General features: G+C 69.7%; 432 protein-coding genes, 4 tRNA genes and 9 pseudogenes (2 of these 445 cut by a window edge). 196 read left to right on the forward strand and 249 right to left on the reverse strand.

The window, feature by feature from the left end; all coding sequences use genetic code 11:
- A protein-coding gene (locus AB0I69_RS05820) for an aspartate kinase (protein ID WP_363094311.1) crosses the window boundary here: on the reverse strand, positions 1–578 show its start. The gene continues 697 nt to the left of window position 1, outside the view; 578 of the gene's 1275 nt are visible here — the first part of the coding sequence; it begins with the start codon at positions 576–578; its stop codon lies beyond the left edge, outside the window.
- A 187-nt stretch (positions 579–765) separates the two neighbouring features.
- Here AB0I69_RS05820 and AB0I69_RS05825 point away from each other — a divergent pair, with 187 nt between their 5' ends.
- Positions 766–1458 (forward strand): response regulator transcription factor, encoded by a 693-nt coding sequence (locus AB0I69_RS05825; RefSeq protein WP_363094313.1) that lies wholly within the window; start codon positions 766–768, stop codon positions 1456–1458.
- Complete coding sequence (locus AB0I69_RS05830; protein WP_363094315.1) at positions 1455–2744, forward strand: HAMP domain-containing sensor histidine kinase; 1290 nt, start codon at positions 1455–1457, stop codon at positions 2742–2744. Before AB0I69_RS05825 ends, AB0I69_RS05830 begins: the two co-directional genes overlap by 4 nt.
- Here AB0I69_RS05830 and AB0I69_RS05835 read toward each other — a convergent pair.
- Entirely contained in the window at positions 2710–3210 is a 501-nt protein-coding gene (locus AB0I69_RS05835) for an SgcJ/EcaC family oxidoreductase (protein WP_363094316.1), read from the reverse strand. The two genes, AB0I69_RS05830 and AB0I69_RS05835, sit on opposite strands and share 35 nt — an antisense overlap.
- A 105-nt stretch (positions 3211–3315) precedes the next feature.
- On the reverse strand, positions 3316–3507 hold the full coding sequence (locus tag AB0I69_RS05840; protein ID WP_363094317.1) for a hypothetical protein: 192 nt from the start codon (positions 3505–3507) through the stop codon (positions 3316–3318).
- A gap of 99 nt (positions 3508–3606) precedes the next feature.
- On the opposite strand from AB0I69_RS05840, the gene AB0I69_RS05845 reads away from it, so the two are divergent.
- Positions 3607–4326 (forward strand): sulfite exporter TauE/SafE family protein, encoded by a 720-nt coding sequence (locus tag AB0I69_RS05845; RefSeq protein WP_363094318.1) that lies wholly within the window; start codon positions 3607–3609, stop codon positions 4324–4326.
- Between the two features lie 15 nt (positions 4327–4341).
- On the opposite strand, the gene AB0I69_RS05850 is transcribed toward AB0I69_RS05845, so the two are convergent.
- The 4 genes from AB0I69_RS05850 to AB0I69_RS05865 all read right to left on the reverse strand — a co-directional run bounded on the left by AB0I69_RS05850 (position 4342) and on the right by AB0I69_RS05865 (position 7371).
- Positions 4342–4920 carry a Uma2 family endonuclease gene (locus AB0I69_RS05850; protein ID WP_363094319.1) on the reverse strand — a complete coding sequence of 193 codons (579 nt, stop codon included), beginning with the start codon at positions 4918–4920 and terminating at the stop codon, positions 4342–4344.
- Positions 4921–5011: 91 nt separating this feature from the next.
- A complete protein-coding gene (locus tag AB0I69_RS05855; RefSeq protein WP_363094320.1) occupies positions 5012–6070 on the reverse strand; it encodes a hypothetical protein in 1059 nt (352 codons plus the stop codon).
- 285 nt (positions 6071–6355) lie between these two features.
- Positions 6356–6556, reverse strand: coding sequence for a DUF397 domain-containing protein (locus AB0I69_RS05860; RefSeq protein ID WP_363094321.1), 201 nt, complete (start codon positions 6554–6556; stop codon positions 6356–6358).
- Positions 6553–7371, reverse strand: coding sequence for a helix-turn-helix transcriptional regulator (locus tag AB0I69_RS05865; RefSeq protein WP_363094999.1), 819 nt, complete (start codon positions 7369–7371; stop codon positions 6553–6555). Before AB0I69_RS05865 ends, AB0I69_RS05860 begins: the two co-directional genes overlap by 4 nt.
- A gap of 78 nt (positions 7372–7449) precedes the next feature.
- Here AB0I69_RS05865 and AB0I69_RS05870 point away from each other — a divergent pair, with 78 nt between their 5' ends.
- Entirely contained in the window at positions 7450–7845 is a 396-nt protein-coding gene (locus AB0I69_RS05870; protein ID WP_363094323.1) for a hypothetical protein, read from the forward strand.
- A 36-nt stretch (positions 7846–7881) separates the two neighbouring features.
- Here AB0I69_RS05870 and AB0I69_RS05875 read toward each other — a convergent pair whose 3' ends face one another.
- The 4 genes from AB0I69_RS05875 to AB0I69_RS05890 form a co-directional block, all read right to left on the reverse strand.
- The gene (locus tag AB0I69_RS05875) at positions 7882–8499 is read right to left on the reverse strand and encodes a hypothetical protein (RefSeq protein ID WP_363094324.1); all 618 of its coding nucleotides are present in this window, start codon (positions 8497–8499) and stop codon (positions 7882–7884) included.
- Between the two features lie 42 nt (positions 8500–8541).
- The gene (locus AB0I69_RS05880) at positions 8542–9204 is read right to left on the reverse strand and encodes a DUF5063 domain-containing protein (protein WP_363094325.1); all 663 of its coding nucleotides are present in this window, start codon (positions 9202–9204) and stop codon (positions 8542–8544) included.
- Entirely contained in the window at positions 9197–9796 is a 600-nt protein-coding gene (gene recR, locus AB0I69_RS05885) for a recombination mediator RecR (RefSeq protein WP_019070339.1), read from the reverse strand. The genes AB0I69_RS05880 and recR overlap by 8 nt, the downstream gene beginning before the upstream one ends.
- 69 nt (positions 9797–9865) lie before the next feature.
- Positions 9866–10210 (reverse strand): YbaB/EbfC family nucleoid-associated protein, encoded by a 345-nt coding sequence (locus AB0I69_RS05890; RefSeq protein ID WP_026178802.1) that lies wholly within the window; start codon positions 10208–10210, stop codon positions 9866–9868.
- A gap of 242 nt (positions 10211–10452) precedes the next feature.
- Between AB0I69_RS05890 and AB0I69_RS05895 the strand changes: the two genes are divergently transcribed.
- Positions 10453–11172: an SLATT domain-containing protein gene (locus AB0I69_RS05895; protein WP_363094326.1), complete on the forward strand. Its 720-nt coding sequence runs from the start codon at positions 10453–10455 to the stop codon at positions 11170–11172.
- 12 nt (positions 11173–11184) lie between these two features.
- Here AB0I69_RS05895 and AB0I69_RS05900 read toward each other — a convergent pair whose 3' ends face one another.
- Both AB0I69_RS05900 and AB0I69_RS05905 read right to left on the reverse strand, forming a co-directional pair.
- The gene (locus AB0I69_RS05900) at positions 11185–12711 is read right to left on the reverse strand and encodes a substrate-binding domain-containing protein (RefSeq protein WP_363094327.1); all 1527 of its coding nucleotides are present in this window, start codon (positions 12709–12711) and stop codon (positions 11185–11187) included.
- Between the two features lie 119 nt (positions 12712–12830).
- Positions 12831–14867, reverse strand: coding sequence for a serine/threonine-protein kinase (locus AB0I69_RS05905; protein ID WP_363095000.1), 2037 nt, complete (start codon positions 14865–14867; stop codon positions 12831–12833).
- A 342-nt stretch (positions 14868–15209) separates the two neighbouring features.
- Here AB0I69_RS05905 and AB0I69_RS05910 point away from each other — a divergent pair, with 342 nt between their 5' ends.
- The 4 genes from AB0I69_RS05910 (at position 15210) to AB0I69_RS05925 (ending at position 20598) form a co-directional block, all read left to right on the forward strand.
- Positions 15210–16565 (forward strand): aspartate aminotransferase family protein, encoded by a 1356-nt coding sequence (locus AB0I69_RS05910; RefSeq protein WP_363094329.1) that lies wholly within the window; start codon positions 15210–15212, stop codon positions 16563–16565.
- Positions 16566–16714: 149 nt separating this feature from the next.
- Complete coding sequence (locus AB0I69_RS05915) at positions 16715–17419, forward strand: GntR family transcriptional regulator (protein WP_363095001.1); 705 nt, start codon at positions 16715–16717, stop codon at positions 17417–17419.
- 26 nt (positions 17420–17445) lie between these two features.
- Positions 17446–19869 (forward strand): dolichyl-phosphate beta-glucosyltransferase, encoded by a 2424-nt coding sequence (locus AB0I69_RS05920; protein WP_363094330.1) that lies wholly within the window; start codon positions 17446–17448, stop codon positions 19867–19869.
- Positions 19870–19947: 78 nt separating this feature from the next.
- Positions 19948–20598 (forward strand): hypothetical protein, encoded by a 651-nt coding sequence (locus AB0I69_RS05925; protein WP_363094331.1) that lies wholly within the window; start codon positions 19948–19950, stop codon positions 20596–20598.
- Here AB0I69_RS05925 and AB0I69_RS05930 read toward each other — a convergent pair.
- Positions 20595–21461 carry a helix-turn-helix transcriptional regulator gene (locus tag AB0I69_RS05930; RefSeq protein WP_363094332.1) on the reverse strand — a complete coding sequence of 289 codons (867 nt, stop codon included), beginning with the start codon at positions 21459–21461 and terminating at the stop codon, positions 20595–20597. The two genes, AB0I69_RS05925 and AB0I69_RS05930, sit on opposite strands and share 4 nt — an antisense overlap.
- 146 nt (positions 21462–21607) lie before the next feature.
- On the opposite strand from AB0I69_RS05930, the gene AB0I69_RS05935 reads away from it, so the two are divergent.
- Entirely contained in the window at positions 21608–21823 is a 216-nt protein-coding gene (locus AB0I69_RS05935) for a 4-oxalocrotonate tautomerase family protein (RefSeq protein ID WP_019070350.1), read from the forward strand.
- A gap of 16 nt (positions 21824–21839) precedes the next feature.
- On the opposite strand, the gene AB0I69_RS05940 is transcribed toward AB0I69_RS05935, so the two are convergent.
- The 6 genes from AB0I69_RS05940 to AB0I69_RS05965 form a co-directional block, all read right to left on the reverse strand.
- Positions 21840–22130 (reverse strand): hypothetical protein, encoded by a 291-nt coding sequence (locus AB0I69_RS05940; RefSeq protein ID WP_363094333.1) that lies wholly within the window; start codon positions 22128–22130, stop codon positions 21840–21842.
- Positions 22131–22225: 95 nt separating this feature from the next.
- Positions 22226–22684, reverse strand: coding sequence for a hypothetical protein (locus AB0I69_RS05945; protein WP_363094334.1), 459 nt, complete (start codon positions 22682–22684; stop codon positions 22226–22228).
- The gene (locus AB0I69_RS05950) at positions 22681–22947 is read right to left on the reverse strand and encodes a hypothetical protein (protein WP_363094336.1); all 267 of its coding nucleotides are present in this window, start codon (positions 22945–22947) and stop codon (positions 22681–22683) included. The genes AB0I69_RS05945 and AB0I69_RS05950 overlap by 4 nt, the downstream gene beginning before the upstream one ends.
- Positions 22948–23066: 119 nt before the next feature.
- Positions 23067–23393 carry a hypothetical protein gene (locus AB0I69_RS05955; protein ID WP_363094337.1) on the reverse strand — a complete coding sequence of 109 codons (327 nt, stop codon included), beginning with the start codon at positions 23391–23393 and terminating at the stop codon, positions 23067–23069.
- Positions 23394–23499: 106 nt separating this feature from the next.
- Positions 23500–23784, reverse strand: a complete 285-nt coding sequence (locus tag AB0I69_RS05960; protein WP_363094338.1) for a hypothetical protein — start codon at positions 23782–23784, stop codon at positions 23500–23502.
- Positions 23785–23922: 138 nt separating this feature from the next.
- Complete coding sequence (locus tag AB0I69_RS05965) at positions 23923–24318, reverse strand: hypothetical protein (RefSeq protein ID WP_363094339.1); 396 nt, start codon at positions 24316–24318, stop codon at positions 23923–23925.
- Positions 24319–24443: 125 nt separating this feature from the next.
- Between AB0I69_RS05965 and AB0I69_RS05970 the strand changes: the two genes are divergently transcribed.
- The 3 genes from AB0I69_RS05970 (at position 24444) to AB0I69_RS05980 (ending at position 26205) form a co-directional block, all read left to right on the forward strand.
- On the forward strand, positions 24444–25280 hold the full coding sequence (locus tag AB0I69_RS05970) for a helix-turn-helix transcriptional regulator (RefSeq protein ID WP_363095002.1): 837 nt from the start codon (positions 24444–24446) through the stop codon (positions 25278–25280).
- The gene (locus AB0I69_RS05975; protein WP_363094340.1) at positions 25277–25531 is read left to right on the forward strand and encodes a DUF397 domain-containing protein; all 255 of its coding nucleotides are present in this window, start codon (positions 25277–25279) and stop codon (positions 25529–25531) included. The genes AB0I69_RS05970 and AB0I69_RS05975 overlap by 4 nt, the downstream gene beginning before the upstream one ends.
- A 65-nt stretch (positions 25532–25596) precedes the next feature.
- A complete protein-coding gene (locus tag AB0I69_RS05980) occupies positions 25597–26205 on the forward strand; it encodes a TetR/AcrR family transcriptional regulator (RefSeq protein WP_363094341.1) in 609 nt (202 codons plus the stop codon).
- A 1-nt stretch (position 26206) separates the two neighbouring features.
- Here the strand turns inward: AB0I69_RS05980 and AB0I69_RS05985 are convergent, their stop codons facing one another.
- The 3 genes from AB0I69_RS05985 to AB0I69_RS05995 all read right to left on the reverse strand — a co-directional run bounded on the left by AB0I69_RS05985 (position 26207) and on the right by AB0I69_RS05995 (position 29811).
- Complete coding sequence (locus AB0I69_RS05985) at positions 26207–26497, reverse strand: hypothetical protein (protein ID WP_363094342.1); 291 nt, start codon at positions 26495–26497, stop codon at positions 26207–26209.
- A 40-nt stretch (positions 26498–26537) separates the two neighbouring features.
- Positions 26538–28364, reverse strand: a complete 1827-nt coding sequence (locus AB0I69_RS05990) for a 5'-nucleotidase C-terminal domain-containing protein (protein ID WP_363094343.1) — start codon at positions 28362–28364, stop codon at positions 26538–26540.
- 163 nt (positions 28365–28527) lie between these two features.
- Positions 28528–29811, reverse strand: coding sequence for an adenylosuccinate synthase (locus tag AB0I69_RS05995; RefSeq protein ID WP_363094344.1), 1284 nt, complete (start codon positions 29809–29811; stop codon positions 28528–28530).
- A gap of 186 nt (positions 29812–29997) precedes the next feature.
- On the opposite strand from AB0I69_RS05995, the gene AB0I69_RS06000 reads away from it, so the two are divergent.
- Positions 29998–30879 (forward strand): diacylglycerol kinase, encoded by an 882-nt coding sequence (locus tag AB0I69_RS06000; protein WP_363094345.1) that lies wholly within the window; start codon positions 29998–30000, stop codon positions 30877–30879.
- 139 nt (positions 30880–31018) lie between these two features.
- On the opposite strand, the gene eutC is transcribed toward AB0I69_RS06000, so the two are convergent.
- Together eutC and AB0I69_RS06010 are read right to left on the reverse strand one after the other, a co-directional pair.
- Positions 31019–31780: an ethanolamine ammonia-lyase subunit EutC gene (eutC, locus tag AB0I69_RS06005; protein ID WP_363094346.1), complete on the reverse strand. Its 762-nt coding sequence runs from the start codon at positions 31778–31780 to the stop codon at positions 31019–31021.
- Positions 31777–33165 carry an ethanolamine ammonia-lyase subunit EutB gene (locus AB0I69_RS06010; protein ID WP_363094347.1) on the reverse strand — a complete coding sequence of 463 codons (1389 nt, stop codon included), beginning with the start codon at positions 33163–33165 and terminating at the stop codon, positions 31777–31779. The genes eutC and AB0I69_RS06010 overlap by 4 nt, the downstream gene beginning before the upstream one ends.
- 171 nt (positions 33166–33336) lie before the next feature.
- On the opposite strand from AB0I69_RS06010, the gene AB0I69_RS06015 reads away from it, so the two are divergent.
- The gene (locus AB0I69_RS06015) at positions 33337–34848 is read left to right on the forward strand and encodes an APC family permease (protein ID WP_363094348.1); all 1512 of its coding nucleotides are present in this window, start codon (positions 33337–33339) and stop codon (positions 34846–34848) included.
- 112 nt (positions 34849–34960) lie between these two features.
- On the opposite strand, the gene AB0I69_RS06020 is transcribed toward AB0I69_RS06015, so the two are convergent.
- The gene (locus AB0I69_RS06020) at positions 34961–35455 is read right to left on the reverse strand and encodes a MarR family transcriptional regulator (RefSeq protein ID WP_363094349.1); all 495 of its coding nucleotides are present in this window, start codon (positions 35453–35455) and stop codon (positions 34961–34963) included.
- A 73-nt stretch (positions 35456–35528) separates the two neighbouring features.
- Between AB0I69_RS06020 and AB0I69_RS06025 the strand changes: the two genes are divergently transcribed.
- Genes AB0I69_RS06025 through AB0I69_RS06035 form a run of 3 tightly spaced genes read left to right on the forward strand, consistent with a single transcriptional unit; the run spans position 35529 to position 38307 of the window.
- Positions 35529–36440: an ABC transporter ATP-binding protein gene (locus AB0I69_RS06025; protein ID WP_363094350.1), complete on the forward strand. Its 912-nt coding sequence runs from the start codon at positions 35529–35531 to the stop codon at positions 36438–36440.
- Positions 36437–38041, forward strand: a complete 1605-nt coding sequence (locus AB0I69_RS06030) for an ABC transporter permease (RefSeq protein WP_363094351.1) — start codon at positions 36437–36439, stop codon at positions 38039–38041. Before AB0I69_RS06025 ends, AB0I69_RS06030 begins: the two co-directional genes overlap by 4 nt.
- Before the next feature lie 50 nt (positions 38042–38091).
- On the forward strand, positions 38092–38307 hold the full coding sequence (locus AB0I69_RS06035; RefSeq protein WP_363094352.1) for a hypothetical protein: 216 nt from the start codon (positions 38092–38094) through the stop codon (positions 38305–38307).
- Between the two features lie 39 nt (positions 38308–38346).
- Here AB0I69_RS06035 and AB0I69_RS06040 read toward each other — a convergent pair whose 3' ends face one another.
- Positions 38347–38778 carry a hypothetical protein gene (locus AB0I69_RS06040; protein ID WP_363094353.1) on the reverse strand — a complete coding sequence of 144 codons (432 nt, stop codon included), beginning with the start codon at positions 38776–38778 and terminating at the stop codon, positions 38347–38349.
- A gap of 73 nt (positions 38779–38851) precedes the next feature.
- Positions 38852–40315, reverse strand: coding sequence for an MFS transporter (locus AB0I69_RS06045; RefSeq protein WP_363094354.1), 1464 nt, complete (start codon positions 40313–40315; stop codon positions 38852–38854).
- 97 nt (positions 40316–40412) lie between these two features.
- Between AB0I69_RS06045 and AB0I69_RS06050 the strand changes: the two genes are divergently transcribed.
- On the forward strand, positions 40413–40973 hold the full coding sequence (locus tag AB0I69_RS06050) for a MarR family transcriptional regulator (protein ID WP_363094355.1): 561 nt from the start codon (positions 40413–40415) through the stop codon (positions 40971–40973).
- Between the two features lie 32 nt (positions 40974–41005).
- Here AB0I69_RS06050 and AB0I69_RS06055 read toward each other — a convergent pair whose 3' ends face one another.
- Positions 41006–42229: a cytochrome P450 gene (locus AB0I69_RS06055; protein ID WP_363094356.1), complete on the reverse strand. Its 1224-nt coding sequence runs from the start codon at positions 42227–42229 to the stop codon at positions 41006–41008.
- A gap of 265 nt (positions 42230–42494) precedes the next feature.
- On the opposite strand from AB0I69_RS06055, the gene AB0I69_RS06060 reads away from it, so the two are divergent.
- From AB0I69_RS06060 to AB0I69_RS06070, 3 genes are all read left to right on the forward strand, one after another.
- Positions 42495–43238 carry a GntR family transcriptional regulator gene (locus AB0I69_RS06060; protein WP_363094357.1) on the forward strand — a complete coding sequence of 248 codons (744 nt, stop codon included), beginning with the start codon at positions 42495–42497 and terminating at the stop codon, positions 43236–43238.
- Position 43239: 1 nt separating this feature from the next.
- The gene (locus tag AB0I69_RS06065; protein ID WP_363094358.1) at positions 43240–44499 is read left to right on the forward strand and encodes an MFS transporter; all 1260 of its coding nucleotides are present in this window, start codon (positions 43240–43242) and stop codon (positions 44497–44499) included.
- 157 nt (positions 44500–44656) lie between these two features.
- The gene (locus AB0I69_RS06070; RefSeq protein WP_363094359.1) at positions 44657–45109 is read left to right on the forward strand and encodes a hypothetical protein; all 453 of its coding nucleotides are present in this window, start codon (positions 44657–44659) and stop codon (positions 45107–45109) included.
- Between the two features lie 17 nt (positions 45110–45126).
- On the opposite strand, the gene AB0I69_RS06075 is transcribed toward AB0I69_RS06070, so the two are convergent.
- A complete protein-coding gene (locus AB0I69_RS06075) occupies positions 45127–46095 on the reverse strand; it encodes a WYL domain-containing protein (RefSeq protein ID WP_363094361.1) in 969 nt (322 codons plus the stop codon).
- A gap of 113 nt (positions 46096–46208) precedes the next feature.
- On the opposite strand from AB0I69_RS06075, the gene AB0I69_RS06080 reads away from it, so the two are divergent.
- Both AB0I69_RS06080 and AB0I69_RS06085 read left to right on the forward strand, forming a co-directional pair.
- On the forward strand, positions 46209–46574 hold the full coding sequence (locus tag AB0I69_RS06080; protein WP_363094362.1) for a VOC family protein: 366 nt from the start codon (positions 46209–46211) through the stop codon (positions 46572–46574).
- 9 nt (positions 46575–46583) lie between these two features.
- Entirely contained in the window at positions 46584–46826 is a 243-nt protein-coding gene (locus AB0I69_RS06085; protein ID WP_363094364.1) for a leucine zipper domain-containing protein, read from the forward strand.
- Positions 46827–47038: 212 nt separating this feature from the next.
- Here AB0I69_RS06085 and AB0I69_RS06090 read toward each other — a convergent pair whose 3' ends face one another.
- On the reverse strand, positions 47039–47236 hold the full coding sequence (locus AB0I69_RS06090) for a DUF397 domain-containing protein (RefSeq protein ID WP_363094366.1): 198 nt from the start codon (positions 47234–47236) through the stop codon (positions 47039–47041).
- Positions 47236–48087, reverse strand: coding sequence for a helix-turn-helix transcriptional regulator (locus AB0I69_RS06095; RefSeq protein ID WP_363094367.1), 852 nt, complete (start codon positions 48085–48087; stop codon positions 47236–47238). The genes AB0I69_RS06090 and AB0I69_RS06095 overlap by 1 nt, the downstream gene beginning before the upstream one ends.
- A 219-nt stretch (positions 48088–48306) precedes the next feature.
- Between AB0I69_RS06095 and AB0I69_RS06100 the strand changes: the two genes are divergently transcribed.
- Positions 48307–48714, forward strand: coding sequence for an ATP-binding protein (locus AB0I69_RS06100; protein WP_363094368.1), 408 nt, complete (start codon positions 48307–48309; stop codon positions 48712–48714).
- A gap of 15 nt (positions 48715–48729) precedes the next feature.
- The gene (locus AB0I69_RS06105) at positions 48730–49020 is read left to right on the forward strand and encodes a hypothetical protein (RefSeq protein WP_363094369.1); all 291 of its coding nucleotides are present in this window, start codon (positions 48730–48732) and stop codon (positions 49018–49020) included.
- A gap of 150 nt (positions 49021–49170) precedes the next feature.
- On the opposite strand, the gene AB0I69_RS06110 is transcribed toward AB0I69_RS06105, so the two are convergent.
- The 11 genes from AB0I69_RS06110 to AB0I69_RS06160 form a co-directional block, all read right to left on the reverse strand.
- Positions 49171–49839 (reverse strand): response regulator transcription factor, encoded by a 669-nt coding sequence (locus tag AB0I69_RS06110; protein ID WP_363094370.1) that lies wholly within the window; start codon positions 49837–49839, stop codon positions 49171–49173.
- Positions 49836–51158 (reverse strand): histidine kinase, encoded by a 1323-nt coding sequence (locus AB0I69_RS06115; protein ID WP_363095003.1) that lies wholly within the window; start codon positions 51156–51158, stop codon positions 49836–49838. Before AB0I69_RS06115 ends, AB0I69_RS06110 begins: the two co-directional genes overlap by 4 nt.
- 145 nt (positions 51159–51303) lie before the next feature.
- The gene (locus AB0I69_RS06120; RefSeq protein WP_363094371.1) at positions 51304–51981 is read right to left on the reverse strand and encodes a response regulator transcription factor; all 678 of its coding nucleotides are present in this window, start codon (positions 51979–51981) and stop codon (positions 51304–51306) included.
- The gene (locus AB0I69_RS06125; protein ID WP_363094372.1) at positions 51978–53588 is read right to left on the reverse strand and encodes a sensor histidine kinase; all 1611 of its coding nucleotides are present in this window, start codon (positions 53586–53588) and stop codon (positions 51978–51980) included. Before AB0I69_RS06125 ends, AB0I69_RS06120 begins: the two co-directional genes overlap by 4 nt.
- A gap of 10 nt (positions 53589–53598) precedes the next feature.
- The gene (locus AB0I69_RS06130; protein WP_363094373.1) at positions 53599–54801 is read right to left on the reverse strand and encodes an acyltransferase; all 1203 of its coding nucleotides are present in this window, start codon (positions 54799–54801) and stop codon (positions 53599–53601) included.
- Positions 54794–55849: an alpha/beta hydrolase gene (locus tag AB0I69_RS06135; protein ID WP_363094374.1), complete on the reverse strand. Its 1056-nt coding sequence runs from the start codon at positions 55847–55849 to the stop codon at positions 54794–54796. Before AB0I69_RS06135 ends, AB0I69_RS06130 begins: the two co-directional genes overlap by 8 nt.
- Before the next feature lie 175 nt (positions 55850–56024).
- A complete protein-coding gene (locus AB0I69_RS06140; protein ID WP_363094375.1) occupies positions 56025–56918 on the reverse strand; it encodes an alpha/beta hydrolase in 894 nt (297 codons plus the stop codon).
- A gap of 314 nt (positions 56919–57232) precedes the next feature.
- Positions 57233–58447, reverse strand: a complete 1215-nt coding sequence (gene kynU, locus AB0I69_RS06145) for a kynureninase (RefSeq protein WP_363094376.1) — start codon at positions 58445–58447, stop codon at positions 57233–57235.
- Positions 58440–59279: a tryptophan 2,3-dioxygenase family protein gene (locus AB0I69_RS06150; RefSeq protein WP_363094377.1), complete on the reverse strand. Its 840-nt coding sequence runs from the start codon at positions 59277–59279 to the stop codon at positions 58440–58442. The genes kynU and AB0I69_RS06150 overlap by 8 nt, the downstream gene beginning before the upstream one ends.
- A gap of 153 nt (positions 59280–59432) precedes the next feature.
- Positions 59433–59846 carry a DUF3151 domain-containing protein gene (locus tag AB0I69_RS06155; protein WP_363094378.1) on the reverse strand — a complete coding sequence of 138 codons (414 nt, stop codon included), beginning with the start codon at positions 59844–59846 and terminating at the stop codon, positions 59433–59435.
- A 188-nt stretch (positions 59847–60034) separates the two neighbouring features.
- Entirely contained in the window at positions 60035–60505 is a 471-nt protein-coding gene (locus tag AB0I69_RS06160; protein WP_363094379.1) for an ATP-binding protein, read from the reverse strand.
- Between the two features lie 171 nt (positions 60506–60676).
- Between AB0I69_RS06160 and AB0I69_RS06165 the strand changes: the two genes are divergently transcribed.
- Positions 60677–61546, forward strand: a complete 870-nt coding sequence (locus AB0I69_RS06165; RefSeq protein ID WP_363094380.1) for a helix-turn-helix transcriptional regulator — start codon at positions 60677–60679, stop codon at positions 61544–61546.
- Complete coding sequence (locus AB0I69_RS06170) at positions 61543–61770, forward strand: DUF397 domain-containing protein (protein WP_363094381.1); 228 nt, start codon at positions 61543–61545, stop codon at positions 61768–61770. The genes AB0I69_RS06165 and AB0I69_RS06170 overlap by 4 nt, the downstream gene beginning before the upstream one ends.
- Here AB0I69_RS06170 and AB0I69_RS06175 read toward each other — a convergent pair.
- Both AB0I69_RS06175 and AB0I69_RS06180 read right to left on the reverse strand, forming a co-directional pair.
- On the reverse strand, positions 61758–62621 hold the full coding sequence (locus AB0I69_RS06175) for a helix-turn-helix transcriptional regulator (protein ID WP_363094382.1): 864 nt from the start codon (positions 62619–62621) through the stop codon (positions 61758–61760). The two genes, AB0I69_RS06170 and AB0I69_RS06175, sit on opposite strands and share 13 nt — an antisense overlap.
- Before the next feature lie 21 nt (positions 62622–62642).
- Positions 62643–63395, reverse strand: a complete 753-nt coding sequence (locus AB0I69_RS06180; protein WP_363094383.1) for a DUF6879 family protein — start codon at positions 63393–63395, stop codon at positions 62643–62645.
- Between the two features lie 174 nt (positions 63396–63569).
- On the opposite strand from AB0I69_RS06180, the gene AB0I69_RS06185 reads away from it, so the two are divergent.
- On the forward strand, positions 63570–63773 hold the full coding sequence (locus tag AB0I69_RS06185) for a hypothetical protein (protein ID WP_363094384.1): 204 nt from the start codon (positions 63570–63572) through the stop codon (positions 63771–63773).
- The gene (locus tag AB0I69_RS06190; RefSeq protein ID WP_363095004.1) at positions 63773–64006 is read left to right on the forward strand and encodes a hypothetical protein; all 234 of its coding nucleotides are present in this window, start codon (positions 63773–63775) and stop codon (positions 64004–64006) included. The genes AB0I69_RS06185 and AB0I69_RS06190 overlap by 1 nt, the downstream gene beginning before the upstream one ends.
- A 212-nt stretch (positions 64007–64218) precedes the next feature.
- Here the strand turns inward: AB0I69_RS06190 and AB0I69_RS06195 are convergent, their stop codons facing one another.
- The 7 genes from AB0I69_RS06195 to AB0I69_RS06225 all read right to left on the reverse strand — a co-directional run bounded on the left by AB0I69_RS06195 (position 64219) and on the right by AB0I69_RS06225 (position 71743).
- The gene (locus AB0I69_RS06195) at positions 64219–65697 is read right to left on the reverse strand and encodes an MFS transporter (protein WP_363094385.1); all 1479 of its coding nucleotides are present in this window, start codon (positions 65695–65697) and stop codon (positions 64219–64221) included.
- 67 nt (positions 65698–65764) lie between these two features.
- Positions 65765–66796 (reverse strand): class II fructose-bisphosphate aldolase, encoded by a 1032-nt coding sequence (gene fbaA / locus AB0I69_RS06200; RefSeq protein WP_363094386.1) that lies wholly within the window; start codon positions 66794–66796, stop codon positions 65765–65767.
- A gap of 131 nt (positions 66797–66927) precedes the next feature.
- Positions 66928–67476, reverse strand: coding sequence for an orotate phosphoribosyltransferase (gene pyrE, locus AB0I69_RS06205; RefSeq protein ID WP_363094388.1), 549 nt, complete (start codon positions 67474–67476; stop codon positions 66928–66930).
- Positions 67477–67486: 10 nt separating this feature from the next.
- Complete coding sequence (locus AB0I69_RS06210; RefSeq protein ID WP_363094389.1) at positions 67487–68275, reverse strand: aldose 1-epimerase; 789 nt, start codon at positions 68273–68275, stop codon at positions 67487–67489.
- 44 nt (positions 68276–68319) lie between these two features.
- A complete protein-coding gene (locus AB0I69_RS06215) occupies positions 68320–69156 on the reverse strand; it encodes an SRPBCC domain-containing protein (protein WP_363094390.1) in 837 nt (278 codons plus the stop codon).
- Between the two features lie 341 nt (positions 69157–69497).
- Positions 69498–71093, reverse strand: coding sequence for a polyamine aminopropyltransferase (locus AB0I69_RS06220; protein WP_363094391.1), 1596 nt, complete (start codon positions 71091–71093; stop codon positions 69498–69500).
- Positions 71094–71206: 113 nt separating this feature from the next.
- Complete coding sequence (locus AB0I69_RS06225) at positions 71207–71743, reverse strand: DUF2617 family protein (RefSeq protein WP_363094392.1); 537 nt, start codon at positions 71741–71743, stop codon at positions 71207–71209.
- A 784-nt stretch (positions 71744–72527) separates the two neighbouring features.
- Here AB0I69_RS06225 and AB0I69_RS06230 point away from each other — a divergent pair.
- Positions 72528–73721 carry a pyridoxal phosphate-dependent aminotransferase gene (locus AB0I69_RS06230; RefSeq protein WP_363094393.1) on the forward strand — a complete coding sequence of 398 codons (1194 nt, stop codon included), beginning with the start codon at positions 72528–72530 and terminating at the stop codon, positions 73719–73721.
- Between the two features lie 46 nt (positions 73722–73767).
- Here AB0I69_RS06230 and AB0I69_RS06235 read toward each other — a convergent pair whose 3' ends face one another.
- The gene (locus AB0I69_RS06235) at positions 73768–75255 is read right to left on the reverse strand and encodes a UbiD family decarboxylase (protein WP_363094394.1); all 1488 of its coding nucleotides are present in this window, start codon (positions 75253–75255) and stop codon (positions 73768–73770) included.
- Between the two features lie 27 nt (positions 75256–75282).
- Positions 75283–75846: a UbiX family flavin prenyltransferase gene (locus AB0I69_RS06240; protein ID WP_363094395.1), complete on the reverse strand. Its 564-nt coding sequence runs from the start codon at positions 75844–75846 to the stop codon at positions 75283–75285.
- Positions 75847–76001: 155 nt separating this feature from the next.
- Here AB0I69_RS06240 and AB0I69_RS06245 point away from each other — a divergent pair, with 155 nt between their 5' ends.
- The gene (locus AB0I69_RS06245) at positions 76002–76907 is read left to right on the forward strand and encodes a LysR substrate-binding domain-containing protein (RefSeq protein ID WP_363094396.1); all 906 of its coding nucleotides are present in this window, start codon (positions 76002–76004) and stop codon (positions 76905–76907) included.
- Positions 76908–76999: 92 nt separating this feature from the next.
- Here the strand turns inward: AB0I69_RS06245 and AB0I69_RS06250 are convergent, their stop codons facing one another.
- Both AB0I69_RS06250 and clpB read right to left on the reverse strand, forming a co-directional pair.
- Entirely contained in the window at positions 77000–77533 is a 534-nt protein-coding gene (locus AB0I69_RS06250) for a YbjN domain-containing protein (protein ID WP_033284794.1), read from the reverse strand.
- 137 nt (positions 77534–77670) lie between these two features.
- The gene (gene clpB, locus AB0I69_RS06255) at positions 77671–80268 is read right to left on the reverse strand and encodes an ATP-dependent chaperone ClpB (protein ID WP_363094397.1); all 2598 of its coding nucleotides are present in this window, start codon (positions 80266–80268) and stop codon (positions 77671–77673) included.
- A gap of 136 nt (positions 80269–80404) precedes the next feature.
- Between clpB and AB0I69_RS06260 the strand changes: the two genes are divergently transcribed.
- Positions 80405–80818, forward strand: coding sequence for a TIGR03618 family F420-dependent PPOX class oxidoreductase (locus AB0I69_RS06260; protein WP_363094398.1), 414 nt, complete (start codon positions 80405–80407; stop codon positions 80816–80818).
- 176 nt (positions 80819–80994) lie between these two features.
- Here the strand turns inward: AB0I69_RS06260 and AB0I69_RS06265 are convergent, their stop codons facing one another.
- Positions 80995–81291: a hypothetical protein gene (locus AB0I69_RS06265; protein ID WP_019070395.1), complete on the reverse strand. Its 297-nt coding sequence runs from the start codon at positions 81289–81291 to the stop codon at positions 80995–80997.
- Between the two features lie 322 nt (positions 81292–81613).
- Here AB0I69_RS06265 and AB0I69_RS06270 point away from each other — a divergent pair, with 322 nt between their 5' ends.
- Positions 81614–82654 (forward strand): helix-turn-helix transcriptional regulator, encoded by a 1041-nt coding sequence (locus AB0I69_RS06270; RefSeq protein ID WP_363094399.1) that lies wholly within the window; start codon positions 81614–81616, stop codon positions 82652–82654.
- Positions 82651–83628, forward strand: coding sequence for a helix-turn-helix transcriptional regulator (locus AB0I69_RS06275; protein ID WP_363094400.1), 978 nt, complete (start codon positions 82651–82653; stop codon positions 83626–83628). The genes AB0I69_RS06270 and AB0I69_RS06275 overlap by 4 nt, the downstream gene beginning before the upstream one ends.
- Here the strand turns inward: AB0I69_RS06275 and AB0I69_RS06280 are convergent.
- On the reverse strand, positions 83591–84652 hold the full coding sequence (locus AB0I69_RS06280; protein ID WP_363094401.1) for a helix-turn-helix transcriptional regulator: 1062 nt from the start codon (positions 84650–84652) through the stop codon (positions 83591–83593). The two genes, AB0I69_RS06275 and AB0I69_RS06280, sit on opposite strands and share 38 nt — an antisense overlap.
- 263 nt (positions 84653–84915) lie before the next feature.
- Here AB0I69_RS06280 and AB0I69_RS06285 point away from each other — a divergent pair, with 263 nt between their 5' ends.
- Genes AB0I69_RS06285 through AB0I69_RS06295 form a run of 3 tightly spaced genes read left to right on the forward strand, consistent with a single transcriptional unit; the run spans position 84916 to position 88236 of the window.
- Positions 84916–86463 carry a circularly permuted type 2 ATP-grasp protein gene (locus AB0I69_RS06285; RefSeq protein WP_363094402.1) on the forward strand — a complete coding sequence of 516 codons (1548 nt, stop codon included), beginning with the start codon at positions 84916–84918 and terminating at the stop codon, positions 86461–86463.
- Complete coding sequence (locus tag AB0I69_RS06290) at positions 86460–87392, forward strand: alpha-E domain-containing protein (protein WP_033284781.1); 933 nt, start codon at positions 86460–86462, stop codon at positions 87390–87392. The genes AB0I69_RS06285 and AB0I69_RS06290 overlap by 4 nt, the downstream gene beginning before the upstream one ends.
- A 1-nt stretch (position 87393) precedes the next feature.
- Complete coding sequence (locus tag AB0I69_RS06295) at positions 87394–88236, forward strand: transglutaminase family protein (RefSeq protein WP_363094403.1); 843 nt, start codon at positions 87394–87396, stop codon at positions 88234–88236.
- A gap of 12 nt (positions 88237–88248) precedes the next feature.
- Here AB0I69_RS06295 and AB0I69_RS06300 read toward each other — a convergent pair whose 3' ends face one another.
- Complete coding sequence (locus tag AB0I69_RS06300; protein ID WP_363094404.1) at positions 88249–88836, reverse strand: Uma2 family endonuclease; 588 nt, start codon at positions 88834–88836, stop codon at positions 88249–88251.
- Between the two features lie 103 nt (positions 88837–88939).
- The gene (locus tag AB0I69_RS06305) at positions 88940–89398 is read right to left on the reverse strand and encodes an ATP-binding protein (protein ID WP_363094405.1); all 459 of its coding nucleotides are present in this window, start codon (positions 89396–89398) and stop codon (positions 88940–88942) included.
- Between the two features lie 227 nt (positions 89399–89625).
- On the opposite strand from AB0I69_RS06305, the gene AB0I69_RS06310 reads away from it, so the two are divergent.
- On the forward strand, positions 89626–90507 hold the full coding sequence (locus AB0I69_RS06310) for a helix-turn-helix transcriptional regulator (protein ID WP_363094406.1): 882 nt from the start codon (positions 89626–89628) through the stop codon (positions 90505–90507).
- Positions 90508–90516: 9 nt separating this feature from the next.
- Positions 90517–90699, forward strand: coding sequence for a DUF397 domain-containing protein (locus AB0I69_RS06315; RefSeq protein WP_363094407.1), 183 nt, complete (start codon positions 90517–90519; stop codon positions 90697–90699).
- A 60-nt stretch (positions 90700–90759) separates the two neighbouring features.
- Here AB0I69_RS06315 and AB0I69_RS06320 read toward each other — a convergent pair whose 3' ends face one another.
- The 6 genes from AB0I69_RS06320 to AB0I69_RS06345 form a co-directional block, all read right to left on the reverse strand.
- Positions 90760–91866, reverse strand: coding sequence for a substrate-binding domain-containing protein (locus tag AB0I69_RS06320; protein ID WP_363094408.1), 1107 nt, complete (start codon positions 91864–91866; stop codon positions 90760–90762).
- A 345-nt stretch (positions 91867–92211) separates the two neighbouring features.
- Positions 92212–92664: a helix-turn-helix domain-containing protein gene (locus AB0I69_RS06325; protein ID WP_363094409.1), complete on the reverse strand. Its 453-nt coding sequence runs from the start codon at positions 92662–92664 to the stop codon at positions 92212–92214.
- Between the two features lie 4 nt (positions 92665–92668).
- Positions 92669–93856 (reverse strand): molecular chaperone DnaJ, encoded by a 1188-nt coding sequence (gene dnaJ / locus AB0I69_RS06330; protein ID WP_363094410.1) that lies wholly within the window; start codon positions 93854–93856, stop codon positions 92669–92671.
- A 51-nt stretch (positions 93857–93907) separates the two neighbouring features.
- Entirely contained in the window at positions 93908–94570 is a 663-nt protein-coding gene (gene grpE, locus AB0I69_RS06335; protein ID WP_363094411.1) for a nucleotide exchange factor GrpE, read from the reverse strand.
- Positions 94567–96411, reverse strand: a complete 1845-nt coding sequence (dnaK, locus tag AB0I69_RS06340) for a molecular chaperone DnaK (protein ID WP_363094412.1) — start codon at positions 96409–96411, stop codon at positions 94567–94569. Before dnaK ends, grpE begins: the two co-directional genes overlap by 4 nt.
- A 96-nt stretch (positions 96412–96507) precedes the next feature.
- Positions 96508–97530, reverse strand: coding sequence for an MraY family glycosyltransferase (locus AB0I69_RS06345; RefSeq protein WP_363094413.1), 1023 nt, complete (start codon positions 97528–97530; stop codon positions 96508–96510).
- A 229-nt stretch (positions 97531–97759) separates the two neighbouring features.
- On the opposite strand from AB0I69_RS06345, the gene AB0I69_RS06350 reads away from it, so the two are divergent.
- The 7 genes from AB0I69_RS06350 (at position 97760) to AB0I69_RS06380 (ending at position 106254) form a co-directional block, all read left to right on the forward strand.
- Entirely contained in the window at positions 97760–100051 is a 2292-nt protein-coding gene (locus AB0I69_RS06350) for a (Fe-S)-binding protein (RefSeq protein WP_363094414.1), read from the forward strand.
- 185 nt (positions 100052–100236) lie between these two features.
- On the forward strand, positions 100237–100638 hold the full coding sequence (locus tag AB0I69_RS06355; protein WP_363094415.1) for a hypothetical protein: 402 nt from the start codon (positions 100237–100239) through the stop codon (positions 100636–100638).
- A 72-nt stretch (positions 100639–100710) separates the two neighbouring features.
- Positions 100711–101121: a hypothetical protein gene (locus AB0I69_RS06360; protein WP_363094416.1), complete on the forward strand. Its 411-nt coding sequence runs from the start codon at positions 100711–100713 to the stop codon at positions 101119–101121.
- A 150-nt stretch (positions 101122–101271) separates the two neighbouring features.
- Positions 101272–101817 carry an RICIN domain-containing protein gene (locus tag AB0I69_RS06365; protein WP_363094417.1) on the forward strand — a complete coding sequence of 182 codons (546 nt, stop codon included), beginning with the start codon at positions 101272–101274 and terminating at the stop codon, positions 101815–101817.
- 350 nt (positions 101818–102167) lie between these two features.
- Positions 102168–103664, forward strand: coding sequence for an FG-GAP-like repeat-containing protein (locus tag AB0I69_RS06370; protein WP_363094419.1), 1497 nt, complete (start codon positions 102168–102170; stop codon positions 103662–103664).
- Positions 103665–103775: 111 nt separating this feature from the next.
- Positions 103776–105197 carry a VCBS repeat-containing protein gene (locus AB0I69_RS06375; RefSeq protein ID WP_363094421.1) on the forward strand — a complete coding sequence of 474 codons (1422 nt, stop codon included), beginning with the start codon at positions 103776–103778 and terminating at the stop codon, positions 105195–105197.
- Between the two features lie 37 nt (positions 105198–105234).
- Complete coding sequence (locus AB0I69_RS06380; RefSeq protein WP_363094422.1) at positions 105235–106254, forward strand: YIP1 family protein; 1020 nt, start codon at positions 105235–105237, stop codon at positions 106252–106254.
- Positions 106255–106332: 78 nt separating this feature from the next.
- On the opposite strand, the gene AB0I69_RS06385 is transcribed toward AB0I69_RS06380, so the two are convergent.
- Positions 106333–106836 (reverse strand): phosphoribosyltransferase, encoded by a 504-nt coding sequence (locus tag AB0I69_RS06385; protein ID WP_363094423.1) that lies wholly within the window; start codon positions 106834–106836, stop codon positions 106333–106335.
- A gap of 2 nt (positions 106837–106838) precedes the next feature.
- Positions 106839–107414, reverse strand: a complete 576-nt coding sequence (gene dcd, locus AB0I69_RS06390; protein WP_280875850.1) for a dCTP deaminase — start codon at positions 107412–107414, stop codon at positions 106839–106841.
- Positions 107415–107976: 562 nt separating this feature from the next.
- On the opposite strand from dcd, the gene AB0I69_RS06395 reads away from it, so the two are divergent.
- Positions 107977–108050, forward strand: a tRNA-Gly gene (locus AB0I69_RS06395).
- A gap of 232 nt (positions 108051–108282) precedes the next feature.
- On the opposite strand, the gene AB0I69_RS06400 is transcribed toward AB0I69_RS06395, so the two are convergent.
- Positions 108283–109287: an NADP-dependent oxidoreductase gene (locus tag AB0I69_RS06400; RefSeq protein ID WP_363094424.1), complete on the reverse strand. Its 1005-nt coding sequence runs from the start codon at positions 109285–109287 to the stop codon at positions 108283–108285.
- Positions 109288–110205: 918 nt separating this feature from the next.
- On the opposite strand from AB0I69_RS06400, the pseudogene AB0I69_RS06405 reads away from it, so the two are divergent.
- Positions 110206–110793, forward strand: a pseudogene (locus AB0I69_RS06405) (alpha/beta hydrolase); the annotation flags it as partial.
- Positions 110794–111044: 251 nt separating this feature from the next.
- Here the strand turns inward: AB0I69_RS06405 and AB0I69_RS06410 are convergent.
- From AB0I69_RS06410 to AB0I69_RS06440, 7 genes and pseudogenes are all read right to left on the reverse strand, one after another.
- Positions 111045–111179 (reverse strand): annotated as a pseudogene (locus AB0I69_RS06410) (IS5/IS1182 family transposase); the annotation flags it as partial.
- 88 nt (positions 111180–111267) lie between these two features.
- A complete protein-coding gene (locus tag AB0I69_RS06415; RefSeq protein ID WP_363094425.1) occupies positions 111268–111840 on the reverse strand; it encodes a TetR/AcrR family transcriptional regulator in 573 nt (190 codons plus the stop codon).
- A gap of 175 nt (positions 111841–112015) precedes the next feature.
- Positions 112016–112933, reverse strand: a complete 918-nt coding sequence (locus AB0I69_RS06420; protein ID WP_363094426.1) for an alpha/beta hydrolase — start codon at positions 112931–112933, stop codon at positions 112016–112018.
- Between the two features lie 270 nt (positions 112934–113203).
- Positions 113204–113806, reverse strand: a complete 603-nt coding sequence (locus tag AB0I69_RS06425) for a TetR/AcrR family transcriptional regulator (RefSeq protein WP_363094428.1) — start codon at positions 113804–113806, stop codon at positions 113204–113206.
- A 40-nt stretch (positions 113807–113846) separates the two neighbouring features.
- Positions 113847–114929 carry a hypothetical protein gene (locus tag AB0I69_RS06430; RefSeq protein ID WP_363094429.1) on the reverse strand — a complete coding sequence of 361 codons (1083 nt, stop codon included), beginning with the start codon at positions 114927–114929 and terminating at the stop codon, positions 113847–113849.
- A 126-nt stretch (positions 114930–115055) separates the two neighbouring features.
- Positions 115056–115871 carry an oxidoreductase gene (locus AB0I69_RS06435; RefSeq protein ID WP_363094431.1) on the reverse strand — a complete coding sequence of 272 codons (816 nt, stop codon included), beginning with the start codon at positions 115869–115871 and terminating at the stop codon, positions 115056–115058.
- Between the two features lie 36 nt (positions 115872–115907).
- The gene (locus tag AB0I69_RS06440) at positions 115908–116210 is read right to left on the reverse strand and encodes a hypothetical protein (RefSeq protein ID WP_363095046.1); all 303 of its coding nucleotides are present in this window, start codon (positions 116208–116210) and stop codon (positions 115908–115910) included.
- On the opposite strand from AB0I69_RS06440, the gene AB0I69_RS06445 reads away from it, so the two are divergent.
- The 7 genes and pseudogenes from AB0I69_RS06445 to AB0I69_RS06475 form a co-directional block, all read left to right on the forward strand.
- Complete coding sequence (locus AB0I69_RS06445; RefSeq protein ID WP_363095005.1) at positions 116106–116930, forward strand: hypothetical protein; 825 nt, start codon at positions 116106–116108, stop codon at positions 116928–116930. The genes AB0I69_RS06440 and AB0I69_RS06445 overlap by 105 nt on opposite strands.
- Positions 116927–117676, forward strand: coding sequence for an SDR family NAD(P)-dependent oxidoreductase (locus AB0I69_RS06450; protein WP_363094432.1), 750 nt, complete (start codon positions 116927–116929; stop codon positions 117674–117676). The genes AB0I69_RS06445 and AB0I69_RS06450 overlap by 4 nt, the downstream gene beginning before the upstream one ends.
- A 511-nt stretch (positions 117677–118187) precedes the next feature.
- Positions 118188–119114 (forward strand): helix-turn-helix transcriptional regulator, encoded by a 927-nt coding sequence (locus AB0I69_RS06455; RefSeq protein ID WP_363094433.1) that lies wholly within the window; start codon positions 118188–118190, stop codon positions 119112–119114.
- A 246-nt stretch (positions 119115–119360) separates the two neighbouring features.
- Positions 119361–119954 (forward strand): helix-turn-helix domain-containing protein, encoded by a 594-nt coding sequence (locus AB0I69_RS06460; protein WP_363094434.1) that lies wholly within the window; start codon positions 119361–119363, stop codon positions 119952–119954.
- Between the two features lie 105 nt (positions 119955–120059).
- Positions 120060–120797 carry an NAD(P)-binding domain-containing protein gene (locus tag AB0I69_RS06465; RefSeq protein WP_363094435.1) on the forward strand — a complete coding sequence of 246 codons (738 nt, stop codon included), beginning with the start codon at positions 120060–120062 and terminating at the stop codon, positions 120795–120797.
- Positions 120798–121010: 213 nt separating this feature from the next.
- Positions 121011–121235 (forward strand): annotated as a pseudogene (locus AB0I69_RS06470) (nitroreductase family protein); the annotation flags it as partial.
- Between the two features lie 239 nt (positions 121236–121474).
- Positions 121475–121606, forward strand: a pseudogene (locus AB0I69_RS06475) (nitroreductase); the annotation flags it as partial.
- 197 nt (positions 121607–121803) lie between these two features.
- Here AB0I69_RS06475 and AB0I69_RS06480 read toward each other — a convergent pair.
- Entirely contained in the window at positions 121804–122865 is a 1062-nt protein-coding gene (locus AB0I69_RS06480; protein WP_363094436.1) for a LysR family transcriptional regulator, read from the reverse strand.
- 136 nt (positions 122866–123001) lie between these two features.
- On the opposite strand from AB0I69_RS06480, the gene AB0I69_RS06485 reads away from it, so the two are divergent.
- Entirely contained in the window at positions 123002–123922 is a 921-nt protein-coding gene (locus tag AB0I69_RS06485) for a zinc-binding dehydrogenase (protein WP_363094437.1), read from the forward strand.
- Between the two features lie 60 nt (positions 123923–123982).
- A complete protein-coding gene (locus tag AB0I69_RS06490; protein ID WP_363094438.1) occupies positions 123983–124417 on the forward strand; it encodes a nuclear transport factor 2 family protein in 435 nt (144 codons plus the stop codon).
- Positions 124418–124577: 160 nt separating this feature from the next.
- On the opposite strand, the gene AB0I69_RS06495 is transcribed toward AB0I69_RS06490, so the two are convergent.
- The 8 genes from AB0I69_RS06495 to AB0I69_RS06530 form a co-directional block, all read right to left on the reverse strand.
- Positions 124578–125024 carry a class I SAM-dependent methyltransferase gene (locus tag AB0I69_RS06495; protein WP_363095006.1) on the reverse strand — a complete coding sequence of 149 codons (447 nt, stop codon included), beginning with the start codon at positions 125022–125024 and terminating at the stop codon, positions 124578–124580.
- A 160-nt stretch (positions 125025–125184) separates the two neighbouring features.
- Complete coding sequence (locus tag AB0I69_RS06500) at positions 125185–125706, reverse strand: hypothetical protein (RefSeq protein ID WP_363094439.1); 522 nt, start codon at positions 125704–125706, stop codon at positions 125185–125187.
- Positions 125707–125817: 111 nt separating this feature from the next.
- Positions 125818–126003 (reverse strand): hypothetical protein, encoded by a 186-nt coding sequence (locus AB0I69_RS06505; RefSeq protein WP_363094440.1) that lies wholly within the window; start codon positions 126001–126003, stop codon positions 125818–125820.
- 92 nt (positions 126004–126095) lie between these two features.
- A complete protein-coding gene (locus AB0I69_RS06510) occupies positions 126096–127157 on the reverse strand; it encodes a glycosyltransferase family 2 protein (protein ID WP_363094441.1) in 1062 nt (353 codons plus the stop codon).
- Between the two features lie 754 nt (positions 127158–127911).
- Positions 127912–129477: a carboxylesterase family protein gene (locus AB0I69_RS06515; RefSeq protein ID WP_363094443.1), complete on the reverse strand. Its 1566-nt coding sequence runs from the start codon at positions 129475–129477 to the stop codon at positions 127912–127914.
- Between the two features lie 24 nt (positions 129478–129501).
- Positions 129502–130143 (reverse strand): GPP34 family phosphoprotein, encoded by a 642-nt coding sequence (locus AB0I69_RS06520; RefSeq protein WP_363094444.1) that lies wholly within the window; start codon positions 130141–130143, stop codon positions 129502–129504.
- A 114-nt stretch (positions 130144–130257) separates the two neighbouring features.
- Complete coding sequence (locus AB0I69_RS06525) at positions 130258–130917, reverse strand: response regulator transcription factor (RefSeq protein WP_363094445.1); 660 nt, start codon at positions 130915–130917, stop codon at positions 130258–130260.
- Positions 130914–132098 (reverse strand): sensor histidine kinase, encoded by a 1185-nt coding sequence (locus AB0I69_RS06530; protein ID WP_363094446.1) that lies wholly within the window; start codon positions 132096–132098, stop codon positions 130914–130916. The genes AB0I69_RS06525 and AB0I69_RS06530 overlap by 4 nt, the downstream gene beginning before the upstream one ends.
- 304 nt (positions 132099–132402) lie before the next feature.
- Between AB0I69_RS06530 and AB0I69_RS06535 the strand changes: the two genes are divergently transcribed.
- On the forward strand, positions 132403–133386 hold the full coding sequence (locus AB0I69_RS06535; protein ID WP_363094448.1) for an AraC family transcriptional regulator: 984 nt from the start codon (positions 132403–132405) through the stop codon (positions 133384–133386).
- A gap of 657 nt (positions 133387–134043) precedes the next feature.
- Here the strand turns inward: AB0I69_RS06535 and AB0I69_RS06540 are convergent.
- The gene (locus AB0I69_RS06540; protein ID WP_363094449.1) at positions 134044–135288 is read right to left on the reverse strand and encodes a serine hydrolase domain-containing protein; all 1245 of its coding nucleotides are present in this window, start codon (positions 135286–135288) and stop codon (positions 134044–134046) included.
- 349 nt (positions 135289–135637) lie between these two features.
- Between AB0I69_RS06540 and AB0I69_RS06545 the strand changes: the two genes are divergently transcribed.
- Complete coding sequence (locus AB0I69_RS06545; protein ID WP_363094450.1) at positions 135638–136555, forward strand: hypothetical protein; 918 nt, start codon at positions 135638–135640, stop codon at positions 136553–136555.
- Here AB0I69_RS06545 and AB0I69_RS06550 read toward each other — a convergent pair.
- Positions 136543–137130: a hypothetical protein gene (locus AB0I69_RS06550; protein WP_363094451.1), complete on the reverse strand. Its 588-nt coding sequence runs from the start codon at positions 137128–137130 to the stop codon at positions 136543–136545. The genes AB0I69_RS06545 and AB0I69_RS06550 overlap by 13 nt on opposite strands.
- 154 nt (positions 137131–137284) lie before the next feature.
- On the reverse strand, positions 137285–138052 hold the full coding sequence (locus AB0I69_RS06555) for a class I SAM-dependent methyltransferase (protein ID WP_363095007.1): 768 nt from the start codon (positions 138050–138052) through the stop codon (positions 137285–137287).
- Positions 138053–138396: 344 nt separating this feature from the next.
- Here AB0I69_RS06555 and AB0I69_RS06560 point away from each other — a divergent pair, with 344 nt between their 5' ends.
- On the forward strand, positions 138397–141672 hold the full coding sequence (locus tag AB0I69_RS06560) for an alpha-L-rhamnosidase (protein ID WP_363094452.1): 3276 nt from the start codon (positions 138397–138399) through the stop codon (positions 141670–141672).
- 41 nt (positions 141673–141713) lie between these two features.
- On the opposite strand, the gene dacB is transcribed toward AB0I69_RS06560, so the two are convergent.
- Both dacB and AB0I69_RS06570 read right to left on the reverse strand, forming a co-directional pair.
- The gene (gene dacB, locus AB0I69_RS06565) at positions 141714–142988 is read right to left on the reverse strand and encodes a D-alanyl-D-alanine carboxypeptidase/D-alanyl-D-alanine-endopeptidase (RefSeq protein WP_363094453.1); all 1275 of its coding nucleotides are present in this window, start codon (positions 142986–142988) and stop codon (positions 141714–141716) included.
- A gap of 694 nt (positions 142989–143682) precedes the next feature.
- Positions 143683–144219: pseudogene (locus AB0I69_RS06570) on the reverse strand (response regulator transcription factor); the annotation flags it as partial.
- Between the two features lie 79 nt (positions 144220–144298).
- On the opposite strand from AB0I69_RS06570, the gene AB0I69_RS06575 reads away from it, so the two are divergent.
- Positions 144299–144520, forward strand: coding sequence for a hypothetical protein (locus tag AB0I69_RS06575; RefSeq protein WP_363094454.1), 222 nt, complete (start codon positions 144299–144301; stop codon positions 144518–144520).
- Positions 144521–144522: 2 nt separating this feature from the next.
- On the opposite strand, the gene AB0I69_RS06580 is transcribed toward AB0I69_RS06575, so the two are convergent.
- Complete coding sequence (locus AB0I69_RS06580) at positions 144523–149769, reverse strand: tetratricopeptide repeat protein (RefSeq protein ID WP_363094455.1); 5247 nt, start codon at positions 149767–149769, stop codon at positions 144523–144525.
- Entirely contained in the window at positions 149766–150551 is a 786-nt protein-coding gene (locus AB0I69_RS06585; protein ID WP_363094456.1) for a hypothetical protein, read from the reverse strand. Before AB0I69_RS06585 ends, AB0I69_RS06580 begins: the two co-directional genes overlap by 4 nt.
- Positions 150552–150847: 296 nt before the next feature.
- Here AB0I69_RS06585 and AB0I69_RS06590 point away from each other — a divergent pair, with 296 nt between their 5' ends.
- Positions 150848–151363: a Pycsar system effector family protein gene (locus tag AB0I69_RS06590; protein ID WP_363094457.1), complete on the forward strand. Its 516-nt coding sequence runs from the start codon at positions 150848–150850 to the stop codon at positions 151361–151363.
- 19 nt (positions 151364–151382) lie between these two features.
- On the opposite strand, the gene AB0I69_RS06595 is transcribed toward AB0I69_RS06590, so the two are convergent.
- The gene (locus AB0I69_RS06595) at positions 151383–152090 is read right to left on the reverse strand and encodes a Crp/Fnr family transcriptional regulator (RefSeq protein WP_363094458.1); all 708 of its coding nucleotides are present in this window, start codon (positions 152088–152090) and stop codon (positions 151383–151385) included.
- Between the two features lie 154 nt (positions 152091–152244).
- Here AB0I69_RS06595 and AB0I69_RS06600 point away from each other — a divergent pair, with 154 nt between their 5' ends.
- From AB0I69_RS06600 to AB0I69_RS06620, 5 genes are read left to right on the forward strand one after another with little or no spacing between them, the layout of a single operon-like run.
- Entirely contained in the window at positions 152245–152805 is a 561-nt protein-coding gene (locus AB0I69_RS06600) for an RNA polymerase sigma factor (protein WP_363094459.1), read from the forward strand.
- A complete protein-coding gene (locus AB0I69_RS06605) occupies positions 152802–153641 on the forward strand; it encodes a zf-HC2 domain-containing protein (protein WP_363094460.1) in 840 nt (279 codons plus the stop codon). The genes AB0I69_RS06600 and AB0I69_RS06605 overlap by 4 nt, the downstream gene beginning before the upstream one ends.
- 47 nt (positions 153642–153688) lie before the next feature.
- Positions 153689–154495, forward strand: a complete 807-nt coding sequence (locus tag AB0I69_RS06610; RefSeq protein ID WP_363095008.1) for an ABC transporter ATP-binding protein — start codon at positions 153689–153691, stop codon at positions 154493–154495.
- Entirely contained in the window at positions 154492–155892 is a 1401-nt protein-coding gene (locus AB0I69_RS06615) for a hypothetical protein (protein ID WP_363094461.1), read from the forward strand. The genes AB0I69_RS06610 and AB0I69_RS06615 overlap by 4 nt, the downstream gene beginning before the upstream one ends.
- 29 nt (positions 155893–155921) lie before the next feature.
- A complete protein-coding gene (locus tag AB0I69_RS06620) occupies positions 155922–156497 on the forward strand; it encodes a hypothetical protein (RefSeq protein ID WP_363095010.1) in 576 nt (191 codons plus the stop codon).
- Positions 156498–156514: 17 nt separating this feature from the next.
- On the opposite strand, the gene AB0I69_RS06625 is transcribed toward AB0I69_RS06620, so the two are convergent.
- The 4 genes from AB0I69_RS06625 to AB0I69_RS06640 all read right to left on the reverse strand — a co-directional run bounded on the left by AB0I69_RS06625 (position 156515) and on the right by AB0I69_RS06640 (position 160950).
- On the reverse strand, positions 156515–157426 hold the full coding sequence (locus tag AB0I69_RS06625; RefSeq protein WP_363094462.1) for a helix-turn-helix transcriptional regulator: 912 nt from the start codon (positions 157424–157426) through the stop codon (positions 156515–156517).
- 121 nt (positions 157427–157547) lie between these two features.
- Positions 157548–159362 carry a protein kinase gene (locus AB0I69_RS06630; RefSeq protein ID WP_363094463.1) on the reverse strand — a complete coding sequence of 605 codons (1815 nt, stop codon included), beginning with the start codon at positions 159360–159362 and terminating at the stop codon, positions 157548–157550.
- A gap of 384 nt (positions 159363–159746) precedes the next feature.
- Positions 159747–160436 (reverse strand): hypothetical protein, encoded by a 690-nt coding sequence (locus AB0I69_RS06635; RefSeq protein WP_363094464.1) that lies wholly within the window; start codon positions 160434–160436, stop codon positions 159747–159749.
- Entirely contained in the window at positions 160426–160950 is a 525-nt protein-coding gene (locus AB0I69_RS06640) for a SigE family RNA polymerase sigma factor (protein WP_363094465.1), read from the reverse strand. The genes AB0I69_RS06635 and AB0I69_RS06640 overlap by 11 nt, the downstream gene beginning before the upstream one ends.
- Positions 160951–161109: 159 nt before the next feature.
- Here AB0I69_RS06640 and AB0I69_RS06645 point away from each other — a divergent pair, with 159 nt between their 5' ends.
- Positions 161110–162291: a sigma factor-like helix-turn-helix DNA-binding protein gene (locus AB0I69_RS06645; RefSeq protein ID WP_363094467.1), complete on the forward strand. Its 1182-nt coding sequence runs from the start codon at positions 161110–161112 to the stop codon at positions 162289–162291.
- Entirely contained in the window at positions 162288–164051 is a 1764-nt protein-coding gene (locus tag AB0I69_RS06650; RefSeq protein WP_363094468.1) for a transglycosylase domain-containing protein, read from the forward strand. The genes AB0I69_RS06645 and AB0I69_RS06650 overlap by 4 nt, the downstream gene beginning before the upstream one ends.
- A gap of 41 nt (positions 164052–164092) precedes the next feature.
- On the opposite strand, the gene AB0I69_RS06655 is transcribed toward AB0I69_RS06650, so the two are convergent.
- Positions 164093–164746 (reverse strand): helix-turn-helix domain-containing protein, encoded by a 654-nt coding sequence (locus AB0I69_RS06655; RefSeq protein ID WP_363094469.1) that lies wholly within the window; start codon positions 164744–164746, stop codon positions 164093–164095.
- Positions 164747–164830: 84 nt separating this feature from the next.
- On the opposite strand from AB0I69_RS06655, the gene AB0I69_RS06660 reads away from it, so the two are divergent.
- Both AB0I69_RS06660 and AB0I69_RS06665 read left to right on the forward strand, forming a co-directional pair.
- Positions 164831–165610: an MBL fold metallo-hydrolase gene (locus AB0I69_RS06660; RefSeq protein WP_363094470.1), complete on the forward strand. Its 780-nt coding sequence runs from the start codon at positions 164831–164833 to the stop codon at positions 165608–165610.
- 55 nt (positions 165611–165665) lie between these two features.
- On the forward strand, positions 165666–166199 hold the full coding sequence (locus tag AB0I69_RS06665) for a cupin domain-containing protein (protein WP_363094471.1): 534 nt from the start codon (positions 165666–165668) through the stop codon (positions 166197–166199).
- Positions 166200–166228: 29 nt separating this feature from the next.
- On the opposite strand, the gene AB0I69_RS06670 is transcribed toward AB0I69_RS06665, so the two are convergent.
- On the reverse strand, positions 166229–166939 hold the full coding sequence (locus AB0I69_RS06670) for a response regulator transcription factor (protein WP_363095011.1): 711 nt from the start codon (positions 166937–166939) through the stop codon (positions 166229–166231).
- Positions 166940–167130: 191 nt separating this feature from the next.
- On the opposite strand from AB0I69_RS06670, the gene AB0I69_RS06675 reads away from it, so the two are divergent.
- Positions 167131–167490 carry a hypothetical protein gene (locus AB0I69_RS06675; protein ID WP_363094472.1) on the forward strand — a complete coding sequence of 120 codons (360 nt, stop codon included), beginning with the start codon at positions 167131–167133 and terminating at the stop codon, positions 167488–167490.
- Between the two features lie 13 nt (positions 167491–167503).
- Positions 167504–168415: a YihY/virulence factor BrkB family protein gene (locus AB0I69_RS06680; RefSeq protein ID WP_363094473.1), complete on the forward strand. Its 912-nt coding sequence runs from the start codon at positions 167504–167506 to the stop codon at positions 168413–168415.
- Here the strand turns inward: AB0I69_RS06680 and AB0I69_RS06685 are convergent.
- From AB0I69_RS06685 to AB0I69_RS06710, 6 genes are all read right to left on the reverse strand, one after another.
- Complete coding sequence (locus AB0I69_RS06685; protein WP_363094474.1) at positions 168382–169086, reverse strand: alpha/beta family hydrolase; 705 nt, start codon at positions 169084–169086, stop codon at positions 168382–168384. The genes AB0I69_RS06680 and AB0I69_RS06685 overlap by 34 nt on opposite strands.
- A 73-nt stretch (positions 169087–169159) precedes the next feature.
- Positions 169160–170407 (reverse strand): serine hydrolase domain-containing protein, encoded by a 1248-nt coding sequence (locus tag AB0I69_RS06690; RefSeq protein ID WP_363094475.1) that lies wholly within the window; start codon positions 170405–170407, stop codon positions 169160–169162.
- A 171-nt stretch (positions 170408–170578) separates the two neighbouring features.
- Positions 170579–171181 carry a hypothetical protein gene (locus AB0I69_RS06695; RefSeq protein ID WP_363094476.1) on the reverse strand — a complete coding sequence of 201 codons (603 nt, stop codon included), beginning with the start codon at positions 171179–171181 and terminating at the stop codon, positions 170579–170581.
- Complete coding sequence (locus tag AB0I69_RS06700) at positions 171178–171759, reverse strand: sigma-70 family RNA polymerase sigma factor (RefSeq protein WP_363094477.1); 582 nt, start codon at positions 171757–171759, stop codon at positions 171178–171180. Before AB0I69_RS06700 ends, AB0I69_RS06695 begins: the two co-directional genes overlap by 4 nt.
- A gap of 75 nt (positions 171760–171834) precedes the next feature.
- Entirely contained in the window at positions 171835–172716 is an 882-nt protein-coding gene (locus AB0I69_RS06705; RefSeq protein WP_363094478.1) for a DUF1989 domain-containing protein, read from the reverse strand.
- A complete protein-coding gene (locus AB0I69_RS06710; RefSeq protein ID WP_363094479.1) occupies positions 172713–173444 on the reverse strand; it encodes a GntR family transcriptional regulator in 732 nt (243 codons plus the stop codon). Before AB0I69_RS06710 ends, AB0I69_RS06705 begins: the two co-directional genes overlap by 4 nt.
- Positions 173445–173615: 171 nt before the next feature.
- Between AB0I69_RS06710 and AB0I69_RS06715 the strand changes: the two genes are divergently transcribed.
- From AB0I69_RS06715 to AB0I69_RS06725, 3 genes and pseudogenes are all read left to right on the forward strand, one after another.
- On the forward strand, positions 173616–174437 hold the full coding sequence (locus AB0I69_RS06715; protein ID WP_363094480.1) for an ABC transporter substrate-binding protein: 822 nt from the start codon (positions 173616–173618) through the stop codon (positions 174435–174437).
- A 5-nt stretch (positions 174438–174442) separates the two neighbouring features.
- Positions 174443–175096 (forward strand): annotated as a pseudogene (locus AB0I69_RS06720) (amino acid ABC transporter permease); the annotation flags it as partial.
- Positions 175097–175231: 135 nt separating this feature from the next.
- The gene (locus AB0I69_RS06725) at positions 175232–175945 is read left to right on the forward strand and encodes an amino acid ABC transporter ATP-binding protein (protein WP_363095012.1); all 714 of its coding nucleotides are present in this window, start codon (positions 175232–175234) and stop codon (positions 175943–175945) included.
- A 35-nt stretch (positions 175946–175980) separates the two neighbouring features.
- Here the strand turns inward: AB0I69_RS06725 and AB0I69_RS06730 are convergent, their stop codons facing one another.
- Genes AB0I69_RS06730 through AB0I69_RS06740 form a run of 3 tightly spaced genes read right to left on the reverse strand, consistent with a single transcriptional unit; the run spans position 175981 to position 179477 of the window.
- Complete coding sequence (locus AB0I69_RS06730; RefSeq protein WP_363094482.1) at positions 175981–178506, reverse strand: ABC transporter permease; 2526 nt, start codon at positions 178504–178506, stop codon at positions 175981–175983.
- Between the two features lie 3 nt (positions 178507–178509).
- Positions 178510–179262: an ABC transporter ATP-binding protein gene (locus tag AB0I69_RS06735; RefSeq protein ID WP_363094483.1), complete on the reverse strand. Its 753-nt coding sequence runs from the start codon at positions 179260–179262 to the stop codon at positions 178510–178512.
- Positions 179259–179477, reverse strand: coding sequence for a hypothetical protein (locus tag AB0I69_RS06740; RefSeq protein WP_363094484.1), 219 nt, complete (start codon positions 179475–179477; stop codon positions 179259–179261). Before AB0I69_RS06740 ends, AB0I69_RS06735 begins: the two co-directional genes overlap by 4 nt.
- Before the next feature lie 264 nt (positions 179478–179741).
- Here AB0I69_RS06740 and AB0I69_RS06745 point away from each other — a divergent pair, with 264 nt between their 5' ends.
- The 8 genes from AB0I69_RS06745 (at position 179742) to AB0I69_RS06780 (ending at position 190851) form a co-directional block, all read left to right on the forward strand.
- On the forward strand, positions 179742–180962 hold the full coding sequence (locus AB0I69_RS06745) for a sensor domain-containing protein (RefSeq protein WP_363095013.1): 1221 nt from the start codon (positions 179742–179744) through the stop codon (positions 180960–180962).
- Positions 180963–181027: 65 nt separating this feature from the next.
- Positions 181028–181687, forward strand: a complete 660-nt coding sequence (locus tag AB0I69_RS06750; protein ID WP_363095014.1) for a response regulator transcription factor — start codon at positions 181028–181030, stop codon at positions 181685–181687.
- A 143-nt stretch (positions 181688–181830) separates the two neighbouring features.
- Positions 181831–183003, forward strand: a complete 1173-nt coding sequence (locus AB0I69_RS06755; RefSeq protein WP_363094486.1) for a serine hydrolase domain-containing protein — start codon at positions 181831–181833, stop codon at positions 183001–183003.
- A 220-nt stretch (positions 183004–183223) separates the two neighbouring features.
- Positions 183224–183856, forward strand: coding sequence for a TOPRIM nucleotidyl transferase/hydrolase domain-containing protein (locus AB0I69_RS06760; protein ID WP_363094487.1), 633 nt, complete (start codon positions 183224–183226; stop codon positions 183854–183856).
- Positions 183857–184044: 188 nt separating this feature from the next.
- Positions 184045–184956, forward strand: coding sequence for a helix-turn-helix transcriptional regulator (locus AB0I69_RS06765; RefSeq protein ID WP_363095015.1), 912 nt, complete (start codon positions 184045–184047; stop codon positions 184954–184956).
- Between the two features lie 275 nt (positions 184957–185231).
- Positions 185232–186062, forward strand: coding sequence for an alpha/beta fold hydrolase (locus AB0I69_RS06770; RefSeq protein WP_363094488.1), 831 nt, complete (start codon positions 185232–185234; stop codon positions 186060–186062).
- A 178-nt stretch (positions 186063–186240) separates the two neighbouring features.
- On the forward strand, positions 186241–189561 hold the full coding sequence (locus tag AB0I69_RS06775) for a TIR domain-containing protein (RefSeq protein WP_363094489.1): 3321 nt from the start codon (positions 186241–186243) through the stop codon (positions 189559–189561).
- Complete coding sequence (locus tag AB0I69_RS06780; protein ID WP_363094490.1) at positions 189562–190851, forward strand: tetratricopeptide repeat protein; 1290 nt, start codon at positions 189562–189564, stop codon at positions 190849–190851.
- An 845-nt stretch (positions 190852–191696) separates the two neighbouring features.
- On the opposite strand, the gene AB0I69_RS06785 is transcribed toward AB0I69_RS06780, so the two are convergent.
- The 5 genes from AB0I69_RS06785 to AB0I69_RS06805 form a co-directional block, all read right to left on the reverse strand.
- Positions 191697–191921: a hypothetical protein gene (locus tag AB0I69_RS06785; protein WP_363094491.1), complete on the reverse strand. Its 225-nt coding sequence runs from the start codon at positions 191919–191921 to the stop codon at positions 191697–191699.
- Between the two features lie 383 nt (positions 191922–192304).
- The gene (locus AB0I69_RS06790) at positions 192305–194806 is read right to left on the reverse strand and encodes a carbohydrate-binding protein (RefSeq protein WP_363094492.1); all 2502 of its coding nucleotides are present in this window, start codon (positions 194804–194806) and stop codon (positions 192305–192307) included.
- Positions 194807–195007: 201 nt separating this feature from the next.
- On the reverse strand, positions 195008–196153 hold the full coding sequence (dgoD, locus tag AB0I69_RS06795; protein ID WP_363094493.1) for a galactonate dehydratase: 1146 nt from the start codon (positions 196151–196153) through the stop codon (positions 195008–195010).
- A gap of 67 nt (positions 196154–196220) precedes the next feature.
- The gene (locus tag AB0I69_RS06800; RefSeq protein WP_363094494.1) at positions 196221–197018 is read right to left on the reverse strand and encodes an SDR family NAD(P)-dependent oxidoreductase; all 798 of its coding nucleotides are present in this window, start codon (positions 197016–197018) and stop codon (positions 196221–196223) included.
- 141 nt (positions 197019–197159) lie between these two features.
- Positions 197160–198194, reverse strand: coding sequence for a LacI family DNA-binding transcriptional regulator (locus AB0I69_RS06805; protein WP_363094495.1), 1035 nt, complete (start codon positions 198192–198194; stop codon positions 197160–197162).
- A 311-nt stretch (positions 198195–198505) separates the two neighbouring features.
- Here AB0I69_RS06805 and AB0I69_RS06810 point away from each other — a divergent pair, with 311 nt between their 5' ends.
- From AB0I69_RS06810 to cutA, 7 genes are all read left to right on the forward strand, one after another.
- Complete coding sequence (locus AB0I69_RS06810) at positions 198506–199774, forward strand: extracellular solute-binding protein (RefSeq protein WP_363094496.1); 1269 nt, start codon at positions 198506–198508, stop codon at positions 199772–199774.
- A gap of 160 nt (positions 199775–199934) precedes the next feature.
- Positions 199935–200807, forward strand: a complete 873-nt coding sequence (locus AB0I69_RS06815; RefSeq protein WP_363094497.1) for a sugar ABC transporter permease — start codon at positions 199935–199937, stop codon at positions 200805–200807.
- Positions 200808–200904: 97 nt separating this feature from the next.
- Positions 200905–201822: a carbohydrate ABC transporter permease gene (locus AB0I69_RS06820; RefSeq protein ID WP_363094498.1), complete on the forward strand. Its 918-nt coding sequence runs from the start codon at positions 200905–200907 to the stop codon at positions 201820–201822.
- Positions 201819–202514, forward strand: coding sequence for a bifunctional 4-hydroxy-2-oxoglutarate aldolase/2-dehydro-3-deoxy-phosphogluconate aldolase (locus tag AB0I69_RS06825; protein ID WP_363094499.1), 696 nt, complete (start codon positions 201819–201821; stop codon positions 202512–202514). Before AB0I69_RS06820 ends, AB0I69_RS06825 begins: the two co-directional genes overlap by 4 nt.
- Positions 202511–203482, forward strand: coding sequence for a sugar kinase (locus tag AB0I69_RS06830; protein WP_363094500.1), 972 nt, complete (start codon positions 202511–202513; stop codon positions 203480–203482). The genes AB0I69_RS06825 and AB0I69_RS06830 overlap by 4 nt, the downstream gene beginning before the upstream one ends.
- Positions 203483–203529: 47 nt before the next feature.
- Positions 203530–204582 carry a lactonase family protein gene (locus AB0I69_RS06835; protein ID WP_363095016.1) on the forward strand — a complete coding sequence of 351 codons (1053 nt, stop codon included), beginning with the start codon at positions 203530–203532 and terminating at the stop codon, positions 204580–204582.
- Between the two features lie 183 nt (positions 204583–204765).
- The gene (cutA, locus tag AB0I69_RS06840; RefSeq protein ID WP_363094501.1) at positions 204766–205098 is read left to right on the forward strand and encodes a divalent-cation tolerance protein CutA; all 333 of its coding nucleotides are present in this window, start codon (positions 204766–204768) and stop codon (positions 205096–205098) included.
- Between the two features lie 4 nt (positions 205099–205102).
- On the opposite strand, the gene AB0I69_RS06845 is transcribed toward cutA, so the two are convergent.
- On the reverse strand, positions 205103–206431 hold the full coding sequence (locus AB0I69_RS06845) for an XRE family transcriptional regulator (RefSeq protein WP_363094502.1): 1329 nt from the start codon (positions 206429–206431) through the stop codon (positions 205103–205105).
- A gap of 762 nt (positions 206432–207193) precedes the next feature.
- Here AB0I69_RS06845 and AB0I69_RS06850 point away from each other — a divergent pair.
- The gene (locus AB0I69_RS06850) at positions 207194–208366 is read left to right on the forward strand and encodes a methyltransferase domain-containing protein (protein WP_363094503.1); all 1173 of its coding nucleotides are present in this window, start codon (positions 207194–207196) and stop codon (positions 208364–208366) included.
- On the opposite strand, the gene AB0I69_RS06855 is transcribed toward AB0I69_RS06850, so the two are convergent.
- Positions 208363–208653 carry a GntR family transcriptional regulator gene (locus tag AB0I69_RS06855; protein WP_363094504.1) on the reverse strand — a complete coding sequence of 97 codons (291 nt, stop codon included), beginning with the start codon at positions 208651–208653 and terminating at the stop codon, positions 208363–208365. The two genes, AB0I69_RS06850 and AB0I69_RS06855, sit on opposite strands and share 4 nt — an antisense overlap.
- Positions 208654–208832: 179 nt before the next feature.
- Between AB0I69_RS06855 and AB0I69_RS06860 the strand changes: the two genes are divergently transcribed.
- On the forward strand, positions 208833–209216 hold the full coding sequence (locus AB0I69_RS06860; RefSeq protein ID WP_363094505.1) for a hypothetical protein: 384 nt from the start codon (positions 208833–208835) through the stop codon (positions 209214–209216).
- A gap of 60 nt (positions 209217–209276) precedes the next feature.
- On the opposite strand, the gene AB0I69_RS06865 is transcribed toward AB0I69_RS06860, so the two are convergent.
- The 3 genes and pseudogenes from AB0I69_RS06865 to AB0I69_RS06875 form a co-directional block, all read right to left on the reverse strand.
- Positions 209277–210308: an NAD-dependent epimerase/dehydratase family protein gene (locus AB0I69_RS06865; RefSeq protein WP_363094506.1), complete on the reverse strand. Its 1032-nt coding sequence runs from the start codon at positions 210306–210308 to the stop codon at positions 209277–209279.
- 133 nt (positions 210309–210441) lie between these two features.
- Positions 210442–210597, reverse strand: a pseudogene (locus tag AB0I69_RS06870) (alpha/beta hydrolase); the annotation flags it as partial.
- Between the two features lie 198 nt (positions 210598–210795).
- Complete coding sequence (locus AB0I69_RS06875) at positions 210796–211635, reverse strand: NAD(P)H-binding protein (RefSeq protein WP_363094507.1); 840 nt, start codon at positions 211633–211635, stop codon at positions 210796–210798.
- Between the two features lie 100 nt (positions 211636–211735).
- Between AB0I69_RS06875 and AB0I69_RS06880 the strand changes: the two genes are divergently transcribed.
- Positions 211736–212107, forward strand: coding sequence for a helix-turn-helix domain-containing protein (locus AB0I69_RS06880; protein ID WP_363094508.1), 372 nt, complete (start codon positions 211736–211738; stop codon positions 212105–212107).
- Between the two features lie 157 nt (positions 212108–212264).
- Here AB0I69_RS06880 and AB0I69_RS06885 read toward each other — a convergent pair whose 3' ends face one another.
- From AB0I69_RS06885 to AB0I69_RS06895, 3 genes are all read right to left on the reverse strand, one after another.
- The gene (locus AB0I69_RS06885; RefSeq protein ID WP_363094509.1) at positions 212265–212609 is read right to left on the reverse strand and encodes a transcriptional regulator; all 345 of its coding nucleotides are present in this window, start codon (positions 212607–212609) and stop codon (positions 212265–212267) included.
- Complete coding sequence (locus tag AB0I69_RS06890; protein WP_363094510.1) at positions 212606–213073, reverse strand: hypothetical protein; 468 nt, start codon at positions 213071–213073, stop codon at positions 212606–212608. Before AB0I69_RS06890 ends, AB0I69_RS06885 begins: the two co-directional genes overlap by 4 nt.
- Before the next feature lie 93 nt (positions 213074–213166).
- Positions 213167–213769, reverse strand: a complete 603-nt coding sequence (locus AB0I69_RS06895) for a TetR/AcrR family transcriptional regulator C-terminal domain-containing protein (protein ID WP_363094511.1) — start codon at positions 213767–213769, stop codon at positions 213167–213169.
- Between the two features lie 94 nt (positions 213770–213863).
- On the opposite strand from AB0I69_RS06895, the gene AB0I69_RS06900 reads away from it, so the two are divergent.
- From AB0I69_RS06900 to AB0I69_RS06910, 3 genes are all read left to right on the forward strand, one after another.
- Positions 213864–214583: an alpha/beta hydrolase family protein gene (locus tag AB0I69_RS06900; RefSeq protein WP_363094512.1), complete on the forward strand. Its 720-nt coding sequence runs from the start codon at positions 213864–213866 to the stop codon at positions 214581–214583.
- A 113-nt stretch (positions 214584–214696) separates the two neighbouring features.
- Positions 214697–216046, forward strand: a complete 1350-nt coding sequence (locus AB0I69_RS06905) for a lipase family protein (RefSeq protein WP_363094513.1) — start codon at positions 214697–214699, stop codon at positions 216044–216046.
- 195 nt (positions 216047–216241) lie between these two features.
- Positions 216242–217843, forward strand: coding sequence for a GMC oxidoreductase (locus tag AB0I69_RS06910; protein ID WP_363094514.1), 1602 nt, complete (start codon positions 216242–216244; stop codon positions 217841–217843).
- Between the two features lie 17 nt (positions 217844–217860).
- On the opposite strand, the gene AB0I69_RS06915 is transcribed toward AB0I69_RS06910, so the two are convergent.
- A complete protein-coding gene (locus AB0I69_RS06915) occupies positions 217861–218232 on the reverse strand; it encodes an STAS domain-containing protein (RefSeq protein WP_363094515.1) in 372 nt (123 codons plus the stop codon).
- A 337-nt stretch (positions 218233–218569) separates the two neighbouring features.
- Here AB0I69_RS06915 and AB0I69_RS06920 point away from each other — a divergent pair, with 337 nt between their 5' ends.
- From AB0I69_RS06920 to AB0I69_RS06935, 4 genes are read left to right on the forward strand one after another with little or no spacing between them, the layout of a single operon-like run.
- Positions 218570–219169, forward strand: coding sequence for a chemotaxis protein CheB (locus AB0I69_RS06920; RefSeq protein WP_363094516.1), 600 nt, complete (start codon positions 218570–218572; stop codon positions 219167–219169).
- On the forward strand, positions 219169–221034 hold the full coding sequence (locus AB0I69_RS06925) for a CheR family methyltransferase (protein ID WP_363094517.1): 1866 nt from the start codon (positions 219169–219171) through the stop codon (positions 221032–221034). The genes AB0I69_RS06920 and AB0I69_RS06925 overlap by 1 nt, the downstream gene beginning before the upstream one ends.
- A gap of 22 nt (positions 221035–221056) precedes the next feature.
- A complete protein-coding gene (locus tag AB0I69_RS06930; RefSeq protein WP_363094518.1) occupies positions 221057–221911 on the forward strand; it encodes a GAF and ANTAR domain-containing protein in 855 nt (284 codons plus the stop codon).
- Positions 221912–221923: 12 nt separating this feature from the next.
- Positions 221924–222655 (forward strand): ANTAR domain-containing protein, encoded by a 732-nt coding sequence (locus AB0I69_RS06935; protein WP_363094520.1) that lies wholly within the window; start codon positions 221924–221926, stop codon positions 222653–222655.
- A gap of 12 nt (positions 222656–222667) precedes the next feature.
- Here AB0I69_RS06935 and AB0I69_RS06940 read toward each other — a convergent pair whose 3' ends face one another.
- The 7 genes from AB0I69_RS06940 to AB0I69_RS06970 form a co-directional block, all read right to left on the reverse strand.
- Positions 222668–223861, reverse strand: coding sequence for a cytochrome P450 (locus AB0I69_RS06940; RefSeq protein WP_363094521.1), 1194 nt, complete (start codon positions 223859–223861; stop codon positions 222668–222670).
- Positions 223858–224628: a ferredoxin gene (locus tag AB0I69_RS06945; protein ID WP_363094522.1), complete on the reverse strand. Its 771-nt coding sequence runs from the start codon at positions 224626–224628 to the stop codon at positions 223858–223860. The genes AB0I69_RS06940 and AB0I69_RS06945 overlap by 4 nt, the downstream gene beginning before the upstream one ends.
- Before the next feature lie 48 nt (positions 224629–224676).
- The gene (locus tag AB0I69_RS06950) at positions 224677–225672 is read right to left on the reverse strand and encodes a 3-oxoacyl-[acyl-carrier-protein] synthase III C-terminal domain-containing protein (RefSeq protein WP_363094523.1); all 996 of its coding nucleotides are present in this window, start codon (positions 225670–225672) and stop codon (positions 224677–224679) included.
- Positions 225673–225704: 32 nt separating this feature from the next.
- On the reverse strand, positions 225705–226943 hold the full coding sequence (locus AB0I69_RS06955; RefSeq protein WP_363094524.1) for a beta-ketoacyl-[acyl-carrier-protein] synthase family protein: 1239 nt from the start codon (positions 226941–226943) through the stop codon (positions 225705–225707).
- Complete coding sequence (locus tag AB0I69_RS06960; RefSeq protein ID WP_363094525.1) at positions 226940–227173, reverse strand: phosphopantetheine-binding protein; 234 nt, start codon at positions 227171–227173, stop codon at positions 226940–226942. Before AB0I69_RS06960 ends, AB0I69_RS06955 begins: the two co-directional genes overlap by 4 nt.
- Before the next feature lie 143 nt (positions 227174–227316).
- Positions 227317–228402 carry a beta-ketoacyl-ACP synthase 3 gene (locus AB0I69_RS06965; RefSeq protein ID WP_363094526.1) on the reverse strand — a complete coding sequence of 362 codons (1086 nt, stop codon included), beginning with the start codon at positions 228400–228402 and terminating at the stop codon, positions 227317–227319.
- 236 nt (positions 228403–228638) lie between these two features.
- A complete protein-coding gene (locus tag AB0I69_RS06970; RefSeq protein WP_363094527.1) occupies positions 228639–229715 on the reverse strand; it encodes a saccharopine dehydrogenase NADP-binding domain-containing protein in 1077 nt (358 codons plus the stop codon).
- A 70-nt stretch (positions 229716–229785) separates the two neighbouring features.
- On the opposite strand from AB0I69_RS06970, the gene AB0I69_RS06975 reads away from it, so the two are divergent.
- The gene (locus tag AB0I69_RS06975; protein WP_363094528.1) at positions 229786–230760 is read left to right on the forward strand and encodes a helix-turn-helix domain-containing protein; all 975 of its coding nucleotides are present in this window, start codon (positions 229786–229788) and stop codon (positions 230758–230760) included.
- A 2-nt stretch (positions 230761–230762) separates the two neighbouring features.
- Here the strand turns inward: AB0I69_RS06975 and AB0I69_RS06980 are convergent, their stop codons facing one another.
- Positions 230763–231605, reverse strand: a complete 843-nt coding sequence (locus tag AB0I69_RS06980; protein ID WP_363095017.1) for a helix-turn-helix transcriptional regulator — start codon at positions 231603–231605, stop codon at positions 230763–230765.
- A gap of 170 nt (positions 231606–231775) precedes the next feature.
- On the opposite strand from AB0I69_RS06980, the gene AB0I69_RS06985 reads away from it, so the two are divergent.
- From AB0I69_RS06985 to AB0I69_RS06995, 3 genes are read left to right on the forward strand one after another with little or no spacing between them, the layout of a single operon-like run.
- Complete coding sequence (locus AB0I69_RS06985) at positions 231776–232531, forward strand: SDR family NAD(P)-dependent oxidoreductase (RefSeq protein ID WP_363094529.1); 756 nt, start codon at positions 231776–231778, stop codon at positions 232529–232531.
- Positions 232528–233151: a helix-turn-helix domain-containing protein gene (locus tag AB0I69_RS06990; protein ID WP_363094530.1), complete on the forward strand. Its 624-nt coding sequence runs from the start codon at positions 232528–232530 to the stop codon at positions 233149–233151. Before AB0I69_RS06985 ends, AB0I69_RS06990 begins: the two co-directional genes overlap by 4 nt.
- Positions 233148–233498, forward strand: coding sequence for an antibiotic biosynthesis monooxygenase (locus AB0I69_RS06995; protein WP_363094531.1), 351 nt, complete (start codon positions 233148–233150; stop codon positions 233496–233498). The genes AB0I69_RS06990 and AB0I69_RS06995 overlap by 4 nt, the downstream gene beginning before the upstream one ends.
- Positions 233499–233507: 9 nt before the next feature.
- Here AB0I69_RS06995 and AB0I69_RS07000 read toward each other — a convergent pair whose 3' ends face one another.
- A complete protein-coding gene (locus AB0I69_RS07000; protein WP_363094532.1) occupies positions 233508–236069 on the reverse strand; it encodes a hypothetical protein in 2562 nt (853 codons plus the stop codon).
- A gap of 172 nt (positions 236070–236241) precedes the next feature.
- On the opposite strand from AB0I69_RS07000, the gene AB0I69_RS07005 reads away from it, so the two are divergent.
- Positions 236242–237381: an acyltransferase family protein gene (locus AB0I69_RS07005; RefSeq protein ID WP_363094533.1), complete on the forward strand. Its 1140-nt coding sequence runs from the start codon at positions 236242–236244 to the stop codon at positions 237379–237381.
- Between the two features lie 189 nt (positions 237382–237570).
- Positions 237571–238473, forward strand: a complete 903-nt coding sequence (locus AB0I69_RS07010; RefSeq protein ID WP_363094534.1) for a calcium-binding protein — start codon at positions 237571–237573, stop codon at positions 238471–238473.
- Positions 238474–238498: 25 nt separating this feature from the next.
- On the opposite strand, the gene AB0I69_RS07015 is transcribed toward AB0I69_RS07010, so the two are convergent.
- Together AB0I69_RS07015 and AB0I69_RS07020 are read right to left on the reverse strand one after the other, a co-directional pair.
- The gene (locus AB0I69_RS07015) at positions 238499–239026 is read right to left on the reverse strand and encodes a hypothetical protein (protein ID WP_363094535.1); all 528 of its coding nucleotides are present in this window, start codon (positions 239024–239026) and stop codon (positions 238499–238501) included.
- A 114-nt stretch (positions 239027–239140) separates the two neighbouring features.
- Complete coding sequence (locus AB0I69_RS07020; protein WP_363094536.1) at positions 239141–239788, reverse strand: TetR family transcriptional regulator; 648 nt, start codon at positions 239786–239788, stop codon at positions 239141–239143.
- Between the two features lie 135 nt (positions 239789–239923).
- Here AB0I69_RS07020 and AB0I69_RS07025 point away from each other — a divergent pair, with 135 nt between their 5' ends.
- The 3 genes from AB0I69_RS07025 to AB0I69_RS07035 are packed head-to-tail and all read left to right on the forward strand — an operon-like array spanning position 239924 to position 242150.
- The gene (locus tag AB0I69_RS07025; protein WP_363094537.1) at positions 239924–241450 is read left to right on the forward strand and encodes an FAD-dependent oxidoreductase; all 1527 of its coding nucleotides are present in this window, start codon (positions 239924–239926) and stop codon (positions 241448–241450) included.
- Positions 241451–241478: 28 nt separating this feature from the next.
- The gene (locus tag AB0I69_RS07030) at positions 241479–241745 is read left to right on the forward strand and encodes a hypothetical protein (RefSeq protein WP_363094538.1); all 267 of its coding nucleotides are present in this window, start codon (positions 241479–241481) and stop codon (positions 241743–241745) included.
- A gap of 33 nt (positions 241746–241778) precedes the next feature.
- Positions 241779–242150 (forward strand): DUF6479 family protein, encoded by a 372-nt coding sequence (locus AB0I69_RS07035; RefSeq protein ID WP_363094539.1) that lies wholly within the window; start codon positions 241779–241781, stop codon positions 242148–242150.
- Positions 242151–242181: 31 nt separating this feature from the next.
- Here AB0I69_RS07035 and AB0I69_RS07040 read toward each other — a convergent pair whose 3' ends face one another.
- The 4 genes from AB0I69_RS07040 to AB0I69_RS07055 all read right to left on the reverse strand — a co-directional run bounded on the left by AB0I69_RS07040 (position 242182) and on the right by AB0I69_RS07055 (position 245592).
- Positions 242182–243294: a HAMP domain-containing sensor histidine kinase gene (locus AB0I69_RS07040; RefSeq protein WP_363094540.1), complete on the reverse strand. Its 1113-nt coding sequence runs from the start codon at positions 243292–243294 to the stop codon at positions 242182–242184.
- A gap of 2 nt (positions 243295–243296) precedes the next feature.
- On the reverse strand, positions 243297–244070 hold the full coding sequence (locus AB0I69_RS07045; RefSeq protein ID WP_363094541.1) for a response regulator transcription factor: 774 nt from the start codon (positions 244068–244070) through the stop codon (positions 243297–243299).
- Between the two features lie 114 nt (positions 244071–244184).
- Entirely contained in the window at positions 244185–244709 is a 525-nt protein-coding gene (locus AB0I69_RS07050; protein ID WP_363094542.1) for a hypothetical protein, read from the reverse strand.
- Positions 244710–244893: 184 nt separating this feature from the next.
- Complete coding sequence (locus AB0I69_RS07055) at positions 244894–245592, reverse strand: DUF6445 family protein (protein ID WP_363094543.1); 699 nt, start codon at positions 245590–245592, stop codon at positions 244894–244896.
- 197 nt (positions 245593–245789) lie between these two features.
- Here AB0I69_RS07055 and AB0I69_RS07060 point away from each other — a divergent pair, with 197 nt between their 5' ends.
- Entirely contained in the window at positions 245790–246485 is a 696-nt protein-coding gene (locus AB0I69_RS07060) for an alpha/beta hydrolase (RefSeq protein ID WP_363094544.1), read from the forward strand.
- A 16-nt stretch (positions 246486–246501) separates the two neighbouring features.
- On the opposite strand, the gene AB0I69_RS07065 is transcribed toward AB0I69_RS07060, so the two are convergent.
- Positions 246502–247050, reverse strand: coding sequence for a DUF1062 domain-containing protein (locus AB0I69_RS07065; protein ID WP_363094545.1), 549 nt, complete (start codon positions 247048–247050; stop codon positions 246502–246504).
- Positions 247051–247333: 283 nt separating this feature from the next.
- On the opposite strand from AB0I69_RS07065, the gene AB0I69_RS07070 reads away from it, so the two are divergent.
- A complete protein-coding gene (locus tag AB0I69_RS07070; protein WP_363094546.1) occupies positions 247334–247807 on the forward strand; it encodes a carboxymuconolactone decarboxylase family protein in 474 nt (157 codons plus the stop codon).
- Between the two features lie 220 nt (positions 247808–248027).
- The gene (locus AB0I69_RS07075) at positions 248028–248762 is read left to right on the forward strand and encodes a DUF4142 domain-containing protein (protein WP_363095018.1); all 735 of its coding nucleotides are present in this window, start codon (positions 248028–248030) and stop codon (positions 248760–248762) included.
- A gap of 23 nt (positions 248763–248785) precedes the next feature.
- On the opposite strand, the gene AB0I69_RS07080 is transcribed toward AB0I69_RS07075, so the two are convergent.
- Positions 248786–250438 (reverse strand): glycoside hydrolase family 13 protein, encoded by a 1653-nt coding sequence (locus tag AB0I69_RS07080; RefSeq protein WP_363094547.1) that lies wholly within the window; start codon positions 250436–250438, stop codon positions 248786–248788.
- Between the two features lie 188 nt (positions 250439–250626).
- On the opposite strand from AB0I69_RS07080, the gene AB0I69_RS07085 reads away from it, so the two are divergent.
- Positions 250627–251577 carry an LAETG motif-containing sortase-dependent surface protein gene (locus AB0I69_RS07085; protein ID WP_363094548.1) on the forward strand — a complete coding sequence of 317 codons (951 nt, stop codon included), beginning with the start codon at positions 250627–250629 and terminating at the stop codon, positions 251575–251577.
- Between the two features lie 94 nt (positions 251578–251671).
- Here AB0I69_RS07085 and murJ (AB0I69_RS07090) read toward each other — a convergent pair.
- The 4 genes and pseudogenes from murJ (AB0I69_RS07090) to AB0I69_RS07105 all read right to left on the reverse strand — a co-directional run.
- Positions 251672–253303: pseudogene (gene murJ / locus AB0I69_RS07090) on the reverse strand (murein biosynthesis integral membrane protein MurJ); the annotation flags it as partial.
- Positions 253304–253387: 84 nt separating this feature from the next.
- Positions 253388–254347 carry a nucleoside hydrolase gene (locus tag AB0I69_RS07095; protein WP_363094549.1) on the reverse strand — a complete coding sequence of 320 codons (960 nt, stop codon included), beginning with the start codon at positions 254345–254347 and terminating at the stop codon, positions 253388–253390.
- Positions 254348–254389: 42 nt separating this feature from the next.
- Positions 254390–255616, reverse strand: a complete 1227-nt coding sequence (thrS, locus tag AB0I69_RS07100) for a threonine--tRNA ligase (protein ID WP_363094550.1) — start codon at positions 255614–255616, stop codon at positions 254390–254392.
- A gap of 212 nt (positions 255617–255828) precedes the next feature.
- Positions 255829–256524, reverse strand: a complete 696-nt coding sequence (locus AB0I69_RS07105) for a type 1 glutamine amidotransferase domain-containing protein (protein ID WP_363094551.1) — start codon at positions 256522–256524, stop codon at positions 255829–255831.
- A gap of 254 nt (positions 256525–256778) precedes the next feature.
- Between AB0I69_RS07105 and AB0I69_RS07110 the strand changes: the two genes are divergently transcribed.
- The 4 genes from AB0I69_RS07110 to AB0I69_RS07125 all read left to right on the forward strand — a co-directional run bounded on the left by AB0I69_RS07110 (position 256779) and on the right by AB0I69_RS07125 (position 260451).
- Complete coding sequence (locus AB0I69_RS07110; RefSeq protein WP_363094552.1) at positions 256779–257561, forward strand: hypothetical protein; 783 nt, start codon at positions 256779–256781, stop codon at positions 257559–257561.
- 97 nt (positions 257562–257658) lie between these two features.
- Complete coding sequence (locus tag AB0I69_RS07115; protein WP_363094553.1) at positions 257659–258876, forward strand: histidine kinase; 1218 nt, start codon at positions 257659–257661, stop codon at positions 258874–258876.
- Complete coding sequence (locus AB0I69_RS07120; protein ID WP_363094554.1) at positions 258873–259532, forward strand: response regulator transcription factor; 660 nt, start codon at positions 258873–258875, stop codon at positions 259530–259532. Before AB0I69_RS07115 ends, AB0I69_RS07120 begins: the two co-directional genes overlap by 4 nt.
- A gap of 109 nt (positions 259533–259641) precedes the next feature.
- The gene (locus AB0I69_RS07125; RefSeq protein ID WP_363094555.1) at positions 259642–260451 is read left to right on the forward strand and encodes a hypothetical protein; all 810 of its coding nucleotides are present in this window, start codon (positions 259642–259644) and stop codon (positions 260449–260451) included.
- Here AB0I69_RS07125 and AB0I69_RS07130 read toward each other — a convergent pair.
- The 5 genes from AB0I69_RS07130 to AB0I69_RS07150 form a co-directional block, all read right to left on the reverse strand.
- Positions 260408–261172 carry a TIGR03943 family protein gene (locus AB0I69_RS07130; protein ID WP_363095019.1) on the reverse strand — a complete coding sequence of 255 codons (765 nt, stop codon included), beginning with the start codon at positions 261170–261172 and terminating at the stop codon, positions 260408–260410. The two genes, AB0I69_RS07125 and AB0I69_RS07130, sit on opposite strands and share 44 nt — an antisense overlap.
- Entirely contained in the window at positions 261169–262128 is a 960-nt protein-coding gene (locus AB0I69_RS07135; RefSeq protein WP_363095020.1) for a permease, read from the reverse strand. The genes AB0I69_RS07130 and AB0I69_RS07135 overlap by 4 nt, the downstream gene beginning before the upstream one ends.
- Positions 262129–262273: 145 nt before the next feature.
- Entirely contained in the window at positions 262274–263617 is a 1344-nt protein-coding gene (locus AB0I69_RS07140; RefSeq protein WP_363094556.1) for a tetratricopeptide repeat protein, read from the reverse strand.
- 48 nt (positions 263618–263665) lie between these two features.
- Positions 263666–263854, reverse strand: a complete 189-nt coding sequence (locus AB0I69_RS07145; protein ID WP_363094557.1) for a DUF397 domain-containing protein — start codon at positions 263852–263854, stop codon at positions 263666–263668.
- Positions 263820–264662, reverse strand: a complete 843-nt coding sequence (locus AB0I69_RS07150; protein ID WP_363094558.1) for a helix-turn-helix transcriptional regulator — start codon at positions 264660–264662, stop codon at positions 263820–263822. Before AB0I69_RS07150 ends, AB0I69_RS07145 begins: the two co-directional genes overlap by 35 nt.
- Before the next feature lie 112 nt (positions 264663–264774).
- Between AB0I69_RS07150 and AB0I69_RS07155 the strand changes: the two genes are divergently transcribed.
- Positions 264775–265092: a DUF6401 family natural product biosynthesis protein gene (locus tag AB0I69_RS07155; RefSeq protein ID WP_363094560.1), complete on the forward strand. Its 318-nt coding sequence runs from the start codon at positions 264775–264777 to the stop codon at positions 265090–265092.
- A gap of 253 nt (positions 265093–265345) precedes the next feature.
- On the opposite strand, the gene AB0I69_RS07160 is transcribed toward AB0I69_RS07155, so the two are convergent.
- The 4 genes from AB0I69_RS07160 to AB0I69_RS07175 all read right to left on the reverse strand — a co-directional run bounded on the left by AB0I69_RS07160 (position 265346) and on the right by AB0I69_RS07175 (position 271525).
- Entirely contained in the window at positions 265346–265909 is a 564-nt protein-coding gene (locus AB0I69_RS07160) for a Uma2 family endonuclease (protein WP_363094561.1), read from the reverse strand.
- Positions 265910–265985: 76 nt separating this feature from the next.
- Complete coding sequence (locus tag AB0I69_RS07165) at positions 265986–266654, reverse strand: hypothetical protein (protein WP_363094562.1); 669 nt, start codon at positions 266652–266654, stop codon at positions 265986–265988.
- Positions 266655–266803: 149 nt separating this feature from the next.
- The gene (locus tag AB0I69_RS07170) at positions 266804–267607 is read right to left on the reverse strand and encodes a hypothetical protein (RefSeq protein ID WP_363094563.1); all 804 of its coding nucleotides are present in this window, start codon (positions 267605–267607) and stop codon (positions 266804–266806) included.
- 138 nt (positions 267608–267745) lie between these two features.
- On the reverse strand, positions 267746–271525 hold the full coding sequence (locus AB0I69_RS07175; RefSeq protein WP_363094564.1) for a hypothetical protein: 3780 nt from the start codon (positions 271523–271525) through the stop codon (positions 267746–267748).
- A 152-nt stretch (positions 271526–271677) separates the two neighbouring features.
- On the opposite strand from AB0I69_RS07175, the gene AB0I69_RS07180 reads away from it, so the two are divergent.
- The 3 genes from AB0I69_RS07180 to AB0I69_RS07190 all read left to right on the forward strand — a co-directional run bounded on the left by AB0I69_RS07180 (position 271678) and on the right by AB0I69_RS07190 (position 273542).
- Positions 271678–271875 carry a hypothetical protein gene (locus AB0I69_RS07180; protein ID WP_363094565.1) on the forward strand — a complete coding sequence of 66 codons (198 nt, stop codon included), beginning with the start codon at positions 271678–271680 and terminating at the stop codon, positions 271873–271875.
- A complete protein-coding gene (locus AB0I69_RS07185; protein ID WP_363095021.1) occupies positions 271872–272198 on the forward strand; it encodes a ribosome-inactivating family protein in 327 nt (108 codons plus the stop codon). Before AB0I69_RS07180 ends, AB0I69_RS07185 begins: the two co-directional genes overlap by 4 nt.
- A gap of 99 nt (positions 272199–272297) precedes the next feature.
- Positions 272298–273542, forward strand: a complete 1245-nt coding sequence (locus AB0I69_RS07190) for an amidohydrolase (RefSeq protein ID WP_363094566.1) — start codon at positions 272298–272300, stop codon at positions 273540–273542.
- On the opposite strand, the gene AB0I69_RS07195 is transcribed toward AB0I69_RS07190, so the two are convergent.
- From AB0I69_RS07195 to AB0I69_RS07205, 3 genes are all read right to left on the reverse strand, one after another.
- Positions 273543–274727, reverse strand: a complete 1185-nt coding sequence (locus tag AB0I69_RS07195) for a hypothetical protein (protein ID WP_363094567.1) — start codon at positions 274725–274727, stop codon at positions 273543–273545.
- Positions 274728–274844: 117 nt separating this feature from the next.
- Complete coding sequence (locus AB0I69_RS07200) at positions 274845–275981, reverse strand: PP2C family protein-serine/threonine phosphatase (RefSeq protein ID WP_363095022.1); 1137 nt, start codon at positions 275979–275981, stop codon at positions 274845–274847.
- A 68-nt stretch (positions 275982–276049) separates the two neighbouring features.
- Positions 276050–276688, reverse strand: coding sequence for an NAD(P)H-binding protein (locus tag AB0I69_RS07205; protein WP_363094568.1), 639 nt, complete (start codon positions 276686–276688; stop codon positions 276050–276052).
- Positions 276689–276791: 103 nt separating this feature from the next.
- On the opposite strand from AB0I69_RS07205, the gene AB0I69_RS07210 reads away from it, so the two are divergent.
- Positions 276792–277238 carry a hypothetical protein gene (locus AB0I69_RS07210; protein WP_363094569.1) on the forward strand — a complete coding sequence of 149 codons (447 nt, stop codon included), beginning with the start codon at positions 276792–276794 and terminating at the stop codon, positions 277236–277238.
- Positions 277239–277303: 65 nt separating this feature from the next.
- Here AB0I69_RS07210 and AB0I69_RS07215 read toward each other — a convergent pair whose 3' ends face one another.
- Together AB0I69_RS07215 and AB0I69_RS07220 are read right to left on the reverse strand one after the other, a co-directional pair.
- On the reverse strand, positions 277304–277891 hold the full coding sequence (locus tag AB0I69_RS07215; RefSeq protein WP_363094570.1) for an SH3 domain-containing protein: 588 nt from the start codon (positions 277889–277891) through the stop codon (positions 277304–277306).
- 1013 nt (positions 277892–278904) lie between these two features.
- A complete protein-coding gene (locus tag AB0I69_RS07220) occupies positions 278905–280290 on the reverse strand; it encodes a PLP-dependent aminotransferase family protein (protein ID WP_363094571.1) in 1386 nt (461 codons plus the stop codon).
- Between the two features lie 93 nt (positions 280291–280383).
- Here AB0I69_RS07220 and AB0I69_RS07225 point away from each other — a divergent pair, with 93 nt between their 5' ends.
- From AB0I69_RS07225 to AB0I69_RS07235, 3 genes are read left to right on the forward strand one after another with little or no spacing between them, the layout of a single operon-like run.
- Positions 280384–281136: an alpha/beta hydrolase gene (locus AB0I69_RS07225; RefSeq protein ID WP_363094572.1), complete on the forward strand. Its 753-nt coding sequence runs from the start codon at positions 280384–280386 to the stop codon at positions 281134–281136.
- A 37-nt stretch (positions 281137–281173) separates the two neighbouring features.
- Complete coding sequence (locus AB0I69_RS07230) at positions 281174–282172, forward strand: endonuclease/exonuclease/phosphatase family protein (protein ID WP_363094573.1); 999 nt, start codon at positions 281174–281176, stop codon at positions 282170–282172.
- A gap of 26 nt (positions 282173–282198) precedes the next feature.
- A complete protein-coding gene (locus tag AB0I69_RS07235) occupies positions 282199–284196 on the forward strand; it encodes an FUSC family protein (protein ID WP_363094574.1) in 1998 nt (665 codons plus the stop codon).
- 2 nt (positions 284197–284198) lie between these two features.
- Here AB0I69_RS07235 and AB0I69_RS07240 read toward each other — a convergent pair whose 3' ends face one another.
- Positions 284199–284747 (reverse strand): hypothetical protein, encoded by a 549-nt coding sequence (locus tag AB0I69_RS07240; protein WP_363094575.1) that lies wholly within the window; start codon positions 284745–284747, stop codon positions 284199–284201.
- 237 nt (positions 284748–284984) lie between these two features.
- On the opposite strand from AB0I69_RS07240, the gene AB0I69_RS07245 reads away from it, so the two are divergent.
- From AB0I69_RS07245 to metG (AB0I69_RS07255), 3 genes are all read left to right on the forward strand, one after another.
- Positions 284985–286661, forward strand: coding sequence for a VWA domain-containing protein (locus tag AB0I69_RS07245; protein ID WP_363094577.1), 1677 nt, complete (start codon positions 284985–284987; stop codon positions 286659–286661).
- Positions 286662–286795: 134 nt separating this feature from the next.
- Entirely contained in the window at positions 286796–288517 is a 1722-nt protein-coding gene (gene metG, locus AB0I69_RS07250) for a methionine--tRNA ligase (RefSeq protein WP_363094578.1), read from the forward strand.
- Between the two features lie 4 nt (positions 288518–288521).
- Complete coding sequence (gene metG / locus AB0I69_RS07255; RefSeq protein WP_363094579.1) at positions 288522–290093, forward strand: methionine--tRNA ligase; 1572 nt, start codon at positions 288522–288524, stop codon at positions 290091–290093.
- On the opposite strand, the gene AB0I69_RS07260 is transcribed toward metG (AB0I69_RS07255), so the two are convergent.
- On the reverse strand, positions 290090–290830 hold the full coding sequence (locus AB0I69_RS07260) for an SDR family NAD(P)-dependent oxidoreductase (RefSeq protein WP_363094580.1): 741 nt from the start codon (positions 290828–290830) through the stop codon (positions 290090–290092). The two genes, metG (AB0I69_RS07255) and AB0I69_RS07260, sit on opposite strands and share 4 nt — an antisense overlap.
- 118 nt (positions 290831–290948) lie before the next feature.
- On the opposite strand from AB0I69_RS07260, the gene AB0I69_RS07265 reads away from it, so the two are divergent.
- Together AB0I69_RS07265 and AB0I69_RS07270 are read left to right on the forward strand one after the other, a co-directional pair.
- Complete coding sequence (locus AB0I69_RS07265; protein WP_363094581.1) at positions 290949–291605, forward strand: TetR family transcriptional regulator; 657 nt, start codon at positions 290949–290951, stop codon at positions 291603–291605.
- A 46-nt stretch (positions 291606–291651) separates the two neighbouring features.
- A complete protein-coding gene (locus AB0I69_RS07270) occupies positions 291652–292128 on the forward strand; it encodes a hypothetical protein (protein ID WP_317884376.1) in 477 nt (158 codons plus the stop codon).
- Between the two features lie 50 nt (positions 292129–292178).
- On the opposite strand, the gene AB0I69_RS07275 is transcribed toward AB0I69_RS07270, so the two are convergent.
- Together AB0I69_RS07275 and AB0I69_RS07280 are read right to left on the reverse strand one after the other, a co-directional pair.
- Positions 292179–293549 carry a polysaccharide lyase family 1 protein gene (locus tag AB0I69_RS07275; protein WP_363094582.1) on the reverse strand — a complete coding sequence of 457 codons (1371 nt, stop codon included), beginning with the start codon at positions 293547–293549 and terminating at the stop codon, positions 292179–292181.
- A 114-nt stretch (positions 293550–293663) separates the two neighbouring features.
- Entirely contained in the window at positions 293664–294659 is a 996-nt protein-coding gene (locus tag AB0I69_RS07280; RefSeq protein WP_363094583.1) for a dioxygenase, read from the reverse strand.
- 171 nt (positions 294660–294830) lie between these two features.
- Here AB0I69_RS07280 and AB0I69_RS07285 point away from each other — a divergent pair, with 171 nt between their 5' ends.
- Positions 294831–297365, forward strand: coding sequence for an FG-GAP-like repeat-containing protein (locus tag AB0I69_RS07285; RefSeq protein WP_363094584.1), 2535 nt, complete (start codon positions 294831–294833; stop codon positions 297363–297365).
- A 37-nt stretch (positions 297366–297402) separates the two neighbouring features.
- Here AB0I69_RS07285 and AB0I69_RS07290 read toward each other — a convergent pair whose 3' ends face one another.
- Entirely contained in the window at positions 297403–297594 is a 192-nt protein-coding gene (locus AB0I69_RS07290) for a DUF397 domain-containing protein (RefSeq protein WP_363094585.1), read from the reverse strand.
- 277 nt (positions 297595–297871) lie between these two features.
- Here AB0I69_RS07290 and AB0I69_RS07295 point away from each other — a divergent pair, with 277 nt between their 5' ends.
- Both AB0I69_RS07295 and AB0I69_RS07300 read left to right on the forward strand, forming a co-directional pair.
- Positions 297872–298357, forward strand: coding sequence for a hypothetical protein (locus tag AB0I69_RS07295; protein ID WP_363094586.1), 486 nt, complete (start codon positions 297872–297874; stop codon positions 298355–298357).
- A 9-nt stretch (positions 298358–298366) separates the two neighbouring features.
- The gene (locus tag AB0I69_RS07300; RefSeq protein ID WP_363094587.1) at positions 298367–301051 is read left to right on the forward strand and encodes an ATP-binding protein; all 2685 of its coding nucleotides are present in this window, start codon (positions 298367–298369) and stop codon (positions 301049–301051) included.
- Here AB0I69_RS07300 and AB0I69_RS07305 read toward each other — a convergent pair.
- Both AB0I69_RS07305 and AB0I69_RS07310 read right to left on the reverse strand, forming a co-directional pair.
- Positions 301024–301212, reverse strand: coding sequence for a DUF397 domain-containing protein (locus tag AB0I69_RS07305; protein WP_363094588.1), 189 nt, complete (start codon positions 301210–301212; stop codon positions 301024–301026). The two genes, AB0I69_RS07300 and AB0I69_RS07305, sit on opposite strands and share 28 nt — an antisense overlap.
- Before the next feature lie 2 nt (positions 301213–301214).
- Entirely contained in the window at positions 301215–302066 is an 852-nt protein-coding gene (locus tag AB0I69_RS07310) for a helix-turn-helix transcriptional regulator (RefSeq protein ID WP_363095023.1), read from the reverse strand.
- A gap of 244 nt (positions 302067–302310) precedes the next feature.
- Between AB0I69_RS07310 and AB0I69_RS07315 the strand changes: the two genes are divergently transcribed.
- Both AB0I69_RS07315 and AB0I69_RS07320 read left to right on the forward strand, forming a co-directional pair.
- Positions 302311–302742, forward strand: a complete 432-nt coding sequence (locus AB0I69_RS07315; RefSeq protein WP_363094589.1) for an ATP-binding protein — start codon at positions 302311–302313, stop codon at positions 302740–302742.
- Positions 302743–302822: 80 nt separating this feature from the next.
- A complete protein-coding gene (locus AB0I69_RS07320) occupies positions 302823–303776 on the forward strand; it encodes a hypothetical protein (RefSeq protein ID WP_363094590.1) in 954 nt (317 codons plus the stop codon).
- 84 nt (positions 303777–303860) lie between these two features.
- On the opposite strand, the gene AB0I69_RS07325 is transcribed toward AB0I69_RS07320, so the two are convergent.
- The 3 genes from AB0I69_RS07325 to aspS form a co-directional block, all read right to left on the reverse strand.
- The gene (locus AB0I69_RS07325) at positions 303861–304232 is read right to left on the reverse strand and encodes a hypothetical protein (RefSeq protein WP_363094591.1); all 372 of its coding nucleotides are present in this window, start codon (positions 304230–304232) and stop codon (positions 303861–303863) included.
- 190 nt (positions 304233–304422) lie between these two features.
- Complete coding sequence (locus AB0I69_RS07330; RefSeq protein ID WP_363094592.1) at positions 304423–305382, reverse strand: intradiol ring-cleavage dioxygenase; 960 nt, start codon at positions 305380–305382, stop codon at positions 304423–304425.
- A gap of 170 nt (positions 305383–305552) precedes the next feature.
- On the reverse strand, positions 305553–307316 hold the full coding sequence (aspS, locus tag AB0I69_RS07335) for an aspartate--tRNA ligase (RefSeq protein ID WP_363094593.1): 1764 nt from the start codon (positions 307314–307316) through the stop codon (positions 305553–305555).
- Positions 307317–307481: 165 nt separating this feature from the next.
- On the opposite strand from aspS, the gene AB0I69_RS07340 reads away from it, so the two are divergent.
- Positions 307482–309683, forward strand: coding sequence for a SpoIIE family protein phosphatase (locus AB0I69_RS07340; protein ID WP_363094594.1), 2202 nt, complete (start codon positions 307482–307484; stop codon positions 309681–309683).
- Here the strand turns inward: AB0I69_RS07340 and AB0I69_RS07345 are convergent.
- Both AB0I69_RS07345 and AB0I69_RS07350 read right to left on the reverse strand, forming a co-directional pair.
- Complete coding sequence (locus AB0I69_RS07345; protein WP_363094595.1) at positions 309596–310699, reverse strand: AI-2E family transporter; 1104 nt, start codon at positions 310697–310699, stop codon at positions 309596–309598. The two genes, AB0I69_RS07340 and AB0I69_RS07345, sit on opposite strands and share 88 nt — an antisense overlap.
- 79 nt (positions 310700–310778) lie before the next feature.
- Entirely contained in the window at positions 310779–311171 is a 393-nt protein-coding gene (locus tag AB0I69_RS07350) for a peptidase inhibitor family I36 protein (protein ID WP_363094596.1), read from the reverse strand.
- 151 nt (positions 311172–311322) lie between these two features.
- Here AB0I69_RS07350 and AB0I69_RS07355 point away from each other — a divergent pair, with 151 nt between their 5' ends.
- Positions 311323–311559, forward strand: coding sequence for a hypothetical protein (locus AB0I69_RS07355; RefSeq protein WP_363094597.1), 237 nt, complete (start codon positions 311323–311325; stop codon positions 311557–311559).
- 81 nt (positions 311560–311640) lie between these two features.
- Here the strand turns inward: AB0I69_RS07355 and AB0I69_RS07360 are convergent, their stop codons facing one another.
- Entirely contained in the window at positions 311641–312612 is a 972-nt protein-coding gene (locus AB0I69_RS07360; protein WP_363094598.1) for a pirin family protein, read from the reverse strand.
- A gap of 110 nt (positions 312613–312722) precedes the next feature.
- The gene (locus AB0I69_RS07365) at positions 312723–313199 is read right to left on the reverse strand and encodes an SseB family protein (protein WP_363094599.1); all 477 of its coding nucleotides are present in this window, start codon (positions 313197–313199) and stop codon (positions 312723–312725) included.
- A gap of 126 nt (positions 313200–313325) precedes the next feature.
- On the opposite strand from AB0I69_RS07365, the gene AB0I69_RS07370 reads away from it, so the two are divergent.
- The 4 genes from AB0I69_RS07370 to AB0I69_RS07385 all read left to right on the forward strand — a co-directional run bounded on the left by AB0I69_RS07370 (position 313326) and on the right by AB0I69_RS07385 (position 318135).
- Positions 313326–315152, forward strand: a complete 1827-nt coding sequence (locus AB0I69_RS07370) for an acyl-CoA dehydrogenase (RefSeq protein WP_363094600.1) — start codon at positions 313326–313328, stop codon at positions 315150–315152.
- Positions 315153–315283: 131 nt separating this feature from the next.
- On the forward strand, positions 315284–316579 hold the full coding sequence (locus tag AB0I69_RS07375) for a M18 family aminopeptidase (protein ID WP_363094601.1): 1296 nt from the start codon (positions 315284–315286) through the stop codon (positions 316577–316579).
- A 282-nt stretch (positions 316580–316861) separates the two neighbouring features.
- Positions 316862–317920 (forward strand): glycosyltransferase family 2 protein, encoded by a 1059-nt coding sequence (locus tag AB0I69_RS07380; RefSeq protein ID WP_363094602.1) that lies wholly within the window; start codon positions 316862–316864, stop codon positions 317918–317920.
- Between the two features lie 50 nt (positions 317921–317970).
- Positions 317971–318135, forward strand: a complete 165-nt coding sequence (locus AB0I69_RS07385) for a hypothetical protein (protein ID WP_363094603.1) — start codon at positions 317971–317973, stop codon at positions 318133–318135.
- A 23-nt stretch (positions 318136–318158) separates the two neighbouring features.
- Here AB0I69_RS07385 and AB0I69_RS07390 read toward each other — a convergent pair whose 3' ends face one another.
- The 6 genes from AB0I69_RS07390 to AB0I69_RS07415 are packed head-to-tail and all read right to left on the reverse strand — an operon-like array spanning position 318159 to position 324008.
- A complete protein-coding gene (locus AB0I69_RS07390; protein ID WP_363094604.1) occupies positions 318159–320018 on the reverse strand; it encodes a thioredoxin-like domain-containing protein in 1860 nt (619 codons plus the stop codon).
- A gap of 45 nt (positions 320019–320063) precedes the next feature.
- Entirely contained in the window at positions 320064–321059 is a 996-nt protein-coding gene (locus AB0I69_RS07395) for a hypothetical protein (RefSeq protein WP_363094605.1), read from the reverse strand.
- Positions 321040–322161: a DUF3696 domain-containing protein gene (locus AB0I69_RS07400; protein WP_363094606.1), complete on the reverse strand. Its 1122-nt coding sequence runs from the start codon at positions 322159–322161 to the stop codon at positions 321040–321042. The genes AB0I69_RS07395 and AB0I69_RS07400 overlap by 20 nt, the downstream gene beginning before the upstream one ends.
- Entirely contained in the window at positions 322158–323330 is a 1173-nt protein-coding gene (locus AB0I69_RS07405; RefSeq protein WP_363094607.1) for a DUF262 domain-containing protein, read from the reverse strand. Before AB0I69_RS07405 ends, AB0I69_RS07400 begins: the two co-directional genes overlap by 4 nt.
- Positions 323331–323340: 10 nt before the next feature.
- Positions 323341–323592 carry a hypothetical protein gene (locus tag AB0I69_RS07410; protein WP_363094608.1) on the reverse strand — a complete coding sequence of 84 codons (252 nt, stop codon included), beginning with the start codon at positions 323590–323592 and terminating at the stop codon, positions 323341–323343.
- Complete coding sequence (locus AB0I69_RS07415; RefSeq protein ID WP_363095024.1) at positions 323589–324008, reverse strand: ATP-binding protein; 420 nt, start codon at positions 324006–324008, stop codon at positions 323589–323591. Before AB0I69_RS07415 ends, AB0I69_RS07410 begins: the two co-directional genes overlap by 4 nt.
- Before the next feature lie 268 nt (positions 324009–324276).
- Here AB0I69_RS07415 and AB0I69_RS07420 point away from each other — a divergent pair, with 268 nt between their 5' ends.
- Together AB0I69_RS07420 and AB0I69_RS07425 are read left to right on the forward strand one after the other, a co-directional pair.
- The gene (locus tag AB0I69_RS07420; protein WP_363094609.1) at positions 324277–325122 is read left to right on the forward strand and encodes a helix-turn-helix transcriptional regulator; all 846 of its coding nucleotides are present in this window, start codon (positions 324277–324279) and stop codon (positions 325120–325122) included.
- A 10-nt stretch (positions 325123–325132) separates the two neighbouring features.
- The gene (locus AB0I69_RS07425; protein WP_363094610.1) at positions 325133–325324 is read left to right on the forward strand and encodes a DUF397 domain-containing protein; all 192 of its coding nucleotides are present in this window, start codon (positions 325133–325135) and stop codon (positions 325322–325324) included.
- On the opposite strand, the gene AB0I69_RS07430 is transcribed toward AB0I69_RS07425, so the two are convergent.
- Positions 325309–325707, reverse strand: coding sequence for a cupin domain-containing protein (locus tag AB0I69_RS07430; RefSeq protein WP_363095025.1), 399 nt, complete (start codon positions 325705–325707; stop codon positions 325309–325311). The genes AB0I69_RS07425 and AB0I69_RS07430 overlap by 16 nt on opposite strands.
- 453 nt (positions 325708–326160) lie before the next feature.
- Here AB0I69_RS07430 and AB0I69_RS07435 point away from each other — a divergent pair, with 453 nt between their 5' ends.
- The 6 genes and pseudogenes from AB0I69_RS07435 to AB0I69_RS07460 all read left to right on the forward strand — a co-directional run bounded on the left by AB0I69_RS07435 (position 326161) and on the right by AB0I69_RS07460 (position 330995).
- Positions 326161–326667: a sigma-70 family RNA polymerase sigma factor gene (locus AB0I69_RS07435; RefSeq protein ID WP_363094611.1), complete on the forward strand. Its 507-nt coding sequence runs from the start codon at positions 326161–326163 to the stop codon at positions 326665–326667.
- Complete coding sequence (locus AB0I69_RS07440) at positions 326668–327108, forward strand: hypothetical protein (RefSeq protein ID WP_363094612.1); 441 nt, start codon at positions 326668–326670, stop codon at positions 327106–327108.
- A 351-nt stretch (positions 327109–327459) separates the two neighbouring features.
- Positions 327460–327669: a hypothetical protein gene (locus AB0I69_RS07445; RefSeq protein ID WP_317770537.1), complete on the forward strand. Its 210-nt coding sequence runs from the start codon at positions 327460–327462 to the stop codon at positions 327667–327669.
- Between the two features lie 329 nt (positions 327670–327998).
- Entirely contained in the window at positions 327999–329927 is a 1929-nt protein-coding gene (locus tag AB0I69_RS07450; protein WP_363094613.1) for an AAA family ATPase, read from the forward strand.
- A 73-nt stretch (positions 329928–330000) separates the two neighbouring features.
- Positions 330001–330462: pseudogene (locus AB0I69_RS07455) on the forward strand (helix-turn-helix domain-containing protein); the annotation flags it as partial.
- A gap of 41 nt (positions 330463–330503) precedes the next feature.
- Positions 330504–330995 carry an LURP-one-related family protein gene (locus AB0I69_RS07460; RefSeq protein ID WP_363094614.1) on the forward strand — a complete coding sequence of 164 codons (492 nt, stop codon included), beginning with the start codon at positions 330504–330506 and terminating at the stop codon, positions 330993–330995.
- On the opposite strand, the gene AB0I69_RS07465 is transcribed toward AB0I69_RS07460, so the two are convergent.
- Both AB0I69_RS07465 and AB0I69_RS07470 read right to left on the reverse strand, forming a co-directional pair.
- Positions 330992–331513 carry a hypothetical protein gene (locus AB0I69_RS07465; protein ID WP_363094615.1) on the reverse strand — a complete coding sequence of 174 codons (522 nt, stop codon included), beginning with the start codon at positions 331511–331513 and terminating at the stop codon, positions 330992–330994. The two genes, AB0I69_RS07460 and AB0I69_RS07465, sit on opposite strands and share 4 nt — an antisense overlap.
- Complete coding sequence (locus AB0I69_RS07470) at positions 331510–332310, reverse strand: carbon-nitrogen family hydrolase (protein ID WP_363094616.1); 801 nt, start codon at positions 332308–332310, stop codon at positions 331510–331512. The genes AB0I69_RS07465 and AB0I69_RS07470 overlap by 4 nt, the downstream gene beginning before the upstream one ends.
- Positions 332311–332489: 179 nt before the next feature.
- Here AB0I69_RS07470 and AB0I69_RS07475 point away from each other — a divergent pair, with 179 nt between their 5' ends.
- Positions 332490–333314, forward strand: coding sequence for a maleylpyruvate isomerase family mycothiol-dependent enzyme (locus AB0I69_RS07475; RefSeq protein WP_363094617.1), 825 nt, complete (start codon positions 332490–332492; stop codon positions 333312–333314).
- Between the two features lie 103 nt (positions 333315–333417).
- Positions 333418–334206: a class I SAM-dependent methyltransferase gene (locus AB0I69_RS07480; RefSeq protein WP_363094618.1), complete on the forward strand. Its 789-nt coding sequence runs from the start codon at positions 333418–333420 to the stop codon at positions 334204–334206.
- A 30-nt stretch (positions 334207–334236) separates the two neighbouring features.
- Here the strand turns inward: AB0I69_RS07480 and AB0I69_RS07485 are convergent, their stop codons facing one another.
- Positions 334237–335559: an MFS transporter gene (locus AB0I69_RS07485; RefSeq protein WP_363094619.1), complete on the reverse strand. Its 1323-nt coding sequence runs from the start codon at positions 335557–335559 to the stop codon at positions 334237–334239.
- Positions 335556–336239: a GntR family transcriptional regulator gene (locus AB0I69_RS07490; RefSeq protein WP_363094620.1), complete on the reverse strand. Its 684-nt coding sequence runs from the start codon at positions 336237–336239 to the stop codon at positions 335556–335558. The genes AB0I69_RS07485 and AB0I69_RS07490 overlap by 4 nt, the downstream gene beginning before the upstream one ends.
- A gap of 284 nt (positions 336240–336523) precedes the next feature.
- Between AB0I69_RS07490 and AB0I69_RS07495 the strand changes: the two genes are divergently transcribed.
- Positions 336524–337432, forward strand: coding sequence for a serine hydrolase (locus tag AB0I69_RS07495; protein WP_363094621.1), 909 nt, complete (start codon positions 336524–336526; stop codon positions 337430–337432).
- Positions 337433–337550: 118 nt separating this feature from the next.
- On the forward strand, positions 337551–338285 hold the full coding sequence (locus tag AB0I69_RS07500) for a hypothetical protein (RefSeq protein ID WP_363094622.1): 735 nt from the start codon (positions 337551–337553) through the stop codon (positions 338283–338285).
- Here AB0I69_RS07500 and AB0I69_RS07505 read toward each other — a convergent pair.
- Positions 338282–338461 carry a DUF397 domain-containing protein gene (locus AB0I69_RS07505; RefSeq protein ID WP_363094623.1) on the reverse strand — a complete coding sequence of 60 codons (180 nt, stop codon included), beginning with the start codon at positions 338459–338461 and terminating at the stop codon, positions 338282–338284. The two genes, AB0I69_RS07500 and AB0I69_RS07505, sit on opposite strands and share 4 nt — an antisense overlap.
- A 16-nt stretch (positions 338462–338477) precedes the next feature.
- Between AB0I69_RS07505 and AB0I69_RS07510 the strand changes: the two genes are divergently transcribed.
- From AB0I69_RS07510 to AB0I69_RS07545, 8 genes are all read left to right on the forward strand, one after another.
- Positions 338478–338831, forward strand: coding sequence for an ATP-binding protein (locus AB0I69_RS07510; protein WP_363094624.1), 354 nt, complete (start codon positions 338478–338480; stop codon positions 338829–338831).
- A gap of 90 nt (positions 338832–338921) precedes the next feature.
- Positions 338922–339353, forward strand: a complete 432-nt coding sequence (locus AB0I69_RS07515) for a WXG100 family type VII secretion target (protein WP_363094625.1) — start codon at positions 338922–338924, stop codon at positions 339351–339353.
- Between the two features lie 85 nt (positions 339354–339438).
- Positions 339439–339756 carry a WXG100 family type VII secretion target gene (locus AB0I69_RS07520; protein WP_363094626.1) on the forward strand — a complete coding sequence of 106 codons (318 nt, stop codon included), beginning with the start codon at positions 339439–339441 and terminating at the stop codon, positions 339754–339756.
- Positions 339757–339953: 197 nt separating this feature from the next.
- On the forward strand, positions 339954–341627 hold the full coding sequence (locus tag AB0I69_RS07525) for an RNase A-like domain-containing protein (protein ID WP_363094627.1): 1674 nt from the start codon (positions 339954–339956) through the stop codon (positions 341625–341627).
- A 182-nt stretch (positions 341628–341809) separates the two neighbouring features.
- Positions 341810–342298: a hypothetical protein gene (locus AB0I69_RS07530; protein WP_363094628.1), complete on the forward strand. Its 489-nt coding sequence runs from the start codon at positions 341810–341812 to the stop codon at positions 342296–342298.
- Entirely contained in the window at positions 342295–342603 is a 309-nt protein-coding gene (locus AB0I69_RS07535) for an RNase A-like domain-containing protein (protein ID WP_363094629.1), read from the forward strand. The genes AB0I69_RS07530 and AB0I69_RS07535 overlap by 4 nt, the downstream gene beginning before the upstream one ends.
- Before the next feature lie 24 nt (positions 342604–342627).
- Complete coding sequence (locus tag AB0I69_RS07540; RefSeq protein WP_363094630.1) at positions 342628–343323, forward strand: contact-dependent growth inhibition system immunity protein; 696 nt, start codon at positions 342628–342630, stop codon at positions 343321–343323.
- A 149-nt stretch (positions 343324–343472) separates the two neighbouring features.
- Entirely contained in the window at positions 343473–344429 is a 957-nt protein-coding gene (locus AB0I69_RS07545) for a Bro-N domain-containing protein (RefSeq protein ID WP_363094631.1), read from the forward strand.
- 97 nt (positions 344430–344526) lie between these two features.
- On the opposite strand, the gene AB0I69_RS07550 is transcribed toward AB0I69_RS07545, so the two are convergent.
- The 3 genes from AB0I69_RS07550 to pdhA (AB0I69_RS07560) are packed head-to-tail and all read right to left on the reverse strand — an operon-like array spanning position 344527 to position 348111.
- Entirely contained in the window at positions 344527–345933 is a 1407-nt protein-coding gene (locus AB0I69_RS07550; RefSeq protein WP_363094632.1) for a dihydrolipoamide acetyltransferase family protein, read from the reverse strand.
- Between the two features lie 11 nt (positions 345934–345944).
- Positions 345945–346952, reverse strand: coding sequence for an alpha-ketoacid dehydrogenase subunit beta (locus AB0I69_RS07555; protein WP_363094633.1), 1008 nt, complete (start codon positions 346950–346952; stop codon positions 345945–345947).
- Between the two features lies 1 nt (position 346953).
- On the reverse strand, positions 346954–348111 hold the full coding sequence (gene pdhA, locus AB0I69_RS07560; protein ID WP_363094634.1) for a pyruvate dehydrogenase (acetyl-transferring) E1 component subunit alpha: 1158 nt from the start codon (positions 348109–348111) through the stop codon (positions 346954–346956).
- Positions 348112–348433: 322 nt separating this feature from the next.
- Here pdhA (AB0I69_RS07560) and AB0I69_RS07565 point away from each other — a divergent pair, with 322 nt between their 5' ends.
- From AB0I69_RS07565 to AB0I69_RS07575, 3 genes are all read left to right on the forward strand, one after another.
- The gene (locus AB0I69_RS07565) at positions 348434–349096 is read left to right on the forward strand and encodes a response regulator transcription factor (protein ID WP_363094635.1); all 663 of its coding nucleotides are present in this window, start codon (positions 348434–348436) and stop codon (positions 349094–349096) included.
- Positions 349097–349145: 49 nt separating this feature from the next.
- Positions 349146–349568 (forward strand): pyridoxamine 5'-phosphate oxidase family protein, encoded by a 423-nt coding sequence (locus AB0I69_RS07570; RefSeq protein ID WP_363094636.1) that lies wholly within the window; start codon positions 349146–349148, stop codon positions 349566–349568.
- Positions 349569–349681: 113 nt separating this feature from the next.
- Entirely contained in the window at positions 349682–350677 is a 996-nt protein-coding gene (locus tag AB0I69_RS07575) for a phosphotransferase (RefSeq protein WP_363095026.1), read from the forward strand.
- Between the two features lie 91 nt (positions 350678–350768).
- Here AB0I69_RS07575 and AB0I69_RS07580 read toward each other — a convergent pair whose 3' ends face one another.
- A complete protein-coding gene (locus AB0I69_RS07580) occupies positions 350769–352301 on the reverse strand; it encodes a protein kinase (RefSeq protein WP_363095027.1) in 1533 nt (510 codons plus the stop codon).
- A gap of 375 nt (positions 352302–352676) precedes the next feature.
- Between AB0I69_RS07580 and AB0I69_RS07585 the strand changes: the two genes are divergently transcribed.
- Complete coding sequence (locus AB0I69_RS07585; RefSeq protein ID WP_363094637.1) at positions 352677–354308, forward strand: protein kinase; 1632 nt, start codon at positions 352677–352679, stop codon at positions 354306–354308.
- Positions 354309–354422: 114 nt separating this feature from the next.
- Here AB0I69_RS07585 and AB0I69_RS07590 read toward each other — a convergent pair whose 3' ends face one another.
- Positions 354423–354962 (reverse strand): bacterial proteasome activator family protein, encoded by a 540-nt coding sequence (locus AB0I69_RS07590; protein WP_363094638.1) that lies wholly within the window; start codon positions 354960–354962, stop codon positions 354423–354425.
- A gap of 779 nt (positions 354963–355741) precedes the next feature.
- Here AB0I69_RS07590 and AB0I69_RS07595 point away from each other — a divergent pair.
- Complete coding sequence (locus AB0I69_RS07595) at positions 355742–355903, forward strand: hypothetical protein (protein ID WP_363094639.1); 162 nt, start codon at positions 355742–355744, stop codon at positions 355901–355903.
- A 28-nt stretch (positions 355904–355931) separates the two neighbouring features.
- Here the strand turns inward: AB0I69_RS07595 and AB0I69_RS07600 are convergent, their stop codons facing one another.
- The 7 genes from AB0I69_RS07600 to pdhA (AB0I69_RS07630) form a co-directional block, all read right to left on the reverse strand.
- Positions 355932–356912, reverse strand: a complete 981-nt coding sequence (locus AB0I69_RS07600) for an NAD(P)H-quinone oxidoreductase (protein WP_363094640.1) — start codon at positions 356910–356912, stop codon at positions 355932–355934.
- 72 nt (positions 356913–356984) lie between these two features.
- Positions 356985–358079, reverse strand: coding sequence for a potassium channel family protein (locus tag AB0I69_RS07605; RefSeq protein WP_363094641.1), 1095 nt, complete (start codon positions 358077–358079; stop codon positions 356985–356987).
- Entirely contained in the window at positions 358076–359455 is a 1380-nt protein-coding gene (locus AB0I69_RS07610; protein WP_363094642.1) for a molybdopterin molybdotransferase MoeA, read from the reverse strand. Before AB0I69_RS07610 ends, AB0I69_RS07605 begins: the two co-directional genes overlap by 4 nt.
- Positions 359452–360417, reverse strand: a complete 966-nt coding sequence (locus AB0I69_RS07615) for an NTP transferase domain-containing protein (protein WP_363094643.1) — start codon at positions 360415–360417, stop codon at positions 359452–359454. The genes AB0I69_RS07610 and AB0I69_RS07615 overlap by 4 nt, the downstream gene beginning before the upstream one ends.
- Before the next feature lie 54 nt (positions 360418–360471).
- On the reverse strand, positions 360472–361794 hold the full coding sequence (locus AB0I69_RS07620) for a dihydrolipoamide acetyltransferase family protein (protein ID WP_363094644.1): 1323 nt from the start codon (positions 361792–361794) through the stop codon (positions 360472–360474).
- The gene (locus tag AB0I69_RS07625; protein ID WP_363094645.1) at positions 361794–362798 is read right to left on the reverse strand and encodes an alpha-ketoacid dehydrogenase subunit beta; all 1005 of its coding nucleotides are present in this window, start codon (positions 362796–362798) and stop codon (positions 361794–361796) included. The genes AB0I69_RS07620 and AB0I69_RS07625 overlap by 1 nt, the downstream gene beginning before the upstream one ends.
- Positions 362798–363931: a pyruvate dehydrogenase (acetyl-transferring) E1 component subunit alpha gene (gene pdhA / locus AB0I69_RS07630; RefSeq protein WP_363094646.1), complete on the reverse strand. Its 1134-nt coding sequence runs from the start codon at positions 363929–363931 to the stop codon at positions 362798–362800. The genes AB0I69_RS07625 and pdhA (AB0I69_RS07630) overlap by 1 nt, the downstream gene beginning before the upstream one ends.
- Positions 363932–364120: 189 nt before the next feature.
- Here pdhA (AB0I69_RS07630) and AB0I69_RS07635 point away from each other — a divergent pair, with 189 nt between their 5' ends.
- Positions 364121–364606 carry an Lrp/AsnC family transcriptional regulator gene (locus AB0I69_RS07635; protein ID WP_363095028.1) on the forward strand — a complete coding sequence of 162 codons (486 nt, stop codon included), beginning with the start codon at positions 364121–364123 and terminating at the stop codon, positions 364604–364606.
- A 6-nt stretch (positions 364607–364612) separates the two neighbouring features.
- Here the strand turns inward: AB0I69_RS07635 and AB0I69_RS07640 are convergent, their stop codons facing one another.
- Both AB0I69_RS07640 and AB0I69_RS07645 read right to left on the reverse strand, forming a co-directional pair.
- Complete coding sequence (locus AB0I69_RS07640) at positions 364613–365203, reverse strand: TetR/AcrR family transcriptional regulator (RefSeq protein WP_363094647.1); 591 nt, start codon at positions 365201–365203, stop codon at positions 364613–364615.
- On the reverse strand, positions 365200–366714 hold the full coding sequence (locus tag AB0I69_RS07645; protein WP_363094649.1) for a 3-hydroxyacyl-CoA dehydrogenase: 1515 nt from the start codon (positions 366712–366714) through the stop codon (positions 365200–365202). The genes AB0I69_RS07640 and AB0I69_RS07645 overlap by 4 nt, the downstream gene beginning before the upstream one ends.
- Before the next feature lie 172 nt (positions 366715–366886).
- Between AB0I69_RS07645 and paaN the strand changes: the two genes are divergently transcribed.
- Positions 366887–368578, forward strand: coding sequence for a phenylacetic acid degradation protein PaaN (gene paaN, locus AB0I69_RS07650; protein ID WP_363094650.1), 1692 nt, complete (start codon positions 366887–366889; stop codon positions 368576–368578).
- A gap of 69 nt (positions 368579–368647) precedes the next feature.
- On the opposite strand, the gene AB0I69_RS07655 is transcribed toward paaN, so the two are convergent.
- From AB0I69_RS07655 to AB0I69_RS07665, 3 genes are read right to left on the reverse strand one after another with little or no spacing between them, the layout of a single operon-like run.
- Complete coding sequence (locus AB0I69_RS07655; RefSeq protein WP_363094651.1) at positions 368648–369394, reverse strand: TrmH family RNA methyltransferase; 747 nt, start codon at positions 369392–369394, stop codon at positions 368648–368650.
- A 9-nt stretch (positions 369395–369403) separates the two neighbouring features.
- Positions 369404–370612 (reverse strand): HTTM domain-containing protein, encoded by a 1209-nt coding sequence (locus AB0I69_RS07660; RefSeq protein ID WP_363094652.1) that lies wholly within the window; start codon positions 370610–370612, stop codon positions 369404–369406.
- The gene (locus AB0I69_RS07665) at positions 370609–371442 is read right to left on the reverse strand and encodes a DUF5819 family protein (protein WP_363094653.1); all 834 of its coding nucleotides are present in this window, start codon (positions 371440–371442) and stop codon (positions 370609–370611) included. The genes AB0I69_RS07660 and AB0I69_RS07665 overlap by 4 nt, the downstream gene beginning before the upstream one ends.
- 312 nt (positions 371443–371754) lie before the next feature.
- On the opposite strand from AB0I69_RS07665, the gene AB0I69_RS07670 reads away from it, so the two are divergent.
- Positions 371755–372888 carry an acyl-CoA dehydrogenase family protein gene (locus AB0I69_RS07670; RefSeq protein ID WP_363094654.1) on the forward strand — a complete coding sequence of 378 codons (1134 nt, stop codon included), beginning with the start codon at positions 371755–371757 and terminating at the stop codon, positions 372886–372888.
- 34 nt (positions 372889–372922) lie between these two features.
- Here AB0I69_RS07670 and AB0I69_RS07675 read toward each other — a convergent pair whose 3' ends face one another.
- From AB0I69_RS07675 to AB0I69_RS07690, 4 genes are all read right to left on the reverse strand, one after another.
- Positions 372923–373252: a rhodanese-like domain-containing protein gene (locus AB0I69_RS07675; protein ID WP_043675918.1), complete on the reverse strand. Its 330-nt coding sequence runs from the start codon at positions 373250–373252 to the stop codon at positions 372923–372925.
- 14 nt (positions 373253–373266) lie between these two features.
- Positions 373267–374226, reverse strand: coding sequence for a J domain-containing protein (locus AB0I69_RS07680; protein ID WP_363094655.1), 960 nt, complete (start codon positions 374224–374226; stop codon positions 373267–373269).
- Positions 374227–374405: 179 nt separating this feature from the next.
- Entirely contained in the window at positions 374406–375815 is a 1410-nt protein-coding gene (locus AB0I69_RS07685) for a DUF2252 domain-containing protein (protein ID WP_363094656.1), read from the reverse strand.
- Between the two features lie 531 nt (positions 375816–376346).
- The gene (locus AB0I69_RS07690; protein WP_363094657.1) at positions 376347–376709 is read right to left on the reverse strand and encodes a helix-turn-helix domain-containing protein; all 363 of its coding nucleotides are present in this window, start codon (positions 376707–376709) and stop codon (positions 376347–376349) included.
- A 145-nt stretch (positions 376710–376854) separates the two neighbouring features.
- On the opposite strand from AB0I69_RS07690, the gene AB0I69_RS07695 reads away from it, so the two are divergent.
- Positions 376855–377508, forward strand: coding sequence for an NAD(P)H-dependent oxidoreductase (locus tag AB0I69_RS07695; protein ID WP_363094658.1), 654 nt, complete (start codon positions 376855–376857; stop codon positions 377506–377508).
- Between the two features lie 90 nt (positions 377509–377598).
- Here AB0I69_RS07695 and AB0I69_RS07700 read toward each other — a convergent pair.
- Positions 377599–377682, reverse strand: a tRNA-Leu gene (locus tag AB0I69_RS07700).
- 470 nt (positions 377683–378152) lie between these two features.
- Here AB0I69_RS07700 and AB0I69_RS07705 point away from each other — a divergent pair.
- From AB0I69_RS07705 to AB0I69_RS07735, 7 genes are all read left to right on the forward strand, one after another.
- A complete protein-coding gene (locus AB0I69_RS07705) occupies positions 378153–378998 on the forward strand; it encodes a DUF3662 and FHA domain-containing protein (protein WP_363094659.1) in 846 nt (281 codons plus the stop codon).
- Between the two features lie 10 nt (positions 378999–379008).
- Positions 379009–379530 carry an FHA domain-containing protein gene (locus tag AB0I69_RS07710; RefSeq protein ID WP_043675935.1) on the forward strand — a complete coding sequence of 174 codons (522 nt, stop codon included), beginning with the start codon at positions 379009–379011 and terminating at the stop codon, positions 379528–379530.
- 91 nt (positions 379531–379621) lie between these two features.
- The gene (locus AB0I69_RS07715; protein WP_363095029.1) at positions 379622–381160 is read left to right on the forward strand and encodes a Stp1/IreP family PP2C-type Ser/Thr phosphatase; all 1539 of its coding nucleotides are present in this window, start codon (positions 379622–379624) and stop codon (positions 381158–381160) included.
- Positions 381161–381190: 30 nt separating this feature from the next.
- Positions 381191–382636, forward strand: coding sequence for an FtsW/RodA/SpoVE family cell cycle protein (locus AB0I69_RS07720; protein ID WP_363094660.1), 1446 nt, complete (start codon positions 381191–381193; stop codon positions 382634–382636).
- On the forward strand, positions 382633–384120 hold the full coding sequence (locus tag AB0I69_RS07725; protein ID WP_363094662.1) for a penicillin-binding protein 2: 1488 nt from the start codon (positions 382633–382635) through the stop codon (positions 384118–384120). Before AB0I69_RS07720 ends, AB0I69_RS07725 begins: the two co-directional genes overlap by 4 nt.
- A 170-nt stretch (positions 384121–384290) precedes the next feature.
- A complete protein-coding gene (gene pknB, locus AB0I69_RS07730) occupies positions 384291–386300 on the forward strand; it encodes a Stk1 family PASTA domain-containing Ser/Thr kinase (protein ID WP_363094663.1) in 2010 nt (669 codons plus the stop codon).
- 124 nt (positions 386301–386424) lie between these two features.
- Positions 386425–386775: a peptidase inhibitor family I36 protein gene (locus AB0I69_RS07735; protein ID WP_363094664.1), complete on the forward strand. Its 351-nt coding sequence runs from the start codon at positions 386425–386427 to the stop codon at positions 386773–386775.
- 43 nt (positions 386776–386818) lie between these two features.
- On the opposite strand, the gene AB0I69_RS07740 is transcribed toward AB0I69_RS07735, so the two are convergent.
- From AB0I69_RS07740 to AB0I69_RS07765, 6 genes are read right to left on the reverse strand one after another with little or no spacing between them, the layout of a single operon-like run.
- Positions 386819–387574 (reverse strand): class E sortase, encoded by a 756-nt coding sequence (locus AB0I69_RS07740; RefSeq protein WP_363094665.1) that lies wholly within the window; start codon positions 387572–387574, stop codon positions 386819–386821.
- A gap of 6 nt (positions 387575–387580) precedes the next feature.
- Positions 387581–388654, reverse strand: coding sequence for a class E sortase (locus tag AB0I69_RS07745; protein ID WP_363094666.1), 1074 nt, complete (start codon positions 388652–388654; stop codon positions 387581–387583).
- Positions 388651–389289, reverse strand: a complete 639-nt coding sequence (locus tag AB0I69_RS07750; protein ID WP_363094667.1) for an aminodeoxychorismate/anthranilate synthase component II — start codon at positions 389287–389289, stop codon at positions 388651–388653. Before AB0I69_RS07750 ends, AB0I69_RS07745 begins: the two co-directional genes overlap by 4 nt.
- Positions 389286–389483: a hypothetical protein gene (locus AB0I69_RS07755; protein ID WP_363094668.1), complete on the reverse strand. Its 198-nt coding sequence runs from the start codon at positions 389481–389483 to the stop codon at positions 389286–389288. The genes AB0I69_RS07750 and AB0I69_RS07755 overlap by 4 nt, the downstream gene beginning before the upstream one ends.
- Before the next feature lie 16 nt (positions 389484–389499).
- Entirely contained in the window at positions 389500–390183 is a 684-nt protein-coding gene (locus AB0I69_RS07760; RefSeq protein ID WP_363094669.1) for a class E sortase, read from the reverse strand.
- 21 nt (positions 390184–390204) lie between these two features.
- A complete protein-coding gene (locus AB0I69_RS07765; protein ID WP_363094670.1) occupies positions 390205–390984 on the reverse strand; it encodes a DUF881 domain-containing protein in 780 nt (259 codons plus the stop codon).
- A 142-nt stretch (positions 390985–391126) separates the two neighbouring features.
- Between AB0I69_RS07765 and crgA the strand changes: the two genes are divergently transcribed.
- Positions 391127–391381, forward strand: coding sequence for a cell division protein CrgA (gene crgA / locus AB0I69_RS07770; RefSeq protein ID WP_363094671.1), 255 nt, complete (start codon positions 391127–391129; stop codon positions 391379–391381).
- 271 nt (positions 391382–391652) lie between these two features.
- On the opposite strand, the gene AB0I69_RS07775 is transcribed toward crgA, so the two are convergent.
- Together AB0I69_RS07775 and AB0I69_RS07780 are read right to left on the reverse strand one after the other, a co-directional pair.
- Complete coding sequence (locus AB0I69_RS07775; RefSeq protein WP_363094672.1) at positions 391653–392570, reverse strand: rhomboid family intramembrane serine protease; 918 nt, start codon at positions 392568–392570, stop codon at positions 391653–391655.
- A 297-nt stretch (positions 392571–392867) separates the two neighbouring features.
- Positions 392868–393395, reverse strand: coding sequence for a peptidylprolyl isomerase (locus tag AB0I69_RS07780; protein ID WP_363094673.1), 528 nt, complete (start codon positions 393393–393395; stop codon positions 392868–392870).
- Between the two features lie 319 nt (positions 393396–393714).
- Here AB0I69_RS07780 and AB0I69_RS07785 point away from each other — a divergent pair, with 319 nt between their 5' ends.
- A complete protein-coding gene (locus AB0I69_RS07785) occupies positions 393715–394416 on the forward strand; it encodes a DUF5324 family protein (RefSeq protein WP_363094675.1) in 702 nt (233 codons plus the stop codon).
- A gap of 122 nt (positions 394417–394538) precedes the next feature.
- On the opposite strand, the gene AB0I69_RS07790 is transcribed toward AB0I69_RS07785, so the two are convergent.
- Positions 394539–395081 (reverse strand): sigma-70 family RNA polymerase sigma factor, encoded by a 543-nt coding sequence (locus AB0I69_RS07790; protein WP_363094676.1) that lies wholly within the window; start codon positions 395079–395081, stop codon positions 394539–394541.
- A 229-nt stretch (positions 395082–395310) separates the two neighbouring features.
- Here AB0I69_RS07790 and AB0I69_RS07795 point away from each other — a divergent pair, with 229 nt between their 5' ends.
- A complete protein-coding gene (locus AB0I69_RS07795) occupies positions 395311–396864 on the forward strand; it encodes a BTAD domain-containing putative transcriptional regulator (protein WP_363095030.1) in 1554 nt (517 codons plus the stop codon).
- 6 nt (positions 396865–396870) lie between these two features.
- Here AB0I69_RS07795 and AB0I69_RS07800 read toward each other — a convergent pair whose 3' ends face one another.
- The 6 genes from AB0I69_RS07800 to AB0I69_RS07825 all read right to left on the reverse strand — a co-directional run bounded on the left by AB0I69_RS07800 (position 396871) and on the right by AB0I69_RS07825 (position 401502).
- The gene (locus tag AB0I69_RS07800) at positions 396871–397494 is read right to left on the reverse strand and encodes a helix-turn-helix domain-containing protein (RefSeq protein WP_363094677.1); all 624 of its coding nucleotides are present in this window, start codon (positions 397492–397494) and stop codon (positions 396871–396873) included.
- Positions 397495–397601: 107 nt separating this feature from the next.
- Entirely contained in the window at positions 397602–398318 is a 717-nt protein-coding gene (locus tag AB0I69_RS07805; RefSeq protein ID WP_363094678.1) for a dienelactone hydrolase family protein, read from the reverse strand.
- 97 nt (positions 398319–398415) lie between these two features.
- Positions 398416–398754, reverse strand: coding sequence for a DUF4873 domain-containing protein (locus AB0I69_RS07810; RefSeq protein ID WP_363094680.1), 339 nt, complete (start codon positions 398752–398754; stop codon positions 398416–398418).
- A 17-nt stretch (positions 398755–398771) separates the two neighbouring features.
- Positions 398772–399704, reverse strand: coding sequence for a diiron oxygenase (locus tag AB0I69_RS07815; RefSeq protein WP_363094681.1), 933 nt, complete (start codon positions 399702–399704; stop codon positions 398772–398774).
- Positions 399704–400588, reverse strand: a complete 885-nt coding sequence (locus tag AB0I69_RS07820) for a ThiF family adenylyltransferase (protein WP_363094682.1) — start codon at positions 400586–400588, stop codon at positions 399704–399706. The genes AB0I69_RS07815 and AB0I69_RS07820 overlap by 1 nt, the downstream gene beginning before the upstream one ends.
- On the reverse strand, positions 400585–401502 hold the full coding sequence (locus tag AB0I69_RS07825) for a hypothetical protein (protein WP_363094683.1): 918 nt from the start codon (positions 401500–401502) through the stop codon (positions 400585–400587). The genes AB0I69_RS07820 and AB0I69_RS07825 overlap by 4 nt, the downstream gene beginning before the upstream one ends.
- A gap of 30 nt (positions 401503–401532) precedes the next feature.
- Between AB0I69_RS07825 and AB0I69_RS07830 the strand changes: the two genes are divergently transcribed.
- Positions 401533–401703 carry a hypothetical protein gene (locus tag AB0I69_RS07830; RefSeq protein WP_363094684.1) on the forward strand — a complete coding sequence of 57 codons (171 nt, stop codon included), beginning with the start codon at positions 401533–401535 and terminating at the stop codon, positions 401701–401703.
- A 79-nt stretch (positions 401704–401782) separates the two neighbouring features.
- Here the strand turns inward: AB0I69_RS07830 and AB0I69_RS07835 are convergent, their stop codons facing one another.
- From AB0I69_RS07835 to AB0I69_RS07875, 9 genes are all read right to left on the reverse strand, one after another.
- Positions 401783–403045 carry an acyl-CoA dehydrogenase family protein gene (locus AB0I69_RS07835; RefSeq protein ID WP_363094685.1) on the reverse strand — a complete coding sequence of 421 codons (1263 nt, stop codon included), beginning with the start codon at positions 403043–403045 and terminating at the stop codon, positions 401783–401785.
- Between the two features lie 53 nt (positions 403046–403098).
- A complete protein-coding gene (locus AB0I69_RS07840; RefSeq protein ID WP_363094686.1) occupies positions 403099–403470 on the reverse strand; it encodes an SCP2 sterol-binding domain-containing protein in 372 nt (123 codons plus the stop codon).
- 227 nt (positions 403471–403697) lie between these two features.
- Positions 403698–405335, reverse strand: a complete 1638-nt coding sequence (locus AB0I69_RS07845) for a GMC family oxidoreductase N-terminal domain-containing protein (protein WP_363094687.1) — start codon at positions 405333–405335, stop codon at positions 403698–403700.
- The gene (locus tag AB0I69_RS07850) at positions 405335–406018 is read right to left on the reverse strand and encodes an SGNH/GDSL hydrolase family protein (RefSeq protein ID WP_363094688.1); all 684 of its coding nucleotides are present in this window, start codon (positions 406016–406018) and stop codon (positions 405335–405337) included. Before AB0I69_RS07850 ends, AB0I69_RS07845 begins: the two co-directional genes overlap by 1 nt.
- Positions 406019–406082: 64 nt before the next feature.
- Positions 406083–406358 (reverse strand): acyl carrier protein, encoded by a 276-nt coding sequence (locus tag AB0I69_RS07855; protein WP_363094689.1) that lies wholly within the window; start codon positions 406356–406358, stop codon positions 406083–406085.
- Positions 406359–406411: 53 nt separating this feature from the next.
- The gene (locus AB0I69_RS07860; protein ID WP_363094690.1) at positions 406412–407389 is read right to left on the reverse strand and encodes a ribonucleotide-diphosphate reductase subunit beta; all 978 of its coding nucleotides are present in this window, start codon (positions 407387–407389) and stop codon (positions 406412–406414) included.
- Positions 407386–409104 carry an AMP-binding protein gene (locus tag AB0I69_RS07865; RefSeq protein WP_363094691.1) on the reverse strand — a complete coding sequence of 573 codons (1719 nt, stop codon included), beginning with the start codon at positions 409102–409104 and terminating at the stop codon, positions 407386–407388. Before AB0I69_RS07865 ends, AB0I69_RS07860 begins: the two co-directional genes overlap by 4 nt.
- Positions 409105–409225: 121 nt before the next feature.
- Positions 409226–410431, reverse strand: a complete 1206-nt coding sequence (locus AB0I69_RS07870) for a cytochrome P450 (RefSeq protein WP_363094692.1) — start codon at positions 410429–410431, stop codon at positions 409226–409228.
- A 170-nt stretch (positions 410432–410601) separates the two neighbouring features.
- Positions 410602–412059 (reverse strand): DHA2 family efflux MFS transporter permease subunit, encoded by a 1458-nt coding sequence (locus tag AB0I69_RS07875; protein ID WP_363094693.1) that lies wholly within the window; start codon positions 412057–412059, stop codon positions 410602–410604.
- A gap of 265 nt (positions 412060–412324) precedes the next feature.
- On the opposite strand from AB0I69_RS07875, the gene AB0I69_RS07880 reads away from it, so the two are divergent.
- Positions 412325–413326: a beta-ketoacyl-ACP synthase 3 gene (locus AB0I69_RS07880; RefSeq protein WP_363094694.1), complete on the forward strand. Its 1002-nt coding sequence runs from the start codon at positions 412325–412327 to the stop codon at positions 413324–413326.
- Between the two features lie 55 nt (positions 413327–413381).
- On the opposite strand, the gene AB0I69_RS07885 is transcribed toward AB0I69_RS07880, so the two are convergent.
- From AB0I69_RS07885 to AB0I69_RS07895, 3 genes are all read right to left on the reverse strand, one after another.
- On the reverse strand, positions 413382–416672 hold the full coding sequence (locus AB0I69_RS07885; protein ID WP_363094695.1) for a BTAD domain-containing putative transcriptional regulator: 3291 nt from the start codon (positions 416670–416672) through the stop codon (positions 413382–413384).
- A 584-nt stretch (positions 416673–417256) separates the two neighbouring features.
- Entirely contained in the window at positions 417257–417892 is a 636-nt protein-coding gene (locus tag AB0I69_RS07890) for a hypothetical protein (protein ID WP_363094696.1), read from the reverse strand.
- Positions 417893–418082: 190 nt separating this feature from the next.
- A tRNA-Ala gene (locus tag AB0I69_RS07895) sits at positions 418083–418155 on the reverse strand.
- Between the two features lie 180 nt (positions 418156–418335).
- Between AB0I69_RS07895 and AB0I69_RS07900 the strand changes: the two genes are divergently transcribed.
- Together AB0I69_RS07900 and AB0I69_RS07905 are read left to right on the forward strand one after the other, a co-directional pair.
- The gene (locus tag AB0I69_RS07900; RefSeq protein ID WP_019055167.1) at positions 418336–418884 is read left to right on the forward strand and encodes a DNA-binding protein; all 549 of its coding nucleotides are present in this window, start codon (positions 418336–418338) and stop codon (positions 418882–418884) included.
- A gap of 194 nt (positions 418885–419078) precedes the next feature.
- Entirely contained in the window at positions 419079–420533 is a 1455-nt protein-coding gene (locus tag AB0I69_RS07905; protein ID WP_363094697.1) for a protein kinase, read from the forward strand.
- A gap of 35 nt (positions 420534–420568) precedes the next feature.
- Here the strand turns inward: AB0I69_RS07905 and AB0I69_RS07910 are convergent, their stop codons facing one another.
- The gene (locus AB0I69_RS07910) at positions 420569–421831 is read right to left on the reverse strand and encodes a hypothetical protein (protein WP_363094698.1); all 1263 of its coding nucleotides are present in this window, start codon (positions 421829–421831) and stop codon (positions 420569–420571) included.
- Positions 421832–422088: 257 nt separating this feature from the next.
- Positions 422089–422217 (reverse strand): DLW-39 family protein, encoded by a 129-nt coding sequence (locus tag AB0I69_RS07915; protein ID WP_003999697.1) that lies wholly within the window; start codon positions 422215–422217, stop codon positions 422089–422091.
- A 338-nt stretch (positions 422218–422555) separates the two neighbouring features.
- On the opposite strand from AB0I69_RS07915, the gene AB0I69_RS07920 reads away from it, so the two are divergent.
- Positions 422556–422897 carry a DUF6344 domain-containing protein gene (locus tag AB0I69_RS07920; RefSeq protein WP_363094699.1) on the forward strand — a complete coding sequence of 114 codons (342 nt, stop codon included), beginning with the start codon at positions 422556–422558 and terminating at the stop codon, positions 422895–422897.
- 213 nt (positions 422898–423110) lie between these two features.
- On the opposite strand, the gene AB0I69_RS07925 is transcribed toward AB0I69_RS07920, so the two are convergent.
- The 9 genes from AB0I69_RS07925 to dnaA form a co-directional block, all read right to left on the reverse strand.
- Positions 423111–423187 (reverse strand) — tRNA-Ile (locus tag AB0I69_RS07925).
- A gap of 124 nt (positions 423188–423311) precedes the next feature.
- On the reverse strand, positions 423312–424106 hold the full coding sequence (locus AB0I69_RS07930; protein ID WP_363094700.1) for a DUF3566 domain-containing protein: 795 nt from the start codon (positions 424104–424106) through the stop codon (positions 423312–423314).
- Between the two features lie 18 nt (positions 424107–424124).
- Entirely contained in the window at positions 424125–426716 is a 2592-nt protein-coding gene (gene gyrA / locus AB0I69_RS07935; RefSeq protein ID WP_363094701.1) for a DNA gyrase subunit A, read from the reverse strand.
- Between the two features lie 42 nt (positions 426717–426758).
- A complete protein-coding gene (gene gyrB, locus AB0I69_RS07940; protein ID WP_363094702.1) occupies positions 426759–428819 on the reverse strand; it encodes a DNA topoisomerase (ATP-hydrolyzing) subunit B in 2061 nt (686 codons plus the stop codon).
- A gap of 352 nt (positions 428820–429171) precedes the next feature.
- On the reverse strand, positions 429172–429720 hold the full coding sequence (locus AB0I69_RS07945; RefSeq protein ID WP_363094703.1) for a DciA family protein: 549 nt from the start codon (positions 429718–429720) through the stop codon (positions 429172–429174).
- Complete coding sequence (recF, locus tag AB0I69_RS07950; RefSeq protein ID WP_363094704.1) at positions 429717–430838, reverse strand: DNA replication/repair protein RecF; 1122 nt, start codon at positions 430836–430838, stop codon at positions 429717–429719. Before recF ends, AB0I69_RS07945 begins: the two co-directional genes overlap by 4 nt.
- 61 nt (positions 430839–430899) lie before the next feature.
- Positions 430900–431775, reverse strand: coding sequence for a phosphogluconate dehydrogenase (NAD(+)-dependent, decarboxylating) (gene gnd, locus AB0I69_RS07955; protein ID WP_363094705.1), 876 nt, complete (start codon positions 431773–431775; stop codon positions 430900–430902).
- A gap of 150 nt (positions 431776–431925) precedes the next feature.
- Positions 431926–433056: a DNA polymerase III subunit beta gene (dnaN, locus tag AB0I69_RS07960; RefSeq protein WP_019073352.1), complete on the reverse strand. Its 1131-nt coding sequence runs from the start codon at positions 433054–433056 to the stop codon at positions 431926–431928.
- A 994-nt stretch (positions 433057–434050) separates the two neighbouring features.
- Complete coding sequence (dnaA, locus tag AB0I69_RS07965; protein WP_363094706.1) at positions 434051–435985, reverse strand: chromosomal replication initiator protein DnaA; 1935 nt, start codon at positions 435983–435985, stop codon at positions 434051–434053.
- A gap of 399 nt (positions 435986–436384) precedes the next feature.
- On the opposite strand from dnaA, the gene rpmH reads away from it, so the two are divergent.
- The 9 genes from rpmH (at position 436385) to AB0I69_RS08010 (ending at position 443366) form a co-directional block, all read left to right on the forward strand.
- Positions 436385–436522 (forward strand): 50S ribosomal protein L34, encoded by a 138-nt coding sequence (gene rpmH, locus AB0I69_RS07970; RefSeq protein ID WP_006381191.1) that lies wholly within the window; start codon positions 436385–436387, stop codon positions 436520–436522.
- 21 nt (positions 436523–436543) lie between these two features.
- Positions 436544–436915 (forward strand): ribonuclease P protein component, encoded by a 372-nt coding sequence (gene rnpA, locus AB0I69_RS07975; protein WP_363094707.1) that lies wholly within the window; start codon positions 436544–436546, stop codon positions 436913–436915.
- A complete protein-coding gene (gene yidD, locus AB0I69_RS07980; protein WP_363094708.1) occupies positions 436912–437265 on the forward strand; it encodes a membrane protein insertion efficiency factor YidD in 354 nt (117 codons plus the stop codon). The genes rnpA and yidD overlap by 4 nt, the downstream gene beginning before the upstream one ends.
- A gap of 3 nt (positions 437266–437268) precedes the next feature.
- On the forward strand, positions 437269–438567 hold the full coding sequence (gene yidC / locus AB0I69_RS07985; protein WP_363094709.1) for a membrane protein insertase YidC: 1299 nt from the start codon (positions 437269–437271) through the stop codon (positions 438565–438567).
- A 15-nt stretch (positions 438568–438582) separates the two neighbouring features.
- Entirely contained in the window at positions 438583–439098 is a 516-nt protein-coding gene (locus AB0I69_RS07990) for a R3H domain-containing nucleic acid-binding protein (protein WP_363094710.1), read from the forward strand.
- Positions 439099–439224: 126 nt separating this feature from the next.
- Positions 439225–439941: a 16S rRNA (guanine(527)-N(7))-methyltransferase RsmG gene (gene rsmG / locus AB0I69_RS07995; RefSeq protein ID WP_363094711.1), complete on the forward strand. Its 717-nt coding sequence runs from the start codon at positions 439225–439227 to the stop codon at positions 439939–439941.
- 318 nt (positions 439942–440259) lie between these two features.
- The gene (locus AB0I69_RS08000; protein ID WP_078532690.1) at positions 440260–441333 is read left to right on the forward strand and encodes a ParA family protein; all 1074 of its coding nucleotides are present in this window, start codon (positions 440260–440262) and stop codon (positions 441331–441333) included.
- On the forward strand, positions 441330–442421 hold the full coding sequence (locus AB0I69_RS08005; protein ID WP_363094712.1) for a ParB/RepB/Spo0J family partition protein: 1092 nt from the start codon (positions 441330–441332) through the stop codon (positions 442419–442421). The genes AB0I69_RS08000 and AB0I69_RS08005 overlap by 4 nt, the downstream gene beginning before the upstream one ends.
- 327 nt (positions 442422–442748) lie before the next feature.
- Positions 442749–443366, forward strand: coding sequence for a GNAT family N-acetyltransferase (locus tag AB0I69_RS08010; RefSeq protein WP_363094713.1), 618 nt, complete (start codon positions 442749–442751; stop codon positions 443364–443366).
- Between the two features lie 63 nt (positions 443367–443429).
- Here AB0I69_RS08010 and trxA read toward each other — a convergent pair whose 3' ends face one another.
- The 6 genes from trxA to murJ (AB0I69_RS08040) all read right to left on the reverse strand — a co-directional run.
- Entirely contained in the window at positions 443430–443762 is a 333-nt protein-coding gene (trxA, locus tag AB0I69_RS08015; RefSeq protein WP_042163195.1) for a thioredoxin, read from the reverse strand.
- Positions 443763–443804: 42 nt separating this feature from the next.
- Complete coding sequence (trxB, locus tag AB0I69_RS08020; protein WP_363094714.1) at positions 443805–444773, reverse strand: thioredoxin-disulfide reductase; 969 nt, start codon at positions 444771–444773, stop codon at positions 443805–443807.
- A 171-nt stretch (positions 444774–444944) separates the two neighbouring features.
- Positions 444945–445898 (reverse strand): hypothetical protein, encoded by a 954-nt coding sequence (locus AB0I69_RS08025; RefSeq protein WP_363094715.1) that lies wholly within the window; start codon positions 445896–445898, stop codon positions 444945–444947.
- A complete protein-coding gene (gene sigM, locus AB0I69_RS08030) occupies positions 445895–446620 on the reverse strand; it encodes an RNA polymerase sigma factor SigM (RefSeq protein ID WP_363094717.1) in 726 nt (241 codons plus the stop codon). The genes AB0I69_RS08025 and sigM overlap by 4 nt, the downstream gene beginning before the upstream one ends.
- A 27-nt stretch (positions 446621–446647) precedes the next feature.
- Positions 446648–448363: a serine/threonine protein kinase gene (locus tag AB0I69_RS08035; protein WP_363094718.1), complete on the reverse strand. Its 1716-nt coding sequence runs from the start codon at positions 448361–448363 to the stop codon at positions 446648–446650.
- A 118-nt stretch (positions 448364–448481) separates the two neighbouring features.
- Positions 448482–450208, reverse strand: the 3' portion of a protein-coding gene (gene murJ / locus AB0I69_RS08040; RefSeq protein WP_363094719.1) for a murein biosynthesis integral membrane protein MurJ. It continues 526 nt past the right edge of the window; only the last 1727 of its 2253 coding nucleotides appear in the window; the start codon falls outside the window, past its right edge; it ends in the stop codon at positions 448482–448484.

A 450208-nucleotide genomic window follows, 5' to 3' on the forward strand; every position in this document is an offset into this window, starting at 1 on the left:
ATCTTCTTCGCCTTCGGCACCACCCGCGGGTCGGCGGTGAACACCCCGTCGACGTCCGTGTAGATCTCGCACACCTCGGCGTCGAGAGCGGCGGCGAGGGCGACGGCGGTCGTGTCGGACCCACCCCGCCCCAGCGTGGTGATGTCCTTCTTGTCCTGGCTCACACCCTGGAACCCGGCGACGATGGCGATGTTGCCCTCGTCCAACGCCGTACGGATCCGACCGGGCGTGACGTCGATGATCCGCGCTTTGTTGTGGACCGAGTCGGTGATGACGCCTGCCTGGCTGCCCGTGAACGACTGGGCCTCGTGGCCCAGGTTTTTGATCGCCATGGCCAGCAGTGCCATGGAGATCCGCTCTCCGGCGGTCAGCAGCATGTCGAACTCACGCCCGGCGGGCATCGGAGATACCTGCTCGGCGAGATCGATCAGCTCGTCCGTCGTGTCGCCCATCGCGGAAACGACGACGACCACTTGGTGGCCGTTCTTCTTCGCTTCCACGATTCGCTTGGCGACGCGCTTGATGCCCTCGGCATCGGCTACGGAGGAGCCTCCGTACTTCTGCACGACAAGGCCCACGTGCGCTCCTCGCTCAGTCCTGGTGTGTCGGCTCAGTTTAACGAGCGCCCGAAATTCCCTTCCCAGGTATCGCATGGTGAGATTCGGACGCCCAGGTCAGCGCATGCCCACTTGAGGGGTGCGGGAAAAGTGCCGAGCGTCACAGGTGACGGCCGGGGATGGGGTTTACGGCACTAAGGTGCGCCGTGTGCGCGTACTTCTGGTGGAAGACGATGAACCGGTGGCCGAGTCGCTACGGCGTGGACTGCTGCGCTACGGCTTCGAGGTCGACTGGGTCACCACGGGCGGGGCGGCGCTGAGCCACCGGGACCCGTACGACGTCGTCCTCCTCGACCTCGGCCTGCCCGACACCGACGGCCTCGACGTGTGCAAGGCGCTGCGCGCCCGCGGCGACATCCCGATCATCGTGATCAGCGCGCGCAGCGACGAGACGGACCGGGTGGTCGGTCTGGAGCTGGGCGCCGACGACTACGTGTCGAAACCGTTCGGGGTGCGGGAGGTCATCGCGCGGATAAGGGCGGTGATGCGCCGCGCACAGCCACGCGCCGAGGCCGCAGGTCCCGACGCCTACGGCACCCGCCTCACCATCGACCGCAAGGCCGCCCGCGTCCGCCTCGACGGCGAAGAAGTCCCGCTCGCCCCCAAGGAGTACGACCTGCTGTCGTTCCTCACCGAGGAGCCCGGCGCGCTGATGTCGCGCGAGCAGATCATGGAAGCGGTCTGGGACGCGAACTGGTTCGGCCCGACGAAGACGCTCGACGTCCATGTGGCGGCGCTGCGAAGGAAGTTGGCGGGCGCGATCACGATCGAGGCGGTACGGGGGGTCGGTTTCCGCCTGGAGATCACAGCCGGTGCCGCTGAAGGAACGTCTCCCTCATGATCCGGCAGCTCATCGTCAGCTACGTCCTGCTCGTGGCCGTCGCGCTCACCGCGTTCACCGTGCCGGTCGCCTTCACGCTCACCGCCCAACTCCGGGGCGACACCGAGCAGTCCGTGCAGCGCGAGGCGAAGACGATGGCCCTCCTGCTGAGCGGTGACGCCGCCTCGCGCGCCGCACTGGACCGCATGGTGGTGGCCTACGCGCAGGAGACCCCCGGCACGGCCGAGGTGCTGCCCGCCGCGCGGGCGAAGACCGCGACGCACTGGGGCGACGGGGCGTTGGAGGTGACGGAGCCGGCGACACGCGACGGCCGGACCGTCGGCGCCGTACGCATCTCGTACCCGACCTCCGACCTGACCCGGCGCCTGGTGCAGATCTGGGGCTTCCGCGCGATCCTCGCCCTCGCCGTCCTGGCGGTGGCGGCCGGACTCGGCGCGCTCGTCGCCCGCCGCCTCACCCGCCCCCTGCGCCAACTCAACGACATGGCGAGCAGGTTCAGCGACGGCGACCTGACGGCCCGCTCCCCCGTGACGGGCCCGCACGAGACGCAGACGCTGGCCAGGACGTTGAACCAGGCGGGCGAACGCCTCGACACCCTCATCGCCTCGCAGCGCATCTTCGTCGCCGACGCCTCCCACCAACTCCGCACCCCGCTCACGGCGTTGAGACTGTCCCTGGACAACATCGCGGACGGCGTCGACGACGAGTTCGTACGGGAGGACGTGGAACAGGCGACGGCGGAGGTGGTCCGGATGAGCCGCCTCGTCAACGGCCTGCTGGTACTGGCGCGGGCAGAGGCGAAGGTGACGGCCGCGGAACCCCTCCCGCTTCGGGAGATCGCGGCCGAACGCCTCTCGGTGTGGAGACCGGCCGCCGACGAGCGCGGAGTCCACATCGCGCTCAGGGGGAGTGTTGTCGACGGCCGGCCGCTTGTGCTGGCCAGTCCCGGTCATCTCGAACAGGTCCTGGACAACGTGCTGTCGAACGCCCTGGAGGTGTCGCCGGACGGCGCGACGATCACCGTACGGTCCGAATCCCGGGGCGACGAGGTCGAGTTGACGGTGGCGGACGAGGGCCCCGGCATGTCCGACGCGGACAAGTCCCGCGCCTTCGACCGCTTCTGGCGCGGCCAGGGCCTCACCGGGCGCTCCGGTTCGGGCCTGGGCCTCTCCGTCGTACGCCAGTTGGTGACGGACGACGGCGGGACGGTGGCCCTGCGGGACGCGCCCGGCCGTGGGCTGTCCGTGGTGATCAGCCTTCGGGCATCACCGAGGAGTGGTGGTTGACGATCAGCCACTTGCCGCCGCGCTTCTCGTACTCGTACGTGTAACGGGCCTCCACCACACGCTTCTTGCCGGTCTTCGGGTCGGTGAGCGTGATGTCGTAGGCGCCCGCGTCGATGGCCGAGTTGCTGTCGAGGACGTTGATGTACGTCTCGACCTTCTTCGCGACCGGCTTGTTCGGCAGGAAGTGCTCGAAGTAGTCGACGATCTCGGCGCGGTCGGTGCGGATCTCGTTGGAGACGGTCGGCAGGAGCACGGCGTCCGGCGCGTACCGGTTCGCGACCTTCTTCGGGTCACCGGTCTGGAGCGCGGCGTTCCAGCCGTCGAAGAGGGCGGCTATCTGCTTCTTGGTGGGCTTGGCGTCGTGCTGGGGACCGGCGGTCGCGGCGACGGTGCCGACGGTGCCGAGAGCCAGGACGGAGGTGACGGTGACGATGGCTGCACGCTTGCTCATGGACCGGCGGGTCATCTCAACTCCAGTGGTACTGGTGCCTTTTGGGATGACTCCAGACTCGCTTTCCGCTGGTTAACGCCCGTGCAGCGGACGTACAGGGGGCGGCCAGGACGGCTCCAATTAACGCGCCGTGGCCACCTGACCACGGTCCCGGACGAGGCTGACCCCGGCGCCCAGCGATACGACGCCCATCCCGACGGCGGTCATCACGCCCTGCGTTCCGTCGACCACGAAGGGTGCGACCGCGGCGACGACCAGGTTGAAGAGGAAGAGGAACCAGAGGACGGGCTTGGAGGAGAGGAAGTTCTTCATGCGTCCAACGATCCCGTTTCCGGGGTGCCGCAACGAGGGAGCCCAGTCCCGAAGTGAGGGTGTAGCGGGCTACACCCCGAACCGGAATGATGTTGCCCCATGACGGGGGACATACTGCTGGCCACGATCGTCCTGCTCGGCGCTTCCGTCCAGTGGCTGACAGGCATGGGCTTCGCCCTGGTCGCCGTACCGGCCCTCGTCCTGCTGCTCGGCCCGGCGCAGGGGGTCGTCCTCGCCAACTGTGCCGCCGGCGCGATCAGTGTCGTAGGTCTGGCGGGCGGTTGGCGGCAGGTGCGGGCGCGCGCGATGGTCCCGCTGTGTGCGGCGGCGGTCTGTACCGTACCGGCGGGCGCGTGGATGACCCGTCAACTCCCCCCGCCGGTCCTCCTGTTGGTGATGGGAGGGCTGGTCACGGTCGCCGTCCTGCTGGTGATGCGCGGCGCCCGCGTCCCGGCCCTGCGCGGCACGAAGGGGGCGGTGGCGGCGGGTGCGGCGGGCGGATTCATGAACGCGGCGGCGGGGGTCGGCGGCCCGCCGATCTCCCTGTACGCGGTCAACGCGGGGTGGACAGTACGGGAGTTCGTGCCCAATGCGCAGTTCTACGGCGTCGTCGTCAACGCGTTCTCTGTCGCGGCGAACGGGGTGCCGTCGCTGAGCGGGGCGCGGTGGGTCGCCGTCGTCGCCGCGATGGCCGTGGGCGGGGTGATCGGGCGCGGGCTCGCGGGGCGGTTGCCGGAGAAGTGGGCCCGGCTGCTGGTGTTGTCGCTGGCGTTGGCGGGTGGGGTGACGGCGGTGGTGAAGGGGGTGTGGGGGTTGTGATCGCCGGGGCGGCGGTCAGTCCACGAACTCCTTGAGGGGCTCGGTATCCAAGGTGATGTTCACGGGGTCCGGGATCTTGATGGTCGCGCCGAAGGGGAGCTTCTCCTCGTGTCGGTAACGGCCGTCCTCCGGCTGGTTGAACACGACGACCGAGCCGTCGTCACGGTCGATGAGGAGGTAGACGGGAATGCCTGCGGCCGCGTACCCGTCGGGCTTCTCGACCCGGTCGCGCTGATTCGTGTCGGAGTCGTACGACGTGACCTCCACGGCCATCAGCACTCCGTCGGCATCCGACCACTCGCCGTGCCCCTTGAGGCCGCCCTTGGGCATCAGGATCGCGTCCGCGCGAGCGCGTCCCTTGCGGTAGGCCTCGGTCTTGAGGCCCCGCTCCGGATAGAGCCTAAGGTCGGGACGCAGTTGCATGCACCGCTCCAGTAGCCACATGTAGATCTCCGTGTGGTTGCCGTCCGGCACGGGCTTGACCTGGACCTTCCCCTTGATGAACTCCAGCCGCACGGTCTCGGGGGCATGGCGTTCCAGCTGCTCGAACTCCTCGACGGACATCTGGGGCTGCTGCTCGGTCCTGGGGGTCATGGCGTCGCCTCCTCGACTCCATGGTGCCCTGACCGGCACGTCCTGCACGCTCATACGCCCCCGCCCTCTCCTCCGCGTCGCTTCTCGACCGTCACGGGTTCCACCGCCTCGGCGGGAGGCCGTTCGCGATGCGGTCGCGGTTGTCGCGGTAGTGGTAGTGGACGCGGTCCTCGATCGGCACGGGGCGGAACGTGTCGGGCACGGGCCCGCCCGTACGGCGTTCCAGCTTCTGCTTCAGGAAGCGGGCCGTCGTGGTTCCCAGGTAGGCGATCTCCTCGAACCCCTTCTTGATCTCCTCCTCGCTCATCTCCGGCTCCGCACGGCACTCCTCGCACACGCCGTTGATGATCTTCGCCGTCCGCTCGTCGGCGTCGCAGGTGGCGCAGGCCATGAGCACGCGGGTCACACGGGCGCGGAGGGGGCGGGTCTCGGCGGCGTCGTTCTTCTTCGGGGGCATCTTCGTCTCCAATCGGTTGCGGGCGAGTCCGCCCGGATTCGTGACGGTGGGTGGCAGTCCGTCGGTCAGCGCGCGGGCCATGTCGGCCGGGGTGGCACCTCGTGTCAGCCACTCGGCGGCGAGGGGTTCGAGGGCTCGGCACTCGGCTGCGGAGAGCGACATACGGGGGTCTGTGGCGCGGAGTTGGGCGAGTGCGCGGTACGCGGCGCTGGGCTCGGGGGTCGGGTCCGTCGCCGGTGTCTCGTCGGTCTCTGTCCCGCTCTCGCTCTCCGGCGCAGGGGTCGAGGTCGAGGTCGGGTCTTCCGTCCTTGCCAGGCCCGGCTGGTAGTCACGCGTGACGTCCCTGCCGTGGCGCTCGCGCGCGAACTCGGCCCACCACCGCGCCGACCTGGGCGTACGCGACCAGTACGTCCGCGTCACCCACCGCATCGAGTTGTCCTCGACGGTGATGTGTTCCTTGATCCAGCGCAGGTGGCCGGCCTCGGTGAGGCTCTTGAGAGACGTACGGCAGGCCTGCTGGCCGTAGCGGGGGTGCTCGGCCGCGATCACCTTGTGGCCCATGGCGTGACCGTTGTCGAGGTGGTCGATGAAGACGGCGATCTCGGCGTCTCGCGGGAGCAGATGTGCGAAGTCGGGGTCCGCGTGCGGTTCTTCGTCACCCGTGGCGCGTTTTCCGTAGCCCGTATTGGCCATGGGGTGCGACGGGGACGGCAGGGCAGGGCTAGGCTGGGCGTAAGCCACGATCGAGGTCCTTCGATTCGTTGGTCCAGGCCCCGGATCTGGTGCTACCAACACCTACCGGGGCCGATCTATTTGCTTGTTTGCCGCGAACCTAGAGTGGCTTTGCCTTGCGGCGCAAGCCGATCATGGAATGTCACCCGTTCGGGTTAAACCCCCCTCAACTCACGTACAGGCTTGGTTGGTTGGGTTGTTTTTCACCCAGCCCAGAACCCAAGAAAAGAGCTCGAAGCCCGGGGCTCAAGCTCCGGGGTGAACTGCGGAGACTCCGGAGAGGAACGCCGTCCAGGCGGGGGCGGGGAGGGCCAGTTCGGGACCCGTAGCGTTCTTGGAGTCGCGTATGTGGACGGTCAACTGCCGTACGGGGAAGGCGACCTCGACGCAGTTGCCGCCCTCGTTGTCGCTGTAGCTCGACTTGAACCACTTCAGCTGGTCATTCATGGCTGATCCACCATCCGTTCGACGAAACGGGCCGACTCATCGGGGCTGAGAGCCTGCGTGCGGATCATGCTAAGCCGCTCGGTCACCCGGCTGACAACCTCCGGATCGGCCGACAGTTGGCTGGCGAACGGGCCCTCCGTATAGGCGAAGCGCTCGTGGTCGCGAGTCTCCAGCAGCACCATGGGTCCCATGAGCGCATCGCTGGTAGCCCGTTCAAAGGGGAGCACCTGCACCGTGACGTTCCGCAGCCGGGACACCTCCAGCAGACGGCGGAGCTGTTCGGTGTCCACCTGGGGGCTGCGCAGCACCGCCTCATAGAGGACGAAGCTCAGGGCCACCGGCGGCTTCCGCTCGGCGAGGATGGCCTGTCGCTCCATGCGTCCCTCGATCCGCTCCTCCACCGTCTCCTCGTCCAGGGGCGGGCAGCGGTTCTCGATCAACGTGCGCGCGTACCCCGGCGTCTGCAACAGCCCCGGGACGACCGTGGTTTCGTACGACCAGTGGGTGATCGCCTCTTTCTCACGCTCCATGAAGTCCTGTGCCCGCGACGGGAACTTCTCCTTGTTCAGGTAGTCCTTCGCCGCACTCAGCAACCCCTCGGCCCGGCACAACCCATCGGCCACGTCGAGCACGCGCGGCGTCGGCATCCGTACGCCCTGCTCCATCGACTTGATGGTGTCCGGCGAGTAGTTGGAGGCGGCGGCCAGCTGCTCCCGGCTCACGTTGGCCTTGGTGCGCCATCGCTTCAGCTGGTTCCCGCTGTACCGCCAGGCCACAGGCGGCGGCAGGGAGTTGGCGTTGGACTGGCCCGACACGGCACCCACCTCCGACCGATACACCCCGGCGTGTATCACCTCAGTCACTACCGAGCGTAGCTTCGCAAACGCCACCGTGTGACCATGACCGACTCAATTCACCTGCCGGACTGGATCCCCGCGTCCGGTCACCAACTCCGCCTCACCGGCGTCCACTTCGACGCCGTACGCATCGAAGGCGTGCGCGGAGAACGGGTCGCCGCGCGTCTCATCGAGGCCGCCGACGGGGATGCGGGGCCCGTCGTCTGCGAGGCCGCGGGGTTCCGATGGATGTACTTCCTGCTGGCTCCTGGGGAGGTTCGCCGGCACAACTGGCCCTTGGGCGTGCAGCAGTTCGGGGGACGGGGCGCTCGTACCGTCACGTACATCGGGATTCCGGCGCTCGACGGGAACACGTGGCCATTGCGCTGGTACAGCGAACCTACGGTTACGGCCCCTCTCGTGGAGGCGGGCCGGTTGCTCTCGGTGCTTTGAGAGGGGCGGGGTCGCGGGGCTGAACCATCAATCGGTTCAGACGAGTTCGCCCGGACGGACAGCGAGCAGTTCGTCCGGCCAGAAGCGGCTGGGGAGGATCATCGTTGCGCTGCGGTCCGGAAGGATGATCAAGGGGAAGAGCCCTCGGTCGAGTATCCGGTCCGGCAGATGCCGCCGGCTGACGAGCACATTCGTGCAGTACAAGGGCGCGCTACCGGCCAGACTTCGCGGAACGGGCATCCGCATCTCCCGGTCCAGCTCACTGGCCAGCATGTCGGAGAACGCCTGAAGCTCGGAATCGTCCAACTGCTTGCCCTTGGTGGAGAACAACTCCCCCGCGATGTGCCGCAGTTCGTCGGGCCGGTCGTCGAAGACATCCGGGTCCGCGCAGTAGAGCACGACCGCCGGGAGACTGCCGTACCCCGGCTTGAACAGCAGTTCGTTGGCCTGAACGATCGATGCCCAGACGACGATGCCCTGCTCCAGAAGCAGGTCCTGCTGCTCGATGACGTCGAGCAGGGCATCTTTGGACCTCAGCCACCAAGGGCGACGGACGCGAAGGTACGTCCGTCTGTCCCGCCGGGAGAAGGACCGTGGCGCGGCGCCGAGGTCCTGTCGGCACTGGGCGATGAGTTCGGCGGGGGTTCGGCGCATCCGGGGATCCTAGCTTCGGCCGGGCCCACCCCCGCCGGTCGGTTACTTCACCGGCCTGATCCCCAGCGGTCCCGCGATCTCCTCCACCATCACCTTGCCGGCCTCGAACTCCAGCGTCTCGTCGCCCATGGCCGGCTGGTCCGTGTCCAGGCCGTCCAGTTCCGCGAGGGGCTGGTTCAGGCGGACGTGGGCCACCACCGACTGGAGGGCGCGGAGCGTCGCCGACGCCGTGGAGCCCCAGTTGGAGAAGTACGAGAACTGCCACCACCACAGGGCCTCCGTGGTGCGGCCCGCGCGGTAGTGGGCCATGCCGTGGCGGAGGTCGGTGATGAGGTCGGCGAGGTCGTCGGAGATACGGGCCGGTACCGGGGCCTTGCGCGGCTCGTAGGGGTCGAAGACCTCCGAGTACACGTCGATCGGCTCCAGCATCACCGCGAAGCGCTCACGGAGTTCGTCCACGTCCGGCTCCGGGCCCAGGTCGGGCTCGTAGCGCTCGTCCGGGACGATGTCCTCGTGCGCGCCCAAACGGCCGCCCGCCAGGAGGAGTTGGGACACCTCCAGGAGGAGGAAGGGGACCGCCGAGTCGGGGTCCTCGCCCTTCGCTACCTCCGACACGGCCACCAGGAAGCTCTCGACCTGGTCCGCGATCTGGACCGCGAAGTCGTCCGGGTCCGGATCGGTGGCATGCAGCGTGGCGTCAGACATCTAGGAGTCGTCTCCCCTCGAAGGCGCGGCCGAGGGTCACCTCGTCCGCGTATTCCAGGTCTCCGCCCACCGGGAGGCCGCTGGCCAGGCGGGTGACCTTGAGGCCCATGGGCTTGATCATGCGGGCGAGGTACGTGGCCGTGGCCTCGCCTTCCAGATTCGGGTCCGTGGCAAGGATCAGCTCCGTGACCGTACCGTCGGCCAACCGCGCGAGAAGTTCTCGTATACGCAGGTCGTCCGGCCCGACTCCCTCGATCGGGCTGATCGCGCCGCCCAGGACGTGGTACTTGCCCCGGAACTCACGCGTCCGCTCGACCGCCACGACGTCCTTCGGCTCCTCGACCACGCAGATCACCGAGAGGTCGCGGCGCGGGTCGCGGCAGATGCCGCACAGCTCTTCCTGCGCGACGTTTCCGCAGGTCGCGCAGAAGCGGACCTTCGCCTTGACCTCCATCAGGCACTGCGCGAGCCGGCGGACGTCCGTCGGCTCGGCCTGCAGGATGTGGAAGGCGATCCGCTGCGCGCTCTTGGGACCGACGCCGGGGAGCCGCCCCAACTCGTCGATGAGGTCCTGGACCACGCCCTCGTACAACGGACTGCCTGCCCTTCCTCGGAGTATGTGCGGGAGGTACGTACGTACCGTAGTTGGCCGCGGGCCGTCTTAGAAAGGCAGACCGGGGATACCGCTGCCGCCGCCCAGTCCCTGCGCGAGCGGGCCGAGCTTCTGCTGCTGGAGGGTCTGCGCGTTCTCGTTGGCCGCCTGGACGGCCGCGACGATGAGGTCGGCGAGCGTCTCCGTGTCGTCGGGGTCGACCGCCTTCGGGTCGATCTTCAGCGCGCGCAGCTCACCGGCGCCGGTGACGGTGGCCTTCACCAGGCCGCCGCCGGCCTGTCCGTCGACCTCGGTCCGCGCCAGCTCCTCCTGCGCGTTCGCCAGGTCCTGCTGCATCTTCTGGGCCTGCTGGAGCAGCTGCTGCATATTGGGCTGGCCACCACCGGGAATCACGATCAGCTCCTGGTTTCGTACGGCTGTCCGGGCGAGGATTTCCCCGCTCGGCACGAGCCTACGTGGTCCGGGCAGTCATCGCTTCAGCACTCTTTCGAGTGAGTCTTCACCGCGTCCTATACCTGATCAAGACCCACTTCCGGGCGGAAAAGTGGTGAAACCCGATCCTTCGCCACCCATTGGGCGGTAGGAAGGGTCCGGCACATCAGCATCAGGTGTCACACAACGTAAGGGAGTGCCGGGTGGGTCAGCCGGAGATTCAGCCCGAGGGTGGCGATCTGGCCGGGCGGACGTTTCCGCTCGGGGACTGGGGCGAGCCGGCGGCACGGCTGGACGAGCTGTACCGGTGGGTCGAGCGCGGGGCGCTGGAGACGGCGTCCTGGTATCTCACGGACCGGGTGTGGAAGCGGCGCGGGGCGCGGGCGCTGCGTACCGGCGCGGCGCTGGGCGCGGTCGCCGGGGCCGCGCTGCCGCTGCTCGACCTCACCGGGGTGGTGGCCGGGATGTCCGCCTGGGGCTATCTGGCGCTGCTGCTCGGGGTGGCGTGTGTGGCCGGGGACCGGGTCTTCGGGTTCACCTCCGGGTGGATAAGGGATGTCGCCACGGCGCAGGCCGTGCAGCGGCGCCTTCAGGTGCTCCAGTTCGACTGGGCGTCGGAGGGCGTACGGGAGGTGCTGGGACCGGCGGAGGGGACGGCGAGCGAGGCCGCGGACCGGTGTCTCGGGGTGCTGCGGCGGTTCTCGGAGGACGTGACCGAGCTGGTGCGGATGGAGACGGCCGACTGGATGGTGGAGTTCCGGACGGGGTCGGCGCCGCTGGGGATCCAGTCGGCGGTGGCCGCCGGGTCGCGGCAGGACGGGACGGTCGTACCGGGCAGGTTCCCGATGCCACCGGGGCCGGGCGGTCCGGGCGGCGGCAGCCGGCCGAACATGCCGCGGCAGCGACCACCGGAGCCGAGGTGAGCCCGACAGGCCCTACGCGCAGAGCTTCATGCCCTCCGCGGTCCAGCACGGGATGTGGCCGTGGGTGCGGATCACGTCCTGGCCGTTGCCCCGTGACAGGTAGGTCAGGAAGCTCGACGCGAGGGAGTCGGCCGGGGGCCGGCCGTAGGTGTAGGCGTACTCGATCTCTCGGTACGGGTACGCGCTCGTGCCGTGTTCGATGGCGTCCACGGAGGGCGGGTGGCCGTCCAGTTGGAGGGTGTGCAGGCCCTTGGCTCCGGAGGCGAGGGTGAGTTCGCTGTAGCCGATCGCGCCGGGGAGTTCGGCGACCTGGGCCAACACCTGTTCCGTGGAGTCGAGTTCGCAGCGGATGACGGGTGCCGTCGGATCGTCCTTGTGTACGCAGTCGACGGACGAGTTGGCGATCTCGCCGCGTTGCAGCACCCGGCGCTGGAAGACCTGCCTGGTCCCGGAGTTGGCGTCCCGGCTGACCAGGTGCACCGCCACGTCCGGTCCGCCTAGCTGCCGCCAGTTCCTGATCTCGCCCCGGTACAGGCGCCGTACGTCCGCGGTGGACAGGTTCTTCAGGTGGATGCCGTCGTTGACGACGATCGCGAAGACCGACATCGCGATCCGGTTCTCCAGCAGTTGGGGCATGTCGCTCGGCTTGGGTCCGTCCGACAGCGCTACGACGGCCGGTGAGCCCTTCTTCGACGCGAGTCCGGTGGCCTCCAACTCCCGTACGCCCGCGGTCGAACCGTGCGGGTCCACCACGACCTTCGAGCCCTCGCAGTCCTTCTCGTACTTCTGCGCGGCCTCCTCCACCACCGGTGCGAAGGCGGTCGAGCCGGTGACGGTGAGGGTGCCGTGCGCGCAGCCGATCGGAGGCGGAGTGTCGTCGCGGGCCACGACGATCGCCGCCAGCGTCACCACGCACACCGTGAGCATGATCGTGATCAGCCGGGAGGCCCGGCTGAACAAGGGGGCCTTGTCGTCCGGGGTCGCGCTGCGGTTGGGGTGCACCTCGCCGTCGCGGATACCGCCGATGAGCCGGATGTCGCAGCCGACGTCACCGCCGGACAGCAGCACCAGCAGCTTGAAGTGGTCGCGGGGGTTGAGCGGGACGCGCGGGATGCGCAGGGTGTTGGCGTCGTAGCCGAGACCGGCCGCCGGGGTGAAGTGGTCCATCAGGTGGTCGGTGCCGACCGGCTGGGTGACCGAGACGCCGCGGATCGTGCGGTCGGTGAACACCGCGGTGAGGCCGTGGAGTTCACGCCCGGTGTAGTCGTTGTCGGCGATGCTCTGCGAGCCGTCGTTCTCGATGCGCAGCAGGACGAGGGTGGCGTCGGACATGCCGGGGGCCTCGTCGAAGAGGCCGAGGCGGCGGTTGGCGCGGCCCGAACGCACGTCGTCGCCGATGGGGTTGTCCATCTGGACGCGGTAGCCGATCCTCTTGCGGCGCGGCACCCGGCGTTCGTACCAGACCATCACGCCGGACGCGACGATGCCGAGCACCGCGGTGCCCACGGCGACGACGTTCTCCGCGCTCAGCCACTCCACTGCGGGCCCCCGCTCCCCAGCCGGATCGTGGGGTCACGGTACGAGCGGTACCGGAAAACACGCAGGGGGCCTTGGCCGAAGTTCGCGTGACGTTCAACCGGCCCTGGCGTGAAGGGACTTCAGCCGGACTTGGTGTACGTCAGCTTCTCCCCGTTGTCGGTGTTCACGCGCTGGAGCGTGCTGTCCGACAGGAGGGTGATCTCGCTGGCCGCGCCCGGGTTGCAGGACGACAGCGGCTTCCCGGACGTGACGGTGGAGGCGCTGATCGCCAACGGGCTCTCGCCGCCGGGCTGTTGGGCGAGGTCGGCGGTGAACTCGCAGTGGTAGCCGGGGCCGTCCGCCACCAGGGTCAGGACCGGGGCCCCCACTTTGCCCTGCCGGATGGTGAGTTGGCGGGTGTTGTGTCCGGTGTTGTTGTCGATGGACGCGTTCCAGGTGCCGAGATAGCCGCTCGGTACGGCGCCGTCGCCGGACGCTGTCGCGGAGGGCGAGGCGGACGGCGACGGGTTCCCCGTGGTCCCGGTCGGCCCCGGGGTCGTGGGCGCGGCGCCGGTGGCCTTGCCGCCCGAACCGGTCGTCGTACGGCCGCCGTTGCCGCCGTCCCTCATCAGCGCGTACACCGAACCGCCCGCCCCCAGCGCCACGACCAGCGCGACCACGACCAGCAGCGCGGTCGACCGCCCGTTGCGGCGCGGTTCCTGGGCCGGCGCGTACGGCCCCGGGCCGTAGGGCGGGGTGGCGCCGAGGCCGGGGTTGTGGGGGTAGGGGTTGTACGGCACCTGGCCGCCCCAGCCGACGGGCTGCCGGGCGAGCGGTTGCGGATGGTCGGCGGCGGGCTGGGGGTGCTGCTGCGGGTAGCCGTAGGCCGGGTGCGGGGTGGGCGGGGCCGGTGTCGGGGCGGCTCCGGCCGGGTCGGCGACCACCGTCGGGGGATGGGTGACCCGCGCACCGCCGCCGTCCGCCGTCGCGGGCGGCATCGGGGAGGAGTCGTCGGAGGCCGGGGCGTGCTCGGGGGAGGCTTCGGAGACGGTGGCGACGGGGGCGGTGGGCTGTTCTACGGCGACGGGTGGCTCCGTGGGGGCGGCGGGGGGCGTCTCTGCGGCGAAGGGGGCGGAAGCCTGAGCCGGAGCGGAAGCCTGAACCGCCTTCTGCCCCGCCGCCGCCGGGGCCCCCGTCTCCGGAGCGGCCTTTGCCAGGTCGACCCGCTCCGGCTCGACCCGCTCCAGCTCCGTGGTCTCCGGGTCCTCCGTGTCCAGCAACTGCACCGCGTGGCGGCCGAGTTGGGCGACCAGGGTGCCCGGCAGCCACGGGTCGCGGGAGCGGCCGCCGGAGACCGTGTCCTCCGCGCCCGTGCGGTCGAGGATGCGGTGCAGCGTCGGCCGGGCGGCCGGGTCCTTGCGCAGGCAGTCGCGGACCAGGTCGGCCATGCCCTCGGGGACGCCCGACAGGTCGGGTTCCTCCTGGGCGATGCGGAACATCAGGGCGTGGACGCCGCTGTTGGCGGTGCCGAAGGGGAGGGTGCCGGTCGCGGCGTAGGCGAGGACGGAACCGAGGCAGAAGACGTCGCACGCCGGGGTGATGCGGTCGCCCCGGACCTGTTCCGGCGCCATGAAGCCGGGCGAGCCGACCAGGGAGCCGGTGCGGGTGAGCCCGTCCCCGGCCTGGGTCTCCAGGGCCCGCGCTATGCCGAAGTCGATGACGCGGGGGCCGTCGATGGTCACCAGCACGTTGGACGGCTTGAGGTCGCGGTGGACGATGCCGGCGGCGTGGATGTCCTGGAGCGCGTGCGCGAGCCCGGCCGCGAGGATCCGTACCGAACGCTCGGGCAGTGCCCCGTGGTCCCGTCCGACGACCTGTTGCAGGGTGGGCCCGGCGACGTACCCGGTGGCCACCCACGGCACCTCGGCCTCGGTGTCCGCGTCCAGCACGGGCGCCGTCCAGTGGCCGCCGACGCGGCGGGCGGCCGTCACCTCCTGGCGGAACCGGGCCCGGAACTCCTCCTGCGCGGCCAGGTCCTCCCGCACCAGCTTCACGGCGACCGTGCGCCCCCGGTCCGAGCGGGCGAGATACACGTGCCCCATCCCGCCGGCCCCCAGCCGGGCCAGCAGCCGGTACGCCCCGATCCGCTGCGGATCGGCCGCCCCCAGTTTCTCCACGACCGCGCCGCCTCCCCTGAATTCCCCGGTCACGCCCCGGCCGCTCCCCCGTGCTCCGCGACAGACCGAGAATAGTGCGGGGACAGGGCGGGATGACCGGAGTGGTGTCTACGGTTCCGTAACGGGAGACCGCCCCCAGCCCCCGCACCAGCACCCTCCAGGGGCTGGGGTCATTTCTAACCGGTCAACTGGACAGACGGTGGTTAGTTTTACCCCCACACTCCAGCGACCCCTCGCACCCGCCCGGCGGCCCCCACCCTGGACAACCTGTCGCGGAAACCCCCCGACCACAGACAGGACGCCGATTCCTTTTCCGCATCGCGGACATTTACGCTCGCCCGCATGACCCCTCAGCCCAACCCCCAGGCCGGCGCCGCCGTGAAGGCCGCGGACCGCGCGCACGTGTTCCACTCCTGGTCCGCGCAGGAACTCATCGACCCGCTCGCCGTGGCCGGCGCGGAGGGATCGTACTTCTGGGACTACGACGGCAAGCGGTACCTGGACTTCACCAGCGGGCTCGTCTACACGAACATCGGCTACCAGCACCCGAAGGTCGTCGCCGCGATCCAGGAGCAGGCCGCGACCATGACGACGTTCGCGCCCGCGTTCGCGATCGAGGCCCGGTCGGAGGCGGCCCGGCTGATCGCCGAGCGGACGCCCGGGGACCTGGACAAGATCTTCTTCACCAACGGTGGCGCGGACGCCGTCGAGCACGCGACGCGCATGGCCCGGCTGCACACCGGCCGCCCCAAGGTCCTCTCCGCCTACCGCTCGTACCACGGCGGCACGCAGCAGGCGATCAACCTCACCGGGGATCCCCGCCGCTGGGCCAGCGACAGCGCCTCGGCCGGGGTCGTGCACTTCTGGGCGCCCTTCCTGTACCGGTCCCGTTTCTACGCGGAGACCGAGGCGCAGGAGTGCGAGCGCGCGCTGGAACACCTGGAGACGACGATCTCCTTCGAGGGGCCGGCGACCATCGCCGCGATTGTCCTGGAGACCGTTCCGGGCACGGCCGGGATCATGGTGCCACCGCCCGGATACCTCGCCGGGGTCCGTGAGATCTGCGACAAGTACGGGATCGTCTTCGTCCTGGACGAGGTGATGGCCGGGTTCGGGCGGACCGGTGAGTGGTTCGCGGCCGACCTGTCCGGCGTCGTACCGGACCTGATGACCTTCGCCAAGGGCGTGAACTCCGGCTATGTGCCGCTCGGCGGTGTCGCCATCTCCGGCGCCATCGCGGACACCTTCGGCAAGCGGCCCTACCCGGGCGGACTCACGTACTCCGGGCACCCGTTGGCCTGTGCCGCGGCCGTCGCGACGATCAATGTCATGGCCGAGGAAGGGGTCGTAGAGAATGCGAAGACCCTCGGTACGACGGTCGTGGAGCCCGCCCTGCGTGCGCTGGCCGAGCGGCACCCGAGCATCGGCGAGGTGCGCGGTGTCGGCATGTTCTGGGCGCTGGAGCTGGTGAAGAACCGCGAGACGCGCGAGCCGCTGGTGCCGTACAACGCGGCCGGTGAGGCGAACGCGGCGATGGCCGCGTTCGGGGCCGCCGCCAAGCAGCAGGGCCTGTGGCCGTTCGTCAACATGAACCGCACCCATGTCGTCCCTCCGCTCAACGTGAGCGAGGCCGAACTGAAGGAGGGCCTCGCCGCCCTGGACGCGGCGCTCTCCGTGGCGGACGAGTACACGGAATAGTCACGCGTACCCGAATCGGTACCGGAATCCTCCCTTCCGCGGAGCAGGTGCCCGCATACGGGCAGGGCGGGAACCCGAACGCGTAAGGTGACGTGCTCGTAGACATATACGAGTACGCCATCGAACGCGACGAGGGAGACGCCCCGACGATGCCCGGAGGAAGCAGCGGCACCGGCGCCGTGACCCGCAGCACGCTGCGGCAGCAGATCGCCGACGCGCTTCGCGACGAGGTCCTGGCCGGCCGGCTCCAACCCGGCCAGGAGTTCACGGTGAAGGAGATCGCCGAGCAGTACGGCGTCTCCGCAACCCCGGTCCGGGAAGCGCTCGTCGATCTCTCCGCGCAGGGACTCCTGGAAGCCGACCAGCACCGCGGCTTCCGCGTCCACGAGTACTCGGTGGCCGACCACCGCGGCATGATCGAGGCCCGCGCCCTGGTCACGGACGGCATGTTCCTGGCCCTGGCAGGGGGCCACCCCGTCTTCGACCGCACCGACGACCCCCGTACGGTCGCCGCGCTCGCCGGTGTCCGCCGCCGCGGCGAGGAGGCGCAGCGCGCCGCCGCCTCAGGCGACCTCACCATCCTGATCGGCTACGACCTGCGGTACTGGCGCGAGTTGAGCTCCATGTTCGGCAATCCCTACCTCGGCGACTTCCTGCACCGGCTGCGCGTCCAGTCCTGGGTGTGCACGGTGCAGCATCTGCGCCGGGTGACCGATCTGCGCGGCCGGCTGTGGTCCGAGCACACCGATCTGGTCGATGCCCTGGCGCGCCGCGACACCCCGGCCGCGCGAGCGATCGTCACCGCGTACAACACGCACTCCCTCGCCCTCATCGAGCGGCTGGCCGCTCGGTGACCGGACCGGAAAGGGCCGCTCCGGCCGTGGACCCCAGTGTCGTCGTGGACCTCAGCGTCGTCGTGCCCGCCTACAACGAGGAACAGCGGCTCGGGCCGACGCTCGACGCGATCACCACGTATCTGCGCGACAACGAGAGCCGCTTCGGCGACTGGGAGATCGTCGTCGCCGACGACGGCTCCGACGACGGGACCCGGGAGATCGTCACCTCGCGCGAGGACCCGCGTGTGCAGGTGGTCACCAGCCCGCGCAACCGCGGCAAGGGCCACGCCCTGCGCCTGGGGGTCGCCGCCTCGCACGGGTACCGGGTGCTGGTCACGGACGCCGATCTGGCCGCGCCCATCGAGGAGTTGGAGAAGCTCGACAAGGAGCTGAACGAGGGGCACGCGGCGGCGATCGGCTCCCGGGCGGCGCCGGGCGCGACGATCGAGAGCCACCAGCACCCGATACGCGAACTCCTCGGCCGCGCGGGCAACCTCCTCATACGCAAGGCCGCGGTGCCCGGCATACGCGACACCCAGTGCGGCTTCAAGCTCTTCGAGGGCGACCGCGCCCGCGAGGCCTTCGCCGCCTCCCGCCTCAACGGCTGGGGCATCGACGTGGAGGTCCTCCAGCACTTCCGCCGCGCCGACTGGGAGGTCGCCGAGGTGCCGGTGCGCTGGGCCCACCAGAGCGGCTCGAAGGTACGACCGCTGGACTACGCGGCGGTCCTGGCCGAGATCGGCCGCCTCCGCGCCCGTTCGCTGCGCCCGGTCGACATCCTGGTCCCCGTCCTCTTCCTGCTCATGTCGGTCGCCCTCTACTCGGGCCGCCTCTTCGACCCGAACCACCGCTACCTGGTCGACTCGCTCCAGGACCAGAACCAGTGGGAGTGGTTCTTCGCGGTCACGGCCGACAACGTCGCCCACCTCCACAACCCGTTCTTCTCGAACCTCCAGGGCTTCCCCGACGGCGTGAACCTCATGGCCAACACGGTCATGCTGGGCCTGTCGGTGCCCTTTGCGCCCCTCACGCTGCTGGCCGGCCCCGCGGTCTCCCTCAGCGTCTGCATGGCGCTGGGCCTCGCCGCCACGGCCGCCGCCTGGTACTGGCTGATCGTGAAGCGTGTCGTACGGCAACGGGCCGCGGCCTTCGTCGGCGCCTCCCTCGCGGCCTTCGCCCCGCCGATGGTCAGCCACGCCAACGCGCACCCCAACTTCGTCATCCTCTTCATGATCCCGCTGATCATCGACCGCGCCCTGCGCCTGTGCACGGGCACCCGGGTCGTCCGGGACGGGATCGTGCTCGGCCTGATGGCGGCCTACCAGATCTTCCTCGGCGAGGAGCCGCTGCTCCTGGCGTCGATCGGCATGGTCCTGTTCGCCGCCTCCTACGGCGTCGTACGCCGGGAGGTCGTGAAAACGGCCTGGCGCCCCCTCCTCAAGGGACTGGGCATCGCGGCGCTGGTCTGCGCTCCGATCATCCTGATCCCGCTCTACTACCAGTTCGCGGGCGCGCAGAGCTACAAGAGCGTCCTGCACGGAGACAACGCGGGCAACAGCCCGCTGGCCCTCCTCTCCTTCGCCGAGCGCTCCCTGATCGCGGGCAACGAGGTCCGGGCCAACGCCCTCTCCCTCAACCCCACCGAGCAGAACGCCTTCTACGGCTGGCCGCTCGTCGCCCTCGCCTTCGCCATCGTCGTACGGCTGTGGGAGCACGCCCTGGTCAAGGCGCTGGCGTTCACGGCGGTCGCGGCGGCGATCCTCTCCATGGGCCCCAAGATCCGTATCCCGCTCACGGACACGGTCTACCCCGGCCCCTGGGCCCTGCTCGCCCACAAGCCGCTCTTCGAGTCGGTGATCGAGGGCCGGGTCGCGATGATCTGCGCACCGGCGCTCGGCATGCTGCTGGCGATAGCGGTGGAGAGGCTGGCGGCGACGCGCGAGCTGGGCACGCAGTACGTGGGCCTGCTGGCCGTGTGCATGGCCGTGATCCCGATCATCCCCGCGCCGCTGAAGGCAGTTGACCGGGCGGCGGTACCGGCCTTCTTCACGGACGGCACCTACAAGTCGTACGTCCGCGTCGGCGAATCCCTCGTCCCGGTCCCGCTCGCCGACCCCGGCGCGGCGGAACCCCTGCACTGGCAGACGGCCTCCGGCCTCGGCTTCAAGATGCCCGGCGGCTACTTCAACGGCCCCTACGGCACCGACCGCATCGGCATCTACGGCGCCTCGCCCCGCTACACCTCCAACATGCTGCGGGACGTGCGCTACACCGGCGTCGTCCCCACCATCGGCAAGAACTGGCAGGCGCAGGCCAAGGCGGACTTCGCGTTCTGGCACGCGGGCGCGCTGGTGATCGCGCCGCAGCCCAACGACGACAAGCTCCGCACGGCCGTGGAGAAGCTGGTCGGCAAACCCGGTAAGTGGGTGGACGGCGTGTGGGTATGGGACCTGCACGAGGGGAGCTGACCCGGGGCCCGACCGACTACTCTTCCTTGACCACCATGCGAACACCACGCTGCGCAGCGAGTAACCGAGGAGCCCCTTTTGGCCTGTGACCTGTGGCTGGTCCCGCTCGTCGACGTGTTGTGCCACACCCCCGACAATCCGTTCGCCGAGGAACTCGCGCTCTACAACTCGCTGCTGGCCGAGGCCGGACTGCCTCCGGTGCCGGTGTACCAGTACATGCCGGGACTCTCCGGCGAGGTCGCCCCGGTCGCCGGTTTCGACTACGACGCGCTGCACTTCCTGCGCCGGGCCTACCTCCTCCAGGTCTGCGGTCTCCCGGTGACGCCGGTGGACGACCTGGGCGGCGACTACGAACAACTCCTGGAGATGTTCGAGACGACGGCCCAGCAGTCCCACCTGGTCTGGCACTACGACCACGCGGGCGCGTACGTCCCGGTCGACTTCCCGCACCCCCTCGCGAACGACGAACTCCTCGCCGGCGGCGGCCCGTTGGGCTCCTCCCAAACCCTCCTGCGCGAGCTGGAGTTCGTGGCCCCGACGATCGGCATCGACCCGGCCAACCCGCCCACGGCACCCCAACCCCCCGCCGCTCCCACGGAGTTGGAGGAACCGGCCGTAGCCGCACCGTACGATCCCAGCCCCTTCGCCCGGGAGCGCCACGTCTGGCTGGGCCTGCACGCGGCGGCGACGCGCAGCCTCGCGCAGGGCTCGATGATCGTGTTCAGCTAGCGACGCGTGCGGTCCTCGGTGGCGGCCATGTCCTGCGTGCCGATGACGCCGAGCAGTTCGAGCTGCACGGCGCCCTCGGTACCGGGCGGGGCCGTGAACCACAGGAGGCGCTGGCGGCCGTCCTCGCTGAACAGGCTGTGGCAGTCCAGCTCGATGACGCCCAGTGTGGGGTGCACGATGCGCTTGTGATCCGTGCGGCGCAGGCCGACGTCGTGGGTGTCCCACAGGGCGGCGAACTCCGCGCTGCGCTGCCGCAGCGCGGCCGTCATCCCGGCGATCTCGCTGTCGCGGCTCCGGCGGGCGGCCACTGCCTGCAGGTCGGCGACGAAGACCCGTGAGTGGTGCGGATGGTCCTCGGGCGGGTAGACCGCGCGGGCGGCCGGATCGGTGAACCAGCGGTACGCGAACCCGGTGGCGGGACCACGCGGCTCGGGAGCCCGGCCGAGCAGGGCCACCGCCAACTCGTTCTGTACGAGGGTCTCGTGCAGGTCGGTGATGACCTGGGCCGGGGTGGTGGCCAGCCGGTCCAGCAGCCCGAGCAGGGCGGGCTGGACGTGCCGCGCGCCCACACCGTGCGCCGACTCGGGCAACGGCCGGTCGGCGAGGTGGAACAGGTGGTCGCGCTGGTCGCCGCCCAGCCGCAGCGCGCGGGCGAGGGCGGCCAGTGTCTGGGACGAGGGCTGCGCGCCGCGTCCGCGCTCCAGCTCGGTGTAGTAGTCGGCAGACAGGCCCGCCAGCTGCGCGACCTCCTCGCGCCGCAGTCCGGGCACCCGGCGCCGCGGCCCGACAGGCAGCCCCACGTCGGCCGGCCGTACTCGATCACGCCGGGACTTGAGGAACGCCGCGAGTTCGGGAAGGTTCACCCGCTCATCGTCTCCTCTCCGGCGGGTCCGAGCCAGGGGCCGCCAACCCCTGGGTGGGCTCAGCCCTGGCGGACCGGGCAACGGGAACGGATGGTTGTCCCATCCCGCAAAGCACCACGCACAGCACGACGAGGAAAGAGAACACCATGCCTTTCGCGAACTTCAAGGTCCCCGCCGGCGCCCTCACCGCGGAGCAGAAGGAGCAGATCATCACGCGCACCACCGACCTGTACGCCGAGATCTTCGGCGACGGCGCCCGCGCCACCACGCTCGTCCTGGTCGAAGAGGTCGCCGACGCGGGCTGGGGCATCGGCGGCGGCGTCCTGACCCTTGCCAAGATCCAGGGGACGCCGCAGGAATGAGGCCCTGAGTGAGGGCCTAGCGAACCTTCGCGAGGCCCCTCTCGACCTCCTCCGGGTTCATCACCGGGGTGTAGGTCAGCTCGGCACCCAGGTTGAGGAAGAACGGCTCACTGATCGAGGGGATGTCGGAGGGGTCCTTCAGGTCGAAGAACAGGAAGGCGGTGCGCTTGCCGCCGTCGGCCGTGAAGTAGGCCGCCTCGGGCTTGATCTGCTCCATGGACTCCTGGATCAACTTCCCGAGAGTCCCACTCCGGATGGCGTCGTTCGCCTTCTCGGTGTCCAAAGACGCCTTCAGCATCATGCGCATCGCAGTCACCTTCTTCTGGTTGGCGTGCGCGGGTGGACACATTCAGGATATGCCCGGACAAAGGGGGCGGCCCGGTGGGGGCGCCCCCTTTGCGGTCAGCTCTGCTCGACGATCCGGATCGTGCGGACGCCGGTACCGCGATACCGGATGGGTGTCCTGGTCAGGACGGGTCGGCCGCGCGGCCACTCGACGGTGGGCAGGGCGAGGTGCAGCACATGGGCGCCGCTCCAGTCGGCCTCGCCCTTGTCGCCTCCGGCACCTTCACCGTCGGCATCACGGGGGACCCGCAGCCGCTTGCCCACGGCGGCAGCCGCCGCGAAGTCGAGCCCCTCGATGGCCACGGACGGCAACGCGCCGACGTGTTCGGCGACCCCGGCCCGCTCCCGCTCGGCGGCGGCGAGGCTGAGCGCCGGGATGTACACGCGCAGGGCGGGATCCTTCTCGGCCTCGACGACGAGTCGGGAGGCCATGATGTTGCCCGCGCCGAGCGCCAGCGCGGCGGTGTCGTCGAAGATGACGGCACGAGGCAGTGGGTACCGCTCCTCCCCCGTCACTGGACCTCCCCGATACGCCCGGCTTCGAGGTCGGCCCACAGCTTCTCGCCGGCCTTCTCGTCCTCTTCTGTGTAGGGCCTGCCGAGGAAGTGCTCCTCCACGTACGCCCTGGTCTCCTCGTACTGCTTGCGCAGTTCTTCCTTGGTGGGCGTGGCCCCGGCCAGCTCCGCGACGAAGTCCCGCATGCTGATCCCGCGTTCCCGGGCGAGCTCCTGAAGACGGTCGCGGACTGCGGGGTCGACCTTGATCGTGGTGTCAGCCATGAGCAAAGTATACCGGCGGTATACCTTCTCCGGGCGTACGAGTGTGACGGTCATCGACACTCCGTTTCTTTCGAAGGACCCGGCTCTGCACAGGCGTGCGGCCGGGAGTCTGGCGGCGATCAAGCGAGCGCGGGGCGCCCCTGCAACAGCGCGCGGGCGAGTGCGCCTCCGCGCTGGGCTGCCTCGCGGTAGCCGGAGGCACCGGGCTTGCGGGGTTCGACTCGGACGGTGGTGACCGGCGAGGTCGCGGGGGCGGCCGGGCACTTTCGGCGCAAGCGGTTCTCGACGATGGCCGCGGGTGAGTACATCCGTCGCGGCAGCCCGTCCATCAGGGCCGCACGCACCTGAACGCTCGTCGCACCCCGGCCCCACCACTCCTCGACCAACGGCGCGAGCCGCGCCGCATCGGCGGCACCGAGCGTGAGCCGGGGCTCGGTCCGCCCCAACGAGCCGAGCAACTTCGCGGCGAGCTCGGTGCGTTCCGCCAGGTGGCGTCGGCGCCCTGCCCTGCGAGCCTGAACTCAAAAGCCTGCGGGGGCACTTACCCCTGCGCTACGCATCGGGCCGCATGTCGGACACCTCGTACACCGCGTCACCCTCACTCGGCACGCGGCGTAGATATCCGGCCGCCTCAAGCTCGCTGAAGGCTGCCGCGACTTCGGCGCGCCCCTCCTTCCGCTGCGCGGTCAGCGTGGCGACCGAGATGTCGACACCGTCCGGGAAGCTGAGAAGGTACGCCAACACGCCTGCCGCGCACCAGGAGATGTCCCGGTCATGGAGTAGGTCGGCGGCGAAAGTGGTGAGGGTGTTCGCAGGCGCGGTACGGTGCAAAGGCATCGGGAGGTCTGTCTCCTGTTGTCGGGCCCCCGGGTGTTCCAGCACCGCGGGGGCGTTTTCGTTGGCGTGACTCTATGCGCACGCAAAGCGACGAACGCAAGCCGTAACCGGCTTTTCCTGGGCGGGAGTTGGCGTTCTTCACTCTTGAGGGTGAAGGGCCGTTCGCAGCAGCAGGGTGTGGACGAAGTGGTCCGGTGCCGTTGGGCGGTAGCGCCAAGTCAGGGGCCAGGTCTGGCCGTTGAGGGCCGGTACCGGGATGTACGAGATGTGGTTCGGGCCGGCGGTGAGGCGGGTTACTCCGGGTGGCCAGGGGCGGTGGGACGTGCTGCCGACCGGGACCAGGAAGTAGACGGGCCTGTTGCCCGTCGCCTCCTCCACGACCGGGCCCGGCGCCCCTCCCGTCATGCGGGCGAGCCTGTCCGCGAGGTCTCTGCCCTCGTCGCCGTCCACCCGCACCGCGTCGAACTGGACCCCCGCCTTGCGGAGTTGGATGCCGGTTGCGGGGATCCATTTCAGGTCACTTTGCGTATCCATGCGGATAGTTTCGGCTGGTCCGGCTAGCGTCTTCCATAACTCTGAGTCGACTGTCCGCGACGGTTGGACACGGGCGCGGAGTGTTGGTGACCGGTTGAGTTCGGTTGAGTCCGGGGGTGACCGCAATGGCGCGGGCGGAGAACAAGTCGGAGGCGGGTGGTGCGGCGCATGTCGTCGCCGCCCTGGCGAAAGCGCTGCGTGAGCAACAGGGGCTCACACAGACCGAGTTGGGCAAGATGATCGGTTACACCGGTTCGGCGGTCAGCGCGATGGAGACGTGCGCGCAGCCCGCCAGCGACGACATGCTCGTCAAGCTGGAGGAGAAGGTCGGGGCCGGACTCGGGGTCTTCGACAAAGCGCGCAAGTGGATGCTGCTGGAGAAGTACCCGGTCCGGTTCCGTGGGTTCGCGGAGATCGAGGCGGGGGCCATCACGATCTCGTCGTACGAGACGCTGGTCGTCGACGGCCTGTTCCAGACCGAGGCCTATGCACGGGCGTTGATCGGGGGCGGCTATCCGCCGGTGTCCGAGCAGAAGCGGGAAGAGCTGGTCGAGGCGCGGCTCGCCCGCAGGAAACTCTTCGACCGGGACCCGGCCCCGATGATCGAGCTGATCGTCGAAGAGGGCGTACTGAGGCGGCCGTTCGGCAGCTGGGACGTGCAGCGTGAGCAGTTGCGCTCGCTCGCCGAGGACGCGCGGCGGGACAATGTGTGTATTCAGGTGCTGCCGATGGATCGTGGGCTGCGCGGAACGTACGCCGGCGACCGTGGCGCCATGAAGCTCGTGGTGACCAAGGACCACGTGCACGTCGTCTACATGGAGATCGAGGACCAGGGCATCCTGATCAGCGATCCGCCTGAAGTGTCCCAACTGACGCACCGCTATGCGAAGATCCGCGCACAGGCTCTGAGCCCCGACGACTCCCTGAGCCTCATCGAGCGGTTGGCAGGAGAAGAGAGATGAGCGGCACCCGCGCCCTGCGGTGGTTCAAGTCCAGCTACAGCGACAGCGGTGGCGGCAACTGCCTCGAAGTCGCCTACGACTGGCGCAAGTCCTCGTACAGCGACGGCGGTGGCGGGAACTGCGTCGAGATCGCCACCTGCCCCCACACCATCCACATCCGCGACTCCAAGGATCCGGGTCGTGGGGTCGTCACCGTCTCCAATGTGGCCTGGTCCGCCTTCCTCCCCACCCCCTCCCCCGAAAAAGTGTGACACTTTCAGGGAAACTGACACACTTTTCCGAGACACCTACCCTCCCCCGGCGCCAAACTGCTCACATGAGCACCTCGCAGCATGTTCAGGCGCCGCCCGGAATGGCCACCGTGTACCGCGCGACGCTGGACGCGCTGGCCTTGCACGGGCCCCGGCGCGTGGGCGTCACCCACATCGCCCGGCTGGCCGACACCAACCGCCAGTACATATACCGGAACTGGCCCTCTCTCGACGTGCTGCTTCGCGATGCCACGTTGCAGGAACTGAAACATCTCCTGTACCTGGCCCGAGAAGTGCCCGCCTCGCAACAGCCCCCACCGCAGTGCCGCCCCGCGCTCATGGTGGTACGGGCGGCCCGGCTGCTGCGGGAGCATCCGGTCGTCGCAGCCATGGCACGGACCGAGCCGGCGTTGACGTACACCGCTGTCCTCCGCCCGGACACCGTGTGGCACCTGACGTTCCAGCAGTGGCTGGGCGAGCACGTGACCGCACATCTGCCCAGTGCCGCCGAGCGGGACACGGCCACACTCGCCGTGCTCACCACGGCACTGCCGTACGCACTTGTCCCGCCGGCGGAGTCGCCCGACCCCGCCGCTGAACGTGCCGCTGTCGACCGGCGGTTGAGCCGAGCCGTGCACGCCTGCCTCGGACTGCCGCCCACCTGTCCCGACTGACCTACAGGCCCTGGAAGAGACAGAGGGACAACGTCAGCACCGCGATGCCGCGTACCGCGACCAGTGCCAGATGCGCACTCCGCAGTCGGCCCGCTCGACGCCACAGGGTCCATGTCACCAGCAGCGACAGCACGACGGTGAGGATCAACGCCTCGGCGTCGGGCACGGCGTACACGGCATCGCGGTGCGCCCACAGCAGGGACGACCACCACACCACGGCCGCCGTGCTGAGCACGGACTCCATGACCAGGGCGGTGCGGGCCTCACCCCGCCCCAGGACTTCCATGGCCATCCGTGCTCCTCACGCTCGGTGCAGAAGGTGGGTCCGGAGTCTAGAAGACCGCCGTACCGGCCTGCGTCAGCTTCCAGTTGGTCGCCGCGAATGTCGTCGGGTCGATCGTGCCCTTCGCCGTGGCGTAGGCGATCATCAGGTCGCGGACCTGGTTGGTGGAGCTGTACGCGGTCTCCGCGGCGGCGATGTGCGGGTAGCCGCTGCCGCCGTTGGCGCGGTAGTTGTTGACCGCGACGACGAAGACCTGGTCGTCGGCGACCGCCGTGCCGTTGTAGGTCAGGTTCTTGATGCGGGAGCCCTCGGCCGCCGCGATGTCGATCTCGTAGTCGACGCCGGCCGCCGTGTCGTACATGTAGTCCCAGAAGCTGTTGGCGTTCGTCAGCGTCGCGGTGTCCACCTTCGTGCCGGCCGGCACCTGGTGGTAGTACTTCGCCGCGAACTCCAGGTAGTCCTTGAGCTGGGCGCCGGTGAGCTTCTTGCCGTACAGGGTGTTCTCGTAGATGTAGAGACCCGCGACGTCGCGGATCGTCACGGCGCCGGCCGGGATGGTCGCCGTACGGCTGAAGCACGCGGCCACCGAGATCAGCGGGAGCGCGGCGTCCGCCGTGGACAGGCCCGACTTCACCGCGTCCATCTGGACCTGGTGGATGAAGTCGATGGCGGGGACGTCCTTCCAGCAGGCCTCCGCCGTCGACATGGCCGCCGTACACGTACCGATCGCGGTGTTGACGTACTTGACCACCAAGTCGTGGTCCGCCGTGAGGAGTTCGGTGATCCGCGCGTCCTCCGCGACCGTGTTGCTGTTCAGCGTCGTCGACGTGGTGCTGGTGACCTTCCAGCAACCGCGCTCCAGCTCCAGCTCGAAGTCGAAGACCGACAGGCGGTAGCCGTAGCAGTACGGCTCGGAGAGGACGACGTCCTTGCCGGTCTCCTCGTTCTTCACCGTGTACGTGGAGACCTCGGTGTGGGTGTGGCCGACGAGGATGGCGTCGATGCCGGGGACCTGCTCGGCGACCAGGTTCGACGCGTTCTCCACGTACGGGAGTTCGTCGCCCCACGACGTCGAGCCGTCCAGGCCCGAGTGGTCGGTGAGGAAGACGACGTCGCAGCCCAGCGCGCGCAGCCGGGGCACGTACTTCTTCGCCTGCTCGACGAGGCCGGTGAAGGTCATCTTCCCGGAGACGTTGTCCTTGTCCCACAGGGCGATGCCGGGGTTGGTGAGGCCGAGGATGCCGACCTTGATGTCGGGAGCGCCGGGCACCCTGATGTGCTTGACCGTGTAGGGCTGGAAGGCCGGCTTGAGCGTCTTCGCGTCCAGGGCGTTGGCGCCGAGCAGCGGGAAGTGGCACTGCTTCTCGAAGGTGCGGACGACCTCGATGCCGTAGTTGAACTCGTGGTTGCCGAGGGCGGCGGCGTCGTAGCGCATCTCGTTCATGGCGATCGCCATGGGGTGCTTGGGGCCGCGCTTGCCGTTCTTGCCGGTGATCGGGTCGACGCTCGCGTAGTACGACGCGAGGGACGTGCCCTGGATGATGTCGCCCGCGTCGACGAGGAGCACCCGGCCCTCGCCCTTCTCCGCGCGCAGGTTCTTGACGAGGGTGGCGATCCTGGCGATGCCGTACGTGTTGCCCTTGCTGTCGGAGTAGGCCTTGTCCGAGTAGTAGTCCCAGTTGAAGACGTGGCTGTGCAGGTCGGTCGTGCCCAGGATGGAGAACGACCAGGTCTTGGGCGCCTTCGGCGGCTTGGCAGGGGTGCGCTCGGCGGCTTGCGCGCTCCCGGCGCCAACGGTTCCCGCGACGGCCACGGCAGCGCCGGTGACGGCGGACTTCTGCACGAACTCACGGCGATTCATGGGATTGACGGGCATTCAGGGCTCCTGGGAGGGCACAGAGGGCGGGTGTGGCATACGGGCCGCGGCGGGCTACCCGCGTAGATGTTGGCCTCCGCCTGTTACCGGCGTAACCACGGATAGCCCAAGGGCCGGTCAAGGATTCCCAAGACCGGCCCAAGTGATGCCACCAAGCGACGCTCTAGATGAACGAGTTGATCTCGATCGTCTCCGTACGGCCCGGGCCGACGCCGATCGCGGAGATCGGCGCGCCGGACATCTCCTCCAGTGCCTTCACGTACGCCTGCGCGTTCTTCGGGAGGTCCGCGAAGGTCTTGGCCTTCGTGATGTCCTCGCTCCAGCCGGGCAGGGTCTCGTAGATCGGCTTCGCGTGGTGGAAGTCGCTCTGCGAGTACGGGAGTTCCTCGACGCGCTTGCCGTCGATCTCGTAGGCCACGCAGACCGGGATCTCTTCCCAGCCGGTGAGGACGTCGAGCTTGGTGAGGAAGAAGTCGGTCAGGCCGTTCACGCGGGTCGCGTAGCGGGCGATGACCGCGTCGAACCAGCCGCAGCGCCGGTCACGGCCGGTGGTGACGCCCCGCTCGCCGCCGATACGGCGCAGCGCGTCGCCGTCCGCGTCGAACAGCTCGGTCGGGAACGGGCCCGAGCCGACACGGGTCGTGTACGCCTTCAGGATGCCGATGACCCGGCTGATCTTCGTCGGGCCGACACCGGAACCGGTGCAGGCGCCGCCCGCGGTCGGGTTCGACGACGTCACGAAGGGATACGTGCCGTGGTCGATGTCGAGCAGCGTGCCCTGGCCGCCCTCGAAGAGGACCACCTTGTCGTCCTCCAGCGCCTGGTTGAGGACCAGGACGGTGTCGGCGACGTACGGCTTGAGGCGGTCCGCGTAGGACAGCAGCTCCTCGACGACCTGCTCGATGGCGATCGCGCGGCGGTTGTAGAGCTTGGTGAGCATCTGGTTCTTGATGTCGAGGGACGCCTCGACCTTCTGCGTCAGGATCGACTCGTCGTAGAGGTCCTGGACCCGGATGCCGACGCGGTTGATCTTGTCCGCGTAGGTCGGGCCGATGCCTCGGCCGGTCGTCCCGATCTTCCGCTTCCCGAGGAAGCGCTCGGTCACCTTGTCCACCGTCACGTTGTACGGCGTGATGATGTGAGCGTTACCGCTGATCAGGAGCTTGGACGTGTCGACGCCGCGCTCGTTCAGCCCGTTCAGCTCGGAGAACAGGACCGACGGGTCGACGACGACACCGTTTCCGATGACCGGAGTGCACTCCGGTGTGAGGATCCCGGAAGGGAGCAGGTGAAGGGCGTACTTCTGATCGCCCACGACTACCGTGTGGCCGGCGTTGTTGCCGCCCTGGTAGCGCACCACATAGTCGACGGACCCACCTAGCAGGTCCGTCGCCTTTCCCTTGCCTTCGTCACCCCACTGAGCACCGAGCAGCACAAGTGCGGGCACGCGCGTACACCCCTTCCGGGCGGGGCATGTCCAAGGTCAGAGGCGTACGCGGCACGTGTGTGCCTCGTACGCCGGCGACCCTCGTCGGCCGCAACCCGTCGGACCGGATGCCCCGGAATAGACGAAGCCCCTGGCGCAATAGCGCAAGGGGCTCTTGCACAAAGATGCTACCCGAGGAAGCGAGGCATGGCCGAGGTGGCGACTTTCGCGACTTCCGATCAGCTGCTGGTCGTCATCGATCCGGTCGCCCGGCGCGCCGACGCGGAGTCCGTCCGCATCGCGAAAGACGTGCTCAGCGCGGGTGCGGCGACGAAGGTGTGCCTGCCGGAGGGGCCCGAGGAATTCGCCCGGGTCCTGGCGCGGCGGGGCTCACGCCGACCCGTGGTGGTCGGCGACGACCGCGCCCTGCTCCGCGCGGTGTCCCTGCTGTACCGGCAGCGGGAGCTGGCCGGATGTGCGCTGTCGATGGTGCCGGTGGGGGGTGCGCTGTCCCTGGCGGGGGCTCTGGGGGTGCCCACGGGGGCGGTGGCGGCTGCGCGGGCGGTGCTCGACGGGGTCGTACGGCGGATGGATCTGCTGGTGGACGACAGCGACGGGGTGGTGCTCGGCGCGCTGCGGATCCCGTCGCTTCCGGTGCGGGAGGCCCCGCCCGAGGAGCCGACGCCGGTGCCGTCCGGCTCCGAGCACCCGTCGTGGCTGCGGACGTGCCAGTCGCTGGTACGGACCCTGGTGCCGGTCCGGCCGTCACGGGAGCCGCTCACGGGTGTGACCCGGCTCGGTCCGGCCCGGCTGCGGGTCGAGGTGGACGGGGTGACGCTGGTGGATCTGGACCAGCCGGTGGAGGGGATCTCCGTGACACCGGGCGCTTCGGGGCTCGCCGAGGTGGAGGTACGGCCGGTGTCGGTGGGGGCGGAGGCTTCGCCGCTGTACGCGCGGGGGCGGACGGTGACCGTGTCGGGGGCGGATTTCCGGTACCGGGCGGACGCGATGGTGGCGGGGCCGGTGCGGACACGGACGTGGGTGGTGCGGGAGGGGGCTTGGGGGCTTACCTTGCCGACGGTGGGGTGAGGTGGGGTTTCTTTCGCCCCCGCCGCCCCTACCCGTCCCATCCTCAAGGGGCGCTGCCCCTTCGACCCCGTCACGGGGGCCAGCCCCCGGGCCCCCGCTCCTCAAGCGCCGGAGGGGCTGATTTTGGGCTGGATGCGGACTAGCTCCCCAACATCGGCGCGTCCGAGTCGTCCTTCAGCGCCACCCCCGTCGCCCCCAACTCCCTTGCCCTGCCCATCAACCCCGCCAACTTCCCCGCCGCCACCTCGTACGTCAGACCCAGCGGCGGCCGGATGTTGCTGAGGCAGTTCCGGTCGGCGTCCGTCGTCACTCCCGGCTTCGGGCGGTACGTCAAGTACGCGCCCAGGGAGTCCGCCGCCGACATGCCGGGGCGTTCGCCGACGAAGACGACGACCATCGTCGCCCCCATCGCCGAGGCAACGTCGTCGCCGAGGGCCACGCGCGCCTGCTCCGCCAACACCACCGGGGCCACCCGCCAGGCCGTCGGCAGGAGTGCCGTCGTCGCTCGGACCATCGCCGCGCCGTGCTCGTGCACCGCCCGGCTGGAGAGGCCGTCCGCGACCACGAAGACGACATCCCACTCCCCCACCGGGAGGTGCGCGCGGTCGGCGGGAGACAACCGGCGGCCCAGGTCCGGGCGTTGGAGGTAGGTCAGGCGGTCGGGGGCGGCGCTGCGAACCCGTACGGTCGGCTCGCCCCTCAACGCCTGTGCCACCACGTCCGGTTCGAAGGGTGAGTGCACCGCGTCCCGTGCCGCCGCGTGGGCCGCCTGGAGTTCGAGGCGGTGGTGGGTGGGGAGGCCCGAGCCCGCCCTGCCCAGGCCGATCCTCGCCTGGGTGTGGCGACGCAGAGTCGGCCACAAGTCCCGGTCCGCTGAAGCCACTTGACTGGTCGTCGTCATGCCGCCAGTTCCCTTCCGATCGCCGTCAACGGGTGGGTCGTACCGGACACGTCTCTGATCTCGCCACCCTCGCCCAGCAGTCCGATCGAGCCGAGCCATGCCTCGAACTCCGGTGCCGGGCGCAGCCCGAGGACCTCGCGGAGGTACAACGCGTCGTGGTACGAGGCGGATTGGTAGTTGAGCATGATGTCGTCGCCGCCCGGTGTGCAGATCACGAAGGACGCGCCGGCCACGCCGAGCATGGTGAGCATCGTGGCGATGTCGTCGTCGTCCGCGTCGGCGTGGTTGGTGTAGCAGATGTCCAGGCCCATCGGCAGGCCGAGCACCTTGCCGCAGAAGTGGTCCTCCAGGGCCGCGCGGAGGATCTGCCGACCGTCGTAGAGGTACTCCGGGCCGATGAAGCCCACCACCGTGTTCACGAGGAGCGGGTCGTAGCGGCGGGCGACCGCGTACGCCCGCGCCTCCACCGTCTGCTGGTCGACGCCGTGGTGCGCGTCCGCCGACAGTGCGCTGCCCTGGCCGGTCTCGAAGTACATGACGTTGGAGCCGACCGTGCCTCGACCGAGCGCCTTCGCCGCCTCGTACGCCTCATCCAACAGCCCCAGCGTGACGCCGAAGGACGCGTTCGCCGCCTGCGTGCCCGCGATGGACTGGAAGACGAGGTCCACGGGAGCGCCGGCCGCCATCAGGTCCATGCTCGTCGTGACGTGGGACAGGACGCAGGACTGGGTGGGGATCGCGTACCGCTGGATCACCCCGTCCAGCAGCTCCAGCAGATCCCGTACCGCCCTCGGGCTGTCCGTCGCCGGGTTGATGCCGATCACCGCGTCGCCCGAGCCGAGCAGCAGCCCGTCGAGCAGGGCCGCGGCCACGCCCGCCGGGTCGTCGGTCGGGTGGTTCGGCTGGAGGCGGGTCGCCAACCGCCCCGGCAGACCGATCGTCGAGCGGAACGCCGTCACCACCCGCACCTTCCGCGCGACCGCGACGAGGTCCGCGTTGCCCATCAGCTTCGACACCGCCGCCACCATCTCCGGCGTCAACCCGGGCGCTACGGCGGCCAGTTCGACGGCATCCGCCGCCAGCAGCCACTCCCGGAACCCGCCGACCGACAGCCCGGCCACCGACGCGAACGCGCCCGCGTCGTGCGTGTCCAGAATCAGCCGGGTCACGTCGTCCGTCTCGTACGGGATCACCGGCTCGGCGAGGAAGGCGGTCAGCGGTACGTCCGCCAGCGCCCAGCGCGCCGCGACCCGCTCCTGGGCGGACGACGCGGCCAGCCCCGCCAGCCGGTCGCCGGAACGCTCCGGACTCGCGGCGGCGAGCAGGCGCGCGAGGGAGCCGAAGCGGTAGCGGTGGCCGCCGAGGGTGGAGGTGTACGTACTCATGGCGGCGACCGTACGAGGCGCGTGTTGCCACCGGATTTCCTCAGATTTCTAAAGGTCTGGTTGACAAACATTTAACGTCCCGCAACCCTTGGCCGACTCATTCGGCCTACAGAGTTCCGGTTCGACACACCAGCCGAACGGCAGCGAGAGCAGCAGGAGAGGGGCCATCCGATGGCAGTGGACGAAGGAGTCGCCCCCGCGGCGAACACAAGCGAGGACGGCGCCGTTCACCGGCTCAAGCCCAACGCCATCGGCCTGCTGGGCGTGGTCTTCATGGCCGTCGCGACCGCCGCGCCGATCACCGCGATGACCGGCAACGTGCCCTTCATGGTCTCGTCCGGCAACGGCATAGGCGCCCCGGCGAGCTACCTCGTCGCAATGGTCGTCCTGGCAATCTTTTCCGTCGGCTTCACCTCGATGGCGAAGCACATCACGTCGACGGGCGCCTTCTACGGCTTCATCTCCTACGGCCTCGGCCGCACCGTCGGACTGGCCTCCGGACTCCTCGCCACGTTCGCGTACGCCGTGTTCGAGCCGGCCCTCATCGGCATCTTCTCCACCTTCGCCACCGGAACCTTCAAGGACCAGACGGGACTTGACATCCCGTGGTGGGCCTTCGCGCTGGTGATGCTCGCCGTCAACTCGGTGGGCACCTGGTTCGGCGTATCGGTCGCCGAGAAGCTCCTCGTGGTCCTGCTCGGCACCGAGGTGACCGTCCTCGCGGCGATGGCGATCTCGGTCGCCCTGCACGGCGGCGGCCCGCACGGCTTCACCTTCGGCCCGGTCAACCCGATCAACGCGTTCAAGGGAACGTCCGCCGGACTCGGCCTCTTCTTCGCCTTCTGGTCGTGGGTCGGCTTCGAGTCGACCGCGATGTACGGCGAGGAGTCCCGCGACCCGAAGAAGATCATCCCCAAGGCGACGATGATCAGCGTCCTGGGCGTCGGCGTCTTCTACGTCTTCGTCTCCTGGATGGCCATCATCGGCAACGGCGAGACGGAGGCCGTGAAGGCCGCGTCCTCCGCGAACCCCCTCGCCCTGTTCTTCAACCCCACCGAGCACTACGTCGGCCACTGGGCGGTCGACGTCATGCAGTGGCTGATGATCACCGGCTCGCTCGCCTGCGGCATGGCCTTCCACAACTGCGCCTCCCGCTACATGTACGCCCTGGGCCGCGAAGGCGTCCTCCCGTCACTCAAGAACACGATCGGCCGCACCCACGCCCGGCACGGCTCCCCGCACATCGCGGGCCTGGTGCAGACGGTGGTGAGCGCGGTCCTGATCCTCGGCTTCTGGGCCACGAGCAAGGACCCGGCCAACGCGCTGTACGTCCTGCTGGCCATCCTCGGCACGATGGCGATCCTCGTCGTCCAGGCGGTCTGCTCCTTCGCGGTACTCGCCTACTTCCGCAAGAACCACCCCGAGAGCCGGCACTGGTTCAAGACGTTCACCGCCCCGCTCGTCGGCGGCATCGCGATGCTGGCGGTGGTACTGCTCCTGGTGTCCAACATGAGCGTCGCGGCAGGCTCGGAGTCCAACTCACCGGTCCTGAAGGCAACCCCGTGGCTGGTACTGCTGATCGCGGCGGCGGGCATCGGCTACGCCCAGTACTTGAAGCGCCGGGCTCCTGAGCGGTACGCGCTGCTGGGCCGAACGGTGCTGGAGGAAACCAAGGAGCGCTGAATTGCCCTGCTTTTAGGGGCGCGGGGAACTGCGCGACCAGCCCACCACCGGGCCGCAGACGAGTACGAATCTGCGGGAGCGTCGTGGCTGGTCGCGCAGTTCCCCGCGCCCCTTAGGTGGCTCCACCGAACCGTGTTTCCCGGTGAACCCGCCACCGCTCCATCATCGCCGCGATCTCTCCGTCGACGAACTCGAAAAACGCGAGCGTCTCGGCCATACGACGCCCCGCGGGCGTGTCTGCACCGAGGCTGCTGACACCCTCCCGCAACGCACCCTCCCAGCGCTTGATGATCGCCTCGCGGTTGGTGAGCGCCTCGTACCACTGGTCGCCGTGCACCACGTACCGCTCGCGCCGCGAACCCGGTTCCCGCTCACGCGACACCATGTGCGTCTGGGCCAGATACCGCACCGCCCCGGAAACCCCCGCCGGGCTGATCCGCAGCTGCGCACCCAGCTCACCGGAGGTCATCGCGCCGTCGTCGGAGGACAGGAGCGCGGCGAAGACCCGGGCCGGCATCCGCTGCATCCCGGCCTCGACGAGCTGCGCCGCGAAACTCTCCACGAACTTCGAGACCGCCTCTTGGTCCCGCTCCGTCTCATCCGCCATGGCACCACCCTACCCGGGCTTCACACACTTCCTTAACTTCACAAATTTCTGAAAGAAGCGTACGTTCGGCTCCATGACGAAGGCAATCACCGTCTCCGGACTGCACAAGTCGTTCGGCAAGACGCATGCCCTCACCGGCCTCGACCTGGACGTCGAGACCGGCGAGGTGCACGGCTTCCTCGGCCCCAACGGCTCAGGCAAGTCCACGACGATCCGCGTCCTGCTCGGCCTGCTCCACGCGGACTCGGGCGCAGCCCAGCTCCTGGGCCGCGACCCGTGGACCGACGCCGTCGAACTGCACCGCCGGGTCGCCTACGTCCCCGGCGACGTGACCCTGTGGCGCAACCTCTCCGGGGGCGAAGTCATCGATCTCTACGGCAAGTTGCGCGGCGGCCTCGACAAGTCCCGCCGCGCCGACCTGATCGACCGCTTCGAACTCGACCCCACCAAAAAGGGCCGCACGTACTCCAAGGGCAACCGCCAGAAGGTCGCCCTCGTCGCCGCGTTCGCCTCGGACGTGGACCTCCTGATCCTCGACGAACCGACGTCCGGCCTCGACCCGCTGATGGAGGAGGTCTTCCAGCGCTGCGTGGAGGAGGAACGCGACCGGGGCCGTACGACCCTGCTCTCCTCCCACATCCTCAGCGAGGTCGAGGAGTTGTGCGACCGGGTGAGCATCATCCGCAAGGGCCGCACCGTGGAGAGCGGTTCGCTCGCCGACCTGCGCCACCTCACCCGGACCAGCGTGACGGCCGAACTCACCGGCGCGCCCAACGGGTTGGCGTCCCTGCCCGGCGTGCACGACCTCGCCATCCAGCAAATTCAGAACAACCAAGGTCATCGCGTCCGCCTCCAGGTGGAGACAGACCAACTCAACGCCGTACTGCGGTCGTTGAGCGAGTCGGGCGTGCGCTCGCTGACCTCGAAGCCACCGACGCTGGAGGAACTGTTCCTCCGCCACTACCAGGAGCAGGGGTCGGAATGACGACCGCCACGTTCGCTCTACGCACCGGCGGCTCTCGCCAACTCACGGGCACCGGCGCCCTCTTGCGCTTCAACCTGCGCCGCGACCGCGTGGTGATCCCGGCCTGGGTGGCGGTGACCGGCCTGCTGGTCCTCTCCCTCCCCGGCTCTCTGAAGAGCGTGTACTCCACGCCCGCCCAACGCGCCGACATCGCCCGCCAGATGCTCACCAACAGCTCGCTGCGCGCCACCTACGGCCCGGTGTTCAGCGACTCCCTCGGCGGCCTCACCGCGTGGCGCATCGGCGGCTACGCCGCGATCCTCGCCGGAATCATGAGCCTGGTCGTCGTCGTACGGCACACCCGTGACGAGGAGGAGAGCGGCCGACAGGAACTGGTCTCCTCGGCGATGGTCGGCCGCAGCGCCCCACTGACGGCAGCCTTGCTGACGGCGTTCGTCGCCAACTCCGCGCTGGCGCTGCTGATCACGCTCGGCCTGGCCGGCCAGGGATCGGCGGGAGCCCTCGCGCTGGGCCTCGGCATCGGCGGAGTGGGCATGGTGTTCGCAACGCTCGCGGCGATCGTCGCCCAGTTCACGGACAGCGGCAGACTGGCGAAGGGCCTGACCGGCGGCCTGGTGGGAACGGCGTTCGTACTCCGCGCGGTGGGCGACTCGACCACCAACAACGGCTCATCCCCCCTGACATGGATCTCCCCGATCGGCTGGCTGGAGAACCTGCGCCCGTTCGCGACCGAACGCTGGTGGGTACTGGCCCTGTTCGCGGTGACGGCACTCCTGCAAGGCTTCGTGGCCTACGAGTTGGCAGGCCGCCGGGACGTCGGCATGAGCTTCCTGCCCGCCCGTCCCGGACCGGCCCACGGCAGCCTCAGCACAGCGGGCGCACTGGCCTGGCGCCTCCAACGGGGTGCCGTACTGGGCTGGAGCCTGGGCTTCTTCGCGGCCGGGGTCGCCTTCGGCGGCATCACCAAGGGCGCGGCGGACCTGGTCGGCGACAACGCCAAGACCCGCGAGATCATCGAGCGGATGGGCGGCCAGTCCGGCATCGAGGACGCGTTCCTGGCCACGATGGTCGGCATGTTCGGCATGCTGGCAGCGCTGTACGCGGTCTCGTCGGTTCTACGACTGCACAGCGAGGAGACCGGCGGGCGCGCCGAACCGATCCTGGCGAACGCGGTGGGCCGCCTCCGCTGGGCGGCGGGCCACCTGACGATCGTCTTCGGAGGCGCGGTCGCCATCATGCTGCTGAGCGGCCTCGGCCTGACCCTGGGTTACGGCGCCGAACCGGGCCCGATCCTGGCCGCCACCCTGGTCCAACTCCCGGCGATCTGGACCCTGGGCGCGCTCGCGGTACTGCTCCACGGAATCTCCCCGCGCCTGTCCCCGGCATCGTGGGGCGCATCCGGCCTCGCCCTCCTCCTCGGCTGGATCGGCCCCGCGCTGAACCTCCCCCAGGGGGTCCTGGACATCTCGCCGTTCGGCCACTTGCCGAAGCTGCCGGGTGGGGGGATGGCGTGGGGGCCGGTGGTCGTCCTCACGGCGATCGCCGCGGCCCTGGTCGCCGTAGGTCTGACGGCTCTGCGCCGCCGCGACCTCACGACCTGACCGGGAACCCGACCGGAACCTCCGGCGCCCCGCACGCGTCCGTCCCGGGCATGGGACAACGCGCGCAGGCCGCCGGAGGATGTCTGACCGCCGTACTCGGCGCGGGAGTTGGGCTGGCGGTGTGGTCGTACGACGTCCGGGACCGCTTCTACCGCTTCGAGGCGAGCCCCGACTGGAGTGTCCTGTACGCGGAGTTGCCGCTGGCGGTGTTGGGCGGGGTCATCGCGTCACTCGGCTTCTGGGCTCTAGTCCGGCGCGTCGGATAGCCCGACGGAGCCACCCGGGATTGAAGTGCGGGCAGGTGATCAGGAGTTGTCGAGAGCCGCGGTGATCTTCCGGATCATGGCGGTTTCGGCGGGGCCTGCGCCGCCCTTGTGGGCACGGGAGGCGGCGTCCGTGATCGTGGCGATGGTCGCGCGGAAGTTCTCCACCTCGGCGGGTGCCTTCGCCTTGAGGAGGGTCACCGAGTCGGCCAGCGCGGTGAAGACGCGGTCGGCCAGGCCGGCGGTGGAACTCCCGCCCAGATCAAGGCCCTTGGGCTTCTCGGCCAGGACGTGACCGACCAGCCCGGTCGCGGAGGACAGGGCCTTGCCGCCGGCCATGCCGGAGCGGGTGGAGGAGATCGGGCCGGGGTCGGCCGCCGCCATGAGGGAGACGACACCGTGGGCCGCGGTCTGCAGGGTCAGCTTCTCGTCGGCGGTGAGGGCGGGGGCGGTGTTCTCGGTGTTCTTGGACATGAAGGAGTCTCTTTCGTTTCCGTGAAGGGGCGTGAACTGCCGTAGGGCCGTGGCCAGTTGGTGATGGGGGAGGTCAGAGGGCGGGCTCGGCCTGGTTGCCGACCGCCTTGCGGGGCAGGGCGAGGCACAGGGCCGCGCACAGGACGTACGCGCCGATGGCCCACGGCCCCGCGTGAACGATCGCGTCGGTGAGGCCCTTGTCGGCGTGGGAGAAGAACGCGTTGCCGATGACGGCGACCCCGAGCGCCCCGCCGAACTGCTGGGCCGTGGACAGGATTCCCGAGGCGCCGCCCGCGAGGCCGCCCGGCACGGTGCTCAGGATGGTGTTGACCAGCGGGATGATCAGGAAGATCAGGCCGACCCCGGCCAGGAACAGGCCCGGGACCAACGGCCAGGCACCGGTGTGCAGTTGGGCCGAGTCCTGCGCCGCGTGCCGGACCCAGAACAGGCCGCCCGCCATGACCACGGCGCCCAGGATCAGCACCGTACGGCCGAACTTGGCGACGAGTGGGTCGACCGCGGGGGCGGCAAGGATCGAGCCCGCGCTGAAGGCGACCATCAGCAGACCGGCACCGGTCGGGGTGTAGCCCTGCCCGGACTGCAGCCAGACGGTGAAGACCAGGAAGAAGCCGGACATGCCGCCGTAGAAGAGGAGTTGGATGAGCAGGCCCGCGCTGAAGGCGGGCTTCCTGAACAAGTCCGTGGGCAGCAGCGGGTGTTCGATGCCGCGCCGTTTCTCCGAGACGGTCAGGGCGACGATCGCGAGGACACCGGCAGCCAGGCAGATCCAGCCCCACAGCGGCCAGCCGTTGGAACGGCCCTGGACCAGCGGCAGCACGATCGCGACGAGGCCCGCGGCGAGGACCAGGTTGCCGAGTATGTCGATACGGCCGCTGAACGCGTGGTCCTTCGAGGCGGGGATCCACTTGGCGCCGAGGACGAGGACCAGGGCGGCCAGCGGGAGGTTGATGACGAAGATCGTGCGCCAGCCCCAGCCGAACAGGTCCCAGTCGGTCAGCACGCCGCCGAGCAGCACGCCCACGGCCGTGGAGATGCCGGCGATCGCGCCGTACAGGGCGAACGCCTTGCCGCGCTCCTCACCGTCGAACATCGTGCGGAACGAGGCGAGGATCTGCGGCATGATCACGGCCGCGGCCACGCCCTGGAGGCCGCGCGAGGCGACGAGCACACCGGCCGAGGTCGCCAGCGCGCTGGCCAGGCTCGTCAGCGCGAACGCGGTGACGCCGAGCAGGAACAGCCTCTTGCGGCCGTAGCGGTCGCCCAGGTGCCCGGCGATGATCAGCGTGGCGGCGAAGCCCAACATGTAGGCGGACACGGTCCATTGGAGGTCGGCGGGGGTGGCTTTCAGCCCCTTGCCGATGGAGGGCAGCGCGGTGTTCACGATCGATCCGTCGATCATGTCGAGCAGCGCCGCGAGGATCATCACGAACGCCGCCGCCCACCGCCTGGGGTAGGGCGCCGCCCCACTGCCGCCGTCAGCGGCTACGTTCCTCGTGTTGGTCGTGCTGGACGACATGGCGTGGACTCCTCGGGTCGGTCAGTTCTGCTTGACTTTCATACATCTTGGCTTTCAAGTTAATAGCCGACAGTTACGATGCAGGGAGATATCTCGAATGTCAAGCGGAATGGAGTCGGACGCGGGCTCAGGCGCGGGCGCGGGGTCGGTCGAAGCGCGACTGGGCGCGGCCGTGCAGGCCTACCAGAGCGCCGTCGACGACTTCGACCGCGAGCTGGCCCGGCTCATGGGGGTCAACGAGACCGATCTGCGGTGCCTGGAGATCCTTTTCGCGGTCGAGGAGATCACCCCTCGTGAACTGAGCCGGCAGCTGGGCCTGACCACCGGGAGCGTCACCACGATGCTCGACCGGCTGGAGAAGCTCGCCTATCTCACCCGCACGCCGCACCCCGACGACCGGCGCAAGACCCTGATCCGCGTCACCCCGGAGGCGACTCAGCGCGCCTTCGGCCTGATCGGGCCGTTCCTCGACGACGCCGGCCGGAAGGTGTTCGACCGTTACACCCCCGACCAGCTGGAACTGGTCGTCGACTACCTCACCTTCTCCCGCGACGTCCAGCAGCAGCACGTCGAGCGGTTGAGGAAGACGCCCGCCCCCGGCCCCACCAGGACGGGCGGCCGGCAGAGCCGGGGACCCCGGGGCGGAGCGGCGACGTAGGCCCGACGCGGGATCCGCAACGGGCCGTCACCTCACCCCACCTCGACGCTCAGCCCCTCCAGCCCCCGGATCACGAAGTTCGGCTTGCGGACCGGGTCCGCCGCGAGGGCGAGCGTCGGGGCCCGTTCCAGCAACGCCCGCATGGAGGCGGCCAGTTCGATGCGGGCCAGGGGTGCGCCGATGCAGTAGTGGATGCCCGCGCTGAAGCTGATGTGCGGGTTGTCGGCGCGGGTGAGGTCGAGGCGCTCCGGGTCGGCGAAGACGTCCGGGTCGTGGTTGGCGGAGCCGAAGAGCATCGCGATCTCCGCACCCCGGGGCACGGTCGTGCCGTCGATCTCGATCTCGTCCAGCACCCACCGTTCGAAGAGCTGGAGCGGGGTGTCGTAGCGCATCAACTCCTCGACGGCGGACGGGATCAGGGAGTGGTCCGCGCGGAGGGCGGCGAGTTGGTCCGGGTTGCGGAACAGGGCCCACCAACCATTCACCGTGGCGTTCACCGTCGCCTCGTGGCCCGCGTTCAGCAGGAGTACGGCGGTGGAGATCAGCTCCTGTTCGGTGAGGCGGTCGTCGTCCTCGTCGTGGGCCGCGATCATGCCGGAGATGAGGTCGTCGCCGGGCTCCTTGCGGCGGGCGGCGATCAACTCGCGTAGATACGAGGAGAATTCGTTCGACGCACGGACCGCCTTCGCCGCCGTGTCCTGCGACGGGCTCAGCTCGTACATCCCACAGATGTCCGCCGACCAGGGGCGGAGCGGGGCGCGGTCCGACTCGGGGATGCCCAGCATCTCGGCGATCACGGCGACGGGGAGGGGTTCGGCCACGTCGGTGAGGAGGTCGCCGCCGCCTGCGGCCACCAGGCGGTCCACCAGCTCACCGGCCAACTTGCTGACGTACGGCTTGAGTTGCTCGACCGTGCGCGGAGTGAACGCCTTCGAGACCAGCCGCCGGATGCGGGTGTGGTCCGGGGGCTCCAGGTCGAGCATGCCGTGGTCGTTGAGGGTGTGGAAGGGCTCGTGCTCGGGCGGGGGTGCCGTACGGCCGAAGTCCTCGTGGGTGAAGCGGTGTTGGTAGGTGCGGCCGAGGCGGCGGTCGCGCAGCAGCGCCGAGACGTCCGCGTGGCGGGGGACGAGCCACTGGTCGGTGGGCTCGTAGTAGGTGACCCGGCCCCGGTCGCGCAGTTCGGCGTAGGCGGGGTACGGGTCGGACACGAACGCCGGGTCCCAGGGGTCGAAGGTGAGGTCGTCAGCAGCTGCCATGCACGGACGCTAGCCCGACAGCACCCGGTCTGACCAGGGGCGACCCCAGTGATCCCGGTGATCCCGGTGATCCCGGTGATCCCGGTGATCCCGGTGATCCCGGTGATCCCGGTGATCCGGGAGGCTGCGGGACCGCCGGTCACCCCTGCGCATTTCTGCTCCACTTCCTGCTCCAGTAGCTTCCGCCCGGCGCGGTAGCTTCCCAACACCGTCCGGGATCACCGGATACCGCACGGAGCAGAGCCGAGCAACGGGAGAGTCGACCATGCCCCGAGAGGCGCCCTATCTGGCAGTCGCCGAGGCGTTGCGCGCACGGATCCTCGCGGGAGAGTGGGAGATCGGGGAGCGCCTGCCGTCGCGGGCGCGGCTGGCCGAGGAGTACGGCGTGGGGCGCAACGTCACACAGCGGGCCATGGACCAGCTAATCGCCGTAGGCCTCCTCGAAGGACGCGCGGGCTCGGGCACCTACGTCCGGTCGCCGCGCGAACGCCTGCGCATGATCCGCTCCCGGCATCGCGCACGCAGCCGCACCGGCCTCACGGAGCGGGGGCGGGCGCGGGCCTGGGACGCGCACAGCCAGGCACACGTCCCCGCGCCCGAGGACATCGCCGAGCGCCTCGCCATCGGCCCCGGGGACCTCTGCGTCCACACGCACTACGAGTTCCTGGCCGACGGGCAGCCCGTCCAGCTCTCCGCCTCCTGGGAGCCGATGGCCATCACGGCCGGAACGCCGGTCGTACTGCCCGAGCGGGGACCACTCGCGGGAAAGGGGGTGGTGGAGCGCATGCGTTCCATCGGCGTGGAGGTCGAGACCGTGGTCGAACTGCCGCGCCCGGCCCGTGCCACCCAGGAACAGGCGAACCTCCTGGGGATCAGCCTCGGGGACCTGGTGCTCCAGATCGAGCGGACCATCTACGCCACCGACGGACGTCCGGTGGAGACCGCCGACCTCGTCATACCCGACGTACGCAGGGAAGTGGTCTACGAGTTCGCGGTGGACCGGCCCTGACATGCCAACTCCCCCCGCGCACAAGCCGACTTCCTCCCCTCGCACGCCAACACCCTCCCGCCTCGGGCTCCTTCGCGCCCCCGACTTCGGACGGCTGTCCGCCGCGACCGCGCTCGGCCAACTGGGCGACCGCGTCATCTTCCTGGCGTTGCCCCTGGTCGCCATCGTGTCGTTGCACGCCGACGAGTTCCAGGTCGGCCTGCTGACCGCGGCCACCACGGCGGGCTCACTCCTGGTCGGACTGCCGGCCGGCGCCTGGGTGGACCGGATGCGCAAACGCCCGGTGATGATCAGCACCGACCTCGCCCGGGCACTGGTCCTGGCGACCGTACCGATGGCGTGGTGGGCGGACCTCCTCACCATCTGGTGGCTCTACGCGGTCGCCCTGACCCACGGAGTCCTGACCGTCTTCTTCGACGTCGCCTACGTCAGCTACCTGCCGCACCTGGTGGGCCGCGGGAACCTGGTGGAAGGAAACGCGAAACTCTCCGCCATCCGCTCGGTGACCAGCATCAGCGGACCCGGGGTGGCGGGACCGCTCGTCGGCTGGGCCGGAGCCCCCGCGACGCTCCTGGTGAGCTCGGTGGGGATGGCCCTGTCGGGTCTGCTGGCGATGGGCATCCGCAAGCCCGAAGAGAAGCCGGAGCCGGGGCCGAGTGCTCGACCTCAACTGGGCCGGGACATAAGGGAGGGGCTGAGGTTCGTCATCCGGCATCCCGCGCTCCGCGCGATCATGGTGGGGGACGCGATATTCAATCTCTTCCTGGTCACGTACCAGACCATGCTGCTGGTCTTCCTGGAGCGGGACATGGGTCTCGACTCCTTCGGCATCGGTGTCGTGCTGTCGGGCATGGGGTGCGGTGCCCTGCTGGGCGCACTGCTGGCGACCAGGCTCGCGAACCGGCTCGGACAGCGTCGCGTCATCCGGCTCGCGCCGCTGGTCACCTGCCCGCCGACCGCCCTGATGCCGTTGGCCCGGCCGGGGTGGAGCCTGTGTGCGGCGGCGCTCGGGCTCGCGGCCCTGTCACTGGGCGGAGTGGTCCGCGTGGTCGCCCAGTCGAGCCTCCAGCAGTCCCTCACCCCCGACCGGCTCCTGGGCCGGATGAACGCGACCGCCCGCTTCGTTTCCTGGGGCGGCATTCCCCTGGGCGGGCTGCTGGGCGGAGCCTCGGGAACCGTCTTCGGGGTTACGGCCACTCTGTGGATCGGCGCGATCGGCATGACGGCGAGCGCCCTGCCCAACCTGCTGTCGGCGCCGTGATCCACGGGGGCCGGCGCCCCCGTGGATCGTTCGTCGTGGTGCGGGCTCCGGTGAGGCGGTGCTGTTCGGCTGGGCGGTGCGCGAGGCCGCTCGGTGTCCCGGGAGGGGTGCCCCTATCCCTTTGTCGAGGTGTGAAGGGCTTGTCTAGGGTGGTCTGGTGGGGGTTCAGCTGCGGGAACGGTGGGGCGGGCAACCGTTGTGGGCGAGATGGGTTCTCGCGGTGTACTTGATCGGCTTCCTCGAAGGTGCCTGCGCTCACTTTCTTGACCTGATCCGCGGCGGGTTCCATGCCTATGCGGCGTTCCCGCAGGTTTCCCTCCAGGCGTTCTTCATCAGCTTGGCGGTCCTTGACCCGCTGGTCGTCGTGCTGGTGGCGTTCGTGCGGCGCCCAGGTGTCTGGCTGGCGAGCGGTGTGATGGTGCTGGACGTTTCCGCGAACTGGATCGGCAACTGGCAGTGGCTGCAAGATGATCCTGCGGGTCTGCTGCGTCCTGTCGGGCTGTTGCCCATAACCCTCTTCGGGCTGTTCGTCGTCGCGTCACTGATCCCCTTGCACCGCACCACTGCCATGACGCGGAGGAAGCCTCAGGCGGTCATGCCGTCTCGGTGACGACTAGGTGTTGCGGGTCAGGAGGTTGGTGACGGCGCATAGTGGTGGGCAAGATCGGTGGCGAGGTCGCGGAGGTGCACCCTGGCTTCGGTGGGGCCGTGCACAGTGACGGCGCTCCCGAACGGCAGTAGTGCTCGCACGTCATCCAGACGCAGGAAGCGGATCGTCACCTTGCGGCCGGTGGCGGATTCTTCATGGTCGTCGTCCGGGACGAGTCGTAGGCCGAAGATCCGTTGCGCTCGCTCGATCTGGGTCTGGTCGATGGTGGCGCTGACCTCTATCGCGTGGTTGTGCTCCCACTGATCGATGAGCGCTGCGGCGACGGTGGCCAGGGTCTGGCTCTCGCGGATCCGTCGTGGCTGGTCGACTTCTTTCCACGTCGTGATCCGTTCGAGTCGGTACATCCGTGGCACTCGGGCACGGTCGGCGACGAGGTACCAGATGCCGGCCTTGGCGAACAGCCCGTAGGGATCCACGACCAGGTCGCGTGGGCATGACTCGCGTGGGCTGTCGTACTCGATCCGTAGCCGGCGACCTCGCCGCACCGCGCCGATCAGCGAAGCCGGAGTCGGGCCGGAAGCTCGTGCCTGACGCCAGGGACGGCTGTCCACGTGCACTACGTCGGTGAGCGGCAGGAGCTCATGAACTCGACGTGGCTGTGCAGCGGCGATCTTGGAGAGCGCGCGCCGGCTTTCGACCGATGCGTCGAGCTCCGCACGTTGCCTCTCGTCCAGCCCGGTGAGCGACAGATGTTCACGCTCGCCCGGTGTGAGCCGCGTGAGGTCGAGCCCGGACCCGGGCAGCATGGTCACGCCTCCGAGGCGGCCCCGGTGTGCGGTCACCGGCAGACCGGCGTCGCGGAGCCAGTTCAGGTCTCGGGTGATGGTTCGAAGGGACACCCCGAGCGCTGAGGCGAGTTCCTGTGTGGTCACGGCAGCCCTCGATTCGAGGAGCAGCATCAGGGTGAAGAAGCGGTCTGGGGTCACCCACCGATTTTTTCAGGAATTGCGACACGATACGGCGCATATCCCGGTCAGGCTGCTGGATGCGTACCTACGACCTGCGAGTGCTTACCTACGGCCCGTGAGAAGGAACAACCATGACCACATCCGTCGTGTCCATCGTCTACGTGAACGACGCTCCCGCCGCAGCTCGTTTCTACGGCGACCTCCTCGGCATGAGCCCCTCGTTCGAGACGTCGGGATACATCACCTTCGACCTCGGGCCAGGCGCTGACCTCGGTCTGTGGTCCGGCCAGTTCGAGGATCTGTCACCGGACGTCCCGCGCACCAGTGAGGTGTGCCTGGCCGTCGACGGTGGACCCGACGAGCTCAACTCGACCTTTGAGCAGTGGAGTTCCAAGGGGGTCACGATCCTGCGGGAGCCCCATGACGCGGGGTTCGGGCTGACCTTCCTCGCAGCCGATCCTGACGGGAACCGTATCCGCGTCGCCCCGCGGGGCTGAAAGGCCGCGATGCGGCAGGCGCGCACGACAGGTGTCGCGCCTGCCGTCGTCCGACTTCGAGAGGACGACGGCAAGTGGGTGAATCGCCGGCGGCTACACGGTGATGCGGGATTGCAGGACCGGCCGTCGAGTCCTTACCGGAGTCCGAACGCGACTCCAGCATGGGTCATCGAGCAGACCGAGTCCTGGCGCCGCCAGCACAAGTGGTCCGCGCAACGGGTCACCGACGAACTTGTGCGTATCGGTTTGTGATCGACCGGCGAACTGTCAGCCGCCACCTGACCCGGCCCGGGTAATGGGGGAGGAGGCGCGGAAGTGTGACACTCGGCGCTGAAGTGTCACACTTCCGCGGGGAGGTTCTCCTCTGGCGGGCACTGGCAAAGAGCCGCACCGCTCAAGTTCGAAGACCCACGTTGTCACCATTGGACGCCGGGCACTTGCCGTTCAGGTGCGGGGACGGTCGTTCACCCGACCGGACGATCACTGTGTCGGCCACCCTTGATGTGCTCGACGAGGGCGGTGAAGGCGGCGGTGGGGAAGGAGAGCGTGGCACGGGTGGGCAACTTGGAGTCGCGGACGGCTGTGCGGGTGGGGAGCTCCGCTATCTCCACGCAGGTGTCGCCGTCGCCGCCGCCGGAGTACGTCGACTTTCGCCAGTTCATTACAGTTCCTTCGCCAGCCGGTGGATGAAGTCCCGCGACGCGGTGGGTTCCAGCGACGCCTCTCGCATCCTAAGGAACAGGCCTCGCAGTTGCTCCAACTGAGCTTCCGCATCGATGAACGCGACGCCGGTCGGGGCGTCCCGTAGTCCTGTGTCCAACCGTGGCACCGGACCACCCGCGTACATCATCGAGATTCCGGCCCCGGCAAATCCTTCCCGATCAAGGGGGATGACCCGCACAGTGGCGTGCCCCTTGTCGATCTCGTCCAAGATGCGGCGGAGTTGAGACAGGGAGGTCCGGCGATCGGCCACCTGGATACGCAGGGCGCACTCGTGGATGAGCGTTTCGTACGGGGTCGGGGTATCGCTCTCGATCACGGCTCGCCGCATCAGTCTGTGGTCCACCCGAGGCGCCAGTTCGCTTTCGGGCAGCCCAGGATGCACGTACGTATAGATCGCGCGGGCGTAGTCGGCGGTCTGCAACAGCCCCGGAACATGGGTGATCACAACCTCACGCAGGAACGTGGCATGGTGTTCCAGCTCGGCGGTGTCCTGGAACACCGGGGGCAGCACTCCTCGGTACTCCTCCCACCAGCCACGGGTACGGTCGGTCGCCATCGCCACGAGGGCATCGATCAACGCCTCGTCCGTACAGGCGTAGTGGGCGGCAAGGCGTCGTACCCGCTCCTCGCTGACGCCGACGTTGCCCGCCTCCACCTGGCTCATCTGGGCCGACGTCGAATTGAGCAGGCCGGCCACCTCACGGGCCTTCAGCCCGGCCGCTTCCCTCAGCCGACGCAGTTCCGCGCCCAGGCGCACCTGCCTTGCAGTGGGCTGGCTCCTCGGCGCCATACCCCTCCTCAACCGTCTTACCGGCTTGCCTCGTTCGAGGGTCAGATTACGACACCCGCTTGCGCTGACAAAATTTTTTGCACTACCGTCAGTACCGCGACGCACACCCTGCGAAACCCCGGGGGTACCGGAAGCGCACCGCTCCGCCCTGCCACGGCGGCTGCGGCACTGCCACCGGCCCCGAACGCCAACTCCCCACCCCACAAACGGAGTTCACCCATGCCCGAAAGTGCCCCCTGGGAGTACACACTCCAGATCCCCAACGACCCCCGCGCCGTCACGATCAGTCGCCGCACCCTCCGCCTCATCCTCACGATGCACGGCCTGATCACCCTCGTCGACACCGCCGAACTCCTCGCAACGGAGCTGATCGCCAACGCCGTACGGCACACCGACGGCCCCGCCGCCCTACGCGTCCGCTGTTCCGCCGGCGTACTACGCATCGGCGCATGGGACGCGAACCCCGAACCCCCCGAGCCACCACAGGCGTGGGACCAGCTCACCGCCGCCGAAGACGGCCGCGGCCTCGCCCTGGTCCGGGCCTGCGCCGACCAGTGGGGCTGGCAGCCGCAGTCCAGGAACGGCAACCGCGGCAAGTACATCTGGTGCGAACTGGGCGCAGCGTGAGAGGGAGCCGCCGCCATGACCACCCGACCGGCAGAGTCCGGCCGGCCCCACCTCCCCTCCATGCGCACCATTGGGGAGCTCCGTGCCGCCCTCACCATGGGCTACGGCTTCGCCGGCGACGCAGACGACTTCGAGGCCGAGCTAACCCGCGAGATCAACCATGCCGACCCGGCAGGCCTCTCCGGCGTCGCCCGCCTCGTCGAGGAGTTCCGCGGCCGGGTCATCGCGCGCCAGGACCCCTCCTTCGACTCAGCCGTCACCGCGGCCGTCGCCGAAATCCGCTCGGCTCGGGAAAGCCATCGGTGAACGACGACCAGTAGCCGGCCGCCACCACCCGTACCCCGTCGGCGAGTTGGCGTACCGAGGCGTCCTTGAGCCAAAACGTCCCCTCACAGCCGAGGACGGAATCGGCTCAGCGTTTCATCGGAGTCACCTCGGAATCCCGCATCACCCGCATCACCCCGGCCTCACCAACCGCGCCTCGTACGCGAACACCGCCGCCTGCGTACGGTCCCGCAGCCCCAGCTTCACGAGGATGCGGCTGACATGGGTCTTGATCGTCGACTCGGCGACCACCAGCCGCTCGGCGATCTCCCCGTTCGACAGGCCCTGGGCGATGAGGACCAGCACCTCCGTCTCCCGCTCGGTCAGATCCCCGTACGTCGCCTGCTGCCCGGTGGGCACGAGGCGGGGTGTCTCGGACAGCTTCGAGAACTCCGTGATCAGCCGCCTGGTGACGGAGGGGGCCAGCAGCGCCTCGCCGGCCGCCACCACCCGCACCCCGTCGGCGAGTTGGCGTGCCGAGGCGTCCTTGAGGAGGAAGCCGGAGGCTCCCGCCCGCAATGCCTGGTACACGTACTCGTCGAGGTCGAACGTGGTGAGCACCAGCACCTTCGCCGCGCCGTCCGCGGCGACGATCTCCCGGGTCGCCTCGATGCCGTTCAGCTCGGGCATCCGGATGTCCATCAGGACGACGTCCGGGGCCAGTTCACGCACCCGCTCGACCGCGTCGCGGCCGTTCACCGCCTCGCCGACGACCTCGATGTCCGGCATAGCGCCCAACAGGACCGAGAAGCCCTCGCGCACCATCATCTGGTCGTCCGCGATCAGTACCCGGATGGTCATGCGTCACCTTCGCTCGCACTCGGCACCGGCAGGAACACCGTCACCTCATAGCCGCCGTCGTCCGCCGGGGCCGCCGTCATCTCGCCGTTCAGCATGGAGACCCGCTCCCGCATCCCGGTGATGCCGTGCCCCGCGCCGGGTGAGGGCTTCACCAGGCTCGGCTCGGGCATCGGGCCGTTGACTATCCGCAGGCCCAACCCGCCCAGCACGTAACCGATCTCCACGCGGGCGCTCGCGCCGGGCGCGTGCCGCAGGGTGTTGCTCAACGCCTCCTGCACTATCCGGTACGCCGACAGCTCGACGCCCTGCGGGAGTTCACGCACCGCCCCCGTCACCGCCTTGTCGACGCCCAGGCCGGCGTCGCGCACATTGGCGAGCAGCGCGTCCATGTCGGCGAGGGTGGGCTGCGGGGCGTCCGGCGCCTCGTAGTCCTCCGCGCGCACCACGCCCAGGACGCGGCGCAGTTCGGTCAGGGCCGCCACCGCGTTCTCCCGGATCGTGACGAAGGCGCGCTCCAGCTCCGGCGGCGGGTTCTCCACGCGGTAGGGCGCGGCCTCCGCCTGGATGGCGACCACCGACATGTGGTGGGCCACCACATCGTGCAGCTCGCGGGCGATCGTCGTGCGCTCCTCCAGCAGCGTGCGCCGGGACCGCTCGTGCGCGGTGACCGTCTGCTGGGCGGTGACCTCCTGCCGGGCCTCGCGGCGTATCTGCCAGACCGCGACGCCGAGCAGGACCAGCGCGGAGCTGAACAGCACCTCCGCCGTGTCGGAGCGGAAGTCTCGGCCGTCGGAGACGTTGCCGGCGATGAAGCCGTAGACCGCTGTCAGTACCCACATCCAGGCGGCGGTGCGCGGCCGGGTGCGTATGGCCACGATCGTCAGCACGAACAGGTGGCAGGCAAAACTGCCGGCGAGCCACGGCCACGAGTCGTCCCACTCGTTCGCCAGCATCGTGGCGACCGGGGTGGCGACCATGGACAGCCAGAACGCTCCGATCGGCCGCACCATGGTCAGCAGCACCGGCAGCAGGGCCAGCAGGCCGAGGACCGTGTTGCTGCCCGCGCCGCGGATCCCGTTGTCCGAGGCGATGAACATCGCGAGCAGGCCGGCCGCGATGATCAGGGCGTGCGGGCTCCAGGCCGCGTACTCCCGCGCCCGCCCCTTCAGGCGCCGGGTCAGCGGGCCGTCAGCGGTGGAGCGGGGCAGCGGGCGGTAGGCGAAGGCGTCGTGGAACAGCTCCTGTCGCAGCCCGCGCAGGGCGTCCGCGGCCAGTCTGAACTCCGGGCTGCGCGGCTTGGCGGCGGCGCCCGGCGGCATCTGCTGCGTCGTATCGGTCACGTTCAAAACGGTAGGCGGCGGGGCGGGTCACCGTCGTCACCTATGAGAAGGGTCCTGGCCCGTCCGTCTCAAGTACTACGGGTACCCCTGCGGCTGCCCCAGGGGTACGCCCGACGGACCGGCTTCAGCGACCGCCGCCCGGCCGCACCAGCCCCGACTCGTACGCGAACACCGCCGCCTGCGTACGGTCCCGCAGCCCCAACTTCACCAGGATGCGGCCCACATGGGTCTTCACGGTCTGCTCGGCGACCACCAGGTGCTCGGCGATCTCCGCGTTCGACAGGCCCTGCGCGATCAGTGCGAGCACCTCCGTCTCGCGCTCGGTCAGCTCGCCCACGCGGGCCTTGAGCGGGGCGCGGGGCGTGCCGTTCAGCCGGGAGAACTCGGCGATCAGACGGCGGGTGATGCCGGGCGCGAGCAGCGCGTCACCGGCCGCCACCACCCGTACCGCCTCGGCCAGTTGGTCCGCGGACGCGTCCTTCAGGAGGAAACCGGAGGCACCGGCGCGCAGCGCCTCGTACACGTACTCGTCGAGGTCGAAGGTGGTGAGCACCAGCACCTTTATCTCCGGCGTCGCGTCGGTGATGCGACGGGTCGCCTCGATGCCGCCGAGTTCGGGCATACGGATGTCCATGAGGACGACGTCCGGGGCGAGTTCGGCGACCTTGACCACCGCGTCCAGGCCGTCGACCGCCTGGCCGACCACCTCGATGCCGGGCTGGGCGTTGAGCAGCACGGTGAAGCCCTGCCGGACCATCTGCTGGTCGTCGGCGATGAGTACGCGGATGGTGCCGCTCGTCATGGGTTCTCGTCTCCTGTCTCGAAGGTGATCCCGGGAGCGGCGGATGTACCGCGATCGTCGGGATCGACCGGATCGGCGGGATCAGTCGGACCAGTGGGATCCGTGGGACCGGTCGGTTCGTCGGGGCCGGCGACACCGTCCCTGGGCAGGAACGCCGCGACCGTGAAGCCGCCCTGGAACGTCCTTGCCGCGGTCAGGTGCCCGCCCAGCATCGCCGCGCGCTCCCGCATGCCGAGCAGGCCGTGCCCGGCGCCCGGGGAGGGCGGGGCGGCCCGCTGCGGGCGCGAGTTGGTGACCGTCAGCTGCAGGCCGTCGGCGACGTGGCCCACTTCGACGGCCACCGTGGAACCGGGGGCGTGGCGCAGCGCGTTGCTCAGTGCCTCCTGGATGATCCGGTACGCCGACAGCTCCACGCCGGGTGCCAGCGGGCGCACCTCGCCCCTGACGTCGCTGCGCACGTCGAGCCCGGCCGCCCTGGTGTTCTCGATCAGGGCGTCCAGGCGGTCGAGGGTGGGCTGCGGGGCGTCGGGGGCGACACCGGTGCCGGGGCCGGCCAGGGCGTACGGGTCCTCCGGATACTCCGGGTTCTCCGCGCGGAGCACGCCGAGGACCCGGCGCAGTTCGGTGAGGGCTTCGAGGGCGTTCTGTCTGATGCCGGCGAGGTTCTCCTTGAGTTCCTCCGACGGGTTCTCCACCAGGTGGGGGGCCACCTGCGCCTGGATGGAGATCACCGACATGTGGTGGGCGACCACGTCGTGCAGTTCGCGGGCGATACGGCTGCGCTCCTCCAGGAGCGTGCGGCGGTTGCGCTCCTCCGCCGTGATCGTCACCTGCTCCACGAGCTGGGTACGGGCCTCCCTGCGACCGCGCAGCGCGGTGCCGACGAGGACGGCCACCGCGCAGACGGCGACCGCGACCACTCCCGTCGAGGAGTAGCTCTGGCCGCCGACCACGCCCTGGATGACGAACGTCGTCAGGGCGGTCGCGGCCAGCGCCGCGAGGGCTCTGCGGGCGGGTTCGCGCAAGGCCAGGAGCAGCAGGACGGCGGCCTGGACAACGACTTCGGACGTGCTCCAGGGCCAGTTGGGGGCCGGGAACGGGCCGTGGGCCAGGGCGGGGCGGACGCCCAGGACCGGGCCCGCCGACAGGGCGGTGAAGGCCGTGACGGTGAGGGACAGGGCCCAGGCGGGGAGGGGGCGCCGCAGAGCGAGGACCAGGGCGACGCCCTGCCCGAAGCCGGCCAACACGCCCTGCGGTCTGGCCAGTTCGTAGTCACTCATCATCTCGTTCATGCCGGACATGGAGAGGCCGAGGGCGACGAGGGACACGACGGCATACGTCAGGCGGCGGAGCCAGCGGCGTTCGGGGAACGGGGTGAGGGTGGGTGCGGGTGCGGGTGCGGGTGCGGGTGCGGGTGCGGGTGCGGGTGCGGGTGCGGGTTGCGAGTTGGGTGCGGGTTGGTGGGGGGACTCCCGGCCTTCGGCCAGGTCTGGATTCCCACCCGCACCACCCGCACCGCCCGTGACGCTTTCGTCGTCGGGTGCGGGTGGCCCCTGTGGGACTCGCTCGCCGTCGGCGGCCGGAGGTTCGTGGGCGGGAACGTTCATCTGGGCAACCCTAGGCACGGTGAAGGTTCTTCGCTCGGATGCGGATGCGGTTCAGGCGTGGGCGCGGGCGCGGATCCTGTTCGTACATCCTGAACGCCGTCCAGCAGATCGTCAGGGCCAGTGCGAAGACCGGGAGCCACGCCACTCGGGCCGCGACCCAGGTCAGGCTGTCGGGGCGGGTGTGCAGGCCGAGCAGGTGGCCCGAGGGCAGGGTCGCGGCCGTGACGGCCATCAGAGCCGTCTGGTGCCAGAGGAAGATCGTCATCGCGGAGAGGTTGACCAGTACCACCGCCGACCAGGCGAGCGGGCGGCGCATCGCACGGCGCAGCCGGTCGCGGAGGAGCAGGGCCAGACCGCACTGGGCCAGGCCGAAGGTGACCGCGGCCAGGGTCGGCGGGTCCAGGTTGGAGATCGTGGTCCCGGGGACACCGACCATCGACGCCGGGTAGCCCGCCCAGACGACCAGTGCCGCTGTCGCCGCCGTGCCGCCGGCCAGGAGGACCCAGCCCGCTCGGGCCCGGTCCAGCTCACCGCGGGTCCAGGCCGCGCCCAGGGTGTAGGGCACCAGCCAGCCCGCCGCCACGTTGACCCAGCCGAGCCAGGACGGGCCGCCGAGCCCGAAACGGATCAGGTCCACGTGCAGGACGACGGCCAGTGGCCACAGAGGGTTGAGCCGGGCCACGAGAGGAGTGGCCGCCGTCAGGCCCGCGAACACGACCAGGAACCACATCGGTGACAGCGCCAGCTTGACCAGTGTGCGGACCGTCTCGAAGTCCGCGCCGGACAGGAGCAGCGCGACGGCCGTCACCGTCCACAGGGTGAGGACCGCCACGACCGGTTTGAACAGCCGGGACAGACGGGCGGCCAGCCACTGACCGTACGACGTGCCCCGGGCGCGCGCCGAGGCATACCCACGGGTCGCCACATGACCGCCCACCAGGAAGAACACCGCCAGGGTCTGGAAGACCCAGGAGACGGGCGCCAGCCAGGGCATGTGCTGCAACGGGCTCGCCGTGTACAGGGTGCCGCCGTCCGCGACCAGGGCCGTGACCAGCCAGTGGCCCATGACGACACCGAGGATCGCGAAGGCCCGCAGGGCGTCCACGGCCCGGTCCCGCTCCGGCGGGGTCACGGCGTCGACGCGAGCGGCGCTCCGCCGTATGCCCTGTATCGCGCCGCTCAGGACCGCGCCGTTCAGGGGCTGTTCACGCACGGGTGACCTCCGAGGTCTCGCCGAGGACGATCCGGGCGAGGTTGGCCAGGGAGGCCGTGCCCGGTGAGAAGTAGTCGCTGTGGCCGCCGTCGCCGGCCGCGAAGACGCGGGCGCCGAACGTCGGGGACACCGGGTCGGTACCGAAGCCGACGGTCGTGCCGAACAGGTCCGCGCTGACGTGCGGGACGCCTCCGACCCAGTCGTCGTCGCCGCGCGCCGCCCAGACGCGGGCCGGAGTGCGCAGGCCGGCGGCGGAGTCGGCGCCCGTGCCGGGGCTGCCGATCAGGACGAGGTCGGACACGTCCAGGCCGGCGGCGGCGCGACCGCAGACGACCGTGCCGTACGAGTGGCACAGCAGCGTGAGCTGGGCATCGCGCCCGGTGATGCCGCGCAGCTGCCGTATGAACTCCCGTAGGTGCGGGGCCGCTTGGTCTGCTCTGCCCTCGGTCAGCACCGTGGCGCTCACCGTGCGCGGGGTGCGGTAGCCGAGCCAGGACAGCACAGCCGTACGGGAGTCGGGGGCGTCCCGGGTCAGTTGGCGGTGCAGGTTCAGCGCGGTCGCGCGGAAGCGGTCGTAGGTGTCGAGGGAGGTGTCCGAGCCGGGGACCAGGACGGCTATGCGGTCGGCGTGGGCCAGGTCGCCGATAACCTCCGTCGCCCGGCCGGGGCCGCGGCCGTCGAAGGCGAGGAAGCGGCGGGCCGGGTCGGCCATGGCGCGGTCCGCCGCGGCGCGATGGTCGTTGCCGTCGGCCGCGGCCATGCGGGACGCCTCCGCGGCGTTGGCACGGTTGGCCGCGTACGCCTCGTCCAACGTGGCCGCCGTGAGCGGGGCGAGCGTGGCGGGAGGCGGGGCGGGGATCTCGGGCTGCGCCGCGGCCGAGAGGGGGATCACGACGGCACCGGTGACGAACGCGGCGAGGAGGGCGCGGCGCCATCTGCCAGTACGGCGACGCCCCCGTCCGCCGCGCCTGCCCACCCGCCGTTCAGCAACTTCCGTACCCCGCGCGGCAGTTGCTGCCGCCCCGGCCACCCCCGTGTCGAGCCCCATCCCCGTCTCCCCTCCCAGTCCGCCCGGCCATCGGGCTCATCTGGAAGGAAAATTACGGATCCGCGCCCGTCGTCCGCGTCACGCCAGGGAGCTCACCTGCGCCGTAGCTCTCAGGTATTACGGGTATGACCCGGGTATGACCGGGGCGGACGGATGCCGGGACGGCTGCTGCTGCTCACCAGGCCAGCTGGGCGATCTCCTCCGCCACCACCGCGCACGCGTCCGCCGCCGGGTCGATCAGCGGGAAGTGGCCGACGTCCTCCAGCAGCGTGAGGCCCACGACCTCGCCGGACTTCGCCGCCGCGTCCGCGTACGACTCGGCGACCGCCTGCGGGACTTCGGTATCGGTGCGGCCCTGGACCAGCGTGGTCGCGATGCCGGTGGGGAGCAGGAGGGTCGGGTCGGCGTACGGCAGGCGCTCGGCGAACTTGCTTTCCCCGCCCAGGAGTTGACCGGCCGCTCCGGCGCACACGGCGAGCTTCTCGGCGACCGTGAAGTCGGCGATCGGGGCGAGGGCGACCACACCGCGCAGCGCGGCGGGGGCGTCGGTGCGCCAGGGGGCGTCCTTGGGGAGGACGTGCCGGGCCGCCGCCCACAGGGCGAGTTGGCCGCCCGCCGAGTGACCGGTGATCACCGTGCGGCGCGGATCGGCCTGCGGAAGTGCCTTCCGGGCGAGCGCCGGGAGCGCGTCCATGGCCGCCGCGACATCGTCGAAGGTGTCCGGCCAGCGGCCCGCGACCGGGTGCGTACCGCCCTGCGTGGGCAGGGCCGCGCCCCGCCGGTACTCGACATTGGCCACCGCGAACCCCCGGCGGGCCAGGAAGTCCACGAACGGGGTGATGTGCCGGCGGTCGTACGGCGCACGCCACGCTCCCCCGTGCAGTACGACGACCAGCGGGGCCGGTACGCCCGGCACCCGCTCGCCGTGCGGGGCGTAGAAGTCGATCACCTGGTCGGGGTGTTCGCCGTACGCGGCGGTGCTGTCGGGGTCCACGGCGGGGTGCGAGAAGACCGACTCCTCTTCTGCGGCGGCTGCGGCGGCACGTGCGGCAGCGGCGTCGTCCGGCATGCTCCAACCTCTCAGCGACGATGGGGGCACCTCCCAGGCTTTCGGCACTGGGGGAGGACTTGGACGGAACGGGATGTGACGGGACATGGCGGCCAGGAGAGAGACACGCGGAGAAATTCGGCCGTCTGCGGGACGCTACCAGGCCAATGACGTGCACGGAGACCGCGGTTGTCACGCTTGGTGAGGGGTAAACGGTTCGGCACCCCGCGGCCCCGACGGGCGGAGGCCGACAAGATCACCGTGCGCCCCCGCCTGGACAGGGGCGCACGGCACCGACATCACCGACACATAACCACTCTCGCGCCATACGCCGGTTAGATCGAGGTACACAGCCTCTGGCGAACCACGTCTCCCAGCACCCAAGCCGCCCGCTCCACGTCCCCGAACCCGACGTACAACGGCGTGAACCCGAACCGCAGCACGTCCGGTTGCCGGAAGTCGCCTACGACGCCCCGCTCGATCAGCCGCTTCATCACGTCACCGGCGTCCGCGCACCGCAGCGCGACCTGGCTGCCGCGCTCCGCGGGGGTCACCGGAGTCACCGACTCCACCCGCCCGGCGGGGACGTACGACGCCACGCACTCCAGGAAGAAGTCCGTCAGGGCGAGGGACTTGGCGCGCACCGCCTCGATCGAGACGCCGTCGCCGTCCCACACCTCCAGGGCGGCTTCGAGGGCGAGCATGGAGAGGATGTCCGGGGTGCCGACCCGGCCGCGCAGCGCGCCCGCCGCCGGTTCGTAGGCGGACCGCATGCCGAAGGGTTCGGCGTGCGAGTTCCAGCCGGGGAGCGGGGAGTCGAAGCGGTCCTGCAACTCCCGCCGCACATACAGATAGGCGGGCGAACCCGGGCCGCCGTTCAGGTACTTGTAGGTGCAGCCGACCGCGAGGTCCACCCCGTGCTCGTCGAGTCCGACCGGCAGGGCACCCGCGCTGTGGCACAGGTCCCAGACCACGACCGCGCCCGCCGCGTGCACGGCGGCCGTGAGCGCGGGCAGGTTGTGCAGCCGGCCGGTGCGGTAGTCGACGTGGTTGAGGAGCACCGCAGCCGTACGGTCACCGAGCACGCCCGGCACCTCGGCCGGGGTCACCGGCCGCAGCGTGCAGCCGGTCATCCGGGCCGCCGACTCGGCGATGTACCCGTCTGTGGGAAAGGTGGTGGCATCGACGACGATCTCGTCCCGGCCCGAGCCGGCCGTCATCCGCACCGCCGCCACAAGTGCCTTGAAAACATTGACACTTGTGGAGTCACCGACGACGATCTGCCCGGCCGCCGCCCCGACCAGCGGAGCGATCCGGTCGCCGATCCGCTCGGGCGCGGTCCACCAGCCGCTCTCGTCCCAGGAGCGGATGCGCAGCTCGCCCCACTGCCGGCGGACGACGTCCTCGACCCGGCCGGGAACGCCCACCGGCAGCGCGCCGAGCGAGTTCCCGTCCAGATAGACAACGTCATCGAGGACGAACTGCGAACGCACGCCCGCCAGTTCATCGGCGGCGTCCAACTTCTCAGCCTTCAGGACGAGTTCAGACATGGGACCGCGCCGTCCACAGCTCGGGGAACACGTTCTTCTGCGCGCGCTTCTCCAGCCAGGCCACCCCGGCGGAGCCGCCCGTGCCGGTCTTCGCGCCCATCGCGCGCCGGGTGGCGACGAGGTGGTCGTTGCGCCATCGCCACACCAGCTCGGCGACATCGGTCAACGCCTCGCCGAGCCGCGCGAGTTCGGCATCAGCGTCACCGGAGTAGAGGGAGGTCCACACCTCCTCCACCGCGTCCGACGGCTCGTACCGCAGCGTCACGTCCCGCGTCAGTACGGCCTCGGGGACCGCGTGCCCGCGCCGGTCGAGGAGCCTCAACACCTCGTCGTAGAGGCTCGGTTCGTGCAGTGCCTTCTCCAGCTCGGCGTGCACGCGCGGTGCGCCGCGGTGCGGGACGAGCATGGACGCGGACTTCTCGCCGAGCAGGAACTCCATGCGGCGGTACATCGCGGACTGGAAGCCGGAGCCCTCGCCGAGGGCGGCACGGTAGGAGTTGAACTGGGCCGGCGTGAGCTGGCCGAGGGGCCGCCAGGAGGCGTTGAGCGCGTCGAGTTCCCGTACGGAACGCTTCAGCGCGTCGATCGCGACCGGCACCCGGTCCTCGCGCAGGGCCCGCGCGGCGGTCTCCCACTCGTGGACGATGACGGTGAACCACAGCTCCATGACCTGGGTGGTGACCAGGAAGACCATCTCTCCGGGGTCGTCGGAGCGGGTGTGCTGGAGGTGGGTGAGGACGTCGGCCTGGACGTAGTCCTCGTAGGGGGTCGTCCCCCGGAAGTCGAGATGCGGGGCCTCGGGCTCCTGAGGTTCCTGAGCCGGTTGGGACATCGCTGTCTCCTGATGCGTACTCCGGGTAGCGGTCCGCCCCTGCCGTTTTCGACACGGTGACCCCGGTCCCCACCGGGCATCCTCCCCAATCGTCCCCCGAGACCGCAAGGTCCGCCTGGTCACACCAGGCGGACCTGCATCAACGTCCCCGGACTAGCCGAGCGTCTGGGCCGCCGTGGGCGAGGAGTCCTTCAGGAACTGCGCACAGCGCGCGTACTCCTCCTGCTCGCCGATCGCCTGCGCGGCACGGGCGAGGGCGTGCAGGGCTCGCAGGAAGCCGCGGTTCGGCTCGTGCTCCCAGGGGACCGGGCCGTGGCCCTTCCAGCCGTTGCGGCGCAGGGAGTCCAGGCCGCGGTGGTAGCCCGTACGGGCATAGGCGTACGACTCCACGACACTGCCGCGCTCGAACGCGTCGTCGGCCAGCCGGGCCCAGGCGAGCGAGGAGGTCGGGTACTTGGCGGCGACATCGGCGGGCGCCGTACCGCTCGCGAGGAGGTCGCGCGGGCCGGGTTCTTCAGGGAGGTGGGTCGGGGGCGGTCCCCCGAGGAGGTTCTCGTGAATCGTCATGGGTTCCAGTCTCCCTCAGGGGCGGCGATTGACCGGCATCGAGCCCACGTCGGCTCGCTTTGGCTCGCTTGGACAAGGAAATCGGCTCCTGGATCACCGTGAGTGACGGCGGTAACAAGTCCGGTGTCAATGCCGCCCCTGAGAGGCGGTGCGCTTCCGAACCCCGCGTATACCCCTGGCCTCCCGCGTCAGCCCCATCCCGGTTCAGCAGGCACCCGGCACCGCACCTGCTTCCCGATCGCCGACCTCCGCACCTGCCACCCCGGCGCCAGCAGCCCGACCAGCCCGAGCCCCCGCCCGCTCTCCGCCTCTGCGCTGTCGAGCGCGATCGACCGTCGCGTCGGCAACGCACCGGGATCCGGATCGTGCACGTTCACCGCGATGCCGTACGACGTCACGTACACCTCGACCACGAGAGGCACGTGTGGCCCGCAGGCCCGCACGGAATTGCCGACCAGCTCGGACAGCACGAGCTGCGCGGAGTCGACGGCGTCACTCGCGATGCCGTGACCGAGAAGTTCGTCGCGGGTCAACGCCCTTACGGCGCCCAGGTTTTGCGGTGAGGCACAGATGTGGGCGGCGAAACCCTGGGGGCGGGGGCGGAGGTAGTAGCCGGGGGTGGGGTGCGGGGTGAGCGTGAGCTGCGATACGGGGAGCATGGCGTCTCCTGACGACCAAGGGCATGCCGGACGAGCAACTGCGGCCAGCACAGTGGACTTGGCTTCAAGAGTGACAACTCCACCTCCAACTCGCAACCTTGTCACCCGAATTGCATATTCGACATCATGTTCCCGTCGATACGACGCCGTCCGTGATGCCATGCTGTTGCCATGCCAAACATGCGCCCCGTTCCGACCGTCCGTCGCCGACGTCTCGGTCAGGCCCTGCGCCAGTACCGCAATGCGGCCGGCCTCAGCCTCGACACGGCGGCACGGGCGATGGAGTGGATCGGCCCGAAGCTCTCGCGCATCGAGACGGCCAACGGGTACATCCGCCCCACCGAAGTGGCCCCGCTGCTCAAGGCATACGGAGTGGTCGACCCGGAGGTCGTCTCGGCGCTGGAGGCCCTGGCCAAGGACGCGCGCAAGCAGGGTTGGTGGCAGACCTACACCGGCATCCTCTCCCCCTCCTACGCCGACTACATCTCCCTCGAATCGGACGCCGACAGCATCCGCGAGTTCTCTCCCTTGCTCATCCCGGGCCTGTTGCAGTCGGCTGCTTACGCACGCGAGAGCATCGGCACCAACGCCATCAGGCGTACTCCGGAGGAGGTGGCGGCGCTGGCCGAGGTGCGCCAGGCCCGCCAGTCCGTCCTCACCCGCCCCGACGGCCCGCTCAAGCTGTGGGCCGTGATCCACGAGGCGGCCCTGCACCAACGATTCGCCCTGCGCCCCACAACCATGCGCGAACAGCTACGGCGGCTGCTCGATGCCGCGGAGATGCCCAACGTGACCATTCAAGTGATGCCACTGGACGCGACTCCGCACCCCGGCAACGTCGGCGGCTTCGGCCTGGTCGGCTTCCCCTCGCCGATGCCCGACGTAGTGCTACTGGAGAATCTCATCGGCTCGTCCTACGTTGAGGGCGTCGACGATGTTCGAACCTTCGCCGACGCCTTCGAACGCATCGTCGCGGCAGCGCTTCCGACCGATGATTCCTTGGCACTGATCGCCCGCATCGAGGAGAAACAGCGCACATGAGCGACACCCCCAAGCCGGACCTGTACAGCTTCGACCTGACCACGGCGATATGGCACAAGGCATCCGCCAGCGGCGGGGAGGGCAACTGCGTCGAGATCGCCCAACTCCCGCTCGGAGCAAAGGCAGTTCGCGACTCCAAGGATCCCGATCGAGCCGCCCTGCGCTTCACCTCCTCCGGATGGGCCGCCTTCCGCGCAGGCATGCTCGCGCCTCATGCCGAGTAAGGCCCCAAAGCCCGCTGCGCCGCGTTGATCACGTTGTGCGCGTCGTTGCCGTACAGCGCTGACTCCGCCAACGTCGCCCAGACACGCAGGTAGGTGGCGACACTGTCGGCGTCGTCGATCCACAGCTCCGCGTGCCAGTCCTCGACGATGACGAGGCGTTCGTCGTAGACCCAGAAGCTGTTGCCCGGCCAGATCTTCAGTGGGGCGCTGAACGGGATGATGCCTAGTTCGACGGTGTCCAGGCCGATGGTGGCGGCGAGGTGGTGGAGTTGCGCCGCCAGGACGGACGGCGGGCAGACCAAAGAACGGAGTGCGCCCTCCCACATCATGATCCGGTGGGTGCGGCCCCGCTGGTACAGCCGTTCCTGCCGTTGGATCCGGGCGCGGACCGCGTCCTCGGTGTCGCGTGGTGACCGTAGGAGATCGGCGTGCCGGGCGAAGACGTGGCGGGCGTAGTCCGCGGTTTGCAGCAAGCCCGGGATCAGGCAGTTCTCCCAGATCGTGAGGACCCTGGTGCGCTCGTGCTCCACGGTGGCGGCGTCCTGGACGGTCTTGTGCCCTGCGGCCAACTGACGGCGCCACGAGCGGATGTGTGACTCGAACCCCCGTAGTTTGGCGAGGAGTTCGTCAATTGCCTCGGGCTGACCCGTCCCGTTCGCCCACGCCCTCAAGTCGTCGGCCGTGGCCGTCTGCCTGCCGTTCTCCAGCTTGCTGACCTTGACCTTGGTCCATCCCGGGCCGAGCCGTTCCGCGAGCCGCGTACCGGTGAGCCGGCCGTCAGGAGCCGTCAGACGAAGCTCCCGGAGTCGTATCCCGAGCGCCTCGCGGGCCTGCTGATAGTCCGTGCTCACCGATAGGCACCTGCCTTACCTCTACCCCCTGGCGTCGGCCAAGGCCTTGAACCGCTCGTACGGGACGGCGTAGTGCATCGCGACGTCACGCAGCCGGTTGTACTGGTTGACGCGTGCGGGCTCCGTGATCAGTTCGGCACCCGTGAGATTGTCTTCGTCGTCCCAGAGGCACAGGGCGACGATATGCGAGTCGAAGATCCAGAAGTCTTCGTCGGGCAGGTGCACGCGCTCGGCGTCCTCGCGCCACATGTTCCGCACCTCCTCACCCAGCGCCGCATTGTGTTCGGCGTGCGCCAGAAGGTACAACTGCCCTTCCGTCGGCGGGTTGTCGACGATACGGACGCGGCCGACGTATGCGCCGTCGCGCGTCTTGGCGCCGATGGTGCGTGCCCAGGGCGAGTCCATGTCCCAGGTCGGAGTCTCGCCCCGGACGAACTGGGCGTAGGTGTCGGTGGCCCGGTCCACGGCGTACCCCTTGCGCATCTCCAGATGCCAGGCGCTGTGCTGGAAGTTCTCGAAGAGCCGCGCGAAGGTCTCCGGGTCGAGGATGCGTGGCTCGGTGTCTCGGTTCGTCGGGCCGAAGTCGATGATCGTGTTGCGCGGCACCACGACGGGGATCTCGTCCTCGTCCAGGTGTTGAAGCTGGGCGATGGCGTCCGGGGCGGTGAGCCGGGGACCGTGCACGATGATCTCGCCCGTGTCCAGGTCTTCATGGATCGCGGGGCAGGAACCTCCGCCGCTACCGGTGCCGTTGAAGCGCAGGCGTCGCGTCATGACCAGTTCCTTTCCTCGGGAGGACTGATCCATCAAGCATCACGGAGGGCAACGGCCCGTGTACCGGGTTCGGTTGGCCCGCGCGGCTAACATCGCGCAACTTCACCGCGCCATCAAGAAACTCTGAGCAACTCCCCTCGTGCCACGCAACTCCCCCCTCCTACCGTCCTGTTCATGGCTACGACGGAACAGCGGGACGTCGACCCGCATACGGCAGTGGAGTCCCTCCGGCAAGCACTCGCCGAGGCCGGGATCGTCCTCCCGTCCCTCGGCGTCGACTTCGTGCACCCCGGCCTGAAGCTCGTCGAGATGGGGCGAGTCCACGCCGACGTAGCCGTACGTCTGGCGGAGGCAGTTCGGCGAGGGGGCTGTGAATGATGGCAGTGAAACAGCAGGAAGGCACTCTGGTCTTCGACGCCGAGACCAGCGAACTCGGTTACGTCATGGGCCACGAAGGCCCGTACATCCAGTTGCGGCCAGTGACTGGCGGACGCGAGTGGGACGCCTCCCCGGTTCACGTCCGTCCGGCCACGGAGGCAGAACGGCGCACAGCCATGTGTGAGCGCACTCGGGCACTCAACGCGGCGAGCAGCGGCGGAACCTTCGTATGAGTACGTCGGCCACCGACGACCTCTCAGCGCGCTCCGCCGAATGTGCCCTCGCCGCCCGGGCGGGTTATCAAGACCTGCATCAGGGCTGCCGCCAGACCGACGACATCCCCCTACCTCACGGGGGCGGCATCGTCCTGGTCGCGCGGTGCACCTGCCTCTGCCACGCATCCATCGGTACGGAGGCATAGTCCCGCCCGCTCGCTGTCGAACCCCTACCCCGCATCGAGACGCCCCTTCCCCACCCGCGGCTCCAACGGCGGAGCCGTCACCCACCCGTGCGTGAGGCATTCCGGGCGGCGGCAGTCCGGCGCCGGGCGGCGCACGGTCGCGTACGCCAGCACCGACCCCACCACCAGGACGCCCGCGCACCACAGCATCGCCCGGTCGAAGGCGTGGTCGAAGGCGGGTGCCGAGCGGTACGCCTCCGGGCCCATGCCTGCCAACAAGGGCAGCGCCGCGACCGCGATCAGGCCGGCCGCGCGGGCCGCCGCGTTGTTGATGCCGCTGGCCAGGCCCGCCCGTGCGGTGTCCACGGAGGCGAGGACGGTGGCCGTCAGGGGAGCTACCAGGGTGACCATGCCGGCGCCCATCACCAGCAGGGCGGGCAGGACGTCGGCGAGGTACGAGGCGTCCGGGCCCACCCGCAGCATCAGCAGCATCGCCACCGCGCACAGCAGCGGGCCGACCGTCAGCGGGATGCGCGGGCCGATGCGCTGGGCCAGTTCGCCCGAGCGGGCCGAGAAGAGCAGCATCAGGGCAGTTGTCGGGAGGAGGGCCGTGCCGGCCTGGAGCGCCGAGTAGCCCGCCACTACCTGGAGTTGGAGCGCGGTGAGGAAGAAGAAGCCGCCGAAGGCCGCGTAGACGCAGAGGGTGACGAGGTTGACCGCCGTGAACTGGCGCGACGCGAAGATGCCCGGCGGCATCATCGGGTCGGCGCTGCGCTTCTCGACGTAGACGAAGGCGACGCCCGCGGCCACGCCCGCGACGGCGGTGAGGATCACGACGGGGAGTGAGCCGTCGCCCGCCTCGATCAGCGCGTAGGTGACGAGGGCGAGGGCGATCGCGCCCAGTGCCGCGCCCAGGACGTCGAAGCGGCCGTGCTTGCGGCCGTCCGCGGACTCGGGGACGTGGCGTACGGCGATGGGGGCGCACACCAGCGCCATCGGGACGTTGATCAGGAACACCCAGCGCCAGCCGGGGCCGTCCACCAGCCAGCCGCCGAGGAACGGGCCGATCGCCGCGCCGATGCCGCCGAATCCGGACCACAGGCCGACCGCCCTGGCCCGGTCGTCGGGGTGGAAGGAGGCCTGGATCAGGGCGAGGGAGCCGGGGGTGAGGAGTGCGCCGCCGATGCCCTGGAGTGCACGCGCGGCGACCAGGACGGCCACATTGGGCGCGAGTCCGCACAGCAGCGACGCCGCCGCGAACCACACGACACCGATGACGAAGACCTTGCGGCGGCCGTAGCGGTCCCCGAGCGAACCGCCGAGGAGGATCAGGCCGGCCAGCGTGAGCATGTACGCGTTGGCCGTCCACTGGAGGGCGGCCAGGTCGGCGTCGAGATCGCGGCCGATGCGGGGCAGGGCGACGTTGACGACGGTGGAGTCCACCATGGCCATGCTGGAGCCGAGCACCGTGGTCAGCAGGATCCACTTGCCCTGGGGCGAGGCGAGCCGGACGTCGGAGGACATGCCCCCAGGTATACAACGAGCCCGGTGCCGTAGCACCGGGCTCGCGAAACAGGCGGCTCAGAAAGACTTACTTGATCTTCGTGCCCGTGGAGCGCAGGTTCGAGCACGCCTCGGTGACGCGTGCGGCCATCGACGCCTCGGCGAGCTTGCCCCAGGTGCGCGGGTCGTAGGTCTTCTTGGAACCGACCTCGCCGTCGACCTTCAGGACACCGTCGTAGTTCTTCAGCATGTGGTCCGCGACCGGGCGCGTGAACGCGTACTGGGTGTCGGTGTCGAGGTTCATCTTCACGACGCCGTTCTCCAGCGCGGTGGCGATCTCCTCCGCCGTGGAGCCGGAGCCGCCGTGGAAGACGAAGTTGAACGGCTTGCTGCCGGCCGGCTGACCGTACTTGGCGGCCACGCCCTCGTTCAGCTCCTTGAGCAGCTCGGGGCGGAGCACGACGTTGCCCGGCTTGTACACGCCGTGCACGTTGCCGAACGACGCGGCCAGCAGGTAGCGGCCCTTCTCGCCCAGGCCGAGCGCCTCGACCGTACGGATCGCGTCCTCGACCGTGGTGTAGAGGGAGTCGTTGATCTCGTGCGAGACGCCGTCCTCCTCGCCACCGGTCGGGGTGATCTCCACCTCAAGGATGATCTTCGCGGCGGCGGCGCGGGCCAGCAGCTCCTGCGCGATGGCGAGGTTGTCGGCGAGGGTCTCCGCCGAACCGTCCCACATGTGCGACTGGAACAGCGGGTTGCCGCCGGCCTTCACACGCGCCTCGGAGACGGCGATCAGCGGGCGTACGTACCCGTCGAGCTTGTCCTTGGGGCAGTGGTCGGTGTGCAGCGCGACCGTGACCGGGTACTTCTCGGCGACGATGTGCGCGAACTCGGCCAGGGCCACGGAACCCGTGACCATCTCCTTGGCGTACTGGCCGCCCAGGAACTCGGCGCCACCCGTGGAGATCTGGACGATGCCGTCGCTCTCGGCCTCCGCGAAGCCGCGCAGCGCAGCGTGCAGGGTCTGGGTCGAGGTCACGTTGATGGCCGGGTAGGCGAACTTGCCTGCCTTCGCCCGGTCGAGCATCTCGTTGTAGACCTCGGGGGTTGCGATGGGCATGGTCCGCTCCTTGGTATCTGCGGGTTGGCGATCTTCGCGATCTGCGTGCTACGGCCCTGACCTAGACCTTGGGTGCGACGTCATCGTCGGCCCCATCCTTCCAGACGGGACCGGATGCTAGGAGCGTGCGGTCAGTCCAGGCCCAGCTCGTCCTTGGAGTAGGCGAAGAGATACGGCACTCCCGCACCGGCCTCGATCTTCTCGGCGGCACCGGTCGCGCGGTCCACGATGGTCGCGACGCCGACGACCTCGGCACCGGCCGCGCGCACGGCCTCGACGGCGGTGAGCGGGGAGTCACCGGTGGTGGAAGTGTCCTCGACCACCAGCACCCGGCGGCCCTTGATCTCGGGGCCCTCCACCTGACGCTGCATGCCGTGCGCCTTCGCGGCCTTGCGCACGACGAAGGCGTCCAGCTTCTGTCCGCGCGCGGCGGCGGCGTGCAGCATCGACGTGGCGACCGGGTCGGCGCCCATGGTCAGCCCGCCGACCGCGTCGAAGTCCAGGTCGGCGGTCAGGTCGAGCAGCACCTGCCCGACGAGCGGGGCGGCCTCGCCGTCGAGGGTGACGCGGCGGAGGTCGATGTAGTAATCGGCCTCCAGCCCCGACGACAGGGTCACCTTGCCGTGCACCACGGCCTTGTCCTTGATCTGCTGCAGCACCACGCCGCGTACGTCCGTCATGCCTGCCAGCTTAGAGGCGCGTCCAACTCCAGGTCATCGTGGCTTCCAGCGGCTCGATCGGCGTGACCAGGCGGGGCAGGGTGTTCAGGCCGTTCGGCGGGCCGGTCTGCGGTTCCACGCACACCGCGGCCTCCTGCTCGTCGTAGACGACGACCCACTCCTCCGGGCTCGTCACCTTCAGCTCCAGCTGCCCCGGCCAGGTCAGCGTCACGTCCACACCACCGGGCATACCGAAGCAGTCGTCCCAGGGGCTCGGCTTACGGTCGATGCGCTTGCCCGTGGGCAGGTGGTCGTCGCCGCGCTCCTCCTGCCAGGCGGGGCTGAAGTCGACGGTCACGTCCTCGCCGCCGAGGTTGCGGTGGAACCACGGGTGCCAGCCGATCTGCGCCGGGAACGAGTCGCCGTACGCCTCGATGGCCATGGTGAGCGTCAGGGCGTCCCCGGTCAGCTCGACGGCCTGGGTGACGCGGCCCGGGAAGGGCCACGGCTCGACCAGGTCGTACGTGATGACCGCCTCGTCGGCGCTCCTGCGGGCGGTGCGCCAGGCGCCCTCTCGGACGGTGCCGTGGATGGCGTGCGGTGGGGAGTTGAGCGGCATCTGGTGGACGGTCCCGCCGTCCAGGAAGCGGCCGTCGCGGATCCGCCCGCACCAGGGGACCATCGGGAAGCACCCGAACCGCTCGCCCTGGCGCAGGAGTTCGGTGCCGCCGACGCGGAGCCCTCCGATACGGCCGCCGTTGCCCGGCTGCACCGTCACTTCCGCGTCGCCCGCGGTCAGCGTGATCTCTTCGTTACTCACGGCATGACCCTACTGGGCTGATCGGGAAGGCGGACGGCGACCCGTCAACGGCGTTTGCGCAGCACCCTGTTGACCACGATCGCCGAGGCCAGGACCAGTGCGGCGGCCGGAGCCGCCCAGCGGAGGGTGGCGTTCGCCGAGACGGTCTGCGGGGCGGGGACGGGGGCGTACCGGCCGCGCGGCGGCGCGTGGTCGACCTCCTCCGCGCTGCGGCCGATCATCGTGCGGCGGGCGTGGGCGGCTTCGGCGGGGGGTTGGGGGGACTCGGCGAAGGTCTCGGAGACGTGGGGTTCGGGTTCGTCCAGACCACCGATATCGGCCACGGGGTCGTCAATGTCGTCGATGTCGTCGGCCAGCGGGTCGAGGGACGGCGGCGGGACCTCGGTCTCAGGTGTCTCCAGTGTCTCCGGTGTCTCCAACACGGCGGTGGGGTCCGGGAGTTCGACCTGGTCCAGTTCCTCCACGTCCACCCCCAGGTTCTCCGCGAACCGGTCCAGCAACCTGCTCGTCGCCGACCTCACCGCGTCCGGCGCCAGCTCGGTGATCCGGCCGTCCGCCGTCGCCGTACCGTCGAAGACGAGGGTGGAGCCGCCGTCGGATTCGCGGACGCGCACCGTGAGCGCGAGTTTCACGGAACCGGTGCCCCGGGCCTCGGTCGCGTCACCCTCTACGGCATACGTCCCGTCGTCCTGCGCGGAGACGCGAACGGCCCCCCGGTAGGTGATGGAGTGACTGCCGACGCGGACCTTCAGGCGTCCGGCGACGGGTTCGGTACCGGCGTCCTGCTGAAAGCCGGGGACGGCGCGGGCGACCCGGGCAGGGTCCGCGAGTGCGTCCCGCAGTTGCTCGGGGGTAACCGGAACGTGCACCTCATGCTCCATGCTTGCCGAGCCTACCTAGGTTGACCGGGGGTACACCTGCCGTTGCCCAGAAGTGCGGCCGTGTTGGTGCGGGCGTCGGCGGGGGCTGCCGCCCCCACACCCCCGCTTTCGGCCTGAACGGCCTCGTCCTCAATCGCCGGACGGGCTGAATATTGCCGCCCTGCGCTGAAAAGGCACGCCCCCCCCCACTGACCCGCAGCCGCCACACCACGGGAGCGGGTCGTGGCGGTACGGCGCAGCCCGCCGCGTAGCTGGTCCCCACCCGTTCAACTGTGGCAACACCAGAGGGGCGCAACCAGCGGCGGGCTCGCCGTACCGCCACGACCCCGACCCCACCACCATCAGTAGCGCGGATGCACCAACGTAGAAGCCACCAGCCCCGGCACCAACGTCCGCTCAGCCGCCCGTTCTTCGCTCTCCAGCCCCGGCTCCGCAGGCGCCACCCCCCGAGTCGCCAGCACGAACCCCCAGTCCCGCGGAGCCCGAGACGTACCGGTCGTCCGATCGGGCCCCGCCGCGAAACCCGAGGCCCGGCCGCCCACCCGGTACGGGACGGGATGAAGCCCGACCGCACGGATCGTGGCGACCACAGTCCAGAAGACATGGCGCCGGGAAGCAACGGGCCCGGCGTGCACGACCAGCCGCCCCCGATCAGCGAGAGCGCGCCGCGCAAGGCCGTAGAACTCCTCGGAGTACAGCTTCGTGCTGGCGGTGATGCCCGGATCCGGAAGATCCGCGATCACCACGTCGTACGACCCCGGGCGGACCCCGCGCAGCAAGTCGAAGGCGTCGCCCGTGGTCACGTGGACGCGCGGATCGTCGTAGACATGGCCGTTCAAACCGGACAGAGCAGGATCATGCCGGGCCAACCGGACGACACCCGCGTCGAGTTCGACGATGTCGACGCGGCGCACACCCCGGTGCCGCAGTACTTCCCGTGCCGCGAGCCCGTCCCCGCCGCCGAGGACGAGCACGCGCGCGTGAGGCCCGTCCATCGCGGGGTGGACGAGGGCCTCGTGGTAGCGGTGCTCGTCGCGCCCGCTGACCCGGAGGCGCCCGTCGAGGAAGAGGTCGAGGGGTCGGCCGTGGTCGCCGCCGGTGAGGACGACCTCCTGGACGTCGGTCTGGAGCGCGACCCGGACGTCCTTGCCGTAGACGGCGTGCCGCGCGGCCCGTTCGAAGTCGTCGACCAGTACGGCGGCGGAGGCGAGCAGGCCGAGCACGGTGAGGTTGGTGATCACCAACAGCCAGCGCCCCCGGCGGGTCAGGTCACGGCGGAACAGCCCCAGGACCAGACACCCACCGGCGACCACGTTGACCGTGCCGGTGAGCAGGGTGCCGGTCAACTGCCCCAGGAAGGGCAGCAGCAGAAAGGGAAACGCCAGGCCACCGACCAGCGCACCGACGTAGTCCGCCGCGAACAGATCGGCGACCGCGCCCCCCGCGTCCTGGCGGCGGATCCGCTGGATCAGCTCCATCAGCAGCGGGACCTCCGCGCCGATCAGCAGACCGATGGCGAGCGAGAAGGCGACCAGGAGGCAGCGCGGGCCCTGCGCCCACAGGCCGCCCCAGTTCCCGGTCCAGGCGAAGACCGCGTACAAGGCCATCGCGCTGCAGCCGCCGATCAGCGCGAGGGCCGCCTCGACCGCGCCGAAACCGGCCGCCGCGTGCCAGCGCAGCCGTTTCGCGGCGAGCGAGCCGATGCCCATCGCGAACACCATGACGGACAGGACGACGGACGCCTGGGTGACCGAGTCGCCGATCAAGTACGAGGCGAGGGCGACCAGTTCGAGTTCGTACACGAGTCCGCAGGCGGCGCAGACGAAGACACCCGCGAGCACCAGGAACCGGCCCGTGCCCGGCCGTACGGGCAGCCGCGCGGGGCCTTCCCACGGTGGCTGGGTGCCCGGCCGGGCCGGCGCGTGCGGTTCGATCACGCTGCGACGTTACGTCACATGACGGGCACGCTTCGTCACCCACACGTGTGGAATGTGTTTACGGCGACCGGGGTCGGTGTCGGCCGGACGGGCCCATCCGGACCCGTCCGGGTTTATACGGGCAACGGCACCGCGTGCCCCACCGGCACCCGTACCCCCACCCGCGTCCGCGTCGCCACCAGCTGCCCGTCCTGCGGATAGGCGTGCCAGGTGCGCCAGTGCACCTGGCCCTCGTACCGCTGGGCGAGCATCGCGGTGAAGGCGTGCGGGCTGCCCGGGAAGACCCCGGCCAGGCCGTTGGGATGGTCGGCGACCAGGGCCAGCAGTTCCTGGGCGCGGCCCGCGAACTGCCCCGGGGACAGCACCTCGACCCGGGCCGCGAACTCGTACTCCCAGTCGCCGACCCGCTTGGCGACCCCGAGCGGAAGCGGTGTGCTGGAACCCGGGATGCACGCGACCGTCTCCGAACAACTGCCCGTCTCCTCGTCCAGGAGTACCTGGTGGGACGCGCCGAGCAGTCTCAACTGGAGCTTCGCACCGGCGAGTTCGAGGTCGAGCGTGGCCAGGGCCGGAAGCGGCTCGCGCCCCAGGGTCCAGGCGAGGTCGGCCGCGCGCGTATCGGTGTAGGAGGTATTCAGGGTCGTGAGCATGGATCGGCTCCGCTAGCACGCAAAGAAAGGGGAGGTGTGGGTCCGGCGCACCCCGGCCGATACCGGGAGATCGGCCCGGTCAGCCCAGTCAGGAGAGAGTGTCTGCAGGACGTCCGAGGGGCTGCGTTGGTGATTTAGAGGGAATCATGGACAGTGGCGCCACCACAGCGTTTTTACCCAACTTCGTGGGGTTTCCATCCCTCAGAGGGCTCCACAGCTCAACTGTTCAACCAAGGCGTACGCCCAGGAGTGTCAGGCGCGCGCCGGAGCGCCCGCCGGGAGCGACCTCCCGACGGGCGCCGTGACCCCCGTACGATCCCCGTTCGCGGTGCTCAGCTGCCCCGTGTCAGCTGCTCCCGCAGCCGCCCCCACCCCCGCAGGACGACCCCCCGCCGCACGACGAGCCGCCCCCGCAGGACGAGTGCCCGCCACCACAGGAGTGGTGCCCGCCCCCGTGATGCCCCCCGGAGTGGCCGCCGCCCGAGGACGACGAACCCCCGTCCCCGGCCCACCAACTGCTCGAACCGGCCGCGCTTCCACCGGAGAGCCCGGCCCGACGCCCCGATCCCTTGCTGAGCTTGTCCTTGCGCCCCGCGCGGACGACCGCTCCTACGAAAGCCACTGCGACAACCGCCAGGATGATGCCGAAGAACATGGCCCCACCCTCCTTCCGATTCCCCCGAAGCGGCCCCCCGTGGGCGCCCCGGTTGGTGCGTGAAGCAGGGATGCCCGGTCGTCTCACCTGCCAAAGCAGAGTTGAGGAACTCCAGAGCTTGGGCGCAGGATGACGGGCATGACCTCCACCGCACGCCCCCTCCTCAACCGCCGGCTCGCCGAGTTCGGGACGACGATCTTCGCCGAGATGTCCGCCCTGGCCCTGAAGACCGGGTCGATCAACCTCGGCCAGGGTTTCCCCGACACGGACGGCCCCGAGGAGATCCGCGAGGCGGCGGTGCGCGCGCTGCGCGACGGGCGCGGCAACCAGTACCCGCCGGGCCCCGGCGTCCCCGAACTCCGCACCGCGATCGCCGCCCACCAGCAGCGCCGCTACGACCTGTCCTACGACCCCGACGCCGAGGTCCTGGTCACGGCGGGCGCGACGGAGGCCATCGCCGCGGCGCTGCTGGCCCTGGTGGAACCCGGCGACGAGGTCGTCGCGTTCGAGCCGTACTACGACTCCTACGCGGCCTGCATCGCCATGGCGGGCGGCACACGCGTGCCGGTCACGCTCCGCCCGGCCGACGGCCGCTTCCGCCTCGACCTCGACGAACTGCGCGCCGCCGTCACCGACCGCACCCGCCTCCTCCTGATCAACACCCCGCACAACCCGACCGGCACCGTCCTCACCCGCGAGGAACTCGCCGCCATCGCCGAACTCGCCGTAGAACGCGATCTGTTGGTGATCACGGACGAGGTGTACGAGCACCTGGTGTTCGACGAGGCCGAGCACATCCCGCTCGCGACCTTCCCGGGGATGCGGGAGCGCACGGTGTCGATCGGGTCGGCGGGCAAGACGTTCTCGTTCACGGGGTGGAAGGTCGGGTGGGTGACGGGGACGCCCGGGCTGGTGACGGCCGTACGGTCGGCGAAGCAGTTCCTGACGTATGTGGCGTCGGGGCCGTTCCAGTACGCGGTCGCGGAGGCGCTGGCCCTCCCCGACTCGTACTTCGACGCCTTCCGCGCGGACATGCTGGCCAAGCGGGACCTGCTGAGCGCGGGACTCGTCGATGCCGGCTTCCGGGTCTTCCGGCCGGCCGGGACGTACTTCGTCACGACCGACATCCGCCCGCTCGGCGAGAGCGACGGCGCCGCGTTCTGCCGATCCCTCCCGGAACGCGCGGGTGTGGTCGCGATCCCCAACGCGGTCTTCTACGACCACACGGAGGCCGGCGCGCCCTATGTCCGGTTCGCGTTCTGCAAGCGGACCGAGGTACTGGCGGACGCGGCGGAGCGGCTCCGCAAGGCATTCGCACACTGAGCGTCGTCTGCCGTCGTCTGCGGGGCCGGTCGTCGCATGCCGCCGCTCAGCGGTAGCCGTACGCCTGCCACTTGTCGAGTACGCGCTGCTGGATCTCCTTCGGCCACCCGTTCTCGAAGCTGCCCTTGACGGGCCGGTCCTTCTCGTCGAAGAGGTCGGCCAGCAGGCAGTTGTAGAGGACTTTCCCGGCCCGGTAGGAGTGCGCTTCGGCTTCGGAGAGGTAGACCGACAGCTGAACGTGGGGTTCGGCGGGGAAGTGGACCTCGCCGTGCTCCGGGTGGGTACGGGTGGCGAAGGCCCAGACCACTTCGTTGATGTCGGTGATGTCGATGTCGTCCTCGACCAGCAGGATCTTGGGGGCGCCGTACCCGGCCTTGCCCTCGAAGGCCACTTCCCCGACCCTGCGCGCCAGTTCGGCGGAGCCGACGGGCATGGTCTCGTGCCAGTCGGAGCGGACGGCGACGATCAGCCAGTGCATCGCCGATTCGTAGGAGAACCAGGTCGAGGTGACCGGCAGGCCCGCCTTGCGGAGTTTGTAGAGGATCTCGGCGGCGTGCATGGTGCCGCTCAGGGTGTGGTCCTCCTCCACCGGCGGGCCGGCGGCCACGACGGGCAGGATGGCGGCGTCGCGGTGGGTGATCGCCGAGACGTGGAACACGGGCTTGGGCGACTGCTCCACGGCGTTGTAGCCGGGGTACTCGTTGAACGGCCCCTCCATGACCGTCTCGTCGAAGGCGATGTGACCCTCGATGACGATCTCGGCGGTGGCCGGGACCATCAGGTCCACGGTCTCCGCGGGGACCACTTCGATGCCTTCGCCGAACAACGCCCCGAGGAAGTGCGACTCGTCCGCCCCCTCCGGCAGCGGATACGCCCCGGCGAAGGGCAGACCCGGTTCGACGCCGAGCGCGAGCGCGACGGGCATCGGCTCGTGCTGCTCGGCCCATTGGGCGCGGATGACGCCCAGATGCTGCGGGTCGGGGATGAGGCACGCGAGGGTGTCACGACCGGCGATCATCATCCGGTTGATCGACCAGTTGGTCCACGACCCGTCCGGGGTACGGGCGATGTTCATGCCGTAGGTCTGGATGTAGCGTCCGCCGTCATTGCCGTGGATCAGCGGGGTCGGGAACGCGAACAGGTCGATGTCGTCGCCCAGCAGGATGTTCTCCTTGCACGGGGCACTCGCCGCGGGAACGACCTGCGGGGGGATTCCGGGCCTGTCCCGGGCGGCGACGACGGCCTCCATGAGGCTCTGCCCGGGGGTGTCGGCCGGCTGTCCGAGTGCCAGTGCGATCCGGGCGAGCGGGTGCGCGGGGCCGCTGAGACCGCCGGGGGCACCCAACACCCTGAATCCGGTGCCCTGATACCCGGTGATGTTGGTGAACAGGGGGGCGGGAGCACGCAGGTCGTAGGAGCGGCGGACGACCGCTCCGATCTCCAGGCTCCAGTCGACCTCCTCGTCGATCTGCCGGAGCTCGCCGATGCTCTCCAACTCCCGTATGAACGCACGCAGGCTACGCAGGTGTCGCAACGGACGATCCTCTCGCAAGGTCTGGTGTCACTCGCCCCAGCGGGGCATGTCCGGGACGTCGATCCCGAACAGGTCCAGTGCCCGCCCCACCGTGTGGTCGACAACGTCCTCCACGGTGTCCGGACGCAGGTAGAAGGCCGGCACCGGCGGCATGACGATCCCGCCGGACTCGGTGACGGCGGTCATGGCACGCAGGTGGCCCAGCGTCAGTGGTGTCTCGCGGACCAGGAGGACCAGTCGGCGCCGTTCCTTGAGCGTGACGTCGGCGGCGCGGGTGAGCAGGTTGTCGCCGTGGGAGCAGGCGATCGCCGACAGTGTCCTGATGGAGCACGGCGCGACGATCATGCCGGCGGTGCGGAAGGACCCGGACGCGATCGAGGCGCCGATGTCGGCGGGCCGGTGGCAGACGTCGGCCATGGCCGCCAGGTCCCGGACGGACAGGTCCGTCTCGAAGGCCCGCGTCCGCTGGCCGGCCGGAGTGACGACCAGATGCGTCTCCACGCCTGCCTTGCGGGCCAGTTCCAGCACCCGCATGCCGTACACCACGCCGGTGGCACCACTGATTCCCACCACGAGCCGACGGGTCTCCATCAGCCCTTCCCTCCCCCTGGCCCCCTGGCCCCTGGCCCCTGGCCCCCTGGCCCCTGGCCCTCTTGGCGCCGGGGGTCGGTCACGGACTCCAGTCTTCTTCCGGGCGGCGATGGAAGTCCAAGACCGGTTGGGTTGCCTGGCGATACCCTCCGGGTATGGCGATCGACCTACGGCTCATGCGCTACGTGATAGCCGTGGCGGAGGAAGGCGGTTTCCAGCGGGCGGCCGAACGGCTCGTGATGGCGCAGCCGCCACTGAGCCGCCAGATCCGCGACCTGGAGCGCGAGCTGGGCGTGACGCTGTTCGAGCGGCGGCCGGTCGTCCGGCTCACCGAGGCGGGCCGGGTCTTCGTGGAGTCGGCTCGTACGATCCTCGCCGAGTCGGACCGCCTGGTCGAGCGGACGGTCCTGACCGGACGCGGGGAGCTGGGCACCGTCCGTCTGGGCTACGTCTTCTCCGCCGTCTTCGAGACCGTGCCGCGGCTCGTCTCCGGGATGAGCGAGAGCCATCCCGGAGTGACGGTCGACGTCCGCGACGGCTGGACTCCCGAGCTCGACGCGGCGCTGCTGACCGACGGCTATGACGTCGTGCTGTCACGCGACATGCCGCAGCGTCCGGAGTACCGGCGCGAGACACTGCGGAACGAGCGCGTGGTCGCGGTGGTCGACGAGGGTCACCCACTGGCCCGGCAAGGCCCGGTCGGGCTGCGGGAGTTCGCGGGACAGCGGTTCTGCCACCCGCCCCGACGCCTCGCACCGGACCGGTACGACTTCATGGCGACCGCCCTCGACCGCACGGGCGAGACCTTCGAGTACCGGGAGAACCCCATCCACGGCCTCAGCCACCTCGACCTCCACGACCGGCGCAGCTTCGCCCTCGTGGCGGCCAGCGTGGTCGGCCGGGTACCCGTCGGAACCACGACCCTCGCCCTCGCCGACGACCTCCCCCCGCTCACCCTGCAGATGGTGTGGAAGCGGGGCAACACGTCGACCGCACTCGGGCTCCTGCTCGACACGGCTCGCGAGGTCGCAGGCCGCGAACAGTGGGACAGTCCGGCCTGAGCGGGGGATCGCTGACCTGGCATGACGACCGGCGCCCGTCCACAGGCTGTGGACGGGCGCCGGTCATACGTGGTCCTACGGACCGAGGAGGACTACTCCTCGTCGTCCTCAGGCTTCTCGACGGCCTCGTCGACTTCCTCGGTGAGGCCGAGCTGCTCGACGAGCCAGCGGTCGAACTCGATCGCGGCGCGCACCCAGCTGACCGTCGAGGACACGAAGTGGTTCAGGTCGACGCCGGTGCCGATCAGCATCTGCGCCTCACCGATGAGACGGACGGTGCCGTCGTCGTGGGTGTGCGTGTAGACCTTCGGCCACAGGGTGCGGCGGTTCCAGTCGTCGATCGACTCCAGCAGCTGCGGCTTGACGTCGATGTCGTGCGGACGGTCGTAGAACGTCCGTACCGAGAAGACGAGCTGGTCGTCCTCACCGCGGAACATGAAGTACGTACGGAACTGCTCCCACGGCGCCGCGAGGTCACCCTCGTCGTCGACGACATACTTCAGCTCCATCTGGTCGAGGAGCTGCTTCACGAGGTCCTGATCCGGGACGACGGGGCCCGCCGGTCCTTGGGGGTTCGGCTCGGGCTGGCCCCCGAAGTTCGGAATCGAGGACGGGTCGATGCTCACCGTGTATTTCCCTTCGTACGGATTCCGCCATCCTCCCCCATGCGGGGAGGGGGGTGGCAACCCCTGCCGGGACTGTCCGCCCTGGGCTGACCTGATCCGGTCGGCGATCCGGTCGGCCCAGGGTCCTACGGTGCCACCTACAGCGTCTTGCCCGTAGCCGGCCCCACGATCAGCCCGTCCCCGAACGCGTCCACCCGTACCGTGTCCCCGTCCTTGACCTCACCGGCCAGGATCTCCTTGGCGAGGCGGTCGCCGATCGCCGTCTGGACGAGGCGGCGGAGCGGTCGCGCGCCGTACGCCGGGTCGTTGCCGTTGTCCGCGAGCCAGGTCAGGGCCTCGTCGCTGATCTCCAGGGTGAGGCGGCGTTCCGCGAGGCGCTTGGCCAGGCGGCCGATCTGGAGGGCGGCGATGCGGCCCAGCTCCTCCCTATTCAGGGCGGAGAAGACCACCAGGTCGTCCAGGCGGTTGAGGAACTCCGGCTTGAAGGAGGCCCGGACCACCTGCAGGACCTGTGCCTTCTTCTCGTCCTCGCCGGTGAGCGGGTCGATCAGGAAGTTGCTGCCCAGGTTGGAGGTGAGGATCAGGATGGTGTTGCGGAAGTCGACCGTGCGGCCCTGGCCGTCGGTCAGGCGGCCGTCGTCCAGTACCTGGAGCAGGACGTCGAAGACCTCCGGGTGCGCCTTCTCGACCTCGTCGAGGAGGATCACCGAGTACGGGCGCCTGCGCACCGCCTCCGTGAGCTGGCCGCCCTCCTCGTAGCCGACGTATCCGGGCGGGGCGCCGACCAGCCGGGCCACGCTGTGCTTCTCGCCGTACTCCGACATGTCGATGCGGACCATGGCCCGCTCGTCGTCGAAGAGGAAGTCGGCCAACGCCTTCGCCAACTCCGTTTTGCCTACGCCCGTCGGGCCCAGGAAGAGGAAGGAGCCGGTGGGACGGTCCGGGTCCGCGATGCCGGCGCGGGTGCGTCGTACCGCGTCGGAGACCGCCTGTACGGCCTCCTGCTGGCCGATGAGCCTGCGGCCCAACTCCTCCTCCATGCGCAGGAGTTTCTGCGTCTCGCCCTCCAGGAGGCGGCCTGCGGGGATGCCGGTCCAGGAGCCGACGACGTCCGCGATGTCGTCGGGGCCGACCTCCTCCTTCACCATCGTGTCCTTGGAGGCTTCTTCCTCCGCCTCGGAGGCTTCCTCCAAGTCCCGTTCCAGGGAAGGGATCTCGCCGTAGAGCAGCTTGGACGCGGTGTCGAAGTCGCCGTCGCGCTGGGCGCGTTCGGCCTGGCCGCGCAGTTCGTCGAGCTTCTCCTTCAGCTCGCCGACCATGTTCAGGGACTGCTTCTCCTTCTCCCAGCGGGCGTTGAGGCCGCGCAGCTCCTCCTCGCGGTCGGCGAGGTCGCGGCGCAGCTTCTCCAGGCGCTCGATGGAGGCGGCGTCCGTCTCCTTGTCGAGGGCCAGTTCCTCCATCTTCAACCGGTCGACGGAGCGCTGGAGTTCGTCGATCTCGACGGGGGACGAGTCGATCTCCATGCGGAGGCGGGAGGCCGCCTCGTCGACCAGGTCGATCGCCTTGTCGGGGAGGAAGCGGGACGTGATGTAGCGGTCCGACAGAGTCGCCGCCGCGACCAGCGCGCTGTCCGCGATCACGACCTTGTGGTGCGCCTCGTAACGGCCCTTCAAGCCACGCAGGATCGCGATCGTGTCCTCGACGGACGGCTCCGCGACCAGCACCTGCTGGAAGCGGCGCTCCAGCGCCGGGTCCTTCTCGATGCGCTCGCGGTACTCGTCGAGGGTCGTCGCGCCGACCATGCGCAGTTCGCCGCGGGCCAGCATCGGCTTCAGCATGTTGCCGGCGTCCATCGCGGAGTCGCCGCCCGCGCCCGCGCCGACGACCGTGTGCAGCTCGTCGATGAAGGTGATGATCTGGCCGTCGGAGTCCTTGATCTCGGCGAGGACGGTCTTGAGCCGCTCCTCGAACTCACCGCGGTACTTCGCGCCCGCGACCATCGCGCCGAGGTCCAGCGAGACCAGCCGCTTGTTCTTGAGGGACTCCGGCACGTCCCCCTTGATGATCCGCTGCGCCAGCCCCTCGACGACGGCGGTCTTGCCGACGCCGGGCTCGCCGATGAGGACGGGGTTGTTCTTGGTGCGGCGGGACAGCACCTGGACGACCCGCCGGATCTCCTGGTCCCGCCCGATGACGGGGTCGAGCTTGCCCTCGCGTGCGGCGGCCGTGAAGTCCGTACCGAACTTCTCCAGCGCCTTGTACTGCCCCTCGGGGTCGGGTGTGGTCACCCGGCGCCCTCCCCTGCTCTTCTGAAACGCGTCCAGCAGCTTCTTCGCCCCGGCCCCCTGCTGGGAGAGTACGTCCCCGGCCGCGCCCCCCTTGGCGGCGATACCGATCAGCAGGTGCTCGGTCGAAAGGTAGTCGTCGCCGAGTTCCTTGGCCCGCTCGGCGGCGTCCGCGATCACCGCGAGCAGCTCGCGGTTGGGCTGCGGCGGCGCGACGGTCGACCCGGTCACGCTGGGCAGCGAGCCGAGCACCCGCTCGGCACCCGCCCGCACGGCGGCCTGATCGGCGTCGACGGCGGCCAGCAGGTCGGTGATGTTCTCGTTGTCCTCCCCCGCGAGCAGCGAGAGAAGCAGATGGGCCGGGGTCAGATCGGCATGCCCCCCGGTGACGGCCCGGTTGCTGGCCGCGTTGATCGCGTCCCTGCTCCTGTTGGTCAGCTCGGCGTCCACGTTCGCGTACTCCTCCTCCTACGACCTTCGCACTGCTATGACCTTCGCATACAGCTGACAAAGCCAACGTACACAAAGTTGAGTCTATTCCACTCAAGGCAGCGGAGGGACCGTTCGAGGGACTAAGTTCCGGGCCATGGCCTCACACCCGGTCGACCCGGGCGATCCCGACGCGTCGTATCTCAGCTTCTGGCGGGAACGACATCTGTGCACCCTCACGACCCTCCGCCCGGACGGCAGCCCGCACGTCGTTCCCGTCGGAGTGACATACGACCCGGAGGCGCGACTGGCTCGGGTCATCGCGAACAAGTCGAGCACGAAGGTGACGAACGTGCTCGCGGCCGGTCCCCCGGGGGCACGGGTCGCCGTGTGCCAGGTGGACGGGCGGCGCTGGGCGACGCTGGAGGGCCGGGCCTTCGTGCGCGTCGAACGCGACCGCGTCGCGGAGGCGGAGCGGCGCTACGCCGAGCGCTACGGGCGGACGCCGTCGCCGAACCCGTCCCGGGTGGTGATCGAGATCGAACTGACGCGGGCGATGGGGAAAGGGTGAAGAGGGCGAGGGGGGAGAAGAGAGCGAGGGTTCGGTGCGCCGGTTTCCGGCCAGCCGAACCTGGTCCATACCTGGAGATTTCGCCCAAACTGCAGCGGCGTCACCGTGTTCAGGTCACGGTGACGCCGCTGCGGGGGGAAGCACCTGAGCGATCTTGTTACGACGGGGGAATCGCGTCAGGCACTGCGGGGGGTGGCTGAGATGGTCTGGACGTCGGGGGCATCCGTTTCCACCAGCCGGTGGTCTCGCTGGTCAAGATTCACAAAGATCATTCCGTACCTGATGGCACATCGCACTGGCTGCGGCGCCCCCCGAGGCCGCCGCAGACACCTGTACGCCCGTACGTCCTCGTCCTCGTCGCGCGTCACGACGACCGGCTCGCCGAACACCGTCACCATGAGCGAGTCACCGCTGTGGGGGATAGCGGTGGCCAGGTCGATGAAGTGCCAGCCGGAGCGGTAGGCCGTGGCCATTTCGCGTCGGAAGCTACGGTCGTCGGGTGGCGTTGTCACGTCAGCTCCCGGCACCGTCAACCGTGTCGGCAGGCGTCGTGGACACCGCCACGGCCGGCCAAGCTGTGTCCGCCCGAACGTCGACCTTCTTCGCTCCGGAGAGGCCACTCAACACTCCGAGGGCCACAACGGCGGAGAAGGCGGCGACAAGCGCCGAGCGAAGCATTCTGTTACGCATAGTCGGCTTCGTCCTCACTTGAAGGTCCCCTTATTCCCCCGTCGGATACGACGATGGCTCATTCAGGCACGTCATGACCACAGAATCGATGCATCATGTTCCTGCATGTTCAGGACCCTGGGGGGTGGAGATTTGGTGACGAACCGGACTAAAGCGATACATCCTCATCCGGTGACGGAGCTATGCGAAGAAGGCGGCCGTCTTTATACGGACGCGCTGCGTACGGGACGTATCGCTCGTGCGGACGCGGAGCAGGCTCCTTGTCTGATGGAGTTCGCCCTCGTCCACCCGGATCCTGACGACGCGGACTGGCTGCGCCCGGTTCCCCCGTCGGTCGCCCTGGCCCAGCGGCTCAATCCGATAGAGCACGAGATCACCGAGCGCCGGCGGTTGTCGATCGAACTCGCCGGTGTTTTCGAGCCGTTCATGGCCCTCAGCGCCCAGACGACGACCACCACCGACTCGATCATGGTGCTGGAGGGCGGCACCCGTATCAACGCGGCGCTCAACCTGGCCACCGCCCAGGCCCAGAACGAGGTGCTCACGGTCCAGCCCAGCGGCAACCGTCCCGAGCGCAGCCTCGTCCAGGGGCTGGAGCGCGACAAGCTGCTGACCGACCGCGGGGTGCGCATCCGGACCCTGTACCAGCACACGGCCCGCTACAGCCCGGAGAAGCTGGCCTACGTGGCCCAGCTCTCCAACGGCAAGGCGGAGTACCGCACCATCGACGAACTGGTGGAGCGCCTCATCGTCTGCGACGAGACGGTCGCCTTCATCCCCGCCCGCGACGACCAGCAGGTCGCCCTGGAACTCCGCCACCCGGGACTCGTCCGCTATCTGATCAAGGTCTTCGAGTTCATGTGGGACCGCGCGGTGCCGCTGAACGCGGGCGCCCGCTACGAGACCGCCTCCGACGGCATCACGGAGATCCAGCACTCCATCGCCAAGCTCCTCATCGAGGGCCACGTCGACGAGGCCATCGCCCGCCGGCTCGGCATGAACGTGCGGACGTGCCGCGCCCACATCGCCAAACTCGCCACGGCCCTGGGCAGCGGCAGCCGTGCGCAGCTCGGCTTCCTCATAGCCCAGTCGGGCATCCTCAACCAGGAGGACCACCCGACGCCAGGAGGAGACGACCCGCTGTGACCGAGGCGCACACGCACGGAGCGGACGACCTGTGCGGGGCAGGCCTGAGCCTGTACGAACGCGCCCTGTCCGACGGGTGGGTGAGCAGTGCGGACGCCAAGGCGGCGCCGTGCCTGGTCGATCACGGCCTGCTGTATCCGGCCGTGGCGGACCCGGGCCTCCTGGAGCCGGTCGCCCCCGCCGTGGCCCTGCACCGGCTGCTGCGCGCCTCGGGAGCGCGGATCGCGGACGAGCGGCGGCGCGAGGAGCGACTGGCCGAGACGTTCGAACCGCTCATGCGCATCGACGGCCGCCGGACGGGCACCTCGGACACCGCGACGATCACTGTCGTCAGCGGCTTCGACCGCATCAACCTGGCCATCGCGGAGGTCATGGCCGAGGCCTCCCTGGAAGTACTGGCGATCCAGCCGCGCAGGCGGAGCCCGGAGTCCCTCGACCTCAACGCCGACGCCCTGCGCCGCGACCAGGCCCTCCTCGACCGCGGCGGCCGGATCCGCACCCTGTACCCGCACGCGCTCCGCCACCAGCCCGCCGTCCTCACCCGCTACGAGCAGTTGCGGGGCGACGCCGAGGCCCGCACCCTCGACGAGGTCACCGACCGCCTCATCGTCATCGACCGCACGGTCGCCTTCATCCCCGCCAACGCCGACCGCACGATGGCCCTCGAAGTCCGTCACCCGGCGCTGATCACCCAGTTCGTCACGGTCTTCGACCGGCTGTGGCACCTGGCCACGCCGATGTACCCCGAAGCGGTCCGCGAGCCGTCCCTCAACGGCATACCGCCACGTCAAAGAGCCATCGCGAGCCTGCTAGTTGAGGGCCACACGGACGCGGTGATCGCCGACCGCCTCGGCATGAACGTCCGTACCGCCCGGGTCCACATCGCCAAACTCGCCGCGACCCTCGGCAGCGAGAGCCGGGCCCAACTCGGCTATCTCATCGGGCAGTCGGGGATTCTCGATCCGCAGGCGTGAGCTGGGCGGGCACGTCCGGCACGCGTGACGAGGGGCTGTCCAGGCCCACCTGCGCTATGCGCACGCCCAGTTGGGTACGGCTGGCCGCACCGAGCGTCTCCGACAGCCGCGCGATGTGTGCCCGGCACGTACGCACGCTTATGCCGAGCCGTTCCGCGATCACCGCGTCCTGGTGGCCGTCCGCGAGCAGGGCGGCGATGGACTGTTCGCGGTGGGAGATGCCCTCGATGCCCGTGTCCGGCAACGGGGCACCGACGGGGATCGCCAGCCGCCACAGCCGGTCGAAGACCGTGACGAAGTAGTCGATGAGGGCCGGGTGGCGCAGCTCCAGGGCCATCGTGTGGTCGGCGTTGGCGGGGATGAAGGCGACCGTGCGGTCGAAGAGGATCAGCCGGTCGACGACCTCGTCGAGGGTCCGCGCCTCCACCGCGTCGCCCATCAACTCCAGGTAGTTCAGGAGGCCTTGGCCGTGCCGGGCGACGTGCGTGTACAGGTCGCGCATCCGTACGCCGCGCGAGCGCAGGGCCAGTGCCCGGTGCAGGCCCTCCGTGAGTTCCGGCTCGCGGCGGATACCGCCGGGCTGGACGGTGAGGACCTCTCCCGTGCAGGCCTCCGTCGCGGCGTCCATGGCCGCCTGGATGCGCGAGAGGCCGTCCAGGACGCGGATCGCGGCGCCGCCCTCCAGGGACGCCGACGCCATGGCGGACGCCTCGATACGGCGGCCGAGACCCGCGTACTTCTCGAAGGCCGCCACCGCCGAACCCACCCGCCGGTGACTCTCGCTGACCTCGTCGTACATCCCGCGCAGCAGCCGGGTCATGACCTCCTGCGGGGAGGTCGGCACCAGCCAGTCCATGTCGTCGGGGTCGGGGTGGAGGAGGGCAAGCTCCAGCAGGCACGGCACCGGCTCGGCGTCCGTGCGCGGCACACGGCCCCGCCGTACGGCCCGGGAGTACACGCGGTCCCCGGTATCGCACAGTCGGTCAGCACCGTGTGGATGCTCGTCCGTCCCGTGCCCGGCCATCGCCCATCCCACCCCCGGTTTGCGCCTCTTCCGCAGCGCAACTATGCGCGGACCGGACCTGCTCCGCAACACGGCTCCCGCTCGAACGAGCCCCGAAAACCACCGATATCATCCACTATCTCCCGGCCTCCGCGCCTCCCCTTGCAACAAGCTGGGGGGTGCCGGACCACGGACGCCGAGTCCGGCGTCGTATCACTTTCCGCGTGAGCTGCCGGAAATCACTCAGAGATCGCCGTGTTACGTACCGCCTCTAACGTCCCCTCATGGCGGACATATTTGACGCATACGCATTGGCCGATGCGTGGGACGAGATGTTTGTGCGGCCGGGTGAGGTCAGAACCGCCTACGAGCCGGTACTGGCGGCACTCCAGCCCATCGAGCCGAGTGAACTGCGCTTCCGCGCGGACCAGATGGCCCGCGCGTTCACCGACCGTGGGGTGACCTACGCCTTCGCGGGCGAGGAACGGCCCTGGCCCCTGGACCTGGTGCCGAGGATCATCGACGCGCTGGAGTGGGACCTCATCCAGCGCGGGGTGGCACAGAGAGTGCGGGCCCTTGAGGCCTATCTCTCCGACGCCTACTCGCACTGCCGTGCCTTCGAGGACGGTGTCGTGCCCTGGCGGCTGCTCCTCAACTCGGCTCATTTCCATCGGGCCGCGCAAGGGGTCGAGCCACCGGGCGGAGTACGCATCCACGTCGCCGGCATCGACCTCGTCCGGGACGAGGCCGGGGACCTGCGGGTGCTGGAGGACAACGTGCGGGTCCCCAGCGGGGTGTCGTACGTCATCGAGAACCGCAGAGCCATGACGCGGATCTTCCCCTCCCTCTTCGCCGAGCAGCACGTGGTCCCCGTCGACGGGTACGCGGGGCGGCTGCTGGCCGCCCTGCGCGCCGCCGCGCCCGCCGGGACACAGGACCCCCGGGTCGTGGTCCTCACCCCGGGGCCGGGGAACGCCGCCTACTTCGAACACGCCCTGCTCGCCCGGCTGATGGGCGTGCAGCTGGTGGTGGGGCACGACCTGACGTGCCGCAACAACCGGGTGTGGATGCGGACCACGCGCGGCGAGGTGCCCGTCCATGTCGTATACCGGCGCCTCGACGACGACTTCCTCGACCCGCTGCACTTCCGCCCCGACTCGGTGATCGGCTGCCCGGGCATCATGAACGCCGCCCAGGCCGGGAACGTCACACTCGCGAACGCGGTCGGCAACGGGATCGCCGACGACAAGCTCCTCTACACCTACGTCCCCGACCTCATCCGCTACTACCTCTCCGAGGAACCGATTCTCCCCAACGTGGAGTCCTACCGGCCCGACGAACCCGGCCAGTTGGAGGCGGTCCTCGACCAGATCGACCAGCTGGTCGTGAAGCCGGTGGACGGCGCGGGCGGCCAGGGCATCGTCATCGGGCCCAAGGCCGACGCGAAGACACTCGAACGCACTCGCAAAGCCGTCGCCGCCGACCCGCGCGGCTGGATCGCCCAGCGCCCCGTCGCCCTGTCCACCTCCCCCACCCTCGCGGGTGAACGCATGGCACCGCGCCACATCGACCTGCGCCCGTTCGCCGTGAACGACGGCACCGACGTCTGGGTGCTGCCCGGCGGCCTCACCCGCGTCGCCCTCCAGGAGGGCAACCTGATCGTCAACTCCAGCCAGGGCGGCGGCTCCAAGGACACCTGGGTGCTCGCGGAGGGCCCCACCGAACAGCCCGCGTCGCTCTTCCCGGAGGGTCGACTGCCCGAGGTGGCACCCCGCCAGCTCGGCCCCGACGGCAACCCCACGGTCGTACAGGAAGGGGCGCAGCAGCAGTGAACGACGTGATCCTCTCCCGGATAGCCGAGGCCCTGACGTGGACGGGCCGTTACGTCGAGCGCGCGGACGCCACCGGGCGCATCCTCGACGCCTATCTGCACCGCCTGCTGGAGGACCCCTGGCGCGACGAGGACGCGGCCTGCCGGTCGCTGTACGCGATCCTCGGGGTCGACGCGGGCGGCCAACGCGTCGACATGCAGCAGGTGTTGGACCAGCTCGCCTTCGACGCCCGCTCCACGTGTTCCATCGAGGGCGCGCTCGGCGCCGCCCGCCTCAACGCGCGCAGCGCCCGGGAAGCCGTCTCCTCGGAGATGTGGGAGTGCCTCAACTCCACCTGGCACGCCCTGGCCGACCAACGCCTCGCGGCCCGCCGTACGGGCCCCTACGCCTATCTCGAACTCGTGCGCAGACGCGCCGCGTTGTTCTTCGGCCTCGCCGACTCCACGATGAGCCGCGACGACAGCTGGCGTTTCGTCGTCCTGGGCCGCAGCCTTGAGCGGGTGGACATGACCGTACGGCTGCTGTCGGTACGGGTGTTGGACGCGGCGCACGCGCCCGACTGGCCGACGCTGCTCAGCGCGAGCGGCGCCGACGAGGCGTACGCGCGGGTGTACGGCGGTTTCGGCGACACCCCTCGTGTGGCCGAATTCCTCCTCCTGGACCGGGACTTCCCGCGTTCGGCGCTGCACGCGCTGACGACGGCCGAGGAGTGCCTCACGGCGCTCGGCCGCCAACGCCAGGACCCCGCCCGCCGCCCCATCGGCCGCCTCCGCACCCGTCTCGAATACCTGGACTCGCACGCCTTGGAAGAGCAACTGCCCGCCCTCCTCAAGGACTTGCAGCACGCCTGCATGGACTCGGCGGAGGCGGTCGCGGAGTTGTTCTTCCCGTACCAGGGGCCCGTCGAGTGGGCCCAGGAAGGAGCCTGAGATGACCCGTAGGCTTCGCATCCGCCACACCACCCGCGTGTCGTACGCCCAGGCGGCCGTCTCCTCCCACAACGAGGTGCGGATGACCCCGCTCACGCTCCCCGGCCAGACGACACTGGACGCGCGGGTGACCGTGAACCCCACGACCCCCACCTGGTCGTACTGGGACTACTGGGGCACCCAGGTCACCGGCTTCGACCTGATGGACCCGCACGCGGACCTCACGATCACCGCGTCGAGCCTGGTCGAGACGTCCCCGCCGGAGCTGCTCGGCCCCTCCCCCACCTGGCAGGAGGTGACCGAACGGACCACGAACTCCCGCCTGTTGGAGTTCACCGGCCCCACGGTCCGTACGACGGTCCCACCCAAGCTCCTGAAGAAGGCGCGCAAGGCGGCGGTCGGCCTCGACCCGCACGAAACGGCGGTGGCGGTCTCCGCTCTGGTCGCCGACCGGGTGTCCTACCTGCCCGGCGTCACCGGCGTGAACACCTCCGCGGCCGAGGCCTGGGAACAGGGCGCCGGAGTCTGCCAGGACATCGCCCACGTGACCATCGCCCTGCTGCGCGGCCTGGGCCTGCCCACGCGCTACGTCTCCGGCTACCTCCACCCCGAGCGCGAGGCGGAGCTGCACCGCCCGGTGGCCGGCCAGAGCCACGCCTGGGTCGAGTACTGGGCGGGCGACTGGTGCGGCTACGACCCCACGAACCGGACCCGGCCCGACGAGTCCCATGTGGTGGTGGGGCGGGGGCGGGACTACGACGACGTGACCCCGCACAAGGGCATCTACCGGGGCGTGGCCGGCGGGCCGCCGGAGGTGACGGTGGAGTTCACGCGGGTGGCGTGAACTTCTCGCCGTTCAGCCCCGCTTCGGGCCCGTGATCGCTTCCCCGACCACGAATCCCTTGGCGGGGCCTTCGGGGATGGTGACGTCGGTGCCGTAGGGGACGCGGTGGATGTCCTCCCAGTCGGCCTTGTCGGGGCGAGGGCCGGTGAAGAGGGTTACGGCGCCTTGACCGTCGTAGTCGTCGATGAGGACATAGGCGGGGATGGCGGCGCGGGCGTACTCGCGGCGCTTGCGGATGCGGTCGCGGTCCTGGTTGGTCTTGCCGGGGGAGACCACTTCGACGACCACCTGAACCGCAGAAGCCTTGATGCCGAGGTCGTCCTCCGTCTCGGCCGGTTCCACGTCCCGAGGAGCTACGAACCCGTCCGGAACCCACGCCCTGCGTGCGTGGATCACGTCCATGCTGTTCCAGGCTCCGTGCTCACTGTCGCGAAGAAGGACCTCCAGGGCGCTACGCAGACGGTTGACAACCCGGGCATGCGGAAGGCGGCCGGTGGGCGACACCTCGATGACTCCCTCGACGATCTCAGCGCGGTAGCCCTCGGGGAGTTCCATGGCCTTCCATGCCTGCCATACGACCTCGTCCAGTTCGGGGTTCATGGCGGCAGACCTCCTCACGTGTGGGCTTGGCTTCCCATGGGGCACAAGCGACGCGATCACGATAGGTACGGCATGACAGTCGGCCAGGGGACCTATCCCTGGTTCACCCGTTCGAGCGAAGGCGGATCGATCCACCGCCCTCTCCCAGCTCGAACCACACCCCCTTCGCGAACCGCCCCGCCCTCTCGCCCGCGACGCCCCACGTGTCCGCCATCTCCTCGACGAGGGCGAGCCCCCTCCCCCAACAGGTGATCGCCCCAGCCGCCGGGTGCGTGACAACAGGCGGGTCCGGGCTCTCGTCGAAGACGCTGACGCGGAGCCGGGCCGGACCGAGCCGGAGGCGGATCATCGCGGAACCCTTCGTGTGCAGGTGGACGTTGGTGACGAGTTCCGAGGTGCACAGGGCCGCCGGCATGACGAGGGGTTCCCGGTCGTGGGTGAAGAGGACGGCGCGTACGAAGTCCCGGCAGACGCGGGGTGCGGTGGCGTCGGCGGGGGCGAAGAGGCTGTAGTCGTGGGTGAGTTGGGTGGGGCGGTGAAGGGCTCGGCGCGCTGGGTCCATGGGGAGCGGCTCCTTGGGGCGAGGGGCTGGGCCCGGCGATGGCGTCGCCCGCGGGGCACGGGTGCTCTGTCGGCTTATGGGCAGGGGGAGTTGAGTGGACTCGGTGTGTAACCGAACCCGCACTCACCGTAGAGGTAGAGGGTTATACATCTCAACCCGTTCGCAGAAGTCGATGGACCAACCACCCCGCGCAGTGCAGACTTCGAGGAAGCCGCCAAGGAGTAACCGTGGGACTACGCACCACCATCAGCGAACGTCAGCACCGCCTGGGCTTTGAGCTCAAACAACTGCGCGAACAAGCGGGGTTGAACGCAGCTGAAGCAGGCCAGCGGATCGGCATGAGCCGCGCCCAGCTCAGCCACATCGAGCTGGGCCGTACATCGATCCTGACTGAGCGACTCCTGGAGCTGTGCCAGACATACGGTTGCACAGACAAGCCCTACATTGACGCGCTGGTGTCCATGTCCGAGGCGACCGGCAAGGGATGGTGGAGCGCATACAAGAAGCATCTGGGCTCCGGCGGCCTCAACCTCGCCGAACTGGAAGCCCAGGCTGTGGCCCTACGGGTGCACGAGTCCCTGTTCATCCCCGGGATCTTCCAGACCGCGGACTACGCACAGGCCATCTTCAACAGCCCCGGGCTGGGCTTCGGGAACATCGACGAAGCCGTGAGGTTCCGCACGGAACGGCAGAGCATCCTGACCGACAGGAACCCGCCCTCCGTCCATGCCGTGATCCACGAGGCGGCGCTGCACATGAGGTTCGGCAGCGCCCAGGTCGTACGCGAACAGCTGGTGCGGCTCATCGAGTTGGCCCGCTTCCCGCACGTGACCATCCAGATCTATCCGTTCAGCGCGCAGGCGTACGCAGCACTCAGCGGGAACTTCGTCCATGCCGTCCCCCGCACGTCGCGGCTCGGCACCGTGGTCCTGGACCGCGCGACGGGCACCGACTACCTGCGCGAGCCGGCACAACTGGAGCAGTACAGCTCGCTGTTCGCCCGGCTCGCCGACAACGCCCTTGATCCCGTCGACGTATCGTTGGCCCCCGAAGCACACTCGGTGAAGGACTCCCTTTCCCTCATCCAGCACCTGCTCTACACGCTCTAGGAGGCCCGCATGTCCGAACCGCACTGGCAGAAGTCCTCGTTCAGCGGAGCCCCCGACCAGAACTGCCTCTACGTCGCCACCGCCCCCGACAAAACGATCCGCCTCCGCGAGAGCGACACCCCGGACGTCATCCTGGCTACCGCCCCCGAGGGCCTCGCCGCCCTGCTGCGGCACCTCAAGTCCCGCGGCTGAGATCCCGCGAGGTATCCGCGGCCGGAGTCGCGTAGGCGGGCAGCGACGGCGTCAGCCGACCTACTTCAGCCCGATCGCCGAGCACGCCGACTTGTAGTCCGCCGTGCAGATGTCGGAGATCTTGTAGATCCCGTCCGCGACCACCGTCGACTTGATGTTGTCCTTCGTCAGCGCGACCACGGACACCAGCTGGGCGGGGATCTTCTTGTTGCTGGGGCTGTCGACCGTGTCCCGGGTGAGGGCGTCGAACTCGATGTCCTTGCCCTGGACCCTGGCGACCGCGATCTTCGCGGCGGCCTCGGCCAGGTCGGGGTACGGCTTGTAGACGCTCATGTACTGCTCGCCGGTGACGATCCGCTGCACGGCGGTGAGTTCGGCGTCCTGGCCGGTGACCGGCGGGATCTTCGTCAGGCCCGAATCCTTCAGGGCCTTGATGATGCCGCCGGCCATGGCGTCGTTGGCGGAGTACACCGCGGCGATGTTGTTCTTGCCGAGCTTGCCGATCGCCTCGGTCATCTCCTTCTGGGCCACGTCCGGGTCCCAGGCCTTGGTGTTGTAGCTCGCGGCGACCGTCACCTTGCCCTGCAGCTCGGACAGCGCCCCCGCCTTGAACACCCCGGCGTTGGGGTCGGTCGGCGAGCCGTTGATCATGACGACCTTGTCGGAGGTGTCCGCGTTGCTGCCCAGCGCCTCGACCAGGGAGCGGCCCTGCACCTCGCCGACCAGTTCACCGTCGAAGGAGACGTACGCGTCGATCGGCCCCTCGGCCAGGCGGTCGTAGGCGATGACCGGGATGCCGGCGGCCTTGGCCTTCTTCACCATGGGCAGGATGAGGTGCGAGTCGACGGCGTCGAGCACGATGATGTCGACCTTCTCGTTGATCATCGCCTGCATCTGCTTGTCCTGCACGGCCGCGACGCCGCCGGCGTTCTGGTACTCGGCCTTGCCCTTGTTCGAGGTGAGTTCCGAGATCTTCGCCTTCATGATCGGGTAGTCGAACTCCGCGTACCGCGTGTTCGTCTTCTCCGGCATCAGGACGCCCACCGTGATGTCGTTGCCCTTCGCCGGAGTTGCGTCCGTGCTGCTCCCCGTCGAGCTGAGCACGCCACAGGCGGCCAGGGGGAGGGCCAGCGAGGACGCGGCCACGGATATGGCGATACGACGCATTGGGTGCTCACTTCTGGTGCCGTGCGGACGCGGGTGCAGCATTGCAACCCAGGTGACTGAAAAGCCAACGCGGATGCGACCACCGGCGTCAAGCGGAACTACTTAACGAGATGGCAACGCCACGTTCCGTTTGGAGTGTGGAGAGGTTGCAAAATCCCATCCAAACGCTCTTTACGGACCCTCCACTCAACGGGAGTTCATGATCGGGCAAAGTTCATCACAACCAACTCCCTTCTTCACAACTGGTGATCATCAACGGCCAGGTGTCGGCGACCCCCTCGGCCCGAGCACACGAAGGGGCCCGGAGACATCGGTCTCCGGGCCCCTTCGACGGGTGAGTGGACGTCAGTCCGAGGACTGCTGCCGCTTCGGCCGCCACACCACCAGCGCGCTGGTCTGCTGGACCTCCTGGTACGGCACCAGGTCGCGCCGGTACGACGCGTGCACCGCGGCCTCGCGCTGCTGCATCGCCGCCGCCGCGCCCTCGACCGCCGACTGGAGTTCCGCGACGCGCTGCTGGAGCGCGACGACCTGGTTCTCCAGCTCGATGATGCGCTTGATGCCGGCCAGGTTGATGCCCTCGGTCTGCGACAACTGCTGGACGGTGCGCAGCAGTTCGATGTCGCGGGCCGAGTAGCGCCGACCGCGTCCGGCCGTGCGGTCCGGGGAGACCAGGCCGAGGCGGTCGTACTGGCGCAGCGTCTGCGGGTGCAGGCCGGAGAGCTGGGCCGCCACCGAGATGACGTAGACCGGGGTCTCCTCGGTCAGCTCGTACGGGTTGCGTCGACGGCCGTCCATCTCGTCATGCTCCCTTCGCGGCCTGGAACAGCTCCGCCCGCGGGTCCTCGCCCGCGGTCGCCTCTCGATACGCCTCCAGTGCGTCACGAGCATTCCCCGTGACGTCCTTCGGGACACTCACCTCGACCGTCACGAGGAGGTCGCCCCGGGTGCCGTCCTTGCGGACCGCGCCCTTGCCGCGGGCCCGCATCGTCCGGCCGTTGGGCGTGCCCGGCGGCAGCTTCAGCGTCACCGGGGGCCCGCCCAGGGTGGGCACCCTGACCTCGCCGCCGAGTGCCGCCTCGGCGAACGTCACCGGGACCGTCACCGTGAGGTTGTCCTCCTTGCGGCCGAACACGGGGTGCGCGTCGACGTGCACCATGACGTACAAGTCCCCTGAGGGACCGCCCCGTTCACCCGGTGCGCCCTTGCCGCGCAGCCGGATGCGCTGGCCGTCCGTGACCCCCGCGGGGATACGGACCTGCATGGTCCGCGAGGACTTGGCGCGCCCGCTGCCCTTGCAGTCCATGCACGGGTGCTCGGCGATCAGGCCGCGGCCCTTGCAGTCCGGGCACGGGTCCGTGAGCGAGAAACCGCCCCCGGAGCCGCGCGCGACCTGGCCGGTGCCGACGCAGGTCGGGCACACGCGCGGTGTGCCGTTCTTGTCGCCGGTGCCCGAACAGGCCTTGCAGGGCTGCTGGGAGGACATCCGCAGCGGGACCGTGGCCCCTTCGATGGCCTCCGTGAAGCTGAGCGTGACCTCGGACTCGATGTCCTGGCCGCGCCTCGGCTGCGTACGGGTCGTGCCCGTGCCGCCGCGGTTGAACAGGCCGCCGAACACGTCGCCGATCCCGCCGCCGAAGCCGCCGGAACCCGCGGTGCCGCCGCCCTGCGCGCCGCCTCCGAAGAGGTCGCCCAGGTCGAAGTTGAAGTTGCCGCCGCCCGCGCCGCCCGGCCCCGGGCGGTAACCGCCGTTGCCGAAGAGGGAGCGGGCCTCGTCGTACTCCTTGCGCTTCTTGGGGTCACCGAGGATGTCGTTGGCCTCGGAGATCTCCTTGAAGCGCTCCTCGGCCTTGGCGTTGCCCTTGTTGGCGTCCGGGTGGAACTCGCGGGCGAGCTTCCGGTACGCCTTCTTGATCTCGGCCTCGGTGGCGTCCTTGGGGACGCCGAGGACCTTGTAGTAGTCCTTCTCGATGAAGTCCTTGGTGCTCATCCTCGACGTCCCTCCTTCTGTCCGCTCGATACGTCGGCTACGTCAGCTGCGTCAGCCCTCTTCAGGGCCGTTGTCCTTCTCGTCGCCGGCCTCGGACTCGTCCTCCGCCTTACCGGTCCCCGTGGCACCGGGCTGCGGCTCGGCGACGGCCACCCGCGCGGGGCGGATGGTGCGCTCGCCGATGCGATACCCCGGCTGCAGGATCGCCACGCAGGTCGTCTCGGTGACGTCCGGCGCGTACGAGTGCATGAGGGCCTCGTGGATCGTCGGGTCGAAGGGCTCGCCCTCCTTGCCGAACTGCTGCAGTCCCATCTTCGCCGCGGCGGTCTCCAGCGACTCCGCCACCGACTTGAAACCGCCGACGAGTTCACCGTGTTCCCGCGCGCGGTTGATGTTGTCGAGCGTGGGCATCAGCTCGGTCAGGAGGTTCGCCACGGCGATCTCCTTGACCGCGATCCGGTCGCGCTCGACCCGGCGGCGGTAGTTCTGGAACTCGGCCTGGAGCCGCTGGAGGTCCGCGGTGCGCTCTTCGAGCGCCTTGCGCACCTGGTCCAGCTGGGCCGTCAGACCGGCGATCTGTGCACTTGCGTCCCCTGCCGGGGCCGCCCCCTCCCCACTACCGGAGGGGGAGGCGGCCTGCGGCTCGGCGTCGTCGGGGGTGGCGCCGGAAGGGACATCGGGCTTCTCGTCGAAGCCCGGGGTCTCCTCCGTCACGCGGCACCGTCCTTGCGCTCGTCGTCCACGATCTCGGCGTCCACCACGTCGTCGTCCGCCTTGGGCGCCTCGGCACCCGGGGCGTCGCCGGCGGCGGCCTGCGTGGCCTGGGCGTCGGCGTACATGGCCTGACCGACCTTCTGCGAGACCGCGGCGACCTTCTCGGTGGCCGTACGGATCTCGGCGGTGTCCTCGCCCTTGAGCGCGGCCTTCAGCTCCTCGACGGCGGCCTCGACCTCGGTCTTGACGTCGCCGGGGACCTTGTCCTCGTTGTCCTTGAGGAACTTCTCCGTCTGGTAGACGAGCTGCTCGCCCTGGTTGCGGGACTCGGCGGCCTCGCGGCGGCGGTGGTCCTCGTCCGCGTACTGCTCGGCCTCCTGGCGCATGCGGTCGACCTCGTCCTTCGGCAGCGAGGAGCCGCCGGTGACGGTCATCTTCTGCTCCTTGCCGGTGCCGAGGTCCTTGGCCGTGACATGCATGATGCCGTTGGCGTCGATGTCGAAGGAGACCTCGATCTGCGGGACACCGCGCGGGGCCGGCGGCAGACCGGTCAGCTCGAACATCCCGAGCTTCTTGTTGTACGCCGCGATCTCGCGCTCGCCCTGGTAGACCTGGATCTGCACGGAGGGCTGGTTGTCCTCGGCGGTGGTGAAGATCTCGGACCGCTTGGTCGGGATCGTGGTGTTGCGCTCGATGAGCTTGGTCATGATCCCTCCCTTGGTCTCGATACCGAGGGACAGCGGGGTCACGTCGAGGAGCAGGACGTCCTTGACCTCACCCTTGAGGACACCGGCCTGGAGGGACGCGCCGATGGCGACGACCTCGTCCGGGTTGACGCCCTTGTTGGCGTCCTTGCCACCGGTCAGCTCGCGCACGATCTCCGCGACGGCCGGCATACGGGTGGAGCCACCGACGAGGACGACGTGGTCGATCTCGTTGATGGAGATGCCGGCGTCCTTGATGACGTTGTGGAACGGCGTCTTGCAGCGCTCCAGCAGGTCGGCCGTCAGCTGCTGGAACTGGGCGCGGGTGAGCTTCTCGTCCAGGTGCAGCGGGCCCTCGGCGGACGCCGTGATGTAGGGCAGGTTGATCGAGGTCTCGGTGGAGCTGGACAGCTCGATCTTGGCCTTCTCGGCAGCCTCACGGAGACGCTGCAGGGCCATCTTGTCCTTGCCCAGGTCCACACCGTGGCCGGACGCGAACTGCTTCACCAGGTAGTCGACGACCCGCTGGTCCCAGTCGTCACCGCCGAGGTGGTTGTCGCCGTTCGTGGCCTTCACCTCGACGACGCCGTCGCCGATCTCCAGGAGGGACACGTCGAAGGTGCCGCCACCGAGGTCGAAGACGAGGATCGTCTGGTCGTCCTTGTCGAGGCCGTACGCCAGCGCCGCGGCGGTCGGCTCGTTCACGATGCGCAGGACGTTCAGGCCCGCGATCTCGCCGGCCTCCTTCGTCGCCTGGCGCTCGGAGTCGTTGAAGTACGCCGGGACGGTGATGACCGCGTCGGCCACCTTCTCGCCCAGGTAGGCCTCGGCGTCGCGCTTCAGCTTCTGCAGGATGAAGGCGCTCATCTGCTGCGGGTTGAAGCTCTTGCCGTCCAGCTCGATCTTCCAGTCCGTGCCCATGTGGCGCTTCACGGAACGGATGGTCCGGTCAACGTTCGTGACCGCCTGGCGCTTGGCCACCTCTCCGACGAGCACCTCGCCGTTCTTGGCGAAGGCGACGACGGACGGCGTGGTCCTGGCGCCCTCTGCGTTGGTGATGACGGTGGGCTCGCCGCCTTCAAGAACGCTGACGACGGAGTTAGTCGTGCCCAGGTCGATGCCGACCGCACGTGCCATGGTTGATTCCTCCAGCAATGACTTGAGTGGAACGGACTCAAGTGTGCACGACACTCACCGCTGGGTCAACAGAGCTGAGTCGAGCAGGCTCAACTCTTATCCGTTCCTTACACGCAACTGCGCCCCGACCTGCGACGATACGGCCCGTCGCGCCCCGTAGACAGAGACTTTAAGCAGTCCGAACACGACGACCAGGGCCCCACCCGCCACCCACGCGACGGCGGATTCGCCCGCCCACCCGTTGTGCACGAGCACCCCAATGAGCACTCCGGAGAACCCCGCGATCCCCAGGAGCACCACCGCGCCCTGCGGGGTGAGCCCCAACTTCCGCAGCCGGTGGGCGAGATGGTCCGGCCCGCCGCGCAGCAGCGCCCGCCCGGCCAGCCGCCGCGACAGCAACACAAGGACGGCGTCGGCACTGGCGACCGCAGTCAGCGCGAACAACACCCCCGCGCTGGACGCGAACCCGTGCCCGGCCTGCGTGACCACGGCGGCCGAGGCGAGCACGAACCCGGTGAACAGCGAGCCGCACGCGCCGAGCGCGATCCGCGCGGGATGCCAGTTGTGCATCAGGAACCCGGTGAGCGCGGCGGCCAGCACACTCAGCAACACCGCGAGCCCGTCCATGACTTCCATCGCGGCACAGGCCCCGACCCCGAAGGAGGTGATCACCCCCACGGTCCCCGCGAGCCCGTCGGCGTGATCGAGCCCCTTGAAGGCACCGGCGACGAACACGATCCAGACCGCCGCCAACAACCCCCCGGGCACCCCGATCTCGCCGTACGGCACGACACAGGCCGCCGCCACCGCCGTACCGAGGACCAGGAACCGGGTCTTCAGCCGCCACACGTCGGCGACCAGCCCGAGCGCGGCCACCGCCGATCCGGCAGCAAGGAGTCCGCCGACGCCGTCACCGAGGGGGGCGACGCCGGTCCAGTCCCCGGCGTAGGTGACCAGCCCCGCGGCGACCACGACGGCCGGACCCCCGAACAGCGGTACCGGCCGCGTCCGTCGGCGCCGGTCGACGACACCGGCCTTGAGGGCGGGCACCCGGAGCAGCGCGGCGAGGAGGGCGGAGAGGAGGAGGGCGGTCGTGGCGGCGAGGATCCCGTAGAGCACAGGGTTAAGTTAGCCGCAAATGTACCAATTCAGTATGAATAACACGATCGGATCGTCACAGGCTTCGGAGCAGGCTTTTTTAGGCAACCCTCAGCGACATAGATCACCGCACGGCTGGCTACAGTGCGACAGAAGATAGGGGTAGTCTCTGACGGACTGATTAAGTTACCGCTTAGTAATGTGCTGGGTGGTAATGCCATGACCCCTCGCAGGCCCGAGGAGCCCTGAAATGCAACTCGCCGCGATCATCGTGTCGCTGGTTCTGATCGTGGTCGGTGTGGCGCTGTTCGCCCGCGCCGTCCTGCAGATCTACACCTTCATGCGACTCGGCCAGAACGTGCCCGCGGGCACCCGCACCGACGAGCCCGTCCAGCGCACCGTCACCGTGGCCAAGGAGTTCCTCGGCCACACGAGGATGAACCGCTGGGGCGTCGTCGGAGTCGCGCACTGGTTCGTGGCGGTGGGCTTCTTCTCACTGCTGCTGACGATCGTGAACGCCATCGGCCAGCTCTTCAAGGCCGACTGGCTGCTGCCGGTCATCGGCGAATGGGCGCCGTACAACGTCTTCGTCGAGTTCATCGGCACGATGACCGTGCTCGGCATCCTCGCCCTGATCGTGATCCGCCAGCTGAGCAAGCCGAACAAGCCGGGCCGCAAGTCCCGCTTCGCCGGCTCCAACTTCGGCCAGGCGTACTTCGTCGAGGCCGTCATCCTCATCGTCGGCGTCTGCATCTTCATGCTGCACGCGCTTGAGGGCGCCCAGCACCACGTCGACAGCTACGAGGCGTCCTTCTTCATCTCGTACCCCGTGGTCTCGGCCCTGCGCCACCTGGACGTCTCAACACTCCAGAACCTCACGTACCTCTTCGCGGGCGTGAAGATCGCGGCCTCCTTCATCTGGATGATCACGGTCGCCCTGAAGACGGACATGGGCGTCGCCTGGCACCGCTTCCTGGCGTTCCCGAACATCTGGTTCAAGCGCAACGCGACCGGCGAGACCTCCCTCGGTGCCCTGCTCCCGATGACGTCGGGCGGCAAGCCGATCGACTTCACCGACCCGGGCGACGACGACGTCTTCGGCGTATCGCAGGTCGAGCAGTTCTCCTGGAAGGGTCTGCTGGACTTCTCCACGTGCACCGAGTGCGGCCGCTGCCAGTCGCAGTGCCCCGCCTGGAACACGGGCAAGCCGCTCTCCCCGAAGCTGCTGATCATGTCCCTCCGCGACCACGCGCACGCCAAGGCCCCGTACCTGCTGGCGGGTGGCGGCAAGTCGATGGAGGGCGAGGAGAAGGCGACGGAGGAGCAGCTCGCAGGCGTCCCCGCCGCGGCCCTCGCCGAGGCCGAGCGCCCCCTGATCGGCACTCTCGAAGAAAACGGCGTCATCGACCCGGACGTCCTGTGGTCCTGCACCACCTGCGGCGCCTGCGTCGAGCAGTGCCCGGTGGACATCGAGCACGTCGACCACATCGTCGACATGCGCCGCTACCAGGTGATGATCGAGAGCGCGTTCCCGTCCGAGGCCGGGACGATGCTCAAGAACCTGGAGAAGAAGGGCAACCCCTGGGGGCTCGCCAAGAAGCAGCGCCTGGAGTGGCTCAAGGAGGTCGAGTTCGAGGTCCCGGTCGTCGGCCAGGACATCGAGGACCTCACCGAGGTCGAGTACCTGTACTGGGTCGGCTGCGCGGGCGCGCTGGAAGACCGCGCCAAGAAGACGACGAAGGCCTTCGCGGAACTCCTCCACATCGCGGGCGTCAAGTTCGCGATCATGGGCGGCGACGAGAAGTGCACGGGTGACTCGGCGCGGAGGCTCGGCAACGAGCCCCTGTTCCAGGAACTCGGCATGGAGAACGTCATGGCCCTGAACATGGCGTTCGGCGAGGAACTGGACGACGACGGCAAGGTCGTAGCGGAGTCCGCGAAGCCGAAGTCGGCGAAGAAGATCGTCGCGACGTGCCCGCACTGCCTGAACACCATCGGCAACGAGTACCCGCAGCTCGGCGGCGACTACGAGGTCATCCACCACACCCAGCTGCTCCAACACCTGGTCGACGAGGGCAAGTTGATCCCGGTGACGCCGGTCGAGGGCATCATCACCTACCACGACCCGTGCTACCTGGGCCGCCACAACAAGATCTACACGCCCCCGCGCGAGATCATCGCCAGCGTCCCGGGCCTCCGCAACGAGGAGATGCACCGCCACAAGGAACGCGGCTTCTGCTGCGGCGCCGGCGGTGCGCGGATGTGGATGGAAGAGCGCATCGGCAAGCGCATCAACAACGAGCGCGTGGACGAGGCCCTCTCCCTGAACCCGGACATCGTGTCCACGGCCTGCCCCTTCTGCCTGGTCATGCTCACCGACTCGGTCAACGGCAAGAAGAACGACGGCAAGGCCAAGGAGTCCATCCAGGTCGTCGACGTGGCCCAACTCCTCCTGGACTCGGTCAGGACACCGGCCGACGACGAGCCCCCGGCGGGCGAGTCGGAGTCGGAGAACGCCCCGGAGCCGCAGCCCGTGAAGTAACAACCAGCCAGTCCGCTACGACGGCGCCCCGCACCCTCTCCGGAGGGCGCGGGGCGCCGTTGTCGTAGGGGAAGGGGTGTAGCGGGCTACACCCCGTATCCGGGAGAGCGGTCCCTCGTGACGGCGAGCGCGCGGCGGAATCGTAGAAGGCAGAGATCACGCCCCCGCCTCCCTTAGGAAAACCCGTGAAGTCGCTGCTCACCACCGTCAAGTCGTTCATCGCCAACCTGCTGCTCTGGTCGTTCTTCATCGGCGGCCTCACCGCGAGCACGGCCTCCGGGGCGGTGCTGGACGGTACGGCGAAGACCGCCGCCACCTACACCGGTATCGCCGTCTCGCTGCTGGCCGGCTCACGCATCGCGAAGAAGCCGAGGATCAAGGCGTTCCTGTCGAAGCCGTCGACGCTGTGGTTCCTGTTCCTGTTCAACGGCGGTGTGGCCGTGGCCAGTTACTTCGCCATGGACGGCGTCAAGGGCATCGCTACCGCCGCCGGAATGGGCCTGGTCTCCCTGGGTGCGGCGGGCGGCCTGATCGCGGCCCGCCGCAAGCCGGTGGTCGAGGCACGGGCGGAAGGGCCCTGGGTCTGAGGACGGCCCCACAGTCCCCGCAGAACCACACCCTCCCCCTCCCCCTCCCCCTCACCCGAGAAGGGCACACCCATGACCACGAACCGCCGCCGTACGGCCACCCTGCCCCTGGCCGTCGCAGCCATCGCCCTGACCACCGGACTCCTCACGGCCTGCGACCCCACCGACACCTCCGACGCCTCCAACTCCCTGAACTGCCTCAGGAACTGGAACACCATCTCCGACAGCCTCAAGGCGATCCACGACGCGGGCGTCGACGCGGCGAAGGACCCGACCCGGACCGACGAATCCATCGCGACGATCAACAAGAACATCGACAAGATCGACGCCAACTCGGACGACAGCAAGGTCGACAAGGCGGTCGACAACCTCAACAAGGCGATCTCCGACTACAACAAGTCCATCCTGAACGGCGACACGAACCCCGACTCCAGCAAGATCGACGCGGCGGCGGACAAGCTCAAGAACGTCTGCACGTCGTAACTCCGGCGGACAGAGAAAGCGAGTTGGCCTTCGCGGAAGAGTGATGACACCGCAGGTCATCCCGTTCCACTGAGCGGCACAGAACGTGACAGGCGGACTCCCGCACACCACGCTGGCCATCGGATTTCCCACCACAACCAGAAGGAATCCATGAGCCTCAGACGCAAGTTGTGCGAAGCCCTGGCCTTCACTGTCTCGATCGGCGCGTTGCTGCTCACCGGTACGTCCGCCCATGCCGCCGGCGGTCAGGCGACAGCGTCGGTCACACCCAAGTCTGTCGGCAACTACTACGAGATCCAGGCCATCACCAGCGGCAAGTGCCTGGACGTCGACGGCAAGTCCCAGGCCAACTACGCGGTGGTATGGCAGTACTCCTGCCTCAACGCGGACAACCAACTATGGGTCCTCGTGTACCTCAACGACGGCTACTACAAGTTCGTGAACCGGAACAGCGGAAAATGCCTGGACGTCAACGGCACCGCCAACAGCAGCCTCGCACAGCAGCTTGACTGCAACGTGACCTCGACAGAGGAATGGGCCTTCCAGGCAGCAGGCGTCGGACTCTCCTCCAAGATCGTCAACCGGGCCAGCGGTAGGTGCCTCGACCTCCCCGGCGGATCGCTGAACGACTACACCAGGATCCAGGTGTGGGACTGCGTCCCCGGCAACACCAACCAGATCTGGAACTTCGTGTAAGCGGGCGGAAACACGTCACTTTGTGCGCAAGTGGGTGACGAGAGCGGCGAGTTGAGGCCGGGCGGTTGTTGTCGCCACGCCCGGCTCGTCGCTCTCGCGTGGGTACAGGGCGTGCGCAGGACCACCCGATGACGGTGGAGCTGAGCCTCGGCATCCAGACACGCCCCACAGATTTACCGAACTCACGTACAACCCTTACGCACCACCACAGGTCTCCTGATCGCCAACCACCCGTGAAGCCAAGGACAACTCCTGGCGAACACGGACGGCACGCACCCATCGACACCGATCGACACCTCATCGACGCGGATGCCCGCCACGCATCCCCCGCATGCCGCAGGAGACCCCGCATGCACCAGCAGCAGCACCCGTACCTGCGACTCGCCCTCGCGACGGCCGCCGCGGCCGCACTGACGGGCGGTCTGCTCTCCGTCTCGGTCGCCACCGCGAACGCCGCCGACTCCTTCAAGGTCGCGAAGGCCGACTTCAACGGCGACGGAATCGGCGACGTCGTCGTCTCCGCGCCCGGCGCCTACGTCACCGGCCAGGCCGATGCCGGCCAGGTCGTCGCGCTCTACGGCACCGCCACCGGAGTGTCGTCCGCGAAGCGTTCGACGCTGAGCCAGAACTCGGGCAACGTGCCCGGCACCGCCGAGAAGGGCGACTACTTCGGCGACGAGACGGCGTACGCCGACTTCAACGGCGACGGCTACGACGACCTCGCCGTGGCCTCGCCGTACGAGAAGGTCGGCACCGACACCGACGGCGGCGCCCTCGCGATCCTCTGGGGCTCGAAGAGCGGCCTGACCGGCAAGAGCAGCGACGTACCGGACCCGGCCGTGTCCGGGCACGACAACTGGGGCCAGACCCTGGCCGCCGGCGACTTCGACGGCGACGGCAAGGCCGATCTGGCCGTGGGCAGTTCGGCCGCGACCGTCTACGTCTACAAGGGCGGCTTCAGCAGCTCGACCGGCAAGCCCGGCGGCCGTTACACGATCAAGCCCCCGATCCACTCCGGCACCACCGGCTTCCCGTACGGCCCGGCGCACCTCACGGCCGGTGACGTCAACGGCGACGGCCGCACCGACCTCGTGGTCGACGGCTACGAGACGCAGACCAGCAACGGCTGGAACACCAACTACTACGTGCCGGGCGCCGCGAGCGGTCTGAGCATCGCGGGCGTGCAGACCCTCAAGCCCGGCATCGTCACCGGTATCGGCGACATCAACGGCGACGGTTACGGCGACATCGTCAGCGGCGCGGGTTGGGACGCCACGACGAGCGACGGTACGACCGTCCCGGACTCGGCGAACGGCGGCCAGGTGAACATCACCTACGGCTCCGCGTCCGGCCCCGCCTCGACCACCGGCATCACCCAGAACTCCGGGAACATACCCGGCAGTTCGGAGAAGGGTGACGCCTTCGGCTGGGACCTGGACCTGGGCGACGTCAACGGCGACGGCTACCAGGACGTCGTCATCTCCGCCCCGAACGAGGACCTCGGCGCCGCCACCAACGCCGGCATGGTCACGGTCGTCTACGGCTCGGCGGCCGGCGCCGACACCACCACCGGCGTCCAGTCCTTCGCCCAGAGCACGGCCGGCGTCCCCGGCGCCGACGAGAAGAACGACCTGTTCGGCGCCGACGTCAAGCTCGACGACGTCAACGGCGACGGCAGGGCCGACCTGCTCGTCGGCTCGTACGAGAACGACGCCAACGGTGCGGTGACCTACCTCCCCTCCAACGGCACGAAGATCACCACCACCGGCTCCCGCACGATCTCCCCGAGCACCTCGGGCGTCTCGACGTCCGGCACACCGCAGTTCGGCGCCCTGTTCGCCGACTAGCACTCAACTCCCCTCCAGTTCCGGGCCCATGACACCCCGTCATGGGCCCGACCACTCCCCTCCCCCACTCCCTCCCTCATCTCTCCCCTCCTCCCCCTGGAGCCAACTCCCTTGCCCAGTCGGCCCACTTCCACCGCCCTGGCCTCCGCCCTCCTCCTCGCGGGCCTCACCCCGCTCGTCCTGACCGCCCCCGCGTCCGCGGCCACCGCCAAGTACTCCGACGACTTCAACGGCGACGGCTACCGCGACCTGGTGACCGCGGCGCCCACCGCGACCGTCGGCGGCAGGACGTCCGCCGGTGCCGTGGTCGTGAACTACGGCTCCAAGTCCGGCATCAGCGCCTCCCGCCGTACGGTCCTCACCCAGAACACCGGCGGCATCCCCGGCTCCGCCGAACAGGGCGACCACTTCGGCTCGGCCCTCGCCTCCGGCGACCTCGACAACGACGGATACGCCGACCTCGTGATCGGCGCCCCCGGCGAGGACCTCGGCACCGACACCGACGGCGGCACCGCGATCATCGTCTGGGGCGGCGCCTCCGGCCTCTCCGGCGGGCGTACGGCGGCCGACCCCGCCCCCACGGCCCACGACGCCTTCGGCCAGTCCCTCGCCGTCGGCGACTTCAACGGCGACCACAAGGCGGACCTCGCGGTGGGCAGCACGGGCACGGACGTCTGGGTGAGCAGGGGCGGCTTCACGAAGACATCGGGCGCCGCGTCGAAGTACAAGGTGACCGCGCCGATCCGGTCCGGCTCCGGTGGCGTCACGTTCTTCGCCTCCGGCGACCTGAACGGCGACGGCTCCGACGAGCTCGTCGCCACCAGTGCCTACCCCTACGACGGCGCGACGGTGTTCCGGGGCGCCTCCTCAGGTCTTGCCCACGAGTCCGAACTGGACGAGATCAGCGAGGTCGCGGCCGTCGGCGACATCAACGGCGACGGATACGACGACGTGGTCACCGGCGAGTACTGGGGCGCCGTCGACGGCAACCTCGGCGGTTCCGTCAGCACCCATCTCGGCCACGCCACGGGCGTCGACCCCGAGCCGGACCGGACGATCGACCAGGACACGGCGGGCGTCCCGGGCGCCGACGAGACGGACGACGGCTTCGGCTGGTCGGTCTCCCTCGGCGACGTGAACGGCGACGGATACGCCGACGCGGCCGTCGCCGCGGACTACGAGAAGATCGGCTCGGCCGACCTCACCGGCAACGTCACACTCCTGCGCGGCTCGTCCACCGGCCTGACCGCCTCCGGCGCCCAGTCCTTCAGCCAGAACACGGCGGGCGTCCCGGGCGCGAACGAGGACAACGACCACTTCGGTTCGGCCGTCCACCTCGCCGACCTCACCGGCGACGGCCACGCGGACCTGTCCGTGGGCGCCATGGGAGAGAACGGCGGAGACGGCGCCGTATGGACCCTGCACGGCACCACCACCGGCCTGACCTCGAAGAACGCGGTCGCCTACGGCCCGTCGTCGCTCGGCGTCCCGACATCGGGCGCTCCGAGGCTCGGCGCCGGAATGCTTCCGTAGCACTCCCTTAAGGCCCCTCCCGCCCTCCCCTTAGGGGATGTCACAGCTCAGCAGCAAAGGCCCGCCCGAAAGCCCCGGCCCGGCACGTGTCCCCCCGGAACCAGGTACGTTCGATGACGTGGCTGGATTCAGGATCGGACGCGGCGGCCGGGACGGCAGGGCCCCGCAAGCGCGCCCTCAACAACCTCCGTACGGGCAGCAGGCGCCCCCGGCACCGCAGGGACAGCCCTACGGCTACCCCGCGGCTCCGCAGCCGCACCCGCAGCAGCAGTACGGAGGTGGCGGCCGGCAGTGGTCCCAGGGGAACGGCGGCAACGGCGCCTACGGCGACGAGCCGGAGTACTTCGGCGACAGCGGCGGATACGCCCAGGGCCACCCGGGTCACCAGGGCACCCCGGACCCGTACGCGGCGAACAACCCGGGCAGCACCCAGGCCTTCTCCGTAGGTGAGGACCCGTACACCCAGGGCGGGACGTACCGCGCGGGCTCGGCCCAGGCGCCCGCGGGCCCGGTCGGCCCCCGCCTGCACTGGAAGGACCTGCTGAGAGGCGTCGTCCTCGCCCCCCAGCAGACCTTCCTCCAGATGCGGGACTACGCGATGTGGGGCCCCGCCCTGATCGTGACGTTCCTCTACGGCCTGCTCGCGGTCTTCGGTTTCGACGGCGCCCGCGCGGACGCGATAAACGCCACCCTGGCCAACGCGGTCCCGATCGTCCTGATCACGGCCGTCGCGATGGTCCTCTCCTCCTTCGTCCTGGGCGTGGTCACCCACACCCTGGCCCGCCAGTTGGGCGGCGACGGAGCCTGGCAGCCCACGGTGGGCCTGTCGATGCTGATCATGTCCCTCACGGACGCCCCCCGCCTGGTCTTCGCCATGTTCCTCAGCGGCAACGCGACCTTCGTCCAGGCCCTCGGCTGGGCCACCTGGGTAGCGGCCGGCGCCCTCCTCACCATGATGGTCAGCCGCTCCCACGACCTCCCCTGGCCGAAGGCCCTGGCCGCGTCGTCGATCCAACTGATCGCCCTGCTGTCGATCGTGAAGCTGGGCACGTTCTAGAGGCTTCTCGGCTACGACGAGGACGGGCTCCCGGTGTGAACCGGGAGCCCGTCCTCGTCGTAGAAGCCGCCGCCTCGCTCAGGCGTCGAGAATCTGCCCCGCGCGACGTACGACCGGAGGTTCCACGGACCACGGGAAGTTGATCCAGTCGTCGGTCCGCTTCCACACGTACTCGCACTTCACCAGCGACTGCGACTTCTCGTAGATGACCGCGCTGCGCACTTCGGCGACGGCGTCCAGGCAGAAGTCGCGGACCAGCTTGAGCGTCTTGCCGGTGTCGGCGACGTCGTCGGTGATCAGGACCTTCTTGGAGGAGAAGTCGATGGCGTTCGGGACGGGGGCGAGCATCACCGGCATGTCGAGCGTGGTGCCGACTCCGGTGTAGAACTCCACGTTGACCAGGTGGATGTTCTTGCAGTCGAGGGCGTAGGCAAGACCGCCGGCGACGAACACCCCGCCGCGGGCGATGCTGAGGATGACGTCGGGCTCGTAGCCGTCGTCGGCGATGGTCTGCGCGAGTTCGCGCACGGCGCCGCCGAACGCGTCGTAGGTCAGGTTCTCCCGTACGGCTGCGTCGCTCATGCTCACACCTGGGTCCGGTGGAAGTTGAGGAAGGAGCGGGAGGCGGTCGGACCGCGCTGCCCCTGGTAACGGGAGCCGTAGCGCTCACTCCCGTACGGGAACTCGGCCGCCGAGCTGAGCTGGAACATGCACAGCTGGCCGATCTTCATGCCCGGCCAGAGCTTGATCGGGAGCGTGGCGAGGTTCGACAGCTCCAGCGTCACGTGCCCGGAGAAGCCGGGGTCGATGAACCCGGCGGTGGAGTGCGTGACGAGCCCGAGCCGGCCGAGGGAGGACTTCCCTTCGAGCCGCGAGGCGAGGTCGTCGGGGAGCGATACGACCTCGTAGGTCGAGGCGAGCACGAACTCGCCGGGGTGCAGGATGAACGGCTCGTCGCCCTCCGGCTCCACCAGTCGCGTCAGATCCGCCTGTTCGACGGACGGGTCGATGTGGGGGTAGCGGTGGTTCTCGAACACCCGGAAGTAGCGGTCGAGGCGCACGTCGACACTGGACGGCTGCACCATGGATTCGTCGTAGGGATCGATCCGGACCCGCCCGGCGTCGATCTCGGCCCGGATGTCCTTGTCTGAGAGAAGCACGCCCCGAGGATACGCAAGGCGCGCCGAGCCACCACAATCGTGACGACTCAGCGCGCCTTGAGACACTGCCGCGTACTGGCCCTACCGGCCCTATCTGGCCCTATTTGTTCCTGCTGGCCCTACTGGTCTTGCTTCTCCTTCTCCAAGGACACCGGCACCACGCTGCGGAGCCGCGCGCACCTCGGACATCGCACGAGCCGACCAGGGCCGAGGCGCTCGGCCTGCTGCATCGGGAACGAAGCGGTACTGAACACGTGCCCATCGGCACAACGGACGACGGTGTGGTCCATCAAGTCCCAGAGTCCCTTCCCCAAGAGCCGCGTCCGGCTGCTGCTCGCCTGACGCCAAATGCCACATTACGGGATGAAAGGAACGACTCTCCAGGCGGCACTCCGGTCCCACCCAGACCCTCTTCCACACCCCCACCGTACGCCCCAACTCCGGCCCCCCGCAGCCCCGTCCACCCTCCGAAACACGACCGGGCCCCACGGGCTTCGGCGCCGGGGGCCAGGCATGAGGTAGAGTGAGCGGGCATTCGACACCGGCTCAACCGGCGTCACGCGCGGGTGTAGTTTAGTGGTAGAACATCAGCTTCCCAAGCTGAGAGTGCGAGTTCGATTCTCGTCACCCGCTCCATGTGAAACCCCCAGGTCGATGACCCGGGGGTTCTTTGTTGTCTAGTCCAATTCGGGGGTGGCGTGCCTCCGCGTGCCCTAAGTGCAGGTGGGAGGCGTCACAGGGTGTTCGCCTGGATGCGAAGTCGCTTACGCAAAGGGGCAGTTGCGCCCAACCTGGTTCCCGTCAGCCCACCGCGACTGTCCGCCGGTGGATCGGGCCCGTGTCCCGGCTGAGCGGCAGTCCTGTTCCCTCACGGCATCTTGACGACGACCTTGCCAGCCTTCGCGCGCCCTGCTTCGACGTACTCCAGCGCTTCCCGGGTCGACTCGAACGGGAACACCGTGTCGACGACGGGTCGGATCCTGCCGGCCTCGATGAGATGGGTGAGCTCGCGCAGCTGGTCCCCGCCGGCCTTCATGAACAGGAACGAGTACGTCACGTTGTGACGCCGGGCGCTTCGCCGGATCCGGAAACTCAGCGCGGACATCACCAGCCGGACGATCGGATTCGCTCCCAGCTCCCTGGCGAAAGCGGCGTCGGGCGGGCCCGCGACACTGATGACCTTCCCGCCGGGCTTGAGTACGTCCAGGGACTTCTTCAGCGTCTCGCCGCCGAGCGAGTCCAGGACGACGTCATAGTCGTGCAGCACCGTCTCGAACGCCTGCTTCTTGTAGTCGACGACGACGTCCGCGCCCAGACGCTCCACCAGCTCGACGTTGGCCGTGCTCGTGGTGGTCGCCACGTGCGCACCCAGCTCCTTCGCCAGCTGGATGGCGATGGTGCCCAGGCCGCCGGAACCCGCGTGGATGAGGACCTTCTGGCCCGGCTGGATGTGCGCCCGCTCGACCAGCACCTGCCATGAGGTCAGGGCGACCAGGGGAAGGGACGCCGCCTCCTCCATGGTCAGGGTGGCCGGCTTGATCGCCACGTCGTCCTGGTGCACCGCGATGAGTTCGGCGAACGTGCCGATCCGGTCCTTGTCGGGCCGCGCGAAGACCTCGTCGCCCACCGCGAACCGCGTGACGGCCGCACCCACTTCGACCACCACCCCGGCCAGGTCGTTGCCCAGGACGAACGGGACCTTGTACGGCAGGATCGCCTTCATCTCCCCGTCCCGGATCATGCTGTCGAGCGGGTTGACGCTCGCGGCGTGGATCCGGACCAGCACGTCCTCCGCGCCCACCTCCGGGTCCGGCACATCGCCGACACGCACGCCGGCCTTGTCGCCGTAGCGCTCTACCGTGAAGGCCCTCATCGTCGGCTCCTCATCTCGCCCGCAAGCGGACGGGGTGCTATTCATTCCGGACTTCGCTTCGTTGGATGCTTGGTGATTTTTGGTAGTACGCGTTCTTCGGCGCGACGGGTCTCAATGGGGACTTCCGACCCCGCCTATTGGTGAAGGGGGCGAGCGCCCTGGTGCCGATCACGCATGAGGCGCGCCGGGCGTGGCGCCCGACCTGTACCCCGTTGGCAGGACCTTCCGGGATGCCCCGCCAATTAAATTATGCTCGTAATTCTAAGTGGTCGACCGGTGGGTCGCAAGTGGACCCGCCCCTCCCGAGGGCGCCACACTCGCGGCGGACGCGGGACCTGAGGGTGAGACCCGACCGCCGCCGGGTCATCGCCTTCGAAGCCTCACGGAGGCGCTCGTGGACACGGTGGGCGCCCAGCGGTACGAGGGCGTTGCGGATGCCCGGCGCGAGGAGGTCACCGAAGCGATGCCCGCCGACGAGGGGGCGGGAGAGTCGTAGCGTCCCGGCCGTCATGGCGTAGGCGCCGGGCGTCTCGATGCGGACCGAGGTCCGAACATGACGTCATCTCATCGAGCCCGCCGACTTGCAGGCGCATAGAAGTACGGTCATACTTTAATTATCGACGCGATGCTGCGGCGCTCGACCACTCAGAGTTCCGACGCCCACCGTCTTTGACCGTCGACTCCGCAGGCTGCAGCCGCAGCCGGGAGACGCGGGTGACTGCTCTACGCACCCTTCCCTGAGAGAGGGGTCTGCACGCGCTCGCAGGAACCCCCACGCCGAAGGGCACGACCGTGAACGACTCACAAGAAGTACGAGGCGACGTGGTGACGTCGTACCAGAACGTGCCGACCCGCACCCTCACCGCCGAGGGAGTGACCTTCGCCTACCGCGAGCTCGGTCCCCCGTCCGACGTCCCGGTGGTCTTTCTCACCCATCTCGCCGCGGTCCTCGACAACTGGGACCCCCGGGTCGTCGACGGCATCGCCGCCCGGCGCAGGGTCATCGCGTTCGACAACAAAGGGGTCGGCGCTTCCACCGGTTCGACGCCGCGCACCATCGAGGCGATGGCGAAGGATGCCGTCACGTTCATCCGGGCGCTCGGGCTCAAGTACGTCGATCTCCACGGCTTCTCGATGGGCGGCATGGTCGCTCAGGTGATCGTGCAGACCGACCCGGACCTCGTCCGCAAGCTGATCCTCACGGGGACCGGTCCCGCGGGCGGCGAGGGCATCAAGAACGTGACCCGGTTGTCCCATCTCGACACCGTCCGAGGACTGCTCACCCTTCAGGACCCGAAGCAGTTCCTCTTCTTCACCCGCACCGCCAACGGGCGCCGGGCCGGGAAGGAGTTCCTGGCCCGCCTGAAGGAGCGCACCCACGACCGGGACAAGGCGATCTCCCTCACGTCGTACGGCGCCCAACTGAAGGCCATTCACCGCTGGGGGCTGGAGCGGCCCCAGGATCTCTCCGTCATCCACCAGCCCGTGCTCGTCGCAAACGGCGAGAGCGACAGGATGGTTCTCGAAGAACTCGGCCGACCTGGCGCGACGGCTGCCGAACAGCGAGTTGGTGCTCTACCCCGACGCCGGTCATGGCGGCATCTTCCAGTTCCACCGGGAGTTCGTGGAGACGGCTCTCGCGTTCCTCGAACGGCAGTAGGCGCGAAGCATGGTCGTCCGTCGAGCCGTGACGCACTTGGGGCGAGCGGCTCGAACCACCTGATCGGAGTTGCTGACCTGAGTCCCCCCGGTCGCCCGGCGAAGGCGTGCTTGGCGCGGGAGCGGGCTTTGCGGTGTGAGCGGTTGTGTTCGCCCCTCCGAGTCGGCAGTTCGGCCTGGCCACGCTCACGACGGTGCTCGATGACCAGGCCGGTGTCGTCCAGGTAGCCGCCACCCGTAGTGATGGCTGTTCTGCTGACGGGGTCCTACGCATCGGACGACCCCCACGCCCTGGAGCTGGCGCCGTTGGCCATGTCCCCCTCAGCGCATGAAGGCGAGGGCGTTCTCGATTCCCCGTTCAAGGACCTCATCGGCGAACTTGCGGTCGGAGAGAGCGCGGGACAGTTGCAACGCCCCCACCAACATGGTGAAGAGCCCGATGGCCTTGCCGCGGGCGGACTGCGGATCCTCAGGTGCCAGGCGGGCGGCGACCTCGTCCAGGATGTCCCGCGCGCCGTCGGTGTAGACCTGCTTGGTCCCGTCTCCGCAGCGGCCGATCTCGTCGAGCAGGGCGGCGGACGGGCATCCGACGCCGGGGTGGTCCCGGTGCTCGGCCGACAGGTACTCGCGAACGAGGTCCTCAAGTCCTGGGCGGCCGGGCCGCAGAGTGCCGTACTTCGCGACCTGCGTGCGCAGCTCGTCGGCCACGACATGGGCAACGAGGTCGTCCTTGGACGCGAAGTGGGCATAGAAGGCCCCGTTGGTGAGCCCGGCGTCCGACATCAGCGTGGAGATGCCCGAACCGTCGATGCCGTCCTGCTTGAACCGATGGCCGGCCGTCTCGATGATCCGTTGCCGCGTCACCTGCTTGTGCTCCTTGGCGTAGCGCGCCACAGGGTTCCTCCATTCGCTTCGCGGGGCCATTGCGACGCACTCCATCCTAATCGATGGCCTGACGAACATAATATTACGGTCGGCAGATCATGGGCGACCCCGCGTTGTTGATCAGGAAGGTGAAGGCCGCAACATGCGAGGGGCCTGCCGTGTGCACGGCAGGCCCCTCTCTCGGTCAGATCTTCGCCTTCTCCCGGACCCACGCGCCGATCCGTGCGATGGCTACGTCGGTCTCCGGAATCCGGCCGGCACCGTAGACGTAGGAGTGCTGGCCTCCGGGGACCACCACGGTCGCCGTGTCGATTCCGGCGTCCTTGACGCGGGCGGCGAACTCCTCGTCCTCGCCGGCCAGGACCTCGTACGTTCCCCAGGAGACGAGGGTCGGGGGGAGACCGCTCAAGTCCGCCCGGTTCAGATTGATCCGGGTGTCCGTGAACTCGATGCCCGTGCCGCCGATCCAGGCGTCACGGAAGAACTCCAGCAGACCCTTGCTGAGGATCTTGTCCGTCCCGGCGTTGGCCGTGATGGTCTCGTTGGCGATCTCGAGGTCGCACCAGGGCGAGATCGACACGACGGCGCCGGGCAGCGGCTGCTTCTTGTCGCGGAGGCGAAGCGCCAGGGCGACCGCGATGAACCCGCCGATCGAGTGGCCGATCGTGATGATGTTTCCCGGCTCGTACCCTTCGGAGAGCAGCCAGTTGAAAGCCGCCTCCGCGTCGTCCACCTGAGCCGGGTACTTGTGTTCCGGTGCCCGCCGGAAGTCCAGGACCAGTACGGGGGCCCCGGCAGCCTTGGCGATATGGCCGGCGAGCTTTCGGTCGACGTGTGCTGACGCCAGCACGGAGCCCCCGGCGTGAGAGTGCAGGAGGACGTAGTCGGTGTTGGCGTCGACGGGTTCGCACCAGATTCCCGGCACGCCACCCGCGTCCACCTCCCGATAGGTGACCCCTTCCGGCTCACGGGCCGCGAGATGGACCTGCTCCGCCTGGATGCGCGCCGCGTCCAGCTCGGACGGGGGATTCGCCCCTGTGGCCAACCATTCCGCGAACTGGCTTGCTTCCGGGCTCAGTTCAACTGCAGCGTGCTCGGACATGTGGTACCTCCAGGGGGTCGTTTGGGCATACCGGCCCGCAAGGACCGGTATCGCCGGGTTTTTTCAGGTGGGTGGGGTGGTCGGGGTCGGCCCGGTTGGGAAGCACGGTGTTCGACCACAACTTGCGGAGGGTGTGCGGGAGTTCGTCGCCGCCGATCTCGGCTGCCGGAGCGGCGGCGACCTCGACGGCGAAGCGGATGCGGTTGTCGAGGGACCCGCCGAACCCCTTTTCGAGCCGACCAGCCCCGTGATCGACACGCGGATGGCGTCTCAGTCGTGCTGCTCAGCATCCAGTAGTGCGAGGGCGTTGTGGATGCCCTGTTCGAGGAGTTGGTCGGCGAGTTGCCGGTCGGTCAGGGCGCGGGAGAGCTGAAGCGTCCCGGCCATCATGCCGAGGAGGCTGAGTGCCTTCAGACGTGCCGACGGCGGATCGTGGGGTGCCAGGCGGGCGGCGAAGCCGTCGATGAGGACCAGCGCGCCGTCGGTGTACGCCTGCCTGGTGGGATCCGTGGAGCGCCCGATCTCGTCGAGCAGGGCGGCGTTGGGGCAGCCGTCCTCGACGTTGTCGCGCTGCTCGGTGGAGAAGTACCAGCGAATCAACTGTTCGAGTCCGGCACGGCCGGGCGCCGCCTGCGCGACGATGCTCTCGTGCTGTGCGCGCATCTGGTCGGCGACCGCGGTGGCGACGAGTTCGTCCTTGGACGCGAAGTAGGCGTAGAAGGTGCCGTTGGTCAGCCCCGCGTCCTTCATGAGCGTGGCGACTCCGGAGCCGTCGATGCCGTCCCGCTTGAGCCGGCGACCGGCCGTCTCGACGATCCGCCGCCTTGTCTCCTGCTTGTGTTCTTTCGTGTACCGCACGAGGCGTTCCTCCATCGCGGCCAGCGCTTGCGCTCCGGATACCGCCCTGGTCGAGTCAGTGTGCCGCGTGGGCAAGGAGAGCAGCGAAGTTGATCCTCGCTGTCTGGAGTTTCGGGTCGTGGGGCTCGGGGACGCCGCCGTCGGTGATGTACAGCCGGTCGCCGCGAACCGCGGTTGCGGAGGGCGAGGCAAGACCGTCCGCGCTGGTCAGAACGGCCTTGGAGGTGCCGTTCGGGTAGATCACCACGACCCTGTCCGGACCGTTCTGCGAGGAGGAGCCGTTCTGCGCCGCGAACACCACGTCGGAGCGGGGGGCCAGGAAGCTGAGGTCGTCGATGTTGGGCAGGCCGCCCGTGACGAGGTGGATGGGGCCGGCCGTGCCGGTGCCGGTGACCGGTACCCGCAGCAGTGTTCCCTTGTTGAAGTTGCTGATCCACAGGGCGCCGTTGTGGAAGCGGAGCCCGTTGGCGCCGATCGGCAGGGCTTCGGTCGGTACCGGCGCGAGAGCGGCGTCGGTCAGCCACGGGGTCGCCGGTCCGCCCGCGGTCGGGACGGACCAGATGATGCCCTTGAGGCTGTCGGCGATGTAGAGGGTGCGTCCTGTCGGGTCGATGGCCAGCCCGTTGGGGCCCGCGTCGGCGGGCAGGGCGGCGATGCGCTGAGGGGTCCCGTCCGCAAGCAGCCTGTACACGCCGTTCCTGGCCGCGTTGCCCGGGGCCCACACGCTGTAGTAGACGGTGCCGTCACTGCCACGGGTGTTGCCGCTGATCGCCTCACCCACCTGCCCGGTGGCGAGCACCGTGCGCTGTCCGGACGCGGAGATACGCATCAACTCCGGCCCGTGCGTGCGCTCGCACACCGCGCAACTGCCGAGCAGGGACAGGGTCACCGAGCCGTCGGGGTTGACGGTGATGTTCTCGGGGATCTCGCCGGCGGCGAAGTCGAACTTCGCCGCGGTCCGTACGTCGGTGACAACGGACCTGCTGTACGAGTGTCCCGTCCACGCGGACGCGGACGGCGCCGACACCAGGACGGCCGCCGTCGCGGTGACCGCCAGCGCGATGCCGACGTTCCTCTTAAGAAAACGCCGTGTGCTCGGTGCACTGCGCCGGGCCGTTTGCTGCCGTTGCTGCTGCATGACTCTCCTCGGCACATCAACGAGTGACTGATCAATGGACTTTCGGCGACATCAGGGAAGCCGGTGATGTCGGGTCCACCGGCGACATCCAGGCGGAATCGGCGCCCCTGAAGCCGGACCGGGATGTCAGGCGGGCATCCGGTTGAATTTGCGGATGCCTTTGTCGAAGGTGATGGCGGGGGCGAAGCGGCGCAGCGTCCTCATGCGCGTGGCGAGGGGGCCTGCGGCGTAGCGCAGCTTCGGCTTCTTGTCGGTGGCCGCCGTGACGATCACCTTGGCGACCACCGCGGGGTCGTCGCCGGCCTTCATCGCATCCGCGATCACCTCGTCGAAGACGCGCCGTCGCTCCGCGTACAGAGGCAGCGGGGTGTCGGGCTGTGCGGCGTTGGTGTCGAAGCTGGTCTTGGTAAAGGCGGGTTCGACGAGGAGGACGCGGATGCCGTGTTCGCGGACTTCGTGGTCCAGGGACTCGGAGTAGCCCTCGACGGCGTGTTTCGCGGCGACGTAGAGCGCCATGTAGGGCTGGGGGATCAGGCCCAGGACGGACGAGATGTTGATGACGCGTCCGCCACCACGGGCGCGCATGTGCGGCAGGACGGCCTTCGTCATACGGATGACGCCGAGGACGTTGACGTTCAGGACGTTCTGGGCCTGGGCGACGGAGTTCTCCTCGACCGCGCCCGCCGAGCCGATGCCCGCGTTGTTGACCAGGACGTCGATGCGTCCGAACCGGTCGATCACCTTTCCCACCACGGCGGTGGCCGAGTCGTCACTGGCCACGTCGAGATCGAGGTATGTCACCCCGGCGGGCGGGGTGAGTCCGGAGGTCTTGCGGCCGGTTCCGATCACCTCGAAACCTGCCGCCACGAAGGCGCGGGCCGTCTCCTTGCCGATCCCTGACGAGGCCCCTGTCACGAGCGCCACCGGCCGAGTTGTCGCCATCACGGACTCCTTTAGATTGACTTACGTTCGTATGTCTTACGTTCGTACGACCATACGGAGGTCGTGGGTCGATGGCAAGTAGTCACGTTCGGTGCTCCCGCCAGGTCCACCGAGCCGACGGCGCTCGGCGACGAGCGGTGGCTGTTTCACGACGCGGTCGCCGTCGATGTAGATCTCCGGTCGCTTGGCGCCGACGCCACCGGCACCGAACACGTCGTCGCCATCGTGGACGACGTGAACGCCATCGACGCGGTACTCGTCGGACGCCTCATCCACCACCACCCGGACCTGGCCCCGCTGGGGACGAACGTCAACTTCGTACAGGCCGCCGGAAACCAAGCGCTGAAGATCCGCACCTACGAACGCGGCGTCGAGGCGGAAACCCTGTCGTGCGGGAGCGGAACCGTCGCTGCCGTCGTCATCGCCACCCTGCGCGGACTCGTGTCGCCGCGCACCTCACTGGGTCGGCGGACCGGTCACCCACACCTTCGAAGGGGTCCTCTCATGACTCAGTTCCTCACCTCCAGCTCTGACCTCACGGTGCGCGAGGCCGCCCAGAACCTTCGCGACTGGCAGCGCGACCGAGAGGGACTCGGTGTAGCCCTCGTCCGGAGGCAGAGCCGGGGAAGGGGCGCACCTCGCGGGTCGTCTCGGACCAGGCACCCTCTCCACATCCCCCGAAGGCGCCCGCTGGTCAGACATGGTGCGAAGCCCTCCGCGATGTCACTTGAGCAGGCAACGCGACGTACGGACGTCCGACCAGGATCGGCCTGGCGGATGTGCACCTGTGCGGGTTGTCCGACGGGCTTGGGCCCCCGAGTGGCTGGACCGTTCAGTTCCCTGTGCCAGAAGGGGAAGCCATTGTGGGCGCGTCCAGAGCCGGCCTCGGATGCCGCGACGCCGAAGCGCCACCGGATCCGCTGGGTGGGACCACTCCACCAGGCAGAGACCGCCGATCCATGGATAAACCGTCCTCTCCCGCCCCTGCGCGGGCGTCCCTACGGTCGAAGCTGCGGGCGCTCACCGGCCCGCCGTACCGAAGGAGCAAGACCCCCATGAAGATGACCGGCAACACGATCCTGATCACCGGCGGAACCTCGGGCATCGGCCTCGGTCTGGCCCTACGTCTGCACGAGGCCGGCAACAAGGTGGTCGTCGCCGGCCGGCGCAAGGAACTCCTCGACGAGATCACGGCCGAGCACCCGGGCATCGACGGGCTCGTCCTGGACGTCGCGGACCCCGACTCGATCGCCCAGGCCCGTAAGACCGTGGCGGCGAGCCACCCGGGACTGAACGTCCTGGTCAACAACGCCGGCATCATGCTGCTGGAAAACCTCCTCGACCCGGCCGAACTCCCGGTCGCCGAGGATCACATCGCGACCAATCTGCTCGGCACGATCCGGATGACGTACGCCTTCCTGCCCCTGCTGGTGGGCAAGGACGACGCGGTCGTCATGAACGTCACCTCCGCACTGGCGTTCGTCCCGTTCCCGAGCACCCCGACCTACAGCGCGACGAAGGCCGCGCTGCACTCCTTCTCCGAGAGCCTGCGCATCCAGCTCGCAGGTGCTGACGCCGGCGTCCAGGTGATCGAGGTGGTCCCGCCGGGCGTGCGAACGACCCTGCTGGGCCAGCAGGACAGCGACCAGTCCATGCCGCTGGACGACTTCCTCACCGAGACCCTCGACCTGCTGCGCGAGAAGCCCGACGCGAAGGAGCTTGTCGTCGAGCGCGCCGGGTTCATCCGCGACGCGCAGGCCAACGGCTCCTACGACGACGTCCTCGCCATGATCAGCGGCAGCTGACCGACCTGAAAGACCGACGCGGAACAACAGCACGCGGGCAGGCCCTGTGGGGCCACATCAGGGACGAACGCGAGCTGGACCCGCCTCGGGTGGTCCTCACCGAAGACGCGGAACGGCAGGGAAGCGGCTTCGGCTTCGCCCCGGTCGTCCCACGGAAGGCGACCGGCTCCGTCCTGAACGCCGAGAGACACGCGAGCGCCCGTCCGACACGGCGAACATCGTCGCGGCGGCCAGGCCGAGCGGCGAGGCCCGGGGCCCGTCCAAGGCGTCGGGCGTCCTCGACGGGGGGACCGTCGTGGCGGGCCGTCTTCCCTGCCGTCGGCCTGCGGTGCGCCGCCGACGGTCGGCGCATTTCCCGGCGGGTCATGCAGGTCGGGTGACCATCGGGATGTCTCGCCGCGAGCGCCATCGGCGTCGGCCGTTCGAGCGGCTTTGCGCGGATGGGAGGGGGTGCTCAGCCATGGATCGGCGGTCTCTGGATAGCCGGGCGGGATGCGGCGAGGATGGGGGCATGGACAAGAAGGACTTGGCGGAATTCCTGCGCCACCGGCGTGAGACGCTGCGGCCCCGCGACGTGGGGCTGGTCGAGGGGCCGCGCAGGCGTACACAGGGGCTGCGCCGCGAGGAGGTCGCCCAGCTCGCCGGCATGTCCACCGACTACTACGCCCGGCTGGAACAGCAGCGCGCCCCACAGCCCTCCGTCCAGATCACCGCGGCACTCGCCCGGGCACTGCGGCTGACCCTGGACGAACGCGACCATCTCTTCGTGCTCATCGGCCACAACGCCCCGGCCCGCTTCCACCGCTCCGAACATGTCAGTCCGACCCTGATGCGGGTCCTGGACCGTCTGGACGACTCCCCGGCCATGGTGCAGACCGACCTGTTCGACACCCTCGCCATGAACCCCGTGGCCGTCGCGCTGCTCGGCGACCAGACCCGCCACACCGGTCTGGCCCGCAGCGGCTACTACCGCTGGTTCATGGACCCGGCCGAGCGTCTGATGGTTCCCGAGGAGACCCACGAACGCCACGGCCGTGCCCAGGCAGCGCGCCTGCGGGCCGCGCTGACGGCCGGCAGCGACACCCCCCGGGCCGCCCTGATCCTCGCCGAACTCCAGGAACGCAGCCCCGAGTTCGTCCGCATGTGGGAACTTCAGGAGGTCGCGCAACGCTACGACGACTGCAAGACCGTCCTCCATCCCGAACTCGGCCGCATCGACGTCGACGCCCAGCTCCTGTACACCGAGAACCGCGCCCAGACTCTGGTGGTGCTGACCACTCGCCCCGGCACGGAGAGCCACAGCAAGCTCGAACTGCTCTCCGTCATAGGGCACCAGCAGCTCACCCCTGACGTCCTGGGCCGGGGGACGGATCAAGGCTCGGCACGGGATGAGGCGTCCCGGGGTGACGCGCGGCAGCCCTGTCAGGGGCACCAGTGATGCATGCGGGCCACGGTCCAGGACACCGGAAGTCGTCGGGACCGACAGCGCGGCACCGCGTCCGCCCACCCCCGTACGGCTATTGACCTGCGCTCTGTGGCCAGACGTGTCGGGCCCCTGTGCTGTCGGGGCTGAGTCGTTGGGCCGCCGGTTTGACCGGATGCTGCCTCCGTTTTACTCTCGAATACATACGGAGGCAGCATCCGTTTTGATGTGGCCGCAGGGTCACGGCAGGCAGGAGGGCGCATGAGCGCCGATGAACAGCGGGGACGCAAGCCCCGCGCTGATGTTCAGCGCAACCGAGCGGCCCTTCTGGAAACCGCGCAGCGTCACTTCCTGCAGCACGGAGTCGGCACCTCCCTTGAGGCGGTGGCCAAGGAGGCCGGCGTCGGGCCCGCCACCCTGTACCGCCACTTCCCCACCCGGGAGGCACTGCTGGCGGCGGTGCTGCAGACACGCTCCGAGGAACTCGTGGCCCGCCAGGCGGACATCGAGCAACTCGGTGACCCGGCCGAGGCGCTGGAGCAGTGGCTGCGCGCGATGGAGGAGTACTTCAGCGCCTTCAGCGGACTGCCGGACCCGCTCATGGCCGCGGCCAGGGCACAGGAGCCGGACAACCCCCTCACCATCCCCTGCGACATCCTCATCACCGCCACCGATCAGTACGTGCGAGCCGCCCAGCTCGCGGGGCGCGTGCGCGCGTCGGTGCGGGGGCACGACCTGTTCCTCGCGGCCTGTTCCGTTGCCTGGATCAAGGGCACCGGCACCGAAGAGGAGCCGCTCGACCGGCTCCGCACGCTCATCGCGAGTGGCTACCTCCAGCAGGACACCCAGGCGTAAATCGCCAGGCACCCCGCTCCGCCCCCGCAACGCCGGGGCGCACCACCACCCATCCATCACATCGCGCTGCCCTCAGCGGCGGCATGACCCCCTAAGGAACAAATCATGAAAATTACTGTCATAGGCGCCGGAGCCATCGGCGGGAACCTCGCTGCCAAGCTCAGCGCGGCCGGTCACGACGTCCAGGTGGCCGACGCCCGCGGCCCCGAGGCCGTCCGGGCGGAGGTGCTGGAGTCCGGAGCCCGCGCGGCAGACCTCGCCGACGCCGTCCAGGGCCGGGACGTCATCGTCCTGTCGATCCCCTTCGGGGTGGCGGGCCAGCTGGCGGACCTGTTCGCGTCGTTGCCCGACGAGACGGTGGTCATCGACACCGCGAACTACTACCCCGGCATGCTCAGCGAGCCGGTCGAGGCGGTGGACAACGGCCAGGTGGAGAGCGTGTACACCGCCGAGCTGCTCGGCCGCCCCGTGGTCAAGGCGTGGAACGCCGCGCTGGCCGAAACCCAGCGGACCAAGGGCGTCCCGGCCGGAACACCCGGCCGCCTCGCCATCCCCGTCGCCGGCGACTCCGAGGAGGCGCGGAAGGTGGCCATGAGCCTGGTGGACGACACCGGCTTCGACCCCTACGACACCGGCACGCTGGCCAACTCCTGGCGCCAGCAGCCGAACAGCCCCGCCTACTGCACCGAACTGACCCTCGACGAACTGCCCGCGGCCCTGGCCGCGGCCGACCGCGCCAAGGACGCGGCCATCCGCGACAGCCTCCCGGAACGCTTCGCCGCCCTCCCGGCCAACCCCACCGTCGACGACGTCGTCGAGATGAACCGCGCCGCGCACCGCTGAGTCACCCGACGCGGCTCTCGTGCACGCGACGGCACGAGAGCGGCAGCGCCCGCAGCCCACGAACACACAAGACGAACACGAAGAGCGCACAGTCCTCCGCGCTGCGACCTGCGGCCTCGGCACGCCGCCGCCTGCGAGCATCCGCATGCCTGCCGGTACCCGCCCGCTAAGGGTGCGTCCCGCGCCCGGCCCTTACGTCAGCGGCCTCGTCGCATGGCGTGCCGTACCGCGCTCTGCCGCGGCCGTCGTGGCGGTGACTGCGCGCCGCGGAGCGGAATCGCCTTGCACGGCACCGCATCACCCTTCACCGACATCGCACGCTCCCCCCGGCGGTTCCTGCCTACCGCACTGTCCCCTTCGGACATCATCGGCGTGCTGGAAGACGCACAGACGGCCCCCTCGAACAGCAACACCCAGCCATGGACCGTGCACGTCGTCTCGGGTGCGGCGCGGAACGCCCTGGGCCAAGAGCTGCTCCGGGCCGAGGAGGAAGGGCGGATCTCGCAGGATTTCACCGATGGCTACGGCGAGGAGGGCATCTACGTCGAGCGGTCGCGGGCCTTGGGTGCGAGTGTCTACCAGGCCCGGGGGGCGAGCGCTCGGACCGGGACGGCAGGAGGGCGGCGGTCCGCGAGAACCTGGAGTTCTACGGCGCTCCCCATGCCGCCTTCCTGTTCATGCCGACGCTCGGAGACGGGGTACGGACGGCGCGCGACATCGGCATGTATGCGCAGAACTTCCTGCTCTCACTGGCGGCCAGGGGGCTGGCAGGCATCCCGCAGACCGTACTCGGCGTCTACGCCGACGCCGTCCGCGAGTTTCTGGGTATCCCCGCGGAGCTCAAGCTGCTGTTCGGCATCTCCTTCGGCATGGCCGACCCGGCGGCACCGGTGAACTCGCTCCGCACGGAGCGGGTTCCGCTGCAGCGGAGCGTGGTCCTGCATGACACCTCAGGAGTCATGCGCACCCGGGCGCCACACCAGAGCACGTATGCCCAGTTCAGAGGCTATCCGGCTCCCCAAGCGCCATCGCTTCCCAAGCTGAGAGTGCGAGTTCCATTCTCGTCACCCGCTCCACTTCGAACCCCCAGGTCATGGCCCCGGGGGTTCTTTTCTGTCTGCAGGCCCGTGAGTTTCGGATGGTCGATGTCGGGGAGCCAGTCACGCTGCGGCGAGTAGTCCAACCAGCGTCGGCCACGGCCGGCCTCGGTGAAGCCTCGTAGCAAGGTGTCGAGCAAGGGATGGCGGGAGGACTCGCGCCAGGACAGCGACCACGCATACAGCGGTGTCGGCTCGACGAGCGGTATGCAGCGCAGGCCCGTGTGGTCCGGCAGCGGCGCGTCGGCGGGGAAGAGGGTGAAGCCGTCGGGCTCGGTGCGGAGGTGCTGCACAAGGTGGTCCAGGCCCAGATTGGGGCCATCGTGCCGTCGAGTGATCCGGAATTCGTCGGCGAAGCGGCGCAGGAAGTCCAGCCGACTCAGTTCGGCCGGGCACCACAACACGCTGTCGCGCAGGTCGGCCGGGCGCAGTGCGTGGGCGCCGGCCAGCGGGTGAGAGGGGCTGACCACCGCATCGACGGGTTCCAGCCGCACCAGCCGCTGGGTGAGTCCTGCGTCCCGGCCGTCGGGCAGTGGGTGCACCCGGCCGAATCCCAGGTCCGTGTCTCCGCGCAGCAACGCCCCCGCGACTGACGACCAGTCACGTCCCGGGCTCGGCTCCCACCGCACCGGGCCTAGATCCTGAACCGCGTCGGCAACAGTGCGCATCGGCGCGTACAGATGCCCCCATGTGTCGATCCGTACGACCGGACCGGCGCCCGTCACCGCCGCAATCGCGCGCTCGCCCGCCACCAGCGCCTCACGCGCGGCCGGCAGGAACCGCTCCCCCGCCTCGGTCAGCCGGATGCCGCCCTGGCGCTCGAACAACCGCACCGCCAGCAGCTTCTCCAGCCGCGCGATGCGCTTGGACAGCGCCTGCTGGCTGGTGTTCAACTCGTCGGCGGCCCGCCCGAAGTGCAACGTCCGGGCGGTCGCGACAAACGCCCGGACCAGCGCGAGGTCGAGGTCCATGCTGCTGACCATATGCGACAACCCCAAGTTGTCGGCCAGGAAGCTTCGTTGTTGGCAGAGCCGCCCCTCCACCGGGTCGGATGGTCCCAGAAGACACCACCGAGGACCGCCGAGGACCACCGAGGAGACGACCACTATGAAGGCCTTCATACCGACCGGAGATCCCGACGAGCCGGTCGTGCTCGCCGATGTCCCGGAGCCGACACCACGCCCCGACGAGGCTCTGGTGAAGGTCGAAGCGTTCTCGGTCAACCGGGGTGAGACGTTCAAGCTGGAAAAGCCCGCCTCCGGAGATCGCCCGGGCAAGGACATCGCGGGGCTGGTGGTGCAGTCGGCCGCCGACGGCAGCGGACCGTCCGGGGTCACCCGGGTCGTCGGCCACCCCATGGAAGGCGGCTGGGCAGAGTACGTGGCTGTGCCGACCGACGCGCTCGCCGAGCTGCCGGACAACGTCTCCGTGCTGCAGGGCGCGGCGCTGCCGCTGGCCGGGCTCACCGCGCTGCGGCTGCTGCGCGCTGCCGGACCGGTGCTGGGACGGCGGATCCTGCTCACCGGTGCCTCCGGAGGCGTGGGCCACTTCGTCACGGAACTCGCGGCCGCCGCCGGGGCCCAGGTCACCGCTGTGACCAGGAACGTCGATCGCGGCGCCCGGCTCACCGAACTCGGCGCCACCGAGATCGTCCAGAACGTCACCGTGGCTCAAGGTCCTTACGACGTCGTGCTGGAGTCGACCGGCGGAGAGACTCTCTCCCTCGCACTCGCGCGGCTCGCCAGGCGCGGCACGCTGATCTGGTTCGGGCAGGCCAGCCGCACACCGGCGAGGCTCGACTTCTTCGACTTCTTCGCCGGACCCGAATCGGCTGTCGTCCGCCATTTCCACTACCTCGACGCGGACAGCCGCCTCGACAACGACCTGACGGCGCTCGTCCGACTGACCGCCGAAGACCGCCTGCACCCCGAGATCGGCCGCGTCACGGACTGGGCCGACACCGCGACCACCCTCACCGACCTGCGCGACCGCCGTATCCGCGGCAAGGCCGTCCTCACCCTGTCCTGATCCACTCCCGGACAACCGGGCGCAAGAAGAACCGCAAAGAAGAACCGAAGGAGCACAACCATGGCCACCAGCGACCCCAGGGCCGTCGTCATCCGCTACGTCGAGGCCGTCCGCGACGGCGACGCCGACGTCATCCACGACAGCTTCTCCGAAGACGCCACCTGGCACTACCCGGGCGACCTGCCCATCTCCAAGGTGTGGCACGGCCGCGACGAGATCATCAACGAGTTCCTCGGCAGCATGGGACCGGTACTGGTCCCCGGCACCATGGAGATCGAACTGGTCAGCACGATCGCCGAGAACGACCGCGTGGTGGCCGAATGGACCTCCAAGGCCACGACCGTGTACGGCGGCACCTACGACAATCGCTGCATCGGCATCTATACGATCCGCGACGGCAAGATCGCCTCCGTCATCGAATACGCCGACACCAGGCACGTGGCCGCAGCCCTCTTCCCGGGCGCCGATGCCCACCGTCCCGCCGGCACCGAGTGAGCCGCACGGCCGGCACGGCCGAAGTGTCCGGTGAAGCAGGCGAAGTGACGAGGCCCTGATCAAGTGGCAGGGCAGGTCCAGGAGTTCCTCACCCGGAACGGACCGCACGGCAGGGCCCGGGACTTCGAACACATCGCCACCGCCAGACAGGCGTCCATGCCTACTGGTGCGCTGTGTAGACGGTCGCGGTCATCGGCGCCGTCACAGGGCCGGTGCCGAGGCGGCCCGTCATCTTCTGTGTGACGGCGGACCGGAGGGCCTGCGCGTCTTCGCGGGCCTGCACTGCGGCGCTCACCGGCGTGCCCGTGAGGAACCCGGTGGCGATGGAGGCCGCCGACTCCGCAACGCTTTCCAGCGTGACTCCCTCCGTGGTGGCCAGGGCCAGTCCGGCGGCCATGAGGTCCGCGGTGACCATCGCTTCGTTGAGGTCGGGCGCCACCACCGAGGCCGTGGGCACCGCGGCGAGCAGGGCCGAGGTCAACGCCCCGGTTCCGGCGGCGAGTTCCAGGATCGTACGGGGCCGCAGCGCTGCCGCCCTGGCGGCCAGGTCGGCGGCGAAGGGGCGGAAGAAGACCGGCACCAGGTGGCGTTCATAGGCCTCGGGCATCGACCGCGTCCACCGCCGGTCCGAATCGTCCGCATTGTCTGCATCCATCCGACAGACACTAACTCCGCGGGAAACCGGGCGGCGGACCACCGCAGCCATCGCGACTTCGTGCCGGTGTTGCCGCCCGGACTTCCCAAGCTGTGAGTTCGTGGCTTGGTATCTATGTCCCACGCTCGGCTTGACGTGCTACTTCGATGAACGAGTCGATTGAGGCCAGGTAAGCGTCGACGGCTCGGCGAAAGTTCTCGACCTCGCGTATGTCTCTCTCGACGACGACGAGGCGGCCGTAGGCTTCGCCGGATGCCGCCTGGACAGCCTTCGCCGCCGCTATCGGCTCGGGGTGGCATTCCAACGAGACGACGGCCAGGGAACGCAGGAAGGGCCTGTACGAGTCCCGCAGTTGATCGCGGAGCTCTGTGAGCGACGCCGCCCGCGCCTCTTGGTTCTCCACCTGGAAGTACTTGGGGATCCTGAGGTACAGGATCCCCATCTCATTGGCCTGCTCGATGAAATCCAGCTGTGTGGCTCTGCGGGCCTCGCGCTCCCGAGCGGTGTGCGCGGCTTCGGCGGCGGCTTGGGCCTGGATGCGAGCGGCTCGGGCGTTGCCCCTGCTCGTCACCCAGCTGGCGACCACCGCCGTGGCCGCGGTCAGCACGGCCACCCACAAAGCGCTGTTGTCCATGACGCACAGTGTCTGTGCCCCCGACCGACTTGCACAGAGTGCGCCGGCTCCAGGGCTCGCGAGGGCGGAGAAGGAGGCGAGTGAGATGACCGCGAGCGGGCGGTCTCCGGATCAGTGGCCGGCCGCGCTGGCGTCGCGGCGTCGGCGGCGGACGGCGGCCGCGTAGGTCGTCACTCCGCCGAAGACCAGGGTCAGGCTGGCCGCGATGATCAGGTGAGTGGTGGAGGAGGCCCCGGTGGCCGCGAGTGAGGCACTCCCGGCGACGATTCCGGTTCCGGTACCGCTGAGGTAGTTCACGATCGGTTTCCTCTCGGCGACCTGTCGGTCGCGTCGGATCAGGTGCATTCGGTGGATCAGGTTCTGGGGACGCACTGGTGCGACGGTGCGGGTCACTTCCAGGCGGAGACGCGGGTGACGTACGACTTCACGACCGAGGAGACGAACCAGTAGGCGCGCACGGTGGAGAAGACCAAACCGGGCAGCATCAGTACGTCGACCAGGACGCCCTTCCAGCCGAGGTGGCGGGTGCGGAAGGCGGCGTACGCGATCCAGAAGACGACCAGGCACAGCCAGACCGGGTCCATGACGAAGCCCGTGTGGGCGATGACGCCGGTCCAGGTGGCCAGCCAGCCCAGCGTGTAGAGGAAGCCGGCGAAGCCGAGCACCATGCTGGTGATGGAGAACCAGGTGTGCTTGGTCCAGCCGCGACGTCGCAGGGTGTCGACCGTGCCGCGCCCCCAGCGCTCCCGCTGGCCGATCAGCTCGCGCAGGGTGGGCATGAGGTCGGTGTAGGCGATGCAGTGCTGGTTGGCCGTGACCTTCCAGCCCGCTTCCTTCAGCGCGAGCGTCGTCTCGTAGTCCTCCACGAGGTTGGCGTGGTCCTCCCAGAACACTTCGCCGCGCCAGCGCAGGATGCTCAGCAGCGCCTCGGTGCGGTAGAAGGAGCCGGCGCCGGACATGCTGTGGATGCCGAGGCGGTAGCGGCCGCGGGCGTAGCGCCCGTATTCCATGATCTGCATTCCCAGCAGGTAGCGCTGCCAGAGGTTCTTCCACAGTCCGGTGCGGCCGAGGCAGGTGGCGCTGAGGCCGCCTAATCGCCGGTCGGCGGCCATGACGTTGCGCGCCCGTTCCAGGAACTTCGGGTGGAGGCTGGTGTCCGCGTCCATGACCAGCAGGTACTTTGCGGCGCCCGCCAGTCCGCCGGACGCACGGTTCAGCCAGTCGATGCCGTGGTTGAGGGCGCCTGCCTTCTTGTGCGGGTTGTCCGGCAGGTTGAAGACGACCGTGCGCGGCACACCAGGGCGGTCGGCGAACCGACGGGCGAACTCCTCTGTCCGGTCGGAGGAGTTGTTGACCACGACGATGATCAAGGCGGGTGGTGCGCTCTGCGCGGCGAGTGATTCCAGGGCCAGCAGCACACCGGCCTCCTCGTCGCGGGCGGGGAGGATCACGGCGGTCTCCAGCAACGGGGCCGCGCCCTGGGTGACCAGCCGTCGGCGGTGCGCGGCGTGGCCGCGGCGGCCTCTGCTGTGGTCGGGCCGGCCCCGGTGTCGGCTCTCGTCAGTGGGCAGAAGGCCTGATGGGACCCTGACCGCTGCGCCTGGGCGTCCAGCGGTGATCATGTGGTCGGACATGGTGTGGTTGTTGCCCCCCACGGCAATGGCTGCCGCTTCTTTCCTCGACGGCCGTTGGGCCGCCCTGTTGCGTGCTGCTGCCCGATACCGATTCCCCCCGGCACGGAACAAGCTCCACCACTGCGACGAGCGACAGCACGAGAGGCCATTGTTGAAGCACTGGTTACGGTCTCGGAAGGGTGATTGAGGGGCGCGCAGGAGCCTTGATGAGGGCAGTGGAGCGGAATGGGGGTTGAGGGGCGAGAGTGGAGCGCTCATCTTCGGGGCACACGCCCCCCTGTGCATGACCCGAAGATGAGAACGCCCGACGCGGCAGTGCCTCCAGATGGCGCGGCGCACCACAACCGCACCAGATCGAGCGAGGAACAGCGGGGAACCATGGTGAAAGAGATGGAACCCAACGAGGCCTCAACCCAGCCGTTCGCCCAGGTCGGCGTCCGAACCGCCCTCAAATACCTACAGCTTCCCAACCTGAGAGTGCGAGTCCGATTCTCGTCACCCGCTCTTTTGCAGCCCCAGGTCAGTGACCTGGGGCTTCTTTGTCGGCCGGGGCCGTGGGCCCTCGCGGTGGTCAGTCGAGGGCGGTCCAGAACGCGCAGTGGTGGCGGGGCTCTGCCGTGTGGGTGGGGGCGATGTGGTCCGGTGCGAGGGAGAGTACGGACTGCCGGGGCCAGTGCGGTGATGACGGGCCGTTGGGGTCGGTGGTGCGGGCGAAGCGGGTCCAGTAGTCGATCATGGTGTCGGCCAGCCGGTGCTGTGCCGCGGTCAGGTCGCGGGGGCGGCCGCCCAGGTCGAACAGGTAGGGCAGTTCGCTCGCGTGCGGTGCGCCGAGCGGGAACGGCGGGGTGCCGGAGGTGAGCGGTGGGGCGTGCTCGTCGGCGAACTCGTAGCGCCAGGTGGGGACTTGAGCGGTGAGCACGGCGTCGGTTCGCGCCGTCGGGCAGGCGAAGTTCGCGTCGCCGATGACGGCGCCGAACACCGGGCCTCCGTCGTCGGTGCGATGTACCGGGTACTCGCGGACGATCGCCTTCGTCTGCCCCGGGGACGGGAAGAAGGCGGACACGACGTCGGGCCAGGTGTCGGGGGTGACGGGGTTGCCGGCCTGGATGATCCCGGCGGCCCAGCCGTTGCCCTCGTCGTGGTTGTTGCCGATGAGTACGGGGACGTGGTGGAAACGGCCGGCGGTGATCGCCGCCGCGGGGTCTGTGGGCAGCAACGGGGTGGCGTAGGCGGGCTGTTGGTCGGTGTCCTGGGCCGCGAGCAGGCGCGGGACGGTCACGCGTCGTAGGCAGGAGAGGGTGTCGTGGGCGGAGCGGCAGCCGACCTTCGCCGCGAGGTCCGTGCCCGTGGAACTCGCGGTGGACAGGGGGACGGAGGACGGGGCGAAGGGACGGTCGGGGCTGCCGGTGCACGGGCCGCTCTCGATGATCGCCCGGTCGAAGAGGCCCGCGGCGGCGGGTGCGGCGAGCTGGGCGCAGACGCTGTAGCCGCCGGCGGACTCGCCGGCCAGCGTCACGTTGTGCGCGTCGCCGCCGAAGGCGCCGATCTCGGTGCGGACCCAGCGCAGTGCCGCCTGCTGGTCGGCCAGGCCGAAGGTGCCGGAGCCGGGCAGCCCGCCGTGGGCGAGGAAGCCGAGGGCTCCGAGGCGGTAGTCGACGGTGACGACCACGACGTCGCCGCGGGTGGCCATGCGGTGGGCGTCGTAGGAACTGCCCGCTCCGGTGGTGAAACCGCCGCCGTGCAGCCAGACGATCACCGGCCGGGGGTGCGCGGGGTCTGTGTCGTCGGGCGTGGTGATGTTCAGGTGGAGACAGTCTTCGTCGGTGCTGCCGCCCGGGACCTCGCCGGCCGGCTGCGGGCAGGCGCTCGCGGGCCGGGTCGCGTCCCGTACCCCGGGCCAGGGGGTCGCGGGGCGGGGTGGCGCCCAGCGGAGGCTGCCGACCGGGGGCGCCGCGTAGGGGATGCCCTCGAAGGTGCGGTAACCGGCGTGGGCGGCACCCCGCACCAAGCCGTCGTCGGTTCGTACGGTCGTGGTGGCGGGCTGGGCGGGCTGAGTCGGTGGCGCTGCGGACCAGGCCGTCGCAAGGACGGCGGTCAGGGCGCAACCCAGGGTAGTCAGGACTCGGTGCATGCTCATGGTCTCCCCGTTCGGTCAGCTGGGTCAGCTGCCGCCCATGCCGCCCTGCGCGGCGATCATGGTCATCGGCAGAGTGCGTACGGCTTTCTCCAGGCCCGGCGCGAGGGCGGCCAGCGACCCCGTGCAGGCGTCGATACGGGCCCGGAAGGTCTTGTGGTCCCGTCGTGAGACGACCGAGCGGATGCCGCCCGCCGCCGCCAGAGCCAGCAACGCCGCGTCGGCGGCGGGGAGTTCCCGGACGGGGCGGTTCCCGTGCAGCGCCTCGGACACCCGGGCGCGGAGTACGGCGGGCACGGCGCGGTCCGTCACCGTCAGGCGCCGGGTGCCGAAGGGGGTGCGGCGCGCCTTCACGGTGAGCACTCCCGTCCCGGCGAGCCGGTCCTCCACCTGGGTCAGGGTCTCCTTGCGGTGGCGGCGTACGAGGTGCTTCCAGCCGTGCCCGGCGGCGGCGTCGCGCAGCACGCCGTCCAGGACCGGGTCACCGGTCGGCCGGGGGCCGGACACGGTGACCTTGCCGCCGCCGTCCTCCGCCAGCCGGCCGCGCGACGCCAGGTCGATCAGGGCGGCGGCCCGGACCAGCAGCTGGGTGCGGCGACGGTCGTAGGGGCCTTCGGCCGCGTCGTCGTAGGCGAGCAGATACATGAGGGAGGCCAGGTCATCGTTCACACTTCGACGCTATGGCCGGGCACCCCGGCCCCGGATCGGCCACGCGGACGGAACGGCACTGGGAACGCGGGAGGACCGCGGCCCGGCCTCCTCCTTGAGGAGGAGATGGGGTTGTCAGGGGCGGCGTGGCTCCACGAGGCCGTGGTCGTAGGCGGCGACGACGGCCTGGACGCGGTCGCGCAGGCCCAGTTTGCGCAGCACCGCGGTGACATGGTTCTTGACGGTGGCCTCCGACAGCCGCAGCCGCTCGGCGATCTCCGCGTTCGACAGCGCCTGCCCGATCAGGGTGAGCACCTCCCGCTCGCGGCCGGAGAGATCCCGCAGGGAGGGCGGCGGCGCCGCGTCGGGCGTGGTGCGCAGGAAGCGGTCGAGGACACGGCCCAGCACGGCCGGTGCCAGCAGCGCGTCCCCGCGCGCGGTGAGGCGGATGGCGTCGACGAGTTCGGCGGGGCGTATGTCCTTGAGCAGGAAACCGCTCGCCCCGGCCCGCAGCGCGGCGACCACGTGCGCGTCCACGTCCCAGGTGGTCAGCACGAGCACCCGGGCTCCGCTGCCCGACTCCGCGATCCGCCGGGTCGCCTCGATGCCGTCCACGACCGGCATGCGTACGTCCATCAGCACCACGTCGGGTGCCAGTTCCCGCGTCAGCCGCACCGCCTCCCCACCGTCGGACGCCTCACCGACCACCTCCAGGTCGTCCCGGGCATCGATGATCATGCGGAATCCGGTACGGACCAGGGCCTGGTCGTCGGCCACCACCACCCGCAGCGTCATGACACGCGCTCCACCGGCAGCCGCGCCGCCACCTCGAATCCGCCCCCGGGCAGCGGACCGGCGCGCAGACTGCCGCCCACGAGCCGTGCGCGCTCCTTCATCCCCACCAGCCCGCGCCCCGCTCCCGCCGCGACCGAACGGCCTTGTGGCGTACGCCCGTTGTCGACCACCGTGACCTTCACGCACTCCCCTTCGACGCGCACGCGCACGCCCACCTCGTCGGCGCCGACCGCGTGGCGCAGCGTGTTGGTGAGAGCTTCCTGGACGATCCGGTACGCCGCCAGGTCCACCGCGGCCGGCAGCCCGTCGAAGGTGCCCTCGCGGTACACGCTCACGGTCATCCCGGTCGCGCGCACGGTGTCGGCCAGTTCGTCCAGGCGGGCGAGCGAGGGCCCCGGCTCGCGCTGCTCCCGCTGCTCCCCAGTCTCACCGTCCCGGATGTCCTCGGGACCGAACGCCCGCAGCAGGAGCCGCAGTTCCCCGAGCGCCGAGCGGGCACCCGCCTCGATGGCCCGCAGCGCCTGACGGGCCTGGTCGGGGCGTTCCGCGAACACGTCATCCGCGGCACCCGCCTGAATGACCATGACGGACAGCGTGTGCGCCACCACGTCGTGCACCTCGCGGGCGATCCGCGCCCGCTCCTCGACCACGGCCCGGCGTGCCTCCGCCCCCGCCCGTGCCCGCTGCGCCCGGCGCCACTGCCCCGCGGTCCACGCGAGGACCACCGCCAGCAGATAGACCGCCACCCCCGCGGGGCCGCCACCCGTGCCGAACGTCAGCGGCACCGGCAGACACATCGCCGCGAGCGCCCACATCGACGCCCGCCGCGACCTGGTGGCCGACAGCACGCACAACGCGACCTGCGCCGCCAGCAGCGCCCCCGTCAAGGACACCGCGGGCAGCAGCGTCCACACCGCGAGCCCCGTCGCCGCGTTCACGGCCAGTACGGCGACCGGGGCCCGCACCTGCCACCTCAGGGCGCAGGCCTGCACGAGAACCAGGGTCACGGCCACGACCAGCCGCCATCCGCGCTCCGCGCCGGCGACGCACACCGAGGTACCGAGTACGGCCAGCACCGGACCGGCCGACCCCCACCACAGCGCCCGCACCGTCCGCGGCGACAGCTCACCCCGCGCCTGGCCGGCGAACCCGTCGCCCGGCTGTCTGCTGCTGCGGTCCACGCCCCGACCCTATCCAGCGACGGGCCGTCCTTCGCGTCGAGCAGGCCCGCGGTTCCGTCCGCCTCCAGGTCCGACCGCTGCCTCAGCGGCTTCGCCCTCGCCCCCAGGACACCGACCACGTCCGCGAGTTGTCCGGTCGCCGCCGAGTCGCCCTCCGTGCGCTCCTGCACCAGCACTCTTCCGGCCGACGCTCGCTTCCCGAACTCGGCCACCCGCCAGCCACCCGGAGGGGCACGGAGGCAGGCAGTGGGTGGCGATAATGTGCACCGTCCTCGTACGGTCCGAAGGCGCAGGAGGTCGCGGTATGCACCGCTCGCCCAACCAGGGGCAGGATGTGCTGAAGTTCCGGACGACGGATGTGGACGAGGCTCGGCAGGTCCTCCAGGAACGCTTCTACGCCAACTTCATCGACGTGCCCGACGGCGGTGCCGAGTTCGCGGCCCGGTACGACATCGCCGCGCTCGGTCCGCTCACCCTCGGACGACTCTCTTTCGGCGCGGAGGTGCGTATCCGGTTCGGGGAACTCGGCTCCTACCACGTGGACATCCCCATGGGCGGCCACCTGACCTGGCGTCAAGGAACGCACACCAGCGCGGTGGCGACCGCCGCGAACGCCGCCGTCTTCCAGCCGCACGGCGACACGGCCCTGGATCGAGTGAGCACCGACTGCTCCATGCTGGCCGTGAAGATCGACCCCAAGGCCCTCAACGGTCAACTCGAAAGCCTTCTCGGCCGACCGCTGCGCACCCCCGTCGTCCTCACACCCGAACTGGACGTCGCGCACGGCGCGGGCCTGAGCTGGGTACGGATGATCCGCGCGGTGTTCGACCAGATACAGGACGGCGGGCTGCTCACCCGGCCGATGGTCGCCCGCCCGCTCCAGGAGGCCCTGCTGACCGGGCTCCTCCTCGCCACCGGCCACCGCTACCGCGACGAGCTGGACCGACCGAACCCCGCCCTGCGCCCGGGCCCCGTCAAGCGTGCCGTCGAGGCCATGCACAGCATGCCGCAACACCCGTTCACGGTAGGAGAGTTGGCCGTGCTCGCCGGGGTGAGCGTGCGGCGACTCCAAGAAGCCTTCCAGCAGTACGTCGGCATGGCCCCGCTGGCCTACCTCACGGACGTCCGCCTCACCCGCGCCCACGACGAGCTGCGCCGCGGCACACCGGGCGAGGTGAACGTGAGCGAGGTCGCCCATCGCTGGAGCTTCGACCACCTGGGCCGCTTCGCGTCCCGCTATCGAGCGCGCTTCGGCGAGTTGCCCTCGCAGACACTGCGTTCCGGGTGACCACGGCCCACGTCATCGCCCCGCGTTGTGCGGACAACGGCCGCGCTCAGCGGATCGTGCGCGGCGGCTACCACCCCTAGGCTTCCTGGTGTTCGCGCGTCCGCCTCTTCGGTCCGCCGCGCGGACATCGGCCGGCCCGTCTCCACCCCTTCGGGCCGGTCACCGCCCGTCGGCACCCCCCCTAACAGCCGCGGGCGGGTCGGCAGCGCACATGCGGCCTGAACTCCGCCTCGGTGTGCTGCTCGACACCGGAGAAGGTCCGGGCCGGGGTCGGCGCCGGCCCGGACCTTGACCGCCGTACCGAAGGCACACCGACGAGGCAGAACCCCGTGTCCGGTCCTCGGACGGTCCCGGGTTCGCAGTCATCCCAAAGAAGTCAGAGGTCGATTCATTCCGCTGCTTCCTCGCTGTATGCGGCTTTGGTGTGTACCCGTGCCGGGTGTTCCGGGTATGGGGGTGAGGTGGCCGGTGTCCTTCAGGACGGTCGGCATGGCGGTCGGGCCTTCGGCCACCCGCACTTGTTCAAGTCCGGCGTCGAGCGGTTCGGAACCGAGCGGCAGCTGCTGCGGGCGGTCCACCACGGACTGGTCCGCGCACTGCGCCACGCCAGTCGGTCCGGGAAATCGCCCTCGGCCTCGACATCGTCGGCGTCGCCTGTCAGTTCGTGGCCGGGACCAACGGGCCGAAGGAGGCGGCGGCGATCTGCTGGATGTAGCGGATCTCGGTGCCGTCGAGGTTGGTCGGGTTGAGGGAGTAGACGATCCTGCGGGAGAGGTCGCGGGTGGCGAACACACCGCTGGTGCAGCCGGGGCGGGAGCCGGTCTTGCCCCAGACCACGACACCGTTGGATGCCTTCACCCGCATGATGCCCATGGTCATGCAGGCACGGCCGGCGTCGGCCTCGGTGCGGCACTGGCTGCTGTGGAAGCTGGGGACGTCGGGCACGGTGAAGAGCTCGGCCTGCTGGGCCGGCGGGAGGAGACGGCCGCGGAAGAGAGCGGTCATGAAACGGTCGAGGTCGGCCGGAGTGGAGATCATGCCGCCCTCGGCCCAGGGCCAGGGGCTCTGTTCCGTGACGTCCACCTGATGCGGGGTGCCGTCCGGGGACGTGACCGTCAGGTAGCCGTGGGAGTGCGGGCCGGGCAGGTGCGGGTCGTCGGCGTCGGGGACCTGGGTGTCGTGCAGTCCGAGGGGCCCGGTGATCCGGGAGCGCACCTCGTGGGCGAAGGTGTGCCCGGTGATCTTCTCGATCAGGAGGCCGGCGACGTAGTAGTTCATCCCGTTGTACTGCTGCGCGGTGCCCGGCGCGAACTGCATCGACTGGCCCGTCATCAGGTCGATCACCTGCTGCGGTGTGAAGCTCTTGAAGCGGTTGGCGGCGAACCATTCGGGGCTGCCGTCGCCGAAGTCGGGGCTGTCGGCGGCGCGCGGCAGGCCGCTGGTGTGGTTGAGCAACTGGCCGATCTCGACGGGCGGCAGGCCGGCGGGAAGGACTCCCGGCAGGTACTGCTGGACCGGCTTGTCCAGGTCGATCCGGTGCTCGGCGGCGAGTTGGAGAACGATCGTGGCGGTGAAGACCTTGGAAATGCTGCCGATCCGGATGTGCGCGTCGGGTGGAACGCCCTGACCCGTCTCCAGGTCGCCCACGCCGGAGGTGCCCGACCAGTGACCCGCGCGACCGGTGATCCGCAGCAGCGCGCCGGTGACATCCGCGGTCGGCAGGCCACCGATGGCTGCCCGCAGCGCGGCCGGGTCGAGCGCGGGCAAGGGCGCGGCGGTCGCGGGCACCGGAGCCGGGGTGGCGGCGGAGGCCGGCGCGGCCGTACCCGCGGCCAGGGCGACCAGCACGGCGCCGGACGCGACCACGGTGGACCAACGGGGGCGAAAGGGGGAGCAGTTCACAGTGCGGCTCTCCAAAGTGGCGGCGGTGGGACCGGCGGTCGAACGGCCCTGCCACGAGTCTCTTCCGACCCGACACCCCGGATCATCAGGGAACGTCCCTGAGCGAACCCTGACCGCACCCCGACAAGGGAAAGGGGTGCCCCTGATGTCTCGTCATCTCGTCTCATCTCGTCCGGCGCGCTATTGCACAGCTGTGACAGTGAGCGCACAGCACCGTCACCCCTTGTCGAAAGACTCCGTCCTGTCGCGAGGGCAGCAAGTCGAGCGGACCGGTTCAGGTCCTGGGGACGGCCGGCGGTTCCCGCGAGACTTTCGTCGCAGCGTCATTCACATCACTGGGGGAACCTCGATGTCCGCTCGTAACCGTCGGAGTGCCGGCGCAGCCGTCGTCACCGCAGGTGCTGCCGCACTGTTCACTCTGTGCGGCACGGCCGCCAGCGCGTCCGCCCACACGGTCACCGTGCCCAGGGGACTCACCACCAGCGACGGCACCCGCCACGTCATCGTCAACGGCAGGTCCATCGACTTCGGCACCGTCGTCCGCGACCTGGCCTGGAACCCCAGCGGCAGCAAGGCCGCCTTCGTCGACGGGCACGGCAACCTCGTCGTCTCCGACCCCGACGGCAGCCATCGCGTCACCGTCGCCGCCAACCCGGGCGGGCAGACCTGGTCCCACCCCACGTGGCAGGTGGCCGCGGCCGACCGTACGAACGAGATCCCCGCGAAGAACAACCTCATCTTCTCCGCCAAGATCCACGGCAGCACCGTCCTGGAAGGCGTCAAGGCCACCAGCAACCACGGCAGGCCGGCCAAAATCAGCCTCAACGGCTACGCGGGAGACGGCGCCGTACCCCAGACCGACAACACCTGGCCGAACGTCGGCGGCGGCTACGGCACGGCCGTCTACGAGAACACCCACACCGGCGAGGTCTACATCCGTGACGACTACCTGCGGCAGCAGGGCGGCGCGCTGGCCAAGGGTTCCGAGCCCGCTCTCTCCCCCGACAACGAGGAGGTCGTCTTCGTCCGCTCCGTCCACGGGCACGACCACCTCTTCGTCGAGGACTTCGGCGGCCCCACCAACGTCGTCAAGGACGTCACCCCCAACGCCACCAGCAACTACACCGAGCCCACCTGGTCGCCCAACGGCAAGACCGTCGCCTTCCGTGCCCCCACCGGTACGTACACCATCACGAAGACCGCCCACGGCTTCGGCAAGCCCGTAAAGGTCTCCACGCACACCGGCCTGCCCGCCTACCGCGGCTGACCGCCGCCCAACCGGCCGCCGGAGCGGGCGAGTTCGGCCCGGAGCTCCGGCAGGTGCTGGTCGGCCGTGTCGTGCGGCAGGTACTCGACCACGTCGAGAAAACGGAACAGGACCTGGGTCTTGGTGACGGCGAACTCGTAGTCGCCGTACCCCACCACGGCACCCATCTCCCCTCGAACGGCGCCCCGGACGACATGCGCGGTCATGTCGTCCGGGCTTTGTGCCGTCAGCCCCCGCCGCGCGTTGGGGCGCGCCAGATACGGGCAGACCATCGAGGCGTAGAGCATGCACGCGCGATGCCCCGGACCTTCCAGGGTCGCCGCCATGTTGCGGTACGGCCGCCCGGCGGTGAGCGCCTCGCGGATCGCGGCACTCTCCGCGGCACCGACCACCCGCCACACCGGTCCCCTGGGCATCAGGGTGTTGCAGACGGAACACAGCCGCTGGCGCGCGCACTCGGCGCTGCGCCCGTAGTCGGTGAGCGCGAACTGGGGGTCGTCGCCCTCCCACGGGGTGATGGCGGGCACGGGATAGCCACGGCTGTCACGAGGTCTGGCCTCGACGGTCGCCGGCATGGGAACGGAGTCGAAACGCACACCCCATGGTGAACCACACGACCGCCCACCGTGACCGTGACGGTCAATCAGGCATTCACCAGCCCGGTGTCCGCCTCTCACCGGGGCCTTCACCGGTCCGTCGGCCGTGCCCAGCGGGCCGGGAGGGGCATGCCTACTGGGGTGGGTGCGCTGTGTAGACGGTCGCGGTCATCGGCGCCGTCACGGGGCCGGTGCCGAGGCGGTCCGTCATCTTCTGTGTGACGGACGACCGGAGGGCCTGCGCGTCTTCGCGGGCCTGCACGGCGGCGCTCACTGGTGTGCCGGTGAGGAACCCGGTGGCGATGGAGGCTGCCGACTCCGCGACGCCTTCCAGCGTGACGTCCTCGGTGGTGGCCAGGGTCAGTCCGGCGGCCGTGAGGTCCGCGGCGACCACGGCCGGATCGGAGTAGCCGTGGGGTACGTCCTTCAGGAACTGGGGTGCTCCGTCGGGCATCGACTCTTCCAGGGCGGTCTGGAAGGCGGCCCCGAACCCGTGCGAGGCCAGCGGGCCCCAGCTGTTGAACAGGAAACGCCCCTGCGGGGCCAGGACCCGGCGCACCTCGGCGTAGGCGGCGGGCCTGTCGGGGAAGAACATCACCCCGAACTGGCATACGACGAGGTCGAAGCCGCCGTCCTCGAAGGGCAGGTCCTGGGCGTCCGCCTGCCGCCATTCCGCGCGCGGTTCCCGTGCCGATCCCGCGGTGACCATCGCTTCGTTGAGGTCGGTCGCCACCACCGAGGCCGTGGGCACCGCGGTGAGCAGGGCCGAGGTCAACGCCCCTGTTCCGGCGGCGAGTTCCAGGACCGTGCGGGGCCGTAGCGCTGCCGCCCTGGCGGCCAGGTCGGCGGCGAAGGGGCGGAAGAAGACCGGCACCAGGTGGCGTTCGTAGGCCTCGGGCATGGAGCGTGTCCACCGCCGGTTCGCATCGTCCGCATTGTCTGCGTTCATCCGACAGACACTAGCTCCGCGGGAAACCGGGCGGCGGACCACCGCAGCCATCGCGGCTTCGTGTCGACCGACCTCTGTTCTCCATTCCGCTGATTGAAACCGTTCAATTCCCGCGCACCCGCCTGACGTGTCGACTCCGCCCAGATCGATCACGCAGTGAACCTGCCCAGAAGCAGTGGACCTTCCAAGAAAAAAGTCGCACGGCGATTGACCCCGGCCCCACCCGGCTCTACGTTACCCACGCCTCTCACATCTGAATCGATTCATCCGACATTCCGTGCGAGTGAGGAGTCGTAGTGATCAGCAGGAGGAGCATTCTCGCGGGCGCAGCCGCCACCGTCGCGGCAGTGACCGTGGACGGCGTACCGGCGATGGCCGCGCCGGCGTCCGGACAGGTTCAGGCGGCGACACAGGCAGCACAGGCGGCACCGGGGGACGGGCTGCGCGTCACGGCGCCTACCGTGGAATACGTCCGGCACCCCCTCGGGATCGACGCCCAACAGCCCCGGCTGAGCTGGCCGTTGGTCTCCGACAAGGTGGGTGTGCGTCAGAGCGCCTATCAGATCCGCGTTGCCACCACCGCCTCGGGCCTGCCCCGTCCGGACGTCTGGGACAGCGGGAAGGTCATGTCCGGTGAGTCCGTCCTGGTGGCGTACGCGGGGCCCGGGCTCAAGCCGCGGACGCGTTACCACTGGTCCGTGCGCGTGTGGGACGGCGACGGGCGGGTCTCCGGGTGGAGCGCGCCCTCGTGGTGGGAGACGGGGCTGATGAGTGCCGGGCAGGGGGCCGACGGCTGGACCGCCGACTGGATCTCCGCACCGGCCGGCCTCGTGGACGCGCCGTCCTTCGAGGGCTGTTCCTGGGTCTGGTTCGACGAGGGGGATCCGACGAACAGCGTTCCGGCGGCGACCCGTTGGTTCCGCCGTACCGTCCAACTGCCCGCCGGGATCACGGCGGCGACGCTCGCCATCACCGCGGACAACGTGTACGCCGTCTCCGTGAACGGAGTCGAGGTGGCGCACACCGATCTCGACACGGACAACGAGGACTGGAAACGCCCGGCCGTGATCGACGTACTGGACCGGGTGCGCAGTGGTGGTGACAACGTTATCGCCGTCGCCGCCACCAACGCGACCGTGGGCCCGGCGGGACTCGTCGCCGTACTCGTGGTCCGTACCGCCTCCGGTGAGGAGAAGGTGTTCACCGACGGCACCTGGAGAGCCACGGATCAGGAACCTCCGGCCGGTTGGCGGGAGTTGGGCTTCGACGACGGGGGCTGGCCGGCGGTCAGGGTGGCCGCCGCATGGGGTGGCGGGCCGTGGGGGCGGGTCGTCCCGGTGTCGTACGCCGTGACCCAGCTGCGGCACGAATTCCGGCTGCCGCGGCGGAAGGTGGCACGCGCCCGTCTGTACGCCACCGCGCTCGGCCTGTACGAGGCACAGCTCAACGGCAGCCGGGTGGGCCGCGACGAGCTCGCTCCTGGATGGACCGACTACCGCACGCGCGTGCAGTACCGGACGTACGACGTCACCGGACTCCTGCGGGCCGGCGTCAACGCCATCGGGGCGTATCTGGCTCCCGGCTGGTACGCGGGCAACGTCGGCATGTTCGGGCCCGGTCAGTACGGTCAAGTCCCGGCGTTTCTCGCGCAGTTGGAGGTGGAGTACGCGGACGGGACGAGCGAGCGCATCACGTCGGGCACCGACTGGCGGGCCGCCTCCGGGCCGATCGTCGCCGCCGACCTGCTGAACGGTGAGACGTACGACGCGCGCAAGGAGACCCCCGGCTGGGCCTCCCCCGGCTTCGACGACACGGGCTGGCTCGGCGTACGGGGCATGGGCGGCGCCGGGGACTTCGGGCCCGGCCTGATCGTCGCGCAGGTGGACGGTCCGGTGCGGGTGGAGCGGGAGTTGACGCCGAAGAGCGTGACCCGGCCCGCGCCCGGTGTCTTCGTGTTCGACCTCGGCCAGAACATGGTCGGCTCGGTGCGGCTGCGGGTGTCCGGCGACGCGGGCGACACCGTCCGGCTCAGACACGCCGAGGTGCTCAACCCCGACGGCACCGTCTACACCGCGAACCTGCGGAGCGCGGCGGCGACCGACACGTACACCCTCAAGGGCGGCGGGGAGGAGGTCTACGAACCCCGGTTCACCTCCCACGGGTTCCGCTACGTCGAGGTGACCGGATTCCCCGGCACTCCCTCGGCGGAGGCCGTCACCGGGCGGGTCATGCACACGTCCGCCCCCTTCACCCTCGACTTCGAGACCGACGTACCGATGCTCAACCAGCTGCACCACAACATCACTTGGGGGCAGCGCGGCAACTTCCTCTCCGTGCCGACCGACACGCCCGCGCGCGACGAACGGCTCGGCTGGACCGGAGACATCAACGTCTTCGCGCCCACGGCCACGTACACGATGGAGTCCGCCCGCTTCCTGTCCAAGTGGCTCGTCGACCTCCGGGACTCGCGGACCGCGCAGGGCGCGTTCACGGACGTGGCACCGATGGTCGGCACGGTCGGCAACGGCACGGCCGGTTGGGGCGACGCGGGCGTCACGGTCCCCTGGTCCCTCTACCAGGCGTACGGCGACCTCCAGGTCCTGCGGGACGCCTGGCCGTCCGTCCGGGCCTGGCTGACGTACCTGGAGCAGAACAGCGACCAACTGCTGCGCCCGGCACAGGGATACGGCGACTGGCTGAACGTCGACGACGAGACCCCGAAGGACGTCATCGCCACCGCGTACTTCGCGCACAGCGCCGATCTCGCGGCCCGGATGGCCGGGGAGCTCGGCGAGGACGAGGCCGCCGGCTCGTACCGCGATCTCTTCGAGCGGATACGCGCGGCCTTCCAGCAGGCCTACGTCACCGCCGCCTCCGACGGCGGCGGCGGGGTCAGGGTCGAGGGCGACACGCAGACGGCCTACGTCCTGGCACTGTCGATGGACCTGCTGCCGGACGCGTCACGGAAGGCCGCGGCGGACCGGCTCGTCGCGCTGATCGAGGCCAAGGACGGGCACCTGTCGACGGGTTTCCTCGGCACTCCCCGACTGCTGCCCGTCCTGACCGACACCGGCCACACCGACGTCGCCTACCGCCTGCTGCGGCAACGCACCTTCCCCAGCTGGGGCTACCAGATCGACCGGGGCTCCACCACGATGTGGGAACGCTGGGACTCCATCCGGCCCGACGGCAGCTTCCAGGACCCGGGCATGAACTCCTTCAACCACTACGCCTACGGCTCGGTGGGGGAATGGATGTACACGAACATCGCCGGCATCTCGGCGGGCGGACCCGGCTACCGCGAGATCGTCATCCGTCCCCGACCGGGCGGAGACGTCACCACCGCCCGCGCCACGTTCACCTCGGTCTACGGCCCCGTCTCCACCTATTGGCGGCAGCGGTCCGGCCGGTTCACGCTGACCTGCGCGGTGCCGCCCAACACGACCGCGGAGGTGTGGATCCCCGCGCCCGCCGCGGACGCGGTGACCCGCACGGACGGGACGTTCCTGCGCCAGGAGGACGGCTGCACGGTCTACCGGATCGGCTCCGGCACCCACCGGTTCACCACCTGATCGCGCCTGATCGCGCCTGATCGCCGGCTCGGCCGGGGCTGCTACCAGCAGCCCTCGACCGTGGCGGCGAGGCCGTCCAGGCCGTGGGTGACCGTGGCGGTGGGAGCTACGCCGTTCTCGACGAACGCGAAGCTCTTCCAGCGGCCGTCCGCGCCCTTGGCGACCCCGGCCAGGGCGGACACGTCGTGCAGGGAGCCGGTCTTGGCATCGACCTTTCCCACGGCGCAGGAGGCGGGTGCGGTGGTGAAGCGGCCGTAGGAGGTGCTGAGGGTGCCGTCGACCCCGGCGACCGGCAGGCCCTGCAGGATCGGCCACAGCTTGGTCTGGTGGTGGGTGTCGACGGCGAGTGCGGCGATGGCGGAGAGGGCGTCGGCGGTCATCCGGTCACTGCGGGACAGGCCGCTGCCGTCGTACTCCTTCACGCCGGTGAGCGGGATGCCGTACTGGACGAGGACGGCGTGGACCGCGGCGGTGCCGCCCGCGAAGGTGGCGGCCCGGCCCTGGCCGAGCGCGGTGAGCCGCAGCAGGCCCTCGGCGATGTCGTTGTCGCTGTGCTTGAGCATGTACTCCACGGTCGTCGACAGCGCCTTGGACGTGTGGGTGGCCAGCACCGTGCTGCCCGACGGTGCGTTGGCGCGGGCGGGCTTGCCCACCGTGATGCCCTGGGCGGTGAGCTGCTGGGCGAAGTACGTGGTGGCGGTGAGCGCGGTGTCCTGGGTGTTGTTGCCCTCGATCCGCAGCGCCCGGACCGGGGCGACGGTGTCCGGGTAGTAGCCGCTGTTCCAGCCGGTGGCGAGGCTGGGTGCGGCGAAGAGGTGGTCGTCGATCATCAGCCGCACCGAGTGGAGGTTCTTGGCCTTCAGGGCCTTGGCGGCGGCGGTGGCGAGACTCTTCAGGTCGGCGGAGCCGAGCTGCTGATCGCCGCCGCCGACCAGGTACACCGTGCCGGAACGGTAGACGGCCTTGGTCTGCACGGTGTGGTCGGGGCCCAGCACGGTGAGCGCGGCGACCGCGGTCGCCAGCTTGTTGGTGGACGCGGGCATCAGTCCCGTCGTCCTGTTCTTGGACCACACCGTCTGCCCCGAGACGACGTCCCGGACCTCGCCCACCACGTTGCTGCCGAGGTGCGCGAGGCCCACCCGCTGGTTCAGCTTCGTGGCCATCGCCTTGTCGGCGGCCGTCAGCCCGTTCGCCGCCGACGCGGAGGTGGCGGTCATCGCCATCGCGGCCACCACCGGAACCGCGATCACGGCCATCCGCCCGCCGTTCCTGCCGTTCTTGCCGTTTCTGCCGCGCGGAAGTGCGTGCCTGCCCACAGCGTTCTCTCCTTCGCCTTCGCCGTCCCGTACGGCGAACATGTGACCAGCGGCTCAAGACCACCCCTGGTTCGTTTCGTCTTGGTTCTGTAACTGCGCCCGCGCAGATGAGGCGCCGTCAGGAGCAGGTCCTGTCGAAGTCGTTCGCCCGCCATACGGCATGGCCCGGCACCTTCACCGTCACCTGGGCCGGTGCGGTGTCCGGGCTCGCGGTGAGGAAGGCGTCGGCGGCCGTGCAGAGCAGTTGGCGGGTGGCGACCGCGGTCAACGGCCTGGCGTACGGCGGCAGTTCGACGGTCACCGCGCCGCCCGCCACGCGGACGCTCGGTCGCCACGTCTGGGCTGCCGGAAGTTCGCTGGTGACGCCCTTGGCCCGGATCGCGTGCCCCGGGCCGACGGCCAGCAGCCACACGGCCGGCTCGACGTCGTACAGCACCGTGCCGGCGTGCTGGGTCCGGAACGCCAGTGCGGCCTTGAGATCGGTGGTCGAGGCGGTGTCGTCGGGCAGGGCCGTCAGGTCGCCGCGCAGCCGCGACGGAGCCCGCACCCGGGCCACGGCGCGGGCGGCCGTCCCCGTGGCCTTCGCGGGGGACTTCAGCAGGTTCCTCATCGCGGCCCGAACCGGTCGGGCTGGTCGGGCTGTTGTCCGGAGTCCTTGAACCGGTAGCCGAAGCCGCGGACGGTGTGGATGTAGCAGTTGCTGCCGGCTGAAGACCTGGCCGGGCGAGGCCGACAGGGTCAGCAGGAGCCGTAGTTCGGACGGGGCGAGGGCGACCGGCGCGCCCTCGCGGCAGACCGTCAACGCGGTCCGGTCGATGGCCAGTTCGCCGTGGGTCTCGGTCTTCGGCGCACCTCCGCCGGAGGGTGCGCCGACGCGCCGCAGGAGGGCGCGGATCCGGGCTTCGAGGACCCGGGCCCGGACGGGCTTGACAACGTAGTCGTCGGCTCCCGCTTCGAGCCCGACCACGATGTCCACGTCGTCGCCGCGGGCGGTCGCCATGATGATCGGGACCTGGTTGTCGTCGGCGCGGATCCGGCGGCAGACCTCCAGTCCCGACATGCCGGGCAGCATCAGGTCGAGGACCACGACATCCACCTGGCGGGACCGCAGCCGGCCGAGTCCGTCCTCGCCGTTCCCGGCGGCCACGACGTCGTGTCCCTGACGGCGAAGCGCGAGTTGGACACCTTCGCGCACCGCTCGGTCGTCTTCGATCAACAGGACACATGGCATGCGCAGAAGTATCCGTAGACCGGAACTCCCGCGAGGGGCAATCGCATGATCATGGCTGATTCGCTACCCACCTGACGGGTTGTGGGCTCGCGCCCCCCGACCGATCGACCGTTGCGGCTCCGCGTCCGTCGCCACCGGCGCCCACGACCTGACCAAGTCGGCCTGGTCCGTGGGCTGCACTAAGGACCTGTCCATCGCGATCACCCTCTTCCGCAACAAGCCCGGCCAGGCCCAGCTCCTCCCCCTCACGGGGGCCCGTTTCATGGGGTTCACCGGCACCTTCGACCTGAACCGGCGGTGAAGTCAGGGCAAGCGGTGGTTGCCCTGACTCAGGCCGCGTTCGGCTTTCTCCAGTTGGCTCAGGGCCAGGCTCAGGAAGGTGGCGTTGCCTGTCGCCCGGCAGATGTCGACGGCCCGCCGGTTGGCGGGGACGGCCTCCGCGTAGTGCCCGGCGTCCACGAGGGCGCCGGCCCACAGGACGAGACTCCAGGTCTGCTGCTCCGGGTCTCCGCTCTCCACGTGGGCCTCGTGCAGGCGCCGGAACAGCGGGAGGGTGTACTCGGCTCGCCCCGCGTTCGCGATGTCGGTGCCGATGCCGAGCAGGGCCCGCTGTTCGAGGTCGGGTCTGCGCATGCCGCGGTACAGGGCGGCGCAGCTCAGGGCGACGGCGGCGGCCTCCTCGTCCCGGCCCGTCGTCGCCAGCGCCCTGCCGAGGTCGAACAGCGCTGCGCCCTGCCGGTCGCGGTCGCCGTCCTCCGCGAACGCGGGGGCGGCCCGGGCAAGCGGGGCGATGGCCTCCTCCGGCCGGTTCAGGGCCAGTTGAGCGCGGGCGAGGTCGAGGAGCGCGGAAGCCTCCCCGGCGGGGAAACCGAGGCGCCGCAGGAGGTCGGCGGCCCGCCGCATGACGGGGACGGCCTCCTCGTGGCGTGCCTCGGTGATCAAGGCCTGGCCGAAGGCGTACTGGCTGATGGCCTCCTCGCGCTCGTCACCCGCCGCCCGGGAGCAGGCCACGGACCTCTGCCAGGCGGCGAATGCCTCGTCGGTACGCCCCAGCGACCGCAGGGAATCGGCCAGGTGACGCAGCGCCTCGGCTCCGGTCGCGTGGTCACCGGCCCGGCGGGAGATCTCCGCGGCCCGCGAGAAGCAGCCGACCGCCTCCTCGCGGCGCTGCTCGTGCTCCAGGCCGAGGCCCGCGTCGCACCAGGCCCGGCCCTCGCCCTGGAGGTTCCCGAGTTGCCGGTGGAGCTCCGCCTCGCGCACGTGGACGGCGACGGACTCCGCGTGCCGACCCGCCCGGCGGAGATCGGCCCCGAGCTCGGCGGAGGTCGTGGCTTCACCGCCGGCATCGCCCGCCTCGCGATACGCGGCGACGGCCCGCCGGCGGGCGTTGACGGCCTCGTCGGTACGTTCCAGCTGCGCCAACTCGGTACCCAGGGCCGACCATGCGGACGCCTCGCCGGCACGGTCACCGGCCTCGCGGTAGACACCGACGGCCCGCTTCCAGACCAGGACGGCCTGCTCGGGCCGCTTCAGGTAGGAGAGTGTCACGCCGAGGCCGAGGAGCGCCTCACCCTCGGCCGGGAGATCACCGGTCTCCCGGCAGACCTCGCTCTCTCGTTCGTACGCGGTGCGGGCCTCCGCGTAGCGGCGCATCGAGAGGAGACTGCCGCCGAGCCGGTGCAGCATGAGGCGTTCGCGCGAGCGGTTGCCCACGGCACGGTAAAGGGCGGCGGTCTGCTCGCAGACCGGTGCCGCCTCCTCGTACCGCTCGGCGTTCATCAGGGCCTCGCTGCGGTTGGACAGCGCGTCGGCCTCATGGGCCTGATCGCCCTCCTCGCGGTAGAGGACCGCGGCTCTCCCGCACGCGGCGGCGGCGTCCGCGAAGCGGCCCGTGTTCGCGCAGGCGCCGCCCAGATTGACCAGGGCCCCGGCTTCACCCCGGCGGTCACCGGCCTCCCGCAGGAGGGCTACGGCCTGTCGGCAGACGGCGACGGACTCCTCGTACCGCTGCAGATGCGCGAGGATGCCGCCGAGGGGGCTGAGCGCCTTGCCCTCCTCAGGGCGGTCGCCCGTCTCGCGCAGGAGGACTGCCGCCCGCTCGTAGGCGGTGGCCGACTCCTCGTAGCGCTTGAGGTTGTACAACGCGAAGCCCAGCCTGCCCAGGGAGTCGGCCTCACGGCCGTGGCTCTCCCGCTCCCGGTAGATGCCGGCGGCCTGCCGCAGGGGGGCGAGGGACTCCTCGAACCGTCCCAGCCTCAGGAAGGCGTAGCCGAGGTTGTGCCACGGAGGACCCGGCGAGGCATCGTGAGAGGTGCCGTTCTCCTCGAAGATGGCGAGGGCTCTCCGGCTGACGCCGATGACCTCCTCGTACCGCTCCGCCGCCGTCAGCGCGTAGCCCTGGTTGGTCAGGGCGGCGGCTTCGAGGGTCGGCTCGCCCCTTTCCCGGTAGACGGCCGCCGCCCGCCCGGAGGCGTCGGCGGCTTCGTCGACCCGGCGGAGGCGGGACAGGACCCGGCTGAGATTCGTCAGCGCCATGGCTTCCAGGTCGCGCTCGCCGGTCTCCCCGAAAAGAGTGGCGGCCCGCTCGCCCGCAGTGGCGGCCTCCGCGAGCCGTCCCAGGCTTTCCAGGGTGTTGGCGAAGTTGTTGAGCAGGTTCGCGGCCCTGCTCCGGCCATCTGCCTGGAGACAGATGGCGACGGCCCGCTCGAAGGCGGTGACCGCCTCCTCGAACTGCCTCAGCTCGACAAGGGACTTGACGGCGTCGGACAGTTGAGTGACAAGGTCGGGGAGGTCGGAGTCGGGCTCGGCCTCGGCCAGCCGGCGGTGCAGGCCGGCCACCCGCTCCCGCGCCGCCAGGATCTCCTCGGGCTGTGCCTCCGGGGCGAAGGACACCCGCGTCAGGGCCACCGCACCCCCGGGCAGATCGAGGGCGGGGTGCGCGACGATCAACTGCCGGTACAGATCGGCGGCTTCCCGAAGCGGGCCCCGAGCCTGCTCCCGGCGGTCCAGATCCACCAGCCGGTCGCCGAGACCGTGCAGCGCCCGGGCGAGAGCGAGGTGGTGGGCGCCGAAGTCGGTCTCGGCCAGCTGCCGTTGGATGGCCACGGCCTCCTCGACGGGAGCCAGTGCCTCCTTCTTACGTCCCACCTGCGCGAGGCTCAGGCCGAGGTTGTACAGGGCGAGCGCCAGGCCGGGCTGGTGGGCGGCAGGGTTGGCGGCGGCCAGGTCGCGGCAGAGGTCCACGGCCTCCTGGGTGACCACCAGGGCCTCCTCGGCCCGGTCCACCGCGGACAGCGCGCCCCCGAGGTTGCCCAGCGCCATGGCCAGGCCGGGGGTCTCGGCGGCGGGGTTCGCTGCGGCCAGTTCACGGGAGAGGTCGACGGCCTCCTGGGTGGCGGCCAGCGCCTCCTCACCACGGTCCGTCTCAAGCAACCTCGCGCCGAGATTGCGCAGTTGGACCGCGAGTTCGCCGCGCCGGCCGACGGGGATGCGGGCGGCCAGGTCGCGGTAGAGGGAGAGGGCCTCCTGGGTGGCGGCCACCGCCTCCGGTGCGCGGCCGTGCCCGGAGAGCCGGTGGCTGAGGTTGATCAGCGACCTCAGCAGGGTGGGAAGGTGGGCGGCCGGGTCGCTCTCGGCCAGTCGGCGGCAGATCGTCACGGACTCTTCGGAGAGGAACAGTGCCTCCTCCGAGCGGCCCACGTCGGACAGGTTTCCGGCGAGGTTGTCCAGCACGACCACCAACCGGCCCAGGTGTACGCGGTGTTCGCGATCGTCCGGATCGTCGGGAGCCGCCTTGACGAGCTGTCGGCACAGCCGGACGGCCTCCTCGGCCGGGGCTATCGCCTCCTGCCGCCGGCCGGCGTTGCTACGGCGCCACGCCAGCGTGCCGTACAGCGTCGCCCGGTCGCCGGGGTCGGTCGTCAGGGACAGCCGGTGGGCGATCAGGACCTCCATGACCGCGAGGATGCCGGTGTCGAGGTCCACGTCACTGTCCTGGGGCAGCCTGGCCTCGACCGCCTCCAGTACGGCCAGCAGGTCCGGGTCGGGGCCGCTGTCGCCGGTGTCGTCCGGGTCGTCCCGGCCGGTGGGGTCGCCGAGGGCGGCGAGCGTGGTCAGGGCGGAACTGCCGGCGGCGATCGCGAGGCCGGGGTCGCGGCGCAGCAGCGGGTACAGGACGTCCTTGCCGAGGTGCGCCCAGCGGCCGGCGGCGGAGGCCAGGAAGGTCACCGTGCGGGGGGCGATGACCGCCCGGAGATCCTCGTCGGCGGACGTCCCGGCGGGCTCAGCGGTCAGCGTCGCGGGGGCGTCGTGCGCCCAGGGGTCGGGTTCGTAGGAGCTGATGTCGTGCCCGGGGGTGAGCAGACCGAGGAAGTCCTCCGCGAGCCGGTCGGGGTACAGGGGCTCCAGGACCGTGGCACGGTCGGCGGGCGGATAGCAGAACCGGTGATCGTCCAGGAGGTGGTCGTGCGGCCCGGGCAGGTCCAGTTTCCGCAGGGCCTGCTTTCCGGTCCGGTGGCCGACCGCTCCGGTGAGGACGGCGGTGAACACGGTCTTGGCCATGACGGACTGCCCGGTCCGGTAGTCCTGCCCCTCCCGTCCGGCGTCGACGAGCCGCTGCCACGCCAGGCGTTCGCGGTCCAGCAGGTACGCCGAGAGGTGGTGCGGCTCGTAGCGGGCAGGTGCGGTGCCGTTCTTGCGGGCGTCGACCGCGACCAGGGCGGCCATCTGCAGATTCAGCGGCAGGCCGAAGTCACGCTGGTCGAGAGCGGCGGGCGGGCGGATGCCCGCGATGTCCGGTACGCCGTACAGGTCGGTCTCGGCGTAGCGGTCGCGGGCCGCGGTGAACATCCGCAGTCTGTCCCCGGCCAGCCCGGGCAGGAGCAGGTCGGCGGTGGCGGCGCGGCGGTCGCCGAGTTCCGCGCGGAGGGCGGCGAACCATCGGACGGTGCGGCCGATCAGCAGGACCCGTGTGGGCTGCGGCTGGTTGAGGACGGGGGCGGACAGCAGGCGTTCCAGCTCGCTGTGCGCCCATCGGTCGGCGTAGTCCACGACGAGGAGGACCCCGGCGGCGTCGTCGGGCGGGGCGACGCCGTTGCCCGAAGGGAAGGGGCCGGGGGAGGCGCCCTGGAATCCCGCGTGCAGGACATGCCATGGCCGTGCGGCGGGCGTGTCCGGGCCGGTCCGGCCGTGGCACCGTTCGGCGAACTCAAGGGCGAGCCGGGTCTTTCCCTGTCCGCCGGGAGCGTGGAGCAGCAGGACCGACAGTCGCGGGCCCTCGGCGTCCCGCCATTGCCGCAGCCTTTCCAGTTCGGCTTCCCTGCCGACGAACGGCACGATCCGGCTGCGCGCGTCCAGCAGTCGGCTGGGCTGTTCCATGAGCCAGGCGGGGTCGGCGGCGGCCGGGGCGGGGAACTCCTCGATCGCGGGGAGGCGTGAGCCGTAGACGTTGATCGTCGCGTTCGGGCTCTGGATGCCCCAGCCGTCGGGGCCCACGTTCTGCACGTAGGTCCGTGCGTCCGGTTCCCGGCGGTTCCCGGGGTTCTCGGTCACGGCTGGTCACCCGCGGTGCGCGGGGTCTGTGTGATGGTCACCGTCGCGTTCTCCGACTGGATGCCCGTACCGCCCGACACGTTCTGGACGAACCTGGCGGCCGACTGCTGCGGCACCGTGTCGGGCGGCGCCTCGGCCGGCGGGGTCGTGTCCGGCTCCGTTCCCGGCCGCCCGGGACCGGTCCCCGCCACCCAGATCCAGGCCTCTCCCCGGTACTCCTTCTCCGTGACGGACACCCGCCGGAACTCCTCCTCCCGGAGGGTGGTGTGTGCCTCTTTCACGACGTCGTGGAAGACGACCGCCGACACCGCGACGGCGAGGGCGGCGTCCGGCGACTCGTCGAGGGCCGTGCGCAGGGCGGCGCTGTCGAGGATGCGGCCGATCTCGACGGGAGCCCGGCCGACGAAGCCGTTGCTGCCCGGCGAGGCGGGGCCGAAGTGGACGGCCGCTCTGAGCCTGAGCCGGGCCCGCGGGATCCGGTTCTGGTTGAACGCCCGCAGGCCGGCTTCCAGTGCGCGCATGAAGGTGTCGATCAGGGCGGGCTCGTAGGCCGTCTCGGGCAGGACGGCGAACACGGAGTCCCCGCCCTCCTGCGTCAGCCAGCCCGCGCGGTCCAGCCGGGCGGTGACGGCCGCCTCGTCCAGCAACCGCGTGATCCCGTCCTGGAACTGACGCTGCGTCACCGCGTCGGCGCCGCCGTATCCCTTGGCGTCGACCGCCAGCAGCAGCCTGCGCTCGAACGCCCCGGAGCCGCCCGGTCCTTCCCCACGCTTCGCTGTCATGACACCTCTCGCTACCCGCACTTCGGGGCGAAGGGCGCCCCATCTTCCAAATCTCCCGCGAATCAATGGAGTTGCTTCACGGCAGGCCGACGCCCGCTCCCCCTCGTACGGGCGCCGGCACAGCAGTCGTACACCCGCGGCCCCGGAGCGAACCCCGTGGAAGTACGGAATGCCGGGATCCGTGACGATGCACACGAGGTGTCGAGAACCCGCAGAAGTGACTGGTTCGGGCGCGGAGTTCGGCCCTTACTGGCCCTACCGGACGGAACACACCGTCGTAGCGCGAAGGGGGTCCCATGGCGTCCGCCCGACATGAAGTCGGCAATCGCCCCGCGGAGTACATGTTCACCGCGCTGCACACGACCCACCAGCACGCGGACACGAAGGCCGGCATCCTGGCGGCGGCGCAGGCGGCGCTGGCCGGTACGGCGGGGGCGTGGAGCCACCGGGCCGCGCTCGCCTGGGAACGGGGCGGTACGGCCGGGGTGTTCGCCGGTGTGCTGCTGGCCCTGTTCGTGTGCGGGCTGGTCGGCGGTGTGGTGAGCGTGGCGGCCTCCCTGAGCCCGCGGTTGCTGCGGGACCCGGACCCCAATCGCTACAGCTTCGTCCAGTTGGCGGCGGGGCCCGACATCCTGCCCGCCGACCGGTCGCGTCCGGACGAGGCCGCGGACCGGCGGGAGTTGTCGCAGACCGTGCGGTTCCTCGCGCGCGTGGCCGTCCGCAAGTACCGCTGGCTGACGAGGGCGGTGGTGTGCACGGCCGTCATGGGGGTGACCGGGGGGCTGGGCGTGGTGCTGCTGCGGGTGGTCTGACGGCGGTCGGGCGCGGTTCTCACGGCTGTTCGTGCGCCAGGTCCGCGAGTCGTCTGAGCCGGGGCAGGTCCCTGATGGCGGTGGAGCGGTAGCCGGTCTCCAGCAGGCCCTCTTCGCGCAGTTCACGCAGCACCTTGTGGATGGTCGTCTCGGCGGCGCCGACCAGGGTGGCCAGCTCCGGCTGCGTCAGCCGGCAGCCGATGACGACACCGCCGGGCCCGGACGATCCGTAGGAAGCGGCCAGTTCCACCAGCAGTCGGGCCAGCCGTACCTTCGCCGGATACCCGCGGAAGTCCAGCCGCCGCCGGTTCGCCCAGCGCAGCCGGTCGGCGACGACGGCGGTCAGGGTCATGGAGATCTCGGGGCGCCGCAGGAGCAGTTGCCGCAGTGCGCCGCTCGGCAGCACGCGGGCGGTCAGCGGACCGCAGGCGGTGACCGTCGCGGAGCGTGGGGCCCCGGTCATCAGGGCCATCTCGCCCACGGTGTCCCCGGCGGCCCGGACCGCGAGGAGCGAACTCTCGCCGTTCTCCACGGTCGCGGTGACCTTGGCGAAACCGGACAGCAGCAGCAGTGCGTGCTGGTCGTTCATGCCCTCTCTGAGCAGCACGGCGTCCGCCTCGAACCGTGCCCGGGTCCCCAGGTCCAGCAGTTCTCGCCGGGCCGGGAGCGACAACAGCCCCAACAGACTGCGCGCGGGCCACTCTTCGGACCCGATTGCCCCATCCATGCGCATTCCCCGTATCCCTCTGCGTCCGGGGGAAAGTCCCGGTCGCCGACAACCGGACATCATCGCGCCGGTCCGCACCCAGTCCAAGCGAAGTTGTGTGACGGGGCTCACACCGAACCGAAAACCGGGGGTCCGTGCCCCGCGTCTAGCCGGTGTGAGATCAGTCAGGAAGGCACCGGACGAGTGGGACGAGGAGCGTCTCGTCCGGCTGGTGGCCAAGGGGGACCGGGCGGCGTTCGACGAGCTGTACCGGCGTACCGCGCCGTGGATGGCGGTGCGGCTGCGCCGGCGCTGTGCGGACGAGCAGATCGTCGCCGAGGTGATGCAGGAGACGTATCTGGCGGTGTGGCGTGCGGCGGGCGCGTTCGCGGGGGCCTCGGTGGGCGGGACGGCCGTCGGGTGGCTGTGGACGATCGCGGCGCGGCGCCTCGTCGACGCCTTCCGGCGCCGGGCCCACCACGCCGAGCCACCGCCGGCCGCCGCTCCCGCCGACGCGGCGCCCGCCGCCGAGGAGGAGGCGCTCGCGGCCACCGTCGGCGGGGACGTCGGCGACGCGCTGCGGCACCTCGCGCCGGAACTCCGGCAGGTGTTGCAGGCCTTGGTCCTCGACGGGCTGTCCGTCCGGGAGACCTCCGTCCTGCTCGGGCTGCCCGAGGGCACGGTCAAGACCCGTGCGCGCCGGGCTCGGATCGCTATGCGGAGGGCGCTGACATGAGCGTGGAGCACGCTTCGACGCGGATCATCGACTGTTATGCGCGCGGCCTCGACGGTACGGATCTCACCGCCGACGAGGTGTGGGCCGTAGAAGCTCATCTGGAGGCCTGTCGGGTCTGTCGGGAGCGGCTCGCGGCGGCCGTCGCCGTGCAGGCGCCTGGCGTGGCGGCGCTCGTCGGGAATGTGTGGGCCGGGCTCGAACCCCGGCTGGGCGCGCCTGTGGCGCGGCGGCGGTATCGGTCGGTGCGGCTGTCGAGTTGGCTGACGCCCGCGATGGTGCCGTGGCTGGGGATGGTGGTGAGTGTCGCCCTGCTCGCCCTGTTGCTCGATCTGGTCGGAGGCGGTTACGGGTTCGGCTCCGGCCGGGTGTCGTTGGTGTTGTTGCTCGCGCCGGTTCTGCCGGTGCTCGGTGTCGCGGCTTCCTGGTCGCAAGGGCTCGATCCGGCATATGAGTTGACGGCTTCTGTGCCCAGGGCCGGGTTGCAGTTGGTGTTGCGGCGTACCGCTTCCGTGCTCGCCGTGGTCGTTCCGGCGCTGCTGGTGGGGGGCTGGGTCACTGGGGTGCCGGGGGTGACGGCCGTGCAGTGGCTGCTGCCCTGTCTGGCCTTCACCTCTACGACCCTGGCGCTCGGCGGTGTCGTCGGGGTGACCCGTGCCGCGGTGGCGGTGGTCGTCGTATGGGCCGGCGTGGTGGTGGCACCGACCGTGGACGCCAGCCGTGCCACCTTCGCCCTGCAGACGGGCGGGCTGGCGGTCTGGGTGCTCGTCCTCACGCTCGGCATCGGTGTCGTGATCGCCCGCAGGGGCGCGTACTCCGTGCTGGGAGCCCATCGGTGACCCGTGGAACAGCCATGAGAAAAGCCATCGGAAAGGACCCACACATGATGCCCGCCATGAGCGCGGCCGACATCGCGCCGACGCCCTACGCCTGGGAGATCCGGGCCACGGGGCTGAAGGTCAGGGTCGGCAGGAAGCGGATGGCCGTCGACGGGCTCGACCTGTCGCTCGGCACCGGTGTGCACGGTCTGCTCGGGCCCAACGGGGCCGGGAAGACCACCCTCATCCGGGCGTTGGCCACCGTACTGCGGCCCGCCGAGGGGACCTTGGAGCTGCTCGGCGAGTCCGCGGGCGGGACGTGTGAGCACCGGGCGCTGCGGCGCCGGATCGGCTATCTGCCGCAGGAGTTCGGCTACTACAAGCGGTTCACCGTGCGCGAATTCGTCGAGTACATGGCCTGGTTGAAGGAGGTACCCAAGCCGGACATCCCCGGGGCGGTCCAACGCGCCGTGGAACGCGTGGGGTTGGCCGACCGTGCCGAGGAGCGGATGAAGGCCCTGTCCGGTGGCATGGTGCGCCGGGTCGGGATCGCCCAGGCCATCGTCAACGATCCGGCGATCCTGCTCCTCGACGAACCGACGGCCGGGCTGGATCCGGCACAACGCCTGCGCTTCCGGGAGCTGTTGCAGGAGTTGGGCGCGGACACCTGTGTGGTCGTGTCGACCCATCTGGTCGAGGACGTCGCCGCCGCCTGTAGTGATGTGGTGCTCTTCGCCGAGGGCCGGCTCGTCTTCCAGGGCACCCCGGACGAGCTGGCCGCAGCCGGCGGACCCGAGTACGTGGGCGACAGCCCGTTGGAGCGCGGCTACTCGGCGCTGCTGCTCAACCCGGAGCAGACAAGGGGGACTTGGTGAACTTCCGTGTCCTGCATATCGAGTTGAGACGTTCCGTCGCCCCGTGGGCCGGCGGTGTGGTCCTGGCGAGCGCGCTGGCCTTCCTGTATCTGCTGAACGGCAGCTGGTGGAACGGCACCACGGCGTGGACGGCCCAGTGGACGTCCCTGGCCCTGTGGACCCGCAGCCTGCTGTTCTATCTGTGGCCGCTCGCCGTGGGGTTCGGGGCGTTGCAGGGCCTGCGCGACCACCGCTCGAAGATGGTCGAGCTGCTGACGAGCACACCCCGGCCCGCCCGGCACCGCGCGGCCGTACCGGCGGGCGCGACGGCGATCACGCTGGCCTCGGCCTACGCGCTCCTCGTCCTCGTCGGCGGAGTCCAGGTCCTGGCCAACACCCGGTACACACACCTCAGTTGGCTGCCGATCTCCCTCGTGGGGGCGCTCTTCCTCGTCGCGGGCGCCGTACTGGGCATGGGCGCCGGGCGGGCCCTGCCCTCCGTGCTCACCCCGCCCCTGCTGGCCATGGGCGCCTTCGCGTTCACCGCCCTCATGCACCTGTCGCTGGGCCGTACGGCGACGATCGACCCGGCGACGGGGATCACGACCACGGAACCGAACCGCCTCTCCCTCCTGTCACCCGAGGTCGACGAGGTCCACAGCACCCTCGTCACGCTCTCCGCCTCCGTCCACCTCGGGCAGACGATCTGGGTCCTCGGCACGGCCACGACCGGCTTCGCCCTGCTGGTCGCCGCGACCCGGCGCACCCGGCTGCTCGCCCTGGCACCCGTCCTGGCGGGCGCGGCGCTCGCCCTGCTCGTCCTGCCCTCCGACCCGCGTCGGATGTACGTCGTCGACGAGGCCGCCGCCAAGTCGGTGTGCGACGGCCCGGTGTGCGTGACAACGACGCACCAGGACCGGCTCGCCGACCTGGCCGGCCCCGGCAGGAAGGCGCTGCGCCTGCTGCACGGCGCGCTGGGCGACCGGGCGCCGGTCTCAGTACGGGAGAACACCGCCGTACAGCCGGAAGGTTCCACTCCGAAGTGGTCCCGTACGACCGTGCTCTTCGGCTTCGACGACGACATCGTGGCCGACGCGAGGGGCGAGGAGCAGCTGACCTGGGCACTGCTCGCCAAGGGCCTGGTGCCGGGGTGCACCCCCGTCGGCTGGAGCGGCTTCGGGGGAGACGAGTACGCGCAGGCCGTCGCGGTGGGCTGGGTCCTCGGGGAGTTGAAACCACTGCCCGGCACGCCGGCGAGCGCGAGCGGCGAGGTCGACGCCAAGACCCGGCCGGTGTGGAAGGAACTCAAGGCGCTTCCGCCGGCCGAACAGCTCGCGCGGATCAACGCGATGCGCGCCGCCGCGCTCTCCTGCAAGGGCGACCCGTTCGACGTACTGTCCGGCAAGGCGGCCCGGTGAGCCGGGTATCGGTGGCAGGGGTGGTGCCGGTGAGATGGCTGGCGTTGTACGCGCGCTCGCGTCAAGTACCCGCCTCCGTCGCCTCGGTGGTGATCTGCGCGGTGGCGGTGTGGGCACTCGCCCGGGACGGCGGCGGGGGGTCCGGTGATCCGCGGTTGCCCGTGCTCGTCCTCGCCACGGGGGTGATGGCGGCCTCGATCGGGTTCGGCGGGCAGGACCTCGCGCTGGACCGGACGGCCGCGATCCGCTGGGTGCCGCGCAGAGCGGCGCACGTGCTGCTCGCCGGGACGGTGGTGGCCGCGGTGCTGCTGGCCGTGCAGGCGATGGGCTCGGAGCGGGCGACCGTCGAGTTCGTCGTCCGGGACAGCGCGGGGCTGACGGGGCTGGCCGCTCTGGGCGCGGCACTCGCGGGCGGTCAGTACGCGTGGACACTGCCGTTCGCCTGGCTCTCGCTCGCGTTCTTCGCCCCGCCCGCCACGAGTACGGCGACGCGGGTGGCGAGTTGGTTGCTGCTGCCGCCCGGGACACCGGCGGGGGCCTGGACCGCGCTGTTCCTTCTGGTCACCGGTATCGCGGCGTACGCGCTTGCGGGGCCGCGGCGGTAGACAGTAGGCAGTAGGCCTCAGTCGAGGCTGTCGAGGCCGGGGGTCTCCGCATCGGGGCGGGCCGGACTGTTTCGCGGCAGATCACAGGACGCACGCAGAGCATCCAGTTTCTCCGCGTCAGTGGTCTCGGCCGCAGCCGCACAGGTGAGGATCCGGAGGTCGGTGCCGACAGGCATCAGGACATCGACGTCGAGGGTGATGTCACCCACCAGTGGATGTTCGATGGTCTTGCGGTCGCCGGTCCAGGGGGCGGCAGTGCCGTTGAACCACAGTCGGGCGAACGCCGGTTCCCGTCGAAGCATGCCTTCGACGAGTGAGGCAAGACGTTCGTCCTGGGGATGGGCGGCCGCCGTCACCCGCAGGTCGGCGACGAGGTTCTCCTCCTCCGCTTCGCTGCCTCCCCATGTCCGGACGGGCCATGCCGCGATCGGGTCCCGGTCCCGACTGGCTCTCGTCCGGAACATCCCGGCGACGAGATTGCTCCCCTCCCAGCCGTACGCGCGGGGATCGCCGGCCGCGGCCGTCCACATCCTGTTCCAGCCGATGATGGTCCAGTCGGCGGCGAAGATCCCGGCGGGAGTCGCTCCCAACTGGTGTACCAGTCGCTGCACACTCACGGGTATGTGCCTGGAGACGTCTCCGGCGGAGGGCGGTGCGAGCTGGGCGCAGCGGAACAGATGGTCACGCTCGGACGGGTCGAGGCGCAGTGCTCTGGCCAGGGCGGCGACCACTTGGGCCGAGGGATTGCGGGCGCGGCCCTGTTCCAGCCGCACCACGTAGTCGACCGATATGCCTGCCAGACGGGCCAGTTCCTCGCGGCGCAGCCCAGGCAGACGCCGCTCCCCGCCGGCCTCCAGCCCGCTGTCCTGAGGTGACGTGCGCTCACGCCAGCCGCGCAGAGCCATGCCGAAGTGATTCATCGTCGCCATGCGGGGCATCGTCGTCCAGACGCCGTGGACGACACGAAGGTTCTGTTGCCGCACGGCTGATTCGTTACACGGAGTCGAGTCCTGACCGCCGGTGTCGAGGGTGGCGGAGGTGAGACGTGGGTCAGCGAACCTTCCAGGTCTGGTTGTCCCAGTTGTTGCACTCCCACAGGACCACCACCGTTCCGCTCGTGCCCCCGAAAACGGTGACGCATTTCTGTGACTGGTCAGCCAGCAGTTCCGTACCGGAGAAATGGAATCGCTGGCTGGCATCGCCGCTGCATCCGGTGAGTTGAATCTCGGTCCGGTCGGCGCTCGCCCCTCCGGCCACGGTCATGCACTTCCCCGACGACCGGAAGGTCCCGTCCGTTCCGATGCGCCATTGCTGCCCTGTGGAGTCGTCGCACACGGCCTGGACCAGCTGGATCCCCTCGGTCGCGGCGCCACCGCTCAGGCACTTCTCCGTGGCGGGGACCACCAGGGCATGGACGGCCGGGACGACCGACGAGCCGGATCCGCTGTCCGTGGTCGGGCTCTCGTCTCCGGCTTCCGTGGGAGCGTCCTCTTGTCCGGCCTTGGGCGTCGACGCCTGCGACGAGGTGTGCGGCGTCGGCGACTTGAGGCTGGAACTCGTGGAACCCGACGGTGAGGAGACGGATGAGGCTGTCGGCGTGCCCGCGGACCGCGACGGCGTGGTGCCGTCGGCCGGCAGCGGGCCGGACGACACTCCGGCGCTGCTGGTGTTCTTCTCCTCCGTCGTGTCGACCAGCAGCGCGATCATGACCAGTACCGCCGTGGCGACCACCGCGGCAAGCACAACCAGCTTCTTCGAACGGCCCGTTCGGCCGGAGGGCCGTGGCGTCTGCGGGTCGGTCGTGGCCGGCTTCGGGCGTTCCGCCGGCGGGTCGGCAGCGGATGCCTCGCGTGTTCCGCGCTCCGGGGTCGGGTCCGGCGTCGGGTTCAGTTCCGGCTTCAGGCTGGGGGCCGACGTCGGACGCAGGGCCGGCTTCGGACGCAGGACCAACTCCCCTGCCACGACCGGAGCATCAGCCGCCGTAGCTGCCGCGGGCGGAGCGACGGCAGGCGGAGCAGCGGAGTAACCCACTCGCTGTCTTCGTCGCGGGTCGGCCCCCGCCGTCCGTAAGAGGCGCTCGGCGTCGTCGGCCGATATGCGGTCGGCCGGGTTGCCGATGAGCAGGCCCTGGATCAGCGGGGTCAGCGGCCCGGCGTCCCGGACCTCGGGGGGCGGTTCCATGGCGATGGCGTACATCGTCTCCGTCACCGTGTCCCGGAGGAACGGTGAGCGCCCGTCCACCGCCTGGAACAGCGTGGCGCCCAGCGCCCAGAGGTCGGCCTCCGGGCCCGGCTTGGCGCCGACGAGGCGCTCGGGGGCCATGAAGTCGACCGACCCCACCAACTGGCCGGTGCGGGTGAGGGCCGAGGCCTCGGCGGCCTGGGCGATGCCGAAGTCGGTGAGGACGACCCGGCCGTCCTCGGCGAGCAGGACGTTCGCCGGCTTCACGTCCCGGTGCAGGATCTCGGCCCGATGCGCCGCCCGTAACGCGGCGAGCACGCGACGGCCGATCCTGCCGGCCTCCTCGGGCGGGACCGGGCCGTGCGTCTTGATCACGTCGGCGAGGTTGGTGGAAGGCACGTACTCCATGACGATGACGGGCAGACCCTCGTCGTCCACGACATCGTGGACGACGACGACATTGGGGTGGTTGATCCGGGCGGCGCTGCGGGCTTCGCGGCGGGCACGCTCGAAGAGGGTGTCGAGTTCGTCGGCGTCGAGATGCGGCTGGGGATGGAGCTTCTTGACGGCGACCTGGCGGCCGAGGAGTTCGTCGCGGGCGCGCCACACGGTGGCCATACCGCCTCGGCCGATCCGGTCGAGGACGCGGTACCGGCCGACGATCAGCCGTCCTTCGTCGGACACCGTGGGTTCCTTTCCGCTGCTTCAGGGACCGCTCCGGCGGGCGGCGTCACGAGGTTCCTCCGTCCGGCGCCGGGATCGGCGTCATCGGCCCGCGGCCGGGTCCGGGTGGGGAGGTCTGTGGTGGATCGGTCGGACCCCGGACTCGGTGGGACAACGGCCTCCGGCTGCTTCCGGTTCGGGGTCTGCGACGCTGCGCGGCCAGGCCACCGGCAGGGCGGCGCCGCCATCTCACGTCATGAAGGTCCGACGACCGCGGTGAACGAACTCGCCGGGCCCTTCGCGTGCCCGATCATCCTCCAGAGAACACGGTGGCCGCCAGCCTCGGGGGTGGCAACAGGAGTACCACCCCGGGACCCGTACGGCCTCGCCGGCGGCCGGCCCGGTTCAGGAACCGATGCCGGCGACCTCGACGGCGGTCCCGGTCTTCACCGTCGCGTAGAACCACTTGGCGTCGGACGCGTCCAGGTCGATCCAGGCGCTGCTGGTCCCGTACTTGCCGACGTTCTCCTTGTTGAAGCGGAGGGCGGCGCCCACGTAGACCGGCACGTTGTCGGCGTCGCGCAGTTCGACCGCGTACGAGATCTCCGCGTTGTAGCGGGATCCGTCGGTCGGGTAGGCGACGGTGAGGATCTTGACGTCGGTCTGCCTGCCGTACACGGTCAACGGCCCTACGACCTTCGGGGTGTTGGGGGAACCGTCCGCAAGCGGCATGGCCCGTTTCCCGACGGTCATGACGCGCTTGCCGAGGTCGACGCGGCCGATGACGGGTGCGCGCGGGACAGCGGAGGCCGACGGGGCGGAAGCCGAGGGGGCGGGGAGCGTGGCTGCCGGGATCTGGCGCCGGGTCCCCGATCCCGCGGGGTGCGCGGAGTCCGTGAGGTCCAGGGTCAGGGCGAAGGCCACCAGGGCGAGGGCCGCCGTGGCCGCGACCAGTGTGCCTGCCGTGCGACGGCGCGCCCGGCGCACCGCACGGCCGCGGACCTCGGCGCCGGTGAGGGCCGGGAAGGTCTCGTGTCGTGCCGCCAACTCGCGCAGGGCGGTGGAGAGTTCGGTGTGGGTGCGGTCATCCGACACGGCCGCTCTCCTTCCGGGCCGGCGCGTCCGTCTCGTCCACCTCGTCGACCACCAGGTGCTTCGCCAGCGCCGCCCGGCCCCGGTGCAGCCTGGCCTTGACCGTCCCCACCGGCGCACCCGTCTCGGAGGCTATCTGCTCGACGCTCACATCACACAGATGATGCAGGACGATCACCATCCGTTGCGCTTTGGGCAGTTGGCGCAGCGCGGCGACAAGTGCCGTGTGATCGGGGCCGGGTCCCGGCGTGGTCCCGGGCGGTGGGGTCCGGCGCACCAGCTCCAGCCAGCGTCTGGCCCGGCGCCAGCGGCTGACCGCCAGCCGCATGGCGACGGTGCGTATCCACGCCTCGGGTGCCTCGTCCGCGAGGAAGTCCCGGCGCCGGTCCCAGGCTCGTACGAACGCCTCCTGGACCACGTCCTGCGCCTCCTCGCGATCCCCGGTGAACGCCGAGAGCTGGCCGGTGAGACGGGGAAACGTGGCCGCGTAGAAAGCGTCGAACTCGTCCTCGGTCATGACCTCACCGGAGTCTTGGAATTCCCGTGCAACCTGACCGCCCTCGCGGTGCGTACAGGTCCCGAAGGCCGCGTCCCCCGACACACGCCCCACAGGAAAGACGAAAAACACGCGCCTCTGGATCCACTTCCCCCACAGCAGTACCGGAGGAGCACCGAAGTGCCGCACCCCCACGACGAGTTCGCCGCCTACGCGCACGCCGGCCTGCCCAGGCTGGTCACCACCGCCCACCTGCTCGCCGGCGACCCGGGCGACCCCCGGGAGACGGCCGAGCTGGTGCGGAGAACGCTGGTGCGGGTGTGCGCGCGGTGGCGCCGGATACCGCGGGACGACGTGGACTTCTATGTACGGCGGTCCCTGGTCAAGGAGTATCTGCGGCGGGCGCGCCGCCAAAGGGCCCTGTCTCACGGTGTGTTGGGGGCCCTGTCCGCGCGGCAGCGGGCCGTGCTCGTTCTGCTGCACTGGGAGGGTCTGCGCGAGACGGAGGTCGCCCAGTTGCTCGGCTGGTCGGCCGGTGCGGTCCGGAGCCGTGCCGGGCGGGGGCTGGCGGCCTTCGGGAGTGACGCCGAACGGCTGCGCGGGCTCTTCGCCGAGACCGCCGGGACCGCCGAATCCGCCGTCGGGGGCGCCGCGTTCGACGTTCCGCTCGATGCCGTCGAGCGGCGGGGCCGGGCGCTGCGGCACCGCCGTAGCGGCGTGGTCGCGGCCGTCTGCGCGCTGCTGCTCGTGCCCGCGGTCGTGTTCGCCGCGGGCCGGTTCGGGGGTGCCGGCAGCGCGGACGGGTCGGATGCCGGGGCGACCGATGTGGCGCGGAGCCCGATACGGATCGTCGCGCCGGGCGAACGGGTGGACGCCGTACCGGGGGTGCAGGTCTGGCTGACCACCGACGGCGAGCACTGGTCGACACCGAAGGGGGCCGGCCAGTTCCGCGGCCTGACCGACGACAGCTATGAGAACAGCTACAGGTACAAGGGGGACGCGTACGGGGACAAGTACAAGGACGGTTACGGGAGCGGCTCCGAGGCCAACGCCGCGGTCAGTGCCGGGAGCGGGAAGCCGGGCGTCTCCGTGCAGTTGGAACCGCTGGGCAGCTCGTACTTCCTGTCCGGCCTGTACCGCGGCCTGTCCGCCGACCCGGCTCGCGTCGAGGTCGGCGTCGACGGCCGCAGGATCACCGGCACCGTCCTCACGCTCGCGGGCAGTCCGGGCTGGGGCGTCTGGTACGCGCGCGCACCGCTGTCGGCGGCTCGGCTGAAGTCGGGCTCCGCCGACGGCGGTCCGACCGTCACGGTGTACGACGCGGCCGGCAAGGTCGTCGCACGGGGCGGGGCCGACCAGTGAAGCGCCTCAAGTCCTGGCACCGGCCCCGGCGTTCGAAAGCCCCGGCCGGTTCGCACCGCGTCGGTCCGCGCATCCCGCTCCGCGTCCGGCTCCGCCGTAACCGGGGCCGCCTGCTGCGCCGGCTGACCGGCGCCCTCCTGGTTCTGGTCGTGGCGCTGTGCACGGCCGCGGTCGTCGCGTACCGGTTGACGGACATCCCCGAGCCGCACCCGGAGACCGTCAGCCAGAGCACCGTCTTCGTCGACGACAAGGGCTCCTATCTGGGCCGCCGCGGTCCCGTCGACCGCCAGGAGGTGCCGCTGTCGCAGGTCCCGCGGTATGTCCAGGACGCCGTGATCGCGGCCGAGAACCGCTCCTTCCGCACGGACGACGGGGTCTCACCGAAAGCCATCACCCGCGCGGTGCTGGCCTCGCTGACCGGCGGCGAACGGCAGGGCGGTTCCACCATCACCCAGCAGTACGTGAAGAACGCGCTGCTGAGTCCGGAGCAGTCGCTGTCGCGCAAGGCACGCGAGGCGCTCATCGCGATCAAGCTCGATCGCACCCGCTCCAAGGACGACATCCTGGCGGGCTATCTCAACACCGTCTATTTCGGCCGGGGTTCGGCAGGCATCCAGGCGGCCTCGCGCAACTACTTCGGCGTGGACACCCGGAAGCTGACCGTCTCCCAGGGCGCCGCGTTGGCGTCGATCATCAACATCCCCTCGTACTACGAGAAGGCGGGCTCCGATCCCGAGGTGACCGCCACGCTCAGGGCCCGCTGGGAGTGGGTGCTCGACGCGATGGCGGCGAGCGGCAGCATCACGGCGAAGCAGCGCGCCGACGCCGCCTTTCCGGCGTTCCGCTTCTATCCGCCGGGCACGACCGAGGGGCAGCGGCAGTACATGATCGACGTGGCGGCGAAGGAGGCCGCCGACCAACTCGGTATCACGGAGGACCAGTTGGCACGCGGCGGCTACACCGTGCACACCACCTTCGACCTGGCCCTCCAGGACGCGACCACGGAGGCGGTGAAGGACCTCAAAGGCAGCCAGAACAGCAAGGACGGGAAGGACAGGAAGGGCGGGAAAGGCGGCAAGGGCATCACGCTGCATGCCGCCGTCGTCGCGATCGAGCCCGGCGACGGGGCCGTGCGGCTGCTGTACGGCGGATCGGACTACGCCCGGCAGCCGTTCAACGACGCGGTGGGCGGCGCGGTGGAGGCGGGGACGGCACTCGATCCCTTCGGCAAGGTCCAACTCGGCGCCCCGCTCGCCGAGTTGCAGAAAACCGCCGCGCCCACCCCGCTGAAGCTGGCCTCGGCGTACGCGACCGTGGCGGCGAACGGGGTGTACGCGGCGCCGTACACGGTCACGAAGATCACCCGGGACGGGCGGCAGGTGTACACCGCGCACCCCGACACACGGCGCGTGCTGGACGAGAAGGAGGCGTTCTTCGTGAACCTGCAGCTGTCCGAGACGGACAAGGAGACGGTCTCCACGGTCTCTCCCGTCTCCCCGGTCCCCTCGGTCCGCGCGGACCAGGACACCCCGCCGGCCCTCTTCACGGCCGGGGCGGGCGGCGGGCTCACCCGCCGGACCGTGTGGTCCACCGAGTTGGACTCCCGGCTCGCCCTGACGGTCGCCCTCTTCGCCGACAGGCCCGGCGAGAAGAAGAACACCACCGTGCCCGCCCAGCTGCCCAACGACCCGGCGCCGACCGCGTCCGCGGAGGTGACCACGGCGCGGATCTGGCAACTGGCCACCGCGGGCAAGGGATAGGAATAGGAATAGGAGGAAGGGCCGGGCGGGGCGGTCGGCGGCTAGCGCTTCCGGAGCGGACGGGGCGCGAGCGCAGCGGTGAGCGTGTCGGCCAGCCATTCCTCGTACGTGTCCGCGGACCAGCCCCGTCCCGCCGTGAGCTGGGTGTACAGCTGCGGGCCGGTCAGGGCCCAGAAGGCGTCCGCCAGGTGGGCCGGATCGGTGTCCGGGCCCAGGGTGCCGGTCTCGTCGAGGTGCGTGACGAACGCGGTGACGCCGGTCAGCCGTTCCCGCTCGGCGGTCTCCAGGACCTCTCCGACGTCCGGGCCCGCCTGGGTCAGCAGGGCGAACAGCGGGGTGACCCGTTCATGGATTCCGCGGACGTACGCGCCGTAGAGGCGGAGCTTGGTGCTCAGTTCACCGGTCCGCAGGATCTCCTGGATCTGGGGGCGGTCTCCCATGGGAACCGGTTCGTCGTCCCCGGCGAGCGTGATGTCCCACAGGGCCTTGACCAGGCCGGGCTTGCCGCCGAACGACTTGTACACCGTCTCGGCGGAGACACCCGCCCGCTCGGCCACGGCACGCACGGTCGTGGCGTGGTAGCCGTCCTGGAAGAGCAGCTCACGGCAGGCCGCGAGGACCGCGGCCCGGTTGCGGCGCGCGGCCTCGCGGCGGCCCTCCGAGTTGTAGGACCGACGAGGCGTCCCGTCCGCCATCGGCGCACTCTCCCATTCTGTTACAGTCGACTGTATCGGATACAGTCCGTTGTATCGAATACTGCCCGGTTGCCGGAGGCTCGTATGTCCCGTCCCGCGCCCACGCAGGTCGCACCCGGCGTCCATCGCCTCGGCGACCATGTCGTCAACTTCTACCTGATCGAGGACCCGGACGGTCTCGTCCTGGTCGACGCGGGAACGCCCGCCCACCTGCCGCAGCTGCGCACCCTGCTGGCCGGCCTCGACCGCTCCCTGGGCGACGTCCGTGCCGTACTCCTGACGCATGGCCACGCCGACCACACCGGACTGGCCCACGCCCTCCAGGAAGCCGGCGCCGACCTGTGGATCCACGAGCGGGACGCCGTGATCCTGCGGGACGGCCCGCGGAGCGGGATGCGCCACGCCAAGCCCGAGCGTTCGATGCTCCCCTACCTGCTGCGCAGGCCCTCCGCACTCGCCGTTCCGCTACGGATGGCCCGCGACGGAGCCTTCACGGCTCCCGGGGTGCCCGGTGCGCGGGTCTTCGACGCCGACCGGGTGCTGAAAGAGGTTCCCGGCGCCCCGCGGGCCGTCGTACTGCCAGGGCACACACCCGGCAGCGCCGCGTACGTCTTCGCCGACCGCGGGCTGCTCTTCACCGGCGACGCCCTGGTCACCGCCGACGGCTTCACCGACCGCACCGGCCCCACCCTCGTGAGCCGCTGCTTCACCCATGACAGCCGGGCCGCGCTCGCCGCCCTCGACCGCCTCGACGAACTGACGGCGGAACCGACGGCGCGACTGCTGCTGCCCGGTCACGGTGAGCCCTTCACCGGAGACGTCCGAACCGCCACCCGACAGGCACGGCAGTTCGGCGTCCACTGACCTTCCCGACCTCACACCTCGACCCCCTGACCTTCTGAACTGCCAAGGAGACGACATGAGTTCCGCACCGCCGGACTACTACCAGCCGCGCGTCCTGCACGTCCCCACCGAGAAGGGAGTGGTCAAGTGGATGTCGGGCGACGTCTACGAGACCCTGGCGACAGCCGACTCCACCGGCGGCGCGCTGGGCTTCACCGTCTGCTGGGTGCCCCCGGGCGGCGGACCGGTCGCGCACGTGCACCGCAGCGCCGACGAGTCCTTCTACCTCATCGCGGGCTCGCTGGAATTCCTGAACGGCGACCAGACCTTCGTGGCGAACACCGGTGACTTCGTCTTCGTGCCGAGGGGCACCCGGCACCGGTTCCGGAACCTCACCGACGAGCAGGCACACATGGTGTCCTTCTTCACTCCCGGCGGCGGCGAGGGGCTGTGGCTGGCGGGCGGGGACGACCCCGTCCCCGGCAAGAGGCCCGAGTTCTGGCCGCCGGAGCGTGGCATGGCGCTGGGCCCGCTCCTCGGACGCGCGGACATAGACATGGTGATCCTGCCCGAGGAAGCGGACTTCAACTTGCCCGTCGACGAGGACTGAGCGAGGACGGTCGGCTCAGCGGGTGACCATCACGGCGTCCAGGGCGACGGTGGACCTGCCGGACGTGCTGCCGGCGAGGATCCCCCGCCCGGGCGGATCAGTCCGCTCTCGTACGCCAGGATCGTCGCCTGCACCCGGTCCCGTAGCCCCAACTTGGTGAGCAGGGCGTTGACATGGGTCTTGACGGTTCCGGTGGTCACGCCGAGCGCGGCGGCGATCTCGGCGTTGGCCAGGCCCGAGGCGACGTGGAGCAGCACTTCCCGTTCGCGTGGGGTGAGCCCGCCGAGGGCGCCGGTGACGGCGGGCGGCGGGGGCGCGCCCTGGGCGAAGGTGTCGATCAGGCGGCGGGTGACGGCCGGCGCGAGGATCCCCTCGCCGGAGGCGACGACGCGCAGCGCGGTCAGGAGTTCCTCGGGCCGGGCGTCCTTGAGCAGGAAGCCCGAGGCGCCGGCCCGCAGCGCCTCGTACACGTACACGTCGAGGTCGAAGGTGGTGAGCACCAGGACCCGGGGCCCGGTCTCCGGCGCGGTGATGAAACGGGTCGCGGTCAGACCGTCCATGCCGGGCATCCGGATGTCCATCAGGACCAGGTCGGGTGCCTCGCGGGTGGCGAGCTCGACGGCACTCACCCCGTCCCCGGCCTCGCCGACCACGGTCATGTCGGGTTCGGCGTCGACGATGGCGGCGAAACCGGCGCGGACCACCGCCTGGTCGTCCACGACCATCACGCGTATGGCGATGGGGACACCTCCTGGGCCGAGGCCGGGGCCCGAGCAGGTCCGGCCGGCAACGGCAGCAACACCCGTACCGTACCGGCCGACTCGAAGCTGACGCGGGCTTCCGCGGCGGCGGCGTCTCTACCCTGCGGTAGAGACGCCGGTCCTCCGCTGCGCCGACGACTCGTCGTCCGGCCGCCGGAATGCTTACGGCCATGGACATCACCTCGCTCACCGTCGTACTCAGTGTGATCGTGGTCGTCGCGGCCTCGGTCCTCATCGTCTCCAACGAACCCCCGCTGTGGGTCTACCTGTTGAGCGCCGCGGGCTCCCTGCCGCTGAGCAGCGCCCTGCTCGACGGGCCCGACTTCACCTCCCCCATCGAGAACGGTTCCCTCGCCGCATGGGCCCTGCGGATCGCCGTCTCCTCCACCATCACGGCCGTGTTCAGCTTCTTCGTCGGCGGGCACAGCCGGGCGAGCGCCGACGACGACGTGCCCGACGAGGACGAACCCGCGACGCCCGCGTGGAGTAGCGCCGTTCGCCCGGGGCACGGACAGGAGTGGAGCGGCTGAGAGGGGGACGGGCATGGGCGCACCGTTGGCGGGGATGATCGCCGGGTTCCGGCCGCCCGCCTCCTGGTGGCCCGCGCTGCGGCGCACGCCGGTGTCGCTGTGGAACGACGACATCTCGGACTACGCGGCGGCGCTCACCTACTACGCGATCCTCGCGGTGCTTCCGGCGATGCTGGCCACCGTCATCGCGTTCGGCATGATCAGCCCGAACACAGCGGATGAGTTCGTCACCCATGTCACCGCTTACGCCCCGGCGAACTCCGGTGCCGAACTGCACACCGTCCTGACCCATGTGCTGCGCACCGACCGCAGCGCGTGGCCGCTGCTGGTGGCCGGCGGGGCCAGCGCGCTGTGGTCGTCGACCAGCTATCTCGCCGTGTTCCGCCGCGCCCTGCACCGCATGCACGGCACCCAGGACCGGCGTTCGCCCTGGCGCAAGGCGCCCCGCATCGTGCTGACCGCGCTCGTGCTGCTCGGCCTGCTCCTCGTCGGCTCGCTCACGCTGCTGCTCACCGGCCCGCTCGCGGAGGCCGTCGGGCGGATGGCCGGCGTGGACGCGACCGCGGCCCTGGCGTGGAACCTGCTGCGCTGGCCGGTACTGCTGTGTCTGGTCGCCCTCCTGGTCGTGGTCGTCTTCCACACCGGCCCGACCGGGGCACGCCGACGCGGGCACAGCCTGCCCGGCGGCGTGCTGGCCGCCGCCCTGTGGCTGACCGTCTCCGCCGGCTTCTCGACGTACGCCTCGACGTTCGGCGCCTACAGCAGGCTGTACGGGTCGCTCTCCGGGAGCGTCGTCTTTCTCGTCTGGATGTGGCTGTCGAACCTCGCGCTGCTGAGCGGGGCGCAGTTCGCGGCGGAGCTTTCCAAGGGCGCCGGCTTCCGCGAGGTCGGTCAGAGCAGTACCGGGGAGGTTCCGGGCTCGTAGCTCTCCTCGGGCAGCGGGTCGGGGGTGGCGGCCGGGTCCAGCAGGTGGGCGACGAGGGCCGAGGCCGTGTGGTGCCAGAGGCGGTGGCGGCGGAGCATGCCGTGGTCGCCCCCGGCGATGAGTGCCATGCCGGCCCGCGTCGCCCCTTCGTCCCGTGCCCGGCGCACGCAGTCGGCCGTCTCGGCGGGCGAGGTGACGTGGTCCCGTTCGCCGTGCAGGGCGACGATGTGGCGGCCCGCCGTCTGTTCGACCGGTTCGGCCGGTGGCCACCAGGGTGCGAGGGCGACCACGCCGTGGACCTGTGGGTGACCGGCGGCGCTCAGGGCGGCCCGGCCGCCCATGGAGTGGCCGAGGAGCACGGTCGGTACGGGGCCGGTGAGTTCGGCGAGGGCGTCCAGCGCGCGCAGGGTGTCGCGGGCCGGGTCGGCACGGTCGCCGTTCCAGCCACGGAGGCGGTAACGGGCCTGGGCGACCAGGACGTCCTGGTGCGGGAGCGCGGCGATCACCGCCCGCACGACCGGGCCCATGCGCAACGCGGCCAACTGCCAGGGCCGGGCGGGGCGTTCGCTCGTCTCCTGGCCGCCGTGCAGCACCAGAACGGCGGCCTGCGGGCGCGGCGGACGCCGTCGTAGCGTCAACGGAACGTGCTGTTCGGTCTGTTCGGCCGTCACGGTCACCCACTCGTGCGAAACCCCCGGGTCGTCGTCGGCCCGGGGGTTCAGTGTCGTTCAGGGCGGGGCGTTCCTAGCGCGTGGTGGCCGAGCCGTCGTAGACGTGGTCGGGGGTGGCGATCCGCGTGACCGCGCGGGCGACCAGTGTGGACGGCTCCTGGCCCCCGGTGGTGATGTCGGTGTTGAGCAGGACGACCAGGGTCGCCTTGAGGGCGGGGAGGTAGACGGTCACCGACTCGTAGCCCGGGATGGAGCCGTTGTGGCCGATCCAGCCGCCGGTCTCGAAGATGCCGAGGCCGTAGCTGAGGCCGGGGAATCCGGTCGGCAGTGTCTTCAGGCGCTGCTTCTGGGTCTCCGGGCTGAGCAGTGCGCCGGTGGCGACGGTCTTCGCCCAGCTGCGCAGGTCGTGCATGGTCGAGATCATCGCGCCGGCCGACCAGGCCCAGCTCGGGTTCCAGTCGGTGGAGTCCTCGACCGCGCCGCTCAGCGTCTGGTTGGTGTAACCGCGGGCGTGCGGCTCGGGGAACTCGCGGACGTTCGGGCCGTCCGGGAACAGCGTGTCGTCGAGGTGGGCCGGGCGCAGCACCCGCCGGTCGATGACGTCGGCGACGTGGTGCCCGGTGACCTTCTCGATCACCAGGCCGAGGAGGACCAGGTTGCTGTTGTTGTAGACGAACACCTTGCCCGGCGCGGAGGTGTTGCGGTGCTTGAAGCCGTACGCCAGTAGCTCCGGCGGGGTGAACGTGCGGGTCGGGTCGCTCAGCAGGTCGTGCGCGAAGTCGGCGTCGGCGCTGTACGGGAACAGTCCGCTGCGCATCTCGGCCAGGTGGCGCAGGGTGATGTGACGGCCGTTCGGCACACCGTGGACGTAGCGGGAGATCGGGTCGTCGAGGCCGATCCTCCCGTCGTCGACGAGCTTGAGCAGCGCGGTGACCGTGAAGGTCTTGGTCTCGCTGCCGATGCGCGAGTACAAGTCGGTGCTCATCGGCTGCCCGGTGACCTTGTCGGCGACGCCGGTCGCGCGGACGTAGCAGCCCTTGCCCGGCATCCACAGTCCGACGGCGACTCCGGGGATGCCGGCCTCCCGGCGGACGTCCGCGACGGCCTTGTCCAGCCGGGCGTTCAGGTCGCGGCCGAGGCCGTGCGACGGGCAGTCGTCGTGATCGTGCCGGTCGACACCCGCCAAGCGGACCGCGGTCGCGGCAGCGGGGGTGGGGGTGACGGTGGTTGCCGCGAGGGCTGAGGTCGACGTCATCGGGGCCAGTACGGAGGCCACCAGCAGCGCGGCTGCGATCAGACGTCGGGACGGAGTACGTCGCATGGGGGGCGCTTCTTCCGGTTCGGGGCTGGGGAGGGCAACGCCACCATCCGGAGTCCCGCGGGAGGTCCTCCCGCCGTACGCGCCCCTTCGAGTCCACTCGATCGGACCGGCGTTCGGCCGCACCACGTGAAACAGCCCGTTCCCCGGACCGTACGGCCCGGGGAACGGCGGTCACTTCCCGAACGCCTGGCGGAACTTGGTGATGGTCTCGGCCGAGGCCCCGTTCGCGGCGCACGGCGGGACGACGCCGTCCTTGGCGCCCACGATGTAATGCTCGCCCTCCGAGAACGTCAACGTCTCCGGGATGCTGGTGTCGCCGACGAGGACGACCGTCTCCGCGTCGCCGCCCTTCAACCAGTGGTCGATGTGGAAGGTGACGTTGCTGCCCTTGACGGACGTGACCGTGCCGACGAAGAGCGTCGGGTAGCCGCGCAGTGAGTCGGGGGTGGGTTCCGCGCACTTGGCGGAGCCCCCCTGCGCGGTGAGCGTCACGGGAGCCGGCGCGGCCGAACGGCCGCTGCCGCTGCCGTTGTTGGCCATGACTCCGGTCACGATGCCGCCTCCGAGCACGAGGAGACCGGCGGCTGCCGCGAGTCCGAGGAGATGACGCCGGCTCCGTCCCGCAGTGGCCTTCGCGGGCTGGGGCACGGTGGCGGTGGCGGTGGCGGTGTTCAAGGTGGCCTCCACAAGGCGATCGATGTCGGGTGGCGGAGCACTGCGGGTCAGTGCCGGGTCCGCGGACTTCAGCCGGGCCAGCAACTCGTCGTCATTCACTGACCGCTCCTTCCTTCATCCCTCTTGTGTCCGGTCGGTTCGGCATCCTTTCGCCCCAGCCGGTCGGCGAGTCTCGCCTTCGCCCGATGGAGCCGGATGCTCACCGCGTTGGCGCTCAGCCCGGTCGCCTCCGCGATCTGCCGCGGCGCCAGCCCCTCCCACGCCCACAGCCGCACCACCTCACGGTCCAGCGCCCCGAGGGCATCGAGCGCGGCATGCAGCTCACTGTGGTCGGCGGGCCACGCCGGGGCCTGCTCCTGACTCCGGATCAGCCGCTCCACCAGCCGGAGCCTGCGCCCGTCGGCCCGGCGGGCGTTCGCCAGGCACCCCCGTGCCACGCCGTAGCACCACGGCAGCACCTCATCAGGATCGGGACGCGGCTCGGTCCCGGACCCCGGACCGAGCCCGGGAACCTCGTCGATACGACGCCACAGCACCAGCATCGTCTCCGACAGGACGTCCTCGGCCGTCTCGGCGCTCGCCCGCCGCACCAGATACCGGTGCAGCGGTTCCACCACCACCTGTGCCAGTCCTTCGAAACGCGCCCGCCGCATCCGACGCGTCTCCTGTTCCGTCATGGATTCCACACCCTGTCCTGTCCGGCACCGGCCGGTTCCTTTCCACGCCGTGCCGGAGGGTGCCCGTATCCGGATCTAGTCCCGGTCCCCCTCGCGGAATTCGGGCCGCCGCATCCCGTGCAGGTTGCGGTAGGCGGCCCGGCCCGGCGGGGTCCAGCCTTCCAACAGGGCGGGGTCGGGCCGGTACACCTCGATGCCGAGCGGGCGGCAGACGTCCAGCGGGTCGCGGGCGTCCGGGCCCCAGAGGGGGACGGAGAGGTCGCCGCCGGGGCACGTCGACAGCGCGCACAGCAGGTCGGTCTCGGCGAAGAACTCGAAGTGGTCACCCACTCGCGCCGGGCAGTCCTTCATGAAGTACTGGTCGTCGTCGTTCAGGCCGGTGCACTGGAAGACGTTGAGCACGTCGTGCACGTCGAACTCCGTGAGCCCGTACGGCAGTACGGCCCGCACCAGGTTCGAGTGGCAGTGGAAGTCGAAGTCCTCGCCGGTGAGCATGCGGTTGACGTACGGGTCGCAGCGGGTGCCCAGCAGGTCGTGGACGCGACCACCGTCGGCGTCCACGCCGTAGTCGGCGAGGGTGTCGGCGGTGACGGTGAGCAGGGGGCGCAGGAACGGCAGGGTGGACCAGATCCGGTCGTACGTGGAGATGTGCGCGCGCTGCAACTGGCGGGTGCGGGCGGCCCACATGCGCTCGCGCGGGTCGTGCAGGTTCCACACGTTCAGGTCGCCGACCTGGGGGCCCTCGACGGTGACGATCCGGCAGAGGTGTCCTTGCGGGACGGTCCAGGCGCGGCCGGAGCGGATCGGGATCTCGAAAGCGTCCACGAGTTCGTGGCGCACCCCGGCGAAACGGTCGTAGAAGGCGCGGTCGACGTCGAGGGCACCGCCCTGGGTGGCACGGTAGGCGGCCGTCGCCTTGGACTCCGCGGTCGCCGCGGACACTGTGCGGGAGGTCATCGCTTGCCTTTCGCTGCCGATGTCGTGCGGCTCGTACTCGTGCGGGTCGAACCAGTCGTACTTGTACGGGAGTTGGCGCGTACGGCGTCGAGCACCGTCCGCTCGGAGTCGTCGAGGTAGAGCCGCAGCGCGGCGGTGGCGTCCATGCGCCGGCCGCCGCGGATCAGGTCGCAGATCTCGCGGTCGCGGACGACCCACGGCGCCTGGAACGCGCCCTGGTCCGGCATCACCGCGAAGGCCAGCCGGAGTTGGGCGATCGTCACCCGGAAGAAACCGTCGAGGCGGGCGCTGCCCAGCAGGGCCACCAGCGACTGGTGGAAGCGCAGCGACGCGGTGCCGACCTTGTCCCACGCCTCGGCGTCGACGGCGTGTTCGGCGGCGGCGACCTTGGCCTCCATCGCGTCGAGCAGCGGTTCCGGGGTGAGCGGGCTCGCGTCGACGGCGCTGAGTTCGAGGGTGCGGCGGGCGAGGTAGATGTCCGTCACGTCCTCGGCGGCCAGGGTCTTCACGGCCGTGCCCTTGTGCAGCCGCTGCACCACCAGCCCCTCGTCGTGCAGGGTGCGCAGGGCCTCCCGCAGGGTGTTGCGGGACACCCCGAGCTCGGCGGAGAGCGCCACGTCGCGCAGCGGGGTGCCGGGCGGCAACTCGCCCTCGACGATGCGTTCACGCAGCACGTCGGTCACCAGGACGGGCCGCCCGGCGGAGGCCGCGCTGTTCAGAGTCGACATGCCCTCACCCTAACGCACGATCTGTTGAACAAAACAGAGAAGCGATTCGGGCGGCTCTGGCGCGACACCCAGCAGGTTTCAAGCTTTTACCTGGCCGAAACACCGAGCCGTCACCATCATCAGCAGCCAGATTGTTCAACAGTTTTAGTCTCCCGGTCGAGAGGCCTCCTCATGCGTGTGATCCTCCTCCGCTCCCTCACCGCCGGCCTGCTCCTCGCCCTGTCCGGCTGTTCGAGCGGTTCGTCCTCGGGCGGCGGGGCGGACGGTTCGGGCACGATGACCGCCGGCACCCTGACCGTGGGGTCGGACCTGACATATCCGCCGTACGCCTATCTCGACGGCAAGACCCCGGCGGGCTTCGACCCGGACATCTCCCGCGCCCTGGCCAAGGCGTCCGGGCTGAAGTCCACGTTCGTCGACACCCGGTTCGAGCAGCTCATCGCCGGGCTCGGGACCGGCCACTTCGACGTGATCGCCTCCGACCTGTACATCACGGACGCGCGCGAGAAGCAGGTCGACTTCATCCCGTACTTCACCACCGGCAACTCGATCGTGGTGCAGACCTCGGGCAGTTACCGCCCGACCGTGGTCACCGACCTGTGCGGAAAGTCCGTCGCGGTCATCAAGGGCGGGCAGATCGTCGAGAAACTGCGCGGCGAGGCGAGCACCCAGTGCCAGGCCAAGGGTGAAAAGGGCGTCGACGTAAGGGAGTTCGGCACCGACCCCGAGGGGACGCAGGCCCTGCTGTCCGGTCAGGTCGACGCCCAGGTCACCGACGGCGCCGTGGCCAAGGCCGCCGTCGACAGGACCAACGGCCGGCTCACCATCTCCTCCAAGTCCCTGATCTACCCCGTCCAGTCCGGGTTGGCGGTCAAGCGGGGCGACAGCGCCCTGAAGAAGACCCTCACCACCGCACTGGCCGAACTCAAGAAGAACGGCACCTACGCCGAGCTGCTGAAGAAGTACAACCTCGGCCGCGCAGAGGGGAGTTGACGGACGTGGGCAGCTTCGACTGGAACTACACCGTCGGCCTGTTCGCCGACGCCGACCTGTGGCGGGCGGCCCTCCTCGTCGTCGAACTCGCCGTCTCCGCCTGGGTGATCTCCACCGCGCTGGGCCTGCTCGTCGCCCTCGCCCAGCAGTCCCGGCTGCGTCCGCTACGGCTGCTCGCCGGCGCGTACGTCTGGTTCTTCCGCAGTCTGCCGCTGCTGGTCCTGCTGATCTTCGTCTACAACTCCCCGCAGCTCTTCCCCGAGTTGAGGCCCCTGCTGTCGAGCCCCTTCGCCGCCGGCCTGGTCGCGCTCGTGCTCAGCGAGACCGCGTACATCGCCGAGATCCACCGCGGCGGACTGCTCGCCGTGGGCAAGGACCAGGGCGAGGCGGCACAGGCACTCGGCATCCCCTACGCGGGCGTGCAACGGCATGTGGTCGTGCCCCAGGCCTTCCGCGTCGCCCTCCCCGCACTGGGCAACGAGTTCATCAGCATCCTCAAACTGACCTCCCTGGTCAGCTCCATCTCCCTCGCCGAACTCCTCCTGGTCGGCCAACGCCTCTACACCCAGAACTTCCTGGTCCTGGAGACCCTGCTGGCCGTCGCGGTCTACTACGTCCTGCTGGTCACCCTCTTCGACCGGTTGCGGGCCCTGCTCGAACGCCGCCTGGACGTACGCAGACGCCGTACGAAAGCGGCGGCCGGCGCCGTCCCTGAGGACGCGGTCCGCGCCGCGCCGAGGCGGACCCGGCCCCGTACCGCGCACGAGGGCGAGGCGGTCGTACGCGCCCGGGGCCTGCGGAAGTCGTTCGGCACGGTGTCCATCCTGAACGGGGTGGACCTCGATGTGCACCGCGGCGAGGTGGTGGCCGTCATCGGTCCCTCCGGCTCCGGCAAGACCACGCTCGTCCGCACCCTCAACCACCTGGAACAGCCCGACGCCGGCAGCGTGGAGATCGACGGCCGGCCCATGGGCGGCCGGGACCGTGAACTCGCCGCCCAGCGCCGTCGCGTGGGCATGGTCTTCCAGCGCTTCAACCTCTTCCCGCACAGGACCGCCCTCCAGAACATCACCCTCGCCCCACTCCAACAGCGGCTCCACGAGGGCAGGTTGGCCGCCGAGGGCCGGGCACGGGAACTGCTCCGCAAGGTCGGCATGGACGCCCACGCCCACAAGTACCCGCACCAGTTGTCCGGGGGGCAGCAGCAACGGGTCGCCATCGCCCGCGCGTTGGCGATGGACCCCAGCGTCCTCCTCTTCGACGAACCGACCTCGGCCCTCGACCCCGAACTCGTCGGCGAGGTCCTGTCGGTGATGAGCGAACTCGCCGCGGACGGCACGACGATGGTCGTCGTCACCCACGAGATGCGCTTCGCCCGCGAGGTCGCGGACTGGGTCGTCTTCATGGACCAGGGCCGCGTCCTCCTCCAGGGCCCACCCGAGACGGTCTTCGACAACTCCGGGGAACCGCGCCTGGAACGGTTCTTCGCCGCGATCAGCCCCGTGTGAGGCCCGCGGCCCCGGACGGTCGGCCGACTGCCCGTTCACTGCGCGCGGACGGCGTCGGCGGGCGGGGTCCGCAGGGCCTGGCGGGTGGGGAGTTCGATGGTCAGGAAGGCCGTGACCGTGACCGTCAGCGCGAGGCCCGGCAGGAGCCAGACCGGGCCCGCGGGCCAGGGACGGCCCAGGAAGCCCTGGCCCAGGAGGGCGAGGGGGACCGCGGAGAGCAGCAGGGCGGTGGTGAGTGCGGTGGCGGCGGTGACCGCGGCCTCGCGGCGCATCATCGCGCGGATCTGGCGGGGAGTCGTGCCGTTGAGGCGGAGGGCGCCCAACTCCACCCTGCGCTGCGCGGTGGCCGCGACCAGCTTGTTGGCGATGCTCAGCAGGAGGTAGACGAGCAGGACCACGATGGTGGCGAGGTTGATCCACACCTCGGGCGGGGCGTCCTTCAGGCCGCCGCTGGAAGGGGAGTTGGCCGGTCCGAGGGTCAGGCCCGGTCGGGAGGCCGCGAGGGCCGTGAGGTTCTGCCGGGCCTTCGCCGTGCCGTCGGTGCGGATCAGGAGGGACTGGTCGAGCGCCGTCGTGGTGTGTCCGGCGGCCAGGTCGTGGGAGAGCACCACCGTGCCGAAGCCGAGGCCCCGGCCGTACACGGCGACGACCCTCGCGTCGACCTGTGTGCCGTCGCCGAGAACCAGGTTCACCGTGTGCCCCACCGTCGCGGAGCGAGTACGGGCGACATCGCTGCTGACGGCGACGGTCGCGCCGGTGAGCCGGTCCAGACCGCCGTCCCGTACGTCGAGGTCGAGGACGCCCGCCGCGTCCGGCGTGAGGATCGTCGCGGCCCCGGACTCGGCCGCCGGATCGCCGAACTGCCGGTACCGCCACACCACGGTGGTCGTGCCGACGGGAGCGACGGCCCGTACGCCCCGCGTCTTCCGTACGGCGGCGAGCGTGTCGCCGGGAAGCCCGCCCAACTCCTTTGCGCTCAGGCGGAGTTGGGCGAGGGTGCCGGTGCTGGTGTCCTGGGCGGTGGCGGCCAGCACGGTGGTCTGGGTGAAGGTGTACGTCAGCACGAACACGACCGCCATGGCCAGCGTGGAGACGATGCCCGCGTTGCGCAGGGCGTAGGCGCGCAGGTTGGCCATCGCCAGCCAGGTCGGGGCGGAGCCGCCGTACCGCGTCGCCCGGACCGCCGCACCGCCGATGCCCCGCACGAGCGCCGGTCCCGCCATGGCCAGCCCGATCGCCCCGATGATGCCGGCGAGGGAGGTGGCCGTGGCCCCGATGACCGTGCGGGAGAACAGCGGCAGTACCGACATGACGGTCGCCACGACGATGACGGCCACGCCGATACGGGTCCGGGCCCGCGACGGATCGCGCGGCTCGCTGCGCGACTCGGCGACCGCCTCCGTGGCCGGCATCCGCGAGGTGCGCCAGGCCGAGCAGCGGGCCGACACCTGGACCGCGAGGAGCATGAGGACGATCGCCGCGAGGGCGGGCAACGGGCTGAAGGTCAGGGGCAGTTCGGCCGGAATGACCCCGCGGTCCGCGAGCAGTCCGCGGAACTGTCCGGCCAGCAGATACCCGAGCCCCACCCCTGGCGCCACGGCCACGGCCGCGACGACGGTGGACTGCGCGGCGGCCAGCCGCCGGATCTGCTTCGGGGTCGCGCCCACCGCCCGCATCAACGCCAGGTCCCGACGCTGCCCGCCGATCGCCACGGCCAGCGCGCTCGCCATCACGAACCCGGTGATCAGCAGGATGATCCCCGACAGCGACCCGGCGAGCAGCACCAGCAGCGAGCGGGAGGCTCCGGCGCCGGGCTCGGCCGTGTCGCCCCGCTCGGCTCCGGTGACGGTCCGCAGCCCGGTGCCCTTCAGCTTCGTACGGACCTCGGCGGCGACCCGCCGCTCGGCACCGGGCGCGGTACGCAGACCCACGAGGTCTGCACGGCCGGACAGACCGGACAGGGCTACGGCCGTCTTGTCGGCGAAGTAGACACCGGCGACCGGCGTGTTGACGACCGCCGAGACGCGATAGCCGCTCGCGGGACGGGAGTTGACGACGACGTGGACGCGGTCGCCCGGCTTGATACCGGCCGCGGCGGCGGTGGCACTGTCCACGGCGACCTCGCCGGAACCGGTCGGCTCGCTGCCGGTGACATGCGCACCGGCCAGCAGCTTCACCGAGGACCAGCCGTGCCCCGACACCCGGGGATCTCCGGCCGCTACGACCCGGCCACGGGCGTCGACGAGAGCGGCGGGGAAGCTGATGTCACCGACCGCCGCAGTGACACCCGGCAACTCGCCGAGTTCACCGACAAGTTGGGCCGGGACCCTGCGGCGTTCCGGCAGTGCGAGCGGGAGCTCGCCGGGCGGGTGGAACTCCTGGTCGGCCGCGACCACGACGGACGCTCCGGCGAGCCGGCCGGCGGGCAGGTGGGAGCGGAGGCCGGACTCGGCCAGGACGCCGGTGGCGGTGATCAGTGCCGCGCCGCCGAGGACCGCGCAGGCCACGGCGATCAGCGCGGCGACGCGCTGCCCGACCATCTGTGTCGCGAGACGGAACATGACTCAGGCCCTCCCCAACTCGACGAGTCGGCTTGCCAGTTCGGGAGCGGTCGGCGCCTTGAGCGCCTCGACGACCCGGCCGTCCGCCATGACCAGCACGTGGTGCGCGCGGGCGGCGGCGGCCGGGTCGTGGGTGACCATCACGACCGTCTGGCGCAGGTCGTTCACGAGGTCACGGAGGAGGTCCAGGACCTCGTGCGCGCTGCGCAGGTCGAGCGCGCCGGTGGGTTCGTCGGCGAACACGACCGCCGGGCGGGCCACCAACGCCCGTACAACGGCGGCCCGTTGCTGCTGCCCGCCGGACAGTTCGGCCGGGCGGTGACTCAGCCGATCGGCCAGCCCGACCCGCTCCACCAGGGTGCGCAGCCAGTCGCGGTCGGCGGTGCGGCCCGCCAGCCGGAGCGGCAGCGTGATGTTGTCCTCGATGGTGAGGGAGGGGATCAGGTTGTACGCCTGGAACACGAACCCGACGCGTTCGCGCCGCAGTTGGGTGCGCTTGGTCTCGTTCAGCCCGGCGATCTCGTGACCGTCGATACGGACACTGCCCGACGTCGGGGAGTCGAGCCCGGCGGCACAGTGCATCAGCGTGCTCTTGCCGGAACCGGAGGGTCCCATCACGGCGAGGAACGTGCCGCGTTCCACGGTCAACGACACGTCGTCCAGGGCACGTACGCCTCCGGGGTAGGCCTTGCTGACGCCCTCCAGGGCGATGGCGGCGGTGGTGGCTGTGGTGGCCGTGGTGGCCGTGGTGTTCATCGCCGGCCCCGCAGGTTGCGTACGACGAGGGTGCCCGCGCACAGCACGGTGACCGCGCCGCACACCAGGTGCACCCAGGTGTCGGCGCCGCCGAAGGAGGCCGCCATGTTGGTGAGCGCGCTGGCCACCACCACGATCCAGAGCAGGGTGCGGGCGATGTCCCCGGCGCTGAGCCGGTCGGGTTCGGGTTCGGTGGTCGTCGTGTGCGGCGTCATGGGGACTTCTCCCGTGGTCAAGTGCGGTGGTCTTGCCGTGGTCTTGTGCCGTGCGTGCTGTCGTCACCGACGCTATGGATCAGCACCCCTCGCGGCCGATCCCGCAGCCCGCCCGGTCCGGGGTACAGCAGGCTGTACTCCCTCGCCCTCCGCCCACGAAGAACTGACGTACGGCATAGGGTCGTTCGAGTGACAGCGAGCACGGGTGAGGCGGGCGGTGGAGCGGGCGGTGGGGCAGCCGTCCGACGCGAGAGCTTCAAGGACATCGCCCTGCGGACCCTGGGCGCCGCCGGCCGGGCCGTCGCCCAGCTCGCCTCCGGGCTCAACACGGCTGTGCTCGCCCTGCTGTTGCTGCTGTGGCTGGCCGTCACCGCCGTCACGAGCGTGGTCGGGGTGGGGCTGCTGACGGCACCCGCGTCGCTGCGCGCCCTGCACGCCCTGGCCGGCCGGGAACGCGCCCGGCTCGCCCGCCGGGGCCCCGAGGTCGTCGCCCCGCAGCCGCCGCCCACCCGGCTGCGGCCCGCCCTCGTCGACGCCACCATCCACCGCGAGCTGCGCTGGCTGGTCCGGCACGCGACCCTGGGGCTGCTGCTCGGGCTGCTCGGCGTCCTGCTGCCGATCACCGCCGTACGGGACACCGCGTTCCCGCTGTACTGGACGTTCATGCCCGAGAACACGACGGCCACGTCACTCGGCATCGGCAACGCGCACACCTGGCCGGACGCCCTCGCCGTTGCGCTGCTGGGCGTCGGCTGGATCGCCATCATCCTGGGGCTGACCCCCGGCATGGCCCGGCTGCAGTCGGGCCCCGGGCGGCGGCTCCTGGCGGCCGGTCCGGACGTCGATCTCTCCCTGCGCGTCGCCGAGTTGACCGCCACCCGTGCCGCCGCCCTCGACGCCCACGCCACCGAACTGCGGCGTATCGAGCGGTCGTTGCACGACGGCGCGCAGAACCGGCTCGTCTCCGTCGCCGTGTTGCTCGGCGCGGCCCGCCGCATGGTGGCCCGCGATCCGGCGGGCGCCGACGAACTCCTCGAACGCGCCCAGTCCGCCGCCGAGATGGCACTGGCCGAGCTGCGGACGGTCGCGCGCGGCATCCTGCCACCAGTACTGGCCGACCGGGGGCTCGCGGGCGCGCTCTCCGGTCTCGCCGCGGACTGCGCGGTGCCCTGCCGGATCGACGTGGACGTACCCGAGCGCTGTGCCGCCTCCGTGGAGGCGACCGCCTACTTCGTCGTCGCCGAGGCCTTGACCAACATCGCCAAGCACAGCGGGGCCGGGCACGCCACGGTCACGGCACGCGGCAGCGGCGGCCGACTGGTGCTGTCCGTGGAGGACGACGGCCGGGGCGGCGCCGACGCCGAGGGCGGCTCGGGCCTCACCGGCATCCGCCGCCGTATCGCGGCACACGACGGCGACCTCACCCTGACCAGCCCACCCGGCGGCCCGACTGTCCTGACCGTGGATCTCCCCTGTGGTCGGTGAGTTGGTGATCGTGACGAGCAAAGAGAGCCTGCGATGCGGAACTTGAGCTGTGGAGCGTGACTGACATGCGGATCGTGATCGCCGAGGACGACCCGTTGCTGCGCGAGGGGCTCGCCCTGCTGCTGCGCGCCGAGGGCTTGGACGTGGTGGCCACCGCCGACACCCCGGACGAAGCCCTGGACGCCATCGACGTACACAAACCGGACGTCGCCATCCTCGACGTACGGATGCCGCCGACCCACACCGACGAGGGGATCGTCGCCGCGGTCGAGGCCCGGCGCCGGCGGCCCGACCTGGCGGTGCTCGTGCTGTCCGCGTACGTCGAGCAGAGCTTCGCCACCGAACTGCTCGGCGGCGGGGTGAGCGGCCTCGGCTATCTGCTCAAGGAACGGGTGGGCCGGGTCGAGGAGTTCCTCGACGCGCTGCACCGGGTGGCGGCGGGTGGCACCGCCATCGACCCGGAGGTCGTCGCCCAGCTCTTCACCCGCTCCCGCCAGGACACCCGTCTCGACCGGCTCAGCCCCCGCGAACGGGACGTACTCGCCCTGATGGCCGAGGGGTTGGGCAACTCCGCCATCGCCGGGAAACTCGTCGTCACCGACGGCGCCGTCCACAAACACATCCGCAGCATCTTCGCCAAGCTCGACCTGTCCCCGACCGACCAGGTGGACCGCCGGGTCGCGGCCGTCCTGCGCTACCTGGAGGACCTACGGCGGCTGGGCTGAGGTTTTCCACAGGCCCTCGGTACAGCAGGCTGTACGGCGGACCGGCCCGCGGGCTGGATCGATCACCGCGCGGCTTCTTCCTAGGTTGGTGAGCGCACCGCAAGCCCGGTGCGCCGAGCCATCAACTCCCCAGGAGAAAGCCCATGTTGACGATCCGTCACCTCACTGCCGCAGCCGCGCTGGCCGCACTCGGCCTCGGCCTCGCGACGCCCGCGGCGAGCGCCACGGACAGCGCCACGAAGTCCCGGCAGCGCACACTCCAGCAGAGCGTGGACGCCATCCAGAAGACGGGCACCGTTGCCGTCGTAGCGCAGTCGACGGGTCCGGACGGACGACGGTACGCCACCACCGGGCTTGCCGACACCGCGACGGGGCGGCCGGCCCGCGCCACCGACAAGTTCCGGATCGCGAGCAGCACCAAGGCGTTCGTGTCGACGGTGATGCTCCAACTGGTCGGCGAGGGACGGGTATCGCTGGACGACAGCGTCGAACACTGGCTGCCCGGCGTGGTGGACGGCAACGGGAACGACGGAAACGCCATCACGGTAAGGCAGTTGCTGAACCACACCAGCGGCCTGTTCAACTACACCGCCGACTTCCCCGCGATCAGCTCGGTGGCAGGCTTCGAGGCCGACCGGTACACCACGTGGACCCCGCAGCAGCTCGTGGGGATCGCGATGCGGCACCAGCCGGACTTCGCGCCCGGCACCCAGTGGGAGTACTCGAACACCAACTACATCCTCGCCGGAATGATCATCCAGAAGGCCACCGGCCACACCTGGCAGCAGGAGGTGACCCGGCGCGTCATCCGCCCGCTGGGCCTGCGCGACACCTCCGCCCCCGACACCTCCGCCCGGATCCCCGGCCAACACCTGCACGGCTACTCCGACTTCGGCGGCTCCGGCCCGGTCATCGACGTCACCGACTTCAACCCGACGGCCGCCGGATCGGCCGGCGCCATGATCAGCACGACGGGCGACCTGACCCGCTTCTTCTCGGCCCTCCTGGGCGGCAAGTTGCTGCGCCCGGCCCAACTCGCCGAGATGAAGACGACCGTAAGGGCCGCGTCCCTGGACCCCGTCTGGCCCGGCGCCCGCTACGGCCTGGGCCTGATGGAGATCCCGCTGACCTGCGGCGGCGTCTACTACAGCCACGCCGGTGACCTGATGGGCTACACCACCCGCGACGGGGTCAGCGCGGACGGCCGTCGCACCGTGGTCCTGGAGGCGACGGGCGACGGCGCGCGCGACCTGTCCACGGAGGTGGCCCAGAACGCGCTGATCGACACGGAACTCTGCGCCACGGCAGGGAAGTAGCGGAAAGGCAGGCACGGGTCCGGGGCCGGGGCCGGGGCCGGACCCTGGAATCCGGCGCACCCGAGCCCAACCCCGACATCCGCACGACCTTCCTCAAGGTCGGCTGGACGAACCACATCACTGGACGAACCACATCAGCTGACCCGACGCATCCTGCGGACCCGTCCGAGCAGCGGAAATTCCCTACCGGCGTGCCCCTCGAAGGGCGGAGACTCAACTCATGGTGGAGATAGGGGCGTTCCGGGAAGCGGTCACCGCATGGGCGGTCGGTGGCCCCGGTGATTCGGCGCGTGAGGCGGCGGTGCGTGAGCTGGCCGCGCGGTGGCGCGTGCAGGTGGCTGTGCTGCTCGAAGGGCCCAGTGATGTCGCGGCCGTCGACGCGCTGGCCGCGAGCCGTGGCCGGGACCTGGCCGCCGAAGGGGTCTGCGTCCTGACGATGGGCGGCGCGATGAACGTCGGCCGTTTCGCCCGCCTCCTCGGCCCCTCCGGCCTGGGCCTACGCCTCACGGGCCTGTGCGACGAACGCGAACGCCCTTACTACGCCCGCGGCTTCGAGCAGGTCGGTGCGGCACAGCAGGGCTTCTTCGTCTGCGCGGCGGACCTGGAGGACGAGTTGATCCGCGCGCTGGGTGTGCCCCGGGTGACGGAACTCGTCCGGGCGGAAGGCGACTTGCGCGCCCTCCGCACCTTCCTGCGCCAGCCCGCACAGCAAAACCGCCCCGCACACCAGCAGTTGAGGCGCTTCCTGGGCACGAAGAAGGGCCGCAAGATCCACTACGGCCGTGTCCTCGTCGAGGCACTCACCCCCGACCGCGTACCCGCCCCCCTCGACAACCTGCTCGCCACCCTCTGACCACAGCCCGGCCAACTACCCTCCCCTCTCACCGGACTTGCACCATCTGCATCCCCACTTCACATCGCACCCCACCCGTCGGACGCGGCACCACGGATACTGGAATGCACACGGAGTCCCTCGGGGGTGAGGGGAGCCCTTTGGCCATTCACGGTGCACACAGCCTGACCGCGGCGACGGCGACGGGCATGGCGACGGGTACGGGTGCGGGTGCGGGTGCGGTCCGGATCGCGCGGCTGGGCGGCCTGTGGCGGGTCACCCGCCCCTGGCATCCGGGCTTACGGCCGTTCCTGCGCAGCTACGTCGGCTACTGGGAGGCGGTGACCTCGCCGTACGAGGCACGGTTGGTGCCGAGCGGACGGGCGACCCTGGTGATCAGCCTCGCGGAGCCGTTCTCCGAGGTCCGGCGATCGGGCATGCCGGGTGGCGGCAGCGGCCGTATCGGATCGCTGGTGGTGGGGCTGGAGGACCGGCCCGCGATCTGCGTGCATCCAGGCGGCCAGGAGGCGATCCGGGTCGAGTTCACACCGTTGGGCGCCTACCGCCTGTTCGGCATGCCGATGAGCGAGTTGACGAACCTGGCCGTCGAGATCCGGCACGTACTGGGGCCCGAGGCGGAGACACTGGTGGACCGGCTGGCGGCCACCGGGGACTGGGCGTCCAGATTCGACCTGCTGGACACGGCGTTGCTCGCCCGGCTGGGACGCGGCCCGGAACCCGCACCCGAGGTCGGCCACGCCTGGCGACTGCTCTCCGGCAGCGCGGGAGCGATCCCGATCTCCCGGATCGCGGCCGAAGTGGGCTGGAGCCAGGGGTACTTGACCCGACGGTTCACCCAGCAGATCGGCCTGACCCCGAAGGCGTACGCCCGGGTACTGCGCTTCCGCCACGCGGTGGCACTGCTCGACCGCGTCGACACGAGCCTGACCGAGATCTCGATGGCCTGCGGCTTCTACGACCAGGCCCACCTGAACCGCGAGTTCCGGGCCATCGCCGGCACGACCCCCGTCCAGATGGTGGCCGCTCGCCGGGTGGAAGGGGCACTGGCTCTCCCGAGGAGTGCAAATTCTTCCAAGACCGGTCCGGTTCCCGGCAGATAGCGTCTCCCCTCGTACAGTCGGCGGCCGGTCGGACAGCACGGGGGAGTGTCCGACCGGCCGTCGGCGTCCTTGCCTGGCGCGGCCCGCCCTCGCTTCGACCTGTTCGTCGCCACTCTCCTGCGTGGCCTACGACTCCTCGGGAGCCCACACCCACCCCCACACGCGGAGAACAAGCAACTCTCTTAATGAGAGTGAACTTGCATAAAGAGAGTCGACCCCCTACCTTCATGAGAGCCAGCTCTCAGCAAGTGAGAACAAGTGACAAGGACCCCGCCATGACCACGTCTGCTCCCACCCCCGCCTCCACCCGTACCGTCGCCCTCCCCGGCGGACTCTCCGTCACCGTCCAGGAGTTCGGCGAGAACACCGGGGGCACCGGCGTACTGGTACTGCACGGCGGCGCCGGCCCGCGCACGGTGGCCGGTCTCTCCGGCGCCCTCTCCGAGCACGTGTACGTCGTCACGCCGACCCACCCCGGCTTCGACGGCACGCCCCGCCCCGACCGCTTCGACACCGTCGCCGACCTGGCCGTCGCCTACCTGGACCTGCTCGACACGCTGGGCCTGAAGGACGTCATGGTGATCGGCAACTCCGTCGGCGGCTGGATCGCCGCGGAGATGGCCCTGCGCGACAACCACGGCCGGATCGGCGCCCTGACCCTGATGAACGCGGTCGGCATCCACGCCCACATGGTGGAGAACCGTGTCGTCGACCCGCGCACCATGGCGCCCGCCGACATCAGCCAACTCTCCTTCACCAAGGCCGAGTTCCGCCCCGACTTCGCCTCGTTCACCGACGCACAGCGCGCCGCAGCCGGCGCCAACCAGAAGACCCTCGCGGTCTACGGCGGCGAACACTTCACCTACGACCCGAAGCTCCGCGCCCGCCTCCACCGCGTGACCGTCCCCGTGCTGGTCATCTGGGGCGAGGAGGACGGCATAGCCCCCCTCAAGTACGGCCGCGGCTACGCCGACTCCTTCCCCAACGCCCACTTCGCCCCGATCCCGGACGCGGCACACTTCCCGCAGATCGAGGCGCTTGGGGCGACGCTGGGCGCGATCGGCGAGTTCGTCAGCACGGTGGTCAAGCCGGATGCGGGGGCGTGACGGTGGCGTAGGAAAGGTGGGGGTGCGGGGCCGGTCGTATCACGGGCCGCCAACGGGTATGGGGCGATTGGGCTTTTACGGGCGAGCGCGCCTTGGGGTGCTCTAGCCTGTGGCCGGCGTGGAGGCCAGTTGCCAGGGCACTCACGTGACACGGGGGTGGCTGGTTCGGGGGTGCGGTGTGGCTGAGGCCAAGCAGTTCGACGCGTTCGTGTCGTATGCGCATGAGGACGAGCCGTGGGCGAAGACCTTGGCGGAGAATCTGCATCGGCTGGGCCTCGAAGTGTGGCTGGACCAGTGGGAACTGGTCGGGGGCCAATGGGTGGCGTCGCAACTGCAGGACGGGCTGGCGAAGTCCGAGACTGTCGTGGCTGTCGTCACCCGGCACTGGGTCGAATCCCGCTGGTGCGCCGAGGAGTTCGCGGCCACCGTGACCGCCGCGGTGGAGCGAGGGCAACGCCTGATCCCGGCCCTGTTGAGCGAGGTAGCACTACCACCCTTCATCGCGTCACGGCTGTACGTCGACTTCCGCCACGTGGCTTCCCGTGCCCAATACGTGGAGCGGGTGGGGCAGTTGGAGCGGGCGGTGCGCGGGCGCCCGTCGGGGCAGCGTCCGGAACGGGGCGGGCCAATGGTGGTACCCCCCACGGACTACCGGCCGGACGGGCCTACGCATGCGGAGTTACGGATCGGCACGGAGTCGGTGGTGTTCTCCACCGAAGCGGTTGAGGCGTCCGGTGTACCGCAAGGGGTGAACCATGATCTTGAGCAGAAACTGTGGGGCCTGCGTCGGGCCTGCGCGCGGGCGTCGGGCGGGATGATCCTGCGGCAGGTGCCGGGTGAAACAGCCGCTCCGACAGAGCCGGTGGGGGCACTGGCCGCTGTGGGTGAGGCGCTGGGGCAGCGCTTCGTGTCCGGTGCGGCGGCAAGTGAACTGGCCAGGCAGGGAGAACTGGCCCTGGCGCGCAATGCGTCGCTACGGATCGGGCTGCAGGTGGACGATCCGGACTGGGTGGACCTGCCGTGGGAGACCCTGACCGTTCCCGGAACATCGGGTCCCTTGGTGCTGTCGAAGCAGGTGGAGCTGTACCGCACCGTGCGTCGGGACAGCCTGCCTGCGGCGGTGCAGGTACCGGGTCCGTTGCGGATTCTGGCGGTGGTGGCCAGCCCGGAGTCCGGTGGGGGTGAACTACTGGACTACGAGCGGGAGTTGAGCCGGATCCTGGACGCGGTCGACCCGGCACGTTCCGGGCAGGGCGCGTATGTGCGGGTGCTGAACTGGGGCAGCCTGGCCGAGATTCACGCCGCCCTCGAACAAGAACGCTTCCACATCCTGCATCTGTCCTGCCACGCCAAACCGGGGATCCTGCTGCTCGAAGACGAGCAGGGCCAGGCCGACGAGGTCGATGCGCAGCGGTTCATGACGGACGCCCTGCCGCCCGATCAGGGTGTCCCGTTGGTGGTACTGGCAGGCTGCTCCACGGCCCGCACTCCCACGCCCCACGCGGCCGAGCGATCACAAGAGCAGCCCCCCGAGCAGGAGCAGGTCGCGGGTACGAGCGGCACGGGTTCCGGTTCTACTGATGTCAGCGCCCAGGGGCGGGTCCAGGCCGGTCTGGCGCGCGCGTTGCTGGAGCACGGGGTGCCTGCCGTACTGGCGATGACCGAAGCCGTCACGGACGACTACGCCACCGAGCTGACCGCGAAGATGTACCAGTCGCTGGCGCGGGCCGAGCACCCCAACCCGCTGACCGCCCTCTCCCGAGCCCGGCGCACCCTGGAAACGCGACGCCGGAAACTACCGGAGAACGACCCACGCGCGGCGTGGCCGGAGTGGGCCACCCCGACGCTGTTCCTGGCGGGGCCACCGCTGCCCTTGTTCGACCGCACCGATGGTGCCGACAAGGTCGCGGTGGTGCCGGAGGCGGTACTGGACGAGGGCATGGTGGTCCGCAAGGTCGGCGAGTTCGTCGGCCGCCGCGCCGAACTGCGCCGACTGCTGTCCGCCCTGCGAGATCCCGGGCGGGCAGGAGTGCTCGTGCACGGAATCGGCGGAGTCGGCAAGTCCACGCTGGCCGCCGAACTCCTGCACCACTACGGCACGAAGGACCTGCTGGTCGTTCCGGTTGCGGCCACGACAACCCGGACCGTCGATGCCGTACTGGAGACGCTGCGACAGCGCCTTAACACCCACTGCCTGGCGGAAGGCCTGTCGGAGGCTGACCCGTTGCGGCAAGTCGCGGTGGGCCTGACGGACGCCAGTTCGCCGTGGCGGGAACGGTGGGAGTGGGTCCGTCAGATCGTGCTGCCGCAGCTCCCGGCGCTGTTGGTCGTGGACAACGCCGAAGACCTCCTCGTCCCCACGCAGTCCGGAGACGCCCGGGAGCTGTCCGACCCGGAGCTGGCGGACCTGGTGACTGCGTGGACGACGGCAAGCCCGCGGACCCGTCTGCTGGTCACCAGCCGCTACCCCTTCACGCTCCCCCGGCGCGCCCACAAACGGCTCACTGCTCATCACTTGGGGCCGCTGTCGCTGGCCGAGACCCGCAAACTCATCTGGCGCCTGCCCGGCCTGGACGCCCTCACGCCTGCCGATCAGCAGCGTGCGTACACCGACGTCGGCGGCCACCCACGTGCCCTGGAATACCTCGACGCCCTGCTGCGGGGTGGCGAGGCACGTTTTCCCGACATCGCCGAACGCATGGAAGACGCCCTGGAAGCACGCGGCATTCCCGATCCCGAACGTTGGCTGGCAGACGTACAGGGTGATCTGGACACCGCGCTGGCCGAGACCATCACCCTTGCGGTCGACGACGTCCTCCTCGACACCCTGCTCGACCAACTCGACGGTGTGCCCAAGGCACGAGCGTTGCTGAACGGTATGGCCATCTATCGCACCCCGGTCGACCGCACCGGGGCGGCCTGGCAGCTGTCCTCTCTCGCCACGCCCCCTGAACCCGAACCCGGCCTCCGCCAGCGCCTCCAGACGCTCAGTGAGCGCATCACCGAGGCTCAGGCGGTTGGAGCAGGACCGGACAACAACTATGGCCTGTCACTCGAGACGATCACCGAATATCAAGCCGTGATGGAGGAACTTCGGCAGCCTCCGGTCGACCTGGGCGAGCAGGGCGGCAACGCCCTGAAACGGCTGCTGGACCTCGGGCTGGTTTCCCCGGCCCCGGCCCCCCAGGACGAGCCGGGCCGCCAGCCCAGTGGCCTGACGGTGCACCACTGGACCGCCGACGCCCTTCGCAGGCGCGCTCACCTCGACGCTCTCGAAGCCGCTCACCGCCGGGCCGCCGCCTACTGGCAGTGGCGCGTCAACGTCTGGCCCCAGCCACTTACCGACGACGTCGCTCAGCTCATCGAGGCACGCCATCACCACCACCAGGCCGGCGACCTCGAACAAGCAGACACGGTCACACAAGGGGTGTGCTCTCAGCTGCACACCTGGGGAGCCTGGGACTGGGAACAACGCCTGATCGAAGAAACCCTCACCTGAGTGTCGGCCCGGTCCGACCCTGCCGCCATCTATATCCACCAGCTCGGCATGATCGCGGAGGAGCGGGGGGACTACCAGCAGGCCGAAGAACGCTACCGCACCTCCCTCACCATCAACGAGGAACTCGGCAACCGCTCCGGCATCGCCACCAGCCACCACCAACTCGGCATCATCGCGCAACAACGGGGGGACTACCAGCAGGCCGAAGAACGCTACCGCACCTCCCTCACCATCAACGAGGAACTCGGCAACCGCTCCGGCATCGCCACCACCTACCACCAACTCGGCACCATCGCGCAGGAGCGAGGGGACTACCAGCAGGCCGAAGAACGCTACCGCACCTCCCTCACCATCAACGAGGAACTCGGCAACCGCTCCGGCATCGCCACCAGCCACCACCAACTCGGCATCATCGCGCAACACCGGGGGGACTACCAGCAGGCCGAAGAACGCTACCGCACCTCCCTCACCATCGAAGAAGAGCTCGGCGACCGCTCCGGCATCGCCATCAGCTACGGTCAGCTTGGCACCATCGCGCAGGAGCGAGGGGACTACCAGCAGGCCGAAGAACGCTACCGCGCCTCCCTCACCGTCTTCGAGGAACTCGGCAACCGCTCCGCCATCGCTACCACCTACGGTCAGCTTGGCACCATCGCGCAGGAGCGAGGCGACGATCAGCAGGCCGAAGAACGCTACCGCGCCTGCCTCACCATCTTCGAGGAACTCGGCAACCGCTCCGGCATCGCCACCACCTACCACCAACTCGGCATCATCGCGCAACTGCGGGGCGACGACCAGCAGGCCGAAGAACGCTACCGCACCTCCCTCACCATCTTCGAGGAACTCGGCAACCGCTCCGGCATCGCCATCAGCCACCACCAACTCGGCATCATCGCGCAACAACGGGGGGACTACCAGCAGGCCGAAGAACGCTACCGCACCTCCCTCACCATCGAAGAAGAGCTCGGCAACCGCTCCGGCATCGCCACCACCTACGGTCGGCTGGGCGCACTCCGTACCGAGCAGCAACGCCCTTCAGAGGGCGTGTCGTACATGCTGCAGGCGCTGGCACTTGTGGTGGAGATCGGTAGTCCACCAGGTGCGATCCTCTACTGGCTCGGCCGGCAGAGGGATCTTCTTGGCGACGATGCCTTCCGTTCCCTTCTCGACGACATGCTGTCGCACGATGTCGCGGCCATGGTCATGGACCTGACGCAACCCGCGACCGAGCCTCTACCACCCGAGGAATCAACCGGTCCGGAAAACCCGATCAGCCCAGATCAGACATAGAGCATGCTGAATACTTCACCAGACCATCTCCCGGTTCCTTCGGACCGACTGACCCATCACCGCCTCATCACCCTCACTCAAGTGGCGTGCGGCAACCACAGCGACGGAGCCAACCGGCCAGCCGAACAGGCCTGAGCACCCAGGCTCCCCAAGCTGATGGCTCTGAACTTCTGTACCTGGTCACTTACGCCAGCCAAGTGAAGGCGTGGCAAAGGCCCGACCCAGAGGTGCCGGTGCCGCGTCGAGCGAGGCCTCTGTCGGGTTGTCAGAGACCTCGGTCGCGGTTCCAACGGCTCACGTGCATCCCGTAGAAGACGTTGCCAATGCCCGCGGTGAACATGAACAGCCAGAAGTGGACCCACAGTGACTGACACCGACGCCTCAGCCCTGCCCGCGTCGACCTCTCGTTGGTGAGCGAGCAGATCGAAGCGCACCGTAGAGGCACTGGAACGCTCACCGAGGTCGAACCGGCACCCCTGCACACCACCCACACCCCCCAACACCACAACCGAAAAGCACGCACGCCCGGAAACGCTCCCGATGTACGACCCAGCGTGCGCCCGAACGTTCCGATGACGTCGCCTGTACGCCCTGCCCGACGCCCCCGAAGTGACCCACGCTGGATGCCCCGACGCGAGACGGACTGCCGGAGGTGGACGGTGGGCGAGTGGAAGCAAGGGAAATGCGGTTGGCCTACGACGGCAGGTGGCCGCTGTGGCAACAAGACGATGAAGGGCACCGCAAGGTGCCATCTCCATCAGGGTGATTGGACGAAACGAGGCCAGGCCGAACTCAAGAAGAAGGCGAGCAGGCGTCGCAAGAAGTGAGCGCACGTCAGACGCATGTCAGCCGCTCGTCTCCGGCCCCCAGCGTTCAGGCCCCACCCCACGCCAGTCGATCCACGGCGACTCCGCCACCTCCGCCGGGTCGATCTCCAGCCCCGCACGGCGGAGGAACTCGGCGACGTCGACCACGTTGTGGGCGAGGCCGAGGATCTCGCCGTCCACGCGTACGCGCCGACCGCCCGTGGGCGACGGCGGAAGGACGATCACGCGAATCGGTCCGGACATGCCGCCTTCAGGATCATCCGGGCCCTGGGGCCTCGTATTCCAGTTCCAGTGCGTCATTGATGAAGCCGCTCACGCACCACGTACCCATCCGGCAGCCTCAAGTCACGTAGTTCCCACCGCACAGCGGAACTTGGGCGCCGGCATGGCTCGGCACGGCCGGGCCGATGGGCGAGTCGGTGGGCGAGTCGTTGGTAAGTGACACGGCATTCCTGCCGTGCCTGGGCAAGGTCGTCAGGGAACGGTCGCATGACCGGATTCAAGCATGTGTTCGATTTTCTACGCCACCATGCTGCTCATGGCCGGATCCTAATGGGGGCATCCCGGCCGACCAGGTCACGAGACGAACCCCCGGGCCATCGACCCGGGGGTTGCTTGTCTGCCTGTTAGGGCAGCTTGACCAACGTGAAGTCGTCGCAATAGCCCGCCGCCGAGCCGGAGTTCTTGTAGCAGTACACCGACGCCGCCGTGTTGGAGACACCCGTCGTGAAGAAGATCGGCTCCTGTGTGTACGTCGTCGTCGAGCCCCGCAGGTACGTCTCCGTCCCGCCGAAGCTCTTCACTCCTACGGCCACCTCCTCACCGGCGGTGCCCACCTTCGCCCAGGCCGCCAGCAGGTAACTGCCGCCGGACGTAAGGCCACTCACCGTCTGGATGGCTCCGCTCGCGCTCACGCCCGTCTGCAACGAGTACGTGCCGGTGCGGGAGTTGGACGAGACCACGCTGGACGCCGTACCCGTGCTCTGTGTCCACGGAGTCAACGCGCCCGTCTCGAAGCCGGGGTTCGTGACCGCGTTCGTGGCGGACGACAGGGGCTCCACCGCCAGGTCGTCGCAGTAACCCGCCCCCGTTCCACCGGCGTTCTTCCAGCAGTAGACCGTGGCCGTCGTGCTGGAGGAACCCGTCGTGAAGACGATCGCCGCCTGGGAGTACGCCGTCGACGCCACGTTCGTGTAAGTCTCCGTGCCGCCGAAGTTCTTGACGCCGATGGCCAGGGTCTCGCCCGCCGTGGCCACCTTGCCCCAGCCCGTCAGCAAGTACGACGTCGACGGGGTCAGACCCGTCAGCGCCTGGTTCGCGCCGCTGCCGCTCGCCGCCGTCGTCAACGCATCAACTCCCGTACGGGAGTTGGATGCCGTCACCGACGACGACGTACCGCTCGCCTGTGTCCACGGGGACAAACTCCCCGTCTCGAAGCCCCCGTTGGTGAGCAGGTTGCCGCCGGTCCCGTTGTACGCACCGATGTTGGGGGCCGCCGTAGCGGAGACCGCGTTCCCGTACGCGTCGTAGCCGCCGTTCGAGGCGATCACCGTGCCCGCTCGGATCACCGGGGACGACGGGTGGACCTGGTACGCGTTCTTGCCCGTGTACGACGAGGACGTGTTCGTGTTGCCGGTGTTGCGGAACTCCGGGTCCGCCGTCACCTTGGCCGCGTCTGCCGGCTCGCGGGACGGGTGGTTGCCGTAGAAGAGGTTGTTGGAGTACGTCGAAGTGCCGGTGGTGGTGAAGTAGTTGCCGGAGCCGTAGTTGAAGACCGCGTTGTTCTGGAAGGACAGCGCGCCGCTGATCGATGTGCCCGCACGGGAGTACAGGATCGGGGTGCTCAGGCCGTCCCGTACCGAGAACGTGTTGTTGTAGAAGAGCGGGATCGCGGACGAACTGCCGCTCTGGTTCGGGACTCCGCCCACGAAGTGGAGGACTCCGCCGCCGTGTGTTTGCGTACCCGACGTGGGGCAGCCCGAGTTGCTGCCGTCGTTCTCGCTGATGTTGTAGCGGACCACCGTGCCGTCGCTGGGGACCGTCGACGTGGGCTCGTTGGCGATGGTGAAGGGGGGCATCACCAGCAGGAAGCCGCCGAGGTTCTGGTGGCTGTAGTTGTACTGGAACGTGGTGTTGTGGTTGCCCCAGTCCACGTCGAAGCCGGTGCCGTCGGCGCCGTTGATGTGGCAGTAGACCTCGTTGTTCTGGACGACGGTGTTGCTGCTGCCGGACATCCAGATGCCGGCCGAGGCGCCGTTGCAGTACTGGCCGGACGGCGGGCAGGTCGACTTGGCGCCGCCGTAGCCCGCCTTGTTGCCGTCGATCAGGGCGCCGTCGTTCTTGACGACGAGGATGTCGTCCGCGCCGTCGTACGTCATCGTGTTGTTGCGGATGACGGTCCCCGTGGTCAGGCCTGTGCCCTGGCCGTCCGCGTCCGGGGTCACCGCCACCGCTATGCGGTCCACGTGGTCGAACGTGTTGTTCTCCACCACCACGTCGTTCCATGTGGAGATGGGGGTGGTGTGGTCGGTCTGGACGCCGATGCCCGCGTTCGTCGCGTACCAACCGCCGCCGTAGCCCGCGATGTTGTGGATGTACATGTCGTGCACGCGGATGTGGTGCAGGATTCCGCCGGAGCTGTTCTCGGCCAGGACGCCCGAACGGTAGGCGGGCGACGAGGCGTTGTCGATCAGTTCCAGGCCGCCTATGTCCCAGTACTGCTGGTTCACGAGGTGGATGACCGCGCCCGTCGCGCCCGCCGCGTCGATGATCGGCTTCGCGCCCGAACCGTACGACGTCATCGAGATGTTGCTGCCCGAGGCGCCCGAACCGCCGGGGGTGAGCTGGCCGGTGCAGGTGGTGCCAGCCTTGAAGAGGATGCTGTCGCCTGCGGTGAAGGTGGTGCTGTTGACGCCGGTGACCGTGTTCCAGGGGCTGGCGCTGGTGCCGGTGCCGTTGGAGGAGGCCGAGCAGTCCACGTAGTAACTCGTGCCTGCCGCCGCCGCGTTGGTCGCGGTGACGGGGACGAGCAGGGCGCCCGCCATCGCGGCGAGCAGGGCGAGGATTCCCGGCTTTCGGCGGGTGGCGGAAAGTGGTCTGCTGGGAGAACCGAATCTGCGACGCTTCATTGCGCGCTCCTTGGATGGGTGGATGTGTCCCTTGCCGCTGCGTGCGGCGAGATTCCCCTCTTCACCAGGCGCGATGACCGGTTGCCGCCGGTGCGCCTGGAGCGTGTGGCGCTGTCCCGACGCCGGATTCGACGGCGTCGGGGCAGCGTGGAGCCAACAGCCCTGCCAGTTGAGCCAGTTGAGTCAGTTGAGGAACTTGGGCTACCAGGACGCCAGTGAGCCGTCCGCGTTGCGCCAGACCGGGTTGCGCCAGCGGTGGCCGCGTTCGGCGGCGGCCCGGACCTTGTCCTCGTCGACCGTGATGCCGAGGCCGGGGGCCGTCAGGCGGTGGATGTAGCCGTCCTGGACCTCGAACGGGGAGGCGTCCGCGAGGTAGCCGAGCAGGCCGCTGCTGTCGCCGTAGCCGATGCCCAGGGACTGTTCCTGGATGAGGAAGTTCGGGATGGCGAAGTCGAGTTGGAGGCTCGCGGCCAGGGCGATCGGGCCGAGCGGGCAGTGCGGGGCGACGAGCACGTCGTAGGCCTCGGCCATCGCGGCGATACGGCGGGTCTCCGAAATGCCGCCCGCGTGGCTGATGTCGGGCTGGGCTACTGCAATGCCGGCGCCGAGCACCTCCCTGAAGTCCCAGCGGGAGAAGAGGCGTTCGCCGGTCGCGATGGGGATGGAGGTGGCGCGGACGACGTCGCCCAGGTCGCGGGTGAACTCAGGGAGGACCGGTTCCTCGACGAACATCGGCAACAGCGGTTCCAGGTACGGGAGTACGCGCCTCGACATCGCTCCGCTGAAGCGGCCGTGGAAGTCCAGGGCCAGGTCGCGGTCCGGGCCGATCGCTTCCCGTACGGCGCTCACCCTGGCCACGATCGCGTCGATCGCCGCGGGGGTCGCGAGCGGTTCGAGTTGCGCGCAGGGGTTCATCTTTACGGCGGTCAGGCCCTTGGCGACCTGCCCGGCCGCCGACTCGGCGAGTTCCTCGGGACTCTCGCCGTAGAGCCAGCCGTAGATACGGACGCGGTCGCGGACGTGGCCGCCGAGGAGTTGGTGCACGGGGACGCCGTGGGTCTTGCCCGCGATGTCCCACAGGGCCTGGTCGATGCCGGCGAGCGCGCTGCTGAGGACCGGGCCGCCTCGGTAGAAGCCGCCCTTGGCGAGCATCTGCCAGTGCTCCTCGATGCGGGCGGGGTCCTGGCCGGTCAGGTAGTCGAACATCTCCTCGACTGCCCTGGCCGTGGTGTGGGCCTTGCCCTCCACGATGGGCTCGCCCCAGCCGGATATCCCCTCGTCGGTGTCGACGCGCAGGAAGAGCCAGCGCGGTTCGACGAAGAACAGCTCGTATCCGGTGATTTTCATTGCTGCGGACCTCCGGGTCCTACGGGTATTACGGGTACGGGGGGGCTACGCCGGTGAGCCTCGGGGCCTACTCCTGCGAGCTGATGCTGCGTCCGCCGTCCACGACCAGGTTCTGGCCGGTGATGAACGACGCGTCGTCGGAGCCGAGGAAGGCGACGGCCGCGGCGATGTCCTCGGGTTCGCCGAGCCGCCCGACCGGGGTCCGGGCGGCCGTCTGGGCCCGGTACTCGTCCGGCGCGTCGGTCCACAGACCGGTCTCCACGGCACCGGGCACCACCGCGTTGAACCTGATCCGGCCCGCGTACTCGACCGCCAACTGCCGTACCAGCGCGCTGACTCCACCCTTCGCCGCCGCGTACGCCGGGAAGCCGCTGAAGCCGAGCACCGCGTGCACGGAACCCGTGACGACGACCGCGCCGCCGGATGCGGTGAGCAGCGGTACGGCCGCCCGAACGCCGTAGAAGACGGAGTCGAGGGCGAGTCGGAGGTGGTCGTGCCAGGAGGTGTCGTCGAGTTCGTGGATCGCGCCGGGGAGGTTGCGGCCCGCGTTGAGGTGGAGGAGGTCGAGGCGGCCGGTCCACTCCTCGACCGTCCGCACCGCCTCCGGCCAGGCCTCGGGGCTCGTGACGTCCAGCCCCAGGTGACGGGCTCGGCCGCCCTTGGCGCGGACCTCGTCGGCCACCTTCTCGGCACCGGCCGCGTCCACGTCCGTGACCAGCACGGACGCGCCCTCGTCGGCGAGGCGCCGGGCGGTGGCGGCACCGATGCCGGACGCGGCGGCGGTGAGGAGGGCGGTGCGGCCGGTGAAGCGAGAGGCGTGCGGGTCGTGACGGTCGGCAGGGCTGTCGGGGATGGTGCGGCTCATGGCGTTCCTCTCGGCGTGACCGGCCCGTCCGGTCATCCGTCAATCGGTACTGTCCTGCGTTCGTTCCTCGGTACTGCCCTTCGCCCCTCCGTCCGACCGGCGGAACCCGTAGGGGAACAGGGGAACAGGAACCCCTACTGGTCAGCCCGTAGTACCCGGCCGAGCCGTGGACGCCCGCAACACCAACCGCGGCTCGGTCGGCACGACCACGTCTCCCGGTGACTCGCCCCGGATCTCCGCGACCAGGGCGTCCACCGCGGCCGTGCCCAGTTCGTGCAGCGGCATCGCGACCGTCGTCAGCGGCGGTGTCAGGTAAGCGGCCACCGGGAGGTCGTCGTTGCCGACCAGGGAGATGTCCTCGGGGATGCGCAGGCCGCGCTCGTGGATGGCCCGTGTCGCCCCGATGGCCTGGGCCAGCGAGCTGGTGTACAGCGCGGTGACCTGCGGTTGGCCCTCGGCGGGGGTGAGGAGTTCGCGGGCCGCGGCGGCACCGCCCTCCTCGGTGAAGTCGCCGGAGGCGACCGGTGCCGCGACGAGTCCCAGTGCGGCGGCGTGCCGTAGGAACGCGTCCCGGCGGTCCTCACTGGGGGTGATCCCCGAGGGGCCGGCGATGTGGCCGATCACCCGGTGACCGAGTTCGTGGAGGTGGTCCAGGGCGGTGATGCTGGAGCGCGCCACGTCCATCGTGACGTTGCGGCCCGAGTCCTTGACGGCGCGGTTGAGGAAGACGTGCGGAACCGGGTTGCGGCTCAGGGTCTCCAGTAGGGGGTGGTTGGGGCGGGCGGAGGCGATCAGGAGTCCGTCCACCCGGCCCTCCTTGACCAGGTCGTTGAAGGTGTCGTCGGCCTCCTGCCCGTCGAAGTCCTCGGCGAGCAGGGAGAGATAGCCCAGTTCACGGGCGCGTTGGTAGGCGCCGCGCGAAATGGTCACGTACGTGGGGTTGTTGAGGGCCGGCACCAGCAGGGCCAGGGCGTGGGTGCTGGCCCCGGCCAGGGCGCGGGCCCCGGAGTGGGGGCGGTAGCCCAGGGCAGTGGCGACCTCGTGGACGCGCTGTCTGGTCTCGGGGCGGACGGACAGGTCCTGCCGTCCGTTGAGCACCTTGGACACCGTCGCCTTGGAGACTCCCGCCTCCCGTGCGACGTCCACCAGCCTTGCCCGTACGGGCTGTTCAGCCACCCGAATCCTCCCTGACTGCCGGGTTCGCCTGGGGTGTGGCGTTCGGCATGCGGTGTTGCGTTTGACCTCTTGACACCTTCTGGCGCCGCAACCTAGCGTTCGCCGAAGTCGTTGGTCAACCGGTTTCCTTGGATGGATTTCAGTGATATATCCATTCAGGCCCGGCAAACCATGACGGTCCATACACAGCCGACATGACGGTCCACGCACAGCCGACGGGACTCGGCGAACATCGCGGACCTCCAACTTTCTTCACAAACCCCTGCAAGCACGACGAAATCGGCATGCGCCGATGATGGGTGAGGTGTGCAATGAAGCGCTCCGGGAGACTGCTCGCGGTCGCCACCACGGTCGCCGCCCTGGCGACGTCGCTCGCCGCCTGTGGCGGCGGATCCGACTCGACCTCCGCGGACGGGACGGTCACGCTCCACGTGGAGGCGTGGAAGGGCGGCGGCGCGGAGCCGGCGAACATCGCCGAGATCAACAAGGCCTTCGAGAAGGCGCACCCGAAGATCAAGATCGACTTCAAGTACACCACCGCGGACCCGACTTACACCCAGAAGCTCCAGCCCGAGCTGCTCGGCGGCAAGGCCGGCGACGTCATCATGGTCGACGCGGACAAGATGAAGAAGTGGGGCGCCTCCGGCTACCTCGCGGACCTGTCGAACGAGTCGTGGACCAGCTCCATATCGTCGGCGGCAAAGCCGTTCACGCAGAGCGGTGGCAAGACGCTGGCCATGCCGATGGAGCTGATCGGCATCGGTCTGTACGCCAACATGGACCTGCTGAAGAAGGCCGGGATCACCGAAGTCCCCGCCGACTGGCCGACGTTCCTCGCCGACCTCGCGAAGATCAAGAAGGCCGGCATCACGCCCATCTCGCTGCCGGACAAGGCGGGTTGGACCGGTAGCTCCATCTTCCAGGCGAGCGGTTCGACGACCGTCTACCAGAAGAACAAGCAGTGGGACACGGACTTCCTGGCCGGGAAGACCTCCTTCGGCTCGGACTGGAAGGAGCCGCTCGACCAGCTCAAGTCCCTTGGCGACAAGGGCTATGTGAACTGGAAGAACGAGCTCGGCGTCGACGAGTGGTCCCAGGGCCCGCAGGACTTCAGCGCCGGCAAGAGCGCCTTCTGGTACCAGGGCGCCTGGCAGGTCTCCAACATCAAGAAGGCCGGTTTCCCGGTCTCGTTCGCGCCCTGGCCGGGCGGCGCCGCGGGCACCAAGCCGAACGCGATGCTGTTCTCCGGCACGGCGTGGGGCGTCAACTCCCAGTCGCAGAACGCGGATGCGGCAAAGGAGTACGTGAAGTTCTGGTCGCAGAGCGCGAACCTCGCGAAGTACCTGGACGCCGAGCACGCCGAGTCCCCGTTCACCGGTGGCACCACACCCGACTCGACGGAGACGACCATCTTCAACACCGCCTTCAAGGAAGGCCGTTACCGGGTGCTGCCCTCCAACACCTGGTACGGCTCCCAGGCGGAGACCGACACCGGCTCCAAGATCCAGTCGTTCCTGCTGGGCCAGTCCGACGCGGCGAAGACGCTGAAGGACATCCAGACGGCGGCGTCCGCCAAGTAGCCGTACCGGTCGGGCAGTTGGACTGCCCGACCAGTCGAACACCGGCCGGGTGACCAGACCGGCCGGGTGATCGAGCCGGCCGTACGGGACCGCCGCAGCCCGCCCACCCCGTTCCGTCAACTCCCCCAAGGGGCCTGTCGGCCAAGGAGGTTGATCCCCCGTGTTCCACCGACGGCGTGCCACCATGGCCGCCTTCCTGCTCCCCGCGATCGCCATGTACGCGCTCTTCATCCTGTATCCGCTGTTCCGAGGCGTGTACCTGAGCCTCACCGACAGCGTCGGCGGCCCGATCTCCCACTTCGTCGGCATGGACCAGTACAAGGCGATGGCGGACGACTCACAGGTCTCCGCGGCCCTGTGGCACACGGTCCTCTACGCCGTCGTGGTCGTCGTCGTGCAGAACGGCCTCGGGCTGCTCTTCGCGTCGATGCTGTTCCGCCGCCCGAGGGTCCGAAAGGCCCTGAACGTCGTCCTGTTGACCCCGACGCTGATCTCGCCGCTGATGGCCGCGTTCATCTGGTCGTACCTCTTCGCGCCGAACGGCGGCCTCAACGCCCTGCTCGACGGGGTCGGCCTCGGCGGACTCAAGCACGTCTGGCTCGGCGACCCGTCGACCGCGCTGTACTCGGTGGCGACCGTCAACATCTGGATGTTCACCGGCTACTCGGGCGCGATCTTCCTCGCCAGCTACATGAGCATGCCGACCGAACTCCTGGAGGCCGCCGCCCTGGACGGCGCGAGCGGCTGGCGGCGCTTCCGCAGCGTCGAATGGCCGCTGCTGGCACCGGCGTTGACCGTCAACGTGACGCTCAGCCTGATCGGTTCGCTCAAGGTCTTCGAGTTCCCGCTCGTCCTGACCAACGGCGGCCCGGCCGGCGCCACCGACACCCTGACCCTGCTCGTGTACCGCAACATCTTCGGCGGCGGGAAGTTCGCCTACGGCGTCGCCGTCGCGGTGCTGCTCCTGGTGACCGTGGTCGTCCTGTCCAGCGCGACCAACTCCCTGCTCAGGCTGCGCGAACGGCGCGTATGACGACGTACGGACGCCCTCAAGTACGTACGCACGCGGGCCAGTTCCCCGTCGGCACGGTCGGCCTCGTCGGCATCGTTGGAATCGGACGGATCACCCCATGACCTCACCCCTCACAACTCCGGTCCCCGCACCGGAAGTCAGCCGCCCCTCCGGGAAGCGGGACGCGCCCCGGCCCCGCACCGCCGAGCCATGGACCCCGCGCAGACTCGCCGCCGGCCTCGGCACCACGGTGCTCTGCCTCGGCACGGTCCTCTTCGTGCTGCCGTTCGTGTTCACGATCGTCACCTCGCTGCGTACGGCGGCGGACGTGGCGCGCTCCCCGCTGGGCGTGCCGCACTCCTTCACCCTGAAGAACTTCACGCAGGCCTTCAGCCAGATCCACTACGGCACCAGCACCCTCAACACCCTTCTGATCACCGGGCTTTCGTGCGTGCTGATCACGGTGCTCGGCGCGCTCGCGGGCTACCCGCTGGCCCGGATCACCGCGGGCTGGTCCACGGCGGTGTACCGACTCTTCATCCTCGGCACGTCGATCCCGGTGTTCGTCGTCGTGGCACCCCTGTACCTGCTGATGCGCGACCTGAACCTGCTGGACACCTACGCGGGCGTCGTCTTCATCTACACCGCGCTCAACCTGCCGTTGGCCGTGTTCTTCTACACCAGCTTCATCCGCCAGGTCCCGACCGACGTGGAGGAGGCGGCGGCCCTCGACGGCTGCGGCGCGCTGCGCACGTTCTTCGTCATCATCCTGCCGCTGCTACGACCGGTCACCAGCACCCTGTTGACCTTCATCTCCCTGCAGATCTGGAACGACCTCCTCGTCCCCCTCGTATTCCTCCAGGACCCGGGCAAGCGCACGGTCATGGTGAACGCGTACTCCTTCATCGACCCGCACACCGTGCAGCCGACCACCCTCTTCCCGGCAGCCCTGCTCGGCGTGCTGCCCCTCTTCGTCATCTTCATCTTCTTCCAGCGCCAGATGGTCGCCGGAATGTCGGCGGGAGCGGTCAAGTGACGGATCATCAGGTATCTGGGGCTTTTGAACGGCCCGCCCTCACCCCCCAGTTGACCAGCACCCGGGTCATGGCCATCCTCAGGTCGGCCGACGCCTCCGGGCTGCCCGCCGCGGCCCGTGCCCTCGCCTCCGGCGGGGTCACCTGCCTGGAGGTCACCCTCACCACCGCGGGCGCGCTGGACGCCATCGCCCGCATCAAGGACGAACTCGGCGCCGCTGTCTCGGTAGGCGCGGGCACGGTCCTCACCGCTTCCGACACCCGGGACGCACTGGCCGCGGGCGCCGAGTTCCTGGTAGCCCCCAACGTCGAACCGAACGTCATCCGAGCCGCAGCGGATATCGGCGTCCCCTTCTACCCGGGGGCGTGGACGGCGACCGAGGTGATCACCGCGTGGCGGGCGGGCGCGGCGGCCGTGAAACTCTTCCCGGCGTGTACGGGCGGCCCCACCCACCTGGCCCAACTCCGCGCCCCACTACCGGAGATACCGCTCATGGCGGTCGGCGGCGTGGACCTGGAGGCGGCGGGGCAGTACATGGCCGCGGGGGCACTCGCCGTGGGCGTCGGCTCCCCGCTGCTGCGCGGAGCCGACCGGGACCCCGCCCCGGAGGCGCTGAGCGCCCTCACGGCACGGGCACGCGCACTGCTGAAGACGGTCAGGCCCGACACCGGGGCCGAGGAGAAGCTTCTATGAACACCCGCAAGCCTGTTGAGGGTGACGAGCCCTACCTCGTCACCGTGGGCGAGACCCTGGGCGTCCTGTCCGCCGCCGGCCCCGGTCCGCTCGCGCTGGGCACCACCCTCCGCCTCGGCATCGCGGGCGCCGAGTCCAACGTGGCCATCGGCGTCAGCCGCCTGGGCGGCCGGGCCACCTGGATCGGCCGCGTGAGCGAGGACGAGTTGGGCGAACTGGTGCTACGAGAGCTGCGGGCGGAAGGCGTCACCGCGCTCGCGGTACGCGACCCGGCCCCAACTTCCCTCCTCCTCAAGGAGAAACGCACGAGCACGCATCACCGGATGCGGTACTACCGGACGGCGACGGCGGGTGTACACCTGCTCCCCGAGGACATTCCGGAGGAGGTGGTGGCGGGGGCGGCGGTCCTCCACATCACGGGCATCACACCGGCGTTGGGGGAGGGCCCGGCGCGAGCGGTCCGCCGCGCGGTGGATGTGGCAAGGGGCGCAGGGGTGTTGGTCTCCCTCGACATCAACTTCCGTTCATTGTTGTGGAACGAGGCCGAGGCGAGGGAGGCGGTTTTGCCTCTGCTGCGGGACAGCGACCTGGTGTTCGCGGGCCCGCACGAGGCGCGGTTGGCGGTTCCGGATCGTCACGAGCCCGAGGAACTGGCCAAGGGGATCTGCGAGTTGGGCCCGTCCGGTGCGGTGATCAAGCTGGGCGCGGAGGGAGCCTTCGCGCTCATCGACGGCCACCCCTACCGCCAACTCGCGCTGCCTGCCCGCGTCCACGACTCGGTGGGCGCCGGAGATGCCTTCGTCGCGGGCTACTTGGCCGAACTCCTCTCCGGCGCACCGCCGTCGGCCCGCCTCAACACGGCAGCCCGCCTAGGGGCGTTCGCGGTCGGCACGGAGGGCGACTGGGAGGGCCTCCCGCGCCGAGCCGAACTCTCCCTGCTGGACCACCACGACGACGTACTCCGCTGAGGAACTGAACTCATATGCCACAAAAGACAGTTGATGATCCGTCAATGATGCCTGGGGCCAGGCAAGTTGTCGTCCTGACTGGTTCATACACGCCGGACACGGGCGGTGAGGGGGTAGGTCTGACGGCACTGCGTCTCACACCGGAGGACGGTCTGCGTGTGGTGGACGATGTGGCGGCGAGCGGCGCCTCGTACCTCGCGGCGCACCCGACACTCCCCGTCGTCTATACGACGCACGAGTCGACGCCGGGCGCGGTGAGCGCGTTCGGCCTACGGGAGGACGCGGCGCCGGTCCCCCTGGGAGCCCCCCTGACCAGCGGCGGCGCGAACCCGTGCCACCTCACGGTCCACCCGAGCGGCGACTGCCTCCTCACCGCCAACTACGGCACGGACACGCATCCCGGCACGGTGGCGGTCCACCGCCTGGACGCCGACGGCAGGCTCACCGACCTGACGGACGTGGTCGAACACAAGGGCTCGGGCCCGGTGACCGGCCGCCAGGAGGGCACCCACGCCCACCAGGTCCTCGTCGACCCGGCCGGCCGTTACATCCTGGCCACCGACCTGGGCGCGGACACGGTGTTCACGTACGAACTGGACGCCGACGCGGGCAAGTTGAAGCTCGTCGCCGCTTCCCAACTCCGCCCGGGTTCCGGCCCCCGCCACCTCACCTTCGCCCCGAGCGGCGACCTGGTGTTCAGCGCCGACGAACTCTCCTCGACCGTGACCTGCCACCGCTACGACGCGGAGACCGGCACCCTGCACGAACTGTCCCGGGTACCGGCGACGGCCGTAGCGGACGTCCCCAACCAACCCGGCGGCATTGTCACTTCCGACTGCGGACGCTACGTCTGGGTCAGCAACCGGGGTGCGGACACGGTGGCGGGGCTCCGGATCGCGGGCACGACTCTTGAGCCCCTCGGGGAGATTCCCAGCGGGGGTAACTGGCCTCGGGGGCTGACTGCGGCACCGGGGCATCTGCTGGTGGCGAACCAACACAGCGGGACTGTCGCGGCGTTGGCGGTGCTGGAGGACGGGACCTTGGCGGAGTCGGGGGTGATGGCGGCGGTGGCTTCGGTGGTGTGCGCGCTCGCGGTCTGAGCGGTCTGACGAGATTGTGAAGGTCTGCGTACCTACAGGCGCGCCACAATTCGCAGCGCTGGTACGAACATTGATGGCCGAGTCAGTGTGGACCGAACTGTTCACAGGGTCGCTGATTGGTTGGCCCCGCAGCAGAGGTTGGCACCGGCGACACCGTAAGCCCGCAGAGGTACGCTCGCGCCCATGACCGACTACCTTCAGGTGTCCACAGCGACAGAGACCCGTGAGGCAGCCGTCAAGCTGGCCCAGTCCGCGGTGTCGTCGAGGCTGGCTGCGGGCGCCCAAGTCATCGGCCCTGTCATTTCCGCCTTTTGGCATCTTGGCGAGTTCGGGACCGGAGAGGAGTGGCAGCTACTGCTGAAAACGCGTGCAGACCACTACGACCGTCTGGAAGCGCACCTGCTGAAGCACCATCCGTGGGATAGCCCCGAAATCGTGGCCGTACCGATCGTCGCCGGATCAGCCGCCTGCCTGCGTTGGATCGACAGCAACCTTTCGGACGGATCGGTGGACTGACGTCTCAGGAGCGTGCCATCTCCAAGACTTCGGCAACGGCGGGCACAGCACGGTGAGCGCCCAGTCTCCGAATGACCACCGCCATACGCTCACGCGGTCGAACCGAAGCTACGCCAACCGAGAGTTCCAGAGCACGACCGGTGACAGCTGCCGCTTGTTCGATCTCCCCGGATGTCACATACGCGTCGGCCAACCATGACAAATACAGGCTCTTGTCCCGTGCATGCGTTTCGTCGTACTGGCTCAGCGCCTTTTCCAAGGCAGGAACTGCACGTAGAGGACGTCGCAACTCCGCCCAGCAACGGCCGGTCATAATCTGAAGTTCGTTGCCGTCAACCCACGCCGCCCAATCAGGCTGCGGATTCTGATCTTTCTCACCAAGTGCCACCTCAGCCGCTTCGAGTTCCTTTTCGGTCCCGCCAGCGTTTCCCGCCACAGCGTAAGCCCACGCAAGACGCTCGTAGAGGAGCGCACGAACGCTGGCTGGAGCTTCGGGTCCGGCCGTCCGGCAGGAACGTTCAGCTATTTCCACACCGGCTGACCCATCCCCGTTTCCGGCTTGGTAGGCAAGGAACGCCAGAGCGTTTCCGGCAAGCGCTGAATCGTCTGCCTCAGATGCCGCTTCGTAGCTGTCTTCATAGAGGCCACGCGCCACGGCGTGTTTGCCGCCGTCGAATGCGGCCCAACCCGCTTGCTGCGCTTGTTCTGCGAGAACCGACAACAGCTCCCGCCGAGTCTCTTCCGAGTAACTGCCATCACGGAGCAGGCCCTTGGTCGCCTGAAACTCGCCGATGTAGACCCGGTAGGTATCACCGCCACCGAGCACATCGTCCAGGCGCCGCAGCTGCGCTGTCCTCCGTCGAAGTTGTTCAGGCACCTTGCTGCCGATCCTCTGGCTTGTACCCAGAGGTTCGACATCAGGCAGACCTACGGCCAGCCCAACACCTGCCGATACCTTGAAGAATTCTCTACGCCGCACTGGTTCTCCGTCTCGCTGTGTGGAAATGACGCGTGCGGACGCCGTAGCAACATAAGGTTCAGCCACCTCCCAATCGCGAGAGACAAGACCGAGCATGTGTCCAGGGATACGCAAGGCATCTGCAATCTGCGCGATTTTACTGAACGTGCTGACTCGGCCTTCCCCACGAGCAAGTGCTCCCACTCGCTCCGGTTTCATGTCGCACTCAGCGGCAATCTTCGAGTAACTGATACCTGCCTCGCTCCGCGCGATCCGGAACACGAAGCCGAAGTCGTGAGCCGCAATCGCGGACCGCACATCCTCCCTGCGCAGCATGTCGCGCGGTAGCGCCGTTGGCGGTTCGTATGCAGTCATCTGAGCCCCGTCGCACCTACTGGTGACAGTGTGTAGCACTGACTTGACTATCAGCCTACCCATCATGGGGGTACCCGTGAGAGGGAAGGCAGCAGCGTTGCTCGGCACCAGGGTTGAAGACGGAGAGACCCCATCCCCGGAAAACCGGGGCCATGGCCAACCTGGTTGGGAGTGCTGGCATATGCCCCGAGACGTAGAGGCCCCACCACGGGACCGTCGGCAGGGTGAGGTCTCTGCGGCGAAGTGCGTAGCCCAGGACTTCACACAACCGGGGTTCTGGTACCAGCGAATCAGATATCGGTCGTTGTCCAGCACCGACGTCTTGTCCGTCGATTGCCACGCCACAACCAACCCAGCTCAGGCTGTCCGCAAGATCCGGGTAGATGTGCGGACGTCGGTGGCCGCGCTCCCGACGCAGGAGATCTTCCGTGCTGTGGCCTGGGCCGACGGGGACGGTTGCATCGGCGCCATCGCAGCTCTGCACCGAGGAGAGCCCTGCGGGTTTTCTCTCAGCACCCATGACGCGTGGATCGAGTGGACCGTACGGCCTGTGATCTTCCTGTCGTTGACCGGCTCTGATCCGTTCGCGGATTGCTCACGAACGGAATGTCGGACGAGCCGACCAACCGTGTACTAGCGAGAGAGGAACAACATGATGCTGGAAACAATGCACGCCGGAGGGGGAGACGGCGGTGACGGTCTGCCGGGCGAGCCGTGGCCCGTGCCGCCCGAGCCGCCCTCCCCCGACGGTGGTCCGCGCTGATGGATTCCGAGAATCACGGGGTGCGCACCGAGTTGGGCTGCTCCCTGCTCAAGTCGGGGGCGCTGAACTCCGATTGGCTTCCCTCGTTCGCCCTCGTCCGGCGAAGCGCGTTCCTGCCGGATCTCATGTGGCCGTACGACATGGCCACCGCCCGGACCGTGACAGTCGACAGGACCCAAGACCCGGAACTGTGGCACCGATACACGGAGGACAACGTCCCGATCGTCACCCAGTGGGACGACGGCCGGCATCGCGGACCGGAACCCGGCGACGTCCCCACCAGCTCCATCTCCATGCCGTCGGTCGTGTTCTCGATGCTGCGGGATCTCGAAGTCCGCCTGGGCGACCGGGTGTTGGAGATCGGCGCCGGTACCGGCTACAACGCCGCCCTGCTCGGCGTACGCCTCGGACTCTCCCAAGTCGTGTCAGTGGAAGTCGATCCCGCCATCGCGGCGGCAGCCCGGGCGGCACTCGAACGGGCCCGGTTGCCCGTCACCGTCATCACCGGAGACGGCTTCGAGGGGTACGAGAGGGGCGCTCCCTACGACCGCGTGATCGCCACGGTGGGGTTGCGCGAGGTGCCCTTCGCCTGGGTGAAGCAGACCTCGCCGGGCGGCGTGATCGTGGCACCCTGGGGAACGCACTTCAGCAACCAGGACGCCGTAGCCCGACTGGTCGTCTCGGCTGACGGCGCGGGCGCCTCAGGACTGTTCACCGGCCCCGTCGAGTTCATGAAACTCCGCTCGCAGCGTCTCCCCTTCGCCGGGCACAACGCCTATGCGCCGACCGGAGTGCGGGGAGCGAAGACCTCGTCGACGACCCTGCCGGAGGGGGTGTTCACCGGAGGCGCGTTCGATACGGCCGTATTCGCGATCGGTCTTCGTGTTCCGCGATGCACCCACAGCGTCGCGTCGAAACGCGAGGGCGCCCGGCCGGTCTGGTTCTACGGGCTCGACGACACGTCCTGGGCCTGCGCCTTCTTCCGCGAGGGCCGCACCGAGACGACCGTCTACCAGTCGGGGCCGCGCCGGCTGTGGGACGAGGTGGAGTCGGCCTATGGGTGGTGGGAGAGCGTAGGCAGGCCGGGGCATGAGCGGTTCGGGCTCACCGTCGACGCGGAAGGGCAGACCGCGTGGCTGGACGAGCCCGGGGAGTCCGCTGCCGTCGGCTAGGAAGCGTCGCCGGAATCGTCCGCGGGTGCCTGCGCCGTTCGCTCCGCGACGTAGGTTCCGCGCCCTTGCCGGACGAACAACCAGCCCTCGTCGACGAGGAGGGCGATGGCCCGCCGCACCGTCGGACGGGAAAGGCCGAACTCGTCCCCGAGCCGGGACTCGGAAGTGATCGCCCGGTTCGGCTTCCAGTCGCCCCGCTGGATCCGGGCGCGCAGGATGCCGGCCAGTTGCTCGAACGGTGCGTCCGGCACATCGCGCTCGATCTCGCCATCAGGCCCATACGTCATGGCCCGATGGTAGACCCCGCCCTACCTGGAGACACATCCAGATACGCAACTCTACGGACCCTTACGTCCCTTTACGTGTGCTGACGTAAAGGGCTACAGTCGGCGCCAACAAGAGCGCCCCAGGACGGAGGCAACCGTCCCGGGGCGCAGTCCGATCAGCTATAGAGGAGCTGACGAACGTGAAAGACCTTATCGCGCGGGCATTCCATGCCCTCTGCGCTCTTCTGTTCCCCGCGACTGGTTCGCGACGCGCCGCCTTACCACCCATCGCACCCCCGGCGGCCCCCAAGCCCGCCGCCCGCAGGCCCCTCCCGCCCCACAAGAGCCCGTACGCGATCGACGCAGCCGAAAACCGACCGTTCGTCGACACCCTCAACCCGGTACGGCCCTACCTCGACGCACCGCCCCGCAAGCGCCCCATCACACCGGAACAGCAGGTCCAAATAGAACGACTCTGGGCTCTCGACATGGCCACCCGCGGAATCGACGTCGGTCCCTACGTCATCCACGGCGTCCACATCAGCCCCCACGGCCGCACGGTCTTCGTGGAAGGCGCTGCATGAGCCCCCCTCGAAGGTGAGCTGAGCGGCTGGTTGTGACCGTGCCTCCGTTGGACGGGCCGTTCAGTTTCGCGATGTGGAGGCCAGGGCAGCCAGGATCTTGGCCTCCTTCTGGGGAGCGAGACCGTGTTCCGCCCAGCGCGGGTGATCCACAGGACGACCGTCGGCCCGTAGCCACGCCCATGTGTCCGTGATCGTCTCGGTCAGCGGGCGGCAGCGCAGGCCGGCCGCCACCGCGCGGGAGGCGTCGACCGACCATGCGCCCGCATGCGTACGCCACAACGGCAGCTCGGTCCACTGTCGCACCTCGTATTCGACGAGCAACTCCGGCTCCGCCCACACCACATGACCGTCCGACTCGGTGACGGCGAGGCAGGCGAGCAGGAAGTCCTCGAAGGTCAGCCCCTCCGGGTGGGCCACGTTGTAAGCGCCGCCGGTTGTTGCGGCTGCCTGGTCCACGACGAACCTCGCGACATCGCGTACGTCGACCGGCTGGATGACCCGGCCAGCCGGTGCGGGCGCGAGCACCGGTCCACCACGGGCCGCCCGGTTCAGCCACCACGGCAGCCGCCCCACGTACTCACCCGGCCCGAGGATGACCCCCGGTCGCAGAAACACCGCCCGCTCACCGAACGCCTCGGTGATCGCTCTCTCCCCACCGGCCTTCTGGAACCCGTACTTGGTGGGCGAACCGTCCGCGCCGGTGTAACCGAAGGACCCGTCCGCGTCCGGTGGGCAGTCCAACACCTCGGCCGAATCGGTCAGGGGCTGGTGCGGCCACCCCGCGTACACCGACACGGTCGAGACGTGTACCCATCGCGAGGTCGTATCGCGCAGGGCTTGTGCAGCCAGTCGTACGTCGCGCGGCGGCAGCTCGGAACTCGACGTGTCGATCACGGCGTCCCAAGGGCCCTGATGAGTAAGCCTGTTGAGGTCCGGTACGTCGGTACGATCACCACGGAACGAGTGCACCCCTGGCACATCCTGACCTGAGCGGCCGCGGTTGAACGCCGTCACGTCCCAGCCGCGGCACAGGGCCTCCTCGACGATGCTCTTCCCCAGGAACCACGTACCGCCCAAGACCAGAATCCTCATGCCCAAGATCCTGCCCTCCGCCAAGGCTCGGGAGAAAGGGGGACCGCGGGCCGGCTCTCATTCCCCTGTGAGAGCAGAGCCGTCGAGGGCCGATGCCTACCTGACACCCGTGTGATCAATGAACGCCCTCAACGCCTTCTACGGCGTGCAGCCTGATTCCTTCCGCGTCGACCCAGCGGTGGGCGAAACCCGCGAGGTCGCGCAGCGGTAGACCGGCGACAGCGAAAGGGGCCGGGGCGGGTACGGGACCGGGACCGGGGTTCTGGTCGGGAGAGCCGTTCGGGGTGATGTCGGCTTCGGTCGGGTCTCCAGCCTAAGCACGACGACTCTAAGCACGACGACGGCCACTTCCGTTCCCCGCGGGACCAGGATCTGCCTGCCCGGCGGATCATGCCGCAGTCACAGGGCGGCCTCACCGCCGCTGATCAGGTTCCTCGACTGTCAGCAGCGGATCACCGAACAGTTCCAGCATCGGCGCCAACCGGCCCTAGCGGAACGCCTCGACATTGCGCACCGCCCAGTCCGCGAACCAGCGCGGCCCCCGCCCCAGGACCCGCTCGACGTCCGGGCTGATGCGCAGTTCGGCCGGGCTCGGGGCGCCGAGGATGGTCAGGGTGTCCTCGGCGAGTTCCGCCGGCATGCTCTGGGACATGGCGGCCTTGGCCTCCTCGCGGGTGAGGTCGTGGAACCGTACCGGTGATCCCAGCGCGGCGGCGATGGCCTCCGCCTGATCGCGTGGCGTGATCACCTCCGGGCCGGTCAACTCGTAGACGCCGCCGGTGTGTTGGTCGTCCAGCAGGCAGGCCGCCGCGACCTCGGCGATGTCCGCCGGGTCGATGATCGGCACCCCGATGTCACCGAAGGGCGCGGCTACGACCCCCCGCGCGCGGATGGACTCGACCCACCACAGGGCGTTGGAGGCGAAGCCGCCCGGCCGCAGGACGGCCCACTCCAGGTCGGACTCCCGCAGTACGTCCTCCAGTGCGCGCATCGCGATCCGCGTCGCGCCGAAGGGCCTGGTCGCCACGCCCTGGGTGGAGAGCAGGACGACCCGGCGGACTCCGGCGGCCTCGGCCGCGCGGACGATGTCGGCGGGGCTCGCTCCGGCGGCGTGCAGGTCGCCGGACAGCAGCAGGAACAGCGCCTTCGCTCCGGCCAGCGCGGGCTTGAGGCCCGCCGGTTCCGCGAGGTCGGCCACCACGTGGCGTACGCCGTCCGGCACCGCCGCCGTGTGCCGCGACACCGCCGTCACCTGCTGCCCCACCTCGGCCAACGCCCGCGTCAACGGCCGGCCGATGTTCCCGGTGGCCCCGGTCACCACGATCATGTTCAGCTCCTCGTCACCTGTACTGCACTTCTTCTGTGGTCCTCACGCTAGGAGCCGGGCTAACTTTCAGTAAGGACATACCCCGAGGTAAGCTCATGACGTGACGGAAGGTGTGCAGCACGGGCAGGTCGAGACAGGGAAGCGGTATGACGTGTTTCACACCGACTGCCTCGCTCGCGACGTGGTCGATCACGTGACCAGCAGATGGGGCGTCTGGGTGCTGATCGCCCTGCGGAGCAACAGCCTCCGGTTCTACGAGCTGCGCGAGAGCATCCAGGGCATCAGCGAGAAGATGCTCGCCCAGACCCTGCGCGCACTGGTCCAGGACGGCCTGGTCTGGCGGGAGGTCGAGCCGACGACACCGCCCCAAGTCACCTACGGGCTCACCGAGTTCGGCCTGGACGTCGGCGAACCGCTGTCGGAACTGTTCGACCGGATCACCCGGCGGTTGTCGGCGAACGACGCGGGATAGCGCGGCAACGGCCGGCCACGAAGGCCCGGGTGGCCTGGGTGGCCTGGGTGGTCCGGGGGCCCGGTTCGGTCGACCCCGGGGCAACTCCCTTGCTCGGCCGCCCAGTCGAGGAGGAACCACTGCTCCCGTCCCTCGCCCGCACTCACCTCGCCCCCCTTCAACCCTCCGGGTCCCCGTCGTCGCCCGGTGCATGGTCGGCGGCGAGCCGCGCGGCGTTCTGCAGCCAGGTGAGGTGTTCGGTGAACGCGGTGCGGCCCTCGTCCGTGAGCCGGAACCAGGTGCGTGGACGTCGTCCGATCGCCCCTTTGCGTACGGCGAGGTAGCCGGCGTCCTCCAGGATCCGGGACTGCTTGGACAGCACCGAATCGCTCACCCCCACGGTGTCCCGCACGACGGAGAACTCCACCCACTGCGGGCCGGCGGCGAGCAGTCCGCAGATCGACAGCCGGGTCACGGGATGGATGATCTCGTCCAGTCGCCCGCGTCGTTCACGTCCGGTCATCGTGAAACCGCTCGCCCTTGCCGGATGTCGAGACGGATCGCCGCGTTCTGCCACAGCAGAATGCCCACCACCGCCGCCACCGTGACGACCACCACCGTGACGGCGAGCACGGTGTCCCCGCTCCTGAGGAGTACACCCTCGCCCGCGACGGATGCCGCCGCCACCGCGCACGTGACCCACATGACGGGTCGGGCCGACGGGTAGTACATGTTCCGGCTCCGGTACTTCACACCGGTCGTGTTCTCCAGCAGGCGGCTCAGGCCGAACTGGATCAGGATCAACACCAGCGACGACGCCTGGCCCGCATCGTCGGAAACGTACCGCGGCTGCAGGAACGGCAGGCCCAGCAGCACAGCCACCAGCACGGCGGTCGCCGCCAGATACCACCACGGAAGCCTCAACCGCTGTGCCAACGCCGTCCGTTGCTGTTGAAGCCGCTCCAGATCCCGCGAGCCGTCGTTCATGACAACCTCCATCACGTGGCATGTACTTTCCATGATGGAAAGTACATGCCATGCGGAAGGGCCGCAACACCCCAGGCCACACCCGGGAGTTGGTCAGGTCGAGGGGATGTCCGAGACCTCCGCACACGCCACCGCGTACGGCCAGATCGCCGCCCCGATCTCCTCCGGTGTGCCGGGGCAGTCGCGCCGTAGCCAGTCGATGACCGTGCCCAGGACCGCGCCGGCGAGGAAGGCGGAGACCGGGTCGGTGGTGTCGGTGTCGGCGGGCAGGCCCCGGCCGATACGGGCCGCGAGGGTGACGCGGTGGAGGAGGTGGTTGATCATCCGGGCGCTGCCCTCGTCGCAGAGGAGGGCGCGGTACAGGGGGGCGTGTTCGGCGACATGGGTGAAGAGGGCGGGCAGGGGGTTCGGCAACGGGCCACCATCCGGGGCCAGTTGGCCGTGCGGGATCGGCGCTACGGCCACCAACTGGTCGTACGTCGCCGTGCACGCCGCGACGGCCAGGTCGTGGACGTCGACGTAGTGCTCGTAGAACGTCGAGCGGTTGACGCCGGCGCGTTTGGTGAGGTCGGCGACGGATATCTGGCGCAGGTCGCGCTCGGTGACCAGTTCGCGCAGGGCGGCTTCCAGGGCGGCTCGGGAGCGCAGGACGCGGGGGTCGGGGAGGCCCTGGTGTTCAAGGGGTTGTGCTGGCATGCGGCAACAGTATTCTCTCCAACACCTGGTGGTTATCCGACAGTTGTCGGGTAGGAACCGAACGCGATCCGCGCCGGATACAGGAGGCCCCCGCATGGCCACGTACGTTCTCGTGCACGGCGGCAGTCACGGCGGTTGGTGCTATCAGCGCGTCGCGCGGATCCTGCGGGCGGCCGGCCATGACGTGTACGCCCCGACACTCACCGGGCTCGGTGAGCGGGCGCATCTGCTCGGGCCGGGCGTCGACCTCGACACCCACATCACGGACGTCGTCCAACTCCTGCATTACGAGGGGCTGTTCGATGCCGTCCTCGTCGGGCACAGCTACGGCGGGATGGTCATCACCGGTGCCGCCGACCGCGCCCTCGACCACGTCGGTCACCTCGTCTACCTGGACGCGGCCACCCCGGCGAACGGGCAGTCCCTCGCCGATCTCGCGCCGGAGTTGATGGCCGCCTCGCGCGCCATGGGGCGGGTGGTCGACGGGGTCGAGCTGGTGAACTTCCCCGGCGAAGGGCCCATGCCCTACTACGGGTTGACCGATCCGGACGACATCGCCTGGCTGGCGCCGAAGATCACGCCCCATCCCTGGAAGTGCTTCAGCCAGCCGCTGCGGCTCACGAACGAGGCGAGGGTGCGTGCGCTTCCGCAGTCCCAGATCGTATGCACGTCGACCCTGCCGTACCGCGCACCCGCGGACCTCGAACCGGCGCGCGCGGCCGGGCGGTTGTGGGACATCGACACCGGTCACGACCTGATGGTGAGCGAGCCGGAGGCGGTCGCCGGGTTCCTGGAGCGGGTCGCCGGGCGTTGACCTACCGTCACATTACCGAAACGTAACCTACCGACTGGTATCACGAGTAACTTACCCGCAGGTAAGTTCCAGGCGAACCACTCTCCGGACGGCCGCTCCACAGGAGGTTCGCCATGCCCGCACGCACACGAAGCCTGCTCGCCGCCGCAGTCACCGCCGCCGCCTGCCTCGGCACCCAGGCCCTCGCCGTCACGACTGCCACCGCTGCGACCACCGCCGCCACCGCCTCTGGCGAGGTCGTGTCCAGAGGCGTCACCATCCCCGCGTTCTACGACCCGCCCACCGCCCTGCCCGCCGCCGACGGCACCCTCGTCCGCAGCGAGCCCCTCCCCCTCGCCCTGAGCCTGCCCGGCCTCGACGGCCCGCTCCCCGGCACCGCGACCCGGCTGATGTACAAGTCCACCGACTCGAACGGACAGCCCGTCGCCGTCACCGGCGCCTACATCGAACCGTCCGCCGACTGGACCGGCGACGGCCCGCGCCCCCTCGTCGCGGTCGCCCCCGGCACCCTGGGACAGGGCGACCAGTGCTCCGCGTCGATGGGACTTGAGCACCCGCTGTCCCTCAACAGCCAGACGGTGTCCGTCGGTTACGAGGATCTGGCGATCTACCGCCTCCTCGCGAAGGGCATCGCCGTCGTCGTCACCGACTACGTCGGCCTGGGTGCCACCGACCGGCTGCACACCTACGTCAACCGGATCGACGAGGCGCACGCGGTGCTGGACGCCGTACGCGCCGCCCGTACGGTCCCCGGCACCTCGGTCACCGCACACTCGCCGGTCGGGCTCTACGGCTACAGCCAGGGAGGCGGAGCGACCGCCGCCGCGGCCGAACTCCAGTCGTCCTACGCCCCCGACGTCACCCTGTCCGGGACCTACGCCGGTGCCCCGCCCGCCGATCTGACCTCGGTCACCAAGGCCATCGACGGCAGCGAACTCGCGGGCGCGCTCGGCTGGTCGCTCAACGGCTTCCTGCAGTCCGACCCCGACCTGAAGCAGCTCGCCGAGGCGCATCTCAACGACGCCGGGAAGGCCGCGCTCACCGACCTGTCGACGATGTGCGTCGCCGACGCGCTCTTCGGCTACGCCTATACGAAGAGCAGCAGTTGGACCACGGACGGGCAGTCCATCAGCGACATCATCGCGTCAACTCCCGCGCTTCAGGCCTTCCTTGACGAGCAGCGCATCGGCACGTTGAAGCCCTCCGGGCCCGTCCGCCTGGCCACCGGCGTCAGCGACAACCTCGTCCCGCACGCCCAGGCCCGCAGGCTCGCCCTCGACTGGTGCGCGAAGGGCGCCGACGTCACGTACAAGGCCGTCGTCCTGCCCAGCGTCGGCAGCGCGCTGCTCAACCACTTCGCACCCCTGCTCACCGACCAGGGCGCCGCCATCTCCTGGCTCACCGCCCGCCTCTCCGGCAAGCCGACCGCCTCCAACTGCTGGACCATGCCGGTCCAGCCCTGACTCTGACCACTCGTCCACTCACCGTCCGGTCGTCGTTCAGGCGCGCGCACTTGACCGCGACCCACCGCCACACCATTCGACGACAGTGACACTCTCCATTTCGAGAATTACATTTCCATCTGTTGACAGTGGCATGCTCATCCACGCTACGCTCCCGGCGACTCGCACTCCCCCTACGGTTGCCGGAGTCCCCCCATGCCCGAACACACCTCCCCCCACCCCACCCTCAGCCGCCGCGGCCTGCTCGGTGCGACCGCCCTCGGGGCGGTCGCCCTGGCCGCCACCGGACAGACCCGGGCCGCCGCCTCGACCCGGGCCGCCGTCACCGAACTCCGCGAACGGGCCGTCGTCGTCGGCACCGGTTTCGGCGGTGGCGTCACCGCGTTACGGCTGGCCCAAGCCGGCGTCTCCACCCTGGTGTTGGAGCGCGGACTGCGCTGGCCGACCGGCCCGAACGCGACCACGTTCTGCCGCTTCGCGAATATGGACAACCGCTCCGCCTGGCTCACCGACCACGCCGTCGTCGGCGGCGGCACCCAGACCTGGACGCCGTACACGGGCGTGCTCGAAGCCGTCGTAGGAAACGGCATGACCGCCATGTGCGGAGCAGCCGTCGGCGGCGGATCGATCATGTACCACGGCATGACCCTGCAGCCCACGAAGGCCGACTTCGCCACGTCCATCCCGCAGGCGGCCGGCCTCTACGACGACCTCAACCTGTGGGCCTACCCGACCGTCTCCCGGATGCTGGGCATCTCCACCATCCCCTACGACGTGCTCGCCTCCGACCCCTACAAGTCGTCCCGGCTCTTCCAGGACATCGCGCCGAAGGCGGGCCTGACCCCGTTCAAGGTGCCGCTGCCCATCGACTGGGCTTATGTCCGGGGCGAGTTGGAGGGTCTGTACGACCCGACGTACACCACCAGCGACATCGCTTTCGGTGTCAACAACGGCGGTAAGCACTCCATCGACGTCACCTATCTCGCGCAGGCGGAGTCGACCGGACTCGTGCAGGTCGCGCCCCTCCACGTCGTGCGCGATCTCGCGATGGACGCGAACAAGAAGTGGGTGCTGTCCGTCGACCGCATCGACACCGCGGGCACCGTCCAGGAACAGATCCGGATCACCGCGGACGCGGTCTTCCTCAACGCGGGCTCGCCCGGCACCACCCGTCTCCTGGTCAAGTCCCGTGCCAAGGGCCTGATTCCGGACCTGCCCGACGCCATCGGCACCGGGTGGGGCAACAACGGCGACCGCATCTGGGCCTGGATCAACCCGACCGGCGACGCGGGCACCCAGCAGGGCGGCCCGGCCTGCGTCGGCGGACGCGACCCGAGCAGCTCCATCCCGCTGACGGTCGTGCACGCCGGATCTCCCATACAGCAGACGGGAGTTACGGCCCTCACCGTCGTCGGCTTCGGCATCGTCGACGGCGCGGGCACCTGGGCCTACGACGCCACCGCCGACGACGCCGTCCTCACCTGGCCGACCGACACGGACGCCGAGTTGCAGACGCTGATCGCCGGCAAGATGCAGGACATCGCCACCGCGGGCGGCGGCCTCATGATCGACACCAACGCCCAAGCCCCGTCCACCTGGCACTCGTTGGGCGGCGTCCCGTTCGGCGACGCCGTCGACCTCACCGGCCGCGTCCTGGGCCACAAGGGGCTGTACGTCCTCGACGGCGCCCGCATCCCCGGCTCCACCGGCGCCTGCAACCCCTCCATGACCATCGCCGCACTCGCCGAACACAGCATGCGGACGATCGTGCAGCAGGACCTCGGGCGGGTGTTCTGACCGGCGGGAAGGGTGCGTCAGCTCGCGGACGCATGCCGGCCGAGCGCCTCGTCCAGGTCTGCCGACAGGGTGAAGAGCCGGCTGAGGTCCGTGATCCGAAGCAGCTTGCGGATCATGGGCTGGGGGCAGACCAGCGTCAGTTGTCCGCCCCGTTCCTCGACGCGCAGCCGAGCACGGCACAGCAGTCTCAGCCCGGAGCAGTCCAGGAACTCGACGGGGGTCAGGTCGATCACCACCGAGGGGTTCGGGCCGCCCGTCGCCGCGTCGAGTTCCGGAGTGAGGTGAAGGGCGGCGGAGATGTCGATCGCACCGTGGAATTCGACGACCGTGCGCCCTGCTGTCCGGTGGACGCGGACGTATCGGAGGGACGGGAGGGTTTCCCGGGGCATGGAGTCATCACCGTGAATTCAGCGGGCTGTCCGCACCGGTCCCGGGGCGGATGACGACAGGGGTTCACGGCCACCGGGAGCAGGGGTGACGAGACAGGGGAATCCTAGGTCGAGAGCACATCATGAATACATACATAAGCCCTTCTTCGCAGCGCAGGATGCCCCGTTGGAGTGAAATTCGGAATAAGGTCTTGACGTTGAATGCGCGCGCCCGTCACGCATATATGCACCTGCCTTTGCCGCGGTTGAGGAAAAGAGCACGAGCCCCCTCGTCCCGTCCATCCGCCGGCCCCCTCACCGCCCCGCCACCTGGTGGCGCCTCCGCTAGGCTCGCCGTGTGACAGCCGACCAGTCCCATGAGGACCCCTACGCGATCGTCGCTGTCGCGTCATCCGCGGGCGGCATCCACGGGCTGATCGTGCTGCTCGGGATGCTGGACCCCGACCTCCCGGTACCGGTCCTGGTGGTCCAGCACCTCGACCCGCGGCACCGGACGGTGATCGCCGACGTCCTCTCCCGCCGCACCGACCTTCCGGTCAAGCTCGCGGAGGCCGAGGAGCGCGCGCTGCCCGGCACCGTGTACATCGCCCCGCCGGACCGGCATCTCCTCATCGACTCCGACGGTGTGATGACCCTTTCCAACACCGAGCTCGTCCACTTCGTACGGCCCTCCGCCGATCTCCTCTTCGAATCGGTCGCCGGGGCCTACGGACCGCGGGCAATCGCCTGCGTGCTCACCGGGACCGGCAGCGACGGCGCGATGGGAGTGGACGCCGTCAAGTCGCGCGGCGGCACGGTGATCGTCGAGGATCCGCTGTCCGCGGAGTTCAAGGGGATGCCGCAGGCCGCGGTGGACACGGGAGCGGCGGACTACGTCCTTCCCCTCGCGGAGATCGCCACGGTCGTCCGCGGACTCGTCGAAGCCGAGAAGCAGTGATGAGCGAATCTCAGAACGCCGCGACCGACGAGGCACTGGAGGAGCTGCTCGTCTTCATCAGGGACGCCCGCGGCTTCGACTTCACGGGCTACAAACGCTCCACCCTGGGCCGGCGCATCCACAAGCGGATGAACGACGTGGGTATCCGCACCTACACCGACTACCAGGATCTCCTCGAAACCAGCTCGGACGAGTTCGACGCCCTCTTCACCACGATCCTGATCAACGTCACCTCGTTCTTCCGCGATCCGGAAGCCTGGACCTTCCTGCAGCGGGAGGTGGTGCCCGAACTGCTCGCGGACACCGCACCCGACCAGGAGATCAGGGTGTGGAGCGCAGGCTGTTCCAGCGGCGAGGAGGCGTACTCCCTGGCCGTCATGTTCGCGGAGGCGCTGGGCCTGGAGGAGTGTCTGCGCCGCGTCAAGATCTACGCCACGGACATCGACGAGGAGGCGTTGCGCCAGGCCCGGTCGGGCCAGTACACGGAGAAGTCCCTGGAGGCCCTCCCCGCCGAGCTGCGTGAGAAGTACTTCGAGCAGAACGGCGCGCTGTTCGGTTTCCGTCCCGACCTGCGGCGCCGGGTGATCTTCGGGCGGCACGACATCACCCGCGACGCCCCGATCTCCCGGCTCGACCTGCTGATCTGCCGCAACACCCTGATGTACTTCAACGTCGAGGCCCAGACCCAGATCATCGACAGATTCCACTTCGCGCTGCGCAAGAACGCCTTCCTGTTCCTCGGGAAGGCGGAGATGCTGCTGAACGACGCCGACCGGTTCGACGTGGTCAACATGCGGCAGCGGATCTTCCGGCGCCGCCCGGGCGACGCCGGGCTGCCGTACCACCCGGCTCCGGCGAAGATCAGGGCCGGCGCGGGCATCGCACCGCACTCGGTCGCGCGCAGCCGCCAGCTGCGCGACCTGGTCCTCGACGCGGGCCCGACCCCGTCGATCGCCGTCGACGACGACGGGGTCGTCGTGGTGATCAACAGTCAGGCGAGGGTCCAGTTCTCCCTCACCCCCACCGACATCGGCCGCCCCCTCCAGGACCTGGAGATCTCCTACCGGCCGGTCGAACTCCGCTCCCTGATCGACCAGTCCACGCATGAGCGCCGGACCCTCCGGGTCAACAGGGTCGAGCGCAGGCTGGGCGAGGACCTCCAGTACTTCGACATCCTCGTACAGCCCCTGATCGGGCCCAACAGCCTGCATGTCGCCACCAGCGTCTCCTTCATCGACGTCACCGTGGCCTCGCAGTTGAAGGCCGAGGTCAAGCGGGTGCGCGAGGATCTGGAGACGGCCTACGAGGAACTCCAGTCGACCAACGAGGAGTTGGAGACCACCAACGAAGAACTCCAGTCCAGCGTCGAGGAACTGGAGACGACCAACGAGGAACTCCAGTCGACCAACGAGGAGTTGGAGACCACCAACGAGGAACTCCAGTCCGGCAACGAGGAACTGGAGACCATGAACGACGAGATGCGCATCCGCACCGAGGACCTGAACGAGGCCAGGGCTTTCCTGACGGCCGTCCTGACCAGCATCGAGGCCGGTGTGGTGGTCCTGGACCACGACCTGAAGGTCAAGAGCTGGAACCGGGGTGCGGTCGACCTGTGGGGGCTGCGGATGGACGAGGTCCTCGACGAGGAGTTCTTCGCACTGGACTTCGGACTGCCCACCGATGTGCTGCTGCCCATAGTGCGCACCTGCATGGACACCCGTGAACGCTCCGGACCGATCACGCTGGAGGCTCTGAGCCGTATCGGCAGGACCATTGTCTGCGATGTGTTCTGCTCGCCGTTCGACAGCCACAACGGAGGCGTCGTCCTGCTGATGGAGGAAGGCCGAAGTCACGGCTCCGACTGACCCCACGGCGTACGCTTCGGACATGAACCCGCAGGGGCACGAAGAAGCCCTCGGTCTGGCAGCGGTGGCACTGGGCCGTGCCGCCCGGGCACTCGAACGTGCGGAGCGTGCCGAGGCCGCCGCCGCCCATCACGAACTGCTGGCGGCGAAGCCCGGACGCGAGTTCCACGCGCGGATCGCGGCCACGCACCGGCGATCGGCCGCCTGCCATCGCTCCTCGGCAAGCCTCCAGGAGGCCTTCGCCCGTCGCACGGCGGAATGGGCCCCGGGGCAGGGCGCCCAGCCGCGGTTCATGACCGGCGTCGCGGAGGCGTGCGGCTCGGACAGTGCGGCGCTCACCCTGGTCGACTCCGGCCAGAACCAGCTCGCGGTCGCCGTGTCCGACGAACCGTCCCGGGCCGCCCAGGAGTTGGAGTACGTCCTCGGCGAGGGCCCGTCCCGGGACGCCGCGTCGGCACACCGCCCGGTCCACGCGTCCGGCCCGGCGATCGAGACGCGCTGGCCCGGTTACGGACGCGCCCTCGCTTCCCTGGGCATCACCTCCGTGGCCGCCGTTCCGCTGGGGACGGCAGCCGGTTGCATCGGCGCACTGGCGGTGTTCGACCCTCGGCCCGTGCTCGCCGGACCGGCCGCTCTCGCGGCGGTCGCCGAAGCCCTCACCCGTATCGTGCTGCTCGGCCCCGACGCCGACCCGGACCTCTACGGCGGCACCGACCACCGGGTGACCGTGCAACAGGCCGCGGGCATGCTCTCCGCACGGCTCGGCTGTCCCGTCGACGACGCGCTGGCACTCATCAAGGCCCGGGCGTTCGCCGAGGAACTGTCTCTCGACGTGATCTCCCGGCGGATCCTGCGCGGCGACCCGGAACTCGACTGAGGGAGAGGCACCATGACGCCCGAACAGCGGCTGGCCGACGTCTTCGTGGCCCTGGCCGGCTGTACGACGGACGGCCCCCTGGACGTTGCCGGAACCCTTGAGGTCCTCGCGCACGGCAGCCCGTCCCTGCTCGGCGTCGGCGCCGCAGCCGTGGTGTTCGCCCCCGACGAGCGCGAGGCGGCGCACGTGGCGGGCTCCGACCCCGCGGTGTCCCGGCTGGAACACGACGCCGTCGGCTGGCGCGAAGGTCCCGGAAACGACTGCCACCGCGCCCTTACTCCCCTGCCCCAGGCAGCGCTCGACGGCCGGCCGGCCAGGCAGCGCTGGCCGCACTACGCCCCCAGAGCCCTGGGTCTCGGCTACGCCCGCGTGGTGGCCCTCCCCCTGCGCGGGCACACCGGAATCAGCGGCGCGCTCGTGCTGCTCTCCCACGCCCGGCAGAGCGTCCTCAGTCCGGGAACACTGACGCTCGGCCAGTCGCTGGCGGACTTCACCGCCGTCACCCTGGAACGCGCGCGCGAGGCCGACCGCAGCCGGGCCCTCGCAACCCAGCTGGAACTCGCCCTGAGCAACCGCATCGTCATCGAACAGGCCAAGGGAGTGCTCGCGGCCCGGCTGGAGATGACCGTCGACGACGCCTTCACCCTCCTGCGCACGCATGCGCGCTCACGGCAGCGGCTGGTGAGCGTCGTGGCACGCGAGGTGGTCGAAGGGCGCGCCGATCCCGGTCTGGCCGGGGAGTGACCGGTCCCGCCGCTACCAGGTCACCGGAAGCTCCCGCAGCCCGTACACGATGTTGTCCTGGTTGTACGTGAGTTGGTCGGCGGGGACGGCGAGGCGGAGGGCGGGCAGGCGGCGCAGCAGGGTGGTGAGGACGATCTGGAGTTCCACCCGGGCCAGGGTCTGGCCCAGGCACTGGTGGCTGCCGTAGCCGAAGGCGACATGGCGGCGGGCGTCGCGGGTGAGGTCGAAGTCCGGTGCGGACGCGAAGAGTTGCTCGTCGCGGTTGGCCGTGGACAGCATGCAGATCACGCCCTCGCCCGCCGGGATCGTCACCTCGCCCACCCGCACGGTCTCGGTCGCCGCACGGCCCAGGCCCAGGTGGATGATCGTGAGGTGGCGCAGGAGTTCCTCTACGGCCCCTCGCACCAAGTCCGGGTCTCCGCGCAGGAGTTCCGCCTGGTCGGGGCGGTTCAGCAGGGCGAGCACGCTGACGGCCGTCATGTTCGCGGTGGACTCGTGCCCGGTGACCAGGAGCAGGAAGCCGAGTGACGCCGTCTCCTGGTCGGTCAGGTCGTCGCGGGCGGCGAGCCGGCTGAGGATGTCGTCCGCCGGGTGCCGTCGCTTGCGCTCCGCCAACCCCGCCAGATAGCCCATGAGTCGGGCATGCGCGCGCTCCGCCTCCGGTCGGGTCGTCCGGTTGTCGAGGAGGGTGCGGCTGAGCGACTGGAACAGGTCGTGGTCCTCGTACGGCACCCCGAGCATCAGGCAGATGACCAGCGACGGGATCGGCAGGGCGAAGTCGGCCACCAGGTCGGCCGAGGTGCGGCCCTCGGTCATGCGGTCCACGGCCCGGTCGACGATGTCCTGGATGCCCGGGCGCAGTTCCTCGATCCGCTTGACCAGGAAGTCCCTGCTGACCATGCGGCGCAGCCGGGCGTGTTCGGGGTCGTCCATGCGGATGAAACTCGGCTTGGCGGTGGCCAGTTCACGCTGCCCGGCGGAGAGGAACGGGAACCCGGGTGTCCGCGCGTCCGCGCTGAACCGGGCGTCGGCCAGCACGGACCGTACCTCGTCGTACCCGGTGACCAGCCAGCACGCGGTGCCGTCCGGCAGCACGGCCCGGGTGACGGCGGCCTCGCGGGCGGCGGCGGTGTAGGCAGGGGGCGGGTCGAAGGGGCAACTGCCGTAGGGGGCCGGGAGGTTGAGGGAGGTGACGGTCGCGGTCATGGGTGGGCGGTCTCCTCGTGGTCGACGAGCGTGATGGCTCCGCTGGGGCACAGGTCGGCGGCGAAGCGCACCTCGTCGGCGTACCGCGCGTCCGGCTCCGGTACGAGCAGGGTGACCAGGCCGTCCGTGTCGTCCTGCTCGAACACCTCGGGCGCGACGCCGACGCACTGACCGGCGCTGCAACAGCGGTCCCGGTCCAGGAGCACGGTGAGAGAGGGCTGCCGGTCGGAGGGGGTGCGGAGGGTGTTGAGCGTGGTGCACATGGTGGCGGTCTGGCCGCCCAGGACCAGGAGTTCGACGAGTTGCTCGGGGCTCAGGGCGCGGGCGAGGCGGTCCCAAAGCCCCCCGGGGACCGGGTGGTTGGCGGCGAGCAGGTCGGCCGCCTCCAGGAGGGCGCGGTCCTCCTCCGCCCAGGGGTGGGTGTCCAGGTCGGCCGCCGTCGCGTCGATCTCCGCGGCCGTCAGTCCGGCGTCCGCGGCCGGGTTGCGGTGCCGACCGTGGACGTAGGGCGCGTCGAGCCGGTGGGCCACCCGCAGGACGATCAGCTCGCGTCTGCGGTGGCCGAGGGTGCCCTCGTGGGTGAGGACGCGGGCGAGGGAGAGCCAGGCGTGGGCCAGCACGGGGTGGTGGGCGAGGGTGCCGAACAGGTTCTCCCGGCCGGGGCCGTCCTGTCGGGAGTCGGCGAGCAACGCCCGTAGGACCGGGGGCCATTGGGCGGGTGGGAGGGGAGGGATGCGGGGGGTGCGGGGAGTGCGGGTCGGGGTCATGGCGATCTCACCTTCTTGCGGTGCCGGGGACTTGGAAGCTGTCGTGGTTCACCAGCGGCACACGACCACCCCCGCACTCGCCCCGCTCGCGAAGCCGAACATGCCCACCAGGTCGCCGCGTTGGAGACGTCCACTGTCGAGGGCGGCGGCCAGCTGGAGCGGGATGGTGTTGGTCGCCACGTTGCCGTGGGTGGGAAAGGTGGCCAGGATGCGGGCCGGGTCCACGCCCACCCAGTCGCAGACGACCTTGGTGAACGGCACCGACGGCTGATGCACACAGACGAGGTCGAGGTCGTCGCCCTGGACGCCCAACTCCCGCAGCGCGCCCCGCACTTTGCCGGGCAGCCCGTCGAAGGAGCCCACCAACTGCGCGGAGTCGATCCGGAGATGGCCGAGCCGCCGGTGTTGTGCGTACGGGTTGGGCAGGGTCGCCGCCCGCCAGCCCCAGGAGTTGGCGAAGAACCGCGAACCGAGGATGCCGGGCCGGTCACCCGCCTCCACCAGCAGCGCCGAGCCCATGTCACCGGTGCTGAGGCTGGGCAGCGCGGTCAGCAGGTCGGCCGGGTCGTCCACCTGCCAACGGCTCTCCCTGGTGCTGACCTCGGCGGTGGTCACCAGCACCCGGCGGTACTGCCCGCTGCGGATGAACGAGTCGGCGACCTCCAGCGCGTTGAGAACTCCGTTGCAGGCGTTCTTCAGGTCGAACACCGGGCAGCCCAGGCCCAGTTTGTCGGCGACGACATGGGCGGTGGCCGGCTCCTCCATGTCGGCGAGGATCCCGGCGTAGAGGAGCAGGTCGACGCCGCCCGGGTCGGTGCCGGTGTCCTCGAACAGGCGCCGGGCCGCGTGCACGGCCAGGTCGGAGGGCTGCTCCAGGTCGTCGGCCACGGTGCGCTCGGCCAGCCCGTACATCCGCTGGAGCACCCCGCGCGACAGCGGTACGGCGGGGCTGCCCGCCCGGAAACGGTCCTCCACGGCGGCCACGCTCTGGCGTCCCTCGGGGATGTGGACGGTGGCGTGAACGATGCTGCTGTGAACGCTCATCGGTCCTTCCTGAATTCTCGTCAGTCCTCGGTTCAGTCCTCGGCGGTGAAGAGCAGCACCACGTTGTGCCCGCCGAACCCGAAGGAGTGGCTTACGGCGGCCCGGACGCGCTGCTCGCGGGGCTCGCCCGTCACGCAGTCCAGGTCGAAGAGGAGGTTGTCCGGGGTGAGGTTGGCGATCGGCGGGACGGTGGAGCGGTGCACGGTCAGGGCGGTGAGCGCCGCCTCGATCGAACCGGCCGCGCCGAGACCGTGCCCGAGAACTCCCTTGGCGGCGGTGACACTCGGCCGGTGCGGCAGCACCCGCGCGATCAACTCCGCCTCGGTCAGGTCGTTGAGCGGCGTCGAGGTGCCGTGCGCGTTGACGTGATCGACGTCCGCCGGGCGCAGCCCCGCCTCCGCGAGCGCCGACCGCAACGCCGACTCCGCGTGAACTCCCCCTGGAGCAGGGGCGGTCGGGTGATGTGCGTCGGACGTCTGACCGGCCCCCGCGAGCCGCGCGTACCGCCGCTGTCCACGGGCGCGCGCGTCCGCCTCCCGTTCCAGGACGAGGATCGCGGCGCCCTCGGAGATCACGAACCCGTCCCGGTCCGCCGCGAACGGCCGTGAGGCCAGGCCGGGTTCGTCGACGCGGGACGACAGCGCGCCCATCCGGTGGAAGCCGGAGGTGATCACCGGGGTGACGGCCGCCTCCGCGCCGCCCGCCACCGCGATGTCGCACAGCCCGGCGAGCAGCAGCCCCCGTGCGACGGCCAGGGCACTGGCCCCGGACGCGCAGGCGGTCTCGGTCGCCAGGGACGGACCATGGGCGCCGAGGTCCAACAGCACTTCCCCGGCGGCCATGTTGGAGATCAGCATGGGCACGAGCGCGGGCGACACCAGCTCGGGACCGCCCTGGTGATGGCGGAGGGTCTGGTCCTCCAGGTGGGCGGCTCCGGCCAGCCCCGAGCCGATCACCACGGCGACCCGTGCGCCGTCCCACCCGGCGGGGTCGAGCCCGGCGTCGGCGACCGCCTCGCGCGCGGCCAGCACGGCGAGTTGGCTGAACCGGCCCATGCGCCAGGCCTTGCCGCCGCCGATCCGGGCCTGTTCCGGGGTCATGGCCGGGACACGGCAGGACAAGTCGACGGCACAGCCCTTGAGTTCGGGATCCGTGGCCGCGGTGGAACGCCCGCTCAGGACCCCCTCCCAGGTCGCCTCACGGCCGACCCCGGCCGGGGTGATGAGCCCCAGGCCGGTGACGGAGACGGGTGCGCAGGGTGCCGGCGTCACGGCCGCTTGGCGTTCAGCGCGGCGACGAGCCCGCCCACGGTGCTGTGCTTGGCGGCCTCTTCCTCCGCCACGTGAACCCCCAGCTCCTCCTGGAGCGCCAGGGCGAGTTCGGCCAGCGCGAGGGAGTCGAGATCGAGGCTCTCCAGGGTGGCCTCCGGGCGGATGTCCTCGGGGCTGACCTCGAACTTCTGGGTGAGTACGGCGGTCACGGCGGTCTGGACGGGGGACATGGCGTTCCTTTCGACGGGGAGAGCGGAGTTTCGGAACAAGGGCATCCGACCTGTTTCTTGAGCGGTGGACACCGATGAGCGGGGAACGACAGAAACACCTGGGGACAGGCGAGGTCTCGGAGGCCTCGGAGATCTCAGAGGTCTCAGGCGACCGGGATCCGTACGGCCGGGTCGAGATCGTCGATCCGGGGCACGGTCGGCAGTTCCGGCCACACCAGGGCCGCCGAGCCCCAGGTGAGTCCGGCACCGAAGGCGGTCAGCAACACCCGTTCCCCGGCACGGAGTTCGTCCCGCGCGGCGGCGTCGGCCAGGGCCAGCGGGATGGACGCGGCGCCGGTGTTGCCGACGCGGGCGATGTTGGTGACATGCCGTTCGCCGGGTACCGGGATGCGGTCGCCGACGGCGGACAGGATGCGGGCGTTCGCCTGATGGGCGCAGAACCGGTCCACATCCTCGACCGCCCAGTCCGCGCGCTTGAGCACGGTGTGGGCGGACTGGGTCATACGGGTGATCGCATGCTGGAACACGTCACGTCCCCGCATACGGAAGTAGCGGTCGTCCGGGCCGTACTCGCCCGGCCGGGAGCGTTCCAGCGCACCGCCGCCGGGCACCTGGATCAGGTCGTGGCCCGAGCCGTCGCTGCCGAGGTCCAGCGCCAGTACGCCACCGGGCTCGTCCCGCTCGCCGCGCCGTAGGACCACCGCCGCGGCGCCGTCGCCGAACACGATTCCGGCGGAACGATCCTGCGGGTCGAGCAGCGTCGAGTACACCTCGGCCGCGACCAGCAGGACACGGTCGGCACACCCCGAGGCCAGGGCGCCGACGGCGGCGGCGAGGCCGTAGACGAATCCGCTGCACGCGGCGGACACGTCCCAGGCGGCGCTCCCGCCGAGGCCGAGGCGGGTGGCGAGCCGGGGTGCCATGGCCGGCATCGGCCGGTCCGGTGTGGAGGTGGCGACGATCACCGCGTCCACGAGCGGACGGCAGGCGACCGCCAGTGCCTGGCGGGCCGCCTCCAGCGCGAGATCGCCGGTGGCCACTCCGGGTGCCGCGCGGCGGCGTTCGGCGATGCCGGTGCGTCTGCGGACCCAGGCGTCGTCGACACCCCACGCGGCGGGCAGGGCGTCGTTCGCCACCGCGTCCGGGGGGACGAAACCGGCGATGCCCTCCAGGACAGCCGTCGGCGGCGTCTTCAAGAGGGGGGCTGCGCAAGGCAGTCGAAGGGTCACACACGCCTCAATGGGAAGTGATCTTGGACGAGCGGCACGACTGTAGATCGGATCAAGATCAGGTAGGGGGCGTGACGCGATCCGAACACGTGAACAGTTCCGGCCCGTTTTCCACAAAAGTGCAGCTCAGCGAGTGTGGTGAGGAAACGTTACGGCTGATGAGCCGTTCGTAGATCACCCGAAAGAGGGCGGTCGGGGGCCGCCGTTCGACGCACACAACCGCCCCCGAGGTCCCGTCAGTTCGTGAAGTCGAGCGTCAAGTGCCCCGGTGCCAGCGCGGTGAGGAAGTCGCGGGCGTCCGCGAGGGCACCGGCGGTGACCACCCCGGACGGCCGGTGCGGGTCGGCGAGGACACGGCAGGTCGCCTCCGCGACCAGGGGTGCCGTGACCGCGTAGATGTCCTGCCCGGAGGCGACGGCACGGCGCGTCTCGCCGTCCCGTGTCGCCACGACCTCGACGAGGAACGTCTGCGCCGAGCGCCCCGACTCGTCCACGGCGACGGGTCCCGACGTGTCGGCGGAGCGCAGGTCCTCCACCGCGGAGACCGTCATGCAGGTGTCAATGTCGGGTACGGAGAGGTGAGTTGGGATCGTGGCGCTGTCGGCCATGGTGAACTCGCCGACCACGGGCCGGGTTCCTACGGGGTCCGGGAACGTCCAGTCGGCGAGCGGCGCGGCGCCGGCCCGGGTCTGCAGGCGGCCGTCCGCGTAGAGGATGCGCCCGCCCGAACGGCGGCCCGCCGACACCTGTCCCGTCACCCGTGTGCCGTCGGTGGGCCGCCAGTCGCTGAGCGCGTAGGCGATGCCGATCCGGTCGACGGTCTTCCAGTCGCCGACCGCGGCCGTCGCGAGGAGGTCGCCGAGACCGCCGTAGAACGCCACCGCGGGGACGACGAGGCCGCCGGCCTCGCGGGCGCGGTCGCCGTAGGCGGCGATCGTGTCCAGGACCACCTCGGTCTCGGCCGTCACATCGAGATACGGGATCCCGGCCCGCAGCGCCGCCTCGATCACCGGGGCCGCCGTCGAGGCGAACGGGCCCGCGCAGTTGATCACCGCTGCCGCGCCCACGAGGGCACGGTCGAGCGAGCCGGGGTCGTCGACCGTGGCCGGGCGGGTCTCCAGCTCCGGGTACAACTCCCCGAGCGCGGCGAGCCGTTGGGGGTCGCGGCCCGACAGGATCGGGACGAGGCCACGGCGACGGAGTTCCGCGACGACGAAGCGGCCGGTGTGGCCGTAGGCGCCGATGACGGTGACACGGGCGGGAGTTGCGGGCGTCGTGGGCGACATGGTCGGCTGCGTGCGGTGATCGGTCATGGCACAAGCATCGGGCGTAGCCGCTCCGCCCTCCAGTGGCTGGAATGCCACTGCCCGTACAGTTTCGGACATGCACAAGGACCGGCATACGGTGGCCCTGGCCGTCGCGGACGGCACCCCGCTCTTCGAACTCGCCTCCGCCTACGAGGTGTTCGGCGTGGACCGGGGCATCGCCGAGCCCTGGTACGAGCTGACCGTGTGCGGTCCGGCCGCCGCCGGTGTCGGGGGCTGGCTACGGGCCGACACCCGGCAGGGACTCGACGCGCTCGCCACCGCCGACACGGTCGTCGTCCCGGCCTGCCACGACGTCGACGAGGAGCCAACCACCGCACTGGTGAAGGCGGTTCGGGCGGCGCACGACGCGGGCGCCCGGGTCGTCTCGCTCTGCACGGGCGCCTTCGTACTGGCCGCCGCCGGACTGCTGGACGGGCGGCGCGCCACCACGCACTGGGCGCACACCGATGTCCTGGCCGCCCGCCATCCCCTGGTCGAGGTCGAACCCGACGTGCTCTACGTCGACGAGGGCAGCGTGCTCACTTCGGCGGGCAAGTCGGCGGCGATGGACCTGTGCCTGCACGTCGTACGCACCGACCACGGCGCGGCGGTGGCGAACACGCTCGCCCGTACCCTGGTCGTTCCGCCCCACCGGCTGGGCGGGCAGGCCCAGTTCATCCCCGCGCCGGTGTCCGACGGGCCGGAGCACGCCCTCACCGAGCTGCTGGCCTGGGCGACGGCCCGCCTCGACGAACCGCTCACCGTCACCGACCTCGCCCGGCACGCCGCCATGAGCCCCCGCAACCTCACCCGCCGCTTCCACGCGGTCACCGGCACCAGCCCCCTGCAGTGGCTGTTGGTCCAACGGGTCAACCGCGCCCAGGAGTTGCTCGAACAGACCGACCAGGGCATCGACCAGGTCGCCGCCCGCTGCGGCCTGGGCAGCGGGGCGACCCTGCGCCGCCACTTCAACCGGGTGCTGGGGGTGCCGCCGGAGACGTACCGGCGCACGTTCCGCGAGGACGGGCGGGCCCGACGCGTCAAAGCGTGAGGTCAGGGCGTGAGTTGCTGGTGCCCTATGACGGAGAGCAGTTCGAGCTTGCCCTGGCTCTCCGTGCCGGGGCGGGCGGTCATGACGACCAGGGTCTGCGCGCGGTTCTCGGTGAACAGGACCTGGGCGTCGACGTCGATACGGCCGAGGGAGGGGTGCAGGATCGTCTTGCTCTCGCCGTAGCGCTGGGCGACCTCCTGGAGTTCCCACACCTGGACGAACTCCGGGCTGCGTTCCGTCAGTTCGGCGACGATCCGGGCCGCCCGCGGGTCGCTGCCGCCGGCCGTGAGCGCGGCGCGCAGCCGGGCCGCCTGGGTACGGCTGTGCCGGGGGTGGTCCTCCTCCGGGTACACCAGCCGGTCGGTGGGGTCGGTGAACCAGCGGTAGTAGGCGCTGCGGGCCAGGCCCGTGTGGCGGGTCTGGTCGCCCAGCAGCGCGGTGGCGATCGGGTTCATGGCGAGGGTGTCGGCCATGTCGGTCAGCACGATCGCCGGGGTGTCGTCGTTCAGCCGCTCCAGGACCCGCAGCAGGGCCGGGCTGACGTGCTCGGAGCGCTGGAAGCGGACCGGGGCGTTGTGGCCGATGAGGGCGAAGAGGTGATCGCGCTCGTCCGGGGTGAGCCGTAGGGCCCGTGCGAGGGCGGTGGTGATCTGCACGGAGGGCTGCGGGGCGCGCTGCTGCTCCAGGCGGGCGTAGTAGTCGGTGGACATCCCGGCGAGCTGGGCGACCTCCTCGCGGCGCAGCCCCTGGGTCCGCCTGCGCGGGCCCTCGACCAGCCCGACGTCATGGGGGCGCAGCGCCTCCCGCCGCCGGCGCAGGAACACCGCCAGCTCCTTCTTCTCCATGCCCGCCATCGCCTGCTCCCGTCCGTGACCTCGGTCGATCTCCATCGTCGCCGCTTTCCGCCGGCCCAGCCAGGGATCCCCGATCCATGGATAAGCCTTCCTCTCCCGCCCCCGCGAAGCCGCTCCTACGGTCGAGGCAGCGCCAGCCCCCCCTCAAGGAGAGACCCCCCATGAAACTGACCGGCAACACGATCCTGATCACCGGCTCCACCTCGGGCATCGGCCGCGGCCTGGCCCTGCGCCTGCACGAGGCCGGCAACAAGGTGATCGTCGCCGGCCGCCGCAAGGAACTCCTCGACGAGATCACGGCCGAGCACCCGGGCATCGAGGCGCTCACCCTCGACATCACGGACCCGGCGTCGATCACCCGCGCCGCCGAGCGGGTGGCGTCCTCGTATCCGGAACTGAACGTCCTGGTCAACAACGCGGGCATCATGCTGCCCGAGAACCTCCTCGACCCGGCCTCCCTCCCGGTCGCCGAGGACCACGTCACCGTCAACCTGCTCGGCACGATCCGGATGACGTACGCCTTCCTGCCACTGCTGACCGGCAAGGACGACGCGGCCGTCATGAACGTCACCTCCGCGCTGGCGTTCGTCCCGCTGCCGATCACCCCGACCTACAACGCGACCAAGGCCGCGCTGCACTCCTTCTCCGAGAGCCTGCGCGTCCAGCTCGCTCAGGGCGACACCGGCGTCCAGGTCATCGAGGTCGCGCCGCCGGGCGTGCGCACGACCATGCTGGACCAGGAGGACAACGAGGACTCGATGCCGCTGGACGACTTCCTCACCGAGACCCTCGACCTGCTGCGCGAGACACCCGACGCGAAGGAACTCGTCGTGGAACGCGCCCGGTTCGTGCGCGACGCGGCGGCCAACGGCTCCTACGACACCGTCCTCGCCCAGCTCAGCGGCGTCGGGGCGTGACAGCCGAGGACGTCCCCGCCGAACGGTCCGACGCCGCCCGCAACCGGGTCCGGCTGCTGGAGGCCGCCGCCCGGCTGGTGGCCGAGCGGGGCGCCGAGCACGTGACGATGCACGAGGTCGCGGAGGCGGCCGGGGTGGGAAAGGGCACGCTGTTCCGGCGGTTCGGCGACCGGGACGGGCTGCTGCTCGCCCTGCTCGGCGAGGCCGAGGCCGACTTCCACGAGGCGTACACCTCGGGTCCGCCACCCCTGGGACCGGGCGCCCCCGCGAGGGACCGGCTGACGGCGTTCGGCTGTGCCCTGATCGAGCGCGTCGCCGCCGACGCGGACCTGGGCGCCGCGCTGGGCCGTCAGGTCGTCCACGAACGCCGGTACGGCTCCGAGACCGGCCGAGCCTTCCACCAGCACGTCTCAACTCTCCTGAGGGAGACGGGAGTTGACGCGGACCACGACATGCTCGCGCACGCGCTGCTCGCCTTCGCGGACTTCGAGACGGGGGACTATCTGCACGTCGGCCGCGGCATCCCGGTCGCCCGTCTCCAGGCCACCTGGGTGGACCTGGTGGGACGGGTGACCCGCGACGGACCCGAGCCGGCGGCGACTGTGAGAATGGGCCCATGAGCATCGTCAAGATCAACGTACTCACCGTTCCCGAAGAGCAGCGCGAGACGCTGGAGAAGCGGTTCACGAACCGGGCCGGGACGGTGGACGGCTCGGACGGGTTCGAGTGGTTCGAGCTGCTCCGGCCCGTCGAGGGCACCGACACCTACCTCGTCTACACGCGCTGGCGTGCCGAGGAGGACTTCCAGAACTGGATGTCCGGAATGGGCCAGGCCGCCCACCGCGGCGCACCCCAGGAGGGGTCAGCGCAGGGTTCCCCGCAGGGTGAGCGGCCGAGGCCCGCCTCGACGGACTCGACGCTGTGGACCTTCGAGGTGATCCAGCAGGCCGGGCCCAAGGAGGGCTAGAGAACCGGCTCAGGTCCTGACGGTCAGGTAGAGCCAGCCGCCCCACGTACTCACGTTGGTCGTGTCCTTCGCACCGGCCACGTACTCGGTCCGCACCCGGAACTTCTGGTTGACCGCGTTCGTGAGGCTCAGTTGGGTCACCCCGACGCTGCCCGGGGCCATGGAGAAGCAGCTGGACGTGGTGAGCGTGTGCCAGGCCTTGTTGTAGTACTCCTGGGCCTGGAACCGCATGCACTGCCCGGACTTGTCCGGCGACACGGTGCCGGACACCTGCGGCTTCGCCGTGTGGTGGTAGACGCGGTAGGTGACCGAGCCGTACGTGGTGCTGGTGTAGTAGCCGCCCAGCTTCTCCGCGATGCCGACCCGGTCGTGGACGGCACGGGTGGCCGTCGCCGGGGCGTAGCGGTAGTCGCCCGCGAACGACGCCGTGAACGTCGTGTTGTGGGTGAGCTTGTACGTCGCCTTCAGGTTGCCGTTGCTGTCCACGGCGGCGGTCTTCACGAGCGTCTTCCTGCCGCCCGCCGGGGTCGCGTAGATCGACACCGTACGGCCGTTGTACGTCGTGCCGAGGTGGGCGGTGACGGTGGCCGTCGCGCCGTACGAGTACGTCGACTCGTTGCTGGTGACGGACACGGCCGTCGCGGCGCGGGACACCTGGACGGTCGCCGAGGCCGTGGCCGCCTGGTGGGCGGCGTCGCCCGGGTAGTCGACCTTGTAGGTGTCGGCGCCGCCGACCGCCGGGGTGTCCTTGACGGTGATCTTGCCGTCCGTGCCCACAGGAACCGTCCACGTGACGGGAGTTGTGGTGTGGGCCAGATCCGTGCGGGACACGGTGACCGTCTCGCCCGCGGTGTACGGGGCGTCGCCCAAGGTGCCGCCGAACGTCAGCGCGGCGCCGCGCGTGACGGTCGTCGTCGGGGCCTTGAGGGTCAGGGTCGGGGTGTACGGCTTGACGATCGCGGACGGTTCGTTGGCCGACGGCTGGTGCGCCGCGTCGCCCGCGAAGGCGACCCGGTAGGTGAACCACCCCGCGGCGTCAGGGGCGTCGGTGACCGTGAACGCGCCGGTGGCCGGATCGACCGGGACCGACGGGAGGGGGACCGACTCCTGGGTGTCCTCGTTCGTGCGAGTCACCTGGAGGGTGGTGCCCTGGGGGAAGGTGCCGAGGTCCCGCGAGCTGAGGGTGCCGGTGAGGACCACCGAGTGGGGTGTCGCCGAACTGAACGCCTGGAACTCGACGTCGGTCGTCAGCCGCGTCACGTACACCTTCAGCGAGGTGGTCGCGGGCCGGTGCGTCGCGTCACCGGCGTACGACACCTGGTAGGTGTCCGTGCCCTCGTCGGCCCGGGTGTCCTTGACCGCGAACGTGCCGTCGGCGCCGAGCGTGACGTCGGGCAACTGGACGCCGTCGCGGGTGACTTGGAGCTGCGCGCCGGCCGGGACGAAGCCGTTGGTGGCGAACGTGCCGTTGAGTGTGAACTCCCTGGTGGGGACCGCGTATCCCGGGAGGCTCAGGGCGAGTTGGGTGTCGGTGAGCTTGGGAGAGGCCAACACGTTCAGGGTGTAGGCGCCCGTGGAGTCCTGGGTGACGCCGTAGAGCGTCGTGCCGTCCCCGCCCCACTCCAGGCCGTCGGGGGCAAGTGTCCCGGACGCGAACGGGACGTAGTTCTCGCGGAGTTGGGAGCCGGCGTAGAGGTACAGGCCGGGCGCCGAGCCCGAGGTGCTGCCGACGGCGATCGTGCCGTCGGTGTCGAGGGAGAGCGAGTTCGGCCCGGAGGGGGTGCCTCCCGTGTAGTACACGGAGGGGTTGGCCATCCTCATGTCCGCCGTGCGGTAGGCCTCCAGGGCGTCGTCGCCAGTGGCCGCGATCAGCACCTTCTTACCGTCGCCGGTGACCTGGAAGCCGGTCGCCGTACCAGGGGGAACCGCTATCTCGGTCATGGCGTTCGCCGTGCCGGAGGAGACGTCGAAGGTGGCCACGTCGGTGTCGTACTGGCTGGTCTCCCCGGCCGCGAGGACGCCACCGCCCGTCGCGAGCTGCCGGGGTGCGGAAGGCCAGTTGGAGAACACGGCCTGGGGTGTCGCGACCGGTGCGGCGGCGGACGGGTCGACGGATCCGACGGCACCATGGCCGTCCACCATGGCGCCGTACCAGACCCTGCCGCCCGCCACCGCGACGGAGACGGGCCCGCTGCCGGTGCCGGTCGCGTAGCGCGCGGACTCGGTCAGCGTCGCCGTGTCGACGGCGGCGACCGCGTCACCGTCCGCCAGGGCCGCGTACAGCGTGGTGCCGTCCGGGGACAACGCCAGGCCCGTGGCGCCCTGTTCACCGGTGAGGGTGGTGACGGGGGTGCCGGCCAGGTCGGTCACCACGATGCCGGTCGAACCGGCGCCCTGGCTGAAGAAGATGTGCTGGTGAGCGGTGTCGACCAGCATGTGCGCGTAATGGGACAGCGGCAGCGCCGCCGTGCTGTCGGCCCAGGCCGCGGAGCCCGCGAGGCCGACGGTTGCGGTGGTCAGCCCGGCGACGACCGATATCGCCGTCGTGAGCGAGACCTGCTTGAGGCGCAATGAAGCTCCTGTGAAAAGGGTGAACAAGCAGGTCGGACCATAACTCCCGCTAGTGACGGGCTCTCCCGCCGGAAACCCATGTCCTGGCAAAGAACTCCTCAACGACGGCTCCCGTGCGCCGAGACGGGGAAACGGGAGGTTTGGATCGCCGGGAAGTGGTCAGGCGCGCCGAATGCGTGCTTCTCCCCCCACCTCCGCCAAGACCCCCGGTTCCCCCCAGGCCACCACCGGGCCGTCCCCCACCGCCGCCCCCACGGCGGAGCCCACCCCCGCATCGGAACGCACCCCCGGGAAGCAACGCGACCCCTTCTTCGACAACGCCAAGTACCTGGCGATCGTGCTCGTGGCGATCGGCCACTCGTGGGAGCCGCTGCGCTCCGGCAGCCGTAGCGTCACCGCGCTGTACATGCTCGTGTACGCCGTGCACATGCCGGCGTTCATCATCATCTCCGGCTATTTCTCCCGGAGTTTCCGCGCGACCCCGCAGCAGGTCAGGCGGCTGCTGGGCGGAGTCGTCGTGCCGTACGTCGTCTTCGAGACGGCGTACACGCTCTACACGCGCTGGACCGACCACCAACCCGACCGCGCGATCAGCCTGTTGGACCCGCTGTACCTGACGTGGTTCCTGGCGGCGCTGTTCGTGTGGCGGCTCACCACGCCGATCTGGAGGCACGTGCGCCGTCCGCTGCCGGTCGCGTTGGCCGTCGCGATGCTGGCGACCCTGTCCCCCTCCATCGGCAACGACCTCGATCTGCAGCGGGTGTTGCAGTTCCTGCCGTACTTCGTGCTCGGCCTGTGTCTGAAGCCGGAGCACTTCCAGCTCGTACGGCGGCCGGAGGTACGGCAGTTGGCGGTGCCGGTGGCGGTGTGCGCGCTCGCGGTGGCGTACTGGGCGGTCCCGCGGTTCGACTACGTCTGGTTCTTCCACAACGCGAGCGCGGAGCAACTCGGCGCGCCCGACTGGGAGGGGCCCGCCATGACGCTGGCCCTGTTCGTCTGCTCGACGGTCCTGGTCGCCTGTTTCCTCGCCTGGGTGCCGCGCCGCCGGACCTGGTTCACCGCGCTGGGCGCGGGCACCCTGTACGGCTATCTGCTGCACGGTTTCGTCGCACAGGGCGCCAAGTCCTGGGGCTGGTACGACCCTTCGTGGGTCCGGGGCCCCCTCGGCGAGATCACGGTGACCGTGGTCGCCGCCGCCGTCGTGACCGCCCTGTGCACACCGCCGGTCCGACGGGCCTTCCGGTTCACGATGGAGCCGGAGCTGCGGTGGGCGTTCCGCCGTGACGCGGACGAACTGGCCGGCACCTCATAGCGAGGGTTGTAGCAACTCGGCGGGCCAGTGCGTGAATTCGTGCTGAACCACCGCTGACAATTCGCGGTGACAGGACACCCGTGCGAAAGGGAGCGCAACCAAGCCCTTGGAGCGAGGGTCAGACGCGGTGTCGGAACCCGAATCCCTCGGTTTCCGCCAACTCCCCTTACGTTCCACGGAGGTTGTGCGATGTCCTCTCGTCCTCTCAGTCGCCGTACGCTGCGTTCCGCCGCGGCGCTGACGCTGGCTGTCGGCGCCGGTCTGGCCGCCCCGCTGCTTCTCGCCGGGTCGGCGGGCGCGGCCACGACGCCGGCCACCGCCGCGCTCAGCTCCAGCGGTCACGAGGTCCTCTACACGGCCGCCGCTGGCCAGACCAACAAGGTGGTCGTCACCGCGTCGACGACGAACCTCTCGACCATCACCTACGTCATCGACGACGTGGTCACGGTCAAGCCGGGCACCGGCTGCGCGTACCCCACCGCCTCGGACCACACCAAGGTCTCCTGCACGGTCGCCACCCTGGACAGCCAGGACCCGTACCCCACCGTGCAGTTGGCGCTCGGCAACGGCAACGACACCCTCGCGTACCACAACAAGACCGACCAGACGTACTACTTCGCGTCGGTCGACCTGGGCGCCGGCAACGACAAGGCCACCGACGACGGCAGCGTCGACGGCAACTACGTCTCGGGCGGCACCGGCAACGACACCCTCACCCTCGGCAAGTACTCGGTGGGCTGGGGCGACGACGGCAACGACACCCTCAAGGCCGCCGCGGGCACCATCGCCCAGGGCGGCAACGGCAACGACACGATCACCACCGTGGGCGACGCGGCCGACGGCGGGGCCGGCAACGACGTCATCACCGGTGGCGCGGCCAACCAGAGCCTGACCGGCGGCACCGGGAACGACAGGATCCACGGCGGCGCCGGCAACGACTTCATCTACGGCGGCACGGGCAACGACGTCCTCTACGGCGATGCCGGCGCCGACACGATCTACGGCAACTCCGGCAACGACACGCTGTGGGGCGGCACGGGCACGGACACCCTGTCCGGCGGGCCGGGCCACAACGTCATCCACCAGAACTGACACGCGCCGACATCGGAGGACCGGCTCAGGGCGTGGTGTAGCCGACCACGGCCCGGGCCGGGAAGCGGAACGCGTCGTCGTACACCGTGGACTGCTCGACGGTGACGTCGACACCAGTACCGTTGGCGGTCGTGGAGTGGTACACCCAGGCGGGTCCGCGCAACGGCGAACCGCACAGCCCGGCCGGCAGCGCAAGCTCGGGGTCGGCCTCCGCGTGCGTCCCGTACTTCTTGTCGAACAGGTCCTTCCCCTCCGGGAGGATGCCCGCACGGTGCAGGTAGTCCTTCATCAGCCCGCTCGTGAACGTGACCTGAGCGCTGCCGTTGCGTGTGTAGTAGTGAACGTCGGTCGCGTCGGCGGGAATCGACGCGCCCCCGGCGGTGATCACACCCGGCAGCTTCAGGTCGCTCCCGTCGCAGGCCCGCGCATCCCCGAACGGAGGGGACGACTCCTCCCGGTACAGCCAGACACAGCCTCCACCGACCGCCGCGAGCACGACCACCCCGACCCCCAGCCACGCCGGCACGCGCCGCCGCCCGACCGTCTCACTCATCAACGCCCCCCCTCGTCATGGCGAGCGAGAGCCTCCCAAACACCGCGCGTACACGACAAGCCCTTAATTCCTTTCCCACCCTGACCGGTGCGAAGGTCACGGCGCACGCCCAGGTCAAGACCCGTCGAGACCCGTCATGAGCTGCCCGTACGCCCCCTCCGCGGCCCTGACCGCGTCGTCGTACGCCTCGTCGGCGGTCCGCCCCGACGTGATCGTCCGCCAGTTCTCCTGCCCCAACTCCTGCTGTACGGCGATCAGATGGGCCGCGGCCAGGTGTCTCACGATCGGCGGGGCGGTGCCGGAGCCGGAGTCGCCGCCGGACGGCAGGGCGTCCGCGAGCGCGTCGACGTCCTGGCCGGTGTAGCGCAGCCGCATGCCGATCCGGAGGCTGGGCGTGCGGTAGATGAGGTCCTGGAACGACAGCACCTCGGGGTGGTCGTTGAGACCGGTGATCGGGTCGCGGGCGGCGAGACCGGCCAGGAAGTGGTCGCGCAGGGCAGCCGTGGGGGTCAGGCCGGGCGGGCGCTCCCGGACCACCCGGGCCGCCTCGCCGAGGTGGTCGGCGAAGCGGTGCAGGACCAGGTCCTCCTTGGTCGGGAAGTACCGGAACAGGGTGGCCTTGGAGACCTCGGCCGCCGCCGCGACCTCGACGACGGACACCTCGTCGAAGCCCTGCTCACGGAAGAGCCGCAGGGCCTCGTGGGCGATGAGGTTCCGTGTCTTTTCCTTCTTGCGCTCGCGCAGACCGGCGGGTTCGTCCATGCCGGCGAGTTTACCAGGATGGTGAGGCTCGGGATTGAATGAGACCAAGAATCTTCTGAGACTCGGTTGCATTTTCTCGTCTGGCGATGTTCCATGGACGTACGAGCTGGACGCACCGACGACGAGAGGACCCTCATGACCGACGACGTGCTGATCGTGGGCGCCGGACCGACCGGCCTCACCCTCGCCATCGAGCTGGCCCGACGCGGTGCGGGGGTGCGGATCGTGGACGCGGCCCCGGCCCCGCACTGCCACTCGCACGCCAAGGGGGTGCAGGCGCGCACGGTGGAGGTGCTGGAGGACGTCGGTGTCGCCGAACGCGTCCTCGACGCCGGGCTGACGCATCTGCCGTTCCGCAAGTACTTCGACGGCGTGCACGTCTCGGACACCGACCCCTTCGCGGACGTCGCACCGACACCGGACGCGCCCTACGACAGCGGGGTCCTCCTGGGCCAGTGGCAGCTGGAGGGGATTCTGCGCGACCGGCTCGCCGAGTTCGGGATCGCCGTCGAACTCGGCACGGAGGTCCGCGGGTTCGAGCAGGACGCGGACGGCGTGACCGCGACCCTCGCCGACGGAGGCCGCATCAGAGCCGCGTATCTCGCGGGGTGCGACGGCGGACGCAGCGGCATCCGCAAGGCACTGGGGGTGCGGTTCGACGGTACGACCGACGAGGCGCAGGCGATGGTCTGCGGTGACGTCGAGGCCGACGGGATCGGGCGCGACGTCTGGCACCAGTGGTTCACCTCGGAGGGCGGCGGCGTCCTGCTGTGCCCACTGCCCGGCACGAACCGCTTCCAGTTCCAGGCCGGCCCCGAACTCGACGACGCGGGACGGCAGATACCCCCGTCGCTGGAGAGTTTCCAGCGCATCTTCGACCGGCACGCACGCGTGCCCGGCGTGCGGCTGGCCAACCCGACCTGGCTCTCCACCTGGCGGGCCAATGTCCGCATGGTCGACCGGATGCGGGTCGGCCGGGTCTTCCTCGTCGGGGACTCCGCCCATGTCCACCCGATCGCCGGCGGCCTCGGCATGAACACCGGCATCCAGGACGCCTACAACCTGGGCTGGAAACTCGCCCTGGAGACGACCGGCCGGGCCGGACCGGCACTGTTGGACACCTATGAGGAGGAGCGCCTCCCGGTCGCCGCCTGGACCCTCGACGTGACGAACGAGGCCCTGTACCGAGCGATCGAGGCGGTCAGGGAACCCGGCACAGGCATCGAGTCCGCAGCCCCGCCGCCCATGGGCACCGGCTACCGCTGGAGCTCACTCGCCGCCCCGGCCACCACCGGTGACCGCGACGTCCTGCGCCCGGGCGACCGCGCCCCCGACGCCCCCTGCCTCGACGCGGCCGGCCGCCCGGTCCGGCTCTTCCAGGTGTACGCCGACCCACGGTTCACGCTGCTCGGCTTCGGCACCGAAGTCGCGGGCGCGGTGGGCAAGTTGGCGGCCGGGCACGACGGCCTGGTGCAGGCGCTCACGGTGGACGCCGGCGAGGTGGGCGACCTGCACGACCACGAGGGCCACGCCCGGCGCGCGTACGGCGTCACCGACCCGGCCCTCGTCCTGATACGCCCCGACAACCACATCGCCGTACTCACCCGCGACCCCGCCGACATCACGGCCTACCTCGCCACGCACACAGCCGATCCGGTGTGACCGGCTCCTCCGTGGGAAAGGTGACGGAATGGTCTTCGTCTTCCCCGTCCTGTGCGTCTTCCTCTGGATGGCCTGGTCGGTCTCCCGGATGAGCCAACTCCCCGCCTGGCGCCGACGGCTGCCGACGGTACTGATCCTGGCCGCCGTGGCCTGGTGGATCGCCCTCGTCACGTCCGGGCCCTCCGCCTGGTGGGCGGTGTGGCCTCCGATCTGCCTGGGCCTGGCGTCCTGGGCCGCGAGTCTGCGGGAGCAGCGCCTGGCCGGACGCCCGGCAGAACAGACGGGTTCCATATAGCCGCATTCCACCCCGAAGAGCGATAATCGGAGTATGAGTACGGCAACGTATGTTCAGCTGGCCGCGTCTCACAACACACTCGACGTGACCGCGGCCTTTCTCGGTGGCCTGGTGATCGCAGGCGCACTGGTCTGGGCCATACATTTCGGCATGAAGGTCCGGGACCAGGAACTTCCACGGCCGCTCCCCGAAGAGCAGCCCCACCTCCCCATCGGCGGCGCCGTCCACGAGACGAGCGAGATGCGGGAACCCGACGAGATGCCCGTCGCCTCGGAGGAGAAGGAACGGCTGATGCCGTACCAGCTCCACCACTCCGGGAGCAGAACGGGAAAGGACCAGAACCGACAGCGCTGGCTGCCGGGAAGGAGCGGTTCCTTCGGCGGTGGCGGCATAGGCCACGTGTGACCTCACCCTGACGGTCACCCTGGGGGTTCGTTCACGCCTCGGCCGCGGGCAGCGTCACCTCGAACCGGCAGCCGCCGGACACGTTCCGTACGACGGCCCGTCCCTGGTGTGCCTCCACGATGCCGCGCACGATCGCGAGTCCCAGCCCGGCCCCCGCCGGAGGGGTCCGGGCATGCGTGCCGCGCCACCCGGTGTCGAAGACACGCGGCAGGTCCTCCTCCGGGATGCCGCCGCAGCCGTCCGTCACGGACAGGACGACACCCTCCGCGGACCGCTCGGCGGCGACGGCGACCGTACCGTCCGTGGGCGTCCGGCGGATCGCGTTGACCAGCAGATTCCCCAGCACCCGGCTCATCTCCTTGCCGTCCACCTCGACCGGCACCGGTTCGATCCGGTCGCCGACCAGCCGTACGCCGAGCTCGCGCGCGAGCGGATCGGCTCCCGCGAGGGCGTCGCCGACCAGGTCGTACAGGGACATCCGGGAGCGGGTGAGGGCGAGGGCGCCGGCGTGGATGCGGGAGAGTTCGAAAAGGTCGCCGACCATGTCGTTGAGGCGTTCGACCTCGGTGCGGATCTGGCGGAGATAGCGGGCGGGGTCGGCGGCGACGCCGTCCTCCAGGGCCTCGGACATCGCGCGCAGACCGGCCAGCGGGGTGCGCAGGTCGTGGGAGATCCAGGCGACGAGTTCGCGTCGCGACGCCTCCAACGCCCGCGCACGGTCGCGGGATTCGGCGAGCTTGGCGCTCGTCGCGGCCAACTCGCGGCTGAGGCCGGAGAGTTCGGCGGTGGCCGGACGGTCCGGGGCGAAGAAGTCGCCGTCGTCACCGAAGTCACGGGCGGCGAGGGCGAGTTCACGACTCCGGGCGACGACCCAGCGGCCGAGCAGCAGCGCGGTGAGCAGCGAGACGACGGCGGCCATCGCCACCACCGTCGTCACCACGGACAGATCGTGCCGGGACAGGAACATCGCCTGCGCCACGGCCAGCGTGCCGGCGAGCATCGCGGTCACGGCGACGGCGGCGACCACGGACACGGACGCGGTGAGCGAACGCCGCCGCAGCAGCCACAGCGCACCCGCGCCGAGCACCCCGGCCGCCGCGGCGCCGAGAAAGGCGAACAGGGCGATGAGCAGGGCGTTACGCATGATCAGTCCCCCTCGGTGCCGGTGGGGTCGAAGCGGTACCCGACCCCCCACACCGTCTGGATGAGCCTCGGCCGCCCAGGATCGTCCTCGACCTTTCCGCGCAGCCGCCGTACGTGCACGGTGACGGTCGACAGATCACCGAAGTCCCAGCCCCACACCTCACGCATCAGATCCTCCCGCCCGTACACCCGCCCCGGGTGCCGCAGGAAGAAGGTGAGGAGGTCGAACTCCCGGTGGGTGAGGGTGAGTTCGGCCCCGTCCTTGGTGGCGCGGCGGGCGGCGCGGTCGAGTGTCAGGCCCCCGGCGCTCAGCGGGGTCGCGGGCCCGACCGGCGAGCGGGACCGACGCAGCACCGACTCCACCCGGAGCACCAGCTCCCGCGGACTGAACGGCTTCGTGACGTAGTCGTCGGCACCGACCTCCAGCCCGAGGATCCGGTCGTCCTCGTCCCCGCGGGCGGTCAGCATGATCACCGGCACGGGCCCCCGCCCCCGCATCCGCCGGCAGACCTCCAGCCCGTCCATCCCCGGCAGCATGAGGTCGAGCACGACCAGGTCGGGCCAGTGCGCATCGGCCCGGGCAAGCGCCTGCGGCCCGTCCTCGGCCCGCTCCACGACATACCCGGCACGGTCGAGATACCCGGAGACGACTTCCGCGACGGTCGGATCGTCGTCGACCACGAGGACGCGGGCGCCACCGGACCCGCCCGATCCGCCGGACGCACCGGATTCCTCGACGCGCCCGGCCTTCCCGGCCCTCTCGTACGGCTGCTGCATACCGCCAGCCTCGCACCCCGCCCGCGCCGATGCCGCCCCGCACCGGCTCCGGGCGCCGGACGTCCGCGTTTCGTAAGAACCTCCGACGCCCTGCCGTCCCTGACTACCCCCCTACTACTGCACTTGCTGCCGCTCCCCGGACCCCGCCGGGTCGTACACCGCGAGTGCCCAGATCACGAACACGTCGATCGCGATCATGAGGACCGACCAGACCGGGGCGTACGGGAGGAACATGAACTGGAGAATCGCGCTCAGGCTCGCGAGGACGATGCCGCAGACCCGGGCCCAGCTCATGCCGCTGAGGATGCCCCAGCCGGTGACCGCGCCCACGGCGCCGAGGCAGATCAGGATGACGCCCCAGCCGGTGAGGTTGATGCTGTAGACGTAGTCGCCGACGCGCGTGTACACGTCGTCCTTGGCGAGCGCGGAGATGCCCTGGAGGATGGCGATGACGCCGTTCATCAGCATCAGGACACCGGCGAAGACCGCACCGCCGGCCGCCAGTCCGCCGCGGCCCGGGGGCGTGCCGTGGCCCCGGGTGCCGGGGGCCTGACCGGAGTCGTTCCAGACCGGGGGTTTCTCCTGGCCGCCGGCGGACGTCGAGTGCGGCTGCTGCGTCGAGTGCGGCTGCTGGGTCATGGCCGTGCCCCACCTCTCTGTGGTGTGTGGTGCTACGACCATCCGGCCGGGGCACCCCCTCCACCAGGGGGGTTACGCCATCCGAGTGACACCCGACGAGGCCCCCGAACTCGACCTCGGACCCGGCCACGGTTCGGAAAAGTGTGACACTTTCGCCGCGAGTGTCACACTTTTGGGGCGTAGGTCAGGCCATCCAGAAGAAGACGGCGGTCATCCGCTTCTCGTCCAGCGTGCTGCCGTGGTAACCGGTCGCGCTGTGCACGAGGTTGGCGTGGTAGAGCAGCAGGCTGTTGTACCGGTGCGGCACGCGCACGTCTTCCTCAAAGGCGTCGGGCGCGACGAACCGCGTCCCGAGGGCATCGACGAGGTTGTTGTGCGGAGCCTGCACGACATTGCCGCCGAGCCGTCCGCCCGGCAGATGCTGCCGGTAGAAACTGGTCCCGCAGTCCTTCGGCACGGAGGGGTTGAGGTACAGCACGGCGGCGTACCGGCACAGGGCGCGGGAGTCGGTGTGCGGCCGGGGCTCGCTCTCGCCCTCGCCGACGACCTGAATGCAGTTGTGGTTGAGGGTCCCGCCCCCGGGCGCCTGCTGCACCCACAACTCCTTGGCCCCGGTCGCCTTCTTCACCAGCCGCTCGATCCGCCCCAGCTCGGACGGCTCCAGCCCCGGCATGGTGCGCAGCCCCGGCCAGGTCTCCGACGTGTACGGATACCCCTTCACCCAGTCGTCCTTCGCGAGACACCGCTCCCGTACGGCATCCACGTCCGGGAGCACGTCGTCCAGGACCCAGTAGTCACGGCCCTTGGTGGGCTTGCGGTAGGGGAGGACGGGGAGCGGTGCCTGCCGGCGGGCCCGCTGGGGGTGTGGGGGGAGTGGTGGCATGGGGCCGAACGTATAGCGGGGGTTCGCCAATGCTGTGCCATACACCGGTCAACATTCCGTCAACGACGGGTTGTTGACGTTCGCCGGTCAGGCCGACTCGCACGGCTCGGCACGCGCATGGGTTGCTTCGACGTGAAGCGTTCTGCTGTCGGCCAAGACTGTCGCGACTCCGAAGGCGCAGGCGACAGGATCGTCACATGCGGCCGATCTTCGTTCTCGTGCACAGTCCATCCGTAGGACCCTCGACCTGGCACCCGGTGGCCGAACACCTGACGACGGCGGGCTACCAGGCGCGGGTGCCGTCCCTGCTGCACATGGGCGACGGTGCTCCGCCCTTCTGGCCCCGCGTCGTCGACGCCGTCCGCGACGACCTCCGGCAGGTCCCTGCCGACAGCCCCGTCACGTTGGTGGCACACAGCAACGCGGGCTTGTTCCTCCCGGCGATCCGTTCGGGCCTCGACCATCCGGTGGCCGGCTCGATCTTCGTCGATGCCGCGCTGCCGGCCCGGACCGGACCGACCCCTGTCGCCACACCCGAACTGCTGGAGTTCCTCCGCCCGATGGCTGTGAACGGCAGGCTGCCCCGCTGGACCGACTGGTGGGACGAGGCAGACATCGCACCCATGTTCTCCGATCCACTGGTGCGGCAGACAGTCGTCGAGGAGCAGCCCACCCTGCCGCTGTCCCACTACGAGCAGCACATCCCGGTCCCCGACGGCTGGGACGACCATCCCTGCTCCTACGTGCTGTTCGGCCCTCCGTACGACGATCTCGCCGGCGAGGCGCGCGAACGCGGCTGGCGTGTGGCACACCTGCCCGGCGCACACCTCCATCAGATCGTCGATCCGGCCGGCACCGCCCAGCACCTCGTCGAACTCGCCACTACGACTTGATCCGCTTCCGGAAGCCTCAGCGCTTGAGCGTGAAGGTGAAGTCGTCGGAGAGTCTGCCGGTCAGGCGGACCGCCGAGACCAGGTTCCCCTCCGTGATCAGTCTCTCGACCTCGGCCCGTGAGACACCGCAGCCCTCCGCGATCAGCCGTACCGGCCGGACCGGGATCCGTGCCGCGAAGCGGACCGCTATGTCGATCACCTCGCGGTCCAGGTGGTCCGGTCCGCCGGTGTCGAGACACCACGCGTCGTCCCAGTCGAGGGCGATGCGATTACGGCGCCGCACGACCGGATCCTGGAGCAACTCGGCTGCCAGGACAGGGTCGTTGCTGTGCAGCCGGTCCAGCAGTTCAGGTCGTACGGAGCGCACGTTCATCCGCTCCAGGACCGTGAACCCGGCCGTGTCCCCGCAGCCGGTACAGAGCGCGAGGAGCCAGGCGTCGAGGAGTTTGTGGTTGGCGTTGACGCGGAACCTGCCGTCTGCCCGGAAGCGCTCCGACGCGCATCTGTGGCAGCGGCGGACGACAAGAGGCAGGCAGGTGGGCGCGACCACCCAGTTTTCGAGCACAGAAGTACACCGGTTCCAGTGAGAAGTCCGCAGCAAAAAGGGGCGCGGCGCACAGGTGCGACGCGCGACGATTCAGCGCTCGGGAGGTCTCACACGGTGTACAACGGCACGTCCTTGCCCAGACGACTTGGTCCGGCAGCACGGTAGGGGCGGGCAGCGGTGCCCCACCACTGCTTTTTGTGCGTCGTCACATTCGCGTCGTCACATTCGCGGTGTCACATTCGCGTCGCCCGTTTCGTCAGTCCTGTGTAAGCAACGGCAACGAAACGCAGAGGAGCCCACCATGGGTGCCCGACTCAACGCCTTCGCCAGCCCGATCGCCGGCAAGGCCCTGAAGCACTTCATCGCGGCCGGCAAGGTCATCGACGACTCGCCGCTGCCCGCCGCCACGCAGGAACTGGTGAAGCTGCGTGCGAGCCAGATCAACGGGTGCGGGTTCTGCACCGACATGCACTCCAAGGACGCGGCCGCCGCAGGAGAGACGTCGGTACGGCTCAACCTCGTCGCCGCGTGGCGCGAGGCCACCGTGTTCACCGACGCCGAGCGCGCCGCGCTGGAGCTGACCGAGGAAGGGACCCGGATCGCGGATGCGGCCGGCGGGGTGAGCGACGAGGTGTGGGGGAACGCCGCGAAGCACTACGACGACGAGCAGCTCATCGCCCTCGTCTCACTGATCGCCCTCATCAACAGCTTCAACCGTATGAACGTCATGCTCACGATGCCCGCCGGCGACTACCAGCCCGGCCAGTTCGCGTAACGCGGCCTCTCCGCGCACACCCGGAAACACACCCGGAACCGGGGCGCCGAACCGGAGGCATCACCCGCCACTTGTGACGCGCCCCACTCCGTCTTTACCAAAACCAAAGACTTCGGGCGCTTCCCCGATCCGTACTCCCCACTGTCCGTACCGCCGACGGGCGGTCCACGACACAGGAGGTACGGTGCGCTTTTCGCGGAACGCGACGGGAACGATGGTTGTGGGGGGTGCCCTCAGCCTGACCCTCGTCGCACTGGCCTATCCGGCAATGCTGGGCGTGACCACGGTCTCCAGCGCGCCCACGCGCGTGATCGCCAACACGCAGTGGGGGCCGCTGACCGAGTCCGACCGGGACTTCGTGGTCAAGGTGCGCGCGGCAGGACTGTGGGAGTACCCCGTCGGCCAGATGGGCCTGAAGAAGGGCGCGAGCCCGGCGGTCATCACCGCGAGCAAGCACCTGATCGACGGGCACGCGGCGCTGGACACCACCGTGCGCAAGGTCGCCCCGATGCTCAACATCACGATCCCGAACCAGCCGAGCCCGCAGCAGCAGGGGTTCATCAACACGCTGAACGCGGACAGCGGCAAGCAGTTCGACACGGATTTCGCCAACATCCTGCGCGTGACGCACGGTTCGATCTTCAACACGATCGCGAAGATCCGCTCGACGACCGAGAACACCCTGGTGCGGGCGCTGGCCGACCAGGCCAACGCGACCGTCCTGGACCACATCACGGTGATGGAGAAGACGGGCCTGGTCAACTTCAGCCAGGTCCTCTTCCAGGAGACGACCCCGCCGAAGCTGCCGGCCGTGGACCTCACTCCGCCGCCGCCCGCCGCGGGCCAGCCGGAGGTGGTGCTCACCCCGCCGGTGAACAGCACCACCCAACCGCCGGTCCTGCCGGGCGAGTCACCGACCGCGGCGAACGCGACCGGCACCCCGACCGTGGGGTGAGGACCGGCAACAGCGGTACCGACCTACGCCCCCAGCCACACGGTCGTGTCCGGTGCCAACTCCCCGTCGCCCGCCGCCGGTTCGCTGCTCAGCAGCACCTCCCCCGGCGGCAGGGCGACCGGCGCGTCCGTCAGGTTGGTGACACACCGCCAGCCGTCGGAGCGGGCGAAGTCCAGCACGCCGGGCGGGCTGTCCGCGGCCCAGGTCAGCGACTCCCCGTCGAGCAGCTTGCGGCGCAGCCGGAGGGCGGTGCGGTAGAGCTCCAGGGTCGAGCCCTCGGTCCCGTCCTGTGCTTCGACGGCGTACGACGCGAAACTCGCCGGCTGCGGCAGCCACGCGGGCCCCGGCCCGAAGCCGTACGACGGACCGGCGGAAGTCCACGGCAGGGGTACCCGGCAGCCGTCGCGGCCCTTGTGGGTGTGGCCCTGTTGTTCCCAGACGGGGTCCTGGAGGACCTCGACGGGCAGGTCGGCGACCTCGGGCAGACCGAGTTCCTCGCCCTGGTAGACGTACGACGAACCGGGCAGCGCCAGCATGAGGAGGGTCGCGGCTCGGGCGCGGCGCAGGCCTGCCGCCGTGTCGACGGGTGGCGTGCGGCCGTCGGAGAGGAGCCAGGTGTTGGGGTCGGTGCCCAGGGGGAGCATCAGGCGCGAGGCGTGGCGTACGACGTCGTGGTTGGACAGTACCCAGGTCGCCGAGGCGCCTGCCGCGCGGGCCGTCGCAAGCGAGCCGGTGATCACCTCGCGCAGTTCGTCCGCGTCCCAACCGGCCTCCAGGTACTCGAAGTTGAAGGCCTGGCCGAGTTCGTCCGGGCGGGCGTACAGGGCGCGGCGGGCAGCCGGCACCCAGGCCTCGGCGACCGCCATGCGGGGCGGGGTGTAGGTGTCGAAGACCGAGCGGCGCCAGTCGCGGTAGATCTCGTGGACCGCGTCGCGGTCGTAGTAGGGGTGGCTGCCGGGCGGGAGGTTGTCGAGGACGGCCTCGGAGTTCGCCGCGAGGGGGCCGATGTCGCGGAGCGGTTCGGTGAGGTCCTTGGCCAGGGCGTGGGCGACGTCGACACGGAAGCCGTCGACCCCGCGGTCGGACCAGAAGCGCAGGGTGGCGCGGAAGTCGGCCCGGACTTCTTCGTTGTCCCAGTTGAGGTCGGGCTGTTCGGGTGTGAAGAGGTGCAAGTACCACTGGCCGTCCGGCACTTGACGCCACGCGCTGCCGCCGAACACCGACGGCCAGTCGGTGGGCGGGAGTTGGCCGTGCTCACCTCGTCCGTCCCGGAACACGTACCGGTGGCGGGCGGCGGAACCGGGAGCGGCGGCCAGCGCCTCCTGGAACCAACTGTGCAGCCGCGAGGTGTGGTTGGGCACGATGTCGACCATGACCTTGAGGCCCAGCCGGTGCGCCTCGGCGACCATCGCGTCGAAGTCGTCGAGGGTGCCCAGGCGCGGGTCGACGTCACGGTAGTCGGCGACGTCGTAGCCGCCGTCGGCGAGTTCGGAGGGGTAGAAGGGGCTGAGCCAGAGGGCGTCGACGCCCAGCGCGGCGAGGTGGGTCAGCCGCTGGGTGATGCCCTTGAGGTCCCCGAGTCCGTCACCGTCGGCATCGGCGAAACTGCGCGGATAGACCTGGTAGACGACGGCCTGACGCCACCAGTTCGGGTCACGGGAGGACAGGTCGGTCACGTGGTCTCCTTATGAATTCCCGTTGCGCTTACGGAAGTTGACAGTCAACTTCCGGTGGACCCACGATGTGCACACGCTGTGGCGCATGTGACCAATGGGCCCGGTGTTTCCTGCGCTTCTTCGCTCAGCTCTTCGCTCCCTCTTCGCTCCGCCACCCTCCACTCCTTGCACCACCAGATGGGATCAGTATGTCCATAGCGAGTCGTGTCACCGTGCGCCGCCTGTTGGGGACGGGCGCCGCCTCCCTCGCCCTCGCCGCGGCCTCCGTCGGCGCAGCGTCCGGCGCCTGGGCCACCGGCGGTCACGGCGACGGCGGTGACGGCTGGGGATCCGGCAGCCACTACCGTCCCGGCTCCGGCGCCGGCACGGTCACCGAGACCGAGGGCTGCCAGTTCTCGCTGAACGGGACCGACTTCTTCCCCTCGGTCAAGGTCGACGACCAGAACCTGAAGCCCACCGACGACGGCAAGGTCCACATCAAGGTCCGCACCGCCGGTGACGCGTCCACCTGCACCGCCTCGCTCGCCTCGTACATCGCCCACGGCCCGACGTTCGCCACCTCCGGGCAGCAGATCTTCGTCGACTTCGACACGGTGACCGTGAAGAAGGGCCAGACCGACTCGCTGGACATCGCGGTGCCGGACGAGGGCTGCTTCGCGCAGATCGACCTCTACCGGGGTGCGGTCAAGTTCGACGGCAACCCCGCCGCCGGCGACGGCTTCGTCCACGGCGACCTGCCCAAGGGCCCCGACCACACGGTCATCAAGGACAAGCTGATCGCGGCCTGGAACGGCGGCACGAAGGACTGCACGACCACCGAGTCGCAGCCCCCGTCGCCGTCCGCCCCCGCGTCGGTCCCGCCGCCGGCCTCGACGTCCACCCCGCCCGCCGCCGAGTCCTCGACCCCCACGCCGAGCGCCTCCGAGTCGACCCCGGCGTCCGCCAACCCGACCCCGGTCGCCTCCGGTTCGAGCAGCGCCCCGGCTGCCGCGCCCTCGCCCAACGGCGGCGGCGGCGACCTGGCCGAGACCGGCGGCGGCAGCAACACCGGCGTGCTGATCGGCGGCGCCGCGGTGCTGCTGGCCGGCGGCGCGGCGATCGTGGTGGCCACACGCCGCCGCCGCGCCTCGCACGCGTAGCCACATCGACGGGCGGCTCACCGGGTCCGGTGAGCCGCCCGCACACGTGCCGCGCCACGATCCGGCCGCGGCCCCCTGGAGCCGGCTCCGCCGGTCAGCGTCCCAGGCGGGTGCGGACCATGTTCACCAGGGCGTCGACCTCGTTGATGCGCATCATGCGCGCGAGGGGGACGAAGAGAGCGACCAGTACGACCGTTCCCGCGGCGAGCGCGGTGAGGGCGGCGACGGGCGGGTTGTGGATCGCCGTCATCAGCCACGCGGCGAGCGATCCGGCTGCCAGAGACGCGGGAAGGCTTGCCCCGATGAGCCTGCCGTAGGTCCGGGCGACCCGGCGGCCGTCGAGATCGCCGCCGAGCCGGGTGCGGAGCCGTCTCCAGGCGACGCCGACGCCGATGACGTAGGCCAGGCCGTATGCGAGGGCCATGCCCGCGACGGCCCACCGCGCGGGGAGCAGGAGGTAGGCGGCGAGAGAGCCGGCGGCGTTCACGAGCGCGACGACGAGGGTGTTGAAGAAGGGGGTGCGCGTGTCCTCGTAGGCATAGAAGCCGCGGAGCACGACGTACTGCACCGAGTAGGGGATCAGCCCCAGGGCGAAGGCCATCAGGACGAAGCCGATGTTGCGGGCGCCTTCCTCGCCGGCTCCCGCGTAGAGCAGTTGGATCAGGGGCACGCCGAGCGCGAGGAACGCGAAGGCGCAGGGCACGATGGCGACCGCTGACGTACGCAGGCCCTGGGAGATGTCGTCCCGGACGGTTGCGTGGTCGCCGTCGTGGGCGGCGCGGGCGATACGGGGAAGGATGGCCGTCATGAGGGAGACGGTGATGATGGCCTGCGGCATCTGCCACAGCAGGAGTGCGTAGTTGTATGCGGTGATGCCGGTGCCGGGGTGTCCGGCTTTCTCCGCGGTGGTGCCGGCGGCGGTGGCGAGTCGCGTCACCACGACCATGCCGGCCTGATTGACGAGCACGAAAAGGAAAGTCCATTTCGCCAGGCCCAGGGCTTTCCCGAGGCCGTGGCCGCGCCAGTCGAAACGGAGCCGGACGCTGAATCCCGAGTCACGCAGATAGGGAATCATGGCCAGCGCCTGAACCGTTAGCCCCAGCAGGGTGCCGACTCCGAGCAGGCGCATTCCTTGCGGCGTGATCGTGGACGCCGATATGCGCGAGTGCTCGGCCGTGCCGAAAACCCAGACGAACGCCCCGAAGGCGAAAATGATCAGGATGTTGTTCAGGACGGGGGTCCACATCATGGCGCCGAACCGTCCGCGCGCGTTCAGGATCTGTCCCATCACGACATGGATCCCCATGAAGAACATGGTGGGCAGGCAGTAGCGGGCGAACGCCACCGCGACGCGCAGCTGGTCAGGATGGGAGGCCATCGAGGGCGACATGAGACGGATGAACTCGGGCGCCGCGATCACACATATCAGGGTGGTCGACCCCAGGAAGGTGACGACGAGAGTGATGAGGCGGTTGGCGTAGGCAACGCCTCCGTCGGAGTCGTCTTTCATCGATCGCACCAACTGCGGAATGAAGACCGCGTTGAGTGCGCCTCCACCGACCAGCACGTAAATCATGGTGGGCAGGGTATTGGCCACCTGATAAGTGTCGTTCAGCGTTCCCACACCGAGCGCGGCTCCCATGACCAGCGTGCGCAGAAAACCGGTCAGACGGGAAACCAGGGTTCCGGCCGCCATCAAAGCGCTGGACTTCATGAGCCCGGAAGCCGGGTTGTGGGCGGACACTCTACGGATCTGGAGCGTCTCGGAATCAGCGGCGCTGTTCATGCGTCGGCCCTCAGTCCTTGGTCCTCAGCCCTCCACCGTCCCCAGCCACAGCTTCACGTACCGGTCCACGTCCACGTCCAACCCCACGTCCACCAGGGCCTGTTCGCGGGCTCCGTCGTGGATCTCGGACTCGCCGTGCCGTGGGCGGCGGTCGACGATCGTCTGTCCCCGGCCGGGGCCGGGGGCGAGGGAGACCTCGACGGGGAGGAGCCGGGTGGTGAGACCGCCCGGGTCGGCTACCGCGCAGACCGCGCCCGCGTCGCCGAGGCCGCCGGTGGGCGTGGGGTCGCCGGAGGTGGCCGGGTCGCGGTGGGCGAGCAGGTCGCCCGCCAGCTTCAGCCGGGGCTCGGCACTCTCCCGCAGGCGCTGGACGTCGGCCGCCGGGACCTGGACCCGTTCGAACACGTCCAGCCCGTACATCGTGATCGGCACCCCTGCGGTGAGCAGGATCGCCGCCGCCTCCGGGTCGTGCCACACGTTGAACTCCGCGACCGGCGTGGCGTTCCCGACCGCCACCGCGCCGCCCATGAACACGATCCGCTCGATGTTGCGGGTCACTTCGGGGAACGTACGCAGCAGCAGCGCGATGTTCGTCAGCGGCGCGGTGGGGATGAGGGTGACCGGGCGCGGGGAGGCGAGGATCTCCCGGCGGAGCAGGGTCACAGCATCCACGTCGACGGGCGTACGGGTGGAGTCGGGCAGCCCCATGTCCCCCATGCCGTCCTGCCCGTGGACGTGCGCGGCCGAGCGGGCCGGTTCGATCAGCGGCCGGGCGGCACCGCGCGCGACCGGGATGTCACCGGCACCGGCGTGGTCCAGGACGATCAGCGTGTTCCGTACGACCTGGTCCACGTCCGTGTTCCCGGCGACACAGGTGACCGCGCGCAGGTCCAGGCCCGGGTGCCGTACGGCGAACAGCAGCGCCAGGGCGTCGTCGACCCCCGTGTCGCAGTCGATGATCACGGGGATGGGCTGACCGGTCACGGCAGGCTCCTCTCACAGCTGTTCGGCGGATCAAGGGTGACCTTACGCATCCGCCCACAGTTCGGCGCCACGCGCCTCGACCCGGGCCGCGACGCGGTGCAGGAGTTCGGCGGACGGCAGCGGCTCGACCCGACGGCCGTCCCGCAGCCGTACGGCGGCCAGGCCGGCGTCGGCCTCCCGTTCGCCGATCACCACCTGGTACGGCACGAGCCGCGCACCTCGGATCCGGGCACCGAGGCTCCCCTGCTCGGGACCGGCCAACTCGGCCCGCAGGCCCTGTAGTCGGGCTTGCCGGAGGAGGTCGTACGCCTCCCCCGCCTGCGCCTCCGACACCGGCAGCACCACCAGCTGCACCGGCGCCAGCCACGCCGGGAACGCCCCGCCGTGCTCCTCCACGAGGTGCGCCACCGCCCGCTCCACACTCCCGATGACACTGCGGTGCACCATCACCGGACGGTGTTTCGCGCCGTCGGCGCCGATGTAGTGCAGGTCGAAGCGTTCGGGCTGGTGGAAGTCGATCTGGACGGTGGAGAGGGTGGCCTCGCGACCGGCCGCGTCGGCGATCTGGACGTCGATCTTCGGACCGTAGAAGGCGGCCTCGCCCTCGGCGGACTCGTAGGCGACATCGGAGGTGTCGAGGACCTCCTTCAGCATCGCGGTGGCCCGGCGCCAAAGTGCCGGATCCGCAACGTACTTGCCGCCCTCGCCCGGCAGTGAGAGCCGATAACGCGAGGCGCGGATCCCGAGGTCGGCGTAGGCGCGGGCGATGAGAGCGAGAGCGGCTCGGGCCTCCTCGACGGCCTGGTCGAGGGTGCAGAAGATATGGGCGTCGTTGAGCTGGATGGCCCGGACCCGGGTCAGTCCGCCGAGCACACCGGAGAGCTCGGAGCGGTACATGCCGCCCAACTCGGCCATACGGAACGGCAGTTCGCGGTAACTGTGCGACCGGGACCGGTAGATGAGGGCGTGATGGGGACAGAGACTGGGCCGCAGCACGACCTCCTCACTGCCCAGCTCCATCGGCGGGAACATGTCCTCGCTGTAGTGCGACCAGTGCCCGGAGATCTCGTACAGCTCCCGCTTGCCGAGGACGGGCGAGTACACGTGCCGGTAACCGGCAGCGCGCTCCAACTCCCGTACGTACTCCTCCAGTTCGTGCCGCACGGTCGCACCGTCGGGCAGCCAGTACGGCAGTCCCGCGCCCATCAGGGGGTCGGTGTCGAAGAGGCCGAGTTCGCGGCCGAGACGGCGGTGGTCGTGGTGGTGCATGGTGAACTCCTCGCGGGACAAAGGGCCGAGAGACGAGCACCACATGGCAAAGCCCCGGGGCACTCGCCCCGGGGCTTCGACTCGGTTCAACAGTCAGCGCGCCGGGACAGTCTCCGGCGTCGTCGTCCAGGAGGACGCGAACGGCTTGGCACGCTTCATGCGGCGGACGCTAGCAGTCGTACGACGGCTCGCGCGACGGAATTTCGCGGGGCTCAGCCCAGCTTCTTGAGGAGCTCGTCGGCGACCGGTGCGGAGGACGCCGGGTTCTGGCCGGTGACGAGGTTGCCGTCGACCACGACGTGCGGGCCCCACGGCTCGCCCTCCTCGAAGTCGGCACCCAGCTCCACGAGCCGGTCCTGGAGCAGCCACTTCACCTTGGGCGCGAGACCGCCCTGGGTCTCCTCGACGTTGGTGAACCCGGTGAGGTGCCGCCCGGCGAAGGCGTTCGTACCGTCCTCCTCGGTCGCCGTGAGCAGCGCGGCCGAGCCGTGGCAGACCACGCCGAGGGGCTTGCCGGAGGCCAGGGCCAGGGTGAGGAGCCGGCCCGAGTCGGCGTTCACGGCGAGGTCCTCCATCGGGCCGTGGCCGCCGGGGTAGTACACGGCGTCGTAGTCGGCGAGGTCGACCTCGGTCAGCTTGACCGGCTGCTGGAACTCGGCGCTCGACGCGAGCACACCGGCGACCCGGTCGGCGTTCTCCTGGCCGCCGTTGTAGTCGGCGGCGAGGCTGCCCCGGTCCACGGGCGGCACGACTCCGCCGGGCGTGGCGACGACGACCTCGTGACCGGCCGCCTTGAACGCCTCGTACGGGGTGACGGCCTCCTCTGCCCAGAAGCCGGTGGGGTGCAGGGTGCCGTCGGCCAGGGTGAGCTGGTCGGCGCCGGTCAGCACGAAGAGGATCTTCGACATGGGGGGTCTCCTGGGAGTCGGTGAGGTGCCTTCGACAGTAGGCCGGGCGCGGACGGGCGGCCAATGCGGAATCGAATGCCCGGTATTGGTTTCCCGATGGCACCCGGTACGCGGCCGGTACTCCGGTCGGACCGGCCCGGTTCTCACCCGGACGGCCCGGCGCGCTGGTGGGCGGGCGCGGGCGATGGTGCCGTGGGAGCGAGCACGCGGCGATTCCGCGTCCGGCACTCCGCATGCCCCAGGAGGGACCCTCGATGACCCGTTCCCCGGCCCGTGTCCTCCTCCTCGCCTCGGCACTGTCGGCGGGGACGCTGCTGACCGCGGCCGGCTGCGCGGACGAGGCCGCCCTGCACAGGGTGACGACCGCGCCCTCCGTCTCTGCCGTACGGACCCCCGCCGCCCACGCGTCCCCGGCCGCCGCCCCCGTCCTCACCGCGGCCCAGGCACAGGCCGCGCTGATCACGGACGCGGACCTGGGCGCCCCCTGGACCCCGACCCAGGGCACGGCGACCTGGCGCGACAGCCTCCTCAAGGCGCAGACCGCGATCCCCGACTGCCAACGCCTGCTGGACGCCCTGTACGCCGACGAACTGCTCGGCACCCCCGCCGCCACCCAGGCGGTGACCGGCCTCGACGACACCGACGACGAGGCCCAACTCCGTTACCAGGTGGCCGCGTTCCCACCCGCCGACGTGGACCGCACCCTGGCCTGGCTCCGGTCCCTCCCCCAGAAGTGCGCGAACTTCACGGCGACGACGACGCGCTCCGGCGTCCAGACCGTCCAGGTCACCGAGGCGACCCTCCCGAACGTCGGCGACGCCCGCGAGGGCCTCCACCTGACCCTCACCGGCACGACCCCCGAGGGCGACCAGTCCACCCTCACCCTCGACACCGCCGCCGTCCGCATCGGCGACGACACCATCACCGTCACGAACGGCGGCCTGGCGAACGTGCCCGCGGACGCGACGCAGCAGGCGTTGCAGGTCGGGGCGCAGCGGTTGACGGACGTGCAGCGGCAGGGGCGGGTGCAGGTCTGAAGCTCTCGGCGGTTCGCGAAGGAAGACCTCCCGTACCGGCGAGAAGTAAGACCATCGATTGACGGCAAGACGACGCCCCTCCCGTAATCTCGGCTGAGTGAACCTGCGCAGACCGGACCATTCGCCCGCTGCCGCGGCGGGGGACGACCGATCGGCGTACCTCGGCCATCTGTCCCGGCACATTCGGCGGCACGCGGCGCTCGGACCCGTGCTGCTGCTGGGGCCGCCCCTCATCTGCAGCGCCGCCGCGGTGCACGAGCTGCTCTACAACCGGGCCGACGTGGTCGACTGGCTGCTCGCGGCAGCGGTGGTCTGGCCGCTCGTGCTGCGGCGGCGGGCTCCCGTCGGGGTGTTCTGGTGCTGCTGGGCGGTGGCCATGGCGACGTGGGCCTTGGGCACCCTGTCGTTCGCGGAGTTCGCCGTGCTCGTCGCGCTCTACACGGTCGCGGCGGACCGCGGCCTGCGCTGCTCGCTGAGTGCGGCGGCGGCCGTCCTCCTCGGATGCGTGCTGATGGCACTGCGGTTCGGGCCGCCCGGAAGCGTCAACGACGTGGTGGTCGTCCTCAGCGGCCTGGGTGCCGCCGCCTTCTTCCTCGGCACCACCGTGCGGGCCCAGCGCCGGTACCTGGTGTCCATCGAGGACCGCGCCCACCGGCTCGAACGCGAACGCGCCCAGCAGGCACAGCTCGCCGCGACCACCGAACGGGCCAGGATCGCGCGGGAGATGCACGACATCGTCGCCCACGGCCTGGTCGTCACCGTCGCCCTGGCCGAGGCCGCCGCCGCGACGACGGCCACCGACCCGGACGGGGCCCGCGACAAAATGCTCCAGGCCGCCTCGACCGGACGGCAGTCCCTGGCCGGGATGCGGCGCCTGCTCGGTGTGCTGCGCACGGACTCCGGCACCGAGCGGGCACCCCAGCCGAGCCTCGACACGCTCCCGACGCTGGTCGACGAGGTCCGGCGTACCGGTCTGGAGGTCCGGCTGGCCGAGACGGGCACCCGGGCACCGCTGAACGAGCAGGCGGAGACGACGCTCTACCGCATCGTCCAGGAGGCGCTGACGAACGTCGTCAAGCACGCCCAGGACGCGTCGACGGTGGACATCACCCTGACCTGGGAATCCCACGCCGTCGGCTTCGGTATCCGCGACGACGGCACCCCGCCGTCCCGCACCGTCGGGGCGGAGAGCACCGGCAACGGTCTGGCCGGTATGAAGGAGCGGGTGGCGATGTTCGGCGGCGAACTGTATGCGGGTGCCACACCGTACGGCTGGGCCGTCACCGGCAGCCTGGGGCTCGGTGAGCCGCGATGACGACGATCTCGGTGCTCATCGCCGACGACCAGGCGCTGGTCCGCATGGCTTTCCGCAGTCTGCTCGGCACGATGCCCGACATCCAAGTCGTCGGCGAGGCCGCGGACGGCCGTGAGGCGGTCGACCTCGCCCGGCGCACCAGGCCCGACGTGGTCCTGATGGACGTACGCATGCCGGTCATGGACGGCATCGAGGCCACCCGCCTCATCACCACCACGATGTCCTGCCGTGTCCTCATCCTGACCACCTTCGACCTGGACGAGTACGCCTTCGCGGGCCTGCGCGCCGGAGGCTGCGGTTTCCTCCTCAAAGACGTCCGGCCGCCCGTCCTCCACGACGCCATCCGTGCCGTCGCCTCCGGCGACGCCGTCCTGACCCCGCGCATCACCCGCGGCCTGGTCGACCGTTTCGCGCAGCTCGCACCGCTGCCCCAAGGCGATGCGGCAGGAGCCCTGTTCGCCGAGCTCACCGCGCGCGAGAAGGAGGTGTTCCACCTCATCGCCGCGGGGCTGAGCAATGCCGAGATCGCCGGACGGCTCTTCCTCACCGAGGCCACGGTCAAGACCCACATCACCCGCATCCTGGCCAAACTGGGGCTCCGCGACCGGGTCCAGGTCGTGATCTTCTCCTACGAGCACGGACTGCGCGCGAGCTGACGACCCCGGAAATCCGGGGTATCCGGGGTCAGACAAAGGTCGTACGCCCCCGGAAAACCCATGACGTTCGTCTGATTCGCGGCCTCGGGGAATTTCCTAATCTGAGGCCATGACCACAACCACCTCACAGAGCCTCGCGATAAAAGTCCCGGAAATCACCCTCCTCTTCTGGACGGCGAAACTGGGGACGACAGCATTCGGCGAATCGTTCTCCGACTACGTGTTCTTCAACGATTACATCGGCAGGCACGCGGCCATCCTCATGGGCCTGACGCTGCTGGTCGGCTGCCTGATCGTGCAGCTGTCGACCAAGAAGTACACGCCGGTCGTGTACTGGCTGACAGTGACCTCCGTCAGCATTTTCGGCACCATGTCGGCCGATTTCCTCAACCAGGATCTCGGCATGCCGCTATGGGGCTCCACCGTGCTGCTCCTTGCCCTTCAGGCGGGAGTTTTCACCACCTGGTACATCAGCGAGAAAACCCTGGACACGCACAGCATCAACACCCGTCCGCGCGAGGTCTTCTACTGGCTCACCGTCATTTTCACCTTCGCCCTCGGCACCGCGGCCGGTGACTTCGTCGCGGGTCCGCTCGGCCTGGGCACCCTGGCGTCCACGTTCGTGTTCCTCGCGGTCATCCTGCTGCCCGCCGCGGGCTACAAGTGGCTGCGGTTGAACGAGGTCCTCGCGTTCTGGCTCGCCTACACCGTCACCCGCCCCCTCGGTGCGTCCTTCGCCGACTGGCTGGGGGTTCCGTCCCCCTACGGCGACGGCCTGCAGCTCGGCACGGGCCCGATGAGCCTGGTCACCGGAGGCGCACTGGCCGCCGTGCTCGCCCTGGTCGTCGTCCGGCATCGGGCGGACACCGCCCGGGTCAACGCTTGTCGTACGGATCCGCAGGCTGCTTCACCTGCGTGACCTCCGTGGCCGCGAGTACCGGTGGCCACGCACTGTCCGTACCGAGCTTGCCCTTCGGGATCCAGGTGCCGGTGACGGTGACCCAGGTGTCGGTCTGAGGAGCCCCATCTGCTTCGTCGCCCCGGATCTCGACCTTGCTGATCGTCGCGTCGGCCGCGCAGCAGGTGACCATGAGGCGGGTGACGTACCAGGTGCCGTTGCTCCCGTGGGTCACGAAGCCGGTCATACGGAGGGTGCGGCCCTTGAGGGAGTGGCCGGTGTCGTAGATCGCGCGGGAGCTGTACTGGGCGACCGAGATGTCGAGGGGGTTCCCGGCGGGAAGCGCCGAGAAGGTACCCACACCCTGCGCCGCGCGCTGCGCCTCCTCACGGGACGCGCTGTACGAGCCGAGCGCCGGGGGCGGGAAGAGGAGGAGGGCGAGGGCGGGGAGGGTGAGGAGCCAGGCGATTCGGGGACCGGCGTGAGAGTGGGAGTGACCATGGTCGTGCTCCCCCTCTCCCTCTTCCTCCCCCGCTTCCTCCTCTTCCTCCTCGTGCTCCCTGTGGGCCATCGCCCGTACCACCGCCACCACACCCAGCAGCACCAACAACCCACCGGACACGACCAGATACGGTCGCAACGCCGCCTGCACATACCGCAGATACAGCTCGCTGAAGAGCGAGATCCGCAGGACCGCCCCGCCCACCATGAGGAGCAGGACCGCCGAGCCGTAGCGCCTCACAGCAGCCACCACCCCACCAGCGTGCTGCTCGTCACGGCCACCAGCCACGTCGTCGAGGAGAAGCGGAAGGCGAAGGAACGGCCGAACGTGCCCGCCTGCAACGCGATCAGTTTCAGGTCCACCATCGGGCCCACCACCATGAACGCCAGCTTCGCCGCCGGCGAGAAGCCGCTCAGCGAAGCCGCGACGAACGCGTCCGCCTCGCTGCACACGCACAGCACCACCGCCAGCAGCGCGAGCAGGAGCAGTGACAGCCAGGACGAACCCGTGAAGATGTCCAGGATCGAACGCGGTACGGCGATGTTGAAGGTCGCCGCCGCTGCCGCGCCCAGCACCAGGAACCCGCCCGCGTGCAGGAAGTCGTGCTGCAACCCGGCGACGAAGGCCTTCACACCCGTGGGCGACGAGGCGGCGGCCTGCGTGCGCTTCGGGAGCCGTAGCCACTCCTCGCGGCCGAATCTCGCCCAGAGCCAGCCCATCACCACCGCCGTCGCGAGGGAGGCGATCAGGCGGCCCAGCACCATCTTCGGCTGGCCCGGGAAGGCGATCGAAGTGGCCACCAGGACAACCGGGTTGATCGCGGGCGCGGAGAGGAGGAAGGCCAGGGCGGCGGCCGGGGCGACCCCCCGTCTCATCAGACTGCTGGCCACCGGTACCGATGCGCATTCACAGCCGGGGAGTACGACACCCGCCGCGCCCGCAATCGGCACCGCGAGGGCCTGGTTGCGGGGGAGGAGCTTCGTGAACACCCGCTCCGGTACGAACGCTCCGATCGCCGCCGACACAACCGTGCCCAGCAGCAGGAACGGCACACCCTGCACCGCCACCGCCGTGAAGACCGTCCACCAGGCAGCCACGGGCGGGGTGTAGAGGTCGAGGGCCAGCATCGGTCCGAGGACGGAGACAACCGTGGCGATGGTGATGAGCGCCGCGCCGCCGAGTACCGCGTAGACCATGGCGCGTACGGCCAGGCGCAGGCCGTCGACGACGGTCCGTTCGTTCTGCACCCGCACGCGCCTGTCTCATCCCGTTTCGCACCACTACGACTACGACTCGTACGTCGCACGGTAACCGTCGGCGCTGTGCGGTATCCCCGATTTGTCAAAGAGGAGGCTGTGCGGGGGCCGGGCCCAGGGTCGTCGTGCCGGGAGCGGTGCGGTGCCCGAGACCCGTGCGATACGCGTCGAGGGCCGCCTCCACCCGTCCGGTACGGCGCAGCAGATCGCCGAGCATCCGGCACAGGTCGGCCAGGTCACCGGCCGCGCCCGCGCGTTCCAGCAGACTGAGGGCGCGGACGTAGTGCTCCTCGGCCGCGTCCGTGTCGCGGGAGTCCTCGGCGATGATGCCGAGGAGGCGGTGGGCGGCGGCGGAGTGCAGGGCGCCGCGTTCGGAGCTGAGGTCGCTGAGGACGTCGTGGAGGAGGGCGGCGGCCTCGTCGGACTTGCCGCGTTTGTGCAGTACGTCGGCCAGTTCCACGGCGACCTGGCTGCTGTACAGCGCCGCACGCTTCGCCGTCAGCATGGCCAGCGCCTGCCTCAACTCGACCTCGGCGCGCTCCAGTTCGCCGTCCTGGGCGTAGACGTAGCCGCGCATCCAGTGGCAGTTGGCGAGTTCGGTACGGAACTGGAGTTGCCGGTACAGATCGGCGGCCTTCGCGAGCGAGGCGTCCGCCTCCGCGACCTTGCCCTCCGCTATCAGCGTCCGCGCCACCGACCGGTGCATCCGGGCGAGCAGCGCCGGGTCCGCGACCTGCGGCGCGAGCGCGAGCGCCAACTCGGCCGCCTGGGCTGCCCGCGCGTGCGCGCCCATGTCCATGTACGGCCCTATCGCACTCGCGTAGAGGAGGAGCAGCGCGTCGGGGTCGTGCAGGCCGCCACGGTTCAGCTCATCGAGCGTCGACTCCAACAGATAGACGGCGTAACGGAGTTCACCGGTGAGGTAGTGCGCGACGGCACGGCCGCGGATGGCGGGGACGCGGGAGGGGAGGGGTTCGTCGGCCAGCCGTTGCTCGGCGCGCTCGAAGTACAGGGTGGCGGCGGAGAGATCACCGGTGTCGAGGCCGCACTCGCCGAGTCCGAGCAGCGCGATGGCCTCCTCGTCGGCCAGCCCGTGCGACTCCGCTTCCTCCAGGAGCTCGGCGTACAGCTCGGCGGCTTCCTCCGACTCCCCTGTCGCCAGGGTGCGTTGGGCACCGGTCAGCCGTAGGCGCAGCTCGGTGGCGAGGTGGGCGGGGCGGCCGGTCGCCAACTCGTCGTAGGCGACACCGAGTCGGTCCGCGAGGTGCCGCAGCGCGTCGTCGGAGGGGCGGACCCGGCCGGCCTCAAGAGTGGAGATGTACGCGGGCGTGTAGGCGGGCTCGGCCAACTGCCGCTGAGTCAGCCCACGTTCGTGCCGCAACTGCTGCACTCTGCGCCCGATGACTTCCGGGTCGTCCCGTCTCACCATGCATTAATCATGCCAGTAAGCCGAGTTACAGACTGGCCGGTAACTCAGTTACACGGAGAGGGAGTTGATGAAGTCCTCGAAGCGGGCGCGGGAGACGGTCAGGACGGCTCCGCCGGGGTTCTTGGAGTCGCGGACGGCGATGGAGGGGACGAGGTCGGCGACCTCGACACAATCACCGCCATTGGTACCGCTGTAACTGGACTTACGCCACGTCGTCGTCTGTCGCCCGGTCTCCATAACGTTCCTCCATCACGCGCGCGATCAAGTCGGCGGAGTCGCCTACAGAAAGGGCCCCCGCCTGCAAGCGAGCGTATCCGACCGAGCGCTCCTTGATGACGTCCGGGTTGGCAGTCATGTGCCCCTGGTCGTAGCCCTCGGAGTAGTGGATGTCCGGGTCGTCGTCGAAGCGCAGGAGGTTGAAGGAGCCCATCATTCCGGTGTGCGCACCCACGGAGAACGGCAGCACCTGGATGTTCACCCAGGGGTTGTCCCGGAAGCTCACTAGATGGCCGAGTTGCTTGTGCATGACCTTACGATCGCCGACCATCCGGAACAGCACGGATTCGTCCAGGATGACCCACACCGCAGGCGGCTGCTTCTTTTCCAGGATCCGCTGCCGTTCCATGCGCGCCGCGACCGATTCCTCGACCTTGTCCGGCTCGTCGACGGCCAGCAGCGCCGCCGCGTACTCCGGCGTCTGGAGAAGGCCGTAGACCAACTGGCACTGATACGTCGAGATGTACGCAGCCTTCGCCTCCATGTCCGCGTACGCCTGGAACCAGTTGGGGAGTTGGCTCCGCAGAACCATGCCGATCATGCGTGTGAAGGACCCGTCCGTCATGAACGCGGCGTCGAGGCGTTCGGCGAAGTTCCGGGTCGGGACCTTCTGCGCCGTCTCGATCTGCCCGATGAGCGAGCCGGTGCAGTAGAGGATCTTGCCGAGGCCCTCCAGCGTGAGGCCCGCCGCTTCCCTCAACCGACGGCATTCGTAGCCGAAGTAGTCCAACGGGGATGCGCTCGGGTCGAGTTGGCGAACGTGGACCATGCGACAGTCACCTCCGAGTAGTTACGGCCTGTCGCCGAGAGTAACCACTCGGCCCCGCCCCGGTGATGAGAATCACGAACTCTCCACCACGCACGTGCCGTACCGTGGAGAAATGTCCCCTTTGGCCAAGATCAGCGACTCGTACGCGCCGCGCTTCGCGGAGTTCGCGTTCGAGCCCGCCTTCATGGCCGCCGTGGACCAGCACGTGGCCGAGCTGCGGGAACGCCTCGCGGCCGGCGGGCCGGGCCTGACTCCCCCGCCCCCGGACCACGCCGATCTCACGGACTACGCGCTCGGCTTCCTGGACGCGCTCGCGGAGCTGGACTGGCGGGAGCCGGTGGGGCACGACTACGCGGTGTGCAGGCTGACCGCCATCAGCTGGCTGGTGCACCGGCACGGACTCCTGCCGGAGCAGCGCCGAGGTGACTGAAAAAGAGTTTCCGGTGACTCAACTCCCCCTGAGGCCCTTCCCGTTGCGCGGTCCGACCCTCTAGGTTAGGCACGCATTAAGCGTGCTTAACTCATCGCTGTCGTCGCCGTCGTTGTCGCTGTCACTGTCGTTGCGAGGTAGGTATGTCCGCGCGTTACGTCAGAGGATTCTGCGCCGCCGTCATCGCCGTAGCCGCCCTGATCGGCGCGGCAGCGGCAAGCCCGGCCAAGGCGGCGGACCACCCGCCGGTGTCTCACTCGGGCGGAAGCATCGTGTCCGTGCACGGGTAGAGCGGCAGACCACCGGTCTCGACCTGCCACCGTCCCGCGATGGTGACGGTGTTCCCGTACGGCAGGTGCAGACGGTTCTCGTACTCCGGGGAACCGCGCCACCCGCCGATCTCCCACTGGTAGGTCCACGTGCCGTCGCGCGGGTCGACGATCAGGTAGTGGGGGATGCCCATGGCTGGGTAGTCGCGGCTCTTGTCCTCGTAGTCGGTGCCGGGGCTCGACGGGAAGACGACCTCGACGGCCAGCAGGGGCATGGTGGCCTCGCCCGTGGTGACGACAATGTCGGGGACACGGAGCTTGCCGAGGACTTCGCTGCCAATGTCGGCGGCCTCGAAGGCACCGACACCGTCCGGGAGCTGCGGAACGAGTTGATCACGCACGTCCGCAACCGTGACCTCGTGCCGGCTGCACGGGCTCATCGTCATGACCAACATCCCGTCGCTGATCTCCGGGTACGTGAGGCCCGGCGGCGGCATGAAGTGCTCGCGCAGCTCACGCAGACGGTTGTAAACGGCACGCTCGGTCACACCGCATGGTAGCCAGGGCCAACGCGAGCCCGGCCAACGCGGCCGGGCCCCGTCCGGTTCACCGAGTAGTGCGGGTTCAGCACTTCCACACGGCCCAGTAGAGCTCCCCCTTCAGTGAGCCGTCCGACCATGCGACAGGTGTGTCGATGTGGATGCCCGAGGAACCCTGGCCCGGGTAGTACCAGTAGTAGTGGCCGTCGACCCGCTTGCCGTAGTGGACCTCCAGCCAGCCCACCGAGTGGCGGACGTACGGCGCGAACCAGTACGCGCCCTTGTAGCCGGGGCGGATCGTGTTGGTGATGGTGCTGGCCGCGGTGCGGGTGTTGCCGAGGGTCCAGGTCTCGGAGGTCGTGGAGCTGGCCTTCATGCCCTCCTCGAAGGTGTCCGACAGTCCCACGCTGACCTCGATGCTCTGCTCCTGCTCGTAGGAGTACGAGGTGTTCGTCGAGTAGCTGTAGTTCACGGCGTACGTGCCGTTGTCGGTGCCCGCGCAGTTCGCGACCACGTTGCTGGCCTGGTGCCGCTTGCCGAGCGCGGTCCAGGCGTTGACCTCGTGGTACTGGCACGAGTCGGGCTTGCGGCTGCCGCTGTCGTGGTTGCAGCTCGCGAGCACGTCCGGCTTGTCGTCGCCCCAGCCGGGGCTTGAGTTGGCACTGGCCGTCCCCGTGGAGAAGGGGATGAGCACCAGGGCGAGAGCGGGCGCCAGCAGAGCCATGCGTCGGCGGCCTCGCGGGAACACCTTCATGGTCGTTCTCCTCGTCGATACGTCGGTCGGCGCCACCACCCGCGACGGGTGGCGACGCCTCCGATCGTCATCGCCGGGGAGTTGATCGGACAGTCCCGCCCCAGGGGCGAATCAACTCCGGATCACCCACCTCACCTGCGGTTACCGCCTTACATGCCGGACGAACCCGGCATGTCGTCGCGCCGCATGTCCGTGCCCATGTCCATGCGCTCGCGCACCGGCTGGTTGGTCATCGCGTCCTCGCGGCCCGCCTGGTACGCGGTGAGGCTGCCCTTGGCGTTCGTGGTCTCGCGCTCCGCCGCCATCAGCATGCGCTCCATGCGCTGACGCATCGGGGCGATCATGCCGCCGCCGACGCCGACGATCATGATGCCCGCCGCGGTCGCGAGGGCCGCGTACAGCACCGGCTGGGTGACCGACGTCGCGATGCCCGCCTGGCCCAGCGCGGCGATCACGCCGAGCGCCATGATGCAGGCCCAGACGATGGTCGCGAGCATCTTGCCGTACGACATCGACGACAGGGCGCTGCCGACGATCCCGCGGACCGCGTTGGCGATGGCCATCGCGACGACCACCAGGACGACCGCGACGATGCCGCGCGGGAGCCAGGCGACGATGCCGTTGATCATCGTGCTCACCGGGTTGGCGCCGAAGACGCCGAGCGCGAGCTGCAGGGTGATCAGCATCAGCGCGTAGTACACGATCTTGCAGACGATGCCGGTCATGTCGTACTTGGAGTCCCGCAAGTACCGTTCCGTACCGGCCCGTTCGGAGAGTTTCTCCGAGCCGACCTTGCGCAGCACCCGGTCCAGGACACGGGCGATCATCTTCGACACGAACCAGCCGATGGCGAGGATGACCAGGAAGCCGACGAGCTTCGGCACGAACTGCGCGACCTTCGACCAGGCGTCGTTCAGCCCCTGGGTGAAGTTGATGGCGAGGGTGGTGGCCATGGGCGGCACTTCCTTCGGTGGGTCCTAGTGGGTACTACCGGCCCCCTTGTTGTTATTCATCAGTGGAGCAGCGCCGTGCGGGCGTGGCCGCGTGAGCTGGTCCGTACGGGTGAAGAGCACCTGTCGGCATACGGGACTTCAGCAGATACGGCGATACGGCGCGTCCGGCACGTACGTCCGCCACTGCGCCCGCGTCAGCTCCGCGTTCCCCGTCCTCGCGCAGACCCGCGTCCGCGCCCGGCCCGGGTCCACCGCGTAGCGCTGGAGCGGGACGTGTGCGCTGCCCGCGTACACCGTGGTGCCGTCGGGGCTGAAGGCGAGCGAGGTGAGGGCCTCGCCGGGGGTGGTCAGCGGGCTGCCGAGGGGCTGTTGGGTGGCCACGTCCCAGAGTTGCAGGCTCCCGGCGTCGCCGGCGACGGCCAGGGTGCGGCCGTCGGGGCTGAAGGCGAGGGCGGCGACGCCCTCCGGGGTGGTGCCGGTGGGGGTGGGGAAGACGTTGCGCAGGATGCCCTCGCGGTGGCCGGGAGTTCCGCCCTCACCCCTGTCCCCGTCCCACAGGTCGACCCGGCCCGTCTGGTCGCCGACCGCCAGTGTGGAGCCGTCGGCGGTGAAGGCCATGGCCCCGATCTCGCCGCCCTGCACGAGGTCGCGCCCGGTGGACCGGCCCGAGGGCAGCACGGCCACTCGCCCCTCGCCGACCAGCAGCGTGCCGTCCGGGCGGACGGCGAGGTGGGAGCCGGTCACGCCGGTCAGCACGGAGGTCCTGTGCCGGCGCGCGAAGTCCCATGTCTCGTCGGCGAGTTGACCGATGGAGGTGTCACGGACCGCGTGGAGGGTGTGGCCGGCGTTCGGGCCGAGGGCGAGGGAGATGACCGCCGCGCCGGGCAGGTCCAGCGCGGCGAGGGATCTCCCGTGCGTCACGTCCCACACCCTGAACGGCTGCGCCACCGCCTCCCGGCCGGGCGCCGAGACGCCGTACGTGAACCGGGTGCCGTCCAGGCCGAAGGCCATCAGGGGGAGGGTGTCGGCGGGGACGGTGGGGAGGGCGGGGTCGGCGGAGACGGGGACGGGGACCGGCGGGAAGGTGTGCAGGGCCCGGCCGGTGGAGGTGTCGTAGAGGCGGAAGAGATAGTGACCGCCGGTGCGCTGTGTGGTGGCGTAGGTGCGGCCGTCGGGACTGAACCGGACGTCGTTCAGGGCGGTGGGCCGCCAGTGGGAGGTGACCGAGGCGCCCAGGTCGAGGGTGTGGACGGTGCCGCTCTCCAGATAGCGCAGGGTCCGGCCGTCGTGGTCCCAGACGAGGCCGCCGTAGAGGTGCTGGTTGTTGAGGTCGTGGCGGAAGACGGGGGCGCCGGGGTCCGAGAGCCGCCAGACGCGGAGTTCCGAACCGTCCGCCGTCGCCATGAAGGTGCCGTCCGGGCTGAAGGACGCGTACTGCACACCGGTGTCGTAGAGGTCGGCGGCCGTGCGGCCCGTCGCGGTGTTCCAGATGCGCAGTCCGGTGCCGGTGGCGGCGGCGAGACGGTCGCCGGTGAGGGCGAGGAAGGGGGCGTCGGCGGCGCAGACGGTGCGGTCCTGCTGCCAAGTCCCGCTCAAGGGGCTGGAGTTGGACGTGTTCCACAGGTTCAGGGTCCTGCCGGAGCAGGCTGCTGCCGTACGGCCGTCCGCGCTGACCGCGGTGAGTGCCGCGTCGGCCGCCCGCGCCTCGAACGTGACGCGGCCGTCGGCCAGGGAGCGCAGCCGCACGTGGTCGCCCTCGGTGGAGAGGAGGGAGCGGCCGTCGGCGGTGAAGTGGACGTCACCGACGTCGTGCGGCGCGGGCCCGCCGGTCCAGCGGCCGGTGGCCGTGTCCCACAGCCGGAGACCGTCATTGCCCTCGGTGACTCCCAGGACGTGCGCGGAGGTGCCGACCTCGGTCACCGTGCCGGTCGGCACCCGGCCCGAGCCGGTGGCGCGGTGGGTGGTCACGTCCCAGGTGCGCCAGGCGCGGCCGTTCGCACTGAGCAGGGTGCGGCCGTCGTCGGCGAGGACGCGCCGGGTCTCCTCACCGGGCGTGGGATCGGTGAAAGTGTCCGTCTCCGCCTGCGCGAGGGAGCCGAGCAGGGCGCGACGGGTCTCGGGCAACTGGGCTGTGCGCCAGGCGGCGACGCCGAGTTGGAGCGCGGTGCGCGGGTCGGTGGTGCGCAGCGCGTCGGCCACGTCGGCGACCCGGCGGGCGGCGGTCTGGGTGCGCTGCCGCTGGTTGTCGTCCCGCTCGTGGCAGACGGCGACGGCCGTCAGCACCGCGACGACCAGGACGGCGGACAGGGACGCGGTCAGGATGCGGTGTCTGCGGCTGATCCGGGCGGCGGTTCGTCGCTCGGCGGCGCGGGCGTCGAGGGCGGCGGCGAGGAAGGCGCTCTCGGGGGTGGTCAGGGCGAGGTCGGGGGTGGGGGCATCCGCACGCCCCGCGGCGTGACCGCCCACCCGGCCCCCCACCTCCTCGGCGAACAACTCCTCCGCCCGAGCCAACCGCGTCCCCCGATACAACGCCCCGGGATCCCGGTCGTGCTCCAGCCACGTGCGCGCCGCGTCCGTCAGCATCCGGTGATGGCGGAGCCGTTCGCGGTCCCGCTCGATCCAGTCGTGGAGACGGGGCCAGCAGGTGATGAGGGCCTCGTGGGCCAGCTGCACGCCGTCCTCGTCGGCCGTCAGCAGCCTGGCCCGGGTCAGGCGTTCCAGCACCACCGGCACCGCGGGGTTTCCCCATTCCGCCAGTTCGGCGCGGGTGAGGGGGCGGCGGGTGTCGGGCGTGCCCTGGCCCGGTACGACCATGCGCAGGAGCAGGTGGCGGGCGGCGACGGCTTCCTCCGGGGACAGGCCGCCGTACACCTCCTCCGCCGTCGCCGCGATGGCACCGCGCACTCCGCCGGCCGCCTCGTATCCGGCGAGGGTGAGCATCCTGCCCCTGCGACGCCGCCAGGTCTCCAGCAGGACGTGGGAGAGCATCGGCAGGCCGCCGGGTTCGCCGAGGACCTCCTCCACGAGGCGAGCGGTCAGGGCGCGCTCGACCAGGCAGCCGGCCGCCTGCGCCGGGCCCACCACCGCCTCCCGCAGCTCCTCCGCCCGCATCGGACCGAGCAGCAGCGCGGCGCCCCGCAGGGCGTCGGCCAGGTCGCGGTGCTCGGCACAGCGGGCGTAGAAGTCGGCGCGGACGGAGACCAGCACCCGCAGTCGGGTGTCCGGGGAGCGGGCCGCCAGAAGCAGGTCGATGAAACGGGACCGTTCGCGTGCGTCCCGGCAGAGGGTGAAGACCTCCTCGAACTGGTCCACCACCACCCAGCTCTCCGGCTCGTCGGGAGCGGGGGTGAGCAGGTGCCCGTACGTCGTCGCGGGCGTCGCGCCCGGCGTGAGGATGCGCAGCCTCGCCGCGCAGCCGTCGGCCGCGATCTCCTCCTGCAATCGCGCGATCAGCCCGGCCCGCAGCAGGGACGACTTGCCGCTGCCCGAGGGGCCGAACAGCACCGCGAACCGGTGGTCGCAGACCAGCGCGGCGACCTCGGCGACCATCTGGTCCCGGCCGAAGAAGAGGTGCCGGTCGTCCGGCTCGAACCGGGCCAGCCCGCGATACGGCGCCGGGCCACCGTCCTCGGGTTCCGCCGCGAGCACCCGGCCCGCCTCCGCCTCGGCCTCCTTCCAGCGCGGGCCCCACTCGGCCGGGTCGCCGTCACACGCCCGTACGTATCCCTCGACCACGGCGAGCGTCGGCAGCCGTTCGCCGGCCGCGGCCTGGGACAGGGTGGTCGCCGAGAAGCCCGCCGCCTTGGCCATCGTCCGGTACGAGGGGCTGCCCGCGGTGCGGCGCAGCTCCCGCAACGCGTGCGCGAGCCCCTGCACGGCACCGGCCCGCGGGTCGACCGGTCGCTCGGGACGGCCCATGCGCGTACCTCCGTACACCTCGCGAAAGCGACATCAGGAGCGATGACCATACGGATGGCGAGGAAACGGCCGCGTGGCAACGAGGTGACGGCTGGGTGACGCAAACCGGCCCTCGTCCCCGAAACGGGATTGATTGCCCTGGTGAGAGGGGCGTGCCAATCAATACGCCGGTCGGAAACCTGGACCGTGTCATCCCCCACACCGAACGACTGGAGCCCGATCGTGAGCAGTCCCGCCCTCGCCCTGCGAGCAGGCAGGCGGTCAGCAACGACGAGCGGAACAACTACTTCACCGTCAACATCAGCAGCAGCGAGCACCCGGAGATCCGCGTTTCAGCGACGCGACCCTGAACCACTGGCCCGGCGCCGCCAACTCCACGGGCGCCCAGCGGGCCGGTGCGCTGATGTTCTACGTCGAGGCGATCTCCGAGGGCGCCCGCTTCAACGCGATCTCGGACCGGATCGAGGCCAACATCGGGTCGAGCACGGGCTACCAGTTCGACCACGACGACGACGGCCTGATCCACAACTGGCAGACCCTCGGCAACAACCTCCAGAACCGCCTCGACAACCAGCACACGGCGGCGACCCCGAACATCGGCCGCTACCACTTCGACACCCTCCAGGCGATCGCGAACATCCTGCGCCTGGCGATCGAGCAGGGCACCAAGTAGCCGACGGCGCCCACCCCTTGCCGCCCCGGCGGGACATCCCCCCTGTCCCGCCGGGGCTCCCGCACGCACATCCACATCCGGCCCGCATACGCTGCGTTCGTGACCTCTTCCGCCGCCGCGCGCACCGCACTCGACCTCACCGCAGACCTCCCCGTCCCCGACCTGGAGGACTTCTACCGGGACCTGCACCGCCACCCCGAGCTGTCCGCACAGGAGCACCGCACGGCCACGAAGCTCACCGAACGCCTCACCGAGGCGGGCTACGACACCGTCGAGGGCATCGGCGGCACCGGCGTCGCCGGAGTGCTCCGCAACGGCGACGGCCCGACCGTGCTGCTGCGCGCCGACATGGACGCACTGCCGGTACAGGAGGAGACAGGCCTGTCGTACGAGTCCTCGGTCCCCGGCGTGATGCACGCCTGCGGGCACGACCTGCACGTGACCTGGCTGGCGGGTGCGGCCCGGGCGCTGGCCGCCGGGCGGGACACCTGGTCGGGGACGCTGGTCCTGGTGGGGCAGCCCGCGGAGGAGACGGGCGCGGGCGCGGCGGCGATGGTGGCCGACGGCCTGTACGAGCGCGTCCCCCGCCCGGACGTACTGCTCGCCCAGCACGCGGCACCGGGACCCGCCGGGTTCTACCCGCACTCACCCGGCCTGATCATGTCGGCCACCACCGATATCGACATCGTCGTCCACGGCCGCGGCGGCCACGGCTCCCGCCCCGAGACGACGGTCGACCCGGTCGTCACGGCCGCGTACCTGGTGACCCGCCTTCAGACGATCGTCTCCCGGGAGATCGCGGCCCGTGACTCCGCCGTCCTCACGGTGGGCCGTATCGAGGCGGGCACCCGGCACAACATCATCCCGACCACGGCCCGGATCTCCCTCAACCTGCGCACCCAGTCCACCGACGTACGGGACCGGATGATCGCCGCGATCCGCCGCATCGCGTCCGGCGAGTGCCTCGCCGCGGGCTGCCCGACCGAGCCCGAGGTGACCATCGGCGTCAGCCTCCCCACGATGGTCAACGACGCCGACACCGACCGCCGAGTCGCCGCCGTGCACACCGAGGTCCTCGGCGCGGGCACGGTCTTCGACCCCGGCCCGGCGACGGGCAGCGAGGACTTCCCCCTCCTGGTCCCGGACGGGGTGCCGTACTCCTACTGGTTCGTGACGAGCACCTCGGCGGACGTGTGGGACGCGGCCCCCGGCACGGACCTGATGGAGAAGTTCCACGCGGTCCCCAGCAACCACAGTCCGAACTTCGCACCGGACCTGGTGACGGTCGTACCGGGTGTACGGACCCTGGTCTCGGGCGCGTTGGAGATGCTGACCGTGAAGTGACTAGCTCTGCGCCTGGAGTTGCAGCAGCTGCTTCCTTACGTGGTCCAGGGCGCCCGCGCGGCGACCTGGGACACGGCTCCTCAACTCGGCGAGCGCGAGGCCGAGTTCGCGGGCGGGGGCCGGTTCGCGGATCTGCCCCCACTGGTGGTGGGCCCGGTCCACGGCCGCCTCGACGGCAGGTGTACCGGGTGGCTGTCCCGCCGCCAGCCGCGCGGCAGCCACCGCGAGCCAGGCCCGGCAACTGCGCACCGGATCTCCGGCCAACATCGCGAGATCGGCCCGGACTTCGGTCCAGTGCAGCGCTTCTTCGGAACCCCGGCCGTGTGCCCGTACGGCGGCCTGCTCGTGCTCGGCGGCGAGGGCGTCGGCGGCGGTGTGGCGCCCGGATTGGACTGCGTCGGTGATGGCGGTGTGGGGGTCGCTGTCACTCTTCTGGCTCCGGCCGGCATCATCCAGCCCGTCTGGGGGTCCCCCCTCTGGGGGAGTCTGAGGACGAGGCCCCTTCAGGGCCGATGGGGGTCTGGGGGCGGAGCCCCCAGGGACGCCGGCCCCGACAACCCCCGGCGCCGCAAGCACGACGTCCGCATACCCCTCCGCCCCCAACCTCCCCAACGCCTGCTGATGCAACTGCTCCACCGGCGGACGCCACCCGCTCCGCAGAATCGTCGCCACCGCCTTCATGTACGACGGCACAGCCACCACCCGCCGAGAAGGAGGCGGTGCGATGCGACCGTAAACCGCGTTCGCGCGGCCCGAGTCGAGCGGACGGGCCCGCAGCCACTGCCAGGTCTCCGCGTCGGCGTGCAGGTCGAGCAGCAGCGTCGTCGTGCCCGGTGCGCGCAACCGCAGTTCCTCGCGGACCCAGGCCCAGGGGAACCCGGTGTAGCGGACGGTCGCCGAAGTCGTGCGGGCCAGCGCGAGGTGCGGAAGGTGCTGTTTCCGGTCGAGTTGGAGCTGGCCGGTGACGAACACGGTCAGCGGGCCGGGGGCGGTGGCGGCGGCCCGCAACCGGGTGAGCACCGCCTGCGGCTCCAACGGGTCGGCGAGTTCGACAACGTTGGCGGTCTCCGTGCCGGACAGCACGGCCGGGGCGACGGCCGCGAGGACCGGGAGCACGGACGCCGCGTCCACCAGACGCCCCTTGCCCACCGGCGAGGCCGCGAGCAGCAACACCGTCCCAGGCATACACCCTCCCCCGAACCGTCGATCACAGCGAATACGTCGATCACGTCGATCACGTCGATCACTTCGTACCGCAGCACCGTAACCTCTGCCCAACCTCTGCTGCTGCAAAGGGTGATGTCAGGACCGCCGTACCGCGAAGATCGTGGTGTCGTCGGCGAGGTGTCCGCCGCAGTGGGCCAGGGTGCCGTCGCGGACGTAGGCGACGAGACGGTCCGGGTCGGCGAGGCGCGGATCGGCCGAAACGCCCTCGGCGACACGGGACTTGAGCGGATAGAAGACGCCCGCGCTGTCTCGTGCCTCGGTCACTCCGTCGGTGACCACGAGAAGGGTCTCGCCGGGCGCGAGGGTGATGCGGATCGTCGGCGGCGGACCGTCCATGCCCGCCAACTCGCCCAGCCCGACCGGGAGTCCGTGTCCGGGCGGCAGGGACCGTACGCCGGACGGGCCGACCACCAGCGGGGGTTCGTGACCGAAGTTGACGACCTCGACCGTGCCGGGGTCGGCGGCCGGGAAGCTCAGCAGGACGGCCGTGGCGAAACGGTCGACGTCCTCGCGGCCGAGGGCGGCGAGATGCCTGCCGTGGCGCAGCATCCGGATCTCCAGCCGGGCGGCGACCGTCGCAAGGTCCGGTTCGTGGTACCCGGCCTCGCGGAACGTGCCGAGCAGCGCGGCCGCCGCCTCCACCGCGCCGAGGCCCTTGCCCTGGACGTCGCCGACGAGGGCGCGGGTGCCGTGCAGGCCGGGCTGGATGTCGTAGAAGTCGCCGCCGACGCGGGCGACGGCGTCGGCGGCGAGGTAGACGGCCGCGTGGTCGAGGCCGCCCCAGCCCGGCGGCAGCGGGCGCAGCAGGGTGCGGCGGGTGGTCTCGGCGACGTCCCGCATGTGCAGCATGCGGCGCTCGCCGCGCACCCGGACGGCGCAGGCCAGTACGGCTAGGACACCGCCGACGCCGACGAGGATGAAGTCGGGCAGGCCGGTCTGGTACTGGCGCGGCCAGGCGTGGTCGGCGAGGGCGTAGGTGGCCAGGCCGAGGACCGCGAACACGGCGGTGCCCCGCACCCCGCAGATCGCCGCGGCGATACCGGGCACGAGGACGATCCACGAGACGGTCCGGAACTCACCGCTGGTGTACCAGTCGACGAGCAGGATGGTGACGAGCACCAGCAGCGGCGGCACCCAGGCGACGCTGCGACCGCCGACGCGCAGCAGTTGCTGGCGCCGGAGCGCGTCGGGGTCCCGCCCGGCGCCGGACAGCCGGTCGAACGCGGAGCGGCTGGTATCGCCGTAGCGCACCGGTCTGAGTCCGCGGCCGTTCACGGCCGTCAGTACGCGACCGACATCCGGCTGCGCGGGTGGGCGTCCTGCTCCAGTTCGTCGACGAAGGCGACCGCGTAGTCCTCGGCGCTGACGAAGCTGCGGCCCTGGTCGTCGGTCATGAACTCGTCGCCGCCGACGCGGAAGCGGCCGGTGCGGGTGCCGGGGGCGATCTCGGCGGCGGGGGAGACGTAGGTCCAGTCGAGGCCGTCGTCGAGGGCGCGGTAGTAGGCGAGGACGTCGCGGTGGGCGTGGGCCTCCGGGAGGTAGGCCTCGGGGAAGCCGGGCTGGTCGCTGAGCGCCTGGCCGGGGGCGACCTCCAGGCCGCCGGCGCCGCCGACGACCATCAGCCGCCCGACACTGGCCGCGCGGACGCCCGCCACGAGTGCCTCGTTCAGGGCGAGGAAGGGCCCGCGCGGGTCGCTGCCGTCGCGGGGCGGTACGCACGCGGAGGCGACGGCGTCGGCGCCGCGCACCACCTCCGCCACCCTCTCCCGGTCGGCCGCGTCGGCCGCCGTGGCCGTGATCCCGGGGAGCGGTGACTGTCCGGAGCGGCTGACCGCGAGGACCTGGTGTCCGCGGGCCGACGCCTCGGTGGCGATCCGGCTGCCGACCATGCCGGTGGCGCCGAAGAGTACGAGCTTCATGCGCCCCAGCGAAACATGGGGCAACCAAGGCCGCACCCCGACTTGCCACCGCCTCCCCCGGGGTGTGCATTGGTAGACGGGGGCGAGAGAGAGGAGTGCTCTCATGGCTCAAGCGGCACCCACGCCGGGCTCGGGCGGATTCACCGCCCCGAGCGGTCTGCCCGACATCTTCGACGTACGCGTCCACCGCGTGGCGAGCGTGGCGATCCCGGTCGTCCTGGGGCTCGTCTACGGCTACTGGGCGGCGGCCAACCGTCGCAGCGGCGGTCCCATCACGGGCTGGAACATCCTGTTCGGCTTCGTGACCGCGCTGGCGTTCATCGTGCTGTGCCTGGCGGTGGCACGGTTCGCGCCGCTGCTGAAGCGCGAACTGCACTCGCTGGTGAAGTCCGGCTTCGCGGGCGCCGCGCTCGGCTTCCTGTACAGCCAGAGCGGCGAGAGCGTGCTGCGGTCCACGGCCGTCGGGCTCGCGACCACGGCGGGCGTGTTCCTGGTGTTCTTCTACCGCTACTACACGCGCGAGGACGGAGCGGGCAACCGCATCCGCTGACGTCGTACGGCACAAGGAGTGGGCCCCGGCCGGTCGGCCGGGGCCCACTCCTTTCCCCTTCTCCCTTACGGCGCCCAGTTCCAGATGCCGCCGCCGGACGAGGAGCCGGAGGCGCTCCAGCTCCACGAGCCCGAGACGCTCCAGGACCCGGAGGCCGAAGTGCTCCACGCGGACGAGTTGTCGGTCCAGTTCGGGTCGTTGTTCCAGTTGGAGTTGCCGGAGTTGTTGTTCCAGCCGGAGTTCGAGTTGCCGCCGTCCTTCCAGCCCGGACAGGGGTCCGAGCAGGACGGCACCCGCTGGCCGCCGGTGTCGACGAAGGCGGCGCTCGCCCAGCCCTGCGCGCCGACGAGCCAGTACCAGTCGGAGTTCCCGTTGACGCTCTGTCCCCTGACCACGCATTGGACGCGGTCCTGACTGCCCGGTGAGAGCGCGTCAACGACGGGGGACTGAGTGGTGGGTGACTGCCGCACGTTCAGATCCGTGCGGGAGACGATCGTGCCCCAGATCGGACTGCCGCCACCGCCGCCACCGCCATGTCCTTCGGCGTACGTGGGCGGTGCTGCCGCCGCCGTGGTGCCCGCCGCCGCGACGGCGAGAGTGCCACCGGTGAGCAGGGCCGCGGCCAGAGTCCGCAGGGCCGGAGTGGTGCGCATGTTCGGCCTCCTTCTCCCCAGCTCCAGGAAACACCCGTTCGGGTGAACCCTCCACCGGAGGGCGGAATCCCCAGTTCCGCCAAGGGTTTCGGAGGGTTCCGGGGGTTTCCGCAACCCCACCCGCCCGTTCGGCTGGACCTTGCACCCGAATGCAGTCAACCCGCTCGCGCACCACGCCCCCCGGCCCTGTCCTGAAGGGGTGCCCCCACGTCTCCGGAGCGCCCTGTCGGCCGTACTCGTCGCCCTCGCCTGCCTCCTCACGCCCTTCGGCGCGCTGGCGGCCTGGGCGGCGTACGGGCTGACCGACTCCGGCCGCTACGTCACGACGATGGCGCCCCTCGCGGCCGACCCGGACGTACGGAACGTCATCGCGGACACGGTCGGCGCGGGCATCCTGCGCGAGGTCCATGTGGACGGGACACAGGGCACGATGGCGCCGTTCGTGCACGACGCGGTGCGCTCGTTCACCAGGACCGAGGCCTTCCGCCTGGCCTGGGACGAGGGCAACCGCGCGACCCACGACGCCGTGCTCCAGGCCCTGGAGGACGACCGCCAGAGCGGCACGGTCACCGTCGACCTCGCCCCGCTGACCACCCACATCAAACGTCAACTCGCCCACGACAACCTCCTGTTGGCGAACCGCATCCCGGTCGAACACACCGAGGTCGCGGTTCTCCCGGCCGGTGAGCTGGGCCCGCTCCGGAAGGGGTTCCACGTGCTCGAAGTCGCCGGCTTCTGGCTCCCCGTCGCCGCCGCCGTCTTCGCGGTCACCGGCATCGCCGTCGCCGTGCGGCGCCGTCGCGCGATCACGGCGACCGCGCTCGGCACGGCCCTCGGCGGCGCGCTGCTCGGCCTCGCCCTCGCGATCGGCCGCCACTTCACCGTCGCCGACCTGCCGGCGGAGGTCTCCACGGCGGCGGGCGGCGCGATCTACGACGCCCTCACCTCGACCCTGCGCACGGTCGCCTGGCTGCTGCTGGGCGTCGGCCTGACGGTGGCCGCGGCGGCCTGGCTCACCCGGTACGCCCGCCGGGCAGGGGAGTTCCTGCTCCTGCCCCTCCGCCTCGTGCGAGGCCGGCGAGCGTCCGCAGCGCCCGCGTCAGATCGGGCACAGCAGCCGACGCAAGCCCAAGTCTGACCGCGTCCGGGGTCCGGTTCGGGTCCACCACGAAGGCGGGCCCCGGTGTGACGGCGATCCCGAGCGCCGCCGCCGCGGCCGTGAACGTGTCCGCCCGCCACGGCGCGGGCAACTCCCACCAGGCGTAATAGGTGAGCGGATCGGACCGTACGGCGAACCCGGCCAACTCCTCGGCGACGAGCCGCTGTCGCCCCGCCGCGTCCGCCCGCTTCGCGGCCACCAGCCGTGCCACCGTCCCGTCCGCCGTCCACCGCGTCCCCGCCTCCAGCGCGAACCGCCCCGCGCTCCACCCGCCCGAGCGGACCGCGGCGGCCACCGCGTCGACCCGCTGCTCCGGTACGACGAGGAAACCGACGGTGAGCCCCGGGGCGACCCGCTTGGACAGCCCGTCGACGACATGGACGAGGCCGGGGGCGTGCGCGGCGAGCGGCGCGGGGGAGTGCGGATGGAGGAAGGACCAGATGCGGTCCTCGACGACGGGCAGCCCCAACTCCCGCACCACACGGGCGATTTCGACGCGCCGCGGCTCGCTCGTCGTCACCGAGGTCGGGTTGTGCAGCGTCGGCTGGAGATAGAGGGCGGAGAGGGGCGCGGTGCGGTGCGCGGCGGCGACGGACTCCGGGCGCGGCCCCTCGCCGTCCGCCTCCAGCGCGACGAGGGTGATGCCGAGGCGCGCCGCGATCTGCTTGACCAGTGGATACGTCAACGGCTCCACCCCGACCCGGCCGCCCGGCCGGACCAGGGAGGCGAGGGTGGCGGCGATGGCCTGCCGGGCGTTGCCCGCGAAGAGGACCCGGCCGGGATCGGGACGCCAGCCGGGGGTGGCGAGCAGGTCGGCCGCCGCCTCACGGGCCGCCGCCGTGCCGTTGGCCGGGGCCGGCCGCAGCGCCTCGGTCAGCACGTCCGGGCGGAGAAGGGGCGCGAGGGCGGGGGCGAGCAGCTCCGACTGACCGGGCGCGGAAGGGTAGTTGAGCTCCAGGTTCACCGGCGCGGAGTTCGGGGAGGTTGCCGCAGCCGGCGCCTCGATGAGGGCCTGCCCGTACGGCCCCGCCGCCGCGGCCCGTACGAAGGTGCCGCGCCCGACCTCCCCCACCACCAGTCCCCGCCGCACGAGTTCGGCGTACACCCGCCCGGCCGTCGACCCGGCGATCCCGCGCCGCCGGGCGAACACCCGTTGCGGGGGCAGCTGTTGGCCCGGCCGGAGCCGTCCGGAGGCGATGTCGTCCGCGATGCGGTCGGCGATCCGCCGGTAGTCACTCACAGAGCCACCCCCACCTAAATCTCTTTCCTCACATTGCACCGAGGGCAAAGATCTTATTGCACCGATGAGTCGAGCGGATCTAGGGTCGATCACATGCCACCCCTTACTTCCCCTTATCTCCCCCTTGTCCTCATCCACGGCCACCCCTTCGACCACACGATGTGGACCCCGCAGATCGAGGCGTTCTCCCCCGCCCGCCGGGTCGTCGCCCCCGACCTGCGCGGCTACGGCGCCTCCCCCTCGATCCCCGCCATCACCCGCTTCTCGGACTTCGCCACCGACATCGAGGCGCTGCTGGACGGGTTGAAGGTGGAGACGTGCGTGCTGGCCGGGCTGTCGATGGGCGGCCAGATCGCGATGGACTGTTACGGCCGGTTCCCCGACCGCGTCCGGGGCCTGGTCCTCGCCGACACCTTCCCGGCGGCGGACACACCGGAGGCGGCCCGCACCCGGGACACCACCGCCGACCGCCTCCTGCGCGAAGGCATGGGCGGCTACGCCGACGAGGTCCTGGAGCGGATGGTGGCCCCGCACGCGGACGCCCCGGTCAAGGCGCACGTCCACCGCATGATGACGGCCACGCACCCCGAGGGCGCCGCGGCGGCCCTGCGCGCCCGGGCCCAACGCCCGGACTACCGCGACCTGTTGACCCGGGTGACGGTCCCGGCCCTGGTGGTCGTGGGCGCGGACGACACCTACACCCCGGTCTCCGACGCGGAGGCGATGCACGCGGCGCTCCCCGACTCCACGCTCCGCGTGATCGAGGGCGCGGCCCATCTGCCCAACCTGGAACGCCCGAAGGAGTTCAACGAGATCCTGGGGGAGTTCCTGGCACACGTGGGATGATTTCGGGCATCTGCGTCCACCGGCGGAAGGTCACCCCTTGGGCACCACGACCACCGAGTGGACCGCCGCCGACTTCGTACCCGAACGCCACCGCGGGCGACGCCTCGCGAGCTGGTGCGCCGGACTGCTGTTCGCCGTGGTGAGCGTGGTCGTCGGCTGCCGTGCGGCCGACACGGACGGCATCACCCCCGTCCCCCAACTCCTCGCCTTCCTGCCCTGGTTGCTCGCCCCCACCGGCTTCGGACTGCTCCTCGCACTCCTCACCCGGTGGCGGCTCGGCCTGGTCTGGGGCGTAGCGCTGCTCGGACTGCTGGCGTGGTTCATCGAGCCGTACGGGAAGAGCGACGACCCGAGCGGGCCCGCGCTCGCCGAGTTCCGGGTGCTGACCTCGAACGTCGAGTTCGGGCAGGGCACCGGCTCCCTGGTCCCGGTGATCCGGCGGGAGCGGCCGGACGTGGTGTTCGTGGAGGAGTGCGAGTACACCTGCCAGGCCACGCTGCGCCGGGACTTCGACACCGAGTTCCCCTACCGGCAGGCGGTCGTCGCGGCCGGCTCCCACGGCTCGATCATCCTCAGCCGCTTCCCCCTCAAGGGCACGAAGGGCGTGACCGGCACGATGGGCATGCCGGGCGCGGTGGCCGATGTGGACGGCCATTCCGTACGGCTCCAACTCGCGCACCCCATGCCCCCGTTGCCGCGCCAGGTCGCCCTGTGGCACCGCGAACTCGGCAGGCTCCGCACCTACGCGTCCGCGGACCCCACCACCCCCACGATCCTCGCCGGCGACTTCAACTCCTCCCAGGACCACGCGGCCTTCCGCCACATCCTGGACACGGGCCTGCGCGACGCGGCCCGCCTCGCCGGGCACCCCCGCACCTCCAGCTGGCCGGAGAGGTTCGCCCCCACCTTCGGCACCCAGATCGACCACGTCCTCCTGTCCCCGGACTTCTCCGCGAACAGCGCCCGCTTCCTCGACCTCGCCGACACCGACCACCGCGCCCTGCTCGTCGACATCGCACTCCACCAGCACGAATAACTTCGGGGGCTGCCCATAATGGGCGCATGTCCCGCGAGTTCCCCATCGGCCTCACACCCCCCGACTGGCTGGTGAGGAACCTCCAGCCCCCGCAGGCCCCCCTCAACTGGCCTGCCATCGCCCGCGCCGCCGTAGCGATGGCCCTCCCCCTCACCATCGGCCTCGCCGCCGGACAGACCGCCTACGGCGCCCTCGCCTCCATGGGCGCCCTCTCCGGCGTCATCGGCGACACCGCCGACGCCTACCGCATGCGCATCCTCAACATCGCGATCCCCCAGCTCTTCGGCGCCATCGGCGTCACGCTCGGCTCCGCGGTGTACGGCCACGGCTGGTATGCCGTCGCCGCGCTCACCGGCATCGCGCTCGTCTCCGGGATGATCTCGACGATCGGCGCAGTGGCCTCCGTATCCGGCCTGCTCCTGCTCCTCAACTCGGTGATCGGCGCGGGACTTCCGCTCCCCGGCGCGTGGTGGCTGGCCCCTGTCCTGATGTCCGGCGGCGGCCTCCTGGTCCTCCTCCTGGCCCTGCTGGCCTGGCCGTTGCGCTCCGGAATCCCGGAGCGATCGGCGGTGGCGAACACCTACCGCACCGTCGCCGACCTCCTCGCGACGTGCGGCGACGACCCGACGGCCGGCTACGACGCCGCCCGCCAGTCCGTCACCCAATCCCTCAACCAGTCCTACGACCTGGTCCTCGCCCGCCGAGCCCGCCACCACGGCCGCAGCCCCGAACTGACCCGCCTGCTGGCCCAGTTGAACGCCATCACCCCGGTGGTCGAGGCAGCCCCCGCCGTCCACCAGTCGGGCCACCCGCTCCCACCCCAGATCCGCGAGACGGTCCGCCACCTCGCGCAGGCCGTCGAGACCGGCTACACCGGCCCGATAGGGCTCGACCTCCCCACCCCCACCGGCGAGACAACCCGCGCGATCGACCACGCCCTGCGCCACGCGGCGGAGGTGGTCACGGCCCCGGACGTGGACCCGAGGGGCATCGACGACCGCCTGGGCCGCCCGGCGGCACTCCGCATCAGGGCCGCGAGAGCCGCCCGCAACGTCCTGCTGTCCTCGGGCTCCTGGCGCTACGGCCTACGCCTGGCGGTCTGCATCGGCCTGGCGCAGGTGCTGGTGTCGTCCGTCCCGGTACCGCGCTCGTACTGGGTGGCCCTGACCATCACCTTCGTCCTCAAGCCCGACTTCGGCTCGGTCTTCTCCCGGGCCCTGCTGCGCGCGCTCGGCACGGTGGCGGGACTGGTGATCGCGGCGGCGGTCCTGTCGGCGGTACCGAGGGGCTGGTGGGACGTACTGGTCCTGCTCCTCCTGGCCCCGCTGATCCCGGCCCTGACACCAAGGGGTTACGGCTATCAGACGATGGCGATCACGCCGGTGATCCTGCTCCTCTCCGACGTCCTGAACCACCAGGGCACGGCGTTGCTGCTCCCCCGCCTGGTGGACTCGCTGATCGGCTGCGGCATCGCGCTGGTCGCCGGCTACCTGCTCTGGCCGGAGAGCTGGCACACGCGGGTAGGCGACCGCCTGGCGGAGGCGGTCGCGGACACGGCACGGTACGTGGACTCGGCGTTCGGCACATCCGGCGTATCCGGCACATCCGGTGCCTCGGGTGCCTCGGGTGCCTCGGGTGCGGAGGTCGACCCGGCCGCCCGTGCCCGCATGCGCCGCCGCCTCTACCGCGACCTGTCCGTCATCCGCACCGAGTTCCAACGCGCCCTCACCGAACCCCCGCCCACCGGCCGCCGGGCAGCGGGCTGGCTGCCCCTGGTCGTCGCCGTGGAACGGATCGTCGACGCGACGACGGCGGCGAGGGTCCGGGTGAAGCACGGAGCACCCCCGCCGTCACCGGCCGAGGTGGCCCAAGTAGCCCTCCAACTCAGGGAGTTGTCGCAGGGCGTACGCGAGTCGGAGGTGCTGGTAGAAGTCCGTACGGATCTGACGGGCCCGGCGGACAGCGTGCTGGAGCCACTGCGGCAGGAGGTCGCGGCGGCACGGGCGATCGCATCGCCCCACTGAGATCAGGGCAGTTCGAGATCGGGGAGCGCGAAGAAGTCCGAGATCACCCGCGCGATCCGTTCCTCCTGGTCGTCCCGGTCGAGTTCCGCGTGCGGCCCGATCAGCCGCGCCGCCGTGAGGGCGGACGCCAGCAGATCGGGCTCGTCACCGACGCCGTAGTACGGGGTCTCGAAGCTGAACCCGCTGACGAGACGTCCGTCGCGGTAGTACTCGAACGCGGGCCCGTGCGCCTTGGCGAGACACGGTTCCGTGACGATGACGACGAGTTCACCGCCGCCGCGGCACACCTGCCCGTAGTGGGTGAGGTCGTAGTCGTCGCTGTTCCAGCCGAACATGTCGTGCATGACCAGCCCCCACCCGGTGTCCTTGGCGTACGCGAGCGGGATGCGCTGCACGGCGAGGAGTTCTCGCGTGAGCGCGTCCAACGACATCCCCCGGAAGAAGACGACGTTGACCTCGTCGTGGTGCGGGAGCGGACGGTGTATCCAGTGTCCCGTGTCCTCGGCCTGCGTCATGTCCGTCGTGTCCGTCGTGTGCCTCGCGTCCGTCATGAAAGGCACCGTAGAGGGCACCACTGACACGACCCCATGACTCATGAACGACAAGTGAACGAACCGACGAACGGGCCGGTGAACGGGCGTGCGAAGTGGCGGCTGAAACCGGGGGTGTTGACAGAGCGCGTCCCACGCGCCTTGCCCCTGCCTAAGATCGCCGTCCGGGGCCGCTAACCTTACGTGTCCGTCCTGGCCAGGGATTGACGGCTTCAACTCACGCGAAGGGTTGCGCACATGGGCATTCTCACTCTCCTGCGGAATGCATTCGGCAGGTCACGCAAGGAGCGTGCCGCCGGAGCAGAGGGTGCGGAACGCACTCCTTCGCAAGAGCAGCCGACCACCGTGGAACCGGACGCGAAGGTCCCGTCCCCCTCCACAGAACCCGAACTCACCTCGACGCCGACCCCGTCACCTGCGGCAACACCCCAGGTCCCGGAACCCCGCCCGTCCTCCACCCTGGAGGACGACGAGCACGAGCTCGTGGCACTGGCCTTCGACAACGTGACGGTCCCGAAGCCGACGACGTCGGAGGAAGGGACGGAGGGTACCGGGGCTGCGGCGGAACGGGAGCCGGTTGTTGTTGAGCCGGCGACCGAGGCTGCGATTGAGCCAGCGGCCGAGGCTGTTGCCGAGCCGGTGACTGAGGTTGCGGTTGAGCCGACGACTGAGGCTGCCGTTGAGCCGGTGACCGAGGCTGTTGCCGAGCCCGTGTCTGAGACCGTTGCCGAGCCGGTGACCGAGGCTGTTGCTGAGCCGGTCGCGGAGGCGGAGGCGGTTGTCGAGGCAGAGGCGGCGCCTGTGACTGAGGCCGAGCCTGCCGCTGAGGTGACGCCGGAGGCGGAGGCCGAGCCGATCGCCGAGCCGGAGGCAGAAGCGGAAGCGGAGCCTGCCGCCGACGTGACGCCGGAGCCCGAGCCCGAACCGGTCGTCGAGCCGGTCGCGGAGGCCGAAGCGAAGCCGGTCGCCGAGCCCGAGCCCGAGGTGAAGCCGGTCGCCGACGTCACGCCGGAACCGGAAGCCGAGCCCGAGGTGGTCGCGGAGACCGCCCCCGAGGCGGAGCCGGAAGCCGAGCCGGAGCCCGTCGCAGAACCCGTCGCAGAACCCGTCGCAGAACCCGTCGCCGAGGTCACCCCCGAACCGGAGCCCGCAGCCGAGGCGACCACCCTCGAACCCGTGGCCGCAGCCGCCGACGGCGATTCCGCCCCACAGGGGCCACCCGCACCCGACGACGAAACCGTCACGGGCGGTGCGGGTGGGAACAGTTTCGAGGCCGATGGCGAAGCCGAGGCCGAGATCGTCGGCAGCGACTCCGCCGCCGTCGCCCTCGCCAAGGCCAACCTCACCGGTACCCGAGCGAAGCTCTACCTCGTCCTGGACCGCTCCGCGAGCATGCGCCCGTACTACAAGGACGGTTCCGCACAGGCCCTCGCCGACCAGACCGTAGCCCTGGCAGCCCATCTGGACCCCGAGGCCAAGGTCCACGTCGTCTTCTTCTCCACCGAAGTCGACGGCACCACCGACCTCACCCCCACCTCCCCCGAGAACGCGATCGACGAGGCCCACGCCGGCCTCGGCCGCATGGGCCGCACCAGCTACCACGCCGCCGTAGAAGCCGTACTCGCGCACTACGACAAGAACGCCACCCCCGGCACCCCCGCCCTCGTCGTCTTCCAGACGGACGGCGCCCCGGACGCGAAGACCCCGGCGACCCAGTCCCTGACCGACGCCGCGAAGTCGCACGCCTCCGTGTTCTTCTCGTTCGTCGCGTTCGGCGACCACGAGAACAAGGCCTTCGACTACCTCCGCAAGCTGAAGACCGACAACACGGCCTTCTTCCACGCGGGCCCGACCCCCCTGGAGCTCACGGACGCCGAGCTCTACGACGGCGTACTGATCGACTGGCGCCCGTAGCACCGAAACCCACCGAAACCCCTGTGCCGCCCGCTTCCCACCCCGTAAAACGGGAGGCGGGCGGCATACCCGTGTCGGCTACGATTTCAAGGTTCGCACCAACAGCAACACACCGACCTGGGAGCAACCCCCCGATGGCTCGACACCTCATCACCAGCGCCCTTCCGTACATCAACGGGATCAAGCACCTGGGCAACATGGTGGGGTCCATGCTCCCGGCGGACGTGTACTCCCGCTATCTCCGCCAGCGCGGCCACGACGTCCTGTACATCTGCGCGACGGACGAACACGGCACCCCCGCGGAACTGGCCGCGAAGGAGCAGGGCCTCCCGGTCGCCGAGTTCTGCGCGCAGGCCCACGACGCGCAGAAGGCGGTCTACGACGGCTTCGCGCTGGCCTTCGACTACTTCGGCCGCAGCTCCTCCCCCCAGAACAGGGAGATCACGCAGCACTTCGCCCGCCGCCTGAACGAGAACGGCTTCATCGAAGAGCGCGCGATCCGCCAGGTGTACTCGCCCACCGACGGCCGTTTCCTCCCGGACCGCTATGTGGAGGGCACCTGCCCCCACTGCGGCTACGACAAGGCCCGCGGCGACCAGTGCGAGAACTGCACCCGGGTCCTGGACCCGACCGACCTCATCAACCCCCGGTCCGCGATCTCCGGCTCCACCGACCTGGAGGTCAGGGAGACCAAGCACCTCTTCCTCCTCCAGTCGAAGCTCCAGCACGAGGTCGAGGAGTGGGTCGCGGCCCACGAGGAGGAGTGGCCGCAGCTCGCCTCCTCCATCGCCCGCAAGTGGCTCACCGAAGGTCTGCACGACCGCGCGATCACCCGAGACCTGGACTGGGGCATCCCGGTCCCCGCGGACACCTGGCCGGAGCTGGCGGCGGAGGGCAAGGTCTTCTACGTCTGGTTCGACGCCCCGATCGAGTACATCGGCGCGACCAAGGAATGGTCGGACGCGGCACCCGAGGGCGAGACCCGCGACTGGAAGTCCTGGTGGTACGAGGCGGACGCGACCGTCCGCTACACGGAGTTCATGGCGAAGGACAACGTCCCGTTCCACACGGTGATGTTCCCGGCCACCGAGCTCGGCATCCGCGAGCCGTGGAAGAAGGTCGACTACGTCAAGGCCTTCAACTGGCTGACGTACTACGGCGGCAAGTTCTCCACGTCCCAGAAGCGCGGCGTCTTCACCGACCAGGCCCTGGACATCCTCCCGGCGGACTACTGGCGCTACTTCCTGATCGCCAACGCCCCCGAGTCGGACGACTCGTCGTTCACCTGGGAGCACTTCACCGCCACGGTGAACAAGGACCTGGCCGACACCCTCGGCAACTTCGTCAACCGGGTCCTCTCCTTCTCGAAGAAGCGCTTCGGCGACGAGGTCCCGGCAGGCAGGGCGGCAGGCGAGCCGGAGACGAAGCTGGGCGAGCAGATCGCCGACCTGCTCGCGGAGTACGAGACCCAGATGGAGGCCCTCCAGTTCCGCAAGGCCGCGGCGGCGCTCCGCGCCCTGTGGTCGGCCGGCAACTCCTACCTGGAGGAGAAGGCCCCCTGGCTGGAGATCAAGACCGACCCGGAGGCCGCGGCCCTCACCCTGCGCACCGCGATGAACCTGATCCACCTCTACGCGGTGGTCTCGGAACCCTTCATCCCGTCCTCCTCGGCGGCGATGCGCGCAGCGTTCTCACTCCCGGACGACAAGGCAACGTGGGTCTCGCCCGAAGAGGCGAAGTCCCTCACCACCGTCCCCGCGGGCACCCCCTTCACCGTCCCCCCGGTCCTCTTCGCGAAGCTCACGGAAGAGGATCTGGAGACGTACAAGGAGCGCTTCGGCGGAGACCAGGGCTGACCCGGTGAAGTCCTACTACGTCACGACCCCCATCTACTACGTCAACGACGCCCCCCACCTCGGCCACGCCTACACCACCGTCGCCGCGGACGTCCTCGCCCGCTGGCACCGCCGGCGCGGGGAGGACGTCTGGTTCCTGACGGGCACGGACGAGCACGGCCAGAAGATCCAGCGCACGGCGGAGGCGAACGGCGTGCCCCCGCAGGAGTGGGCGGACCGCCTGGTCGAGGAGTCCTGGAAGCCTCTCTGGGCTCATCTCGCCATCTCCAACGACGATTTCATCCGCACGACGGAACGCCGGCACACGGACCGCGTCCAGGAGTTCGTGCAGGACCTGTACGACAAGGGCGAGATCTACAAGGGCGGTTACGAGGGCCCGTACTGCGTCTACTGCGAGGAGTACAAGCTCCCGAGCGAGTTGATCCAGGCGGAGGACGGCAGTGGGGCTCCGCTGTGCGCCATCCACCGACGCCCGGTGGAACTCCTCAAGGAGGAGAACTACTTCTTCAAGCTGAGCGAGTACGGCGACCGTCTCCTCGCCCACTACGACGCCCACCCGGACTTCATCCAGCCCGCCTCGGCCCGCAACGAGGTCGTGAACTTCGTCCGCCAGGGCCTCCAGGACCTGTCGATCTCCCGCTCGACGTTCGACTGGGGCGTCAAGGTCCCCTGGGACGAGTCGCATGTCATCTACGTCTGGGTGGACGCGCTCCTCAACTACGCGACGGCGGTGGGCTACAACGAGAACCCCGAGAAATTCGAGGCGACGTTCCCGGCGGACGTCCATCTCGTCGGCAAGGACATCCTCCGCTTCCACGCGGTGATCTGGCCGGCGATGCTCATGGCCAACGGCCTGCCGCTGCCGGGCCGGATCGCCGCCAACGGCTGGCTCCTGGTCGGCGGCGAGAAGATGTCCAAGTCGAACCTGACCGGCATCAGCCCCGAGACCCTGACCGCGCACTTCGGCGTGGACGCCTACCGCTGGTACTTCCTGCGCGCGATCGCCTTCGGCCAGGACGGCTCCTTCTCCTGGGAGGACTTCACCGCCCGCTACACCAGCGAACTCGCCAACGGCTACGGCAACTTGGCGTCCCGGGTGACCGCGATGACGGCGAGGTACTTCGACGGGACGCTGCCCGCGCCGGGGGAGGAGACCGAGGCCGAGCGCTCACTCAAGTCGGCCCTGCTCACGGCGACTTCGGAGGCGGACCACCGTATCGGCGACCAACTCGACTTCCAGGGCGGCATCCTGGCCGTATTCGACTTCGTCCGACAGGTCAACGGCTATCTGACCGACCAGGAACCCTGGAAGGTCGCCAAGACCGACTCCCCCGAGGCCCGCACCCGCCTGGCGACGATCCTCTACACGGCCGCGGACTCACTCCGCGCGATCGCGATCCTCCTGGACCCGATCATGCCGGAGACCTCGCAACACCTGTGGGACTCCCTCGGCGCCTCGACGTCCCTGGGCCCGCTGCGGGACCAGGACATCCGGCAGGCCTCCGACTGGGGGCAACTCCCGCCCGGCTCCCCGGTGACGAAGGGCGCGGTCCTCTTCCCGCGCGTCGACTCCTAGGCGAACACGCTGAACGTGTCCTCCGCGCGATCCTGTCGCCGCACCAACTCCCAGGCACCGTCGGCGATGTCGTCCGGGTCGAGGGTCCGCTCGCCGACGTTCCCGAACTGCTCGGGGTTCGACGTCACCAGCCGGTGGATGTCGCCCCGCTCGATGAGTCCGCCGATGACCAGGTTCCCGGCGTAGACACCCTGGTCGGCGAGCGCCGCGTTGAGGGTCAGGGCGTAGTTGCGCAGGGCGGCCGAGGAGACGGCGAGCGCGCCGAGGCCGGGCATCGGCACCACGGCACTGAGCCCGCCCGCGAACACGAAGGCACCGCCACCGCGCTCGACCATGCCGGGCAGCACCCTGCCCACCACGTCGACGGCCGGATACATCCAGCTCATCGCCTCCTGGACGTCGGCGGGGTCGGTCTCGGTGATGGTTTTCCGGCGCGCGTCGAGATCGAGGGCGCCCGGCCCGTAGTAGACGAGGTCGATACGGCCGTACCGCTCGGCGACAGTGTCGAGTACCGAGCCGAGCTGCTTGCTGTCGCGCACGTCGGCGACGTAGGACGTGGCTTCGATCCCCGCCGCGGCGAGTGACGCGACGTAGTCGGCGTGCCGGGTGTCGCTGCGGGACACCACGGCCACCGTGTACCCCTCACGGCCGAAGCGATGGGCGACGGACATGCCGAGGCCGGGGCCGACCCCGATGACGACGGCGACCTTGGGTTCTTCCGTGGCGGATCGGGACATGACGGTGCCCTTCGGGTCGGGTTCGCACTCCGGTCAATAACTTGAGGGCGCTCTCAACTTACCTTCCCGACCGTAGCACGGAACCTGAGGGCCGCCTCAAGTTCCGTATGATGGAGCCATGCACCAGCCCACGTCCGCCCCCGCCCCCACCCCCAAACCCCTGCGGGCCGACGCCGCGCGCAACCGCGCCAAACTGCTCGCCGCCGCCACCGAGGTGTTCGGCGAACGTGGTCTCGACGCGTCGTTGGAGGAGATCGCCCGGCGGGCCGGGGTCAGCATCGGCACGCTGTACAACCACTTCCCGACCCGGGAGGCGTTCTGGGACGCGATCTTCCCGGAGCGGCTGGCCGCGATGGAGCGGATCACCGAGACGGCGCTGGCGGCTCCGGACCCCTGGGACGGGTTCGTCGGGTACATCGAGGGACTCTTCGCGCTGCAGGCCGAGGACCACGGCCTCAATGACGCGCTGGCACAGCGGTTCCGGCCGGCGGGGGAGGTCGAACAGGCCTGTCACCGCGGCTTTCTGCGTGCGGAGGAGATCATCGAACGGGCCCGGGACAGCGGGCAGTTGCGCCCCGATTTCGAGCCGGAGGACCTGGTCACCCTGATCTGGGCGATGTCCCAGGTGATCCGGGAGTCGATGACGACGGCCCCCGACATCTGGCGCCGCTGCCTGGCGTTCTTCCTCGACGGCCTGCGGGCTGGTGCGGCGCATCCCATCGCGGTGCCACCATTGACCCCGGGTCAACTCAGCGAGGTCATGCGGGCTCGGTGACGGACCCCGACGTAGACGTGTTCGCGCCAACCCGTAAGGTGCCGCCATGGCAGTCCCCGAGGTCATCCCGATCGCCTACGACCCGAATCAGCGCAGCGGCGCCGTCGGCCGCTACGCGGACGGTCAGTTCCTGGCGTCGGTCACCTACGCGTTCCCACAGGGTTTCCGTCCCGCCGACGGCTGGGAAGAGCAGAAACGTCTCTACACGGTGCTCCACACCTTCGACGCCGCGGGCCGCTACCGCGACTCGGAGATCTGGTGCGCCGGCACCTGGGCTGAACAGCAACGCGCCCCGCACGGCGACGACTCGGTCCTCTCGCAGGCCCGCATCCACCTGGCGAAACTGCTCCGCGCCCTCCCCCGCCGCAGCTACACCGACATCGCGGTCCGGCCCTTCCAACGCACCGTGGACGGCGTCCTGTTCGGCCTGCTGGTCGAGGAGGACGAGGACGGCAGCTGGGCCGAGCTGTACCCGGACCGGCACGCCTTCGGCCCGCCGTGGGACGGGACGTACGACAGCTGAGCCGCAACTGCCCTGCCGGCAAGGGAAGTTGCGGCTCCGGAGCGCGATCGCTACTTGAGCACCCCGGCCCCAGTGGTGGTCGAGAGCTCCGTCGGCAGGTTCTTGGCGGAGGTCTCCAGGCCGGCCGTGAGGGTCGGCGTCCAGTTCACGGTGGTCTTCAGCTTCTTGGAGTTGGCGGCGTTGTAGGCGGCGACGAGGTCGGTGGCCGTTCCGTTGACGAGGTTGCCGCCGCCCGCGATCGACCCGGTCCCGTCACCGCTGAACAGCTTGCTGACCTTCTGACTGGCGGACGTCTTCCAGTAGTTGTCCTCCGCCACCACCTGGGCCTTGGCCCGTGAGTTGACGCTGTACTGGAGCACGTACCCGTTGAGGTTCGTGGTGTCGTAGTAGTTGTTGTAGATGTGGATCTGCCCGATCCGGGCCAGCGGAGCGCGCTGCACGATGCCCTTCCACACGTTGTGGTGGATGGAGACGCGCAGCTTGCCGACGCTGTCGGTGTCGCTGCTGCCGATGAGCATCGTCTTGTCGTGGTTGGTGAACTGGTTGCGCTCGACGGTCACCAGGTCCGAGCCCTTGGTGATGTCGAGGTCGCCGTCGTGGATCTGGTACTGGCGGCCGTAGTACGTCGGGTCGGCGGTGTCGAGGCCGGGCGCGTCGGTGAACGTGTTGTGGTCCGCCCAGACATGCGTGGCACCGCGCAGGGTCACGGCGTCGTACTGCGAGTTCCAGTTGCCGCTGTCCCCGTCCGTCGGGTCCCACTGCGGGAAGCAGTCCTGGGTGGCGGCGAAGGTCAGGTTCCGCACGATGACGTTGTCCACGCTCTGTACTTGCAGCATGCCGCCGGTGATCCCGGCCTTGGTGCCGGGCACGCCCACGACGGTGGTGTTGGCCGGCACCTTGAACACGATGTTCTTCGCCTGCTTGACCTGCGCCGCCGCCCGCGCCTTCTCCTGCGTGCCGGAGGGCAGCTTGGAGGTGCCGTAGGTGGAGGGGGCGTAGGCCTTGAGGTAGGCGGACAGCGAATACCCGGTCCCCGCCGCGTAGTTGGCGCAGGTCAGCTTCTTCCCGGAGTCGTCGGTGTTCGCGTCGATCGTGCCCTTGATCCTGACGATCCGCGGGGTGGTGTCACTCGCGGACCCCAGCGCCTTCACGAGCTGCGCGCGGGTGCTCACGGTGAAGGTGTGCGCGGCGTCGGCCTTCGCGCCGCCGGTGGTACCGGTACCGGACGAGGCCCAGCCGTCCTTGGCCGCGAGGGTCTGGTGGTAGAGGTCGACGGTCGCGGTGGTGCTCGCCGCGTTCGCGTTGAGCACGAGATAGCCCGCGCCGATGCCCGCGGCGGCTACGGCGGCCGTGACGACGATCGTGCGGCGCTTGCGGAGGGAGCGGCGGTGGGAGGGGGCGGGTGAAGCGGTGGCGGCCACGGGAAGTCCTTTGGTACGGCGAGGGGTTACGACTCCTCAGTGGCCGTCAGGATCAAGAAGGTTGCCGCGGCTCGCCAACTTTCCTGATCCTGAGCACAGTTACGGCCTACGGCCCTATGAGGACGCCGACGCCGATGCCGACGCGCTCGGCTGGGTGTCCGTGCTGTCGTGGGTCTCGTCCGGGGCGACGCCCATCGTCAGGTGGGCGCGGACACCCTTGGCGATGCGCTTCTTGTCGTAGTCGAGGAAGAGCAGGCCGCCCTCGTGGCCGTTCTGCGGGTAGATCGTGTCCTCGGTGAGGGTCGTGCGGGTGGTGGTGTTCGTGGAGTACGGCTCGACCTTCGCCGACGCGAGCACCGACTTCTCGTCGAAGAACAACTGGCCGGTGTGGCAGGTGTGTCCGCCCTCGTAACCCGCGTCCGTCCACTCGCCGTCGACGTGCACCTTGACGTGGATGTGGACGCAACGGCCCTGGTACCAGCCGGGGAACACCGTCTTGAAGGTGACGTAGCCGCGCTTGTCGGTCTTCCAGGTGCCGCGCAGATACCGCTCGTCGTCGGTCGGCTCGGAGTGACCGCCGCCGGTGCCGCCGGACGGGGGCTCACCGGTGGGGGTGCCCGACGGTGTGTCCGTCGGGGTGCCCGAGGGCGCGTCGGTGGGAGCGCCGCCGCCTCCGCCTCCGCTGCTCATCGCCTCGTAGCCGGAGTAGATGCCGAGCGCGCTGCAGTGCCAGATGTCGACGGCCGCGTTCCTGAGCGGCTTGCAGGTCTCCGCGTCGATCACCTTGAGGGTGAGGGTCAGGGGGATGCCCTCCTTGTCCTCGGTGATGTCCTGGCGGATCTTGTCGGCGTCGATGTAGTACGGGCCCTCGGTGGTCTCCGAGGTGAGCGTGTAACACGTCTCGGCGCCGCTCGCCGTGCTCTTCGCGGACGCGGGGGAGGCCGTACCGTCCGCGAACGCGCTCGCGGCGAGCCCTCCGCCCACACCGACCGCGGCGACGGCGGCTCCGCCCGCCACGACGACCTTGCGTCGGGTCAAGTCCCGTTTGTGCGCGGGGGATTGGTTACGCGGTTGTTCTTGCGACTCGTTCGCTGTTTCGTTTCCCGTCATGCCCGGACGGTAGGTAAGAGGTCTGTAAGAAGCATGGGAGTGAGCTGTGGTTTCCCATGAATCCTGAAGTCGTCGAGAGACGGACCCTCTCGCTTCCAGAGGTAAAAGCGCTGGTAAAGTCCGCACACTTGTGCGGAGAGGGTGTACCTCTCCGTGGGGAGGGATGAACACGTGGGCAGATACGCCCTTTCGCGGCGCCGGACGGCGTTCGCGATCACCTCGGTGACGCTCGCTCTGACGGGCGGCACCCTGCTGCCGGTTCTGGCCGCCGGATCCGCCGCCGCCGCTCCGGTCGCCCCCTGGGCCGCGACCGCCACCCCGGTCACCGACGCCGACGCCTCCGTCCTGGATGTCGTCACCGCGTCCGACGGCTCCGCCGTGGCCGTGTGGAACCAGCTCGCGAGCACCAGCAGCGACGAACGGAAGCTGTACGCCGCCGTACGGCCAGCCGGCAGTGACGCGTGGGGCACCCCCGCGCTGCTCGCGACGACCCCGACCGAGGCCGGCAACGTCAAGCTGCACGCCTCCGCCGACGGCACGGTCACCGCACTGTGGGTGGAGTACCCGAACGAAACCGCCCCGGGATCAGGGGGGTTGAACATCCGTTTGCTCAGTGCCGTGCTGGCCGCCGACCACTCCGGCTGGTCGGCGCCCACCGAACTGGTCGGCGCCGACGCGGCCTGGTCCGACGGCGGCATCGACCTCGCCGAGAGCCCCGACGGCACGCTCACCGCGGTCTGGAGCACCAGGGCCACCAGCGCGTCGAAGACCGAGGTCCACGCCGCCGCCCGCGGCACGGACGGCACCTGGTCGGCAGCCGTGCAGCTCAGCGCTGCCACCACGGAGGGGGCGGACGCGGCCTACGCGCCGAGCGTCGCCGTCACCCCCGACGGTACCGCCGTCGTCGTGTACAAGCAGACCGCCGGCGAGTCCGCCTCGGTGCGTACGGTGTCCAGGGCGCCCGGCGCCACCGGGTGGTCCGCGCCGACGGCGGCGACCGCCTCATACGAGTCGATCAGCAATCCCGAGGCCACGGCGGCTGAGGACGGATCCGTGACGGTCGCCTACAAGGGCACGGACGCGTCCGAGGACTCGACCATCCTCACAGTCAACCGCTCGGCGGCGAACGGCAGTTGGTCCGCTCCGGAGTCCGTGACGGCCACGGAGAACCTCGCCGACACTCCGGAACCGCTGATCGCGCCCGACGGCGACGTCACCCTCGTCTGGGTCGACTACACGAGCACCTTCTCCACCCGCACCGCCACCCGCGACGCGGACACCGGCGCCTGGTCGGCCGTACGGACGCTGTCGACGGCGTACGTCCCCGAGCAGTACGACACGACGGTCACCGCCGACGGCACGGTGCACGCCCTGTGGACCCAGGAGAGCGGTCACGGCGACGAGCGTGAGCTGATGGAGTCCGTACGCAGCGACGGCACCTGGACGACCGCTACCCAACTGCCCGGCTCGGCCGCCGCGTTCGTCCTCGGCAAGGTCAGCGTCGGCGCGGACGGTACCGCGACCGCCGTCTGGTCCAGCACCGCGGCGGGCAGCGGCGTCGACCGCCTGTACAGCTCGCGGACCGCCTGGCCCACGCTCGCCGTCACCGCCTCCACCGTCCCGGCGACCGCCGCGCTCAAGGGCACCACCACGTCCAGCAGCGCCTGGGCGCCGACGTGGCAGCTCAGCAGGCCGACCTCGTCCTTCACCGTGACGATCACGGACCGCGCCGGGAAGACCGTCCGTACGCTGCCCGGCACGGCCGCCGGCCTCAAGGCAGCACTGACCTGGAACGGCCGTACGACATCCGGGAGTTACGCCCCCAACGGCCCCCTGACCTGGACCCTGCGCGCCACCCAGTCGGGCGCGACCACGGCCGTGAAGCTGGCCTCGGGCACCGTCACGGTCACTGGCGGAGCGGCGGTCGCCCGCGACTTCGGCGGCACGTCGACCACTCCGGACGGCACCGGCGACCTCCTCACGCTCAGCTCCTCGGGCGCGCTGACGTATCAACTGGGCACGGGCAAGGGCACGTTCTCCGGCAAGATCAGCGGCAGCGGTTGGCCGACGACCGTGAAGGCGGTCCCCTTCGGCGACCTGAACGGCGACCGCTGCAACGACGTCCTGGTCCGCCTGAGCAGCGGAGCGCTCCGCGCATACAAGCCGGCCTGCGGTACGGCGCCGAAGCCGTCGACGTCGTACACATCACTCGGCACGGGCGGCTGGAACCAGTACGACGTCCTCACGTCCCCCGGCGACATCAGCGGCGACGGCCGCCCGGACCTGCTCGCGCGCAACACGGCGACCGGGGACGTGTACCTCTACAAGGGCACGAGCGCGGGCAAGTTGGCGGCGCGGGTGAAGCTGTACGCCAACTGGAAGACGTACAAGAAGGTGGTCGGCGTCGGTGACGTGAACGGCGACGGCATCGGCGACCTGCTGGCCCAGGACAAGTCGAACACCGTGTACCGCTACTACGGCACCGGCAGGGGCACGTTCGGGGCACGCGCGAAGCTGTTCACGGCGTGGGGCGCCTCGTACAACACGGTCATCGGCACCGGCGACATCACCGGCGACGGCAAGGCCGACCTCGTGTCCCGCGACACGAGCGGCAACCTGTACCGCAACAGCGGTGACGGGAAAGGGTCGTTCGGGGCACGGGTGAAGATCGCGACCGGGTGGGGCGGGTACAAGTCACTGTCGTAGGACAGTGCACAGTGCAGTGCTGGTGAGCGCCCGGGGCTCAGTGGTCCCGGGCGCTTGCGGGCGGGGCGATGCGGTGGAGTAGGGCGGCGAGGGTGGTGGGGGTGAGGGGGAGTATTCGGGTGGGGGCGTCGCTCTCGCGGAGGAGCAACTCGCCTTCGGAGGCGGCCACTTCCACGCAGTTGGCTCCGTCGTTCCCGTTGGAGAAGCTGGATTTCTGCCACTGGATCATGTCTCACAGCTCCTTGGCGATGCGGTGTAGGTAGCTCTCCGGGACCGGGACGGGTCCAGGGCGACTGCTTCCACCTTACGAAAGAGCGTTCGCATGGCTAGGAGTTGCGCCGGTGCATCCACGAACGCCGTGTCATGGGCTGTATCCCGCTGCCCAGTGTTCAGCGCCGGCACGCGACCGCCCATGTACAGCAACTTCACGCATGAGCTGAGCAACACCGGGTGCCAAGCAGCGCCGAGTTACCTATGCTGATGAGGGGTCAGACAGGTGGGGGACGATGGCGGCACCGGGGGAGACGCGGCCGGAAGCAAATTCGGTCCGCAATGATTTTGCGCTGGAGCGGTACCGGTACATCCTTCAGCAGATACACGCGGTCAACGAAAATGCCCACCGCTTCTTGGCCCTCTATCAGACACTCGCCACGACTCTCGTCAGCGCAGCCATCGCCCTCTTCGTCGGCTACCGCAAGTGGAACGTGCCGCCCGGCACGGCACGAGGCGGAGTCATCGGACTGCTGGCCCTCGTCACTGTGGTCGCCGCGTTCACGGGCACACTCATCGTTGTGGGCGCCCTGTCCTGGCTCGACTTCCGCAACGAAGAGTGCGACCTCATCGATGAGATCGTCGGACCCGGCTTCCGCAAACGCCCGCGCCCCGGCAACTTCCTTCGCTGGTACGAGACTTACGTCCTGCTCTTCATCCTCGTCTCAGTGATCACTATGTGGGTACTCGCCGCGTTCCTCCTTCTGCCTGCAATGAGGTGATCGTCCCCGGTGTCAGAGCACGACTACACCAGTACGCCCCTGTGGCAGGACACCCTCGCCTCGCGTTCGGGCAGCGATGCCCAGGCCGAACAGCGCGAACGCCTGCGGACGTCGTACGTCGAACTGCGTAGGAAGGCTGCTGTACTCCTCAAGGAGAACGAGCGCAGCATGCCCGACTTCACGGTGCACGACATCAATCATGTCGATGCATTGTGGGAGACGGCCGATCTCGTATGCGGGCGGCAGGTGACGTTGAATCCCGCCGAGGCGTACGTACTGGGCTGCGCCTTCGTGCTGCACGACGCGGCGATGGGGGTGGCAGCGTACGGGACAAGTGTGCGGGACGCATTGGGTGAGAAGCGGTGGCGTGATCTCGTGTCAGTGACCTACTACGAGCGGCATGGGTGCTGGCCGGACCAGGAAGAACTCGACTCGCCGCCCGACGAGGTCACGGACATCTGCCTCGCTACGGCGATCCGGCAGACACACGCCGAACAGGCCCGGCGACTGGTGGACCAGCCCTGGCAGTCCAGTACGGGCAACCCCATGTTCCTCATCGAGGAAGTCCAACTGCGCGAAGTGTACGGGCCGTTAATCGGCGAACTTGCGGCCAGTCACTGGTGGCCGGTCAGCCGAGTCGCGGGCGAGTTTGGGCACACGATCGGGTCATTGCCCTGGCAACCGACCGAGTGGACCATCGAGCCACTGAAGCTGGCATGCATCCTGCGTTTGGCCGACGCGACGCAGATCGACAGCCGCCGAGCTCCGACCCTGCTGTTCTCCCTGCGCAATCCGATGGGTATGGCTCGCGAGCACTGGCGGTTCCAGGAACACATCAGCCGACCGCACTTGAAGGGCGACCGGGTGCGGTACACCTCGCTGCGCCCCTTCGCCTCACAGGACGCGGCTTCCTGGTGGCTGGCCCTCGACTATCTACGTGGAATCGACAAGGAGTTGAAGAAGGTCGACTCCCTCCTGCACGACCTCGGCCGGGACCGGCTCGCCGCCCGCGCGGTCGCCGGAGTTGACTCCCCCGAGCGCTTCGCCGAACTCTTCCGTGTGCAGGGTTGGCGCCCCATAGACGCGACCGTCAAGGTCACCGACGTCCCCGCCCTGGTCAAGAGCCTTGGCGGGGAGCAGTTGTATGGCGACGAGCCAGAGGTCGCCGTACGGGAACTGATCCAAAACGGCCAGGACGCTGTTCTGGCCCGTCGGGCACTGCAACCCGACTTCGCGGACGGACGCATTGAGGTGCGGCTGACCGGGGCCGACGGGGGCTGGTGCCTGGAGATCCGCGACAACGGCATAGGTATGGACGAGGAGACTCTCGTACACGGTCTGCTCGACTTCGGCACGAGCGGCTGGAGTTCCCCAAGCATTCGCAACAGGCTGCCCGGTCTGGCCGACGGTGGTTTCCAGCCCAGCGGCCGGTTCGGCATCGGCTTTTTCTCCGTCTTCCTGCTCGGTAACCAGGTCGAACTGATCACCCGCCGCTACGACTCCTCCACCCAGGATGCCCGTCGCCTCGTCTTCGATGGCCCCTCCCATCGCCCCCTGCTCACACCGCTGCCCGCCGGGGATTGGGTTCCAGAGGGCACGACCGTGCGCGTCACACTCAAGAGAAATCCCAACGACGTAAAGGGCGTGCTCTACAAGACCGATGACGATCGGCTCACCCAGCTGATCCAGCGGCTGGCGCTGGAGAACGCGGTGCCCATCCACACCTGGGAGCCCGGCTCCACCGGACTCGATGTCCTCGCTCCGTTCTCTCTGGCCGCAGGGGCACCGGACGAGGTCTTCGACCGCCTCTACCCTCCCGCGACCGACAACCGGCGCATCGGAGAGGAGAAGCAACGCCTCCAGATGCGGGACGACTTCATCGGGCGGGCCACCGAGCTGCTCGACGACAAGGGACGGCGTATCGGGCTGGCCACGCTCTGGAACGACATGTACTACATGTCGCGGCGCAACTTCCAGGGCATCGTCACGGTGAACGGTCTGCTCGCCGACGAGTCGATCTCCTTCGCCGGCTACCTCGCCGGTCAGCCCAGCCGGGCCTCCCGGGACCGGGCGGGCCTCGTCGCGAACCAGGACCAGGTCCGGCTCTGGATACGAAGGCAGGAACAACAGCTGCGCGGCAACGGGCAGTTCGGGGACCCTGTCCAGCTGGAGTTGGCCCATACCCTCAACAACGCGTTCAAGGAACTCGCTGGTGACATCGCCTTCGCCCTCACAGGGGAGGGCGTCCTGCGGCCAAACGACATGGCCGCCTGGGCCGCACGGAAGAACGAGGTATTCATCGCCAATGGTCTGCCCCTGACCTGGCGAAGCCGGCCTCCGGAGGTCTACCACTACCTGTCCGGGCAAACCGTGCAGCTTCCCACCAACTGGATCATCATCGCCGGCAAGATCCTCACCTCACCGCTGTCGACGGTCTTCCCCGATGTTGAGAACCGCGACCCCGCATACGAGTCCACGCGCAACGACACCACTTTGACCTGGCAGAAGTGGTGGTGGCGCACGTCGGGTGGCCTCTACGGACTCTTCCTGCGAGCCCTGTGTAAGACGTGGTCGTGCACGATCGAGTCCCTGCTCGCACCCGTTGAGCAACGCAACTGGTCCGACGCCCGCCACCTTGGCAACGCAAGCCCCGACCCCGTCTCCGGCTACCTCCTCACCCGTCCCTCGCCCTGAACGCACTGGAGGAGAGCAGCGAGACCAGTGCGGGTAAGTGGAAGTATTCGGGCGGCGTCGTCGCTTTCACGGAGGAGCAACTCGCCTTCGCTATGGGCAAGTTCCACACATTCGTTGCCCGCCGCGCCACCGGAGTACGTTGACTTCTGCCACTGAATCACGCCTACAGCTCCTTCGACAGCCGGTGGATGAAGTCCCGCGACCTGATGGGGTCAAGGGACGCTTCTTCAACCTTACGGAAGAGCGTTCGCATGTCGTGGAGTTGGGCAGCGGCATCCAGGAAGGCGGAGCCGTAGGGGGTGTCCCGCTGCACCGTGTCCAACGTGGGCACCCTGCCAGCCGCATACATCAACGACGAACTCGCCCCGGCGAACCCGTCCACGTCAAAGGGAATCACCCGCACCGAGACGCTAGGGTGCTCCGATTTCCGTACCAGCTCGTCGAGTTGGGCGCGCGCCACCCGCCTGTCCGCGACACGAGTGCGAAGTACGGACTCGTGCAGGACCGCCTCGTACGGAGCCGCGTTGTCACGCGAGAGGATCTGTTGGCGGCGCATGCGGTACGTAACCCAAAGCTCCAGCTCGCGGTCCGGCAGCGGCGGAACCCAGTACGCGAACACCGCTCGCGCGTACTCCTCGGTCTGTAGCAGCCCCGGCACATGGGCAGTGGCGATCACCTGAATGAAGCGCGCGTGGTTCTCCAGCTCCGCCAGATCGAGGAACTCGGGCGGGAGTGCGTCGCGGTACTCCTCCCACCAGCCACGCGTACGATCCGTCGCCATCTCCACCAGCGCCTCGATCAGCACCTCGTCTCCACAGCCGTAGAGCCCCGCGAGCTTACGTAGGCGCTCTTCGCTGACCCCCGACAGGCCAGCCTCGACCTGGCTCATCTGCGCAGAGGTCGAGGACAGGATCTCCACCACCTCACGAGCCGACATTCCCGCGGAGACCCGCAACTTGCGCAGCTCAGTCCCCAGTCGCACTTGCCGGGCAGTGGGCTGACTTCTCGGCGCCATGCTGCTCATCCCCTCAACGGCACTGCTCACAGGCCCTGTTGAAGCCCTCGTTCGGGTGCCAGGTTACGCGAACAGCTTGCGCGAGGAGAAATCTCTCCTCTACCGTCAGTGACGCGACGCACACCCTGCGGAACACCGGGACCCCGGAAGCGCACCGCCCCGCCATGCCACGACGGCCGCGACAAGCCACCGCCCACGCACCCGCAGCACACGCCAACTCCCCCTCCCCGACCAGGAGTCACGCATGCCCGAAACCGAAGAACCAGCCGCCGCAGCTGCCCCTTGGGAATACACCCTCACCATCCCCCAAGACCTCCGCGCCGTCACCGTCAGCCGCCGCACCCTCCGCCTGATCCTGACGATGCACGGACTGATCGGCCTGGTCGACACCGCCGAACTCCTGGCAACGGAGCTGGTCTCCAACGCCGTACGCCACACGAAAGGCCCTGTAACCCTTCGGGTCTCCTGGAAACCCGGCACCCTCCGTATCGGCGCCTGGGACGCGGACCCCGAACCCCCGGAACCACCAAGGGAGTTGACCAATCTCCTGGACGAGGAGGAGGGCCGGGGTCTGGGCCTCGTCAAGGCCTGCGCCGACCTCTGGGGCTGGCAGCCGCTGTCCAGGAACGGCAGCAAGGGCAAGTACGTCTGGTGCGAACTGACCACGGCCGCCTGACCGTTCACTCGCCCCTCGAAAGAGTGAACCCATCCCGATCGGCCGGACAGCCCGGTCCTTGATCCACCTAGGTTGCGCACATGGTCACATCAACCCACGAGGCGACCCACCGGCTCTTCCAGGAGCATCCGGAGGCCCTCACCCTCGTCTTCGAGTCACTGGGCATCCCACCGCCCGAGAAGTCGGACTTCGGCTCGATCACGCCTGACGCCACCGAGATCCGGCCCTTGGAGCGCCGCGTGGACACCGTGCTCAAGTTCGAACCCGCCATGGGAGAGAGCTTCCTGCTCGCCATCGAGTCCCAGACCAAGAAGGACCCGGACAAGGCAAAGAGCTGGGCCTACTACGTGGCGCACCTCAGCGCGAAATACGACATGCCGGTGCTGCTGGTGGCCGTCTGTCGGGACCGGCCGACGGCGAAGTGGGCAGCCGGTCCCTTCGAGTGCGCTGTCGGCCCGTGGACGACCCAGATCACGCGCCCGTTCGTGCTGGGACCCGGCACTGTCCCGGTGATCACCGACGAGTCGATGGTGACCCGGCAGCCGGCGCTCTCCGTGCTCTCGGCGATCGTCCATAGCGATGACCGCAGAGCGCCCGCCATACTGGAAGCGATGGTCCGTGGCCTCCTGTCATTCGATCCGGACACCACGGCGTACTGGTTCGAGGTGATGGAAGTCGGCCTGGAGAACACTCCGGCCAAGGAGAAATGGAGAGACCTGATGTCGAACGTCATCACCCACTTCCCGGGGCACGGGACGCTGTTCGAGGAGAAGTATCTGGAGGGCAAAGCCGAGGGGAAGGCCGAAGGCAAGACGGAGGGCAAAGCCGAGGAAGGTGCCTCGTTCATCCTGCGTGTGCTGGAAAAGCACGGCATCGACGTCCCCGAGGACATCCGTGAGCGCATCACCTCCTGCACCGACCTCGACACCCTCACCCTCTGGTTCGACCGCTCCCTGACCGCCTCCACGGCGAAAGACCTGTTCGTCGAGAGCCCCGAGGCACCGCAGTCCCAGGCCGGCACCGACCAGGCCTGACGACTCAAGGCCGACCGGGCGGGCCGTGCGTAAGACACCGCTGGTGGCAACGCCGTAGCTGAACTCCCGCAACTCGCTGGGCTCTCACACCGCTACGGCCACGCCCAACGCCGCCCGCGCCGTAGCGATATGGGCGAGGCCCTCCTTGGCCACCCGCGTCGCCTTGGCGTACTCGTCCGCCGTGTGGGCCGCGGACAGTTGGGCGCCTGCCGCGCGGTGGCACTCCGCAGCGTCGGTCAGCGCTTGCGTCGCCGTTTCGCCGGCCCCGGCCCAGATCCTCGCCTCGGGGACCGACAGGCTCGCGCCGAGCCGCAGTACCCAGCCGCTGGCCTCGACCTCCGCGTCCAGGTCGGACAGGCCGCCGGACACGCCCCGCGCCCGGTGCGAGCGACGTTGCACGGCGACAGCGAACGCCGCCCCGGTGATCAACAGCAGTGCGAGCACGATGTATCCCATCGCTTCCTCCCGGCGTTCCCATGGTCCACGGGGCCGGGCGGTCCGACCTCGTACGTCCATGACACGCCCTGCCTCTGTGCAGGCACATCGATATTCCTGTGCGTCCGCTGCGAGGTTTCCATGGTGGGGGAAACGGGAGGGGTGGAAGACATACGAGGTCGGTGCGGGTCGGTGCGGGTCGGCGCGCCTGTCAGCTCGCCGAGGCCGACGGCGAAGCAGAAGCCGACGCGCTCGGGCCGCCCGGCCCCCCGCCGCCCTCCCCGTCATTCGTCTCGGCCGGCACCACACCCAGCGTCAGCCGCCCCCGCACACCCCGCCCGATGTGCCGCCTGTCGTACTTGAGGTACAGCAGGCCGCCCTCGTGGCCGTTTTGGGGATAGATCCCGTCCTCCGTAAGCGTCGTGCGGGTCGTCGTGTTCGAGGCGTACGGCTCCAGGGCCGCCGACGCCAGCACCGACTTCTCGTCGAAGAACAGCTGGCCCGTGAAGCAGGTGTGGCCGCCCTCGTAGCCCGCGTCGGTCCACTCGCCGTCCACGTGCACCTTGACGTGGATGTGGACACAGCGGCCCTGGTACCAACCCGGGAACACCGTCTTGAAGGTGACCTGGCCGTGGCGGTCCGTGTGCCAGGTGCCGCGCAGGAAGCGGTCGGCGTCGGTCGGTGCCTGGTGGCCTCCGCCGCCACCGGGCGGCGGGCCACCCGTCGGGGTGCCGGTGGGGGTGCCGGTCGGGGTGCCCGTGGGGGCCGGGCCGCCACCGCCACCGCTGCCCGCCTCGTAGCCCGAGTAGACGCCCGTCGCGTTGCAGTGCCAGATGTCCACGGCCGCGTTGCGGAGCGGTCTGCACGTGTCCGCGTCGATCACCTTGAGGTCGAGGGTGAGCGGGATGCCCTCCTGGTCCTCGGTCACATCGCGGCGGATCTTGTCCGCGTCGATGTAGTACGGGCCCTCGACCAGCTCCGACGTGAGCGTGTAGCACGCCTCCCCCGAGGCGGTCGCTTTCGGCGGATGCGGATGCGGAGCGTTCTCCTGCGCCGAGGCGCTCACCGACAGCGCTCCGGCGACGCCCACCGCCGTCACCGCCACACCGCCGGCCACCAGGACCGTACGACGCGCCAACTGGCCCCTGTCCTCGGGGACTTCAGAATCCATGGGGGGTACTGGGGGTACTGGGGAATCCGTCATGCCGGGGACGCTAGGGGCGCCCGACGTGGCATGAACATGAGAATGCGCTGTGAATCCTGTGCACAAGCGAAAGGGCTCGAAACCGCTGCCGGTTTCGAGCCCCCGCTTCAGCGGACCAGGCGGACCAGAACGACGAACTACTTCGGCTGCGGCTTCCGCACCGACAGGTGCAGCTCGCGCAGTCGCGTCTCGTCCAGCTCCGTCGGCGCGCCCATCATCAGGTCCTGCGCGTTGCCGTTGAGCGGGAACGCGATCGTCTCGCGGATGTTGGGCTCCTCCGCGAGCAGCATGACGATGCGGTCGACGCCGGGGGCGATCCCGCCGTGCGGCGGGGCGCCGAAGCGGAACGCGCGCAGCATGCCCGCGAACTGCTCCTCGACGGTGTCACGGTCGTAGCCCGCGATCTCGAAGGCCTTGAGCATGATCTCGGGCTCGTGGTTCCGGATCGCTCCGGAGGACAGCTCCACGCCGTTGCAGACGATGTCGTACTGCCAGCCCAGGATGTCCAGCGGGTCCTGGGTCTCCAGAGCCTCCAGGCCGCCCTGCGGCATCGAGAACGGGTTGTGCGAGAAGTCGATCTTCCCCGTCTCCTCGTCCTTCTCGTACATCGGGAAGTCGACGATCCAGCAGAAGCGGAAGACGCCTTCCTCGAAGTGGCCGGCGCGCTTGGCGGCCTCGACGCGGACCGCGCCCATGATCTTCGAGACCTCTTCGAACTCGCCCGCGCCGAAGAACACAGCGTGGCCGGGGGCCAGCGACAGGCGCTTGGTCAGCTCGGCGACGTTCTCCTCCGTCAGGAACTTCGCGATCGGGCCCGTCAGCGAGCCGTCCTCGGTCACACGGACCCACGCCAGGCCCTTCGCGCCGAGGGTGACCGCGAAGTCGCCGAGCTGGTCGAAGAACTTGCGGGACTGCTCCGCCACGTCCGGCACCGGCAGCGCGCGCACGTGCTTGCCGGCGAAGGCCTTGAACTCCGAGCCCTCGAACACATCCGTGATGTCGGTGAGTTCGAGCTTCGCGCGCAGGTCCGGCTTGTCGGAGCCGTACTTCAGCATCGACTCGCGGAACGGGATGCGGGGGAACGGGGAGGTGACCGGCTGGCCGCCGCCGAACTCCTCGAACAGCTCCGTCATGAGCTTCTCGATGGGCTGGAAGACGTCTTCCTGCTCCACGAAGCTCATCTCGACGTCGAGCTGGTAGAACTCGCCCGGCGAGCGGTCCGCGCGGGCGTCCTCGTCGCGGAAGCAGGGCGCGATCTGGAAGTAGCGGTCGAAGCCGGAGATCATCAGCAGCTGCTTGAACTGCTGCGGCGCCTGCGGAAGGGCGTAGAACTTGCCCGGGTTCAGGCGGGACGGGACCACGAAGTCGCGCGCGCCCTCGGGGGAGGTCGCGGAGAGGATCGGGGTGGCCATCTCGTTGAAGCCGAGGGCGACCATCTTCGAGCGGATCGAGGCGATCACCGACGACCGCAGCATGATGTTGCGGTGCATGCGCTCGCGGCGCAGGTCCAGGAAGCGGTACTCCAGGCGCCGCTCCTCGTTGACCCCGTCCTCGGTGTTGATCGTGAAGGGGAGCGGGGCGGCGGCGCCGAGCAGCTCGACCTCGCCGACCTCGACCTCGATCTCACCGGTCGGCAGATCCGGGTTCACGTTGTCCGTGCCGCGGGAGACGACCTTGCCGTCGACGCGGACCGTCGACTCCTTGGTCACCTTGTCGAGCGCCTCGTACGCGGGCGTGCCGGGGCGGGCGACGAGCTGCGTGATGCCGTAGTGATCGCGCAGATCGATGAAGAGGATGCCGCCCAGGTCTCGGCGATTGTGCAGCCAGCCGCTCAGCCGGACGTCGGTGCCGACGTCAGAGGCGCGGAGCTCGCCGCAGGTGTGGGACCTGTACCGATGCATCGTCGTTCATCCAGCCTTCGCGGATCGGGGAGTGTTTCACGTGAAACGTCCGGGGCCAGAGCCCGGACCTCCCAAGGGTACCGGGCACCCATTGATCGCCTCCCCACCATTGACTCCGGACTCCATCGGTGGCACTTATCGATCTCATCTTCTTACAGTGGGGCAATGCGCACTGGTGAGCCCCTGCCCGCCGTGGGGGAGGTACTCGCCGCCCTCGCGACCGGTCTGTGGCATTGGGACACCGCCTCGGAGCTGGTCACGGTGGACGCCGAGGCCGCACGGCTGCTCGGGCTGCCCGCCGAGCCGACCACCCTCACGGAGGCCCAGACCCGGGCCCGACTCCACCCCGTCGACTGGAACGAGATCACGGGGGTCGTCGGGCTGGCCGTCGCCGAGGGCACCCTCGCCGAGGTACGCATCCGGATCATGGACGAGCGGGGCCGCGTGATCCGCGTCGTCCGCAGCCGCTCCAAGCCGTCGTACGACCCCGAGAAGCGGTCGTTCGAGCTGATCGGCACCCTCCAGGAGGTCACCGAGCCCACGCCGGGCACGCCTGCCGGGCGGACGGCGGTCACCGGTGACTGGCGGCGGTCCCGGGAGGCGTTCCTGCTGGACGCGGGCCGGGCGCTCGCGGAGGCGCGGTCCACGGCCGAGGTGCTGCGGGTCGCGGCGGGCCTGTCGATGCCGGGCTTCTCACCGGACGGCCTCGCCGTGTTCGGCGTATCGGGCGACCGTCTGACGATCATCGGCCACCACGGGCATCAGCCGGGCGACGAGGACCCGTTCTCGCACATGTCCATGGTGACCGACTATCCGGCCGCCGAGGTCGTGCGAACGGGCCGGGCCGTCTATCTGTCCACGCCCGAGCAGTACAAGGAGCGCTACCCGGTTACCTGGCCGCTCGCGCAGCACTTCCACCGGCAGTCCTGGGCGTTCCTGCCGCTGACCGTGGCGGGCCGGACCATGGGCGCCTGGATGGCCGCCTTCACCTACCCGGTCGCCTTCACGCCCGACGAGCGGTCCGTCCTCACCACCGTCGCCCGGATGCTCGCCCAGGCCCTGTCCCGCGCCGGTGTCGCCGAGTCCGAGCGGGAACTGACCGACGGGCTCCAGCGCTCGATGCTGCCCACGCTGGGCCCGGAGATCCCGGGCATGAGCGTCGCCGCCCGCTACATCCCGACCGGCGGCGGGCTCCAGGTCGGCGGCGACTGGTACGACATGATTCCGCTGCCTGGGGGCACCCCCTCTGGGGGAGGCCGGATCGCCCTCGTCATCGGCGACGTACAGGGGCATGACGTGCGCGCCGCCGGGCTGATGGGCCAGCTCCGCATCGCCCTGCGCGCCTACGCCTCCGAGGGCCACCGGCCGGACGCCGTCCTCTCCCGCGCCTCCCGCTTCCTGCACGGCATCACCAACGGCGACGCGGAGAAGGCCGACCCGCGCTTCGCGACCTGCCTGTACGTCGAGGCCGACCCGGCGACCGGCGTCCTGGAGATCGCCCGCGCCGGCCATCCCGACCCGGCGATACGCATGGCGGACGGCACGGTGCTGATGCGGCCCACGGCGGGCGGACTGCCGCTCGGCATCGACCCGGACGCCGACTATCCGACGACCACGCTCGCCCTGGAGCCCGGCGAGACCATGCTGATCTGCACGGATGGGTTGATCGAGACCGGCGGGCACGACCTGGAGACGGGCTGGCTGCGCATCCGGACGATCCTGGAGGAGCAGAAGGGCGACCTGGAGGAACTCGCCGACGCGCTCGTCCAGGCCGTCCACGGGCCCTCCTCGCACCACACCACCGGGCCGCTCGCCGACCGCCGCGAGGACGACATCGCCGTACTGCTGCTGTCCCGGGAGGACGAGGCCTGCGGCTGCGGCGACACGGTCACGGCGCCGACGAAGATCCGGCGCACGGTGCTCACGGTCGCGCAGGCCGAGCCCGAGCGGATCGCCGTGGCCCGGCAGCAGCTGCGCGAACTCCTCCACGACTGGACCGGCGCCGACCAGGTCGACTCCGCGGTCCTGCTCGTCTCCGAGATGCTCACCAACGTCCTCGTGCACACGGACGCCGACGCCCTCCTGACCGCGGAGGTGGCCGGTGACCCCGGTGAGCGGCGGATGCGGGTCGAGGTCACGGACGCCGGCGACGACCTCCCGCACAAGCGGCACCCCGGTGAACTGGCGTCCTCCGGGCGCGGGTTGCTGCTGATCGAGCTGCTCGCCGAGACCTGGGGCGTGGACCCGAGGGGCGAGGGCAAGAGCATCTGGTTCGAGCTCTACGAGTCCGACGGCGTCGACGGCGTCGGGGACACCGCGGGCGACGGCCCGGGCGGCGTCTCGGAGTTCGGGTCCTGGGACGCGTAACGCTCCCGCAGCTCGTGGACGACACCGAAGACGGCCGCGGTCAGCGGCACCGCGAGCAGCATGCCGAGGATTCCGGCCACGGACGCGCCCGCGGTGATCGCGATCATCACGACCGCCGGGTGCATCTGCACGGTCCGGCTCTGGATCATCGGCTGCAGCACATGCCCCTCCAGCACCTGCACCGCGAGGACGACCCCGAGGGCCCACAGCGCGATGACGACACCCCGGTCGGCGAGCGCGACCAGCACGGCGACGGCGCCGGAGAGAAAAGCGCCCAGGTAGGGGATGTAGGCGCCGACGAAGACGAGCGCGGCCAGGCCGAACGCCCCCGGCACGTCCAGGACGAGCAGCCCGACGCCGATGCAGAGGGCGTCGATGAGGGCGATGACGGTGGTCCCCCGCATGAATCCCTCGACGCCCTCGAAGGCACGGCGAGCCATGGCCTCGACGAGATCGGCGGCGCCGCGCGGGGCGAGCGAGCGCAGCAGCCCGGCCGCACGGTCGGAATCCCGGAGGAAGAAGAAGACGAGCAGCAGCGCCAGGACGGCCATGGCGATGGTCTCGCCGACGACGCTGACCCCGCTGATGACGTTCGAGGCGGCCGTCCCGCCGAACTTGGTGAGCAGTTCCTTGGCGTTGGAGGCGAGGTCGTCCAGTGAGGTCCCGGCGGCCCCGAAGTGCTTCGCCAGGGAGTTCCCCGCGTCCTTGAGCGAGGACACGATCTGGTCCCCGGTGTCGATCAGCGCGGCCACCACGATGTACACGGCCCCGCCGACCACGGCGACGACGGCGACACAGGTGATCCCGGCGGCCACCGACCGGTTGACCTTGGCCTTCACCAGCCGTCGGTGCAACGGCCCGAGCAGCGCGGTGCCGAGCAGGGCGAGCAGCACGGGCGTCACGGCGGTCTTCAACTCGGCGCAGAGCAGGATCCCGACGTAGACGACCCCTGAGACGAGCAGGAGGACGGCGCACCAGGCGGCGAGGCGTCGTACCGGATCGGGGAGGAGCTGCACGGTCCCACCCGATCACGCATCGGGCGGGCCGTCCTGGCAGGACGGCCCGCCCGGGTGACGGGAGAAGCCCTTCAGGGACTCAGCAGGTCGGGCCCACCGCGTCGATCCTCGTGCCGAAGTTGGTGTCGTAGGCCTGGGCGTAGTCACCGGAGTTGACGGCTCGCTTCTCCTGCGGATCCCAGTCGATGAAGCACGCGTTGGCGTTGGCCTTGAAGGAGTACACGTGGTCGTGCAGGTTCGACGGCATGTCGCGGTACCCGGAGGCGGGGCTCCACCGCCAGGGGGTGCCCGAGTAGTTCCTGTCGTGCCAGAAGCAGATCTCCCCCGCCCCGCAGTTCTCGTCCGCGCGGTGCTGCGCGGCGCTCGCGGCCTGTGCGGTGGAGGGGGTACGGGCCTGGGAGGGGCTTGCCGCGCCGGTCAGGGCGAGACAGGTGGCCGCCATGACGACGGCCAGACTCATGCGGATACGCACGGGTGACTTCCTTGCGGTCGATGCCAACGTTCAGCCGGTCTCTTTCCGGGCGCGGGGCCTTCATGCCCCGGCCGGGCCCGGGTCACCCGGACGGAGGATCCGGACAGGTGACGCGGCGTATCCGCGGGCTCCGGACCGTCGTTGCCGGTGCATGAAGAAGATCATGATGCTCGCGGCCCTGCCCGCCGCCGCCCTGGCTTTCGCCGCCCCTGTCGCGCACGCCGACAACGACTCGAACTTCGGTCCCGGCGTGAACGCCGCGAACAACTGGAACTTCAGCGCGGCGTCCGTGTGCTTCCAGGAACTCGCGGTCGTACCGGTGGGCGGCTCGTGGCTGGGCGACACCGTGAACCACTGCGTGAACGGCAACGTCCTGAACCCCTCCTGACGCCGCGGCACCCACCATGCGCGAAGCCCCGTCCGGAAACGGACGGGGCTTCGGACTTTTCGCTCTACGGTGCCTTACGGCTTACAGGCCGCCCTCGCCCATCCCGTGCACGGCCGGGATCGTCCCCAACCGCCCCTTCTGGAAGTCCTCGAACGCCTGCTGAAGCTCCTCGCGGGTGTTCATGACGAACGGGCCGTAGTGCGCCATCGGCTCGCGGATCGGCTGGCCGCCGAGGATGGCGACCTCCAGGTCCGGGGTGTTGCCGTCCTGCTGCTCGTCCGCGCGGACGGTCAGGGACGAACCCGCGCCGAAGACCGCGGTCTGGCCCATGTGGATCGCGCGCCGCTCGGCACCGACGGAGCCCTTGCCCGCCAGGATGTACGCGACACCGTTGAAGTCCTCGCGCCAGGGCAGGGTGACTTCCGCACCCGGCGCCACCGTCGCGTGGATCATCGTGATCGGGGTGTGCGTGATGCCGGGGCCCTGGTGGCCGTCCAGCTCACCGGCGATGACCCGCAGGAGCGCGCCGCCGTCGGGGGTGGTGAGCAGCTGGACCTGGCCGCCGCGGATGTCCTGGTAGCGCGGGGCCATCATCTTGTCCTTGGCAGGCAGGTTGACCCAGAGCTGAAGCCCGTGGAACAGCCCGCCGGACACGACCAGCGACTCCGGCGGAGCCTCGATGTGCAGCAGGCCCGCGCCCGCCGTCATCCACTGGGTGTCGCCGTTGGTGATGGTGCCGCCGCCGCCGTTGGAGTCCTGGTGGTCGAAGACGCCGTCGATGATGTAGGTGACGGTCTCGAAGCCGCGGTGCGGGTGCCAGGGGGTGCCCTTGGGCTCTCCCGGCGCGTACTCCACCTCGCCCATCTGGTCCATCATGATGAACGGGTCGAGGTGGCGGTAGTTGATCCCGGCGAACGCGCGGCGCACCGGGAAGCCCTCACCCTCGAAACCGCTGGGCGCGGTCGAGACGGCGAGCACGGGACGTGCCACGGCGTCGGCCGGCGCGGCCACGCGGGGCAGGGTCAGCGGGTTCTCTACGGTCACTGCAGGCATGTCGGGACCTCCTTGTGCGTCGAGTTTAGTTGAGCGTTGAACTTTCTGCTACCCCACAACAGAAGAAGCCCGGAGGGCATTCCCTCCGGGCTCACACAGGGGTGGGACGACTAGCCGCCGTACATCCGCCGCATCGCGAACTCCACCATCTGCTCGACCGCCTTCGCGTCGAACACCATCCGGTGCTCGCCCTCCATGTCGACGACGAAGCCGTAGCCCGTCGGCAGCAGGTCGATGACCTCGGCGCCGGTGATCACGAAGTACTTGGACTCCTTGCCGGCGTAGCGGCGCAGCTCCTTGAGCGAGGTGAACATCGGGATCACCGGCTGCTGGGTGTTGTGCAGCGCGAGGAAGCCCGGGTTGTCGCCGCGCGGGCAGTAGACCTTGGAGGTCGCGAAGACCTGCTGGAAGTCCTCGGCCGCCATCTGCCCGGTGGTGAACGCGCGCACCGCGTCCGCGAGCGAGGGCGGGGACGGCTCGGGGTAGAGCGGTGGCTGCTGGCCGTAGCCGCCCACGCCACCGGCCATCTGCTGCTGGGGCGGGACGTACCCCTGCTGGGCCCCAACGTTCTGGTCGTAGCCGTACATGCGGCCAAGACTACTGAGTCACACATGGACGGCTTGGGGTTGCGTCTTATTACCGACGGGTAGCATCATCGTAGCTACTGCTTAGTACAAGTCTCGTCGTACATATCTTTCTACGGAGTCGTCGCCATGGGGCACTACAAGTCGAATCTCCGCGACATCGAGTTCAACCTCTTCGAGGTCCTCGGGCGCGACAAGCTGTACGGAACGGGTCCGTTCGCGGAGATGGACACGGACACCGCGAAGAGCGTCCTGGAGGAGCTGACCCGGCTCGCGGAGAACGAGCTGGCGGAGTCCTTCACCGACGCCGACCGCAACCCGCCGGTCTTCGACCCGGAGACGAACACCGCGCCGGTGCCCGCCTCCTTCAAGAAGAGCTACAAGGCCTTCATGGAGTCCGAGTACTGGCGGCTGGGGGTTCCCGAGGCCATCGGCGGTACGACCGCTCCGCCCTCCCTGATCTGGTCGTACGCGGAGCTGATCCTCGGCGCGAACCCGGCCGTGTGGATGTACTGCTCCGGGCCGGCCTTCGCCGGGATCCTCTACGACGAGGGCAACGACGTACAGAAGAAGATCGCGCAGCTCGCTGTGGAGCGGACCTGGGGTTCGACCATGGTGCTGACCGAGCCCGACGCGGGTTCCGATGTCGGCGCGGGCCGTACGAAGGCGATCCAGCAGGACGACGGCTCCTGGCACATCGAGGGCGTGAAGCGCTTCATCACGTCCGGTGAGCACGACATGGAGGAGAACATCCTCCACTACGTGCTCGCGCGGCCTGAGGGCCACGGGCCGGGCACCAAGGGGCTCTCCCTCTTCCTCGTGCCGAAGTTCCTCTTCGACGTCGAGACCGGCGAGCTGGGCGAGCGCAACGGCGTGTACGCGACGAACGTCGAGCACAAGATGGGCCTCAAGGCGTCCAACACCTGCGAGATGACCTTCGGCGACCGGCACCCGGCCAAGGGCTGGCTGATCGGTGACAAGCACGACGGCATCCGCCAGATGTTCCGGATCATCGAGTTCGCCCGCATGATGGTCGGCACGAAGGCCATCTCGACGCTGTCGACCGGCTACCTCAACGCCCTTGAGTACGCCAAGGAGCGCGTCCAGGGCTCCGACCTCGCGGCCTTCGGCGACAAGGCCGCGCCCAAGGTCACCATCACGCACCACCCGGACGTGCGCCGCTCGCTGATGACGCAGAAGGCGTACGCCGAGGGCATGCGCGCCCTGGTGCTGTACACCGCCTCGATCCAGGACGCCATCGCCGTCAAGGAGGCCGAGGGCGAGGACACGTCCACCGAGCACGCGCTCAACGACCTGCTCCTGCCGATCGTCAAGGGCTACGGCTCCGAGAAGGGCTACGAGCAGCTCGCCCAGTCGCTCCAGACCTTCGGCGGCTCCGGGTTCCTCCAGGAGTACCCGATCGAGCAGTACATCCGGGACGCCAAGATCGACACCCTGTACGAGGGCACCACCGCGATCCAGGGCCAGGACTTCTTCTTCCGGAAGATCGTCCGCAACCAGGGCGCTGCCCTCAACTCCCTCGCCGAGGACATCAAGAAGTTCCTCGCGCTGGGCACGGGCGGCGAGGACCTGGCCGGTGCGCGCGAGCACCTCGCCAAGGCGGCCGTCGAGCTGGAGGCCATCGTCGGCCTGATGCTGACCGACCTCGCGGCGACCGAGCAGGACGTCAAGAACATCTACAAGGTGGGCCTCAACACCACCCGCCTGCTGCTCGCCTCCGGTGACGTCGTCGTCGGCTACCTGCTCCTCAAGGGTGCCGCCATCGCCACCGAGAAGCTGGAGACCGCGTCCGCCAAGGACAAAGCCTTCTACACCGGCAAGATCGCGGCTGCGAAGTTCTTCGCGGCGAACGTTCTGCCCGGCCTGACCCTCGCCCGGAAGGTGGCCGAGGGCGTAGAACTGGACCTGATGGAGTTGGACGAGGCAGCCTTCTAGACAGCCTCGCACCAGCACCGCACCACGTTCCGGGACAGACCGGAACAGCTTCGCGAAACCCCACATCGCCCCTGCGAGGGCCCGCTCCCACCCCCGGGAGCGGGCCCTCGTACGTCGTTAAGGTGAACCCCATGAGCGAACCCTCCCGCTTCGACCGCGGCCACACCGACGATCTGATGTCCTTCCTGGCGGCGAGCCCCACGCCGTACCACGCCGTGGCGAACAGCGCCGAGCGGCTGGAGAAGGCCGGATTCAGGCAGGTCGCCGAGACGGACGCCTGGGACGGGACGAGCGGCGGCAAGTACGTGCTGCGCGGTGGCGCGATCGTGGCCTGGTTCGTCCCCGAAGGTGCGGTCCCCCACACCCCCTTCCGCATCGTCGGCGCGCACACCGACTCCCCGAACCTGCGGGTCAAGCCGCGGCCCGACACCGGCGCGCACGGCTGGCGCCAGGTCGCCGTCGAGATCTACGGCGGGCCGCTGCTCAACTCCTGGCTCGACCGCGACCTCGGCCTCGCCGGCCGGCTGACCCTGCGCGACGGCACGACCCGCCTGGTGAACGTGGACCGGCCGCTGCTCAGGGTGCCCCAACTCGCCGTCCACCTGGACCGTTCCGTGTCGACGGACGGGCTCAAGCTGGACAAGCAGCGGCACCTCCAGCCGATCTGGGGCCTGGGCGACGACATCCGCGACGGCGACCTGATCGCCTTCCTGGAGGAGGAGTCGGGGCTCGCGCCGGGCGAGGTCACCGGCTGGGACCTGATGACGCACTCCGTGGAGGCGCCCGCCTACCTGGGCCGCGGCCAGGAGCTGGTCGCCGGTCCGCGCATGGACAACCTGCTGTCCATGCACGCGGGCGTGGCCGCGCTCGGCTCCGCCGCCACCCGCGAGGACCTGCCGTACATCCCCGTACTCGCCGGCTTCGACCACGAGGAGAACGGCTCGCAGTCCGACACGGGCGCGGACGGGCCGCTGCTCGGCGGGGTGCTGGAGCGTTCGGTGTTCGCGCGCGGCGGGTCCTACGAGGACCGGGCACGGGCCTTCGCCGGCACCGTCTGCCTGTCCTCCGACACGGGTCACGCGGTGCACCCCAACTACGCGGAGCGGCACGACCCGACGCACCACCCGCGGGTCAACGGCGGACCGATCCTCAAGGTCAACGTCAACAACCGCTACGCCACGGACGGTTCGGGGCGCGCGGTGTTCGCCGCCGCCTGCGAGAAGGCCGGGGTGCCCTTCCAGACCTTCGTCTCCAACAACTCCATGCCGTGCGGCACGACGATCGGCCCGATCACCGCGGCCCGGCACGGCATCAAGACCGTCGACATCGGCGTGGCGATCCTCTCGATGCACAGCGCCCGCGAACTCTGCGGCGACCGCGACCCGTTCCTGCTGGCCAACGCGCTGGTCGCCTTCCTGGAGGGTTAGTCGACTCAACTCCCGCTCGGCGCGCGGGTGTTGCCGTCCCGGGTACTCGGAGGCGGACTGGGCCAGGACGATGACGCGCGCGGCTACCGCGACTGATTCGGGGCACAGTCCGCACTCGGGTGTATTCGCCCGCACAAGACATCCACAGACAACCGTGAGCAATCCGTGACGCAAGTCGTATTGTGCGGTTGTGTGAACCTCGTGAAGACTCTGTGCAGTTGAGGGTCCAGGGAGAGGCAGCCCCGGACCCGTCTCACGATCTTCACGGGGGAGGCTGCTGCCGTGCCCGAACCACGGCTGGTGGTCCTGATCCCGGCCCACAACGAAGCGGACCGCATCGGCGCCGCGATCGAGGGCCTGTGGCGACAGACCCGCAAGCCCGACCTCATCGTCGTCGTCACCGACAACTGCACCGACGCCACCGCCGACGTGGCCGCCTCGCACGGCGCCGAGGTCTTCGCCACCCACGGCAACACCCACAAGAAGGCCGGCGCCCTCAACCAGGCCATCGACTGGGTCCTGCCCCACCTCGACGAACGCGACCTCCTCCTCGTCCAGGACGCGGACACCGTCCTCAACCCCTGGTTCAGCGAGACCGCGACGGCCACCTTCAACCGCAAGGTCGGCGCCGTCGGCGGAGTCTTCTACGGCGAACCGGGCGGCGGACTCCTCGGCCTGCTCCAGCGCATGGAGTTCCAGCGCTACGCCTGGGAGCTGGACCGCACCGGCGGCAAGGCCCAGGTCCTCACCGGCACCGGCACGATGTTCCGCGCCCGCGTCCTGCGCGAGGTCCAGGCCGCCCGGCACTCGGGACTGATAGGCGGCGGCACCGGCTACTACAGCCTCGCCTCCCTCACCGAGGACGACGAGATGACCAAGGCGGTCAAGACCCTCGGCTACCGCGCCATGTCACCGGCGGGCTGCGCGGTCACCACCGAGGTCATGACGAGCCTCCCCAAACTCTGGCACCAGCGCCTCCGCTGGCAGCGCGGCGCCCTGGAGAACCTCCGCGACTACGGCTGGACCAAGGTCACCGCCCGCTACTTCCTCCAGCAGTTCCTGATGGGCTTCGGCGCCCTGTCGTTCCTCGTCTACCTGACCTTCATGGCCACCTACACGACGATCTACGGCTTCCCGGGCATCTCCCCGTTCTGGACCGCCATCGGCCTGATCTTCGTGGTCGAGAAGATCGTCTCCGTACGCCGCGCGGGACCCGTCGCGATCCTGGTGGCCGCGCTGATGGTCCCGGAGATGCTCTACGACCTGTTCCAGCACGCCGTCTACTTCACCTCGCTGTGGGGGCTGGCCCGCCGCAGCGAGGAGAGGTGGGTGGCCACCTAGCCCACCCCTCACGCACCCTCACGTCTCACATCACTCAAGGAGAAATATTCATGTACGGACGAGTTGTCGGCGCCGGCACGACCGGCGCCGGTGGCGCCACCCTGGCCGCGACGGGCCTGTGGCTGAACAGCATGGCGATGATGGTGGCGGCGACCACGCTGGTGGCGGCGGGGATGGCCGTCTACAAGCTGGCCCCGCGCCCGCGCCGCCGCTAGGCCCTTGCCGCTGATCCCCCGTTTCAGGCGTCCTGGTCGTCTCGGTCGTCCATGCCGGCCAGCACGAGGGGGAGACGGTCCGCCCCGCCCTCGGTGAGGCGGACTGGCACGCCCCAGTCCTGCTGGTGGACATGGCAGGCGGGGTACTCGTTGGAGGGGTCGTCGTCGCAGGACGCGGCCATCGCCGATACGTGCAACACGCCTTCCGTTACGGCCGGGTCGAGGGTCAGGGTGCGGTTCAGGTCCGTGCCCGCTCCCTCGCCGCCGAGGAGCAGCTCGGGCGGGGTCGCGGAGACGAGGAGGCGGGTCGAGGGGCCGTAACGCGTGTCGAGCTTCTGCCCGGCCGGGGCCCGGAAAATGACGTCCAACTCCAGCTCGCCGGGGGCGACTTCGGTGGCCGCGCGCTGGGTGCGATGGGCGACGGACTCGACCCGCACCGCCTCTTCCGGCAGCCGCAGCCGGGTCAGCCGGTGCCGGGCCGACTCGACGACCAGGATGTCGTCACCGACGAGCACGGCGTCGCTCGGCTCCCGCAAGTCCGTTGCCAGCGTGGTGACTTCGCCGGTCGCGGGGTCGTAGCGGCGCAGGGCGTGGTTGTACGTGTCGCTGATCGCGACCGAGCCGTCGGGGAGCGCGGTGACGCCCAACGGGTGCTGGAGCAGCGCCTGTTCGGCCGCTCCGTCACGATGCCCGAAGTCGAAGAGACCGGTGCCGACGGCGGTGTGCACGGCCCCGCCGAGGTCCACCCAGCGCAGGGCGGACGTCTCGGAGTCGGCCAGCCACAGCCGGTCGGCGGTCGCGGCGAGCCCGGAGGGCTGCGCGAACCAGGCCTCGGCGCCGGGCCCGTCGACGAGCCCTTCGTTGGTGGTGCCGGCGGTGACGGCGACGGTGGCTTCGGTGGGGTCCCCGGCGGGGTCGTAGGCCCAGAGTTGATGCACACCGGCCATGGCGATCCACACCTTGCCCCGCCACCAGGCCACGTCCCAGGGGGACGAGAGGCTGACCTCGCGGGCGGGGCCCGAGGTGGGTTCGCCCTGCATCCACTGACGGCCGGTACCGGCGAGGGTGGTCACGGCGCCGGTGGTGAGGTCGAGCCGTCGGAGGGCGTGGTTCACGGTGTCGGCGACGACGACGGAGCCGTCGTCGAGGAGCGCGAGCCCCTGAGGCTCGTTGAAGCTCGCGGAGTCGGCCGTACCGTCACCGAACCCGCGCGCCCCGGACCCGATCCGCCGTACGACGCCCTCCCCGTCCGCGGCCAGCTCGACCAGCTGGTGCCGGGTGGTGTCGCTGACCAGGAAGGTACCGCCGGGCAGCGCGATCGCCTTGCCGGGGAAGCGGAGCACGGTGGGCTCGGGCTCGGGCGGCACATACGGTCCGTCCCCGCGCCGGAGCGTGCCCTTCGCCGTGTGCTCGGTCTCCAGCTCCGCCACCAGCCGCTCGATGGCGTGCGCGTGCCCCTCGCCCGCGTGCTGCGCGACGACGTACCCCTCCGGGTCGATCACGACGAGCGTCGGCCAGGCGCGGACCGCGTACTGCTTCCAGGTGGCCAACTCCGGGTCGTCCAGCACCGGATGCTCGACGCCGTACCGCTCGACCGCGTCGACGACCGCCTGGTGCTCGGCCTCGTGCACGAACTTCGGCGAGTGCACCCCGATGATCACCACCGTGTCCCGGTGCTTCTCCTCCAGCTCACGGAGTTCGTCGAGGACATGCAGGCAGTTGATGCAGCAGAAGGTCCAGAAATCCAGGATGACGATGCGTCCACGCAGGTCGGCGAGGGTGTACTGCTTCTCACCCGTGTTCAGCCAACCACCCTTGCCGGTCAGTTGGGGGGCGCGGACGCGGGCTCGTCGGGGAGTCGGGGCCGGGGATGCATCGGTCATGGATCAAGAGTGCCACCCGCCACTGACAGTCACCTCGCCGGACCATCACGTCGCGAGATGCCCCACGAAGATCCCGACGAGTATCCGGCCGTCCCGCTCGGGGATCGGCAGGGAGAAGTGCACGCGGTCGCGGTCATAGAGGCGTTTGCCGTGCCAGTCGCACCGGTAGGTGTCGCCGTCGTGGTCGACGTTGCGTTGCTCCCATGCCTTCGCGTTCTTCTTCGTGTTCGCGCTTTCGGGGGAGATGTCCAGACCAAGTGCGTCGAACCTGCGCATGACCTGGCTCAGGTCGCCGCCGCAGTCCGCCAGTGTCTGGGTGAAGTGGTCGTTGAGCGCGCCGAGGAGGTCAACCAGCCAGGGCAGGACCTCGGCGTAGGAGCCCTTGAAGTGGTGCAGGCGCAGGGAGTCGGCGAAGAGCAGCCGGGGGAAGGCGTCCTCGGTGAAGGTGAAGAAGCGCTCGGCCGGGACGGGTTCGTGGGTGAACAGGCCTCGCCAGAAACCCGGCGCGTCCTCCGACCTCCGTAGGATGTGTGCCTTCACCTCATCGTGGCCCGTCTCCATCGTTCGCGTGACGGTGACCCAGCCGGACGGCCAGTCGGGTTCCTTGGCGTACGGCGCGAGGAGGCAGGACATGGCCCGGCCTTCCGCCGCCCTGGCCAAGGCGTGTGCCGTGCCCCAGGAGGGCTCGCGCCAGGGGCCGTCGGCCACGCGGACCGGCTGGGGCACGTCCGCCTCGTCGGGTTCCACGCGCTTGCACTTGCCCAGCAGCTTCTGCAGACGGACCCTCTTGTCGCGGGGCAGCCCGCCATCCGGTGAGTAGAGGACGTTGAACAGCGCGACGGACGGGCGGCACTCGGTTTCGTACGCGGGTTCCATGAGAGCTGCCGTGCGGCCGTCCGCCAACGGCTCCAATAACTCCGCGAGCAGGTCGAGGGCGTCCTGGAGATCGGAGTCCGTCAGCTCCCGCCAGTCGAAGCACTCCTCGCTGACAACGACACGGTAGTCGTCGTCAGCCGTGGCATCACCTGTCACGCCGAGCACGGGCGAGCCTCCCCAGGTCGGTCTCGATCTGGTCGAAGAAGCCGCTCGGCCAATGGCTGAGCTCGCCCTTGTCGTTGATACTGATGGGCAGGGTGCGGTCGTGGTCGAAGTAGTGCGTGACCATGTCCTTCGCGGAGAGCGAGCTATCCTGCGCTACAGCGAGCCGGGCGCCGTTGAGGACGTGGTCACTGTGCGTCTCCACGAGTACCTGCACCCCGCTGCCCGCCACACGCGCGAGGAAGCGGCCCAGCCGGGACTGTCCCGCCGGGTGCAGATGAGCCTCCGGGTTCTCCACGATCAGCAGGTCGCCCGGCTCGGTGAGCAGACCAGCGACGATGACGGGCAGGGCGTAGGAGACGCCGAAGCCGGTGTTGGCAGGGCGGATCTCCTCGCCGAAGCGGCCGGTCTCGCCGAAGCGGATCGTCCCGGCCATGATGCCCACGGCGACCCGGGCGGTGATCCGCAACGGGCGGATGATCTCCGAGGCCCACGCCTCGGCCTGGGCCCTCAACTGCGAAGCGGCGACGTCCGGGTGGCGCAGCGAGCCCCGGACCTCCTCGCGGGTGCTGACCACACGTGACTCACGCAGCGCCAGCACCTGTGCGGTGAACTCGCCCCGTACCCCCACGCCGATCCGGTCGGGTTCCTCGGCCGACACAGCCAGCGTGTCCCGTGGGCCCAGGCGTTCGGCGCACAGATAGGTGAATGCGGGGTCCACGACGCTCGGACCAATGCCGGGCACGTGCGCCACCGGCAGCCGCCGTACGTCGAGGTGCAGCGCCTGCTCGGCGTCGGGAAGGCCGAAGACGTACACCCATGATTCCCCGTCCGGGCCGCCCAGCCGGATGGTGATCTCCCGTGTGTCGGCCGTCCAGTTCAGTACGTCCCGGGCCTCTCCGAGGGCCAGCCCGAGCGGCCCGTTCAGGCGGACCGTGCCGCCTGCCGCGATGCCCGCCCCACCTGCCAGTCTCGCCAGCAGCAGGGACTGGATCAGGGTGCTCTTGCCACCGCCGTTGACTCCCGTCAGGACGGTGAGAGGACGCAGGCCGAACGACTCCGACTCGAACCGCTTGAAGCCCCGGATCTCCAGGGAGGTGATCAACGGCCGGCTCCCACGTCGGTCACGGCGGCCTTGAAGCGGTAGTCCACCCGGTAGCGGTCGGCGGTGGAGGAGGTGATGGCGTTGAGGTAGTTGACGTCGACGGTCATCCGCTCGCGGGCGGCCTTCACGATCGCGTCGCGACGCGCGCGCAGTTCAGCGGTCGTGTGGTCAGGGTCGGCCAGGGCCATGGACCAGCTCTCGAACAGGGCTCGGTTGATCGGACGACGGTAGTCGTCCCCCTCCGGCCATTTACGGAAGGCGTGCTCGCCGAAGACGAGGTAGGCGTGGGACATCGCCTGCTCGAAGGCAGACTCCAACTCGGCCACCTGCCCATCCGGAACCCTCGTCGGATCGTCCAGCATCTCCGTGGTGTCCATCAGGAACATCTCCATCACCGGCCGCTCGTGATAGGCCGAGACACCCTTCAGCCAGAAGGCGGCGAACCGCAGCGCCATCTCCCGGTCGTTCATCCGGATGTGGTCGGTCAGGCGGCCTCCGGTGGCCCTGGCGAAGGCGTCCGTGTGGGTCATCCGGTGCAGGGTGTCCCGGCTGCGCCGACTGCTCATGCAGTGCCGGATCTCCTGGCCGTTGAGCGGAGTCCCGCCGGTGTTGATCCGCTTGAAGATCTCGTACGTGACCCCGCGCGGTGTCGTCGGGTCGATCACGTTGACGATCAGCTGGGTGTTGTTGATCCGCCGCTGGAACGGCAAGGGGAGATCGCTGAAGCGCAGGTCCCTCAGGTCATCTAGGTGCTCCAGCTTCCCGAGGGCAAAGCCGTCCTCCGCGCCGCCCCGCACGAATGCGTGCAGCGTGGACAACCGCTGAAGGCCGTCGACAACCCGGAACGACCCGTCCACGTCCTCGGCGAAGTAGAACGCGGGCAGCGGGATCTGCAGCAGCAGGGACTCGACCAACAGGGACTTCTGGCCAGAGTGCCAGACCTGCAACCGCTGGAAGTCCGGAGCGAGTTCGATGGACTTCTCGTCGATCTGGTCGAGGATGTTACGCAGGGAGAACTGGCTGGTGTTCACCCGGATCTGGTCCGGGTTCCACGGCCGCTGGATCCTGGTGGTGTCCTCGCCGACGTCCTCGACCTCGATGTCCGTGGCGTGTCCCTCGAACACGTCCTCCACAACGTCCGGGGGCGTCTGCGCGCCTTCGATTGCCATGCGCGCCATCCTAGGGGTGGGTGATCCGGAGAGCGGGGGCGTTGCTCCGATCTTCCCTGCCGGGCTTGGGCTGTGTACGGCCCTGGCCGACGACGATCCCGAGGACGTTCGCCAGGGAATCGACCAAGCGGCCGGCGGCCCAGCGGAGTTCCTCGGCCGTCAGAGGTACGTCGTCGTCCACCATCGGCCCGACGAGGCCCAGGACGACAACCGCCGTTTCGAGTTGCCGCTGCTGGTCGGACGTCAACGGCGCGCCACTCATGGTGCCGCCGGGCGTCGTACGGGCGGGTCTGTGGGCAGATCTGCGGGCAAGTCCGCGGGAAGGTCGAACCACACCCCTTTGGCCTCCGGGTGCGGTTGCCCGCCGTACGGGATGTCCGGGCCGTGCCCCCAGCGCCCCTCCGTGACGGCGTCAACCAGGTACAGACCTCGGCCGCCGCTTCGCTCACCCGGTTCTGCCGTCAACTCCCTTATCACCGGCGGGTTCTCGTCCCCGTCGTACACCACGACCCGCAGCCGCCCCTCTTCCACCGCCAGCCACAGCACCGTGCCGTCACCGCCCTTCGCGTGGACGCACGCGTTGGTGACGAGTTCCGAGGTGCAGAGGATCGCGTCGTCGACCAGGGCGCGGTCCAGCTCCAGCGTGCGCAGGACGGTGGCGACGAAGTCGCGGGCGATGTGGGGGGGAGGTGTCGAGGGGTGGGCAGATCAGGGTGTACGAGGGCATGGGGCATCAACTCCGGTGGAGTGAGGGGGGTTTACGCGAGCCCGGGCTCGTTGCTGTCCGGCGCCCCGGTGTCGACGGTCGGGGTGGCGCTTCCAACGGGGGGTGGGCGTGCGGGAGTTGCTGATGGGTGACCGCTTGGGCACCCTCCGTGAGTACGTCACGAAGGTACTCGGTATATTTGCAACGCCGCAACCGGGTCAGTGGAACTGAGGAGATGTCATGCCGCCGAGGGTCATCCCCACCGCACGTCAGGTACGCCTTGGCGCAGAGCTGCGCAGGTTGCGCGAGGCGGCGGGGCTGGTATCCCGTGACGTCGCGGCCTGGCTGGGGACGAACCAGGCGCAGATCAGCAACATCGAGTCGGGGAAGCACGGCATCAGCGAGGAGCGGCTGCGAAGGCTCGCCGAGCACTACGCCTGCGATGACGCCCGGGTCATCGACGCACTGGTCGACATGGCCAACGAGCGGGACAAGGGCTGGTGGGAGGAATTCCGGGGCGTGGTGCCTCTCCAGGCTCTGGATCTCGCCGAGTTGGAGCACCACGCGTCGTACGTCCGCACGTTCGAGGTTGTACACATTCCGGGGATCCTGCAGACCGAGGACCATGTGCGCAGCGCCTCGGTATTCGCGCAGCCGCATCTTCCCGAGGATGACCGCGAGGCTCGCATCGCCTTCCGGATACGACGCCAGCAGGTACTCAGGACCGGAACACCGTATGACGTGATCATCCACGAGGCCGCGCTACGAATGCGCGTCGGCGGACCCAAAGTCACCCGCGCCCAGTTGGAGCACCTTCTCCAAGCATCCGAGCAGGCGAACGTCACGATTTGCGTCATCCCGTTCGTGGCCGACGGCTTCGCTGGTGCGGGATTTCCTCTGCAGTACGTTGGCGGGGTGGTCCCTCGACTGGACACCGCGCAGATCGACACAACGCACGGCGCCGAGTTCATCGATGCCCCCGCCCAACTGAACCGCTACCGAGCCCGCCTTGAACGAGTCGAAGGTGCCGCCCTCCCGTCAGAGGCGTCCCTCGACTTCATCCGCCGTATCGCTCAGCAACTGTGAAAGGTATGCCGTGTCTCAGACTCTCCGCTGGCAGAAATCGTCGTTCTCAGGAGGAGACGACGACACCAACTGCCTGGAGATAGCCACTACCCCCACCACCCTCCACCTCCGCGAGAGCGATGAACCCGCCACCCTCCTCTCACCCACCCCCACCGCCCTGAACGCCCTACTCACCGCGCTGAAGGGTCAGTTCAGGGCGTGACCCGTCGTCGCGTCCACATGGTCCGGTACGGCCTCATGCTGGTCGCCGACCGTTGACGTGCCCGTCGGTTCGAGGACGAGGATCTCGGACGGGACGGGGGCGTAGGGCTTGTGTTCCGTGCCGCGCGGGACCGTGAAGACGGAGCCCTTGGGGAGGACGACCGTGCGTTCACCCGAGCCCGCCGGCTCGCGGAGCGCGATGTGCAGTTCGCCGTCCAGGACCAGGAAGAACTCGTCGGTGTGGTCGTGGGTGTGCCAGAGGTGTTCGCCCTCGACCTTCGCGACGCGTACGTCGTAGTCGTTGACGGTGGTGACGATGCGGGGGCTCCAGCGGTCGGTGAAGGAGACGAGGGCGGCAGCGAGGGCAATGGCCCTCGTCAGGATCGTCAACCAGCTGACCTTGGAAAACCGTCAGCTACGCCAGCAACTGGCAGCTCCTGGCCCCGTCGTCCGTCTCCTGCCCTCCCAGCCCCGTCCACCGGGTCACTGAGCACAGCCGAGAAAGGCCGATGGGACTCAAGTGCCCTGTCACCAGGCAACTCTGTCGGAGAGCCGCTCCTGACAGGTCTACTCGCACAGGGCTGAAAAGAATCTTGTTCCAGCAGTGTGAGGTTCCCGGGCCCTCCGTCGTCACACTCCACAGGAGTGGATGACGCGCACGTCTCCTCCCGCCGTCACAGGACGGCAAGCTCGCGGAGAGGGACGCCACCGAAATGCTGGCCCGATCCAACCACCCGGGGCGGCCACCGGCAGTGAACGAAGCCGCTCGCCGACCGCCCCGGCGCAAGCCCCTCCTTCGGGAGGGTCCCAAACGGAATTCCACCTGGGATGCCGCCGGTGGATGAGAAGCCGACCATCAGCGAATGGCTGATCGAAAACTTCTACGTGATCCACTTTTATATGCGACGAGGGGAGGCAGACCTCGAAGTCGCAGCGCAACTAGCACAGGAAGCCATCGCGAGGTTTCTCGCAATGGAAAAGCGGGGCGTGGACGTCGAAAGAATTGAACCCTACGCCTTCGCAGTTGCACAACGTGTCCTGTTCGACCATTACCGGGTCAAAGGGCGTTACAGATTCTCTGAGATCGAGGACAACATCCCCGATCCGCGAGAATCTGCGGAATATGTTCACGGCCTCCGTGACCTGCTTCGTCCCGAGATCAAGAAACTGCCCCGTCGGCAGCGCCAGATTATCTGGCTCCGCTACTACGACGGTATGTCCCCGAAGGAAATCGCGGACGAGCTCGGGATCGGTGCGAGGACCGTGCACAACATGCACAGCCTGGCTCTGAGACGTCTTCGTGAGGCTCTCATCCAGCAGGGAATCGAGTACAGGAGGGCGTAATTGAGTATCGAGGCCATGCTGCGCCGAGATGCTCAGGCCCTCGTCTGGAGCATGAACGACGCTGAAAAGCAGCAACTGCGGGACGAGATCTTTCCCGCAGGCGATGCTTCGGACAGTTCGGCCGCAGGTCGGTTCGGCAGCCTTCGGGCTGCCGAACCGGACTCCGGTCGGGGCCTGAGCGAGAGAGAAGAAGCAGTAGCTGTCTCGGGAGGGGATCACACGGTCCTCGACCGATACCGAGAGGAAGGAGTCAGGCACGCGGCGAGCGCACGCCGCGCGGCAGAACTTCTGGAACTCATCGGGGACGACGAGTCGGCTGGGCGCTGGTGGCGCACCGCAGCACGGCTTGGAGACCCCGACGCCATCGACTATGTCGATGCGTTTCTTGGCACTCCACCGAACCACGGCGCGCTAGCGCCTCAAAGGACAGAAGGGAGGTGAACACCTGTGAAGAATCGCGGACCCGCAATCGCCTACAGGGTGCGCGGGTTCCACACGGTCGCGGTCGCATTCTTGTTCGCGGCTCTTGTTAGCTGGCTTGTCAGCTTGCTGACAGGCTAGGAACAAGTGAAACCGTCCGTCCCTGTCACATTGGCACATGGACGAGTGGAGTCGCTCGTCTAAGTGCTGCTATTGGGGGAATTGGGAGTCGACGGCTCTCTATGTGACAGTGATGGAACTTAGGGGGTGCCCCTCAGCCATAAGGGCTGGGGGCACCTTCTCTTTACTCAGTGAGGTTTTCCTGCCCCTTCCGTCTCTCAAGGCAACACTGCTTGCAAGGAGGGGCGCGACATGAGTTCCACATCCGGCGAAAGTAACGTTAACGATGGGTCGAACGCGGCCAGGAGCGCGAAGGGAAAGATTCTTCGTCGAATTCTCCTCAAGATCGGCATCGGCCTGTTGGCGCACGAGGCGGTCGAGGAACTTGGCGACCTGATCGACGAAATCTCTGAGGTCGCGGGCGACGCGATCGAGGATGCGGGAGAGGACACAGAGAGCTGATCATGGTCTAGGCGGCCTGCCGCTCCCGTTCGGGCAGGCCGCCGCTTGCACCATGTGGCCTGCCCGCCGCACCGGCTCAGCCGTCCAACCCGGCCCCAGCGATCAATTCGTGAGGGATTGTCAGTGCCGCGGGATATCCTCAGATCTAGCTCAAAAGAGGACCCCGGCGGCGTCGAGGTCGACGGGCACCGGGGTCACTCCTGATTGGCGTCTGGAACATACCTCGAACACAACATCGAAGGCACGTAGTGTCACGCTGTTGTGATCATTGCCTCTCGACATGGCACGCCGGGCCTCCTCGCAGAATCCGAGGAAGGACTCCAGGCAAAGTGCAGCTGGTCAGAGCACACATCACCGACTACCGGTCAGTCGAGGACTCCGACATATTCGATGTCGAGAAGGACGTCACCTGCCTCGTCGGCAAGAACGAGTCGGGCAAGACGACCCTTCTCCAGGCGCTCTTCCGGGTCAACCCCGTGGAGCCCGCCGCCTTCGACGAGGTGATCGACTTTCCCGCCCGCAAGACCCGCGAGCGCAAGCAGCTCCCGGCCGGTAAGAAGATCCCCGTGGTCCGGGCGACCTTCCGCTTCGACGACACCGAGATGAAGGCCATTGAGGAGGAGCTCGGCCCGAAGGCCATGAGGAGCCCCGAGTTCGACGTCGTCATCGGCTACCGGGACACCTCCAAGAACTTCACGTTCTCCTACAACGAGGCCGCGGTCGTCGACCACCTGCGTTCCGCCCTGGACCTCCCGGCCGCGGCCGCCAAGGCCATCGGCGGCGCAAGGACCATCGCGGACCTCCTCGACGCCCTCGACGGGCTGGACGAGCCGCCGTCCGGCGCGACCGAGCTGGCCGATCGCATCCGAGACTGGCGCCGCAGCAGCCTCGGGTGTCACCTGATCGACCAGTACGCCAGCCCATCCATGCCGAAGTTCGTCTACTTCGCGGACTACGACACGATGCCGGGCAAGGTCGCGCTCCCCGACCTGATCCAGCGGCGAGCGTCGGGGGACATCACCCGCGGCGAGCGGGCGCTGCTGAGCCTGCTGGACATCGCTGGCGTCTCACCGGAGGAGTTCCAGGACTCAGACCAGCACGAACGACTGATCCGTGAGCTGGAGAACTCGGGCAACGTCATCTCGGACGAGGTCTTCGAGTACTGGTCCCAGAACACCGAGCTGGAAGTACGCCTGGAGGTCCTGACTCCCGAGCCTGGGGCCCTGCCGCCCCTCAACGAGGGGCCGATCCTTCAAGTCCGTGTCTTCAACCGCCGGCACCGCGCGTCGGTGCCCTTCGATGATCGGTCCCGCGGGTTCGTCTGGTTCTTCAGCTTCCTCGCCTACTTCAACGAGGTGGAGGCGGCGGGCACCACGGACCTGATCCTCCTTCTGGACGAGCCGGGGCTGTCCCTGCACGGCCGGGCCCAGGAAGACCTGCTCCGGCTGATCGACGAGCGCCTGGCTCCCAAGCACCAGGTCCTCTACACCACCCACTCGCCGTTCATGGTCGACCCCGACCACCTTCAGAGGGTCCGGACAGTCGTCGACATGGAGCGCGGTGGCGCGAAGGTCTCCTCGGAGATCTTCAAGGCCGACGAGGACACCGCCTTCCCGCTGCTGACTGCGATGGGCGTCGAGATGACCCAGACGCTGTTCGTGGGCGAGCACACCCTGCTCCTCGAAGGCCCGAGCGACCTGATCTACCTCGATGTCCTCACGGACGTCGCCGAGGCAAACGGGTCCACCGGACTCGACCCGCGCTGGGTCAAGACACCTATCGGCGGCTCCGGCAAGCTGTCCACCTTCGTGACGCTCCTGGGCGCGAACAAGCTGAACGTCGCCGTCCTCGTCGACTCGAGCACCAAGGACGTCGGGGCTGTCCAGCGTCTCCGGGACAACGACCAGCTCGCCAAGAACGGCCTCGTCGAGATCAGCGAGTTCACCGGCACGAACGACGCAGATGTCGAGGACCTCTTCGATCGCGACTTCTACCTCGAACTCGTCAACCGGGCCTACGCCTCCCTGCTCACAAAACCGATCAGTGCCTCCGAACTCAACGCCAAGGACCCTCGCGTCGTTCGGCAGATCGAGGCGGTGTTCAAGAAGCGGAAGATCACCACACGGTTCAACCACTACAAGCCGGCGGCGGTTCTCCTCCGCGAGCAGGCCACGCTCGCCCCGCGCATTGACGCGGCGACGATCTCGCGAGCCGACCAGCTGTTCACGCGACTCAACTCCCTGCTCCCCAAGCGGTGAGCTGAGTCTCACCCTGACCGTCGCCCTGCCCGGCGTCTTCCCTCCCTGTTCAACAAGTAGAACTTGACAGGGAATCACCGCCTCCGGCAGCGCCGCGCTCGACCTCGGGCTGCATGTCATACGGCGGGACCACGGTGCCGAGATCGCCAACGCGGTGTCCCGGAGGCTCGTCTTCGCGGCCCATCGGGACGGCGGGCAGCGGCAGTTCGTAGAGCGGCCGTTGCCGGATGTGCCCGACGAGTCGCTCGCGCCGCTGCTCGCGTGGGCTCAGGAGCGGCTGGGGGAGCCGTTGGCGGTGGCCGAGCTGGCCGCCCGCGCGGCCGTCTCCCCCGCGACCCTGCACCGGCGGTTCAGGGCGCAGCTCGGGACGACGCCGCTCGCCTGGCTGACCGGGGAGCGGGTGGCATTGGCGTGCCGGTTGATCGAGCGCGGGGAGGAGCGGCTCGACGTGGTGGCCGCGAAGTGCGGTCTCGGGACCGGTGCGAACCTGCGGGCGCGGCTGCGGCGGGAGACCGGATTGAGCCCGTCGGCCTAGCGGCGGCGTTTCGGACCGGCTGCCGGGGAAGCCGTAACGGCATGAGATTCCTCGTACGCGATCGGATCCTCGGCTTCGGTGAGGATTACTGGATCGAGGACCAGAACGGCAACAAGGTGTTCCTGGTCGACGGCAAGGCCATGCGCATCAGGGACACCTTCGAGTTGAAGGACACGCACGGGCGCGTGCTCATCGACATCCACAAGAAGATGCTCGCCCTGCGCGACACGATGGTCATCGAACGGGACGGCGAGCCCCTCGCGACCATCAGGCGCAAGCGGTTCTCGCTGCTGCGCAACCACTACAAGGTGTCCCTGGTCGACGGCACCGAACTCGACGTCAGCGGCAAGATCCTGGACCGCGAGTTCGGCGTCGACTACGACGGGGAGCTGCTCGCCCAGATCTCCCGGCGCTGGCTGCACATCCGGGAGACGTACGGCGTCGACATCGTCCGGGAGGACGCGGACTCGGCACTGCTGATCGCGGTGGCGGTGTGCGTGATCCACCTCGCGGAGAAGGAGCGGGAGGACTAGGACCTGTCCTGGTCGGCGGCTGCGCGGGCCCGGCGTCGTATCTTCAGGCGGCCCCCGACGTAGCCGCCTGCGACGGCCAGTGCGCCGAAGATCGCGCTGGCCGTCCAGCTGTAGGGGTCGACGTCCGTCCTGCCCACGAGCCAGATGAACACTGTCACGGGGCCCCACGCGGCGAGCATGGTGGCGAGTACGACCCGGGGACGGGCGGTCGACCAGGAGTCGCGTGGCACGGTGTCGTATCCGATGCGGGCGTAGTGGGCCTGGCGGCGGCGTTCGACGCGCAGGAACGCCCAGAAGAGCAGCCACGCGCACGCGCCGACCAGGACCGCCCGGAACGCCGAGAAGACCAGGCCGACGGGTATTGCGACGAGCAACCCGGCAACCGTGGCGCAGCCCGCCGGGTACCGGGCGGCGAACACCTGGGGTGCGGTCGGCGGGTTCGCTCCGCCCAAGCCGCGGTCCAGGGCCAGGAAGACGCGTCCGAGTGCGGCCAGGGGCCGCCCGGTTCTGCCGCTCAACGCGCGCGCCCTGGACGCTCCAGCCCCAGCACCCGGTCCTTCAGTGCCGGGAACTGTTCCCGGGTCACGGCCACCCTCGCCGGGTCGAACTCCACCGTGAGGACCTCCTCCCCGGCGCCCGCCTCCGCGAGGACCTCGCCCCAGGGATCGACCACGATCGAGTGACCGGCCTGGGGAACTCCGGCGTGCGTACCGGCCGTTCCACATGCGAGGACGAACGACTGGTTCTCGACCGCGCGGGCCTTGGCCAGCAGCGTCCAGTGGGAGCGGCGGCGCTCGGGCCAGCCCGCCGAGAGGACCAGGGTCTCGGCGCCGGCGTCGACGAGGCCGCGGAAGAGTTCGGGGAAACGGAGATCGTAGCAGGTGGCAAGACCGATGGTCGTCGTGGGCAGACGGACCGTCACCAGCTCGCTGCCCGCGCCCATCAGGACGGCCTCGCCCTTGTCGAAGCCGAAGCGGTGGATCTTGCGGTAGGCGGCGGCCAGCTCACCGGAGGGGGAGAAGACGAGGGACGTGTTGTAGAGGGGGCCCTCAGGGGCTCGTTCGGGGATCGAGCCCGCGTGCAGCCACACGCCCGCGTCGCTCGCCGCCTTGGCCATCGCCTCGTGGGTCGGCCCCTCCAGCGGCTCGGCCTCGCTGTCGAACTGTTCGTAGGCGAACGCGCCCGTGGTCCACAGCTCCGGCAGGACGACGAGATCGGCACCCGCCTGCTCGCGGACGAGGGACGCCATCCGACCCCGGCGAGAATCGACCGATTCGCCCTCTTCTACGGCGATCTGGATGAGAGAGGCGCGCACACTACCACCGTCCTGGCATTCGAGCCGTTCACACGGGCCTACGATCGTCACACGAAAGCACTGCCGGGGTGCCTCACAGCAGCGTAACTTAGCGTTTCAAGACACCCGCCGACAGCCACCTCCCGCTGGCAACGCCGCCCGCCACCCGACCTGTACCGACCGCCGAGGGGTCCCGTTCCGTGAGTCTGCATCCCACTCTCCAGCCCTACGCCGACGCCTGGACCCACTCCATCGAAGCGATATCCGAGCTGGTGAACCCGCTCGTGGAGGGAGAGTGGAACCGACGAACGCCGTGCCCCGGCTGGTCGGTGCGTGACGTGGTCTCCCATGTCATCGGGCTGGACAACGAGATGCTCGGCGACCCCCGCCCCATCCACACGCTCCCCCGCGACCTCTACCACGTCACCAACGAGCACCAGCGGTACATGGAGATGCAGGTCGACGTACGACGCCACCACACGGCGCCGGAGATGACGTCGGAGCTGGAGTACACGATCATCCGCCGCAACCGCCAGCTGCGGAACGAGTCGCGCGACCCCGGCACGAAGGTGCGCGGCCATGTCAGCACCGAGGTCACGCTCGAAGAGTCCATGCGGAACCACGCGTTCAACGTGTGGGTGCACGAGCAGGACCTGCGCGCCGCCCTCGGCCGCCCCGGAAACCTCGACTCACCCGGCGCGCACATCACCCGTGACGTGCTGCTCGCCGCGCTCCCGCGGATAGTGGCCGACGAGTCGGGCGCACCGCGCAGTTCGGCGGTCGTCTTCGACGTGCACGGTCCGATCGAGTTCCTCCGTACGATCCGCGTCGACATCCAGGGCCGCGGCAGCCTCGAAACGGCCCCCGCGCTCGGCCCCGCCGCCACCCTGATCCTCGACTGGGAGACGTACGTCAAGCTGGCCTGCGGCCGGGTCCCTCTCGACTCGGTGACGGACCGCGTCAAGGCGGACGGCGATCCGGAGCTGGCGGCTTCGATCCTGCGGAACTTCACGGTCACGAAGTAGGGCGGTCCGGCAGCAGAGCGCTCCGGCAGCAGGGCTGTGCCGGTGCCCGGTCGTCCGGGAATTCGCTGTCGGTGACCGGCCGTCGGCGGCTAGCGTCCGCCACATGTCCGACAGCGGCGAACTCACGACCACCGAAGCGGGAGCAGACGGTCCGCCCCGCCTCACCCGGCTCACCTTCCACGGCCCCCTCTCCGAGGAGCGCGCGGCCCGGATCGTGCGGCGGCTGACCGCTGCGGCGCCGCGCACCGTGCTGGACCTCGGCTGCGGCTGGGGCGAGTTGATGCTGCGGGTCCTGGCCGCCGTACCGGAGGCGCAGGCCACCGGAGTCGACCTGAACGGGCGGGATCTGAGCCGCGGGCGTCGCAACGCCGAGGCGCGGGGGCTCGCGGAACGGGTGGCGTTCGTCGAGGAGTCGGCCGCGGGGACGGTGCGCGGGCCGGCCGATCTCGTCCTGTGTCTGGGCGCGAGCCACGCCCTCAGCACCGAGGAGCCTCCCGGGCACACCGCGGACGCCCTGCGCGCGCTGCGCCGACTGGTCTCCGACGGCGGGCGCGTGCTGCTGAGTGAGGGCTTCTGGGAGCGCACTCCGACGCCGACCGAGCTGTCCGGGATGTGGGCCGGGGCCTCCGCCGACGAGCACTACGACCTGGCGACGCTCGTCGACCTCGCGGTGGCGGCCGGGTTCCGTCCCGAGTGGATCGAGACGGCGAACCCGGACGAGTGGGAGGAGTTCGAGTCCGGGTACCAGGCGGACTTGGAGGTGTGGCTCTCCGGCCACGGCGACCATCCGCTGGCCGGCAAGACCCGCGCACGCCTCGACGGGCACCGGGCCGAGTGGATGAGCTACCGGGGCGTGCTGGGCATCGCCTATCTGACCCTGATCCCTGTGTAGGGCACGGGTGATCCCTGTACAGGGCACGGCTCACGCCGGCACGTGCACCGTCTCCACCCGGCTCGCCACCAGCCGCTCGCGCTCGCGGCGGGCCGCCCTGCGCCGTAGCCGCAGGATCTGGCTGACGCCGACCGCCTGGAGCAGGAAGATCACCGAGAAGGCGATCGAGTAGTTGTCGCCGGTCGCGTCGAGCAGCACACCGACCGCGAACAGGGTCGTCATCGAGGCCGTGAAACCACCCATGTTGGTGATTCCGGAGGCGGTGCCCTGACGCTCCGGCGGATTCGCCGGGCGGGCGAAGTCGAAGCCGAGCATCGAGGCGGGCCCGCAGGAACCGAGCACCGTGCAGAGCACGATCAGCAGCCACATCGGCGCGTGGTCGCCGGGGTAGAGCAGCGTGACCGCCCACACGAGCGCCGTCGCGCCGACCGTGCCCAGCGCCAGCGGCAGTCGCGCCGTGTGGTGCCGGGCGACGATCTGGCCGTAGATCAGACCGACCAGCATGTTGGACAGCACGACGAGGGTGAGGAGTTCGCCGGCGGTGGCCCGGGACAGGCCCTGGGCCTGGACCAGGAACGGCAGGCCCCACAGGAGCAGGAACACCATCGCCGGGAACTGGGTGGTGAAGTGCACCCACAGGCCGAGGCGGGTCCCCGGTTCGCGCCAGGAGGCGGCGATCTGACGGCGGACGTAGGCCGCGCCCCGGTGCGGGAACGGCTCCGGCTCGTGGCCCTCCGGGTGGTCCTTCAGGAAGAGCAGCAGAAGGACGAGGACTACGACGCCTGCGAGCGCGCTGCCCGCGAAGGCGGCCGTCCAGCCGATGCCGTGCAGCAGGCGGGCGATCACCAGGGTGGAGACGAGATTTCCGGCCATTCCCGCGAGGCCCGCGAGCTGGGCGATCATCGGGCCGCGTCGCGCCGGGAACCAGCGGGTGCCGAGCCGCAGCACGCTGATGAACGTCATCGCGTCGCCGCAGCCGAGCAGCGCGCGGGAGGCGAGGGCGGTGCCGTAGGAGGGGGAGAAGGCGAAGCCGAGCTGGCCGGCCGTGAACAGGATCGCGCCGATGGTCAGCACCTTCTTGGTGCCGAGGCTGTCGACGAGCAGGCCGACGGGTATCTGCATGCCCGCGTAGACCAGCAGTTGGAGGATCGAGAAGGTGGACAGGGCCGAGGCGCCCACGTGAAAACGCTCGGCGGCGTCGAGACCGGCGACACCGAGGGACGTACGGAAGATGACGGCGACGAAGTAGACCGAGACGCCGATGCCCCACACGGCGAGGGCGCGCCGGCCACCGGGCGGATCACCGGGCAGCGAGAGAGCAGAACTGCTACTGGAACTGCTACCGCTACTCATCGGACCTCGCCCCGAGCCAGGTGGGAGAACCAGTCGACGTGCTGGTGCACGATCCCGGCGGCCGCCTCGGCGTCGCCGGTGCGCAGCGCGTCGAGGATCGCCGCGTGCTCGGTGAGCGTCTTGGCGATGCGGTCGGGGTGCGAGTGCATGATGGCGACGCCCATCCGCAGCTGCCGGTCGCGGAGTTGGTCGTAGAGCCGGGAGAGGATCTCGTTGCCGCCGCTGCGGACGATCTCGGCGTGGAAGCAGCGGTCGGTGACGGCGGCGCCGGCCAGGTCCCCGGCGGCGGCCTGTTCCTTCTGCCGCGCGAGCAGCTCTTCGAGCCGGGCGATGAGCGTCGGCGACGCCGGTACGGCCTTACGGACCGCGTGCTGCTCCACGAGCATCCGGGTCTCCACCACGTCCGCGATCTCCTGCGAGGAGACGGGCAGGACGAGGGCGCCCTTCTTCGGGTAGAGGCGGATCAGCCCCTCGACCTCCAGGCGCAGCAGGGCTTCACGCACGGGTGTCCGGGAGACCCCGACGGCCTCGGCGAGCTCACCCTCGGTGAGAAGGGTGCCGCCCTCGTAACGCCGGTCCAGGACACCTTGCTTGACGTGGGTGTAGACGCGGTCGGCGGCGGGCGGTTGCTTGACGGCGAGCGGGGAGGAACCGGTGGTGGCGAGGGACGGGGACGACATGTGGACAGCATAGATACAACACGTACGCATAAGGGAGCGCGTCCAGGATGCGGACGGAACCAAAGGGCGCAGAGGGCGCGTCTACGGGGGTGCACCTACGGGCTGCATCCACGGCGTGAGTTTCCGCGGCCGGTTCTCGGGGGCGTTTCACACATTCGAGGAACCCGGCGCAGCAACCGCACAACCTTCTGTGCTACTTACGTGTCACACACGTGCGGCCCTTCCTTTCCCCCCTCCAACTGGGCCGTTCCTCAGGGGCATTCAACGTATTCGGGGTACCTCAGTTGATTACTGCCATTACCGGCATCAAGGGCAGCCGCTTCCGCAGAGCCGCCGCGGTCACCGTGACCGCAGGCGCCGTGCTCGCGACCGGCGCCCTGACCGCGGCACCCGCGCAGGCTGTCACCAAGCCGACGATCGTGGCGGCGGGCGGTTTTGTGATGAACAACGCCACGGGCAAGTCGCTCTACACGAAGGCCGCGGACACCAAGCGGTCGACGGGCTCCACCACGAAGATCATGACCGCGAAGGTCGTGCTCTCGCAGTCGAACCTCAACCTCGACGCCAAGGTCACCATCCAGAAGGCGTACAGCGACTACGTGGTCGCCAACAACGCATCGCAGGCCCACCTGATCGTCGGCGACAAGGTCACCGTCCGCCAGCTCCTCTACGGCCTGATGCTGCCGTCGGGTTGCGACGCGGCCTACGCCCTGGCCGACAAGTTCGGCACGGGCTCGACGCGGGCGGCGCGCGTGAAGTCGTTCATCGCGAAGATGAACTCGACGGCGAAGACGCTCGGCCTGACGAACACGAAGTTCGACTCGTTCGACGGCATCGGCAACGGCAACAACTACTCGACGCCGCGCGACCTGACGAAGCTCGCCAGCAACGTGATGAAGAACTCCACGTTCAAGACGGTCGTCAAGACCAAGTCGTACACCGCCAAGACGGTCACCAAGACCGGCACCACCCGCACGATGGCTGCCTGGACCAACACGAACACCCTGCTCAGCAGCTACAGCGGCACGATCGGCGTGAAGACCGGCTCCGGCCCCGAGGCCAAGTACTGCCTCGTCTTCGCCGCCACCCGCAACGGCAAGACGGTCATCGGCACGGTCCTCGCGTCGTCCTCCGTCCCGCAGCGCGCGACGGACGCGACGAAGCTCCTGAACTACGGCTTCGCGACGCTCTGACACACCGACACGTTCTTCGGGGACCTGCCGCATGCCAGCGGCGGGTCCCTTTGTCGTACGGCGGCTTGTCGTACGACTTTCTGGTACGACGGTCACGTGGTGAGGAGTTGAGTCGGCGATGCCGGCGAACGACCGGGACCTGGCGCAGTACTTCGCTCTTGAGGGCGCCCGAACTCTGCTGAAGCACTACAGGGACTACGGCAAACCCGTCCCAGATGACGCCGAAGCGTGGCGGCGGGACCTGTTCCCGGTGATCCGGGGACTGTGGAACGCCTCGGAGGAGGGCGGCCGGAACCTGTACGAGATCGCGGCGCAACTCCGCCTGGCGGCCGACCTGTTCGGGCACGACCCGGCCGGCGGACACCCCTCCCTCACGAACTTCCCGAGGGCCGAGTCGGCGGCCCGCACACCCGAGGTCTACCGGGCGGTGGCCGCGTATGTGGAACGCTGGAAGGCGCCGTTCGACCGGGAAGCGCTCTTCGGAACACCCCTGACCGCCCGTGAACTCGCCCTGCGTTTCCCCCGGTTGAACCAGTTCCTGGTGAACTACTTCGGCCAGGACGGACTCGCCGTCGACGACGACATGCAGGACGCCACGTTGGAGGAGGGCCTCCACCTGGTCATCTCGGACACCCACCCGTGGTGCCCCTGGCAGCTGCCGGGCCTGATCGCCGAGTGCGCGGAGGCGCGCGCGGTATTCCACACCGAGGAGCAGTTGGACGCGTTCTTCGGCGGGGGCGGGATGGGAGGGGGGTCGGCAGGCGAACGGTTCACCGACTTCTTCCCGATCGTCATCAGCGCCTTCACGGAGCACCTGAGGGAAGCGCACTCCCCGATGTGGAAGCGGAGCTAGACGGCACCCACGTGCGCGGCGAACACGGCCCAGGTGGTGGGGGTGAGCCGGAGTACGGGTCCGTTGCCTTGCTTGGAGTCTCGGACGGCGATGGTGGTGGGGATGTTGCGGGCGACTTCTACGCATTCGCCGTTACCGCTGCTGTGACTGGACTTGGCGAACTCGGAGGGGGGCACGGTTCACAGCGCCCTGGTGAATGTTGCCCGCGCCCGCAGACACGTCGCCCACCTCACCACCACCTGGGGACACCCCCACTCCGCTGGCGACGCGGCGCTACTGGCAAGCGAGTTGTGCACGAACGCCTTACTGCACGGATGCCTGCGCGACCGCCTGTTCCGCGTGGAGACGTCCGTCATCGGCAACGCCCTGCGCGTGGCGGTCACCGACCCGAGGGGCGAACGGCTGCCGTACCCCCAAACGTCCACCCACGACGACCAGTTCGGCCGCGGCCTGCTCATCGTCCGTACGCTGGCGGCCCGTTGGGCCGTGGAGAAGCTCACCGTCGGCAAGACAGTCTGGGCGGAGTTGGACATCGCGGGACCCTGAACGGCCTCGCTTCGAAGCCACTGCGAACCGTAGGATTATTGCAACAGCAAGTGACGTGTGATGCCGACGCGACGGGGGCGGAGATACGGCATGGCAGTGCCCGGAACCGGTACGACCCAAGGCGGCGGTCCTGACCTACGCGTGACGTCCTCCGACCTCACCAAACTCGCCGGCGACCTCGACGACATGCAGGACCACCTCGACAAGCAGGTCAGACGCATGGACGCGATCGTCGACCGCATCGAGGCCGGCTGGCGCGGCCCCGCGGCGACGGCGTACCGCGAATTCCACCGCGCGGCGACCGAGGACGCCGTACGCATCCGCGAAGTGATGAAGCTGCTGGAGCAGGCTGTCCGGATGAGCCGGGACGGCTTCTCCGCGAACGACATCGAGGTGCTGGAGCGCATGCGGAAGATCCAGGTCAACGTCGGCAGCGAAGTCGACAAGCTGTCCACGCCCAACATGGAGGCGACGGGCGGCGATACGCCGACGCCACCCCGCAGCACCCTCGACTCGTTCTGATCCTTCTGATCCTTCCGAACGCGGGCCGCCGCCAAGTACCCATCACCCAGCCATAGTTGCCAACCGACCGATATCCAGGGGGATCATGTCGACCGGGGCTTCCGCCGACGACGACCACATAACCGTCTCCTTCGCCACGCTCCACGACCTCACCGCCGAGCTGGAGGACATCCTCAAGCAGCTCAACGGCAAGCTCGACGACCTCTACGACCGCGCCGAACCGGTCGTCCTGTCGTGGAAGGGCGAGGCCCGCGAGGTCTTCGTCGAGAAGCTCGACGAGTGGGACCGGTCGGCGCAGGACCTGCAGGCCGCACAGAAGTGGCTGCACTCGTACGTCACCACGGGTCACGCGAACTACTCGGCGGCTCATCGGGCGGTGCTGCGGGGCTGGGGGGCGGCCTGATGACCACGCCCTCCCCTTCGCCGTCGACCACACCCCCGGCCACTACGGGCAGCGGCTCACTGCCGGCCCCGTCGTCCGGCTCGGGCGGCGCGACCCCTGCGCCTTCTCCCGGTTCGCTCCAGGACCCGCAGGGCAAGGACCTCTCCCAGCAGGACACGGTCTCGGCACGGCAGCAACGCTCCGACGAACTGGCCGCGATGAAGCCCGCCGCGCCGGGCAGCAGCGTGGTCACCGGTTTCGACATCCAGCCGCCGCACGTGTACTACGCGTCCTTCATGCTGCGCAACGCCCAGTACGACTTCGCCGACCGGGCCAAGAGCCTCGTCGACACGCTCGACGGATACGAACACGCGGTGGGATGCGGCTCGGGGCCGGAGGCCTTCGCCAAGGCGTACGCGGAAGTCGCCGGTCTCTTCCTCGACGTCTGGGACCGGGCCACTGAGGGCGTCGGCGGTGCGGCCGTCGGCCTGACGGTGACCGCCAACAACTACGCGGAGGCGGAACACGCCACCAACATCCTGACCCCGGCGGTGGTGAAGAAGAGCCCACCGGCTGTGCTCAAGAAAGCCGGCGCGGGCGGCCCGGTCGCCGAACTCGCCTGGGGCAACGCCTCCGCCGAGGACGGCTGGGGCAACGCGATCATCGACGAGGTCTCCGGCGCGCTGAGCTGGGTCGGCGACCAGGTGATCCGCCCCGTCCTCAAGCACGCCCTGCGGCACGGGAAGGTCGCGGACATCACGCCGGGCGGCGACGACGTCAGCCTTCCCAAGATCGCGCTGGCCTGGCGGCAGGCGGGCACGGATGCCAGGAAGTCCGCGGACGGCTTCGACGACGCCATCGGCTACATCACCAATCCTGCGCCGGGGAACGACGAGTGGCAGAGCGCGATGAAGCAGTTCTGTTCGGCGATCTGGGGGACGACGGCGTGGGGACAAGAGCGACACGGCTACAAGTGGAAACACGACGACCGTCAACAGCCCGCACTCGACGTGCTGCAGGACACCGCTCGTGACGTCGCCACGGCATGCGACGCGGTGAGCACGGAAGTGACGAAGGTCAGGTCGACGATCACTGACGTCTACAAGGACGCCGCGTCGAAAACCTTCGCCGTGAAGGGCATCCTGGACGCCCTGGAGAAGCTCAGTGAACTCCCCGAGCTGGCCGCGGAGTTCATATCCAACATCGACACGGGACGCCTCAATCATGCCGTGGACTCCTACAACCACGGAATACACAGTCACGCAGACGGCTTGACCAAGCTCAAAGACGCGCTGGAAGAGGCCAGGCGCAGTGTTCCCACGTACGCCGCCGAAGAGGCGCGCGCCGAGGCGTTCGGTGCGCGTTCACTCAATGAGTTCAAAAAAGAGCACCGCTTCACTGTTCCGGGGCAAGATCCGGACAACATGTTCTTTCCGCTGGACCTGGCCAGCCAGGAAGGTCTGTACGGCAGTCACGTGATCGACAAGCACGTCGGACTCACCGACGACCAGTTGAGAATGCGACTGCGAGACCAGAGCAGCGCACCAGCTGCATCAGCATTCCCGGATCTCAATTCCGCCCAGAAGTTCACGACATCGACAATCGAGAACGTCGACAACGCAGACCGGATCGACAAGTGGATCGAGGGCGTCAAGAGGAAGATCAGGAACAATCCAAATTACAACCCGAACAATTCGGAACTTCAACCTCCCCTCTTTAAAGAATTTCCTGGACAGTCCGTCGGGCGCAGCATCTCGCGCGACGACTATGATAATGACGGCATGCAGGCCAGAGCTGCGAACATGACCTGGGTACAGGTCCGTCTGATCTACAAGGTGGGCCTGGAACCGCCCTTCATCGTACTCACAGCCATGCCCCACAAGGCGCCATAAGACAGGTGATCAGCGTGCCCTCACCTCTCCCGCCCTCGCTGCTCTCGGACGGCCCTGCACTACGCCTCCTGGACATCGCCATCGCAGCACAAGGGTCCCAAGGGAAACTATCGCTGGACGATGAGATCCGACGGTACATCCGAACAGTCAGCGGAGATTGGATCGCGCGCTGGAACTGTTCCGTGTACACCGCCACTGGCATCCTGGATACTGTCGCCGACCATCTTGAAAGAAACCCTGACCTCGAATCTCTCCCGTCAAATTTCCTGGAGAAGATCAAGCAGGCTTGCGACGGTATGAATCCGGCAGACTACTTGCGCACACTGGCCGAAATAACTCGAACACTCGAACGGCAAGGAGTACCGGAGTATTGGGAACTCCCGATGGGGAGCTGGGAATTTTTGCAGACGTTTCCTCACCTGTTCGGACTCGATGCAATCCTCATGGATGAGGGGGACCAAGAATTCACAGATGTGGTGCGCTCCGTCGTGGCGAGCGAACACCCCTACTGCCATGAACGTGCTGCTTCCTACACCACGGAGGCACAGCGCGCTCTCGTCCTTTTCCCAGGTCCGGATGCCCTGAAAAAGCGACTTTCCTGGGCCACCCACAGCCGTCTTCAGGAAGTCATCGACACCATCAACGAACACATGCAGCGAGAGCATTCATGACCGCGCATCCGACCCGCGTCGCCACCTACCCCGACCGCGAAACCGCCCAGTGGGCCACCCAACAGGTCGTCACCGCCAACGAGCAGGTCATCCACCGATGGCTCGCCCAGTCCACCCGCCCCCGCCTGACCATCGAGGCGTCCTGGCCCTCCCGCCCCGAACCGGTCGGCCGGGTACTGCTCCAGGCGATGATGCTGGCCGGACGCGAACCCGTCGACGTACGCGCGGCCCGAGTGATCCTGAAGCGGGACGCGTCCCGGCCGCACGGGTTCGCAGTCCACGCCACGTTTCCGATGTACCTGTGACGACGACCCGTAGAGGCTGATCCCGTGCCCTTGAGCCCCCTCGAACACGACCGCTGCTACGGCGAGTTGGACCAGGTGATCCGCGCCTACGCCGGTCAGCCGGCCGACGACACCCCGGACAAGCCGAGCGAGGCGCTGGTCGCCTACCTGCGCCACACCTGGCACACCCGCCCCTGGGCCCTCGCCGTAGCCGAACGCCAACTCCGCGAGTACGCCGACAACCCTCCCGGCCGACTCCGCCTGCGCCTCGGCGAGTTCTACGCCATCCCGGACGTGGGGCTACCCGAGGCCGAGATCCAGCAATGGCTGTACTGCCTCGCCGACCACATCAAACACAGCGTCGAGGAGGGCGAAGTCCCACCCCCGGCCACCCCCGCCACCCACTGGGAATGGCACGCCCGCTTCCCCGAACTCGGTCAGTTCCTCGGCGGCTGGTTCTCCCAGGACATGCCGGACGAGTTCGACGACCACGACGCGGCGATCGACGACTACCGGACCTCGGCCGACCCACAACTCGTCGCCCGCCTCACCGGCGAGTTGCACGAACTGCTCGCCCTGGAGCTCGACGAGTCCGACTACGCCCTCGCAGTCGCCGAGTTGGGCATGGAGGTCGACCCACCGACGTCGTACTCACCGAGCGGCTGGCTCGCACTGCTCGCCGACCGGCTGACCGCGCCCCGCGCCGACTACGGGCCCCCGTCCGGTGACGCCGCGAAGTGACCCAGCGGGCCGATGAGTTGACGCCTTACACGCTTCGGCGGTCCCGTGCAGTGGATTCGGGTGATCTTCCCCCGCAATCATGAACATCCTTGTATCAGCTGGCATATTCATTCGCCTCCGCCCTACGTTCCCCGGCGGAGGTGGTTCACGTGAACGAACCCAGCAAACGACCCGATTCCGCCGAACAGCACGAGGCGATCGACGTCAACGACTTCGTCTACGCGGCTACCGGGGCCCGCGTCCGAAGGCTGACCATGCCGGACGGGACGCACTGGTTCCCGGCTGTGGATGTCTGCAAGGAGTTGGGACACTCCAATGCCAGGAAGGCTCTCGCCGACCATGTTCCCGAGGGGTCCCGAGAAACTCTTGAGACCGTAACGAATGGTTACGGTCTCAGCGTTCCCGCAGGTCGGGAGTGGCGCCGAGACATGAATCTCATCAATCTTCAGGGGCTGCTCTTCCTCGTCAACGCCTGCACCAAGTCCTCCGCCGCGCCCTTCAAGCAGTGGGCCGTCGAAGTGATCGAGACCATCCAGCGCGAAGGCTCCTACACCCTCGAAGAAGCCGAGGTTCAGCCCGCCGACCCCGGAGCCCCCATCGCGTACGCGATGCCAGAGCAGGTCGCCGAGGCCATCGTCCGGCTGGAGGCACACAACCTTCAGGTGGACGGGGAGCTTGCGGCCGCACAGCGCGAATCGCTCACGCTGCAAAGGGAGATGCTTGCCGCACAGCGTGCGACACTCACCGCGCAGGAAGCCATCGCCCAGGCCATGGGACGCATCGCGGACCGGCTCGATGTGCTCGCTCTCGACCGTCCTGCGGCCGTCGGCGCCCCCGCCCTTCAGCCAACGACGGAGTCCGTGCTGGCCGACTGGCGGCAACGGCTGTCCGTGACGGAGGACGTGTGGACGGTGGCCGTGGTGATCGCACCGGTGCTGGTCAATGAAGGGGAACTGCGTGAGCCGCTCGAATCGATCGCGTCGCGTACGGGGCTGACCGTACGCCGCGTCAATGAGTGTCTCCGCCTGCTGCGCCAGCACGCCTGCATCCGCTCGCGCGGCGGGGCGGAGGATGGGGCGCCGGTGTACGTGCTCAACCGGTCCTGAGACCGGCCCGAACACTCCGGAACAGCGGAGGGGGCGGTCGCAAATCCAAGTTGCGACCGTCCCCTCCAGACGTCCAACGCTACCGAATGGGCGGACGTCACCCCCAGGTGATCAACCGCTTCGGCTGCTCCAGAACCGCCGCCACATCCGCCAGCACCTTCGACCCCAACTCCCCGTCCACCAACCGGTGATCGAAGGACAGGGCCAGCGTCGTCACCTGGCGCGGCTTCACCTTGCCCTTGTGGACCCACGGCTGGAGTTTGATCGAGCCGATCGCGAGGATCGCGGACTCGCCGGGGTTGAGGATCGGTGTGCCGGTGTCGACGCCGAAGACGCCGACGTTGGTGATGGTCACCGTGCCGCCCTGCATCGCCGTCGGGGAGGTCTTGCCGTCCCTCGCCGTCGACACCAACTCGCCCAGCGACTGTGCCAGTTGCGGCAGCGTCTTCGCGTGGGCGTCCTTGATGTTCGGCACGAGCAGGCCACGCGGAGTCGCCGCCGCGATGCCGAGGTTGACGTAGTGCTTGAGGACGATCTCCTGGGCGGCCTCGTCCCAGGACGCGTTGATGTCCGGGTTGCGCTTGATGGCCACCAGCAGGGCCTTGGCGATCAGGAGCAACGGGTTGACCCGTAGGCCCTGCATCTCCTTGTCCTGCTTCAACTCCTCGACCAGTTTCATCGTCCGCGTCACGTCCACCGTCACGAACTCCGTGACATGCGGTGCCGTGAACGCCGAGCCGACCATCGCCGCCGCCGTCGCCTTGCGGACACCCTTGACCGGGATACGGGTCTCCCTGGTCGTGTCGTACGTCGCGGAAGGCAAGGAAGGCGCCGAAGGCACGGAAGAAGGCGCGACCGGCTCGGGGGCCCGCACCGGTGCCGGGGCCTGCGCCGGGGCCACCGCCGCGTGCACGTCCTCGCGCGTGATGACGCCGTCCGGGCCCGACGGGGTCACCGTCGCCAGGTCGACGCCCAGATCCTTCGCCAGCTTGCGCACCGGCGGCTTGGCCAACGGGCGGGATTCCACAACTGGCCCGGCCGCGTGGCCGTTCAGCTCCGCCTGTACGGCCGCCACCGCCGACACCACCTCCTGCGCCGGGATCTCCGCACCCTTGCGCGGGCGGCGCTTCGTGGAGGACGTGGCGACGCCATAGCCCACCAGCACCGGTGTGCGGGCCGGCGGCTTCGTCTCCTCAGCCGGAATCTCTTCAGGCACCGGAGCCTCAGTGGGCGCGCCTCCCGCCACATCCACCGCGATGATGGACGTGCCCACGTCCACCGTCGTCCCCTCGGGGAAGCGGAGTTCGCGGACCACGCCGTCGTACGGGATGGGGAGTTCCACCGCCGCCTTCGCCGTCTCCACCTCGCAGACGACCTGGCCGTCGGTGACGGTGTCGCCGGGCTGGACGTACCACTTGAGGATCTCGGCCTCGGTGAGGCCCTCGCCCACGTCCGGCATCTTGAACTCGCGTACGGACGCTTCAGCTTCAGTCATCGTCGTCACGACCCCTCTCCTCAGTACGCCAGAGCACGGTCGACGGCATCGAGCACCCGGTCCAGGCTCGGCAGGTACTCCTCCTCCAGGCGGGCCGGCGGGTACGGGGCGTGATAGCCGCCCACCCGCAACACCGGGGCCTCCAGGTGGTAGAAGCAGCGCTCCGTGATGCGGGCCGCGATCTCGCCGCCGGAGCCGAAGAACACCGGGGCCTCGTGGACCACGACCAGGCGGCGGGTCTTCTCGACCGAGGTCTGGATCGCGTCGAAGTCCAGCGGGGACACCGAGCGCAGGTCCAGGATCTCCAGGGACCTGCCCTCCTCGGCCGCCGCGTCGGCGACCTCCTGGCAGAGCTTCACCATCGGGCCGTAGGCGGCGAGGGTGAGGTCCGTGCCCTCGCGGACCACGCGGGCCTTGTGGAGGGGGCCGGGGATGGCCTCCGTGTTGACGTCGCCCTTGTCCCAGTAGCGGCGCTTGGGCTCGAAGAAGATCACCGGGTCGTCGCTCTGGATGGCCTGCTGCATCATCCAGTAGGCGTCCGACGAGTTCGAGGGGCTGACGATCTTCAGGCCCGGGACGTGCGCGAACAGGGCTTCCGGGGACTCCGAGTGGTGTTCCACCGCGCCGATGCCGCCGCCGTAGGGGATGCGTACGACGACCGGCATCTTCACCTTGCCCAGGGAGCGGGCGTGCATCTTGGCGAGCTGGGTGACGATCTGGTCGTAGGCCGGGAAGACGAAGCCGTCGAACTGGATCTCCACGACCGGGCGGTAGCCGCGGAGGGCGAGGCCGATGGCTGTGCCGACGATTCCCGACTCCGCGAGCGGGGTGTCTACCACCCTGCGTTCGCCGAAGTCCTTCTGGAGGCCGTCCGTGACGCGGAAGACGCCGCCGAGCTTGCCGACGTCCTCGCCCATGATGAGGACCTTGGGGTCGGACTCCAGGGCGGCGCGCAGCGATTCGTTGATCGCCTTGGCCAACGGCAGGTTCCTGAACGTCGTGGTCTGAGTCGCAGTCTGTGCCGCCATGTCACTTACCCCCCTCTTCATCCGCGAACGACGCCTGGTAGGCGGCGAACTGGGCCCTCTCCTCGTCGACGAGCGCGTGCCCGTCCGCGTACACGTGCTCGAAGATGGCGAACCGGTCCGGGTCCGGCATGGCACGGACCGCTTCGCGCACTCGCCTGCCCAACGCTTCGCTCTCCGTCTCCAGTTCCGCGAAAAATCCCTCGTCCGCGTGGTTTGAGGCCGCAAGGTACCGGCGCAGCCGCAGGATCGGGTCCTTCGCCTCCCAGGACTCGCGCTCCTCGTCGGCCCGGTACTTGGTCGGGTCGTCGGAGGTGGTGTGCGCGCCCATGCGGTACGTGTACGCCTCGACCAGCGTCGGGCCCTCGCCGTTGCGGGCCCGCTCCAGCGCCCACTTGGTGACCGCGAGGCAGGCCAGGACGTCGTTGCCGTCGACGCGGACGCCCGGGAAGCCGTAGCCCTGTGCGCGCTGGTAGAGCGGGACGCGGGTCTGCTTCTCGGTGGGCTCGGAGATGGCCCACTGGTTGTTCTGGCAGAAGAACACGACCGGGGCGTTGTACACCGCCGAGAAGGTGAACGATTCGGCGACGTCGCCCTGGCTGGAGGCGCCGTCCCCGAAGTACGCGATGACGGCGCTGTCGGCGCCGTCCATGGTCACGCCCATCGCGTAGCCGGTGGCGTGCAGGGTCTGCGAGCCGATGACGATCGTGTACAGGTGGAAGTTGTTGGTGTTGGGGTCCCAGCCGCCGTGGTTGACGCCGCGGAACATGCCGAGCAGGTTGGTCGGGTCGACGCCGCGGCACCAGGCGACGCCGTGCTCGCGGTAGGTCGGGAAGACGTAGTCGTCCTCGCGGGTGGCCCGCCCGGAGCCGATCTGGGCGGCCTCCTGGCCGAGCAGCGACGCCCACAGGCCCAGCTCGCCCTGGCGCTGCAGGGCGGTGGCCTCGGCGTCGAAGCGGCGGGTGAGCACCATGTCGCGGTACAGGCCGCGGAGCTCATCGGGGGTGATGCCGGCGACGTACTTGTCGTACGGGGCGGTCTTGCTGTTCTTGACTCGCTTGCCCTCGGGCGTCAGCAGCTGGACGAGGTCCGGGTCGGCGCCCTTGGCCTTGCTTCCGGCGCTGCGTCGCGGCTTGCGCGTGGCAGTGCTCTCCACGGTCAACGTGTGCTCCTCCGTCGGTCCGGCTCCCCGGGTTCGCCGGGTGCCAGTGCGGCTCACCTGCGCCCCACGGACGCACAGGGTGGGTGCGGTTCGTCGGGAGCAGGCGTGACAGGTGCCCCGGCGAGCGCCCTGCAAAAGGCACGTTACCCAGTGCTCCACAATTCTGTGAAACCCCTCCTGACCTGCGATTTTGCTTGGATTTCCAAGTAAATCGCGAAAGTCGGGAACAAGTCCTGGTCACAGCCTTGCAGGGGGCCGGAACAACGGCACGTTATCCCGCTCACCTCGGGCACGGGAAGAGCCCGTATGTGAGACTTACCGCGTGCCCGGAGACGGAAAAATCAGCGTATTTCTCCTCGACGACCATGAAGTGGTCCGCCGGGGTGTCCACGAGATGCTCTCGGTCGAGGACGACATCGAGGTGGTCGGCGAGGCCGGTACGGCGGCCGACGCGCTGGTGCGGATCCCGGCCGTGCAGCCCGATGTCGCGATCCTGGACGTACGGCTCCCGGACGGCAGCGGCGTCGAGGTGTGCCGCGAGATCCGCTCCCGGGACGACACGGTCAACTGCCTGATGCTGACCTCCTTCGCGGACGACGAGGCCCTCTTCGACGCGATCATGGCGGGCGCTTCCGGTTACGTCCTGAAGGCCATCCGGGGCAACGAACTGCTGAGTGCCGTACGGGACGTCGCGGCCGGCAAGTCGCTGCTCGACCCGGTGGCGACCGCCCGGGTCCTGGAGCGGCTGCGCAACGGCGGCGCCCAGCAGGACGACAAGTTCGACCGGCTCACCGAGCAGGAGCGCAGGATCCTCGACCTGATCGGGGAGGGGCTCACCAACAGGGCGATCGGCGAGCGGCTGCACCTCGCCGAGAAGACCATCAAGAACTACGTGTCGAGTCTGCTTTCCAAACTCGGTATGGAGCGGCGCTCGCAGGCGGCGGCGTACGTAGCGCGGAGACAGGTCGAGCAGCAGCGGCATTAGGGACCAAAGACCCCTCCTCCGGGCACGCGGTCGGGCCGACAGTGGTGACATGCCCACGGACGCCCAACTCGCCGTCGCCCTGCTCGCCCGCACCGATCACGGCCGGGTGGCCACCACCCGGCGGGCGCTGCCGTTCCTGGCGTTCGCCACCCACATCGTCCAGGACGGCCGGCTGCTGCTGCGCATGCCCCGGAGCTGCGGCTACCACCACGCGTGCGTGGGCAGCGTCGTCGCGTACGGCGCCGACAACCTGGGCTCGGCCGGGCCGGGCGAGGGCCTGTGGTCCGTGCAGGTCGTCGGGGCGTGCGAGAGCCACGAGCCGACGGCCGACCAGGTCGAACGTTTCGGCCCCGCGCCGGGCACGGTGAACGGCGAGCCGTACGAGCCGGTCTATCTGCGCATCGAGCCGCGGTTGAGCACCGTGCACTCGACGGACGGCGGCCTGGAAAGGCGCTTCGGGCACACCCTGTGACCGAAAGCGACCATCGACGACCGACCGGTGACTTTCTGTGACAAACCGCAGCTCAAGGGCCCCTCTCGTGCCCTAGCATCGGCCGCGTGCCGCGCTTCCGTGTACCACCCCTCGTGCCCCACGCGCCCCCTCTGGGCGCCCTCCTCCGCCAGTACTCCGCCGGGTCCGCCGTCACCTGCGAACCCGTCGACCAGGGGCTGCTGAACCGCGGCTACCGGCTCCGCACCACCCGCGGCCGCTACTTCCTCAAGCACCACTTCGACCCCGAGACCGCGGACCCGGCGGCCATCGCCCGCCAGCACGCGGCGACCCGGCGCCTGGCCGACCTCGGCGTCCCGGTGGCCCCACCGCTGCCGGACCGCGACGGCCGTACCGTCGCCGTCGTGGGCGGCCACGCCTACGCCCTGCACCCCTGGATCGACGGCCGGCACCGCCACGGCGGCCAGTTGACCACCGTCCAGTGCGGGCGGCTGGGGGCGCTGCTGGGCGTCGTCCACGCGAGTCTGGAGCGGGTGATGCCGGGGCGGCGGGAGGAGTGCGCGCCGGGCGCCGACCCCGCCGACACCTTCGCCCTCATCGACGACCTGCTCGGGCAGGTCCGCCGGCACCGGCCCGCCGACGCCTTCGACGAACTGGCCAGGCACCGGCTCCTGGAGCGGCGCGAGCTGCTGGAACGGCACGCGGACCGACGGCCGCCGCGCGGGGCTTCCGTGGGGTGGGTGCACGGCGACTTCCACCCGTTCAACCTGCTCTACAAGGGCGACGCCCCCGCCGCGATCGTCGACTGGGACCGGCTCGGCGTACAGCCCCGCGCCGAGGAGGCCGTACGCGCCGCCGCGATCTTCTTCGTACGGCCCGACGGGGCCCTCGACCTGCCGAAGGTGCGGGCGTACGCGCACGCGTACCGGCGTTCGGCGCGTGCCACGCCCTCCGAACTCGCCGCCGCCGTGCACCGGGTGTGGTGGGAGCGGCTCAACGACTTCTGGATGCTGCGCTGGCACTACGAACGCGGCGACACCCGCGCCGACCCCCAGTTCCCGGCGGCGTCGGCGCTCGCCGTGTGGTGGACACGGGAGTACGACGCGGTGTGCGAGGCCTTCGCGGAGTGAGCCCCCTGGGGGCACCGAAAACGGCACGCGCGCGTGGACCCCTGATTACGGGGCGCACGCGCGCGTGAATCCGTCTGCGGGACCGGCCCGGTCAGCCGCCGCCCAGGGTGCCGGCGACGGTGCCGGTACCGCCGTCGGTACCAGGGTCGCCCGTGTCCGTCGGGTCCGCCGAGGACGTCGCGGACGGGGTGTCCGACGGCTCCTCGGAAGCGGTCGCGGACGGGGTGCTCGAAGGCTTCTCGGTGGCCGTCTCCGTCGGGGTGTACGAGGGCGTGGGCGTCGGCGTGTAGTTGGAGCCGGAACTCGTGCCGCTGTCGTCCGTGGTCGTGTCGGACGGCGAGGCGGTCGTGTCGTCGCTCGGCGACTCGGTGGCCGTGTCGTCGGTCGCGGACTGCGAGGTGGTCGGCGACTGGCTGGTGCCCGAACCGCCGGTGCCGTTACCGGTGTTGTTCATCGCCAGCGCCACACCCGCCGCGATGGCAATCACCGCGAGGACGGCCAGGATCCACAGCTTGCCCCGGCCGCTGCCGTGGTTGCCGTGCCCCTCGAAGCCGCCGTCGTCGCCGTTGCCGTAACCGCCCGGCAGGATCGGCTGCGGGATCTGCGTGGTCCCGGAGGAGTCGCCCTGGGGCATCACGGTCGTGCCGGCGAAGCCCCCGGGCGGGGTCCCCTGCCCGTTGGCCACGGTCACCGGGCCGGTGTTCCAGGTGCCGGTGTGGCCGCCCTGGTCGTAGAGCATCTGCAGGCCGTACTGGACGAGCCCGCGCATCTCCTCGGCCGTCTGGAAACGGTCGTCCGGGTCCTTGGCCAGCGAGCGCATGACGAGGCCGTCGAGCTCCGGCGGGCAGACGCCGTTCGAGGTGTGGGACGGCGGGACCGGGATGTCCTGGACGTGCTGGTAGACCACCGACAGAGGCGTCTCACCGGTGAACGGGGGCCGCAGCGCGAGGAGTTCGTAGAGGAGGCAGCCCGTCGCGTACAGGTCGGAGCGGTGGTCGACGGCCTTGCCGAGCGCCTGCTCCGGCGAGAGGTACTGGGGCGTGCCCATGACCATGCCGGTCTGCGTCATCGTCGTGGACGCCCCGTGCAGGGCGCGCGCGATGCCGAAGTCCATGACCTTGACGGCGCCGTTGTGCGTGATGATCACGTTCGCGGGCTTGATGTCGCGGTGCACGATGCCGTGCTGGTGCGAGTAGGCGAGCGCCTCAAGGACCCCGGAGACGATGATCAGGGCCTGCTCGGGCCCGGGCGCCTCGGCGTTCAGGAGGAGGTCGCGGATCGTGCGGCCCTCGACGATCTCCATCACGATGTACGGCACCGACATGCCGCCCCCCGCGGCGAAGCCGCCAGTGGACACCGCGTCCTCGCCGGAGTCGTACACGGCGACGATCGCGTGGTGGTTGAGCCCGGCCACGGACTGGGCCTCACGCGTGAAGCGGGCCTTGGAGGTCGGGTCCTCGGCCAGGTCCGCGCGGAGCAGCTTGACCGCGACCGTGCGCCCGAGCCGTACGTCCTCGGCCGCGAAGACCTCGGCCATACCGCCCCGACCCAGTCTGTGGGTCAGCCGGTACCGGCCGTCGCCGACCAGTCCGCCGTTACCCCACAGCTCTGGTGCGTCCGACATTCCGCCGCCAGCCGCCTCGGGGTCGGACGGGCCCTGAGCGTGCTGCTGTGCCATCAGTCCTCGCCGTCGTTTCTGCCCGCGGTGCGCGCGGTGTTGTTACGGTCTCCGTCGGCCACGCTACAGGCTCGGCGCAAGCCGCCGTTCCGGGATCAGTGCCGGAATCGTCCGGAGACGGACCGGCCATCAAAGCGGTAGCACGCGCCGTCGTGCAAATTCTGTGTGCCGGCCGTACAGCACCTGTAACGCTTCCACGACTCTTCTTTCGCGTACGGTCACGGATCGGGCACCGCGCTTGACGTGTCAGTGCCCTCCGGCAGACTTGGCCGGGAATGGCACATTCGATCACTGGGCCGGCGCCGATGGGGGACACGGAAGATGAGTCAGGACGGCGCACAGGGCCGGTATGCGGGGCGCGCGCTCGCAGGTGGCCGCTACCAGCTGCGCGACCTGCTCGGTGAGGGCGGCATGGCCTCGGTGCACCTCGCGTACGACTCGGTGCTCGACCGCCAGGTCGCGATCAAGACACTCCACACCGAGCTCGGCCGTGAACAGGCCTTCCGCGAGCGCTTCCGCCGCGAGGCCCAGGCCGTGGCCAAGCTCACGCACACCAACATCGTCTCCGTCTTCGACACCGGCGAGGACGCGCTCGACGGCACGACGATGCCGTACATCGTCATGGAGTACGTCGAGGGCCGCCCGCTCGGCTCCGTGCTCGACGAGGACGTACGGCAGCTCGGCGCGATGCCCGCCGACAAGGCGCTGAAGATCACCGCCGATGTGCTGGCCGCGCTGGACATCAGCCACGAGATGGGCCTGGTCCACCGGGACATCAAGCCGGGCAACGTGATGATGACCAAGCGCGGTGTCGTCAAGGTCATGGACTTCGGCATCGCCCGCGCCATGCAGTCCGGCGTCACCTCGATGACGCAGACCGGCATGGTCGTCGGCACCCCGCAGTACCTCTCGCCGGAGCAGGCCCTCGGCCGGGGCGTGGACGCGCGCAGCGACCTGTACTCGGTCGGCATCATGCTGTTCCAACTGGTCACCGGGCGGCTGCCGTTCGACGCGGACTCGCCGCTGGCCATCGCGTACGCGCATGTGCAGGAGGAGCCGGTCGCGCCCTCCTCGATCAACCGTTCCCTGCCGCCGGCCGTGGACGCGCTGATCGCCCGCGCGCTGAAGAAGAACCCGAACGAGCGCTTTCCCAGCGCCGAGGCCATGCGCGACGAGTGCCTGCGCGTGGCCTCCTCACTGCACGCGGCGGCCCCGAGCATCGTGCCGGGAGCGCCCGTGCAGAGCGGCGCGGGCGTCGGCTCCGCGGTGTTCCCGCCGGTCGACCAGACGACCCCGGCACCCACCGGCCCCGTACAGGCGCCGTACCAGCCGGGCCCCTACGGCGGCACACCCGCGCCCGCACCGGCCTACGGCTATCCGCAGCAGGCGGGCTACCAGACGCCGGCCTCGGTCGGGTTCGGGCAACAGGGCATCGCGACCCCGCCGCCGTACAACCTGACGCCGCAGCACCCGACGTCGGCCTCCGGGGGAGGCGGGCGCAAGAGCAACAAGCCGGTGGTCATCGGGGCGATCGTCGTCGCCGTCGTCGCCGTCGGCTCGCTGATCACGGCCCTGGCAATGTCCAACGGCGGCGCGGTCGACCTGAAGGGCAGCAACGGCAGCAGCTCCAGCGCGAGCACCTCGGCGACGGCGGTGGAAGGCCACCGCGACGGCGACCAGACGAAGACGATCGCGACGACCGCGTGCAAGGAACCGCAGGAGTCGTACAACGACCCCACCAAGATCCAGGTCCCGAACTTCCAGTTCAAGTACATCGACTCGGTCAAGTCCTGCCTGCAGGCCGCGGGCTGGAAGGTGAAGATCAAGTCCGAGGACGAGAACACCTACGGCAAGGGCACGGTCATGGACCAGTTCCCCGCGGCCGGCACGGACGTGGACCCCAAGAACATGCCCCAGATCCAGCTGGGCGTGTCGACCGGCAACCCGTCCTGACCCCGGACAAGTCCTGACCCTGGACGACCGAACAAGCGGAAGGGCCCGGCGCCATCGGCTGCCGGGCCCTTTTGGGTACGGGGTTCTTCCCCTGTCGCTTGTCGCTCGCGGGTTCTACAGGTACGGACCGCCCACACGGCCGCCGCCCGGCTGACCTTCCTCGGCACCGTCACCCATGCCCGGCGGCAGGGCCCGGCGCATCTGCTCCAGCTGGGCCCGCGCGGCCATCTGCTGGGCGAACAGCGTGGTCTGGATCCCGTGGAAGAGACCCTCCAGCCAGCCCACCAACTGGGCCTGCGCGATGCGCAGTTCCGCGTCGCTCGGGATCGCCTCGTCCGTGAAGGGCAGGGAGAGCCGCTCCAGCTCCTCGACCAGCTCCGGCGCCAGACCGTCCTCCAGCTCCTTCACCGAACTGGCGTGGATCTCCTTGAGTCGCACCCGGCTCGCCTCGTCGAGGGGAGCCGCGCGCACCTCCTCAAGGAGCTGCTTGATCATGCTGCCGATCCGCATGACCTTGGCGGGCTGTTCCACCATCTCCGTCACAGGAATCTCGCGGGAGTCCTCGTCCCCGGTGCCACCGAGCGCCATCCCGTCCTGGCCCACGACCAGGATCTGGGGCTTCTCCGGTGACCTTTCGTTCCTCGGCATCTCCATGCCGCCATTCTCTCGCACCCGTACACCTCATCACCCTGGTGCCCCCCTCGAAGGGTGATCGACCGTTTCCGCTTGGCCGAACCCGGCATGCCGGACAGTCCGGCTGATGTGACGCTTGATCCGTCGATCTTGCCGCCTCGGCTCGGGAGGGGGTCACGGACGTGACTCCATGGCTGCGCACACCGCCCTCGCTACGGGCGACCGGACTACTGCTCGTTCTGGGCACGGGTACGGTCGTGGGCCCGTGCGGCGATGTCCTCGCGCATGGCGCGGAGCGGGGGTGCGCTTCCGTCGTAGTGGTCGGTATCAGGGGGGTTGCCGTGGCGACTTCCGCGGCGGCTGCGGCTGGTGCGCCTGGCACGGATGCGGGGTTCGGGTCGGGCGCGGGCCCTGAATCCGGCTCACCGTCGGGCTCAGCGTCCGGCTCGCGCTCGGACTCGGGGTCCGGGTCCGGCTCGGATGCCGACCAGCTCCCCGCACATCCCCATGCGCATCCCCCGGCCCATGCCCCCGGCCCCGGCCCCGGTGATGTCCTCGCACCCGCCCCCGCTGCCGCTCCCGCCTCCGCCGAACCGTCCAGGGCCGGAAGCCTGCCGGGCGAAGGACGAGAACGGCCGGGACGCACCGCGGAGCCGACCGCGGACGAGGACGAAAGCGGAGGTGGAGGTGGAGGCGACGGGGACGCCACAGCCGGACCGACAGCGGACGGGGACGACGACGGTGGCCCCTCGGCCAGTCCCGCACCCGCCGACTCCGCCTCGCCCCAGGAGGCGCAGGTCGTGCCGTCCTCGCCGCCGCTCCAGCCCGTACACCGGACCGTCACCAACGCCGAGGGCTCCGCCGAGCCCGTGCTGCGGATCCTGCCGCTGGGCAGCGGCCTGATCCTCATCGGGCTCGGCCTGGGCCTCGCCTTCATCGCCCTCCGCGTGCGCCGCGGCTAGTGGCGCTTCGTCAGGTGTCCTGTCGGGTCTACGGCGCGACGAGCAGCACCTTCCCGATGTGCCCGCTGTCCTCGACCACCTGGTGCGCACTCGCCGCCTCGCTCATCGGCAACTCCCGGTCGACGACCGGACGGACGTGACCGCCCTCGATCAACGGCCACACGTGTTCGCGTACGGCGGCGACGATGGCCGCCTTCTCGTCGAGCGGACGGGCCCGCAGCGAGGTCGCGCTGATCGCGGCCCGCTTGCCGAGGAGGGTGGCGATGTTCAGCTCGGCCTTGATGCCGCCCTGCATCCCGATGATCGCGAGCCGGCCGTTGACGGCGAGGGCCTGGACGTTGCGGTCCAGGTACTTGGCGCCCATGTTGTCGAGGATGACGTCGGCGCCCGCACCGCCCGTGGCCTGCTGGATCTCGGCGACGAAGTCCTGCTCGCGGTAGTTGATGAGGATGTCGGCGCCCAACTCGGCGCAGTAGTCCAGCTTTTCCTTCGTGCCGGCGGTGACGGCGACCTTCGCGCCGACGGCCTTGGCGAGCTGGATCGCCATGGTGCCGATGCCGCTGGAACCGCCGTGCACGAGGACCGTCTCGGCGGGGCGGAGGTGGGCGACCATGAAGACGTTCGACCAGACCGTGCAGACCACCTCGGGCAGCGCCGCGGCCTGCTTGAGGTCGACGCCGGCGGGCACGGGCAGCAACTGCCCGGCCGGAACGGCGACCTTCTCGGCGTAACCGCCGCCCGCGAGCAGCGCGCACACCTCGTCGCCGACCGACCAGCCGGCCACCCCGGGGCCGATCTCGGTGATCCGGCCGGAGCATTCGAGGCCGGGATAGAGGGACGCACCGGGCGGCGGGTTGTAGAAACCCTGGCGCTGCATGATGTCGGCCCGGTTGACGGCGCTGGCCACCACCTCGACCAGGACCTCACCCTCACCGGCGACCGGATCGGGGACCTCGCCCCACACCAGCGCCTCGGGCCCACCAGGTTCGGAAATCGTGATCGCATACATGCGGCCGACGCTACTCCTCGTCATCCGGCCGACCGCCGAAGGCGGGTCACTGAGGCAGCAGTCGGAGTCGGATCACTCCGGCAACGGCCGGGTGTGCGGCGTGACCTGCGAACCCGGCGAGACCCGCACGATCGTGATGAGCCGGTCCGTCAGCTGAAGGGACCCGATGGCCGGATCGTCGTAGCCGAGCACCCGGTGCCCGCGTACGACGCTGACCACCAGGTCGTCCGTGTCGCGCGGCGACTTGCCCACCTCGGCCTTTATGACCGGGCGTTCGGTCATGTCGAGGCCGCTGCCCTGCTGGATGAGGTCCTCCATGACCATGCCGGCGGCGGGGCTGAGCACGGACAGGCCGAGCAGGCGGCCGGCCGCGCTGGCGCTGGTGATGACGGCGTCGGCGCCGGACTGCTTGAGCAACGGCGCGTTCTCCTCCTCGCGGACCGCGGCGACGATCTTCGCGCCCCGGTTGAGCTGCCGGGCCGTGAGGGTCACCAGGACGGCCGTGTCGTCGCGCTGCGTCGCGATGATGATCTGCCGCGCCTTGTGCACCTCGGCGCGCTTCAGGACCTCGCTGCGGGTCGCGTCCCCGACGACCCCGACGTACCCCTCGCTGCTCGCCGCCTCGATCGCCTTCCCGCTGGGGTCGACCACGACGACCTGTTCCTTCTTCAGCCCCGTCGCGCACACGGTCTGGATCGCCGACCGCCCCTTCGTACCGAAGCCGACGACGACGGTGTGATCCCGCAAGGTGGACCTCCAGCGGTTCAAGCGCCATTCCTCCCGCGTGCGTTCGGTGAGGACCTCAAGGGTGGTGCCGACGAGGACGATCAGGAAGAACACGCGCAGGGGCGTGACGACGAGGATGTTGGTGAGCCGGGCGCCGTCGCTGACCGGGGTGATGTCGCCGTAGCCGGTGGTCGAGAGGGTGACCGTGGCGTAGTAGAACGCGTCGAGGAAGTCGACCGAGCCGTCCGAGTTGTCGTTGTAGCCCTCGTGGTCGGCATAGACGATCAACGCGGTCGCGACGAGCAGGAACAGGGCGATGGACAGCCGTTTGGCAACCTGCTGGAAAGGGTGCTCAACCACTTTCTTCGGGAGTTCCACCCGATGGGTCACGAGATGCTCGTCCGCCTGGCGGGCGATCGCATCATGGCCCGACTGTTTCACGTGAAACACACCCCGATCCCGGCGGCCGCCCAGGGCAGATCGATGAGTTCGGCCCGCTGCCCCTGCCGCGCACCACCCGGTGGTACGACCGCGAGCGCATCGGCCGCCGCGATACCGCGCAGCATGGCCGGACCGTTGTAGTGCAGCGGGACGGCATGCTCACCGCGCAGCACGGCGGGGATGAGCCGGGTGTCGTACGGGTGCCCGTGCACCGTGTCCTGGAGGGGCAGCGCGTACGGCTCGGGGGCGGGGTGTGCCGACAGGGTCCGCAGCAGCGGTTCGGCGAGGGTGAGCAGGCCGGAGACGGCCGCCAGTGGGTTGCCGGGCAGGCCGACGAGGTGCTGGTCGTCCTTGATGCGGGCCAGCAGCATGGGGTGGCCGGGGCGCACCTTCACGCCGTCCACGAGGAGGTCGGCGCCGATGCGGCGCAGGGTGGGGTGGACGTGGTCGGCCGGGCCGGAGGCGGTGCCGCCGGTGGTGACGATGAGGTCGGCGGTGCTGCCCGTGATGGCCTTGTGCAGCGCCTTCGCGTCGTCTCCGAGCCGGCGGACCGCGGTGACCTCGGCGCCGAGTGCGCGCAGCCAGGACGGCAGCATCGGGCCGAGCGCGTCCCGGATGAGCCCGTCCCGGGGCAGCCCCTCGGTGAGCAACTCGTCGCCCAGGATGAGGACTTCGACCCGGGGGCGGGGTACGGCGGTGAGGGTGTCGTAGCCGGCGGCTGCGGCGAGGCCGAGCACCGCGGGAGTCACCAGGGTGCCGCCGGGCAGCAGCTGGTCGCCGCTACGGCACTCCTGGCCACGCGGGCGGATGTCCTGACCGTGTCCGACATCGCGGGCCGCGTGGAGACGGCCCTTGTCGTCGGTACGGCCGTGCTCGCTGCGGATGACGGCGGTGGTGTCGGCGGGGATGCGCGCGCCGGTCGCGATCCGCACGGCCTCGCCGTCGCTCAGCGGCTCGGACCGCGCGTGCCCGGCGAGCACCCCGTCCTCGCGTACGGCCCAGGGGCCTGGCCCCGCGACCGCCCAGCCGTCCATCGCGGAGGTGTCGAACGAGGGCAGGTCGCTCTGGGCGACGAGCGGCGCGGCCAGGACGAGACCGAGGGCGGAGTCGAGCGCCACGGAGACGGGAGCGCGGCGGGCGCCGGCACGCGGGGCGCGTCCGGCGATGGCGCGGGCCTCGGGCCAGGGGGTGGCCTTGTGCTGGTCGGTGTCCGGCTTGCGCGGGGTGCCGGGTGCCTGAGGCGTGCCCTGCGGCGGGGGTGAGGGCACTGCGGGGTCGCCGGTACTGCCTTCGTTCACGAGGGCGAGCACCTCCTCGACGTCGAGATCCTCGGCGTCCTGGGCGTGCTCGCCGGCGTGCATACCGCGCGCGGTCATCCGGCGACGTCCGGACCCGGGGCGGACGCCGGGGCATCGGGCTCGGCACCGGATGCGGTGTCGGCCTTGGCGTCAGGCTTGGCGTCGGACGGGGCTCCCGAGGTCTCCTCGTCCGCCCAGCGCAGCGCGAGGGCGGCGGCCTTGCGGGCGGCTTCGGCAACGGCTTCGGGGCCGCCCTTGCCCTGCGCCGCCGCGTAGCCGACCAGGAAGGTGGTCAGCGGTGCCGCGGGCCTGGCCACCCCGTGGGCGGCGTCGCGGGCGAGGTCGAGCAGGATGCCGGTGTCGACGTCCAGGTCGATGCCGAGTTCGTCCTTGACTGCGGAAATCCATTCATCCAACACGTGCCCATGCTCCCTGATGCGTGCCCTGGCGGTGGCGAGGTCGTCCCAGGTGTCGCAGTCGAAGGACGCGACGGGGTCGGGGACGCGGGTGAGATCGAGCGCGGCGGTCAGCCGGCGCAGGGGCAGCCCGGTGAGGCCGCCGTGCTCATTGGTGAGTGCGCTCAGTTCCCGGCGGAGTGCCGGTGCGTGGTACGCGGCCACGAGCGGCTGGTCGCGCCCGTCGGCGTCGGTGAGCAGCACCCCTTCGGCGCCGCTGGTGCGCAGGGCGGTCAACAGCCGCCGTACGGTGGCCGCTTCGAGGAACGGCAGGTCGGCCGAGAGGACCACGACGGCGTCGGCCGTGGTGTGCCGCAGGCCGGCGTCGAGCGCGGCGACGGGGCCCGCGCCGGGCGGGTCCTCGCGCGCCCAGCGCACCGGCCGGAGGGTGGGCCTCGGGTCGGCCACGACGACCGTGGTCCCGGCGTCCGCGCAGGCGGTGAGCACCCGGTCGAGCAGCGCCCGACCACCCACCCGCAGACCGGGCTTGTCGGCACCACCGAGCCGCCGGGCGGCGCCACCGGCGAGCACGACGGCGTCGTACGGGGCGTCGAGAACGGCGTCGGGGGGCTCGTACGCGGTCACCCCCCGAGTATGCGTCCCGCCCTGATCACAGGGAACGCGTCCGCGCCGCCGTGATCACAGGTTGCGCAACAGCACCGCCGGCTGTTCCACACAGTCCGCCACATACCGCAGGAAACCGCCCGCCGTGCCGCCGTCGCACACCCGGTGGTCGAAGGTGAGCGAGAGCTGGACGACCTGCCGCACCGCCAACTCGCCCTCGTGGACCCAGGGTTTGGGGACGATACGGCCGACGCCGAGCATGGCCGCCTCGGGGTGGTTGATGATCGGCGTGGAGCCGTCGACGCCGAACACCCCGTAGTTGTTCAGCGTGAAGGTGCCTCCGGTGAGGTCCCCGGGCGTCAGCGTCCCGGCCCGGGCCGCCTCGGTCAGCCGGGCGAACTCCGCGCTCAGCGCCTCCGCGTCCCGTGCCTGGGCGTCCCTCACGACGGGCACGACGAGCCCGCGTTCGGTCTGGGCGGCGAAGCCTAGGTGGACCCGGTCGAACCGGACGACCTCCCTCGCCTCCATGTCCACGCTGGAGTTGAGCTCGGGGAACCGGGCCAGCGCGGCCGTGCAGATCCTGGCGAAGAGGGCCAGTACGGAGATCTTGGGCCCGGCGGCGGCGTTCATGGCCACGCGTGCGCGCATCAACTCCGTCGCGTCGGCGTCCACCCAGCAGGTCGCGTCGGGGATCTCGCGGCGACTGCGGGAGAGCTTGTCGGCCACGGCGCCCCGGATGCCGCGGAGGGGGGTGCGGGTCACTCCGTCGGTAGTGGTGGTGGTCGTTGTCGTGGAGGTGGGGAGCGTGGCCGGAGGAAGGAGTGTCGCTTCCTGTGCGGTCGCCTCCTGGGCCGCCGCTGCCCTGAGCGCCTGCTCGACGTCCGCCCGCAGGATCAGCCCGTCCCGCCCTGAACCCGTCAACTCCCGCAGTTCCAGGCCGTTCTCGCGCGCGAGTCGTCGTACGAGGGGCGAGATCACGGGTACGGGACCGTCCCCCCGAGCGATGGGGGGCGCGTCCGCCGCCGACGTCACCACACCGGGCCCCATCCGCCGCACCCTGCGCCGCCGCGCCGGAGGCGCCCCCGTGCCATAGCCCACCAGGACGTTCCCGGAGCCCTCGGTCTCGGTGTCGGCCCCGGCATCGGACGCCGGCGCCCCCACCGCGACCGTCAACAGCGGGGAGCCGACGGGCAGTTCCGTGCCCTCCTCGCCGAAGCGGGCCGTGACCACACCGCCGTAGGGACACGGCACCTCGACCATCGCCTTGGCCGTCTCGACCTCGACGACCGGCTGGTCGATGGCGACGACATCGCCGACCTCGACCAGCCAGCGCACGATCTCCGCCTCGGTCAGGCCCTCCCCGAGGTCGGGGAGCTTGAACTCCAAGACCTGTGCCATCAGTTGTCCGCCTCCCACTGGAGCCGTCCCACGGCGTCCAGGATCCGGTCGACGCCGGGCAGATGGTGCCGCTCCAGCATCGGCGGCGGATACGGGATGTCGAACCCGGCGACGCGCAGCACCGGCGCCTCCAGGTGGTGGAAGCAGCGCTCGGTGACGCGGGCCGCGATCTCGCCGCCCGGGCCGCCGTATCCGCCCGACTCGTGGACGACGAGGGCGCGGCCGGTCCGCCGTACGGACGCGCACACCGTCTCGTCGTCGAAGGGCACCAGGGAGCGCAGGTCGACGACTTCGAGGTCCCAGCCCTCGGCCCGGGCCGCCTCGGCGGCTTCGAGGCAGACGGGCAGGGAGGGGCCGTAGGTGATGAGCGTGACGCTGCGGCCGGGGCGGCGTACGACCGCGCGGCCGATCGGGTCGACGGGGGTCGGCTCGTCGGGGTTCCAGGTGTCCTTCGACCAGTACAGGCGCTTGGGTTCCAGGAAGACGACCGGGTCGTCGGAGGCGATGGAGGCGCGCAGCAGGCCGTAGGCGTCGGCGACGGTCGCGGGGGTGACGACGTGGAGGCCCGGGGTCGCCATGTAGTAGGCCTCGGAGGAGTCGCTGTGGTGCTCGACGCCGCCGATGCCGCCGCCGTAGGGGACGCGGACGGTGATCGGGAGGGGCATGGCGCCGCGGGTGCGGTTGCGCATGCGGGAGACGTGGCTGATCAGTTGCTCGAACGCCGGGTAGGCGAAGGCGTCGAACTGCATCTCCACGACCGGGCGCAGGCCGTACATCGCCATGCCGACGGCCGTGCCGAGGATGCCCGCCTCGGCGAGGGGGGTGTCCGTGCAGCGGTCCTCGCCGAATTCCTTGGCGAGGCCGTCGGTGACCCGGAAGACGCCGCCGAGGGTGCCGACGTCCTCGCCCATGACGTGCACCGCGGGGTCGGCGGCCATGGCGTCGCGCAACGCGCGCGTGAGGGCCTGCGCCATGGTGGCGGGCTTGAGGGCGACGGTGGTCATCAGTGCGTCCCTTCCCGCTCGGCCGCGAGCTCCGACGCCAACTGGTCGCGCTGCTCGCGCAGTTGGGGGGTGGGCTCGGCGTACACGTCGGCGAACAGGTCCATGGGGTCGAGCACCGGGTCCTGGTTCATGTGGGCGCGCAGCTCGGCCGCCATGGTGTCGGCGGCGTCGCGTGCGGCCCGGATGCCGTCCTCGTCGATGAGCCCGCGCTCGGTCAGCTCGTGCTCCAGGAGGGCGATCGGGTCGTGCGCGCGCCAGGCCTCGACCTCGGTGTCGCCGCGGTAGCGGGTCGCGTCGTCGGCGTTGGTGTGGGCCTCGATGCGGTAGGTGATCGCCTCGACGAGCGTGGGACCACCGCCCTCGCGCGCGTGCCGTACGGCCTCGGTGAGGACCTGGTGCACGGCGACCGCGTCGTTGCCGTCGACGAGGCGGCCGGGCATGCCGTAGCCGACGGCCTTGTGGGCCAGGGAAGGGGCCGCGGTCTGTTTGGCGAGGGGGACGGAGATCGCGAAGCCGTTGTTCTGGACGAGGAAGACGACCGGGGCCTGCCAGACGGCGGCGAAGTTCAGTGCCTCGTGGAAGTCGCCCTCGCTGGTGCCGCCGTCGCCGACCATGGCGAGCGCGACCACGTCGTCGCCCTTGAGGCGGGCCGCGTGGGCGAGGCCGACGGCGTGCGGGAGTTGGGTGGCGAGGGGGGTGCTCAGGGGCGCGATGCGGTGCTCGCGCGGGTCGTAGCCGGTGTGCCAGTCGCCGCGCAGCAGGGTGAGGGCCTGCACGGGGTCGAGGCCGCGGGCGACGGCGGCGAGCGTGTCGCGGTAGCTGGGGAAGAGCCAGTCCTGCTCCTGGAGGACCAGCGCGGCGGCGACCTCGCAGGCCTCCTGGCCGGTGGTGGAGGGGTACACGGCGAGCCGGCCCTGCTTGGTGAGGGCGGTGGCCTGCGCGTTGTACCGACGGCCGCGCACCAGCTCGGCGTACAGCCGGCGCAGCAGCTCGGGGTCGGCCTGCGCGGCCGCCTCGGTGCCGAGCACGCGGTACGGCACGGCGTCGGGCAGCAGCGGCGCGGGGTCCGTGCGCGGCTGCCAGGCGGGCGGCGGTGTGGGCCGGTACGCGCCCCGCTGCTCCATGACCGTCATGACGGCACCTCCTCGTCGGAGTGGCTCGGAGAGGCGCGTCGGACGTGCGGCGCCTCCCTACCGATTGTTCGGTCGTCGGCACATTTTGGCTACAGGCACCTCCAGGCTGTGGACAAACGGTTCTCCACAACCTGAAATGAACGCAGTACGTCCATGGTAGGGAGGCGGGGGGACATGGCACCTGAACAAATGGCCGAAGGCCCGGAGGCGGGCAACACCCTGCCGCCCCCGCGCCCGCTCGACGCCATTGATCAGGACATCCTGCAGATGCTCCAGGCGGACGGCCGCGCGTCGATAAGGTCGGTCGCCGAACGGGTGCATGTCTCCCGGGCCAACGCCTATGCGCGTATCAACCGGCTCATCGAGGACGGCGTCATCCGCGGCTTCGGCGCCCGGGTCGACCACGAACGCGCGGGTCAGGGCACGTCGGCGTACATCACGCTGAAGATCGTGCAGAACTCCTGGCGCACGGTCCGCGAGCAGCTGAGACTGCTCCCGGGCGCCTCGCACATCGCGCAGGTGGGCGGGGACTTCGACGTCCTGCTGCTGGTGCACACCCTGGACAACCGGTCGCTGCGCGAGCTGGTCCTCGACCGGCTCCAGGCGATCCCCGAGGTGCTCAGCACACGCACCCTGCTGGTCTTCGAGGAGGAGGACCTGGAGCCCCAGAGCTGACCCGGCTCAGCTCTGGGCGCGCAGCCCGGAGAACACCAATTCGGCCACCGCGTCGGTCACTTCGCGCTCGCCCATGCCCCGCCCGTCGGGCCGGTACCACTCCACGATCGAGTTGATCATCCCGAAGACGAGCCGGGTCGCGAGCCGTACCTCCACGTCACCGCGCACATCGCCGTCGGCCGCCGCGGCCTTCAGCAGGTCGGCCACCCGGTGGTCGAAGTCACGGCGCCGCTCCAGGGCCCACCGCTCGGCATCGGTGTTGCCGCGCACCCGCAGCAGCAGCGTCACGTACGGCAGCTCGGAGGTCAGCACCTCGACCATCCGCCGTACGACGTACTCCAGCCGCTCGACGGCGCGCCCCACGCGCGCGTGCTCCTCGTCGAGGATCCCGAAGAGGCCGTCCAGGGCGCGGCTGACGGCGCGGCGGAGCAGTTCCTCCTTGCCGGTGACGTGGTGGTAGATCGACGACTTGGAGATACCGGCCGCCTTGGCGAGGTGCTCCATTGAGGTGCCGTCGTAGCCGCGCTCGATGAAGACCTGGACGGCGACGGAGAGCAGGGTCTCCGGGGTGTACGTGTCGCGCTTGGCGGTCGTCATGGGGTGCCCTCCCGCTTCTCGGTGGCGTACGCGTGGCGGTAGAGCGCGAGGGACGGCGCGTACCGTCCCGAAGGATCACGCAGGTGCAGGTCGTCCAGGAGGTCGTAGGCCCAGCTGCGGCCGAGCCTGCGGCTCCATTCGAACGGACCCAGAGGGTAGTTGACACCCAGGCGCATCGCGGTGTCGATGTCCTCCTCGGTGGCGACGCCCTTGGCGACGGCGTCGTGCGCCAGGTCGACGATGCGGGCCACCGTGCGGGCGACGATCATCCCGGGGGCGCCCCCGACGACGCTGACGTTCTTGCCGAGCGCCTGGAAGAGGCCGATCGCCTCGGAGAGGGTCCCCGACGCGGTGTCCTGGGAGGCGGACAGGGCGATGCGGCCGGCCCTGCGGTAGTCGAGGGCGAGGTCGAAGTAGACGACGTCCCGGAACTCCACGGAGGTCTGCCCGTCGGCGAGCGCCAGTTGACCGCCGCCCGGCAGCACCATGCGGGTGCCGTGGTCCTCTTCCTCCTCGCGGACGACGATGCCCGCCTCGCGGAACAGCGCGACCAGCTCGGCGGCGGGGCCCAGATCGCCCTCCACGACGACGTACGCGGGCGCCTGGGCCGGTTCAGCGGTGTGCGGCTCGGGCTGCTCGGCGTCGTCTCCGTAGTCGTACCAGCCGTGTCCGGTCTTGCGGCCGAGGCGGCCCGCCTCGACCAGGCGGCGCTGGGCGAGCGAGGGCGTGAAGCGGACGTCCTGGAAGAAGGACTGCCACACGGAGTGGGTGACGGACTCGTTGACGTCCTGCCCGATGAGGTCGGTCAGTTCGAAGGCGCCCATCTTGAAGCCGCCGGACTCGCGCAGGACGGCGTCGATGGTGGCCGGGTCGGCGGCCTGTGCCTCGTAGACCGCGAAGGCCTCGGCGTAGAAGGGCCGGGCGATGCGGTTGACGATGAAGCCGGGGGTGTCGGCGCAGGCGACCGGGGTCTTGCCCCAGGCGCGGGACATCTCGTACGCGCGCGTGGCCGACGTGACGTCGGTGGCGAACCCGGAGACGACCTCTACGAGCGGCAGCAGCGGTGCCGGGTTGAAGAAGTGCAGGCCGACGAAGCGGCCGGGGTTGCGCAGGGCGCCGCCGATGGCGGTCACCGACAGGGACGAGGTGTTGGTGGCGAGCAGACAGTCCTCGCCGACGATGTCCTCCAGGTCGCGCATCAGCTGCTGCTTGACGTCCAGCCGCTCCAGGACGGCCTCGACGACCAGAGTGCAGTCCGCGAGGTCGGTCAGGGCCTCGGCGGGCAGGAGACGGGCGCGTGCGGCGTCCCGGTCGGCGGCGGTGAGCCGGTCCTTCTCGACGAGCCGGTCGAGCCGGGCAACGATCGCCTCGGTCGCTTCCCTGGCCCGTCCCGGGACGGTGTCGTACAGCCGTACGACATGGCCCGCGGTCAGCGCGACCTGGGCGATGCCCTGACCCATGGTGCCGGTGCCGACGACGGCCACGGGGCTGCTGAGGTCGAGTGCTGTCATGTGCGCGATCCTCCCGCACGGGGTTTTCCACAGATGCGGCGGACCCCCTTGTCCCGACCGATCGTTCGGTTACTCTAACTCTGACTGCCTGTTTCCGCCCCTGATCCTTCCCCTGTTCCTGCCCAGGTCATGAACTCGCAGACGAGTTCTTGAAACGAGGAGTTGGTCCCGCATGGCCGCCGAACCGACCGCGCACGGGCTGATCGCCCGGCACCGGCCCACACTCGACCAAGCGCTGGAAGCCATCCGCACACGCGCGTACTGGTCCCCGCACCCCGAACACCCGAAGGCCTACGGCGAGCACGGCAGCCTGGACGCGGCGGCGGGCAAGGCCGCCTTCGACGCCCTCCTGGGCACCCGCCTCGACCTCGGCCAGCCCGGCACGGACGACTGGGTCGGCGGCGAAGTGTCGCCCTACGGCGTCGAGTTGGGCGTGACGTACCCGCATGCGGACCTCGACGTGCTGCTGCCGGCCATGCGCGCCGGGCAGCGGGCGTGGCGGGACGCGGGCGCGGAGACGCGTGCCGTGGTCTCCATCGAGATCCTCAAGCGGATCAGCGACCGGACGCACGAGTTCGCGCACGCGGTCATGCACACCAGCGGCCAGGCCTTCATGATGGCGTTCCAGGCGGGCGGCCCGCACGCCCAGGACCGCGGCCTGGAGGCGGTGGCGTACGCGTACGCGGAGCAGGTCCGCACGCCCGCCGTCGCGGAGTGGACCAAGCCGCAGGGCAAGCGCGATCCGCTCGTGATGAACAAGGAGTTCACGCCGGTGCCGCGCGGGACCGCCCTGGTCATCGGCTGCAACACCTTCCCGACGTGGAACGGCTATCCGGGCCTGTTCGCCTCCCTCGCCACCGGCAACGCGGTCCTGGTGAAGCCCCACCCGCGCGCGGTGCTGCCGCTCGCGCTGACCGTGCAGATCGCCCGCGAGGTGCTCACCGAGGCCGGTTTCGACCCGAACCTGGTGGCGCTGGCCGCCGAGCGTCCCGGTGAGGGCATCGCCAAGACGCTCGCCACCCGCCCCGAGATCCGGATCATCGACTACACGGGCTCGACCGGTTTCGGCGACTGGCTGGAGGCCAACGCCCGCCAGGCGCAGGTCTACACGGAGAAGGCCGGGGTCAACACGGTCGTCGTGGAGTCCACCGACGACTACAAGGGGATGCTGTCCAACCTGGCGTTCTCGCTGTCGCTGTACAGCGGCCAGATGTGCACGACCCCGCAGAACCTGCTGATCCCCCGGGACGGCATCGGCACCGACCAGGGCCCCAAGTCCTACGACGAGGTCGTCGCCGACCTCGCGCGGTCCGTGGACGGTCTCCTCGGCGACGACGCGCGCGCGAACGGCCTGCTGGGCGCGCTGGTCAATCCGGACGTGAAGGCTCGCCTCGAAGCTGCGGCCGGCCTGGGTGAAGTCGCCCTCGCCTCACGGGAGATCAGCAACCCGGAGTTCCCGGACGCGGTCGTCCGCACGCCGGTCATCGTGAAGCTGGACGGGGCCAAGCCGGACGACGAGGCCGCGTACATGAGCGAGTGCTTCGGGCCGGTGTCCTTCGCCGTCGCGGTCGACTCCGTCGGGGACGCGGTGGAGTTGCTGCGGCGGACGGTGCGGGAGAAGGGGGCGATGACTGTCGGGGCGTACACCACGGACGAGGGGGTCGAGAAGGCCGTCGAGGAGGTCTGCCTGGAGGAGGCCGCCCAGTTGTCGCTGAACCTGACGGGTGGGGTGTTCGTCAACCAGACTGCGGCGTTCTCTGACTTCCACGGGTCTGGGGGGAACCCGGCGGCGAACGCGGCGCTGACCGACGGCGCATTCGTGGCCAACCGGTTCCGGGTCGTCGAAGTACGTCGGGACGCCTAAGAGCTCGGGAGGTGCGGTTTCTGCGCGGCTGACGGTCCGTTGTGGCTGGTCGCGCAGTTCCCCGCGCCCCTAGAGGGGCGCTGCAGTGCTCCAGTGATAGAGAGTCATGGCCACGCTTGTCGCCAGGTTGTAGCTGGAGACCTGGGTGCGCATCGGTAGGGACACCAAGTGGTCGGTACGCGCGCGTAGTTCGGCGGACAGTCCGCTGCGCTCTGAGCCGAAGGCGAGCACCGCGTCGTCCGGGAGCTTCAGGGCCCGGATGTCGTCGCCCTCCGGGTCGAGGGCGAACACCGGGCCGGGGGGCAGTTCTTCCACGGTCAGGCGTTCCACGGCGGTCGCGTAGTGCAGGCCCGCACCGGCGCGTACGACCGTGGGATGCCAGGGGTCGAGGGTCCCGGTGGTGACCACCCCGGTCACCCCGAAACCGGCGGCGAGGCGGATCACGGCCCCCGCGTTGCCCAGGTTGCGCGGGTTGTCGAGGACCACGACGGGCGTACTGCGGGGCGTGTGCGCGAGCTTCTGGAGGTTGGCCTCGCGCGCGGGGCGTACGGCCAGGGCCGCCACCGCCGTGGGATGGGGGCGCGGCACGAAGGAGCGGTACGTGTCCTCCGGGACCTCTGTCAGCAGCGCGTCCAGGGTGTCCCGTACGTCGGGGGCCAGTTCGGTGGCGAGGGCGAGGGCCGCCTCCCGGTCCGTGGTGACCGCCAGCGGGACCTCGGCCCCGAAGCGCAGCGCGTGCTTGAGGGCGTGGAAGCCGTCGAGCAGCACGGAGGTGTCGGCGAGCCGGTGCCAGGTGGCTGCGGCGGGGTCGGTCATGCGTGAAGCCTACGTGGCTGTGCTCGGGGTTCTCCGGGGCTCGTGGGCCCCTGGATCCCCGTCCGGCACCGTACGGCCGCCCCGCGCGAACAGCCGCCCACGCGCGCGTGCCGCCCATCCGCCCAGTCGCCGCAGGAACGACGTCGGCAGGAAGACCGCGTCCGTCGCGATCATCGCCAGGGAGAAGAACGGGAGGCCCAGGAGTACGGCGATCGCGGCGTGCTCGGCCATCATCAGGGCCAGCAGGACGTTCTTGACGCGTCGGTTGAAGAGCGTGAACGGGAAGGCGACCTGCACGATCACGGTCCCGTAGGTCACGAGCATGACCATCGTGCCGCTGCCGGCCAGCAGGTCGGCGAGGGCGGGCCAGGGGGAGAAGTAGTCGAGGTGGAGCGGGTAGTAGACGGCGGTGCCGTCCTGCCAGCGGGAACCCTGGATCTTGTACCAGCCGGCCGTCGCGTAGATCAGGCAGGCCTCGCTCGCGATCACGAACAGGGCGCCGTTGTGGATCACGTTCGCGACGATGTCGAGCAGCACCCGGGGCTCGTACGACTTCGCGTACCGCCCGATCACCCACCACAGGGCCTGCGCCAGCCAGACGCCCCACAGGAGCGCGGGCACGAACCAGTCGCTGTCGAACCGGCCCGCCGCGGTCACCGCGGCGAGCACCGCGCCGAGGACGACCCATAGGACGGGCCCGACCCGGTCGGGAATCCACTCCCCACGCGCGCGTGGCTCCCGCGTACGCGCGGCCCGGCGTGCGTCGAGGGACCAGACCTGGCCGCAGCGGGTGAACACCAGGTAGAGGGACATCAGGTGCAGGACGTTGTCGCCGCCGTCGCCCATGAAGACGCTGCGGTTCTGCAGCGAGAGCACGCCCACCATGAACAGCACGGACATCGTGCGGGTCCGCCAGCCCAGCAGCAGGAGGACGCTCGCCAGTACGGCCAGCGCGTACACCGTCTCGAACCAGAGCTGCCCGTTCCACCACATCAGGGCGGTGAACGCGCCGTTGTCCGCGATCAGTTGGCGGGCGAGGTCCCAGTTCCACGGGCCGTCGGGGCCGTAGAGCTCCTGGCGGTGGGGCAGTTCGCGGAGCAGGAAGAGCAGCCAGGTGCCGGTGAAGCCGATGCGGATCACGGCGCTCTGGTAGGGGCCGAGGGCCGACTCGGTGACGCGGGCGATGCCTCGGGAGACGGAGGGTGCGAAGCCGTTCACCGGACGCCTCCCGCGGCCTCGTCCGCCGGGACCGGCCACCAGGGCAGCGTGCGGTACTCGGGCGTGGTCGACACCTGCTCGTCACTCCACTCGGGCGGGGGCACGTTGGTGGTGCGGGAGCGGACCTGGACGCGCTGGACGGCTCCGCCCGCTCCGGCCGCGTCGTCCCGGTCCAGGCGCAGCACGACGATGCGCCGCAGATACGTCTCCGCGAGCGTGCCGCGCAGGCCCACCGGGTGGTTGTCGTTGTCGTGCGTGGCGGTGAGGAAGTCCCAGGCCCGGCGCAGCTCGTTCTGCTCGGTGTGGCTCGGCAGCAGGTTGCCGTCGATGGCCGCGCCGTCCTCGGCCGACAGGTCGTACCAGCCGGTCGTACGGGGCGAGCCGTCCGCGGTACGCACGTCGGCGCGCACCTGGACCTCGATGTTCTGCTGCAGCGGGTTCGGCGCGAAGAGCTTCCAGTTCTGCTCGAACTCCGGGTAGATCCACTCGTCGATCGCCTTGCCGTGCTGCTTCGTCACCGTGTTCGACGGCGCGACGTGCAGGAACACCATCCCGAGATGGACGAGCGCGGCCACGGCGACGACCGCGACCGCCAGCGCGGCGCCGACCTGATAGCGCAGGGACAGGGCGGCGACGCCGATCCGGGCGTCGGGGTACGCGTCGGTGGAGGGCTCCGTCGGGTCGTACGGCGGCCGTGACTGCGGCTCGGGCGGGGGCGGCGGTGGGGACGGGTGTGCGGGCTGCTGGGCGGGCACGTGCGGCCCCTCGGGGGCGGCAGGCAGCTGCAGCCCCTCCTCGGGGGCGTTCGAGCGTCCGTCGTTCGCGTCCATTCCTTCTCGTTCCCGATTCCCGTCCGATTCCTGTCCGACTTCCGGCCGCCCCGCGTCGCACGGAACGGTACTCAGGCGCACGCCCTGGGCACAGTCCTGTGCCTCACAGCCACGCATGTTGTCCACAACGACTGCTCGCAGGTTATCCACAGCCGTTGACGTCCCGCCGCAACGCATCTCACCATCAAAGGGATGAACCGAACGATCGGCAGGCAGGGACCGACCGGCCGACCGTTCCTTTCTTCTAGAACCTGTTCTATCTTGACGCTCCGTCAGATCAGGTCGTGCGCGTCGTGCGAAAGGGCAGTGACCGTGGACTTCACCTTCAGCGAGGAGCAGCAGGCGGCGGCCGAGGCGGCGGCGGGGGTGTTCGCCGATGTCGTGCCGGACGGCGTGCCCAGCCCGGCGGACACCACGGGCGCCGTCGCCGACGACTTCGACCGGGCGCTGTGGGCCAGGCTCGCCGAGGCGGACCTGCTGAGCCTGCTGCTCGACGAGGAGTACGGCGGCGCGGGCCTGGACGCGATCACCCTGTGCCTGGTGCTGCGGGAGTCCGCGAAGGTGCTGGCCAGGGTGCCGCTCCTGGAGAGCAGTGCGGCGGCGGCGACCGTACAGGCCTACGGCGGCAAGGAGTTGAGGTCCGCCCTGCTCACCCGGGCGGGCCGCGGCGACCTCGTGCTGACCGTCGCCGCGCACGGCCGCACCGGCCACGACCCGGCCGAACTCGCCGTGACGGCACGGCGGGACGGTGAGAGGTGGGTCCTGGACGGGGTGCAGACGGCGGTGCCGTGGGCGTACAACGCGGACCTGGTCGTCGTACCGGCGCACACGGACGACGACCGTACCGTCCTCGCACTGGTCGCCCCGGACCGCGACGGGGTCGTACGCGCCGAGCAGATCTCCACCACCGGCGAGCGACTCGCCGAACTGCGCCTGGAATCCGTGCCGATCGCGGTGGTCGACGTCATCGAGGCCGACGGCGCCTGGGAGTGGCTGCGCGACCTGCTGACCGCCGGCACCTGCGCCCTGTCCCTCGGGCTCGGCACCGCCGTCCTGCGCATGACCAGTGAATACACGGGCAAGCGCGAGCAGTTCGGGTACCCCGTCGCGACCTTCCAGGCCGTCGCCGTGCAGGCCGCCGACCGGTACATAGACCTGCGCGCGATGGAGGCCACCCTGTGGCAGGCCGCGTGGCGGATCGCCTCGGGCGCACCGGGCGCGCTGCCCGCCGCCGCGGACCTGGCCGTGGCCAAGATCTGGGCGGCGGAGGGGGTGCGACGGGTCGTGCAGACCGCACAGCATCTGCACGGCGGGTTCGGCGCCGACACCGACTACCCCCTGCACCGGTACCACGCCTGGGCCAAGCACCTGGAGCTGTCGCTCGGCCCGGCGGCGGCACACGAGGAGGCGTTGGGGGACCTGCTGGCGGCACACCCGCTGGGCTGAACCCAGGCCGCGCCCACCGCAGTTGCGGCTACAGCTACAGCACGAAGCCCGGCTGGCCCTCGTCCGTGACGACGGGCCGGCCGGCGGCGGCCCACACCTGCATGCCGCCGTCGACGTTCACGGCGTCGATGCCCTGCTGGGCCAGGTACATCGTGACCTGGGCCGAACGCCCGCCGGAGCGGCAGATCACATGGACCCGGCCGTCCTGCGGCGCCGCCTCGGTCAACTCGCCGTACCGGGCCACGAATTCACTGATGGGGATGTGCAGCGCCCCCGTGGCGTGACCCGCCTGCCACTCGTCGTCCTCGCGCACGTCCAGCAGGAAGTCGCCGTCCTTGAGGTCTCCGACCTCGACCGTGGGCACACCAGCTCCGAAACTCATGCCTCGACGCTACCCGACGGACCTTCCGACGTGTCCGGCTCCCCGAGGAGCGCCGCCAGTTCCGCCTCCCGCTCGGCGACCTGGGCGAGCAGTTGCTCGGCGATCTCGTCGAGGAGACGGTCGGGGTCGTCCGGGGCCATCCGGAGCATGGAGCCGATGGCGCCCTCCTCCAGCTCCCGGGCGACGAGCGTGAGCAGTTCCTTGCGGTGGGCGAGCCATTCGAGGCGGGCGTAGAGCTCCTCGCTGGGGCTCGGGCCGCGCTCGGCCGGGGCCGGTCCCGCCGCCCACTCCTCGCCCAGCTCGCGCAGCAGCGGGGCGTCGCCGCGGCTGTAGGCGGCGTTGACCCGGGTGATGAACTCCTCACGGCGCTTGCGCTCGTCCTCGTCCTGCGCCAGGTCGGGGTGGGCCTTGCGGGCCAGCTCGCGGTAGAGCTTGCGGGCCTCCTCGCTGGGGCGCACCCGCTGCGGGGGCCGTACCGGCTGGTCCGTGAGCATCGCCGCGGCCTCCGGGAACAGGCCGTCGCCGTCCATCCAGCCGTGGAACAGCTCCTCGACCGCGGGCATCGGCATCACCCGGGCCCGGGCCTCGTCCGCCTTGCGGATGTCCTCGGGGTCACCGCTGCGCGCGGCGACGGCCTCGGCGATCTGGGCGTCCAGCTCGTCGAGCCGGGTGTACATCGGGCCGAGTTTCTGGTGGTGCAGCCGGGAGAAGTTCTCGACCTCGATGCGGAAGGTGTCCACCGCGATCTCGTACTCGATCAACGCCTGTTCGGCGGCCCGTACGGCCCGGTCCAGCCGCTCCTCGGGCCGGGGCGCCGCACCGCCCCCGGTGCCCTCGCTCACGGAACCGTCGCCCGCCGCGGCTCCGGCCGCGGACGGCGCCGCGGCACCCGCCTGCTCCGGCGCCGGTTCACCAACGGGCGCGGACTGGGACTGCTCAGCTTCCGGGGTCGTCACCCGACCAGCGTAGGCCACGCCCCGACCGGCGACGGGGCATCACCGACACCGGCACCTTCCGGACCACGGGTGGCTTCGCCGCCGGTACGGTTCTCGCCCCGGCGACGGGCGGTTCGGGCCACCGGATCAGCGGCGAGCACCCTCGGACACCGGCAGAACGATCTCCCCCGGGCGACCGCCTACACCCCCATCTCCGCGGCGATCCGCCCCGCCCGCACCGCCCCCAGCAACTCCGCGTGGTCCGCCTCGGTCCGGTCGGCGTAGGCGACGGCGAACGTCGCTATCGCCTCGTCCAGTTCGTCCTTCTTGCCGCAGTACCCGGCGACCAGGCGCGGGTCGGCGCTGTGGGCGTGGGCGCGGGCCAGAAGGGCGCCGGTCATGCGGCCGTAGTCGTCGATCTGGTCGGCGGCGAGGGCGGCCGGGTCGACGCTGCCCTTGCGGTTGCGGAACTGCCGTACCTGGAACGGCAGTCCGTCGACCGTCGTCCAGCCCAGCAGGATGTCGCTGACGACCTGCATCCGCTTCTGCCCGAGCACCACGCGCCGGCCCTCGTGCGGGACGGACGGTGCGTCGAACCCGGCGCTGGACAGATGCGGCACCAGCGCCGAGGGGCGGGCCTCCTTCACCTGGAGGACGAGCGGTTCGCCGCGGTGGTCCAGGAGCAGCACGACGTACGACCGAGTGCCCACGCTGCCCGTGCCGACGACGCGGAAGGCGACGTCGTGCACCGTGTGCCGGGCGAGCAGCGGGAGTCGGTCCTCGGAGAGCGTGTCCAGATACGCCTCCAGGGACGCCGCCACCGCCGCGGCCTCCTCGTCCGGGATCCGGCGCAGCACCGGCGAGGCGTCGACGAAGCGGCGCCCGCCGTCCTCCGCGAGCTCGGTCGACCTGCCCGCGAACCGCCCGCTGGTGTTGCCCCGCGCCTTCTCGGAGACCCGCTCCAGTGTGCCCAGCAGGTCGCGGGCGTCGGCGTGGGAGACCAACTCCTCGTCCGCGATGGCGTTCCACGCGTCCAGGACCGGGAGCTTGGCCAGCAGACGCATGGTCCGGCGGTAGGAACCCACCGCGCCGTGCGCCGCCGTACGGCAGGTGTCCTCGTCGGCGCCGGCCTCCCGGCCCGCGAGCACCAGCGAGGCGGCGAGCCGCTTGAGGTCCCACTCCCAGGGGCCGTGCACCGTCTCGTCGAAGTCGTTCAGGTCGATGACCAGGCCGCCGCGGGCGTCGCCGTACAGGCCGAAGTTGGCCGCGTGGGCGTCACCGCAGATCTGGGCGCCGATCCGGGTCATGGGGGTGCGGGCGAGGTCGTGGGCCATGAGGCCGGCCGAACCGCGCAGGAAGGCGAAGGGCGTGGCCGCCATCCTGCCCACCCGTATCGGAGTGAGCCCGGGGATACGGCCGCGCCCGGACTCCTCGACCGCGGTCACCGCGTCGGGACGGGAGCCGTCCACGTCGAAAGCGGCGTGCGCGCTCCGCGGGATGCTCTCCCGCAGCGCCTTCCCCTCTTCCTTGGGCGACCCCTCCACGGGCCACGTGGCGAAGCCCCGCACTCCGGGCAGCCTGCGCCCCACACCGATACCGGCCTCGGTCATACCGACCGCCTCCCCCGCACATGTACGCACACTCGCCCGAACATCAACTCGCGACGACCGTACAGCCGGTGGCGAAAACGCGTCAGATCCTGTGGACAACTCCGCGGCTGTGGAAAACCGGTGACGACCGAAGCCGCGGCCCGCCACTCCAACCCGGACGGGCCCTCGCCCAGGCCCAATCAGGACTTCCCCCCGGCCGGGACGGGCCCTTGCTCCAGCCCGACGGGTCCGGTCTTTCCCCAGCCCGGATGGACCCTCGCGCCAACCTGGCCGGTCAGATCCTCGCCTCAGCCCGATCTAGCCTCCCCCGACCCGGACGACCCCTTGCTCCAGCCCGGCCGGTCAGGCCTTCGCCCAGGCCTGGTCAGGTCCTTCCCCAGCCCGGACGGGCCCTTGCTCCAGCTCGCCCCGTCAGATCCTCGCCCCGCCCGGTGTGGCCTCCCCCGGCCCGGACGGATCCTCGCCCCAGCATGGACGGTCAGGTCCTCACCCCGGCCCGGGCAGACCCTTGCCCCGGCGCCCAGCCAGGCCCTAACACCCGCCCGACTGCCACCCCTCGCGCAGATGCACCTGGGCCCACGCCCCGAGCTCCCGAAGCGCCGGTCCCAGTGCCTTGCCCGACTCCGTCAGCCGGTACGAGACGCGCAGCGGCGGTCCCTCGTCGACCTCGCGGACGAGCAGACCGGCGGCGCCGAGTTCCGTGAGCCGGTCGGAGAGCATGCGTTCGCTGATGCCCGGGATCGCCCGGCGCAGGTCGGCGAAGTGCACGGGCTGCGCCATCAGGACGGCCACGATCGGCCCGGTCCAGCGCTTTCCGAACAGCTGGAAGACGCGGGTGATGCCGTCGTCGACCTTCTTGCACTGCCCCGTGTCGTGACTCTGCTCGACCGCCATGCCTTCAGGGTACTGCCCTCCCGTACGGGGATGAAAAAAAGTAAGTACCTGTGTTATCAATAGTCGAGTACTGAAATTTAGTCACTGAGCGGCGCGTATCAAGGCTTCCGCGTCCGACGCGCGCTCGACCCTCTTGGAGACCCCCATGGCCACGCTCCTGCACATCGACTCCTCCGTGTTCCCGACCGGCGCCTCCGCCTCCCGCGCCGTGGCCGACGCCTTCCGCACGTCCTGGGAGGAACAGCACCCGGAGGGCACGGTGATCCACCGCGACCTCGCCGCGAACCCCGTCCCGCACCTCACCGCCGACGCCCACACCGCCGGCTTCGCCGACCCGGCCACGCACACCCCCGAGCAGGCGGCCGCGTTCGCCGAGCGCGTGAAGCTCATAGAGGAGCTGGAGGCGGCGGACGCGGTGCTGATCGGCGCCCCGATGTACAACTTCTCGATCCCCTCGACCCTGAAGGCCTGGCTGGACAACGTGATCCTCATGGGCCGCACCGCCGGCACCGAGGACTCGGAGATCAAGGGCACCCCGGTCACCGTGATCGCCAGCCGCGGCGGCGCCTACGGACCCGGGACCCCGCGCGAGGGCTTCGAGTACGTCCAGAACTATCTGCGGGCGGTCCTCGCCGAGGCCCTCTCCATGGACCTTGAGTTCATCGTCCCGGAGCTGACCCTGGCCCCGCAGAACCCGGCGATGGCCGACCTGGTCCCGCTCTACGAGGCGTCCCGCGAGCGCGCCCTCGGCGACGCGGCCACCAAGGCCAAGGAACTGGCGGAGCGCCTCGCCGCCTGAGGCAGGACCAGACCTGTGATTGTCCTCACCTGAGGTGAGCACCACACACGAAGAAGCCCCCCAGGTCCGAGACCTGGGGGGCTTCTGTTGTGCGCGAGGGGGGAGTTGAACCCCCACGCCCTTTCGGGCACTGGAACCTGAATCCAGCGCGTCTGCCTATTCCGCCACCCGCGCATTTGGGTGTGTCCTCGGGCTGTTCCCCCTAGGGGGTGGCGCCTTCCGACATGCAGAAGATTAGCACGGTGGTCGGGGTGGATTCACATCCCTTGTCCGCACCCCGTGACCTGGCCCGGGACCACCAGGAGCCCCTTCCGAACACCCCGCCCCCCTCGCTACGTATCAACGTGGGCCGGTTCACGTATCAACCTCGTACCGGTAACCGCCATCTCCCCAGGAGGCGGGCAAGGTCCACAGTCAGGTGCGGGACACTTGTCTGCGGCCCCCTCTACGATCCTGGGCAGGAGTACTGACAGGAGTAGTGGCAGAAGGAGTTCGACCGGGCCGACAAGGGGGAACCAGCCGATTTACCGGCGCGTGGATACGATCAGTAAGCAGTACCAAGGCAGTCAGCACGACAATCACCACGACAGCCGGCACGGCGGTCGGCACGACAGCCAGTGCGGCAACGACGGAGGAGGTGCCCCATGGGAGTCCTGAAGAAGTTCGAGCAGCGCCTCGAAGGTCTGGTCAACGGCACCTTCGCCAAGGTGTTCAAGTCCGAGGTCCAGCCCGTCGAGATCGCCGGCGCGCTCCAGCGGGAGTGCGACAACAACGCGACGATCTGGAACCGCGACCGGACCGTCGTACCCAACGACTTCATCGTGGAGCTGAGCACGCCGGACTTCGAGCGGCTCAGCCCCTACTCCGGCCAGCTCGGCGACGAACTCGCCGGCATGGTGCGCGACTACGCCAAGCAGCAGCGCTACACCTTCATGGGACCCATCAAGGTCCACCTGGAGAAGGCGGACGACCTCGACACCGGTCTGTACCGGGTGCGCAGCCGTACGCTCGCCTCCTCCACCAACCAGCAGGCTCCCGGGACCCCCGCTCCGGCGGCACCCCCGGCAGCGGGCCGGCCCGGCGGCTACGGCTATCCGCCCGCCGCCCCCGCGAGCGCCCCGCCGCCCATGCCGGCCGGACCGCCGCCCGGCGGTCGTGGCTCGGCGCCGTACCTCCAGCCCGCGCCCACCGCCCCGGCGGCCGGCGCACGGATGCGGTACTGGGTGGAGATCAACGGCGCCCGCCATCAGATCTCCCGCGCGACGTTGGTGATGGGCCGCAGCACCGAAGCCGACGTGCGGATCGACGACCCCGGCGTATCCCGCCGGCACTGTGAGATCCGGACCGGAACGCCCTCGACGATCCAGGATCTCGGGTCCACCAACGGCATCGTGGTGGACGGGCAGCACACCACCCGCGCTACGCTCCGCGACGGCTCGCGGATCGTCGTGGGCAGCACCACCATCATTTACCGGCAAGCCGAAGGGTGAAGCGGGGGCAATGTCAGAGCTGACCCTCACGGTCATGCGGCTGGGTTTCCTGGCCGTACTGTGGCTGTTCGTGATCGTGGCCGTGCAGGTCATCCGCAGCGACCTGTTCGGAACGCGTGTCACACAGCGCGGCTCGCGACGGGACGCCGGACGGCCGCAGCAGCAGGCCGCCCGGCAGGCGGCGCCTCCACAACAGCGCCAGCAGCAGCCGAGCGGGGGCGGCCGGCAGCGCCGTAACGCCCCCACCAAACTGGTCGTCAGTGAGGGAATCCTCACCGGCACCACCGTCGCGCTCCAGGGCCAGACCATCACCCTGGGCCGGGCGCACGATTCAACAATCGTGCTGGACGACGACTACGCCTCCAGCCGCCATGCCAGGATCTACCCGGACCGCGACGGCCAGTGGATCGTCGAGGACCTCGGATCCACGAACGGCACGTACCTGGACCGGTCCCGGCTGACGACCCCCACACCGATTCCGCTGGGCGCGCCGATCCGCATCGGCAAGACCGTCATCGAGCTGCGGAAGTAGTACAGACAATGAGCGAGCGGAGCGAGCACGCAGCGGCGGACCGCCTGGCGGACCCCGGCGCGCTCCCGACCGGAGGGTGGGCACCGTGCGGATGTACCCGGAGCCGACGGGCGAGGTGCGCATGAGTCTGTCACTGCGCTTCGCCGCCGGATCGCACAAAGGCATGATCCGCGAGGGCAACGAGGACTCCGGCTACGCCGGTCCACGTCTCCTCGCGATCGCCGACGGGATGGGCGGCCAGGCCGCCGGTGAGGTCGCCTCGTCCGAGGTGATCTCCACCATCGTCTCGCTCGACGACGACGTGCCGGGCTCCGACATCCTCACCTCGCTCGGCACCGCCGTGCAGCGGGCCAACGACCAGCTGCGGATGATGGTCGAGGAGGACCCCCAGCTGGAGGGCATGGGCACCACGCTCACCGCCCTGCTGTGGACCGGGCAGCGGCTCGGCCTCGTCCATGTCGGCGACTCCCGCGCCTACTTGCTGCGCGACGGGGTGCTGACCCAGATCACGCAGGACCACACCTGGGTGCAGCGGCTGGTCGACGAGGGCCGGATCACCGAGGAAGAGGCCACCACCCACCCGCAGCGCGCCCTCCTCATGCGCGCGCTCGGCAGTGGCGACCACGTCGAGCCGGACCTGTCGATCCGTGAAGTCCGCGCCGGCGACCGGTACTTGATCTGTTCCGACGGGCTGTCCGGAGTCGTCTCCCACCAGACGATGGAGGACACCCTCGCCAGCTACCAGGGCCCCCAGGAGACCGTGCAGGAGCTGATCCAGCTCGCCCTGCGCGGCGGCGGCCCCGACAACATCACGGTGATCATCGCCGACGTCCTGGACCTCGACACCGGCGACACCCTCGCCGCGCAGCTGTCGGACACCCCGGTCATCGTCGGCGCGGTCGCCGAGAACCAGCTCCACCTGCACGACAACGGCATCATGCAGACCCCGGCCGGCCGCGCCTCCGGGCTCGGCCGCCAGGTGCCCGGACAGAACGGCGGGGGCGGCGAGTTCGGCCCGCCCGGCTCCGGCGACACCACCGGCTACGTCCCCGAGGGCAGCTTCGGGGACTACACCGACGACGACTTCGTGAAGCCCTCCAAGGGCCGCAAGTGGTTCAAGAGATCCTTCTACACCGTGCTCGCGCTCGCGGTCATCGGCGGCGGCCTGTACGGCGGCTGGCGCTGGACGCAGACGCAGTACTTCGTCGGCGCCAACGGCGAACACGTCGCGCTGTACCGGGGCATCAGCCAGGACCTCGCCTGGGTCTCGCTGTCGAAGGTGGAGAAGGACCATCCCGACATCGAACTCAAGTACCTGCCGCCCTACCAGCAGAAGCAGGTCAAGGCGACGATCGCCGAGGGCGGTCTCCAGGACGCCCAGAAGAAGATCGCCGACCTCGCCGTGCAGGCCTCCGCGTGCAAGAAGGAGTCCGAGCGCGCGAGTGCCACCACCAAGCCCGCCGGTACCACGGGAACCACCAGCACCTCCGTCACGTCCAAGGCCACGCCGAAGCCGACTCCTTCGACTTCGGCCTCGACCTCGACGCCCCCGACCCCGTCTGCAACTCCCAGCCCCGGTCCCAGCCTTTCGGAGGAAGAGCAGCAGGTCGTCTCGCAGTGCAGCAAGTAATAGGCAAGCCGTGAGAGGCCCCGTCACACGATGAGCAGTTCAACCAACACGCCGGCGCACCACACGTCCACGATCGGCTCCATCGGCGCACCGAGCCGACGCAACACCGAGCTCGCGCTGCTGGTGTTCGCTGTCGTCATCCCGGTCTTCGCCTACGCCAACGTGGGGCTGGCCATCGACGACAAGGTGCCGACCGGGCTGCTGAGTTACGGCCTGGGCCTCGGCCTGCTGGCCGGTGTCGCGCATCTCGCCGTACGAAGGTTCGCCCCGTACGCGGACCCCCTGCTGCTGCCCCTGGCCACCCTGCTGAACGGACTCGGGCTCGTCGCCATCTGGCGCCTCGACCAGTCCAAGCTGCTGCAGTCCATCCACGTGGCCGGCGGCAAGGCGACCAACCAGCTGCTGTACACGGCCATGGGCATCGCGCTCTTCGTGATCGTGCTGATCTTCCTCAAGGACCACCGCGTCCTGCAGCGCTACACCTACATCTCCATGGCCGGCGCCCTGGTCCTGCTGCTGCTCCCGCTGGTCCCCGGCCTCGGCCTGAACGTCTACGGTGCCAAGATCTGGATCTCGATCGGCGGATTCACCATCCAGCCCGGTGAGTTCGCGAAGATCGTCCTCGCGATCTTCTTCGCCGGCTACCTGATGGTGAAGCGCGACGCGCTCGCCCTGGCCAGCCGCCGCTTCATGGGCCTGTACCTGCCCCGCGGCCGCGACCTCGGTCCCATCCTGGTCGTCTGGTTCATCTCGATCCTGATCCTGGTCTTCGAGACCGACCTCGGCACGTCGCTGCTGTTCTTCGGAATGTTCATCATCATGCTGTACGTCGCCACCGAGCGGACCAGCTGGATCGTCTTCGGTCTGCTGATGTCCGCGGCCGGCGCGGTCGGCGTGGCCAGCTTCGAGTCGCACGTCCAGCAGCGCGTCCAGGCCTGGCTCGACCCCATGCGCGAGTACACGCTGAGCCGCACGCCGGGCGTCACCGGTCTCCACTCCGAGCAGGCCATGCAGGCGTTGTGGGCCTTCGGCTCCGGCGGCACCCTCGGCGCCGGCTGGGGTCAGGGTCACTCCGACCTGATCCGGTTCGCCGCCAACTCCGACTTCATCCTCGCCACCTTCGGCGAGGAACTGGGCCTGGCCGGCATCATGGCGATCCTGCTCCTGTACGGCCTGATCGTGGAGCGCGGCGTCCGCACCGCCCTCGCCGCCCGCGACCCGTTCGGCAAGCTGCTCGCCGTCGGCCTGTCCGGCGCCTTCGCGCTGCAGGTCTTCGTGGTGGCGGGCGGTGTGATGGGCCTCATCCCGCTGACCGGTATGACGATGCCGTTCCTCGCGTACGGCGGTTCCTCCGTCATCGCCAACTGGGCGCTCATCGGCATCCTGATCCGCATCAGCGACACCGCCCGCCGGCCGGCCCCCGCGCCCGCCCCCAGTCCCGACGCCGAGATGACCCAGGTGGTCCGCCCGTCATGAACAAGCCCCTGCGCCGGATCGCGCTCTTCTGCGGCCTCCTGGTCCTTACCCTGCTGCTGCGCGACAACTGGCTCCAGTACGTCAAGGCCGACAGCCTCAAGGACGACCCGAAGAACCGCCGGGTCACCATCGCGCGCTACTCCACCCCGCGCGGCGACATCATCGTCGACGGCAACCCGATCACCGGTTCCACCGAGACCAGCACCTCCGGGCTGAACGACCTGAAGTACAAGCGCACCTACAAGAACGGCGCGATGTGGGCGCCGGTCACGGGATACGCCTCACAGGCCTTCGGCGCCAACCAGCTGGAGTCCATCGAGGACGGCATCCTCTCCGGCACCGACGACCGGCTCTTCTTCCGCAACACCCTCAACATGATCACGGGCAAGGAGAAGTCGGGCGGCAACGTCGTCACCACCCTCAACGAGGCCGCGCAGAAGGCCGCGTGGAACGGTCTGACGAAGCAGGGCGGCAAGGGCGCGGTCGTCGCCCTCGACCCGTCCACCGGCAAGATCCTGGCGCTGGCGTCCTACCCGTCGTACGACCCGTCGTCCTTCGCCGGGAACTCCACGTCGACGGACAGCAAGGCGTGGACCAAGCTCCAGAAGAAGTACGACCCGAACGACCCGATGCTCAACCGGGCGCTGCGCGAGACCTACCCGCCGGGCTCCACCTTCAAGGTGGTCACCGCGTCCGCGGCGCTGGAGAACAACCTGTACTCGTCCGCCGACACGGCCACCAACTCGCCGCTGCCGTGGACCATGCCGGGCACCACGACCCAGCTGAAGAACGAGGGCAACATCCCCTGCAAGAACGCCACCCTGCGGGAGGCGCTGCGGGTCTCCTGCAACACCGTGTTCGGCAAGGTCGGCGCCGACCTGGGCAACGCCAAGATGCTGGCCGAGGCGAAGAAGTTCGGCTTCGACGCCGAGCAGTTCACCCCGATCCGCTCCAGCGCCTCGGTCTTCTCCGACAACATGAACACTTCGCAGACCGCGCTGTCCTCGATCGGCCAGTACAACACCGCCGCGACCCCGCTCCAGATGGCCATGGTCGCCTCCGCGGTAGCCAACGACGGCAAGCTGATGAAGCCGTACATGGTCGACAAGCTCCAGTCGGCGAACGTCGACACCATCGCGCAGACCGAGCCGGAGCAGCTGAGCCAGCCGCTCTCGTCGAAGAACGCGCAGATCCTGCAGTCGATGATGGAGACCGTCGTCAAGGACGGCACCGGCAAGAACGCGCAGATCAGCGGCGTCACCGTCGGCGGCAAGACCGGTACCGCCCAGCACGGCGTCGCCAACAGCGAGAACCCGTACGCCTGGTTCCTGTCCTACGCCAAGCTCCCCGACGGCAGCTCGCCGGTCGCCGTGGCCGTGGTCATCGAGGACTCCAGCGCCAACCGTGACGACATCTCCGGCGGCGGCCTCGCGGCCCCGATCGCGAAGAGCGTGATGGAGGCGGTCATCAACAGCAAGAAGTGACCCCGCTCACGTCCCCTTCACATCGGTGCACGTTGCGATACCGGTCCTGTATCGGGTGACGGGCTTGGCCAGGTCACACAGAGCCAGCCGGGTACGGTAGGCCCGGACGGCTAGCCTCCGACCGCACATCCGTGCGGATCGGGACCGACGGAGAGGGCTGGTAGGGAACTATGGAAGAGCCGCGTCGCCTCGGCGGCCGGTACGAGCTGGGCCAGGTGCTCGGCCGTGGTGGCATGGCGGAGGTCTACCTCGCCCATGACACACGCCTCGGCCGCACGGTGGCGGTGAAGACGCTGCGCGTCGACCTTGCGCGCGACCCTTCCTTCCAGGCCCGGTTCCGCCGGGAGGCCCAGTCGGCCGCCTCGCTCAACCATCCCGCGATCGTCGCGGTCTACGACACGGGCGAGGACTACGTCGACGGGGTCTCGATCCCGTACATCGTCATGGAGTACGTCGACGGCTCCACGCTCCGTGAGCTGCTCCACAGCGGTCGCAAGCTGCTGCCGGAGCGCACGCTGGAGATGACCATCGGCATCCTCCAGGCTCTGGAGTACTCGCACCGCAACGGCATCGTCCACCGCGACATCAAGCCGGCCAACGTCATGCTGACGCGCACCGGCCAGGTCAAGGTGATGGACTTCGGCATCGCCCGCGCGATGGGCGACTCCGGCATGACGATGACGCAGACGTCCGCGGTCATCGGCACCGCCCAGTACCTCTCCCCGGAGCAGGCGAAGGGCGAGCAGGTCGACGCGCGCTCGGACCTCTACTCGACGGGCTGTCTCCTCTACGAACTCCTGACCGTGCGGCCGCCGTTCGTGGGCGACTCCCCGGTCGCGGTCGCGTACCAGCACGTACGGGAGGAGCCGCAGCCACCGTCGGTCTTCGACCCCGAGATCACGCCCGAGATGGACGCGATCGTCCTGCGGGCCCTGGTCAAGGACCCCAACTACCGCTACCAGTCGGCCGACGACATGCGCATCGACATCGAGGCCTGCCTCGACGGCCAGCCGGTCGCGGCGACGGCGGCGATGGGTTCGGTCGGCTACGGCGGCTACGGCGACGACCAGCCGACGACGGCCCTGCGCTCCGACGCCGGCGCCACGACGATGCTGCCCCCCATGAACCCGGACGACGGCGGCTTCGGCTACGACGACCGCCCCGACCGGCGCCGCCAGCAGAAGAAGAAGTCGAACACCTCGACGATCCTGCTGATCGTGGCGGCGGTACTGGTGCTGGTGGGCGCGATCCTGATCGGGAAGTGGGCGTTCAGCGGCAGCGGAGGGGACAAGCCGTTCGCGGCTCCGAACTTCGTCGGCCAGACCTATGCCACCGCGAAGACGATGGCCGTCAACTCCGGTCTGAAGCTGGCCGAGCCCACCCGCAAGGCCTGCGACAACGCGCCGAAGGGCAGCGTCTGCTCACAGGACCCGGCGGCGAACACCAACGTCAACAAGGGCGACACCATCAACCTGGTCGTCTCGACGGGCGCGCCGAAGGTCGTCGTACCGAGTGTCGTGGGCCAGAGCCTCGACGACGCCACCACGACGCTCACCGCCGACAAGTACCAGTTCAAGGTGGAGACGCAGCAGAAGGTGTCCGGCGAGGACCCGGGGACCGTCCTGGAGCAGAACCCGAAACTCGGCGCCCAGGTGCAGAAGGGCACCGTCATCACCCTGACCGTCGCCAAGGCCGAGGCTAAGTCCACGGTCCCGGACGTCAGCGGCAAGAGCTGTGACGACGCCAAGGCGCAGATGACGCAGAACAACCTCGTCGGCAACTGCACCGAGGTGGACACCAACGATTCCAACCTGGTCGGCAAGGTCGTCTCGACCGATCCGGCGATCGGCACCCAGGTCACCAAGAACTCCACGGTGAACATCCAGATCGGCAAGTCGTCGCAGACCCAGGTCCCGAACGTCGTCGCCCAGACGGTGAAGAACGCCAAGCAGATCCTGCAGCAGAACGGCTTCAACAACATCCAGTTCGCCGACGGCAGCGATCAGAGCGACAACGCGATCGTGACCCAGGTCGACCCCGGCGCGGGCAACACGGTCGACCCCGGCAACACGACGATCACCCTCACCACGGTGGGCGCCGGCAACAACAACGGTGGGAACAACGGCGGCACCAATTTCTTCGGCGGCGTCACCGGGACGGCATACCGCACCGAGGACTGATTCCCGCTCCAGAGAAACCCCGAATGAGCGTTCCGCAATTCATGATTGCGGAACGCTCATTTTTTTCCTAGGATTTTCCTGTTTCCTCGGAAATAAAACGGGTCCCCTGACCAGGGAAAGGCACATGAAGAGAAGAATCATTACGGCAATGATGGCGGGAACGGCTTCGAGCATCCTGCTGACCGGCATCACGAACTCCGCGTACGCGATCCCGCCCGCACCTTCGTGCTCGTCCAACATGTGCACGTGGGACAAGAAGGACTACAAGGGGTCCTTGTACACGTCGGCCCTCTTCAAGGGCACGTGCTACCTGGACGTCAGGGTGCGTTCGCTGGTCAACAAGAAGAAGTACAACGTCCGCTACTACCCGGACAAGAACTGCGCGTCCGACCGTCATTACGACGACATCTGGGGTTATTACGACCTGGAGGCGCAGACCGGCTGGGCCGTCTACAGCTACAAGCGGATTTCATAGGGGTGCCGTGGTGCACCGGCCGGACGATCCGGTGCACCACACCTCACCGGAGTTCCTTCGGTGGCGTCCGGACACTGTCCACCTTGTCCACCCGCACCAATTCGCCCCACACCACATAGCGGTACCGGGACGTGTACACCGGTGTGCAGGTCGTCAGGGTGATGTAATGGCCGGCCTTTTTCTTGCCGGATTCCTTGGGGATCTGGGCGAGGGTCTTGACGTTGTACTTCGAGGTCTCGGGAAGGATGTCGTAGACCTTGTAGACGTACCACTTGTCCTTCGTCTCGAAGACGATCGGGTCGCCCTTCTTGAGCTTGTCGATGTTGTGGAACTTGGCGCCGTGGCCGTCGCGGTGGGCGGCGAGGGTGAAGTTGCCGTTCTTGCCTGTGGTCGGGAGGGCGGCCTTGACGGGGTCGGTGTAGTAGCCGGCGACGCCGTCGTTGAGGACGCTCGTCTCGGTGCCCTTCTCGACCAGCACCTCGCCGTTCTTCATCGCGGGCACGTGCAGGAAGCCGATGCCGTCCTTGGTGTCGAGGGCGCCGGGACCGGTGTCCGTGTCCTTGGACCAGTTGTCGCGGACCTTGTCGCCCTGCTTGTCGGCCGTGCGGTCGGCGACGACGTTCGTCCACCACAGGGAGTAGACGACGAACAGGCCGAGGATCAGGCCCGCCGTGATGAGGAGTTCACCGAAGACACTGACCGCCGTCGCGATCCGGCCGGTGCCGCGGGGGCGGTCCGGCGGGGACGCGGGCGTGTCGGTCTGCTCTTCGGTGTCGTCGGTGGTCGCTGCCACGTTCATCTGCCCCTACTCGATGAGCGCATCCGGCTTGCCCTTGCTGCGCGGCCGTTCCTCGACCATCTTGCCCCAGACGATCAACCGGTACTTGCTGGTGAACTCCGGCGTACAGGTCGTCAGCGTGATGTAGCGGCCGGGTTTCGTGAAACCCGAACCCTTGGGGATGGGGTCGAGGACGCTGGTGTTGCTCGGCGCCGTCACCGGCAGCGTCGACGTCATCTTGTAGACGTAGTACGTGTCCTGCGTCTCCACGACGACCTCGTCGCCGGGCTTGAGCTGGTTGATGTACCGGAACGGTTCACCATGGGTGTTGCGGTGGGCCGCGAGCCCGAAGTTGCCGGTCTTCGCGTCCGGCATCGCGGTCTTCAACTGGCCCTCGCCGTAGTGCCCGACCATGCCCTTGTCGAGCACCTTCTTGTTGCTGACGCCCTCGGCGATCGGCGCCACCACGTCCAGCTTGGGAATGTGCAGGATGGCGAAACCCTGCCCCGGCGAGAACTCTCCCGGAGCGCGCTTCCCGCTCGCCCAGTCGTTCTGGAGCTGGCTCGTCTCGCTGCCGGCCTGCGCGTGCGCGCGTACGTTCGTCCACCACAACTGGTAGGTGACGAACAGCAGCATCAGCACGCCGGTGGTGATGAACACCTCGCCGATGGCCCGGCTCGCGACGACCGCGGCACCCGGCTTGTTCGCACGTTGCCGCCGCCGCGCCTCGACGCGCGAGAGCGGGGCGCCGGCGCCGGACAGCGAGTCCTCGACGGTCTCCTCCGCCGCCCCACCGGCCCCATGACGCCCGTGACGGCCCTTGGCGGCCTTTCTGCGGGCCGCACGGCCGCCCGTCGGGCTTCCTGTGGCGGAGGAGGCGGATGGGGCGTCAGAGGCCGGTATGGACCGACCGTGACCCCGTCGCTCCGGCGGTGGTTCCGGTATCCGCAGCGCCACGGTCTCTTCGTCGATGGGACCGTACGGCACCCCGGGCGCGCCCTGGGCCGACGCGTCGTGCCACTCCTCGAACCCGCCCGGCTCCCCGTACGACTGCTCCCCGTACGAGGCCTCGGACTCGCGCTCGGGGCGCAGCGCGGTCACGCCGTGGCCCTGCCCACCACCGGGGCGAGCCCCACCGACCTCGCCACGGCACCCTGGTCGCCGCACTCCACCAGCCAGTTGGCCAGCATCCGGTGTCCGTGCTCGGTGAGCACCGACTCCGGGTGGAACTGGACGCCCTCGACGGGCAGTTCGCGGTGACGCAGGCCCATGATGATGCCGTCGTGCGTCCGGGCGGTGACTTCCAGCTCGGCCGGGACCGTCTCCGGCTCGGCCGCCAGGGAGTGGTAGCGGGTCGCCGTGAAGGGCGAGGGCAGTCCGGCGAAGACGCCTCTGCCCTCGTGCTCGACGAGCGAGGTCTTGCCGTGCAGCAGCTCGGGGGCGCGGTCCACGACGCCGCCGTAGGCCACCTGCATCGACTGCATGCCGAGGCAGACGCCGAAGACGGGCACCCTGGTCGAGGCGCAGTGCCGCACCATCTCGATGCAGACGCCGGCCTCCTCGGGGGTGCCGGGGCCGGGCGAGAGGAGGACGCCGTCGAAGCCGTCCTGGGCGTGCGCGGTCGACACCTCGTCGTTGCGCAGCACCTCGCACTCGGCGCCCAGCTGGTACAGGTACTGGACCAGGTTGAAGACGAAGCTGTCGTAGTTGTCGACGACGAGAATCCGTGCGCTCACTGGTTGTTCACCGTCACATCGTTGAAGGGCAGCAGCGGTTCGGCCCACGGGAAGACGTACTGGAACAGGATGTAGACCACGGCCAGGGCAAGGACGAGCGAAACCAGCGCCTTGACCCACACGTTGCCCGGCAGATGCCGCCAGATCCAGCCGTACATGCCGTCCCTTCCGTCGCACCACGGCACCAGACTCACGCCGTACGCCACCAGACTAACGGCGCAGGGCGTCGGGTTTCCCTGCCTCCACGGGCTGTGTGGAGTCGAGATGTGCCCAGACGATCAGCCGATGGCTGTGGCCCCACTCCGGATCGCACGTGGTCAGCGTGAGATAGCGGCCCGAGGCCGTGTACCCGGACTTACGTGGCACAGGATCGATCACCTCAATGTCGGTGGGCACTGTTTTGTAGGGCCCTTTGTCGATCCGATACGTGAACCAGGTCGTCCCGTCCGTCAGCACCACCGCGTCGCCCTTGCGCAGCTTCGGGAAGTTCACGAAGGGGTCGCCGTACGTCCGCCGGTGCCCTGCCACCGCGAAGTTGCCGACCTGTCCCAGCTGCGCGGTGCCGGCGTAGTGGCCCAGCCCCTTCTTGAGGGTGTTCACCGCGGTGTCCTCCAGGACCGGCTTGTTCCACGTGAAACCAAGCCGCGGGATGTACATGATCGCGAAGGGCTTGCCGTCCTTGTACACGGCCGGTTTCGCCGGTGCGGTGGGTGAAGGGGCCGCCTTCGGGTGCGCGGTCTGCTTCGACCACTGGTTCTGCAGCTGGTCGATCTGGTCGCTCATCGTGTGGTCGGCCTTCACACCGGTCCAGAACAGCACGTAGACCACGAAGAGGACGATCAGGGTGCCCAAGGTGATGCAGAGTTCGCTGACGCTCCTGACGATCACGCGCACCGGCAGCTCCCGTACGGCCGCTTACTCCACTGGCTTCGCGTAGTGCAGATCCACTGTGCCCGAGTACCCGGGAAGAGTCACCGTCCCGTCGTCGGTCACTTTCCAGCCGAGCCCGTAGACGTCGACGTACACCTTGTAGTTCTGGATCGCCTTGGACGCCGTCAGCGCCGCCTGCAACTTCCCCGGGTCCCCGACCGCCGTGATCTTGTACGGCGGTGAGTAGACCCGGCCCTGGAGGATCAGGGTGTTGCCCACGCAGCGCACGGCGCTGGTCGCGATCAGCCGCTGGTCCATGACCTTGATGCCCTTGGCGCCGCCCTGCCACAGGGCGTTCACCACGGCCTGCAGGTCCTGCTGGTGGATGACCAGGTAGTCGGGCTGCGGCTCGGGGTAGCCGGGGAGCTTGGCCGTGGCGTTCGGCGGGGCGTCGTTGAGGGTGACGGTGAGCGCCTTGCCCTTGAGCTGCTGCGCGCCCGCGGTCCGCTCCAGTGCCGTGAGCTTCTTGTCGTCGGCGCCGGTGCTGGTGTCGTCCTCCTTGCGGAGCGCGTCGACCTCGTCGCGCAGGACTCCGTTGGCGTCGTTCAGCCGGCCGTTCTTCTGACTGCGGGTCTGGATGAGGTCGGACAGCTTCAGGAGGGAGGCGTCCGTGCGGATGTTGGTGCCCTTGGCCGTGTTGAAACTGGTGAAGAAAATGAGCCCCGCGAGGGCGAAGACGGCCACCGTGAGGATCCGCATGGGACGGAAACGGCGGATACGGGCAGGACTGGGACCCGTCCCGGGGGAGTCGGCAGAATTGCTCAACGTACCCTTATCTCCTTCGGCGCCGCGGAAGCACTACGCTAACGGACGCCCGGGGGAGCACTCAGTGTCCCCTTGTACGCTGCCCCGGAGCCCGCCCCAGTTCCCTGCGCGGCCACGCAGCGCATCGACAGGAGAGACCCTCGTGCCGAAGTCACGTATCCGCAAGAAGGCCGACTACACGCCGCCGCCGGCGAAGGCGGCAACCGCCATCAAGTTGAACAGCCGTGCCTGGGTCGCACCGGTCATGCTGGCCATGTTCGTCATCGGCCTGGCCTGGATCGTCGTCTTCTATGTCACCGACGGCTCCCTGCCCATCGACAGCCTGGACAACTGGAACATCGTGGTGGGCTTCGGCTTCATCGCCGCCGGGTTCGGTGTCTCCACGCAGTGGAAGTAGCGGCCACACCTCGGTGAACTCAGCTCTGCCCACGGCTTTCCGCTGAGTTATCCACAGGCCAGAGAAGTATCCACAGCAGGCCTGGGGAAAAAGAACGAAGATCTGTGGATAACCCACTGGGTGTTGACGCTGGTGTGACTGACACACCGGCAACCGCAAGCCTGTTCGCCCCCTGCCTGACCTGCATAAACACGGGTCAGCGACAGGGGGCACAGCTGTTCCCCCACGGTATGCACAAGATCGGGCACGCGCTGTGGACAACGGTTTGGTATCAGCTGAGCTGAGCCGTCCTGATCAGCGTCAACACGACGACGACCACGAGAACCAGGGCGCAGGTGCCGTACTGGATCAGGGCGCGGCGCTCACGGGGGGCGTGGACCATCGCGTAGCCGGTGATCACACCGGCGACCAGGCCGCCGATGTGGGCCTCCCAGGCGATGTTCATCCCCGGATTGAAGGTAAAGATCAGGTTGATCACCAGGATGGCGATGAGCGGCCGCAGGTCGTAGTTGAGGCGGCGCAACAGAATGCCGGTCGCACCCAGCAGCCCGAAGATGGCACCGGAGGCACCGAGCGAGGGCGAGTTCGGGGCGGCGATGAGATAGGTGAGCGCGCTGCCCGCGAGGCCCGAGACGAAGTACAGGGCGAGATAGCGGGCACGGCCGAGAGCCGCTTCCAGGGGGCCGCCGATCCACCACAGGCTCATCATGTTGAAGATGATGTGGATCGGGCTGGCGTGCAGGAACATCGCGGTCAGCAGCCGGTACCACTGCCCCTCGGCGACGCCGTCGTACGGCGGGAAGCCGTTGGCCGAGGCCTTGCCGATCAGTTCGAGATGGTCGGTGAACTGGTCGCCCACCGAGGACAGTTGGACCAGATACACGGCGACGCAGAGGCCGATCAGGATCTTGGTGAGAAGCCGTGGATCCGCCGCCACCGTGCCACCGGCAATCGTGCGGGGCTGGGCCGCGGTCGGGGCGTGGCCCGTGCCGGAGCCGGTGCGCACACAGTCGGGGCACTGGAAACCGACGGAGGCACTGACCATGCACTCGGGGCAGATCGGGCGCTCGCAGCGGGTGCAGCGGATGCCGGTCTCGCGGTCCGGGTGCCGGTAACAGACCGGCAGACTCTGGGCGTCCTGGGGCTGCTGCCCCTCCGGGCCCTGCGGGCTGCCTGGCGCCTGGTCCATGGGGTCCCCTCAATCCTTCGTACGCAATGCACCGCCCCGCCCATCCTTACGGACGAGCGGGGCGTTTGGTTCCCGGCGGTAGTGGCCGGTATCGGCCCTAGGCCCTGTCGTCACATTCCCGTCTGCCTCGCGACGCCATGCACGCACTCTCGCTGCACCGGGCGCAGCCCCAAGTACGTCCAGTACGAGGGTCCACGCCCGGCACTCCCCCAGCCTTCGGCCAGGGGGACCCCCAGAGCACGCACCTGACGCCGCGAGGCCGCCCTCCGGGCGACGACGGGAATGTGACGACAGGACCTAGCGGGTCTCGACGACGACCGACTCGATGACGACGTCCTCGACCGGACGGTCGGTGCGCGGGTTGGTCTTCGTGGCCGCGATGGTGTCGACGACCTTCTGGCTCGCCGCGTCGGTGACCTCACCGAAGATGGTGTGCTTGCGGGTCAGCCAGGCCGTCGGGGAGACGGTGACGAAGAACTGCGAGCCGTTGGTGCCCGGCCCGGCGTTGGCCATGGCCAGCAGGTAGGGCTTGTCGAAACGCAGGTCCGGGTGGAACTCGTCCTCGAACTGGTAGCCGGGGCCACCCGTGCCGTTGCCCAGCGGGTCTCCGCCCTGAATCATGAAGCCGCTGATCACGCGGTGGAAGACCGTGCCGTCGTAGAGCTTGTCCTTGGACTTCACACCGGTCGTGGGGTTGGTCCACTCCCGCTCGCCCGTGGCGAGCTCGACGAAGTTCTTGACCGTCTTGGGCGCGTGGTTCGGCAGCAGCCGGACTTCGATGTCGCCGAGGTTGGTCTTCAGGGTGGCGTAGAGCTGCTCGGCCACGATCTGCCTTCCGTTGTCTTCCTGTGACCCCCAGATCCTCGCACGCCCGACGCGCCTCGTCCCCCGACGGCCTTCTCCGCGGGGTTTTCCACAGGATCCGCCTGCAGAAAACCGGCCGAGTGGCACCGGGACAGGGGCACGGGGCGGGGATCCGTGGCATTGTCGACGACAAGCTCCCGTTCCCTCGCATTCATCCGTTATTGCACGTGATCGTGACCCGGATGCCCGCCCTCTACATGCCCCGTAGCCCGTTGGCAGGCATGATCCGTAAATGGGTGGATAGACGAAATACCGTACCGCCACCGAGGAGGAGGACCCCGTGACCCGCATCGACAGCGTGCGCTCCGCGACCGGCTCGGCGAAGGACAGCGTGCTGCACGCCGCGGAAGTGGTGGCGCCCTACGCCGACACGGCCAAGGACAGGGCCGCGTACTACGCCCATGAGGCGCGCGTGCGACTCGCGCCCAAGGTGTCGCTGGCCGCAGACCAGGCCCGCGTGCAGTACGACGCCCACGTCGTGCCCCGCCTGGAACAGGCCCGCACGCATGTACCGCCGAAGGTCGACCAGGCCGCCCAGGAGGCCGCCGTCCGTACCCGCAAGGCCGCCATGCAGGCCGCCGAGTACTCCCGGCCGAGGATCGAGCAGGCGGTCGCCGCCGCAGGCCCGGTCAGGGACGAGGCTGCCGCGCGCGGTGCGGCGGCGTTCGCCGCGCTGCGCGGCCAGGTCTCGCCCAAGGAGATCCAGAAGCTGGTCCGCAAGCACGAGCGGCGGGCGAGGGCCGGCCGTCTCGCGAAGGGGCTGGCGGTTCTGGGCATCCTGGCGGGCGGTGCTTTCGCCGCCTGGAAGTGGTGGGACAAGCAGGCCAACCCCGACTGGCTGGTCGAGCCGCCCGCCGCGACCGAGGTACCCGAATCGGGCCGTCTCACCTCGGTGGACGGCAGTGACCAGTCCGTGCTCGACCCGGAGGTCCAGGCAAAGCAGGCCGAGGACGAGGCCGCGGAGACCGACGAACACCGCTGACGTCCGACGCGCTTTCACCATCGCCGTGGGGCAGGAGACTTGAGGGTCTCCTGCCCCACGGCGATGTTTCACGTGGAACAGTCGCGGGTGCCGACGAAAACCTCTGATCACGCGGCCGTGTGTCAGCGGGCCATTTCCTGGTGGTACACCGCGCGCAGCCGGCTACGGGCCCGGGTGAAGGCGCTCTCGGCCGACTTGTAGGTGATCTGTAGTGCGTTGGCCGTCTCGGCGGTGGTCAGACCGCGTGCCCGGGCCAGCAGTACGTCGCGCTCACGGGTGCCGAGACCGGTGAGCTGAGTCAACAGCCAGGCTCCCGCGGCCCGCTCGCAGGCCCGGTGCTCGACCTCGGAGACGGGGTCCGGTTCGGGGCGGCGCAGGATCTGCACCCGGGTGGCGAGCCTGTGGTCGCGCTGGACACCGCGTTGCTGGTCCACGCACAGGCGCAGCGTGATGGTCGTGAGCAGTGCGGCGACGCGGGACTCGTCGAGTGCGTCGAAGGCCACGGCGCGCATCATGGCCTCCTGGACGCAGTCCTCCGCGTCCGAGGTGCGGCCGAGCCGGCTGCCGGCCAGCCGCAGCAGACGCTCCCGCTCGGCGAGCACGAGATTCCAGCGGTGGTGGCGTTGCTCCTTCTCCTGGCAGGGGTGGGACAGAGTGTGCGTCACATCGGCTCCCGAGTGCGAGGTTCTGGTGGCGGGACCAGCCTCGGCGAGGGCGATGCGGGAAAACTTGACTGAACCTCTGCGCGGTTCGGTGGGCTTTACGAGCGCCGTCCAGTGAGAATCAAGAAATGCCACATCGAGACGGGATTCGTTCAGCAGAACGATACTGAACCACTTCGATGTCAGGGCAGTCCGGAGAGCGCGCACACGGGGGTGGGCAAGCGTGGTTCTTGTGAAGTTATTGGGGCCTGTCGAGTACCGGGGCACCACGGAAAATCAAGTAGATCTGGGACAAAACAAACAGCGTTGCATCTTTGCAATGCTCGCGGTCCATGCAAATGAAGTCGTCATGCCCGACGAACTCATCAACTGGACGTGGGAGGCCGATCCACCGGTCTCGGCACGGAACATGATCCACTCCTACATTTCGCGGCTGCGCAGTGTCCTGGAGGGCACCGGCGACGGACGGGAGGCCGTGCTGCGCCGCCGGCACGGCGGTTACGTCCTGGAGACCGATCCCGACGCGATCGACCTGCACCGGTTCCGGCGGATCGTGGCGAGCGCCCGGGCCGCGGGAGCGGACACCCGCACAGCCACTCGGCTGCTGCGGGAGGCGCTCGGCAGCTGGTGCGGCAGGCCGCTCGGCGGGGTCACGGGAGAGTGGGCCGCACGCACCCGGTCGCTGCTCGAACAGGAGCGCCTGTCGGCCCTGGTGGAGTGCCACGAGGGTGAACTGGGGCTCGGCGGCGGCAACAGCGCGCTCCTGGACGAACTGCACTCGCTCGCCGCCCTGTACCCGGAGAACGAGCTGGTCATCCGCAACCTGATGACCGGTCTGCACCGCTCAGGCCGCCGTACCGAGGCCATAGAGACGTACGAGGCGCTGCGCCGTCGGCTGGCCGACCGGCTGGGCGTGGATCCGGCCCGGCAGACCAAGGCGCTGTACGACACGGTCCTGCGTGCCGATCCGGACCTCGACCTCGCCACGGCCGGACCCCGGGCCGACAGGGCCCCGTCCGTACCGCGGCAGTTGCCCCGGAGCATCCGCTGTGTGGGCCGCGAGCAGGAACTGTCGATGCTCGACGGGTCCGTGACCGCCGCCGCCGACGGCCGCCCGGTCGTCCGGGTAGTCGAGGGGCCGCCCGGTATCGGCAAGACCGCGCTGGCGGTCCAGTGGGCGCACCGGGTGGCGCACCGCTTCCCGGACGGGCAGATCTTCGTGGCCCTGCACGGCAGCGGTACGCAGGCGCCGCACGGGGGCCCGCACATGGCTGGGCCGGCGCAGCGGGGTCCGGCCGGTCAGGTCCGGGACATGCGCACGGCGGTGCCGGGGCACGACGTGCTGCGGTTCGTGCTGCGCAGCCTGGGCGTGAGCGTGCCACCGGAAGGGGCCGACCTGGTCGCGTTCGGCCGGCGTGCCCTGAAGGACCTCCGGGTGCTCGTCCTGCTCGACGACCTGGCCTCGGCGGAGCAGTTGGAGGTGCTGCTGCCGGGGCTGTCCGCCGGAGTGCTGCTGGTCACCACCCGCGACGCGAGCCGCCTCACCAGTGTCGGCGGGCTGCGCAGCATAGGGCTGCAGAAGCTCAGTGTCCGGCAGGCTCGGCGCATGCTCGCCGGGATCCTCGGTGAGCACCGGGTCGAGGCGGAGCCGGGAGCGGTGATCCGGATCATCGAGCTGTGCGACCGTTTCCCGCGGGCGCTGAGCGCGGCGGCGGAACAGGCCCTGATCCGGCCCCGGCTGCCGCTGACCGATCTGGCGGCGGCGATGACGGCCCGGTCGGGGTGACCGGGCTCAGCGCGGCTTCAGGGCCAGGGCGTCGAAGAGGGTGCGCAGTTCGGTGATGCCGGCGTCGAGGGCCTGCTGCTGGTCCTCGGCCCGGGCCACCGCCATCGCTGTCTCGCACAGGCCGCCGTAGAGCAGGTTGGTGAGGGCGGTCACCGAGTGCGGTGCGATGTCTCCGCTGGCGGAGGCGCGGCGGACGCCCTCCTCCATCATCTTCAGGCAGCCGGAGTTGATCTCGCGCATCTCCTCGGTGCCGAGGGCGCCGGGGGCGTCGAGGAGGTTGATGCGCTGGATGTCGGGTGCGAGAACCTCCACGAGGAAGGCCCTCGCACCGACGAACACCGCCTCCCAGGAGTCCGGCCGAGCGCCCAGGTAGGCGCGGGCCACGATGTGGGCCAGCCGGGCCTGTTCGCGTTCGTACACGGCCTTGAAGAGGTTCTGCTTGCCGGTGAAGTGATGGTAGAGAGCGCCCTTGGTGAGATGGGCGGCCTCCACGACGGCGTCCAGCGAGGTCGCGTTGTAGCCGCGCTCCGCGAACAGCGTGCGGGCGGCACTCAGCAGTTCCTCGATCGTGCTGTCGGACCGCTCACGCTGCGTCAGCCGCGGTCTCGCACTCGTACGAGTGGTGGCCATGCTCGCACTCCCCGAGAATCGACCGACTCCACCTGACCTTCTAGATTACACGCACTTTCATTCCTTCCATACGTATGTGTTCCGTCCGGTGTTGCGTTCGCCTCGTCTCACTGCGCGCCGACGCGTTCCGCGAACCGCAGGACCCGGTTCCAGGCGTCCGTCGAGGCGTCGGCGTACGCGTCGCGCTGGGCGTCGAAGAAGCTGTGCGGGGTGCCGGGGTAGGTGACGACCTCGTGGTCGACGCCCGCCTCGGCCAGCGCCTCGTCGAACGCCGTCACGTGGGCCTGCGGAATGCCCGGGTCCTCCCCTGCCATCAGGGCCAGGACCGGTGCCGCCAGGTCGGCGGCGCGGCTGGTGGGACCGGGGGCGCCGTCCGGCCCGTCCGCGGGCCAGCAGTAGAAGCCGATCACTCCGGCCAGGTCGAGGCCGCCGGCCGCCGCCATCACGGCGAGCCGGCCGCCGATGCAGAAACCGACCGTGAGGACGGCGTCGGCGGCGCCGCCCTCGGCCGAGCGCAGGTGCGCGACGCCCGCGCCCAGGTCGGCGTAGAGCTCACGGGGGCTGAGCTTGGCCATGTGCTCGGCGAACGGAAAGTCCTTTTCCCGTTTTCCGACGCCCGCGGTACGTCCGTAGTAGTCGATGACGAGGGCCCGTACGCCGTTCTCCGCGAAGCGTTTGGCGAGTTCCGTGTAGAACCCGTACAGCCCGCGGACGTCGGGCAGGATCACGATCGCCGTCCGGGTGCCGTCGGCCGGGGCGGCCGTGAAAGCGGCGAACGTGTTGCCGTCGCTCGCGGTCAATTCCAGATACCGGCTCTCGATCACGGAATCCGGAATAGGCGATACCGGTGGAATGGCATCCTCATCGAAACACATGGGCCGGGGCCTCCATTGTTCTGTGTAGTTCCGTTCTTCCGCGCGCTCAGCTCACCGGCGGATCCGCCCCTTCCATTCCCTCGGCCTCTGCCAGGCTGAAAGGAATACGGAACGGCGGCACGCTCATGCCCTCGATCCGGTAGCGGTTCCACAGGTCGGGTTCGGTGATACGGCCCGCCGCGCAGCCCTCGGCCGTGCGCAACACGACGCCTGCGCTGCGGTCGCCGACCAGCCGGGTCAGCTCCTCATGCGCCTCCAGCCGTCCGTACCAGCGGTAGCGGCCGTCCAGCGGCTGGAAACCGCCGATGAGCCGGGCTCGGATCGTGAACTCGTCGCGGTCCTCCACGATCAGCAGCGCGGGGCCCTCGTACCCGTCATCCTCCACGATCGACTTCCTTGTCTCTAGGCGTCCTTCAGCCAACCGGCCTCGCGCCACACCTTCTCCGAGCGCCCGCCGATCAGGCCGATCGACTTGTAGTAGGGGGCGATCCGCTCGGCGCCGTACGCGCCGTTGACCTTGCCCACGGGGTTGTTGCGGCCCGTCTCGACGCAGAGCTTCGGGTCGAGGCCGGCCCGCTCGTACATCAGCGGGTTGTAGCGGTCGCGGCGGACGGACTTCACGACCGAGGCCAGGAAGTCGCGCAGCAGCTGGAGCCGCCGCTTGGAGAGCGTCGGCACGAACCGCTCCAGTTCGGTGCGGGCGAAGCTGATGTGCCGGGCCTCCTCCACGACGTGGATGCGGGCCACGGTGCGCACCAGGGGCTGCACCGTCTCGTCGTTGGCCTGCTCGCGCTGGAAGCGGTCGAAGAACTCCTCGGTGAGCAGCAGCATCGCCCACAGCGCGGGCACCGGCGCGAACGTCTTCAGCAGCAGTCCGGAACGCTGCGTCTTGGGGTGCAGGGGGTAGAACTCCGTGCCCGTCTTCTCCACCAGCCGGGCGAACATGATCATGTGGCGCACCTCGTCCGCCATCTCGGTCAGCGCGAACTGCACCTGCGGGCTGGTGATGTCCCGCTTGTACGCGTACCGGGACACCAGGTGCAGCAGGATGTGCTCGGTCCACACGCCCGCGGCCAGCGACGACGCCAGCTCCTCACGGCTGAGCAGCAGCTTCTGCTCCAGGGACAGGGAGTCGTAGAGCTCCGTGCCGAAGAGGGAGATCCGCTTCTCGGGGAGGAACCACTTGCCCTCCTCCAGCGGTTCGTCCCAGTTGACGTCGACCCGCGGGTCGTAGGAGTGCCGGGCCGAGGCGATGAGCAGTTGCGAGGCCTTCTTGGTCTGGCGCACGAGCGGGTCGTCCGCGCGGCGGCCGGGGCGGTCGGTGGCTGTGGTCATCACGACTCCTTGTCCTGTGCTCGTTGAGTGCTTTCCGAGGGGGCGGCGGCCGAGACCAGCTGGTGGATGTCGACCGTGAGCTGTTCGCGGACCGGGTGGCCGGCCAGGATCTCGACCACGTAGCGCGCGGCGAGTACGCCGAACTGGTGCGAGGCGTAGACGAGTTGGGGGACGCTGTAGTCCGGGTCCGCGCGGTGGGCGGTGACGTCCGCGATCAGGTCGGCCGGGATGATCTCCCGGGGGATCACCTTCAGCAGCAGCGTCCACAACGCGCCCTCGGCGACCTCCTCGGCACTGATCGCGCCCGCGAGGGGGGCGGCCCCGGTGCGGTAGTCGTAGAAGCGCACGTGCTGGGTGCCCGACAGGTCGTAGCCGGAGACCACGGGCAGCCGGCGCCGGGCCGCCGCCACGTGCAGGGCGTACTTGGCCTGCCAGCCGCCGTGGGTCGTGACGTCCACGCCGTCGACGACCACGTCCACGCCGTCCAGGAGGAGTTCGGGGTCCTCGGGGCGGATGCCCGCCGTGTCGACACGGATCTCGGCGAACGGGTTGACCGACCGGATGCGCTCGGCCGCCACCTCCGCCTTGTTGCGGCCGATGTCCGCGCGCGTGGCGCTCTGCCGGTTGAGGTTGTTGAGCTCGTAGTCGCCCGGCTCGGCGAGCACGAAGCCGCCCGTGCCCAGGCGGGCCAGCGGTTCGACGACCGCTCCGCCCGTCGAGCCGCACCCCGCCACCAGCACGGTGGCGGTGCGCAGCCGTTCCTGTACGGCGTCGGGGATCAGGCCCCGGTTGCGTTCGGTCAGGGACCGGTAGTAGGTCCCCGGGTCCTCGGCGACGGCGGCCGGAACCGATCCGGCCGTCAGGGCCACGACGGCGGCGCTCATATCCTTACCCTCCGTATCTCTCCCCCGACCCGGCCGACCAGCTGCTGGAAGCCGACGAGGGGGTTGGTCGCGTCCAGCGCGTGCTCCAGCCAGCGCACCAGCTGGTCGAGTTCCGCCCCGCGGGGGACGCTCGCCACGAACGGCTTGACGACCGCGCGCTCCACGTACGCGGGGAAGAGCAGGTCGTCCTCGTCCAGTGCGGGGCAGGTGCCCTCGATGACGGTGATGTTCTTCAGGCTGCGGGCCAGGCGTCGTACCGCGAGGCCCTCCTCGCCGTCGCCGACCAGGAACTTCGGCCGGGGCGAGAGTCCGGCCAGGACCGTGTAGAAGCCGAGCATCAGCTCCAGCGACAGCCGCAGCCGGCGGGCCGGGGCGGTGTCGCGCTGGGAGGGGCGCTGCATCAGGCGTTTGATCTCCCAGACCTCGTGCCCGGTGACCGGCTCGTCCAGGGGCACGTGGTCGAAGAGGTTGATCCCGTGGGCCACTTCGCAGGGAAAGGGGGTGCGGTCCGGGTGGGTCACCGGCAGGGCGGCCGAGTCGGTGGTGGCGACGATCGACACGTACCGCAGGATCGTGCCGGTCGACTCCTCCATGCCGATGAGGTGGATCTCCTCGCCGTGCCCGGCGCCGAGCGGCTCGGCGAACAGGCCGCGGGCGAAGGCGACGCGGTCGCTGGCGAAACGGGACCGCAGGTACTGGGCGAGCCGGAACCCGTAGATCGCCAGCCGGTAGCGCTCGGGCAGCCGGGACTGCTCCAGCGCGAGCACGGTCAGGCCGTCGGGGCGCCGGGCCAGGTACAGCGGATCGGCCTGCTCGATCAGGCCCGCCACGCTCATCCGGTCGTGCGTGGCCAGCACGTGCTCCACATAGCGGGCCCGGCGGGCGTCCAGGGCGGTGTCGGCCGGCGCGGTCACGTGGGCCTCCCCTGCGGCGTGCTTGGCTGCGTGACCGGCTGCGCGCTCGGCCGGGTCGGGGTGCGCGGCGGGGCCAGGGAGAGGCGGGTGCAGTGCGCCGTCGAGGCGACGGTGGCCGCGATGTACGAGGCGGCCGACAGCGCGGCGGTGGCCCGCGCATGGGCGGATGTCACCGGAGCGGACGTCACCGGGGCCGGGTGAGGCGTCGGTGTTCCGGAGGTCTGCGTTCCCGAGGTCTGCGTTCCGGAGGTCGGTGTCCGGCCGGTGCGCGGGGCCGGTGTCATACCCGCCGCCCGTACAGTGCGCCGGTGATGGCCAGCGCCAGCACCTCGGGCGTGCCCTCGTAGATACGGGCGCCGAACGACTCCCGGACCAGCTTCTCCACCGCGTGCTCACGGCAGTAGCCGCGCGCCCCGACGATGGACATGGCCTCCTCGGCCACCTCGATCGCCGCGCGGTCGGCGAACAGCTTCGCGACTGCCGGGCCGTAGACGGGCGCGGGCAGCATGTTGTCGGCCTGGTATGCGGCCTGGAGGTACAGCAGCCGGGAGGCCTCGATCTTCGAGGACATCTCGGCCAGCTTGCGGGCCGTGAACTGGTGCTCGTACAGCGGCTTGCCCGCCTGGACCCGCTCGCCCGCCCACTCCTTGGCGATCTCGAAGGCGCCCCGGGCCACCCCGGTCGACATGGCCGCCACGATCGAACGCGCCTGGTTGGACTGGACGGTGAGGTAGTTCCAGCCGCCGCCCTCCCCGAAGGCGATGTTCTCCTCCGGCACCCGGACGCCGTCAAAGTGGAGGGTGGTGCCCAGGCAGGCCCGGTAGCCCATCTTGTCGGCCACCTCGCCGCGGGTCACGCCCTCGCTGTCCAGCGGCACGATGAACACGGTCAGTCCGGTGGCGCCCGGGTTGCCCTCGATGTTGGCGAACACGGCCGCCCACTCGGCCACCTTGCCGTTGGTGATGAAGCGCTTGACGCCGTCGAGCACGAAGTGGTCGCCGTCCCGGCGGGCCGTCATCACGTCCTCGGCCAGCTCGGCGTGTTCCGGTATCAGCAGGTCGCAGCCCGCGATCTCCTCGGTGATGGCGTTGCAGGCCAGGACCGGCTTGTCCCCGAGGAACGGGGGCAGGAAGCGGGCCTGGAGCTGCTGGTCGCCCGAGAACAGCACCGAGGTCTGGCCCAGCAGCGAGGCGCCGAAGATCAGCGCCGTGCTCGCGCAGACCGAGGCCAGCTCCTCCATGGCGACGGACACGCCGAGCACACCCATGCCCCGGCCGCCGAGTTCCTTGGGGATGGTCAGGCGCAGCAGCCCCAGCCGGTGACCGGCCTCGACCATCTCCCAGTCGAAGTCGTCGGCCGGTGCGAGGTCGTTGGCGAGGGTCCGCGGCTTCACCACGGTCTGCGCGAACTCGCGGACCTCCTCGCGCAGTTCCTCGATCTCGGGCGGAAGCTGGAACAGCGACGGCATGGCGGCGGCGTTGAGGGCCCGCAGGTCGGAAAGTGTCGGTGCGTTCGGGACGGCGGTCGTGGTGGTCGCGATCACAACGGTCGGCTTTCTGTGGTGACGGACGGGGTGGGTCGGGACGGTGGCGCTGCTCAGGCGGAGGCCGGCGCCAGTGCGAGCGCGGCGTACGCGCGCCCCAACGGCGGCAGATAGTCGGCCAGTTGACGCACCCGGGTCACCGGGCCCTTCACGACAAGGCGGCGGGCGACGATCGCCTGCGTCACACCGAGCCGGCCCAGCAGGATCAGGTGCAGCGCGTCGGGCCGTACCTCCAGCCGCAACTGCGCCGGGTGGGGTGCGCCGTCGTGCACGCCGTCGGCGTCCAGCAGGAAGGCCGTGTCGGCGTCCCCGGTCACGATGAACTGGAGGGAGAAGTCGCGCTCCTTGATCAGCGCCGCGAACTCCGCGTCGGCGAGGGCCGCCCGGAAGGCTTCGATGAACAGCTGCGGGTCCTGAACGGTCACGGTCGTACTGCCTTTCGTCTGGTGGGGCCTGTCTTGGGGCGCAAGCTCAGCGGTGCCAGGTCCTGTCGTCACATTCCCGTCGTCGCCCGGAGGGCGGCCGGGTGGCGTCAGGTGCGTGCTCTCGCCGTGCCGGGCGTAGGCCCTCGTACTGGACGTACTTGGGTCTGCGCCCGGTGCGGCGAGAGTGCGTGCATGGCGTCACCCGGCTGGGGGTACCTCCCACGCCCTTAAGGCAGTGGGGGAGGGAATGTGACGACAGGGCCTGGGGCACCTGGGCGGTGCGGTGTCGCGTCGGTGAGGATCAGGTCGGCCGCGCGTTCCGCGAGCATCACGGTGGGCGCGTGGGTGTGGCCGCGCGGCAGCGACGGCAGCGCGGAGGCGTCGACGACGCGCAGCCCCGCCACGCCCCGCACCCGCAGCCACGGATCGAGTACGGCGTCCGGGTCCGCGCCCATGCCACAGGTGCCGACCGGGTGGTACAGGGTCTGTGCGTGCGCCCGGATCACGGTGTGCGCGGTGCCCGGGTCGGGAGCGAGGGCGCCGGGGGTCAGCGCGGCCCCCAGCCGCCCGGCCAGCGCGGGCCGGGTCAGGACGTCACGGGCCCGGCGCAGCCCCTCGGTCAGCACCCGCAGGTCCTCGCCGTCCGGGTCGGACAGGTAGCGCGGGTCGATCACCGGGTGCGCCGCCGGGTCGGCGGAGGCGAGCCGCAGCGTGCCGTGGCTGCGCGGGCGCAGCAGCACCACGCCCAGGGTGACGCCGTGGGTGCGCGCGGCCTGCCCCGGTTCGAGGGACGGCACCAGCATCCACACGAACTCCAGGTCGGGTGCGGTGAGCGCGGGGTCGCTGCGCAGGAACGCGACGGCCTCCGCGAGGTTGGAGGTCAGCCGCCCGCGCCGGCCGTGCAGGAACTCGGCGATCTCGCCCTTCTGGTCGGTGATCCCCGGCGTCACTCGGCCGTGCGCCTCGAACGACAGCGGCACGTAGAGGTGGTCGGCGAGGCCCCGCCCGACCCGCGGGGAGTGCGCCCGTACGGTGATGCCGTGCCGCCGCAGCTCGTCCGCGTCGCCGACGCCGGACAGCATCAGCAGCTGCGCGGAGCCGATGGCGCCCGCGGCCAGGATGACCTCGCCGTCGGCGCGTACCTCGGCGGGCCCGTCGGCGGTGGTGTAGGCGACGCCGACCGCGCGGCCGTCCTCGATCAGGATCCGCTCGACGTGGGCGTCGGTGACCACGGTGAGGTTCGTACGTTGCCGCGCGGGCCGGAGATAGCCGTCGGCCGCGCTCCACCGCCGTCCCCCGCGCTGGGTGGTGTGTACCGGTCCCGCGCCCTCGGGGTCCAGCAGGTGTTCGTCGTCCATGGCGGGCAGTCCCGCCTCGGCGCAGGCGGACAGGAACTCGGCGGTGGCCGGGCTGGGATCGCGCAGGTCCTCGATGCGGATCGGCCCGCCGGAGCCGTACGCGCCGGTGCCGAGGCGGTCCTCGGCCCGCTCGAAGTACGGCAGCACCTCCTGGGCCGACCAGCCCGTGCACCCGTCGTCCGCGGCCCAGCCGTCGTAGTCGGCCCGGTGCCCGCGCGTCCAGATCTGGGCGTTGAGCGAGGACGAGCCGCCCAGCGTGCGGCCCCGCGGCCAGTGCAGGCCGCGGCCGTCGAGGCCCGGCTGCGGGGTCGTACGGTAGCCCCAGTCGGCCGAGGTGCCGAACAGGGCGGGAAACGCGGCGGGGATGCTGATCTCCGCCCGCCGGTCGGGGCCGCCCGCCTCGATGAGGACCACCTGTGCGCCGCCCGCGCTGAGCCGCTCGGCCAGCACACAGCCGGCCGAGCCCGCGCCGACCACGACGTGGCTCACGGTGGCGTCGGCCGCCATCACGACCCCGCGGAGAGTGCGACGCGCTCGCCGAGGGCCTTGACGATCTCGGCGGCGAGAGCGGCGTGTCCCTCCATCGCGAAGTGGATGCCGTCGGCGCTCATCAGGTTGGGGCGCAGTCGTACGGGGTGGCTCCACATCTCGATCAGCACCGCGTCGTGGCGCTGGGCGACCGCGCGGATGCGGTCGTTGAGGGCGATCGTCCGGTCCCTGAAGACCGACAGTTCCGGTACCGACTCGAAGACGTTGGTCACGGTGAACGTGAAGATGTCCGCACCCTGGCCCCGCAGCGCCGTGTACATGGCCTCCAGGTCGGCCTCGACGGCGTCCAGGTCCGGCTCGGCGTCGAACAGGTCGTTGCCGCCGGCCGCCACGTTGACCAGGTCGGGCTTGAAGACGAGGACCTGGTCGAGCTGCTCGGCGCGCACCTCGGCGGTCCGTTTGCCGACGACTCCGGTGTTGAGATATCCGAAGTCGGGGTTCCCGGAGCCGAGCGCGTCCGCGATCCGCTGCGGCCACGACACCGGGGCGTACCCCTGGCTGGGGTCGCCCACGCCGGCGGCGAAACTGTCGCCCATCACGGCGAGCCGCTGCCACGGGGCTCCCCGCAGCAGCCGTACGCACTCGTCGTGGGAGAGCGTCAGCGGATCGTCCAGCTCACTGCGCAGATCGTGTGTCGTCATCTTCTCGTGCTGCCTCTCCGGACAGAAGGGCCGACGGCCTCTGGGTGCGTACGGTGCGGGTGGATCAGGCGGCGTCGCTCGTCGCCGTCACCTGCTCCTGGTCGACGAAGTCCTCGATGTCCTTGACCGTGGTGATGTCGGGCGTGGCCTTCGAACCGAGGTCGGCGAGCGGGAACTCCCCCTCTATCCGCAGCGAGAGTTCGATGACGGCGAGCGAGTCGTAGCCGAGTTCCTCGACGAGACGGTCCTCGGACCGCGCCTCGCGGGCCCCGAGCGGGCTCATCTCCCCGACGATCCGCCGGACCTGCGCCCGCAGCGTGCTGTTGTCGCTGGTGTTCATGGCTCTTTCGTCCCTCTCTCTGTGCTCTTCGTGGCTTCGGGGTACGGCGCCGCTCAGGCCGCGGCGGCGCGGATGGGGTGCGGCGCGTTCCAGCGCTCCGCGTAGGCGTCCAGCGCGGTCTCCACCGCGAGGTCCCAGGCGGCGCCGGCCTTCTCGGACAGCTCGGGCAGGCCCACCAGGCGCAGTTGCTTCACCAGGCGTTCCCGGGCGATCTCGACGCTGCCGTGCAGCTGGGCGGCCCGGCTGCGCAGGGCCATGGGCAGCGCGGGCACCGGGTTGTGCCGGGAGGGGCCGATCAGCACCCAGGCCGCCACGCCGAGCGACTCGAAGTGCGCGTCCCCGACCACCTGGCCGAAGCCGTCGGCGACGCCGTCCTGCGCGGCCCGCAGGCCGAAGGAGACGTGCCGCGACTCGTCGCGGGTGACGTTGGTGAGGCCCTCCTCCAGCGCCACCAGCTTGAGCCGGCGGGCCAGGAAGCGGGTGGTGCGCAGGGCCGTCGCGGCGAGCACGCCCTCGGTGATCAGGTGGTAGTAGACGAGCGCCCGGTACCAGGCCTCGCGGTCCTGCTGGTCGGCGCGCACCGCGTCGGTGGCCCGGGTCAGCTCGGGCGTGAACACCTCCGCGTAGTCGGCGCCCTCCTCGACCGCGTCGAGACTCGTCCGGCAGCCGTCCTCCAGGTAGGTCTGGAAGAACCGCACGTGCCGTGCCTCGTCGGCCAGTTGGGTGCACAGGAAGATCCGGTCGTCCTCGGTGGGCGGCGCGTCGATCAGGGAGCCCAGGGTGTGGGTCACCGTGACCTCGCCGACCTCCAGTTCGCCGAGCGAGCCGAGCATCTGGTCGCGCGAGAAGGGGCTGAGGGCGGCCCAGGTCGGTGCGTCCCGCGCGGGGTCGACCTGGGCGACCGCCCACTGCTGGCGTTCCCAACGGCGGTAGAGGTCAGCGGAGTTGGCGAGTCGGCCGCGCTGTTCGGCGTTGGTCTCGGGGGCCGTCTCGGTGACGTCGAGTACGAGCCCGCTGGTCGTCATGGTCATGCTGCTGCCCCATCCAGTCCGGGTGTGGTCGCTCGCGCGGATCGGTCGTCGCCGTGTGTGCTGTGCAGTACGTCGCCGGTGAGGGTGTTGTCCCCGGCCCGCTGCCACAGCAGCCGACGGCGGGGCTTGCCGCTGGAGGTCCGGGGAATCGTGCCGCGCCGGGACCGCACGAGGGTGACGCGGACCGAGGCGTCCAGGGTGGAGCGCAGTACGCCGGTCGCCGCCTCCAGCCAGCCGTCGCCGGACGCCTCCACGACGATCACCGCCTCCGAGCGCCCGTCCCGGGTGCCGAGCGCCACCGCGCAGCGGCCGGGCGGCACTCCGGGGAGGGAGCCGAGCGCCGCCTCCAGGTCCTCGGCGTGCACCTTGCGGCCCCGGACCTTGATGCTGTCGCCGATCCGCCCGACCACGTACAGCTCGCCGTCCAGCAGGAACCCGGCGTCGCCGGTGCGCAGTCCGTCCGCGCCGAACACCTCGCTCGCGGTGGGATCGGGCGACTCGTAGCCGTCGGCCACGGAGGTGCCCGCGACCCGGATCTCGCCGAAGCTGCCGTCGGGCAGCACCGCCCCGTCGTCGTCGACGACGTCGACGGTGGTCCCGGGCACCGGTGTGCCGCAGGAGGCGATCCAGCCGGCCGGGTCCTCGGGGCGGTCGACGCCGAGGGTGCCCGAGCCGACGACGGTGACCGGCGCCCCGGCGTCCAGCGGGCCGGACGGGCGGACGATGCGTGCCCCGTGACCGGGGCGGACGCCGGTGACGGCGAGCGTGGTCTCCGCCATGCCGTAGCAGGGCGTGAGGACGCGGGCGTCGAAACCGTACGGGGCGAGCCTGGCCGTGAAGTCGGCGACCACCCTGGCGTCCACGCGTTCGGCACCGCTCATCGCGACCCGCCAGGCGGAGAAGTCGGTGCCCGCGAGTTCCTCGTCGCGCACCCGGGAAGTGGCGTATCCGTAGCCGAAGTTGGGTGCGGTGGTGATGGTCACGCCGTGCCGGCCGTGGCAGTCCAGCCAACGGGCCGGGGACCGGATGAAGTCGACCGGGCTCATCAGCCACAGGTCGATCTGGGCCACGACGGAGCCCAGGAACGTCCCGATGAGGCCCATGTCGTGGTAGAGCGGGAGCCATGACGAGCACGAGTCCTCGCTCGTCACGCCGAGCCAGCCGTGGATGGCCCGGACGTTGGCCGTGAGGTTGTCGGCGGTGACCCGGACTCCCTTGGGGGTGCCGCTGGAACCGGACGTGAACTGGAGCAGTGCCAGTTCCGCCGGGCGGGCCGCCAGGTCGTCGGCGGCGGGCAGCCCCGCGGGGTCGGGCAGGACCAGGGGTGCTCCCGCGCCCGCCTTGGCGCAGGCCGCGGCGGCGAGCGGGGCGAGCCGCTCCTCGGTGAGCACGGCGGCCGGAGTCGCGGCGCCCAGGACGGTGGCCGCGTGTTCGGTGAACGCCTCGTGGCCGCCGAAGGTGACCGGGGAGGCGATCGGGGACGGGGTGGCCCCCGCGTACATGGTGCCGAGGAACGCCGGTACGAAGGTCTCGGGCTCCTCGATCAGCAGGGACACGACGCCCTTGGTGACGCCGTTGGCGTGCAGGAAGGCGGCGGTCCGCCGGGCCGCCGAAGCGATGTCCGCGTAGTCGCGCAGGTGCCAGGCGCCGTCTCGGTAGTAGTGGATTCCACGCTCCGGGGCGGGGGAGTCCAGCCAGTCCAGGACTGTGTTCATCAATTCCCCTCATCGAACCGATGGGCTCTCGTCCTGTATTACGGGCCGACGGGAGCGCCCCCTCGTGGCGAGCGCGGAATTCTGCGCGGGGCCCCGCCCACCGGGTGGGCGGGGCCCGGTTTCACCAGGTCACCGGCAGTTCGTGCAGTCCGCCGAGGGCCGCGAAGTGCCGCCAGCGCAGTGCGTCCGGCGCTACGTCGAGACGCAGGCCGGGCAGGCGGGTGAAGAGGGTGTCGAGGGCCACCTCCAGTTCGAGCCTGGCCAGGGCCGAGCCGATGCAGAAGTGGGGCCCGTGGCCGAATCCGACGTGGGCGGAGGCGTCCCGGGTGATGTCGAAGCGGTCGGGATCCTTGAAGACCGTCTCGTCCCGGTTCGCCGAGCTCATGGGGGCGATGACGGCGCTGCCCGCCGGAATACGGGTACCGCTGAGTTCGACGTCCTCGGTGGCGATCCGGGCGAACGACCCGTCCCCCGGGGTGTTGTAGCGCAGCAGTTCCTCCACGGCGGAGCCGGTCAGCCCGGGATTCTCGCGCCACAGGCGCAGCTGGTCGGGGTTGCGCAGCAGGGTCACGATGCTGGTGGAGATGACGGTGGTCGTGGTGTCGTGGCCCGCGATCAGCAGGAAGACACCGAGCATGACGAGTTCCGACTCGGTGAGCCGCAGCTCCGGGTCGCTCTCGCCGGCCAGCGCGCTGAGCAGGTCGGCGCCGGGCACCCGTCGTTTGTCGTCGATCAACTGCTCAAGATATGCGCGCAGTTCCCGGTCGGCGTCGGCGATCTGCTGTGCCGTGTACTTGGTGAGGGCGGTGAACCGGTCCGACCAGTCCTGGAACCGGCCCCGGTCCTCGAAGGGCACCCCGATCAGCTCGCACACGATCTGCAGCGGCAGCGGGGTGGCGAACGCGGACACCAGGTCGGCCGGGCTGCCCGACTCCTCCACGGCGTCGAGCAGCCGGGTGGCGACGGCCTCGATGTGCGGGCGCATGCCCACGACCCGGCGCGGCCCGAACTCCTTGGCTATCAGCCGCCGCACCCGGGTCAGGCGGGGCGGGTCCATGCTCATGATGTTGTCCGGGTGCGGCTCCACCGGCTGCATCCGGGGCGCGCCGGGCTCCAGGAAGGCGGCCCGGCTGAAACGCGGGTCGCCCAGCACGGTCCGTACGTCGGCGTGCCGGGTCGCCAGGTAGGCGTCCGACCCGGTGGGCAGGTCCACGTGCGGCACCGGGCACCGGGCCCGGAACTCCTTGTACTCCTCCGGCGGCTGGGTCGCGTCGGTGCGGGGCATCGGATAGACGGGACGTTTCTTTCCAGTGGCTTCCTCTGACATGGAACGGACTCCTTCAGCAGGCATTCCGGTCGTACGGGTGGATGGATCCGTGGTGCGGAAAACGCTCCGGCGGGGCCGTGGTCCCTGGGGAGCCACGGCCCCGCCGGAGCCGGGCGGTCACCCACGGGGGAGGTGGCCGCGACCGGCACTCGGAGGGGGAGAGCCGGACGTCAGCTCCGGTCGGCGGTTGCCGTGCCTTCCGAAGAGGTGGCGGCGGCCTGGGCGGCAGCTGCCTGCGCCCGCATGTAGGCCTGGATCTGCTGCTGGGTCTCGGCGATCTGCGCCATCGACTTCTTGGTGAACAGCCAGAACGCCGGCACCGCGGAGGCGGCGATGAAGATCCCCGCGAGCAGGAACGCGTCACGGTACGGCTTCGGGGTGCTCAGGTTGCCCGCGGCGAACACCGCGGCCATCGCGGCGACACCGACCGACCCGCCGAACTGCCGGGCCGTGGTGGCCATTCCGGTGCCGGTGGCGAACTTCAGCGGGTGCACCGAGATGGACGCCGCGGTCGTCACGCTGGTGAGCGCCGCGCCGATGGCCGCACCGCCGAACGCGCCGTACGGCAGCCACAGGGCCAGGAACTCCCGGTCGGAGCCGAGACCCGAGTACGCCCAGATGCTCAGCCCCAGGAAGACGACGGCGGCCACGATGACGACCGGCCGCTGCTGGGCGGGCTTGAGCCGGCGGCCCACCGAGATGGCGGCGACCGCGGAGAGCACCGCTCCGGGGGTGACGGCGAGACCGGCCTTGAGCACGGAGTAGTGCCAGATCGTGGTGAGGTACAGCGGCCCGGACAGGAACCAGACGAACAGGCCGGCGCCGAGCAGGAACGCGGTGAGGTTGGCCGCCGCGAACATCGACGTGCCCCACAGCTTGGTCTCCACCGCCGGGGCCGGGTGGCTGCGGGAGCGCAGCAGCGAGTAGGCGATGAGGAACACGCCGGCCCCGATCCAGATCCACGTCCTGGCCTGGTCCCAGCCCCAGTCGCCGCCCTTGGTGAGGCCGATGACGACGCCGGCGAGACCGAGGGTGATCGTCGCCGTGCCGACCAGGTCGGGCAGCGGGGACTTCTCCACCGGACGGTCGGGCAGGGACTTGGCGCCGAGGATCACGGCAAGGCCGATCGGGATGTTCAGAATGAACACCGCGCGCCAGTCGATCTCACTGACCAGCAGTCCGCCCAGCGAGGGGCCGGCGGCGGCGGCCATGGAACCGGCCGCCCCCCACATGCCGATGGCCTCGGACCGCTTCTCGGCAGGCGTCTCGGAGAGCACGATGCCGAGCGCGGCGGGGATCATGCCCGCCGAGCCGATGCCCTGGACAGCGCGGGCGGCGATCAGCGCTCCGACGTTCGGCGCCACGGCGCAGGCGAGAGAGGCGATGCTGAACAGACCGACCGACCACAGGAACAGCTTTTTCCGCCCCAGGATGTCGGCGAAACGCCCGGCCGGGGTCAGCAGCGCGGCGAAGAGAATGCCGTAACTGGTCACCACCCAGGTCAAGTTGGTCAGGGACTCCGCGGGGAAGTCCTCATGCAGGGCCGGGAAGGCCACGTTGACGATCGTCGTGTCGAGGAAGGCCATGAACGTGGCTGCCGACGTGAGCAGCAGCGCCTTCCCCGCCATGGACGGCTCGGTGCGAGACGCAAGCGGACTTGAGGTCACCAGTCATCCTTCCAACCAAATTACATTCCCTTGGTATGCAAGTACATACCGAAGGTATGTGACTGTCAAGCCGTATCCGCGCACGCCGTGTCCGTACACCCGGTCGTCGCGATGTCACGCGGGGTGGCCCCGTCCGGCGCGTAAAGCCTTCGAAGGCAGCGAGCGAGGAAACAGGCAGCAAGGGAACGGGCACACACGCGAGGCAGGCCGACGACAGGAGTCCCGGGTGAACACCACGCACGTCGCGCACACCCCCGTGCCGGACCGCCACCATGCGGTTCTGCTCGGCATCGGGAGCTACCGGCCCCGACGGATCGTCACCAACGAGGAGATCTGCCGCACCCTGGACTCGAACCCCGAGTGGATCCTGCGCCGCAGCGGCATCAGGACCCGCTGCTTCGCCGGTCCCGACGAGACGCTGGAGGAGATGGGGGTCACCGCCGCCGGGAAGGCCCTCGCCGACGCCGGTGTCGCACCCGACCAGGTCGATCAGGTGCTGGTCGCCACCATGTCGGACGTCGGCGGTGCGGACACCGGGGCGGCGGACGCGCTCGCCGCGCGGATCGCCCGCCGGCTGGGCATCGCCGGGCAGGGCTGGCAGGTCGGCGCCGCCTGCGCCGGTTTCACCGTGGGCATGGCACTGGCCGCGGCGTCCGTCGCGAGCGGCCAGGCCCGCACCTGCCTGGTCGTCGGCGTGGAGCGGATGTCGGACATCCTCGACCCCCGGGACCGCTCCACCGCCTTCCTGTTCTCGGACGGGGCGGGCGCGGCCGTCGTGGGACGCGGCACGGAGCCGGGCATCGGGAGCGTGGTGTGGGGCACGGACCCCACGCTGCGCGAGGCGATCACCGTGCGGGAGGAGCCCGGGCACGCGGGACCCGTGCTGCGCATGCAGGGCTCCACGGTCTTCCGCTGGGCGGTGACGCAGTTGCCCGACGTCGTACGCGAGGTGCTGGCCCGCTCGGGTCTGGAGCCCGGCGACGTCCAGGCGTTCGTCCCGCACCAGGCGAACCTGCGCATCACCGAGGCCGTCGCACAGAGCGTGGGCTTCCCCTCCGATGTCGTCGTGGCCCGTGACGTCGTGGACCAGGGCAACACCTCGGCGGCCTCCATCCCGCTCGCCCTCGACCGCCTGCGCACCTTCGGAGCCCTGCGCGAGGGAGACCTCGCGGTACTGGTCGGATTCGGGTCCGGCCTGACGTATGCCGGGACGGTGGTACGCCTCTGACCAGCGGGCGGGGCTTGCCCGGGCAAGCCCCGCCGGGGCTGCTGACGCCCGCGCGTCAGCGGGCCGCCGTGCCCAGCAAGGTCCGCAGGGTGTCGGCCTCCGGTACCGCGAGAGGCCCGGCCAGGCGCAGTGCCCGGCGCCAGAGCCGTTCGGGGCAGCCGTGGCCCGGCGCGGTACCGGCGACACGGCCCCAGGACAGCAGGGTCCGCAGCTCACCCAGACGGTGACCCGCCACCCGGTACAGCGCGGAAGCCCGGCGGTAACCGGCGGAGGCGGCCTCGTACCGCCCGGAAGCCAGTGCGCAGTCCGCCTCCAGGACCAGCAACTGCGCGGTGACCAGGTTCATATGACCCCCGTGGAGGGCCTGCCGGGTACTTCGGCAGGCCGCCAGCGCCTCCTCGTACAGGCCCAGCCGGATGTACGTGGCCGCCCGCTCGGCCTGGGCGCGGGCCACCGCCTGCCGGTAGTGGATCTGCTCCGCGAGCAGCAACGCCTTGCCGAGGCTGCGCATGGCCACGTCCGTGTGCTCGGCCGCGGCCTCGACCGCGCCCAGCCGGATCAGGCAGTCCGCCTCGATACGGGGGTCCGACAGGTGCGGGATGGCGACATGCGCCTCGCGTGCGGAGGCCACCGCCCGGGCGTGCTCCCCCAGGTCGCTGAAGAGCGCCGCCCGGCAGGTCAGCGCGATGGCCACGCCCTCGTGGAAATCCATGTCGCGGCTCGACCTGATGGCCAGTTCGCACCACTGGTCGGCCTCGCCGTACTGCCCCAGCTTGCGCAGGGTCAGCGCGATGTAGGCGGGCAGCCGGACCTGTCCGAACCGGGAGTCCACCCGTTCCGCCAGCCTCAGCGAACTGCGGTAGTCGCTCAGGGCTGACACCAGGTCACCCGTGTCATAGGCGTTGCGCGCCAGCCGCCCCAGGGCGTTGGCCTGCCCGGCCAGGTCGCCGAGGCTCTCGTGGATGTGCAGCGCGGCGCGCATGTACCGGTTCGCGAGCCCGATCATCCCGACCGACCAGTACGACCGGCCGAGGACCGCCAGCGAGAGCGCCTCCCCGGCCCGCCACGACGCGTCCCGGCTGACGGTGAGCGCCTCCCTGCCCAACCGCTGCTCGCTGGAGTAACGGCCCTCCCGGTACCGCGAGTCCGCGAGGTTGAGCAGCATCGCCGTGTTCGCCCGCAGGTTCTCCGACTTGGCCGCCGCGCTCTGCGCCGCCTCCACGGCCGCCGACCAGTCGTCGCCGCCCGGATGCAGCCGGATGAAGCCGAGCATCGCGTCGGCCAGCCGCCAGCTCGCCGGGCCCAGCCCGCGTTCGGCGGCGAGCTTGATGGCCGCGCAGAGATTGGCCTTCTCCTGGTCCAGCCAGGCCATCCCGACGACTTCGCCGGCCTCGCCGCCGGACCGCCCGGCCGGATCGGGAGAGGCCGCGTTCTCCCCGCGGTGCACCCCCGATATCTGAATACCGCTGGCGCTGCTGGCCCGTTCCACCGACTGCCGGTACCACTCCAGCAGCCGCAGCAGGACGTCCCGGTGCACCTCCCCCGGGTCCTCCTCGCCCGCGCGCCCCGCCGCGTACTCCTTGACCATGTCGTGCATCCGGTAGCGGCGCGGCGCGCACTCGGACAGCAGGTTGGCCCGCATCAGCGCCCCGATCCGCTCCTCCAGCAGGGCGAACGAGCCGTCCGTCAACGCCGCCACCGTGTCCCGCCCGAACTCGGTGCCCGGAATGACGCCCAGCTGCCTGAACAGCTGCCGCAGATCCGCTCCGAGCTTGCCGTACGACAGGCCCAGCGCCTGGTTGATCGCACCGTGCGCGTCCGCGCTGTCCACGGCCGGAATCCGCGCGAGCACCTCCTCCAGAGGCTCTTCGGGATGGCTCGCGGCATAGGCACCGCTGAGCCGCACGGTCAACGGCAGCAGCCCCGAGGCCCGGACGATCCCGGCCGCCGCCTCCGGCTCCTGCTCCACCCGGTCCCTGCCGACCAGCGAGGCCAGCAGGGCTAGCGCCGACTCGTCGTCCAGCGTGTCCAGCAGCACCTCGCCGGCGAAGTAGGTCGCGCTCAGCTCCGGCATCCGCTCCCGGCAGGTCACCACGACCGCGCTGCCGTCGACACTCGGGGGCAGCAGGTGGCGCACCTGGTCGGGTCCCGCCGCGTCGTCCAGGACCATCAGCACCCGCCGCCCGACCAGCAACGTCCGGTACAGCGCGGCCCGTTCATCGAGCCCGTACGGTATGTCGGCGGCCGGCAGCCCCAGCGCGAGCAGCACCTGAGCGAGTATCTCGGTCGGTTCGAGGGGCGGCAGATGCTGCTCGTGCCCACGCAGCGCCACGAAGAACTGCCCGTCGGGGAACGACGGACCACCCCGCTGCGCCCACCGCAGCGCCATCGTCGTCTTGCCGACACCGGCCATACCGCTGATCACGGCGAGATTGCTGCTGTGCTGAGCCGTGGGCCCCGCCGGAGAGCTCGCCGGCGTCAACAGCGCGTCCAGTTCCAGCAGTTCTCGCTCACGGCCCGCGAAGTACCCGGTACTGCGGGGCACCTGGAGCCGGTCACGGGCCCGCGTGACGACGGAGACCGCGCTGCTCCCGTCCCTCCCGTCGCCGAGTGACCGCTCGGTGTTCAGCAGCCGCTCGCCCGCCCCGCGCAGCGCCTCTCCGGGCCGCGTCGAGAGGTCACGGGCCAACCGCTCCCTGGCCTGCTCGTACGTCCGCAGCGCCGCGGCCAGGTTTCCGCTGTCCCGGTGGGCCAGCACCAGCCGGAGCGCCAACTCCTCGTCGTAGGGCCGCTCCTCGGTCATCCACTGGAGCTGCGTGAGGATCTCGTGCGGCCGGCCGAGCCTCAGCTGCGTGTCGAAGAAGTCCAGCAGGGCGGTCTGCCGCTCGCTGTCCAGGGTCGTGCTCAGCGACTCGACGCGCGTGCCCCACAGGTCACCGAGCGCGGTCCCCGACCACTCTGCCAGCGCGGACCGCAGCAGCTCGCAGCGCTCCTCGTCGTCCCGTACCACGGCGGCCCGGGAGGTCAGGTCCCGGAACCGGTACAGGTCCACAGCCGACGGATCGACCCGCAGCACATATCCGCTGGCCTGCGACAACAGGGCCGGTCGCCCGGGTGCGGCGGCCATGACCTTGCGCAACCGCGTCGCGTAGCCGGCGAGTGCGTTGCGTGCCTGCTGCGGCGGCCGCTCGCCCCAGACGAATTCCGCGAGCCGATCACTGGGCACCACGTTGTTCACGTCCACCAACAACACAGCCAGCAGGCAGCGTTGCCGCGCGTGTCCGATGTCCAGATCGCTCCCACCGACCAATGCCCGTACCGGTCCCAGTACCCGCAGGTCGATCACAGTGGACTCCACTCAAGCGTTCGACAGTTACTGTCCAGTCTTCACGGGTTCCACACAGAAAGCAGCACCAGCATTATCGAACGCGGGTGTGAACAGTAGGCACTTTGGGAGCTATGTGGCGAACATAACGTCAACCTCCAATGTTCACCCCCGGACTCGACATCACTCACGATTTGCCCAAGCGAAGAACTTGCACGTCCGACCCACTCCCCGACGGAAGCGGACGGAACGGAGGGAAACCATGTCGCTTCGGGTGACTTATGGGGCTGCCGCATCACGACCCTGCGCTGGTGAGGTCGGCATCGGGACGCTCGGCGCACCCCTCCCGCCCCTCCGGGCGGGCCTGCCCGACGACCCAGGACACGGCCGACCGGTTGATTCCAAGTGCATATGACTCAATGCCGCGCCGGGACGGCACCGATCGTGTCCCTTGTCATGGTGCAGCCGGTCAACTGACGGACTTTCCAGTGGTGTTGGGGAGTACCGAGGGGCGCTTTCCCGGACCTCGGTCCATCACCCACCACGTTCCCCAGGGCCGCAGAGGAACAGAGCAGAGGGAACGTCGGTTCCCCCGTACGGCGACGTCAGCCGAGTACGCGCGAGAGTTCACCGACCGGCGCGAGCACGTGCCCGCCCTCGCCCGCGCACCACCACACGGCCGTGCCGTTCCGCTCCGAGCCGTGGACGCCGAGCTCATGTCGGGGGCACACCGGCCAGACCCGCCAGGTCCGTTCGAGCAGGCTCTCCTGGGTCATGACCGCCAGGCTGGTCAGTGCGACGGCCGGGTCGTCGCACATGTTCGGCAGGATGGGGCCGCCCCAGTTGAGCCGTACGCCGTCGGCGAGGCGGACACCGGCTCCCACCGGGAACCAGTCCTCCAGGACCTCGATCTCCGGTTCACCCTCGATCCCACGCGTGGTCAGGTCGCGGGCCATGACCCGCAACGCGGCACGCAACGTCTCCAAACGCTCGGGTGCGAGGTCGAAGCCGGGTTCGAAGTCCACGTCGTCCAGGATGCGCCGGGCCAGGGCGGTCATCTCCGCCGGCGACACGTCGGCCGGGTTCCGCTCCACGACCTCCAGGATGGCGTCGGTGCAGTGGAACCAGTCGAGCAGTTCGCAGGCGAGGGCGACGACTTGCTGCGGGTCGAGGTTGCCCTCACGCAGACCGAGGTAGACCCCGCGCTCCAGTTGTTCGGCATGCGCTTCGCGCTCAGCCATGTCGTCACGCACCGTAACTACGAGGTAACCAGGGGATCCATCAGGCGAGACACACCACCCGGAAGCCCCGCAAAACGGCCCAACACAGCTGTTCGCCAGCACCACCACCACGCTGACACGTCAGCACGGAAACCCGGGACGAAAGAACCCCTCCGACCACGTTTCCGCAGTTCAGAGGGGTCATCGTAAGTGGAGCCTAGGGGAGTCGAACCCCTGACATCTGCCATGCAAAGACAGCGCTCTACCAACTGAGCTAAGGCCCCGCTAGAGAAGCATCCGACCGGCAGAACCACACACCAGCGGGCTTCGGAGAACAGAGTACCGGGTCACCCCCGGTATCTCGCAAAAAGATAGGGCTCCCGGTGAACGACCACTCTCCGTAAGATGCTCGTCGTGGTTCGCTGGAGCGAACCGCGGTTTTGGGGAAGCGATGGGGAGACGCAATGGACGCCGCACAGCAGGAAGCCACCGCCAGAGCGCGGGAGCTGCAGCGGAATTGGTACGGGGAGCCTTTGGGGGCGCTCTTCCGTAAGCTCATCGACGATCTTGGTCTCAACCAGGCTCGTCTCGCGGGGGTGTTGGGACTGTCCGCGCCGATGTTGTCCCAGCTGATGAGCGGTCAGCGGGCGAAGATCGGCAATCCCGCCGTGGTGCAGCGGGTGCAGTTGCTGCAGGACCTGGCGGGGCAGGTCGCGGACGGCAGCGTGAGCGCGGCCGAGGCGACCGAGCGCATGGACGAGATCAAGAAGTCCCAGGGGGGCTCGGTGCTCAGCAACACCACGACCACGACGAGCAGCTCGGGAGCGCCCACGGTCAAGCGGGTGGTCCGCGAGATCCAGTCACTGCTGCGCTCGGTGGCCGCCGCGGGCGACATCATCGACGCGGCGGACACTCTCGCCCCGACCCACCCGGAACTGGCAGAGTTCCTCCGGGTGTACGGCGCCGGCCGCACCTCGGACGCGGTCGCGCACTACCAGTCCCACCAGAGCTGAGCCCCACGGCCCGGCCGCCGATCGGGGGTTCGGCAGCCGGGCACGCGGTCGGCGAGAGGCACGAGGGGGTCGTGTCACTCACCGGAAGCGACGTGAGGCAGTGCCGCGAGGACAAGTGCCGTGAGGGGGAGTCGTATCGCTCGTCTCGGGGGAAGCAACGGGGGTAGCCGAAGGGGGAGGAGCGACGCACAGCCATGGGTGAGGTCTTCGCCGGCCGGTACGAACTGGCCGACCCGATCGGGCGCGGAGGTGTCGGCGCGGTCTGGCGTGCCTGGGACCACCGCCGCCGTCGCTATGTGGCGGCCAAGGTCCTGCAGCAGAGCGACGCGCACTCCCTGCTGCGCTTCGTACGGGAACAGGCGCTGCGGATCGACCACCCCCATGTACTCGCACCGGCCAGCTGGGCCGCCGACGACGACAAGGTCCTGTTCACCATGGACCTGGTGGCCGGCGGTTCGCTCGTCCATCTCATCGGGGACTACGGCCCACTGCCCCCCGCGTTCGTCTGCACGCTGCTCGACCAGCTCCTCTCCGGTCTCGCCGCGGTGCACGCGGAAGGCGTCGTGCACCGTGACATCAAGCCCGCGAACCTGCTCCTCGAAGCCACCGGCACGGCCCGCCCGCGACTGCGCCTGTCCGACTTCGGCATCGCCATGCGGCTGGGCGAGGCGCGCCTGACGGAGACCAACCTCGTGGTGGGCACGCCCGGTTACCTCGCGCCCGAGCAGATGATGGGCGCGGAGCCGGACTTCCCCGCCGACCTGTTCGCCGTAGGACTGGTGGCGCTGTATCTGCTGGAGGGGGCCAAGCCGGACTCCAAGGCGCTTGTCCAGTACTTCGCGGAGCACGGGACCCCGGGGGCGCCCAAGGGCATTCCCGAAGCGCTGTGGCAGGTCGTGGCGCTGATGCTGCAGCCCGACCCGCAGGCCCGCTTCCGCACCGCCACGGGCGCACGCAAGGCGCTCGCAGCGGCCAGGGAACTCCTGCCCGAGCCCGGCCCCGACGACGAGTTGATCGAGATCTTCGATCAACTGGGGCCACTTCCTTCGGGGTTCGCACCCGAGGGTCCGCTGAAGCGGGCTTCCGGGGTGGACACCGGGGCGACCCCGTCTCCCTCGCCGTCCAAGTCTTTCGAAGCCGAGCCAAAGCCCAAGCCAAAGCCCAAGCCAAAGCCCAAGACCGAACCCGAGAACGACACGGGTACCGGCCTCAGCGGCGGGAGGCCCGCCCCGGCCAGGCCCGGCACTGACTCCGTGTCCCTCGATCCACGGCAGGGCATCACCTCCCGGCCGTCCCCGATGTCGGACACCGGCAGCTTCCACCTGCCACCTCCACTGGCTCCGCCGGTACAACAGGCAGACCAAGCACGCCAGACAGACCAGGCAGACCAAGTCGGTCAGTACCAGCCCGTGTACTCCCCCCATGACCGCACGCATGTCCTGTCCTCCCCCCAGCCTCGCGTCGAACCCTCTACTGCTTCATACACCGCTCAGGTCCCGCAGGTTCCACCGTCCGCGCCGCCGGTTCCGCAGCACCGGGGCAGGCGCGCCCGGCGCCGCCCCGGGCCGCCGGCGAGGGTGACGATCCCGGTCCTGCTGCTCGCGCTGGCCTGCTACGCCGTGGGGTTCTGGGCGCTGGCCCGCATCTGACCGGTCCGCCAGTCCAAGAGGCCGTGCGGCGGCAGCTACAGCGCAGCCGTCGAAGCCCGCCGTCGCGCCGCCACCGTCCACACGCCGAGCGTCAGCAGCAGCACGCTGCCCGCGCCGATCCCGGCCGCCGCGAGCACCTTCATCGCGGTGTCGCCTCCCCCGGCGCTCCCCGTCACCGCCGCCGCACGGTCCTGTGAGGTGACCTCGAAGATGTTCCGGGGTGCGGACTGCGCCACGTACCCGGGACCGGCGTGCGCCGTACCGGCGACGCGCACGCGCAGTGTCACCGGGAACGGTCCCTGGCCGAAGCTGTCGGCCAGCTGCGCGGCGAGGTGCACGACGAGGTAGTACGACCCGGCGAAGCGCATCCCGTTCTCGTGCTCGACGACGGAGTACCGGTTGCGGTACTCGACGGGCGGCAGGGCCTCCAGGGCGGCCGAGTCCTGGGTGCCCCGGTAGCCGAGGCCTGCCTCGTCGACGGAGCCGCGCACGGGGTTGTAGAGCGCCAGGTCCAGCGCGCGGGTCACATAGCCGCTGCCGCCGTTCGAACCGCCCAGTTCGGCGGTGACGGAGAGCTGCTGCCCCCAGTCGACCGGCACCTTGTAGAAGAGGGTCCGCCCGGGCTCGACGTCGTCCCGCCACGCTCCCGGTCCGACGGCGACCGCCCCGGCGAAGCCCGAGCCGCCCGCCCGGTGCCGGGCCTCCCCCGTGACGGCTTCGGGCGACGCCGAGTCCCAGTCCTGGGGCGCGTCGGTCACGCCGGCCTGTGTCAGGGGAGGTTCCGACACCGCGGTGAGTTCCAGGCCCCAGGTGTCGGGCGAGGAGCCCGACGCGTCGACGCGCTCGACGAGTACGTAGTACTTGCCGCCGCCCTTGCACAGGGCCTTGCCCGACTCCCACGCGGCCCAGGCGGCCACGGGGTGGGGGCTCCTGTCCGCGCCGAAGGTGGCGCTCTGGTGGGTGCAGGCGGTGCCCGTGGCGTTCTGCATCGACACCCTGATGCCGTCGGTGGCGGCGACCGTGGTGCCCGCCGGAGGCACGGCGGTCACGGAGACGTAGGCGTTGGACGTGCCGTCGAGTTCGAGGCCGTAGTAGAGCCTGGCGCCCTTCGCGAGGGAACTCCTGTACGCCCCGCCGAGATTCAGGACTTCGGCGTCGGCCGTGCTGGTCGCTCCGTCGACGACCTGGTCACCCGTGCCGTAGCCGTAGGGGCTCGATGACCCGGCCGCCGTGGCGGGCTGCCCCGTCAGGGCCGCCGTCGCGCACAGCACCGCGACGAGGACACCGACACGTCGCACGACCCCAGCGACGGGCGTACGACCGCCCTGTGCCCGCGTCCGCCACCACGCCGTACGCCGCCCCATCACGCGCCACCCCTCGTCGTTGCTCCGGACGTGGCCCATCCTGCCCCGCACGCGCGCGTGGCATCCGGGCAATCCGTACGAGCGTCCGAAACGCCCGGGTCGAGGCGGCCGTACCCGCACGAGGGCGAGGGCGCAACACAAAGCCCCGACCGCCAAGCGGTCGGGGCGTGCTCAGAACTGGATCTCGGTACTCACGAACCCGTGGGCACGGAGTCGGTCGCCTCCGTCCACAGATCCTGCTCGGCGCGATCCGCCTGGATCTGGCGGTACACGAGGAGCCCGCCGATGGCGGCCAGTGCGACCAGGAGAAGCTTCTTCACCGCGCGACCTCGTCTTTCCTTGACGTAGGGGACCTCTGTCGCCCGACTATACACACCGACCGAGACCGATCGGTGACCTGCGTCCGCGGCCAACTCCCGCCCGGGACAGCGCAGTAGGAGCGGACGGAACCGCTCCGATCGGAGGGTGATCACACCTCCACGGACGGTCACTTCACCCTCGCTTCTCCCGTCTTCCGCCGTTTTCTGGCTACTTGCACCCATCCGAGTGGTGTTCATCAGAACATCGACGCGCCACGGCCGTCGGTCCACCACTTCGCGACCTCCATACACATCATGAGGAAAGTACGCAAATCGCCCAACCTTGAAAGTGAGGGGCCATGACCCAGATCAAGGTCATGAAGTTGTGGAACGCCTTCGTCACCGCCTTCCTGGCGCTGTGCACGACGCTCGGACTCATCACGATCACCGCGACGGCCGCCGCCGCGACTCCTCAGTCCGAGGCGACGAGCACCAGCACCACCGCGCAGGTGACGACACCGGCGATCTCCCCGTGGTCCTTCACCAGGTCCCTGCCCCCCACGATGAAGCAACGCATCCGCGCCGAGGCCCACGGCAAGTCCCCCAGCTGCCGCCACCGCCCGCCGGCGGACACGGACGAGGCCACGGAGGCCCTGGAGGCCCCGGACTCCGCCGAGCCGGCGGTACCGCTCCAGCGCTGACGCGCCTCCTCACCTACTTCACGCCCCGACCTCTCTGACACAGCGGCGAACTTGCGTACAACGCTCCAGAGAAGACCCCCGAAGACCCCCGGCCCGTCGTGGCCGGGGGTCTTCCTGTTGCCAGTTGACCCGGCTGATAGCTGGTGGCTGGTGGCTGGTGTCAGCCGTAGACGCCGAAGACCCCCAACCGCAACCGGTTGGGGGTCTTCGTACTGGTGGGGCTAACAGGATTTGAACCTGTGGCCTCATCCTTATCAGGGATGCGCTCTAACCAACTGAGCTATAGCCCCGCCGCGCTCTGCGGAGTATGTCCCGCGCGCTGACTCCTGAAGATTAGCGCACGACATGGGCAGTCCCAAAATCGATAGTCACAGGACCGTCGGGAGGGGTTTCAACCCGTGTTCGCGCGACTTCTCACTCGTCCTCGGCAAGCGTCAGCTCGATGCCGCCGACGAAACCTGCGGAGAGGTTGTAGATGAACGCGCCGAGCGTCGCGAGAGCCGTGGCGAGGACGACGTCGATGACCGCGATGATCCCCGAGAACGTCAGGACGTGCGGAAGGGACAGGAAGGACTGCAGGTCGAAGCCGTTCGACTCGTTCGAGCCGGTCGCCTCCGAGATGGTGCCGCCGACCGTCGAGAAGACGCCCATCGCGTCCATGACCATCCACAGCACCGCGGACGCCACGACCGTGCAGATGCCCAGCGCGATGGAGAGCAGGAAGCTGACCTTCATCACCGACCACGGGTCGGCCTTGGCCACCCGCAGCCGCGCCTTGCGGGTACGCGGCGCGGTGCGCGCGCCCGTGCGCGGACGCCGTACGGCACCGCTCTGGGCGGCGGCCGGTGCCTGCGTGGGGTAGGCCTGCGGCGGGTGGTACGGCCCCGCGGCCTGCTGCGGCTGACGCTCGCCCGGCAGCGGGGAAGGCGGCGGCGCGACCGGCTGGGCCGGCGCCTGGCCCTGGGCCGGAGCCTTGGCACCGGGCGCGGCCGGGCCCGCACCGGCCGACTGCTGCTGGGTCTGCGGACCTCGGGTGTCCGTCACAGTTCCCCCCTGGGATCCATGCGAGTCGGGCGAGTGCGCGTCCGTCTTCTTCACGTCGATCGCACGCAGTTGGGTCGTGTGCGGATCTGTCGTGTTCGCGGCGGAGCCACGGCCGCCGCCGTCCGTGTCCGTACCGGTCGATCCGGCGCCCGTGGCTCCGCTCACGATGACTCTCTCCTCGTGCTACTCGACCGAGGGTGCGTCACCCTCGTCCGTGCCGGTGGTCGCGACACCCTCGGTGGTCTCGTCGACGGCTTCGTCGCCGACGACTTCCTCCGCCTCGGATCCCGCCTCGGCGTTACGAGCGATACCGACGACGGCATCGCGCTTGCCCAGGTTGATCAGTTGGACGCCCATGGTGTCACGGCCCGTCTCCCTGACCTCGTTGACTCGCGTACGAATCACACCGCCGGACAGCGTGATGGCGAGGATCTCGTCGGTCTCCTCGACCACCAGCGCGCCGACGAGAGAACCGCGGTCCTCGACGATCTTGGCGGCCTTGATACCGAGGCCGCCGCGACCCTGGACGCGGTACTCGTCGACGGCGGTGCGCTTCGCGTACCCGCCGTCTGTGGCAGTGAACACGAACGTACCGGGTCGAACAACATTCATCGAGAGAAGCTGGTCGCCCTCGCGGAAACTCATGCCCTTGACACCGGAGGTGGCACGCCCCATGGGACGCAGCGCGTCGTCCGTGGCGGTGAACCTGATCGACTGTGCCTTCTTGCTGATCAGCAGCAGATCGTCCTCGGACGAGACGAGTTCGGCGCCGATCAGTTCGTCGTCGGAACCGTCCTCCGTCTCACGGAGGTTGATCGCGATGACACCGCCGGAACGGGGCGAATCGTAATCCTTCAGAGGCGTCTTCTTGACCAGGCCGCCCTTGGTGGCGAGGACCAGGTAGGGCGCCGCTTCGTAGTCGCGGATCGCGAGGATCTCCGCGATGGCCTCGTCCGGCTGGAAGGCCAGCAGGTTCGCGACGTGCTGCCCGCGCGCGTCACGGCCGGCGTCCGGGAGTTCGTACGCCTTCGCGCGGTAGACGCGGCCCTTGTTGGTGAAGAACAGCAGCCAGTGGTGGGTGGTCGACACGAAGAAGTGGTCGACGATGTCGTCTTCCTTGAGCTTCGTGCCGCGTACGCCCTTGCCGCCGCGCTTCTGGGAGCGGTAGTCGTCGGCCTTGGTGCGCTTGACGTAGCCGCCGCGCGAGATGGTGACGACGATGTCCTCTTCGGCGATGAGGTCCTCGATGGACATGTCACCGTCGAAGGGCACCAGCATCGTCTTGCGGTCGTCGCCGAACTTCTCGACGATCGCGGCGAGTTCCTCGCTGACGATGCCACGCTGGCGGACCGGGGAGGCCAGGATCGCGTTGTACTCGGCGATCTTCGCCTGGAGTTCGTCGTGCTCCTGGATGATCTTCTGGCGCTCCAGGGCGGCCAGTCGACGCAGCTGCATCTCCAGGATGGCGTTCGCCTGGATCTCGTCGATCTCCAGGAGGGCCATCAAGCCCGTGCGGGCGATGTCGACGGTGTCGCTGCGCCGGATCAGCGCGATGACCTCGTCGATGGCGTCCAGGGCCTTCAGGAGGCCGCGCAGGATGTGCGCCCGCTCCTCGGCCTTGCGCAGCCGGAACTTCGTCCGGCGGACGATGACCTCGATCTGGTGCGCCACCCAGTGCCGGATGAACGCGTCGAGCGAGAGCGTGCGCGGCACACCGTCGACCAGGGCCAGCATGTTGGCGCTGAAGTTCGACTGCAGATCGGTGTGCTTGTAGAGGTTGTTCAGTACGACCTTGGCGACTGCGTCCCTCTTGAGGACGATGACGAGGCGCTGGCCGGTACGGGACGACGTCTCGTCGCGGACGTCCGCGATGCCGCCGACCTTGCCGTCCTTCACCAGGTCGGCGATCTTCTGCGCGAGGTTGTCGGGGTTGGTCTGGTAGGGGAGTTCGGTGACCACCAGGCACTGGCGGTTCTGGATCTCCTCGACCTCGACGACCGCGCGCATGGTGATCGAGCCACGACCGGTGCGGTACGCCTCTTCGATGCCCTTACGGCCGACGACGAGGGCGCCGGTCGGGAAGTCGGGGCCCTTGATGCGCTCGATCAGCGCGTCCAGGAGCTCCTCGTGGGAGGCCTCGGGGTTCTCCAGGCACCACTGGGCACCCGCCGCGACCTCACGGAGGTTGTGCGGCGGGATGTTGGTGGCCATGCCGACCGCGATGCCCGCCGAGCCGTTGATCAGCAGGTTCGGGAAGCGGGCCGGCAGGACGGTCGGCTCCTGGGAGCGGCCGTCGTAGTTGTCCGTGAAGTCGACGGTCTCCTCGTCGATGTCACGGACCATCTCCATGGACAGCGGCGCCAGCTTGCACTCGGTGTAGCGCATGGCGGCGGCGGGGTCGTTGCCCGGAGAGCCGAAGTTGCCGTTGGAGTCCACCAGCGGCATCCGCATCGACCACGGCTGCGCGAGGCGGACCAGCGCGTCGTAGATCGAGGAGTCGCCGTGCGGGTGGTAGTTGCCCATGACGTCGCCGACGACACGGGCGCACTTGTAGAAGCCCTTCTCGGGCCGGTAGCCGCCGTCGTACATGGCGTACAGGACGCGGCGGTGGACGGGCTTGAGGCCGTCACGGACGTCGGGCAGGGCTCGCGACACGATGACGGACATCGCGTAGTCGAGGTACGAGCGCTGCATCTCGGTCTCAAGCCCTACGGGCTCGACACGCTGAGCGATGACGCCCTCTTCAGGCGTACTAGGAGTGTTCTCGTCGGCCATTGCTGGTGAAGATCCTTCCTGGTGCGGTCAGCTGAGACCGACTCAGATGTCGAGGAAGCGGACGTCCTTGGCGTTGCGCTGGATGAACTGGCGGCGCGCCTCGACGTCCTCACCCATGAGGACCGAGAACAGGTCGTCGGCCTGCGCGGCGTCGTCCAGGGTGACCTGGCCGAGGACGCGGTGCTCCTGGTCCATCGTGGTGATGCGCAGCTCCTCGGCGTTCATCTCGCCGAGACCCTTGAAGCGCTGGATCGAGTCTTCCTTGATGCGCTTGCCGTTCTGCCGGCCCAGCTCGATCAGGGCGTCGCGCTCGCGGTCCGAGTACGCGTACTCGAAGTCGTCACGACCCCACTTGATCTTGTACAGCGGGGGACGCGACAGGAACACGTGCCCGGCCTCGACCAGCGGCCGCATGAAGCGGAACAGGAAGGTCAGCAGCAGGGTGCTGATGTGCTGACCGTCGACGTCGGCGTCCGCCATCAGGATGATCTTGTGATAACGCAGCCTGGCGATGTCGAAGTCCTCGTGGACTCCGGTGCCGAAGGCGGAGATCAGTGCCTGGATCTCCTGGTTCTGCAGGATCTTGTCGATCCTGGCCTTCTCGACGTTGAGGATCTTTCCTCGGATCGGAAGGATCGCCTGGTACTGCGGGTTCCGGCCGGACTTGGCCGAGCCGCCGGCGGAGTCACCCTCGACGATGAAGATCTCGCACTTGGTGGGGTCGTTCGACTGGCAGTCGGACAGCTTGCCCGGCAGGGACGCGGTCTCCAGGAGGCCCTTGCGACGGGTGAGGTCACGGGCCTTGCGGGCCGCCACGCGCGCGGTGGCCGCCTGGATGCCCTTGCGGATGATGTCCGAGGCCTCGTTCGGGTTGCGGTCGAGCCAGTCGTTGAGGTGCTCGTAGACCGCCTTCTGTACGAAGGTCTTCGCTTCGGTGTTGCCGAGCTTGGTCTTGGTCTGGCCCTCGAACTGCGGCTCGGCCAGCTTCACCGAGATGATCGCGGTCAGGCCCTCGCGGATGTCGTCGCCCGTGAGGTTGTCGTCCTTCTCGCGGAGCAGCTTCTTGTCGCGCGCGTACTTGTTGATCAGCGACGTCAGCGCGGCCCGGAAGCCCTCTTCGTGCGTACCGCCCTCATGCGTGTGGATGATGTTGGCGAAGGAGTACACACCCTCGCTGTAACCACTGTTCCACTGCATCGCGACTTCAAGGGACAGGCTCTTGTCCTTGTCCTCCGCCTCCAGGTCGATGACGGTCGGGTGCACCACGTCTCCCTTGCGGGAGTTGAGGTACGTCACGTAGTCGACGATGCCGCCCTCGTAGTGGTACGTGACGGTCTTGACCTCGTCCTTCTCGTCCGCACCCGCCTCGTCGGCACCGGCCGTGGCCTTCGCCAGCTCGCGCTCGTCAGTGAGTTTGATCGTCAAACCCTTGTTGAGGAACGCCATCTCCTGGAAGCGCCGCGACAGCGTCTCGAAGGAGTACTCGGTGGTCTCGAAGATGTCCGGGTCGGCCCAGAAGGTGACCGAGGTGCCGGTCTCGTCCGTGGCCTCGTGCTGCGCGAGCGGGGCGGTGGGGACGCCCAGCTTGTAGTCCTGCGTCCAGCGGTGGCCGTCGGTCCTGACCTCGACGGAGACCCGGCTCGACAGGGCGTTCACGACGGAGACGCCCACGCCGTGCAGACCGCCGGAGACCGCGTAGCCGCCGCCACCGAACTTGCCGCCCGCGTGCAGCACGGTCAGTACGACCTCGACGGCGGGCTTGCCCTCGGAGGGGACGATGCCCACCGGGATGCCGCGGCCGTTGTCGATGACGCGCACGCCGCCGTCGTGGAGGATCGTGACGTCGATCGTGTCCGCGTGCCCGGCCAGCGCCTCGTCGACGGAGTTGTCGACGACCTCCTGCACCAGGTGGTGCAGGCCGCGCTCACCGGTCGAGCCGATGTACATACCGGGCCGCTTGCGGACCGCGTCCAGCCCTTCGAGGACGGTGATCGCGCTGGCGTCGTACGAGGCGGTGACCTCGCCGTTCGAGGAGTGAGCCCCGCCGTTGGCGCCGGCGTCGGTGGAGGGGATGTTCTCGTTGGGGTTGCCGGAATCGGCCACGAAGCGCCCTTTCTGGCACAGCACAAGCCAGGCTCAGGCTGGTGGCCGGAGCGGCTGCGGCGTGTTGCGTTGGTAAGCCTTAGTCAGCGTTGCTCGGTGTCTGTCCCACAAGTGGGGCGGGATTGCTTCCAGTCTACCGGTAGCGCCGACATGGATGGGGGTTTGCCGGTACCTGAGTCCGCATGTGCCGCCCTCAACCGGTCTCTCCCGACTCCCCATATGCGGAACGGGGCTCAAAGAGGCTCACGGAGGCACTCAGCGCTTCCGGGTGTCAACCCTTTGCTACTCAAGGGTCAGGTCGGTATTCGCAACCGCGTCCGGTCACCCGCCGGGGCCCGCGCTGTGATGTCAGTCACCCATAGGTGTCGCCGGGACCCGTGCTGCCGGGAGCGCGCAGGGGACCGTAGCGACGGGGCGGCCCACCGGGGCCGTTCACCTTGAGGAACCGCACCGTGCCGTGCCCGAGGTCCTCGTTCAGCCGGGCCACCAGCTGCGGGGCGAGGAGGCGCAGGTTCGTCGCCCAGGCCGTCGAATCGCAGCGCACGATCAGGACCCGCTCGTCCTCGTCGTACTTCTCCGGTACGCAGTGGTTGGCCAGGTCCTCGCCGACGATCTGCGGCCAACGGCCCATCACACCGCCCACCGCGGCCGGTGTCTCCCAGCCGCGCTCGGTGAGCAGCCGGTTGATCGCAGCGCCGAGAGCCATCGGGTCGCGGCCGTCGGCGCGCGCGCCGGAGCGCAGGCCCCCGCGCCGCGCCTGCTTCTTCTGCTGCGCCGCGTCCCCACGCGCGCGTGCCTGTTCCTTCGCGGCGCGCAGCGCCACGCGCGCGAGGTCGACGCCGGAGGGCTCGGCGGCCTTCTTGGGCGCGGGTTCATCGGCTGCGGGCTGGTCCGTCGTCATACGCGCTCCACCGCCCCCTCCGCCACGCTGTACCGCGTCCCCGCCAGGACATGCGGTACGTCGTCGTCGACCGCCGCCGTCACCAGCACCTGCTCGCCGGGCGCCACCAGCTCGGCCAGCCGCTCCCGGCGACGCGTGTCCAGCTCGGCGAAGACGTCGTCGAGCACGAGCACCGGCTCATTGCCCTCGGCCCTGAGCAGGTCGTACGACGCGAGCCGCAACGCCAGCGCGTACGACCAGGACTCCCCGTGCGAGGCGTACCCCTTCGCGGGCAACTGACCGAGTTTGAGAATCACATCGTCCCGATGCGGTCCTACGAGGGTGACGCCCCGCTCGATCTCCTGCTTGCGCGCCTCCGCGATCGCCGCCATCAGCTGCTCGTAGAGGTCCTCACGCGTGTGTGCCTCACCGGGCGCCGACGGCTTGTACTCCAGGGCCACCGGACCGCCCCCGGGGGCGAGTTGCTCGTACGCCTTGTCGGCGAGGGGCTGCACCGCGGCGATCAGATCGAGCCGCTGGGCCAGCAACTCGGCCCCCACGCGCGCGAGATGCTGATCCCACACGTCGAGCGTGGACAGGTCCATCGACCGCCCACCGTGCCGCCGTGCCAACGCGGCCGACTTCAGCAGGGTGTTGCGCTGCTTGAGCACCCGCTCGTAGTCGGAACGAACCCCGGCCATGCGCGGAGAGCGCGCGGTGATCAGCTCGTCCAGGAAGCGCCGCCGCTCCCCGGGGTCACCCTTCACCAGGGCGAGGTCCTCGGGCGCGAACAGCACGGTCCGTACGATGCCCAGCACGTCACGGGGTCTGACCTGCGAGGACCGGTTGATGCGGGCGCGGTTGGCGCGGCCGGGGTTCAGCTCCAGCTCGACCAGCTGCTGCCGCTCGCCCTGCCTGACCTGCGCCCTGATGATCGCGCGGTCGGCGCCCATGCGGACCAGCGGGGCGTCGGAGGAGACGCGGTGACTGCCCAGGGTGGCGAGATAGCCGATGGCCTCGACGAGGTTGGTCTTGCCCTGCCCGTTCGGGCCCACGAACGCGGTGACGCCGGGGTCGAGCGGGACGTCGACCCCGGCGTACGAGCGGAAGTCGGCCAGCGACAGATGCGTGACGTGCATGGTCGTTCGCCGACCTCCCCCAGGTTGTGGATCCACGGGCCGCGGCCTGTGGATCTGTGGATTACTTCGTCTCGACCGCGTGGCCGCCGAACTGGTTGCGCAGCGCCGCGATCATCTTCATCTGCGGCGAGTCCTCCTGGCGCGACGCGAACCGCGCGAAGAGGGAGGCCGTGATCGCGGGCAGCGGCACGGCGTTGTCGATGGCCGCCTCGACGGTCCAGCGGCCCTCGCCGGAGTCCTCGGCGTAGCCCTTGAGCTTGTCGAGGTGCTCGTCGCCGTCCAGGGCGTTGACGGCCAGGTCGAGCAGCCAGGAGCGGATGACGGTGCCCTCCTGCCAGGAGCGGAAGACCTCGCGGACGTCCGTCACCGAGTCGACCTTCTCCAGCAGCTCCCAGCCCTCGGCATAGGCCTGCATCATGGCGTACTCGATGCCGTTGTGGACCATCTTCGAGAAGTGCCCGGCGCCGACCTTGCCGGCGTGGACGAAGCCGAACTCGCCCTCGGGCTTGAGGGCGTCGAAGACGGGCTGGACCTTCGCGATGTCCTCGGGGTCGCCGCCGACCATCAGGGCGTAGCCGTTCTGGAGGCCCCAGACGCCGCCGGAGACGCCCGCGTCGACGAAGCCGATGCCCTTGGCACCCAGCTCCTCGGCGTGCTTCTCGTCGTCCGTCCAGCGGGAGTTGCCGCCGTCCACGACGACATCGCCGGGCTCCAGGAGCTCGGCCAGCTCGTCGACGGTCGCCTGGGTCGGGGCACCGGCCGGGACCATCACCCACACGACGCGCGGGCCCTTGAGCTTGCCCACAAGCTCTCCCAGGCTGTGGACATCGGCGAGGTCCGGGTTGCGGTCGTATCCGATGACGGTGTGGCCTGCGCGGCGGATGCGCTCGCGCATGTTGCCACCCATCTTGCCGAGGCCGACGAGACCGAGCTCCATCAGTTGTTCCTTAGGGTGCGACGTGGCATGAAGGCACTTGCGTACCTGTGTCCGAGCCTAAACCCGGACGGTCATGCACACCTGTGAGCATACGCGCTCAGAAGTACCGGGCGGTATGCCCCGACCTGCGGTGTTCTCGTCGGGTACGGATCAGCCGCTCAGTCGCACCGGCATGATCAGGTACTTGTAGGCCTCGTCCGCCTCGGCGTCCAGGGCCGGCTTGCCGCTGAGCAGCGCGGGCTTGGTGGAGGTCGTGAAGGACAGCTGGGCCACCGGGGAGTCGATGGCGCTGAGGCCGTCCAGCAGGAACGTCGGGTTGAAGGCGATCGACACGTCGTCGCCCTCAAGGTTCGCGTCGACGCGCTCCACAGCCTGTGCGTCGTCGCTGGACCCGGCCTCCAGGATCAGCACGCCCTGCTCGAAGCTCAGCCGCACCGGCGTGTTGCGCTCGGCGACCAGGGCCACGCGCTTGACGGCCTCCACGAAGGGGGCGGTCTCGATCACGGCGATGGAGTTGAACTCCGTCGGGAACAGCGAGCGGTACTTCGGAAGGTCGCCCTCCAGGAGACGGGTCGTCGTACGGCGCCCGGCGCCCTCGAAGCCGATGAGCCCCTCGCCCGCGCCCGAGCCGGACAGCGCCAGGATCACGCTGTCGCCGCTCGTGAGGGCCTTGGCGGTGTCCAGGAGCGTCTTGGCGGGCACCAGGGCGACCGCGGACGCCTCCGGGTTCTCCGGCTTCCACAGGAACTCACGGACCGCGAAGCGGTAGCGGTCGGTGGACGCCAGCGTCACCGTGTCGCCCTCGATCTCGATACGCACACCGGTGAGGACGGGCAGCGTGTCGTCACGGCCGGCCGCGATGGCCACCTGGGCGGCCGCCGAGGCGAAGACCTCACCGGGAACGGTGCCGGTCGCGCCCGGCATCTGCGGCAGCGCCGGGTACTCCTCCACAGGCAGTGTGTGCAGCGTGAAGCGCGAGGAGCCGCAGACCACCGTCGCCCGTACACCGTCTGTGGAAATCTCCACCGGCCGGTTGGGAAGGGCGCGGCAGATGTCGGCGAGCAGTCGGCCGGAGACGAGGACCGTGCCCTCCTCCTCGACCTCCGCGTCGACCGACACGCGCGCGGAGACCTCGTAGTCGAAGCTGGAGAGGCTCAGCTGCCCCTCCTCGGACTTCAGCAGGAGGCCGGCGAGGACCGGCGCCGGCGGACGGGCCGGGAGGCTGCGTGCCGCCCAGGCCACTGCCTCCGCGAGTACGTCGCGTTCCACCCGGATCTTCACTGTTGCCGCCTCCTGCTGTTGCCGGCGCTTCTCGGCCTGCCTGGCTTCGTCGTCTGTCTCGGTGTCGTCGGTCCCGGTGAGGGGAAGGACATCGGGGAACAGTCTGACGCACGGCACTGACAGTAGGTGCCTATCGGGGTCAAGTCGTGACGAGGGACCGTCGGGCGACGAAGCGCGAGTTGTGCACAGGCCCCGCTTCGAAACGGTTTCCCAGCTCTCTCTAGTTGCTAGTAGTAGTAGGGGCTGTGGATACCGTGGATAACCGCGTTTTCGCAGCTCAGGGCGGGAATTTTGTCCACCGACCCTGTGGGCGACGGCGGTGGACAACCTCGGGTTTCTGTGGAGAACGGAAAGTTCTGCACACCCCATGCACAGCCGAGGGCCACTTCTCCCCAGCACCGTCCCCAGCTTTACCCACCTTTCCCACAGCCCAACCCGGCACCTTCGTGTGACGCCTTTCACTCGACACGGTGAGGTGGCGCGTTGCATTGCCGAACAGTGGACAGCGGTGTGGAGAAGCTGGAGATCGCTGGGGACAACCGGCCCCAGCCTGTGGGTTGTCGGTGGACAACTTGATCCACAGGCTGGGGATCAAGGATTCGTCCACAGGTTGTGGATATCTTTTGTCCACGAATCCACAAGCACTTGACCTGGTCTGATGGTCTCTCACCCGCGGCGCCTGTGGACACGATCTGGACAACTTCTCAGTCCCCAGGATGTGGACGGAAGAAAGTCGCCGAATCTGTGGAGGACGGCCGTAACCCGGCCGGTATTCGAACAGCGGGTGGTCGGTCCGTGGGTTTGAAACGACGGCGAGCGGCTGCCGGATCGGCTCCGGACGGGCTGAGGATCGGCTTCGAAGAGGCTCCTGAGTCTCTCCAGAGCGGGTCCAGGAACGGCTGTGGATCGCCTCCCGGCAAGCCGAAGGGCGCCCCGGGAGAGATCCCTGGGCGCCCTTCGGTGTCGTAGCTCTGGTGTCGTAACTCCGTTGCTGTCAGCCGTTCTTGATGCGGTTGGTCAGCTCGGTGACCTGGTTGTAGATCGAGCGGCGCTCGGCCATCAGCGCGCGGATCTTGCGGTCGGCGTGCATGACCGTCGTGTGGTCGCGGCCACCGAACTGCGCGCCGATCTTCGGCAGGGAGAGGTCGGTCAGCTCGCGGCACACGTACATGGCGATCTGCCGGGCCGTGACCAGCTGACGGCCGCGCGAACTGCCGCACAGGTCCTCGACCGTGATGCCGAAGTAGTCGGCGGTCGCTCCCATGATCGCGGTCGCGGTGATCTCCGGAGTCGAGTCCTCGCCGCCCGGGATCAGGTCCTTGAGGACGATCTCGGTGAGACCGAGGTCGACGGGCTGCCGGTTGAGCGACGCGAACGCCGTCACCCGGATCAGCGCGCCCTCCAGCTCACGGATGTTCCGCGAGATCCGGGACGCGATGAACTCCAGCACCTCCGGCGGGGCGTTGAGCTGCTCCTGGACCGCCTTCTTACGAAGGATGGCGATACGGGTCTCCAGCTCGGGCGGCTGGACGTCGGTGGTCAGGCCCCACTCGAAACGGTTCCGCAGCCGGTCCTCCAGCGTCACCAGCTGCCTGGGCGGCCGGTCGGAGGACAGCACGATCTGCTTGTTGGCGTTGTGGAGCGTGTTGAAGGTGTGGAAGAACTCCTCCTGCGTCGACTCCTTGTCCGCGAGGAACTGGATGTCGTCGACAAGAAGGATGTCCATCTCGCGGTACCGCTTGCGGAAGCTGTCGCCCTTGCCGTCGCGGATGGAGTTGATGAACTCGTTGGTGAACTCCTCCGAACTCACGTACCGCACGCGCGTGCCGGGATACAGGCTCCGCGCGTAGTGCCCGATCGCGTGCAGCAGGTGCGTCTTGCCGAGCCCCGACTCCCCATAGATGAAAAGGGGGTTGTACGCCTTCGCGGGCGCCTCGGCGACGGCGACCGCGGCCGCGTGCGCGAAGCGGTTCGAGGCGCCGATGACGAACGTGTCGAAGAGGTACTTCGGGTTCAGGCGCGCGGTCGGCTCACCCGGGCCCGCCGCCGGCGCGGGCTTCGAGCCCAGTGGTCCTGGCGACCCCGGACCGCCGCGGTGCACATGACCGGAGTTCGAGGGCGAGTGCGAGTCGGACAGGTCGCGGCGCGCGTCGCGCTGGTTGTACTCCGCGCGGGACTGCTCGTACTCGGCCCGCGACTGCTCGTACTCCGCGCGCTGCTGCTCGTACGACGGACGCTCCATCGACTGCGGGCGGTAGTCCTGCGTCGGCGGCGCGTACTGGTCCTGCTGCGGCTGGTACGGGTCCTGGGGCGGGCCGTATTTGTCCTTCGCCGGTGCCCCGTACTGATCCTGGGACGGCGGTCCGTACTGGTCCTGCGACGGGGACGCGTAGGGGTCCCGCTCCGGGAAGCCGAGCCGTTGCTGCTGCCAGCCGTAGTCGTCCTGCGACGGCCGCGGCCAGGCGCCCGGCTCGGGGCGCTGGTACTCCGACGGATAGGCGGGGCGGGCGGTGGGCAGCTGGTCGCCGGGGCCGCCCGGGAGCGGCTCGGCGCGGTGACGGCCGTAGCTCTCGTACGGGTCCCGGCTCTGCTCGGGTTCTTCGTAGCGGCGCTGGGGCTGGGCGGGGGGTGCCGGCGGTCCGGCGGGCTCGCCGGCGGAGTCGTCGACCGTGATCGCGATCCGGATCGGCCGGCCGCACTCGCGGCTCAGCGTCTCGCTGACGATCGGCGCGAGGCGGCCTTCGAGCACGCCCTTCGCAAATTCGTTCGGTACGGCGAGCAAGGCAGTGTCGGCGACGAGTGCCAGGGGCTGGCAGCGCCGGATCCAGTGCTCGTCCTTGGTCTCGACACCCTGCCCACGCCCCTCACCGAGAAGTTGCTCCAGCACTCGTGGCCACACTGCGGCAAGATCGGCAGGTACGTCAGCCACAGGGCACGCTCTCTCACGGGTCCCACGAACGTGTGGTTCGCGGACGGGACGGGATGTACATCGGGTGGGGCGCTCGGGAAAAAGGTGTTGGGGCGGGGGACAAAGGAACGAATCGGAGTCCAGCCACGGTAGTCAGGGCGACGGGTGCGGTTCAAGTTGTTGTCCCCAGCCTGTGGATAGTGTCTCCCTGTGACCGCTGGTTTGACCGGATGGCGTAGCCCCGCGTACCGTGACCAGGTCGAGTTGTCGATGGCTGCTGCCGCCTGCCTCCGATGGGCACAGATCGCTTCGAGGTGATCGGGAAGCGGTGCACTCGGGCGTTACTGCGAGCTACTCGTGGGCGCACGGTGACAGCCAGGACGGCACCCGCCACCACCGATTTATTTCTGGAGCCCCCTCGTGAGCAAGCGCACCTTCCAGCCGAACAACCGTCGTCGTGCCAAGACCCACGGCTTCCGCCTGCGGATGCGTACCCGTGCCGGTCGCGCGATTCTCGCGAACCGTCGTGGCAAGGGTCGCGCCAGCCTGTCCGCCTGATCCCGATCAGGTCATGACGTCGTGCTGCCTACCGAGCATCGGCTGAGGCGGCGCGAAGACTTCGCGACCGCGGTACGACGGGGTCGCCGGGCCGGCCGCCCGCTTCTCGTCGTCCACTTTCGTAGCGGTGCCACGGACCCGCACGCGCCAGGGGAGAGCGCTCCCCCGACGCGTGCGGGTTTCGTCGTCAGCAAGGCAGTGGGCGGCGCTGTGGTGCGCAACAAAGTGAAGCGCAGACTTCGCCATCTGATGCGCGAGCGAGTCGTCCTGTTTCCCCCCGGTAGCCTGGTAGTCGTACGAGCGCTGCCCGGAGCGGGCGACGCCGACCATGCACAGCTGGCCCAAGACCTGGATGCCGCCGTTCAGCGGCTGCTGGGAGGGGGCGCGCGATGAAGTACCCACTACTGGCGCTGATCAAGCTGTACCAGTGGACGATCAGTCCATTGCTGGGTCCGGTGTGCAAGTACTACCCGTCGTGCTCCCACTACGGCTATACGGCCATCGACCGGCACGGCGCGATCAAGGGCACCGCGCTCACGGCCTGGCGCATCCTGCGGTGCAATCCGTGGTCGCTCGGCGGTGTGGACCATGTCCCGCCGCGCAAGCGTCCACGGTGGCACGAGATGCTGCGGGGCACATGGCGCGCACACAAGGGCGGGACCTCCGCCGCCGAAACGGCCACTGAAGGGCTGAGTCCTTCGAGCCCGGCCGCAGAGACACCGTCCCATGCCCAAGGAGCATGATTAGTGGACACGATTGCCAGTCTTTTCAGCTTCATCACGACACCCGTTTCCTGGGTCATCGTCCAGTTCCACTCGGTGTACGGGAAGGTTTTCGGTCCCGACACGGGCTGGGCCTGGGGCCTGTCCATCGTGTCCCTGGTGATCCTGATCCGCATCTGTCTGATCCCGCTCTTCGTGAAGCAGATCAAGGCGACCCGGGCCATGCAGACCCTGCAGCCCGAGATGAAGAAGATCCAGGAACGCTACAAGAACGACAAGCAGCGTCAGTCCGAAGAGATGATGAAGCTGTACAAGGAGTCGGGTACCAACCCGCTCTCCTCGTGCCTTCCCATCCTGGCGCAGTCCCCGTTCTTCTTCGCCCTGTACCACGTGCTCAACGGCATCGCGACGGGCTCGACGATCGGCGTCATCAACGACTCGCTGCTCGCCAGCGCGCGTAAGGCGCACATCTTCGGTGCCCCGCTGGCCGCGAAGTTCACGGACGGCAGCAGCAAGGTCGAGGCGCTCGGTGCCACGCTGACCGACGTCCGGGTCGTCACCGCGATCATGATCGTGATGATGTCGGCGTCGCAGTTCTACACGCAGCGCCAGCTCATGACGAAGAACGTCGACACCACGGTGAAGACGCCGTTCATGCAGCAGCAGAAGATGCTGATGTACGTCTTCCCCGTCATGTTCGCCATCTTCGGCATCAACTTCCCCGTCGGTGTCCTCGTCTACTGGCTGACCACCAACGTGTGGACCATGGGCCAGCAGATGTACGTCATCCACAACAACCCGACCCCGGGTTCCAAGGCCCAGGCCGCCTACCTGGAGCGCCTCACCAAGCACGTCACGCACCACGAGAAGACCCGCAGCCGCGGCGAGAAGGCCATCGTCAAGGCGATCGTCTCCAAGGGCCGTGACCGTAACGAGTTCGAGCGCAAGTTCATCAACAGCCTCACCAAGGTGGGCCTCGTGGCCCAGCAGGACGGCACCGTGGCGAAGGGTGAGAGCGCGGCTGTGGAGTCCGAGGACGGTACGCCGACCCCGGCCGCCACTCCCAGGCGTCAGCAGCCCAAGCGGCAGACCAAGGCCCAGCGCCAGTCCGCCGCCGCGAAGGCGGCCGACGACAGCGCCGAGCACGCGGCCGACGACGCCGAGCCGAAGACCTCGCTGACCAAGTCGGACGAGCCCGAGGACGCCAAGCCCGCCACCGCTGCGAAGAAGCCGACCCCGAAGCCCGCCGGCGGTACCCGCAGCAAGGCCCAGTCCGGACAGCGCAAGGGTCCGCAGCGGCCCAAGTCCCCGTCCAAGAAGTAAGAAGGAGTCCATCCCGTGACGGAAGGCACCACCACCTCCGCCGCTGCCGAGGGTGCAGACACCCTGTCCCGCCTGGAGCAGGAGGGCGAGATCGCGGCGGACTACCTTGAGGGTCTGCTGGACATCGCCGATCTCGACGGCGACATCGACATGGATGTCGAGGCCGACCGCGCCGCTGTCTCGATCATCAGCGACAGCAGCGGCCGCGACCTCCAGAAGCTCGTCGGCCGTGACGGTGAGGTGCTGGAGGCACTTCAGGAGCTCACCCGCCTGGCCGTGCACCGGGAGACCGGGGACCGCAGCCGCCTGATGCTGGACATCGCGGGTTACCGCGCCAAGAAGCGCACCGAGCTCTCCGAGCTGGGCGCCAAGGCCGCGGCCGACGTGAAGAACACCGGCGAGCCGGTGAAGCTGAACCCGATGACCCCGTTCGAACGCAAGGTGGTCCACGACGCGGTCAAGGCCGCGGGACTGCGCAGCGAGTCGGAGGGCGAGGAGCCGCAGCGCTTCGTCGTCGTGCTTCCCGCCTGATCGGTCCCTACGTTCCACCGGCCCCGTCTGTTGAGCAGACGGGGCCGAACTTTGTCAGCCTGATAGTCCTGTAGTTCTGGTGGTCAGCGCCCAGTGCGCTTTTGCGGTACGGAAGGACGGTCCCCCGTGACGGAGGCAGCGGAGCTTCCCCCCGCGCCCGAGCAGGCGCGCGAGGTGTTCGGTGATCGCTTCGAGGATGCGGTCCGATACGCCGAGCTGCTCGCCGACGCGGGCGTGCAGCGTGGTCTCATCGGCCCACGTGAGGTGCCCCGCCTGTGGGAACGGCACCTGCTGAACTGTGCGGTCCTCTCAGAGGTCGTGCCGGACGGAGTGACGGTCTGCGATGTCGGCTCCGGCGCCGGCCTCCCGGGCATCCCCCTGGCGCTGGTCCGGGAGGACATCAAGATCACCCTGCTCGAACCGCTGCTCCGCCGTACGACCTTCCTCACCGAAGTCGTCGAACTCCTGGGCCTCGACCACGTCACCGTCGTACGAGGGCGTGCCGAGGAGGTCATGGGCACACTGCAGCCGGTCCATGTGGTGACGGCCCGGGCCGTGGCTCCGCTGGAGCGACTGGCCACCTGGGGCATCCCGCTGCTGCGTCCGTACGGCGAGATGCTCGCCCTCAAGGGGGACACGGCCGAGGAGGAGCTCAAGAGTGCGACGACCGTGCTCAGCAAGCTCGGAGCCGTGGGGACGTCCATCCTGCATGTCGGCGAAGGCATCGTCGATCCGCTGTCCACGGTGGTCCGTGTCGAGGTGGGAGAGAGCCCCGGCGGAGTGCGCTTCGCGGCCAAGCGGGCCAAGGCGGCTCGTACGGGCCGTACCCGTCGGCGTCGTTGAGGTCGTCCCGGCGCTGAGACGGGTCGGTCTTAGCGCTTGAGGCGTGTCTCTGATCCGTCCTGACGACGAAACTTACTCCACACAAGCTGCCAAACCTATGCATGCCGGAGTGTCGCGACAGTTCGGCGTCGGCTGCTGTGCATCGTGTTTCACGTGAAACGTCGCTCACTGCTACACGGCATCATCGGTCGCACCCGCGCCGCGGCCGAACCCCGCGACCGGAAGCCTCTCGGATCACTCGGAGAGGGCACGGAGTTGTCCACAGAGGTGGAATTCTCCACAGAACAACAGGCCTCACTGGTTCACGACCCTGAAGACATGGGAGGCTCTGTTCATTGCGAGCCTGAAGTCGAGGAGAGTGAATCCTTGCGGTCCGACGCCAACATCGCGGGACCGATGACCGATCCGGTCCCCGGTCCCCGTACCGAGTCGATGGGGGAGGATGTTTCACGTGAAACACCGCCCCCTATGGACGACACTCCCATCGGTCGTGCTGCCCAACTGGCTGTAGAAGCTCTGGGGCGTGCCGGCGAGGGTCTGCCGCGTCCCGAGCAGACCCGAATCATGGTCGTGGCCAACCAGAAGGGCGGGGTGGGCAAGACGACGACGACCGTCAATCTTGCCGCTTCGCTGGCACTGCACGGTGCCCGTGTTCTGGTGGTCGACCTTGACCCACAGGGCAACGCGTCCACGGCACTGGGGATCGACCACCACGCGGAAGTTCCCTCCATCTATGACGTGTTGGTCGACAGCAGGCCTCTCTCCGAGGTCGTGCAGCCGGTCCCCGACGTCGAGGGTCTCTTCTGCGCCCCCGCCACGATCGATCTCGCCGGTGCGGAGATCGAGCTGGTATCCCTGGTGGCGCGTGAGAGCAGACTGCAGCGGGCGATTCAGGCCTACGAGCAGCCGCTGGACTACATCCTCATCGACTGTCCGCCCTCGCTCGGCCTGCTGACGGTCAATGCGTTGGTCGCCGGTGCGGAGGTTCTGATCCCGATCCAGTGCGAGTACTACGCACTGGAGGGACTCGGACAACTGCTCCGCAACGTCGACCTGGTGCGGGGGCACCTCAACCCCAACCTGCATGTGTCGACCATCCTGCTCACCATGTACGACGGCCGGACGCGTCTCGCGTCCCAGGTCGCGGACGAGGTGCGCAGCCACTTCGGTGACGAGGTACTGCGGACGAGCATTCCCCGCTCAGTCCGTATCTCCGAGGCACCGAGTTATGGGCAGACGGTACTGACCTACGATCCCGGATCGAGCGGTGCCCTCTCCTACTTTGAAGCAGCAAGGGAAATCGCGCTGAAGGGTGTGGGCGTCAGCTACGACGCACCGCATGCGCACATCGGCGCTCAGAGCGACCAGAGCATGGTGGAGGGTATCCAGTGAGTGAGCGACGGAGGGGTTTGGGCCGTGGGCTCGGCGCACTGATCCCCGCAGCCCCGACCGGGGAGAAGACGGTGGCTCCGGCCGCCATGGGCTCCGCGTCCCCGACGGCTGTTCCGGTCATCACCGGCGACCGGGGAGTGGCCGCAGCGAAGGTGACCACGCTGCCGCCGGTTTCCTACGACATGGAGGAGCCGTCGTCGAACGGCGCCGTGGAGACCTTCGCGCCTCCCATCGGTGCCCACTTCGCCGAGCTGCCTCTCGACTCCATCACGCCGAACTCACGTCAGCCGCGTGAGGTCTTCGACGAGGACGCGCTGCAAGAGCTCGTCACCTCCATCAAGGAGGTCGGCCTCCTCCAGCCCGTCGTCGTACGGCAGATCGGGCCGACGAGCTACGAGCTCATCATGGGCGAGCGGCGCTGGCGGGCCTGCCGTGAGGCCGGCCTGGAGGCAATCCCGGCGATCGTGCGGGCCACGGACGACGAGAAGCTTCTCCTGGACGCCCTGCTGGAGAACCTGCACCGCGCCCAGCTGAACCCGCTTGAAGAGGCAGCCGCCTACGACCAGTTGCTCAAGGACTTCAACTGCACGCACGACCAGCTGGCGGACCGCATCGGACGTTCGCGTCCGCAGGTCTCCAACACCCTGCGTCTGCTGAAGCTCTCGCCGTCGGTCCAGCGCCGTGTCGCCGCCGGAGTCCTCTCCGCCGGTCATGCCCGGGCGCTGCTCTCCGTCGACGACTCGGAGGAGCAGGAGCGGCTGGCCCACCGGATCGTGGCCGAGGGGCTCTCGGTGCGGGCCGTCGAGGAGATTGTGCACCTGATGGATTCGCGGCCCCAGACGGCTCAGCGCTCCAAGGGACCGCGGGCCGGCGCCCTGGTCTCCCCGGCGCTGTCCGATCTCGCCACGCGTCTCTCGGATCGCTTCGAGACCCGGGTGAAGGTCGACCTGGGCCAGAAGAAGGGGAAGATCACTGTCGAGTTCGCCTCGATGGAGGACCTTGAGCGGATCCTCGGTTCGCTGGCTCCGGGTGAGGGGCCGGTCCTGCAGCGGAGTCTGCTGGACGACGACGCGGAGGACGAGGCCTGACCCGTCCTGCCGACGGCATGGGTTCTGTTCATCCGACCAGCAGAGCGGGCCGTGTCCGGTGTGTACCGGAACGCGGCCCGCTCTTTGCTTTCTGTCGGTATCGATGCAATCGCATCGTGGATACGATGCATTTGGGTATGGCGCATCCACCTGGCAGCACCTCTTAGGGGAGGCGGGGGCCATGCGAACGGTGAGCCGCACCGGACTGGTGAGCGCGGGTCTGGGCCTGGGGGCGGTCGGCGGGTTCGTCGGCAGTCTGCTCAGGGAACGCAGCGCTCTGACAGCCGCCCGTGACGCTGCGGGCGAAGGAAGCGAGGATCAGCCTTCATGGGGCGTCGGCTCGTACCGCTCACGCTGGACAACCTCCCGGACATTCCCAAGCCCTGTCGGTCGTGCGTCTTCTGGGAGCTGGACCCCGTCAGCGGCCAAGCCGCGGTAAAAGCGGGCACGTCGGCCTTGGAGAAGGAAGCGTGGATCTCCGCCGTCCTGCTCGACTGGGGCTCGTGCGGACGAGTCGTCTACGTCGATGATGTGCCGGTGGGTTTCGTGCTCTACGCGCCCCCTGCCTACGTGCCCCGCTCCACGGCGTTTCCCACGAGCCCGATCTCACCGGATGCCGTGCAGTTGATGACGGCGTTCATCATGCCGGGCTACCAGGGGCAGGGACTGGGACGGGTCATGGTCCAGACAGTCGCCAAGGATCTGCTGCGGCGGGGCTTCAAGGCGATCGAGGCCTTCGGTGATGCCCATGGGAAAGAGCCTGCCTGCGTACTACCTGCCGACCATCTACTCGCCGTGGGCTTCAAGACGGTCCGCCCGCACCCCACCTATCCCCGACTGCGGCTGGAGCTGCGTACGACGCTCTCCTGGAAGGAAGACGTGGAGCTGGCGCTCGACCGGCTGCTGGGGGCCGTACAGAAGGAACCAGCGCTGCGGCCGCTCTAGGACCACGCCAAAGTGAATGGGCCGACTCCGGGGAGTCGGCCCATTCGTGTTTCACGTGAAACATCACTCGGCGATGAAGTCCTCAAGGTCGCGAACGATCGCGGCCTTCGGCTTCGCACCGACGATGGTCTTGGCGACCTCGCCACCCTGGTAGACGTTCAGGGTCGGGATGGACATGACGCCGTACTTGGCGGCCGTACCCGGGTTCTCGTCGATGTTGAGCTTGACGACCTCGATCTTGTCGCCGTACTCGGCGGCGATGGCCTCAAGGGACGGAGCGATCTGGCGGCACGGACCGCACCAGGCGGCCCAGAAGTCCACCAGGACGGGCTTGTCGTTCTTGAGGACGTCCTCGTCGAAGGAATCGTCGGTCACATTCTTCAGAGTGCCGGCCACGGCGGGCTCCTTAACTTGGTCGTGCGGTGGGGCGGATGGGGGTCAGACGGTGGTCTTAGCGGGCTCTGCCTTCTCCTCGTCCGCGAGGGCGGAGAGGAAACGCTCGGCGTCCAGAGCCGCGGAGCAGCCGGTACCGGCGGCGGTGATCGCCTGGCGGTAGGTGTGGTCGACGACGTCACCGGCGCCGAAGACACCGGTCAGGTTGGTCCGGGTCGAAGGTGCCTCGACCTTCAGGTAGCCCTCTCCGTCCAGCTCCAGCTGGCCCTTGAAGAGCTCCGTGCGAGGGTCGTGGCCGATCGCGATGAACAGACCCGTCACCGGGAGGTCCGAGAGCTCCCCGGTCTTCAGGTTGCGCAGCTTCAAACCGGCGAGCTTCGGGTCGCCCTCGATCTCGGCGATCTCGCTGTCCCAGACGAACTTGATCTTCGGGTCGGCGAAGGCACGCTCCTGCATGGCCTTCGAGGCACGCAGGCTGTCCCGGCGGTGGACGATGGTCACGGACTCGGCGAAGCGGGAGAGGAAGGTCGCCTCCTCCATCGCCGTGTCGCCGCCGCCGATGACGGCGATGTCCTGGTCCTTGAAGAAGAAGCCGTCACAGGTGGCACACCAGGAGACACCCCGGCCGGAGAGGGCGTCCTCGTTCGGCAGGCCCAGCTTGCGGTGCTGCGAGCCGGTGGTGACGATGACGGCCTTCGCCTTGTGCACGGTGCCCGAGGTGTCCGTGACGGTCTTGATCTCACCGGTCAGGTCGACGGAGACCACATCGTCCGGGATCAGCTCGGCGCCGAAGCGCTCGGCCTGGGCGCGCATGTTGTCCATGAGCTCGGGGCCCATGATGCCGTCCTGGAAGCCCGGGAAGTTCTCGACCTCGGTGGTGTTCATCAGCGCGCCACCAGCGGTGACGGCGCCCTCGAACACCAGCGGCTTCAGCGACGCGCGCGCGGTGTAGAGCGCCGCCGTGTAGCCGGCGGGCCCGGAGCCGATGATGATCACGTTTCGGACGTCGCTCACGGCTTGGTTCCTCGTCTCTGGACTGCGTCAGTACGACCGGTGTGAGCCCCTCTCAGAGCTCTCACCCCACCCAACGGATCCTACGGGGCCCGCATTCCCGGTGTGTCCGGGCACACGGAGACAGCGCATAGGAGGGAGATACCACGCCGGTCGGCGAAGAGACGTCCGCAGTCAGGAAAGTGGGTACGACCGCGTCAGAAGGACCTTGCCAGGGGTGGACGTCTGCTGGCTCACGCAAGCCGCGTCGACGACGTAAGCCGTGACTCGGCTGTTGTCGGAAGCGTTGGGCAGCACCACGAGATAGGCGGCGGTCCCGTGGTACGTGCCCTTCTTGGAGCCGAGGACATCCTCGTTGCCACGGTTGATGCCCTGCCGGATGCAGTCCGGGAGGGAACGGGAAGGCTCGATCAGGGTCCTGGGCGTCTTGGTGGAAGACTCCGTGCCGGGGGGCGCGGATTCGACGTTCCAGGGCTTCATGCTGCCGGCGCCCCGACTCGCGGACGTCTTGGCGGAGAGGAGGTCCGAGACCTGGCTCTCCAGCTTCCCCTTGGAGAAGCTGTCTGCGGAGCTGGTCGGGTTTCCCTGAGCCGCGTCGGATGACTTGTGGTCGCCCAGCGACTGGAGGAACAGAGAGCCGGCTCCTAGAACGGCCGCGGTGAACACGGCTCCCAGAACGATCCTCCCGCGGCGTCCGCCACGATTCCGGTCCTTGCGGCCGGGTCCGGTCGCGGCGTGCGCATGTCCTGCTGGACGGACCGCCGCAGACGATGTTTCACGTGAAACATGCGCCTCGGTGTCCTCGCCGTCCCCGCTCGACGTGGATCGGGACGCGCTCACCAATGTCGGCGCGGCCAGGGACTCGGGGGCGGTGGCACCCAACAGGGCCTCTGCGGCGAGGGCTGCGTCGATACGGCCGGCGATCTCGGCGGGCATCCGCTGTGGGCCGGGCAGTGTCCCCAGCAGGCCCCGGATTTCCTCCAGCGACTCGTGGACATCCGCACAGAGTTCGCACTCGTCCAGATGCCGTCGTACCTCAGCCGTCCTGGACGGCGTGAGGAGGCCCTCGGTGAGGTCGGAGATCTCCGCGACGTCCGGGTGCTCGGTCGTGTCTGTCGTGGATGTCACGCTCGCCCACCTCCGCCCTTCACAGCAGCTGAATCGCTCGGCCCTGCATCCTTGGGACCTGAGTCGTGGGGTCCCGCTGCCGGTGGGACGGATGTCCCCTGCGCCCGGTTCCGTCGCGGGCCCGGTTCCTCGCCGTCAGCGGCTCTTTCCGGCCGTAGATGGGTGAGGAGTGGCAGCAGTCTGGCTCTTCCGCGGGCGCAGCGGCTCTTCACCGTGCCGGTCGGCACGTCGAGCATGCGGGCGGCCTCTGCGACGGGATAGCCCTGCATGTCCACGAGGACGAGGGCGGCGCGCTGGTCGACCGGGAGGGTGCCCAGGGCTTCCAGCAGTTGGCGGTGCAGGTCGTTGCGCTCCGCGGGAGCCGAGGCCGATTCGTGCGGCTCCAGGAGTTGTTCCAGGCGCTCGGTGTCGTCGACCGGAGACGTTTTCCTGGAGGCCGCCTTGCGGGCGCGGTCCAGGCAGGCGTTCACCGTGATCCGGTGCAGCCATGTCGTGACGGCCGACTGGCCGCGGAAGGTGTGGGCGGCCCGGTAGGCGGAGACGAGGGCGTCCTGGACCGCGTCAGCGGCCTCCTCGCGGTCTCCCAGCGTGCGCAGGGCCACGGCCCAGAGCCGGTCCCGGTGCCGCCGTACGAGCTCACCGAAGGCTTCCGGGTCACCTTCAACATGGCGGGCGAGCAGATCCTGATCGCTCGTTCCGTCGTATCCGGCGCCTTCCGCCATCGGACCCCCTCCCCCTCCGGTGAGACGTCAGCCCGTGAACTTCACGTCGGTGATGGCCTGCTTGTAGCCGGCGTCGCTGTACTGGTCACTGTCCGCGTGCGGCAGAGCGGTGAGCCAGACAAGAACGTACCGGCTCTTCACCTGCTTGGTGACCTTGACCGTCGCACTGGTCCCGGTTGTCGTGACGTTGCCGATCTGCGCCATGGAGTCCAGCGAGGAGGGGGACAGCGAGTCGGCCGCGTAGAGCTTCACCGTCGTGTGATCGCCGCTGTAGTAGAGCCCTATGGTCGCAGTGGAGACGTCCTGGGCCGAACCGAGGTCGTAGACGATGCCCACGCCCGGCTTGTACGGCGCGAGCACCGGGCCCCCTATGAAGCTGGAGGTCCGCCAGTACGTCGACGCGTCCCCGTCGTACGTCTTGTCGACGTCGTTGGGATGCTGGGGGTCGCCCTTCGCCACGAATTCCTTGGCGCCCTGAATCGCGAGCGTCTTGACCGGCTTGGTCTTGTCGCCGCTCTTGTCGTTCCCGTCCGTGGTCTGCGTCTGCTTCGTGTCCTCGGACTTGTTGCCCTGGTCCATGAGCGCGTCCGCGAGCTGCCAGCTGCCCAGGCCCAGCGCGGCGATCAGCAGTGCGGACACGGCCCACTTGAGGGCCTTGCCGGTGCGGCTCTGCAGCGGGGGCGGCGGGGTCGGCACTGCCTGGCCGGCACCGGGACGCGGCGCCGGGCGGCCGTACGTGCCCTGTTGGTAGGTCGTGCGCTGGTACTCGGGTGGTGCGGTGAACGCGGGCTCGGGCGGGCGGATGCGGGGCATCTCACCGATCGCCTTCACCAACTCCTCGGGGGTGGTGCACGCCGCTTCGTGCCGTGAGGCCGTGGCACCGTCGTTGGCGAGCGCGCGCATGGCGAGCTCCGACAGACCGCGGTGGACACCGGCGCGCACCTGGTCGGGGGCGATGAGACCGACGCCCTTGGGCAGCCCGGACAGGCCGTAGGCGTCGCTCTCGTACGGCCAGCGCTGGGTGAGCGCCGCGTACAGCAGTGCGCCGATCGCTTCCGTGTCCGTGCGCTGCGGGGTGTCCGAACTGATGCCGCGCAGCGCGGCGTTGACGGCCAGACCACGGATGCGCCACTGGCCGGACGAGGTGCGCAGCACGGCGTTCGGGTTCAGGCGCAGATGAGCGAGGCCCTCGCGGTGCGCGGCGGCCATCGCCGAGGCGATCTGACTGACCATCTGGTAGGCGTCGTGCGCCTCCAGCGGGCCGGGAGCCAGAAGCGTCGTCAGTTCCGTGGCGTCGGGCAGCCATTCGTGCACGACGTAGACGAGGTCGTTCTCCTCCACGGCGTCCAGGACCTGCACGAAACGGGGATCACCCAGCAGTGCCGAGGAACGGGCCGCGGCCAGCACGGAGCGGGCCCTCGCATGGTCCGCGGGCAGGATGTGCACGCCGACGGCACGCCGCAGCTTCTCGTCCACCGCGCGCCAACTGCTGAAGCCGTCCAGACGGGTGACGCACTCTTCGAGGCGATAGCGTCTGGCGAGCTTGTGACCACTGTGCAGTTCGGGAGGTGAGGTCTTCTCGGTTTCCTCGATCCCGCCGCTCCCCTGTACCTCGTCGCTCTCCGTGTCCCGCTCCGGGTTCTGGGCCACCCCGTCGGCCGTGGACTGGTCCGCCTTGGCGGTCAGCGGCTCGTCGCCGCTGTTGTCTGCCACGTCGACGGCAGCCGTGCTCCGTTCCGCCACCGTCGCTCCTGCCTCCCCATCCGTTGCACGCTGTCCGACGCCGAAACCAATTGTGCCCACAGTCTGCCGCTATGCACGACACACAGCGGCGGACGATGGTTGTGCGTGTGCCCCTGCCTCAGCGCCCCAAGCGCCCGCGCACCATGCCGACGAGGGAGTTGAGCTCCTCGATGCGCATGCGGCGGGCGGCGACGTAGAAGATTCCGAGCAGTACGGCACCACCTACCAGGAGGGCGGCGAACGAGCCGACGACCCCCTGCCCGAGCGTATGACCGATCCCGTAGCAAGCCGCACCACTGAGCAGTGCGGCCGGCACGGAGGCGATGCTGAGTCGAGCGTACGTCCGCAGCACGCGAGCGCCGTCCAGGTCGCCGTTCAGCCGCTTGCGCAGCCGGTTCCAGGCGACACCGACACCAGTCGCGTACGCGAGGCCGTACGAGGCCGCCATGCCCACCACGGCCCAGCGGGCCGGGAGGACGAAGTAGCAGGCCAGTGAGGCGCCGGCGTTGACGGCGGCCACGATGACCGTGTTGTAGAAGGGAGTTCGGGTGTCCTCGTACGCGTAGAAGGCGCGCAGGACGACGTACTGCACCGAGTACGGGATCAGGCCGAGGGCGAAGGCCATCAGCATGAAGCCCATGTTGGTGGCCTCGCTGGTCCCCGAGGAGCCGAAGATCAGAGTGCACATCGGGATGCCGAGCGAGAGGAGGCCGAAGGCGATCGGCACGATCGCCACAGCGGTCGTGCGCAGCCCCTGGGAGATGTCGTCGCGGACAGCACCTCCGTCGCCCTCCGCCGCCGAGCGCGAGATGCGCGGCAGCAGCGCGGCCATCAGGGAGACGGTGATGATCGCCTGTGGCAGGCCCCAGATGAGCTGTGCGTTGGCGTAGGCGGCGAAGCCGGTGCCGTCGACGGGCGAGGACTTGCCCGCAGCGGTGGACAGCTGGGACACGACGATCGCGCCGGCCTGGTTGGCGAGGACGAAGAGGACGGTCCACTTGGCGAGTGTCGCGGCCTTGCCGAGACCGTGTCCCCGCCAGTCGAAGCGCAACCGCAGCCGGAACCCGGTCTCCCGCAGATACGGGATCATCGCGAGCGATTGGACGACCAGGCCGAGCAGCACACCGATGCCGAGCAGCCGCTGGCCCTCCGGCGGGATGTTCGTGACCTTCATGCCGGAGTTCGCGGAGGTGCCGTACACCCAGATGAACATGCCGAGCGTCACGATGATGACGATGTTGTTGAGGACCGGGGTCCACATCATGGCGCCGAACTTGCCGCGCGCGTTCAGGATCTGGCCCATCACGACGTGGACGCCCATGAAGAAGATCGAGGGCAGGAAGTAGCGGACGAAGGTGACACCCACCTCGTTGGCCGCTGGGTCGTTGGCCACCGAGTCGGACAACAGACGGATCAGGAGGGGTGCCGCGAAGACCGCGAGCGCGGTGAGCGCGCCCAACGCCACCATGACGAGGGTCAGCAGCCGGTTGGCGAACGCCTCACCGCCGTCGTCGTCCTCCTTCATGGCGCGCACGAGCTGCGGCACGAAGACGGAGTTGAGGCCACCGCCCACAGTCAGGATGTAGATCATCGTCGGCAACTGGTAGGCGACCTGGAAGGTGTCGCCGAGCATGCCGACACCCAGCGCCGCGACGATCAGCGCGGAGCGGACGAAGCCGGTCAGACGGGAGACCATCGTGCCCGCTGCCATCACGGCACTCGACTTCAGCAGGCCGGTGGCCTTCCCGCTCTTCTGGGGAGCGGCCGTGGGCGCCGGTGCCGTAGGAGTGAGCTGCATCGTGGCGTCGGACATCGGTGCCGGGGAGGGCGGGGTGGGTGCCTGGC

Origin of the sequence: Streptomyces sp. NPDC050508 (assembly GCF_040655155.1) — a bacterium.
In the GTDB taxonomy this organism is placed as follows: domain Bacteria; phylum Actinomycetota; class Actinomycetes; order Streptomycetales; family Streptomycetaceae; genus Streptomyces.

What these genes read in the sequence shown, in the direction of transcription:
- AB0I69_RS05830 (WP_363094315.1), top strand. Translation starts at nt 1,455, where the DNA reads ATGATCCGGCAGCTCATCGTCAGCTACGTCCTGCTCGTGGCCGTCGCG.
- AB0I69_RS05835 (WP_363094316.1), bottom strand. Translation starts at nt 3,210, where the DNA reads ATGACCCGCCGGTCCATGAGCAAGCGTGCAGCCATCGTCACCGTCACC.
- AB0I69_RS05840 (WP_363094317.1), bottom strand. Translation starts at nt 3,507, where the DNA reads ATGAAGAACTTCCTCTCCTCCAAGCCCGTCCTCTGGTTCCTCTTCCTC.
- AB0I69_RS05845 (WP_363094318.1), top strand. Translation starts at nt 3,607, where the DNA reads ATGACGGGGGACATACTGCTGGCCACGATCGTCCTGCTCGGCGCTTCC.
- AB0I69_RS05850 (WP_363094319.1), bottom strand. Translation starts at nt 4,920, where the DNA reads ATGACCCCCAGGACCGAGCAGCAGCCCCAGATGTCCGTCGAGGAGTTC.
- AB0I69_RS05855 (WP_363094320.1), bottom strand. Translation starts at nt 6,070, where the DNA reads ATGGCCAATACGGGCTACGGAAAACGCGCCACGGGTGACGAAGAACCG.
- AB0I69_RS05860 (WP_363094321.1), bottom strand. Translation starts at nt 6,556, where the DNA reads ATGAATGACCAGCTGAAGTGGTTCAAGTCGAGCTACAGCGACAACGAG.
- AB0I69_RS05875 (WP_363094324.1), bottom strand. Translation starts at nt 8,499, where the DNA reads ATGCGCCGAACCCCCGCCGAACTCATCGCCCAGTGCCGACAGGACCTC.
- AB0I69_RS05880 (WP_363094325.1), bottom strand. Translation starts at nt 9,204, where the DNA reads ATGTCTGACGCCACGCTGCATGCCACCGATCCGGACCCGGACGACTTC.
- AB0I69_RS05910 (WP_363094329.1), top strand. Translation starts at nt 15,210, where the DNA reads ATGACCCCTCAGCCCAACCCCCAGGCCGGCGCCGCCGTGAAGGCCGCG.
- AB0I69_RS05915 (WP_363095001.1), top strand. Translation starts at nt 16,715, where the DNA reads ATGCCCGGAGGAAGCAGCGGCACCGGCGCCGTGACCCGCAGCACGCTG.
- AB0I69_RS05935 (WP_019070350.1), top strand. Translation starts at nt 21,608, where the DNA reads ATGCCTTTCGCGAACTTCAAGGTCCCCGCCGGCGCCCTCACCGCGGAG.
- AB0I69_RS05940 (WP_363094333.1), bottom strand. Translation starts at nt 22,130, where the DNA reads ATGCGCATGATGCTGAAGGCGTCTTTGGACACCGAGAAGGCGAACGAC.
- AB0I69_RS05950 (WP_363094336.1), bottom strand. Translation starts at nt 22,947, where the DNA reads ATGGCTGACACCACGATCAAGGTCGACCCCGCAGTCCGCGACCGTCTT.
- AB0I69_RS05960 (WP_363094338.1), bottom strand. Translation starts at nt 23,784, where the DNA reads ATGCCTTTGCACCGTACCGCGCCTGCGAACACCCTCACCACTTTCGCC.
- AB0I69_RS05965 (WP_363094339.1), bottom strand. Translation starts at nt 24,318, where the DNA reads ATGGATACGCAAAGTGACCTGAAATGGATCCCCGCAACCGGCATCCAA.
- AB0I69_RS05970 (WP_363095002.1), top strand. Translation starts at nt 24,444, where the DNA reads ATGGCGCGGGCGGAGAACAAGTCGGAGGCGGGTGGTGCGGCGCATGTC.
- AB0I69_RS05975 (WP_363094340.1), top strand. Translation starts at nt 25,277, where the DNA reads ATGAGCGGCACCCGCGCCCTGCGGTGGTTCAAGTCCAGCTACAGCGAC.
- AB0I69_RS05980 (WP_363094341.1), top strand. Translation starts at nt 25,597, where the DNA reads ATGAGCACCTCGCAGCATGTTCAGGCGCCGCCCGGAATGGCCACCGTG.
- AB0I69_RS05985 (WP_363094342.1), bottom strand. Translation starts at nt 26,497, where the DNA reads ATGGCCATGGAAGTCCTGGGGCGGGGTGAGGCCCGCACCGCCCTGGTC.
- AB0I69_RS05990 (WP_363094343.1), bottom strand. Translation starts at nt 28,364, where the DNA reads ATGCCCGTCAATCCCATGAATCGCCGTGAGTTCGTGCAGAAGTCCGCC.
- AB0I69_RS06000 (WP_363094345.1), top strand. Translation starts at nt 29,998, where the DNA reads ATGGCCGAGGTGGCGACTTTCGCGACTTCCGATCAGCTGCTGGTCGTC.
- eutC (WP_363094346.1), bottom strand. Translation starts at nt 31,780, where the DNA reads ATGACGACGACCAGTCAAGTGGCTTCAGCGGACCGGGACTTGTGGCCG.
- AB0I69_RS06010 (WP_363094347.1), bottom strand. Translation starts at nt 33,165, where the DNA reads ATGAGTACGTACACCTCCACCCTCGGCGGCCACCGCTACCGCTTCGGC.
- AB0I69_RS06015 (WP_363094348.1), top strand. Translation starts at nt 33,337, where the DNA reads ATGGCAGTGGACGAAGGAGTCGCCCCCGCGGCGAACACAAGCGAGGAC.
- AB0I69_RS06020 (WP_363094349.1), bottom strand. Translation starts at nt 35,455, where the DNA reads ATGGCGGATGAGACGGAGCGGGACCAAGAGGCGGTCTCGAAGTTCGTG.
- AB0I69_RS06025 (WP_363094350.1), top strand. Translation starts at nt 35,529, where the DNA reads ATGACGAAGGCAATCACCGTCTCCGGACTGCACAAGTCGTTCGGCAAG.
- AB0I69_RS06030 (WP_363094351.1), top strand. Translation starts at nt 36,437, where the DNA reads ATGACGACCGCCACGTTCGCTCTACGCACCGGCGGCTCTCGCCAACTC.
- AB0I69_RS06035 (WP_363094352.1), top strand. Translation starts at nt 38,092, where the DNA reads ATGGGACAACGCGCGCAGGCCGCCGGAGGATGTCTGACCGCCGTACTC.
- AB0I69_RS06040 (WP_363094353.1), bottom strand. Translation starts at nt 38,778, where the DNA reads ATGTCCAAGAACACCGAGAACACCGCCCCCGCCCTCACCGCCGACGAG.
- AB0I69_RS06045 (WP_363094354.1), bottom strand. Translation starts at nt 40,315, where the DNA reads ATGTCGTCCAGCACGACCAACACGAGGAACGTAGCCGCTGACGGCGGC.
- AB0I69_RS06050 (WP_363094355.1), top strand. Translation starts at nt 40,413, where the DNA reads ATGTCAAGCGGAATGGAGTCGGACGCGGGCTCAGGCGCGGGCGCGGGG.
- AB0I69_RS06055 (WP_363094356.1), bottom strand. Translation starts at nt 42,229, where the DNA reads ATGGCAGCTGCTGACGACCTCACCTTCGACCCCTGGGACCCGGCGTTC.
- AB0I69_RS06060 (WP_363094357.1), top strand. Translation starts at nt 42,495, where the DNA reads ATGCCCCGAGAGGCGCCCTATCTGGCAGTCGCCGAGGCGTTGCGCGCA.
- AB0I69_RS06065 (WP_363094358.1), top strand. Translation starts at nt 43,240, where the DNA reads ATGCCAACTCCCCCCGCGCACAAGCCGACTTCCTCCCCTCGCACGCCA.
- AB0I69_RS06080 (WP_363094362.1), top strand. Translation starts at nt 46,209, where the DNA reads ATGACCACATCCGTCGTGTCCATCGTCTACGTGAACGACGCTCCCGCC.
- AB0I69_RS06085 (WP_363094364.1), top strand. Translation starts at nt 46,584, where the DNA reads ATGCGGCAGGCGCGCACGACAGGTGTCGCGCCTGCCGTCGTCCGACTT.
- AB0I69_RS06090 (WP_363094366.1), bottom strand. Translation starts at nt 47,236, where the DNA reads ATGAACTGGCGAAAGTCGACGTACTCCGGCGGCGGCGACGGCGACACC.
- AB0I69_RS06095 (WP_363094367.1), bottom strand. Translation starts at nt 48,087, where the DNA reads ATGGCGCCGAGGAGCCAGCCCACTGCAAGGCAGGTGCGCCTGGGCGCG.
- AB0I69_RS06100 (WP_363094368.1), top strand. Translation starts at nt 48,307, where the DNA reads ATGCCCGAAAGTGCCCCCTGGGAGTACACACTCCAGATCCCCAACGAC.
- AB0I69_RS06105 (WP_363094369.1), top strand. Translation starts at nt 48,730, where the DNA reads ATGACCACCCGACCGGCAGAGTCCGGCCGGCCCCACCTCCCCTCCATG.
- AB0I69_RS06110 (WP_363094370.1), bottom strand. Translation starts at nt 49,839, where the DNA reads ATGACCATCCGGGTACTGATCGCGGACGACCAGATGATGGTGCGCGAG.
- AB0I69_RS06115 (WP_363095003.1), bottom strand. Translation starts at nt 51,158, where the DNA reads ATGCCGCCGGGCGCCGCCGCCAAGCCGCGCAGCCCGGAGTTCAGACTG.
- AB0I69_RS06120 (WP_363094371.1), bottom strand. Translation starts at nt 51,981, where the DNA reads ATGACGAGCGGCACCATCCGCGTACTCATCGCCGACGACCAGCAGATG.
- AB0I69_RS06125 (WP_363094372.1), bottom strand. Translation starts at nt 53,588, where the DNA reads ATGAACGTTCCCGCCCACGAACCTCCGGCCGCCGACGGCGAGCGAGTC.
- AB0I69_RS06135 (WP_363094374.1), bottom strand. Translation starts at nt 55,849, where the DNA reads ATGGGGCTCGACACGGGGGTGGCCGGGGCGGCAGCAACTGCCGCGCGG.
- AB0I69_RS06140 (WP_363094375.1), bottom strand. Translation starts at nt 56,918, where the DNA reads ATGCCGGACGACGCCGCTGCCGCACGTGCCGCCGCAGCCGCCGCAGAA.
- kynU (WP_363094376.1), bottom strand. Translation starts at nt 58,447, where the DNA reads ATGTCTGAACTCGTCCTGAAGGCTGAGAAGTTGGACGCCGCCGATGAA.
- AB0I69_RS06150 (WP_363094377.1), bottom strand. Translation starts at nt 59,279, where the DNA reads ATGTCCCAACCGGCTCAGGAACCTCAGGAGCCCGAGGCCCCGCATCTC.
- AB0I69_RS06155 (WP_363094378.1), bottom strand. Translation starts at nt 59,846, where the DNA reads ATGACGATTCACGAGAACCTCCTCGGGGGACCGCCCCCGACCCACCTC.
- AB0I69_RS06160 (WP_363094379.1), bottom strand. Translation starts at nt 60,505, where the DNA reads ATGCTCCCCGTATCGCAGCTCACGCTCACCCCGCACCCCACCCCCGGC.
- AB0I69_RS06165 (WP_363094380.1), top strand. Translation starts at nt 60,677, where the DNA reads ATGCCAAACATGCGCCCCGTTCCGACCGTCCGTCGCCGACGTCTCGGT.
- AB0I69_RS06170 (WP_363094381.1), top strand. Translation starts at nt 61,543, where the DNA reads ATGAGCGACACCCCCAAGCCGGACCTGTACAGCTTCGACCTGACCACG.
- AB0I69_RS06180 (WP_363094383.1), bottom strand. Translation starts at nt 63,395, where the DNA reads ATGACGCGACGCCTGCGCTTCAACGGCACCGGTAGCGGCGGAGGTTCC.
- AB0I69_RS06185 (WP_363094384.1), top strand. Translation starts at nt 63,570, where the DNA reads ATGGCTACGACGGAACAGCGGGACGTCGACCCGCATACGGCAGTGGAG.
- AB0I69_RS06190 (WP_363095004.1), top strand. Translation starts at nt 63,773, where the DNA reads ATGGCAGTGAAACAGCAGGAAGGCACTCTGGTCTTCGACGCCGAGACC.
- AB0I69_RS06195 (WP_363094385.1), bottom strand. Translation starts at nt 65,697, where the DNA reads ATGTCCTCCGACGTCCGGCTCGCCTCGCCCCAGGGCAAGTGGATCCTG.
- fbaA (WP_363094386.1), bottom strand. Translation starts at nt 66,796, where the DNA reads ATGCCCATCGCAACCCCCGAGGTCTACAACGAGATGCTCGACCGGGCG.
- pyrE (WP_363094388.1), bottom strand. Translation starts at nt 67,476, where the DNA reads ATGACGGACGTACGCGGCGTGGTGCTGCAGCAGATCAAGGACAAGGCC.
- AB0I69_RS06215 (WP_363094390.1), bottom strand. Translation starts at nt 69,156, where the DNA reads ATGGAGCATGAGGTGCACGTTCCGGTTACCCCCGAGCAACTGCGGGAC.
- AB0I69_RS06225 (WP_363094392.1), bottom strand. Translation starts at nt 71,743, where the DNA reads ATGCTCACGACCCTGAATACCTCCTACACCGATACGCGCGCGGCCGAC.
- AB0I69_RS06230 (WP_363094393.1), top strand. Translation starts at nt 72,528, where the DNA reads ATGACGGGCATGACCTCCACCGCACGCCCCCTCCTCAACCGCCGGCTC.
- AB0I69_RS06240 (WP_363094395.1), bottom strand. Translation starts at nt 75,846, where the DNA reads ATGGAGACCCGTCGGCTCGTGGTGGGAATCAGTGGTGCCACCGGCGTG.
- AB0I69_RS06245 (WP_363094396.1), top strand. Translation starts at nt 76,002, where the DNA reads ATGGCGATCGACCTACGGCTCATGCGCTACGTGATAGCCGTGGCGGAG.
- AB0I69_RS06260 (WP_363094398.1), top strand. Translation starts at nt 80,405, where the DNA reads ATGGCCTCACACCCGGTCGACCCGGGCGATCCCGACGCGTCGTATCTC.
- AB0I69_RS06265 (WP_019070395.1), bottom strand. Translation starts at nt 81,291, where the DNA reads ATGGCCACGGCCTACCGCTCCGGCTGGCACTTCATCGACCTGGCCACC.
- AB0I69_RS06270 (WP_363094399.1), top strand. Translation starts at nt 81,614, where the DNA reads ATGTTCAGGACCCTGGGGGGTGGAGATTTGGTGACGAACCGGACTAAA.
- AB0I69_RS06280 (WP_363094401.1), bottom strand. Translation starts at nt 84,652, where the DNA reads ATGGCCGGGCACGGGACGGACGAGCATCCACACGGTGCTGACCGACTG.
- AB0I69_RS06285 (WP_363094402.1), top strand. Translation starts at nt 84,916, where the DNA reads ATGGCGGACATATTTGACGCATACGCATTGGCCGATGCGTGGGACGAG.
- AB0I69_RS06295 (WP_363094403.1), top strand. Translation starts at nt 87,394, where the DNA reads ATGACCCGTAGGCTTCGCATCCGCCACACCACCCGCGTGTCGTACGCC.
- AB0I69_RS06300 (WP_363094404.1), bottom strand. Translation starts at nt 88,836, where the DNA reads ATGAACCCCGAACTGGACGAGGTCGTATGGCAGGCATGGAAGGCCATG.
- AB0I69_RS06305 (WP_363094405.1), bottom strand. Translation starts at nt 89,398, where the DNA reads ATGGACCCAGCGCGCCGAGCCCTTCACCGCCCCACCCAACTCACCCAC.
- AB0I69_RS06315 (WP_363094407.1), top strand. Translation starts at nt 90,517, where the DNA reads ATGTCCGAACCGCACTGGCAGAAGTCCTCGTTCAGCGGAGCCCCCGAC.
- AB0I69_RS06320 (WP_363094408.1), bottom strand. Translation starts at nt 91,866, where the DNA reads ATGCGTCGTATCGCCATATCCGTGGCCGCGTCCTCGCTGGCCCTCCCC.
- AB0I69_RS06325 (WP_363094409.1), bottom strand. Translation starts at nt 92,664, where the DNA reads ATGGACGGCCGTCGACGCAACCCGTACGAGCTGACCGAGGAGACCCCG.
- dnaJ (WP_363094410.1), bottom strand. Translation starts at nt 93,856, where the DNA reads ATGAGCACCAAGGACTTCATCGAGAAGGACTACTACAAGGTCCTCGGC.
- dnaK (WP_363094412.1), bottom strand. Translation starts at nt 96,411, where the DNA reads ATGGCACGTGCGGTCGGCATCGACCTGGGCACGACTAACTCCGTCGTC.
- AB0I69_RS06350 (WP_363094414.1), top strand. Translation starts at nt 97,760, where the DNA reads ATGCAACTCGCCGCGATCATCGTGTCGCTGGTTCTGATCGTGGTCGGT.
- AB0I69_RS06360 (WP_363094416.1), top strand. Translation starts at nt 100,711, where the DNA reads ATGACCACGAACCGCCGCCGTACGGCCACCCTGCCCCTGGCCGTCGCA.
- AB0I69_RS06365 (WP_363094417.1), top strand. Translation starts at nt 101,272, where the DNA reads ATGAGCCTCAGACGCAAGTTGTGCGAAGCCCTGGCCTTCACTGTCTCG.
- AB0I69_RS06370 (WP_363094419.1), top strand. Translation starts at nt 102,168, where the DNA reads ATGCACCAGCAGCAGCACCCGTACCTGCGACTCGCCCTCGCGACGGCC.
- AB0I69_RS06380 (WP_363094422.1), top strand. Translation starts at nt 105,235, where the DNA reads ATGTCACAGCTCAGCAGCAAAGGCCCGCCCGAAAGCCCCGGCCCGGCA.
- AB0I69_RS06385 (WP_363094423.1), bottom strand. Translation starts at nt 106,836, where the DNA reads ATGAGCGACGCAGCCGTACGGGAGAACCTGACCTACGACGCGTTCGGC.
- AB0I69_RS06400 (WP_363094424.1), bottom strand. Translation starts at nt 109,287, where the DNA reads ATGAGGGCCTTCACGGTAGAGCGCTACGGCGACAAGGCCGGCGTGCGT.
- AB0I69_RS06420 (WP_363094426.1), bottom strand. Translation starts at nt 112,933, where the DNA reads ATGTCCGAGCACGCTGCAGTTGAACTGAGCCCGGAAGCAAGCCAGTTC.
- AB0I69_RS06425 (WP_363094428.1), bottom strand. Translation starts at nt 113,806, where the DNA reads ATGGAGGAACGCCTCGTGCGGTACACGAAAGAACACAAGCAGGAGACA.
- AB0I69_RS06430 (WP_363094429.1), bottom strand. Translation starts at nt 114,929, where the DNA reads ATGCAGCAGCAACGGCAGCAAACGGCCCGGCGCAGTGCACCGAGCACA.
- AB0I69_RS06435 (WP_363094431.1), bottom strand. Translation starts at nt 115,871, where the DNA reads ATGGCGACAACTCGGCCGGTGGCGCTCGTGACAGGGGCCTCGTCAGGG.
- AB0I69_RS06450 (WP_363094432.1), top strand. Translation starts at nt 116,927, where the DNA reads ATGAAGATGACCGGCAACACGATCCTGATCACCGGCGGAACCTCGGGC.
- AB0I69_RS06455 (WP_363094433.1), top strand. Translation starts at nt 118,188, where the DNA reads ATGGACAAGAAGGACTTGGCGGAATTCCTGCGCCACCGGCGTGAGACG.
- AB0I69_RS06460 (WP_363094434.1), top strand. Translation starts at nt 119,361, where the DNA reads ATGAGCGCCGATGAACAGCGGGGACGCAAGCCCCGCGCTGATGTTCAG.
- AB0I69_RS06465 (WP_363094435.1), top strand. Translation starts at nt 120,060, where the DNA reads ATGAAAATTACTGTCATAGGCGCCGGAGCCATCGGCGGGAACCTCGCT.
- AB0I69_RS06480 (WP_363094436.1), bottom strand. Translation starts at nt 122,865, where the DNA reads ATGGACCTCGACCTCGCGCTGGTCCGGGCGTTTGTCGCGACCGCCCGG.
- AB0I69_RS06485 (WP_363094437.1), top strand. Translation starts at nt 123,002, where the DNA reads ATGAAGGCCTTCATACCGACCGGAGATCCCGACGAGCCGGTCGTGCTC.
- AB0I69_RS06490 (WP_363094438.1), top strand. Translation starts at nt 123,983, where the DNA reads ATGGCCACCAGCGACCCCAGGGCCGTCGTCATCCGCTACGTCGAGGCC.
- AB0I69_RS06495 (WP_363095006.1), bottom strand. Translation starts at nt 125,024, where the DNA reads ATGCCCGAGGCCTATGAACGCCACCTGGTGCCGGTCTTCTTCCGCCCC.
- AB0I69_RS06500 (WP_363094439.1), bottom strand. Translation starts at nt 125,706, where the DNA reads ATGGACAACAGCGCTTTGTGGGTGGCCGTGCTGACCGCGGCCACGGCG.
- AB0I69_RS06515 (WP_363094443.1), bottom strand. Translation starts at nt 129,477, where the DNA reads ATGAGCATGCACCGAGTCCTGACTACCCTGGGTTGCGCCCTGACCGCC.
- AB0I69_RS06525 (WP_363094445.1), bottom strand. Translation starts at nt 130,917, where the DNA reads ATGACGCTGCGGGTGGTGGTGGCCGACGACCAGGCCCTGGTCCGTACC.
- AB0I69_RS06535 (WP_363094448.1), top strand. Translation starts at nt 132,403, where the DNA reads ATGCACCGCTCGCCCAACCAGGGGCAGGATGTGCTGAAGTTCCGGACG.
- AB0I69_RS06545 (WP_363094450.1), top strand. Translation starts at nt 135,638, where the DNA reads ATGTCCGCTCGTAACCGTCGGAGTGCCGGCGCAGCCGTCGTCACCGCA.
- AB0I69_RS06550 (WP_363094451.1), bottom strand. Translation starts at nt 137,130, where the DNA reads ATGCCGGCGACCGTCGAGGCCAGACCTCGTGACAGCCGTGGCTATCCC.
- AB0I69_RS06555 (WP_363095007.1), bottom strand. Translation starts at nt 138,052, where the DNA reads ATGCCCGAGGCCTACGAACGCCACCTGGTGCCGGTCTTCTTCCGCCCC.
- AB0I69_RS06585 (WP_363094456.1), bottom strand. Translation starts at nt 150,551, where the DNA reads ATGACAGCGAAGCGTGGGGAAGGACCGGGCGGCTCCGGGGCGTTCGAG.
- AB0I69_RS06590 (WP_363094457.1), top strand. Translation starts at nt 150,848, where the DNA reads ATGGCGTCCGCCCGACATGAAGTCGGCAATCGCCCCGCGGAGTACATG.
- AB0I69_RS06595 (WP_363094458.1), bottom strand. Translation starts at nt 152,090, where the DNA reads ATGGATGGGGCAATCGGGTCCGAAGAGTGGCCCGCGCGCAGTCTGTTG.
- AB0I69_RS06605 (WP_363094460.1), top strand. Translation starts at nt 152,802, where the DNA reads ATGAGCGTGGAGCACGCTTCGACGCGGATCATCGACTGTTATGCGCGC.
- AB0I69_RS06610 (WP_363095008.1), top strand. Translation starts at nt 153,689, where the DNA reads ATGCCCGCCATGAGCGCGGCCGACATCGCGCCGACGCCCTACGCCTGG.
- AB0I69_RS06625 (WP_363094462.1), bottom strand. Translation starts at nt 157,426, where the DNA reads ATGGCGACGATGAATCACTTCGGCATGGCTCTGCGCGGCTGGCGTGAG.
- AB0I69_RS06640 (WP_363094465.1), bottom strand. Translation starts at nt 160,950, where the DNA reads ATGACCGAGGACGAGTTCGACGCTTTCTACGCGGCCACGTTTCCCCGT.
- AB0I69_RS06655 (WP_363094469.1), bottom strand. Translation starts at nt 164,746, where the DNA reads ATGGCGGACGGGACGCCTCGTCGGTCCTACAACTCGGAGGGCCGCCGC.
- AB0I69_RS06660 (WP_363094470.1), top strand. Translation starts at nt 164,831, where the DNA reads ATGTCCCGTCCCGCGCCCACGCAGGTCGCACCCGGCGTCCATCGCCTC.
- AB0I69_RS06665 (WP_363094471.1), top strand. Translation starts at nt 165,666, where the DNA reads ATGAGTTCCGCACCGCCGGACTACTACCAGCCGCGCGTCCTGCACGTC.
- AB0I69_RS06675 (WP_363094472.1), top strand. Translation starts at nt 167,131, where the DNA reads ATGGACATCACCTCGCTCACCGTCGTACTCAGTGTGATCGTGGTCGTC.
- AB0I69_RS06680 (WP_363094473.1), top strand. Translation starts at nt 167,504, where the DNA reads ATGGGCGCACCGTTGGCGGGGATGATCGCCGGGTTCCGGCCGCCCGCC.
- AB0I69_RS06690 (WP_363094475.1), bottom strand. Translation starts at nt 170,407, where the DNA reads ATGCGACGTACTCCGTCCCGACGTCTGATCGCAGCCGCGCTGCTGGTG.
- AB0I69_RS06700 (WP_363094477.1), bottom strand. Translation starts at nt 171,759, where the DNA reads ATGACGGAACAGGAGACGCGTCGGATGCGGCGGGCGCGTTTCGAAGGA.
- AB0I69_RS06705 (WP_363094478.1), bottom strand. Translation starts at nt 172,716, where the DNA reads ATGACCTCCCGCACAGTGTCCGCGGCGACCGCGGAGTCCAAGGCGACG.
- AB0I69_RS06710 (WP_363094479.1), bottom strand. Translation starts at nt 173,444, where the DNA reads ATGTCGACTCTGAACAGCGCGGCCTCCGCCGGGCGGCCCGTCCTGGTG.
- AB0I69_RS06715 (WP_363094480.1), top strand. Translation starts at nt 173,616, where the DNA reads ATGCGTGTGATCCTCCTCCGCTCCCTCACCGCCGGCCTGCTCCTCGCC.
- AB0I69_RS06730 (WP_363094482.1), bottom strand. Translation starts at nt 178,506, where the DNA reads ATGTTCCGTCTCGCGACACAGATGGTCGGGCAGCGCGTCGCCGCGCTG.
- AB0I69_RS06735 (WP_363094483.1), bottom strand. Translation starts at nt 179,262, where the DNA reads ATGAACACCACGGCCACCACGGCCACCACAGCCACCACCGCCGCCATC.
- AB0I69_RS06740 (WP_363094484.1), bottom strand. Translation starts at nt 179,477, where the DNA reads ATGACGCCGCACACGACGACCACCGAACCCGAACCCGACCGGCTCAGC.
- AB0I69_RS06750 (WP_363095014.1), top strand. Translation starts at nt 181,028, where the DNA reads ATGCGGATCGTGATCGCCGAGGACGACCCGTTGCTGCGCGAGGGGCTC.
- AB0I69_RS06755 (WP_363094486.1), top strand. Translation starts at nt 181,831, where the DNA reads ATGTTGACGATCCGTCACCTCACTGCCGCAGCCGCGCTGGCCGCACTC.
- AB0I69_RS06760 (WP_363094487.1), top strand. Translation starts at nt 183,224, where the DNA reads ATGGTGGAGATAGGGGCGTTCCGGGAAGCGGTCACCGCATGGGCGGTC.
- AB0I69_RS06765 (WP_363095015.1), top strand. Translation starts at nt 184,045, where the DNA reads ATGGCGACGGGTACGGGTGCGGGTGCGGGTGCGGTCCGGATCGCGCGG.
- AB0I69_RS06770 (WP_363094488.1), top strand. Translation starts at nt 185,232, where the DNA reads ATGACCACGTCTGCTCCCACCCCCGCCTCCACCCGTACCGTCGCCCTC.
- AB0I69_RS06785 (WP_363094491.1), bottom strand. Translation starts at nt 191,921, where the DNA reads ATGTCCGGACCGATTCGCGTGATCGTCCTTCCGCCGTCGCCCACGGGC.
- AB0I69_RS06790 (WP_363094492.1), bottom strand. Translation starts at nt 194,806, where the DNA reads ATGAAGCGTCGCAGATTCGGTTCTCCCAGCAGACCACTTTCCGCCACC.
- dgoD (WP_363094493.1), bottom strand. Translation starts at nt 196,153, where the DNA reads ATGAAAATCACCGGATACGAGCTGTTCTTCGTCGAACCGCGCTGGCTC.
- AB0I69_RS06800 (WP_363094494.1), bottom strand. Translation starts at nt 197,018, where the DNA reads ATGAGCCGCACCATCCCCGACAGCCCTGCCGACCGTCACGACCCGCAC.
- AB0I69_RS06810 (WP_363094496.1), top strand. Translation starts at nt 198,506, where the DNA reads ATGAAGCGCTCCGGGAGACTGCTCGCGGTCGCCACCACGGTCGCCGCC.
- AB0I69_RS06820 (WP_363094498.1), top strand. Translation starts at nt 200,905, where the DNA reads ATGACCTCACCCCTCACAACTCCGGTCCCCGCACCGGAAGTCAGCCGC.
- AB0I69_RS06830 (WP_363094500.1), top strand. Translation starts at nt 202,511, where the DNA reads ATGAACACCCGCAAGCCTGTTGAGGGTGACGAGCCCTACCTCGTCACC.
- AB0I69_RS06835 (WP_363095016.1), top strand. Translation starts at nt 203,530, where the DNA reads ATGCCTGGGGCCAGGCAAGTTGTCGTCCTGACTGGTTCATACACGCCG.
- cutA (WP_363094501.1), top strand. Translation starts at nt 204,766, where the DNA reads ATGACCGACTACCTTCAGGTGTCCACAGCGACAGAGACCCGTGAGGCA.
- AB0I69_RS06845 (WP_363094502.1), bottom strand. Translation starts at nt 206,431, where the DNA reads ATGACTGCATACGAACCGCCAACGGCGCTACCGCGCGACATGCTGCGC.
- AB0I69_RS06850 (WP_363094503.1), top strand. Translation starts at nt 207,194, where the DNA reads ATGGATTCCGAGAATCACGGGGTGCGCACCGAGTTGGGCTGCTCCCTG.
- AB0I69_RS06855 (WP_363094504.1), bottom strand. Translation starts at nt 208,653, where the DNA reads ATGACGTATGGGCCTGATGGCGAGATCGAGCGCGATGTGCCGGACGCA.
- AB0I69_RS06865 (WP_363094506.1), bottom strand. Translation starts at nt 210,308, where the DNA reads ATGAGGATTCTGGTCTTGGGCGGTACGTGGTTCCTGGGGAAGAGCATC.
- AB0I69_RS06875 (WP_363094507.1), bottom strand. Translation starts at nt 211,635, where the DNA reads ATGATCGTGGTGACCGGGGCCACCGGGAACATCGGCCGGCCGTTGACG.
- AB0I69_RS06885 (WP_363094509.1), bottom strand. Translation starts at nt 212,609, where the DNA reads ATGACCGGACGTGAACGACGCGGGCGACTGGACGAGATCATCCATCCC.
- AB0I69_RS06890 (WP_363094510.1), bottom strand. Translation starts at nt 213,073, where the DNA reads ATGAACGACGGCTCGCGGGATCTGGAGCGGCTTCAACAGCAACGGACG.
- AB0I69_RS06895 (WP_363094511.1), bottom strand. Translation starts at nt 213,769, where the DNA reads ATGCCAGCACAACCCCTTGAACACCAGGGCCTCCCCGACCCCCGCGTC.
- AB0I69_RS06900 (WP_363094512.1), top strand. Translation starts at nt 213,864, where the DNA reads ATGGCCACGTACGTTCTCGTGCACGGCGGCAGTCACGGCGGTTGGTGC.
- AB0I69_RS06905 (WP_363094513.1), top strand. Translation starts at nt 214,697, where the DNA reads ATGCCCGCACGCACACGAAGCCTGCTCGCCGCCGCAGTCACCGCCGCC.
- AB0I69_RS06910 (WP_363094514.1), top strand. Translation starts at nt 216,242, where the DNA reads ATGCCCGAACACACCTCCCCCCACCCCACCCTCAGCCGCCGCGGCCTG.
- AB0I69_RS06915 (WP_363094515.1), bottom strand. Translation starts at nt 218,232, where the DNA reads ATGCCCCGGGAAACCCTCCCGTCCCTCCGATACGTCCGCGTCCACCGG.
- AB0I69_RS06925 (WP_363094517.1), top strand. Translation starts at nt 219,169, where the DNA reads ATGAGCGAATCTCAGAACGCCGCGACCGACGAGGCACTGGAGGAGCTG.
- AB0I69_RS06930 (WP_363094518.1), top strand. Translation starts at nt 221,057, where the DNA reads ATGAACCCGCAGGGGCACGAAGAAGCCCTCGGTCTGGCAGCGGTGGCA.
- AB0I69_RS06935 (WP_363094520.1), top strand. Translation starts at nt 221,924, where the DNA reads ATGACGCCCGAACAGCGGCTGGCCGACGTCTTCGTGGCCCTGGCCGGC.
- AB0I69_RS06940 (WP_363094521.1), bottom strand. Translation starts at nt 223,861, where the DNA reads ATGACCGCGACCGTCACCTCCCTCAACCTCCCGGCCCCCTACGGCAGT.
- AB0I69_RS06945 (WP_363094522.1), bottom strand. Translation starts at nt 224,628, where the DNA reads ATGACCCCGACCCGCACTCCCCGCACCCCCCGCATCCCTCCCCTCCCA.
- AB0I69_RS06950 (WP_363094523.1), bottom strand. Translation starts at nt 225,672, where the DNA reads ATGAGCGTTCACAGCAGCATCGTTCACGCCACCGTCCACATCCCCGAG.
- AB0I69_RS06960 (WP_363094525.1), bottom strand. Translation starts at nt 227,173, where the DNA reads ATGTCCCCCGTCCAGACCGCCGTGACCGCCGTACTCACCCAGAAGTTC.
- AB0I69_RS06970 (WP_363094527.1), bottom strand. Translation starts at nt 229,715, where the DNA reads ATGACCGATCACCGCACGCAGCCGACCATGTCGCCCACGACGCCCGCA.
- AB0I69_RS06975 (WP_363094528.1), top strand. Translation starts at nt 229,786, where the DNA reads ATGCACAAGGACCGGCATACGGTGGCCCTGGCCGTCGCGGACGGCACC.
- AB0I69_RS06980 (WP_363095017.1), bottom strand. Translation starts at nt 231,605, where the DNA reads ATGGAGAAGAAGGAGCTGGCGGTGTTCCTGCGCCGGCGGCGGGAGGCG.
- AB0I69_RS06985 (WP_363094529.1), top strand. Translation starts at nt 231,776, where the DNA reads ATGAAACTGACCGGCAACACGATCCTGATCACCGGCTCCACCTCGGGC.
- AB0I69_RS06995 (WP_363094531.1), top strand. Translation starts at nt 233,148, where the DNA reads ATGAGCATCGTCAAGATCAACGTACTCACCGTTCCCGAAGAGCAGCGC.
- AB0I69_RS07005 (WP_363094533.1), top strand. Translation starts at nt 236,242, where the DNA reads ATGCGTGCTTCTCCCCCCACCTCCGCCAAGACCCCCGGTTCCCCCCAG.
- AB0I69_RS07010 (WP_363094534.1), top strand. Translation starts at nt 237,571, where the DNA reads ATGTCCTCTCGTCCTCTCAGTCGCCGTACGCTGCGTTCCGCCGCGGCG.
- AB0I69_RS07015 (WP_363094535.1), bottom strand. Translation starts at nt 239,026, where the DNA reads ATGAGTGAGACGGTCGGGCGGCGGCGCGTGCCGGCGTGGCTGGGGGTC.
- AB0I69_RS07020 (WP_363094536.1), bottom strand. Translation starts at nt 239,788, where the DNA reads ATGGACGAACCCGCCGGTCTGCGCGAGCGCAAGAAGGAAAAGACACGG.
- AB0I69_RS07025 (WP_363094537.1), top strand. Translation starts at nt 239,924, where the DNA reads ATGACCGACGACGTGCTGATCGTGGGCGCCGGACCGACCGGCCTCACC.
- AB0I69_RS07030 (WP_363094538.1), top strand. Translation starts at nt 241,479, where the DNA reads ATGGTCTTCGTCTTCCCCGTCCTGTGCGTCTTCCTCTGGATGGCCTGG.
- AB0I69_RS07035 (WP_363094539.1), top strand. Translation starts at nt 241,779, where the DNA reads ATGAGTACGGCAACGTATGTTCAGCTGGCCGCGTCTCACAACACACTC.
- AB0I69_RS07040 (WP_363094540.1), bottom strand. Translation starts at nt 243,294, where the DNA reads ATGCGTAACGCCCTGCTCATCGCCCTGTTCGCCTTTCTCGGCGCCGCG.
- AB0I69_RS07045 (WP_363094541.1), bottom strand. Translation starts at nt 244,070, where the DNA reads ATGCAGCAGCCGTACGAGAGGGCCGGGAAGGCCGGGCGCGTCGAGGAA.
- AB0I69_RS07050 (WP_363094542.1), bottom strand. Translation starts at nt 244,709, where the DNA reads ATGACCCAGCAGCCGCACTCGACGCAGCAGCCGCACTCGACGTCCGCC.
- AB0I69_RS07055 (WP_363094543.1), bottom strand. Translation starts at nt 245,592, where the DNA reads ATGCCACCACTCCCCCCACACCCCCAGCGGGCCCGCCGGCAGGCACCG.
- AB0I69_RS07060 (WP_363094544.1), top strand. Translation starts at nt 245,790, where the DNA reads ATGCGGCCGATCTTCGTTCTCGTGCACAGTCCATCCGTAGGACCCTCG.
- AB0I69_RS07070 (WP_363094546.1), top strand. Translation starts at nt 247,334, where the DNA reads ATGGGTGCCCGACTCAACGCCTTCGCCAGCCCGATCGCCGGCAAGGCC.
- AB0I69_RS07085 (WP_363094548.1), top strand. Translation starts at nt 250,627, where the DNA reads ATGTCCATAGCGAGTCGTGTCACCGTGCGCCGCCTGTTGGGGACGGGC.
- thrS (WP_363094550.1), bottom strand. Translation starts at nt 255,616, where the DNA reads ATGCACCACCACGACCACCGCCGTCTCGGCCGCGAACTCGGCCTCTTC.
- AB0I69_RS07105 (WP_363094551.1), bottom strand. Translation starts at nt 256,524, where the DNA reads ATGTCGAAGATCCTCTTCGTGCTGACCGGCGCCGACCAGCTCACCCTG.
- AB0I69_RS07110 (WP_363094552.1), top strand. Translation starts at nt 256,779, where the DNA reads ATGACCCGTTCCCCGGCCCGTGTCCTCCTCCTCGCCTCGGCACTGTCG.
- AB0I69_RS07120 (WP_363094554.1), top strand. Translation starts at nt 258,873, where the DNA reads ATGACGACGATCTCGGTGCTCATCGCCGACGACCAGGCGCTGGTCCGC.
- AB0I69_RS07125 (WP_363094555.1), top strand. Translation starts at nt 259,642, where the DNA reads ATGACCACAACCACCTCACAGAGCCTCGCGATAAAAGTCCCGGAAATC.
- AB0I69_RS07135 (WP_363095020.1), bottom strand. Translation starts at nt 262,128, where the DNA reads ATGGTCTACGCGGTACTCGGCGGCGCGGCGCTCATCACCATCGCCACG.
- AB0I69_RS07140 (WP_363094556.1), bottom strand. Translation starts at nt 263,617, where the DNA reads ATGGTGAGACGGGACGACCCGGAAGTCATCGGGCGCAGAGTGCAGCAG.
- AB0I69_RS07145 (WP_363094557.1), bottom strand. Translation starts at nt 263,854, where the DNA reads ATGGAGACCGGGCGACAGACGACGACGTGGCGTAAGTCCAGTTACAGC.
- AB0I69_RS07150 (WP_363094558.1), bottom strand. Translation starts at nt 264,662, where the DNA reads ATGGTCCACGTTCGCCAACTCGACCCGAGCGCATCCCCGTTGGACTAC.
- AB0I69_RS07155 (WP_363094560.1), top strand. Translation starts at nt 264,775, where the DNA reads ATGTCCCCTTTGGCCAAGATCAGCGACTCGTACGCGCCGCGCTTCGCG.
- AB0I69_RS07165 (WP_363094562.1), bottom strand. Translation starts at nt 266,654, where the DNA reads ATGAAGGTGTTCCCGCGAGGCCGCCGACGCATGGCTCTGCTGGCGCCC.
- AB0I69_RS07170 (WP_363094563.1), bottom strand. Translation starts at nt 267,607, where the DNA reads ATGGCCACCACCCTCGCCATCAACTTCACCCAGGGGCTGAACGACGCC.
- AB0I69_RS07175 (WP_363094564.1), bottom strand. Translation starts at nt 271,525, where the DNA reads ATGGGCCGTCCCGAGCGACCGGTCGACCCGCGGGCCGGTGCCGTGCAG.
- AB0I69_RS07195 (WP_363094567.1), bottom strand. Translation starts at nt 274,727, where the DNA reads ATGCCTGGGACGGTGTTGCTGCTCGCGGCCTCGCCGGTGGGCAAGGGG.
- AB0I69_RS07205 (WP_363094568.1), bottom strand. Translation starts at nt 276,688, where the DNA reads ATGAAGCTCGTACTCTTCGGCGCCACCGGCATGGTCGGCAGCCGGATC.
- AB0I69_RS07210 (WP_363094569.1), top strand. Translation starts at nt 276,792, where the DNA reads ATGGCTCAAGCGGCACCCACGCCGGGCTCGGGCGGATTCACCGCCCCG.
- AB0I69_RS07215 (WP_363094570.1), bottom strand. Translation starts at nt 277,891, where the DNA reads ATGCGCACCACTCCGGCCCTGCGGACTCTGGCCGCGGCCCTGCTCACC.
- AB0I69_RS07225 (WP_363094572.1), top strand. Translation starts at nt 280,384, where the DNA reads ATGCCACCCCTTACTTCCCCTTATCTCCCCCTTGTCCTCATCCACGGC.
- AB0I69_RS07235 (WP_363094574.1), top strand. Translation starts at nt 282,199, where the DNA reads ATGTCCCGCGAGTTCCCCATCGGCCTCACACCCCCCGACTGGCTGGTG.
- AB0I69_RS07240 (WP_363094575.1), bottom strand. Translation starts at nt 284,747, where the DNA reads ATGACGGACGCGAGGCACACGACGGACACGACGGACATGACGCAGGCC.
- AB0I69_RS07245 (WP_363094577.1), top strand. Translation starts at nt 284,985, where the DNA reads ATGGGCATTCTCACTCTCCTGCGGAATGCATTCGGCAGGTCACGCAAG.
- metG (WP_363094578.1), top strand. Translation starts at nt 286,796, where the DNA reads ATGGCTCGACACCTCATCACCAGCGCCCTTCCGTACATCAACGGGATC.
- AB0I69_RS07260 (WP_363094580.1), bottom strand. Translation starts at nt 290,830, where the DNA reads ATGTCCCGATCCGCCACGGAAGAACCCAAGGTCGCCGTCGTCATCGGG.
- AB0I69_RS07265 (WP_363094581.1), top strand. Translation starts at nt 290,949, where the DNA reads ATGCACCAGCCCACGTCCGCCCCCGCCCCCACCCCCAAACCCCTGCGG.
- AB0I69_RS07270 (WP_317884376.1), top strand. Translation starts at nt 291,652, where the DNA reads ATGGCAGTCCCCGAGGTCATCCCGATCGCCTACGACCCGAATCAGCGC.
- AB0I69_RS07280 (WP_363094583.1), bottom strand. Translation starts at nt 294,659, where the DNA reads ATGACGGGAAACGAAACAGCGAACGAGTCGCAAGAACAACCGCGTAAC.
- AB0I69_RS07290 (WP_363094585.1), bottom strand. Translation starts at nt 297,594, where the DNA reads ATGATCCAGTGGCAGAAATCCAGCTTCTCCAACGGGAACGACGGAGCC.
- AB0I69_RS07295 (WP_363094586.1), top strand. Translation starts at nt 297,872, where the DNA reads ATGGCGGCACCGGGGGAGACGCGGCCGGAAGCAAATTCGGTCCGCAAT.
- AB0I69_RS07310 (WP_363095023.1), bottom strand. Translation starts at nt 302,066, where the DNA reads ATGGCGCCGAGAAGTCAGCCCACTGCCCGGCAAGTGCGACTGGGGACT.
- AB0I69_RS07315 (WP_363094589.1), top strand. Translation starts at nt 302,311, where the DNA reads ATGCCCGAAACCGAAGAACCAGCCGCCGCAGCTGCCCCTTGGGAATAC.
- AB0I69_RS07320 (WP_363094590.1), top strand. Translation starts at nt 302,823, where the DNA reads ATGGTCACATCAACCCACGAGGCGACCCACCGGCTCTTCCAGGAGCAT.
- AB0I69_RS07325 (WP_363094591.1), bottom strand. Translation starts at nt 304,232, where the DNA reads ATGGGATACATCGTGCTCGCACTGCTGTTGATCACCGGGGCGGCGTTC.
- AB0I69_RS07330 (WP_363094592.1), bottom strand. Translation starts at nt 305,382, where the DNA reads ATGGATTCTGAAGTCCCCGAGGACAGGGGCCAGTTGGCGCGTCGTACG.
- aspS (WP_363094593.1), bottom strand. Translation starts at nt 307,316, where the DNA reads ATGCATCGGTACAGGTCCCACACCTGCGGCGAGCTCCGCGCCTCTGAC.
- AB0I69_RS07340 (WP_363094594.1), top strand. Translation starts at nt 307,482, where the DNA reads ATGCGCACTGGTGAGCCCCTGCCCGCCGTGGGGGAGGTACTCGCCGCC.
- AB0I69_RS07355 (WP_363094597.1), top strand. Translation starts at nt 311,323, where the DNA reads ATGAAGAAGATCATGATGCTCGCGGCCCTGCCCGCCGCCGCCCTGGCT.
- AB0I69_RS07360 (WP_363094598.1), bottom strand. Translation starts at nt 312,612, where the DNA reads ATGCCTGCAGTGACCGTAGAGAACCCGCTGACCCTGCCCCGCGTGGCC.
- AB0I69_RS07365 (WP_363094599.1), bottom strand. Translation starts at nt 313,199, where the DNA reads ATGTACGGCTACGACCAGAACGTTGGGGCCCAGCAGGGGTACGTCCCG.
- AB0I69_RS07370 (WP_363094600.1), top strand. Translation starts at nt 313,326, where the DNA reads ATGGGGCACTACAAGTCGAATCTCCGCGACATCGAGTTCAACCTCTTC.
- AB0I69_RS07375 (WP_363094601.1), top strand. Translation starts at nt 315,284, where the DNA reads ATGAGCGAACCCTCCCGCTTCGACCGCGGCCACACCGACGATCTGATG.
- AB0I69_RS07385 (WP_363094603.1), top strand. Translation starts at nt 317,971, where the DNA reads ATGTACGGACGAGTTGTCGGCGCCGGCACGACCGGCGCCGGTGGCGCC.
- AB0I69_RS07390 (WP_363094604.1), bottom strand. Translation starts at nt 320,018, where the DNA reads ATGACCGATGCATCCCCGGCCCCGACTCCCCGACGAGCCCGCGTCCGC.
- AB0I69_RS07405 (WP_363094607.1), bottom strand. Translation starts at nt 323,330, where the DNA reads ATGGCAATCGAAGGCGCGCAGACGCCCCCGGACGTTGTGGAGGACGTG.
- AB0I69_RS07410 (WP_363094608.1), bottom strand. Translation starts at nt 323,592, where the DNA reads ATGAGTGGCGCGCCGTTGACGTCCGACCAGCAGCGGCAACTCGAAACG.
- AB0I69_RS07420 (WP_363094609.1), top strand. Translation starts at nt 324,277, where the DNA reads ATGCCGCCGAGGGTCATCCCCACCGCACGTCAGGTACGCCTTGGCGCA.
- AB0I69_RS07445 (WP_317770537.1), top strand. Translation starts at nt 327,460, where the DNA reads ATGAGTTCCACATCCGGCGAAAGTAACGTTAACGATGGGTCGAACGCG.
- AB0I69_RS07460 (WP_363094614.1), top strand. Translation starts at nt 330,504, where the DNA reads ATGAGATTCCTCGTACGCGATCGGATCCTCGGCTTCGGTGAGGATTAC.
- AB0I69_RS07480 (WP_363094618.1), top strand. Translation starts at nt 333,418, where the DNA reads ATGTCCGACAGCGGCGAACTCACGACCACCGAAGCGGGAGCAGACGGT.
- AB0I69_RS07485 (WP_363094619.1), bottom strand. Translation starts at nt 335,559, where the DNA reads ATGAGTAGCGGTAGCAGTTCCAGTAGCAGTTCTGCTCTCTCGCTGCCC.
- AB0I69_RS07490 (WP_363094620.1), bottom strand. Translation starts at nt 336,239, where the DNA reads ATGTCGTCCCCGTCCCTCGCCACCACCGGTTCCTCCCCGCTCGCCGTC.
- AB0I69_RS07500 (WP_363094622.1), top strand. Translation starts at nt 337,551, where the DNA reads ATGCCGGCGAACGACCGGGACCTGGCGCAGTACTTCGCTCTTGAGGGC.
- AB0I69_RS07515 (WP_363094625.1), top strand. Translation starts at nt 338,922, where the DNA reads ATGGCAGTGCCCGGAACCGGTACGACCCAAGGCGGCGGTCCTGACCTA.
- AB0I69_RS07520 (WP_363094626.1), top strand. Translation starts at nt 339,439, where the DNA reads ATGTCGACCGGGGCTTCCGCCGACGACGACCACATAACCGTCTCCTTC.
- AB0I69_RS07525 (WP_363094627.1), top strand. Translation starts at nt 339,954, where the DNA reads ATGAAGCCCGCCGCGCCGGGCAGCAGCGTGGTCACCGGTTTCGACATC.
- AB0I69_RS07535 (WP_363094629.1), top strand. Translation starts at nt 342,295, where the DNA reads ATGACCGCGCATCCGACCCGCGTCGCCACCTACCCCGACCGCGAAACC.
- AB0I69_RS07555 (WP_363094633.1), bottom strand. Translation starts at nt 346,952, where the DNA reads ATGGCGGCACAGACTGCGACTCAGACCACGACGTTCAGGAACCTGCCG.
- AB0I69_RS07570 (WP_363094636.1), top strand. Translation starts at nt 349,146, where the DNA reads ATGCCCACGGACGCCCAACTCGCCGTCGCCCTGCTCGCCCGCACCGAT.
- AB0I69_RS07580 (WP_363095027.1), bottom strand. Translation starts at nt 352,301, where the DNA reads ATGTCGGACGCACCAGAGCTGTGGGGTAACGGCGGACTGGTCGGCGAC.
- AB0I69_RS07585 (WP_363094637.1), top strand. Translation starts at nt 352,677, where the DNA reads ATGAGTCAGGACGGCGCACAGGGCCGGTATGCGGGGCGCGCGCTCGCA.
- AB0I69_RS07590 (WP_363094638.1), bottom strand. Translation starts at nt 354,962, where the DNA reads ATGGAGATGCCGAGGAACGAAAGGTCACCGGAGAAGCCCCAGATCCTG.
- AB0I69_RS07600 (WP_363094640.1), bottom strand. Translation starts at nt 356,912, where the DNA reads ATGTATGCGATCACGATTTCCGAACCTGGTGGGCCCGAGGCGCTGGTG.
- AB0I69_RS07610 (WP_363094642.1), bottom strand. Translation starts at nt 359,455, where the DNA reads ATGACCGCGCGCGGTATGCACGCCGGCGAGCACGCCCAGGACGCCGAG.
- AB0I69_RS07620 (WP_363094644.1), bottom strand. Translation starts at nt 361,794, where the DNA reads ATGGCACAGGTCTTGGAGTTCAAGCTCCCCGACCTCGGGGAGGGCCTG.
- AB0I69_RS07625 (WP_363094645.1), bottom strand. Translation starts at nt 362,798, where the DNA reads ATGACCACCGTCGCCCTCAAGCCCGCCACCATGGCGCAGGCCCTCACG.
- pdhA (WP_363094646.1), bottom strand. Translation starts at nt 363,931, where the DNA reads ATGACGGTCATGGAGCAGCGGGGCGCGTACCGGCCCACACCGCCGCCC.
- AB0I69_RS07635 (WP_363095028.1), top strand. Translation starts at nt 364,121, where the DNA reads ATGGCCGAAGGCCCGGAGGCGGGCAACACCCTGCCGCCCCCGCGCCCG.
- AB0I69_RS07640 (WP_363094647.1), bottom strand. Translation starts at nt 365,203, where the DNA reads ATGACGACCGCCAAGCGCGACACGTACACCCCGGAGACCCTGCTCTCC.
- AB0I69_RS07645 (WP_363094649.1), bottom strand. Translation starts at nt 366,714, where the DNA reads ATGACAGCACTCGACCTCAGCAGCCCCGTGGCCGTCGTCGGCACCGGC.
- paaN (WP_363094650.1), top strand. Translation starts at nt 366,887, where the DNA reads ATGGCCGCCGAACCGACCGCGCACGGGCTGATCGCCCGGCACCGGCCC.
- AB0I69_RS07655 (WP_363094651.1), bottom strand. Translation starts at nt 369,394, where the DNA reads ATGACCGACCCCGCCGCAGCCACCTGGCACCGGCTCGCCGACACCTCC.
- AB0I69_RS07665 (WP_363094653.1), bottom strand. Translation starts at nt 371,442, where the DNA reads ATGGACGCGAACGACGGACGCTCGAACGCCCCCGAGGAGGGGCTGCAG.
- AB0I69_RS07685 (WP_363094656.1), bottom strand. Translation starts at nt 375,815, where the DNA reads ATGACCGAGGCCGGTATCGGTGTGGGGCGCAGGCTGCCCGGAGTGCGG.
- AB0I69_RS07690 (WP_363094657.1), bottom strand. Translation starts at nt 376,709, where the DNA reads ATGGCGGTCGAGCAGAGTCACGACACGGGGCAGTGCAAGAAGGTCGAC.
- AB0I69_RS07695 (WP_363094658.1), top strand. Translation starts at nt 376,855, where the DNA reads ATGGCCACGCTCCTGCACATCGACTCCTCCGTGTTCCCGACCGGCGCC.
- AB0I69_RS07705 (WP_363094659.1), top strand. Translation starts at nt 378,153, where the DNA reads ATGGGAGTCCTGAAGAAGTTCGAGCAGCGCCTCGAAGGTCTGGTCAAC.
- AB0I69_RS07710 (WP_043675935.1), top strand. Translation starts at nt 379,009, where the DNA reads ATGTCAGAGCTGACCCTCACGGTCATGCGGCTGGGTTTCCTGGCCGTA.
- AB0I69_RS07715 (WP_363095029.1), top strand. Translation starts at nt 379,622, where the DNA reads ATGTACCCGGAGCCGACGGGCGAGGTGCGCATGAGTCTGTCACTGCGC.
- AB0I69_RS07720 (WP_363094660.1), top strand. Translation starts at nt 381,191, where the DNA reads ATGAGCAGTTCAACCAACACGCCGGCGCACCACACGTCCACGATCGGC.
- AB0I69_RS07725 (WP_363094662.1), top strand. Translation starts at nt 382,633, where the DNA reads ATGAACAAGCCCCTGCGCCGGATCGCGCTCTTCTGCGGCCTCCTGGTC.
- pknB (WP_363094663.1), top strand. Translation starts at nt 384,291, where the DNA reads ATGGAAGAGCCGCGTCGCCTCGGCGGCCGGTACGAGCTGGGCCAGGTG.
- AB0I69_RS07735 (WP_363094664.1), top strand. Translation starts at nt 386,425, where the DNA reads ATGAAGAGAAGAATCATTACGGCAATGATGGCGGGAACGGCTTCGAGC.
- AB0I69_RS07740 (WP_363094665.1), bottom strand. Translation starts at nt 387,574, where the DNA reads ATGAACGTGGCAGCGACCACCGACGACACCGAAGAGCAGACCGACACG.
- AB0I69_RS07775 (WP_363094672.1), bottom strand. Translation starts at nt 392,570, where the DNA reads ATGGACCAGGCGCCAGGCAGCCCGCAGGGCCCGGAGGGGCAGCAGCCC.
- AB0I69_RS07800 (WP_363094677.1), bottom strand. Translation starts at nt 397,494, where the DNA reads ATGGCCACCACTCGTACGAGTGCGAGACCGCGGCTGACGCAGCGTGAG.
- AB0I69_RS07815 (WP_363094681.1), bottom strand. Translation starts at nt 399,704, where the DNA reads ATGACCACAGCCACCGACCGCCCCGGCCGCCGCGCGGACGACCCGCTC.
- AB0I69_RS07820 (WP_363094682.1), bottom strand. Translation starts at nt 400,588, where the DNA reads ATGAGCGCCGCCGTCGTGGCCCTGACGGCCGGATCGGTTCCGGCCGCC.
- AB0I69_RS07845 (WP_363094687.1), bottom strand. Translation starts at nt 405,335, where the DNA reads ATGGCGGCCGACGCCACCGTGAGCCACGTCGTGGTCGGCGCGGGCTCG.
- AB0I69_RS07850 (WP_363094688.1), bottom strand. Translation starts at nt 406,018, where the DNA reads ATGACGACACACGATCTGCGCAGTGAGCTGGACGATCCGCTGACGCTC.
- AB0I69_RS07855 (WP_363094689.1), bottom strand. Translation starts at nt 406,358, where the DNA reads ATGAACACCAGCGACAACAGCACGCTGCGGGCGCAGGTCCGGCGGATC.
- AB0I69_RS07860 (WP_363094690.1), bottom strand. Translation starts at nt 407,389, where the DNA reads ATGACCATGACGACCAGCGGGCTCGTACTCGACGTCACCGAGACGGCC.
- AB0I69_RS07865 (WP_363094691.1), bottom strand. Translation starts at nt 409,104, where the DNA reads ATGAACACAGTCCTGGACTGGCTGGACTCCCCCGCCCCGGAGCGTGGA.
- AB0I69_RS07870 (WP_363094692.1), bottom strand. Translation starts at nt 410,431, where the DNA reads ATGTCAGAGGAAGCCACTGGAAAGAAACGTCCCGTCTATCCGATGCCC.
- AB0I69_RS07875 (WP_363094693.1), bottom strand. Translation starts at nt 412,059, where the DNA reads ATGGCGGGGAAGGCGCTGCTGCTCACGTCGGCAGCCACGTTCATGGCC.
- AB0I69_RS07890 (WP_363094696.1), bottom strand. Translation starts at nt 417,892, where the DNA reads ATGGCTGAGCGCGAAGCGCATGCCGAACAACTGGAGCGCGGGGTCTAC.
- AB0I69_RS07900 (WP_019055167.1), top strand. Translation starts at nt 418,336, where the DNA reads ATGGACGCCGCACAGCAGGAAGCCACCGCCAGAGCGCGGGAGCTGCAG.
- AB0I69_RS07905 (WP_363094697.1), top strand. Translation starts at nt 419,079, where the DNA reads ATGGGTGAGGTCTTCGCCGGCCGGTACGAACTGGCCGACCCGATCGGG.
- AB0I69_RS07920 (WP_363094699.1), top strand. Translation starts at nt 422,556, where the DNA reads ATGACCCAGATCAAGGTCATGAAGTTGTGGAACGCCTTCGTCACCGCC.
- gyrA (WP_363094701.1), bottom strand. Translation starts at nt 426,716, where the DNA reads ATGGCCGACGAGAACACTCCTAGTACGCCTGAAGAGGGCGTCATCGCT.
- AB0I69_RS07945 (WP_363094703.1), bottom strand. Translation starts at nt 429,720, where the DNA reads ATGACGACGGACCAGCCCGCAGCCGATGAACCCGCGCCCAAGAAGGCC.
- recF (WP_363094704.1), bottom strand. Translation starts at nt 430,838, where the DNA reads ATGCACGTCACGCATCTGTCGCTGGCCGACTTCCGCTCGTACGCCGGG.
- gnd (WP_363094705.1), bottom strand. Translation starts at nt 431,775, where the DNA reads ATGGAGCTCGGTCTCGTCGGCCTCGGCAAGATGGGTGGCAACATGCGC.
- yidD (WP_363094708.1), top strand. Translation starts at nt 436,912, where the DNA reads ATGAAGTACCCACTACTGGCGCTGATCAAGCTGTACCAGTGGACGATC.
- AB0I69_RS08000 (WP_078532690.1), top strand. Translation starts at nt 440,260, where the DNA reads ATGGGAGGCTCTGTTCATTGCGAGCCTGAAGTCGAGGAGAGTGAATCC.
- AB0I69_RS08010 (WP_363094713.1), top strand. Translation starts at nt 442,749, where the DNA reads ATGGGGCGTCGGCTCGTACCGCTCACGCTGGACAACCTCCCGGACATT.
- sigM (WP_363094717.1), bottom strand. Translation starts at nt 446,620, where the DNA reads ATGGCGGAAGGCGCCGGATACGACGGAACGAGCGATCAGGATCTGCTC.